At 67.4% G+C, this 453550-nt stretch carries 437 protein-coding genes, 8 tRNA genes and 2 pseudogenes (1 of these 447 cut by a window edge); 217 read left to right on the top strand and 230 right to left on the bottom strand.

Going from position 1 to position 453550, the window contains the following annotated elements; translation table 11 throughout:
* The 3 genes in view from J0I47_RS09270 to J0I47_RS09260 are tightly spaced (at most 42 nt apart) and all read left to right on the top strand, a layout consistent with a single transcriptional unit that may run on beyond the window.
* On the top strand, positions 1–111 hold the end of the coding sequence (locus J0I47_RS09270; protein ID WP_294046591.1) for a hypothetical protein. The gene continues 243 nt to the left of window position 1, outside the view; only the last 111 of its 354 coding nucleotides appear in the window; its start codon lies beyond the left edge, outside the window; it ends in the stop codon at positions 109–111.
* Between the two features lie 42 nt (positions 112–153).
* Positions 154–582, top strand: a complete 429-nt coding sequence (locus tag J0I47_RS09265) for a hypothetical protein (RefSeq protein ID WP_294046589.1) — start codon at positions 154–156, stop codon at positions 580–582.
* A 12-nt stretch (positions 583–594) separates the two neighbouring features.
* Positions 595–1143: a winged helix DNA-binding protein gene (locus J0I47_RS09260; RefSeq protein WP_294046587.1), complete on the top strand. Its 549-nt coding sequence runs from the start codon at positions 595–597 to the stop codon at positions 1141–1143.
* A 24-nt stretch (positions 1144–1167) separates the two neighbouring features.
* Here the strand turns inward: J0I47_RS09260 and J0I47_RS09255 are convergent, their stop codons facing one another.
* The 3 genes from J0I47_RS09255 to J0I47_RS09245 form a co-directional block, all read right to left on the bottom strand.
* Positions 1168–1878 (bottom strand): ABC transporter ATP-binding protein, encoded by a 711-nt coding sequence (locus J0I47_RS09255; RefSeq protein WP_294046586.1) that lies wholly within the window; start codon positions 1876–1878, stop codon positions 1168–1170.
* Complete coding sequence (locus tag J0I47_RS09250) at positions 1875–2510, bottom strand: hypothetical protein (RefSeq protein WP_294046584.1); 636 nt, start codon at positions 2508–2510, stop codon at positions 1875–1877. The genes J0I47_RS09255 and J0I47_RS09250 overlap by 4 nt, the downstream gene beginning before the upstream one ends.
* Positions 2511–2925: 415 nt before the next feature.
* On the bottom strand, positions 2926–4851 hold the full coding sequence (locus tag J0I47_RS09245; protein ID WP_294046582.1) for a RiPP maturation radical SAM C-methyltransferase: 1926 nt from the start codon (positions 4849–4851) through the stop codon (positions 2926–2928).
* A gap of 158 nt (positions 4852–5009) precedes the next feature.
* Between J0I47_RS09245 and J0I47_RS09240 the strand changes: the two genes are divergently transcribed.
* Both J0I47_RS09240 and J0I47_RS09235 read left to right on the top strand, forming a co-directional pair.
* Positions 5010–5474: a hypothetical protein gene (locus J0I47_RS09240; protein WP_294046580.1), complete on the top strand. Its 465-nt coding sequence runs from the start codon at positions 5010–5012 to the stop codon at positions 5472–5474.
* 76 nt (positions 5475–5550) lie between these two features.
* Complete coding sequence (locus tag J0I47_RS09235) at positions 5551–6873, top strand: hypothetical protein (protein WP_294046579.1); 1323 nt, start codon at positions 5551–5553, stop codon at positions 6871–6873.
* On the opposite strand, the gene J0I47_RS09230 is transcribed toward J0I47_RS09235, so the two are convergent.
* On the bottom strand, positions 6865–7539 hold the full coding sequence (locus tag J0I47_RS09230; RefSeq protein WP_294046577.1) for a hypothetical protein: 675 nt from the start codon (positions 7537–7539) through the stop codon (positions 6865–6867). The two genes, J0I47_RS09235 and J0I47_RS09230, sit on opposite strands and share 9 nt — an antisense overlap.
* Before the next feature lie 873 nt (positions 7540–8412).
* Between J0I47_RS09230 and J0I47_RS09225 the strand changes: the two genes are divergently transcribed.
* Positions 8413–8856 (top strand): MucR family transcriptional regulator, encoded by a 444-nt coding sequence (locus tag J0I47_RS09225; RefSeq protein ID WP_294046576.1) that lies wholly within the window; start codon positions 8413–8415, stop codon positions 8854–8856.
* A gap of 381 nt (positions 8857–9237) precedes the next feature.
* On the opposite strand, the gene J0I47_RS09220 is transcribed toward J0I47_RS09225, so the two are convergent.
* The 3 genes from J0I47_RS09220 to J0I47_RS09210 form a co-directional block, all read right to left on the bottom strand.
* Positions 9238–9744 carry a hypothetical protein gene (locus tag J0I47_RS09220; RefSeq protein ID WP_294046574.1) on the bottom strand — a complete coding sequence of 169 codons (507 nt, stop codon included), beginning with the start codon at positions 9742–9744 and terminating at the stop codon, positions 9238–9240.
* A 131-nt stretch (positions 9745–9875) separates the two neighbouring features.
* Positions 9876–11225, bottom strand: coding sequence for an integrase arm-type DNA-binding domain-containing protein (locus tag J0I47_RS09215; protein ID WP_294046572.1), 1350 nt, complete (start codon positions 11223–11225; stop codon positions 9876–9878).
* Between the two features lie 182 nt (positions 11226–11407).
* Positions 11408–11497: transfer RNA gene (locus J0I47_RS09210), tRNA-Ser, on the bottom strand.
* A 133-nt stretch (positions 11498–11630) separates the two neighbouring features.
* Here J0I47_RS09210 and hspQ point away from each other — a divergent pair.
* On the top strand, positions 11631–12011 hold the full coding sequence (hspQ, locus tag J0I47_RS09205; RefSeq protein WP_294046570.1) for a heat shock protein HspQ: 381 nt from the start codon (positions 11631–11633) through the stop codon (positions 12009–12011).
* Between the two features lie 216 nt (positions 12012–12227).
* Here hspQ and J0I47_RS09200 read toward each other — a convergent pair whose 3' ends face one another.
* Positions 12228–14813, bottom strand: coding sequence for a TonB-dependent receptor (locus tag J0I47_RS09200; protein ID WP_294046568.1), 2586 nt, complete (start codon positions 14811–14813; stop codon positions 12228–12230).
* Between the two features lie 279 nt (positions 14814–15092).
* Here J0I47_RS09200 and rplU point away from each other — a divergent pair, with 279 nt between their 5' ends.
* The 5 genes from rplU to obgE all read left to right on the top strand — a co-directional run bounded on the left by rplU (position 15093) and on the right by obgE (position 18290).
* Entirely contained in the window at positions 15093–15467 is a 375-nt protein-coding gene (gene rplU, locus J0I47_RS09195) for a 50S ribosomal protein L21 (protein ID WP_294046731.1), read from the top strand.
* A 12-nt stretch (positions 15468–15479) separates the two neighbouring features.
* The gene (rpmA, locus tag J0I47_RS09190; protein WP_294046567.1) at positions 15480–15749 is read left to right on the top strand and encodes a 50S ribosomal protein L27; all 270 of its coding nucleotides are present in this window, start codon (positions 15480–15482) and stop codon (positions 15747–15749) included.
* Positions 15750–15921: 172 nt separating this feature from the next.
* A complete protein-coding gene (locus J0I47_RS09185; RefSeq protein ID WP_294046565.1) occupies positions 15922–16467 on the top strand; it encodes a GNAT family N-acetyltransferase in 546 nt (181 codons plus the stop codon).
* A 75-nt stretch (positions 16468–16542) separates the two neighbouring features.
* The gene (locus tag J0I47_RS09180; protein ID WP_294046563.1) at positions 16543–17139 is read left to right on the top strand and encodes a TetR/AcrR family transcriptional regulator; all 597 of its coding nucleotides are present in this window, start codon (positions 16543–16545) and stop codon (positions 17137–17139) included.
* Between the two features lie 101 nt (positions 17140–17240).
* Positions 17241–18290 carry a GTPase ObgE gene (gene obgE, locus J0I47_RS09175; protein WP_294046561.1) on the top strand — a complete coding sequence of 350 codons (1050 nt, stop codon included), beginning with the start codon at positions 17241–17243 and terminating at the stop codon, positions 18288–18290.
* 106 nt (positions 18291–18396) lie between these two features.
* Here the strand turns inward: obgE and J0I47_RS09170 are convergent, their stop codons facing one another.
* Entirely contained in the window at positions 18397–19116 is a 720-nt protein-coding gene (locus J0I47_RS09170) for a PEPxxWA-CTERM sorting domain-containing protein (RefSeq protein ID WP_294046560.1), read from the bottom strand.
* Positions 19117–19268: 152 nt separating this feature from the next.
* On the opposite strand from J0I47_RS09170, the gene proB reads away from it, so the two are divergent.
* The 7 genes from proB to lptG all read left to right on the top strand — a co-directional run bounded on the left by proB (position 19269) and on the right by lptG (position 27302).
* On the top strand, positions 19269–20378 hold the full coding sequence (gene proB, locus J0I47_RS09165; RefSeq protein WP_294046729.1) for a glutamate 5-kinase: 1110 nt from the start codon (positions 19269–19271) through the stop codon (positions 20376–20378).
* Entirely contained in the window at positions 20375–21280 is a 906-nt protein-coding gene (locus J0I47_RS09160; protein WP_294046558.1) for an NAD(P)H-binding protein, read from the top strand. The genes proB and J0I47_RS09160 overlap by 4 nt, the downstream gene beginning before the upstream one ends.
* Before the next feature lie 72 nt (positions 21281–21352).
* On the top strand, positions 21353–21595 hold the full coding sequence (locus J0I47_RS09155; protein WP_294046557.1) for an acyl carrier protein: 243 nt from the start codon (positions 21353–21355) through the stop codon (positions 21593–21595).
* A 4-nt stretch (positions 21596–21599) separates the two neighbouring features.
* The gene (locus J0I47_RS09150) at positions 21600–22862 is read left to right on the top strand and encodes an aminotransferase class I/II-fold pyridoxal phosphate-dependent enzyme (protein ID WP_294046555.1); all 1263 of its coding nucleotides are present in this window, start codon (positions 21600–21602) and stop codon (positions 22860–22862) included.
* Between the two features lie 46 nt (positions 22863–22908).
* Positions 22909–24855: an ATP-binding protein gene (locus tag J0I47_RS09145; protein WP_294046553.1), complete on the top strand. Its 1947-nt coding sequence runs from the start codon at positions 22909–22911 to the stop codon at positions 24853–24855.
* Positions 24856–24954: 99 nt separating this feature from the next.
* Positions 24955–26205: an LPS export ABC transporter permease LptF gene (lptF, locus tag J0I47_RS09140; RefSeq protein WP_294046552.1), complete on the top strand. Its 1251-nt coding sequence runs from the start codon at positions 24955–24957 to the stop codon at positions 26203–26205.
* Positions 26202–27302: an LPS export ABC transporter permease LptG gene (gene lptG / locus J0I47_RS09135; protein ID WP_294046550.1), complete on the top strand. Its 1101-nt coding sequence runs from the start codon at positions 26202–26204 to the stop codon at positions 27300–27302. The genes lptF and lptG overlap by 4 nt, the downstream gene beginning before the upstream one ends.
* A 275-nt stretch (positions 27303–27577) precedes the next feature.
* Here lptG and J0I47_RS09130 read toward each other — a convergent pair whose 3' ends face one another.
* On the bottom strand, positions 27578–28669 hold the full coding sequence (locus J0I47_RS09130; RefSeq protein ID WP_294046727.1) for a fatty acid desaturase: 1092 nt from the start codon (positions 28667–28669) through the stop codon (positions 27578–27580).
* A gap of 161 nt (positions 28670–28830) precedes the next feature.
* Here J0I47_RS09130 and J0I47_RS09125 point away from each other — a divergent pair, with 161 nt between their 5' ends.
* Positions 28831–29979: an N-acetyltransferase gene (locus tag J0I47_RS09125; protein ID WP_294046548.1), complete on the top strand. Its 1149-nt coding sequence runs from the start codon at positions 28831–28833 to the stop codon at positions 29977–29979.
* 6 nt (positions 29980–29985) lie between these two features.
* Here J0I47_RS09125 and J0I47_RS09120 read toward each other — a convergent pair whose 3' ends face one another.
* From J0I47_RS09120 to J0I47_RS09080, 9 genes are all read right to left on the bottom strand, one after another.
* Complete coding sequence (locus J0I47_RS09120; RefSeq protein ID WP_294046547.1) at positions 29986–30171, bottom strand: hypothetical protein; 186 nt, start codon at positions 30169–30171, stop codon at positions 29986–29988.
* Between the two features lie 28 nt (positions 30172–30199).
* Entirely contained in the window at positions 30200–30970 is a 771-nt protein-coding gene (gene xth / locus J0I47_RS09115) for an exodeoxyribonuclease III (RefSeq protein ID WP_294046545.1), read from the bottom strand.
* A 34-nt stretch (positions 30971–31004) separates the two neighbouring features.
* Complete coding sequence (locus tag J0I47_RS09110; protein WP_294046543.1) at positions 31005–31343, bottom strand: iron-sulfur cluster assembly accessory protein; 339 nt, start codon at positions 31341–31343, stop codon at positions 31005–31007.
* A 376-nt stretch (positions 31344–31719) separates the two neighbouring features.
* Positions 31720–32907, bottom strand: coding sequence for a M23 family metallopeptidase (locus tag J0I47_RS09105; protein WP_294046541.1), 1188 nt, complete (start codon positions 32905–32907; stop codon positions 31720–31722).
* A 394-nt stretch (positions 32908–33301) separates the two neighbouring features.
* Complete coding sequence (locus tag J0I47_RS09100) at positions 33302–33766, bottom strand: peroxiredoxin (RefSeq protein ID WP_294046540.1); 465 nt, start codon at positions 33764–33766, stop codon at positions 33302–33304.
* Positions 33753–36437 (bottom strand): bifunctional [glutamine synthetase] adenylyltransferase/[glutamine synthetase]-adenylyl-L-tyrosine phosphorylase, encoded by a 2685-nt coding sequence (locus tag J0I47_RS09095; protein ID WP_294046538.1) that lies wholly within the window; start codon positions 36435–36437, stop codon positions 33753–33755. Before J0I47_RS09095 ends, J0I47_RS09100 begins: the two co-directional genes overlap by 14 nt.
* Positions 36438–36718: 281 nt before the next feature.
* Positions 36719–37414: a sigma-70 family RNA polymerase sigma factor gene (locus J0I47_RS09090; RefSeq protein ID WP_294046537.1), complete on the bottom strand. Its 696-nt coding sequence runs from the start codon at positions 37412–37414 to the stop codon at positions 36719–36721.
* Positions 37415–37494: 80 nt separating this feature from the next.
* Complete coding sequence (locus J0I47_RS09085) at positions 37495–37653, bottom strand: hypothetical protein (RefSeq protein ID WP_294046535.1); 159 nt, start codon at positions 37651–37653, stop codon at positions 37495–37497.
* A gap of 141 nt (positions 37654–37794) precedes the next feature.
* Complete coding sequence (locus tag J0I47_RS09080; RefSeq protein WP_294046533.1) at positions 37795–38601, bottom strand: response regulator; 807 nt, start codon at positions 38599–38601, stop codon at positions 37795–37797.
* Between the two features lie 61 nt (positions 38602–38662).
* Between J0I47_RS09080 and J0I47_RS09075 the strand changes: the two genes are divergently transcribed.
* On the top strand, positions 38663–38980 hold the full coding sequence (locus tag J0I47_RS09075; RefSeq protein WP_294046532.1) for a NepR family anti-sigma factor: 318 nt from the start codon (positions 38663–38665) through the stop codon (positions 38978–38980).
* A 3-nt stretch (positions 38981–38983) separates the two neighbouring features.
* A complete protein-coding gene (locus J0I47_RS09070; protein ID WP_294046531.1) occupies positions 38984–40573 on the top strand; it encodes a histidine kinase dimerization/phosphoacceptor domain -containing protein in 1590 nt (529 codons plus the stop codon).
* 212 nt (positions 40574–40785) lie between these two features.
* Here the strand turns inward: J0I47_RS09070 and tatC are convergent, their stop codons facing one another.
* The 31 genes from tatC to J0I47_RS08915 form a co-directional block, all read right to left on the bottom strand.
* Positions 40786–41568: a twin-arginine translocase subunit TatC gene (tatC, locus tag J0I47_RS09065; RefSeq protein ID WP_294046530.1), complete on the bottom strand. Its 783-nt coding sequence runs from the start codon at positions 41566–41568 to the stop codon at positions 40786–40788.
* A gap of 4 nt (positions 41569–41572) precedes the next feature.
* Positions 41573–42073: a Sec-independent protein translocase protein TatB gene (gene tatB, locus J0I47_RS09060; RefSeq protein WP_294046726.1), complete on the bottom strand. Its 501-nt coding sequence runs from the start codon at positions 42071–42073 to the stop codon at positions 41573–41575.
* A 26-nt stretch (positions 42074–42099) separates the two neighbouring features.
* Positions 42100–42327: a twin-arginine translocase TatA/TatE family subunit gene (locus tag J0I47_RS09055; RefSeq protein WP_294046528.1), complete on the bottom strand. Its 228-nt coding sequence runs from the start codon at positions 42325–42327 to the stop codon at positions 42100–42102.
* A 47-nt stretch (positions 42328–42374) separates the two neighbouring features.
* Complete coding sequence (scpB, locus tag J0I47_RS09050) at positions 42375–42977, bottom strand: SMC-Scp complex subunit ScpB (protein ID WP_294046527.1); 603 nt, start codon at positions 42975–42977, stop codon at positions 42375–42377.
* Positions 42974–43705: a ScpA family protein gene (locus J0I47_RS09045; RefSeq protein ID WP_294046724.1), complete on the bottom strand. Its 732-nt coding sequence runs from the start codon at positions 43703–43705 to the stop codon at positions 42974–42976. The genes scpB and J0I47_RS09045 overlap by 4 nt, the downstream gene beginning before the upstream one ends.
* A gap of 175 nt (positions 43706–43880) precedes the next feature.
* Positions 43881–44882, bottom strand: coding sequence for a glycoside hydrolase family 3 N-terminal domain-containing protein (locus J0I47_RS09040; RefSeq protein WP_294046723.1), 1002 nt, complete (start codon positions 44880–44882; stop codon positions 43881–43883).
* A gap of 151 nt (positions 44883–45033) precedes the next feature.
* Positions 45034–45756, bottom strand: a complete 723-nt coding sequence (locus J0I47_RS09035) for an SPOR domain-containing protein (protein WP_294046526.1) — start codon at positions 45754–45756, stop codon at positions 45034–45036.
* A complete protein-coding gene (argS, locus tag J0I47_RS09030) occupies positions 45756–47483 on the bottom strand; it encodes an arginine--tRNA ligase (RefSeq protein ID WP_294046524.1) in 1728 nt (575 codons plus the stop codon). Before argS ends, J0I47_RS09035 begins: the two co-directional genes overlap by 1 nt.
* A 185-nt stretch (positions 47484–47668) precedes the next feature.
* The gene (locus tag J0I47_RS09025) at positions 47669–48820 is read right to left on the bottom strand and encodes a DUF1501 domain-containing protein (RefSeq protein ID WP_294046522.1); all 1152 of its coding nucleotides are present in this window, start codon (positions 48818–48820) and stop codon (positions 47669–47671) included.
* Between the two features lie 2 nt (positions 48821–48822).
* A complete protein-coding gene (locus J0I47_RS09020; RefSeq protein ID WP_294046520.1) occupies positions 48823–50382 on the bottom strand; it encodes a DUF1800 domain-containing protein in 1560 nt (519 codons plus the stop codon).
* Between the two features lie 89 nt (positions 50383–50471).
* Positions 50472–51638: a deoxyguanosinetriphosphate triphosphohydrolase gene (locus J0I47_RS09015; protein WP_294046518.1), complete on the bottom strand. Its 1167-nt coding sequence runs from the start codon at positions 51636–51638 to the stop codon at positions 50472–50474.
* A 124-nt stretch (positions 51639–51762) separates the two neighbouring features.
* Positions 51763–53886, bottom strand: a complete 2124-nt coding sequence (locus tag J0I47_RS09010) for an SPOR domain-containing protein (RefSeq protein WP_294046516.1) — start codon at positions 53884–53886, stop codon at positions 51763–51765.
* Between the two features lie 113 nt (positions 53887–53999).
* Positions 54000–55472 carry a cell division protein FtsZ gene (ftsZ, locus tag J0I47_RS09005; protein ID WP_294046721.1) on the bottom strand — a complete coding sequence of 491 codons (1473 nt, stop codon included), beginning with the start codon at positions 55470–55472 and terminating at the stop codon, positions 54000–54002.
* A gap of 105 nt (positions 55473–55577) precedes the next feature.
* Positions 55578–56843: a cell division protein FtsA gene (gene ftsA / locus J0I47_RS09000; RefSeq protein WP_294046514.1), complete on the bottom strand. Its 1266-nt coding sequence runs from the start codon at positions 56841–56843 to the stop codon at positions 55578–55580.
* A gap of 9 nt (positions 56844–56852) precedes the next feature.
* The gene (locus J0I47_RS08995; protein ID WP_294046512.1) at positions 56853–57776 is read right to left on the bottom strand and encodes a cell division protein FtsQ/DivIB; all 924 of its coding nucleotides are present in this window, start codon (positions 57774–57776) and stop codon (positions 56853–56855) included.
* Positions 57773–58708, bottom strand: a complete 936-nt coding sequence (locus J0I47_RS08990; RefSeq protein ID WP_294046510.1) for a D-alanine--D-alanine ligase — start codon at positions 58706–58708, stop codon at positions 57773–57775. Before J0I47_RS08990 ends, J0I47_RS08995 begins: the two co-directional genes overlap by 4 nt.
* On the bottom strand, positions 58705–59736 hold the full coding sequence (murB, locus tag J0I47_RS08985) for a UDP-N-acetylmuramate dehydrogenase (protein WP_294046508.1): 1032 nt from the start codon (positions 59734–59736) through the stop codon (positions 58705–58707). Before murB ends, J0I47_RS08990 begins: the two co-directional genes overlap by 4 nt.
* Positions 59712–59903, bottom strand: coding sequence for a hypothetical protein (locus J0I47_RS08980; protein ID WP_294046506.1), 192 nt, complete (start codon positions 59901–59903; stop codon positions 59712–59714). The genes murB and J0I47_RS08980 overlap by 25 nt, the downstream gene beginning before the upstream one ends.
* Complete coding sequence (gene murC / locus J0I47_RS08975; RefSeq protein ID WP_294046504.1) at positions 59900–61306, bottom strand: UDP-N-acetylmuramate--L-alanine ligase; 1407 nt, start codon at positions 61304–61306, stop codon at positions 59900–59902. The genes J0I47_RS08980 and murC overlap by 4 nt, the downstream gene beginning before the upstream one ends.
* The gene (murG, locus tag J0I47_RS08970) at positions 61303–62463 is read right to left on the bottom strand and encodes an undecaprenyldiphospho-muramoylpentapeptide beta-N-acetylglucosaminyltransferase (RefSeq protein WP_294046503.1); all 1161 of its coding nucleotides are present in this window, start codon (positions 62461–62463) and stop codon (positions 61303–61305) included. Before murG ends, murC begins: the two co-directional genes overlap by 4 nt.
* Complete coding sequence (locus J0I47_RS08965) at positions 62460–63671, bottom strand: putative peptidoglycan glycosyltransferase FtsW (RefSeq protein WP_294046719.1); 1212 nt, start codon at positions 63669–63671, stop codon at positions 62460–62462. The genes murG and J0I47_RS08965 overlap by 4 nt, the downstream gene beginning before the upstream one ends.
* Positions 63672–63676: 5 nt before the next feature.
* Positions 63677–64999: a UDP-N-acetylmuramoyl-L-alanine--D-glutamate ligase gene (gene murD / locus J0I47_RS08960; RefSeq protein ID WP_294046501.1), complete on the bottom strand. Its 1323-nt coding sequence runs from the start codon at positions 64997–64999 to the stop codon at positions 63677–63679.
* 109 nt (positions 65000–65108) lie between these two features.
* Positions 65109–66188 (bottom strand): phospho-N-acetylmuramoyl-pentapeptide-transferase, encoded by a 1080-nt coding sequence (mraY, locus tag J0I47_RS08955; protein WP_294046499.1) that lies wholly within the window; start codon positions 66186–66188, stop codon positions 65109–65111.
* The gene (murF, locus tag J0I47_RS08950) at positions 66188–67567 is read right to left on the bottom strand and encodes a UDP-N-acetylmuramoyl-tripeptide--D-alanyl-D-alanine ligase (RefSeq protein WP_294046497.1); all 1380 of its coding nucleotides are present in this window, start codon (positions 67565–67567) and stop codon (positions 66188–66190) included. The genes mraY and murF overlap by 1 nt, the downstream gene beginning before the upstream one ends.
* Before the next feature lie 49 nt (positions 67568–67616).
* On the bottom strand, positions 67617–69032 hold the full coding sequence (locus J0I47_RS08945) for a UDP-N-acetylmuramoyl-L-alanyl-D-glutamate--2,6-diaminopimelate ligase (RefSeq protein ID WP_294046495.1): 1416 nt from the start codon (positions 69030–69032) through the stop codon (positions 67617–67619).
* Entirely contained in the window at positions 69029–70759 is a 1731-nt protein-coding gene (locus tag J0I47_RS08940) for a penicillin-binding protein 2 (protein WP_294046494.1), read from the bottom strand. The genes J0I47_RS08945 and J0I47_RS08940 overlap by 4 nt, the downstream gene beginning before the upstream one ends.
* A 1-nt stretch (position 70760) precedes the next feature.
* Positions 70761–71360: a hypothetical protein gene (locus J0I47_RS08935; protein WP_294046492.1), complete on the bottom strand. Its 600-nt coding sequence runs from the start codon at positions 71358–71360 to the stop codon at positions 70761–70763.
* Positions 71360–72310, bottom strand: a complete 951-nt coding sequence (gene rsmH, locus J0I47_RS08930) for a 16S rRNA (cytosine(1402)-N(4))-methyltransferase RsmH (protein WP_294046491.1) — start codon at positions 72308–72310, stop codon at positions 71360–71362. The genes J0I47_RS08935 and rsmH overlap by 1 nt, the downstream gene beginning before the upstream one ends.
* The gene (locus tag J0I47_RS08925) at positions 72307–72774 is read right to left on the bottom strand and encodes a division/cell wall cluster transcriptional repressor MraZ (protein WP_294046489.1); all 468 of its coding nucleotides are present in this window, start codon (positions 72772–72774) and stop codon (positions 72307–72309) included. The genes rsmH and J0I47_RS08925 overlap by 4 nt, the downstream gene beginning before the upstream one ends.
* Before the next feature lie 333 nt (positions 72775–73107).
* Positions 73108–73380 (bottom strand): hypothetical protein, encoded by a 273-nt coding sequence (locus J0I47_RS08920; protein WP_294046487.1) that lies wholly within the window; start codon positions 73378–73380, stop codon positions 73108–73110.
* Positions 73381–73445: 65 nt separating this feature from the next.
* Positions 73446–73691: a hypothetical protein gene (locus tag J0I47_RS08915; protein ID WP_294046486.1), complete on the bottom strand. Its 246-nt coding sequence runs from the start codon at positions 73689–73691 to the stop codon at positions 73446–73448.
* An 86-nt stretch (positions 73692–73777) separates the two neighbouring features.
* On the opposite strand from J0I47_RS08915, the gene J0I47_RS08910 reads away from it, so the two are divergent.
* The 6 genes from J0I47_RS08910 to aat all read left to right on the top strand — a co-directional run bounded on the left by J0I47_RS08910 (position 73778) and on the right by aat (position 78909).
* Positions 73778–74332, top strand: coding sequence for a DNA-deoxyinosine glycosylase (locus J0I47_RS08910; RefSeq protein WP_294046484.1), 555 nt, complete (start codon positions 73778–73780; stop codon positions 74330–74332).
* 35 nt (positions 74333–74367) lie between these two features.
* Entirely contained in the window at positions 74368–75225 is an 858-nt protein-coding gene (locus tag J0I47_RS08905; protein WP_294046482.1) for a helix-turn-helix domain-containing protein, read from the top strand.
* 36 nt (positions 75226–75261) lie between these two features.
* Positions 75262–76617, top strand: coding sequence for a DNA polymerase IV (locus J0I47_RS08900; RefSeq protein WP_294046480.1), 1356 nt, complete (start codon positions 75262–75264; stop codon positions 76615–76617).
* Positions 76618–76690: 73 nt separating this feature from the next.
* Positions 76691–77074: a hypothetical protein gene (locus J0I47_RS08895; protein ID WP_294046479.1), complete on the top strand. Its 384-nt coding sequence runs from the start codon at positions 76691–76693 to the stop codon at positions 77072–77074.
* Between the two features lie 76 nt (positions 77075–77150).
* Entirely contained in the window at positions 77151–77861 is a 711-nt protein-coding gene (locus tag J0I47_RS08890; RefSeq protein WP_294046717.1) for a ParA family protein, read from the top strand.
* A 292-nt stretch (positions 77862–78153) separates the two neighbouring features.
* On the top strand, positions 78154–78909 hold the full coding sequence (gene aat / locus J0I47_RS08885) for a leucyl/phenylalanyl-tRNA--protein transferase (protein ID WP_294046716.1): 756 nt from the start codon (positions 78154–78156) through the stop codon (positions 78907–78909).
* Between the two features lie 35 nt (positions 78910–78944).
* On the opposite strand, the pseudogene J0I47_RS08880 reads toward aat, so the two are convergent.
* From J0I47_RS08880 to J0I47_RS08870, 3 genes and pseudogenes are all read right to left on the bottom strand, one after another.
* Positions 78945–79178, bottom strand: a pseudogene (locus J0I47_RS08880) (DUF2155 domain-containing protein); the annotation flags it as partial.
* 218 nt (positions 79179–79396) lie between these two features.
* A complete protein-coding gene (locus J0I47_RS08875; protein WP_294046477.1) occupies positions 79397–79789 on the bottom strand; it encodes an NADH:ubiquinone oxidoreductase subunit NDUFA12 in 393 nt (130 codons plus the stop codon).
* Between the two features lie 136 nt (positions 79790–79925).
* Positions 79926–80459, bottom strand: coding sequence for a hypothetical protein (locus tag J0I47_RS08870; RefSeq protein WP_294046475.1), 534 nt, complete (start codon positions 80457–80459; stop codon positions 79926–79928).
* A gap of 295 nt (positions 80460–80754) precedes the next feature.
* Between J0I47_RS08870 and rplJ the strand changes: the two genes are divergently transcribed.
* From rplJ to J0I47_RS08850, 4 genes are all read left to right on the top strand, one after another.
* A complete protein-coding gene (rplJ, locus tag J0I47_RS08865; RefSeq protein ID WP_294046473.1) occupies positions 80755–81270 on the top strand; it encodes a 50S ribosomal protein L10 in 516 nt (171 codons plus the stop codon).
* A gap of 63 nt (positions 81271–81333) precedes the next feature.
* A complete protein-coding gene (gene rplL, locus J0I47_RS08860) occupies positions 81334–81714 on the top strand; it encodes a 50S ribosomal protein L7/L12 (RefSeq protein ID WP_294046471.1) in 381 nt (126 codons plus the stop codon).
* Positions 81715–81983: 269 nt separating this feature from the next.
* Positions 81984–82505 (top strand): PEPxxWA-CTERM sorting domain-containing protein, encoded by a 522-nt coding sequence (locus J0I47_RS08855; protein WP_294046469.1) that lies wholly within the window; start codon positions 81984–81986, stop codon positions 82503–82505.
* A gap of 144 nt (positions 82506–82649) precedes the next feature.
* On the top strand, positions 82650–83138 hold the full coding sequence (locus J0I47_RS08850; protein WP_294046467.1) for a GAF domain-containing protein: 489 nt from the start codon (positions 82650–82652) through the stop codon (positions 83136–83138).
* 16 nt (positions 83139–83154) lie between these two features.
* Here J0I47_RS08850 and J0I47_RS08845 read toward each other — a convergent pair whose 3' ends face one another.
* Positions 83155–83910, bottom strand: a complete 756-nt coding sequence (locus tag J0I47_RS08845; protein WP_294046466.1) for a hypothetical protein — start codon at positions 83908–83910, stop codon at positions 83155–83157.
* Between J0I47_RS08845 and J0I47_RS08840 the strand changes: the two genes are divergently transcribed.
* Positions 83897–84403, top strand: coding sequence for a hypothetical protein (locus J0I47_RS08840; protein ID WP_294046464.1), 507 nt, complete (start codon positions 83897–83899; stop codon positions 84401–84403). The two genes, J0I47_RS08845 and J0I47_RS08840, sit on opposite strands and share 14 nt — an antisense overlap.
* 108 nt (positions 84404–84511) lie before the next feature.
* Here J0I47_RS08840 and J0I47_RS08835 read toward each other — a convergent pair.
* Both J0I47_RS08835 and J0I47_RS08830 read right to left on the bottom strand, forming a co-directional pair.
* Positions 84512–86461, bottom strand: a pseudogene (locus J0I47_RS08835) (CocE/NonD family hydrolase).
* A gap of 131 nt (positions 86462–86592) precedes the next feature.
* Entirely contained in the window at positions 86593–87402 is an 810-nt protein-coding gene (locus tag J0I47_RS08830; protein ID WP_294046463.1) for a hypothetical protein, read from the bottom strand.
* Here J0I47_RS08830 and J0I47_RS08825 point away from each other — a divergent pair.
* Entirely contained in the window at positions 87389–87841 is a 453-nt protein-coding gene (locus tag J0I47_RS08825) for a hypothetical protein (RefSeq protein ID WP_294046462.1), read from the top strand. The two genes, J0I47_RS08830 and J0I47_RS08825, sit on opposite strands and share 14 nt — an antisense overlap.
* Positions 87842–88009: 168 nt before the next feature.
* Here J0I47_RS08825 and J0I47_RS08820 read toward each other — a convergent pair whose 3' ends face one another.
* Positions 88010–88195, bottom strand: a complete 186-nt coding sequence (locus tag J0I47_RS08820) for a hypothetical protein (RefSeq protein WP_294046460.1) — start codon at positions 88193–88195, stop codon at positions 88010–88012.
* Positions 88196–88356: 161 nt separating this feature from the next.
* On the opposite strand from J0I47_RS08820, the gene rpoB reads away from it, so the two are divergent.
* The 3 genes from rpoB to J0I47_RS08805 all read left to right on the top strand — a co-directional run bounded on the left by rpoB (position 88357) and on the right by J0I47_RS08805 (position 98000).
* Positions 88357–92526, top strand: a complete 4170-nt coding sequence (gene rpoB / locus J0I47_RS08815; protein ID WP_294046458.1) for a DNA-directed RNA polymerase subunit beta — start codon at positions 88357–88359, stop codon at positions 92524–92526.
* A gap of 243 nt (positions 92527–92769) precedes the next feature.
* Positions 92770–97050, top strand: coding sequence for a DNA-directed RNA polymerase subunit beta' (gene rpoC, locus J0I47_RS08810; protein WP_294046456.1), 4281 nt, complete (start codon positions 92770–92772; stop codon positions 97048–97050).
* 224 nt (positions 97051–97274) lie between these two features.
* A complete protein-coding gene (locus J0I47_RS08805; protein ID WP_294046454.1) occupies positions 97275–98000 on the top strand; it encodes a PEPxxWA-CTERM sorting domain-containing protein in 726 nt (241 codons plus the stop codon).
* A 110-nt stretch (positions 98001–98110) separates the two neighbouring features.
* Here J0I47_RS08805 and J0I47_RS08800 read toward each other — a convergent pair whose 3' ends face one another.
* Positions 98111–98593, bottom strand: coding sequence for a hypothetical protein (locus tag J0I47_RS08800; protein ID WP_294046453.1), 483 nt, complete (start codon positions 98591–98593; stop codon positions 98111–98113).
* Positions 98590–99192 carry a hypothetical protein gene (locus J0I47_RS08795; RefSeq protein ID WP_294046452.1) on the bottom strand — a complete coding sequence of 201 codons (603 nt, stop codon included), beginning with the start codon at positions 99190–99192 and terminating at the stop codon, positions 98590–98592. Before J0I47_RS08795 ends, J0I47_RS08800 begins: the two co-directional genes overlap by 4 nt.
* Before the next feature lie 191 nt (positions 99193–99383).
* On the opposite strand from J0I47_RS08795, the gene J0I47_RS08790 reads away from it, so the two are divergent.
* Complete coding sequence (locus tag J0I47_RS08790) at positions 99384–99707, top strand: heavy metal-binding domain-containing protein (protein WP_294046714.1); 324 nt, start codon at positions 99384–99386, stop codon at positions 99705–99707.
* Between the two features lie 55 nt (positions 99708–99762).
* Here the strand turns inward: J0I47_RS08790 and J0I47_RS08785 are convergent, their stop codons facing one another.
* From J0I47_RS08785 to J0I47_RS08750, 8 genes are all read right to left on the bottom strand, one after another.
* The gene (locus J0I47_RS08785) at positions 99763–100365 is read right to left on the bottom strand and encodes an ATP-binding cassette domain-containing protein (RefSeq protein WP_294046450.1); all 603 of its coding nucleotides are present in this window, start codon (positions 100363–100365) and stop codon (positions 99763–99765) included.
* Positions 100355–101029: a molybdate ABC transporter permease subunit gene (gene modB, locus J0I47_RS08780; protein ID WP_294046449.1), complete on the bottom strand. Its 675-nt coding sequence runs from the start codon at positions 101027–101029 to the stop codon at positions 100355–100357. The genes J0I47_RS08785 and modB overlap by 11 nt, the downstream gene beginning before the upstream one ends.
* 3 nt (positions 101030–101032) lie before the next feature.
* Complete coding sequence (gene modA / locus J0I47_RS08775) at positions 101033–101779, bottom strand: molybdate ABC transporter substrate-binding protein (RefSeq protein WP_366809948.1); 747 nt, start codon at positions 101777–101779, stop codon at positions 101033–101035.
* Positions 101780–101861: 82 nt separating this feature from the next.
* Positions 101862–105263 (bottom strand): glycosyltransferase, encoded by a 3402-nt coding sequence (locus J0I47_RS08770; protein WP_294046447.1) that lies wholly within the window; start codon positions 105261–105263, stop codon positions 101862–101864.
* Positions 105264–105313: 50 nt separating this feature from the next.
* On the bottom strand, positions 105314–106486 hold the full coding sequence (locus J0I47_RS08765) for a glycosyltransferase (RefSeq protein WP_294046446.1): 1173 nt from the start codon (positions 106484–106486) through the stop codon (positions 105314–105316).
* Positions 106486–107448 carry a hypothetical protein gene (locus J0I47_RS08760; protein ID WP_294046444.1) on the bottom strand — a complete coding sequence of 321 codons (963 nt, stop codon included), beginning with the start codon at positions 107446–107448 and terminating at the stop codon, positions 106486–106488. Before J0I47_RS08760 ends, J0I47_RS08765 begins: the two co-directional genes overlap by 1 nt.
* Positions 107449–107468: 20 nt before the next feature.
* Complete coding sequence (locus J0I47_RS08755; RefSeq protein ID WP_294046710.1) at positions 107469–108227, bottom strand: DUF2334 domain-containing protein; 759 nt, start codon at positions 108225–108227, stop codon at positions 107469–107471.
* A 127-nt stretch (positions 108228–108354) separates the two neighbouring features.
* Positions 108355–108627: a hypothetical protein gene (locus J0I47_RS08750; RefSeq protein ID WP_294046442.1), complete on the bottom strand. Its 273-nt coding sequence runs from the start codon at positions 108625–108627 to the stop codon at positions 108355–108357.
* Between the two features lie 195 nt (positions 108628–108822).
* Here J0I47_RS08750 and J0I47_RS08745 point away from each other — a divergent pair, with 195 nt between their 5' ends.
* A complete protein-coding gene (locus tag J0I47_RS08745) occupies positions 108823–109461 on the top strand; it encodes a hypothetical protein (protein WP_294046440.1) in 639 nt (212 codons plus the stop codon).
* A gap of 44 nt (positions 109462–109505) precedes the next feature.
* Here J0I47_RS08745 and lepA read toward each other — a convergent pair whose 3' ends face one another.
* From lepA to pnuC, 3 genes are all read right to left on the bottom strand, one after another.
* A complete protein-coding gene (gene lepA, locus J0I47_RS08740; protein ID WP_294046439.1) occupies positions 109506–111302 on the bottom strand; it encodes a translation elongation factor 4 in 1797 nt (598 codons plus the stop codon).
* A 112-nt stretch (positions 111303–111414) separates the two neighbouring features.
* Positions 111415–111948 carry an AAA family ATPase gene (locus tag J0I47_RS08735; protein WP_294046437.1) on the bottom strand — a complete coding sequence of 178 codons (534 nt, stop codon included), beginning with the start codon at positions 111946–111948 and terminating at the stop codon, positions 111415–111417.
* 241 nt (positions 111949–112189) lie between these two features.
* Entirely contained in the window at positions 112190–112816 is a 627-nt protein-coding gene (pnuC, locus tag J0I47_RS08730; protein WP_294046435.1) for a nicotinamide riboside transporter PnuC, read from the bottom strand.
* 102 nt (positions 112817–112918) lie between these two features.
* Here pnuC and J0I47_RS08725 point away from each other — a divergent pair, with 102 nt between their 5' ends.
* The 3 genes from J0I47_RS08725 (at position 112919) to J0I47_RS08715 (ending at position 115910) form a co-directional block, all read left to right on the top strand.
* On the top strand, positions 112919–114235 hold the full coding sequence (locus J0I47_RS08725; RefSeq protein WP_294046433.1) for an FAD-dependent oxidoreductase: 1317 nt from the start codon (positions 112919–112921) through the stop codon (positions 114233–114235).
* Positions 114236–114438: 203 nt separating this feature from the next.
* Positions 114439–114515: transfer RNA gene (locus J0I47_RS08720), tRNA-Pro, on the top strand.
* A gap of 273 nt (positions 114516–114788) precedes the next feature.
* Positions 114789–115910: an SET domain-containing protein gene (locus J0I47_RS08715; RefSeq protein WP_294046431.1), complete on the top strand. Its 1122-nt coding sequence runs from the start codon at positions 114789–114791 to the stop codon at positions 115908–115910.
* 9 nt (positions 115911–115919) lie between these two features.
* On the opposite strand, the gene J0I47_RS08710 is transcribed toward J0I47_RS08715, so the two are convergent.
* The 5 genes from J0I47_RS08710 to J0I47_RS08690 form a co-directional block, all read right to left on the bottom strand.
* Positions 115920–116345 carry an organic hydroperoxide resistance protein gene (locus J0I47_RS08710; RefSeq protein ID WP_294046429.1) on the bottom strand — a complete coding sequence of 142 codons (426 nt, stop codon included), beginning with the start codon at positions 116343–116345 and terminating at the stop codon, positions 115920–115922.
* Between the two features lie 194 nt (positions 116346–116539).
* The gene (locus tag J0I47_RS08705; RefSeq protein ID WP_294046428.1) at positions 116540–118405 is read right to left on the bottom strand and encodes a CHASE4 domain-containing protein; all 1866 of its coding nucleotides are present in this window, start codon (positions 118403–118405) and stop codon (positions 116540–116542) included.
* On the bottom strand, positions 118405–120282 hold the full coding sequence (locus J0I47_RS08700; protein WP_294046426.1) for an EAL domain-containing protein: 1878 nt from the start codon (positions 120280–120282) through the stop codon (positions 118405–118407). The genes J0I47_RS08705 and J0I47_RS08700 overlap by 1 nt, the downstream gene beginning before the upstream one ends.
* Before the next feature lie 117 nt (positions 120283–120399).
* Positions 120400–121281, bottom strand: coding sequence for an ROK family protein (locus J0I47_RS08695; protein ID WP_294046424.1), 882 nt, complete (start codon positions 121279–121281; stop codon positions 120400–120402).
* A 135-nt stretch (positions 121282–121416) separates the two neighbouring features.
* Complete coding sequence (locus tag J0I47_RS08690) at positions 121417–122235, bottom strand: CoA ester lyase (protein ID WP_294046423.1); 819 nt, start codon at positions 122233–122235, stop codon at positions 121417–121419.
* 57 nt (positions 122236–122292) lie between these two features.
* On the opposite strand from J0I47_RS08690, the gene J0I47_RS08685 reads away from it, so the two are divergent.
* Positions 122293–123477, top strand: coding sequence for an acyl-CoA dehydrogenase (locus tag J0I47_RS08685; RefSeq protein ID WP_294046421.1), 1185 nt, complete (start codon positions 122293–122295; stop codon positions 123475–123477).
* 97 nt (positions 123478–123574) lie between these two features.
* On the top strand, positions 123575–124693 hold the full coding sequence (locus tag J0I47_RS08680; protein WP_294046419.1) for a CaiB/BaiF CoA-transferase family protein: 1119 nt from the start codon (positions 123575–123577) through the stop codon (positions 124691–124693).
* Here J0I47_RS08680 and J0I47_RS08675 read toward each other — a convergent pair.
* The gene (locus tag J0I47_RS08675; RefSeq protein WP_294046418.1) at positions 124690–125997 is read right to left on the bottom strand and encodes a sugar MFS transporter; all 1308 of its coding nucleotides are present in this window, start codon (positions 125995–125997) and stop codon (positions 124690–124692) included. The two genes, J0I47_RS08680 and J0I47_RS08675, sit on opposite strands and share 4 nt — an antisense overlap.
* An 84-nt stretch (positions 125998–126081) precedes the next feature.
* On the bottom strand, positions 126082–126882 hold the full coding sequence (locus J0I47_RS08670; RefSeq protein ID WP_294046417.1) for a class III extradiol ring-cleavage dioxygenase: 801 nt from the start codon (positions 126880–126882) through the stop codon (positions 126082–126084).
* 78 nt (positions 126883–126960) lie between these two features.
* Between J0I47_RS08670 and J0I47_RS08665 the strand changes: the two genes are divergently transcribed.
* The 6 genes from J0I47_RS08665 (at position 126961) to J0I47_RS08640 (ending at position 132908) form a co-directional block, all read left to right on the top strand.
* Positions 126961–127491: a (2Fe-2S)-binding protein gene (locus J0I47_RS08665; protein ID WP_294046416.1), complete on the top strand. Its 531-nt coding sequence runs from the start codon at positions 126961–126963 to the stop codon at positions 127489–127491.
* 172 nt (positions 127492–127663) lie between these two features.
* Complete coding sequence (locus J0I47_RS08660; RefSeq protein WP_294046415.1) at positions 127664–128641, top strand: RcnB family protein; 978 nt, start codon at positions 127664–127666, stop codon at positions 128639–128641.
* Positions 128642–128747: 106 nt separating this feature from the next.
* On the top strand, positions 128748–129437 hold the full coding sequence (locus J0I47_RS08655) for a 2OG-Fe(II) oxygenase (RefSeq protein WP_294046414.1): 690 nt from the start codon (positions 128748–128750) through the stop codon (positions 129435–129437).
* 66 nt (positions 129438–129503) lie between these two features.
* Positions 129504–131258 (top strand): single-stranded-DNA-specific exonuclease RecJ, encoded by a 1755-nt coding sequence (gene recJ, locus J0I47_RS08650; RefSeq protein ID WP_294046413.1) that lies wholly within the window; start codon positions 129504–129506, stop codon positions 131256–131258.
* A 176-nt stretch (positions 131259–131434) separates the two neighbouring features.
* A tRNA-Glu gene (locus J0I47_RS08645) sits at positions 131435–131509 on the top strand.
* A gap of 163 nt (positions 131510–131672) precedes the next feature.
* Positions 131673–132908, top strand: a complete 1236-nt coding sequence (locus tag J0I47_RS08640; protein ID WP_294046412.1) for an integrase arm-type DNA-binding domain-containing protein — start codon at positions 131673–131675, stop codon at positions 132906–132908.
* Positions 132909–132963: 55 nt separating this feature from the next.
* Here J0I47_RS08640 and J0I47_RS08635 read toward each other — a convergent pair whose 3' ends face one another.
* The gene (locus tag J0I47_RS08635) at positions 132964–133167 is read right to left on the bottom strand and encodes an AlpA family phage regulatory protein (RefSeq protein ID WP_294046411.1); all 204 of its coding nucleotides are present in this window, start codon (positions 133165–133167) and stop codon (positions 132964–132966) included.
* Positions 133168–133651: 484 nt separating this feature from the next.
* Between J0I47_RS08635 and J0I47_RS08630 the strand changes: the two genes are divergently transcribed.
* The 7 genes from J0I47_RS08630 (at position 133652) to J0I47_RS08600 (ending at position 141512) form a co-directional block, all read left to right on the top strand.
* Complete coding sequence (locus J0I47_RS08630; RefSeq protein ID WP_294046410.1) at positions 133652–134248, top strand: PRC-barrel domain containing protein; 597 nt, start codon at positions 133652–133654, stop codon at positions 134246–134248.
* On the top strand, positions 134245–137361 hold the full coding sequence (locus J0I47_RS08625; RefSeq protein ID WP_294046409.1) for a helicase-related protein: 3117 nt from the start codon (positions 134245–134247) through the stop codon (positions 137359–137361). The genes J0I47_RS08630 and J0I47_RS08625 overlap by 4 nt, the downstream gene beginning before the upstream one ends.
* 113 nt (positions 137362–137474) lie before the next feature.
* Positions 137475–138008 (top strand): hypothetical protein, encoded by a 534-nt coding sequence (locus tag J0I47_RS08620; protein WP_294046408.1) that lies wholly within the window; start codon positions 137475–137477, stop codon positions 138006–138008.
* A gap of 162 nt (positions 138009–138170) precedes the next feature.
* On the top strand, positions 138171–139154 hold the full coding sequence (locus J0I47_RS08615) for an SDR family oxidoreductase (RefSeq protein WP_294046407.1): 984 nt from the start codon (positions 138171–138173) through the stop codon (positions 139152–139154).
* Positions 139151–139681, top strand: coding sequence for a DUF4142 domain-containing protein (locus tag J0I47_RS08610; RefSeq protein WP_294046406.1), 531 nt, complete (start codon positions 139151–139153; stop codon positions 139679–139681). Before J0I47_RS08615 ends, J0I47_RS08610 begins: the two co-directional genes overlap by 4 nt.
* On the top strand, positions 139566–140039 hold the full coding sequence (locus tag J0I47_RS15770) for a UvrB/UvrC motif-containing protein (RefSeq protein WP_366809937.1): 474 nt from the start codon (positions 139566–139568) through the stop codon (positions 140037–140039). Before J0I47_RS08610 ends, J0I47_RS15770 begins: the two co-directional genes overlap by 116 nt.
* A gap of 279 nt (positions 140040–140318) precedes the next feature.
* The gene (locus J0I47_RS08600) at positions 140319–141512 is read left to right on the top strand and encodes a DUF2252 family protein (protein WP_294046405.1); all 1194 of its coding nucleotides are present in this window, start codon (positions 140319–140321) and stop codon (positions 141510–141512) included.
* A 526-nt stretch (positions 141513–142038) separates the two neighbouring features.
* On the opposite strand, the gene J0I47_RS08595 is transcribed toward J0I47_RS08600, so the two are convergent.
* The gene (locus J0I47_RS08595) at positions 142039–142599 is read right to left on the bottom strand and encodes a DUF4142 domain-containing protein (RefSeq protein ID WP_294046404.1); all 561 of its coding nucleotides are present in this window, start codon (positions 142597–142599) and stop codon (positions 142039–142041) included.
* A 144-nt stretch (positions 142600–142743) separates the two neighbouring features.
* On the opposite strand from J0I47_RS08595, the gene J0I47_RS08590 reads away from it, so the two are divergent.
* From J0I47_RS08590 to J0I47_RS08580, 3 genes are all read left to right on the top strand, one after another.
* Positions 142744–143157, top strand: coding sequence for a DUF3597 domain-containing protein (locus tag J0I47_RS08590; RefSeq protein WP_294046403.1), 414 nt, complete (start codon positions 142744–142746; stop codon positions 143155–143157).
* Positions 143158–143240: 83 nt separating this feature from the next.
* The gene (locus tag J0I47_RS08585) at positions 143241–143456 is read left to right on the top strand and encodes a hypothetical protein (RefSeq protein ID WP_294046402.1); all 216 of its coding nucleotides are present in this window, start codon (positions 143241–143243) and stop codon (positions 143454–143456) included.
* Positions 143457–143477: 21 nt separating this feature from the next.
* Entirely contained in the window at positions 143478–143987 is a 510-nt protein-coding gene (locus tag J0I47_RS08580) for a DUF937 domain-containing protein (protein WP_294046401.1), read from the top strand.
* Between the two features lie 24 nt (positions 143988–144011).
* Here J0I47_RS08580 and J0I47_RS08575 read toward each other — a convergent pair whose 3' ends face one another.
* The gene (locus J0I47_RS08575; RefSeq protein ID WP_294046400.1) at positions 144012–145886 is read right to left on the bottom strand and encodes a YhjD/YihY/BrkB family envelope integrity protein; all 1875 of its coding nucleotides are present in this window, start codon (positions 145884–145886) and stop codon (positions 144012–144014) included.
* 155 nt (positions 145887–146041) lie between these two features.
* Between J0I47_RS08575 and J0I47_RS08570 the strand changes: the two genes are divergently transcribed.
* The gene (locus J0I47_RS08570; protein ID WP_294046399.1) at positions 146042–148609 is read left to right on the top strand and encodes a PAS domain S-box protein; all 2568 of its coding nucleotides are present in this window, start codon (positions 146042–146044) and stop codon (positions 148607–148609) included.
* A 47-nt stretch (positions 148610–148656) separates the two neighbouring features.
* Positions 148657–149001, top strand: a complete 345-nt coding sequence (locus tag J0I47_RS08565; RefSeq protein WP_294046398.1) for a response regulator — start codon at positions 148657–148659, stop codon at positions 148999–149001.
* Between the two features lie 374 nt (positions 149002–149375).
* On the opposite strand, the gene J0I47_RS08560 is transcribed toward J0I47_RS08565, so the two are convergent.
* On the bottom strand, positions 149376–150680 hold the full coding sequence (locus tag J0I47_RS08560; RefSeq protein WP_294046397.1) for a carbohydrate porin: 1305 nt from the start codon (positions 150678–150680) through the stop codon (positions 149376–149378).
* Positions 150681–150993: 313 nt separating this feature from the next.
* Here J0I47_RS08560 and J0I47_RS08555 point away from each other — a divergent pair, with 313 nt between their 5' ends.
* From J0I47_RS08555 to J0I47_RS08545, 3 genes are read left to right on the top strand one after another with little or no spacing between them, the layout of a single operon-like run.
* Positions 150994–152244 carry an NRAMP family divalent metal transporter gene (locus tag J0I47_RS08555; protein ID WP_294046396.1) on the top strand — a complete coding sequence of 417 codons (1251 nt, stop codon included), beginning with the start codon at positions 150994–150996 and terminating at the stop codon, positions 152242–152244.
* Positions 152245–152259: 15 nt separating this feature from the next.
* Positions 152260–152754: a YetF domain-containing protein gene (locus J0I47_RS08550; protein WP_294046395.1), complete on the top strand. Its 495-nt coding sequence runs from the start codon at positions 152260–152262 to the stop codon at positions 152752–152754.
* Between the two features lie 41 nt (positions 152755–152795).
* Positions 152796–153335, top strand: coding sequence for an inorganic diphosphatase (locus J0I47_RS08545; protein WP_294046394.1), 540 nt, complete (start codon positions 152796–152798; stop codon positions 153333–153335).
* Between the two features lie 21 nt (positions 153336–153356).
* On the opposite strand, the gene J0I47_RS08540 is transcribed toward J0I47_RS08545, so the two are convergent.
* On the bottom strand, positions 153357–153836 hold the full coding sequence (locus J0I47_RS08540) for a response regulator (RefSeq protein WP_294046393.1): 480 nt from the start codon (positions 153834–153836) through the stop codon (positions 153357–153359).
* A 15-nt stretch (positions 153837–153851) separates the two neighbouring features.
* A complete protein-coding gene (locus J0I47_RS08535) occupies positions 153852–154823 on the bottom strand; it encodes an HWE histidine kinase domain-containing protein (protein WP_294046392.1) in 972 nt (323 codons plus the stop codon).
* A gap of 198 nt (positions 154824–155021) precedes the next feature.
* Between J0I47_RS08535 and J0I47_RS08530 the strand changes: the two genes are divergently transcribed.
* On the top strand, positions 155022–155522 hold the full coding sequence (locus J0I47_RS08530; RefSeq protein ID WP_294046391.1) for a ferritin-like domain-containing protein: 501 nt from the start codon (positions 155022–155024) through the stop codon (positions 155520–155522).
* A 285-nt stretch (positions 155523–155807) separates the two neighbouring features.
* Here J0I47_RS08530 and traA read toward each other — a convergent pair whose 3' ends face one another.
* Complete coding sequence (gene traA, locus J0I47_RS08525) at positions 155808–158693, bottom strand: Ti-type conjugative transfer relaxase TraA (protein WP_294046390.1); 2886 nt, start codon at positions 158691–158693, stop codon at positions 155808–155810.
* A gap of 168 nt (positions 158694–158861) precedes the next feature.
* Here traA and J0I47_RS08520 point away from each other — a divergent pair, with 168 nt between their 5' ends.
* Positions 158862–159188 (top strand): conjugal transfer protein TraD, encoded by a 327-nt coding sequence (locus tag J0I47_RS08520; RefSeq protein WP_294046389.1) that lies wholly within the window; start codon positions 158862–158864, stop codon positions 159186–159188.
* Positions 159115–159456 (top strand): conjugal transfer protein TraD, encoded by a 342-nt coding sequence (locus J0I47_RS08515; protein WP_294046388.1) that lies wholly within the window; start codon positions 159115–159117, stop codon positions 159454–159456. The genes J0I47_RS08520 and J0I47_RS08515 overlap by 74 nt, the downstream gene beginning before the upstream one ends.
* Here J0I47_RS08515 and J0I47_RS08510 read toward each other — a convergent pair.
* A complete protein-coding gene (locus tag J0I47_RS08510) occupies positions 159424–159732 on the bottom strand; it encodes a sigma-70 region 4 domain-containing protein (protein ID WP_294046387.1) in 309 nt (102 codons plus the stop codon). The genes J0I47_RS08515 and J0I47_RS08510 overlap by 33 nt on opposite strands.
* 1 nt (position 159733) lies before the next feature.
* A complete protein-coding gene (locus J0I47_RS08505; protein ID WP_294046385.1) occupies positions 159734–160345 on the bottom strand; it encodes a hypothetical protein in 612 nt (203 codons plus the stop codon).
* Positions 160346–160481: 136 nt separating this feature from the next.
* Between J0I47_RS08505 and J0I47_RS08500 the strand changes: the two genes are divergently transcribed.
* Positions 160482–160661 carry a hypothetical protein gene (locus tag J0I47_RS08500; RefSeq protein ID WP_294046383.1) on the top strand — a complete coding sequence of 60 codons (180 nt, stop codon included), beginning with the start codon at positions 160482–160484 and terminating at the stop codon, positions 160659–160661.
* 136 nt (positions 160662–160797) lie between these two features.
* Here the strand turns inward: J0I47_RS08500 and J0I47_RS08495 are convergent, their stop codons facing one another.
* From J0I47_RS08495 to J0I47_RS08480, 4 genes are all read right to left on the bottom strand, one after another.
* Positions 160798–161397, bottom strand: a complete 600-nt coding sequence (locus tag J0I47_RS08495) for an AbiV family abortive infection protein (RefSeq protein WP_294046381.1) — start codon at positions 161395–161397, stop codon at positions 160798–160800.
* Between the two features lie 313 nt (positions 161398–161710).
* The gene (locus tag J0I47_RS08490; RefSeq protein ID WP_294046379.1) at positions 161711–161935 is read right to left on the bottom strand and encodes a hypothetical protein; all 225 of its coding nucleotides are present in this window, start codon (positions 161933–161935) and stop codon (positions 161711–161713) included.
* 180 nt (positions 161936–162115) lie between these two features.
* Complete coding sequence (locus tag J0I47_RS08485; protein ID WP_294046377.1) at positions 162116–162322, bottom strand: hypothetical protein; 207 nt, start codon at positions 162320–162322, stop codon at positions 162116–162118.
* A 123-nt stretch (positions 162323–162445) separates the two neighbouring features.
* A complete protein-coding gene (locus tag J0I47_RS08480) occupies positions 162446–162859 on the bottom strand; it encodes a response regulator (RefSeq protein ID WP_294046376.1) in 414 nt (137 codons plus the stop codon).
* 38 nt (positions 162860–162897) lie between these two features.
* On the opposite strand from J0I47_RS08480, the gene J0I47_RS08475 reads away from it, so the two are divergent.
* From J0I47_RS08475 to J0I47_RS08440, 8 genes are all read left to right on the top strand, one after another.
* Positions 162898–163143, top strand: coding sequence for a hypothetical protein (locus J0I47_RS08475; RefSeq protein ID WP_294046374.1), 246 nt, complete (start codon positions 162898–162900; stop codon positions 163141–163143).
* Between the two features lie 224 nt (positions 163144–163367).
* Positions 163368–167126, top strand: coding sequence for a GAF domain-containing protein (locus J0I47_RS08470; RefSeq protein ID WP_294046372.1), 3759 nt, complete (start codon positions 163368–163370; stop codon positions 167124–167126).
* Positions 167127–167139: 13 nt separating this feature from the next.
* Positions 167140–167514, top strand: coding sequence for a response regulator (locus J0I47_RS08465; RefSeq protein WP_294046370.1), 375 nt, complete (start codon positions 167140–167142; stop codon positions 167512–167514).
* A complete protein-coding gene (locus tag J0I47_RS08460) occupies positions 167511–168230 on the top strand; it encodes a Crp/Fnr family transcriptional regulator (protein WP_294046369.1) in 720 nt (239 codons plus the stop codon). The genes J0I47_RS08465 and J0I47_RS08460 overlap by 4 nt, the downstream gene beginning before the upstream one ends.
* Positions 168231–168568: 338 nt before the next feature.
* A complete protein-coding gene (locus J0I47_RS08455; protein WP_294046367.1) occupies positions 168569–168997 on the top strand; it encodes a hypothetical protein in 429 nt (142 codons plus the stop codon).
* Positions 168998–169122: 125 nt separating this feature from the next.
* Positions 169123–170364, top strand: a complete 1242-nt coding sequence (locus tag J0I47_RS08450; protein WP_294046365.1) for an efflux RND transporter periplasmic adaptor subunit — start codon at positions 169123–169125, stop codon at positions 170362–170364.
* Between the two features lie 6 nt (positions 170365–170370).
* On the top strand, positions 170371–173550 hold the full coding sequence (locus J0I47_RS08445) for an efflux RND transporter permease subunit (RefSeq protein ID WP_294046363.1): 3180 nt from the start codon (positions 170371–170373) through the stop codon (positions 173548–173550).
* The gene (locus tag J0I47_RS08440; RefSeq protein WP_294046361.1) at positions 173547–175097 is read left to right on the top strand and encodes an efflux transporter outer membrane subunit; all 1551 of its coding nucleotides are present in this window, start codon (positions 173547–173549) and stop codon (positions 175095–175097) included. Before J0I47_RS08445 ends, J0I47_RS08440 begins: the two co-directional genes overlap by 4 nt.
* A 296-nt stretch (positions 175098–175393) precedes the next feature.
* Here J0I47_RS08440 and ctrA read toward each other — a convergent pair whose 3' ends face one another.
* From ctrA to J0I47_RS08425, 3 genes are all read right to left on the bottom strand, one after another.
* Entirely contained in the window at positions 175394–176095 is a 702-nt protein-coding gene (ctrA, locus tag J0I47_RS08435; RefSeq protein ID WP_294046359.1) for a response regulator transcription factor CtrA, read from the bottom strand.
* 170 nt (positions 176096–176265) lie between these two features.
* Positions 176266–177303: an AI-2E family transporter gene (locus J0I47_RS08430; RefSeq protein ID WP_294046357.1), complete on the bottom strand. Its 1038-nt coding sequence runs from the start codon at positions 177301–177303 to the stop codon at positions 176266–176268.
* On the bottom strand, positions 177300–178208 hold the full coding sequence (locus J0I47_RS08425) for a LysR family transcriptional regulator (RefSeq protein WP_294046356.1): 909 nt from the start codon (positions 178206–178208) through the stop codon (positions 177300–177302). The genes J0I47_RS08430 and J0I47_RS08425 overlap by 4 nt, the downstream gene beginning before the upstream one ends.
* A gap of 207 nt (positions 178209–178415) precedes the next feature.
* Between J0I47_RS08425 and J0I47_RS08420 the strand changes: the two genes are divergently transcribed.
* Entirely contained in the window at positions 178416–179132 is a 717-nt protein-coding gene (locus J0I47_RS08420; protein WP_294046354.1) for a pirin family protein, read from the top strand.
* A gap of 107 nt (positions 179133–179239) precedes the next feature.
* On the top strand, positions 179240–179842 hold the full coding sequence (gene wrbA, locus J0I47_RS08415) for an NAD(P)H:quinone oxidoreductase (protein ID WP_294046352.1): 603 nt from the start codon (positions 179240–179242) through the stop codon (positions 179840–179842).
* 84 nt (positions 179843–179926) lie between these two features.
* Here the strand turns inward: wrbA and J0I47_RS08410 are convergent, their stop codons facing one another.
* Positions 179927–181591: an amidohydrolase family protein gene (locus J0I47_RS08410; RefSeq protein WP_294046350.1), complete on the bottom strand. Its 1665-nt coding sequence runs from the start codon at positions 181589–181591 to the stop codon at positions 179927–179929.
* A gap of 77 nt (positions 181592–181668) precedes the next feature.
* Between J0I47_RS08410 and J0I47_RS08405 the strand changes: the two genes are divergently transcribed.
* On the top strand, positions 181669–182907 hold the full coding sequence (locus J0I47_RS08405; protein ID WP_294046348.1) for a threonine ammonia-lyase: 1239 nt from the start codon (positions 181669–181671) through the stop codon (positions 182905–182907).
* A 133-nt stretch (positions 182908–183040) separates the two neighbouring features.
* Here the strand turns inward: J0I47_RS08405 and J0I47_RS08400 are convergent, their stop codons facing one another.
* A complete protein-coding gene (locus J0I47_RS08400) occupies positions 183041–183529 on the bottom strand; it encodes a hypothetical protein (RefSeq protein WP_294046347.1) in 489 nt (162 codons plus the stop codon).
* Between the two features lie 271 nt (positions 183530–183800).
* On the opposite strand from J0I47_RS08400, the gene J0I47_RS08395 reads away from it, so the two are divergent.
* Entirely contained in the window at positions 183801–184601 is an 801-nt protein-coding gene (locus J0I47_RS08395) for an arginyltransferase (RefSeq protein WP_294046345.1), read from the top strand.
* Between the two features lie 30 nt (positions 184602–184631).
* On the opposite strand, the gene J0I47_RS08390 is transcribed toward J0I47_RS08395, so the two are convergent.
* Positions 184632–186662: a thioredoxin family protein gene (locus tag J0I47_RS08390; RefSeq protein WP_294046344.1), complete on the bottom strand. Its 2031-nt coding sequence runs from the start codon at positions 186660–186662 to the stop codon at positions 184632–184634.
* Between the two features lie 72 nt (positions 186663–186734).
* On the opposite strand from J0I47_RS08390, the gene J0I47_RS08385 reads away from it, so the two are divergent.
* Positions 186735–188399, top strand: coding sequence for an alkaline phosphatase family protein (locus J0I47_RS08385; protein WP_294046343.1), 1665 nt, complete (start codon positions 186735–186737; stop codon positions 188397–188399).
* A gap of 90 nt (positions 188400–188489) precedes the next feature.
* Here the strand turns inward: J0I47_RS08385 and J0I47_RS08380 are convergent, their stop codons facing one another.
* Both J0I47_RS08380 and J0I47_RS08375 read right to left on the bottom strand, forming a co-directional pair.
* The gene (locus J0I47_RS08380; protein ID WP_294046342.1) at positions 188490–188792 is read right to left on the bottom strand and encodes a polyhydroxyalkanoic acid system family protein; all 303 of its coding nucleotides are present in this window, start codon (positions 188790–188792) and stop codon (positions 188490–188492) included.
* Position 188793: 1 nt separating this feature from the next.
* Positions 188794–189213, bottom strand: coding sequence for a VOC family protein (locus J0I47_RS08375; protein ID WP_294046341.1), 420 nt, complete (start codon positions 189211–189213; stop codon positions 188794–188796).
* A 359-nt stretch (positions 189214–189572) separates the two neighbouring features.
* Between J0I47_RS08375 and lnt the strand changes: the two genes are divergently transcribed.
* The 3 genes from lnt to J0I47_RS08360 all read left to right on the top strand — a co-directional run bounded on the left by lnt (position 189573) and on the right by J0I47_RS08360 (position 193388).
* Entirely contained in the window at positions 189573–191141 is a 1569-nt protein-coding gene (gene lnt, locus J0I47_RS08370) for an apolipoprotein N-acyltransferase (RefSeq protein WP_294046340.1), read from the top strand.
* 81 nt (positions 191142–191222) lie between these two features.
* Entirely contained in the window at positions 191223–192437 is a 1215-nt protein-coding gene (gene metK / locus J0I47_RS08365) for a methionine adenosyltransferase (RefSeq protein ID WP_294046339.1), read from the top strand.
* 321 nt (positions 192438–192758) lie between these two features.
* On the top strand, positions 192759–193388 hold the full coding sequence (locus J0I47_RS08360) for a hypothetical protein (RefSeq protein WP_294046337.1): 630 nt from the start codon (positions 192759–192761) through the stop codon (positions 193386–193388).
* A 103-nt stretch (positions 193389–193491) separates the two neighbouring features.
* Here the strand turns inward: J0I47_RS08360 and J0I47_RS08355 are convergent, their stop codons facing one another.
* From J0I47_RS08355 to J0I47_RS08340, 4 genes are all read right to left on the bottom strand, one after another.
* The gene (locus J0I47_RS08355) at positions 193492–194436 is read right to left on the bottom strand and encodes an amidohydrolase family protein (RefSeq protein ID WP_294046335.1); all 945 of its coding nucleotides are present in this window, start codon (positions 194434–194436) and stop codon (positions 193492–193494) included.
* Between the two features lie 149 nt (positions 194437–194585).
* Complete coding sequence (locus tag J0I47_RS08350) at positions 194586–195068, bottom strand: DUF192 domain-containing protein (protein WP_294046334.1); 483 nt, start codon at positions 195066–195068, stop codon at positions 194586–194588.
* A gap of 4 nt (positions 195069–195072) precedes the next feature.
* Positions 195073–195591, bottom strand: a complete 519-nt coding sequence (locus J0I47_RS08345; RefSeq protein WP_294046708.1) for a cold shock protein — start codon at positions 195589–195591, stop codon at positions 195073–195075.
* A 154-nt stretch (positions 195592–195745) separates the two neighbouring features.
* Positions 195746–196279 (bottom strand): RecX family transcriptional regulator, encoded by a 534-nt coding sequence (locus J0I47_RS08340; RefSeq protein WP_294046332.1) that lies wholly within the window; start codon positions 196277–196279, stop codon positions 195746–195748.
* 111 nt (positions 196280–196390) lie between these two features.
* Here J0I47_RS08340 and J0I47_RS08335 point away from each other — a divergent pair, with 111 nt between their 5' ends.
* Positions 196391–198157, top strand: a complete 1767-nt coding sequence (locus tag J0I47_RS08335; protein ID WP_294046707.1) for a fatty acyl-AMP ligase — start codon at positions 196391–196393, stop codon at positions 198155–198157.
* A 255-nt stretch (positions 198158–198412) separates the two neighbouring features.
* Complete coding sequence (locus J0I47_RS08330; RefSeq protein ID WP_294046331.1) at positions 198413–200773, top strand: EAL domain-containing protein; 2361 nt, start codon at positions 198413–198415, stop codon at positions 200771–200773.
* A 280-nt stretch (positions 200774–201053) separates the two neighbouring features.
* Here J0I47_RS08330 and J0I47_RS08325 read toward each other — a convergent pair.
* Positions 201054–201130 (bottom strand) — tRNA-Trp (locus J0I47_RS08325).
* Between the two features lie 218 nt (positions 201131–201348).
* On the opposite strand from J0I47_RS08325, the gene secE reads away from it, so the two are divergent.
* From secE to J0I47_RS08305, 4 genes are all read left to right on the top strand, one after another.
* Entirely contained in the window at positions 201349–201549 is a 201-nt protein-coding gene (secE, locus tag J0I47_RS08320) for a preprotein translocase subunit SecE (RefSeq protein ID WP_294046329.1), read from the top strand.
* Positions 201550–201562: 13 nt separating this feature from the next.
* Positions 201563–202102, top strand: a complete 540-nt coding sequence (gene nusG, locus J0I47_RS08315) for a transcription termination/antitermination protein NusG (RefSeq protein ID WP_294046328.1) — start codon at positions 201563–201565, stop codon at positions 202100–202102.
* A gap of 346 nt (positions 202103–202448) precedes the next feature.
* Entirely contained in the window at positions 202449–202997 is a 549-nt protein-coding gene (locus J0I47_RS08310; protein WP_294046326.1) for a hypothetical protein, read from the top strand.
* Positions 202994–203767, top strand: a complete 774-nt coding sequence (locus J0I47_RS08305) for a hypothetical protein (RefSeq protein WP_294046324.1) — start codon at positions 202994–202996, stop codon at positions 203765–203767. The genes J0I47_RS08310 and J0I47_RS08305 overlap by 4 nt, the downstream gene beginning before the upstream one ends.
* A gap of 25 nt (positions 203768–203792) precedes the next feature.
* Here J0I47_RS08305 and J0I47_RS08300 read toward each other — a convergent pair whose 3' ends face one another.
* Positions 203793–204506, bottom strand: coding sequence for a hypothetical protein (locus J0I47_RS08300; RefSeq protein ID WP_294046323.1), 714 nt, complete (start codon positions 204504–204506; stop codon positions 203793–203795).
* A 93-nt stretch (positions 204507–204599) separates the two neighbouring features.
* Entirely contained in the window at positions 204600–204857 is a 258-nt protein-coding gene (locus J0I47_RS08295) for a hypothetical protein (protein WP_294046321.1), read from the bottom strand.
* 144 nt (positions 204858–205001) lie between these two features.
* On the opposite strand from J0I47_RS08295, the gene rplK reads away from it, so the two are divergent.
* Positions 205002–205433, top strand: coding sequence for a 50S ribosomal protein L11 (gene rplK / locus J0I47_RS08290; protein ID WP_294046319.1), 432 nt, complete (start codon positions 205002–205004; stop codon positions 205431–205433).
* Between the two features lie 4 nt (positions 205434–205437).
* A complete protein-coding gene (rplA, locus tag J0I47_RS08285) occupies positions 205438–206133 on the top strand; it encodes a 50S ribosomal protein L1 (protein ID WP_294046318.1) in 696 nt (231 codons plus the stop codon).
* Positions 206134–206281: 148 nt separating this feature from the next.
* Here the strand turns inward: rplA and J0I47_RS08280 are convergent, their stop codons facing one another.
* Complete coding sequence (locus J0I47_RS08280; RefSeq protein ID WP_294046316.1) at positions 206282–207139, bottom strand: oxidoreductase; 858 nt, start codon at positions 207137–207139, stop codon at positions 206282–206284.
* Positions 207140–207371: 232 nt separating this feature from the next.
* Here J0I47_RS08280 and J0I47_RS08275 point away from each other — a divergent pair, with 232 nt between their 5' ends.
* The 3 genes from J0I47_RS08275 to J0I47_RS08265 all read left to right on the top strand — a co-directional run bounded on the left by J0I47_RS08275 (position 207372) and on the right by J0I47_RS08265 (position 210011).
* Entirely contained in the window at positions 207372–209111 is a 1740-nt protein-coding gene (locus J0I47_RS08275) for a DEAD/DEAH box helicase (protein WP_294046314.1), read from the top strand.
* A 164-nt stretch (positions 209112–209275) separates the two neighbouring features.
* Positions 209276–209743 (top strand): YaiI/YqxD family protein, encoded by a 468-nt coding sequence (locus J0I47_RS08270; RefSeq protein WP_294046313.1) that lies wholly within the window; start codon positions 209276–209278, stop codon positions 209741–209743.
* Positions 209744–209750: 7 nt separating this feature from the next.
* On the top strand, positions 209751–210011 hold the full coding sequence (locus J0I47_RS08265) for a hypothetical protein (protein WP_294046311.1): 261 nt from the start codon (positions 209751–209753) through the stop codon (positions 210009–210011).
* 58 nt (positions 210012–210069) lie between these two features.
* Here J0I47_RS08265 and J0I47_RS08260 read toward each other — a convergent pair whose 3' ends face one another.
* The gene (locus tag J0I47_RS08260) at positions 210070–210951 is read right to left on the bottom strand and encodes a hypothetical protein (RefSeq protein ID WP_294046309.1); all 882 of its coding nucleotides are present in this window, start codon (positions 210949–210951) and stop codon (positions 210070–210072) included.
* 106 nt (positions 210952–211057) lie between these two features.
* On the opposite strand from J0I47_RS08260, the gene trmB reads away from it, so the two are divergent.
* Complete coding sequence (gene trmB, locus J0I47_RS08255) at positions 211058–211738, top strand: tRNA (guanosine(46)-N7)-methyltransferase TrmB (RefSeq protein WP_294046307.1); 681 nt, start codon at positions 211058–211060, stop codon at positions 211736–211738.
* A gap of 167 nt (positions 211739–211905) precedes the next feature.
* On the opposite strand, the gene J0I47_RS08250 is transcribed toward trmB, so the two are convergent.
* From J0I47_RS08250 to J0I47_RS08235, 4 genes are all read right to left on the bottom strand, one after another.
* Positions 211906–213909, bottom strand: a complete 2004-nt coding sequence (locus J0I47_RS08250) for a PAS domain-containing protein (RefSeq protein ID WP_294046305.1) — start codon at positions 213907–213909, stop codon at positions 211906–211908.
* Between the two features lie 94 nt (positions 213910–214003).
* Entirely contained in the window at positions 214004–215491 is a 1488-nt protein-coding gene (locus tag J0I47_RS08245) for an ABC transporter permease (protein WP_294046303.1), read from the bottom strand.
* Position 215492: 1 nt separating this feature from the next.
* Positions 215493–216404: an ATP-binding cassette domain-containing protein gene (locus J0I47_RS08240; protein WP_294046301.1), complete on the bottom strand. Its 912-nt coding sequence runs from the start codon at positions 216402–216404 to the stop codon at positions 215493–215495.
* A 173-nt stretch (positions 216405–216577) separates the two neighbouring features.
* On the bottom strand, positions 216578–217021 hold the full coding sequence (locus tag J0I47_RS08235; RefSeq protein WP_294046300.1) for a MucR family transcriptional regulator: 444 nt from the start codon (positions 217019–217021) through the stop codon (positions 216578–216580).
* 264 nt (positions 217022–217285) lie between these two features.
* On the opposite strand from J0I47_RS08235, the gene J0I47_RS08230 reads away from it, so the two are divergent.
* Positions 217286–218107: a hypothetical protein gene (locus J0I47_RS08230; RefSeq protein WP_294046299.1), complete on the top strand. Its 822-nt coding sequence runs from the start codon at positions 217286–217288 to the stop codon at positions 218105–218107.
* A 33-nt stretch (positions 218108–218140) separates the two neighbouring features.
* Here the strand turns inward: J0I47_RS08230 and J0I47_RS08225 are convergent, their stop codons facing one another.
* Positions 218141–219229, bottom strand: a complete 1089-nt coding sequence (locus tag J0I47_RS08225) for a GNAT family N-acetyltransferase (protein WP_294046297.1) — start codon at positions 219227–219229, stop codon at positions 218141–218143.
* 383 nt (positions 219230–219612) lie between these two features.
* Between J0I47_RS08225 and J0I47_RS08220 the strand changes: the two genes are divergently transcribed.
* Both J0I47_RS08220 and J0I47_RS08215 read left to right on the top strand, forming a co-directional pair.
* Positions 219613–220071 (top strand): DUF2721 domain-containing protein, encoded by a 459-nt coding sequence (locus tag J0I47_RS08220; protein ID WP_294046296.1) that lies wholly within the window; start codon positions 219613–219615, stop codon positions 220069–220071.
* Positions 220068–220460, top strand: a complete 393-nt coding sequence (locus tag J0I47_RS08215; protein WP_294046294.1) for a DUF4345 domain-containing protein — start codon at positions 220068–220070, stop codon at positions 220458–220460. Before J0I47_RS08220 ends, J0I47_RS08215 begins: the two co-directional genes overlap by 4 nt.
* Positions 220461–220467: 7 nt before the next feature.
* Here the strand turns inward: J0I47_RS08215 and J0I47_RS08210 are convergent, their stop codons facing one another.
* The 4 genes from J0I47_RS08210 to J0I47_RS08195 all read right to left on the bottom strand — a co-directional run bounded on the left by J0I47_RS08210 (position 220468) and on the right by J0I47_RS08195 (position 224019).
* Entirely contained in the window at positions 220468–222222 is a 1755-nt protein-coding gene (locus J0I47_RS08210; RefSeq protein ID WP_294046292.1) for a chloride channel protein, read from the bottom strand.
* Between the two features lie 800 nt (positions 222223–223022).
* The gene (locus tag J0I47_RS08205) at positions 223023–223295 is read right to left on the bottom strand and encodes a DUF3175 domain-containing protein (RefSeq protein ID WP_294046291.1); all 273 of its coding nucleotides are present in this window, start codon (positions 223293–223295) and stop codon (positions 223023–223025) included.
* A gap of 25 nt (positions 223296–223320) precedes the next feature.
* Positions 223321–223470 carry a hypothetical protein gene (locus J0I47_RS08200; protein ID WP_294046289.1) on the bottom strand — a complete coding sequence of 50 codons (150 nt, stop codon included), beginning with the start codon at positions 223468–223470 and terminating at the stop codon, positions 223321–223323.
* A 42-nt stretch (positions 223471–223512) separates the two neighbouring features.
* On the bottom strand, positions 223513–224019 hold the full coding sequence (locus J0I47_RS08195; protein WP_294046287.1) for a hypothetical protein: 507 nt from the start codon (positions 224017–224019) through the stop codon (positions 223513–223515).
* Between the two features lie 9 nt (positions 224020–224028).
* Here J0I47_RS08195 and J0I47_RS08190 point away from each other — a divergent pair, with 9 nt between their 5' ends.
* The gene (locus J0I47_RS08190) at positions 224029–224493 is read left to right on the top strand and encodes a PRC-barrel domain-containing protein (protein WP_294046286.1); all 465 of its coding nucleotides are present in this window, start codon (positions 224029–224031) and stop codon (positions 224491–224493) included.
* Between the two features lie 15 nt (positions 224494–224508).
* Here the strand turns inward: J0I47_RS08190 and uvrB are convergent, their stop codons facing one another.
* Entirely contained in the window at positions 224509–226716 is a 2208-nt protein-coding gene (uvrB, locus tag J0I47_RS08185; RefSeq protein WP_294046284.1) for an excinuclease ABC subunit UvrB, read from the bottom strand.
* A gap of 153 nt (positions 226717–226869) precedes the next feature.
* On the opposite strand from uvrB, the gene J0I47_RS08180 reads away from it, so the two are divergent.
* Positions 226870–227382, top strand: coding sequence for a DUF3617 family protein (locus tag J0I47_RS08180; RefSeq protein WP_294046282.1), 513 nt, complete (start codon positions 226870–226872; stop codon positions 227380–227382).
* A gap of 112 nt (positions 227383–227494) precedes the next feature.
* Here the strand turns inward: J0I47_RS08180 and J0I47_RS08175 are convergent, their stop codons facing one another.
* A complete protein-coding gene (locus J0I47_RS08175) occupies positions 227495–227941 on the bottom strand; it encodes a hypothetical protein (protein WP_294046281.1) in 447 nt (148 codons plus the stop codon).
* Between the two features lie 226 nt (positions 227942–228167).
* Here J0I47_RS08175 and J0I47_RS08170 point away from each other — a divergent pair, with 226 nt between their 5' ends.
* Together J0I47_RS08170 and J0I47_RS08165 are read left to right on the top strand one after the other, a co-directional pair.
* Positions 228168–230543, top strand: a complete 2376-nt coding sequence (locus tag J0I47_RS08170; protein WP_294046280.1) for a TonB-dependent receptor — start codon at positions 228168–228170, stop codon at positions 230541–230543.
* A 379-nt stretch (positions 230544–230922) separates the two neighbouring features.
* A complete protein-coding gene (locus tag J0I47_RS08165) occupies positions 230923–232698 on the top strand; it encodes an aspartyl protease family protein (RefSeq protein ID WP_294046278.1) in 1776 nt (591 codons plus the stop codon).
* Positions 232699–232716: 18 nt separating this feature from the next.
* Here J0I47_RS08165 and J0I47_RS08160 read toward each other — a convergent pair whose 3' ends face one another.
* From J0I47_RS08160 to J0I47_RS08150, 3 genes are read right to left on the bottom strand one after another with little or no spacing between them, the layout of a single operon-like run.
* Positions 232717–233178, bottom strand: coding sequence for a hypothetical protein (locus J0I47_RS08160; protein ID WP_294046276.1), 462 nt, complete (start codon positions 233176–233178; stop codon positions 232717–232719).
* A gap of 12 nt (positions 233179–233190) precedes the next feature.
* Positions 233191–234354, bottom strand: coding sequence for an MBL fold metallo-hydrolase (locus J0I47_RS08155; protein ID WP_294046274.1), 1164 nt, complete (start codon positions 234352–234354; stop codon positions 233191–233193).
* Positions 234354–235868: a fumarate hydratase gene (locus tag J0I47_RS08150; RefSeq protein ID WP_294046273.1), complete on the bottom strand. Its 1515-nt coding sequence runs from the start codon at positions 235866–235868 to the stop codon at positions 234354–234356. The genes J0I47_RS08155 and J0I47_RS08150 overlap by 1 nt, the downstream gene beginning before the upstream one ends.
* A 155-nt stretch (positions 235869–236023) precedes the next feature.
* Between J0I47_RS08150 and J0I47_RS08145 the strand changes: the two genes are divergently transcribed.
* Positions 236024–236689 carry a methyl-accepting chemotaxis protein gene (locus tag J0I47_RS08145; RefSeq protein ID WP_294046705.1) on the top strand — a complete coding sequence of 222 codons (666 nt, stop codon included), beginning with the start codon at positions 236024–236026 and terminating at the stop codon, positions 236687–236689.
* A gap of 25 nt (positions 236690–236714) precedes the next feature.
* Here the strand turns inward: J0I47_RS08145 and J0I47_RS08140 are convergent, their stop codons facing one another.
* A complete protein-coding gene (locus J0I47_RS08140; protein ID WP_294046272.1) occupies positions 236715–237374 on the bottom strand; it encodes a glutathione S-transferase family protein in 660 nt (219 codons plus the stop codon).
* A gap of 94 nt (positions 237375–237468) precedes the next feature.
* Between J0I47_RS08140 and J0I47_RS08135 the strand changes: the two genes are divergently transcribed.
* A complete protein-coding gene (locus J0I47_RS08135) occupies positions 237469–240111 on the top strand; it encodes an EAL domain-containing protein (RefSeq protein WP_294046270.1) in 2643 nt (880 codons plus the stop codon).
* Here J0I47_RS08135 and J0I47_RS08130 read toward each other — a convergent pair.
* Together J0I47_RS08130 and J0I47_RS08125 are read right to left on the bottom strand one after the other, a co-directional pair.
* The gene (locus tag J0I47_RS08130; protein ID WP_294046269.1) at positions 240108–240389 is read right to left on the bottom strand and encodes a type II toxin-antitoxin system YafQ family toxin; all 282 of its coding nucleotides are present in this window, start codon (positions 240387–240389) and stop codon (positions 240108–240110) included. The two genes, J0I47_RS08135 and J0I47_RS08130, sit on opposite strands and share 4 nt — an antisense overlap.
* The gene (locus J0I47_RS08125) at positions 240376–240639 is read right to left on the bottom strand and encodes a type II toxin-antitoxin system RelB/DinJ family antitoxin (protein ID WP_294046267.1); all 264 of its coding nucleotides are present in this window, start codon (positions 240637–240639) and stop codon (positions 240376–240378) included. Before J0I47_RS08125 ends, J0I47_RS08130 begins: the two co-directional genes overlap by 14 nt.
* A gap of 490 nt (positions 240640–241129) precedes the next feature.
* Here J0I47_RS08125 and J0I47_RS08120 point away from each other — a divergent pair, with 490 nt between their 5' ends.
* Together J0I47_RS08120 and J0I47_RS08115 are read left to right on the top strand one after the other, a co-directional pair.
* The gene (locus J0I47_RS08120) at positions 241130–243079 is read left to right on the top strand and encodes a ribonucleoside-diphosphate reductase subunit alpha (protein ID WP_294046265.1); all 1950 of its coding nucleotides are present in this window, start codon (positions 241130–241132) and stop codon (positions 243077–243079) included.
* A gap of 55 nt (positions 243080–243134) precedes the next feature.
* Positions 243135–243530: a DUF559 domain-containing protein gene (locus J0I47_RS08115; RefSeq protein ID WP_294046263.1), complete on the top strand. Its 396-nt coding sequence runs from the start codon at positions 243135–243137 to the stop codon at positions 243528–243530.
* Positions 243531–243681: 151 nt separating this feature from the next.
* On the opposite strand, the gene J0I47_RS08110 is transcribed toward J0I47_RS08115, so the two are convergent.
* Positions 243682–243945, bottom strand: a complete 264-nt coding sequence (locus tag J0I47_RS08110; protein ID WP_294046262.1) for a DUF2171 domain-containing protein — start codon at positions 243943–243945, stop codon at positions 243682–243684.
* Positions 243946–244118: 173 nt separating this feature from the next.
* Between J0I47_RS08110 and J0I47_RS08105 the strand changes: the two genes are divergently transcribed.
* The 6 genes from J0I47_RS08105 to J0I47_RS08080 all read left to right on the top strand — a co-directional run bounded on the left by J0I47_RS08105 (position 244119) and on the right by J0I47_RS08080 (position 247543).
* Positions 244119–244313: a hypothetical protein gene (locus tag J0I47_RS08105; RefSeq protein ID WP_294046261.1), complete on the top strand. Its 195-nt coding sequence runs from the start codon at positions 244119–244121 to the stop codon at positions 244311–244313.
* Complete coding sequence (locus J0I47_RS08100) at positions 244310–244498, top strand: hypothetical protein (RefSeq protein ID WP_294046259.1); 189 nt, start codon at positions 244310–244312, stop codon at positions 244496–244498. The genes J0I47_RS08105 and J0I47_RS08100 overlap by 4 nt, the downstream gene beginning before the upstream one ends.
* Before the next feature lie 17 nt (positions 244499–244515).
* On the top strand, positions 244516–245583 hold the full coding sequence (locus J0I47_RS08095) for a ribonucleotide-diphosphate reductase subunit beta (protein WP_294046257.1): 1068 nt from the start codon (positions 244516–244518) through the stop codon (positions 245581–245583).
* A gap of 179 nt (positions 245584–245762) precedes the next feature.
* On the top strand, positions 245763–246272 hold the full coding sequence (locus J0I47_RS08090) for a hypothetical protein (protein WP_294046256.1): 510 nt from the start codon (positions 245763–245765) through the stop codon (positions 246270–246272).
* 417 nt (positions 246273–246689) lie between these two features.
* Positions 246690–246821, top strand: a complete 132-nt coding sequence (locus tag J0I47_RS08085; protein ID WP_294046254.1) for a hypothetical protein — start codon at positions 246690–246692, stop codon at positions 246819–246821.
* Positions 246822–247027: 206 nt separating this feature from the next.
* Positions 247028–247543 (top strand): CHRD domain-containing protein, encoded by a 516-nt coding sequence (locus J0I47_RS08080; RefSeq protein WP_294046252.1) that lies wholly within the window; start codon positions 247028–247030, stop codon positions 247541–247543.
* Between the two features lie 22 nt (positions 247544–247565).
* Here J0I47_RS08080 and J0I47_RS08075 read toward each other — a convergent pair whose 3' ends face one another.
* The 5 genes from J0I47_RS08075 to J0I47_RS08055 all read right to left on the bottom strand — a co-directional run bounded on the left by J0I47_RS08075 (position 247566) and on the right by J0I47_RS08055 (position 251351).
* Positions 247566–248240 (bottom strand): hypothetical protein, encoded by a 675-nt coding sequence (locus J0I47_RS08075; RefSeq protein ID WP_294046250.1) that lies wholly within the window; start codon positions 248238–248240, stop codon positions 247566–247568.
* A gap of 72 nt (positions 248241–248312) precedes the next feature.
* Entirely contained in the window at positions 248313–248720 is a 408-nt protein-coding gene (locus J0I47_RS08070; RefSeq protein WP_294046248.1) for a biopolymer transporter ExbD, read from the bottom strand.
* A 321-nt stretch (positions 248721–249041) separates the two neighbouring features.
* Positions 249042–249632, bottom strand: a complete 591-nt coding sequence (locus J0I47_RS08065) for a YdeI/OmpD-associated family protein (RefSeq protein WP_294046246.1) — start codon at positions 249630–249632, stop codon at positions 249042–249044.
* Positions 249633–249706: 74 nt separating this feature from the next.
* Positions 249707–250036: a DNA primase gene (locus J0I47_RS08060; RefSeq protein WP_294046245.1), complete on the bottom strand. Its 330-nt coding sequence runs from the start codon at positions 250034–250036 to the stop codon at positions 249707–249709.
* 85 nt (positions 250037–250121) lie between these two features.
* Positions 250122–251351, bottom strand: coding sequence for a multidrug effflux MFS transporter (locus tag J0I47_RS08055; RefSeq protein ID WP_294046243.1), 1230 nt, complete (start codon positions 251349–251351; stop codon positions 250122–250124).
* Between the two features lie 164 nt (positions 251352–251515).
* On the opposite strand from J0I47_RS08055, the gene J0I47_RS08050 reads away from it, so the two are divergent.
* The 3 genes from J0I47_RS08050 to J0I47_RS08040 are packed head-to-tail and all read left to right on the top strand — an operon-like array spanning position 251516 to position 254214.
* A complete protein-coding gene (locus J0I47_RS08050; protein WP_294046241.1) occupies positions 251516–252469 on the top strand; it encodes a 2-oxoglutarate and iron-dependent oxygenase domain-containing protein in 954 nt (317 codons plus the stop codon).
* 47 nt (positions 252470–252516) lie between these two features.
* Entirely contained in the window at positions 252517–252882 is a 366-nt protein-coding gene (locus J0I47_RS08045) for a hypothetical protein (RefSeq protein ID WP_294046239.1), read from the top strand.
* A 42-nt stretch (positions 252883–252924) separates the two neighbouring features.
* On the top strand, positions 252925–254214 hold the full coding sequence (locus J0I47_RS08040; protein ID WP_294046238.1) for a homoserine dehydrogenase: 1290 nt from the start codon (positions 252925–252927) through the stop codon (positions 254212–254214).
* A gap of 9 nt (positions 254215–254223) precedes the next feature.
* Here the strand turns inward: J0I47_RS08040 and J0I47_RS08035 are convergent, their stop codons facing one another.
* The 5 genes from J0I47_RS08035 to J0I47_RS08015 all read right to left on the bottom strand — a co-directional run bounded on the left by J0I47_RS08035 (position 254224) and on the right by J0I47_RS08015 (position 256887).
* Positions 254224–254481 (bottom strand): hypothetical protein, encoded by a 258-nt coding sequence (locus J0I47_RS08035; protein WP_294046236.1) that lies wholly within the window; start codon positions 254479–254481, stop codon positions 254224–254226.
* Between the two features lie 76 nt (positions 254482–254557).
* The gene (locus J0I47_RS08030) at positions 254558–254992 is read right to left on the bottom strand and encodes a hypothetical protein (RefSeq protein WP_294046235.1); all 435 of its coding nucleotides are present in this window, start codon (positions 254990–254992) and stop codon (positions 254558–254560) included.
* The gene (locus tag J0I47_RS08025) at positions 254989–255339 is read right to left on the bottom strand and encodes a hypothetical protein (protein WP_294046234.1); all 351 of its coding nucleotides are present in this window, start codon (positions 255337–255339) and stop codon (positions 254989–254991) included. Before J0I47_RS08025 ends, J0I47_RS08030 begins: the two co-directional genes overlap by 4 nt.
* 53 nt (positions 255340–255392) lie before the next feature.
* Positions 255393–255824: a CoA-binding protein gene (locus J0I47_RS08020; RefSeq protein ID WP_294046233.1), complete on the bottom strand. Its 432-nt coding sequence runs from the start codon at positions 255822–255824 to the stop codon at positions 255393–255395.
* A gap of 103 nt (positions 255825–255927) precedes the next feature.
* A complete protein-coding gene (locus tag J0I47_RS08015; protein WP_294046231.1) occupies positions 255928–256887 on the bottom strand; it encodes an Mrp/NBP35 family ATP-binding protein in 960 nt (319 codons plus the stop codon).
* A 72-nt stretch (positions 256888–256959) separates the two neighbouring features.
* Between J0I47_RS08015 and J0I47_RS08010 the strand changes: the two genes are divergently transcribed.
* From J0I47_RS08010 to J0I47_RS07985, 6 genes are all read left to right on the top strand, one after another.
* Complete coding sequence (locus tag J0I47_RS08010; RefSeq protein ID WP_294046229.1) at positions 256960–258072, top strand: protease modulator HflK; 1113 nt, start codon at positions 256960–256962, stop codon at positions 258070–258072.
* Positions 258072–258947, top strand: a complete 876-nt coding sequence (locus J0I47_RS08005; protein WP_294046227.1) for a protease modulator HflC — start codon at positions 258072–258074, stop codon at positions 258945–258947. The genes J0I47_RS08010 and J0I47_RS08005 overlap by 1 nt, the downstream gene beginning before the upstream one ends.
* 121 nt (positions 258948–259068) lie before the next feature.
* The gene (locus J0I47_RS08000) at positions 259069–260580 is read left to right on the top strand and encodes a Do family serine endopeptidase (RefSeq protein WP_294046225.1); all 1512 of its coding nucleotides are present in this window, start codon (positions 259069–259071) and stop codon (positions 260578–260580) included.
* A gap of 110 nt (positions 260581–260690) precedes the next feature.
* On the top strand, positions 260691–261896 hold the full coding sequence (locus J0I47_RS07995) for a M20 family metallopeptidase (RefSeq protein WP_294046223.1): 1206 nt from the start codon (positions 260691–260693) through the stop codon (positions 261894–261896).
* 114 nt (positions 261897–262010) lie between these two features.
* A complete protein-coding gene (locus J0I47_RS07990; RefSeq protein ID WP_294046221.1) occupies positions 262011–262676 on the top strand; it encodes a GNAT family N-acetyltransferase in 666 nt (221 codons plus the stop codon).
* On the top strand, positions 262673–264691 hold the full coding sequence (locus J0I47_RS07985; RefSeq protein WP_294046219.1) for an oligopeptide transporter, OPT family: 2019 nt from the start codon (positions 262673–262675) through the stop codon (positions 264689–264691). The genes J0I47_RS07990 and J0I47_RS07985 overlap by 4 nt, the downstream gene beginning before the upstream one ends.
* A gap of 170 nt (positions 264692–264861) precedes the next feature.
* Here J0I47_RS07985 and J0I47_RS07980 read toward each other — a convergent pair whose 3' ends face one another.
* The 3 genes from J0I47_RS07980 to queF all read right to left on the bottom strand — a co-directional run bounded on the left by J0I47_RS07980 (position 264862) and on the right by queF (position 269067).
* Entirely contained in the window at positions 264862–266148 is a 1287-nt protein-coding gene (locus J0I47_RS07980) for a glycoside hydrolase family 130 protein (RefSeq protein ID WP_294046217.1), read from the bottom strand.
* A gap of 50 nt (positions 266149–266198) precedes the next feature.
* Entirely contained in the window at positions 266199–268466 is a 2268-nt protein-coding gene (locus tag J0I47_RS07975; RefSeq protein WP_294046216.1) for a glycosyltransferase family 4 protein, read from the bottom strand.
* Positions 268467–268620: 154 nt separating this feature from the next.
* Positions 268621–269067, bottom strand: coding sequence for a preQ(1) synthase (gene queF, locus J0I47_RS07970; protein ID WP_294046214.1), 447 nt, complete (start codon positions 269065–269067; stop codon positions 268621–268623).
* Between the two features lie 34 nt (positions 269068–269101).
* On the opposite strand from queF, the gene J0I47_RS07965 reads away from it, so the two are divergent.
* The 6 genes from J0I47_RS07965 (at position 269102) to J0I47_RS07940 (ending at position 274901) form a co-directional block, all read left to right on the top strand.
* On the top strand, positions 269102–270637 hold the full coding sequence (locus tag J0I47_RS07965) for a cryptochrome/photolyase family protein (protein WP_294046197.1): 1536 nt from the start codon (positions 269102–269104) through the stop codon (positions 270635–270637).
* Positions 270637–271485, top strand: coding sequence for a 3-mercaptopyruvate sulfurtransferase (gene sseA / locus J0I47_RS07960; protein ID WP_294046195.1), 849 nt, complete (start codon positions 270637–270639; stop codon positions 271483–271485). The genes J0I47_RS07965 and sseA overlap by 1 nt, the downstream gene beginning before the upstream one ends.
* Positions 271486–271523: 38 nt before the next feature.
* On the top strand, positions 271524–272714 hold the full coding sequence (gene metC / locus J0I47_RS07955) for a cystathionine beta-lyase (RefSeq protein ID WP_294046193.1): 1191 nt from the start codon (positions 271524–271526) through the stop codon (positions 272712–272714).
* A gap of 199 nt (positions 272715–272913) precedes the next feature.
* On the top strand, positions 272914–273765 hold the full coding sequence (locus J0I47_RS07950) for a TorF family putative porin (protein ID WP_294046191.1): 852 nt from the start codon (positions 272914–272916) through the stop codon (positions 273763–273765).
* A 246-nt stretch (positions 273766–274011) separates the two neighbouring features.
* Entirely contained in the window at positions 274012–274398 is a 387-nt protein-coding gene (locus J0I47_RS07945) for a MerC domain-containing protein (protein WP_294046189.1), read from the top strand.
* Positions 274399–274439: 41 nt separating this feature from the next.
* Positions 274440–274901 carry a transcriptional repressor gene (locus J0I47_RS07940; protein WP_294046187.1) on the top strand — a complete coding sequence of 154 codons (462 nt, stop codon included), beginning with the start codon at positions 274440–274442 and terminating at the stop codon, positions 274899–274901.
* A 321-nt stretch (positions 274902–275222) separates the two neighbouring features.
* Here J0I47_RS07940 and J0I47_RS07935 read toward each other — a convergent pair whose 3' ends face one another.
* From J0I47_RS07935 to J0I47_RS07900, 8 genes are all read right to left on the bottom strand, one after another.
* Positions 275223–275759, bottom strand: coding sequence for a GNAT family N-acetyltransferase (locus J0I47_RS07935; protein WP_294046185.1), 537 nt, complete (start codon positions 275757–275759; stop codon positions 275223–275225).
* 4 nt (positions 275760–275763) lie between these two features.
* Complete coding sequence (locus tag J0I47_RS07930) at positions 275764–277023, bottom strand: dipeptidase (RefSeq protein ID WP_294046184.1); 1260 nt, start codon at positions 277021–277023, stop codon at positions 275764–275766.
* 30 nt (positions 277024–277053) lie between these two features.
* On the bottom strand, positions 277054–277827 hold the full coding sequence (locus J0I47_RS07925) for a metallophosphoesterase (protein WP_294046183.1): 774 nt from the start codon (positions 277825–277827) through the stop codon (positions 277054–277056).
* A gap of 25 nt (positions 277828–277852) precedes the next feature.
* Positions 277853–278866: a sensor histidine kinase gene (locus tag J0I47_RS07920; RefSeq protein ID WP_294046182.1), complete on the bottom strand. Its 1014-nt coding sequence runs from the start codon at positions 278864–278866 to the stop codon at positions 277853–277855.
* Between the two features lie 71 nt (positions 278867–278937).
* Positions 278938–280983 (bottom strand): tetratricopeptide repeat protein, encoded by a 2046-nt coding sequence (locus J0I47_RS07915; RefSeq protein WP_294046180.1) that lies wholly within the window; start codon positions 280981–280983, stop codon positions 278938–278940.
* Positions 280980–282332, bottom strand: a complete 1353-nt coding sequence (prsR, locus tag J0I47_RS07910) for a PEP-CTERM-box response regulator transcription factor (RefSeq protein WP_294046178.1) — start codon at positions 282330–282332, stop codon at positions 280980–280982. The genes J0I47_RS07915 and prsR overlap by 4 nt, the downstream gene beginning before the upstream one ends.
* Positions 282329–284368, bottom strand: coding sequence for an XrtA/PEP-CTERM system histidine kinase PrsK (gene prsK, locus J0I47_RS07905; RefSeq protein ID WP_294046177.1), 2040 nt, complete (start codon positions 284366–284368; stop codon positions 282329–282331). Before prsK ends, prsR begins: the two co-directional genes overlap by 4 nt.
* 52 nt (positions 284369–284420) lie before the next feature.
* Entirely contained in the window at positions 284421–285809 is a 1389-nt protein-coding gene (locus J0I47_RS07900; RefSeq protein ID WP_294046175.1) for a TIGR03013 family XrtA/PEP-CTERM system glycosyltransferase, read from the bottom strand.
* Positions 285810–285968: 159 nt separating this feature from the next.
* Here J0I47_RS07900 and J0I47_RS07895 point away from each other — a divergent pair, with 159 nt between their 5' ends.
* Positions 285969–286352 carry a hypothetical protein gene (locus tag J0I47_RS07895; protein WP_294046173.1) on the top strand — a complete coding sequence of 128 codons (384 nt, stop codon included), beginning with the start codon at positions 285969–285971 and terminating at the stop codon, positions 286350–286352.
* 101 nt (positions 286353–286453) lie between these two features.
* Here J0I47_RS07895 and J0I47_RS07890 read toward each other — a convergent pair.
* Positions 286454–286527: transfer RNA gene (locus J0I47_RS07890), tRNA-Gly, on the bottom strand.
* Between the two features lie 106 nt (positions 286528–286633).
* On the opposite strand from J0I47_RS07890, the gene J0I47_RS07885 reads away from it, so the two are divergent.
* Positions 286634–287935, top strand: a complete 1302-nt coding sequence (locus tag J0I47_RS07885) for an isoprenylcysteine carboxylmethyltransferase family protein (protein ID WP_294046172.1) — start codon at positions 286634–286636, stop codon at positions 287933–287935.
* Here the strand turns inward: J0I47_RS07885 and J0I47_RS07880 are convergent.
* The 5 genes from J0I47_RS07880 to J0I47_RS07860 form a co-directional block, all read right to left on the bottom strand.
* Positions 287932–289305: a glutamate--cysteine ligase gene (locus J0I47_RS07880; RefSeq protein WP_294046171.1), complete on the bottom strand. Its 1374-nt coding sequence runs from the start codon at positions 289303–289305 to the stop codon at positions 287932–287934. The two genes, J0I47_RS07885 and J0I47_RS07880, sit on opposite strands and share 4 nt — an antisense overlap.
* Positions 289306–289361: 56 nt before the next feature.
* The gene (locus J0I47_RS07875) at positions 289362–289784 is read right to left on the bottom strand and encodes a nuclear transport factor 2 family protein (RefSeq protein WP_294046169.1); all 423 of its coding nucleotides are present in this window, start codon (positions 289782–289784) and stop codon (positions 289362–289364) included.
* 44 nt (positions 289785–289828) lie between these two features.
* Positions 289829–290575: a 16S rRNA (uracil(1498)-N(3))-methyltransferase gene (locus J0I47_RS07870; RefSeq protein ID WP_294046168.1), complete on the bottom strand. Its 747-nt coding sequence runs from the start codon at positions 290573–290575 to the stop codon at positions 289829–289831.
* A gap of 96 nt (positions 290576–290671) precedes the next feature.
* Positions 290672–290821 (bottom strand): hypothetical protein, encoded by a 150-nt coding sequence (locus J0I47_RS07865; RefSeq protein WP_294046166.1) that lies wholly within the window; start codon positions 290819–290821, stop codon positions 290672–290674.
* Between the two features lie 24 nt (positions 290822–290845).
* On the bottom strand, positions 290846–291292 hold the full coding sequence (locus tag J0I47_RS07860; RefSeq protein WP_294046165.1) for a DUF2147 domain-containing protein: 447 nt from the start codon (positions 291290–291292) through the stop codon (positions 290846–290848).
* A 116-nt stretch (positions 291293–291408) separates the two neighbouring features.
* Here J0I47_RS07860 and ubiA point away from each other — a divergent pair, with 116 nt between their 5' ends.
* From ubiA to J0I47_RS07845, 3 genes are read left to right on the top strand one after another with little or no spacing between them, the layout of a single operon-like run.
* Positions 291409–292326 carry a 4-hydroxybenzoate octaprenyltransferase gene (gene ubiA, locus J0I47_RS07855; RefSeq protein ID WP_294046163.1) on the top strand — a complete coding sequence of 306 codons (918 nt, stop codon included), beginning with the start codon at positions 291409–291411 and terminating at the stop codon, positions 292324–292326.
* 31 nt (positions 292327–292357) lie between these two features.
* Positions 292358–293704: a TldD/PmbA family protein gene (locus tag J0I47_RS07850; protein WP_294046161.1), complete on the top strand. Its 1347-nt coding sequence runs from the start codon at positions 292358–292360 to the stop codon at positions 293702–293704.
* The gene (locus J0I47_RS07845; RefSeq protein WP_294046159.1) at positions 293697–294485 is read left to right on the top strand and encodes a 3'(2'),5'-bisphosphate nucleotidase CysQ; all 789 of its coding nucleotides are present in this window, start codon (positions 293697–293699) and stop codon (positions 294483–294485) included. The genes J0I47_RS07850 and J0I47_RS07845 overlap by 8 nt, the downstream gene beginning before the upstream one ends.
* A gap of 19 nt (positions 294486–294504) precedes the next feature.
* Here the strand turns inward: J0I47_RS07845 and J0I47_RS07840 are convergent, their stop codons facing one another.
* The 4 genes from J0I47_RS07840 to J0I47_RS07825 form a co-directional block, all read right to left on the bottom strand.
* Positions 294505–295197, bottom strand: coding sequence for a hypothetical protein (locus J0I47_RS07840; RefSeq protein WP_294046158.1), 693 nt, complete (start codon positions 295195–295197; stop codon positions 294505–294507).
* Positions 295198–295201: 4 nt separating this feature from the next.
* Complete coding sequence (locus J0I47_RS07835; protein WP_294046156.1) at positions 295202–296419, bottom strand: toxic anion resistance protein; 1218 nt, start codon at positions 296417–296419, stop codon at positions 295202–295204.
* A gap of 215 nt (positions 296420–296634) precedes the next feature.
* Positions 296635–297273: a hypothetical protein gene (locus J0I47_RS07830; RefSeq protein WP_294046154.1), complete on the bottom strand. Its 639-nt coding sequence runs from the start codon at positions 297271–297273 to the stop codon at positions 296635–296637.
* Positions 297274–297332: 59 nt separating this feature from the next.
* Positions 297333–297408 (bottom strand) — tRNA-Thr (locus tag J0I47_RS07825).
* A 172-nt stretch (positions 297409–297580) separates the two neighbouring features.
* Between J0I47_RS07825 and J0I47_RS07820 the strand changes: the two genes are divergently transcribed.
* Together J0I47_RS07820 and J0I47_RS07815 are read left to right on the top strand one after the other, a co-directional pair.
* Positions 297581–298831 carry a hypothetical protein gene (locus tag J0I47_RS07820; protein ID WP_294046153.1) on the top strand — a complete coding sequence of 417 codons (1251 nt, stop codon included), beginning with the start codon at positions 297581–297583 and terminating at the stop codon, positions 298829–298831.
* A gap of 193 nt (positions 298832–299024) precedes the next feature.
* The gene (locus J0I47_RS07815; protein WP_294046152.1) at positions 299025–303638 is read left to right on the top strand and encodes an NAD-glutamate dehydrogenase domain-containing protein; all 4614 of its coding nucleotides are present in this window, start codon (positions 299025–299027) and stop codon (positions 303636–303638) included.
* A 449-nt stretch (positions 303639–304087) separates the two neighbouring features.
* Here J0I47_RS07815 and J0I47_RS07810 read toward each other — a convergent pair whose 3' ends face one another.
* The 8 genes from J0I47_RS07810 to J0I47_RS07775 form a co-directional block, all read right to left on the bottom strand.
* Positions 304088–305215 carry a PepSY-associated TM helix domain-containing protein gene (locus tag J0I47_RS07810; RefSeq protein ID WP_294046150.1) on the bottom strand — a complete coding sequence of 376 codons (1128 nt, stop codon included), beginning with the start codon at positions 305213–305215 and terminating at the stop codon, positions 304088–304090.
* A 10-nt stretch (positions 305216–305225) separates the two neighbouring features.
* A complete protein-coding gene (locus tag J0I47_RS07805) occupies positions 305226–305909 on the bottom strand; it encodes a Fe2+-dependent dioxygenase (RefSeq protein WP_294046149.1) in 684 nt (227 codons plus the stop codon).
* The gene (locus J0I47_RS07800) at positions 305903–306607 is read right to left on the bottom strand and encodes a tetratricopeptide repeat protein (RefSeq protein ID WP_294046147.1); all 705 of its coding nucleotides are present in this window, start codon (positions 306605–306607) and stop codon (positions 305903–305905) included. Before J0I47_RS07800 ends, J0I47_RS07805 begins: the two co-directional genes overlap by 7 nt.
* Positions 306608–306612: 5 nt before the next feature.
* Positions 306613–309105 (bottom strand): TonB-dependent receptor, encoded by a 2493-nt coding sequence (locus tag J0I47_RS07795; RefSeq protein WP_294046145.1) that lies wholly within the window; start codon positions 309103–309105, stop codon positions 306613–306615.
* A gap of 54 nt (positions 309106–309159) precedes the next feature.
* The gene (locus tag J0I47_RS07790; RefSeq protein WP_294046144.1) at positions 309160–309432 is read right to left on the bottom strand and encodes a ribbon-helix-helix domain-containing protein; all 273 of its coding nucleotides are present in this window, start codon (positions 309430–309432) and stop codon (positions 309160–309162) included.
* Between the two features lie 4 nt (positions 309433–309436).
* A complete protein-coding gene (gene cobT / locus J0I47_RS07785) occupies positions 309437–311257 on the bottom strand; it encodes a cobaltochelatase subunit CobT (RefSeq protein WP_294046142.1) in 1821 nt (606 codons plus the stop codon).
* Between the two features lie 9 nt (positions 311258–311266).
* Positions 311267–312271: a cobaltochelatase subunit CobS gene (gene cobS / locus J0I47_RS07780; RefSeq protein ID WP_294046140.1), complete on the bottom strand. Its 1005-nt coding sequence runs from the start codon at positions 312269–312271 to the stop codon at positions 311267–311269.
* A gap of 73 nt (positions 312272–312344) precedes the next feature.
* On the bottom strand, positions 312345–313031 hold the full coding sequence (locus J0I47_RS07775) for a winged helix-turn-helix transcriptional regulator (RefSeq protein WP_294046138.1): 687 nt from the start codon (positions 313029–313031) through the stop codon (positions 312345–312347).
* A 76-nt stretch (positions 313032–313107) separates the two neighbouring features.
* On the opposite strand from J0I47_RS07775, the gene J0I47_RS07770 reads away from it, so the two are divergent.
* The 9 genes from J0I47_RS07770 (at position 313108) to J0I47_RS07725 (ending at position 319522) form a co-directional block, all read left to right on the top strand.
* Entirely contained in the window at positions 313108–313542 is a 435-nt protein-coding gene (locus J0I47_RS07770) for a VOC family protein (protein ID WP_294046137.1), read from the top strand.
* A gap of 46 nt (positions 313543–313588) precedes the next feature.
* The gene (locus tag J0I47_RS07765) at positions 313589–314233 is read left to right on the top strand and encodes a glutathione S-transferase family protein (RefSeq protein WP_294046135.1); all 645 of its coding nucleotides are present in this window, start codon (positions 313589–313591) and stop codon (positions 314231–314233) included.
* A gap of 10 nt (positions 314234–314243) precedes the next feature.
* Complete coding sequence (locus tag J0I47_RS07760; protein WP_294046133.1) at positions 314244–314945, top strand: glutathione S-transferase family protein; 702 nt, start codon at positions 314244–314246, stop codon at positions 314943–314945.
* Positions 314942–315661: a DUF1428 domain-containing protein gene (locus J0I47_RS15765; protein WP_366809898.1), complete on the top strand. Its 720-nt coding sequence runs from the start codon at positions 314942–314944 to the stop codon at positions 315659–315661. Before J0I47_RS07760 ends, J0I47_RS15765 begins: the two co-directional genes overlap by 4 nt.
* An 11-nt stretch (positions 315662–315672) precedes the next feature.
* Complete coding sequence (locus J0I47_RS07745) at positions 315673–316449, top strand: VOC family protein (RefSeq protein ID WP_294046131.1); 777 nt, start codon at positions 315673–315675, stop codon at positions 316447–316449.
* Complete coding sequence (locus tag J0I47_RS07740; RefSeq protein WP_294046129.1) at positions 316446–316940, top strand: VOC family protein; 495 nt, start codon at positions 316446–316448, stop codon at positions 316938–316940. Before J0I47_RS07745 ends, J0I47_RS07740 begins: the two co-directional genes overlap by 4 nt.
* Positions 316937–317410 carry an SRPBCC family protein gene (locus J0I47_RS07735; RefSeq protein WP_294046128.1) on the top strand — a complete coding sequence of 158 codons (474 nt, stop codon included), beginning with the start codon at positions 316937–316939 and terminating at the stop codon, positions 317408–317410. The genes J0I47_RS07740 and J0I47_RS07735 overlap by 4 nt, the downstream gene beginning before the upstream one ends.
* Positions 317403–318071 carry a dihydrofolate reductase family protein gene (locus J0I47_RS07730; RefSeq protein ID WP_294046126.1) on the top strand — a complete coding sequence of 223 codons (669 nt, stop codon included), beginning with the start codon at positions 317403–317405 and terminating at the stop codon, positions 318069–318071. Before J0I47_RS07735 ends, J0I47_RS07730 begins: the two co-directional genes overlap by 8 nt.
* Positions 318072–318235: 164 nt before the next feature.
* Positions 318236–319522 (top strand): phospholipid carrier-dependent glycosyltransferase, encoded by a 1287-nt coding sequence (locus J0I47_RS07725; protein ID WP_294046124.1) that lies wholly within the window; start codon positions 318236–318238, stop codon positions 319520–319522.
* Between the two features lie 88 nt (positions 319523–319610).
* On the opposite strand, the gene J0I47_RS07720 is transcribed toward J0I47_RS07725, so the two are convergent.
* Genes J0I47_RS07720 through J0I47_RS07705 form a run of 4 tightly spaced genes read right to left on the bottom strand, consistent with a single transcriptional unit; the run spans position 319611 to position 324650 of the window.
* Positions 319611–320726 (bottom strand): glycosyltransferase family 2 protein, encoded by a 1116-nt coding sequence (locus J0I47_RS07720; RefSeq protein WP_294046123.1) that lies wholly within the window; start codon positions 320724–320726, stop codon positions 319611–319613.
* A 50-nt stretch (positions 320727–320776) separates the two neighbouring features.
* Positions 320777–321388, bottom strand: a complete 612-nt coding sequence (locus J0I47_RS07715) for a recombination protein O N-terminal domain-containing protein (RefSeq protein WP_294046121.1) — start codon at positions 321386–321388, stop codon at positions 320777–320779.
* Between the two features lie 9 nt (positions 321389–321397).
* Complete coding sequence (locus J0I47_RS07710; protein WP_294046120.1) at positions 321398–321937, bottom strand: histidine phosphatase family protein; 540 nt, start codon at positions 321935–321937, stop codon at positions 321398–321400.
* Between the two features lie 13 nt (positions 321938–321950).
* Positions 321951–324650 carry an ATP-dependent DNA helicase gene (locus J0I47_RS07705; protein ID WP_294046118.1) on the bottom strand — a complete coding sequence of 900 codons (2700 nt, stop codon included), beginning with the start codon at positions 324648–324650 and terminating at the stop codon, positions 321951–321953.
* A 167-nt stretch (positions 324651–324817) separates the two neighbouring features.
* Here J0I47_RS07705 and J0I47_RS07700 point away from each other — a divergent pair, with 167 nt between their 5' ends.
* From J0I47_RS07700 to J0I47_RS07690, 3 genes are all read left to right on the top strand, one after another.
* The gene (locus J0I47_RS07700; protein ID WP_294046116.1) at positions 324818–326398 is read left to right on the top strand and encodes a lysine--tRNA ligase; all 1581 of its coding nucleotides are present in this window, start codon (positions 324818–324820) and stop codon (positions 326396–326398) included.
* Positions 326399–326492: 94 nt separating this feature from the next.
* On the top strand, positions 326493–327689 hold the full coding sequence (nhaA, locus tag J0I47_RS07695; protein ID WP_294046115.1) for a Na+/H+ antiporter NhaA: 1197 nt from the start codon (positions 326493–326495) through the stop codon (positions 327687–327689).
* Complete coding sequence (locus J0I47_RS07690; RefSeq protein WP_294046113.1) at positions 327689–328639, top strand: hypothetical protein; 951 nt, start codon at positions 327689–327691, stop codon at positions 328637–328639. Before nhaA ends, J0I47_RS07690 begins: the two co-directional genes overlap by 1 nt.
* Positions 328640–328916: 277 nt before the next feature.
* Here J0I47_RS07690 and J0I47_RS07685 read toward each other — a convergent pair whose 3' ends face one another.
* From J0I47_RS07685 to J0I47_RS07670, 4 genes are all read right to left on the bottom strand, one after another.
* Positions 328917–329846, bottom strand: coding sequence for an FAD-binding protein (locus J0I47_RS07685; protein WP_294046112.1), 930 nt, complete (start codon positions 329844–329846; stop codon positions 328917–328919).
* Entirely contained in the window at positions 329843–330589 is a 747-nt protein-coding gene (locus J0I47_RS07680) for an electron transfer flavoprotein subunit beta/FixA family protein (RefSeq protein ID WP_294046110.1), read from the bottom strand. Before J0I47_RS07680 ends, J0I47_RS07685 begins: the two co-directional genes overlap by 4 nt.
* A 138-nt stretch (positions 330590–330727) precedes the next feature.
* Positions 330728–331927, bottom strand: a complete 1200-nt coding sequence (gene sucC / locus J0I47_RS07675; RefSeq protein ID WP_294046108.1) for an ADP-forming succinate--CoA ligase subunit beta — start codon at positions 331925–331927, stop codon at positions 330728–330730.
* A 338-nt stretch (positions 331928–332265) separates the two neighbouring features.
* Entirely contained in the window at positions 332266–332577 is a 312-nt protein-coding gene (locus J0I47_RS07670; RefSeq protein WP_294046107.1) for a hypothetical protein, read from the bottom strand.
* A 21-nt stretch (positions 332578–332598) separates the two neighbouring features.
* Here J0I47_RS07670 and J0I47_RS07665 point away from each other — a divergent pair, with 21 nt between their 5' ends.
* The 3 genes from J0I47_RS07665 to J0I47_RS07655 all read left to right on the top strand — a co-directional run bounded on the left by J0I47_RS07665 (position 332599) and on the right by J0I47_RS07655 (position 334211).
* On the top strand, positions 332599–333123 hold the full coding sequence (locus J0I47_RS07665; protein ID WP_294046105.1) for a sterol desaturase family protein: 525 nt from the start codon (positions 332599–332601) through the stop codon (positions 333121–333123).
* Positions 333124–333182: 59 nt separating this feature from the next.
* On the top strand, positions 333183–333815 hold the full coding sequence (locus J0I47_RS07660; protein ID WP_294046104.1) for a hypothetical protein: 633 nt from the start codon (positions 333183–333185) through the stop codon (positions 333813–333815).
* A gap of 66 nt (positions 333816–333881) precedes the next feature.
* Complete coding sequence (locus tag J0I47_RS07655; protein ID WP_294046102.1) at positions 333882–334211, top strand: PilZ domain-containing protein; 330 nt, start codon at positions 333882–333884, stop codon at positions 334209–334211.
* Positions 334212–334265: 54 nt separating this feature from the next.
* On the opposite strand, the gene J0I47_RS07650 is transcribed toward J0I47_RS07655, so the two are convergent.
* Positions 334266–335201, bottom strand: a complete 936-nt coding sequence (locus J0I47_RS07650) for a ribose-phosphate pyrophosphokinase (protein WP_294046100.1) — start codon at positions 335199–335201, stop codon at positions 334266–334268.
* Positions 335202–335366: 165 nt separating this feature from the next.
* On the opposite strand from J0I47_RS07650, the gene typA reads away from it, so the two are divergent.
* On the top strand, positions 335367–337205 hold the full coding sequence (gene typA, locus J0I47_RS07645; protein ID WP_294046098.1) for a translational GTPase TypA: 1839 nt from the start codon (positions 335367–335369) through the stop codon (positions 337203–337205).
* A 105-nt stretch (positions 337206–337310) separates the two neighbouring features.
* On the opposite strand, the gene J0I47_RS07640 is transcribed toward typA, so the two are convergent.
* Positions 337311–337916, bottom strand: a complete 606-nt coding sequence (locus J0I47_RS07640) for a peptidylprolyl isomerase (protein ID WP_294046702.1) — start codon at positions 337914–337916, stop codon at positions 337311–337313.
* A 101-nt stretch (positions 337917–338017) separates the two neighbouring features.
* On the opposite strand from J0I47_RS07640, the gene J0I47_RS07635 reads away from it, so the two are divergent.
* A complete protein-coding gene (locus J0I47_RS07635; RefSeq protein ID WP_294046096.1) occupies positions 338018–338326 on the top strand; it encodes a hypothetical protein in 309 nt (102 codons plus the stop codon).
* Positions 338327–338518: 192 nt separating this feature from the next.
* Here the strand turns inward: J0I47_RS07635 and J0I47_RS07630 are convergent, their stop codons facing one another.
* Positions 338519–339019 (bottom strand): ATP-binding protein, encoded by a 501-nt coding sequence (locus tag J0I47_RS07630; protein ID WP_294046095.1) that lies wholly within the window; start codon positions 339017–339019, stop codon positions 338519–338521.
* A complete protein-coding gene (locus J0I47_RS07625) occupies positions 339016–339429 on the bottom strand; it encodes an EVE domain-containing protein (RefSeq protein WP_294046093.1) in 414 nt (137 codons plus the stop codon). The genes J0I47_RS07630 and J0I47_RS07625 overlap by 4 nt, the downstream gene beginning before the upstream one ends.
* Before the next feature lie 143 nt (positions 339430–339572).
* Here J0I47_RS07625 and J0I47_RS07620 point away from each other — a divergent pair, with 143 nt between their 5' ends.
* The 8 genes from J0I47_RS07620 (at position 339573) to J0I47_RS07585 (ending at position 342894) form a co-directional block, all read left to right on the top strand.
* A complete protein-coding gene (locus tag J0I47_RS07620) occupies positions 339573–339926 on the top strand; it encodes a hypothetical protein (RefSeq protein ID WP_294046091.1) in 354 nt (117 codons plus the stop codon).
* An 87-nt stretch (positions 339927–340013) separates the two neighbouring features.
* Complete coding sequence (locus tag J0I47_RS07615) at positions 340014–340313, top strand: DUF3297 family protein (RefSeq protein ID WP_294046089.1); 300 nt, start codon at positions 340014–340016, stop codon at positions 340311–340313.
* 81 nt (positions 340314–340394) lie between these two features.
* Positions 340395–340595: a hypothetical protein gene (locus J0I47_RS07610; RefSeq protein ID WP_294046088.1), complete on the top strand. Its 201-nt coding sequence runs from the start codon at positions 340395–340397 to the stop codon at positions 340593–340595.
* Between the two features lie 244 nt (positions 340596–340839).
* Positions 340840–341085: a translation initiation factor IF-1 gene (gene infA, locus J0I47_RS07605; protein WP_026325702.1), complete on the top strand. Its 246-nt coding sequence runs from the start codon at positions 340840–340842 to the stop codon at positions 341083–341085.
* A 1-nt stretch (position 341086) separates the two neighbouring features.
* Positions 341087–341683, top strand: coding sequence for a Maf family protein (locus J0I47_RS07600; protein ID WP_294046087.1), 597 nt, complete (start codon positions 341087–341089; stop codon positions 341681–341683).
* Positions 341676–342614, top strand: a complete 939-nt coding sequence (locus tag J0I47_RS07595; RefSeq protein ID WP_294046085.1) for a ribonuclease E/G — start codon at positions 341676–341678, stop codon at positions 342612–342614. Before J0I47_RS07600 ends, J0I47_RS07595 begins: the two co-directional genes overlap by 8 nt.
* A complete protein-coding gene (yacG, locus tag J0I47_RS07590; protein ID WP_294046084.1) occupies positions 342611–342787 on the top strand; it encodes a DNA gyrase inhibitor YacG in 177 nt (58 codons plus the stop codon). Before J0I47_RS07595 ends, yacG begins: the two co-directional genes overlap by 4 nt.
* A 31-nt stretch (positions 342788–342818) precedes the next feature.
* A tRNA-Phe gene (locus J0I47_RS07585) sits at positions 342819–342894 on the top strand.
* Between the two features lie 64 nt (positions 342895–342958).
* On the opposite strand, the gene J0I47_RS07580 is transcribed toward J0I47_RS07585, so the two are convergent.
* Complete coding sequence (locus tag J0I47_RS07580) at positions 342959–345139, bottom strand: penicillin acylase family protein (RefSeq protein WP_294046082.1); 2181 nt, start codon at positions 345137–345139, stop codon at positions 342959–342961.
* Between the two features lie 35 nt (positions 345140–345174).
* Here J0I47_RS07580 and J0I47_RS07575 point away from each other — a divergent pair, with 35 nt between their 5' ends.
* From J0I47_RS07575 to J0I47_RS07545, 7 genes are all read left to right on the top strand, one after another.
* The gene (locus J0I47_RS07575; RefSeq protein WP_294046700.1) at positions 345175–346452 is read left to right on the top strand and encodes an amidohydrolase family protein; all 1278 of its coding nucleotides are present in this window, start codon (positions 345175–345177) and stop codon (positions 346450–346452) included.
* 5 nt (positions 346453–346457) lie between these two features.
* Positions 346458–347540 carry an acyltransferase family protein gene (locus J0I47_RS07570; RefSeq protein ID WP_294046081.1) on the top strand — a complete coding sequence of 361 codons (1083 nt, stop codon included), beginning with the start codon at positions 346458–346460 and terminating at the stop codon, positions 347538–347540.
* Between the two features lie 81 nt (positions 347541–347621).
* On the top strand, positions 347622–348986 hold the full coding sequence (locus J0I47_RS07565; RefSeq protein WP_294046079.1) for a glycosyl transferase family protein: 1365 nt from the start codon (positions 347622–347624) through the stop codon (positions 348984–348986).
* Positions 348983–349996, top strand: a complete 1014-nt coding sequence (locus tag J0I47_RS07560) for a hypothetical protein (protein ID WP_294046077.1) — start codon at positions 348983–348985, stop codon at positions 349994–349996. Before J0I47_RS07565 ends, J0I47_RS07560 begins: the two co-directional genes overlap by 4 nt.
* Before the next feature lie 43 nt (positions 349997–350039).
* Positions 350040–350954 carry a sulfite exporter TauE/SafE family protein gene (locus tag J0I47_RS07555; RefSeq protein ID WP_294046075.1) on the top strand — a complete coding sequence of 305 codons (915 nt, stop codon included), beginning with the start codon at positions 350040–350042 and terminating at the stop codon, positions 350952–350954.
* An 8-nt stretch (positions 350955–350962) separates the two neighbouring features.
* Positions 350963–351724, top strand: coding sequence for a TIGR02186 family protein (locus tag J0I47_RS07550; RefSeq protein WP_294046073.1), 762 nt, complete (start codon positions 350963–350965; stop codon positions 351722–351724).
* Positions 351725–351814: 90 nt separating this feature from the next.
* Positions 351815–353452, top strand: a complete 1638-nt coding sequence (locus tag J0I47_RS07545) for a DUF87 domain-containing protein (protein ID WP_294046071.1) — start codon at positions 351815–351817, stop codon at positions 353450–353452.
* Positions 353453–354113: 661 nt separating this feature from the next.
* Here the strand turns inward: J0I47_RS07545 and J0I47_RS07540 are convergent.
* Positions 354114–355607, bottom strand: a complete 1494-nt coding sequence (locus J0I47_RS07540; RefSeq protein WP_294046069.1) for a M23 family metallopeptidase — start codon at positions 355605–355607, stop codon at positions 354114–354116.
* 249 nt (positions 355608–355856) lie between these two features.
* A complete protein-coding gene (locus J0I47_RS07535; RefSeq protein ID WP_294046065.1) occupies positions 355857–356594 on the bottom strand; it encodes a glycosyltransferase in 738 nt (245 codons plus the stop codon).
* A 128-nt stretch (positions 356595–356722) separates the two neighbouring features.
* Between J0I47_RS07535 and J0I47_RS07530 the strand changes: the two genes are divergently transcribed.
* The 7 genes from J0I47_RS07530 to J0I47_RS07500 all read left to right on the top strand — a co-directional run bounded on the left by J0I47_RS07530 (position 356723) and on the right by J0I47_RS07500 (position 364199).
* Positions 356723–359359, top strand: a complete 2637-nt coding sequence (locus J0I47_RS07530) for a helicase-related protein (RefSeq protein ID WP_294046064.1) — start codon at positions 356723–356725, stop codon at positions 359357–359359.
* A 104-nt stretch (positions 359360–359463) separates the two neighbouring features.
* Entirely contained in the window at positions 359464–359766 is a 303-nt protein-coding gene (locus tag J0I47_RS07525) for an RNA-binding S4 domain-containing protein (protein WP_294046698.1), read from the top strand.
* 197 nt (positions 359767–359963) lie between these two features.
* Positions 359964–360305, top strand: coding sequence for a ferredoxin FdxA (fdxA, locus tag J0I47_RS07520; RefSeq protein WP_294042910.1), 342 nt, complete (start codon positions 359964–359966; stop codon positions 360303–360305).
* Between the two features lie 506 nt (positions 360306–360811).
* A complete protein-coding gene (locus tag J0I47_RS07515) occupies positions 360812–361345 on the top strand; it encodes a CarD family transcriptional regulator (protein WP_293986729.1) in 534 nt (177 codons plus the stop codon).
* A gap of 337 nt (positions 361346–361682) precedes the next feature.
* A complete protein-coding gene (locus tag J0I47_RS07510; protein WP_294046062.1) occupies positions 361683–362453 on the top strand; it encodes a DUF2807 domain-containing protein in 771 nt (256 codons plus the stop codon).
* Between the two features lie 26 nt (positions 362454–362479).
* Entirely contained in the window at positions 362480–363187 is a 708-nt protein-coding gene (locus tag J0I47_RS07505; protein WP_294046060.1) for a head GIN domain-containing protein, read from the top strand.
* Positions 363188–363488: 301 nt separating this feature from the next.
* On the top strand, positions 363489–364199 hold the full coding sequence (locus tag J0I47_RS07500; protein WP_294046058.1) for a DUF2807 domain-containing protein: 711 nt from the start codon (positions 363489–363491) through the stop codon (positions 364197–364199).
* A gap of 200 nt (positions 364200–364399) precedes the next feature.
* Here the strand turns inward: J0I47_RS07500 and J0I47_RS07495 are convergent, their stop codons facing one another.
* Together J0I47_RS07495 and mgtE are read right to left on the bottom strand one after the other, a co-directional pair.
* Positions 364400–364804 carry a DUF1489 domain-containing protein gene (locus J0I47_RS07495; protein ID WP_294046057.1) on the bottom strand — a complete coding sequence of 135 codons (405 nt, stop codon included), beginning with the start codon at positions 364802–364804 and terminating at the stop codon, positions 364400–364402.
* Positions 364805–364944: 140 nt separating this feature from the next.
* Positions 364945–366363 carry a magnesium transporter gene (gene mgtE / locus J0I47_RS07490; RefSeq protein WP_294046055.1) on the bottom strand — a complete coding sequence of 473 codons (1419 nt, stop codon included), beginning with the start codon at positions 366361–366363 and terminating at the stop codon, positions 364945–364947.
* A 126-nt stretch (positions 366364–366489) separates the two neighbouring features.
* Here mgtE and J0I47_RS07485 point away from each other — a divergent pair, with 126 nt between their 5' ends.
* Entirely contained in the window at positions 366490–366963 is a 474-nt protein-coding gene (locus J0I47_RS07485) for a peptidylprolyl isomerase (protein ID WP_294046054.1), read from the top strand.
* Between the two features lie 145 nt (positions 366964–367108).
* Here the strand turns inward: J0I47_RS07485 and J0I47_RS07480 are convergent, their stop codons facing one another.
* Both J0I47_RS07480 and J0I47_RS07475 read right to left on the bottom strand, forming a co-directional pair.
* Positions 367109–367276 (bottom strand): Flp family type IVb pilin, encoded by a 168-nt coding sequence (locus J0I47_RS07480; RefSeq protein ID WP_294046052.1) that lies wholly within the window; start codon positions 367274–367276, stop codon positions 367109–367111.
* An 83-nt stretch (positions 367277–367359) separates the two neighbouring features.
* Positions 367360–368247 carry a LysR substrate-binding domain-containing protein gene (locus J0I47_RS07475; protein ID WP_294046050.1) on the bottom strand — a complete coding sequence of 296 codons (888 nt, stop codon included), beginning with the start codon at positions 368245–368247 and terminating at the stop codon, positions 367360–367362.
* Positions 368248–368566: 319 nt separating this feature from the next.
* Between J0I47_RS07475 and J0I47_RS07470 the strand changes: the two genes are divergently transcribed.
* Together J0I47_RS07470 and J0I47_RS07465 are read left to right on the top strand one after the other, a co-directional pair.
* Positions 368567–370870, top strand: coding sequence for a CDC48 family AAA ATPase (locus tag J0I47_RS07470; RefSeq protein ID WP_294046048.1), 2304 nt, complete (start codon positions 368567–368569; stop codon positions 370868–370870).
* A complete protein-coding gene (locus J0I47_RS07465) occupies positions 370871–371563 on the top strand; it encodes an SDR family NAD(P)-dependent oxidoreductase (RefSeq protein ID WP_294046047.1) in 693 nt (230 codons plus the stop codon).
* A 1-nt stretch (position 371564) separates the two neighbouring features.
* Here J0I47_RS07465 and J0I47_RS07460 read toward each other — a convergent pair whose 3' ends face one another.
* Complete coding sequence (locus J0I47_RS07460; RefSeq protein WP_294046696.1) at positions 371565–372818, bottom strand: MFS transporter; 1254 nt, start codon at positions 372816–372818, stop codon at positions 371565–371567.
* A 50-nt stretch (positions 372819–372868) separates the two neighbouring features.
* Complete coding sequence (locus tag J0I47_RS07455; protein WP_294046045.1) at positions 372869–373192, bottom strand: antibiotic biosynthesis monooxygenase; 324 nt, start codon at positions 373190–373192, stop codon at positions 372869–372871.
* A 131-nt stretch (positions 373193–373323) separates the two neighbouring features.
* Between J0I47_RS07455 and J0I47_RS07450 the strand changes: the two genes are divergently transcribed.
* Positions 373324–373956: a methyltransferase domain-containing protein gene (locus J0I47_RS07450; RefSeq protein WP_294046044.1), complete on the top strand. Its 633-nt coding sequence runs from the start codon at positions 373324–373326 to the stop codon at positions 373954–373956.
* A gap of 144 nt (positions 373957–374100) precedes the next feature.
* Here the strand turns inward: J0I47_RS07450 and J0I47_RS07445 are convergent, their stop codons facing one another.
* Positions 374101–375267 (bottom strand): phosphatidylserine/phosphatidylglycerophosphate/cardiolipin synthase family protein, encoded by a 1167-nt coding sequence (locus J0I47_RS07445; RefSeq protein ID WP_294046042.1) that lies wholly within the window; start codon positions 375265–375267, stop codon positions 374101–374103.
* Positions 375268–375435: 168 nt separating this feature from the next.
* On the opposite strand from J0I47_RS07445, the gene rpoZ reads away from it, so the two are divergent.
* Positions 375436–375780, top strand: a complete 345-nt coding sequence (rpoZ, locus tag J0I47_RS07440) for a DNA-directed RNA polymerase subunit omega (protein ID WP_294046041.1) — start codon at positions 375436–375438, stop codon at positions 375778–375780.
* A 183-nt stretch (positions 375781–375963) separates the two neighbouring features.
* Here rpoZ and J0I47_RS07435 read toward each other — a convergent pair whose 3' ends face one another.
* A complete protein-coding gene (locus J0I47_RS07435; protein WP_294046039.1) occupies positions 375964–376794 on the bottom strand; it encodes a hypothetical protein in 831 nt (276 codons plus the stop codon).
* 144 nt (positions 376795–376938) lie between these two features.
* On the opposite strand from J0I47_RS07435, the gene J0I47_RS07430 reads away from it, so the two are divergent.
* Complete coding sequence (locus J0I47_RS07430) at positions 376939–377256, top strand: hypothetical protein (RefSeq protein ID WP_294046038.1); 318 nt, start codon at positions 376939–376941, stop codon at positions 377254–377256.
* Positions 377257–377387: 131 nt separating this feature from the next.
* On the opposite strand, the gene J0I47_RS07425 is transcribed toward J0I47_RS07430, so the two are convergent.
* Positions 377388–378041, bottom strand: coding sequence for an RlmE family RNA methyltransferase (locus J0I47_RS07425; RefSeq protein WP_294046036.1), 654 nt, complete (start codon positions 378039–378041; stop codon positions 377388–377390).
* Complete coding sequence (locus J0I47_RS07420) at positions 378038–379093, bottom strand: Ppx/GppA phosphatase family protein (protein ID WP_294046035.1); 1056 nt, start codon at positions 379091–379093, stop codon at positions 378038–378040. Before J0I47_RS07420 ends, J0I47_RS07425 begins: the two co-directional genes overlap by 4 nt.
* A 160-nt stretch (positions 379094–379253) precedes the next feature.
* Here J0I47_RS07420 and J0I47_RS07415 point away from each other — a divergent pair.
* Together J0I47_RS07415 and J0I47_RS07410 are read left to right on the top strand one after the other, a co-directional pair.
* A tRNA-Gln gene (locus J0I47_RS07415) sits at positions 379254–379327 on the top strand.
* Between the two features lie 217 nt (positions 379328–379544).
* A complete protein-coding gene (locus J0I47_RS07410; RefSeq protein WP_294046034.1) occupies positions 379545–380270 on the top strand; it encodes a FadR/GntR family transcriptional regulator in 726 nt (241 codons plus the stop codon).
* 30 nt (positions 380271–380300) lie between these two features.
* Here J0I47_RS07410 and J0I47_RS07405 read toward each other — a convergent pair whose 3' ends face one another.
* Together J0I47_RS07405 and J0I47_RS07400 are read right to left on the bottom strand one after the other, a co-directional pair.
* On the bottom strand, positions 380301–382094 hold the full coding sequence (locus J0I47_RS07405) for an IlvD/Edd family dehydratase (protein WP_294046694.1): 1794 nt from the start codon (positions 382092–382094) through the stop codon (positions 380301–380303).
* A 7-nt stretch (positions 382095–382101) separates the two neighbouring features.
* Positions 382102–383241, bottom strand: a complete 1140-nt coding sequence (locus J0I47_RS07400) for an aldose epimerase family protein (RefSeq protein ID WP_294046033.1) — start codon at positions 383239–383241, stop codon at positions 382102–382104.
* A 133-nt stretch (positions 383242–383374) separates the two neighbouring features.
* On the opposite strand from J0I47_RS07400, the gene J0I47_RS07395 reads away from it, so the two are divergent.
* The 5 genes from J0I47_RS07395 to J0I47_RS07375 all read left to right on the top strand — a co-directional run bounded on the left by J0I47_RS07395 (position 383375) and on the right by J0I47_RS07375 (position 388383).
* Positions 383375–384772, top strand: a complete 1398-nt coding sequence (locus J0I47_RS07395) for an MFS transporter (RefSeq protein WP_294046032.1) — start codon at positions 383375–383377, stop codon at positions 384770–384772.
* A gap of 155 nt (positions 384773–384927) precedes the next feature.
* Positions 384928–385809, top strand: a complete 882-nt coding sequence (locus J0I47_RS07390; protein WP_366809885.1) for a 2-dehydro-3-deoxygalactonokinase — start codon at positions 384928–384930, stop codon at positions 385807–385809.
* Entirely contained in the window at positions 385806–386453 is a 648-nt protein-coding gene (locus J0I47_RS07385) for a 2-dehydro-3-deoxy-6-phosphogalactonate aldolase (RefSeq protein ID WP_294046031.1), read from the top strand. Before J0I47_RS07390 ends, J0I47_RS07385 begins: the two co-directional genes overlap by 4 nt.
* Complete coding sequence (gene araD1 / locus J0I47_RS07380) at positions 386450–387445, top strand: AraD1 family protein (protein ID WP_294046029.1); 996 nt, start codon at positions 386450–386452, stop codon at positions 387443–387445. The genes J0I47_RS07385 and araD1 overlap by 4 nt, the downstream gene beginning before the upstream one ends.
* On the top strand, positions 387442–388383 hold the full coding sequence (locus tag J0I47_RS07375) for a Gfo/Idh/MocA family oxidoreductase (protein WP_294046027.1): 942 nt from the start codon (positions 387442–387444) through the stop codon (positions 388381–388383). Before araD1 ends, J0I47_RS07375 begins: the two co-directional genes overlap by 4 nt.
* 173 nt (positions 388384–388556) lie before the next feature.
* Here the strand turns inward: J0I47_RS07375 and J0I47_RS07370 are convergent, their stop codons facing one another.
* The 3 genes from J0I47_RS07370 to J0I47_RS07360 form a co-directional block, all read right to left on the bottom strand.
* Positions 388557–389480 carry a glycosidase gene (locus tag J0I47_RS07370; RefSeq protein WP_294046025.1) on the bottom strand — a complete coding sequence of 308 codons (924 nt, stop codon included), beginning with the start codon at positions 389478–389480 and terminating at the stop codon, positions 388557–388559.
* Entirely contained in the window at positions 389477–390235 is a 759-nt protein-coding gene (locus J0I47_RS07365; protein WP_294046023.1) for an SDR family oxidoreductase, read from the bottom strand. The genes J0I47_RS07370 and J0I47_RS07365 overlap by 4 nt, the downstream gene beginning before the upstream one ends.
* A gap of 261 nt (positions 390236–390496) precedes the next feature.
* Complete coding sequence (locus tag J0I47_RS07360) at positions 390497–391132, bottom strand: TlpA disulfide reductase family protein (RefSeq protein WP_294046022.1); 636 nt, start codon at positions 391130–391132, stop codon at positions 390497–390499.
* A gap of 16 nt (positions 391133–391148) precedes the next feature.
* Between J0I47_RS07360 and argH the strand changes: the two genes are divergently transcribed.
* The 4 genes from argH to J0I47_RS07340 all read left to right on the top strand — a co-directional run bounded on the left by argH (position 391149) and on the right by J0I47_RS07340 (position 395176).
* Positions 391149–392594 (top strand): argininosuccinate lyase, encoded by a 1446-nt coding sequence (argH, locus tag J0I47_RS07355; protein WP_294046691.1) that lies wholly within the window; start codon positions 391149–391151, stop codon positions 392592–392594.
* Complete coding sequence (locus J0I47_RS07350; RefSeq protein WP_294046020.1) at positions 392591–392830, top strand: hypothetical protein; 240 nt, start codon at positions 392591–392593, stop codon at positions 392828–392830. The genes argH and J0I47_RS07350 overlap by 4 nt, the downstream gene beginning before the upstream one ends.
* Positions 392831–392917: 87 nt before the next feature.
* A complete protein-coding gene (gene lysA / locus J0I47_RS07345; RefSeq protein ID WP_294046689.1) occupies positions 392918–394183 on the top strand; it encodes a diaminopimelate decarboxylase in 1266 nt (421 codons plus the stop codon).
* A 36-nt stretch (positions 394184–394219) separates the two neighbouring features.
* On the top strand, positions 394220–395176 hold the full coding sequence (locus tag J0I47_RS07340) for a zinc transporter ZntB (RefSeq protein ID WP_294046018.1): 957 nt from the start codon (positions 394220–394222) through the stop codon (positions 395174–395176).
* Here the strand turns inward: J0I47_RS07340 and fliS are convergent.
* The 18 genes from fliS to J0I47_RS07250 all read right to left on the bottom strand — a co-directional run bounded on the left by fliS (position 395173) and on the right by J0I47_RS07250 (position 411083).
* Entirely contained in the window at positions 395173–395577 is a 405-nt protein-coding gene (gene fliS, locus J0I47_RS07335) for a flagellar export chaperone FliS (protein WP_294046017.1), read from the bottom strand. The two genes, J0I47_RS07340 and fliS, sit on opposite strands and share 4 nt — an antisense overlap.
* A 1-nt stretch (position 395578) precedes the next feature.
* Positions 395579–397051, bottom strand: a complete 1473-nt coding sequence (gene fliD / locus J0I47_RS07330) for a flagellar filament capping protein FliD (protein ID WP_294046015.1) — start codon at positions 397049–397051, stop codon at positions 395579–395581.
* 191 nt (positions 397052–397242) lie between these two features.
* The gene (locus J0I47_RS07325; RefSeq protein WP_294046013.1) at positions 397243–398370 is read right to left on the bottom strand and encodes a flagellar biosynthesis protein FlhB; all 1128 of its coding nucleotides are present in this window, start codon (positions 398368–398370) and stop codon (positions 397243–397245) included.
* A 6-nt stretch (positions 398371–398376) separates the two neighbouring features.
* Complete coding sequence (gene fliR / locus J0I47_RS07320) at positions 398377–399150, bottom strand: flagellar biosynthetic protein FliR (RefSeq protein WP_294046011.1); 774 nt, start codon at positions 399148–399150, stop codon at positions 398377–398379.
* A gap of 139 nt (positions 399151–399289) precedes the next feature.
* Positions 399290–399559 carry a flagellar biosynthesis protein FliQ gene (gene fliQ, locus J0I47_RS07315; RefSeq protein ID WP_294046009.1) on the bottom strand — a complete coding sequence of 90 codons (270 nt, stop codon included), beginning with the start codon at positions 399557–399559 and terminating at the stop codon, positions 399290–399292.
* A gap of 128 nt (positions 399560–399687) precedes the next feature.
* Positions 399688–400572 (bottom strand): flagellar type III secretion system pore protein FliP, encoded by an 885-nt coding sequence (gene fliP / locus J0I47_RS07310; RefSeq protein ID WP_294046687.1) that lies wholly within the window; start codon positions 400570–400572, stop codon positions 399688–399690.
* Positions 400573–400607: 35 nt separating this feature from the next.
* Complete coding sequence (locus tag J0I47_RS07305) at positions 400608–400871, bottom strand: flagellar biosynthetic protein FliO (protein ID WP_294046007.1); 264 nt, start codon at positions 400869–400871, stop codon at positions 400608–400610.
* Positions 400871–401161: a flagellar motor switch protein FliN gene (fliN, locus tag J0I47_RS07300; protein WP_294046006.1), complete on the bottom strand. Its 291-nt coding sequence runs from the start codon at positions 401159–401161 to the stop codon at positions 400871–400873. Before fliN ends, J0I47_RS07305 begins: the two co-directional genes overlap by 1 nt.
* On the bottom strand, positions 401158–402090 hold the full coding sequence (locus tag J0I47_RS07295; RefSeq protein ID WP_294046004.1) for a flagellar motor switch protein FliM: 933 nt from the start codon (positions 402088–402090) through the stop codon (positions 401158–401160). Before J0I47_RS07295 ends, fliN begins: the two co-directional genes overlap by 4 nt.
* 24 nt (positions 402091–402114) lie before the next feature.
* Positions 402115–402708: a flagellar basal body-associated FliL family protein gene (locus J0I47_RS07290; protein WP_294046003.1), complete on the bottom strand. Its 594-nt coding sequence runs from the start codon at positions 402706–402708 to the stop codon at positions 402115–402117.
* A gap of 12 nt (positions 402709–402720) precedes the next feature.
* On the bottom strand, positions 402721–404103 hold the full coding sequence (locus J0I47_RS07285; protein ID WP_294046002.1) for a flagellar hook-length control protein FliK: 1383 nt from the start codon (positions 404101–404103) through the stop codon (positions 402721–402723).
* Between the two features lie 80 nt (positions 404104–404183).
* Positions 404184–404603, bottom strand: coding sequence for a hypothetical protein (locus J0I47_RS07280; RefSeq protein ID WP_294046000.1), 420 nt, complete (start codon positions 404601–404603; stop codon positions 404184–404186).
* Between the two features lie 101 nt (positions 404604–404704).
* Complete coding sequence (locus tag J0I47_RS07275) at positions 404705–406036, bottom strand: FliI/YscN family ATPase (protein ID WP_294045998.1); 1332 nt, start codon at positions 406034–406036, stop codon at positions 404705–404707.
* Positions 406036–406755: a flagellar biosynthesis protein FliH gene (locus J0I47_RS07270; protein ID WP_294045997.1), complete on the bottom strand. Its 720-nt coding sequence runs from the start codon at positions 406753–406755 to the stop codon at positions 406036–406038. The genes J0I47_RS07275 and J0I47_RS07270 overlap by 1 nt, the downstream gene beginning before the upstream one ends.
* The gene (gene fliG / locus J0I47_RS07265; RefSeq protein ID WP_294045996.1) at positions 406748–407755 is read right to left on the bottom strand and encodes a flagellar motor switch protein FliG; all 1008 of its coding nucleotides are present in this window, start codon (positions 407753–407755) and stop codon (positions 406748–406750) included. The genes J0I47_RS07270 and fliG overlap by 8 nt, the downstream gene beginning before the upstream one ends.
* Positions 407755–409410, bottom strand: coding sequence for a flagellar basal-body MS-ring/collar protein FliF (gene fliF / locus J0I47_RS07260; protein WP_294045994.1), 1656 nt, complete (start codon positions 409408–409410; stop codon positions 407755–407757). Before fliF ends, fliG begins: the two co-directional genes overlap by 1 nt.
* A 27-nt stretch (positions 409411–409437) precedes the next feature.
* Entirely contained in the window at positions 409438–409809 is a 372-nt protein-coding gene (gene fliE, locus J0I47_RS07255; protein ID WP_294045993.1) for a flagellar hook-basal body complex protein FliE, read from the bottom strand.
* A complete protein-coding gene (locus J0I47_RS07250) occupies positions 409806–411083 on the bottom strand; it encodes a sigma 54-interacting transcriptional regulator (RefSeq protein WP_294045991.1) in 1278 nt (425 codons plus the stop codon). Before J0I47_RS07250 ends, fliE begins: the two co-directional genes overlap by 4 nt.
* 290 nt (positions 411084–411373) lie before the next feature.
* On the opposite strand from J0I47_RS07250, the gene J0I47_RS07245 reads away from it, so the two are divergent.
* Positions 411374–412198: a flagellin gene (locus J0I47_RS07245; RefSeq protein WP_294045989.1), complete on the top strand. Its 825-nt coding sequence runs from the start codon at positions 411374–411376 to the stop codon at positions 412196–412198.
* A 148-nt stretch (positions 412199–412346) separates the two neighbouring features.
* On the opposite strand, the gene J0I47_RS07240 is transcribed toward J0I47_RS07245, so the two are convergent.
* Together J0I47_RS07240 and J0I47_RS07235 are read right to left on the bottom strand one after the other, a co-directional pair.
* A complete protein-coding gene (locus tag J0I47_RS07240; protein ID WP_294045987.1) occupies positions 412347–412967 on the bottom strand; it encodes a PEPxxWA-CTERM sorting domain-containing protein in 621 nt (206 codons plus the stop codon).
* A gap of 145 nt (positions 412968–413112) precedes the next feature.
* The gene (locus J0I47_RS07235; RefSeq protein WP_294045986.1) at positions 413113–413772 is read right to left on the bottom strand and encodes a winged helix-turn-helix domain-containing protein; all 660 of its coding nucleotides are present in this window, start codon (positions 413770–413772) and stop codon (positions 413113–413115) included.
* Between the two features lie 71 nt (positions 413773–413843).
* On the opposite strand from J0I47_RS07235, the gene J0I47_RS07230 reads away from it, so the two are divergent.
* Both J0I47_RS07230 and J0I47_RS07225 read left to right on the top strand, forming a co-directional pair.
* Positions 413844–414149, top strand: coding sequence for an NIPSNAP family protein (locus tag J0I47_RS07230; protein WP_294045984.1), 306 nt, complete (start codon positions 413844–413846; stop codon positions 414147–414149).
* The gene (locus J0I47_RS07225) at positions 414146–414493 is read left to right on the top strand and encodes an antibiotic biosynthesis monooxygenase (protein WP_294045983.1); all 348 of its coding nucleotides are present in this window, start codon (positions 414146–414148) and stop codon (positions 414491–414493) included. Before J0I47_RS07230 ends, J0I47_RS07225 begins: the two co-directional genes overlap by 4 nt.
* Before the next feature lie 33 nt (positions 414494–414526).
* Here the strand turns inward: J0I47_RS07225 and J0I47_RS07220 are convergent, their stop codons facing one another.
* The 8 genes from J0I47_RS07220 to J0I47_RS07185 form a co-directional block, all read right to left on the bottom strand.
* On the bottom strand, positions 414527–415270 hold the full coding sequence (locus tag J0I47_RS07220; RefSeq protein WP_294045981.1) for a sigma-70 family RNA polymerase sigma factor: 744 nt from the start codon (positions 415268–415270) through the stop codon (positions 414527–414529).
* Positions 415267–417339, bottom strand: coding sequence for a flagellar biosynthesis protein FlhA (flhA, locus tag J0I47_RS07215; RefSeq protein ID WP_294045980.1), 2073 nt, complete (start codon positions 417337–417339; stop codon positions 415267–415269). The genes J0I47_RS07220 and flhA overlap by 4 nt, the downstream gene beginning before the upstream one ends.
* A 5-nt stretch (positions 417340–417344) precedes the next feature.
* Positions 417345–418280 (bottom strand): lytic transglycosylase domain-containing protein, encoded by a 936-nt coding sequence (locus J0I47_RS07210; RefSeq protein WP_294045978.1) that lies wholly within the window; start codon positions 418278–418280, stop codon positions 417345–417347.
* A 181-nt stretch (positions 418281–418461) separates the two neighbouring features.
* Positions 418462–418776: a flagellar protein FlgN gene (locus tag J0I47_RS07205; RefSeq protein WP_294045976.1), complete on the bottom strand. Its 315-nt coding sequence runs from the start codon at positions 418774–418776 to the stop codon at positions 418462–418464.
* Entirely contained in the window at positions 418763–419062 is a 300-nt protein-coding gene (flgM, locus tag J0I47_RS07200; RefSeq protein WP_294045975.1) for a flagellar biosynthesis anti-sigma factor FlgM, read from the bottom strand. The genes J0I47_RS07205 and flgM overlap by 14 nt, the downstream gene beginning before the upstream one ends.
* A 65-nt stretch (positions 419063–419127) precedes the next feature.
* Complete coding sequence (locus tag J0I47_RS07195) at positions 419128–419667, bottom strand: flagella basal body P-ring formation protein FlgA (protein WP_294045973.1); 540 nt, start codon at positions 419665–419667, stop codon at positions 419128–419130.
* The gene (locus tag J0I47_RS07190; RefSeq protein ID WP_294045971.1) at positions 419664–420167 is read right to left on the bottom strand and encodes an OmpA family protein; all 504 of its coding nucleotides are present in this window, start codon (positions 420165–420167) and stop codon (positions 419664–419666) included. The genes J0I47_RS07195 and J0I47_RS07190 overlap by 4 nt, the downstream gene beginning before the upstream one ends.
* The gene (locus tag J0I47_RS07185; protein ID WP_294045969.1) at positions 420164–420823 is read right to left on the bottom strand and encodes a MotA/TolQ/ExbB proton channel family protein; all 660 of its coding nucleotides are present in this window, start codon (positions 420821–420823) and stop codon (positions 420164–420166) included. Before J0I47_RS07185 ends, J0I47_RS07190 begins: the two co-directional genes overlap by 4 nt.
* 271 nt (positions 420824–421094) lie before the next feature.
* On the opposite strand from J0I47_RS07185, the gene flgB reads away from it, so the two are divergent.
* The 16 genes from flgB (at position 421095) to J0I47_RS07105 (ending at position 436295) form a co-directional block, all read left to right on the top strand.
* Entirely contained in the window at positions 421095–421445 is a 351-nt protein-coding gene (gene flgB, locus J0I47_RS07180) for a flagellar basal body rod protein FlgB (RefSeq protein WP_294045967.1), read from the top strand.
* A 3-nt stretch (positions 421446–421448) separates the two neighbouring features.
* Complete coding sequence (gene flgC, locus J0I47_RS07175) at positions 421449–421859, top strand: flagellar basal body rod protein FlgC (RefSeq protein WP_294045966.1); 411 nt, start codon at positions 421449–421451, stop codon at positions 421857–421859.
* 3 nt (positions 421860–421862) lie between these two features.
* Positions 421863–422555, top strand: coding sequence for a flagellar hook capping FlgD N-terminal domain-containing protein (locus J0I47_RS07170; protein ID WP_294045964.1), 693 nt, complete (start codon positions 421863–421865; stop codon positions 422553–422555).
* 27 nt (positions 422556–422582) lie between these two features.
* Positions 422583–423851 carry a flagellar hook protein FlgE gene (locus J0I47_RS07165; RefSeq protein ID WP_294045963.1) on the top strand — a complete coding sequence of 423 codons (1269 nt, stop codon included), beginning with the start codon at positions 422583–422585 and terminating at the stop codon, positions 423849–423851.
* 26 nt (positions 423852–423877) lie between these two features.
* Complete coding sequence (gene flgF / locus J0I47_RS07160; protein WP_294045962.1) at positions 423878–424624, top strand: flagellar basal-body rod protein FlgF; 747 nt, start codon at positions 423878–423880, stop codon at positions 424622–424624.
* Positions 424625–424635: 11 nt separating this feature from the next.
* Positions 424636–425424: a flagellar basal-body rod protein FlgG gene (gene flgG, locus J0I47_RS07155; RefSeq protein ID WP_294045961.1), complete on the top strand. Its 789-nt coding sequence runs from the start codon at positions 424636–424638 to the stop codon at positions 425422–425424.
* A complete protein-coding gene (locus J0I47_RS07150) occupies positions 425424–426104 on the top strand; it encodes a flagellar basal body L-ring protein FlgH (protein WP_294045959.1) in 681 nt (226 codons plus the stop codon). The genes flgG and J0I47_RS07150 overlap by 1 nt, the downstream gene beginning before the upstream one ends.
* A 201-nt stretch (positions 426105–426305) precedes the next feature.
* Positions 426306–427400, top strand: coding sequence for a flagellar basal body P-ring protein FlgI (locus J0I47_RS07145; RefSeq protein WP_294045957.1), 1095 nt, complete (start codon positions 426306–426308; stop codon positions 427398–427400).
* A complete protein-coding gene (locus J0I47_RS07140) occupies positions 427397–427774 on the top strand; it encodes a rod-binding protein (RefSeq protein WP_294045956.1) in 378 nt (125 codons plus the stop codon). The genes J0I47_RS07145 and J0I47_RS07140 overlap by 4 nt, the downstream gene beginning before the upstream one ends.
* Complete coding sequence (gene flgK, locus J0I47_RS07135) at positions 427771–429120, top strand: flagellar hook-associated protein FlgK (protein ID WP_294045954.1); 1350 nt, start codon at positions 427771–427773, stop codon at positions 429118–429120. The genes J0I47_RS07140 and flgK overlap by 4 nt, the downstream gene beginning before the upstream one ends.
* A 5-nt stretch (positions 429121–429125) precedes the next feature.
* On the top strand, positions 429126–430019 hold the full coding sequence (locus J0I47_RS07130) for a hypothetical protein (protein WP_294045953.1): 894 nt from the start codon (positions 429126–429128) through the stop codon (positions 430017–430019).
* Between the two features lie 123 nt (positions 430020–430142).
* Entirely contained in the window at positions 430143–431006 is an 864-nt protein-coding gene (gene motA, locus J0I47_RS07125; RefSeq protein ID WP_294045952.1) for a flagellar motor stator protein MotA, read from the top strand.
* A gap of 131 nt (positions 431007–431137) precedes the next feature.
* Entirely contained in the window at positions 431138–432103 is a 966-nt protein-coding gene (locus J0I47_RS07120) for a flagellar motor protein MotB (protein WP_294045951.1), read from the top strand.
* Positions 432104–432295: 192 nt separating this feature from the next.
* Positions 432296–433456: a serine hydrolase domain-containing protein gene (locus J0I47_RS07115; protein ID WP_294045949.1), complete on the top strand. Its 1161-nt coding sequence runs from the start codon at positions 432296–432298 to the stop codon at positions 433454–433456.
* 32 nt (positions 433457–433488) lie between these two features.
* The gene (locus J0I47_RS07110; protein ID WP_294045947.1) at positions 433489–435057 is read left to right on the top strand and encodes an amidohydrolase family protein; all 1569 of its coding nucleotides are present in this window, start codon (positions 433489–433491) and stop codon (positions 435055–435057) included.
* A complete protein-coding gene (locus J0I47_RS07105; RefSeq protein ID WP_366809873.1) occupies positions 435054–436295 on the top strand; it encodes a dicarboxylate/amino acid:cation symporter in 1242 nt (413 codons plus the stop codon). Before J0I47_RS07110 ends, J0I47_RS07105 begins: the two co-directional genes overlap by 4 nt.
* A 35-nt stretch (positions 436296–436330) precedes the next feature.
* Here J0I47_RS07105 and J0I47_RS07100 read toward each other — a convergent pair whose 3' ends face one another.
* Complete coding sequence (locus J0I47_RS07100; protein WP_294045945.1) at positions 436331–438178, bottom strand: amidohydrolase family protein; 1848 nt, start codon at positions 438176–438178, stop codon at positions 436331–436333.
* Positions 438179–438258: 80 nt separating this feature from the next.
* Here J0I47_RS07100 and dacB point away from each other — a divergent pair, with 80 nt between their 5' ends.
* Positions 438259–439671, top strand: coding sequence for a D-alanyl-D-alanine carboxypeptidase/D-alanyl-D-alanine-endopeptidase (gene dacB / locus J0I47_RS07095; RefSeq protein ID WP_366809871.1), 1413 nt, complete (start codon positions 438259–438261; stop codon positions 439669–439671).
* Positions 439672–439682: 11 nt separating this feature from the next.
* The gene (locus tag J0I47_RS07090) at positions 439683–440510 is read left to right on the top strand and encodes a phytanoyl-CoA dioxygenase family protein (protein ID WP_294045943.1); all 828 of its coding nucleotides are present in this window, start codon (positions 439683–439685) and stop codon (positions 440508–440510) included.
* Positions 440511–440597: 87 nt separating this feature from the next.
* Here the strand turns inward: J0I47_RS07090 and J0I47_RS07085 are convergent, their stop codons facing one another.
* Together J0I47_RS07085 and J0I47_RS07080 are read right to left on the bottom strand one after the other, a co-directional pair.
* Positions 440598–441608, bottom strand: a complete 1011-nt coding sequence (locus J0I47_RS07085; RefSeq protein ID WP_294045942.1) for a serine hydrolase — start codon at positions 441606–441608, stop codon at positions 440598–440600.
* Positions 441605–443173: a permease gene (locus J0I47_RS07080; RefSeq protein ID WP_294045941.1), complete on the bottom strand. Its 1569-nt coding sequence runs from the start codon at positions 443171–443173 to the stop codon at positions 441605–441607. Before J0I47_RS07080 ends, J0I47_RS07085 begins: the two co-directional genes overlap by 4 nt.
* A 194-nt stretch (positions 443174–443367) precedes the next feature.
* Between J0I47_RS07080 and J0I47_RS07075 the strand changes: the two genes are divergently transcribed.
* Complete coding sequence (locus J0I47_RS07075) at positions 443368–446418, top strand: TonB-dependent receptor (RefSeq protein WP_294045939.1); 3051 nt, start codon at positions 443368–443370, stop codon at positions 446416–446418.
* Between the two features lie 178 nt (positions 446419–446596).
* Here the strand turns inward: J0I47_RS07075 and J0I47_RS07070 are convergent, their stop codons facing one another.
* Both J0I47_RS07070 and J0I47_RS07065 read right to left on the bottom strand, forming a co-directional pair.
* The gene (locus J0I47_RS07070; RefSeq protein ID WP_294045938.1) at positions 446597–447781 is read right to left on the bottom strand and encodes an AI-2E family transporter; all 1185 of its coding nucleotides are present in this window, start codon (positions 447779–447781) and stop codon (positions 446597–446599) included.
* 189 nt (positions 447782–447970) lie between these two features.
* Positions 447971–448993: a C13 family peptidase gene (locus J0I47_RS07065; protein WP_294045936.1), complete on the bottom strand. Its 1023-nt coding sequence runs from the start codon at positions 448991–448993 to the stop codon at positions 447971–447973.
* A gap of 140 nt (positions 448994–449133) precedes the next feature.
* Between J0I47_RS07065 and J0I47_RS07060 the strand changes: the two genes are divergently transcribed.
* Positions 449134–449391: a hypothetical protein gene (locus J0I47_RS07060; RefSeq protein WP_294045934.1), complete on the top strand. Its 258-nt coding sequence runs from the start codon at positions 449134–449136 to the stop codon at positions 449389–449391.
* Positions 449388–449705, top strand: coding sequence for a type II toxin-antitoxin system PemK/MazF family toxin (locus tag J0I47_RS07055; RefSeq protein WP_294045932.1), 318 nt, complete (start codon positions 449388–449390; stop codon positions 449703–449705). Before J0I47_RS07060 ends, J0I47_RS07055 begins: the two co-directional genes overlap by 4 nt.
* Positions 449706–449805: 100 nt before the next feature.
* On the opposite strand, the gene sdhA is transcribed toward J0I47_RS07055, so the two are convergent.
* Genes sdhA through sdhC form a run of 3 tightly spaced genes read right to left on the bottom strand, consistent with a single transcriptional unit; the run spans position 449806 to position 452424 of the window.
* Positions 449806–451608 (bottom strand): succinate dehydrogenase flavoprotein subunit, encoded by a 1803-nt coding sequence (gene sdhA / locus J0I47_RS07050; protein WP_294045931.1) that lies wholly within the window; start codon positions 451606–451608, stop codon positions 449806–449808.
* Between the two features lies 1 nt (position 451609).
* Positions 451610–451993 (bottom strand): succinate dehydrogenase, hydrophobic membrane anchor protein, encoded by a 384-nt coding sequence (gene sdhD, locus J0I47_RS07045; protein WP_294045929.1) that lies wholly within the window; start codon positions 451991–451993, stop codon positions 451610–451612.
* Complete coding sequence (gene sdhC, locus J0I47_RS07040; protein WP_294045928.1) at positions 451993–452424, bottom strand: succinate dehydrogenase, cytochrome b556 subunit; 432 nt, start codon at positions 452422–452424, stop codon at positions 451993–451995. Before sdhC ends, sdhD begins: the two co-directional genes overlap by 1 nt.
* A gap of 167 nt (positions 452425–452591) precedes the next feature.
* Between sdhC and J0I47_RS07035 the strand changes: the two genes are divergently transcribed.
* On the top strand, positions 452592–453550 hold a 959-nt coding region (locus J0I47_RS07035; protein WP_294046684.1), incomplete at its 3' end, for a methyl-accepting chemotaxis protein.

Here is a 453550-nt window from a genome sequence, read left to right as displayed (position 1 = left end):
GCCGTGAAGCATAACGTCATGGAAGACAGCGGCGCACTGTGCCCCCTGCCCGCCCCCGGCACGCCCCACGGCGCTGTTATCACGCCGATCAAGCGTGATAAGGTTGCCTGACGATGCGCTTCGCTTGCGCCTCGGTTGTAAAAGCGGGCTGGCATGTCGATCTACCAATATATTTATCTTGCCGGCCTTCTGTGGGGCAGTGTTTTCGCCTTGGTCGGTGGTGGCAAACCGGAGCGATGGGGCGCCGCTATCATTCTGTGTGGGATGATATTGTCAAACGTTGCAGCAGCGCATTCGGGACAATTGTACATCACCACGGACGCTTGGTTTTTCGCGGTCGACGCGTGCGAAGCGATCGCCTTGATCGTCCTAGCTTGTACCGCCGACCGATACTGGCCGATGTGGGCAGCGATGTTTCAACTCGATGCAGTGCTGACGGAGATCGTCATGCTGGCACATTCGACACCACCGTTTTCCTATGGCTTGGCCCTGCGGCTTTTCGCGCTACCGCTTCCGCTGATCGTCGGCGGGGGTACTGTCCGATATCGACGACGCTGCCGCCTTCGTGTCGCAGCAACGTAAGTAAGCACCCCCATGAACGATAACGCCCGGTCGCGGACCGCTCCGCAATTTCTTGATGATATCCAGGCGTTGTTGGTCGAATGGCACGGATGCGGCGCTTCAGCTTGCCAAAATCCGACACTTTCGACTGGCGCCGACGACGTCAACAGCGACAGCCGGGTCGGGTACATCCGAGCGATCTACCGGGCACGCCGCAGCCGGGAGTCGGTGTTTGGAGGCCATGCCAAGCTCTTCGGCGAGCCAGCGTGGGATCTGCTCCTTGATCTTTACGTCGCTCGAGCGTGCGGGGCGGTAGTGTCCGTGACAAGTGCTTGCGCCGCCGCCGCCGCCGCGCCCAGCACCGCTTTGCGACATTTGGCAGCGTTGGAACGAGAAGGTTTGGTGAAGCGGCGAGAAGACGCCGAGGACCGCCGTCGGTCACACGTGGCCCTGTCAGATCGGGGCCTCAGCCTCTTGGAAACTTGGGCCAGCACCGCGCAGCGGCTAACCGCCATCGGTGATGCGCGACGAGGTGATCATCACATGTCGGATCAAAATGGACTGTTCAGCCCACGCGGCTGACCTGGTGCCGAGCCACCGGCCATCTTACCGCAGCGCAGCAATCAGGCGATCCTCAAAGGCAGCAGGATCCTGCTGGCCGTGGCGCAGGTCGCTGTCGGACAAGCTTAGGGCGACGGCACCATCGCTCATTACGATACCGGCGTGGCAACACCGCGCAAACACCGACATGTCATGGAGCGCCGTTACGAGGGTCAGTCCGGCAGCGACCATCGCCGCCAAAGCCGTACGGGTGTCAAAGGCGGCAACTGGATCAAGCCAGTTGAATGGTTCGTCAAGGATGATCGCAGAGGCACCCGACGCGAATGCGCAAGCAATGGCTAGTCGCTGACGCATGCCCGACGAGAAATGGGCGACCGGCTGATCCAAGAGCGCGCCAATGTGCAGCGCCGCGTTGATGGGACCCAGGGAATGCAGGCCGTCAGATCCTCGCGGCGCCGCCAATCGAAGAATCTGCCTTCCAGTCAGCACGGTCGGTAGCGATTCAATAGTTGGCATGAAGCCGATGCATTGCGCGCGTCGGAACCGATCGGTCGACAACTCTGTGCCGGCAATTGCACATTCACCCTCGGCAATGTCGAGACGTCCGGCGATTGCACGAAGCAACGAGGTCTTGCCAGAACCGTTTGCACCGATCACGCCGAACCAAGTACTGGCTGCGACACCGAATGTCGCGCGGTGAACGACCGGCGTTCCGCCTCGAACCACGCTGACCTTACGAATGTCGATGCGGCTCATAACATCCAACGCTTTTTGTTGGCCCGTCGAGCGAGATACCAGGTAACGCATCCGTATGCGATTGGCGCAAGCGGCAGAAACAGGGCCGCAACGACGCCTACCAGCAGGATTTCGGCTGCGAGAGCGAAGCCGGTCACAGGCTTGGGGAAAACGATTGAGGTTAGGGTTTCGCAGCATCGATATAGCATCACCCCAGCCCATAGGGCGTACAGCACCATCGCGCCGGGTCGGTCCACCAAGATGCAGGGGCTCAAGACCACACCAAGACAAAACCCTGCGGCAAGGCGCCGGCCAACAATAGCGCGTGCTCCATGACCAGTCTGGCGCTCGAAATTGACAAGTTTGACGCTGACCGGCGTGATAGCAATCAAGCCGACGAATACGACAAAACCGGCGAACGCTCGCATAGCATTGTTATGAGCGACAGCCAAAGTAAGCACGCTCACTCCTGCCACACCCGGAATGATGACCCGCCACGCTAACCCGCCTGATCGTAGGCGAAATCTGCTGTATGTCTTACGCCATACGCCATCGCCTCTTGCCCGTCGAATGGCATGCAGCATCAGCCAAGCCAGCTCAACAATTGCGACGCTGCCGAGATAAGCCGAGATCGCGAGACCTTCGCCGTCCAACGTAACCGTCGATACTAACAGCGTCGTGCCGACTAAGCCTGCAACATGGTAGGATCCGACATAGCGAAGCGACGCTCCCGGTGCCCGGGCACCTGGCACACAAAGTCCGTCTCCCTGCAGCGCAATCAGTCTCCTACGCCATGAAATGTGCACGACAGTTGCCATAAGCGACACGAGGAGAGCCGCGGTTAGAGCCGCCCGATCACTGCCTAAGCGCCTAACGGTGCCGATGCCCCAAGCGAGGGTACCGAGCAAAACGACCAAGCACACTGCCATTGTTACGGGAATCGTGAGGGCTTCCCGAAGGATCGCGCCGACGATCGCCCGATCAACGCGCGACGGGGAGGTCGGCGTCGGCGGCACGAAAACCTTTCCGCTCACGTTAGAAGAAAGCATGCTTGATGCGGATGAGCGATCAAGCGGCGATCTCTTCGACCGGCGCCGGTCGGGAACGGGACAAGAACTCGTCAGGAACCGACGCTGATTGGAGTGTCGGGAGCCCCTGCACGTAGCCCGACAATTTCAGGACAATGCCATCGCGCTCCCAGCGATCGAGCAGTCTCGGCAGCCCTTCACGACCACCGAGAGCGCGATATGCCGATGGTGCAAACCGTTCAAATTCGGCTTCCAACCTAGCTTCTGCTCGCATCTCTAACAAATACCCAAGCAACACTGATTGGTGAGCACTCAATCTTGTCGTCACGGCACTGGATGTATGACGTGAGTCCTTCAAAAGCATTTCACCGCTGCTCAATTCTATCGCCTCAAATGCCGCGCCGCGTCGCCGCGCGTCCTGCCACGCAACGACGGCTCCTGAGACCGCCGCATGTGCTCGCGCCAAATCTGCGCCCGGCGCCTGGATAAAATCAAATTCGAAACGGTAGACCAGCCTGTTCAGCAATTTCTCGTCGACCGGAAAAACTGAACGATACTTGGGATGAGGGCCCTTTACGACAATACCGAGCGCCTCCGGGGAGTCGTGAAACGGGCTGAACCGGTGAACCTCGAACACCCCTAGGCCACCTGGCGGGTCAAGGTGGTGAAGGCTTGGGAATAGCGCCGCCATCGAAAAGTAACTTTCCGGTTTCTCTCCCGGGAACCCGAAAATGATATTCCAGCTTACCGCCACGTTTCCCTCGAGCGATAAGCGTAGCGTCTGCACGTTATGCGCCGCCTTCACTCCTTTTCGCATGAGGGCCAGCACGTCATCATCGAGGCTCTCTATACCGGGCTGGATCCACGTCACCCCAGATCGCGATAACAGTGCGATCTCCTCTCTACGCATGTTCGACTTGACCTCGTAGAATATTTTCCAATCCTTGCCCGCTTTCTCCAGGTCGGGAAGGAACCCTTTAAAGAAACTTCGCGGCATGATGAGGTCAACCGCAAAAAAACTCGTTACGGCATAGCGACGCTCATAACTTTCAAGCTCGGCTAAAAGACCCCCATTGTCCCGCTCGCGATACTGAATAATTTCGTTTAGCCCACAGAACGTGCACTGCGTTTTTTCACCGTACCAGCAACCGCGGCTACTCTCGAACGGGATCCAAACTTGCTTCAGCTGCAGCGCCCCAGTCCGACGAATGCGATCAAAGTAGGCGTCGAAATTCAGCGCGCTCCGCGGGATACGCAACTGATGAAGCTTGGTCGAGGAATTGCGCCGAACCTCGCCATGGACGTCTCGCCAGCTAACGCCTGACACTTCTGCCCAAGACATTTGGCCGTCAAGGGCACGAATAAGCTCAGGCAGCACGTGCTCGGCTTCACCCTGTACCGCAACATCGAACTCGGGACATAATTCGAGGAGCGCTGCACCCATCTCACCGTGACATGCCGCTCCTCCCACGACGATGAATTGATCAGGGCAGTGCTCCTTAATCCTTTTTGCTAGCGCCATCGAGGCACCGGTCTGTTGCGCCGTCAGCGAAAAGCAGATCGCGCGAAACTGACTCCAATCCGTATCCGCCAGACAAGCGTCGAGGAAGCGATCGATCACGGGCGGAAAGAGTAAACGCAGTTCGGACTCGACATCGACCAAGCTGAGGGAGGAGCACTGGCTCATTCCGGGCTCAGCCTCACGCCGATCTCCGTAATAGTCTTGTGTAAAAAGGCCGTCCGCCAAGTATGGCTCGCTATTGGCTATCGTCGTATATAACGCCTGCCCGGTAAGCTTGACGAAGTCGGCATAGAATTCGAAGACATTCGATTCCACCCCGAGGTCATTTAAGCACCGCTTGATAATGGCCAGCTGAATGGATGGCATGTAGGACCAGAACCACGGCATGCTGACCAGCGCGACGGGACCAGGCGTCGCGCGACTGTGATTTGTGTTGTCGATCACCGTTCAAACTCCCGGAGCTATTTGCCAAACTCGCTGCCCGATGCAGGTGGCGTGGCATCTTCCGACCGGCGAAGCCCTGTGCCCCAGCAAGCATAGGAGTATGGTCACCCTCCGCGAAAGTTTAAGAGTTATTTGCTCCGGAATTGGCGCAGTTTTGAATGGATGTTCCCTTCAAATCCACGTGCTTTTACCTTCATATCGGACCCTATTTTCTGTGCTGGCCGAATTGCTTTGATACGCAACAATGGCACTATCTACCCGCCGATCGCCGCAGTTTAACGATCAGAGCGATTGGACAAGATGACACGCCACTTATCGAAAGGGAACCGGAAATGGCAAAACTGTCAGCGCTTCAAGAGCTGTCTGCTGAAGAACGCGCAGGCGAGCGCGCCCGGGCACTTGAGACAATCAGCGAGATCAGAGCTGACCCCGCGCGTTACACAGCGCTTCGCGAGGCATTGCGCGGGAAGGTGAGCGATGACGAGCGCGCTGAAGCTCTCGTCGGCTTTATCACCAACAGCACCGATCTCGCTGCGGCTCAGCCGACCGAAGCCAGCGAAGAAATGTCAACATGGCTGACGATCACGCTAACCACAATCTTTATCCCGACAAGCGCCTACTAATCATCCGTGACCTATCCTGATGTGCCGGCGTGTTCACAAGATGCGCTGGCATATCGCTATTTCGCTGGAGGCATAGGTGCTCTCGGACCGCTACACATCGATCGTCATTCCACCACCGCCAGGAGCGGCGCTCATTACTGACGGGAAGTGGCATTTCGTCGGCGTCGATCCCGTCGAAGCGCAGGGCTGGAAGCTCTATATCTCGGCAAGTCGGCCACATTTTGTCGGGACGCTTCAAGCGGTGTCACCCATATTTGAGCGGCACAACATCAGCTACAAATATGTCGCGACGGACAAGGCCCTGAGAAAGATGAACGCTGGGTTGTATGGGTTGTCGCAAGTCGGAAAGGTCATCGTCGCCTACCTGAGAGCCGATCAAGTAAGTGATGACTTAGTGATGCAATTGAAAGGGGCGCTTAGCCCGTTTCGCTACACCTCCCCCAAACCTCCGTTTGCGATCGAGATGGGCGGCGGCTACCCCCTATCGTATCGGTTTGGCAGTTTTCACGGCACGACGCTTAACGTCGGCAACCGTCAAATCGAGGATGACAGATCACGGGCTGCGCAGTGGATCCGCGCGGAATTGCAGGACCCATTTCTCCCGTTTCTGGAGGCTCCGCCTGATCGAACCGCGTTCGATCAACTTCTTGCCGGCTTTCCGATATACGAGGTTATGAGCCATGGCGGCAAAGGCGGGGTATTTGCGGCGCTCGACATGTCGAGCGAGACGTGCACCGAGCGTGTGCTCAAAGTCGGATACCGGTGCGGAATGACGCTACCCGATGGTCGCGACGGTATGGACCTGTTGCGGACGGAGCACCAGTTTTTCAGGCTATTGCATGTTCACAATCTACAGCACGTCGCTCCCGCCATGCACGCGTTTCACGAATACGAAGATCGCAATGTCATGATACTGGATCGCGTCGATGGAACGAGTTTGTTCCATCTCAAGAGAAGCGGCAAACTCACGATAGAACATCTTGAGAGCGCGCTTCATATTCTCGCTCATATTCATGCCGCCAAATTGTACGTCGGCGATCCCAAGCTTGCCAACTTTTTGGCTAGCGGCAACGGGGAAGTACTTGCAATAGATTTCGAAAGCGCCGGCGAGATGGTGACTGCGGCGTTCGATTCGATTCGGACCTATCATTTCGCAAACCCGACCATCAGCGACGTCGCTACACGCGAGCGGGTTCATTTTCTATACTCCGTGCTGCACCGGGAATTGAGAGACAGCTTTAGCGAGTCCGATCGAGTGATCGACCTACCTGCGTTTTTGCTGTCCTTCGATTCAGCGGATGACATTGAGGCATGGGCTGTCGAAGCGATGAAGCGAGAACTGTTCGCCCTCAACCCTGAAAGCGTCGGCACGTGTCTCGCTGCAGCCCAACTATCGTGAATAGTGCCTTCGTCCGATAGATCGTATGCATGCCCAAAGCGCTCGGTTTTCGCTGAGGCAGGCGTCGACAATGCCCTCGAGCTGATCGCTCTCAGCCCAGACCCGCTCAAATTCATCTGGACTCTGACACGCCATGGCGAGGTCAACCAGCGCTGTTGGAGGCGGGACGTGCCGACCATTTGAGCCCAATACCGGTTGCAGGACGAAGCTCCATTCCAGCAACCGACGAGCGGCGTATGCGGTTGCCTTTTGGCGGGCACGAGGCTCGCTCAGCGAAATGAGATGGAAGGCCCGACGCGGCGCTTGATCCGACACCCAGCGCCAGAAAAAGGCTGTTTTGTCTAAGGTCACCGCTCTGGCAAATATCAGATCCCAACCGAGCCAACGCTGGATCGAACTAAGAGACAATGGTCGGTTTTCTGCATTCAGCACGTTGCCGCCGATCAAGGACCCGCCGCGCTGCAGGCTATCTTGGGTCAACGGCGAAAGCATTTCCTGCCCAATTACGATCTGGACCTGAAGAGCGAGTTGAGACGGCGCTGTTGCCGTAGGGTAAACCACTGGCCCGACATCAAAGATTGGCACCATGCGCAACGTTCGGACTTCGAGCGCGGAGAAACGGCGTCGGATATCGTCAAACAACTTTGCATCGAGGCGAGGGACCATTACAAACAGATCGACATCTGCAGGAGGTACTAGCGCCCAGTCGTCAATTGCAACGCTCGAACCGTGTAGGTACGCCGAAAAGTTCCGGTTAGGATACAATTCACTCAATTCACGATCGATCTGAGCCGCGAGAACGGCCGGATCCCTGCCAAGGAGCTCATCGCAGTGTCTGCCTATCATCAATCTCTGTCCAAAGCAGTGGCCATTGTGCAGTTGACCAATGATGCCCTAACGTCGCCTAACACCTTCTCCACCACAACTGCGGGTAAGGCGAGGGACGCGCAAGACGACGAGATACTCTCCATCTTTGCCAATGCCAATCCAACATCACTAGCCGCGATGCGATATCAGGCTTGCTTGGCCGGCTTACGCTCAGTTAATTCTATTGTTTCTGATTCCTCGATTCCTGATCACTAGTAATGGTCCTTTCGTGTACAGCGTAAGATGCGTTATTTAAGCGTGATGAATGGATTATCTAGCTCAGCAAGCACTTAATGCCAGCTTAGCGAGATAAACTTTTATTTTTGCCGAAAGTTTCGTATTTTACTTTTCGCGTATCCGCAGTTTGTGATTCTACTTGGGTGAAGCTTACTTCAATCCTAATAATTCACTTCCGCACGACCAAGACCAACAGTACCGCCCCTACTTCGCAACCGATCGGCGCATAACTTTTTCGCCGCTTCCTCAAAGCAACAAGCTCAAGAAGTACATCGAGTGATCGCACCACCATCGGCGTGGTGGCAAAACAATCCGGTTGTAGCATCTGGTTGGAGGGTCCATCGTAAAGCAAGCCGGTTCTACTGACACAAATGGTCGTTGACGGCCCGGCCATAATCAGCTTTGGCTCTGGCGCATTTCTGGGGATTGCCAACAATGACCGAAGATACCTCCTCCACTGACATAATCGAAATCGCCGCGGAGCTGACCGCTGCATGGCTGGCGAACCCGAACACGCGAGCCAGCGCTGACGACGCCCTAGCGTTCTTTAAGTCGATGCAAGGCGCCATCACGCCCATGGCGTCGGCCGACGCGGCGGAAGTCGGCGGCACTCCGATCTACGAGCCGGTCGTTAGCGTCCGCAAGTCGCTGGCATCCCGTGACCACATCATCAGTCTGATCGACGGCAAGCCATATCGTACGTTGCGCCGCCATCTATCCACGCACGGCCTCACACCTGACCAATATCGTGAGCGCTACAATCTCAAAGTCGATTATCCAATGGTTGCACCGACCTACAGCGAGACGCGACGCGCTATGGCGAAAAAGATTGGTCTCGGTCGCAAGCCGGGCCAAACCCTGAAGTCTAAGACGAAGTGAGCGACCGCATCTGGCAGTTGCGCAAATCTCGCAGAGCGGATTTGCCGGCCGGACGAAGCTCGACCATGATCACCTACGCTGCTAACGTGGCACGGTAAAGAAACAGTTGAAGGCGCGCCGTCCAGTGCGCCGTGCGCTTGGAGCAGGTACTTTCAATAGAGCCACACTCGGTGGTTGCGGCCTCGATTAGGTAGTTGATTTCCACAACGGTATTAGTATAGACAGCTGACAACGTCGGCACATATGAGCGCACAGTGAAGATAATTCGTCAATATTGCAGGATTTTCGTCTTCTAGCGCAAGCTGCGTCGCGTTTAAATATCAAGTCTTTCCCTATATTCGGAATGTAGAATATTCGATACTGCCGCCTGTCGGGTTGATCTCACGTCGACGGCACGGCTGTTTGAAGCCGCATCTGTCGCCTTACTTCTGTAGCCGACAGAGCGGCGATATTAGCATCAACACTTGGTTGCTCAACCTGGTATCCTGCGTCGCGGCCGTAGAATATTGCAGCAATGTTTGGAAGTTGGACAACGATGAAGCGGCCTGCATAGTCGCGGAGGTCGGTCTCAATGCGAGCCTTCACATACTCGAAGCCAAATGGATCACTGGGCGATGTGCCTTCCGTATTGCGGACCGTTATGCACGCTTGCCCGACGCGCTGGAGATCTTTGAAGACCAGCGCACGATGGCCATCGTGGAATGGCTGGTAACGGCCCACGAAAAGCGCGGTCGGCCGCTTCGGGTCGAACGTCGGCGCAAGCAGCGCAGCGATATGCTCTGCCCATACCTCGGGCGTTCCGTCGGCATCCACTCGAACGTCATAATGCTGCGGTGGAACGAAGAGGCGGTTTGTATCCTCAAAACGTCCGGCGACGATCCGGTCCACGTCGCGCGGACGCGATACCGTTGTCACCGCGTAGCGGCCGCCCAAGGCTAGCCTCCGCGCAAACCCTGGACAGAAAGCTTAATCGACGCGCTTGAACGCCGCGCCCAGTGGACACGGCGCACCTAGCACATTCATTCAGCGCTGCGCCGCACGACTCTTGTCGGAAAGCGGAACGCAGCTTCGACGGGTAGAGGCCTGAACCGGCGCGGGCTTGGACCGAGCGGTCGCGTGGGCCTCTGCACGAGGACCATCGGCGACGGCATACCCTCGGTCAGCATGTCGGCCCAGATCCCGGCTAGCTCACGCCGGCGTGGCATGTAGCGCGCGCGGTTATAGGCACCCTCCACCTTCTCCCTAGGCACGTGCGCGAGCATCAGATCGATAATCGCGCGATCGCCCTCCTTGCCTTTGCGTTCGGCCCATTCGTTCATGATCGTCGAGAAAGCGGCGCGAAAACCGTGGGGGACATGATGGCCGTGATACCCGGCGCGGTGAAGAAGAAAGCCGATCGCGTTTTCGCTCATCGGCCGATCTGGCTTGCGGCAACTGGGAAACAACAGATCCCCCTCCCCCGTCAGCGGCCAAAGCGCTCGCAGGACGTCCACCGCCTGCGGCGTCAAGGGGACGAGATGGTCGCCGTCGGCTTCTTCCTTGCGATCAAGATCGCCCTTCATTCGCGCGGCCGGAATCCGCCAGAGCGGTTCCTTGCCATTCAGCTCCTCGAACTCGTACCAACACGCCCCGCGTAACTCATTAGGGCGAACTGACGTCAGGGCCAGCAGGCGCAGTCCAAGTCGCGTAACCGGCCGGGCGAAATCCTCTTCCGCCGCGAGGATCATCTTTTGCAGCGGCACGAGATCAGTGATCGCGGGCTGTCTGCCGCGACGCAGCGGCTTTAGGACCGCCCCCAACCTCTCGGCAGGGTTCTTGTCCGCGAACCCCTCGGCAATGGCGTAATCGAAAACGGCCTCGATTCGCTGCCGGATCCGCTTCGCCGTCTCGATCGACCCACGCGCTTCAACCTCGCGCAACGCTGCGAGGATCAGCGGAGGTGTAAGCTGAGCGATTGGCAATGCACCGATTTCTGGAAACACGTCTCGTTCGAGACTGCGCAGAATGTCGTTGGCGTGACGCTTTGCCCACTGCGACTTGGCATTGTCGTGCCAAAGGCGCGCTGTACGTTCGAAGGTTCGCCGGCCCGCTTCGAGATTTTCCTCGATCCGCAACTTCTTCACGACGCCGGGATCATGGCCCTCAACCCAAAGCGCATGTGCCTCGTCTCGCTTGAACCGGGCATCGGTCAGCCCCACCGTCGGATAGCTCCCGAAAGCCATGGCCTTCTGCTTGCCTTCGTATTTGTAGTTCCAGCGCCAAAGTTTGCCGCCGCTTGGCGTGACGAGGAGGTAGAGGCAGTTTGAGTCGGTGAGTTTATAAGCTTTGTCGCGCGGCTTCGCGGTCCGCGCCTTCGTATCGGTCAGCAATGTCTTTCTCCCGAAAGTACCATGTATTTTGACCGCGCGTACCACGCATGAGCACCGCCGATTCGCCGAATGGGTGCGAACGGGTGCGAACGGCCATGGCCGAGCTGATCGAGCAAGTGTCAGATTTCAGAGAGAAAAAGTCGACTACAGTGGTCTGTTACGAACCGCTGCGGTACAAGAAATGGCGGAGAGGGTGGGATTCGAACCCACGGTACGGTTACCCGCACAACGGTTTTCGAGACCGTCCCAATCGACCTCTCTGGCACCTCTCCGCGTCGGCAGGTCCTCGCCGGATGCACGCCGGATCGGCGCGAGGGCGGGTCGAAGGCGGCGCCTCTAACGCAGGCCATCGCGTCGCGCAAGCACCCTGCTTGTGCGGTGCGACGAAAACCCTACATTGATCGCATGTCGCGTACCGAAAGCCACGATATTAAGTCCACCGCCGGCGTGCCGATGCCGCCCGTCGCCACCGCGCGCTTCGCGATCGGGGACGTCGTGCGCCATCGCATGTTCGATTTCCGCGGCGTGATCTTCGACGTCGATCCGGTCTTCGCCAACGACGAGGAATGGTATCAGGCGATCCCGGAGGCGATCCGTCCGGCCAAGGACCAGCCCTTCTATCACCTGCTCGCCGAAAATGCCGATTCGAGCTATGTCGCCTATGTCAGTCAGCAGAACCTGCTGCACGACGAGAGCGACGAGCCGGTCGACCATCCGGCGATCGCGGGATTGTTCAGCGATCTGGTAGACGGGCGGTATACGTTGCGGCCGCAGCATCGGCACTGATCGGGAACGGGCAGATTTGCGTGGGCGTGTCTGCACGCAATCGTAGTGCGACTCGGCTGGGGGCGTAGTGGCAATCATCAGATAGCGAAAAAGGGGGCCGATAAGCCCCCTTTCCCTTTTCGGCTGCAGCACGTCGTCAGACGGAGCGGCTGCGCTGCACCGCTGCCCGACGTGACGAGTCCCCGGATTGTTGACGCAATCCGGGGCCGCCCGCTTTTAGAAATTAAACGCCACGCGACCGTACAGGAACCGGCCGTTGAAGCCGAACGGCGACAGCGACGAATATGGCAGGAAATAGCTGTTCGGCGCGAACGCCCCGCCCAGCGGCAGGCGATCGGGATAGACGTCGAACACGTTGTCCGCACCCACCGCCAGCGTGATTTCCTTGACTGGATGGACGCGCAGTTCGACGTCGGTCACCCATTTCGGCGTCATCTTGAAGTCGCCCGCGACGGTGCCGAGCGGCGCCGTCAGGGTGCCGCTCGCCGCGCTCCACACCGTGCCGTAGCGGTTGGTGCGGACCGTGGCGCCAACCGGGCCGTAATCCCAGTCCGCCGACAGGTTGATCTTCGTGCGCGGCTGGCCGTCGGTCAGGCGGTACGATTCCTGCCGCCCGAACAGCACCACGCCGGGCAGCGACGGCAGGTCGGCGCGGCGGATGATCTTCGTCTCGTTATAGTTATAGCCGGCGGTCAGCGAGATCTTGCCAAACCCGAAATCGGGCACGCGATAGCTCGCGACGACATCGACGCCCTGCGTGCGCGTATCGACGCCGTTGACGAAGAACCGCGCCGAAGTGACGTTGGTGATACCCGCCCCGGTCAGCAGGTTCACCACCGCGGTCCCGGTCAGGTTTTCGGTCAGCGTCACGCGGTCCTTGATGCGGATGTTGTAGTAATCGACCGTCAGGCTGAACCCGCTGAACGGGTTGAGCGCGAGGCCGCCCGCCAGGTTGAGCGCCTTTTCCGGTTTCAGCTGCTTGCCGCCGAGCGCGGTCGCGACCGGGCTGGTCGCCGGGAAGGTGCCGACCTCGATCAGCTGCGACACGCCGTTGACCACCGTGCTGTTGGTCGAGGTGGTGGCGAAGAATTGCTGCGCGAGGCTCGGCGCGCGGAAGCCGGTCGAGATCGACCCGCGCACGGCGATACCGCGGACCGGCTCGAACCGCGCCGCGACCTTGCCGTTCACCGTGCTGCCGAAATCGCTGAAATGCTCGTACCGGCCCGCGGCCTGTAGCGTGAACTGCTTGGTCACGTCGGCATCGACTTCGGCATAGCCCGCGAAGCTATCGCGGCTGGTATCGATGGCGTTCGACGGTCGGAAGCCGGGGAACACCTGCGCGCCGCCGGCAGCACCGTTCACCGAATACGGACCGTTGACGTAGCTGGGCACGTCGCCGGCGCGGATCTTGAAGTTCTCGTTCCGCCACTCGCCACCGAACGCGATGCCCAGGCTCGACAGCCCGCCCACGTCGATCTTGCGGTTGACGTCGAGGTTCGCGGTGGTCTGGCCGAACGCGATGCCGCCGGCGTCGAACCGCTTGGGCGAGTTCAGTCCGCCGAGCGACGTGTTGAAGCTGTCGATCGTCTGGTAATTGAGCTGGTTCGAGCCATAGACCACCGACAAATCGGTGTTCCACTCGCCCAGCGTCCCCTTCACGCCGACCGCCGCCGACACATCTTCGATCTCGCTATAGATCTTGGGCAGGAAGCCGTCGGCATAATAGGGCACGAACGTCGTCGTCGATGCCGCCCAGTCGCGGTTACGCGGGTCGTCCGAGCGGCGATAGAAGCCGGCGCCGATCCCGTCGCGGATGCCGTAGCTGCCGAAGGTATAGAGCTGGAAGTTCGGCCCCAGGTCCATCCCCGCGTTCAGGAACAGGTTGTAGTCGGTCGCCTTGCCGTCGCCATAGCCATGGGTGAAGCGATTGATCGTCAGTTCGCGCGCATCGCCGACGGTGAAATACTGGCGGCGCGGGTCGGGACCGGAGCGGTTGGTCGGATCGCGGTCGCGGAACTGCGCGGTAAAGGTCAGGTAGCCGCCGGGGCCGACCGGCACGCCGACGCGCGCCGCCAGCGTCAGCGTGTCGCCGTCGTGGCGCTTGCGCTCGCTGCCGTTGTTGAGCTGCAGGATGTCGCCCTGCGCGTTCGAGCCCGCGGTCGCGACGGTCGGCACGCCGTTGGTGGTCGCGACTCCGGCCACGTCGTACACGCCGTCCATCGTCGTGTCGTACTTGCCGTAGGTGACCGAGCCGCTGACCCCGACCGCCTTCGACAGCTGGATGTTGATGACGCCGGCGATCGCGTCGGAACCATATTGCGACGAGGCGCCGTCGCGCAGCACCTCGACGCGGTCGATCGCGATCGGCGGGATTTCGTTAAGATCAACCTGCGTCGCACCGCGCCCGACCGAGCCGTTCAGGTTAATGAGCGCGGCCTGGTGGCGACGCTTGCCGTTGATGAGCACCAGCGTCTGGTCGGGCTGCAACCCGCGCAGCGTCGCCGGACGCAGCGAATCGGTGCCGTCGGTCAGCGACGGCTGCGGGAAGTTGAACGACGGGACGAGCTGGTTCAAGACCTTGCTGGTCTCGGTATAGCCTGAATTCTTCAGTGCATCGCCGCCGATGACGTCGATCGGAACGGGCGAATCGGCGATGGTCCGGCCGGGAATGCGCGAGCCGGTGACGATGACGTCCTTGGCCGGGTCCTGATCCGCCGGCGCGTCCTGCGCGAAGGCCGGCGCCGCGATCGCGAACACCGAAACGGTGAGCATGGATTTGATGATGATGGTCGCGCGATTCATGTCGCTATCCCCCTGTTGCGATACCGTCCGTCGCATCGGGCTTCCTCCTCCCGATGCGACGTCGATCAGGAACATATGGCGTCATCGTAATGTAACAACGGCATAATGCTGCGCTTGCACAATAGTGCGCCGGGGTGTGGCGTTAGGGCAACATCCTGTCGCCGCACGACGATATGGCCTCGCGCGGTTGACACGCTGCGCCGGTTCGCCTAGCTGGCCCCTCTTTCCCGGGCAGGCTGTGCTTGCCGGGGTTCGTACATTCGAAAAGTGATGAGGGCCATGTTCGCAGTCGTGCGCACGGGCGGCAAGCAATATCGCGTCGCCGCCGGAGACAAGATCGTCGTCGAGAAGATCGACGGAGAAGCCGGCGCGTCGGTGACGCTGGGTGACGTCCTGCTCGCGGGCGAAGGCTCGGAGCTGAAGAGCGTCGACGGGCTGACGGTCGCGGCCGAGATCATCGCGCAGGCGAAGGGCGAGAAGGTCATCGTCTTCAAGAAGCGCCGTCGTCATAACTATCGTCGCCGCAACGGCCACCGCCAGAACCACACGATCCTGAAGATTGTGTCGATCGGCGCCGCCGAGAAGAAGGCAGCGCCGAAGAAGGCCGCCGCCAAGAAGGCCGAGGGCGACGCCCCGGCCGCTGCCGAAGCGTAAGGAAGAGTCGAGATGGCACATAAGAAAGCAGGCGGTTCGTCGCGCAACGGTCGCGATTCGGCCGGTCGCCGCCTCGGCGTGAAGAAGTTCGGCGGGCAGGAAGCCGTCGCCGGCAATATCCTCGTGCGTCAGCGCGGGACCAAATTCTATCCGGGTCGCAACGTGGGCATGGGCAAGGACCATACCCTGTTCGCGCTCGTCGACGGCCGCGTGGTGTTCCACGACGGCAAGCTCGGCCGAAAGTTCTGCTCGGTAGACATTATGGCGCAAGCCGCAGAATAACATCGGGTAACCGTCCGGGTTGCCCACCAGGGCGACCCGAAGTCTTCGCAAGAAGACCATCAAAAAGGGAGACGGGTCGCCCCGGCTCCCTTTTTTCTTGCTCCCTCCCCCTCAGGCGTCGCGCGACCGTCACATCGGCGTGCGAGCGGCGCATACGATACGGAGAGTGCAGATGTTCGCGATTACGCCCCGACTGGCATTGCGGCCCGGCTGGCCCGAAGATGCGCCCGCACTCGCGCGCGCGATCGGGCACGAAGATGTCGTCAAGAAGCTCTCGCGCGTGCCATGGCCCTACACGGAGGCTGATGCCGACTGGTTTCTCGGCACCGCATGGCAGGACGGCGGACCGCGCTTCGTCATCACGGAGCGGGCGAAGCAGGACCAGCCGATCGGCGTCATCGGCATCCATCACGATGGCGAGGTGCCCGAACTGGGATATTGGCTGACTCCCGCTGCCTGGGGGCGCGGCTACGCGACGGAGGCGGGGCATGCGGTCGTCTCGCTCGCACAGCATGGGCTCAAGTTGCCGCGGCTCAAGTCCGGCTGGCTGGTCGGCAATGCCGCGTCGGGCCGCGTGCTGAGCAAGCTGGGCTTCGTCGCCACCGGGCGGATCGTCAGGCAGCACTCGCTCGCGTTCGGCCGCGAGGTCGAAGTGGTCGAGATGACGCTGTCGTTCGATGCCGACGAACCGGCAGCGCCGATGCCACTGGCGGCATGACCGATCACCGCCGCCGTCCGTTCGCGCGGACGGCGGCGGATTGATTTCGCGCGACAAACCGCCGACAGCCAAGTCATGTCCGTTACGCCCCTGCCCGTCCGTCGCCGCCTGAGTCCCGAGGAATCGCGCGAGGCCGCGCTCGACGCCGCGCGCGACCTGCTGGTCGAGCTCGGCCCGCAGGCGGTGACGCTGAAGGCGGTGGCGGCGCGGATCGGGCGGACGCACGCCAACCTGCTCCATCATTTCGGCTCGGCGGCCGGGCTGCAAAAGGCGCTGATCGAGCGGATGGCGGGGTTCATCACCACGACGATCCGCGAGGCGGTGATCCGCCAGCGCGCCTCCGACGATCCCAATCCGCGCGAAGTCGTCGACCTGGCGTTCGATGCGTTCGACACCGGCGGCGCCGGCGCGCTGGCGAGCTGGATGATCCTGTCGGGCAACGAGGACGCGCTCGACCCGATCCTGCAGGCGATCCACGATCTGGTCGACGACTTGAGCGAGGGCCATTCGAAGGACGAGCAGCCGATCGAGGACGAGACGCTCGAACTGGTGCTGATGGCGCTGGGCGATGCGCTGTTCGGGGCGCCGCTGACGCGCGCGCTGTGGTTGCCGCGCGATCGGGCGCGGGAACTGGCGTATCAGGTGCTGGTGAACGGGCGGCGGCTGGGTTAGGTCGCCGCGGCGAAGCCGCGTCGTCGGTCCTCGCCGAGGCGAGTCCAGCCGGGCGCGCTCGGGCCTCGCTTTAGCTCCGCTAAAGCGGTAGGCCGCGCGCCATGCATTTTCTCGACCAGGCAAAGATCTTCGTCCGCTCGGGCGCCGGCGGTCCCGGCGCCGTCAGCTTCCGGCGTGAGAAGTTCATCGAATATGGCGGCCCCGATGGCGGCAACGGCGGCAAGGGCGGCGACATCATCTTCGAGGCGGTGGCGGGCCTCAATACGCTGATCGACTTTCGCTACACCCAGCATTTCCGGGCGCCGCGCGGCATGGGCGGATCGGGCAGCAATCGCACCGGCGCGGGCGGTGACGATCTGGTCATCAAGGTCCCGGTGGGCACGCAAATCCTGGCCGACGACGAGGATCGCACGTTGCTGCTCGACCTGACCGCGGTCGGCCAGCAGGTCACTTTCATGCGCGGCGGCGACGGCGGGCGCGGCAATGTCAGCTACAAGACCTCGACCAACCGCGCCCCGCGCCAGCACGGCACCGGCTGGCCGAGCGAGGAAGCGTGGGTGTGGCTGCGGCTCAAGCTGCTTGCCGATGCCGGGCTCCTCGGGCTGCCGAATGCCGGCAAGTCGACCTTCATCAACGCCGTCACCAACGCGCAGGCCAAGGTCGGCGAATATGCCTTCACCACCACCCGGCCGCAGCTGGGCGTGGTGCGCCACCGCCAGCGCGAGTTCGTCATCGCCGATATCCCCGGCCTGATCGAGGGCGCGGCCGAGGGTGCGGGGATCGGCGATCGCTTCCTGGGGCATATCGAGCGGTGCCGCGTGCTGCTCCACCTGGTCGACGCCAATGACGACGACGTCGCCGAAAGCTATCGCATCGTCCGCGACGAACTCGCGGCCTACGGCGCCGGGCTCGACGAGAAGCCGGTTGTGGTCGCGCTCAACAAGATCGACACGCTGGACGACGAACTGATCGCCGCGCTGTCGGCCGAGCTCGAGGAAGCGAGCGGCGCCGAGGTCCTGCCGATCTCCGGCGTCGGCGGGACCGGGATCGACTGGGTGCTCGACAAACTGATCGAAAAGATCGGCCCCGCCCCCGGTGCCGTGTCGGACGACGACGAAGGCGAAGACGCGATCGAATGGTCGCCGGTCTGATCGAGACGCCCCACACGCGAACCAGATGAGACTGGACGGTCAGTCACGTAACGAAAAAGGGCCGCCGATCAGCGATCGACGGCCCTTTTGCTGTCGGTGTTGCCAATCAGGCGAAGGCGACGCTCGTCTTGCGACGACGCAGCGCCGCGCCCATCAGGCCGAACCCGAGGATCATCATGCCCCACGTCGCCGGTTCGGGCACCGCAGCCGTCACTTGCAGGATCGAGGGCGAGCCGTTCTCACGACCATAGACGAACGAATAGCTCGTCGTGCCGGTCGGCAACGTGATCGTCTCGGTGATCGCACCGGTCGGGCCCGCGGTCGTGCCCGGCACGCGAACGCCGTTCGCATATACGGCGATGCCGTCGTCGTGCGTGATCGTGAAGACCTGGCCACCGTAATTGCCGGCCAGCGACGTGAAGGTGTACAGCGACCCGTATCCGAAGCCCGAGATGCTGCCGCTGGTATTCAGGAAACCCGCCAGCGAATTGAAGTTCGCGCCGTTCGCGCCATAGGCGACGGTCGTCGGACCGCTACCCGAATAATTGGAGATGTTCGCCGAGTTGGCACCGAAGAACGTCGACGTCAGGTCGCCGGCGTTGGTCGTGTTCTGGGGCCCGGTGCCCGAGAAGTTGAGCTCACCGGTGTAGGTGAACGTCGCGGTCGACACATCCGACTTGCCCGCGAACAGCGCCGCGCTACCGGTGACGGCATCGAACTGGCCGACGCCCGACGCTTCCTGGACGGTCACGTTGTAGGTGCCAGCTTGGGCTGGCGCGGCAATGGCGGCCGCGATCGCAGCGCCACTCATCAAAAACAGCTTCATATTCCGCCCTTTCGCTAGAATTGATGCGAAATTAAGCCGTTGTTCATCAAGATGAAATGATTAATATCGTCCTAATTCTGCACACGCCGCGACGTGCATCGGTGGTGCACATTGCGGTTGGCGTCGCCGGGCAGAAGTCGCTAGCTGCCGCTATGGACCGGTTCGCCCCCACCGCCTGCCCGCGCCTGATCGTCAAGGTCGGATCGTCGCTGCTCGTGACGGCGGCGGGCGAGGTGCGGCGCGACTGGCTGGCGGGCCTGGCGGCCGATATCGCCGCGCGCGTCAGTGGTGGCCAGCAAGTCGCGGTGGTGTCGTCGGGCGCGATCGCGCTGGGCGCGCGGCGGCTGGGACTGGCGAAGGGCGGGCGCGCCAGCCTGGAGGATGCGCAGGCCGCCGCCGCGACCGGGCAAATCGCGCTGAGCCAGATTTGGGCCGAACTGCTCGGCGACCAGGGGCTGACCGCGGCGCAGATGCTGGTGACGCTCAACGATCTCGAGGATCGGCGGCGATATCTCAATGCCGCGGCGACGCTCGGCCGGCTGCTGACGTTGGGCACGGTGCCGGTCATCAACGAGAATGACAGCGTCGCGACCGAGGAAATCCGGTTCGGCGACAACGACCGGCTGGCCGCGCGAGTCGCGCAGGCGGCGGGCGCGCAGGGCGTGCTACTGCTGTCGGATGTCGACGGCCTCTACGACCGCGATCCGGCGCAGCCCGGCGCGACGCTGATTCCGCATGTCGCGCGGATCGACGCCGCGATCGAGGCGATGGCGGGCGGATCGTCGTCGGGCATGGGGTCGGGCGGCATGACCTCGAAGGTCCAGGCCGCGCGGATCGCGACGCGCGCGGGAATCGCGCTCGCCATCGCTGACGGGCGTGTCGCTCACCCGCTGGCGCGCTTTGCCGAGACCGGGCGCGGGACGGTGTTTGCGGCAACCGGCAGCGCGCCGGCGCGCAAGGCGTGGCTGGGCGGACGGCTGAGCGTTCGCGGGACGATCCATGTCGATGCGGGCGCCGTCGCCGCTTTGCGCGACGGTCGGAGCCTGCTCCCCGCCGGTGCCACTGGCGTCGAGGGCCGGTTCGTGCGCGGGGACCTCGTCGCGATCAGCGGGCCGGCGGGGATCATCGCCAGCGGGCTGGCCGAGTATGACGCTGCCGACGCCGCGCGGATCGCCGGAAAGCGCAGCGACGAAGCCGGCGCGATCCTGGGCCACGCGCCGCGCGCCGCCCTCGTCCATCGCAACCACATGGTGCTGGCATGACCGTGATTGCGCTGACCGGCGGCACCGGGTTCGTCGGTAGCCATGTGATCGAGACGGTGCTCGCGGCAGGTCACGAGCTTCGCGCGCTGACGCGGCGGCCGCAACCGGCGCAAATGGGCGTGACGTGGATTGCCGGGGCGCTCGACGACCCAACGAGCCTCGCTGAACTGATGCGTGGCGCCGATGCGGTATTGCACGTCGCCGGGCTGGTCGATGCGCCCGATCGCGCCGCGTTCGCCGCCGGCAATATCGAGGGGACGCGCGCCATGCTGACGGCGGCGCAGACTGCCGGCATCGCGCGATTCGTGCATGTGTCGTCGCTGTCCGCGCGCGAGCCGACCTTGAGCGATTATGGCTGGTCGAAGGCCGGGGCCGAGGCGCTGGTGGCCGCGAGCCCTCTCGACTGGACCATCGTGCGGCCCCCGGGCGTATTCGGCCCGCGCGATACCGAGACACTGCCGTTGTTCCAGTTCGCCGCACGCGGCGTGACGCCGATGCCGGCCAAGGGCGGTCGGGCATCCTGGATCTATGCGCGTGATCTCGCCGAATTCCTCGTGCTGACGGCCGATCCCGCGATGTTCCCGCGGACGACGGTGGAGCCCGACGACGGGACGCCGGGCGGCTGGGAGCATCGCGCCTTCGGCCGCGCGGTCGGAACGGCGGTCGGGCGCCGCGTCCTCGCATTCTCGCTCCCTGCCCCCCTCCTGCGCACGGCGTCGTGGATCGGGCAGCGCGTCGGCGGGCCGCTGAGGAAACTCACGCCGGATCGCGTCGGCTACCTGCTGCACCGCGACTGGGTCAGCCATGCCCGCCCCCCCGCCGATGTGTGGCGCGCACGGACCGATACACCGGCGGCGCTCGCCGCGACCGCGGCATGGTATCGCGCCGCCGGCTTGCTATAGGCGGGGCATAAAGCCGCCGCATTTCGCTGGCACCGCCCGCACCGACTTGGCCGCTTCGACTTGGGGAATGACATGACCGACCGCGCAGAGATTTTCGACAAGGTCACCGGCCTTATCCAGCCGTTCAACAAGAAGCAGGTGGCGTTGAGCGACGCGACCACGTTCCAGCACGATCTGGAATGGGACTCGCTGACCGTCATGGACTTCGTGGCGGCGATCGAGGACGAGTTCGACATCATCATCACGATGAACATGCAGGCCGAGATCGAGACGGTCGGCCAGCTCGTCGACGCGGTGCAGAAGCTGAAGGGCTGATCCGATGACCGACGCCGGCCAGACCGCCGAAAAGCTCCCCGCCGATCCCGCTTCGGTCGCGCCCGAAACCGACCTGATGTCGAAGTTCGACGGCCTGATCGCCGAGCGGCAGGCGCTGATCGACACCGGCGTGACCGACCCCTTCGCGATCGTGATGGAGCAGGTGAAGTCGCCGACCGAGGCGGTCATCAAGGGCAAGGACACGATCCTGCTCGGCACCTACAATTATATGGGCATGACGTTCGACCCCGACGTCATCCAGGCGGGCAAGGACGCGCTCGACCAGTTCGGGTCGGGCACCAACGGCAGCCGCATGCTGAACGGTACCTTCCGCGATCACATGGAAGTCGAGCAGGCGTTGCGCGATTTCTACGGCACCACCGGCGCGATCGTGTTCTCCACCGGCTACATGGCCAATCTCGGCATGATCTCGACGCTGGCCGGCAAGGGCGAATACGTCATCCTCGACGCCGACAGCCACGCCTCGATCTATGACGGCTGCAAGCAGGGTTATGCGGAGATCGTCCGCTTTCGTCACAACAGCGTCGAAGACCTCGACAAGCGCCTCGGCAGGTTGCCCAAGGAAGCCGGCAAGCTGGTCGTGCTCGAGGGCGTCTATTCGATGCTCGGCGACGTCGCGCCGCTCAAGGAAATGGTCGCGGTCGCCAAGAAGCACGAGGCGATGGTGCTGTCCGACGAGGCGCACTCGATGGGATTCTACGGGCCCAACGGCCGCGGCGTGTACGAGGCGCAGGGGTGCGAGGGCGATGTCGACTTCATCGTCGGCACCTTCTCGAAGTCGGTCGGCACCGTCGGCGGGTTCTGCGTGTCGAACCACCCGAAGTTCGAGGCGATCCGCCTCGCCTGCCGCGCCTACATCTTCACCGCCAGCCTGCCGCCGAGCGTGGTCGCGACCGCCGCCGCGTCGATCCGCAAGTTGCAGCATGCCCACAACAAGCGCCAGCATCTGTGGGAAAATGCGCGCCAGCTGCACGGCGGCCTGACGAAGCTCGGCTTTAGGCTCGGCACCGACGCACCGGACAGCGCGATCGTCGCGGTGATCCTGGACGACCAGGAACAGGCGGTGACGATGTGGCAGGCGCTGCTCGACAGCGGCGTGTACGTCAACATGGCGCGCCCGCCCGCGACCCCAGCCGGCACGTTCCTGCTGCGCTGTTCGCTGTGCGCGGAGCATACATCGGCGCAGCTCGACGCCGTGCTGGAGCGCTTCGCGGCGGCGGGACGGGTAGCCGGCGCGATTAACTGATCGTTCATGCTTTTCCGCGCAGGTCGCTGTCGTTAGGGTAACGACCATGGGCGGGAGCGTGGGCGAAGGGTTCGTCGACACGGCACGCAAGGCGTGGCGCGGAGTCGCGCTCGCGATGCTGGCGGTTGCCGGCGTCGGCATTCTGATCGCCCTGTTCGCGATCCAGGACAGCGCGAACGCCCGCCGCGATGAAGCGTTGCGCCTGCAAAGCCACAGCTACGACGTGATGATCCTGACGCGATCGCTGTCGAGCACGATCGCCGAAGCGGAGGCCGCGCTCGGTCGCTACGTCGTCAGCGGCGACGAACAGATCGGCCGGCGCTTCACCGAGGAATGGGACCGCGCGCGCGACCAGATCGACCGGCTCGACGCGATCACCGACGACAATCCTGCGCAACAGGCGCCGATCGATCGCCTCCGCGCCGCCTATGAGGAACGCGGGCGCGAACTGGCGGTTACGGCCAGCAGCACGGCCTATGGCCGGGACCGCCAGGCCTATGCCCGGTTCTACGAAGCGGGAAAGTCGCGGTCGCTGAGCGAGATCGACCGCGACCTCGACACGATCATCGAATCCGAACGCGGCCTGCTCGACAAGCGCACCCAGGCGGCGGTGGCGTCGGTGCATCGGTCGACGACGATCACGACCCTGCTGTCGGTGTTCGGCGTGCTGGTCGTGCTCGGCGCGATCGTGCTGGCGTGGCTGACGCTGGCGGCGATGCACGAGCGCGCCAATGCCCGCGCCGAGGCGGAAAGCGAGCGCGAGCGCGCCAAGACGCTGGAGGATGCCGTCGCCACCGCGACCGCCGCTTTGCGCGAACAGGAGGCCAAGTTTCGCCAGGCGCAGAAGATGGAGGCAATCGGCCAGCTGACCGGGGGCATTGCGCACGATTTCAACAACATGCTGGCGGTCGTTCTCGGCGGGCTCGAACTGGCGCAACGCGCGTTGGACGGCGACACGGCCGCAGCGCGGCGTCACCTCGACAGCGCCGCCGAGGGGGCAGACCGCGCCGCCGCGCTGACGCGGCGCTTGCTCGTCTTTTCGCGCGAGGAAGCGTTGAGCCCGGAGGCGATGGTGCCGGCGGAGGCAGTGGCCGGCATGTCCGACCTGCTCGACCGTACACTCGGCGATGCGATCACCGTCAATCGCAGCGACGACGGCGCCGGCTGGGCGGTGCATTGCGATCGCCACGAGCTCGAGAATGCGCTGGTCAATCTGGCGGTCAACGCACGCGACGCGATGGAGGGGCGCGGCGTGCTGACGATCGCGACGCGCGGCGTGAGCCTGGCCGCGGGCGAGGTAGGCGACTGCGCGGCGGGCGATCACGTCGCGATCGCGGTCGGCGACAGCGGCTGCGGCATGGCGCCCGAGATACTCGACCGCGTGTTCGAACCGTTCTTCACGACCAAGCCGGTCGGCCGCGGCACCGGGCTCGGGCTCAGCCAGACGTTCGGCTTCGTCCGCCAGTCGGGCGGCGACGTCGCCATCACCTCGACGCCGGGCGCGGGGACGACGGTGACGCTCTATCTGCCGCGTCACCTGGGCGAGCCGGTCGGCAAGGTGCCGGCCGGTGCCGCTCCGACCGAGTCGACGGCTGACGGCGCACCGCTCGCCATCCTGCTGGTCGAGGACGATCCGCGCGTGCTGGCGGCCACCGCCGCCGCTCTCGGCGAGCTCGGCCATCGCGTAACGACCTGCAACGATCCGTTCCTGGCGCCAGCCTTGCTCGATCGGCAGGGTCCTTTCGACCTCGTCGTGTCGGACGTGCTGATGCCGGGCCGGACCGGGCCGGAGATGGTCGGCGACCTGTTGCTGCGACACCCCGACCTCGCGATCCTGTTCGTGACGGGTTATGCCGGCGACGGCGTCGCGGCCGATTTCGGTGGGCGCCCGGTGCTGCGCAAGCCCTTCACGATCGCCGGGCTGGCGCAGGCGATCGGCGAGGCGATGGCGACGGCTCGCCCCGGTACCGCGCATGCGATCGCGGCCGAATAGGCATCTTTCCCCCGCCCCGACCGTTGCCCGGTCATCGACTGCTGCCTATAGCCACGCTTTGCGCCGTTCGTCGGCCCCAAGGATCATCGCCGCCCGCCCATGAAGTCCATCGATCGCTACATGGCCCGGCTGATCGCGTTGCCCTTGTTCTCGACGATGGTGATCTTCGCGATGCTGCTGGTGCTCGACCGTATGTTGCGGTTGATCGACTTCGTCGTGACCGAGGGCGGCCCGGTCAGCGTCGTGTGGCGGATGCTCGCCAACCTTCTGCCCGAATATATGGGGCTCGGCATACCCGTCGGGCTGCTGCTCGGCTGTCTGCTGGCGTTCCGGCGTCTCGCGACATCGTCGGAGCTCGACGTGTTGCGCGCGGTCGGCGTCGGCTACAACCGCCTGCTGGTGGTACCGTACATGTACGCGATCGTGTTGGCGGTGCTGAACCTGGCGATCGTCGGCTACATCCAGCCCAAGGCGCGGTTCGAATATGAGCGGCTGCGCTACGAATTGCGCACCGGCGCACTGGGGGCGTCGATCAAGGTCGGCGAGTTCACCACCTTCCCCAATAACGGCCCCACGGTCCGCATCGAGCAGAGCCACGACGAGGGGCGGCAGCTGTCGGGCATCTTCCTCCACCAGAACGACAAGCAGGGCGGCTCGTTCTCGGTCACCGCGACGCAGGGCCGCTTTCTCGGCTCGACCGATGCCGACGAGATCATCTTCCGCCTGACCGACGGCACATTGGTCCGCACCGAAAAGGGGATCGCGACGCCGCGCGTGCTGCGGTTTACCTTGTGGGACATCCCGATCCCCCTGCCCCGCACCGATCCCTTCCGCGGGCGCGGCGAGAACAAGCTGGAACGTACCCTGCCCGAGCTCGCCGTGCTCGGCCGGTCGAGCAACAGCAACGAGGAACTGCGCGACACCAGCCGCGCCGCGTTCCACTTCCGCCTGACCGAAGTCGCGGCGATGTTCCTGCTGCCGATGCTGGCGATGGCGCTGGGCGTGCCGCCGAAACGCTCGACCTCGGCGCTCGGCGTATTCCTCGGGATCGTGATGATCGTGACGTATTTCAAGGTCAACGAATACGGCCAGTCGGTCGGCAGCCTGGGCAAGATCGACCCATTCCTGGCGCTGTGGGTGCCGTTCGCGATCTTCGCGGCGCTGGTGCTGTGGATGTATTACACGATTGCCTACGTACCCGGCGGCCAGCCGATCGGCGCGCTGGAGCGTGTGTTCGCGAAACTGGCCAAGGCGGTGCGCCGCTGGTTGCCGACGCGTCGCCTGGCGCCGCCGGGCGACGGCGATGCGGAGGATGCCAACCCGACGCCCGCGGCTGGAGCACCGGCATGACCGCGTTGCAATTCTTCCCGTCGCGCACCGTGTCGTTCTACATGGCGAAGACCTTCGTCGTGCGCGTGTTCGCGGTGCTGGCCGCGCTGGTGCTGGTGTTGCAATTCCTCGATGCGCTGAGCGAATCGGGCTACATCCTCGCCTATCCGGGCAACGGCCAAGCGCAGGTGTGGCAGTATATCTCGTTGCGCACGCCACAGATCATCGCGCGCTTCCTGCCTTATTCGGTGCTGCTCGGCGCGATCATCACCTATTCGACGCTCAACCAGAACAGCGAGGTCATCGCGCTGAAGGCGTCGGGCCTGTCGGCGCACCAGATCCTGGCGCCGATGATCGTCACCGCGATCGGCGTCGCCGCATTGAGCTTCGCGTTCAACGACCGCATCGTCAGCCGCGCGTCGGCGACGCTCGATGCGTGGAAGAAGGTCAATTACGCGCCGATCCCGATCGACAAGGGCGACCGCACCAACGTGTGGACGCGAAGCAGGGAGGACCTGATCGGGGTCAACCTGGTCCGCGATGTCGGCGGCAAGGTCGTGCTGAGCGGGTTCACGTTGGTCGATCGCGACGACGCCGGCGCCCAGCAGGCGACGATCACCGCGGCGAACGGCGTGCGGGACGGCGATGGCTGGCGGATCTGGCCGGCGCAGCGCTTCGACGTGGCAAGCGGCAAGCTCAGCAATATCGGTTCGGTGGTGGTGGCGAAGGGCGTTCGGCCCGACCAGTTCACGCTCGCCAATATCGATCCCGAGGGGCTGTCGTTCCTGCAACTGAAGGCGGATGTCGGCGCGCTGAAGGATGCCGGCCGCCCGACCAAGAGCTATGAGGGCGAGCTGTGGCATAAATTGTCCGGCCCGCTGTCGGCGGTGCTGATGCCCCTGCTCGGTGCGGTCGCGGCGTTCGGTATCGCGCGATCGGGCAAGCTGTTCATCCGCGCGGTGATCGGCATGGGGCTGGGATTCACCTATTTCGTGATAGACAATTTCGCGCTGGCGATGGGCAATCTCGGTGCGTACCCGCCGATGCTCGCGGCGTGGGCGCCGTTCGTTCTGTTCCTGCTGATCGGCGAAGCGGTGCTGATTAGGACGGAGGAATGAGAGCGCCGCCAAGATTTAGCGACAGCTAAATCGCGGTTAGCGGCGCTCCGGTCGGCGGCGCGCCAGCGCCGACCGACGTCATGGGCTTCGCCCATGCCCACTGCGTTATCTGAGCGCTATGCCATCATTGCGAGCCTGGCGAAGCAATGACAGGGGTGGGTTATCCCGACATCATCAGGTGATAAGACACTCGCCGCGGCAAAGCCGCGTCGTCGGCCATCGCTTGTCGCGATGCCGGCCGGATGGGCCGCTGATCGTGAAATAGCTCCGCTATTTCAGCGGCGGCCCATCGTGCTCCGAGCAATCTTTCCGACCAGGAACGGCAGGCCTGTATAATTGCCCTTGTGATACGGCGACTCCGCCTCCAGCGCCGCGGTGATCCGGCGATGCGCTGTCCCCAGCGCGTGATACGGCAACCCCGGCAGCAGATGGTGCAGCGCATGGTAGCGCAGGCCCACCGGCGCCCACAGCATCGGCAGGAACGCCGGCGGCGGCACGTTGACCGAATCGAGATACTGCGCGGTGACTGTCATCGCGTCGCCCTCATTCTCCCACAGGTGCGCGACCAGCGTGCGGACCTGGTTGGTCACCGCCAGTGCCGACGCGACGGCCAGGAAGATCAGGAACGCCTTGAGCGGGATGACGCCCGTCGCGGTCAGCGCGATCAGCGCGATGGCATAAACGCTCGCGCCCATCTCCAGCCGGTGCCACAGGGTGCGCGCCTCGCCTTCCGGCGGGCGACGACGGAATGACGGGTTGATCTGTAATCCCGAAAAACGCGCGACAACCGTGCGGCGCAGCGCCGGGATCACCGCCGACAACGGGCTGAGCACCGCATAGCGCACCAGCAGCGCAACCGGCGCCAGCGCGGCGACCAGGATGAACACCGGCAACGTCCACCACTTCATCAGCGCAAGCGGCAGGTATTCCGGATCCTCCACCGTGCCGTACCGGGTGCGCGCGTGATGCAAGTTATGCACGCCCTCGTACATGAAGCTCGGCGTCAGCAGCGGGATGCCGACGATCAGGTTCCAGCCGAGCCGGAACCCCGGCACCGCCGAATGCTTGATGTGAGTCAGCTCGTGGATGAAGCTCTCCGCACGATACAGCGCCAGCGCCGCGATCAGGCCGGCGACGATCGCCAGCGCCGGCGACGGCACCAGGATCGCGGCGACCAGCGCGCCATATCCGACCAGCGCCGAGGCGAGCATGTCGCCCCAATAGATCGCCGGATTGGGCGTGTTGAGATCGCGCGTCAGGTCGGCGGCGGCCTTCAGCATCGCCTTGTCGTCGGCGATGCGCGGGCGCGCCGACGCGGCCGGCGGCGTGGCCGCGGCGCGGCGATCGATCGTGACGGCGGTATCCATGGGTGCGGCCATTGCCCTGATATAGTGGCGCAACGGTGGCAAACCAACGACGAACGGGGGCCGATCACAGTGATCGGAATTTCTGCGCTTGCCCGAATACGGCCATTGTCGGCGGGCAGAGGCTCGCTTACCCAGCCGCGACCCCCATGACGAGGTGATCGATGCCCGTTACCATCCGCCCGATCGACAGCAAGGCCGACCGCAAGAAGTTCGTCGACTTGCCCTTCCGCCTGTACGAGAACGATCCCAACTGGGTGCCGCCGCTGAAGGGCGAAGCGCTGGGGCTCATCACGCCGGAAAAGAACGGCTGGTACAGCCACGCCAAGGCGCAACTGTTCCTGGCGGAAGAAGACGGCCGCGTCGTCGGGCGCATCTCCGCGCATATCGATACGTTGGCGCTGACCATGCCCGCCGACAAGGGGTTCGGGCCGGGCGTGGGGCAATGGGGCCTGATGGATGCCGAGCGCGAGGATATCTTCACCGCGTTGCTCGCCGCGGCCGAGGGCTGGCTGCGCGACCAGGGCATGACGCGCGCGCTGGGGCCGATCTCGCAGTCGATCTGGGAGGAGCCGGGCCTGCTGATCGAAGGATACGACCATCCGCCGACGATCATGATGGGGCATGCCAAGCCCGAATATCGCGGCTGGATCGAGCGTGCGGGCTACGAGCCGGTCAAGCGGCTACAGACCTACGATCTCGACGTGACGAAGGAGTTTCCGCCGCTGATCGGACGCATCGTCGCGGCCGGCGAGCGCAACCCGCGCATCCGCATCCGCGAGGTCGACAAGTCGAAGTTCGATCAGGAAGCCGCGATCATCCTGGCGATCCTCAACGACGCCTGGGCGGACAATTGGGGCTTCGTCCCCCTCACCCCGCCCGAAATCAAGGACGTCGGCGTCAAGCTGAAGCCGATCGTGTTCAACGACCTGATCCGCATCGCCGAACTCGACGGCAAGCCGGTCGCGTTCATGATTACGCTCCCCGACCTCAACGAGGCGATCAAGCCACTCAACGGCAATCTGCTGCCATTCGGCTGGGCGAAGTTGCTGTGGTGGCTGCGTGCGCCCAAGGTGCATACGATGCGCGTGCCGCTGATGGGCGTAGTCAAGGAGTTGCAGGCGTCGCGGCTCGCCAGCCAGCTCGCCTTCATGATGATCGAATATATCCGCCGCTCGTCGATCAAGAAATACGGCGCCAAGCGCGGCGAGATCGGCTGGGTGCTCGACGACAACCAGGGCATGAACGCGATCGCCGACGCGATCGATAGCCACGTCAACAAGGTCTATCAGATCTACGGCAAGTCGCTCTAGCGTAGTCTAGAACAGGATCGCGCCACCGGTGACGATGCGGACGTCGGGCGTGTCGTGATTGAGCCCGGCGCCGACCAGCACGTCGAGCTGCATGCGCTTTTTGGGCAGGAAGGCGAGCGACACCGCGGCGATCGATTGCGTGGTGTGGCCGGCGGGGTTCCCGTTTTCGAACTCGCCCTTGCGGTGGAGCATCTTCTGGAGGTCGAACGCCGTCGCGGCGTCAGCGCAGCCGCACCCAGGTCGGCGCGTGGTCGCTCGCCTTCTCGCGCCCGCGATAATCCTTGTCGACGCCGGCATCGACCAGGCGGTCGGCGGCCAGCGGGCTGAGCAGCAGGTGATCGATGCGGAACCCCGCATCACGCTGCCACGCGCTCGCCTGGTAATCCCAGAAGGTCCACACCCCGCCCTTCGGATACCGTGTACGCAGCGCGTCGGTCCATCCTTGCGCGAGCAGCGCGCGATAGGCGGCGCGGCTTTCCGGCTGCATCAGCGCATCGTCCTGCATCGCGCGCACCGAATAGGTGTCGTCGTCGTTGGGGATGACGTTGTAATCGCCCGCCAGCACCACCGGCTTTTCCTCCGCGAGCAGGTCGCGCGCGCGGTCCGCCAGGCGTTGCATCCAGCGCAATTTGTAGTCGAACTTGGGACCGGGCTGCGGGTTGCCGTTGGGCAAATACAGCGCGCCGACCACCAGCCCGTCGACCTCACACTCCAGGTATCGGCTATGCTCGTCGTCGGGATCGCCCGCCAGCCCGCGCTGGCGCTCGACCGGATCGGCATCCTTGGCCAGCACCGCGACGCCGTTCCACGACTTCTGCCCGTGCCATACCGCGCCATAGCCCGCCGCGCGGATCGCATCGATCGGAAAGCCGTCGTCCTGCGACTTCAGCTCCTGCAGGCAGACGATGTCGGGCTGCGCCTCGGTCAGATATTCGACCAGCCGGTCGATCCGCGCCTTGATGCCGTTGACGTTGTAGGTGACGATCTTCAATTTTTGTGCCCTGCCGGGGAGCGGGCCGGCACCGTTACACCGAAAAGCTCGTGCCGCAACCGCAGCCCGACGCCGCGTTGGGATTGTCGACGGTGAAATGCGCGCCGCCCAGATTGTCGACGAAATCGACCGCGCACCCGCGCACCAGGTCGAGGCTCACGTCATCGACCACCAGCTTCACGCCATCGACCTCCGCGATCGCGTCGCCCGGCTCCGGCCCGTCGGCGAGCCCGAACTTGTACTGGAACCCCGAACAGCCGCCGCCCTCGACCGACAGCCGCAGCACGGCCGGCTTGCCCTGCCGCTCGGCGATCCACGCCACGCGCCTGGCAGCGGCGGAAGTCAGCGCGATGTCGGAAGCGAGCGTTGCCATGCCGGGGAGATAGGCGCGCGCCCGACAGATCGCAATCCGCCCAGAATGGACGCGTCGCTCCGCACCAGCTGCTTCGGCGATGGTAGTTTGCGGATAAGGGGAGGGGCAAAATGGCGAGATTGCTCGAAGAGCGGCATCAGCATTGCGGTTGCCGACATGGTTGCGGGACCTCGGCGATCATCAAGCGGTGGAGTTGCGGCTGCGTCCAGGTTCGCATCCTCAATGACCAAAGTCCGCATTCGGATTGCACCAATTTTAGCGGGATGCGCCGTCATTGCGGTGGATCAGGTCATCCGCGCGAGGATTGAGCGCCCCAAACGAATTGGGCCGCGCCGGTCGCCCGGCGCGGCCCATCCTCTCTTATCTCGTGGCGCGATCAGTCGGCGCTGTCGCTCGCGGCAGGGCCGTTGCTGACGGGCACCGCGTGCAGGTCGGGGCTGCGCACCGCAACGCTATAGTCGGCGGTGGTCAGGAACGGCACCGGGTTGACCGCGCGGCCGTCGATGCGGACCTCGTAATGGAGGTGCGGGCCGGTCGAGCGACCGGTCGAACCCGACAGCGCGATCAGCTGGCCGCGCTTCACATGCTCGCCGGCGGTGACCAGGATCTTCGACAAGTGGCCGAAGCGGGTCTGGATGCCGCGGCCATGATCGATCTCGACCAGATTGCCGTAGCCGCCCAAGCGCTCGGCGCGATCGACCACGCCATCGGCGGTGGCATAGACCGCGGTGCCAACGCCGCAGGGGATATCAACGCCCGGATGGAACGCCGCGGTGCCGCGGAACGGATCGCTGCGGATGCCGAAATTGCTGGTGAAGCTGAGGTTCGCGACCGGCTGCACCGACGGGATCGAGATCAGACCGTTTTCGAGCGTGTCGAGCTTCTTCCAGGTCTGGAACAGCGCGCGGAACTGCGCATCGGCGGCGAGATCGGCAGTCGCCTCCGCACTATCGGCGGCGATCAGCGGTCCGCCCATCGCGGTGCCACGCGGCATGAAGCGGCGCGGGTCGATGCCGACCGCCTTCGCGCGCTGGACGGCGACTGCATAGCGCCGCTCGGTCGCGGCGCGGGCACGGACGGCCAAGCCGACCTGCGCCTGCTCGACCTTGGTCAGCGGCGCGACATAGGCGGCGGCGACCTTGGCGGCGGTCGGGTCGATCGGCTGGTACGCGACCGGCTGAACCTTGCCCTGCCCGTCGAGCGCGGCGGCGATCATCGCCTGGCGCGCCTCGATCCGCTTGGCGCGGACATCGGCGACATAGCGGATCTGCTGGATCTTCGCCTGCATGTCGGCGACCTGAGTTTCCATCTGCGCGACCTGCGCTTCGGCGGTCAGCGGCTTGCCTGCGAGCCCGGTCAGCGCGATCGCGTGCGAGCCGACCTGCGCGACGCCATAAGCGGAGAAACACAGCGACACGGCGCCCGCCGCGGCCAGCCCGACCTGCGTACGGCCGGCGATCGAGAACCGCCGCAGATCGCGGCCATCATGGAAGATGAAATCGCGCGTCTTGAACAACTGCCCGAAGCGCGCCAGCGCGCCGCGCAAACTCGTCAGATCAATCATGTGTCCCCGGCCAACCCTGGTGACGACCACCAGTCGGCGGCCCCGCTTTTTCGATACTGCACCGGGGCCCACTCTACCCGCCCGATGCCACGAACCGGACCCTGCCCACTCCCGCGCGACGCGCAACCCTAATGGTTAAGATCGCGGGTCAGACCGGCAGCTTCGCGCGGCGAGTCGTTGAATCGCGTGTCAACGACGATGCAATGCGGGTGACGCTTTCGTCCAATACGGTGCGCGATTCGGCCTTGTCCGCCGAGTCTCGGGAGCCCGGTTGCGGTGCCGGCCCGCTCCCCCGCCCGGCCGCCCATAGGGTACGATGTCTGGGCGGTCGGGCGGGGGAGCGGGCCGGCACCGCTTCGAAACTCGCACTCTCGCGAGTTTCGCAAACGGACTCTCAAGCCAGTTCGCGAACCGCCGCCAGCACCTGGTCGACATGCCCCGGCACCTTCACCTTGCGCCACATGCGCACCAGCGCGCCCGTCGCGTCGAACAGCCAGGTCGAGCGGTCGATGCCAATATATTCACGCCCGTACAGAACCTTGGGCACCCAGGCGCCGAACGCTTCGATCACTTCCTGTTCGTCGCTGGCGAGCGGCACCGTCAGGTCGTATTTCGCGGTGAACTTGGCGTGCTTCGCGGGCGTGTCCTTGGAAACGCCGAGCACGGCCGCGCCAGCCTTCGCGAAGTCGGCACCCGCCGCGCTGAACTCCTGCGCTTCCCTGGTGCAGCCGGCGGTGTCGTCCTTCGGGTAGAAATAGAGCACCAGCGGCTTGCCGACATAGTCGCGCAGCCGGATCGGCCCGTCGGCGCCGGCCAGCTCGAGGTCGGGCAGCGCGCCCCCCACATCAAGTCCCGCCATGCGATCCTCCGCTCACGCTTGCCCACATCGTCGCGACCTCCTGCCGCGTCGCGTCGAGCCGCGCAACCAGCGCGTCCCAATCGGTGATGCCGAGCGCGGCGACGATCAGCGCGCGGGTCGGCGGCGACGGCGGCTGGCTGTCGGGCGCGACCAGCCGCAGCAGCACCAGCACGCGCGTCAGTAGGCGATAGGCGTCGCCCAGCGCGGCCGGCGCCAAATCGCGCTCGGCCAGCATCGTAATCGCGGGGTCGAGATCGGGATCGAGCGCGACACCGCCATTCGCCAGTTGCAGGACATGGACCGCGAACTCCAGATCGACCAGCCCGCCGGGCGACAGCTTGACGTCGAGCGGGCCGGCCGGCGGCTTGTGCGTCGCCATGTCGACGCGCATCGACGTCGCGTCGGCGATCATCTTGGCACGATCACGCGGGGCGGTCAGCACGTCGGCGATGATCGTCTCGACCGCAGCGCGCGCGGCTGTCGATCCGAACACCGGCCGCGCCCGCGTCAGCGCCATATGCTCCCACGTCCAGGCATCCTCGCGCTGATATCGCGCGAACCCGTCGAGCGAGACGACCAGCGGCCCTTGCGCGCCCGATGGCCGCAACCGCGTGTCGATCTCGTAGAGCGGACCCGACGCGGTCGGCACCGACAGCGCCGCCGTCACCCGCTGCGCCAGGCGGTTGTAGTAATGCACCGCGCCGAGCGGTTTCGCGCCGTCCGATTCCGCCGCGAAATCGCCGGTGAACAGGTAGATCAGGTCGAGATCGGACGCTTGCGTCAATGCTCCGCCGCCAAGCCGGCCGAGCGCCAGGATCAGCAGCTCGCTGTCGGGTACGCGACCATGTGCGCGGGCGAACTCTGCGACCGTCGCCTCGGCCAGCACCGCGATCGCGGCGTCGGCGACGCGCGCATAGCCGTGCGACACCGCCAGCGGATCGGCCGCGCCCGCGACCATCTGCGCGCCGAGGGCGAAGCGCTTCTCGCCCACGACTCGCCGCGCGCGTTCGAGCAGCGACTGGTAATCGTCCCGCGCCTCCCCCCGCGCCATTTCGGCGGCGAGCTCCTCGACGCTGCCGACCGGCGCGAACGCGGTGGCGTCGATCAGCCCGTCGAGAAGTTCGGGGCGCCGGCCGAGCGCGTCGGCGAGCGGCGGCGCATGGCTGAGGATCGTCGCGACCAGTTGCGCGAGCGGCGGCCGCGCCTCGAGCAGGCGGAAGAAGTTGATCGCACTCGGCAACCGCGACAGCATCGCATCGGCACGGACCAGGGCGGCGCGCGGATCGGGCGCCTGACCCAGCGCGGCGACCAGGGCGGGCAGTACGGCCTCCAGCGCCTGCCGTGCCGCCGGGCTGCGCAGCGCGGGATACGATCCGCCGCGCCAGCGCTCGATCAGCTGCACCGCTGTCGCCGCGTCGTCGAACCCCAGCCGCGCGCATTGCTCCGCCAGCACATCGTTATCGCCCGACAGCGCGTCGCTTTCGGGCGGATCGAGCGAGTCGTAGAGCCGGCTCACCGTCGCGACGCGCGGCGCCAGGTCGGCGATCAGCGCGGCGCCATCGGCCCACCCGCCCAGTTGAGCGGCATTGTCGAGCGCGTCCGGCTGGCGTGGGAGCGAATGCGTCTGGCGGTCGTCGATCATCTGCAACCGATGCTCGACCGTGCGGTAGAATATATAGGCCTCGCTCAGCGCCGCCGCTTCGTCGGCGCCGATCCACCCGGCCGCCGCCAGTGCCGCCAGGGCGTCACGCGTCGCCGGCGCGCGGAGCGACGCGTCGCGGCCGCCATGGACGAGCTGATGGACCTGCGCGAAGAACTCGATCTCGCGAATGCCGCCATGCCCGCGCTTCAGGTCGAAGCCGGGGCCGAGCCTCTGCCCCTGCGCATGATGGTCGCGAATGCGACGCGTGATCGCCCGAATCTCGCCGACCGCGCCGAAATCGACCGAGCGGCGCCAGACGAACGGGCGGATCGCGTCGAGAAAGCGCTGGCCGAGCGCAATATCGCCGGCGGCGGCACGCGCACGGATGAAAGCCGCGCGCTCCCACGGCAACGCCTGCGATTCGTAATAGGAGATCGCGGCATCGACCGGCAGCACGATCGGCGTGACCTCGGGCGACGGGCGCAGCCGCAGGTCGACGCGGAGCACGTACCCCTCCCCGTCGCGCGCCTGGAGCAGTTCGACGACGCGGCGGCCGATGCGGACGGCGGCGTCCTCCGGCTCCTCGCGCGGGCGGCACGGCAGGGTCGTCGGATCGAACAGCAGGATGGGATCGATGTCGGATGAATAGTTGAGCTCGCCGCTGCCCTGTTTGCCGAGCGCGATCGCGGTGAAACCCAGCGGCTCGGCATCGGGCGTGCGCTCGGCGATCGCGGCGCGGATCGCCACGTCGAGCGCGCGGTCGGCGAAGGCGGTCAGCCGCGTCGTGACGGCGGTCAGATCGAACGCGCCGGCCAGATCGGCGATCGCCACCACCAACGCTTCCTGCCGCCGTGCACGGCGCAGCGCGACGCCGATCGCGACCGCAGGATCGAGCGCGGCCGGCGCCGGCACGTCCCCGCCCGCCAGCGCTGCCGCGACCGCCGATTGCCGTTCCAGTTCGAGCCGCAGGAACGGCGCGTGCGCGTGGGCGCGCGCAATCGCATCGACGAAGACGGCGGCGTTACTCATCGCGGGCGGCGCGTAGCATAATAATCACAGTATTCCGCCAATCGTTACGGGCTGATTCAAATTAATCGCAGCTGCGGCAACAAAAGAGAAACAAATCGTCGCGGGACGGGTTTTTGCCGCATGAGTCCAGCCATCTCGCCTATTCCGACCGGTGCGACGGGGATGCGTCAGGTGGCACGACGGCCGCGCGACAGCGACGGCGTCGGCAGTGCGTTACGTCAGGTATTCGCACGCCCGTCGGCTTTGCCCACGGACATCGACAAGCTGCTCGCTCGTCTCGATCAGAACGACTGATCGTCCTCATTGTGACGCTCGTCCTCGTCGCCTTCGTCGGGCGCGGGATGATGATCGCCGCTCAGTTCGTCGACCTCGTCCATGATCGTGTCGAGCGCGGTGCGGCCCTGGTTGCTCGGCGCCTGATTGCGTGACGCCAGCACGTTGCCGCTCAGGATTCCCTCCAGCGCGACGCGACCGCGCGCGACGCGGCTCTTGATCGTGCCGACCGCGACCTGACAGATATCGGCCGCCTCTTCGTAGGCGAAGCCGCCGGCGCCGACCAGGATCAGCGCCTCGCGCTGCGGCTGCGGCAGGTGCAGCAACGCGCGCTGCATGTCGCCAAGTTCGACATGCTTGTCCTGGCTGGCGGGCGCGGCGAGGATGCGGTCGGCGACGAGATCGTCCCACTCGCCCTTGAACCGCGCGCGGCGCATCTGGCTGAGATACAGGTTGCGCAGGATGATGAAGGTCCAGGCGCGCATGTTGGTGCCGGCCTGGAACCGTTGCCGCGCCGCCCACGCCTTCATCAGCGTTTCCTGGACGAGGTCGTCGGCCAGATCGCGGCTGCCCGACAACGAACGGCCAAACGCGCGCAAGTGCGGAATGACTTGCGCGAGCTGTTGCTTGAACTCGGGGTCGGACAGAGCGACGTGCTCGGTCGGTTCCCCCTGATCGGCAGTGGCAGTGGCGGTGTCGGTCATGAAGCTCCGTGGCACGGGCGCAAATTCGCGACCTTGGCCCGATAGATAAGACGATTGGCGCGAAAGCCAACCGCTACGCGTTACTTATGGAAAAGGTACGGCCCCCAGACGAGCAGCGACAGCACGACGACCGCCAGCAGGATCGAGATCCCCAGCACCCAGCGCATGTGGCCGGATGTCTCGCCGGCACGCGCTTCTTCACCGGATTCGCGGATTCTGGGTTGGTTAGGATCAGCCATCCCGGTCGAACGCGCCAAATCCGTTTTGGGTCCGTAACCGACGGAACTTTGCCGCCATCGATTTCGCCATTTGTCGCGCAATCGCGGAATCGATGCAGCCGGCCGGCGAAAGGCTCGCCCGTTCGTCCGACAGCTGTACGATCAGGCCGGTACCGTCGCCTCGTCGAAGAACAACGCCTGGCTGATCGCCGCCTTCACCGTCGAGCGCTGGAACGGCTTGGTGATGAGGAACGTCGGCTCGGGCCGCTCGCCGGTCAACAGGCGCTCGGGAAAGGCGGTGATGAAGATCACCGGCACCTGGAACTCGGTCAGGATGTCCTTGACCGCGTCGATCCCCGAACTGTCGTCGGCAAGCTGGATGTCGGCCAGGACAAGACCCGGGCGATCGGCCATTGCCGACGCCACCGCCTCGTCGCGCGTTACCGCGACGCTGGTCACGTCATGGCCGAGGTCGCGGACGATCGTCTCGATGTCCATCGCGATGATCGGCTCGTCCTCGATGATGAGCACGCGAGCGCGAGTCTGTTTCTCGATCTCGGCCAGCGCCTCGGCAACCAGCGCGTCGACGCTGTCGGCATCGGTGTCGATCAGGAAGCCGGCATCCTCCGCGCTGAAACCCTCCATCGCGGTCAGCAACAGCGCCTGGCGCGACAGCGGGGTGATCTTCGCGAGCCGCGCGCGCGCGATCGCCTCCTGATCGTCGCCGCTCTCGATATCCTCGCTCAGCGCCACTTCGTCGTCGCGGTTGGTCGTCCGCCAGATCACCTGGAACGTGCGATACAGGCCGAGCCGCGGATCGACATCGCGCGGAAACTCCTCCGGCGCCGCCACGATCGCCTCCAGCGCGGCGCGGACGTAGCGGTCGCCATGTTCCTGGCTGCCGGTCAGAGCGCGGCCATAGCGGCGGAGAAACGGTAGATGAGGGGCAAGCTGCTGACCGAGCGACATGGTGATAAGGGACTCCCCGAAAACGGCCGTCCTTGTGCGGGCGCGACCTGATTAACGCAACATGACTTATTTCTGTTCGATGGCGGAACAATCGACGGCGTTTTTGGTTTCACGAGGGCCGTGGCGTAATTTCGCCGGGGGATCGTATATGCGGGGCGCACGTGCGCGTTACACCGTTTCACCATGGCGGATGTCGAAGGGGATCGTTTTGCAGTCTGACAAGCCGTCACCGAAGCGGAGCAAATCCGGCGGATCCGGTGACGACGGTGGAAAACGCAAGGATGAGGCGGTCGGCAGCGCGCTGCGGTCGGTGTATGACAATGCCGTCAGCGAACCCGTTCCCGACGAGATGCTCGATCTGCTCCGCAAGCTGGGCTGAGCGATGAACGACAGCGCGGCCCGCCGGCACCCAGGATCGACACTGGGCGCACGGATCGCGCGCATGCCGACCGGCGCGAAGATCTTCGTCATCCTGCTGGCGGTGCTGCTGCCGTTCGCGATCGTCGCGGTGCTGGCGACGCTGTCCACCACGCGGCAGGCCGGGCAAGAGGCAAGCTCGCAGCTACGCCTCGCCGCGCAGGAAAGCGGACGGCATCTGGCGATCGAACTGGTCGGCGACATGACCGCCCTGATCTCGGCGATGAACGCGCTGGGTCACGACCCCGCCGACGCGCCGAGTTGCGCGCGCGCCATCGGCGTTTTCACGCAACAGGGCGTCGCCGGCCCGACCTTCCGGATCACCGATCGCAGCGGCCGTACGCTGTGCGGCGACAGCCTGCCGATCGTCTCACCGGCGGCGCTGCCCGGCGGACCGGTCGCGTCGCGGATCGTCGCCGATCGCGGATTGGTCCTGTCGGTGACGAGTGCCGACGGGGCGACGCGCGGCGCGGCGTTCTTCCCCATCGCGTTCCTTCGCACGATCGCCAAGCCCAGCGCCTTCTCGGGCGATTATACCGAGACCCTGCGCATCATCGATAACGATGCCGATGTCCTGGTGCTGCGCGAACCGGCCGCGAATTCGGTGTTGGCGGTGCACCCGGCGGAAAAGACGATCCTCAACATCGGCAACCTCGCGGTCGGCATGTCGACCAGCGCGAGCGTGTTCACGCAGCCGATCCTGCTGTCGTTGCTAGTGCCGATCGTCATGTGGCTGCTGGCGGCGGCAGTCGCGTGGCTGGTGGTCGATCGCATGCTGGTTCGGCCGTTGCGCTCGCTGCGGACGCAGATCGCCGCCTATCGCCCCGGCGAGACGATCGATCCCAACATGCTCCGCGCTCTTCCCGCCCAGGAAATCCGCGAGCTCGGCGAGACCTTCCGGTCGCTCAGCCGCACCCTGATCCTGCACGAGGCGGGATTGGCGGAGGGACTGGTGCGCCAGACCAAGCTGACACGCGAGGTCCATCACCGCGTCAAGAACAACCTGCAGGTCATCTCCAGCCTCATCAACCTCCATTCGCGTAGCGCGCAGGCCGACGAGGCGATGCTCGCCTATGCCTCGATCCAGCGCCGGGTCGATGCGCTGTCGGTCGTCCATCGCCACCATTTCGCGGAGATGGAGGACAATCGTGGCCTCGCCTTGCGCGCGGTGATCGGCGAGCTCGCGTCGAACATCCGCGCGACCAGTCCCGAGGGCGCGCGGATGAGCATCCTGCTCGAGATCGAGCCGTTCCTGGTCAGCCAGGACGTGGCGATCGCGATCGCCTTCCTGCTGACCGAGTTGATCGAGCTGGCGACGCGGATCAATCCGGCGGCGCAGATTCGGCTGTCGGTGCGCGCGGGCGAGACGCCGATGGCGGCGATCCTCCGCACGAGTTCGCCGGCCCTGGTCGAAAGCGACGCGCTGAAGGAAGCGCTCGGCCAGCGTTATGCTCGCGTCGTCGAGGGCCTGTCGCGGCAGCTCCGCGCGCCGCTGCATCACGACCCGCTGACGGGGTCATATGAAATCGCGATCCCGGTCACCGGACGCGATTGATCGGTTGCGGAAAAAAGATGCCGCCGCGCGCTTTTTTTGGGAACCCATTTTGGTGAGAGCCGTTCTGATCTTCGGATAGCGACCTTATGCCCCCCCCGCTCTCGCTATCCAAGACATAGGCCCGGAAGCGTCCACCCCTCCCCCCCCGGTGACGCTTTCGGGCCTAAATTCTTTTCAGAGCAATGATTTGGAACGGCAGGCCGCGATGCGGCTCAGCCGGCAGCTTCGACGTGATCCGTCTTTGCGCGACGGCGGTGCGTCAGCCAGATCGCAACCAGCGTCAGGTAGAACAGCCCGACCAGCGGCGCCGCCAGCATCACCATCGACCCGGCGTCGGGCGGCGCCAGGAACAACGCAACCGCAAAGCAACCGAGGATCGCGTACCGCTGCGCCTTCACCAATTGCTGGAGCGTCACGATCCCCGCCCTCTCGAGCAGCATCAGTAGGACTGGCAGTAGAAACGACACCCCGAACCCGAACAGGAACTGCATGATGACGGTCAGGTAATTGCCGACCATCGGTAACGCTTCCTGCTGCACTCCGCCCACATCGGTCTGATAGCTCAGCAGGAAGTGCAACGCCGCCGGGATCGCGACGTAATAGGCCATCGCGCAACCCGCGGCGAACAGCACCGGCGTCGCCAGCAGGAACGGCAGCAGCGCGCGCTTTTCCTTGCGGTACAGGCCGGGGGCGATGAACTGCCACAATTGGTTGGCGACGACCGGGAACGAGAGCACGGTGGCGGCGAAGAACGCGACCTTGAGCTGGACGAAGAACGCCTCGAACAATTGCGCGTAATAGACCTTTTTCTGCCCCGCCGCGACCAGCGGCTTGACCAGGAACCCGAAGATCGGCTCGGCGAAATAAAGGCAGATGCCGAACAGCACCGCCAGCGTCGCGAGGCTGATGAGCAGCCGTTTGCGCAATTCGACCAGATGCTCGAACAGCGGCGCGCGGCTGGCGTCCATCGCCATTTCGTCTTCGGGATCGATCATCGCGTCAGGGCTTGGCCGGCTTCGCGCGCGGGCGAGCCGTTGATTTCGCCGGCACGCGCTTGCGCGGCGCGGGCGCGGTCACGGTGGTGCCCGCCGCCGGCTTCGCGCGCCGCTTGGGCGCGGCCTTGACCGGCGCGATCGCCGGTTCTTCCGCGACGGGCATGTCGACCACCGGCGCGGTCGGCTCGACCTGGGGCAGCGGCTCGACGGAAGCCGGCTCGTGCGGTGCGGGCTCGTGCGGCGCCATTAGCGCGGCCTGGTCCGGCGTCGGCGGAAATTCGCGCATGATCCGCTCGTTCTCCGCCTTCCACTTGCGCTCCATTTCCTGGAACTCGGATTCGCGGATCATGTCGTCGAACCCGGAGCGGAACGTGCGCGCCATGCCCCGCGCACGCCCGACCCATTGCCCGGCGATCCGCATCGCGCGCGGCAGGTCCTTCGGCGGGATGACGAGCAACGCGACCGTGCCCAGCACCAGCAATTCGGTCGGGGCGATATCCAGGATCATGCGACCGGACTCCTGTCCGGCTGTTAACGCTCGGCGTCGCGGACGCGCTGCGCCTCGGCGTCGATCACCGGATCGGCGCGCTTCGCTTCCAGCCGCTGCGGTGGCGTCTCGTCGTCGTCGGCCATGCCCTTCTTGAACTGCTTGATACCCTTGGCGACGTCGCCCATCATATTCGAGAAGCGGCCACCGCCGAGCACGAGGATCGCGATCACGCCGAATATCAGCCAATGGACCAGGCTGAAACTACCCATCACTCAATCTCCTCGAACGCGACATGCGGCATTGGATATCGCCCTATTTAAGCGTCTTCGGCCGCGTTTGCCACTTCTTCGTCGTCGCTATCGCCCAAAACCGCATCCGCCAGCGCGAGATCGATCGGATCGAGCAGCCCGGCCGCGCGCAGATCGTCGATCCCGGGCAGGTCGCGGCGGCTGGCGAGCCCGAAATGCGTCAGGAAGTCGGGCGTGGTCGCATAGGTGAGCGGACGCCCCGGCGTCTCGCGCCGGCCGGCCGGGCGCGCCCAGCCCGCCTCCATCAACACGTCGAGCGTTCCCTTCGAAATCTGCACGCCGCGGATCGCCTCGATCTCCGCCCGCGTCACCGGCTCGTGATAGGCGATGATCGCCAGCGTCTCGATCGCAGCGCGCGACAGCTTGCGCGGTTCCTCGCGGTCGCGGCGGAGAAGGTGGGCGAGGTCGCCCGCGGTCTGGAAATGCCAGCGGTCACCGCGCCGGACCAGCTCGATGCCGCGCCCGGCATGGAACGCCGCGATGCGATCGAGCGCCTGGCGCACGTCGCCCTCGCCGACATGCGCGCGGATCGCGTCGAGCGTCAGCGGCTCGGCGGCGGCGAACAGCACCGCCTCGACCGCGCGCTCGAATGGGTCGGGCTCCTCGCTCATCCGGCGGCCTTGAGGTAGAGCGGTGCGAATGGCGATTGCTGGCGCAGCTCAGCCTTGCCCAGCCGCGCGAGTTCCAATGCCGCGACGAAGCTCGACGCCAGCGCCGACTTGCGGAACGCCCCGTCGAACCCCGGCGGCAGAAAGGTCTCGATCGTCGCCCAGTCAAGCGATTCGCCGAGCAACCGCGATACGCGCTCCAGCGCGGCGTCGAGCGTCATCACCGGACGCTCATGGACGACGTGGAAGACCGGCCGGTTGCGCGCGTTGATCTGGCCATAGGCGGCGATCAGGTCGTAAATCTCCGCCTGCCACAGCGACTTGCGGACGGTGCGCAACCCCTCGGGCGCGGTCCGCGCGAACACGTCACGCCCCAGCCGATCGCGTGCCAGCAACCGTGCGCCAGCCTCGCGCATCGCATTCAGCCGTTCGAGCCGCAATTGCAGCCGCAGCGCCAGTTCCTCGGGGCTCGGCTCGACTTCGGGATCGCGCGGGAGGAGCAGCGCCGACTTCAGATACGCCAGCCACGCCGCCATCACGAGATAATCGGCCGCGACCTCCAGCTTGAGCGCCCGCGCCTGCTCGACATAGGCCAGATACTGCTCGACGAGGGCAAGGATCGAGATTTGCTTGAGATCCACCTTCTGCGACCGCGCCAGCGCCAGCAGCAGGTCGAGCGGCCCCTCCCACCCATCTATGTCGAGCGTCAGCGTGTCGGGATCGGGGTCCATCGGCGGATGTAAGCGGATCGCGGCCGGATTGTCACCTGCGGCTCTGCCCATCACCGTCATCTTCGCGAAGCCGGGGACCCAGCTCCCACCCTATCCCCCAACGCCACGGTCGTTTCGTGAGGCATGGGCTGGAGCTGGGTCCCCGCTTTCGCGGGGATGACGACCTTGGTTGGGATCAAACCAACGCCAGCAACGCATCCCGCTTGGCGATCTGTTCCGCGAAATCCCCCTCCGGCGCGCCGATCGTCGCCATCGCGCGCTCCAGCCGGTCGAGCGAGCGGGGCGGCATGTCGCTCAGCAACTCGGCGATCTCGGCCATCTCGTCCATCCGGCCCCAGCAATCGAGCACAACGTCGCACCCCGCCGCGATCGCCCCCGCCGCCTTCTCGCCCGCCGTGCCCGACAGCGCCTTCATGTCGATATCGTCGGTCATCAACAGCCCGTCGAAGCCGATCTTGCCGCGGATCACCTCCTCGACGATCACTGGCGACAGCGTCGCTGGGCGCTCCCGGTCCCACGCCTCGAATACGATGTGACTTGTCATGCCCATCGGCGCATGCGCGAGCGTGCGGAACGGCCGGAGGTCGCTGTCCAGCTCGGCTTCGGACGCCGTCACCGTCGGCAGCGCTAGATGGGTGTCGAGGTGCGAGCGGCCATGCCCCGGCATGTGCTTGACCACCCCGACGACGCCACCAGCCTGCAACCCCTCCAGGATCGCGCGGCCCATCGCGGCGACGCGCATCGGCTCATGCCCCAGCGCGCGGATCGTGATCGCCTCGGTCGTGTCGGGCTGCGCCACGTCGAGCAATGGCCAGCAATCGACGTTGATGCCGACCTCCGCCAGCATCAGCGCGGTCGCGTGGGCGTTGGCGCGCGCCGCCTCGATCGCCGACATAGGCGCGATATCGTACAACGCGTCGAACACTGGCCCGGCTGGGAAATCGGGCCATTCGGGCGGGCCCAGCCGCTGCACCCGTCCGCCCTCCTGATCGATCAGGATCGGCACGTCGTCGCGCCCCGACAGATCCCGCAGCGAGTCGGTCAACGCCCGGAGTTGCGCGCGATCGGCTACGTTGCGCTTGAACAGGATGTAGCCGCATGGATCGGCTTCACGATAGAAAGCGCGCTCGTCGGCGGTCAGGGCCAGGCCGGACAGGCCGTAGATGACGGGTTTCATAAGCATCTCTCTCCCCTCCCGCTCGCGGGAGGGGTCGGGGGTGGGCGTACGCGCGGCCAGCATTTGTGCTGCCACAAAAAAGCGATCGGGACTGGGTCCCGGCCGCTTCTTTGCCCACCCCTAGCCCCTCCCGCAAGCGGGAGGGGAACGCTCAACTCGTGACGATGCACGCCTCGCCGGCGACCTTGATCTTGCCACACAGGTCCTGCGCCGCGCTCGCGCTGCCGGCATTGACCTTCAGGCGATAGAAGGTGCGGCCATTGACTTCCGCCTTCTCGATCGATTTGCCGAGGTTGGCGAGATAGCTGAAGCGCTTCGACAACTGACTCCACGCCGAATTGGCGCTGCCCTCGCTCGGGAACGAGCCGAGCTGGACCAGCGCGCCACCGCCCCCGCCCGACGAGATCGGCACCGGGCGTCCGGGCGGCGGCGCGGTCAGCTTGCCGCCCGACCCGGCGACGCTGGCGGTCGCGGTCGAGGATCCGCCGCTGGCCGACGTGCCCGACGGCGCCTTCTTCCCGACGATCGGCGTCTCGGGCAGGTTCTTGGCGGCGATCGCGCCGTTGCCGCCGGCACCGCCGCTCGCCGCGACCGCGGCATCGCCCTCGCCCTGCACCTTCAGCCCGCCGGCATCGTCCGGCTTGACCTTGTACGGTCCCACCGGCGGCGCGATCAGGTCGCCGTTGCCGGCCGGCTGCGGGCGATGTTTGAACCAGTAGACGCCACCGAAGATCGCCGCGAGCGCGACCAGCCCGACCAGCACCAGCCCGATCACGCGGCCGAGCGAGGTCGGCTGCTCGTCATCCGCCGTTTCCAGCCACGGCAACCGATCATCGTCGGTCACGGTCGGCTCGCTCCACTGGGCGCCCGCCATCACTTCATCTCCTCGACCGCCTCGACCCCCATGATGGCGAGACCATTGCGGATAATCTGCCCGATCGCACGTCCCAGGAAAAGCCGCGCGCAGGTGAGATCGTGGTTATCGGTCAGGACAAAGCGGCGCTCCGGCCAGTCGTTGCCGACATTCCAAGCCGCATGAAATTCCGCCGCCAAGTCATAGAGATAGAACGCAATCCGATGCGGCTCGCGGGCTGCCGCCGCGGTCTCCACCACCCGCGGGAATTGCGCGGCCAGCTTCACCAGCGCCAAGTCTTCCGTATCAAGAAGGGACAGGTCGGCGGCACCGCACGTGATTCCCGCCTCCGCCGCCCGCCGGCCGAGCGACGCGATTCGGGCATGGGCGTACTGAACGTAGAATACCGGATTGTCCTTCGACGCCTCCACCACCTTGGCGAAGTCGAAATCCATTTGCGCATCCGCCTTGCGGGTCAGCATGGTGAAGCGCACGACGTCCTTGCCGACTTCGCGCACGACGTCAGCAAGCGTCACGAAGTTACCGGCCCGCTTGGACATTTTGACCGGTTCGCCACCACGCAACAGCCGCACCATCTGGACCAATTTGACGTCGAACCGCGTCCGCCCTTCGGTCAGCGCCTGCACCGCCGCGACGATCCGCTTGACCGTCCCGGCATGATCCGCGCCCCAAATGTCGATCAGCGCGTCGGCGGTCTGCGCCTTCTGCCAATGGTAGGCGAGATCGGCACCGAAATAGGTCCAGCTACCGTTCGACTTCTTGATCGGACGATCCTGGTCGTCGCCGAACTGCGACGAGCGGAACAGCGGCAGCTCGACCGGCTCCCAATCCTCCGGCGTTTCGCCCTTCGGCGCTTCGAGCACGCCGTCATAGACGAGGCCCCGCGCGCGCAGTTCCGCCTCCGCCGCCTCGGGCTTCTTCGCGGCCTGCAACGCCGCCTCGGAGGAGAACAGATCGTGATGAATGCCGAGTAACGCCAAGTCGGCCTTGATGAGCGCCATCATCGCCGCGACCGCGGTCGTCCGGAACAGCACGACCCACTCGCTCTCCGGCGCGGCCGCGTACTTGTCGCCGAACTCCTGCGCCAGCGCCTGGCCGACCGGGATCAGATAATCGCCGGGGTACAGCCCCTCGGGAATCTCGCCGACCGCCTCGCCCAGCGCCTCGCGGTACCGCAGGTGCGCGGAGCGCGCGAGCACGTCGACCTGACCGCCGGCATCGTTGACGTAATATTCGCGGATGACCGTCGCGCCGCCCCATTCGAGCAGCGACGCCAAGGCGTCGCCGACCACCGCCCCCCGGCAATGCCCCATGTGCATCGGGCCGGTCGGGTTGGCCGAGACATATTCGATGTTGACCGTCTGCCCCTGCCCTTTGGTCGAGCGGCCATAGACATCGCCGCCATCGACGATCGCGGCGAGCTCGCTCCGCCACGTCGCATCGGTCAGCGTGAGATTGATGAAGCCGGGACCGGCGACCGCGACCGCGGCGACCTGATCGACCTTCGCCAGTTCGGCCGCGATCTTTTCCGCCAGCGCGCGCGGATTGGTCCCGGCGGGCTTGGCCAGCACCATCGCCGCGTTGGTCGCGAGATCGCCATGGCTGGCGTCGCGCGGCGGCTCGACCGTTACGGCCCCGCGCGCCAGCCCCGCCGGCAAGTCACCGCTCGCGGTCAGGGCATCGAGCGCCGCATCGATATGCGCGGCAAAACGGGGATAAAGCGGCATGTTCGGATCCGACGATGACAGGAAGCGGCGCCTGTAGCCGAAGGGATCGTTCGCTTCAAATCCTCCCCGCTTGCGGGGAGGTGGCAGCCGCAGGCTGACGGAGGGGGCAAGCCGCACGCGCAACGCTCGCGGCGCTCCCCCTCCGCCGCGCTACGCGCGCCACTTCCCCGTGAACGGAGAGGATCTTACGCCCGCGCCAGTCCCTGCACCGCCGCCGCACCCTTCGTGTCGGGGAACAGCGTCGCCATCACGCGCGCCGGTTCGACCGAATAATGGCCGGCGACTGCGCCCGCCACGAACTGGTCCAGCCCGAGCGTCGGCCTGAGATCGCGATTCTCGTACAGCTGCCCGTGTGCCAACCCGGGCCAGTCGGCGAGTACGCGCCCACCTTTCACCGCGCCGCCGACCAGCATCGCCGCCGAGCCGGTGCCGTGATCGCTGCCGCCGGTGCCGTTGACCGCGACGGTGCGGCCGAACTCGGTTGCGACCACCACCATCGTCCGGCTCCAGTCGGGGCCCATCCCGGTCTTGAGCGCCGCCAGCATCGCGTCGAGCCCCTTGAGCTGCGCCGCCAGCCGCCCGCGCTGCCCGGCATGGGTATCCCACCCGCCGGTCTCGATCATCGCGATCCGCGCGCCGTTAGCGGGGGCGAGCAGCTTGGCGGCGAGCGTGCCCGTCGCCGCGGCATTGGCGGCGTTCGCGGCCGTCAGGTCGCCGGTCAGCATCCGCGTGCTCATCGCTTCCGACCACAGGCCATGGAGCTGACCGTCGCCCTGATAGAGCGCCGCCACCCGCGCCATCAGGTCGTCCGACGCTTGCGGCAGCGCCGACGGAGCGTAGCTCGACACTTCATGGCTCCCACGCAGCGCCAGCGGCACCGTGGCCGATACCGCGATCGCTTTCGCCTCGCCCGACGGGATTACCCCGAGCATGCGATTGAGCCAGCCGTCCTTGACCTGGTACGCGCCGAGTCCGCCGCTTTCGAGCACGTTCTGCCCGTCGAAATGCGAGCGATCGCGGTACGGCGAGGCGACCGCGTGCGCGAACAATGCCTCGCCGCCGTCGTACATCTGGCCGAGCGAAGTCATCGCCGGGTGCAGCGCGAACATGCTGTCGAGCTTCTTGGCGTTCGCGAAGTCGGCCGCGAGTTGCCCTCGCGCGCCGGCGAAGGCGGGATCGCCGACCGCGCCGATCGTGCCGAGCCCGTCGGCGGCGCCGCGCTGGATGATGAAGACAAAGCGGCGGTCGGTCTCGGCCTTGGCGAACGCCATGCGCGGCGCCAGCGTCAGCGCGGCGAGCCCCGCGCCGTTGACGATGAAGGAGCGGCGGTCGAGCATGATTACCTCCTGAGCATTTCGGGCGACACCAGCAGCAGCGCGAGCCCCTGGCCGGGGCTTTCCGCGCGCGCGAGCGCCTGTTCGGTGGCCGGCGTCAGCGCGGCCGGGAAGAGTTTCGGTGCGAGGCTGCGCGCATCGACCTGCGCTCCGGCGCGAGTCGCGAAGCGTTCCGCCGCCTCGACCCGGCGGAGCAGCGCGTCGGGTCCGGCCCAGCTCGCGGCGATGTCGTCATAGCCGGCGGGCGATCCCGGCTTCCAGGTGGGCTGGCCGAGCTGGTTGAGCAACCCCACGCCAGCGAGCGGCTGCACCTGCTTGAGGCCGAGCGCGCGATAGGTGGAGACGCTCCACTCCCACGGCGTCTTGAACTTGACCGGCGCGGGCGTCCAGCATTCGGGGCTGTCGATCAGCACGCGATAAAGTGACGGCAAGTCACCGCCGGTCTTGAGGAAACTCGCCTGCAACCGCGCGACCAACGCCGGCGGCGGGGTGTCGCCGGCGAAGTGGCGCGCCAGCTTGGTCGCGATGTGCTGGGCGGTCGCGGGATGCGTCGCCAGCGTGTCGAGCACCGCCTGCGCCTGCCGCTCGCCGCCTTGGCCGTACCGCCGGCCGATGATGGTACGCTCGCCGGGCTCGTGCAGCCGTTCGGCGAAGACGAACTCGCCCGGCCTGCCGTCGGTCCCCGCCATCCGCGCCCCCGGCCCGCGCCCGATGCCGGAGACGGTCCAGCCGGTCAGCGCGCGCGCGAACTCGGTCACGTCGGCCTGGGTGTAGACCGACCGCACGCCGAGCGTGTGCAGTTCCATGATCTCGCGCGCGAGATTCTCGTTGAGGCCGAGCTTGTTGCCGCCCGGGCGCGGACGCCGCTGCGCGAACTGCCCCGCTGTGCTGTTGGGGCCGATCGACACCGCCTGGTCGAGATAGAGCAGCATAGCCGGATGCCGCTCGACCGCATTCACCATGTCGCCGAACTTACCCATCAGATGCGGGCGGATCGCCTCGAACTCGAGCGGACCAGCCAAGCCGATGACTTGCAGCTTGTCGATCGAGACGGCGAAATGGTTGGCCCAGAAATGCGCGAGGCGATCGGCGAACGGCGTCGGCGACAGCAGCGCGGCATCGATCCGCGCACCGACATGATCGACATAATCCTGGCGCATCTCCTGCCCTGCGACGCGTCGTGCGGCCATCGCGGGATTGCCCTGGATCGGCGGAGCGGCGGGTGCCGGCGGCGCGCCGGGCGCCATTTGCATCGCGGTGGCCGCACCCTCGGCCGGCGCACCGGGCAACGGCGCAGCAACGGCCCCGGAGGGCAGCGCTGCGCCGGGCGCCGCGGCGGGCCTGCGCCGCGTGATGCCCTGTTGCCGCAACATGCGTTGCTGTTCGTAGCAATCGGCGAGTTCGCCCGCGACCTTTTCGCGTCCCGGCACGGCGCCGATCGCCGCCGGCTGCGGTTCGAACGCCTCCAACTGGCGGTGCAGCCACCCCTTCGGATCCGCCGGAACGCTCTCGTCGGGTCGGGCACCGAGCCCGAAGCGATTGAGCGCAATGCTGGCATCGGCCATGCGCGTGTCTCCTTCTCGACGCTCGACCTACCGCAGCATTGTCGCACAATTGTCCCAGAGCGGCCCTGACTTGGCCGCCGAATGTCGCGTCAGAACCCCTCGGGCAGGTCGATCGGGCCGACCGCCTCGCGATAGCGGGCGATGGCATAGCGATCGGTCATCCCGGCGATGTAGTCGGCGATGTGGCGGCTGCGCCACGGCTCGTCGGCGGGAAGGTGCGCGGGCCAATCACCGGTCATCAGCGACGGATCGGCGCGATAAGCGTCGAACAGGCCGCCGACGATCTGCTGAGCCTTCGCCGCCGCCGCCAATTGCGAGGGATGGTGGTAGAGGTTGGCGTACATGAAGCGTTTCAGCGTGCGCTCGTCCTCGCGCATCCGGTCGGAAAAGGCGATCAACGCGCGCCCGACATCGCGGACATCGTCGGACGAGGTCACGCGTGCGTCGGCGATCGCGGCACGGCTCGTCGCGATCAGGTCGTTGACCATCGCGCCGATCTGGCCGCGGACCAGCTCGCCCGCCAACCGCGCCGGCGCGATGTCGGGGAAGCGCGCGCGGCACTGGTCCCAGCGCGCGGCGATCATCGGCACCGCCAGGATCTGGTCGAGGCTCAGCAGCCCGGCGCGCAGCCCGTCGTCGATGTCGTGATTGTCATAGGCGATGTCGTCGGCCAGCGCCGCGACCTGCGCCTCCAGCGACGCGAACGTTTCGAGTTCGAGCGGGAACGCATCGTCGGCCGCGGTCAGCGCCCATTGGGGCGACGCGACCGGGCCGTTATGCTTGGCCAGACCCTCCAGCGTCTCCCATGTCAGGTTGAGCCCCGGAAAGCGCGGATACGGACTGTCGATCAGCGTCAGCGCGCGCAGCGTGTTGCCGTTGTGATCGAACCCGCCCTGCCCCGCCAGCGCGGCCTGCAGCGCATCCTCCCCGGCATGGCCGAACGGCGGATGGCCGATATCGTGCGCGAGGCACAATGCCTCGGTCAGGTCCTCGTTGAGCCCGAGCGCCCGCGCGATGGTGCGGCCGATCTGCGCGACCTCCAGGCTGTGCGTCAGGCGAACGCGGAAGTGATCGCCGTCGGGGGCAAGGAATACTTGAGTCTTGTGGCGGAGCCGCCGGAAACTGATCGAATGGATGACGCGGTCGCGGTCGCGCTGGAACGCGTCGCGCGGCCCCCGCGCGGTGGTCTCCTCCTCGGGATAGAGCCGCCCAGCGCTGAGCGCGGGATCGGAGGCGTAGGGGGCGAGCGCGGACATCGCGGCGATGTAGTCACAGACGAGGGAACAGGGAACAGGGAACAGGGAACAGGGAACAGGGATCCGGAAGGCGAAACGATAGGGCGTGTCACTTCCTATTACTGCTCCCTGCTTCCTGCCTCCCCTACTTCCCGCTCAGCTTCTCGACCTTCTGGCCCTTGGTGCTGGTGAAGACGAAGGCGGGGACGCCGGCCTTGGTCAGCTTGTTCACGAAGCTCTGCGCCTCATCCGTATCGTTAAACGGACCGGTCAGCACGCGGTTGGTGGCGCGCAGCGGCGTCGTCCAGCCCTGCCGCCCGCGCAACAGGGCCGGCGCGCGGTCGCGCATGATCTGCCACGCTTTTTCGAGACTTGCCTCGTTGGCACCGCCCGCGACCTGGACCCAGACACGCGCCGGCGAGCTCTTCGCCTCGGCATCGGCCTTCGCCTTTTCGGCCGCCGCAGCGGCGAGCGCCTTGCACTTCGCCGACAACGGCACCTTGCGAGCGGCGGCGGCCGTCGCGCCGCGCTTGCCCGACGTCCTGCTCTTGGTCGGGGTCGGCGGCAGCGGGCAGCCGTTCTTGTCGAGCGCGGGCACGTCGTCGGCGACCGCGACCTTGATCGGGCGGCCGCGCGCATCGCGGGTCGGCACGCCGCTGTCGTCCGGGATCGCCGCGGCGAGATCGCGACCGCGCTTGGTCCGCGCGGTCGTCACGGGCGCGTCGGTGGTCGCCGTCTCGTCCTTGCCGGCACGCGTGCGAGTCGATTTCGTCGGTGCCTTGGTGGCAGCGGGCTTCGGTTCGGCCTTGGCGATCTGAACGGGAGTGGGCGCGGGACGCGGCGCCGGTGCCGGCGTCGCGACGGTGTTGGCGACGATCCGGGCGAGCACGCTGTCCTCGCTGGCGCGCGCGACGACGGTCGGCGCGGGAACGCCGGCTTCCGCCGCGCTCGGCTGATCGGCGACGCCGCGTTGGGGCGGCTCCGGCGTGGCGACCGGCGCGGCCGGGACGACGACGGGTGGAGTCGGCTCGGCCGCGGCAACGCGAGCGATCGTCGCCGGGCTCGCCGTCGAGACCGGCGAGGTCGGGACAGGAGTGGGGGTTGGCCGGACGATCACCGGCGGCACGGTCGACGACGCTGCTATCGTCGGTGCCGAGCGAACCGGTGTCGGCGTCGGAGCCGGGGTCGACAGGGTCCGAATCGGAACGGCGACGGCGACGATCGGGGCGCTTGGCGGCGTCGTAACAGGCGCGACAGCGACGCGCGGCGGCACCGTGGTCATGCGCGGCGCGGCGGAAGGAGGCGGCACCATCGCGACGGCCGTTGGAGCAGGTGTCGGCGTCGGTGTCGGCGAGGGCGCGGGCGCGCGAGCAACCGCGACGGGCGCTTCGTTGCGCCGGCGTCGTTTGTCGCGCTTGTTGCCGGTGTCGGCGACCATCACCGGTGCCGGCAGCGCCGCGACCACCGGCTTCGGCGCATAGGGATCGGGTCCGAGCGTCGGCAAGGCCGGGACCAGCCGCGCATCGGCGACCCGCGCCGGCGTCTCCGCAAGCTCGCCAAAATTGACCGCGAAGGCACGATCGGCGGCGGACAGTTGCGGCAGGCGACGGAAGAACGGCGCCAGCCCTGCGCCCAGCCCCGGCGACATCATCGTCTGCGCGATCTTCTCCGCGCCCGCCGTGTCGCCGGTCATCGCCAGCACGAACGCGCGGCTGCGCCACGCCGCGCGATCGCTGCGCAGCAACAGCGGGTCGAGCAGCTTCAGCGCCTCGTCCTTCCGCCCCGAAATAGCGAGCGACAGTGCGTAACGCCGCGTCACTTCATCATCGACACCGTTCCGCAGCACCAGCCGATAATCGCGTTGCGCGCGCTCCTGCTGCCCGACCAGATCATAGGCGAGGCCGCGGTCAGCGGCATAGCGCGCCGGGTCGAGCCCGCGCGCCTCGGCCTCTTGGAACCGGCGCAGCGCTTCGCCCGGGCGTTCGGCGCGGACCATCAGGCTGCCCCACCCCGCCTTGACCCGTGGATTGTTCGGATCGAGCTTTTCCGCGCGCGTAAAGAAACCGGCGGCGGCGGTCGGATCGCCCAGCTTCAGCGTCAGTTCGCCGGCCGTGACCAGCGCCTCGATGTCGAGCGGGTTGGCGGCGAGCAGCCGCATGTCGGCGGCCAGCGCGTCGGCGGCGCGATTGTCTTCGCTGGTCTGGGCATGGGCACTGCCGATCGCCGCGCATCCCAGCGCGGCGGCGGTCAGAACTCGGCGGAACGTCATGCCGTCACCTATGCCGATCCGTGGCTGAACGGAAATCGAACGTGCGCGGCATGCGCGCCAAAACGAGACGCCGGGGCGACGAACGCCCCGGCGACACGGCCTTGCGGCTCAATTCACTGATTGTTCTGGCGATGCAGGAAGCGCGGAATGTCGAGCGAGTCCTTCGACGGTTCCTCATTGTCGCCGAACGCGCCGCGCGCGACGCTCTGCATCCGCTCGAACAGCGTACCGCCCAGCTTCGCCTTGGGCGCGGGCGCCTCGTCGTCCTGGCTGCCGGGCGCGATCGACGCGCCGCCATGACCGAAATCGTCACCGAACGACAGTACCGGCTTGGTCGGCGCTTCTTCGGGCACCGCGACATCGGAACCGAGCACCAATTCGTCTTCCGACGCGGCCGGTTCGGGAGCGGCGGGCGCTTCGGCGGTCGCGGGGGCCGGCTCGGACAGTTCGAGCGGCGCGGGCTCGGCCGGCGTTTCGACGGCGGCATGCACTTCGGGCTCCGGCGTCGGCGCGGGGGCCGGTTCGGACACCTTCACCGGGGCGACCGCTTCGCCGCTGCGGCGGCCGAACGAGAAGGCACGGCCGGCCGGCTCGGACGCGGCGGGCGACGCCGTCGCGCTGGTGTCCGCCTCGATTCCGGTCGCGACGACCGAGACACGAATCTTGCCTTCCAGATCGGGATTGAACGCCGAGCCCCAGATGATGTTGGCGTCGTCGTCGACCAGCTCGCGGATATGGTTCGCGGCTTCGTCGACCTCGAGCAGGCGCATGTCCTCGCCACCGGTGATCGAGACGATGACGCCCTTCGCGCCCTTCATCGACACGCCGTCGAGCAGCGGGTTGGCGATCGCCTTCGACGCGGCTTCGATGGCGCGGTTGTCGCCATCGGCCTCGCCGGTGCCCATCATCGCCTTGCCCATCTCCTGCATCACCGAGCGGACGTCGGCGAAGTCGAGGTTGATGAGGCCCGGCATCACCATCAGGTCGGTGATGCCGCGCACGCCCTGTTGCAGCACTTCGTCCGCCATCTCGAACGCCTGCTTGAACGTCGTGTTGGCGTTGGCGACCAGGAACAGGTTCTGGTTGGGGATGACGATCAGCGTGTCGACATACTTCTGCAGTTCGTCGATGCCGGCGTCCGCCGCCTTGGCGCGACGATTGCCCTCGAAGCTGAACGGCTTGGTGACGACGCCGACGGTCAGGATGCCCATGTCGCGCGCGGCCTTGGCGATCACCGGAGCGGCGCCGGTGCCGGTGCCGCCGCCCATGCCGGCGGCGATGAAGCACATGTGCGACCCTTCGAGCGTCTTGGTCACGCTCTCGATCGTTTCCTCGGCGGCGGCGCGGCCGATCTCCGGCCGACTGCCCGCGCCCAGCCCTTGGGTGATCTTCGCGCCGAGCTGGATCTTCTGCCCCGCCTGGCTCTGCTTCAGCGCCTGCGCATCGGTGTTCGCGACCAGGAATTCGACGCCCTGGACGTCGTTGCGCATCATGTTGGCGATCGCGTTGCCGCCCGCGCCGCCGACGCCGATGACCGCGATCCGCGGGGTCAGCTCATCCACCTCGGGGGGAAGGAATTCGACCATGCTCACTATCTCCGCCTCGTCCCGTCACCGGGATGTAATCTACTACGTCTTGCACCAGCAGCGGGGGATGATCCACCACAAATGGTACCCGATTTACGTATTCTGTTAATAGTTGGCCTTGGCGGTCTGGATCAAGCGGCGCACGCGCGACAGGGGCGAGGTCGAGCGATGCACCGTCTGGCGCTCGGCGGTCGCCAGCCCGCGCAGGTCGATCGGATCGGTCGCCGCGTGATGGACCAGTCCCGCCAGCGTCGCGAATGCCGGCCCGGCATGCGCATCGGGTAGCCCGGCGAGGCCGCGTGGCCGCCCCACCCGCACCGATCGCCCGAGCGAGGATTGTGCATAATCGGCGATCCCCTTCAGTTCTGCCCCGCCGCCGGTCAGCACGACCTGACGCCCGACCGTGCCGTCGAACTTCATCGCCGCCAGCGCCTTGCCGATTTCGGCCAGCAACAGTTCGAGCCGCTGGCGGATCACCGCGATCAACTGCGCCTTGGTGATGCGCGGTCTCTCGCTCGATCCGTCGTCGGACAGCGGCGTGATCTCGATCATCTCGTGATTGTCGCGCGGGGACGCGTTGGCGCAACCGTGGAAACACTTCATCCGCTCCGCCTGGCTGCGGCTGGCACCGAAGGTCGAGGCGATGTCGTCGGTGATGTCGGCCGCCCCCATCGGAATCGTCGTCAGCCCGACCAGCATGCCGCCCGCGAACAGCGACACGTTGGTGATCCCCGCCCCCATCTCGACCAAGGCGGTGCCGAGCTCGCGCTCCTCCGCGCTCAGACAGGCGAGACCCGTCGCCACGGGGGCGGCGATGATCGACTTCACCTCCAGGTGCGACTTGGCGACGCACAGCCCGATATTGCGCACCGGCGAGCCGTCGGCGGCGATCACGTGGATGTGGACGCCCAGCCGGTCGGCATGCAGCCCGAGCGGGTTCTTGACCCCGGTAATGCCGTCGAGCGTGTAGAGCGCGGGCTGCGCATGCAGCACCATGCGGCCGGCGGGATCGATCGACTCCCGCCCGGCGCGGAGCAGCGCGTCGATGTCCGATTGCTCGATGCGATGCCCGCCCATTTCGAACTCGATCGAGGCGACGTCGCTGACCAGCCCGCCGGCCGAGAACCCGACCCACACGTTCTCGATATTGGTCTGCGCGATCCGCTCGGCCTGCTCGACCGCCTCGCGCACCGCGACTTCGGTCGCCGCCATGTCGGCGATGCAGCCACGCTTGATCCCCTTCGATTCCCGTTGCCCGGTGCCGAGTACGATCAGTTCGCCGCCGTCGCCCTTCTGCGCGATCATCGCCGACACTTTCGACGATCCGATGTCGAGCGCGGTAATCAGTCCTTCGGGTGCCGCCTTTGCCATAATGCCCCCTTATACTGGATCGCGCAAAGCGGCGCGGTCCGATTTTTCTGCCGTCGTCGGCTTATTCGAAGTCGGCGCTGGATCAGAAGAATTCTGGCCCGGCCCCGCTTTTCTAATAACCATGCGTGTCGGATCACGCATGTCGATCCTAACCAGACCGTGCCCAAGCATTGGCTGCGCGGCGTTTTTTTGTGCGAAAAGCCTGAGTGCGTCAGCGGGGCCGTCTTCTGGCAGTAGCAACAATTCACCGGTGTCGAATTGCAAATTCCATCGCCTGTTACCAACCCAAATCGCCGCTTGCACTCGAGGGCGTAAAGCTGGGACTGAATTCATAAGCGCCTGGTATGCCGGTTCCTGCTTATTCGCATCAGGCCCAACGACTCTCGGAAGTTCAGGTATAGCGTCTTGTGAAACCTGCTCCAGATAATTGCCGTCACGATCGATCAGGTAGAGTTGATTGTTCGTCTGCCAGACCGCGGCGGGAGTGCGTTCATCAATCCTGATAAACAGCGTGTCGGGCAACCGCCGAGAGACATGCGCATCGAGCACCCAGGGATATTGCATTAGTTTATTGCGCACCGCGTCGAGATCGACCAGCGGCATCGCGCGCGATTTCTGGTCGAGCGCGACGGCATAGACCGTCGTCACGTCCATCCGCTTCACGCCGCGCACCTCGATCTGTTCGACGCGCAGGCCCGCCTTGCCGACCTGTTCGGCGATCGCGGTGCCGACCTTCGCATTCACCCCCGACACGCTGCCGGCGATATAGACACCGCCCAGCACCACGATCACGATCGTCCAGGTCGCGACGCGATGAAGCGCGCCATGGCTGAGCGGGATGCGCGCCATGATGCGGTCGATGATCGACGCCTTCTTCTTGCGGCGCACCACCGCCTTCTGGGTCGGGCGGCCGCGCGTCGGCTTGCGGCTCATGCGCCCCCCTCGCCCAGCGCCTCGTCGATGATGCGCTGGACCAGTTGCGGGTAGGAGATGCCGCGATGCCGCGCCTGTTCGGGGACGAGGCTGAGCGGCGTCATGCCGGGCTGGGTGTTGACCTCGAGCAGGAACAGTCCGTCCTCGCCCCGCTCATCGTCCCAGCGGAAATCGGACCGCGAGCAGCCCTTGCACCCGAGCAGCCGATGCGCCTCCAGCGCGATCCGCTGGCAGGCGGCAGCGATCGTGTCGGGGATCTGCGCGGGGAAGACGTGCTCGGTCATCCCCTCGGTATATTTGGCGTCGTAATCGTACCAGCCCGACTTGGGCTTCAACTCGGTCACGCCGAGCGCTTCGTCGCCCAGCACCGCCGTCGTCAGCTCGCGTCCGCGCACATAGGGCTCGGCGAGCAGTTCCTCGAACTCCTGCCACGGCCCGGCGACGTCGCGGCCGATCGGGTTGCCGTAGTTACCGTCCGCCGTCACGATCGCGACGCCGACCGACGAGCCTTCGTTGACCGGTTTCAGGACGTAGGGCCGCTGGAGCGGATCGCCCGCGAACACGTCCGCCGACTTGACGATGCGGCCGCCGGGCATCGGGATGCCGTGGGGGACGAGCGCGTTCTTCGTCAGCACCTTGTCGATCGCGATGACCGAGGTGACGAGGCCGGAATGCGTGTAGCGCAACCCCATCAGGTCGAGCATGCCCTGCACGCTGCCGTCCTCGCCGGGCGTGCCGTGGAGGGCGTTGAACACGATGTCGGGCTTCGCCTCGGCCAGCCGCGCGGCGACGTCGCGGTCCATGTCGATCGCGGTGACGCGGTGGCCGAGCGTCTCCAGCGCGGCCGCGATCCCGCGCCCGCTCGTCAGCGACACCTCGCGTTCGGCCGACCAGCCGCCCATCAGGACGACGACGTGGAGAGGCGATGTCATCGCTCCCCTCCTGCTTGCGGGAGGGGTTGGGGGAGGGGTTGGGGGTGGGCCTGTGCGAGGTCCACGCCTGACGCGCCCACCCCTAGCCCCTCCCGCAAGCGGGAGGGGAACACCCCCACTCGCTGGATCTCCCATTCCAGCATCACGCCGCTGTCCGCCTTCACCCTGTTGCGCACTTCCTCGCCCAATCCCTCGATATCCGCGCTGCTCGCATCACCCAGGTTGAGGAGGAAATTGCAATGCTTCTCCGATACTTGCGCATCTCCCCGGCGCAAGCCCCGGCACCCCGCCGCGTCGATCAGGCGCCACGCTTTGTCGCCTTCGGGGTTCTTGAAGGTCGATCCGCCGGTCTTCGACCGCAGCGGCTGCGACGCCTCACGCGCGGCGGCGATGCGGTCCATCTCGGCCTGGATCGTCGCGGGCGCCTCCAGATGGCCGCGAAAAGTCGCCGACACGACGATCGCACCTGCCGGCAATTCGCTGTGGCGATAAGTGTAGCCGAGATCGCCGAGCGCCAGAGTGCGCCGCTCGCCCGAGCGCAGCACCACCTCGCACTCGACCAGCACGTCCCTGACCTCTCGCCCGTACGCGCCGCCGTTCATCCGCACGAACCCGCCGACCGTGCCGGGGATCGAGCGCAGGAACTCGACCCCGCCGATCCCGGCGTCTCGCGCCTTCGACGACACGAGGATGCCCGACGCTCCGCCGCCGCACGTGAGCGTGGTGTCGTCGAGTTGCTCGACGCTCGCGAACGCCTTGCCCAGCCGCACCACCACGCCCGGCACGCCGCCGTCGCGGACGATCAGGTTGGAGCCGAGCCCCAGCCCCATCACCGGCACGTCCGGGTCGAGCGCATCGAGGAACGCCGCGAGGTCGTCGGCATCGGCCGGCTCGAACAGCCATTCCGCCGCCCCGCCGCTCTTGAACCACACCAGCGGCGCGAGCGGGGCACCGTGCGTCAACCGGCCACGCACCGCCGGCATGGCCGCGCCGGTCATCGCCGTCACCAGCCCCATAGCTTCAGCCATTGCTTCATCGCCGCGGCATTGGCCTCGGCCGCCTTGCGCCCGGCCTCCTGCATCGACACGAATGCCTGCGCCGCGTTGGTCGCATCCTGCCCGGCCTTCAACGATGCGCGCTGCGCGTCCACCACCTGCTGCTGCCATTTGAGCGATGCGGAGAACCAGTCGGTCATGTCGTCGCGCCCTCGATCCCGGCGGCCAGCCCAGCCGCCCATTTGGTGATGTCGCCCGCCCCCAGGCACACGATCATGTCGCCCGGCTGGATCGCCGGCGCGAGTTCCTTCGCCAGTTCCTCCGCCGACCCGATCGTCGCGGCCGAGCGATGCCCGCGCCGTTTCAACCCGTCGACCAGAGCCTGTGCATCGACGCCCTCGATCGGCTGCTCGCCCGCGGCATAGACCGGCGTCACATAGACCATGTCGGCGTCGTTGAAGGCTTGCTGGAAATCCTCCATCAAATTGCCGAGCCGAGTGTAGCGATGCGGCTGCACCACCGCGATGACACGGTTCGACACGCCCTCGCGCGCCGCCGCCAGCACCGCGCGGATCTCGACGGGGTGGTGGCCGTAATCGTCGATCACGGTCGCGCCGGCGACCTCGCCGACCCGCGTGAAGCGCCGTTTGACCCCGCCGAACTTCTTGAAGCCCTGCTGGATCGTCGCGTCGCTGACGCCGAGCTCGAGCGCGACGCCGATCGCCGACAGCGCGTTCTGGACGTTGTGGCGGCCCGGCATCGGCAGCTCGATATGCTCGATCGATCGCGTCGTGCCGTCGCGCTGGCGGATGATCGCCTCGAACCGGTTTCCACCGGGAATCGGCGTCACGTTGACCCCGCGAATGTCGGCCTGGGTCGAGAAGCCGTAGGTGACGATACGCCGGTCGCGCACGCGCGGCAGGACGGCTTGCACCTCCGGATGATCGAGGCACAGGAACGCCGCGCCGTAGAACGGCACATTCTCGATGAACTGGACGAACGCGTCCTTGATCGCATCGAAGCTGCCGTAATGGTCGAGATGCTCGGGATCGATGTTGGTGACCACCGCCAGCGTGCCGTCGAGCCGCAGGAAACTGCCGTCGCTTTCGTCGGCCTCCACCACCATCCAGTCGCTCGTACCGAGTCGCGCGTTCGATCCGTACTGGTTGATGATGCCGCCGTTGATGACGGTCGGGTCGATTCCGCCCGCGTCGAGCAAAGCCGCGACCATCGACGTCGTCGTGGTCTTGCCATGCGTGCCGGCGACCGCGACGTTCGACTTGAGCCGCATCAGCTCGGCGAGCATTTCGGCGCGGCGCACGACGGGGATGCGGCGTTCGAGCGCGGCCTCGACCTCCGGATTGGCGCGCTTGATCGCGGTGCTGGTTACCACCACCGCGGCGTCGCCGAGATTGTCCGCCGCGTGGCCGATCTTCACGTCGATGCCGAGGTCGCGCAGCCCCTGCACGACATAGCCTTCCGCGACGTCCGATCCCTGCACCTTGTAGCCGAGATTGTGCATCACCTCGGCGATGCCCGACATGCCGATGCCGCCGATCCCGACGAAATGGATCGCGCCAATGTCCGTCTTGAGGCCGGTCATGCGAACGCGGCCTCCCCGCCGGGCGATGCGAGTTGCGCCGGCCCGACCGGTACGTCGGCGGGCGGGCGGTCGAGGTCTTCGACCAGATCAGCCAGGTCGCGCGCGGCGTCGGGATGCCCGCACGACCGCGCCCGCGCCGCCGCGTTCGCCAGCGCCTCCGGATCGAGGCCGAGCCGCTGCATCTGCTTGGCGAGTTCGGCCGGCGTGAAATGCGATTGCTTGATGACGCGCGCCCCGCCTGCCGCGACGATCTCGCGAGCATTGTCGGTCTGGTGGTCATCGGTCGCGGTCGGCAGCGGAACCAGGATCGCGGGACGCCCGGCGGCGGTCAGTTCGGCGACGGTCGAGGCGCCCGCACGCGCGATCACCAAATGCGCCCAGGCGAGATGCTCGGGCAGGTCGGGCAGATACGTCGCGAGGTCGGCGGCGATCGACAGCTCCGCATACTTGGCGCGCGCGCGATCGATATCCTCGACCCGCGCCTGGTGCGTCACCTGCAACCGGCGGCGAAAGCTGACCGGCAGCATCGCGAGCCCATCGGGCACGACCTGGCTCAACACGCTCGCGCCCTGGCTGCCGCCCGTCACAAGCACGCGGAAGATGCCGTCCTCCTCCAGCAGCGGATAGGGCTTGTCGCGCAGGGCGAGCACTTCTTCGCGCACCGGATTGCCGGTCAGCCGGACCTTGCGGCGGTGGCGAGTGGCGAGCCGCGCGACCTCCCTGTACGACGTCGCGATCGCATCGACACGGCCGGCGACCAATCGGTTGACGCGGCCGAGCACCGCGTTCTGCTCGTGCACCGCCGCCGGCACGCCGCGATTGAACGCCGCGAGCAACGCGGGCAGCGCGGGATAGCCGCCGAAGCCGATCACCGCAGCGGGCTGCAATTCCTTGTACAGCGCGATCGCCTGCGTCCGCCCGGCCCACATCGCGCGGCCGGCACGCAGCCAGCCGATCGGTCCGCCCTGCATCCGCCCGGCGGGCAGCACATGCGTCTCGACGCCGTCGAACAGGCCCGGGAAACGCACGCCGCGCTCGTCGCTAATGAGCGCGACGCGGTGGCCGCGCCGCTTCAGTTCCTCGGCCAGGGCAGCGGCGGGGACCATGTGTCCGCCGGTCCCGCCCGCGGCCAGCACGAACTGCCGCACTCTCGTCATTCGCCGCTCCATTTCACGACATAGGGTGAGCGGAGCACAAACGGGTTCCGGCGCGTGAATGCAAGCAGCAACCCCATGCCCGCCGACAGCGCGATCATCGACGAGCCGCCATAGCTGATGAACGGCATCGTCATGCCCTTGGACGGGGCGAGCCCGGTATTTACCGCCATCGAGATCAGCGCCTGCACCCCGAACTGGATCGCGAGCCCGGCGGCGGCGAGCAGGCGGAAATCGTCCTGCTCGTCGAGCAGTTTCACGAACACGCGCACCACGATCGCCAGGAAGATCACCGCGACGATGCCGCACGCGATCAGCCCGAACTCCTCGCCGATCACCGAGAAGATGTAGTCGGTATGCGCCTCCGGCAGGCGGAACTTCATCTGGCCGCCGCCCGGCCCCGTACCGAGCCAGCCGCCCGCGGTCAGCGTCGCGCGCGCGGCGTTGACCTGGAAATGCTCGGCCGGGTCGGTCGTGGTCGGGAACAGGAACGCGTCGATCCGCGTCCGTGCGGTCGAATAGAAGATATAGGCCGACAACAGCCCGACCGGCACCGCGCCCATCAGCAACCCGATCATCCGTGCCGACGCGCCGGAGATCAGCAGTAACGCGAACCACACCGTGCAGAACAGCACGGTCTGCCCGAAATCGGGCTGCAACATCAGCAGCATCGCGACGATCGCGGTCAGCACGCCGGTCAACGCGCCGACGATCGCCGGCGACAGCCCCTCCTTGTTCTTTAGCGACAACAGCCAGGCGACGGCGACGATGAAGCACGGTTTCAGGAACTCGGACGGCTGGAACTGCGCCACACCGACCCCCAGCCAGCGCCGCGCGCCGTTGACGGTCACGCCGGCGACCGGGACCAGCGCCAGCATCACCAGGAATCCCGCACACCCGATCAGCGCCATCCGCCGCGCGCGATCGGCGGGCAGCATCGACACCACGAACAGCACCGGCAGCGACACACCGACCCACATCAGTTGGCGCCAGAAATAATAGAGCGGCGCCATTTTGTGCGTCGTGTCCGAGTAACGCTGCGCCGTCGCCGGGGACGCCGCCGCCACCGCGACCAGTCCGATCGCGATCAGGAACAAGGTCAGGATCAGCAACAGCCAGTCGATGTCCCAGAACCACGCGCCCAGCGCCGAGCGATCGGCGCGTCCTCCACGCCGCGCGACTCGCGTCAGCAGCCCGTCCCGCTGCGGCATCGCATTCATGCCAGTGCCTCGACCAGGCCGCGGAACGTGTCGCCGCGATCCTCGTAATCGCGAAACTGGTCGAACGACGCGCAGGCCGGCGACAGCAGCACGGTGTCGCCCGCGACCGCCGCCGCCCGCGCCGCGTGGACGGCCTCCGCCAGCGTCCCGCAATCAGCGACGGGCATCTCCGCGCTCAGCAGGTCGCGGAGCATCGGCCCGGCCTCGCCGATCGTATAGGCCGCACGGACATGGCCGAACGACGGGCGGCACGCATCGAGGTCGTGCGTCTTGGCCTGGCCGCCCAGGATCCAGTGGATGCGATCGAACGCGGCGAGCGCGGGCGCGGTCGAATCCGGATTGGTCGCCTTGCTGTCGTTCACGTACGCGACGCCGTCGACCGTGCCGACACGCTCCATCCGGTGCGGCAGGCCGCGGAACGTCTCCAGCCCGTCGTCGATCGCCACTTCGCGAATGTCGAGCGCGTGGCACGCGGCGATCGCGGCCAGCGCGTTCTGCGCGTTGTGCGGCCCCTGCAACGACGGCCAGCGCGACTGGTCCATGCACACGCCCGGCGCGATCTTGTGGAGATGCTCGCCCCGCGCCGACAGGCTCCGCGCGATCGCCGCCGACGCCGCATCGCCGATCCCGATCACGGCGTCATGGGCGGCCGATTGCATCGCGAACAGCCGCGCCTTGGACGCGGCATAGCCCGCGAACCCGTCGTAGCGGTCGAGATGGTCGGGCGTGATGTTGAGCAGCACCGCGACGTCGCAATCGAGGCTCTGCGTCAGGTCGATCTGGTAGCTCGACAGTTCGAGCACATAGATACCGCCCGCCGGGAGCGGCTCCTCGCCCAGGATTGGTAACCCGATATTGCCGCCCAGCCGCGCCGGGATGCCGTCGGCCACGACGATATGGTGGATCAGCGCGGTGGTGGTCGACTTGCCGTTGGTGCCGGTGACGCCGACGACGCGGTGCGGCGGCAGGTGCGCGCGCGCCTGCGCGAACAGTTCGATGTCGCCGATGATCGGCACGCCCGCCGCTTGCGCCTTCGCGGCGATCGGATGGCGGTTGAGCGGCACGCCGGGCGAAACGACGATGCCAGCGAACCCGGTGAGGTCGATCTCGAGCGGGTCGGCGAATGACAACATCACGGTGTCGAGCGTGTGCGACAGCGTCTGGACTTCGTCGACCAGCGCTTCGCGCGCTTGCGTCTTCGAATCCCACGCTACGACCTCCGCCCCGCTCGCCAGCAACGCGCGCACGGTCGCTGCGCCCGAGCGTGCCAGCCCGAGCACGGCATAGCGTTGGCCGCGCCAGTCGGGGTTCGTAATCACCTCGCCGTGCTCCCACACGGGCGGGAGTCCAGGGCTACAAGGACCATCGCCTGTGGCTCTGGATCCCCGCTTTCGCGGGGATGCGTTGGAAAAGATGCTCGCATCTTTTTCAACGCAGCTTCAGCGTCGACAGGCCGGCCAGCGCCAGCACCAGCGCGACGATCCAGAACCGAACGACGACGGTCGATTCCGCCCAGCCGAGCTGTTCGAAATGATGATGGATCGGCGCCATCTTGAACACGCGCCGCCCGGTCCGCTTGTACCAGAACACCTGGATGATGACGCTCAAGGCCTCGACCACGAACAGGCCTCCGACGATCCCCAGCACGATCTCGTGATGCGCGGTCACCGCGATCGCGCCGAGCGCGCCGCCCAGCGCCAGACTGCCGGTATCGCCCATGAACACCGCCGCCGGCGGCGCGTTGAACCACAAGAACGCGAGGCCCGCCCCGATCATCGCGCCGCAGAAGATGGCGAGGTCGCCGACCCGCGGGATGTGCGGGATGCCCAGATAATCGGCGAACTTCACGTTGCCGGCCAGATAGACGATAATCATCAGCGTCACGCTGGCGATGATGACCGGCATCGACGCGAGCCCGTCGAGCCCGTCGGTCAGGTTCACCGCATTGCCGAACCCGACGATCGTGAACGCCGCGAATGCGACGTACCACCAGCCGAGGTCGATCACGCGCCCGTTGTAGAACGGCAAATAGAGCTGCGTCCCGTTCTTGGCATTGGTGTGGATGATGATCGTGCTGGCGATCCCGGCGATGACGAACTCGCCGAGCAGCCGCACGCGCCCGGACACGCCCGCCGTGCTGGCTTTGCGCACCTTGTCGTAATCGTCGAGGAACCCGATCGTGCCGAACCCCAGCGTCACGAACAGGCACGCCCAGACATAAGGGTTCGACAGGTCCATCCACAGCAGGATCGACGCCGTCAGGCTGGTCAGGATCATCAGCCCGCCCATCGTCGGCGTGCCGCGTTTCGACAGATGCGATTGCGGGCCGTCGGTACGGATCGGCTGCCCCTTGCCCTGCCGCACGCGCAGCCAGCCGATGAACTTCGGCCCGATGATGAGCCCGATCAGCAGCGCCGTCGCCACCGCCGCGCCCGTGCGGAACGTCTGGTAGCGGATGAGGTTGAGCCCATGGGCGAACCCCAATTGCGCGGCGATCCAGTAGAGCATTACGTCTTCCCGCCTCCGAGCGCGGCGACCACCGCCGACAACCCGACCCCGTTCGAGCCTTTGATGAGGACCGCATCGCCCGCGCGGAGCGTCGCCGTCAGGCGATCGCGCGCGGCGGCGGCGTCGGCGACATGCATGATTTCGACCCGCCCCTCAAGCGCGCGGGCGAGCGGCGCCATCGACTCGCCGACAAGGATGACCGTTTCGACGTTCGCGGCTATCACCGGGTCGGCGAGGTCGGCGTGAAACCGGGCGCTTCCTTCGCCCAATTCGCCCATCGCACCCAGCACGGCGACCTTACGGTCGGCGGGTTCCTGCGCCAGTACCGCCAGCGTTGCGCGCATCGACGAAGGATTCGCGTTATAGCTTTCATCCAGAATCAACGCCTTGCCGCCGCCGGGCAACTCGACGTCAAACCGCGCACCTCGCCCGGGCAGGCCGCCGAGCTCGGCCAGAGCCAACCCTGCCAACGCCACATCTGCGCCGACCGCCTCGACAGCCGCGAGCACAGCCAACGAATTGGCGACGTGATGCGCGCCGGGTAACCCCACCGTGAAACTGAGTTCTCGCGTCATGAGTTTGGCCGTCACGAACGTGCCGCCGGATTGCACACGCATCGCCTCGAGCACGCGCACGTCGGCGCCCTCGCCGCTGCCGAACGTGACGATATGATCGGCATATTGTCGAGCGGCGGCGGCCAATCGGTCTCGATGAGGGCTGTCGAACGGGATGATTGCAGTACCCCCCGGTTCGAGCCCCTGGAAGATTTCCGCCTTCGCGTCGGCGATCGCGGATTCGTCGCGAAAAAATTCGAGGTGCACCGACGCGACGTTGGTCACGATCGCGACGTGCGGGCGGACCAGCGTCGTCAGGTGCGCGAGTTCGCCGGGATGGTTCATCCCCATCTCGAACACGCCGTAATCGACGTCGGCGGGCATCCGCGCGAGGCTGAGCGGCACGCCGGTGTGGTTGTTGTAGCTCTTGACCGAGCGGTGCGCGCGGCGCGACGGTGAGCGATCGAGCGCGGCGAACAGTGCTTCCTTCGTGCCCGTCTTCCCCGCCGACCCAGTGACGCCGATGAGCCGCGCCTCGGTCCGCGCGCGCGACGCTTTCGCCAGCGCCTCCAGGCCGGCAAAGGTGTCGGCGACCTTCACAGTCGGATGCGTGCTCGGCTGACTGACCAGCGCCCCGGCCGCGCCGCGTTCGAACGCCTGGTCGAGGAAGCGATGCCCGTCGGTGCTTTCACCGGTCAGCGCGACGAACAGGTCACCCGGCCCGACCTCGCGCGAATCGAACGTGACCCCCGAAACATCGAACGCCGCCGAAGCGGCGCCGCCGGTCGCCTCGGCGACGGCAGCGGAGGTCCAGAGAGCGGTCATAGCCTCTCCCCTGAAGGGGAGGGGCTTAAGAAGGAGAATGTCGCCCCCCTCACGCCGCAGCCTCGCGCGCGACGCTGACATCGTCGAACGGCAGCACGAGGTCGCCGACGATCTGGCCCTGCTCGTGCCCTTTGCCCGCCACCAGCACGATGTCCTCCGGCCCGGCGATTGCGACCGCCTCGCTGATCGCGCGGCGGCGGTCGCCGATCTCAGTTGCGCCGGGCGCGCCGCGCATCACCGCGGCGCGGATCGCGGCGGGGTCCTCGCTGCGGGGGTTGTCGTCGGTCACGATCACCATGTCGGCCTGGCGGATCGCGATCTCGCCCATCAGCTCGCGCTTGCCGTGGTCGCGGTCGCCGCCCGCGCCGAACACGACGATCAGCCGCCCGGCCGTATGGGGCTTCAACGCCGCGATCGCCGCCTCCAGCGCGTCGGGCGTGTGCGCGTAATCGACATAGACCGGCGCACCCGCGCGATTGATGACCGCGCGTTCCAGCCGCCCGCGAACCGGCTGCAACCGCGCGAGATTCTGGATCGTCTGCGCGACGTCGCCGCCCGTCGCGATCACCAGCCCCGCTGCCGTCAGCGCGTTGGCCGCCTGATACGCGCCGATAAGCGGCAGCATGACCGTGTGCTCGCGACCCTCGGCCTCGATCGTCAGCCCCTGCCCGAGCAAGGTCGGGTCGCGCCCAACCAGCTTCAGCGCCCCGCCGCGCTCGCCGACGGTGATGAGCCGCTGCCGCCGGGCATGCGCCAGATCGACCACCCGCGCAGCCTGCGGATCGTCGGCCCACACCACGGCGGTGCCGTCATCGGCCAGCACTTCGGAGAACAGGCGCAGCTTGGCGGTCAGGTAGCTCGCCATGTCGCCATGATAATCGAGATGGTCGCGGCTGAGGTTGGTGAAGGCGGCGGCCGATACCTTCAGCCCCTCGGTGCGGTATTGGGACAAACCGTGGCTTGACGCTTCGAACGCGACATGGCTGACGCCTTCGCGCGCGAGGCCCGCGACGTTCGAAAGGAAGGTGACGACGTCCGGCGTGGTCAGCCCGGTCGAGACGCTGTCGTCCGACGTGGTGACGCCCAACGTGCCGATCGACGCGGCGTGGAAGCCCGCCATCCGCCACAACTGGCGCGTCATCTCGACGGTCGAGGTCTTGCCGTTGGTGCCGGTGACCGCCACCACCGTCGCCGGGAACGGCGCGAAGAATTGCGCGGCGAGTTGCGCGAACCGCTCGCGCGGGTTGGCGGCGGCGATGTGCAGCGCTCCGTCCACCGTCGCGCCGGGCCGCGCCACCACCGCGATAGCGCCGGCGGCGACGGCGGCGGGAATGAAGTCCTCGCCATTGACCCGCACGCCCTCGAACGCGCCGAAGATCGTGCCGGGCGCGACTTTCCGATGATCGATCGCGAAGCCGGTAACGCTGGCGTCGCCACCGCCGGTCACAGGCTGCGCGAGCTTCATTCGGGGTCCACCTTCGCCTGGGTCTGCTCGCCGGGACGATGCCAGATCAGCGGCAGCAGCTCGCTGACGTCGATGTCGCGGCTGGCGTCGGGCATAACGCCCAGCAGCGGGCCGGCACGCGTGATGAACCGGCTGACCACCGGAGCGGAAGTATAAGCGGCGGTCGTCACCGCGGCGACGGGCGAGTCGAGCATCACGATCACCACATAGCGCGGTGCGTCCATCGGGAAAGCCGCCGCGAACGTTGATACGTTGGTATGCTTCGAATAGCCGCCGCCCGACGCGACTTCGGCAGTGCCGGTCTTGCCGCCGACGCGGTAGCCGGGAACGTCGACCGCGCGACCGGTCCCCTCGGTCACCACCAGCCGCAGCAACTGGCGCATGCGATCGCTGGTCGCCTGACTGATGACGCGGCGACCGGGCACCGCGGTCGGATCGGCGACCTTGATGAGCGTGGCGGGATGCCACACGCCGCCATTGACCAGCGCGGCATAGGCCGCCGCCAGGTGCAGCGGCGTCACCGCGATGCCGTGGCCGAACGCGCTGGTCATCGTCGTCACGCGGCTGAACTTCTGCGGAAACAGCGTGCGACCGCGCGCGGGCAGTTCGAACGGCATCGGCTGGTCGAAACCCATCAGGCGGAACATCCGCGCCAGCTTGTCGCCGCCCATCTCGTCGGCGATCCGCGCGGTCGCGATGTTGGACGAGTGGATCAGCGTCTCCGGAATGTCGAGCCAGCGGTTCTGGCCGTCATGGTCGTGGATCTTGAACCCGTCGATCTGGAGCGGCTGAGTCGCATCGAACCGGCGCGCCATCGAGGTCACGGTGCCGCTGTCGATCGCCGCGGCCATCGTGATCGGCTTGAACGTCGAGCCGAGCTCGTAGGCCGCGGTCGTCACACGGTTGTAGAACGGCCCGGGCAGCTGCTTGCCCTTGGCATCGAGCTGCGGCGCGGGCGCGGCACCCGGATTGTTGGGGTTGAAGGTCGGGAACGACGCCAGCGCCATGATCTCGCCGGTGCGCACGTCGAGCACGACACCCGCCCCGCCCTTCGCCTTGAAGCCGGTGACGGCCTGGCCGAGCTCGTTCTCCAGTGCCGACTGCACGCGAACGTCGACCGACAGCGCGATCGGGCGGCCGGTCGCGGTCGGGTTGGTCAGCTGCTTCTCCCGCGCGCGCTCCATCCCGCTCGCGCCGTGGCCCGCCATGTCGAGGAAGCCGAGCACCGGCGCCGCCAGTTCCGCCTGCGGGTAGAGCCGTTGCGCCTCGCGCTCGAACACGATGCCGGGCTCGCCGATCGCGTTGACGTCGGTGACCAGCGTCGCCGAGGCGTTACGCTCGAGATAGGCGAAATTCTTGGCCGTGAGCTGGCCGTAGATCTTGCCCTCGTCGACGCCCAGGATACCCGCCAGCCGCTGCGCGACCTCGCGCTTGTCGCCCAGGATCTGCTCGGGATGCACGCCGATCGCCCAGGCGTCGATGGTCCGCGCGAGCGGCGCACCGTTGCGATCGACGATATCGCCGCGCGCGCCCCTCGCCAGCAACGTCGTCGCCGACGCGGGATTGGCGAATACCGCGTAGAAGGTCAGCTTGCCGATCACCAGCACGACGGCCGCGCAATACAGCAGCATCATAATCATCAGCCGCCGTTGCGCGGTGGCGCGCTCGGCGGCTCGATCATCGGCAAGGCGGCGCGGCGCCAGCGGCCGCGCGAGCATCGCGGTCATGTCAGCGAGTCTCGTCGGCGCGGACGCGGCGCATCAGGTCGCCGAGCGACGAGCCACCGACGCGGCGATCAAGCAACGCCACCTGGGTCCGGGGCTTCGCGGACGGCTTCGGCGCGGCGGTCTTGAGTGACGCGGTTTGCAGCTTCGCCGGCTTGTCGATCGCCTTGGCCGGCGTGGCCTTCACCGGCAACGTGGTCGGGCCGACCGAGGCCGGGATCGTCTCGATCACCGCCGGCGGAGTCGGCGCGCTGGGGATCACCGCGGCGGCGGTCTGCATGCCGCCGGTCTGCGGCATCGCCGGGGCCGGGCCATCGACCAGCATCGCGAGTTGCGCGTCGTTGCGGGCATATTGCGTCGCGGTCGGCGCCGACAGCTTCAGCGTCTCGCCGTTCCAGCGTTGCAGCTGGGCGAGGTTGGCGCGCGTGTCGAATTCGGTCTCCAGCGCGCGGATGTCGCGCTGCGTCCGCGCGATCTCGCGCTCGACCGCCTTCAGGTGATTGCGCTCGGCAGCGACGCGCGACGACATCAGGTAACAGCCGAGGATCACCCCGACGCACACCACAAACCAACCGAACCAGCGGAATCGACTGACCACCACCATCACGCGTCTCCCCCTGCCCTCACCCACGGTGCCGCCGCGGTGCGCCGCGCCGTCCGCAACGTCGCCGACCGCGCCCGCGGGTTGGCGGCGATTTCACCCTCGCCGGCGCGCACCGCGCGACCGACCGCTTCGAAACTGGAGGCCGCCGGCGCGACCGTCGGCGGCAGATGCCGCGACCCTGCCGGCGCGCCGCCCGAGCGCGTCCGCAGGAACTGCTTGACCAGCCGGTCCTCCAGGCTGTGGAACGTCACCACCGCCAGCCGCCCGCCGGGCTTCAGCACGCGCTCCGCCGCCGCCAGTCCTTCGACCAGCTCGTCCAGTTCGCGGTTCACGTGGATGCGGATCGCCTGGAAGGTCCGCGTCGCCGGATCCTTCTTCATCGACGGATTGTAGCCGAGCGCCTTGCGCACCACGCCCGCCAGCTGCGCGGTGGTCGCCAGTGGGCGCGCCGCGACGATCGCGCGCGCGATGCGGCGGCTCTTGGGTTCGTCGCCATAGCGATAGATGACGTCGGCGATATCGGCTTCGTCGGCGGTGTTGAGGAAGTCCGCCGCGCTCTCGCCCGCTTGGCGCATGCGCATGTCGAGCGGACCGTCCGCCTGGAACGAGAAGCCGCGCTCGGCCTGGTCGAGCTGCATCGACGATACGCCGATGTCCATGACCACGCCGTCGACGCCGGCGACATCGCGCGCGGTGAGTTCCGCCGCCATGGTCGAGAACGGCGCCTCGACCAGAGTCAGCCGGTCGTTCGCCGCCGCCATGGCGCGGCCCGCATCGGCCGCGTCAGGGTCCTGGTCGAACGCGATCACGACGGCGCCGGCGGCCAGGATCGCCCTAGTATAGCCGCCGGCGCCGAAGGTGGCGTCGACCATGAGCTCGCCCGGGGTGGGGTGGAGAGCGTCGACGACCTCTTTGAGGAGGACCGGAACATGGGGGGCGGAGGGGGTCATGCCAACCCCTTCTCGGCCATGATCCGGCGGCAGGCGTTCTTGACGACCGGCAGCACCGACGCGTCATCGGCGGCGAGCAGGGTCGCGGGATCCCAGATCTCGAAATGGTTGATCGAGCCGTAGAAGAAGGCGTGCTTCTTGATGCCGACCTCGTCCTTCATCCAGTTGACCAGGACGGCGCGGCCGGTCGAATCGAACCCGACCGGCTCGGCACCGCCGGCGATCGCGCGGAGCGTGTTGAAGCGCGAGCCGCCGGCATTTTCGGTCGCGGCGGTCGCCATCTCGTTCTCGATCCAGCTGCGGTCGAATGCGATCAGGCACGGCGATTCGGGATGCTGGCCGATCATGACGGACGGGCCGGATTTCAGGTCGCCGGGATCGGTGTTGGCGATTACCGCATCGCGGAACTTCGCGGGGATGGAGACGCGGTTCTTGTCATCGACAAGCTGCAGCGCCGTTCCCATGTAGATCCCGCGACCCGCCACGCCTCGACCCCAAAAACGCGCGTCTTCTCGCTCGGCGAAACGACCCTCGCCGCTCCGTCGCCACCGAATGATTCGGCAAAAATTGACGCCCCAAATCCTCGCCGATCGGGATACCAACGACGCGCATGGGATTCAATGGTAATCTTTGGGATTTTATGGGTCAGTCTGATCGATCAGCGACTAACTTATTGATTATGAAGGATAACAGGGATTGGCATTCGACCAAAGTCGATTGCTGCCGAATGACAGAGAAAGCTGTAATTTCAGTAACTTGACCCGACCGTGCCCAAGCCGTGGGGGATTTTCCCACGCTCAATGCGCTGCGGGCGTCGGGGAGGTCGCGGGGGCGATGCCGATTTGGGCCAGCGGCTCGCCGGTCGGGGCATCGGACGGCGCGACCGAATTGGACAGGTTGGCGGCGACGTCGGCGCGCGGCGCGCCGATCGCGGTCGCCGGTTTCTCCCGGCTGACCACCCCGAATATCGTCGTTGCCATACCGATCAGCAGCAGGATCGCGGCAAGGCCGAAGACCCCCACTCTCACTCGCTGCGCCGTCTGGGCTGGATCGCGCGTCCCGATCTTCATTGCGACGCTATATAGCGTTTATTGCACGGTTTGTCGACAACGGCCGGAGCGGGCTGTCCGACAGGTCATTGCGCATTGGTCGTTACGGTGGTGGTCGCGTTGTCGGCTCCGGTGATCGCGTCGGGCGCCGGCGCCTCGACCAGCGGCGACGGCGTGGCGCTCGGGGTCGCGGTCGGTTCGCTGCCGACGATCGTGCCGACCGCCGTGGTCCGGACCGAGCCGGCGGAGTTTTCGCCGACCGGATCGCTGCTCTTGCCACAGGCCGCCAGCACCAGCAGCGCGACCGCTGTCCCGCACGTCGTTCGCTTCATCCGCACCCTCCGCTCGACCCCGAGCATAGCGTGTCGCCGCCGCCACTCAAGTTGCACCGTCGCGCGTCGCCCGATACGCCGCGTTTGTGCCCCCCGCCCCGCCCGATATCCGCAAGCGATCGTTCGCGCCGGTGGTCGATGCGGCGACCCGGCTGCTGATCTGCGGCAGCCTGCCCGGCGAGCGCAGCCTGGCGGCGGGGCGCTATTACGCGCACCCGCAGAACCAGTTCTGGCAATTGCTGTCGCCGGTCGCCGGCACGGACCTTGTGGCGCTCGACTACGACGCGCGGCTGGCGGCGCTGCTCACCGCCAAGATCGGCCTGTGGGACGTCGTCGCCAGCGCCGCGCGCACTGGCAGCAGCGACGCCGCCATCCGCGATCCCGCCGCCAACGACCTGCCCGCGCTCGCCGCCACCCTGCCCGATCTGCGTGCGATCGCGTTCAACGGCGGCACCGCGGCGGCGATCGGCCTGCGTCAGATGCGCGCGGCCGGCCTCGACCGCATCGACCTGATCGCCCTTCCGTCGAGCAGCCCGCTCCACACGATCGGCCTCGCCGCGAAACGACCCGCATGGGATGCTCTGCGTACAACTCTCGGCGAAGACAGGCGAACGACGGGATTTCCCCAAGCACCACAATGATGTAGAACAATTCGACGTCGGGGGGCGGCGGGCATATGTCGGACATTCGCATAGACTATCGGCAACCGAGCGCCGATCTCGCGGAACACTTCTCGTTCTTCTACACTGTCAGCCAGAGCGGCGGCCTTTTCGAAGCGGTCGACCGCGCCGACTTCGCGCAGTTCCGCTTCGTCCTGCGCGGCGATACCGGCACCTATCGCTTCGTCGACGGGACTGCGCAGACGATGCCCGATATCTACGTCCTCGGCCCGACCACCGGCTCGTCGCAGATCCGCGGCGAGGGCGTGATCGACGTGATCGGGGTCGGGCTGATGCCGGAGGGCTGGGCCAGCCTGGTGCCGATGGACGCGTCGGCCGCCGCCAATCGCGCGTTCGACGCCCGCGACCTATTCGGCGACATCGTCGTCGAGACGCAGGCGGCATTGCGCGCGACCGCCGATTTCGACGCGCGCATCGCGATCTTCCAGGCGATGCTGGTCACGCTGATGGAGCGGCGGCACGCACCCTATCACGCGTTCGTCCGGCTGGTGAACGACTGGCTGGCCGACGCGTCGGTGCCCGATGTCGACGTGCTGGTCGCGCGCAGCGGCCTGTCGGCGCGGCAGGTCCAGCGCAGTTGCAAACGCTATTTCGGATCCCCGCCCAAGCTCCTCGCGCGCAAATATCGCGCGCTGCGCGCCGCCGTCGCGCTGACGCTGCGCGACGACGATCTCGACCAGCTCCTTGCCGACGGCTTCTACGACCAGTCGCACCTGACGCGCGAGCTCAAGCATTTCACCGGCATGACGCCCGGCGAGTATGGCGAGCAGCCGACCGAACTGAACCGCGAGATCGCCAAGCGCATCGCGCTCGAACGCGCCAACCCGATGCCGCGTGCGGGGATCATCACCTGAGCTGGCGGCGGCGCCATGTTCTGTTAATGTTCCGAAATGCAGTCGTTATGTGCCGAGTCGATCCCCCTCAGCCACGACGGCGCTGCGAATGCCATCGTCCACGACCTGACCCTGCCCCCGCGACCGCTGCGCTGGCTGTTCCTCGACCTCAACTCCTATTTCGCCAGCGTCGAGCAGCAGCTCGATCCAGCCTTGCGCGGCAAGCCGGTGATCGTGGCACCGGTCGGCTCCGACACCACGGTCGCGATCGCCGCCTCGGTCGAGGCCAAGCGCTACGGCATTTCGACCGGCACCCCGGTGTGGGAGGCGAAAAGGTTGTGCCGCGAGCTGCTGATCGCCCCTGCACAGCACCAGCGTTATGTCGAGTTCCACGACGCGATCGTCGCCGAGATCTGGCGGCATGTACCCGTTACCAGGGTTTGTTCGATCGACGAAGTCGCCTGCCGTCTGCTCGACAATGAGAACTCACGGCAAGCGGCCGTCGCGCTGGCCAAGCGGATCAAGGCGGGCATCCGCGCCAATGTCGGCGCGTGCCTGACCTCCTCGGTCGGGATCGCGCCGAACCGCCTGCTCGCGAAGCTGGCGTCGGACCTGCAGAAACCCGATGGCCTGGTCGTGTTCGCCGCCGAGGACCTGCCTCACCGCCTCTACGACCTGAAGCTGCGCGACATCAGCGGGATCGGCGCGAAGATGGAAAGGCGACTGGCGCGCGACGGCGTCAACGACATCCGCCAACTGTGCGAACGCCGCCCGCGCGATGCCGGCACGGCATGGGGCGGAACCAATGGCGACCGGCTCTGGTACCTGCTCCACGGCGTCGATCTCAGCGACAAGCCGACGCAGACGCGATCGATCGGCCACAGCCACGTATTGTCGCCCAACAAGCGCGGGCTGGAGCCGGTGCGGCTGACCGCGCGCCGCCTCGCGCTCAAAGCGGCCAGCCGGCTGCGGCGCAAGGGCTATGTCAGCCGCCAGCTGGTGCTCCACGTCCGGTTCGAGGATGACAAGACGGTGTGGCAGACCAGCCGCGCGGTCGCGGCGACGCAGGACAGTTTCCAGCTGCTTGGCGCGCTCGACGCGCTGTTCCCGCGCCTCGCGGCGGAAGGGCGGCGGCGGCACGGCAGCTTGCGTGTGCGGATGGTCGGGGTGACGCTGACCGCGCTCGCGCCGATCGCGGGGGAGCAGGGCTCGCTGTTCGCGCGCCTCGATCCCGACGACCCGCTGGCGCGCGAGACGCGCGGGCTGGCGCTCAGCCGCGCGATGGATCGCCTGAACGAGCGGTTCGGCCGCCACGCCGTCTCGCTCGGGCCCTTCCATGGCGGGCGGATCGACCGCGTCGGGACCAAGATCGCGTTCGGCCGCATCCCCGATCTCGACGAGTTTCACGAATGACCGCGGGAACCGGCTGATCCATGTGACATTGTGCCTTGACCTCCCCTTCCCGCTAGGCAAAGGCGCGCCCGCTATGAAGACCCCCCTTCTCTCCGCAACCACCGTCGCGCTGCTCGCGCTGACGGCCTGTCAGTCCAAGACCGCCACCACGGTCGATAACGCAACCACCACCAACACCACCACAACCGAGACGAAGAAGCCGATCGTCCTGCCGCCGTCGATCAAGTCGGAAGCGACCTATCGCTGCCACGGCGACAACAGCCTGGTCCATGTGACCTTCTACAGCGACGACAAGAGCGCCAGCGTGCAGTCGCCGCCGGGCTCGCAGCCGGTCGCGCTGGCCGCCGACGCCGCCGGCAAGCCGCTGACCGCCACCGGCGGCTGGTCGCTGACCGGCGATGCCAAGACGATCAAGCTGACGCGCCCGGGCAAGGACGCGATGAGCTGCGACAAATAACAAAAACCCATAACGGCACGGCCCGCGGCAACGCGGGCCGTTGCATCCCCGGCTTGATCTGGGGCAAGTGGCCGACATGGCCACGATCTCGATCTACAGTCTGAAAGGCGGCGTCGGAAAGACGACGCTGGCGGTCAACCTGGCCTGGGCGGCCGCCGCGCAATCGGCGCGCCGCACCCTGCTCTGGGATTTCGACCCGCAGGCGGCGAGCAGCTTCCTGCTGGCGCGCAAGGCGCCGAAGGGCGAGGCGCTGGCGATCTTTTCGAAGGATGTCGGCCCCGACAAACTGATCCGTCCGACCGCGACGCCGGGGCTCGACCTGATTCCCGCCGACGCATCGCTGCGCGAGCTCGATCTGCTGTTCCACCAACTCGACAAGAAGAAGCGGCTGGCGAAGCTGCTCGAGGACCTGACCGGCGAGTATGACCGCATCCTGCTCGACTGCCCGCCCGGCCTGACCGAAACCAACAAGCAGGCGATGCGCGCCGCCGACCTGATCGTCGTGCCGGTGATCCCCTCGCCCCTGTCGCGTCGCGCGTTCGAGGAGCTGATCGGCTATCTCGGCACGACCAAGCGCGTGCTGCCGGTCCACGTCATGGTCGATCGCCGCCGCAAGCTGCACGGCGACGTGGTCGATGCCGAGCCCGGCTGGCCCGCCATCCCGATGGCGAGTGTGATCGAACAGATGGGTGTCCGCCGCGCCCCCGTCGGCGTCTTCGCCCCGCGCTCGCCGGCGGCGGAGGCGTTCGCGGGGTTGTGGCGCGCGGTGGAGCAGTGGCTGGCGTGAGATCGTCTCCCCAAGCCTTAGATGCCACCCCGGCGAAAGCCGGGGCCCAGTTGGGAAGGTGGTGGTAACGGAGCGCAGCGCTCTTTAATGGCGTCACCCACCTGGGCCCCGGCTTTCGCCGGGGTGGGAAGTAAAAACAAGGCAAGGCCGCAGATCGCGATAAGCCGGCCGCCCCTCACCCAGCCGTCACCCTGAACTTGTTTCACGGTCCACCGTGCCCCACACAACGACTCGCGTTATTGCGCGGCGGATGCCGAAACGCGTTCGGCATGACGGAGGTTTGGCGATCGTGATGCGGCACCTGCCCGAACCGTCCTACGAAGTGCTCGACGCCGACCGCGTGCTGGTCGCCTATGCCGCCGGCGTGTTCCCGATGGCGGACGCGCGCGATGCCGCCGGGGTCTATTGGGTCGAGCCGCACCGCCGCGCGATCCTGCCGCTCGACGGTTTCCACCTCTCCCGCTCGCTCCGCAAGACGATCGCGAGCGACCGTTTCCGCGTCACCGCCGACACGACATTCGAACGGGTCGTCGCGCTGTGTGCCGAAAGCGCCGGCGATCGCCCGGAAACGTGGATCAACGCCACGATCGAGCGCGTCTTCGCGACCCTCCACGCGCGTGGCCATGCCCATTCGGTCGAATGCTGGGACGGCGAACGGCTGGTCGGCGGGCTGTACGGCCTGGCGCTCGGGCAAGCGTTCTTCGGCGAATCGATGGTCAGCCGCGCGACCGACGCGTCGAAGGTCGCGCTCGCCTGGCTGGTCGCACGGCTCCGCGTCGGGGGTTTCCGCCTGCTCGATTGCCAGTTCATGACCGATCACCTCGCCTCGCTCGGCGCGGTCGAGATCAGCCGGCGCGATTACGTCGCGTTGCTGGGCGCGGCACTCGGTTCGCTCGGCGCGGCATCGTCGGTCGCCGCCGTCCCGGCCGTAGGCGACTTCGGCGCGCTCGATCGCCTGGCCCCGCTCGCCGCCGCAGCCGCCGCCGACACCGTGTCCGGCCCGCCGGTGGGGAAGGACATCGTACAGCTCTTGACCCAGACGTCGTAGACCGGATCCTGCACGACGTTGAGGTACGGCCGCTCCTTGTAGAGCCAGCCCGAATGCACCCGCTTCCAGCTCTTGTCGCTCTGCTCGATGTCGAGCTGGACGAACGCGCCGGTATAATGCTCGGCCTCCCACGGCGCGGTCTGTTCGCACGCGCGCAGGCGGACGACGACGTTGCCGACCCGCGCCGCCTCGCCGGGTTTCAGCTTCAGGTCGCGCGCTTGGCCGTTACGCTTGTTGAGCAGGCCGAGCACCGCGACGCGATCCTTCATCGGCGTCGTGCCGGCCTCGGGGTTGGCGTCGCCCGACACGTCGACCGTCTCGACCCCGCCGGACACGCCGATATCGTCGAGCGAGGTCGCCGGCGGCTCGGCCGTCGCGGTCTGCTGCTGCGGCGCGGGCGCGCGCGCGACGAAATGGTCGTATCCCGCCCAGCCCAGCGCGCCGACCCCCGCCAGCGCCGCCGCGATGCCGACGACGCGGCGCGTGTTCATTCGTCGGGCGTCCAGGCTTCGTAATCGCCCGTCGCCGCCGCGCGCCGCCCGCCCTTTTCGAGAGCGCCCGGCGGGCGATAGGCCAGCGCAGTACCGGTCAGGTTGGGCACGGCGGGCTTCTCCCACCGCCGTTGCGGCGGCAAGGCGCGGTCGGGCACGTCGTCGATCTGGTGATGGAGCCAGCTGAACCAGTCGGGCGGCACCCGGCTCGCATCGTTCGCGCCGACATAGATCACCCAACGCCGCGGCCGCCCCGCGGTATCGCGCCCGCCCTCGTAATAGACGTTGCCGAGCTCGTCCTCCCCGACCTTGGTCTTGCCGATCAGGCCGAGCATCGTGCCCCAGCTCGCGCCGGTCCACCAGGTGAAGGGATTGAGGTTGATACTCATGAGCGAGCGATTAGCCGGGGGGCGGGACGAGGGCAAGCGATGGTGGCGGAGTGACGAGGGACCGCGCGATGTCGTACGCTGGGACAATGGCGGGTAACGACCCAATGGTAGACGGTGCGAGAGGCTGCTGCGTTTTTTATTTCTGTTTGACGAACGTGAAATCCGCGTCGTCATCTAACCCGGTTAGATGCATCGACTTGGCCTCGCCGATCGCTGGCTGTGCCATGCTGTTGTCATTGAAATGGACGAACACAAAGGTGCCGCCGAACTTAACGGCATTGCCGCTGACACCGATGCCCTCACTCACATTTATCATACGGCCAAATTTGTCCTCCGCTACAACGTAGTGAGCCAACCTGCCACCTGCTTTGATAATTCCGTTCTTTAGAACAAGTGGCCCGCAACATGCGTTCGTATAGGTGCCATCAGCCCACTCCGCTGTCGGCGGGATATGACGAGGCGAAACCGCATATATCAGGCCGAACACAAACAGCATTCCAGGGATGAGCACTAAACTGCTCCACCTCGCCAACGAGGCCAGCAGTTCTTCGTCAGCACCTCGTGCGGGCATGGCCATGGCGATAGGTTGCCGCATGACGGTTTGAAGAGCAACGTCCGCAATCCACCCAACTGCCGCAATGCCCAGCGCCGCCGTGCGCCCGACACCCACCGTTGACTTTCCCGCCTTCCCTCCGTATCGGCGCGCCTTCGCTTGGGGACGGCTTGCCGCCCGCTCGCGTTACCGTCCGAGACAGCAGGTGCGGGTTTCCCGCTTAATGCCCTGCCTAGACGGGGAATGGAATTTACCGCTCGCGCGTCCATGCGCGGTCGGACTGCCGCTTCTCCATGACGAGCGCGGCCAGGCGCCATGCCCCTTGATCGACGGAAAATCTGGCCGCGCGGGTCCGCCCGTTCGGCTGTGTTGAACCGGGGAGGCGTAAGCTTCCCCAAACGTGGAGAATGGCATGGATCGTGCTCAAAAGGCCGCGGCCGTTGCCGATCTCAAGCAGACCTTCTCCGAGGTTGGTGTGGTGGTCGTCACCCGCAACCTCGGCCTGACCGTCGCGCAGTCGACGCAGCTCAGGACGAAGATGCGCGAGGCCGGTGCGACCTACAAGGTCTCGAAGAACAAGCTTGCCAAGATCGCGCTCGACGGCACCGACTATCTCTCGCTGGGCGACCTGCTCACCGGGCCGGTCGGTCTCGCCACTTCCATCGACCCGGTCGCCGCCGCCAAGGTGGTGGTCGACTTCGCCAAGACGAACGACAAGCTCGAAATCGTCGGCGGCGCGATGGGCGCGACCTCCCTCGACGTGAACGGCGTCAAGGCGCTGGCGACGCTGCCGTCGCTGGATGAACTGCGTGCCAAGATTGTCGGCCTGCTGGTGGCGCCCGCCACCAAGCTCGCGACGATCGCGCAGGCTCCGGCGGCCCAGATCGCGCGTGTCCTTGCGGCGCATGCGGAGAAGGAAGCAGCCTGATTATCGGGCGCTTTGGTTTTTGACAGAAACGAGGGGCCGACGTGCCCGAATTGGAGATTGAACATGGCAGACCTGAACGCGCTGGTTGACCAGCTGAGCGAACTGACCGTCCTCGAGGCTTCCGAGCTCTCGAAGCTGCTCGAAGAGAAGTGGGGCGTTTCGGCCGCCGCTGCGGTTGCGGCCGCGCCGGCCGCCGGTGGCGCCGGCGGTGGCGCTCCCGCCGCCGAAGAGAAGACCGAATTCGACGTCATCTTGACCGGCGACGGCGGCAAGAAGATCAACGTCATCAAGGAGGTCCGCGCGATCACCGGTCTCGGCCTGACCGAGGCGAAGACGCTGGTCGAGTCGGCCCCAAAGGCCGTCAAGGAAGGCGTCAACAAGGACGAGGCCGAGAAGATCAAGAAGCAGCTGGAAGAAGCCGGCGCGACCGTCGAGCTCAAGTAAGCCGCTGGCGTGGAGACGATTTAGCAAACGCTAAATCGCACCACGCAAGGCCGGCCGGCGGGTCGCTCCGCGACCCGACCGACGTGACGGGATTAATTCCCGTCACGGCTTACCAGGCCAAAGGAAAGGGCGACCTCCCACCCCGGGAGGCCGCCCTTTTCTTCTTCCCCGACCCACCGTCCCACCGATAGACAGATTAACCACCAAATCAGTGGACGACGCCGCCCCGCGCGATTAACGCGCCGTTAAGACAGAAAAGGGGTCGCGTAATGAAGAACTTATCGATCGCCGCGGCGGCGCTGATGGCGCTCACGCCGATGACGGCCGATGCCGCCACGTTCGTCCTGCACGCCGGCACGCACGATGCCTTCAACGGCGAAGAGATCGCGTACGACGCGCTGCTCACCACCGACGATGCGGTGTCGACCAACGACGGCGATTATTATGAGATCACCGGGGCGACGGGCACGGCGACGTACAGCGGGCTAACCGCGACGATCGCTGGCGTGTTCGGCAATTTCACGCTGAATGCCGGCAACCTCGTCTCGATGAACGGCAACTTCATGCTCGACGGCTATTTCGGTTTCGGTTCGATCCAGAAGGGCGATCTGTTCAATTTCATCGCGGTCAGCGAAGTCGGCGGCCCGCTGGAAACGCTGACCATCACGCCGCAGGTCGACAGCGCCGTGCCAGAGCCGGCGACCTGGGCGTTCCTGATGCTCGGCTTCGGTGGGATCGGTGTCGCGCTGCGTCGCCGTCCAGCGGTGCGCGCTCGCGTCCGCTTCGCCTGAACGTAGACGGTCGATGGAGGGGCCGCCGGTCGCAAGCCGGCCGCCTCTTTGTCGTGCCAGTGCCGTCGATCGGCTCGTAGCTGCGTTCGCTTAGATGGCCGCCGCTTTAACTCTCTTGCAACGTCATATGGTTACCATGGCGTCATGCAGGAAGCGGAACGCGTCGCCACGTTGAAGAGCTACGGCATTCTCGACACGCCGAACGAGCCCGATTTCGATCGCCTGGTCCGGGCGATGGCGCATTCCTTCGGCGTGCCGCGCGCGCTGATCTCGTTCATCGACGACGACCGCCAATGGTACAAGGCGCGGGTCGGTGTGGCGGCGACGTTCGTCCCCCGCGCGATCTCGTTCTGCACGCACAGCATCGGCACCGACGCCGTGACGGTCACGCTCGACGCCCGGCTCGATGCCCGCTTCTGCGACAATCCGTTCGTTGCCGAGGATGGCGGCGTGCGTTTCTATGCTGCCGCCCCGATCAAGGCGCCCAACCGCGCCCGGATCGGCACGGTCTGCGTGTTCGACAGTTCCCCGCGCGAAGCGATGGTCCAGGCCGATCTGGACAAGCTGCCGGTGTTCGCCGACCAGGTCAGCGCGTTGCTCGAACGCCGCCGGATGACCGCAAAGCCCAACTGAGCCGACGCCGCCGACGTCAGACGACCTTCCGCGCCGCCACGCGCGGATGCATTTGCGGCCCACCGTCGAGGCGGAACGGCGCCATCTTCGCCCCCTCCCCGCGATCGATGCCGATCATGTAGGCGGCATTGACGCTGCCCGGCGCGCCGACATTCTCGCCCCAGCGATACTCCGCCTTCATCGCCAGCACGGGCACGAACCAGGGCTGACCCTCGATCGTCATCACGTTGACCTGCTCGCGCGCCAACAGCGCCATGCCGGTCAGCTCGATCTCGCTGTTGGGCTGCAGGTCGAACGGCGCGGCCGCGGGCTGGTCGATCGGGGTGGCGAAGATACTTTGCAGGTCCTGCGTCTGGCGGGCGCTGGCGCTCAGCATGAACATCGCGAACCGCACGTCGCGCACCGGCACGCCGCCGGCGTTGCGGACTAGCACGCGATAATCGACCGCCGCGCTGGTGACGTTGGTGCCGGCGCGCTTGGGCTGGAGCACGATCTCGACCTGCGGCTCGCCACTGGCGGCGGCGGGGCTGCGTGGACGAAGCGGTACGGTAAGGAAGCTGGTCGCCGGCTCGGGCGGCGGCGCGGGTTGCGGGGCCAGCGGCGGCGCAGGTGGTGCGACGGGCGATGGCGGGGGCGGCGTGCGGACAACGATCGGCTCGGGCGTGGCGGCCCGACGCCGTGGGCGGCGGAACAGGAACCAGGATGCCGCGCCCAACGCGGCCAGCGCCGCCACGATCGCCAGCCAGCCCTCGGTCGGTATGCCGCCTGGCACCGCGACCGGGGACGGCGTCGCTTCTGGCAGCGGCGTCGCGGTATCGCTCGGCACCGGCGCCGGGATCGCGGCGGCCGGCGTCGGCGTGGCGGTGGGGGTCGGCGCGGCGGTCGGCGTCGAGCCGGGCGTCGGAGTCGGCGAAGGCGTCGCGCGCGGCGTCGGCGTGGCGCGCGGGGTCGGGGTCGGTCGCGGCGTGCTGCTGGCGCTGGGCGTGGGTGTCGGACGTGGCGGCGCGGCGCTGGGCGTCGCACTGGGTGTCGGGGTCGGCAACGGCGCGACCACCGGGCCGGAGGTCGGGGTCGGCGTGGGCGTCGGGCGCGTCGACGGCGGCAGCGAGAACGGCACGTTAGGCACGCTCTGCGGCGCCGCGCTGTTGGTCTGCGCCGCCGCCACGCCCGGACCCAGCGCCGCCGTCGCCAGCACCGCCACCCTCACCTGCCACCCGAAACCCGTCATCGCACCCACATCTATTCCGCTTTGGCTGAACCGCTGACAACCGCCAGCGCCAATCGCTCCGGCAATCCTCCACCGTGCCGCTAGCGCCGCGCGCTTCGCCTATGCGGATCGGCGGACCCCGGGACAAGCCCGGGGCGACGACGTCTCAGTGGATCACCTGCGCCGGTGCGAGCGGCACGACCGGCAACCACACCCGGCTCGGCGTCGCACCGCCGCGCATCAGCGTGATCGTCGCCTTCTGATAGTCTCCCGCCTTCGCATAGAAGATGTTCGGCACATATTTCTGCGGGTTGCGATCGTAGAGCGGGAACAGCGTCGACTGCACCTGCACCATGATGCGGTGGCCCGGCTGGAAGACGTGGTTCACCATCGGCAGGCGGAACTTGTATTCCTGCACCTGGTTAGCCGGGATCGCAGAGGGGTTGCTGAAGCTCTTGCGATAGCGCCCACGGAAGATGTCGAGGCTGACCGCCAGCTGGTACCCGCCCATCTTCGGGTCGGTCGCATTCTCCGTCGGATAGACGTCGATCAACTTCACGACGAAATCGCCGTCGGTCCCGGTCGTCTTCGCGAACAGGTCCGCGATCGGCGCGCCCGACACTCGCACCGCCTGCTCGAGTACCGGCGTTTCGTAGGTCATCACGTCGGGCCGGCCGTCATAGCTACGCTGGTCCTGCACCAGCCAGTCGCCCCAGCGCCCATCGTTGAAATTGACCGGACGCGGCAGATGCGGCACCGGCTTGGCGGGATCGGAGACGTAGCTGTCGCCGCCCGCCGTCTGCTTGCCGAAACCGAGCATGCCGTCCTCACCGAAATTGATCGGCGTCAGCGGCGAGGGGCACCCGCTCTCGCACGCCAGCGGCCACTGGCTGAAGCGGTCCCAATGGTTCTCGCCGGTATTGTAGATCGTCGCCGCGGGCGGCGTCACCGCCGGGCCATCCTTCAGGTAATGGTTGAAGAACGGCAGGATCATGTCCTCGCGATACTGCATCGCGGTGTCGCCATCCCACTTGAACGGCCCCAACTCGTAGCCGACGCGGTTGATCTGGCTGTGCCGCCACGGCCCCATCACGATGAAGTTGTTCGACGCGTGGCCGGCGCCGGTCAGCGCTTCGTAACTGTGGATCGCGCCCCACATGTCCTCCTGGTCCCACAGCCCCTGCTCCCAGATCGTCGGCACGTCGGACGGGCTCTTCGCCAGCAGCTTGTCGAGTGCCTGGCCCGACCAGAAGCCGTCATAGGCCGGGTGCATCGACATGCGCGTCCAATAGGGCAGCTGGTCGTAGCCCGACTTCTTCGCCCAGTCCCCCGCCGAGGCGATCTCGCGGAAATTGTCGTAATCGTCCCAGCCGCCGGTCGAGGGCGCCTTGCCGTCGCCCTTGTACCCGGTCTGCGCGCCGAGCCAGGCGATGTTGGCCAGGCGGAAGGCGCCGTAGTGGAACCAGTCGTCGCCCATCCAGCCGTCGACCATCGGGCTCTGCGGTGCGGCGACCTTGAGCGCGGGGTGCGGGTGGAGCAGCGCCATCACCACGGTGAACCCCTCGTACTACGACCCGATCATCCCGACGCGCCCATTCGATTCGGACAGGTTCGCCTTGTTCACCAGCCAGTCGATCGTGTCGTATGCGTCGGTCACGTGATCGACCTTGGTCGGATTGAGCGGGCCGATGACAGGCCGCGTCACGACATATTCGCCCTCCGACCCGTATTTGCCGCGAACGTCCTGATAGACGCGGATATAGCCGTTGCGCACGAACCCTTCGTCGGCGAGCGGCAGCGTGCGGAGCATCGACGGATCGCTGGCGCTGCGCGTCGCGCGACCCTTCGCGTTGTAGGGCGTCCGCGTCAGCACGATCGGTGCGTTGACCGCGCCCTTCGGGATCACGATCACGGTGTAGAGCTTCACGCCGTCGCGCATCGGGATCATCACCTCGCGCTTGACGTAATCGGCGACGCCACGCTCGGGCGGGGTGAACTTCGCCGGCACGTCGCCGCCCTTGGGCGACCACATCGGTGCATTTCGGGGCGCATCCTGCGCGACGGCGGGGGTGAGCGCGAGCGCAGCGACCGACAGAAAAGCGAGCGTCTTGAACATGCTGAGGCGGCTCCGGCGAGGAAGAGAATGCGCCGTTCTAGGCCGCTACAGCACAACCGCGCAATGGCGCCGATGCGACGACGCCCGCCCCGTTCTCCCGGGACGGGCGCCATCGTCAGGTCAGCGCGGCGTTACGCGTGTTGCGGTTCGCCGTGGAGTTCGGCCGCGACATTGTCGTGCATCGACGCGCGGGCGAGTTCGATCGGCTCCAGCGCCCCGCCCTCCTCGGGCTCGACGCCGATCTCGAACGAGGCGGAGGTGCGACCCTCGCTACCGTCGGCCAGCGTGTAGCGCGCATCGGCGACGACGATCGGGCGGAACGACGCGGGCAAATTCTCGCCCATGTCGGACTTGAGCAGCGCCAGCGTCGCATCGACGCGCGTCCCCTCGCCCGGCTTAATCGTGACCGGGTCGGTGGTCGCCTCCGCCGGCGGATCGACCAGCAGGCGCTCCATCTCCGTCCCGCTCGGATCGCCGGACAGCAGGAAGGTCGAGATGCGGACGTCCTGCGCCGGAACCGAGCCGGCATTGCCGACGGTCAGTTCGATCTCGACCAGAGCCTCGTCGACGTTGGTGCCGGCGCGGACCGGGCGCATCGCGAATTCGAGCCACGGACGCTCGGCGACCGCCGCGGCGCCGGCGGTCAGCGCGGCGACGTCCTCGTCGGCGACCTTGCTGACTTCGACATCCTCGGCAGCGGCAGCGACCGGCTCGATCGTGGCGGCGGGTTCGGCGGCGCGGAGATATTCCGGCTCCTTGCGCGGCGCTGCGGCCAGCGGCGCGGCCGCGACCGGGGCGACTGCGACGGGCTCCTCGACGACCGGGGTCTCGGCAACGGGCGCGACATACGGCTCTTCGACATAGGTCGGTTCGTCATAATATTCTTGCTCGACGCGGCGGCGACGCAACGCCGCGATCGCGCCGGCAATGATCGCGAGCACCGCGATCGCCCCGGCGATCAGCGCCCAGGTCGGAATGCCGTTCGACGTCGTCGTCTGCGTGGTCGCGGCCGACTGCATACCGGCGGCGGGCGTGGTGTCAGCCGGCGTCGCCGTGTCGGCGGTGGAGGATGCGGGAGTCGAAGTCGTGGTGGTCGATGAGGTCGATGACGTTGCCGGAGCCGCGGTCGCCGCCGGTTGCGACGGCGTGGTCTTGGTGGCGGTGGTGGTGGAGGTCGACGCGCTGCGCACCGGTGCACGCTCGGTCGAGCGGGTCGCCGTCGTCGAGCGCGTGGCGGTCGTCCGCGTCGAGCGGGCGACCGGCGCGGCGGTCGGCTCGTCGCTAGTGGCCGGCGGCGCCGTCGTGGCGCTGTCCGGCACGGTCGGCACGACGGGCGGGATCGGCACCGTCACGGTTTGCGGCGGCGTCACGACAGGCTGAGCAGTCTGCGGCGTCGCGTCCTGCGCTAGAGCAGGGATGGAGACGAGCGCGGTGGCGGCGAAGAACGGCGCCAGTGCGCGGGCGAAGCGTTTGTTTTTCGCTTGGGTCATAACGCGGACTCAATGAATGGAACCCGAGTCCGGTTCCTTGCCCAGGTTGCCCGATACTTTAGCCGGACGGTGCGATTGCCGCGATAATCGACGGTTTTTCAGGCGATTCCGCCGCCGAATCGATCGATGACTTTTTTGTGGCAAAGCGCGCATCGACCTGGCGCCGGCGGTTTGACAAATCCAACACAGCACCTATATCCGCCGCTCCACCACAGCTTTCGGGAAATGATGCGGCGTCGCGCACCGCGTCGGGCGAATGGGAAGCTGATCGGTCAACTCGACGCTGGAAAGCTGCTGTCCCCTCTCGAAAGAAAGGATCGGACGAGCGGCTTTTTTGCGTCGGTTCGCGTGCCTGACCCCGGAGGTTCCGGGGCCGAATTCTAGGCTGACGAGGCAAGATAAAACATGGCGACCAAGGCGATCGACCCGTCGATGAAGGCGGCTGCGGCCACCGCGAAGCGACGCATCCGCAAGGTGTTCGGCAACATCCACGAAGTGGTGCAGATGCCGAACCTGATCGAGGTGCAGCGCGAAAGCTACGAGCAGTTCCTGCGCTCCGACCCGTCGATCGGCTACGTCTCCGGCCTCGAGAAGACGCTGCGCAGCGTGTTCCCGATCCGCGATTTCGCCGGCACCGCCGAGCTCGATTTCGTGAATTACGAGCTTGAGCCGCCGAAGTTCGATACCGAGGAATGCCGCCAGCGCGGCATCACGTACGCCGCTCCGATGCGCGTCACCCTGCGCCTGATCGTGTTCGAAGTGGATCCGGATACGGAAGCCCGCTCGGTGCTCGATATCAAGGAGCAGGACGTCTACATGGGCGACATGCCGCTCATGACCGAGAACGGCACCTTCATCGTCAACGGTACCGAGCGCGTCATCGTCAGCCAGATGCACCGCTCGCCGGGCGTGCTGTTCGACCATGACCGCGGCAAGACCCACGCCTCGGGCAAGTACCTCTTCGCCGCGCGCGTGATCCCGTATCGCGGCTCGTGGCTCGACTTCGAGTTCGACGCGAAGGATATCGTCAACGTCCGTATCGACCGCAAGCGCAAGCTGCCGGTGACGGCGTTGCTGTACGCGCTCGGCCTGAACTCGGAAGAGATCCTCAACTATTTCTACAACCGCGTCACCTTCCTGCGCGGCCCCAACGGCTGGCAAATTCCGTTCGCGGCCGAGAACTGGCGCGGGCAGAAGCCGCTGTTCGACATCATCGACGCCAAGTCGGGCGAGGTTATCTTCCCGGCCGGGCAGAAGATTTCGCCGCGCGCCGCGAACAAGGCGGCCAAGGACGGCCTCGAGACGCTGCTGATCCCGACCGAGGAAATCTTCGGCCGCTACAGCGCCTATGACCTGATCAACGAGACCACCGGCGAGATCTATATCGAGGCGGGCGACGAAGTGTCGGCCGAGAACCTCGAGAAGCTCGACAAGGCGGGCATCGATCGCATCGAGCTGCTCGACATCGACCATGTCTCGACCGGTCCGTGGATCCGCAACACGCTCAAGGCCGACAAGGCCGAGGAGCGCGAGCAGGCGCTGTCCGACATCTATCGCGTGATGCGCCCTGGCGAGCCGCCGACGCTGGAGACGGCGGAAGCGCTGTTCGCCGGCCTGTTCTTCGATCCCGATCGCTACGACCTGTCGGCCGTCGGTCGCGTCAAGCTCAACATGCGCCTCGACCTCGATGCCGAGGACACCGTCACGACGCTCCGCACCGAGGATATTCTTGCGGTGGTCAAGACCCTGGTCGACCTGAAGGACGGCAAGGGCGAGATCGACGACATCGACAATCTCGGCAACCGCCGCGTGCGTTCGGTCGGCGAGCTGCTCGAGAACCAGTATCGCGTCGGCCTGCTCCGCATGGAGCGCGCGGTGAAGGAGCGCATGAGCTCGGTCGACGTGTCGACCGTCATGCCGAACGACCTCATCAACGCGAAGCCGGCGGTCGCCGCGGTGCGCGAGTTCTTCGGCTCGTCGCAGCTGTCGCAGTTCATGGACCAGACCAACCCGCTCTCAGAAGTGACGCACAAGCGTCGCGTTTCGGCGCTCGGGCCGGGCGGCCTCACCCGTGAGCGCGCGGGTTTCGAGGTTCGCGACGTCCACCCGACCCACTATGGCCGCATCTGCCCGATCGAGACGCCGGAAGGCCCGAACATCGGCCTCATTAACAGCCTCGCGTCGTTCAGCCGCGTCAACAAGTACGGCTTCATCGAGACGCCATATCGCCGCGTCGTCGACCAGAAGGTCACCGGCGAAGTGGTCTACTTGTCGGCGATGGAAGAGGCCAAGCACACGATCGCGCAGGCGAATGCCGAGATCGACCGTGACGGCAAGCTGACCGAGGAGTTGATCTCCGCGCGTCAGGCGGGCGAGTTCCTGATGGCGCTTCCCGAGAACATCACGCTGATGGACGTTTCGCCCAAGCAGCTGGTGTCGGTCGCCGCGTCGCTGATCCCGTTCCTGGAGAATGACGACGCCAACCGCGCGCTGATGGGCTCGAACATGCAACGCCAGGCGGTGCCGCTGGTCAAGGCCGAGGCGCCGTTCGTCGGCACCGGCATGGAAGAGACCGTGGCCCGCGATTCGGGCGCCGCGATCGCCGCGCGCCGCTCGGGCATCGTCGACCAGGTCGACGCGACCCGCATCGTCGTTCGTGCGACCGGTGAGGTCGATGCCGGCAAGTCGGGCGTCGACATCTATACGCTGATGAAGTTCCAGCGCTCGAACCAGTCGACCTGCATCAACCAGCGGCCGCTGGTGAAGGTGGGCGACGTGGTCAATGCCGGCGACATCATCGCCGACGGCCCGTCGACCGAGTTCGGCGAGCTGGCGCTGGGCCGCAATGCGCTCGTCGCGTTCATGCCCTGGAACGGCTACAACTACGAGGATTCGATCCTCATCAGCGAGCGCATCGTCAAGGACGACGTCTTCACCTCGATCCATATCGAGGAGTTCGAGGTCATGGCCCGCGACACCAAGCTCGGGCCGGAGGACATCACCCGCGACATCCCGAACGTCGGCGAGGAGGCGCTGCGCAACCTCGACGAGGCGGGCATCGTGTATATCGGTGCCGAGGTCGAGCCGGGCGACATCCTGTGCGGCAAGATCACGCCGAAGGGCGAGAGCCCGATGACGCCGGAAGAGAAGCTGCTCCGCGCGATCTTCGGCGAAAAGGCGTCGGACGTGCGCGACACGTCGCTGCGTCTGCCGCCGGGCGTCGCCGGGACGGTCGTCGAGGTGCGCGTGTTCAACCGCCACGGCATCGACAAGGACGAGCGCGCGATGGCGATCGAGCGCGAGGAGATCGAGCGCCTGAAGAAGGACTCGGACGACGAGCGCACCATCCTCAACCGCGCGACCTGGTCGCGCCTGCGCGAGATGCTGCTCGGCCAGACCGCGACCGCCGTGCCGAAGGGCGGCCCCAAGAAGGGCGCCGAGATCGACATGGAAGCGCTCGACAGCGTCGACCGTCACGAATGGTGGAAGTTCGCCGTCGCCGACGACAAGGTCCAGAGCGACCTGGAGGCGGTCAAGCAGCAGTATGACGACGCCGCCAAGCTGATCCGCGAGAAGTTCGAGGATCGCCGTGAGAAGCTGGAGCGTGGCGACGAGCTGCCGCCCGGCGTGCTCAAGATGGTCAAGGTCTTCGTCGCGGTGAAGCGCAAGCTGCAACCGGGTGACAAGATGGCCGGCCGTCACGGCAACAAGGGCGTCATCAGCCGCATCCTGCCGGTCGAGGACATGCCGTTCCTCGCCGACGGGACGCCGGTCGACCTGGTGCTCAACCCGCTGGGCGTGCCGAGCCGCATGAACGTCGGGCAGATCTTCGAAACCCATCTCGGCTGGGCCGCGCGGCAGCTCGGCCAGCAGGTCGGCGTGGCGCTCGAGGAGTGGCGCGAGGCGAACCCGGACGCCAAGGGCGGCGCGATGCCGGCCGCGGTCAAGGATCGCCTGAAGGAGATCTATGGCGAGCATTACGCCGCCGAGATCGACGCGCGCGACGCCTCGGAGATCGTCGAACTGGCGCAGAACCTGAAGCCCGGCGTGCCGATGGGCACCCCGGTGTTCGACGGCGCGGTCGAGGCCGACGTGTCCGACATGCTGAGCCTCGCGGGGCTCGACACGTCGGGCCAGTCGGAGTTGTTCGACGGCCGCACGGGCGACATGTTCGACCGCAAGGTGACCGTGGGTATCATCTACATGCTGAAGCTCCACCACCTGGTCGATGACAAGATCCACGCGCGTTCGATCGGGCCGTACAGCCTCGTCACCCAGCAGCCGCTGGGCGGCAAGGCGCAGTTCGGCGGCCAGCGCTTCGGCGAAATGGAGGTCTGGGCGCTGCAAGCGTACGGCGCTGCCTACACGCTGCAGGAGATGCTGACGGTGAAGTCCGACGACGTGGTCGGCCGCACCAAGGTCTATGAGGCGATCGTCAAGGGCGACGACACGTTCGAGGCGGGCATTCCCGAGAGCTTCAACGTGCTGGTCAAGGAAATGCGCTCGCTGGGTCTCAACGTCGAACTCAAGAACGACGAGACCGACCCTGACGCGCTGCCCGAGGCGGCGGAGTAACGCTCGTTGCCCAGCGCGACTGAATCAAAAAGTGGCAAGAGCCGGTTCGCTAGAGCCGACTTGGCCCTAGGTTTGATCCTTATCGTGCTGGGCATCGCGGACCTTACTGATCCCTTCGGGTATCAGCACAGGTTCTGGCTCGACGTGATGATGCTGGGTTTTGGCTCGATCCTACTGGCGAGCTTTACAGTGTCCGCGCTGTGCCACCGACTGATCAAGTAACCCTTTCAGAGGGACTGAAAAATGAACGAACTGACCAACTTCGCGAACCCGGTGGCTAAGCCGGAGACCTTCGACCAGATCCAGATCGGCATCGCGTCCCCGGACCGCATCCGTTCGTGGTCGTTCGGCGAGATCAAGAAGCCCGAGACGATCAACTATCGCACGTTCAAGCCCGAGCGTGACGGCCTGTTCTGCGCGCGCATCTTCGGTCCGATCAAGGACTACGAATGCCTGTGCGGCAAGTACAAGCGCATGAAGTACAAGGGCATCGTCTGCGAGAAGTGCGGCGTCGAGGTCACCGTCTCGAAGGTCCGCCGTGAGCGGATGGGCCATATCGAGCTCGCCGCGCCGGTCGCGCACATCTGGTTCCTGAAGTCGCTGCCGAGCCGCATCGGCTTGCTGCTCGACATGCAGCTCAAGCAGCTCGAACGCGTGCTCTACTTCGAGGCGTACATCGTGATCGAGCCGGGCGTGACCCCGCTTGAGCGCTACCAATTGCTGACCGAGGACGAGCTCCTCGAAGCGCAGGACGAATATGGCGAGGACGCCTTCACCGCCGGCATCGGCGCCGAGGCCGTCCGCATCATGCTCGAGAATCTCGACCTGGAGGGCGAGAAGACCGCGCTGCTGGAAGAGCTGGCGACGACCAAGTCGGAACTGAAGCCCAAGAAGATCATCAAGCGCCTGAAGGTCGTGGAGTCGTTCCTGGAGAGCGGCAACCGGCCCGAGTGGATGATCCTGGAAGTCGTGCCGGTCATCCCGCCCGAACTGCGTCCGCTGGTGCCGCTGGACGGCGGCCGCTTCGCGACGTCGGACCTCAACGACCTGTACCGCCGCGTCATCAACCGCAACAACCGCCTGAAGCGCCTCATGGAGCTGCGCGCGCCAGACATCATCGTCCGCAACGAAAAGCGCATGCTGCAGGAAGCGGTCGACGCGCTGTTCGACAACGGCCGTCGCGGCCGGACGATCACCGGCGCCAACAAGCGTCCGCTCAAGTCGCTGTCCGACATGCTGAAGGGCAAGCAGGGCCGCTTCCGCCAGAACCTGCTCGGCAAGCGCGTCGACTATTCGGGCCGTTCGGTCATCGTGACCGGTCCGGAGCTCAAGCTGCACCAGTGCGGCCTGCCGAAGAAGATGGCGCTCGAGCTGTTCAAGCCGTTCATCTACGCGCGCCTCGACGCCAAGGGTCTGTCGATGACCCTCAAGCAGGCGAAGAAGTGGGTCGAGAAGGAGCGCAAGGAAGTCTGGGACATCCTGGACGAGGTGATCCGCGAGCACCCCGTGCTGCTTAACCGTGCGCCGACGCTCCACCGCCTGGGCATCCAGGCGTTCGAGCCGGTGCTGATCGAGGGCAAGGCGATCCAGCTCCACCCGCTCGTCTGCTCGGCGTTCAACGCCGACTTCGACGGCGACCAGATGGCCGTGCACGTGCCCTTGAGCCTCGAAGCGCAGCTGGAAGCGCGCGTCCTGATGATGTCGACCAACAACATCCTGTCGCCGGCGAACGGCAAGCCGATCATCGTGCCGTCGCAGGACATGGTGCTGGGCCTCTATTACCTGTCGATGCAGAAGGAAGGCGAGCCCGGCGAAGGCATGTTGCTCGCCGACATGACCGAGGTGCACCAGGCGCTGAACGCCGGGGCGGTGACGCTGCACACCCGCATCACCAGCCGCGTGCCGCAGACCGGTGAGGACGGCGTCGAGCGGATGGTGCGCTACGAAACCACCCCGGGCCGCATGCTGCTCGGCGAGACGCTGCCCAAGTCGCACAAGGTGCCGTTCGAGACGGTCAACCGCCTGCTGACCAAGAAGGACGTCACCGACGTCATCGACGAGGTCTATCGCCACACCGGCCAGAAGGAGACCGTGCTGTTCGCCGACGCGATCATGGCGCTCGGCTTCCGCCACGCGTTCCGCGCCGGCATCTCGTTCGGCAAGGACGACATGATTATCGCGCCGGACAAGGACAAGCTGGTCGACGAGACCCGCGAGCAGGTGAAGGACTTCGAGCAGCAGTATCAGGACGGCCTGATTACGCAGCAGGAGAAGTACAATAAGGTGATCGACGCCTGGTCGCGCTGCGGTGACCAGGTCGCGAACTCGATGATGAACGAGATCAAGGCGGTGCGGAAGGACCCGGAGACGGGCCGCGAGCTGCCGATCAACTCGATCTACATGATGGCGCACTCGGGCGCCCGCGGGTCGCAGGCGCAGATCAAGCAGCTCGCCGGCATGCGCGGCCTGATGGCGAAGCCGTCGGGCGAGATCATCGAAACGCCGATCATCTCGAACTTCAAGGAAGGTCTGACCGTCCTCGAATACTTCAACTCGACGCACGGCGCCCGCAAGGGTCTGGCGGACACGGCGCTCAAGACGGCGAACTCGGGGTATCTCACTCGCCGCCTGGTCGACGTGTCGCAGGATTGCGTCGTGATGGAGGAAGATTGCGGCACCGAGCGGATGCTCGAAATGCGCGCGATCGTGCAGGGCGGTTCGACGATCGCCTCGCTCGGCGAGCGTATTCTAGGCCGCACCACCGCGGAGGACGTGGTCGATCCGAAGACCGGCAAGGTCGTCATCGCGTCGGGCACCCTGCTCGACGAGCCGATGATCGCGCAGATCGAAGCGATCGGCATCCAGGCGATGAAGATCCGCTCGCCTCTGGTCTGCGAAGCCAAGATCGGCGTCTGCGGCAAGTGCTATGGGCGTGACCTCGCGCGCGGGACGCCGGTCAATATCGGCGAAGCGGTCGGCGTGATCGCGGCGCAGTCGATCGGCGAGCCGGGCACGCAGCTGACGATGCGCACCTTCCACATCGGCGGCGCGGCGCAGCTCAACGAAACGTCCAACCTGGAAGCGCATGCCGACGGTACGGTCGAGTTCCGCGACCTTCGCCTGATCGAGGATCAGCGCGGCCGCCGCGTCGTGCTCAGCCGCTCGGGCGAGATCGCGATCAAGGACATGGACGGCCGCGAGCTGTCGGTCGATCGCATTCCGTACGGCGCCTATGTCATGTTCGACGACGGCCATATCGTCTCCAAGGGCGATCGCATGGCCGAGTGGGATCCGTTCACCATGCCGGTCATCACCGAGACGGGCGGCACGGTGAAGTATCAGGACCTGGTCGAAGGCAAGACGCTGACCGAGCAGACCGACGAAGCGACCGGTATTGCCCAGCGCGTCGTCACCGAGTTCCGCGCCACCACCAAGTCGAAGGAGGATCTGCGTCCCCGCCTGACGCTGACGGGTGCGGATTCGAGCGAAGCCGCGCGCTACATGCTGGCGCCGGGCGCGGTGCTGTCGGTCGATGATGGCGCTACCGTCCAGGCCGGCGACGTCGTCGCCCGTGTCGCTCGCGAGTCCGCCAAGACCCGCGACATCACCGGCGGTCTGCCGCGCGTCGCCGAACTGTTCGAGGCGCGCGTGCCGAAGGAGGCGGCGATCATCGCCAAGGTCTCGGGCCGGGTCGTGTTCGGCAAGGACTACAAGGCCAAGCGCAAGATCGGCATCCAGCCGGACGATGGCGGCGAGGTCGTGGAGTATCTGGTCCCGAAGTCGAAGGTGATCGACGTCCAGGAAGGCGACTACGTCAAGCGTGGCGACAACCTGATCGGCGGCTCGCCCAACCCGCACGACATCCTCGAGACGCTGGGTGTCGAGCCCCTAGCCGAGTATCTCGTCGCGGAAATCCAAGAAGTCTATCGACTCCAGGGCGTGAAGATCAACGACAAGCACATCGAGACGATCGTTCGCCAGATGCTGCAGAAGGTCGAGATCACCGACGGCGGCGACACCACGCTGCTGAAGGGCGAGCAGGTCGATCGCGCCGAGATGGACGAGACCAACGCCAAGCTAGAGAAGAAGCAGAAGCCGGCGGAAGGCAAGCCGATCCTGCTCGGCATCACCAAGGCGTCGCTGCAGACCCGCAGCTTCATCTCGGCGGCGTCGTTCCAAGAGACCACCCGCGTCCTCACCGAGGCGGCGGTCCAAGGCAAGCAGGACACGCTGATCGGCCTGAAGGAGAACGTCATCGTCGGTCGTCTCATCCCCGCCGGGACCGGCGCGGGCATGAACCGCCTGCGCGTGGCCGCCTCCAGCCGCGACGCCGCTTCGCGCGCGCAACAGCGGGCGCTCCAGGCCGCGTTCACCGCTCCGGAATCGGCGGCGGAAGAGCATGCCGCGGAACTGGCGCGCGACGTTCGTGACGCCGAAGGCACCGCCGACGCGCTGGCAAAGGTGACGCCGAGCGGCCACGGCACCGATGCGGACGCCGGCGAGTATCTGAACGACGCCGAGTGATCGGCGCCGTCGGCGCGCATCGCTGAACAAGGAACCGCCGTCCGGACCATTCCGGGCGGCGGTTTTTTTCGGCCTTGGGCACCCCCGCGCCGCGCGGCCGGATGCCGGCGCCGTCCCGCGATGGCACTGTTGTTAACCTTCCCCGCCAGGCCGGACCGCTTGCAAACGGCACTGATTCCTTTACGGAAGATTAACGATCGGGACTAAACCTACGGGGGATTGCCATGAAGAAGGTTCTTGTTGCGGCGGCGATGATTCTCACGCCAGCGGTGGCCAATGCGGCGCCGATCTACCTCGATTTCGAGAATATCGCGCCCTATCCGAACAATAACAACGTTTCGATCGGCGACTATTACAATGGCGGCACGTCGAGCATCGGCACGTCGGGCACCAATTACGGCGTCCAGTTCACCACCGGCGCGACCCTGCTTTGCCTCAACACGGCCGGCACCACCTGCTCGAACACCTCGCGCGGCGGTCAGGGCATCAGCACGTCCCAGTTCGGCGCGCTGTATTTCCCGTCGGCAGGCGCCACGATGAACGTTGCGGCTGGTTTCAACACCGGCTTTGCCGGCGTCTATTCCAACCCGTTCGGTTCGGCGACGACCGTCAACATCTATTCGGGTCTGAACGGCACCGGCACGCTACTCGCGACCACGTCGCTCGGCTCGACCGGCACGGGTACGTGCAACACCAACATCTCGGGTGGCGCGGCTTATTGTCCGTTCAACAACTTCTCGCTCGGCTTCAGCGGCACGGCGATGTCGGTCGTGTTCGGCGGCACCGTCAATCAGCAGGTGTTCGACGACTTCACCTTCGGTTCGACCACGGTCGGCGGTGCGGTTCCCGAGCCGGCGACCTGGGCGATGATGATGCTCGGGTTCGGCGCGCTCGGCGGCATGCTCCGCCGCCGCTCGGTGACCGCCGCGCGCGTTCGCTTCGCGATCTGACGCGAACCAACGCTACGACGACAAACACCGCCGTCCGGGAATGCCCGGGCGGCGGTTTTGTTTTGTCTGTTCGATAGCGGTCGGCGCTACGTGATGAGTAACCGGACGCCCTATTCGCTAACCGTCACCGCCACCTCTTTCTCGACCACTGCGATGAACGGGCTGCCAGCGGGAATACGAACGGTGTGCCCCGTAAAGAACAGCGGGTTGAGCACGAACGAGGCGACCTCCCCTTCCGACATGCCGACCTGCCGCGTGTTGCCACCCCGCAGCCGGACGATCGCCTTACCGATGCGCATGTAGAGCGGTCGGATCACCAGCTTGCCCGACATACCCGCCGCACCGCGATCGCGCGCATCGGTTACCTGGCCGACGACAGGCGTCCCCATCGGCACCACGACAGTGCCGTCGATCACGACATCAGCCGCCGTGACGAAATCGACCAGTTCGCCCATCACCTGCTTCGCGCTGGACAGTGGCCTGACGGTCGCCAGCGGCACCTCCTGCCCGGCCTTGATCGCCACCTGCCGCGCATCGGCCGGGAACGACGCCATGAGCGATGCCATCGTCAACAACGCAGCGTGGCGCTTCATTTGACCGCCGATCGATCGGCGACCGCATCGACCGCGTGCGGCACAGGGCCGGCCATCTCGAGCGCCACCGGCGCGGACACGAAGCCCATGACGATCTCGCCAGCCTTGATTTTGGCGTTGTTGCCGCGCGCGAACAGGCCGAGCACACCCGCCATCAGCACCGCGGCGCCGGCCGAACCGGCCCCCGTCCCCTTCGCCTTGACATCTCCTTCCAGCGGCACCTGCGCCTCGCCGACCTGAAGATAGAGCAAGTGCCCGGTCATTTGGCCCGACTTGCCGAGCCCACCGGCATCGCGCGCGCTCGTGATCTCGCCCCACGCCCAGGCGCCGACCGGCACGACGACGCGACCGTCCACCTCGATCGCGCGATTGACCCGCAGCTTGAAGCGAGAGCCGGCATGGACGTTGGCGGTGGTGACTTCGGTCACCGCCATCAGTTCGACGGGCGTATCGGTCGGGATGGTGACGATCGTCGGCTTGACCGGGACGATTGCGGCCGATGCCACGACCGGTACCGTTACGATGGGCGTGACGGCCACGGGCACCGGCGCGGCTGTCTGCCCGGCGGCCAGCGCCGCCATCAATGAAATCGCGATCATGATGCTCCCCCTTGAACTGTCGCATGCTGCCACGAACCAAGTCGCCGGGGCAATACGTTGCGAGCGGCGATGAAATCGGCCAATCTCGGCCACGGTCGCGGGTCCAAGCGACCGAATCAAAGGGGGTTCGATCAATGAAGGTTTTGAAGATCACGCTGGCGCTTGCGCTGGCGGCGGCTGCGACGACCGCTATGGCGAAGGACGATCCCAAGAAATACGTCATCGTCAACGAAGAGATGGGCGTCCCCGTCTTTCCGTACGACATCACCGACCGGCCCTATACGGTGATCGGCGAAGTAAAGGCGGGTGTGCGCAAGGCGACGATCTTCAGCAAGGAAGCGTCGCAGAAGAAGATCTACCACGAACTGTGGGAACGTGCGGAAAAGATGGGCGCAGATGCGGTCATCAAGGCCAGTTACGGCAATTCGCACGTCACCGCGTTCAGCTGGGGCAAAACCAACGCGACCGGCACCGCGATCAAGTTCACCGGCCCGGCGACGACCGCCGGCAAGTAAGCGCCGACGCCAAATTGATGCGGGCCGGTGGAGCGATCCGCCGGCCCGTTCTGGTTTACCGCCCCATTTCCACCACACGGGTCGCCAGGCGGTCGGCTTCGGCGCGGTCGTGGGTGACCATCAGGATCGGCAGGCCGAGCCGGTCGCGGATGTCGAGGATCGCGCGTTCGACTTCGGCGGCGCGAGCGCGGTCGAGCGAGGCGGTGGGCTCGTCGAGCAGCAGGAAGGCGGGGTCGCTGAGCAGCGCACGGCCGATCGCGACGCGCTTCGCCTCGCCCCCCGACAATGTCCGCGGCCAGCGATCGAGCAGATGCGCGATGTCGAGCAATTGCGCGACGACGTCGATCATCGTCTCCTTCGCACCGGCGTAGCGCAGGTTGCCCGCCACGCGCAGGTGCGGGAACAGGCGCGGTTCCTGGAAAACGTAGCCGGCGCGGCGTTGCTCCGGGCGCAGGTCGGTGCCCATGTCGAACAGCGTTACGCCGCCGACACGGATATGCCCGCGATCCGGCGTCAGCAGCCCGGCGACCATGTTGAGCACGCTCGTCTTGCCGATACCCGAGGGGCCGAACAGGACCGTTAGTCCTTCCCCCGCCGCCAGTCGCAGCGCGATGTCGACGTCGCCGACCCGCTTGGCGAGGTCGAGGTCAAACGCCATGGACCTGCCCCACCCGCATCCGCCGCGCAAGCAGCTCGGACGCGATCAGCGCGACCAGCGCGACGCCGACCGACAGCGCCGACAGCCGCAGCACGATCGCGTCGCCGTCGGGCCGCTGCAACGCGGCGTAGATCGCGAGCGGCAGCGTCTGCGTTTCCCCCGGCACGTTCGACACGAAGGTGATCGTCGCGCCGAACTCGCCGAGCGAGCGCGCGAAACCGAGTACCGCGCCCGCCAGCACGCCGGGCAGGCTCAGCGGCAGCGTGATCGTGCGGAACGTCCGCCAGCGCCCGGCGCCGAGCGTGCGCGCGACATTCTCCAGCCGGCGATCGACCGCTTCGATCGACAAGCGGATCGCGCGCACCATCAGCGGCAACGCCATCACGCCTGCTGCGATCGCGGCGCCGCTCCACTTGAACAGCACATCGATGCCGAGCCGACCGAGCGGCCCGGCCGGCGCGAACGCGAGCAGCAGCAGCCATCCGGTCACCACCGGCGGCACCACCAGCGGCAGGTACACGATCGCCTCGAGCAGGATCTTGCCGCGAAACCGTCCCCGCGCGAGCAACCACGCTAGCGCGAACGCGATCGGCAGCGTCGCCCCGGTCGCGACCAGCCCGACCTTGAGCGACAGCGCGACGATGCTCCATTCGTCAGCGGTCAAACGTCACCGGCTGCGCGGGGTGGAAAAGCCGTAGCGCGCGAACACCGCGCGACCGGTCGCGGACAGCAGGAAGCGACGGAACCCCTCCCCTTGCGGATTGGTCGACACCGCGATCCGCGCGATCGGGTAGACGATCGGCGGATGGCTCGTCGCGGGGAAGATCCCGGCGACGCGTACTTTGGTCGAGGCCTTGGCGTCGGTCAGGTAGACGATCCCGAACGGCGCCGCGCCGCGTTCGATCAGCGCCAGCGCGGCGCGGACGTTTTCCGCTCGCACGACGCGCGATGCGACGACGTTCCACGCACCGAGCTTTTGCAGCGCCGCCTTGCCGTACTTGCCGGCGGGCACGCTGTCGGGATCGGCCATCGCCAGTGCGGCGCCCCCCAGCACGCGCGCCAGCGCCGCGCCGCCGAGCGGGATCCGACTATGCCTGCCCGCCGCCTCCACCACGACGAGCCGGTTGCCGACGAGATCGGCGCGGGTGCCGGGCGCGAGCAGCTTCTTCGCCGCCAGCACATCCATCCATTCCTCGTCGGCCGACACGAACAGATCGGCCGGCGCCCCCGCCTCCACTTGCCGCGCGAGGGTCGAGGATGCGGCAAACGAAATGACCGGGCGCGGATGCCCTGCCCGCGCCCAGGCATCGGCGGCGGCGGTCATCGATTCCTGCAACGACGCGGCGGCGAGCACGACCGGGGCCGTGGGCGCCGGCGCGGCGCCGACCGCCAAGGCCGCGACACCGGCGAGCACCAGACGACGGGAAAGACGAGCAAGCATCCCAGCGGCATACATCGCCGCCGGTCGCCGCACTACTCCTCGTTCGCGCCAGAGATCAGGCCGCCCGTCCCGATCCCGCCGTCGCCCGGCCCGTCCGCGCGAGCTTGCCCCAGCCGACGCTCGGCCCGCGCACCGCCTGGGTGATCGCCTTCAGCACGACATAATACATGATCTGGCGATACCCGACGCGCTGCGGCACCAGCAGCCACAGCAGCCGCCACTTCTCCCGCCGCTCCAACGCGAAGGCGATGATCGCGGACAGCATGTCGATCGCGGTGAAGATCAGCCAATAGGCCAGCATCTTCTGCACGTCGCCTTCGGTCTGCGCCCAGCCATGCGCCTGGATCGCGAGCCAGGTGGTGATGAAGCTGATGATGAGCGCGAGGTCGATGATCGGACTGATCGCCGCCAGCACGATCTGGAACGTGATCGCCTGCGGCACGCCGATGAACGCCAGCCCGCGCGGTTTGCCGGTGCGCAGGATGCGGCCGTGCTTCCACAGGCATTGCAGCGTGCCGTACGCCCAGCGAAACCGCTGCTTGGCGAGGCCGCGGAAGCTCTCGGGACTTTCGGTCCAGGCGACGGCATATTGGTCGTAGGTCACGTGCCAGCCGGCCCGCTGGATCGCGATCGTCAGGTCCTGGTCCTCGGCGAGCGTGTCGTGCGGATAGCCGCCGACCTCGCGGATCGCCGCCAGCCGCCACGCGCCGACCGCGCCCGGCACCACCATCATCGCGCCCAGCCCGGCGAGCGCGCGGCGTTCCAGGTTCTGCGCGGTGACGTATTCGAGCGCCTGCCACCGAGTGACGACGTTGACGCGGTTGCCGACCTTGGCATTGCCCGCGACCGCGCCGAGCTTCGGATCGACGAACCAGCGCGCCAGCCGCGCGATCGTGGTCGGTTCGAACTGGGTGTCGGCGTCGAGCGCGATGACGATCTCGCCCTTGGCCAGCTCCAGCCCCTCGTTGAGCGCCCGCGCCTTGCCGCCATTCTTCAGCGTCAGCAATCGGACGCGGGGATCGTCGCCGAACTTCTCGGTCACGATGGCGCTGGTCGCGTCCTTCGACCCGTCGTCGATCACGATCACTTCGATCCGCACGTCGGTCGAGGCGAGCACGGTGCGGACCGAGCGTTCGATCACGCGCTCCTCGTTGAACGCCGGGATCATCACGGTCACGAAGCGGTCGGGATCGATCGCCGGAAACACTGTCCGGCCCTCGCGTCGCGCCTGGATCAAAGCCAGCGCCGACAGCAGCAGCGCGCGCAGGATGCCGATCGAGATGGCGAAGGTGAAGATCCACCCCAGTGCGGTGACGATCGCACCCAGCGTGCCGAACAGGAACAGGTCGATCTCCGCCGCGGTGCGGTCGCTGGCGGAGATCGGCGGCATTGCGACGTCGCGGCTGATCCCGGCCAGGTCGGAGACGGGCACGAACGTGTAGCCCATAGCCCGCAGCCGATCGATGATGACCGGCAACGCCTCGACCGTCTGGGCGCGGTTGCCGCCAGCGTCGTGGAGCAGGACGATGTTGTGGCTGCAATTCGTATTGTCGCCGCCGACGCAGCCCGTATTGCCGAGCTTCACGCCGTTGATGACATTGTCGATGATCGCCTGCACGCCCGGCCGCTGCCAGTCCTCGGCGTCGACGTGGAGGCCGACCGAGATGTAGCCGCGCTTCTGCGCTTGCAGGACCGGCCCGATTTCGTCGGCGGTGGTCGGTTCGGCGTCGCCGAAATAGGGCGCGCGGAACAGCTTGAGCGAGCGCCCGGTGAACGCCTGGAACAGCCGCTGCGTGGCGTTGAGCTGGAGGTCGGTCTGGGTATCGGACGCGCCGGCCAGGTTGGGGTGGGTGTAGGTGTGGCTGCCGACCTCATGCCCCTCCGCCACCATGCGATTGAGCAGGCCGCGCTCGGTCAGCGCATTCTCGCCGACGATGAAGAAGGTGGCGGGGACATGCTCGCGCTTCAGGATGTCGAGGATCTGCGGCGTCCACGTCGAATCGGGCCCGTCGTCGAACGTCAGCGCGATCTTGGTCGGGCTGTAGCCGCTGCGCTCGATCACGTACTGGCTGGGCAGCTTCTCGAAATCGACCGCGGCGATGGTGCCGTCGCGCGCGGTCATCACCGTGCGATGGCCGTCGGCCGGGGTCGCCGCGATCCGCAGGATCTCGCCCGCGCCTTCGATGTCGATGTCCGTCCCCATCGGGATCGTATCGATGACCGAAGCCGCCGGCAGCGTCGGGTACGACCGGCCGAAGATCGACCAGAGACCCGGATCTTCCGCGCCCAATCGCCACAGCGCGACGCCGCCGATGCCGGCGCGGCGGAGGAACGCGATCTGGTTGTAGGCGGACGCCGCGTCAAGGAACCAGACGACGTTGCGCTTGCCGTCGTCGCCTTCGTACGCGAAACCCGAATTGCCGCTCGCCTTGTCGAACACCGGCACCGTGTCCGAATCGCGCGCGGCCTGCCACGCTTCCTCGACCGTCACCGGATCGCCGCCGCCGGGATACCAGTGATAGCCGTAATTGCCGATCGTCACGACCAGCTTGTCGGCGGGCACGCCGCGCGCGGCGTCGGCGACCGACTTGGCGAACCACGACTGCGACGCGACCGGGCCCGGCTCGCCCGAATTCTCGTGCTCGTCATATGCCATCAGGAAGACACGATCGACGATCTTCGCATAATCGGCGATCTTCCACGCCGGGTCGCCGACCGGCACCGCCATCGCGATCACCCAGCCATGGCGGTCGAAGCGTGTATTCGCCTCGCGCATGAAGGCGAGATAGTCGGCCTGCGACGACGGCGGCAATTGCTCGAAATCGAAGAAGGCGCCGCCGCTATGGTTGGCGACCAGCCACGGTTCGAGCCAGTCGAGGAATTTCTTGCGCAGCTTCGGGTCGTGCAGCATCGCGGCGATGCCGGTCGGGTCCCACACGCCGTTCTGGATGTTGGCGACCATCGGCAGGATCAGCGGCCGCCGCGTCGCGCCGTTGATGACCGCGCGCCCGGCGGTGTCGGGGTCGGTGGTGATCTGGTGGTTCGGCCCCGTCACCGACACCCAGCCCGGAATCACCCAGTCGAGCTCGTTGATGTGCCGGCGCAGCGAATCGGCCGAGGCCGAGTCCCACGGCACGTGGAAGGCGATCGCCAGCGGCACGTTGCCGGCGCTCTTCGCGACCTGTCGCCGGGTCGTGCCAGTGATCCGGCGCGCATACCAGTCGATCGTCCGCCGTGTGCGGTCGAGCAGCGTGTCGTGTGGCGGCGCCAGCTTGTGCTGTTCGGGATGTTCCGCGCTGATCGGCAGCAGCGGCTGCGGGACGACGAGCCCGATCGAGGCGGCGAACAACGTTGCCGAGATCAGCAGTAGTCCGACGAACGCGATGACCGCGACCAGGAAACGGCGCCGCCGCCGGCCGGAGGGATCGTAGAATACGGGTCTGCCGGTTTCCGCCATCGCGGTCGCTTGGCACCCCGCGCGCCGCGCTTCAAGTCGGGATCGTCGACTTAGGCGGCGACACGCCGCGCGACGCGGCCCTGATACAGGTCGAACAACTCGATGAAGTGGTCGTCCATCGTCCGGACGCGCGGTGCGGCGAGCGTCGCGCGGCGGCGATGCGCGGCGGGATCGTCGTCGAGGAAGTCGGTCAGCTGCGCCGCCAGATGTCGCGTATCGTTGGCGAGATACTGGGCGCCGCGACCCCAGCGGAAATGATCCGCCGCGCCGCCACGGTCGGGCAGGATCAGCGGCAGGCCGCTCGCCGCGCCTTCGGCCGCGACCATGCAGAACGTCTCCGCCTCGCAACCGTGGATCAGGGCATCGGCGCTCGCCATCACGCGCGCCAGCCGGGCGCGATCGCCGACCGGGGGCAGCACCGCGATATGCGGCGACCGCTGGGTCGCGCGGATCACCTTGGCCCGGTCGCGGCCCTGCCCCATCAGCACCAGCCCGATCGCATGGCTCGATCCCGCCGCCAGCACCGCCTCGATCACCATCGGCCAGCGCTTTTCAGGCGCCATCCGACCGAGCCCGATCAGCAACGTCGCATCCTCGGGCAGGCCGCATTGCGCGAGCATCTCGGCGCGCACCGCCTCGTCGCGCAGGGTCGGCGAGAAATGGCCGGGCTCGACCCCCATCGGGATCGTCCGCGCCTTGTCGACCTCGCCGTCGCGCAGGCGCTGGGTCAGGTTGTCGCTGGCGCTCACGACGAAATCGAACTGCTCGTTCAGCCGCCGCAGATGCCGCCAGTACCAGTCGAACCGCCGGTCGATCGTCTCACGCGACATCAGCCCTTCGAGCCAGCGATAGGCATAGGCCGACAGCGGGTCGGCATGCATGATGAGCGCGCGCGGCGCGGCGCCTTGCCAGCGACCGACCATCGACGCGCTGGTCCAAGGCGACGCCACCTCGACCAGATCGGGCGCCCAGGTATCGAGCGCTGCGTGCAGCCGGGCCTCGTCGTCGAAATAGCGATAGTTACGGTCGAGCGGGAAACGCGGCGCGGCGATCGTCGCGACGATCGCGCCGGGCGCGACCTTGGTGACCTCGTCGCGCGCGCCGGGCGCCAGGATGACGATCTCGTGCCCCGCCGCCGGACCCGCCTTCAGCTTGCGCTCGACATAGGTCTTCACCCCGCCGCCGGCGGGCGTGTAGAACGCACAGACATCGACGATCCGCATCAGCCTGCCTTCCGTCGCAACGCCGCTTCGCGCACCAAGTCGACCACCGCGAGCGCGCCTCCGATCAGCACCTGACCCGCCGCGAACAACGTCGCCACCAATACCACGGTGTCGGTCAGGTTGGGGTCTCCGCTCAGCAACTGGGCAGTCAATCCGGCGAAAACAAGGTCCTTGTTGGGCAGAAACGGCAATCGCGTGACGAATTGGCGAGCCGCGGCAAGGACGACCCACCAACCGAGCGCAATACTCGGCTGGACCAGATACCACAGGATCGCGAACAGGATCGTGACGATCACCGCGCGCGCCAGGTGGATCGCGGCGATCCGCCAGAATTGCCAGCGGCTCAGCGCGAACAGGCGGTGGCGGAACAGCATGACGGCCATCGACGAGCCGATCAGCGCGATCGCCGACCAGACGAGATCGGGACCGAGCGGGTTGATCCGCGCCTGCCCCAGCACCGGCAGCGCCATCGCCAGCAGCACGATGGTCACGACGTTGCCGACCAGCGCCGACAGCACCGCGACGTCGCGCACCGCGCCGAACGGCGATCCCGGAATGTCGGCATGCCGCCGCGCCCAGACGTAGAATTGCAGCTCGCCGGTATAACCGAACACCAGCTCGTTGGTCGCCGCCTTGCGGAACAGCGCGGCGAGGCCGGCCAGCGGCAATCCCCACAAACCGCGGAAGATCAGGAAGTCGGCGACCGGCGTCGCCGCCCACAACAGCGCCAGCGTCGCCCAGAACAGCGGCGAGCGCGGCAGCGACCGCCACAATTCGACCAGGTCGCGCGCGCCGAAGGCGTTGATGACCGCGCCGATGATCGCGATCGACAGGATCGGCCCGGCCCAACGCAGCCAGAGCGGCCGCGCGCGCTGGTCGGCGGCCACGGCCCAATGCCCTGCCGGCACCGCCGCCGCTTCGTTCACCGTGCCCGCCACGTCGTTCATGCGAACGTCGTCCACCCCTCCCGTGCTCGCCGCGCTCAGGCCGCGGCGGCTGGTTCGACAAGCTCGCGGTACCGGGCGAAACGCGCCCCCCGCGACAAACTGGCGATTGTGCTCGCGATGCTGTCGAGCAATGCCGGGACGTTGGTGTCCCCAGGATGAACGGCGAGCCGCATCCACGGCCGCCGCGGCAGCGCCGCGCGCGCCACCGCCGCCACCGCCAGCGACGAGGCGATGCGCCAGCGGCTGCGGCTCGCCCAGGTGATGACCGGTCCGCGCGCCAGCACCGCGCCGTCGCTCGGGCGCCAGACGCGCATGTGATCCTCGGCGAGCGCGAAGCCTTCCTCGCCCAGCGCTTGTCGCGCCCCCTCGCCGTACAGCCAGGCCGGGGCGATGAACCCCTGCGCCGGGCGGCCGATGATATCCTCGATCAGCTTGCGTCCGTCGGCCATCCGCGCGCGGGCGGTCGCATGGTCGAGGCCGAGAAACTCACCCTCCCCCGCGGTCATGCGCTTGGCCTTGAACCGCGCCATCGCACCTTCATGCTCGGAGCGGTCGAGGTGGAACCAGCCGTGGACGAACATGTCGACCCCGGCGTCCGACCACGCCCGCAGCCGGCTGGCAAACGGCGTCCCCGCGACGATCGGCGCGTCGCCCCAATGGTCGGGCACCACCAGCATCGCGTAACGCGGCGCGTCCATGCCGCGCGAAACCAAGTCGGCCAGGCGATCGACCTGGCTTTCGAACTTGGGGGAGACGTCGTGGATCGACGTGAGCAGGGAGGCGCTGGCGGTCATATTGTGCACTGCAACAGAAAGCGCGGATACGCCAAAATCCGCCATTTCGCAAGCTGGCGGCGCACATGCGAAGGGCGGCCCCGATCGCTCGGAGCCGCCCTGTCTTTATCCGTTGCCGGACCGGCCCTTAGCGATAGCGCCAGCCGCCGTTCCACCGTTCGCGGTGCCACCAATAGCGGCGGCCGTCCCAATAGCCACGGCGCGGATAGTAGTTGCCGATGACCAGATTGACGCCCGGCTCGCGAACGACGACCGGGCCGGGGCCCATGTTGGGGCGGCAATGGCCGTACGGGCCACGGTGATAGCCACGGCCGCAACCGTCGGCGGCCTGGGCGGGTATGGCGGCGATCGATGCGATGCCGGCACTCGCGACGAGTGCTGCGGTCAGAAGTTTATTCATGGCGGACCTCTCGATACTGGTTACACATGAGTCCGGATGGACCCAGGGAAAACGCCTGCCGTTCCAGCGCGTTCCCGCCGCAATTGCATCGAATTGTCGCAAGGTCGCGGCGGCGGCCCGGTCGGCCTGCCGCCTTGCGCTGCCCCCCGCGCTGCGCTTTGATCGCGGCTCGTTCCCATCGAGTCGGAGAAGGTCATGACCATCGCCAGCGGTCCGCCCGTCGTCGCCGCGCCCGCCCGGCCGCAGGGCAGCGTCGTTCCCAGCTACCATCGCACGCTGAAGCACAGCCGGTTCGCGATCAGCATCGGGTCGCGGCGGATCGCGTTCGAGCGGGTGCAGGATCGCTACACGATGCTGACCGGCGCCGAAGGACAGACCGGTGCGCGAGCGGTGCCGGGCAAGGTGCTGATCGGGGTCGCGTCGGTCGGGCTGTTCCTGACCTATGTCGCGCTGCTTCCCGCGCCCGCCCCGGCGACCAGCTATTCGGCAACGTTGGCGATCCCCGATCGCCCGGCCGCGGCGCCGGAGCGGCACGCGCCACGCCTTTCCCACACGCACCGGCCCGCACATGTCGCGGCGGCCCCGGCCGAAGCGATGCCCGCGGGCGACGCGCCGGCGGCCGTGCTCGCCGGCACGACCGACGCCACGCTCGATTCGGCGAGCGCCAGCCCCGATATCGTCGACGTCCCCGCCAGCGACGGCGAACGCTCGCTGGAAGTGCTGGGGGCCGAACGGACGGTTGGCGGCAAGCTGTGCCGGGACGTCCAATTGTTCTCGCGCGATGCCGCCGGCAAGGTCAGCGTTGAACCCAGCCTGCGTTGCGGCAAGCGCTAAGGGGCGCTCGTCGCCGCGGCGTTGAACCGGGGTGACGGCTACGCCTAACCCTCGTCGCCCATCCGCAACGCGGCGATGAACGCTTCCTGCGGGATGCTGACGCTCCCGTATTCGCGCATCTTCGCCTTGCCCTTCTTCTGCTTTTCCAACAGCTTGCGCTTGCGCGTCGCGTCGCCGCCATAACATTTCGCGGTCACGTCCTTGCGCATCGCACTGATCGTCTCGCGCGCGATCACCTTGCCGCCGATCGCCGCCTGGATCGGAATCTTGAACAGGTGGCGCGGGATCAGTTCCTTCAACCGCTCGACCATGCCGCGCCCGCGTACCTCGGCGGTCGCGCGGTGGACGATCATGCTGAGCGCATCGACCGGCTCCTCGTTGACCAGGATGCCCATCTTGACCAGGTCACCCTCACGGTAGCCGATCTGGTTGTAGTCGAAACTCGCATAGCCCTTCGACAGCGATTTCAGCCGGTCGTAGAAATCGAACACCACTTCGTTGAGCGGCAATTCGTACGTCACCTGCGCGCGTCCGCTGACATAGGTCAGGTTCTTCTGGATGCCGCGCCGGTCCTGGCACAGCTTCAGGATCGAGCCGAGATATTCGTCGGGGGTGTAGATCGTCGCCAGGATCCACGGCTCGGCGATGCTCTCGATCTTGTTCGGCTCGGGCATGTCGGCCGGATTGTGCAGTTCGATATGCCCGCCGCCGTGCGTGAGCTCGATCTGGTACACCACCGACGGCGCCGTCGTGATGAGGTCGAGATCGTATTCGCGCGTCAGCCGCTCCTGGATGATCTCCAAGTGGAGCAGCCCGAGGAACCCGCAGCGGAACCCGAAGCCGAGCGCGGCCGAGGTCTCCATCTCGAACGAAAAGCTGGCGTCGTTGAGCCGCAGCTTCGAAATCGACTCACGAAGCTTCTCGAAGTCGTTGGCATCGACCGGGAACAGCCCGCAGAACACCACCGGCTGGACTTCCTTGAACCCCGGCAGCGCTTCGGCGGCGGGCTTCTTCGCATCGGTCAGCGTATCACCGACGCGGGCCTGCGCGACATCCTTGATCTGCGCGGTGATGAAGCCGATCTCGCCCGGCGCGAGCTGGCTCAACTGCTCGATCTTGGGGCGGAAGCAGCCGACGCGATCGACCAGATGCTGCGTCCCCGCCTGCATGAAGGTGACCTGCTGCCCCTTCTTCAGCACGCCGTCGATCACGCGGACGAGGATGACGACGCCGAGATACGGGTCGTACCAGCTGTCGACCAGCATCGCTTTCAGCGGCGCCAAGGCGTCGCCCTTGGGCGCCGGGATGCGCTCGACCACCGCGTCGAGGATCTCATCGATGCCGATCCCCGACTTGGCCGAGGCCAGCACCGCGCCGGACGCGTCGAGCCCGATCACTTCCTCGATCTCGGCCCGCACCTTCTCCGGCTCGGCGGCGGACAGGTCGATCTTGTTGATGACCGGCACGATCTCATGGTCGTGCTCGATCGACTGATAGACGTTGGCGAGCGTCTGCGCCTCGACCCCCTGCGCCGCGTCGACCACCAGCAACGCGCCTTCGCACGCTGCCAGGCTCCGCGACACTTCGTACGCGAAGTCGACATGCCCCGGCGTGTCCATCAGGTTGAGCTCGTAGCCCTTCCACTCCAGGCGCACGGTCTGCGCCTTGATGGTGATGCCGCGCTCCTTCTCGATCTCCATGTTATCGAGCACCTGCGCCGACATCTCGCGGTCAGACAGGCCGCCGGTGCGCTGGATCAGGCGATCGGCCAGCGTCGACTTACCATGGTCGATATGCGCGATGATCGAGAAATTGCGGATCTTGTCGAGGGGCGTGGTCATGATTGGCGGCGCCGATAGCAGGCTGCGCGGCAAAGCCAAAGCGAGAGCGTGTAGATTGGCGGCATCGGCCCCGCATCGAAACTCGCCCTTCCGCGAATTTCGCGACACACTCTCAGGCGTCGGCCATCGCCTTCTCGGTGCCCAGGATCGCCTTCAGCGCGTTGAGATACCGCTTCTCGCCCTTGCCGCTGACCGTCAGCCAGCGGACGCCGCGGCGTTCCAGCACCTGTTTCGACAGATCGTAGAATTTGGCGCGCTTGGCCGGGGTGCCGAACATGCGGGTGCCGTCATCGACCCAGGGCAGATCGGGTTCGAACAGCAGATAGAGGTCGGCGCACCCGCTCCACGAATCGAACCATGGATCGTGCTTGCCGTACAGCATCTCCGCCCAGACCTCGGTCATCAGCGGGTCGGTGTCGAGGATCACCGGGGTGCGGCCGCTGGCGATCGCGGAGCGCGTCTGCGCATCGTGCGCCTGCGCGATCGCGACCAGGTCGGCCATCGTCCAGCCGGTCCCGAACGCCTCCGTATAAGTGCGGCCATATTCGACCACGCAGGCCGACCCGAAATGCCGCGCGAGCTCTGGCGCCATCGTCGACTTGCCCGTGCTTTCGGGGCCGTGCAGGCAGATCGAGCGGAGTTTCATCTAAGGGGCCGTACTCAGTTGGAACGCGGTCGTAACGGCGCCGATTTTGGGGTCGGGCCAGAAGCAAGGAAGGAGCGATGCCGCAAGCATCGTGACTGACGCAGCGACGCCGCCCGGCGCCAAAATCGGCCCGCCGCAAAGCGGTCGCTCGGAGCAACCCGCTGGACGGCGTCACTTGCTGGCGCGTAGCTTTGGCTACGCGACGGCGCGGCGTTCCTTGCCAGCGGGTTGCTCCGAGCGATCACGATCCACGTTCCAACTGAGTACGGCCCCTCGGCGCCTCTACCCGTGCCGCCCGCCAGCGCGCCAGCCCCCAAATCGCCAATCCGAGCAGCACGACGTAGAGCGCCATCGTGATCCACAGGCCCTTCACGGCGTAGAGCCCGATCGACAGCATGTTGGCGGCGATCCACAGCCACCAATTCTCCAGCTTGCGCCACGACATCAGCAATTGCGCGGCGACGCTGGTCATCGCGACGCCGGCGTCCCACCAGGGCAGCGAGGCGTCGGTGAAGCGGTGCATCAGCCAGCCCCACACCGCGATCGCAACCAGGATCCCGCCCGCCCAGGCAAAGCGCTTGCCGACGCCGAGCCGCTCGACGACCACCTCGCCGGCCTGGGCCCGCGACTGGCGCCACTTGGCGAGGCCGTAGAGGTTAAGCACCAGGAAGAAGACCTGCAACAGCGCGTCGCTGTAGAGGCGGGCGTGAAAGAACACCCACCCGTAGATGGCGACCCCGGCGACACCGAACGCATAGTTCCAGATGCTGCGTCGCGCGACCAGCCACACGTTGACGAGGACGAGCACCGCCGCGACGCCCTCGATCGGCGACATCTCGCTCAGGAATTCGCGGACGAGCGAGGGCATCCCCGGCACAGATAACGCCACCGGCCGCTCCGGCCAAGGATTTCTGCGCCTTTCCAGTCTTCGCGCGCGCCGCTAGGGTCGGCAAAACAGCGGGAGAGGATGATGCGGCACGTCGCGATCATCGGTTCGGGACCGGCGGGATATTATACGGCCGAAGCGTGCCAGAAGCAGTTCGGCGACGATGCCGCGGCCGGTGGCGGCGTGCGCGTCGACATCATCGACCGCCTGCCCGTCCCCTACGGCCTGATCCGCACCGGGGTCGCGCCCGACCATCAGTCGATCAAGGGCGTCAGCCGCCGCTACGAAGCGACCGCTTTGTCCGATAACGTCCGCTTCGTCGGCAACGTGACGGTGGGCAAGGACGTGAGCATCCCCGAACTGCTCGACCTCTATGACGCGGTCGTGCTCGCGACCGGCGCGCCCGCCGACCGGCCGCTCGGCATTCCCGGCGACGATTTGCCCGGCGTGGTCGGGTCGGCGGCATTCGTCGGCTGGTATAACGGCCATCCCGATTTCGCCGACCTCGCCCCGGTGCTGAGCGGCCCCGGCGCGGTCGTGGTCGGCGCGGGCAACGTCGCGCTCGACGTCGCGCGCATCCTCGCCAAGACGGCGGCGGAGTTCGAGGGGTCGGATATCGTCGGCCACGCGCTCGACCATCTCGGCGGCGCGAGCCACGAGACCATCACCATCCTCGCCCGCCGCGGCCCGCACCAGATCGCGATGACGCCGAAGGAATTGGGCGAACTCGGCCATCTGTCGCGCGCCGCGCCGCGTGTCGATGCCGCCGACCTGCCGCCGGAAGCCGACGACGCGCCGCTCGAACCGGGCCTGCGCAAATCGGTCACGCATTTGCGCAACTTCGCAACTGTGGAGGTGGCGGCCAAGCCGATCACGATCGACTTCGACTTCTACGCCATGCCGGTCGCGATCGAGGGGGACGGCAAGGTCGAACGCGTCATCGTCGAGCGGACGGCGATCGGCGCCGACGGCGGCGCGCACGGCACCGGCGAGACCTATGCGATCCCCGCCGCGCTCGTCGTCAGTTGCATCGGCTATCGCACCCCGCCAATCGAGGGCGTCCCATACGACGCGAAGCTCGGCCGCTTCGCCAATGACGAGGGGCGGATCGCGCCCGGCCTCTATGCGGTCGGCTGGGCGCGCCGGGGCCCGACCGGCACGATCGGCACCAACCGCCCCGACGGCTTCCTGATCGCCGAGCAGATCGCCGCCGACACGGCCGACGCGAGCGGCAAGGCGGGCCGTGCCGGGCTCGACGCGCTGCTGGCGACGCGCGGCACCGACGTCGTCACGTTCCGCGACTGGCAGAAGATCGAAGCCGCCGAAATCGCCGCCGCGCGTGCCGGCTCCCCGCGCGAGAAGCTGACGAGCATCGACGCGATGCTGGCGGCCAGACACTGATCGTCGCCCCGGCGCAGGCCGGGGCCGCTGGATTATCGGGAAACGAGCGACCCAAAACACGGCGCCCTCGCTCTCCGCCGAGACGACGGAGATTTAGTCGCCACCCGCCCGCTACAGCCGCTTGCGTCCCCGCATCGCGCTGGCTATAGGCGCGCCTCCAAGCACCGGTAGGCCCCCGAGCGGCCCGCGATCCGGTACTCCGTCGGGGAGTAGCTCAGCCTGGTAGAGCACTGTCTTCGGGAGGCAGGGGCCGGAGGTTCGAATCCTCTCTTCCCGACCAATTTTCCGGCTGTCAGCGAACGTCCGCGCCGGAAAATTCCCGAGCGACAGCGAAGGGCCGACCTCCGCCTCATTGCAAGCGAAGCGAAGCAGTCCACGTGCACCGTACCCGAGGCCTAGATTGCCGCGTCGCTTCGCTCCTTGCAATGACGAGGTTCAGATGAACTGAGTCTCCCACCCCGCCCCGCGCAAACTTCCGCGCCTCGCATGGACGGATTCGGTCCAACATGGTAAACGCCGCGTTGTTTTTCGGGGCGTTTTCGCGGGCGGGGTGATGATCGGAGCGTGGTTCGGGGTGGCGCTGGCCGCGAGTTTCGCGGGGTATGCGGCGTACCTGGCGGGGCTGCGCCGGCATCTGGTCGAGCCCAACCGCGCGTCGTGGCTGATCTGGTCGGCGGCGACCGCGGTCGAGGCGTCGACCTATGCCGCGGTCAATCCGGACGCGCCGCAACGCTGGGTGTTCGCGTTCGCGACCATCGCCTGCGTCGCGATCACGGTGGCGTTGTGGCGCCGCTCGGCGTGGAGCCTGCCGTCGCGGACCGAGACGGTCTGCATGGCCGCCTGCCTGTCGAGCATCGCGTTGTGGGCGGTGTTCCGCGAGGCGTTCTGGGCGCACATGCTGGTCGTCGTGGCGGTGCCGGTCAGCTTCTGGCCGACCTGGGCGAGCGTCGCCGCCGATCGCGGGCGCGAGCGGTCGCCGGCCTGGGGATTGTGGACGATCGGCGACCTCGCGACCCTGCTGGTCGCGGCGCGCAGCCCCGGCAGCCCGGTCGGCGAATATGCCTATATCCTGGTCGAACTGGCCTGCCATGCGAGCGTCTGGTTCATGATCGGTCTGGCGACGATCAATCCGTGGCGGTCGCTGGCCTTGGCGCGCGGTGCGTTCGGCGCGCGATCCGGGGACGCCTTCCGGGTCGGCGAAACGCATCTCGGTCGTGCCGTGTTCGCGGGCCGCGACTTCGCGAGCGGCGAGACGCTGATGCCGTTCACCGGCCGCCGTTTCCGCAGCGATCGCCTGCCCAGCCTCGCGCGGGGGCGGGCCGACCGCTTCGTCCAGGTGACGCCCAGTCACGTCATGGGACCGTCCGGGCGGATCGACGACCTCATCAACCATAGCTGCGCGCCCAATGCCGGGTTGCGGTTCGGGGCGGACGGCGTGCGGCTGGTGGCGTTGCGCGAGATCGCGGCCGGCGAGGAGATCGCCTGGGACTATTCGACGACGCTGGCCGAATCGAACTGGCACATGATCTGCCAGTGCCGCGCGCCAGATTGCCGCCGCGTCATCGGCAATTTCGCGACGCTGAGCCCGGAGCGGCAGGAATGGTTCCGCGCGCGCAACCTGGTCGCGCCCTATCTGCGTCGCAAGGACGCCGTGGGACGCGACCGGGCCGCGTAGGACCGCGCGTCAGGCGACCGTCAGGCCCACATCGACGTTGTTGCGGGTCGCATTCGAATAGGGGCAGACCTTGTGCGCTTCGGCGACCAAGCGCTCGGCCTCGGCCTTATCAACGCCCGGCAAGTCGATCGTCAGGTCGGCGGTGATGCCGTAGCCACCCTCCGACCGGGGGCCGAAGCCGATCTCGGCAGTGACGGCGGCGTCGGCCGGCACCTTGACGCCGACTTTGCCCGACACCGCCTTCATCGCGCCCAGGAAGCACGCTGAATAGCCGCAGGCGAACAGCTTTTCCGGGTTGGCGCCGGCGCCACCCGGGCCGCCCATCTCCTTGGGTACGACCAGGTTCACGTCGACATCGCCATCCTCGGTCCGGGCATGGCCGTCGCGGCCGCCAGTGGCGGTCGCCTTCGTCTTGTAGATCACGTCCACGGACATTGCTGCTCGTCTCCCGCTGGTGAGTGGTTCGTCGGGGCAACGGCAGCGGCGGCGGATCGTTCCGCCGGTCTGTCGGCATGGCGCCGGTTGCAATGTAGGATTTGTCGCAATATCCTACCAGAGCACTTTGATATATCTGGATTTCGTTTTAACGCCGCGTCCGCGTCAACTTCGCCACATTCCGGTCGTGAAGGTCAGGCCGCGAGCCCCGTCGCTGCCGGCTCCGGCGCGCACAGCACCAGTTTCGCGATGGCGCCCAGCCCCGGCCCTTCGCTCGCGAGGTTGAGCGAGCCCTGCATCGCAATCATCGAATTGGCGCACCAGTGAAGCCCGAGCCCGCCGGACTTGTCCGCCCGCGTCGAATAGCCGCGCTGGAACAGTTGCGCCGCGCGAGAGGCGTCGAACCCCTCCCCGCTGTCGCGGATCGCGATCTCGACCCGGCCGTCTGGCAAATCGTCGACCGTCACCTTGATGCTGCCCGACCCGCCGACCGCGCCGATCGCGTCGGCGGCGTTGGCGAACAGATTGCCGATCACCTGGCTCAGCAGCACGCGGTTGGCCATGACCGGATGCGGGCGCGCCGGAAACGCGAAGGCGATCGAGCGGCCGTCGCCGGCATGGAGCGCGATCGTCGCGTTCTGGGCGATGATCTGCGTCGCGTCGCAGGGTTCGAGTGGCGGGCGTTCGTGCGCCAGCACCTGTTGCGTGCCGATGATCTCCAGCACCTGGCGCATCGCATCGCGGCCGACCTGCATCTGGTCGCGGCGGTCGGCGCGCTGGCGGTCCTCGGCGGCGACGGCGGCGGCGACGAACCGGCTCAACCGCACGCGCCGGTCCGGCTCCGTCTCGCCGCCCAGCTCGGCGATCGCCCGGTCGAGCATTGCGCGATCGACCGGCGCCGGCTGGTCGATCCCCTGGCTCAGGATTGTGGTGATCGGGTTTAGCGCGTTGCGCACGTTGTGCATCACCGCGACCGCGCTTTCGGAACGGCCGAGCTCGAACCCCTGCACCTCGATCTGCTCGCGCAAGTCCTTGAGCTGGACCAGCATCGCGTTGAAACTGCGCCCGAGCGAGGCGATTTCGTCGCGCGCGGCATCGTCGCGGTCGAGCAGCGCGAGGCTGCCAGAGGCACTCACCTGCTGCATGTGCGCCTCGACCCGGCCGAGCGGGCGCAGCACCAGCCGCGTAATCATCCGCCGCAGCACCGCCAGCACGATCAGCAACAGCAACGTCGCCCCCGCCACCGCCAGCCACAGCATGTGGCGCCCCAACAGGGACACGTCGCGCGGCACCGCGAACCGCGCCGCCGCGACCGCGCGGCCGTCGGGGCCGGTGATCGGCACCGCGATCTGCAACGTGTCCGCGTTCGTCGTGACCAGCGCCGCGCTCGCACCGCCGAGGTCGAGCCGCGCGCGCACCTGCAACAAGCCGCTCAACTGGCGCGGGGTCAGTTGCCGCACCATCAGCACGTACCCGTGTGGCGTCCCGCTACCGTCGCTCCGCCGCACCTGCGCAACGCCGACCGCCGCGACGACGTCGCCGAGCCGCGTGTAGAAATGCCCCGAACTGCCCCCCTTCATCGCCGCATCGAGCGGCAGGGCGCGCAATTTCGCGACCATCGCATCGCGCAGATTGTCGCGCTCGCGGCCAGTCCGCGGATCGATCCAGCGCGCGATCACCAGGCTGCGATCGGGGCGCAGATAGGCCATTCCGTCCATGTCGAGATTGGCCATCGCGAGCGGCGAAAAACTCTCCGCTTCGAACGCCTTGGTCGGGTGGACGATATAGTCGTAGCTCGAATTCCAGTCGCCGTAATCGCGCACCGAATTCTCGACCTTGACCGCGAAGTCGTTGAGCGCGGCGCGGGTGCGCTCGACATGGCCGTCGATCGACTGATGCTCGAGCGCGTTGAAACTGGGCGTGATGACGGCCGCCAGCAACAGCGTCAGCGCGACCGAGCCGATCAGCCCGACCGCCGCCAACACCAGCAGCAGCTTGCCGCCGAGCGAGGCCGCCGTCGCCTTCTGGCGCCCCCGCGCGATCGCCTGGCGGATGGGCATCAGCCCGCCGTTCCGTTACCCGCCTGGATCGCGAATTCGTCGCCGCCGAGATCGTCCGCCCCGCCGACGAAGCGCGCCTCGGCCATCGCCTTGGCGTCCGCCGCCGGGACAGGCCGCGAGAAATAATAGCCCTGGAGGTGGCTTGCCCCCGCCAGCCGCAGCGCCTGGACCTGCGCGTCGGTCTCGACCCCTTCGGCCACCACGCCCAGCCCCAGCGCGCGGCCGAGATGGACGATCGACTGCACGATCGCCGCCGATTCCTTCTCGCGGCCCATGCCGTCGATGAAGCTCTTGTCGATCTTCAGGCAATCGAGCGCGAACTTGCGGATGTTGTAGAGCGACGAATATCCGGTCCCGAAATCGTCGAGCGCGATGCGGAACCCCATCTGGCGCAGCTTGTAGAGCGTGTCGGCGGCGCGTTCGGCATTGTCGAAGATCGCGGTCTCGGTGATCTCGATCTGGACGCGGCTCGGCGCGATCCCGGCATGCTGGACGCGTTCCATCAGGTGGCCGACGAAGTTCTGGCGACGGAACTGGCGCGGGCTGAAATTGACCGACACGTACTGGCCGGGCCAGTCGGGCAGCACCTTCAGCGCCTCGTCGAGCACCCAGTCGCCGAGCTCGTGGATCAGGTTCGATTCCTCGGCGATCGGGATGAACAGCGCCGGGCTGATCGGCCCGAACTCCGCGGTCCGCCAGCGTAGTAGCGCCTCGAACCCGACCACTTCCATGCGGTCGCCCGCGACGATCGGCTGGTAGGCGAGGCTCAACTCGCCGCGCTCGATCGCCTGGCCGAGCCCGCCTTCGATGCGGCGGCGGAAGCGGACGCTGTCGTCCATCGTCTCGTCGAAGCTGCGCACCACGCCGCGCCCCGCTTTCTTGGCGTGGTTGAGCGCGAGGTCGGCGCGGCGCATCACGTCGACCGGGTCGCGCGCGTCGCTGCCCTCGACCACGACGACGCCGATCGAGGCGCTGCCCTGCACGGAATGGCCGAGGATGCGGAAACTGGTCGCGCACGCCGCGACGATGCGATCGCACGCCATCACCGCGGCTTGCTCGCCGGGCGTGTCGAACAGGATGCCGAACTCGTCGCCGCCGAGCCGGGCGACGGTCGCGCCGGCCGGTGCGCTGGACTGGAGCAGCCCGCACATCGCGCGCAGCAATTCGTCGCCCGCCAGATGGCCGAGCGTGTCGTTGACCAGCTTGAAGCGATCGAGATCGACCATCGCCGCCGCGAACATGCCGCCGCCCCGCGCCTGTTCGGCCAGCGCCTTCACGAAGGCGAGCCGGTTGGGCGCCTCGGTCAGCGAATCGTGCGTCGCCAGATGCAGCGCGCGGGATTCGTTCGCGGCGAGCTCGACCGACTGCTCGGTCAGTTGCGCCATCGCCGCCGCCAGCTCGCGGTCGGCGGCCCAGCGGTGGACCAGCGCGGTCGCGGTCTGGACGACCTCGGCGACCTCGAACGGCTTGGCGATGTAGAAGATCTTGTCGGCCGGCCCCGCCACCTTCGAAATCTCGATCGGCGAGAAGTCGGAGAAGCCGGTGGTGATGACCAGGTTGACGTTCGGATCGAGCGCGCGGATCCGCGTCGCGGTCTCCTTGCCGTCGATCCCCGGCGGCATGCGGATGTCGATGAAGGCGACCGCGAACGGGTCGCCGGCGGCGATTGCCGCTTCGACCTGCGCCACGGCATCGAGTCCTTGCAGGCAATGCACCGTATCGAACGCCGGCACGTCGCCGCGCGGTTCCGCCTGCTCGCCGAACAATTCGGCCGCCATCGCGTTCAGCGCACCGTCCTCGGCACATTCCCCGCGCGCGAAACAGCGGCGGTAGGAATCGTGCATCGCGGGCTCGTCGTCGACGATCAGAATGCGCACAGGCCACCCCTTCATTGGCGGGCGTACACCACGCCCCATGGTCGTTGCCGAGGGGTAAGCAGGCAGGGTTAAGAGGGCGTAAACCGACTTCGCCGGATCGCGCCCGAAATGGCGGGATCAGCCAGCCGCCAGCGCCTGTTCGCCGAGCAGGATCGCGCCCATCGGCCCGGCCTCGCCGCCCAGCCCTGCCGGAACGATATAGCTGTCGAGATCGCCGAGCAGCGAGCGATCGCCATAGCTGCCCAGGCTTTCGTCGAACATCGCACGTACCATCGGCAACAGCCATGATACGCCGAGCGACACGCCGCCACCGAACACGATGCGCCGAGGCACCCCGGTCAGCACCAGCGTCTGGCACAATTGCGCGATCGGATGCGCGACCTGTCGCCAGATCAGCGACTCTTGCGGAATCTGGTCCGCGCTGACCCCGGCGCGCGCCTTGATCGCCGGGCCCGATGCCAGCCCCTCGACGCAATCGCCGTGGAAGCTGCACATGCCCGGCCAGTCGTCACCCGCCAGCCGCACCGGCCGGATATGGCCGAGTTCCTGATGCGTCAGCCCGACCACCGGCTGGCCGCCCGCGATCAGCCCGATGCCGACCCCGGTGCCGATCGTGACATAAGCGAGGTCGGCCAAGCCCTGTGCCGCGCCCGCCTTCGCCTCCGCCAGACCCGCGCCGACGACGTCGGTGTGAAACCCGGTCGGTACGCCATAGCGCCGCTGCAACCGCCCGGCGACGTCGGTGTTCGCCCAGCCGGGCTTGGTCGTCGCGGTGATGTGGCCGTAATTGGCCGCCGCGCGATCGATCCCGATCGGTCCGAAGCTGGCGATGCCGATCGCCGCGAACCCGCGCCAGCCGTCGAGCGCCGCCTCGATCCCCGCCATCGTCGTCACCGGGTCGGTGGTGTCGACCCGCACCTGATCGACGATCACGCCGTCCTCGGCCAGCACGCACAGGCACTTGGTCCCGCCGAGTTCGACGCCCGCGATCCTGGTCATTCAAAACCCCTAATGATAGCAGCCTCCCCGGCGCAGGCCGGGGCCCAGTCGGGTAGGCAATAGTAACGAAGCGGATCGCACACCAAGGCGCGTCTCGCAACTGGACCCCGGCCTTCGCCGGGGAGGCGTGAAGGGCTAAGCATCAGCGATGGCCAACAGCCTTTCGGCCTGCACCAGGTGAAGCGCCTCGACCATCTTCCCGCCGACCTGAATGACGCCGCCGGCGCTAGCGGCGAAGGCGTCGCGGACCTTGCGCGCCCAGGCGATCTCGTCCGGGCTCGGCCCAAACGCCGCGTTGCAGAAGGCGATCTGGCGCGGGTGAATCAGCGACTTGCCGTCATAGCCCATCGCCGCCGCCGCTTCGCATTCCTCACCGAGCCGGGCATCGTCGCTGAAATCGTTGCAGACGCCGTCGAGTGCGACCAGCCCGCGCGACCGCGCCGCCGCCAGCACCATCGCCTGGATCGGCGCCAGCCATGCCCGCCCCACCCCCGGCCGCGCCCCGAGTTCGAGCGCGAGGTCGTTGACGCCGAGCACGAACCCTTGCGCGCCGGCCTCGGCGATATCCTGCAACCGTCCGATCGCCTCGCACGTCTCGATCATCAGCCATAGCGGCTTGCCGCCCAGCGCCGCCCGATACCGCGCGACATCGGCAGCGTTTCGCACCTTGGGCACCAGCACCGCATCCGCCCTGCTCGCGGCGATCGCGGCGAGGTCGTCGTCACCCCATGGCGTATCGATCGCGTTCGCGCGGATCACCGTCTCGCGCGTGCCGAACCCCTCGCCCGCCGCCGCGACCGCAGCGTTCCGTGCGGCCGGCTTCGCCTCCGGCGCAACCGCATCCTCCAGGTCGAGGATCACGACGTCCGCCGCCAGCCCGCGCGCCTTGTCGATCGCGCGCGCGTTGCTCGCGGGCAGGAACAGCGCGCTGCGCCGGGGTCGATAGCCGCTCATCGCTTTTCCTTGCCTCAAGCCGCCGCCCGCGACAATGCGGAGGCGAAGGAGAGGCAGATGGCCGGCATGGGACATTTCGACTGGGCGGACCCGTTCCTGCTCGAGGATCAGCTGACCGACGACGAGCGCATGGTCCGCGACACCGCGCGCGCCTATGCCGCGGACAAGCTCGCGCCGCGCATCATCGACGCCTTCGCCAACGAGACCACCGACCCGGCGATCTTCCGCGAGATGGGCCAGCTCGGCCTGCTCGGCCCGACCATCCCGGAGGAATATGGCGGAGTCGGCGCGTCCTACGTCGCCTACGGCCTGGTCGCGCGCGAGGTCGAGCGGATCGACAGTGGCTATCGCTCGATGATGTCGGTGCAATCGAGCTTAGTGATGTACCCGATCCATGCCTACGGCTCGGAGGAACAGAAGCGGAAATATCTGCCCAAGCTCGCCTCGGGCGAACTCATCGGCGCGTTCGGGCTGACCGAGCCCGATGCCGGGTCCGACCCCGGCGGCATGACGACGCGCGCGATGAAGACCGCGACCGGCTATTCGCTGTCGGGCGCCAAGACCTGGATCTCGAACGCCCCGATCGCCGACGTGTTCGTGATCTGGGCCAAGTCCGACGCGCACGGCGGCGGCATTCGCGGATTTGTGCTCGAAAAGGGCATGACGGGCCTGTCGACGCCCAAGATCGAGGGCAAGCTGTCCCTGCGCGCGTCGATCACCGGCATGGTGATGATGGACGAGGTCGCGCTCGGCGAGGATGCGTTGCTGCCCGAGGTGCAGGGGCTGAAGGGACCGTTCGGCTGTCTCAACCGCGCGCGCTACGGGATCAGCTGGGGCAGCATGGGCGCGGCGGAATTCTGCTTCCACGCCGCGCGGCAATACGGCCTCGATCGCAAGCAGTTCGGCACGCCGCTCGCCGGGCGCCAGCTCTACCAGAAGAAGCTCGCCGACATGGAAACCGAGATCGCGCTCGGCCTGCAAGCGAGCTTGCGCGTCGGCCGGCTGATGGACGAGGGCAAGTTCGCGCCGGAGATGATCTCGATCGTCAAGCGCAACAATGTCGGCAAGGCGCTCGATATCGCGCGGGCGGCGCGCGACATGCACGGCGGCAACGGCATCAGCGGCGAATACCAGGTCATGCGCCATCTGATGAATCTGGAGACGGTCAACACCTACGAGGGCGCGCACGACGTCCACGCGCTGATCCTCGGCCGGGGGATCACCGGGATCGCGGCGTTCTAAAAATTCTACCGTCACCCCCGCGAAAGCGGGGGCCCATCATCGACGGCTTGTTCTTGGCAAAGCGCGGGAGATGGGTTCCCGCTTTCGCGGGAATGACGTGAAGAAAGACGCTCCGCTCAAGGGCCTCAAGGTCCTCGAACTCGCCCGCATCCTCGCGGGGCCGTGGGCGGGGCAGGTGCTGGCCGATCTCGGCGCGGAGGTCACCAAGGTCGAGAGCCCGGCGGGTGACGACACGCGCACTTGGGGCCCGCCGTTCGTCGAGAACCCCGACGGGACGCACGACGCCGCTTACTACCACGCGTGCAACCGCGGGAAGTCGTCGGTGGTGATCGACTTCACCACCGCCGAAGGACAGGCCGAAGTGCGCCGCCTCGCCGCTGAATCCGACGTGCTGATCGAGAATTTCAAGGTCGGCGGCCTCGCCAAATACGGTCTGGATTACGCCACCCTGTCGGCGATCAACCCCCGATTGATCTATTGCTCGATCACCGGGTTCGGGCAGGACGGCCCCTATGCGTCGCGCCCAGGCTACGACTTCATCATCCAGGGCATGGGCGGCATCATGGACCTGACCGGCGAGCCCGACGGCGCGCCGCAGAAGATCGGCGTGGCGATGGCCGACATCGCGACCGGGCTCTACGCCGTGATCGGCATCCAGGCGGCGTTGATCCAGCGCGAGACGACGGGTCGGGGGCAGCAGATCGACATGGCGCTGCTCGACACGATGACCGGCGTGCTGGCGAACCAGGCGGCCAATTACTTCGCGAGCGGCGTCACGCCCCCGCGGGTCGGCAATGCGCACATGAACGTATCGCCCTACGCCGTCTTCCCGACCAGCGACGGCTGGTTCATCCTGGCGGTCGGCAACGACGCGCAGTTCCAGCGCTTCTGCGGCGTGGTCGGGATCGTACCGGAGGATCGCTGGGCGACCAATGCCGGGCGCATCGTCCATCGCGAGCCGCTGTTCGACGCGATCCGGGAAACCACGTCACGGTTCGACCGCGACGATCTGCTGGCGAAGCTGGAGGCGGTCGGCGTGCCGGTCGGGCCGATCAACACCGTCGAGCAGGCGCTCAACGATCCGCAGGTCCGCGCACGCGGCATGGTCGTGCCGGGCGAGCGGATCGATGGCCTGCGCACCCCGATTCGCTTCTCCGACGCCGACCTCGCGCTCGGCCGCGTCGCCCCGCGCCTCGGCGAACGCCAGCCCGATTAGGCGTCGGCGAAATCGGTCGCGGGCTTGCGCGCATACAGGCCGAACGCGGCGATCACGACGTAGCACGCGATCGGCAGGGCCAGCGCGAGGCGCAGGCTGGTATGATCCGCCAGCGCCCCATAGATCGCGGGGATCACCGCCCCGCCCGCGATCGCGACGTTGATGATGCCCGATCCGTCCGCCGCGCGCCGCCCGAGCTTTTCGCACGCCAGCGTGAAAATCGTCGGGAACATGATCGAGTTCATCAGCCCGACCGCCAGCAGGGCATAGCCCGACGTCGTGCCGGTGGTGTTGATCGACACCAGGATCAGCATGATCGCGCCGACCGCGTTGAACGCCAGCACCTTGCCCGGATTGACGACGCGCAGCACCGCCGATCCGATGAATCGCCCGATCAACGCCCCGCCCCAATAAAACGGAATCAGCTTGCCGCCCGCTTCCGGCGTCAGACCGAGCACGTTCGACTGCACCAGATAGCTGACCAGGAAGCTGCCGATCGCGACCTCCGCACCGACGTAGAGGAAGATGCACAACGCGCCGAACCCGAACCGGGTGCGCTTGAGCAGCGCCAGGCCCTGCGCCAGGCTCGACGCTTCGTGCTGCTCGCCCTTCAGCCGGTTGCGGAACAGCCACACCACCGCCGCGACCACCGCCAGCGCCGCCGCTATGCCGAGATAGCCGTGGACGATCGCCTGCGATTCCTGCGTGCGATATGCGTCGAGCGCTGGGCCGGACAGTTGCTTGGCGGTCACGGTGGCGAGGCCGCCGAGGATCAGGATCGCGCCGAAATAGGGAAAGATGGTCGTGCCGAGCGAGTTGAATGCTTGCGCGAAGGTCAAGCGGCTCGACGCCGTCTCGGGCTTGCCGAGCAGCGAGATGAGCGGATTGGCGACGATCTGCACCAGCACCACGCCGGTCGCGAGCACGAAATAGGCCAGCAGGAACACACCGAACGTCGCCGTCTTGCTGGCCGGAATGAACAACAGACAGCCGACAATCATCGTCGCCAGCCCGGCGACCGCCCCGCGCATGTACCCGATCCGCTTGACCAGCCGCGCGCCGGGAATGCCGACCACGGCATAGGCGACGAAGAACCATACCTGGACCAGTGAGGCGCGGAAGAAGTTGAGGTCGAACAGTTCCTTCAGCTTCGGGATGATGACGTCGTTCAGGCTGGTGATGCCGCCGAAGATGAAGAACAGCGCGAAGACGAACAGCTGAAGGTCGGGGGCGTTGATCCCCTGGTGGCTGTCGCCGGTCCCGGCCGGATTGGTCGACGCCGTCGCGCCCGGATTGATCGCCATGAACTCACGCTCCCCTCACCCGGTCTGAAACCGGTTCCGGGCGCCCTGATGGACCAGCAAGTCGCTGGCGGCAATCCGGTTTCGTCAGCCGAAGCGATAGCCGGAGACGGTCCAGCCCAGCACGACGTCGCGGAAATCGCGCCGGGCCCGGGCATCGCCGCCGGCCCCCAGCGCCACCATCAGCGGCAGCAAATGCTCCTCGCGCGGGTGCGCGAAGCGCGCGTTGGGCAGTGCCGTCCAGTTCGCGACACGGGACGCCCGCACGGCCGGATCGGGATCGGTCACCGCGTCGCTCAGCGCCTCGTCCCAGACCGCCGACGGCGCGGTCGCCTGATCGCCACGTACGCGCATGTTGTGGAAGCTCATCCCCGATCCGACGATCAGCACGCCCTCGTAGCGCAACGGTGCCAGCGCGCGGCCCATCGCGATATGGGCGGCGGGGTCGAGATCGGCGCGCAGCGACAACTGGACGAGCGGGATGTCGGCGTCAGGCACCGCGACCTTCATCGGTACAAACACGCCATGATCCCAGCCGCGCTCGCTCTCCTCGCGCGTCGCGAAACCGGCGGCGTTCAACAGTGCGGCGACCCGGCGTGCGACAGCGGGCGCACCCGGCGCGTCCCACCGTAGCCGGTAGGTGTGCTCGGGAAAGCCGTAATAGTCGAACAGCAGGTCGGGCCGCTCGCCGGTGTGCACGGTCGCGACCGCCTCCTCCCAATGCCCCGACACCAGCAGGATCGCCTTGGGCCGCTCGGGCAGGCTGTCGATCAGGCCGGCGAGATAGCTCTGCATCGGTTGCCACATCGGATCGGGCGGCCCGCCATCGGGGTCCATGAAGAAGCACGGCCCGCCGCCATGCGGCACGAACAGGGTGGGAAGCGTCATGGCGACGATATCGGCAAGCGTCGCCGCCGCCACAATGACGCTGGCGGAAACGGCGCGTTTCCGCTTAGGCTGGCGGCCGTGACCAAGTTCACCGTCAACAACCAGCCGGTCGAATTCCGCATGGACCCGGCAACACCCCTGCTCTGGGCGTTACGCGATGCGGCCAATCTGACCGGGACCAAATATGGCTGTGGCACCGGGCAGTGCGGGGCGTGCGTCGTCGATATCGACGGCACCGCGAAGAAATCGTGCCTCGTCCCGATCGGCACGATCGAGGGCAGTTTCGTCACCACGATCGAGGGGCTGTCGCACGACCGCAGTCACCCGGTGCAGGTCGCCTTCGTCGCCGCCAATGTCGGCCAGTGCGGCTTCTGCGTGCCGGGCATCGTGATGACGGCGTCGGTGCTGCTCAAGGACAATCCGTCGCCGAGCGAGGAGCAGATCCGCAGCGGCATCGCCAACATCTGCCGCTGCGGCATCTATCCGCGGCTGGTCGAGGCGATCCAGCGCGCCGGCCGCATCCAGCGCGGCGAGGAGACGGTGACGACGCCGCGACCCGGCATCGACCCCGACGACGCCGCCCGCGTGGTGCCGGCGCTGACACCCTAAGGCAGCCCCAGCCGTTACACGACTGCCTACACGTTCGTCCTGCGCCGAACCGAGCGAAACCGCCCATTCCTTTCATTTGGCTGACGACCCAATTCAGAGAGGCGTCAGCCCGAATCGCGTAGCACCGCGTTATCGATGGGCCGGCTTGTGCGCCGGCGGATGGAGAAGGACGATGCGGAAGACTTTGTGGATCGCGCTGCTGGCCGCGGCCTCGATCGTGCCGGGGGTCGCCAGCGCGCAGGATCAGAACGGCGGCTGGCACGGACGCCGTGGCGGCGACGGGCAGCAGTCGGCGCCCCGCGGCAATGGTGGAGAGGGTCGCGGCGAAGGTCGTGGCAATGGCGGCGGCTGGCATGGTGGCGGCGCGCCCGCCCCGCAAGCGCAACCGCCCCAGCAGGCACAGCCGGCGCAAGCGCCCCAGCCTCGTCCGGACTGGCGCGGCGGTGGCAATGGCGGCTGGCGCGGCCGGGGTGACGGCGGTGTCCCGCAGGCGCAGCCCGAGGGCGGTCCCGGCCGGAACTTCGGCGGCTGGCGCGGTCGCGGTGGCGACTCCCCCGCGCCCCAGGCGCAACCGCCGCAGCAGGCTCAGCCGGCTCCGCAAGGACGTCCGGACTGGCGCGGCAACGGTGGTAACGGCGGCAACTGGCGCGGCAGCGATCCGCGCAACGGCTATGGCCGGCCCGACCAGGGCTATCGTGGTCCCGACCGGTTCCAGGGCGGCGATCCGCGCAACGGCTACCGGCCGCCGAATGCGGGCAATCGTCCGGACGGCAACAACTGGCGCTGGAATGACGGCTGGCGCGGCGGCAACAACTGGCGTGGCGGCGATCGCGGCGGCAACTGGAACCGCGACTGGCGCGGCAGCGGGCGGTACGACTGGCAGCGCTACCGGGCGGAGAACCGCTCGATCTTCCGCCTGCCGCGCTATTATGCGCCGTACGGCTGGAGCTATGGCTATCGCCGCTTCTCGATCGGGTTCACCCTCGACCGGTTGCTGTTCAGCCAGAGCTACTGGATCGACGATCCGTACGAATATCGCCTGCCCGACGCCTATGGCGAGTTCCGCTGGGTGCGCTACTATAACGACGCGTTGCTGGTGGACATCTACACCGGCGAAGTGGTCGATGTGGTCTACGGCATCTTCTACTGATCGTCGCGTCGATCGACGGGAGGGCTCGGGCATCCGCCCGGGCCCTTTCTGTATGCACGCCGTTTTGCCCATTGCCTTTTTTCGCGACCGCGCGAAGTAACCCGGCATGTTCGGATCGACGAAGCCCGCGCAAGGCGGCCCCAAGGAACGCGCGAAAGTCGGCCGCGAGGTCGCGGCCCGCCTCGACGCCAATCCCAATGCCCAGGCGGCAATGGTCGGCGCGGCGCGTGGTTATTATTACCTCGATTTCCTCGATGCGACCGACTGCCAGATCCTGATCGACCTGATCGATGCCGACCGCCGCCCCTCGACCGTGCTGTCGGACCGCGCCGAACAGGACGATTACGGTTTTCGCACGAGCGACAGTTGCGATCTCGACCGCTGGGCGCCCGACGTCGAGCGGATCGATACGCGGATCGCCGCCCTGCTCGGGATCGAGCCGCGCAAGGGCGAGACGATCCAGGGCCAGCGCTACGCCCCCGGCCAGCAGTTCCGCGCGCACCACGATTACTTCCACGAAACCCAGAAATACTGGGAGGACATGAAGAAGGCCGGCGGCCAGCGCACCTGGACCGCGATGATCTACCTGAACGATGTCGAGGAAGGCGGCGCGACCTGGTTCCCGCAAGCCGGCCTGCGCGTCGCCCCGCGCCGCGGCCTGCTGCTCGCATGGGACAATATGGACGCCGACGGCAAACCCAACCCGCTGACGCTCCACGAAGGCATGCCGGTGGTGAAGGGCGTGAAGTACATCGTCACGAAATGGTTCCGCGAGCGGGACTGGTTAACGCATTGAGGTGCTCGGCCGACCGCGTCCGGTATTTCAACGTCTTTGCGACCCAATGACGTATAGACGAGCGTCGTGACCCACGTCCTCGACATCACCCGCTCGATCTCGGGCCAGCCGTGGCGGTGGCGGGCGCTGGCGGCGGATGCGCGCGATCCGGGGTTCCGGCCCGACGATCTGGTGACGCAATTGCTGTTGTCGCGGGGCGTGCCGCGCGAGGAGATCGACGCCAACCGCAATCCCAGCATTCGCGGCTTCATGCCCGATCCGTCGATCTTCAACGACATGGACAAAGCGGCGCGTCGCCTGGCGGAGGCAGTGATCGCGCGCGAGGCGGTCACCGTGTTCGGCGATTACGATGTCGACGGCGCGACCTCGGCGGCGCTGATGATCCGGCTGCTCCGCGACCTCGGCCTTGCCCCGCAAGCCTATATCCCTGACCGGCTCATGGAAGGCTACGGCCCGTCAGGCGAGGCGCTGGTGCGAATCGCGAGCGGCGGCGCATCGCTGATCGTGACGGTCGATTGCGGGGCGCAAGCGTTCGAGGCGCTGGCCATGGCGCGCGATGCCGGGGTCGAGGTGATCGTGGTCGATCACCACCAGTGTGCGACCGCCCTCCCTCACGCACACGCACTGGTGAACCCCAACCGGCTCGACGAGACGGAGGGGCGGCGGCATGGGCATCTGGCGGCGGTCGGTGTCGCGTTCCTGCTCGGCGCGGCGTTGCTGCGCGAGTTGCGCGGGCGCGGTTTCTTCGCCGATCGGCTAGAGCCGAAACTGCTCGACCTGCTCGATCTCGTCGCACTCGGTACCGTCGCCGACGTCGCGAAGCTGACCGGGCTCAACCGCGCCTTCGTGACACAGGGGCTGAAGGTGATGGCGCAGCGGCGCAACATCGGCCTCGCCGCGCTGACCGAGGCGGCGCGGCTGACCCGCGCGCCGACCTGCAGCGACCTGGGGTTCGCGCTGGGCCCGCGGATCAACGCCGGCGGGCGCGTCGGGCGCGCCGATCTGGGCGTGCGGCTGCTGACGACGGAGGATCCCCAGGAAGCGCGCGAGATCGCCGCCGAGCTCGACCGCCTGAACGAGGAACGCCGCGCGATCGAGGCGGCCGTGCAGGCCGAGGCCGAGGTGCAATCGGCCGGGCGATCGGTCGCGGTGCTGGCCGGGCGCGGCTGGCATCCCGGGGTGATCGGCATCGTCGCCGGGCGGTTGAAGGAGCGGCTGGGCATCCCGGTCGTCGTCATCGCGATCGACGAAGCGGGCGTCGGCAAGGGGTCGGGTCGGTCGATCGCCGGAGTCGATCTCGGCGCGGCGGTGCTGGCGGCGAAGGAGGCCGGGCTGCTCGTCGCGGGCGGCGGGCATGCGATGGCGGCGGGACTGACGATCGCGGAGGATCGGCTGGCCGACTTCGCCGCGTTCCTTGAGGAGCGGATCGCGGCGGCGGTCGAACGCTCGATCGCCGACCGCGCATTGCTGGTCGACGCGCTGCTCGCGCCGGGCGGGATCACGCCGGACCTGTGCGAGACGATGGACGGCGGCGGGCCCTACGGCATGGGCTGGCCCTCCCCGCGCGTCGCGGCGGGACCGTTTCGGGTCGTCAAGGTGGATGTCGTCGGCAACGGCCATGTCCGCGCGATCGTCGCGGGCGACGACGGCCGCAGCCTGAAGGCGATGCTGTTCCGCGGCGCCGACACCGCGCTCGGCCAGGCGCTGTTGCAGGCGCCGGCGCATCGCAAGTTGTGGCTGGCGGGGCGACCAAAGGTCGACGACTGGGCGGCGCGACCGGCGGCGGAACTCCACCTCGATGACGCGGCCTGGGCGGATTGATACAACCGTCATTGCGACCCCGGCACAGGTCGGGGGAAGCAATCCAAGGCGTCGCGTGGAACGCTGGGTTGCTTCGCTCCGCTCGCAATGTCGGCGGGGTCCGTTTGAATGCGATCGCATTTCCGACGCTTGACCGCAGGCCCGCCTTTCCGTAACCGCCACGGCGCGCCAGCGATGGCCCCTTCGTCTAGTGGTTAGGACGCGGCCCTTTCACGGCTGAAACACGGGTTCGAGCCCCGTAGGGGTCACCAAAAAATCCTCCCAGAGGATTTCAGAAGGTGCCAGGAATGGCGGATTTCTGCGGTTTTTGGTGGTAAGGTATTCCCAACCGGAGTGGCCTGGTCCCACCGGATACCATCGTCTTGATGGTATATCTGATGGTAGCTCGGCTCTCCGCTGATCGGAGATACCATCATGGCACTTACTGCCGCGGGAATCAAAAACGCCAAGGGCCGGGCTAAGCCTTACAAGCTCACCGATAGCGACGGGCTGTTTCTCTACGTAACCCCAACCGGGGGGCGCTACTGGCGCATGAACTACAGGCACCTTGGCAAGCAACGGACCCTTGCTTTCGGTGTCTACCCAGACACGGGGCTTGCTGATGCCCGCGAACAACGCGACGCCGCCCGTAAAGCCTTGGCCCGTGGCGACGACCCGGCCGAGAAGATCAAGCGCGATCGCGTCGCCGCGACGGTAGCCGCCGCCAATAGCTTCAAGGCGGTTGCCGACGAATGGCTCGTGAAGGTTGAGCGCGAGGGTCGTTCCGCCGTCACGATGAAAAAGCTGCGCTGGCTGCTCGACTTCATCAACGCTTCGATCGGCAAGCGACCGGTGGCCTCCATCACGGCGCAGGAGCTATTGGCGACGCTTCGCCCAATGGAAAGCCGAGGTCGCTATCAAACGGCCAAGCGGCTACGTAGCACCTGCAGCCAAGTGTTCCGCTACGCCATCGCCACCGCGCGGGCCGAACGCGATGTGGCAGCGGATCTTCGCGGGGCCCTGATCGCGCCGCAGCCTGTGCACCGCGCCGCTATCACGACATCACACGAAGTTGGCGGCCTCCTGCGGGCAATCGAGACGTTCGAGGGCCACCCCAACACCAAAGTGGCTCTACGCTTGTCGCCGCATGTGTTTGTGCGCCCTGGCGAGCTTCGCCATGCCGAATGGGCGGACTTCGACTTCGAGAAGGCGCTGTGGGTAATCCCGCCGCACAAGACGAAGATGCGGCGCCCGCACTCTATCCCTCTCTCCGTCCAAGCGCTCGCGATCCTAGGCACGATCGAGCATGATACGGCGTATAGCCGGTACCTATTCCCGTCGCTCCGCTCGGTCGAGCGTCCAATGTCGGAGAACACGGTCAACGCAGCGCTGCGTCGCATGGGCTTCATGCAAGACGAGATGACTGGCCACGGGTTTCGGGCCATGGCGGCAACGTTGCTCAATGAGATGGGGCTATGGCACCCCGACGCAATCGAGCGCCAGCTTGCCCATTGCGACAGCAACGCGGTGCGTCGCGCGTACACGCGAGGAGAATATTGGGACGAGCGCGTGCGTATGATGCAGCACTGGTCCGACCATCTCGATTTGCTGCGCGATGGGCGAACGGTAATCGCGGGCACATTCGGGAAATCAGGGAAGAAGGCCGCTTAACAAGGGGATCCAGCGCCGTGCTTCCACCATATATTGGTGGGGGCCGGCGCTGTCCTCAAACAGCAAGCGGCTCACGAAAAGCGACGGGATCGGCCATCCATCGTTCAACGGCAGACTCACGCCAGCCCGCGCCGTGAATGCTGATCTTGATGCTGCGCGGGAACGTTCCCTCGCCCATCTTGCGATAGAGCGTCGTACGGGAAAGCCCGGTGCGGGCGAGAACGGTTTTCAGACGGATGATACGATCGGGTGCAGACATGGGACGACCTTTCTTCGTCAGTGGACCAGCGCTCCCCTGGGACTGAATGGATTTGGCCAGGATTACGCCACTGACAAGAGTGCTTAAACGGTGCCAAACAGCGCGAAACGGCGCCTAGCGTCTCGCTGCGTACCGCTACGGATGCTGACGTTCGGCGGCGGACAGACGGCGCAGATAACATTTTAATCCCAAGGCGTTCCGCGAAGGAAAGACGGCCGCCTTTGGGCCGTGAGCAGTCTGGCAGCTTCCCGCAATGAAGGGGGTTAAAGCGGAAATTGGCTTTGAACCAGCGGGGCGCAGGGGGTCAAAGTGACCTGTATCAATATGATTCTTAGGAACGCCGGAAAGTCGCGCGCGTAAAAGCGCGGTCGTCGACTCACAGCCGCGGCGCTTAAGCAATATTGCAGTCAGTATTAACGCCTAAGAATATCGGGAGGACAAGACGCTGGTAGAGATCGCTGGATGGATTGCTCCGATCGCGACGATGATCGCCGCTATGATGACGGCCGCCAATCTCGGCGCGCGCGTCACCGGGTGGGGGTTTGTCGTCTTTACGATCGGATCGCTCGGTTGGGCGCTGGTCGGCCTGTCGTGGGGTCAGACAAATTTGCTCGCGACAAACGCTTTCCTGACGCTGGTCAATCTTGTCGGCATCTGGCGCTGGCTTGGCCGACAGCGCGGTTATGAGGATGGCGGTAAGTCTGCGGAGGACGCGAGCCGCCGGGCTTCAGCAACCCCCGATTTGCTCGCAGCGACCGGCGTGGTCGGTGCCCGGCTAAAGCATGCGGACGGTGCGCATGCCGGTAAGATCGTAGAGGCGCTGTTCGAATGCCGCTCGGCCCGGATCAGCTATGTCGTGGTTTCCCGCACCGCTCCCGGTGCGATCCGGGAGGACCTGCGCGCGGTCCCGCGCGAAGCTATTGCCTTCGCCTGCGACGGAATGACCCTGGATCTCACGCCTGAAGCCTTCGCCGCCTTACCGGTGCTCGACGATGGTGATTGGCCGGCAACCCCGCCCAGCGTTCGCACGATGCCGACGGCTAACATTGACCCGGGCGCCGCGGACCGTGTGCGCCCATGATCGTATTGCATCTCGCGTTTCGCATCGCCGCCAGACTTGGAACGGCCGATGTCATCTGCCTGACCGACGACGAACAGCAGGCCGAGGAGCTGGCGCGTCTGCTGGCGGTTCTCGTACCTGAAAATCAGATCGTTCAGCTGCCGTCGAGCGATGCCCTGCCTGGCGATGCAGCGCCACCTTCTCCCGCGAACAGTGGCCGCCGCGTCGCCGCGCTGCGCGCCTTGCGCCAAGCGCGTCAAAGCGTGAAGCGGCCGGCGCTGGCACTGATATTGAGCGGCGAGGCGGCCGCCCGACGCTATCCCGAACCGGAAGCCTTCGACAGCGCGCCGCCCACTCTCGAACCAGATGGCATGCTCGATCCCGAGCAATTCGCGAAAGACGTCGCGGCGCTCGGCTATCTCACCGACGACCGGGTCGACGAGCCTGGCGAAGTTGCGATCCGCGGAGACGTCATCGACATTTTCCCGGCCGATGCTCACGGGCCCGCGCGGATCGATCTTGCCGATGGCAAAGTCGTGCAGATCCGGACCTATGATCCACTGACCCAGCTGAGCAGCGACGCGCTCGCTAGCCTTGAAATCGGCCGTGCCGCCGAGCCCCCCGCGGGCGACGCGGTTCCCATCCTCGATCATCTCGCCCCCGCCGCCCTCATGTGTACTCCCAAGGCTGAGGGCCGCCGCCAACGCTTTGTCCAACTTGCCAGCGAGGTTGCCGGCCAAGCGCAAGCCGCCACGGACGCAATCGACAACGAGCATTGGGAAAGAGCGCTCAAAGGTTGGGAGGTCCTTGACGCAGAACCCGGCAGCGTCGAACCAATTCCCCGGTTCGCCGAGCAGCGCACGCCGCTGGCAGCTTTTGCAAAGTTCGTGCAGCCGTTGCTCGCCAGCCGCGCCTTCATCCTGACCGGCGCCGAGCGCGACGTGCGCTTCTTGCGCGGGAGGGTTGGCAAGAAGCTCAAGCAGGAGCTCCAGCCGCTCCAGACTATGAATGACATCGAAGCACTATCTCTGGGCAGCGCCGGCGTTCTCGAAATGGCGAGCGATGCCGGGTTCGTCGATGCGCATCGCGTCGTCGTCGCAGCGGCGGACATCATCGGCAGCCGCGCCTTACTTGGCGATGCTCCCGCTGGCGCTGCCAACACCGTGCTTGCGATCTCGCCGGACGTCCGCACTGGCGATGTCGTCATCCATGAGGAGTTCGGGATCGCCCGCGTGCTGGGCCTCGAACCTGCGCCTGAGGGCAGTGAGACCGGCGAACTCATCGCACTCGAGTTCGCCAAGCAAGGGCGCCGGCTGGTCGCTGCCGACGACGCCGACCGGATCTGGCGTTATGGTGCCGACGCGGACGCGGTGTCGCTCGACACACTTAACGGGACCTCTTGGGAAAAGCGGCGCTCCACGATCGAGGCGGCGATTGCGGAAAGTGCCCGCGGGCTGGTCGCACTCGCTGCGGAACGCGCAACGCTCGAGGGGGTGGCTATCGATCCCAACGCCGCGGATTATGAGCGATTCGCCAATGGCTTTCCGTTCAACGAGACCGCTGATCAAGCGCGCGCGATCGCGGCAGTGCGCGCCGATCTCGCCAGCGGCCGGCCGATGGATCGGCTTGTGGTCGGCGACGTCGGCTACGGCAAAACCGAAGTGGCCTTGCGGGCCGTGGCGCTCGCAGCGCTCGCCGGACATCAGGTGATCGTCGCCGCGCCAACGACTGTTTTGGTGCGCCAGCATTTCGAGAGCTTCCAGAAGCGTTTCGCCGGTACCGGTATTACCGTTGCCTCGCTTTCACGGCTGTCGAGCGCGGTGGAGCGGAAGAAGGTGACGACCGGCTTGGCCGATGGATCGATCGATATCGTCATCGGCACGGCGGCTGTCGTCGCCAAGGGCGTGTCCTACACCCGGCTCGGACTAGTAGTGATCGACGAGGAGCAGCGCTTCGGCGCCGCCAACAAGGCTAAACTGCGCGGGTCTGGTGACATGCATCTCCTAGTGCTCAGCGCGACCCCGATCCCTCGAACCTTGCAAATGGCGCTGGTCGGGCTCCAGCAAATATCCGTGATCGCGACGCCGCCTGCGCGACGCCAGCCAATCCGCACCAGTCTCGACCAATATGACGATTCGCGGATTCGCACGGCTTTGCTGCGAGAGAAAGGACGCGGCGGACAAAGCTTCGTCGTTGTCCCGCGCATCGAGGATATGGCAGCGGTGGCCGAGAAATTGCGGCGGATCGCGCCGGCACTCGACCTTGTCGAAGCCCATGGCAAGATGCCGGCGACGGAGATCGACGCGGCGATGGTCGGTTTCGCCGCGGGCCGCGGCGATATTCTACTCGCAACCAATATTATCGAAGCGGGGCTGGATGTGCCTCGGGCCAACACCATGATCGTGTGGCGCGCCGATCGATTCGGTTTGGCGCAGCTGCACCAGTTGCGCGGACGGGTTGGTCGCGGCAACCGGCGCGGTCAGGTCATCCTGCTGACCGATAGCCAGGCTACGATCGGCGAGCGTACCCTGAAGCGCTTGCGAACGCTGGCCGCCTTCGACCGGCTGGGCGCGGGGTTCGAGATCAGCGCGCGGGATCTCGACATGCGCGGCAGCGGCGATTTGCTCGGCGATACCCAAGCGGGGCACGTCAAGCTGATTGGTACCGAGCTCTATCAATATCTCCTCGGCGCTGCACTTTCCAAGGCGCGCGGCGAGGAGGCCGACCATTGGGCGCCGGAGTTGCATATCGGCGTTCCGGGTCATCTGCCGGTGGAATGGATTCCCGATACCGATATTCGGCTTTCCTTATATGTGCGCCTCGCCCGCATGACGGGCGTTGCCGACATCGACGCGTTCGAGGACGAGCTTGCCGACCGGTTCGGGCCGCTACCTCCGCCGGCTGAGGCGTTGGTAGCCCGCGCACGCATACGCAGTGCCGCTCGCTTGGTCGGCATCGCGCGAATTGACGCCGGTGCTGCGGCAATTGCGCTGACGCAGCGCTCAGGCGGAGATGCCAAATTCGAGGCTGCAGGGTTACGTGAGAAGGACGGCCGATTTCTTCTCGTGGAACACACTGACGACGATACTCGCCTCGCACGTTTGCAGGAATTGGTAGAGCAGATTGCGGATTGATCGACAGTCAGTCGCTATCATTCAAAACGAAGGAACACGTTTGGTTTTAAGCGGTTGGTCATCATGTCGGCACGCCAGCCGAAGCCTTTCCTTTTTCGGTCCGGAGCGATCATATGACCACCCAATCTGCGACAGCGAGTCCTGACGAGAATGCCTCGACGACGGAAGCCGCCGAACCCAGCGGCTCGGCGTCGACCAGCCGCACGATCGTGCCGCAGTTCGCGCTCGAGGCGGCGGATGCCAAGATAGCAACATGGTCGACGGCAATCGTCGATGCCGCCAACACGATCGAGCGGCTACTGTCTTCGGAGTCGCTCCCCGTGCCTGATGGCGTGCGAGACCTTGCGACGTCAACTACCGAGAAATTGCGCGGGTTTGGCACCAAGGCCGGCGAGCAGGATGCGAAGGAACTGGTTGCCGGCCTTCAGCGCACCGCCGCCGCGCACCCGGCTGCTTCGATCGGCGTCGGCGCGGCGATCGGTGCCGCGCTCGCAGCGGTCCTGGTCAGGATGGGGGCACCAGCAGCGACCGACCCCGACGGCACCGACCAGTCCAATACCGGGTCCACCTCGACAAAAAAATCGGCGGGTCGGTCCAGCGCTTTGGCCTCGAATGTTTCGCCTAAACCGTCTTCCGCCAAAAGCTGATGCGCGATTGCTACGGACGCTCGGCATAATCGTCGAGCGTCCGGTGAGTCTACGCTACGATTACGCTCTCTAACCGACATTAGAGTGATTTACACGGCACGTCCGCAACTGAGCCGCGCACGGGACGTTGGCGTCGTACATTGACAGAACAGGAGACTCACCATGTCCGAGACAACGCGCCGCCAAGCGCTCGGCGCCGCCGCGCTTGGTGCTGCAGTGGCAATGGCTCCACCTGCGTTCGGACAAAAGAAAGATGACGCTGTCGGTGGGAAGCAAGACCCACGGGCCAAATATCCCAAACCCCCGTTCGAGGCACAAAAGCAACCGTGGCCGGGCTTGGCCGGCAAGATGAATCCGAAGCCCGATCATGGCGAGGCCAGCTATGTCGGGAGCGGGCGGCTCCGCGGTCGGCGAGCGCTGATCACCGGCGGCGATTCGGGGATGGGACGCGCCGCTGCAATTGCCTTCGGCCGCGAGGGAGCGGACGTCGCGATCAATTACTTACCCGACGAGGAACCCGACGCCCGCGAGGTGATCGACTTGATCCGCAAGGCCGGGCGCAAAGCCGTGGCGATCCCCGGCGATTTGCGCAGCGCGGCGTTTTGCCGCGATCTCGTTGCCAAGGCAGTCGCCGGGCTCGGCGGTCTCGACATCTTGGTCTGCAATGCCGGGCGGCAGCAATCGATCGCGTCCATCCTCGATGTCAGCGACGACGAGTTCGACGCCACGATGAAGACCAACATCTATGCGCCGTTCTGGACCATTAAGGCGGCGCTGCCGCATCTCGAACCCGGTTCGGTCATCATCGGCACGACGTCCGAGCAAGCCTACGACCCCTCCCCCGATCTGTACGCTTACGCGCAGACCAAGGCAGCGACGATGAACTACGTCAAGTCGCTCGCCAAGCAGCTGGGTGCGAAGGGCATCCGCGTCAACGGTGTCGCCCCTGGACCGGTCTGGACACCGCTCCAGATCTCGGGCGGAGCCAGCCAGGGGAAGGTGGTGACCTTCGGCGCGACGGCGCCGCTCGGTCGTCCGGGCCAGCCCGCTGAACTGGCGGGTATCTACGTCCGGCTGGCCGAAGACGATGGCAGTTACACGACTGGCAACATTTACGGCGCCGGCGGCGGCCAAGGGCAGCCATGACGGCGGCGTCGCGCATCGCCGCAGTCGGTATCCTGACGGGAGCGCTGCTGTGTCCGTCGCTCGCGTTGGCTGCGGCCGAGCCGGGATCGCGCCAGACCCGCGAGTATCTGCAGGCATCGGCGCAATCGGACCAATTCGAGATCCTCGAGGCGATCGCCGTTTTGGCCGAAAGCAAGAACGCCGGCTTGCGCGCATTCGCCGAGCGCATGATCGAGGACCATCGCCGTAGCGCGTCGGCCCTTCGCGCCGCCGCGCTACGCGCGGGCCTGACCCCTCCGGAGATGAGCATGAGCGCAGACCAGGCGATGATGTTGGGCGCGTTGCAGGGCGTGACCGGCGCGGCGTTCGACAAGCTCTACGCCCAGCAACAGTCGTTGGCGCATCGCTCGGCACTGGCGGTCGAAAGCCTGTATGCGACCAGTGGCGAGAATGCCGATGTGCGCGGTTTCGCCGGCACGATCTTGCCTCTCATCGAGCGCCATCTCGCCATGGTCGACGCGTTGGCCGCCAAAAGTAGCGCACCATAAGACAGTCATGATTTGCCGGTGCGATGGCCTATCGCTCGAACCAGCTGTACAAACACCATTCCAGGGGACCGCATTGGATCAGCAAATGATCGGGCAACTGCGGCGCGAGATGGCGGCGGCCGCAGACACGTTGGACTTCGATCGCGCACGCCAGTTGCGCGACCGGATCGCGCTCCTGCGTGGCGGCGCTGACCCCGAGGCGGCGGCGCAGGCCGACACGTCGGGCGTGACGCGTCATCAGCCCGGCGCGATGGGGCTCGGCACCGGACGCGAGCGGCCGCAGCCGCCGCCAGACTGGAAAAAGCCGCGCAAACCAGATCCGATGACCAAGGGTCGTTCGCGGCGAACGCCGCGGTGAGATTGAATCGGCATAGAACCTATCGGGCAATGCTGACGTGAGATCGGCGATCGCATCGACCATGGCGATGTCGTGACCGGACCGAAGGCGCCCGTCTGTCCTGTCCAAACTCTGGTAGTGTTGGACGCCCGGCTGGCGGCTGCACCGATTGTGGCGGCGATCTACGCCGTACGCCAAGGCTCGCCGCAGGCTGGAGGGCCTAATGTCACCGTTGGCGTCGTTGTGCGCTCATCGATTCGCCAATACGCGATCGGCTGTTTTGGATTGAAGGATTGAGTCTTGCCCAACGCAACCAAGCTGCGCGCCGAATCCCTCGCCCAACGGCGTAACCTCAAGATGGCGGAGTCGGTGCATGCTTACGTTCGCGGCAGCACCGCTCAATTCTATGAGTGGCTGGAGGCGTCGCCTGCCTACAAGGATATTCCGGTCGGTCCTGCCATTTGGATCTGTGGCGACTGTCACCTCGGCAATTTAGGGCCGCTTGCCGATGCTCGAGGCAAGGTTGACGTCCAGATGCGCGATCTTGATCAAACCATCATCAGCAATCCGGCGTTCGATCTCATCCGCCTAGGCCTATCGCTTGAGACCGCCGCCCGCAGTTCCGACCTTCCGGGCGTCACGACCGCGCGGATGATGGAGGCGATGATCGACGGCTATGGCCGGGCGCTCACCATCGACGAAGCGGACGACCCTCCCGAGCCAAGCGTCGTGCGTGCGGTGCGCCGAACAGCGGCAGGGCGGCGCTGGCGTCATCTAGCGCGTGAGCGGATCGATGGAGTCGAACCGACCATTCCTGTGGGTAAGCGGTTCTGGAAGCTTGGCCGCGAGGAGCGAGGAGCGATCGATGCGTTGTTCGAAGATCCGACAGTTCTGGAACGCGTTCGACGATTGGCCGACGTTGGTGAGGGCGCGGCCGTGCGCGTTGCGGACGCAGCGTATTGGCGCAAGGGCTGCAGCTCGCTGGGTCGCGCGCGCTACGCGGCTCTACTCGGGGTCTCGGGCCACAAGTCTGGAAACGAGCACTTCGCGTTGGTCGATATCAAGGAGGCGGTGCCGACTCTGGCGCCCGCCGCAAACAACGCCGCGATGCCACGGGACGCGGCGCAGCGAGTGGTCGCGGGTGCCAAAGCGCTTGCCCCCAACCTCGGCGAACGCATGATCCCCGCAAGACTGCTCGGGAAGCCCGTGGTGCTTCGGGAGCTCGCACCGCAAGATCTCAAGATCGAGATCGAGCAGTTCTCGCGCAAAGAGGCGGTACAAGCAGCGTCCTATCTCGCCTTCGTTGTCGGCAAGGCGCATGCGCGACAGTTCAGGGCCGAGGAACGTACCGCGTGGCACCGCCGTCTCGTCGGTCGACCTGGCGGCAATCTCGATGCCCCATCCTGGTTCTGGCGATGCATCGTCGATCTCGCCGCTTCGCACGAGGCGGGCTACCTGGAGCATTGCAGAAGGTTCGCATTGCCGGGTGGTTAACCGACCGTCGGACCTTTTTCAGCGACTCGATAACCCGATGGGTCTACTCGGATGTTGGATTTCACGGTCGCCCAAACACACGGTCGCGCGTTAAGTGTTGACGACTGACACCGAGGAGCTTCAGCGCTAGAAGGACGCTGCGGCTAGCGCCCTCATTGTTAGAAAGGCGTGACACAATCGCGACCGCACCAATCCGATTAGAGGCGGAGCACAGGCTGTTGGGGTCGCACGAACCGACACATTGAGTTTGGTATGCCAGCTGCCGCGCTTGCGCGCTTCCGCGTCCGGAAAATTTAGCATAATCCGAAACGCCCGCCCGGTGTAGATGATGCCGTGTCGTGCAACGAGCTGTACGTTCGGAAGTTTTCTAACGTAGGCCGCTTTCGAATTTATCGTCCCGCTCGTTGGACCGACGCGCTTATTTCGAAGACTTGTGTCCTCCGTATCATCGGACGAATGGCAAGCATTTCGTCGAGAGAATTGCGCGACACCGGGAGGGAGCTTGTTCCCGGTGCCGCGCTTCCGGTTAGGCCTTGAGGCCCTTCGCCATATTGAGGTGCGCCGTCACGGTGGGCACGAGTTTGGTCGCGAACACTTTCAGCGCAGGCACGGCACCGCCGGACGAATACGCGCGCAACGTATCGAGCGTCTTTTGATGCCCTTCTACCTGCGCGGCAGCATAGGCCTTGTCGAACGCCGTCCCATTCAGCCCTTGCAGTGAATCGAGCTTGGTCTGCTGATCGCTGGTGAGTGTGGGGTCAGGCGTAATGGTCGGCGTCAGACCAGCGACTGCCGCCTTCAGCTTTGCCGTCGAGTCCGTGTGAGCATCGATCATTTTCTGGGCGAACGTCTTGATGCTGCTGGAGCTCGACTTGGTGAGCGCCAGTTTCGAGGTCGCGATCTCGAACGCGTCGCTTGCCGCAGCCGCATTCGCAAACGCCTGATCCGCGCTGGGAGCTGGTGCCACGACCGTATCGTTGGCCGTTATGGTCGTCGTGTTATCGGTCGTGACCGTCGTCTTGTCCTTGTGGCCGCAGGCTGCCAGCGCAAGTGCGGCGGCCGATAGAGTGATCGCAGCAACTTTCATTTCCTGTCTCCCTGTTAGTTTGCGCCGGCGTGGCGCTCCTCTTGCGAGAACCCGCACACGATCGAGAGTGTTCCCTTGCGCGGACCCTTCGGGCGCCATCGCCGTTTAAGCCGCAATAAACACGTCTAATCAGGAGAGAATAGGATGGGCATCTTCGGCAGCATCATGGACAAAATCTTTCATCACAGCGCGGCCGCGACGACCACGTCCGATAATACCGCGGCAGCGCCCCAAGCGGGCGGAGCTGCCCCAGCGCCGACGCCGACTCCCGCGGCGACTCCCGAGCCGGCCGCGCCCAGCAATGTCGATGTCGGCGCGGTCTTGTCCGAAATGGCTTCGATGAAGGGTGGCGGCGGAAACTATCAGTCGTCGATCGTCGACCTGCTCAAGCTTCTCGACCTCGATTCCAGTCTTGCTGCTCGCAAGGAGCTGGCGAACGAACTCAATGTTCATACTGGCGAGGACGGTTCTGCTGAAGAGAATATCGCTCTCCACAAGGCGGTCATGGACAAACTCGCCGAGAACGGCGGCGTGGTTCCTGATAGCCTGCGAAATTGATGTGTGATCTCGACACGGGCGACCTTCCGATGACCGAGGCGACTTGGGGCGACGACACATTGTCGCCCGCCATCGATTGGTGAATGAGCGCCGCACTGGAGAACGTATCGCGTGGCGATACCGAGCTGGCAGAGGTGACGAGCCTCGCCAGCACCGTGCGAGCATGGAATGCACTCGCTCCCCGGCATCGAGCCCAAGCAATTCTGACCCCGGAAGGGCCGTTAATTATTGATGGCGCCGCCTTAACCTGTCTCACCGGGGATGGCATTGCGGTTCTCGCTGAACGCCTCCCATTATAAGCTACAACAAGGAATAACGTGATGCAGGGACTGGATCAGATATTGGCGTCCAACGGCACCGATCTCGGCAGCCTAGGCGCTAGATTTGGGCTAAACGCCGACCAGACGAATGCCGCTTTGACATCGTTGCTGCCCGCCGTTCTGGGCGGCTTCCGGAAGAAAGCCGAAACGGGCGCCCTTGGGGGTCTCGAAACGACCGTCGCCGGGGTCGACGAGCCCGAACCATCGATCGGCAACGATATCCTCGGCCATATTTTCGGCAGCAAGGATGTGAGTCGGCAAGTGGCGGACAGCGCGGCAGGGCAAAGCGGCGTGTCGAGTACAATCCTAAAAGCTATGCTGCCGATCGTGGCCGCCATGGTCGCCAAGCATTTTGCCGGGAACGCTGGCGACGGGTCGAGCGGCGGACTGGGCGGGATGCTGGGCTCTATTCTTGGCGGAGGCGAAGGCGGTTTAGGCGGCTTGGGAGGGTTGCTTGGCGCTCAGTCGGGAACGAACCCGCTCGACCAAATTCTCGCGCGCTTTCGCTAACTGCCGCTGATCATCTTACGCTACTCAACCTCTTCCAAGCGGAGAGTCGTCGAAAGCGTCGAGCAACGCTGCGGCATCGTCATATAGCACTGCTCCCGCGAGCTGATCGTCGCTAAATCCGCCGGACCGCAGTGCGATTGTTTCAACGCCGAGACGATGGGCGGCTTCGATGTCATAGGGGGTATCGCCGATGACAACGGCCTCGCTCGCTCCGACGCCAGCTTTGTCGATTGCTGACTGAAAAATATCGGGTGCCGGTTTCGAAAGGGGAACATCATCGATACTCGTGGTTGCGTAGATGAACGAGCTTGCGTTCAAAAGTTCGACGTAATGGTCGACCTCCGCCTGCGAAGCGGATGAGGCAAGCACCACCCGCTGGTGACACTGATAGGCCCTTTCGAGCAGCGCGGTTGCGCCGGGAAAAGGTCGCACCCGATGTAGATATTTGGATTTGAAGATTTCGCCGTGCGCATCCGTCACCTGCTTTTGCTGCGAGTTGGAGGAATGTGGCAACAGCGTCGGGACGAGCAAATCGCCGCCTTTGCCGATTTGCTGGCGGATCGCCGGTCGTGTGACGTTATGATCGTAAGCCCGAAACGCTTCGAACCAAGCCTCGACATGAGAATCATTGCTATCGACGAGCGTGCCGTCGAGATCGACGAGCAGCGCCTTCACTCGACCGGTCGGATTTGACCTGTCCCGCCGAAGCCAGGCAAGCGCGCCAGCGCCGGCAAGGAGGGTGAAGCCCTGAACCGGACGGCTGCCGTGACGGATCCGAGCCAATCCAAAGGCCGCCAAACCGGACGATACAACGCCGATCTTTCCGAAGCCCGCGAGCCGGCCCGCGTGTCCCGCTGTGCGAAGCGACGCATAGCGCAATGCCACTTCCGTTCCCCACACCGCTGACCCGCTTGGCGAGGTCAAAGCATCGGGGCCTGGCGGCGGATCATCGCCGTCCTGTACTACCGGATTGGTCGCCACTGCGTCGTGGTCGATCGGTGCGGCCTCGACGCCAGCCTCTCCTACCTGTCCGACTTTTTCAAACTCCGAATTCAGCTCGGCGCCGAACAGCAGAATGTAGACCGAAAAGTATATCCAGGTGAGGAGAACGACGACCGTCGCGAGCGAACCGTAGGTCGCTTCGAACTTGCCGAAGTTGGCCGCATAAGCGCCAAAACCGAGGCTCAGGAGGAGCCAGAGGACTGCGGTGAATAGCGAGCCCGGCGTTATCCAGACCCACCGGACCTTCGCGCGCGATGGGCCATAGCGATAGAGTGTCGCCGCCACCGCAGCGGCAGCGCCGGCCAGCAAGATGTAGGATCCGACTTTGCCCAGTACGGCGACCGCATCGGAAAGCTTCGGCAATAGTTCTTCGAGGTGTCCCAGGGCCGCGATGGCAATCATGGCGATCAGCGCAACGCCGACCGCCGCGCCGGTGATCGCAAGCGCCAAGAGATTGAGGGCCAGAAAACCCCGCTTTTCCTTTTCCTCGTAGGCGATGTTCAGCGCCGTCACGATCGCGCCGGCGCCGTTTCGCGCGCCAAACAATGCGATGCCGAGAGCGAGGAGAAGGCCGAGGCCTTTCTTGGTACTTGAAGTCTGCACCAGGTTCATGAGCTGCTCGCCGATGAGCTTGGCAGCTTCCGCCGGCATGACCGCGGTGAGCGCCTGCATATCGTGAACCACGGTCGAAGGCTCGGCGAGCAAACCGTAACTCAGGACGATGGCGCCGAGGAGGGGAACGAGGGCAAGAAAGCCATAAAAAGCGACGCCGGCTGCGACGAGCCCAATATTGTCGTCGCTCGCCTCGTTCCAGCTTCGCACGATGACGTCTTTCCACGCCGACCAAGACATCGACCACGGACTGGGACCACTGGCGTTGACCGGCACCGTCGTCATAGCAGTTCTCGCGCAGCGTTCACTATGCCGAACAACGGACCGCCGGCCGTGTTCCCGTCATCGTGGAGCTAGTCCATGCAATCAGTCAGGCAATCCCACTGAGAAACCGCGCCCGATGCTGGCCCTCCAAACGATTATGAGTCATAGACTGGCGAGTGCCACCGGACGAAACAGACAACCTCATTCAGCGAAATCGTTCGCTGGAATTGGAACTGCGGCACAAGCGCGCCATTCTGGCCAGCAGCGTCGACTTCGCCATCATTGCCACCACGCCACAAGGTATTGTGACCGACTGGAACGCCGGCGCGGAGACCTGCTTCGGCTGGACCGCCGACGAGATGTGCGGCGACACCGCCGAACGTTTCTTCACGCCGGAAGACCGGACGCAAGACCGCATCCGCACCGAAATGCGGCTCGCTCTTGCAGAAGGCCGGGCCAGTGACGAGCGCTGGCACCTGCGCAAGGATGGCAGCCGGTTCTGGGCGTCGGGCGAAATGATGCCGCTTCGTGGGCCGGACGGAGAGCATCAAGGCTTCCTTAAGATCGTGCGGGATCGCACCAATGAGCATCTCGGGCGGGCGGCGCTTCACGAGGCCGAGAGTAATCTTCGCCTCGCGCAGGAAGTTGGGGGCGTCGGCGTCTTCTCTGTCGACCGCGACGGCATGCTGCGTGGTTCACCCACGTTCATGCAGATCTTCGGCCTCACCGGGCAGGAGACAGCGCCGGCGAGGCAGGTCGAGGCGCTGATCGTTGCGGAGGATCAGCACCTCGTTTCCACGACGGAGTCTCGTGCGGCCGGTCGTGCGCTCGGCGACGTCGTTTATCGCATCAATCGGGCGGACACCGGAGAGCTCCGGTGGATATCGCGGCGCGGCGAGGTGCAGTGCGATGACGACGGCCACATGCTGCGCTTCATCGGAACCGCGCGCGACGTCACCGAGGAACGCGCCGCGACGGAATTGCTGGCGGAGAGCGAACGACAGGCGCGGTCCTTTGCGGACGAGCGCGACTTCATCACACGCCTGATGGTCGATACGCGCAGGCTCAGCGATCCCGACGCGGTGTTGCGGCTGGCAGCGGAGGCTCTCGGCCAGCGCCTCGGCGCCAACCGGGTCGGCTTCTATCGTCTCGCGGGCGAAGGGTATGTGCGATACCGGCCCGGTTGGACGGACGGCACCATGCCGGCGCTGGTCGGGACACATCCCACCGATCAGTTCGGCGCGAGGGTCGAACACCAGCGACGGTCGGGCGAAACGCTCCTCTTCAGCGACAGCCGCAGCGATGCGATGGGCGGGTTGACGGAGTTCGCCGAACAGGGCGTTCTTTCCGGCATCTGTCTCTCGATTTTCGAGAGTGGAAAATGGCAGGGAGGCCTGTTCATCCATCACGCCGCGGTCCGCGCGTGGACCGCGAACCAGGCTGCGCTGGCACGCGAGGTGGCCGAAGTCACCTGGCTGGCCGTCGAGCGCGCGGAAGCGCTCATCCGGATGGAGGGGCGGATCAACCAGCAGGACGAAACGCTCGGCCAGGTCGCAACAGAGCTGCGGGAGCAGGCCGACCGTCGCGCCGCCGCCGAGCACCAACTCCGCCAACTCCAGAAGATGGAAGCCGTCGGACAGCTGACCGGCGGCATAGCGCACGACTTCAACAACATGCTGGCCGTGGTGATCGGCGGTCTCAACCTGCTCCAGCGTCGCCTTTCTCAAGGAGACACCGATGTCGGCAAATACGTCGACGCGGCGATGGAAGGCGCGACCCGCGCCGCCTCGCTGACCCAACGGCTGCTGGCCTTTGCCCGCCAGGCCCCGCTCGCGCCGGAGCCGGTGGATGCCAACCGCCTGGTGAAAGGCCTGTCCGACCTCCTCACCCGGACGATCGGGGAGGCCGTCCAACTCGAGATCGTGCTCGGGGCGGGCCTGTGGAAGACGTTCGCCGACCACAACCAGCTGGAGAACGTGCTGGTGAACCTCGCCGTGAACGCCCGCGACGCGATCGCCGACGGCGGCAAGCTCACCATCGAAACGGCGAACGCACACATCGACGCCAATTATGCGCAGCAATACGACATTGAGCCGGGCCAATATGTCCTGATCTGCGTGACGGATACCGGAACCGGCATGTCGTCGGACACGATGGCCAAGGCATTCGACCCCTTCTTCACCACCAAGGCCGTCGGCAAGGGGACGGGCCTCGGGCTGAGCCAGGCCTTCGGCTTCATTCGCCAGTCCGGTGGCAATCTGAAGGTTTATTCGGAAGTCGGGCACGGCACGACGTTCAAGATCTACCTCCCGCGCTTCTACGGCGCTGCCGAACTGCCCGAGCGTCGGGAACGCTCGCAGACGGTCAAGGGAGGAAATCCCGGTGAAGTCGTCATGGTGGTCGAGGACGAGCCCCGGATGCGCGAGTTCACCGTCGAGGCCCTGCGCGAACTGGGCTATACAGTCGTCCATGCGGCGAGCGGGGTTGAGGCCCTGGCGATGATCGAAGCTGGCCAGGCGTTTGACCTGCTGCTTACCGACATCGTCATGCCGGAGATGACCGGCCGCCAGCTGGCGGACCGCGTCTCGCCGCTGCTGCCTCAGGCGAGGATCGTCTACATGACCGGCTACACCCGCAACGCCGTCGTCCATAACGGCGTCATCGATCCCGGCACCAATTTCCTGCCCAAGCCGTTCGGTCTTGATCAGCTTGCCCTGATGGTAAGAAAAGTTCTCGATAGCTGACGGACCGTTAAGACTCCTCGATTGTTGAGATCGGACGGAGTCACCTCATGTGCCATGTGCTGATCATCGAAGACGAACCACTCATTGCCATGAACATCCAGGTCATGCTGGAGGACGAAGGCGCAACATCGTTCGACTTTGCCGTCACGGAAGCGGAAGCGGTCGCAGCCGCGCTCGCGCATACGCCACAGCTGATCACATCTGACGTCAGACTATTGGAGGGGACGGGACCCGCGGCGGTCGCATCAATTCATGATCAGTTGGGGTCGATCCCGGTGATATTCATCAGCGGAACGCCACAGGACTGCGAACCCTGTAACCCGCCGGCCCTCGTCCTCGCCAAGCCAGTTCAGGCGCACGCGGTCGGAGCAGCGTTCCGTAGTCTGATGTAACGCCACCAGCCGTAGACCCATGTTCGGGCCGCCAACTACTCCTGATCCGATCGTCCCGTCCTTCGGTCCTGCCAGTCGCGCCACCAGTCTCTACCATCGGTCGGGAGGATGTCCCGGTCCGAGAGCTCCCAGAGCGTCAATTCAAGATGGCGCAACACCTGCCTGATCAGCGACGCCTCGGGCGTTTCTCCCAGTTCCGCGCAGATTCGCGTTACCCTGGCTATCTCTATCGCAAGTTGCTCGGTTTCGGTGCTCAAATCGCGTTCTCACATTTTGTCCCGCTTGCGACACCCATGACGGAGTGCGCCCCAGTTTTCAGCACGCCAGATTTCGCTTCCGCGCGATGGCTCGACTTAAGTCGCGGTGATCGAGTGTCAGCCTGAGGGGGTAGCCGAGTCGTCAGGAGGTACTGGATCGGGAGGTTTGACGGTCGGGTCGCCCGGATCGGTCGGTGGCGAGGGCTTGGGAAAACCGAAGGATGCGATCAGCCGCAGCCCCAGCACGGCGGCGTTCCTGGCGCGATGGTCGAGCGAGGGATCGAAGATGTATTGAAAGTCGGGCTGTGCCGACAGCACGGGCGACAGCTTGAACTGGTAGGTGAGTTCGACGCTGGTCTCCGCAGGAGCCAGGTCACTCGGCCGACGAGCCTGAGGACTGTTGTAAGCGCGAGCGACCGCAATACCGACGCTGTCATCCGGGCGACCGGCCCACGCCCCCTTCAACAGGAGGCCGGCTCCGACATAGCCGCTGACGACCTCGACCCTGCCATCGTCCACGCCGATCCGCCCCCAGACGCTGATCTTCTTTGTCAACGAACCTTCGGCTTCGGCATACACCCCCTGCCGATATCCCCGCTCGGCTCCGTCGAGCGTGACGGTCGAACGGCTGTATCGCCAGGCGCCGGCCGCGAAGTGCACCTTCTCGTTTGGTCGCCAGTCCATCTGCGCGATGGAGAGGCTGCCGTCACGTGGCGCGAGCCGCGCGATGACGAACGCGCGAGGACGTGCAGGATCGCCGGCGACCCCGTCCAGCAACGCGTAGCGAATGGCAAACCGCTTCCATGGCGCGACGTCGAGGCGTGCGCCGAATGCCGAAACGGGGTAGATGGAAGGACCGTTGAGGCCGCTACGCGCTAGGTCGGCTCCCACTCCATGGGAAGAGTTGATGAAGGAACCGGCAGCCGAGATCGAATCAAAATCCGCATTCAGGTCCATCAGCCCGACACGCAGCGCGATGCTGCGGTCGGCGCTGCCCCAACGCTTTTCGGCCCAAGCCTCGAACAGCCGCATCGTTGGCACGGCGTCGATCGCATCCGCCGTTTGCACGTCGCCGATGCGCTCACTGAGGCTCGAACCCGCTATGCGGAAGATCTGACCGTGCAGACTGAGGCCTTCTATGCCGAGGCGGTCAAAGGCCACCGTGCCTGAAACCTGTAGTCGATCCAAGACGACGGGCTGGCGTCGATCGCCGTCGAGGACCGCCCATCCATCGAGAATATTGCGGACCAAAACCGAAAGCACGGGAGGCGGATCGTCGGCGGCCGCAGGTGTGGCAATGGTTATTGCAGCAATCGCGGCAGCCCCAGCCAGCATATGCAGCCTAAACCTCAATAGCCTGCGCGCGCAAGATTGGGTGGCGGCAACATCAGGCAACGAAGTCGACCGCGGCTTTTCGGCCATCGCACTCTCCTCCAACTCGCAACCGCTTCTGGTAACGGTCATTTCCGGCAGCCATCTCTTTCGGTCAAAGTTAGTTTGCGGTTCACGCGCCTCCTAGCGCGGTGTTCGCGACGTCATCTCTCAGCATCATGATTGCTCTTGCGCGGTCACTGCGGGCCTCGCCTGAGTCCCGAGCCCTCTGTAGCGACATTCGAATTCAGTGGGATGATCCGCGTTAATGCCTTCAGGCTGGACCTTCGCCATTTTACAGGCGTTTCGAGGTCATCGTGGGACAAAGGGCGCGCGACGACGTGGCGGATTTGGGAGTAGGATCTTGAAATTTCTCGATCGCATGAAGCGGCTCGGTCCGGGTCTCGTCACTGGCGCGGCCGACGACGATCCCAGCGGTATCGCCACCTATTCGCAGACCGGTGCACAGTTCGGCGCCGGCCTCATGTGGACCATGACCTTGTGCTATCCGCTGATGGTGGCGGTGCAACTCGCGAGCGCCCGCGTCGGACGCGTGACCGGGGCGGGGTTGGGAAGCAGTCTCGACAAAGTCATGCCACGATGGCTGGTCTTGTTTCTTATTGGACTGGTCTTTATCGCGAACACGATCAACATCGGTGCCGATCTCGCCGCGATGGGCGAGGCTTCCGCGCTCGTTGTAGGCGGCTGGACACACGCCTTCACGGTGCTGTTTACGGTCGTCTCGCTGCTGTTGCAGCTGTTCGTCCCCTATCACCGCTATGTGAACTTCCTGAAATGGCTGACGCTGGTCCTGTTCGCCTATATCGCGCTCTTGTTCATCGTGAAGGTTGATTGGCCGACCGCGCTGCACGGGCTGGTGGTACCCACCATCGCGGGCGCCGGTGCGGTCACCACGATCGTCGCCGTCTTCGGCACGACGATCAGCCCCTACCTCTTCTTCTGGCAGGCAGCCCAGGAGGTCGAGGAATTGGAGCAGGTAAAGGAGCGAGAGCCGCTCACGCGCAAGAAGGAACAGGCGCCCGACGCGCTGAGCCGTATTCGCTGGGACACGTTCGCCGGGATGGCCGTCTCAAACATCGTCGCGCTGGCCATCATCCTCGGTGCCGCGACGACGCTGCATGCAGCCGGCAAGACCGACATCCAGAGTGCCGCCGATGCGGCCCAGGCGCTCAAGCCAGTGGCCGGCAATCTCGCATTCGCGATCTTCAGCCTGGGCATCATCGGCACCGGCCTGCTTGCGGTCCCAGTCCTCGCCGGCTCCTCCGCCTACGCCATCTGCGAAATTGGCGGCTGGACGGCGAGCCTCGAACATCAGCCCTGGCGCGCAAAGGCATTCTACCTCGTCATCACGCTTGGCATGCTGCTCGGCCTTGCGATCGACTGGTCGCCGATCAATCCGATGAAGGCATTGTTCTGGAGCGCCGTCATCAACGGTGTGGCGGCGGTGCCTGTGCTCATTGGACTGATGCTCGTCGTATCCAGGCGCAGTATCATGGGCGAGTTCGTCGCATCGCCCTCGCTCAAGTTCTTCGGATGGCTGGCGACTGGCGTGATGGCGGCGGCTGCGATCGCCATGGTCATCGTCCCCGGCTGATCCAAGGAGAGCTCGATGGAATTGATTCAGGCAATCGTCGGTCCGGACGACGGCACGCCAAGCATCGCACAATTCTGCGCCCGCGCACTTATCTTGTTCTTCTATGGCTTGCTGTGCATCCGCATCGCCGGGCGTCGCACCTTTTCCAACCTCAGTCCGCTCGACATCATCGTGGCGGTCGTGGTCGGTTCGAACGTCAGTCGCGCGATGACGGGTAAGGCCCCGTTCGTGCCGGCGCTCGCTGCCACGTTGCTCTTCGTTATCCTCCACCGTGTCATCGCGATGGCAACCGTCAGATCCAACTTCCTCTCAAAATTCGTGAAGGGAAGCGCTGTGACCCTTCTTCGCGGCGGCGAACCCGACCGTCAGGCGATGTTGCGCCATCATATCAGCGACGACGATCTGCTCGAAGGTCTTCGCATGGAGCAGCTTGAAAATCCCGCCGACGCCGAGCTCGCGACAATGGAGCGCGGCGGGAAGATAAGCGTCATTCCCAAGAGGAAGAACTAGATGGCGTCGAAACGAGCTCGTGCGTTACGGCGGTTTTCCGCATGAGCGACCTTACCGTGCTCGACCCTTGTATCGATGCGGAGGCGCTAACGTGTCGGGCCATCATTGAGACGCCGCTCGGTAGTCACGCCAAATATGATTACGACCGCGAAAGCGGGCTGTTCGAGCTGACTGGCATCCTGCCGACCGGGATCGTGTTTCCCTTGGCGTTCGGGTTCGTGCCGAGTACACTCGGCGGCGATGGCGACCCACTCGACATCCTGCTTCTGGTCGAAGATCCACTACCGATCGGCTGCCTCGTCACGGCCAAGTTGCTCGGCGTGATCAAAGCCGAGCAAACCGAAGATGGTCATACGGCGCGGAACGATCGTTTGATCGCGCGGGTGAAAGAGTCACGCCTGTTCGCCAGCATCAACGAACTGGACCAACTGGGCGACGCGTTTTCGGCCGAAATCCAGCGTTTCTTCGAAGCCTATAACGAGGTGAAGGGGAAGCGTTTCGAGGTGCTGGAGCGGGGAGATGCTGCCGCGGCGTTTGTCGTCTTGCAGGAAGCTCATCGACAGTTTCACGCGCGATCATAGGCCGTGCGACGATCCATCGATCTAGTTGCCGTGCCGGAATTCCAGGGCACGATGGACCGCAGCTGTGAGCGAAGCTCCGTCGACAGGCTTGCGCAGGAGTTCGGCGTGGGGGAAATGCGCGGCGATCCGTTCGCGGGTGGCGCCATCCGCATAAGCTGTCACGAACAGGACAGGGATTCGTCCGGCGTGACAGATCGCGACCGCTGCCTCGACGCCGTTGATGCCGGAACCCAGATTGATGTCGGACACCACCAGGCCGGGCGTCTGTTCTGACGCCTGCCGGCAGGCTTCCTTGCCGTCGGCCGCGATCGCGACGTTTTCGAACCCAGCGTCGGAGAGTAGACTTTCGATCATCCAGGCGATCATCATTTCGTCTTCGACGATCAGGACACGCGTCTCAAGCCTGGTCGCTTCGTCGCTCGACCTACCAGGCGCAATCGCCGGCGCGGGCGGTCGTTTGCCGTTGGTGGCTAGTAGCGGTTCGAGCATCTGGAGACGCATCGCCTTTCCTTATGCTTAATCCATATCAAATGAAACGCGAAACACGAGCCCGCTCAAGGACCATTCGGATGTCGCTTGGCCTTTCAGCTCGTGCCTAACGCTGAGCTGGATCATCTTGCTCCCAAAGCCTTGGCGCGTTGGCGGCACAACTGGTCCGGCAACATGCTCACACCAACTCAAGGCCACGGCCCCAGCGGTCTCGGTCCAGGAAAGATCGATGGCCCCATCGGGACTGCCCAGCGCGCCATATTTGACGGCGTTGGTAGTGAGTTCGTGCAGGATCATACTGACGCTGAGGAACTGCCGCGGCGAGAGCAGCAGGTCGGGACCCTCGATTCGCACCCGGCCATCCTCATCGCCGCAAAAGGCGCCAAGGAGCGTTTTTGCCAAGGACGTCAGTGACGCGCGCTCCCAGGTTGCCGCGCTCAGTATCTCGTGCGCATGACCGAGCGCTTGCAGCCGACCAACAAAGGCGGGCTCGAAATCCTCCAGCGACGATGAGCTCCGGGCGGTCTGATGTGCGATCGCGGAAACGACCCCAAGCAAGTTCTTTACGCGGTGGTTGAGCTCGCCAATCATCAGCTGCTGGCGGCGTTCCGCGGCGCGACGCGCGCTAATGTCTCGCAAGAAACCGAGGAACACCGGTTCACCCGACGAACTGGTGCGCGTGATCGACAGTTCAACCGGCATTTCGTGGCCATCGCGATGCAGCGCTTCGAGTTCGAGCCGGCTGTCGAGAACAACGGCGTCGCCCGACATCAGGAATCGCGCGAGGCCTTGCTCATGCGCTTCGCGAAATCGATGCGGGATGATCAGTTCGCTCATGCGCCGGCCCACGGCCTCGTCGAACGACCAGCCGAACGTGCGTTGGGCGTTATCGCTCCAGCCAGCGATCGTGCCGTCGAACCGCATCACCACGACGGCATCGAGGGCTGTCTTCAGAATTGCGCCGAGGCCGAGTGTGTCGATGTCACGCGATAAGGGCATCTAGTCTGACTAGCATCGGGCGAAGCCGCTTTCCACGGCAACCCGCCACGCTGATTACTCTCGTGGTCTCGCAAAAATAAAAGGGCCAGTGCCAAAATCACATTGTTGCAAATTAGTCTCGGGTCTCGATCGTGGAACGAACCAGCAAATCAATCACTTTTCCGACAGCCGCGCTCCTGCGGCATAGGGAGAAGAGCCATGGCGACAAAGACGCTCGAAGACCTGTTCCACGATACCTTGCGCGATATCTATTATGCGGAAAAGCAGATTCTGAAAGCGTTGCCCAAGATGGCCAAGGGTGCGCAAAGCCCCGACCTGCAAGCCGCGTTCGAGAAGCATCGCGGCGAGACCGAGGGGCAGGTCGATCGGCTCGAGCAGGTGTTCAAGATCATAAGCAAGGCCGCCCGCGGCAAGAAGTGCGAGGCGATCCTGGGCATCCTCGCCGAAGGCGACGAAATCCTCGAGGAATTCGCGGACTCGCCCGCGCTCGATGCCGGGCTGATTTCCTCCGCCCAGGCGGTCGAACATTATGAAATCACCCGCTACGGCACGCTCAAGCGCTGGGCCACCGTGCTCGGGCTGAACGATGCCGCCAAGTTGCTCGATGAAACACTGCAACAGGAAGGCGCGACGGACGAGGGCCTGACCGCGCTTGCCGATGCCGCAGCTAATGCAAAAGCAATGGAAGAAACGGCGTAACTACGGCGATCTCTATGGCGGCCGCTTAATCGGCCGGTCGCCACAGCGTTTTGGATACGTGCGTAGTAACTGACCGGAGTCTTTAGCCGCTCAGAACGCGGACTTAGCAGAGGTGAACAAACGACAGCTTTCAGGGTCGCCGGCGGGCGCTCTGTATGACCGAGACTAGGGGGCCTAGCAGCCTGTCGGCAAACCACCCAATTTCTGCCGTCCCGCGTTTTCGGAATGTACGCATCAAAGCCCACATCATGGCGTGGCCCAAGCGCGGCAAGTCGGCCGTTGCGATTACATCCCGATGCCAAGCCCTCTCCCGCAGGTGCGGCCGACCATCTCGCCCAGGCTTTGGGCGACACTGCGGCCCGGCACTTCGGGCAAGCCAAGCTGAGCTTTGCGATTGCGCAGGATCGACTCAACCTGCGGGTCCCGCTCAAGGGCTTTGGCCATGCCCAACATCCGGCCGGCGATGCGATTGGCGCTGGTCGCTTCATAATCACGCATGAAAAGTCGGCGCTGACGCTCAAGCGCTTGCCAACGCTCGACGAACTTGTCGGCCCGGAGCTGTGGATCGGCCCGCATCTCACGCTCAAGCTGGAGCGCGCGTAGTGTTGCGGCAGTCCTGCCCTGCGCGGCTTCATCAATGAGTCCATGATCGTTGGCAAACGCTGTTTCGAGATCATGGGCGGCATGCAGCCGGATCGCGTCGAGCGATGCCCTACTGGCAGCAAGCTCCTGGCGATTCTCGGGCGTATAGGGATCGCCAACGCTATGGGCGAAGCGCATGTCGCGAACGATCTTGCCGTGCCGCTCGATGGCGAGCGGCAAGTCGGCACGCGGCGAACCGACCAGAGATGGCGTCTGCGGCGAGGACTCAAGCGGCGTGGCAGTCAGACTCAGCCCCGCGAACGGATCGCGCGCCGGTGCGGCAGGTGACTGCTCAGGACCTGGCGACCGTAGTACGATCAGCCGCCGATCTGCGAACTCCCGCGCATAGTCGGACGCCATATCCTTGGTACGCTCACGCGATAGCATGCGCACCAGCTTCGCATCATCTGCAAAGTCGTCACGTCCATAATACAGTTCTACCCCATCGCGATGGCGCGACAGCGCGACATAGCTGGCATGACGATCAAGCCCAGGTGTCGCCAACACATGAACTCGGTCGACGGTCATGCCCTGGGCCTTATGGACGGTGGCTGCGTAGCCGTGGTCGATGGCGGCGTAGTCCTTCAAATCGAAAGCGACCGGACGGCCGTCGTCGAGCATCACTGCCATTCGCGTGTTCGTCACGCTCTCGACGATCCCTAGCGAACCATTCTTCACACCCAGGCTACGCTCGTTACGACCGAACACGACCCGATCGCCCGCGGCAAGTCGGCGCTCGCCCTTCTCGACATTGAGCAGGATATCGGCCCCCAGTAGTCCGGCCGCGCGCAAGCGTTCGCGTGCACGTTGGTTCAGCGCTTCGACTTCGTCATTGGTGTGCGTTAGGATGATACGGCTCGCGCCTGGTGCTTCACGCCGTTGCGCATCCCAGCGGTCGATCAAATCTGCACGCGCTTGCTCTCGCGTGTCTGCCGCGTGAACCATCTCGTGGTCGCGATAGGCCGCGATCGCCTCGCCGGTCCGCTCCGTCGCGAGGTACCGTGTCGCCTGACGCTGCCAGTCCTCGCGCTGACGGCGGATGTCGGTGATCTCAACGCTGCCATGCCGCTCGGCGATCGAGCGGAACGCGGCGCCCGCTTCGATCGCTTGCAGCTGCTCGGGATCGCCGACCAGCACGACCTTGGCGCCGCGTTTGTGCGCTTCGCTGATGACGCGTTCCATCTGGCGCGTGCCGATCATCCCGGCCTCGTCGATCACCAGCACGTCGTTTGCTGATAGCAATTCTCTGCCCTGATCCCATTGATGTTCGAGGCTAGCGATCGTGCGTGACGGAATGCTCGAACCGTGCTCCAGATTTTCAGCAGCGATGCCGGACAGCGCGCATCCTTGAACACTGTAGCCGACACCCTCCCAAGCTTCGCGCGCAACGCCCAGCATTGCTGATTTACCAGTACCGGCGTAGCCAACGACCGCGCTTAGACCGCGCCCGCTCGTGACATGGTCGAACGCGCCGCGTTGCTCCGGCGACAGCACCATCCCGCGCATCTCGGCCCGCGCCAATGCGTATTTGCAATGCTGGTCGGGCACGCCGTGCCGCCGACCTGCTTCCAGCGCCGCAGTCGCCCGCTCAAGCCGTTGCTCGGTCGCGACCATGTCGCGGCTGCTGAACCGATCCTCGCCGCGCCCATCTGTGCCGAGCGCAACCAGTTCAGGGCACGCTCGCACCGCACTCATCGCGCGATCGAACTGGTCTTTGTCGTCGCTGTGGCGATGCACGAACATCGCGAGATCACGGCTCGTAAACGTCGCTTGGGTGCGCGTGATGGCATCGATCGCGATCGCCGGATCGGCGATGATCCGCTCGCCGTTCGCTCGCGCGATGGCGTGATGCTCGACCAGCCGCTCGGCATCAACTCCCTGCCCTGCCATGCGCGACGCAGCCGGGCCGATCTTGTGCTGCGGCTCGAGGTCGATCCCTTGCGCTTCGAGACTGCAGTGGTCGACGCGTGCATCGATGTCGAGCTCGGCGAGCCGAGCGTTCACATGCTCAGCCCAGGCCTCGCGCCAATGCTGGAGCAGATCAGTGCGGTTCCAGTCGCGGACCTTGGCGCCAAACCCACCGTCGCCCACCTCGCGCGTTGTCAGCATCACGTGCGCATGCGGCTTGGGCTCGCCGTCTGCGCCCACATCCCGATGGACGTTAAGATCGGCGATCATACCGCGATCGACGAACTCTGCCTGGACGAACTCGCGCGCCAAGCGAATGCCCTCGGGCTGGTCCAGTTCGCGTGGGATCGCAAACTCGATCTCGCGCGCAAGTTGCGAATCCTTACGCAGTTCGACGGTTTCGACCTCGTTCCACAGCCGCTCGCGATCCGACAGATGCTCCGGCGCGCCGTCGGGCAGCAGAACTTCGGAATAAACGACGCCGGCTTTGTTCGAGAAGTCGTGATGCCGATCAATCCGCTCATCATGCAGCCGCGAGGCCGAACGGTACGCGGCAGCGGCGAGTGCTGACGATCCGTTGGCGCGGGAGATGACCTTTGCGGAGAAATGGTAGATCGCCATGGCGGCGATCCATCTACTCCTGAACGAGCACGTCGGCACGACGTATAAGCGCGCCCTCACACGAAAATTCCTGTGAGGGACTGACTGGTATCAGGCTGTCCCGACGCCCCTACAGCGCCGATCCAGCGGCTCGATTATGATGGCACATCACCTCAACGGAGACGTGTGATGCGCAAACCCCGCGACTACGATGCCGAACTCAAAGCGCTCGACGACAAGGCGAAGCAACTTCGACAGCGCAAGGTGCAGCAGCTCGGCGATCTGCTGGTGGCGACCGGCGCCGACGGCTTACCGATCGAGCAACTGGCCGGAACATTGCTTGCCGCCGTCGAAACCGCGGATGCCGCCACGAAGGAGGGTTGGAGCAAGCGCGGCGCGGCGTTCTTTCAATCGACAAGCGGTAGCGCCGCTCGCCGCAATAGTGGCGGCGCGCGCGGCGCTTCGGCGGGTGACAGCGGCACGGAATCGTCTGCTGGCGGCACGAGCGCGAAGTGATTCGCGAGCCTGGCAAGTGAAGCGCCGCGAGCGGACGCGCCAGTTGATCGAGCTAGGCGGATTAGTCTCCAAAGCGGGGCTTATCGAACTTACCGACGACGACCGCGCTGTGATGTTCGGATTGTTTGTCGAAGCGGCAGCCGCGTTGCGTGACGAGCGCCGCGATAACGCTCTAACGCTATGGCGGCGGCGCGGTAAACGAGCATTCCAGGCGGAGGCCGATGGAGAAGCAGCTTCAATAGAGCCGGTGCCACCATCGTTTGCGTAGCGCTCGTCGGTTCGAACCGAACGCAAGGGCGGCTATCGCACGAGATATTTCACGCTCGACCCGTCGAACACTGACGCCAGTGCGACGCGCAATTTCGTCGTAGCTCATGTCGTCGATGCGGTGCGCCAGAAACACTTCGCGCGTGAAACGTGGCCGTGCCATTAAAGCAGCTTGCATGGCTTCCAATTGCGCAGATGTCGCCTCGACCGGGGGCGCTTCTTCGAGTCCCACAGTGCGCAAATACGCCGATCTTGCGCGCTCGCTGAGATCGTCCATGCTACCGCCGCCGTACCGCCGGCCGAGCGTGCCCCGTCACGTCGCGAACGCGGTCGAGCAGCGATCGCACGAGTGGCTGAATGTCGTCGAGTGCGAACGCGAAATTAGGATCGACCTCCCGCATTCCGGCGTTTCGCCATTTGCTGTATGGCGACAAAGCAGCAGCTAGCGTTGCAAGGTCGGTCGAATGAAAACCGAGACCCGTCGCGTTGGCGAGCGTCAGAGATTTTTCGATGAAGAGTCCGAGGTTGCGCGCACACCATTGGTCGGCAAAACCGACGTCCAGCAGATGCGAGCTCAATCCGAGCTGCATGACGATGCCGGTTCGATAAAGCGTATCAGCCAGCGGCCCTGCCCTCTCTCCACAACTCCGAAAAAAGCTCTCGGCATTATGATAACGGAACCGGCTCAATCGACGGCCCTCGAAGCTACGCTCTAAAGTGATTGGTTGATCGCTTGACCGGCCAAACAATCCGTACGTTTGCGCGCCTGACATCGGCGCGCCACCCGCGACCGACCCGATCGAAACTGCAGCCAAACTGCTCAATAGAGTCCGACGTGAAGTCGCCGATCGTTGCCCGCCGGAATCAGCGAAAGTGTAGATTGTCGACATCGCCACGGATCCTCGCCTTTGCCCGGCACCTCACTTTACAAGCACCGATGCCATTAAAGGACATCCTTTATAGACACGTCGCGATAAATTCGCAATAAGGGATGTCCTTTATTCAGCTTCTGATTGATTGCGGCCGATGCACAGTTACGACGACGGAATGGGAAGGCCGCCACTCAAGGTCAAAAAGACCGTCATCCGCTTGCCGGATGGCTTGGCAGAGCGCATCGACAAAATCGTCGGACCGCGCCGTCGCGCGGAGTTCATTCGGAAGGTGGTAGAGCAAGAAGTCGAGCGGCTTGAAAAGCAGCGCGACTAAGCGGCGCCCGAGATTCAACCGGCATGGAATTGGCTCTAATCATCCCTTGATCTGAACTTATCGAACGTACGAAAGTGGTGGGAAGCGGACAAATATCTATCCGACGAGATGTTCGATCGTTTCACCCGTTCCGGGGTCAGTAGGCGTTCCGGTCGGCCAGTATTTGATCGGCCATCTGCGGCATGATCTCGTAGAATATGCCTGCGACTTGTATCGCAATCTCGCTCTTCAGAAGCGGCATGGCCTTGGCCAGTGTCTGCGAAAGCTGCAGCGTGAAGTCGGCGTCGATCTCGTCGCGAGAGTGCGTCGCAATCGTCACGTCATCATGATAGAAACCCACCTGCTTTGATCGATCCAGCTCGATCGCAGCGACGCGTTCGAAAAATCGTCGCTCGTCAGAATTTATGAAAGCGGTCGCCAGCTCAACCATCATCACCGGCTGGCTGACCTCACCCGCGAAGAACCTTCGGTAGAAAGGTAGCACTTTCTCGGCGATTAGCAGGCACGCGACCGCCATCTGCTTCTGGATATGAGCCGATCGCTTCTGCCTCGTAATGGTCACGCCGAGCTGCTTCCAACGGACCTGGATGGCCTTCCCAAGTTCCTCCAGCGCGAGGACGTTCAGCGCAAATGCGCGCGGATATCGTTCCGCCTTTACCAGCAGTATCGCGTCGTCGATCAGGCCGCCGCAGTTCTCGATAATCGGCTGTATCGCCTTCAGATCGTCGTCTGTCATCGACTAGGCCCTGTTTATTGGTGACGTGGCAAAGATATCCTCAGCCGTAGTCACGCTTTTCCGCCGGATACCGTAGCCACCTTGCCCGCACCGATCGAGCCAATACCGGCGGCGAATGTCCGCTATTGGGTCGGGAGCCGACTGACAGCTTCGCGCCCCTCTCCGGTCATTCAACAGAAGAAGTCTCGAACCCAAAAGCGGACGATTTACAGGGAGTTTGCAGACGACCGCCATTGAGCGTCAGCTGCCTAAGGCGACCGGGTTGACCGCTCGGAGATGAGGCGCCCCCGTCAGCGGTGCTATGACCGGTACGCTATTCCACAGCTTCGTCCGGATTGTAATCGCGGCCCTCGTGCGTCAGCTTTTCTGTTTTCCGTGGGTCGTCGCTGGTGACACCAGATTCAGCGCCTTCGCCCTGCGTCGAAGGACGAGTTTTTTGGTCATCATGCTGATGGGATTCGTCGCCGCCATTCGATGAGCTGCCCTCATCCTCTCCATCGCCCGATGACGCCGCGTTGGAGGGACGCTGGCTGGTCATTTTGGTATCATCGTCTGCTATGCCGGCTCCTGGCTTGCATTACATCGGGGCCGGGGACCAAGGGGGCTCCCCGGCTCACACTCGCATTCAGAGAAGGGCGAGCGCCCACGCTTGATAACGCTCCACCCGAGACTACCGCATTAAAGCAAATTACTTTTCGCGGTCCGAGTCCACCTGGCGTCATGCCAGCGTGAGGCAGGCACAACGATCGATCATCACATACTGACAACCCAAGTGAGCCAACAACAACGCGCTGGTGGGCGATCTCAGACCTGGGGCGATCACCATCTCGCGGAGATGGACGAACAACACGCGTATTCCGGCATCGTTGTCGGCTTCGACGCCGCAGCCGAGGCAAAGACGCCCCAGTTCGATCTCGGCGCACATGATGTCGCGCGCGACCTGAGTAGCGTGGTAGCGCGCCGCTTTATATCGGCCAGCTCAATGCCCTCAAATCACTCGTCACTTTGCCGCATTCATTTAGATGAGAGAAGAGTCGCATTGCGCCGTCTAACCGACCGACCGCCGCTTGAGCGGTTCTGGTTTTTGTCCGTCCGGTAATATCTCAGCAAGGCGACTATGGACCACCTCGGCGTTGAACGGTTTGGCGATGAACTCAGCACCTTCTGGCAGGTCGCCTTCGCCCGGCCGCACGTTGCCGCTTGCGACCAAAATGCCGATCTCAGGCCATCGTCTGGAGACCTCACGCGCGAGGCACAGACCATCACGGCCGTCGCCGAGCTGCACATCCGTGAAAAGGAGAGCGATACTCTCCCAACGCTTTTCAAGCTGTCCGATCGCCTCGACTACGTCAGCCGCATCCAGGCAGCGGAATCCAGCATTTTCGACAATGTCGCACGCATCCATCCGGATGAATGGATCGTCGTCGACGACTAACGCGAACGGTGTCGTTTCATCAGTCATCGCGCCTCAATGCGCAATTAACCTACATTGTTTCATCCGTGTACGGCGACGTATTCAGCGACGCGCTTTTCGTGAAGAAGCGCAAGGTCAAGATGGGCTTTTCGAGTCGTCGGGTCGCCGGCCGCTGCGGCAGCGCGCTGATAGGCGGCTCGAGCGCGGTGATGGTCGCAGTGGAAGCACATGCCAGGATGATTATCCGGTGTTCTCGGTTTGGTCCATTGATAACGGTCAAGGTCGATCTGACCGGTCGTGCAGAATTCCGCTGCTTACGAGCGCTTGGCTGACAGCTGCGCGCCACGCGCCGGGAGCAGGCTCAGCCGCCGGTCAGCGATCTCGGCCCTCGGCTCCGCTACTTGCTATAAAGCCGCTGTCCACCGGTAATCAGTCGATATTTCTCGGTCGTGACGATCACAACGCGGTGCAGGGCGGCGCGCCGGCATTGCGTTAGTTTATGGCCGCTGCCGATCAGTCGTGTAACGCGTTGACCTAAAGAGAGGCAGCCGGCACCATGACCCAGCGGATTCACGGATCGGGCGAGATGGCCGACCGCAGCCGTGCGTTCGACTGGGCGGCGACCCCGCTCGGGCCGATCGAGCGTTGGCCCGAACCTTTGCTCACTGCGGTGGAAATGATGATCGCGGCGCCGCATCTCGCCAGCCTGGCGGTCGGCGCGGAGCGCATCTTTCTCTACAACGACGAAGCGATCCGGCACTACGGCGACAAGCATCCGGGCGCGCTCGGCCGACCGCTTGGAGAGGTCTTCGCGCACGAATTTGCCGCGGTCGCGCGTGTCTACGATCGGGTGTTTGCAGGCGAGAGCCTGCATATCCCGGCACAACCGCTCGATCCCGCCGAAACCGGCACGGTCGAAGTGTTCGACGCGTATCTGACGCCGGTCCGCGATGCCGGGGGTGCGGTGATCGCCGCCTATATGAATGGCATCGCCACCAGCGAACGACGGCGCGCGGCGTTGGCGCTGCGCGAAAGTGAGGAGCGGCAGGCGTTCCTGCTCGCGCTCGGCGACGCGATGCGCAAGGGCGATACCGCCGAGCGGGTGGTCGCCAACGCGTCGCGGATGCTCGGCGAGCATCTGCACACTTCGCGCATCGTCTTCGCCGAGATCGACGACGCGGCCGGGGTCGCGCATATTCGCGAAGGGTGGACTGCCGAAGGAGCGCAGACCCATCCCGCCACGCTGCGGCTGGACGATTTCGGCGGGCCGATGCTGAGGGACCTGCGCGCCGGCAAGACCGTCCGCTACGACGATGTCGGCGACCCGCCTTATGCCCGCCCCGATCTTGCCGCGCTGGCCGCGATCGGCGTGGGCGCGGGATTGAGCGTGCCGCTGATGGCCGCCGGGCGTTTCGTGATGAACCTCAACGTGCATCAGCACGAACCGCGCCATTGGACCGACGCCGACGTGGCGCTGGTCGAGGATGTAGCAGAGCGCGTCTGGGCGGCGGTCGAACGCGCGCGCGCCGAAGCGGCGCTGCGCGAAAGCGAAGAGCGGCAAGTGTTCCTCCTCAGGCTCAGCGACACGCTGCGGCCACTGGCCGACCCCATCGAGATACAAGAAGCTGCCGTGCGGCTGCTGGGAGAGCAATTGCAGGTCAGCCGGGCTGGCTATTACGAAGTCGAGGCCGATGAAGACACGTTCTTCCTGACCGCTCGATGGGAGCGGGAGGTGATCCCGCTGCCCGACCGCATGCTGGTCAGCGATTTCGGCGACGACATTCGCGAAGGCTACCGTGCCGGGCGCACGATGGCTTTCAGCGACACCGAGCGCGACGCAGAGACCCTGGGCAATCTCTCGGCGCACCGTGCCGTCAAGGTCAGGGCATGGATCGGTGTTCCACTGGTCAAGGGCGGTCGCTGGTTCGCGGCGGTTGGGGTTCATTCGATCGTCCCGCGAGACTGGACGCCCGCCGAGATAAGCCTGGTGGAAGAAGTCGGCGAGCGAACATGGGCAGCCGTCGAGAGGGTTCGCGCAGAGGCCGCGTTGCGCGACAGCGAGACGCGCTACCGCCTGCTGTTCGAAACGATCGAAGAAGGCTTCTGCCTGTGCGAGAGGGTGCCCGGCGAGCCGATCGATTATCGCTATCTGGTCGTCAATCCGGCATTCGATCGCCAGAGCGGGCTCGACCACCCGGTCGGCAAGACGATACGCGAGATCGTGCCCGGTATCGAGGAAACGACGATGCAGACCTATGCGCGGGTCGAGGCGACGGGCCAGGCCGAGCATTTCACTACCTATGTCGCCGCGCTCGACCAGTGGTTCGATGTGGAGACGCTCCCCGCCGAACGGGCCGGCCGCATCGCGATGCTGTTCCGCAATGTCACCGACCGAAGGCGCGCCGAAGCGGCACTGCGCAATAGCGAGGAGCGTCAGTCGTTCCTGCTCGAATTCAGCGATGCCCTGCGCGCGGAGGCGAGCGCCGAAGCGGTCGGCGATCGCGCCGTCCGCATGATCGCCGACGAATTGTCGCTGGACCGCGTGTATATCGTCAGCGCGAATTTGGATGAAGGTGAGATCGCCGTCACCAACGAGGTCCGGCGTGATGATTTGCCGCCCATGCTCGGCCGTTACGGCACTTCGGATTTCCCCAACGCCCTCAAGGAATTCCTCCAACAGCCGATCGTCTACAGCGACGTCCGCACCGATCCCCGGCTGACCGACACCGATCGGCAGTCTTTCGCCGGACTGTGTGCCGCCGGCTTTGTCGCGGTGCCGGTCAGGCGTGGGCGGGAAGGGCTTATATGGGCCGCCGGCTTCGTATCCACCGAACCGCGCCAGTGGACGACGGATGAGATCGTCCTGCTCGAAGAAGCGACCGAACGCACCTGGGCCGCGGTCGCGCGCGCGCGTTTCGAAGCGGCACTGCGCGAAAGCGAGGACCGGCTTCACCTTGCGCTGGCGTCCGCCGATCTGGGAACGTTCGTGTGGCATGTCGCCGAGGACCGAACCGAGGAGGATGCGCGTGCGCGGGCGCATTTCGGCCTGCCGCCTGATGGCACGGTTTCGCTGGCGGAAGCGCTCGCCACGACCTTTCACCCCGACGACGGTCCGCGCTACGCCGCCGCGGTCGCACGCGCGGTCGATCCGGCTGGACCCGGCACGTTGGAGGAGGAATATCGCATCCAGACGTCCGACGGCGAAGAGCGGTGGATGTCGACCCGGGCGATCACCACGTTCGAAGGCTCGCCACCGGTCGCAAGCCGACTTACCGGCGTGCTCGCGGACATTACTGGGCGCAAGCGCGCCGAAACGGCGCTGCGCGAAAGCGAGTCGCGGCTCAAGCTGTTGATGGAAGGCGTTCCACAGCTCGTCTGGCGCGCGGTCGACGGCGGGCATTGGACCTGGGCGAGCCCGCAATGGACCGAGTTCACGGGACAATCTGACGCCAACAGTCACGACTTCGGCTGGCTCGACACGGTCCACTCCGACGATCGTGAGCGCGTGAAGGAGGTCTGGGCGGGCGCGGTCGAGCGCGGCGAGTTCCACGCCGATTACCGCATCTGCAACGCGTCGCAGCATCGCTACACCTGGTTCCAGACGCGCGCGACGCCGGTGCGCGACGAACATGGCGAGATCATCGAATGGCTCGGCACCTCGACCGACGTCGACGACTTGCGCGATTTGCAGAACCGTCAGCAGGTTTTGGTCGCCGAGCTACAGCATCGCGTGCGCAACATTCTGACGATCGTGCGGTCGGTGTTCGGCCGCACTGTCGAGGCGGGCGGTCCGATCGAGGAGATCGCCGACCATTTCAGCGGGCGACTCGCGGCGATGGCGCGCACCCAGGTGATCGTGACGCAGAGCGCGCACGGGAAGGTCGACCTCGAGAACCTGATCCGCGACGAACTGTTGAGCGTCGGCGTCGGCGATAGTTCCAGCGTCACGATCGCCGGGCCCGACGTCGCGCTCGATTCGAAAACGGCGGAATCACTGGGTCTGGCGATCCACGAGCTGACCACCAACGCGGTCAAATATGGCGCGCTCAGCAAGAAGGGCGCCCGGCTGACAATCGACTGGACCACCAACATAGGTTATGGAGGCAGCGAAACCCTTGACCTTACATGGAAAGAACAGGGTGTGCCCGCGATGCCGGTCGCGCCGAGCCGTTACGGGTTCGGTCGCGAGCTGATCGAAGAGGCGTTGCCGTATCGGCTAGGGGCCGAGACAAAGCTGGAATTCCGGGGCGGCGGCGTATGCTGCTCCATATCCTTGCCGTTGCCCGGTACGGGCGCGTCCGCGGCTGATGCTTGAAAGGGGCAACGACGTGGCCGGGAATTTGGCCGGAAAGCGCATATTGGTGGTCGAGGACGAATATTTCATCGCGTCCGACCTGAAGGCCGCGCTGACGCGGGCGGACGCGATCGTCGTCGGGCCGGCGGGCAACCTCGACCGCGCGCTGGCGCTGGCGGAGGGCGAGGTCGATGCCGCGCTGCTTGACGTCAACCTCGAAGGGTCGTTTTCCTATGCGATCGCCGACCGGCTGGCGGCGCGCGACGTGCCCTACCTGTTCCTGACCGGCTATGACAGCTGGGCGCTGCCCGACGCCTATCGCGACGCACCGCGCGCGGCCAAGCCGTTCTCGACCCCGGCGGTGCTCGACATGGTCGAACGATTGATCGTCACGGAGAAGACGCCATGACCGCCCTGCCCGCGCCCCGCGACGATGCCCCGCCCGCATTGCGGCGGATCGCGGCGCTGGCCCCGCTCACCCAGGCCGCCAAGGCTGCACTGGCCGACGCGATCGGTCGCGCGCTACGCGTGCCGGCCCGGCGCGAACTACTAACTGAGGGCAAGCCGATCACCGAGATGCGGATGATCGTCTCCGGCTGGGCGGCGCGGGCGCGCATCCTGCCCGATGGCCAGCGCCAGTTCATGAGCTTCCTGTTCCCCGGCGACCTGATCGGCTATTGCCGCCAGCCGGCGCCGCTCGCGGTGTCGACGGTGGTCGCGCTGACCGACCTGACCGTCTGCACGCCGCCGGCCGAAGGCGATCATCCCTCGCTCTGCACTGCGTACACGATCAGTGCGGCGATCGAGGAGGCGTATCTGCTCGCCAATATCACCCGGCTCGGGCGGATGAGCGCGCAGGAGAGGATCTACGACCTGTTCCTCGAATTCCACGAACGACTGGCGCTGGCGGGGCTGGCGGTCGGCGGCGCGTTCGAGCTGCCGTTGACGCAGGAGATGCTCGGCGATGCGCTCGGGCTGACATCGGTCCACGTCAACCGCATGATCCAGGCGGCGCGGCGCGACGGCGATATCGAATGGCGGGGCGGACATTTGAAGCTCCGCCATCCGCGCGAGCTTGCACGCCGTTTAGGGCGCCACCCGACGCGGATATCAGCCGAGCAGTAAATTGGTCCGCTTTCACGCTGCTCTGCCCGAAAGCCGGCAGTCTGCAAACGGCCCATGTCCGGACACGACGCAAGTCGAGTGCCCGTGCCCCAGTTGGTTCCGCCAAATCCCGATGGCAAAATGGTATATCTGATGGTACGGGGACCGGGCCGAATGCGAATTTCGGTAATTTATGAATACCTTGCCGCGTCGACCGGGTGACCGTAGGGGTCACCAAAGACTCAAATCGTCCGGGGGACGATTTGTGCTTTGGTGACGGGAGCGCAAGCGACCTCACCACGTCGTAACTAGGGATAGCTGACCGAATGCTCACCTCCCTACTCGCCGCCCTTCTGCAAATGGCTACTGCACCGGCCCCGGCCGCCTGCACCGCCGTCGCGCCGCCGCCGGCCGACCTCGCGGCGTGGCGCACGACCGACGCCGCCGCGCTGACCATCGGCCAGCCGACGACGCTGACGCTCACCCCAGCCGCCGCCACCGCCTTCGCGATCACGCCCGACCGCGCGCCGGCGCCGGGTAGCTTTGGTGGCGTCGTGCCGCTGACCGTGACGACCTACGGAACCTATCGCGTCGCGCTGTCGGCGGGCGCGTGGATTGACTTGATCGATCCGGCGAAGACGTCGCTCAAATCGGTCGCGCATACCGAGGGACCGGCTTGCTCCGGCATTCGCAAGATCGTCGACTTCACGCTCGCGCCGGGTCGATACACGCTGCAATTGTCGAGCGCGAAGGCCGCGTCGATCCGCGTGCTGGTCGCCCCGCGCTGAGGCGCCGTCACGACAAAATAAGGTCGCGGCGGCGCAACAACTGCGATCGTTGCGCGTTCGAAACCGATAAGTTTTGCGACAAACCCTTGTTTGACTCGCTCTTTTCGGGGAACCATCTGCCGCTCATGCCCTCCTCGTCCCCGCTCCGACGCGCCGCGCCCGCGCTCGTCGCCCTGTCGCTGATGTTCCTGGCCGCTTGCGGAAAGAGCGACGATTCCGCCGGTGGTGCCGGCGGGCGGCGCGGGCAGCAGGGGACGCCGGAGGTCGGCTACATGGTCGTGCGGACGACCGCGGTGCCGCTGGTGACCGAACTGGCCGGGCGGACCAACGCGTCGGCGATCGCCGAGGTGCGGCCGCAAGTCTCCGGCATCATCCACCGCCGCTTCTTCACCGAAGGCAGCTACGTGAAGAAGGGCCAGCCGCTCTACCAGATCGACCCCAGCCTCTATCGCGCCGCCGCCAATCAGGCGTCCGCCAACCTGTCGAGCGCGCAGGCCGCGTCGGAGGCGGCACGGATCAAGGCGGACCGCTATCGCCCGCTCGCGCAGGCGCAGGCGGTCGCGCAGCAGGATTACACCGACGCCGCCGCTTCCGCGCGCCAGGCCAGCGCCTCGGTCGCGCAGAACCGCGCGGCACTGGAGACGGCGAAGATCAACCTGCGCTTCACCACCGTCCCTGCGCCGATCAGCGGCAAGGTCGGGCGGTCGCTGTTCACCGAGGGTGCGCTGGTGACGGCGAGCCAGACCGATCCGCTGGCGACGATCACCGCGCTGGACCCGATGTACGTCGACATCCAGCAGAGCTCGACCGATCTGCTCGCGCTACGCCGTGCGCTGGCGAGCGGCGGCGTGATCCCGGCGCGGGCGAACGTGCGGCTGCTGCTCGATGACGGCAGCGCCTATGGCTATGCCGGCACGGTCGAGTTCAGCGAAGTGACCGTCGACACCTCGACCGGCACCGTTACGCTGCGCGCCAAATTCCCCAATCCGCAGGGGCTGCTGTTCCCCGGCATGTTCGTCCGCGCGAGCTTCGCCCAGGCGACCGATCCCGATGCGGTGCTGGTCCCGCAGCAGGCGGTGACGCGCGATCCGAAAGGCAATGCGCAGGTCTACGTCCTCGGTGCCGACAACAAGGCGCAGACGCGCGCGGTGACGACGCAACGCACGATCGGTGCCTATTGGGTGGTGACGAGCGGGCTCAAGCCCGGCGACAAGATCATCACCGAGGGCGTCGGCAAGCTGAAACCGGGTCAGGCGGTCAAGCCGGTTCCCGCAGGGTCGCCGCAGAAGATCCGCTCGGGCGGCGGCAAGGACGGGCAGAAGGGCCAGGACGGCAAGAGCGGGACCGGCAACGGCCGGGCGGGCTGACCCGCCATGTCCAGGATTTTCATCGACCGGCCGATCTTCGCCTGGGTCATCGCGATCATCATCATGCTGGTCGGCGCGGGGTCGATCTTCAGCCTGCCGATCGAGCAGTTCCCCGACGTCGCCCCGCCGACCGTCAACATCCGCGCGACCTATCCCGGCGCATCGGCCGAAACGCTGGAAAACAGCGTCGCGCAGGTGATCGAGCAGCAGCTCACCGGGATCGACGGCCTGCTCTATTTCCAGACCAACTCGTCGTCGCGCGGCCAGGTGTCGATCAGCGTCACGTTCGCGAAAGGCGTGAACCCCGACATCGCGCAGGTGCAGGTCCAGAACAAGGTGCAGCAGGCGCTGAGCCGCCTGCCGCAGCAGGTCCAGCAACAGGGCTTGACGGTCACCAAGTCGAACCCCGACTTCCTGCTGATCGCGGCGATCTACGACACCACCGACCGCTCCACCAACATGGACGTGTCGGATTACTTGGTGTCGAACCTGCAGGATTCGCTCGGCCGCCTGAAGGGCGTCGGCGATACCAACGTGTTCGGCTCGCAATATGCGATGCGCATCTGGCTCAACCCGGCGAAGCTCGCCGCGGTCGGTCTGATGCCGGGCGACGTGGTGACCGCGATCACCGCGCAGAATGCCGAGGTCGCCGCCGGTGAGATCGGTGCGGTGCCGAGCGCACCCGACCAGTATCTCGACGCGACCGTCACCGCGCAGTCGCGCCTGTCGACCCCGGCGCAGTTCGCCAACATCGTCCTGAAGACGCAGACCGACGGATCGACCGTCCACCTGTCCGACGTCGCGCGGATCGAACTCGGCGCGGAAAGCTATGCCTCGATCAGCCGCGTCAACGGCCATCCCGGCGCCGGTATCGCGATCAGCCTGGCCCCCGGCGCCGACGCGCTGACCACGGCGGAAATCGTCAAGAAGGCGATCGAGGACGCGTCGAAGAACTTCCCGCCCGGCTACGCCTACGATTTCCCCAACGATTCGACGACCTTCATCAAGCTGTCGATCGAGGACGTGGTGAAGACCTTGTTCGAGGCGATCGTGCTGGTCGTGATCGTCATGTTCGTGTTCCTGCAAAGCTGGCGCGCGACCCTGATCCCGACGATCGCGGTGCCGGTCGTGCTGCTCGGCACGTTCGGAGTGTTCTCGGTCGCGGGTTTCTCGATCAACACGCTGACCCTGTTCGGGCTGGTGCTCGCGATCGGCCTGCTCGTTGACGACGCCATCGTCGTGGTCGAGAATGTCGAGCGCGTGATGGAAGAGAATCCCGACATGACGCCGCGCGAGGCGACGATCAAGTCGATGGGCGAGATCCAGATCGCGCTGATCGCAATCGCGCTGGTGCTGTCGGCGGTGTTTCTGCCGATGGCGTTCTTCGGTGGATCCACGGGCGTGATCTACCGCCAGTTCTCGCTGACGATCGTGTCGGCGATGGTGCTGTCGGTGATCGTCGCGCTGATCCTGTCGCCGGCGCTGACCGCGACCCTGCTGAAGCGCAAGCAGGACGAGAACCACGACACCTGGATGTACCGCAAGACGGAGCGCGCGCGGAACTGGTTCAACGACCGGTTCGACCGGATGGTCGTGTGGTACACCGATCGCGTCAAGCGCGTGGTCGATGGAAAGTGGCTGTTCCTGGCGATCTATGCCGCCACGCTCGCGATCCTGGTGATCCTGTTCCTGCGCCTGCCGACCGGCTTCCTGCCGACCGAGGACCAGGGCTTCGCGCAGGTCCAGTTCAACCTGCCCGCCGGCGCCACGATCAACCGCACGCAACAGGCGCAGAAGGCGATCGAGGATTATTTCCTCAAGACCGAGGGCAAGAACGTCTCCGCGATCCTGTCCGTGGCGGGCGCGTCCGGCGGCGGCGGCGGCGGCCAGAATGCCGGCCGCGGCTTCGTGTCGCTGGCGCCGTGGGACGACCGTAAGGGCAGCGACAACAATGCCGATGCGATCACGCGCCGCGCCAACCGCGCGCTGGCGGGCCTGCGCGACGTCGAATTCTACGCGACCGTCCCGGCGGCGGTGCGCGGGCTGGGCCAGTCGGCCGGCTTCACGATCGAATTGCAGAATACCGGCGGCCTGACCCGGCAGCAGTTCCTGGCGGCGAAGGACCAGTTGCTCGCCGCCGCCCGCGCCGATCCCGACCTCGCCGCGGTGCGCCCGACCGATCTGCCCGACCAGCCGACGCTGAAGGTCGATATCGACCCCCAGAAGCTGTCGGTGCTGGGGTTGAGCCAGAGCGACGTCAACACGACGCTGTCGACCGCCTGGGGCGGCCGCTATGTCAACGACTTCAACGATCGCGGCCGCGTGAAGCGCGTGTACGTGCAGGGCGATGCGCCGTTCCGCTCCTCGCCCGAGGATATCGGCCAGTGGTTCGTGCGCGGATCGACCGGCGCGATGGCGCCGTTCAGCTCGTTCGCGACGACCGGCTGGTCGAACGCGCCGACCTCGCTCAGCCGCTTCAACGGCATCTCGTCCTACGAGATTTCGGGACAGGCTGCGCCGGGCAAGAGCTCGGGCGACGCGCTCAACAAGATGGAGGCGCTGGCCGCCAAGATCCCGGGCGTGTCGACCTCGCTCGCCGGCGTGTCGTACCAGGAGCGGTTGTCGGGCGGCCAGGCGCCGTTGCTCTATGGCCTGTCGATCCTGGTCGTGTTCCTGTGTCTCGCGGCGCTCTATGAAAGCTGGACGATCCCGATCGCCGTGCTGCTCATCATTCCGCTCGGGCTGGTCGGCGCGGTGTTCGCCGTCACGCTGCGCGGGTTGCAGAACGACGTGTATCTGCAGATCGGTTTGCTGACGACGATGGGCCTCGCCGCCAAGAACGCGATCCTGATGATCGAGTTCGCCGAACAGGCCGAGAAGCAGGGAAAGCGGGTGATCGACGCCGCGCTGGAGGCCGCGCGCATTCGACTCCGCCCGATCTTGATGACCAGCTTCGCGTTCATCTTCGGCGTGCTGCCGCTGGCGATCTCGACCGGGGCCGGCGCCAACAGCCGGATCGCGATCGGCACCGCGGTGATCGGCGGGATGCTGACCGCGACGCTGCTCGCGGTGTTCTACATCCCGTTGTTCTTCGTGCTGGTCCGCCGTACCACGCGGGACGCGCTCAAGCGGCTTCATCACGAGCCGCGCGAGAACCACGAGCCCAAGCCGGAGGGCGCTGCATGATTCGCCGCTTCACCACGTTGACCGCGATCGTCGCGCTGACCGGCTGCTCGCTCGCGCCGAAGTACGAGCGCCCGGCCCTGCCGGTGCCGCCGAGCTGGCCGGTCGGCGACGCCTATCTCCGCACCAGCGAGGCGAGCCTGCCAAGCGTGCGGTACCAGGACATCTTCCGCGATCCGCGGTTGCAGGCGATCATCGCCCAGGCCCTGGCGAACAACCGCGATCTGCGGATCGCCGCCGCCAACATCGCGGTCGCGCGCGCGCAATACCGCATCCAGCGCGCCGAACTGCTGCCCGAAATCGACGCGAGCGCCGGCGCGACCTATCGCAACAGCACCGCGACGACGGTGACGACGGGCACGACGACGACGGGATCGACCGGGTCCACCGGCTCGACGGGCGGAACCGGATCGACCGGCACGACGACCGGCGCGACCACCACCACGGTCAACAGCGGCATCCGGTCGGCGTATAACGCGCAGGTCGGCATTACCGCGTTCGAGATCGACCTGTTCGGTCGCATCCGCTCGCTGACGACGGCGGCGCAGGATCGCTATTTCTCGACCGAGGCGGCGGTGCGCGCGACGCGACTGACGCTGGTCGGCGACATCGGCGACGCCTGGCTGCAATATGCCGCCGACAAGAGCCTGTTGAAGATAGCGCAGGACACCGCGACCAGCGCCGCGCGCAGCGTCGATTTGACGAACAAGCGGTTGACCGGCGGCATCGCCCCGCGCACCGACCTGCGCCAGGCGCAACTGGTGCTGGAAACGGCCAATGCCGACGTTGCGCAGCAGACGACGGCGGTCGCGCAGGACGTCAACGCGCTCCAGCTACTGGTCGGCGCGCCGGTCGATGCGCAGCTGCTTCCCGCGTCGATCGAGGAAGCGTCGGCCAACCTCGCCGAACTGCCCGCGGGGTTCGATTCGTCGATCCTGCTGCGCCGCCCAGACGTGGTCGAGGCCGAATACACCCTGCGCGCCTACAATGCCGAGATCGGCGCGGCGCGGGCGGAACTGTTCCCGCGCATCACGCTGACCGGCCTGCTCGGCTTCGCGAGCACCGCGCTCGGCAGCCTGTTCGGCGGCGGCGCGTTCAACTGGCAGGCAGGGGCGGACGCCAGCTACCCGATCTTCCGCGCCGGTGCCGGCCGCGCCAATGTCGACGTCAGCAAGGCGCAGCGCGACCTGGCGCTCGCGACCTACGAAAAGACCATCCAGACCGCGTTCGAGGAAGTCGCCAACGCGCTGGCGCGGCGCGGCACGATCACCGCGCAGGTCACTGCGACGCGCAACCTGCGCAACGACGCAGCGGACAATTACGCGCTGTCCGACCTGCGCTATCGCGGCGGCATCGACAATTTCCTGCAAAGCCTGGACGCGCAGCGCTCGCTCTATTCGGCCGAACGGACGCTGGTGACGGTGCAGCAGACGCGGGCGAGCAACCTGGTGACTTTGTACCGCGTGCTCGGCGGCGACGCTATGCTGGATGCGACGAAGGGGGGACCGCGCCCCTTGTCGCCGGAACCGGCCACGACGCCGAGTAGATAAGCGCCTCCACGGCGAAAGCCGGGGCCCAGTTGCGAGAGATTCGTTGGAGGGTGCTGCGTTCCGTTACCGCGACCTTGCCGACTGGACCCCGGCTTTCGCCGGGGTGTAGGTCTTGCCGGAAGCAGTCGCGCACTTCTCGAACCGTGTTCCTGCGAAAGCAGGAACCCAGCGCCGCCGACGCTGCCGCCCGTGATCCTGGGCTCCTGCGTGCGCAGGAGCACGCGCCTTCCCAGCACAAAGAAAAGCCGCGGCGCCCCAGGACGCCGCGGCCATCTCCCCCGTCAATCCGTGAAGCGTCAGGCGACCTTCGCCTCGACGACTTCGTCCGCCTCGCGCAGCACATAGCCGCGGCCCCAGACGGTCTCGATGTAATTCTCGCCGTCGGTCGCCAGGCTGAGCTTCTTGCGCAGCTTGCAGATGAAGACGTCGATGATCTTGAGTTCGGGCTCGTCCATCCCGCCATAAAGATGGTTGAGGAACATTTCCTTGGTCAGCGTCGTGCCCTTGCGGAGCGACAGCAGCTCCAGCATCGCATATTCCTTGCCGGTCAGGTGGACGCGAGCGCCGTCGACCTCGACGGTCTTGGCATCCAGGTTCACCGCCAGCTTGCCGGTCTTGATGACCGACTGCGAATGGCCCTTCGAGCGGCGGACGACGGCGTGAATGCGCGCGGTCAGCTCCTCGCGATGGAACGGCTTGGTCACGTAATCGTCGGCACCGAAGCCGAACGAGCGGATCTTCGAATCCATCTCGCTGACGCCCGACAGGATCAGCACCGGGGTCTGCACCCGCGCCACGCGCAGCTTCTTCAGCACGTCGTAGCCGTGCATGTCCGGCAGGTTGAGGTCGAGCAGGATGATGTCGTAGTCGTAGAGCTTGCCGAGGTCCAAACCCTCTTCGCCCAGGTCGGTCGAATAGACGTTGAAGCCTTCGGTCGTCAGCATGAGCTCGATGGCCTTGGCCGTCGTCGGCTCGTCCTCGATCAGCAGCACGCGCATGCGGCAATCCCCCGTGTTTCGAACGCTCGTCTGTCCCAATGACGAGGCCGTTCGACGCAATCCATTAACCTAAGCCGATCTGAAGGACAAAGGTTAATTTTTCGATAACCGGCCTGACTCCACGAGTCGCGGGGAATCGCGAGTCAGGCGGACTCGTTCGGGGTATCGAGTCAATCGGGATCGGAAAGCTCTTCGCCGAGTGTCTCACGCAGGTACAGGCTGCGCATGAGCGCGTAGATCGCGACCAGCAGGGGTGCCGAGAAGATCAGCCCGCCGACCCCGAAGATCAGCCCGATCCCGACGATCGCGAACAACGTGACGGCGGGCGGAATCCGCACGACCTTGCTCTGGACATAGGGCGTGATGCCGTTGTCGTGGACCAGCCGGACGACGGCATAGGTGACGATCGCGCCGATCAACGGCCCCGTCCCGGCGGTCGCCGCCAGCCCCAGCGCGGGCAGCATCGCGACGGTCGGTCCGATATAGGGGATGAACTCGCTCATCCCCGCCAGCAGGCCGAGCGCGGCGGCCGACGGCACGCCCGAAATCCACAGCCCCGCGCCGATCAGCACGCCCATGATGACCATCAGCATGATCTGCGCGCGCAACCACAGCCGCAACGTATGCTCCAGATCGTCGAACGCCTCCGCGAACGCCGGACGCTTGTCCCTGGGCACCAGCAGCAGCAGGCCGCCGCGGTACCGCTCTGGCTCGATCGCGAAGAACAGCGAGCCGACGATCAGCAGGATGACGTAGAGCGCCGCGTCGAGCCCACCCCGCGCGATCGACCCGACGTCCTGTGCCGCCTGGCTGCCGGCATAGGCGTCGCGCACCGCCGCGACGATCTTCGCCCCGACCTGGCTTTGCGACATCCACGCCGCCAGCCGGTCGATCAGGAGCGGGGTCTGCGCGATCAGCTGGTTGATCTGCTCCCCGAACTGCATCGTCAGCAGCCAGACGAGGAACCCGAACACGCCGATCGCGCCCAGCATCGCGGCACACAGGCTGACGCGGTGTGGCAGGCGCGCATGCTTCTCCAGCCAGTCGGCGATGGCATGGATGGTGATTGCGCCGAGGATCGACCCGAAGGCGATCACCAGCAGATTGCCGGCGCGATAGATTGCGACCGCAACCGCCAGCACGACGATCAACAGGATCAGCCGGCGGATGAACCGCGCGTCGTCGGCGTCAGGGGTCAGCCGCCTCATGCCCGCGCCCCGCACAACAAGCGAAAGCGGTCGGCGAGGAACTCGATCAGCAATTCGACGCGCGCCGGGCGGAGCCGGCTAGGCGGGGTGACGAGATGCAGCGCGACTTCGGGCGACGACCAGTCCTTCAGTACCGCCTCCAGCCGCCCACTCGCGATCTCGCCGTCGACGATGAAGTCGGGCAGTCGCGCGATGCCGAGCCCGGCGTGGAGCAGCGGCAGCGTCGCGTCGCCATTGTCGGTCGTGAAGCGGCTGTCGGGACGCACCGTCACCTCCTCGCCGGCGGCATTGCGGAATTGCCATGCCGGGCCGACGATATTGGCATAGCCGAACGTGTCGTGCGCGCTAAGCTCGCTCGGATGTCGCGGCCGTCCGCGGCGATCGAGATAGAGGGGTGCGGCGACGATCCGCATGGCGACATCGGCCAGCCGACGCGAGCGCAGCGAACTGTCGGGTAGGTTGGCGATCCGCAGCGCGATGTCGAAGCCTTCCGCGACGATGTCGACCCGCGCGTCGGATAGGCGCAGGTCGATCTGCACGCCGGCATGCGCGACCATGAAGTCGGCGATGGCCGGCGCGACATGGCTGATGCCGAAGGTCATGGGCGCGGCGACTCGGATCAGTCCGGCGGGGGCGCTGGCGGCATCATGCGCGACTTCCTCGGCGGCGCGGCCCTCGGCCAGGATGCGCCCGGCATGCTCGGCCAGCGTCGCACCGCTCGGCGTCAGCGTGAGGCGGCGCGAGGTGCGGTGGAACAGCGACGTGCCGAGCGAGGCCTCCAGCCGCGTGATCGCCTTCGACACCGTCGCCTTCGACACGCCGAGCGCGTCCGCCGCGCCGCTGAACGACTGCTGTTCCGCGACCGTCGCGAACACCGCCCATGCCTCGAGATCGGGTAGCCTCACCGCGCCAAAACCCCTTCCGTCACCCTAAACTCGTTTCAGGGTCCATTACGCCACCGGCAACGCCATGCTTGTTGCTCGATGGATGCTGAAACAAGTTCAGCATGACGGAGGTTAGTGGACGATCCCGATGGAAACAATCCGTTTCAATCGTTTCCATTTACGCGCGGCCCGCATCCCCTATCTTGTCGGCAAGCAAGGAGATCGAAGATGATCGACACCGCCACTCGCCTCGACCGCCGTCCATTCGCGTCGCTGGGCCATGCCGACCATGGCTGGCTCGACGCGCGGCATCATTTCAGCTTCGCCGATTATTACGACCCGCAGCGGATGGGCTGGGGCGCGATCCGCGTGTGGAACGACGACGCCATCGCGCCGAACAGCGGCTTCCCGCCGCATCCGCACCGCGACATGGAGATCATCACCTACGTCCGCACCGGCGCGATCACGCATCAGGATTCGATGGGCAATCACGGCCGCACTGCCGCCGGCGACGTCCAGGTGATGAGCGCGGGCAGCGGCGTGCGCCATGCCGAGTTCAACGTCGAGGACGTGCCGACGACGTTGTTCCAGATCTGGATCGAACCCACGCAGCGCGGCGGCGAGCCGAGCTGGGGCGCCAAGCCCTTTCCCAAGGGCGACCGCTCGGGCCGCTTCGTGACGCTGGCGTCGGGTTTCGCCGAGGACGACGATGCGCTGAAGATCCGCGCCGCCGCCCGCGTGATGGCCGCGACGGTCGTGGCGGGCGAGACGCTGACTCACGCAGTCGGCGACGGTCGCCACGCCTATCTGGTGCCCGCGACCGGCGCGCTGGAGATCGACGGCGAGCGCGTCGATGCCCGCGATGGCGTCGCGCTGTCGGGCGGTCGCACCTACGCGATCACGGCACTCGAACCGAGCGAGATCGTTCTGGTCGACTCGGAGTAAAACCGGGCCAGGGGTGGGCTTGCGCCCTCCTCTGTCCACCCCGCCTGCGGATAGCGGGCGCCCACCCCCGACCCCTCCCGCAAGCGGGAGGGGAGAAAGCGATCAGCATGCCCAAGGTCCTTGTCCTCTATTATTCCTCCTACGGCCACATGTCGCAGATGGCCGACGCCGTCGCCGAGGGTGCGCGATCGGCGGGTGCCGAGGTCGATATCCGCCGCGTTCCCGAAACCGCGCCGGCCGCGGTCGCCGACGACGCCGGGTTCAAGAAGGACCACACCCACCCGGTGATCGGCGGGATCGACGAATTGGCGCAGTACGATGCGATCGTGGTCGGCTCGCCGACCCGGTTCGGGCGCATGGCGAGCCAGATGGCGTCGTTCCTCGACCAGGCCGGCGGGCTGTGGGCGAAGGGCGCGCTGAACGGCAAGGTCGGCGCCGCTTTCACCTCGACCGCGACGCAGCATGGCGGGCAGGAAGTGACGTTGTTCTCGATCATCACCAACCTGCTGCATTTCGGGCTGACGATCGTCGGGCTCGATTACGGCTATGCCGGGCAGATGGGCGTGAAGGACGTCCATGGCTCGTCGCCCTATGGCGCGACCACGATCGCCGACGGCGACGGCAGCCGCCAGCCGAGCGATATCGACCTGGGCGGCGCACGCTATCAGGGCAAGCGAGTCGCGGAAGTGGCGGCCAAGCTGTTCGGGTAATTCAAACCGTCGCCCCGGCGCAGGCCGGGGCCGCTATGTGACGCTGCGGCCAGCGGCCCCGGCCCGCGCCGGGGCGACGGCTTCTCAACCCGCCTTCCGCTCGTACACCTTGTACCCGCCGACCCAGGTCTCCTCGACCTTGGTCGCGCGGAGGTCGGTCGGGCTCGACAGGAACGGGTCGCGATCGACGATGATGAAGTCGGCCGCCTGGCCGGGTGCGAGCCGGCCGAACTTCTTCTCGGCGAACCCGGCATAGGCGCCGCCCTGGGTGAACGCCCACCACGCCTGTTCGCGCGTCACGCGTTCCTCCGGCCGCCAGCCGCCGAACGGCTCGCCGCTCGCGTCCTGCCGGGTGAATGCCGCCGCCCAGCCGGCCCAGGGATCGGGACTTTCGACCGGATAGTCGCTGCCGAACGCCAGCGGCACGCCGTTACGTAGCATCGTCGCCCAGGCATAGGCGCCGGTCAGCCGCGTCGGGCCCAGCCGCGCCTCCGCCATCGTCCGGTCCGACGTCGCATGGGTCGGCTGCATCGAGGCGATGACGCCCAGCGTCTTGAACCGCGGCAGGTCGGCGGGATCGACGATCTGGGCATGTTCGATCCGCCAGCGGCGATCGCCCGGATAGGCGTCCTTGATCGCGTCGATCGCGTCGAGCACCTGGCGGTTGGCCCTGTCGCCGATCGCGTGGACCGCGACTTGCCACCCGTCCATCGCCGCGCGGACCATGTAGTTCTTCAGCACGTCGTCGGTCATGAAGCCAGCACCCGACTGGCCCGGCGCGTCGCTGTACGGCGCGAGCAGCCACGCCCCACGCGAACCGAGCGCGCCGTCGGCGAACAGCTTCACCCCGCCCATCCGCAGCCGGTCGCGGTACAGCCACGGCGTCGGCCCCGCCCCGCCGATCCGGATCGCGGTCTCGACACCCAGGCCATAGCTCATGATCCGCACCTGCAACGCGCCTCGATCCCCCATCCGCCGCATCGCCAGCCAGTCGTCGAGCGAGGTGCCCATGTCCGACGTCGCGGTGATGCCGAACGCGAGCAGCATGTCCTGCGCCTTCACCAGCGCGACGTCGCGATCCTTGGGCAGCGGCTGCGGCACGGCCTTCTCGACCAGGCCCTGTGCGGCGTCGACGAACACGCCGGCCGGCTCCGCGCCGATCTTCTCGATGCGACCGCCCGGGGGCGTCGCGGTCTTCGCGGTCACGCCGGCGGCGCGGATCGCGGCGGTGTTGCCCCAGGCGGCGTGCCCGTCGGCGCGTTCGAGCCAGACCGGGCGGTCGCTCACGACACTGTCGAGGTCGGCCGCGGTCGGGAAGCGGCCGAGCCGCCACTTCTCCTGGTTCCAGCCGCCGCCCAGAATCCACTTCTTTTCCGGGTTGACCTTCACGTACGCGGCGATCTTCGCCTTCGCCTCATCGAGCGACTTCGTGTCCGACAGATCAAGCTCTAGCGCGCGGAACCCCAGGTCCATGACATGCCCGTGCGCGTCGATGAACCCGGGCAGCAGCGTGCGGCCATGCTCGTTCGCCAGCCAGTCGGGGCGATCGGGCCGCTTGTCGCCCGATTGCAGCAGCCGCACGACCTTGCCGTCGCGATCGACCAGCATGCCGGTGAAGTGGATCACCTTGCCGTCCGCATCCATCGTGATGCCGTTGACGTTGTCGACCAGTCCGTCCGCCAGCGCCGGCCCCGCGACCAGCGCGCACCCCGCCGTCGCCGCGATCAGTTTTTTCCAGGCGGCGATCATGCTTTGCTCCGTTGCACCATGGCAGGCGGCATAAGCGGTGTTCCGTCACCGCGCCAGATGGTCTAGGCCGCGCGGCGATGGCTACCCAAACCAAGACCGCCGCCCTGCCCGTCACGATCGACGACGTCCGCGCCGCCCATGCGCGCATCCGCGACGCGATCGTCCGCACGCCGTGCTTCTTCAGCCGCACGCTGAGCGAGTTGACCGGCGCGAAGGTCTATCTGAAGTTCGAGAACCTGCAATTCACCGCGGCGTACAAGGAACGCGGCGCGCTCAACACGCTGCTGCAACTCGACGAGGCGAGCCGGGCGAAGGGCGTGATCGCGGCGTCGGCGGGCAATCATGCGCAAGGGCTTGCCTACAACGCCAACCGGCTCGGCATCCCGGCAACGATCGTCATGCCGACCAACACGCCGACAGTGAAGGTCGTCCAGACTGAGGGGCACGGCGCGACCGTGATCCTGTACGGCGACACGTTCGACGCGGCCTATGCCCATGCCCGCGAGTTGGAGGCGGAGCGCGGCTACACCTTCGTCCACCCGTTCGACGATCCGCGCATCGTGGCCGGCGCCGGCACCGTCGCGATCGAGATGCTGGAGGACGTGCCGGCGATCGACACGTTCATCACCCCGATCGGCGGCGGCGGACTCATCAGCGGGATGGCGACTGTCGCGAAGGCAGCGGACCATCCGGTCGAGGTGATCGGCGTCGAGGCCGAACTGTTCCCGTCGATGTACAACCGCATCAAGGGCACCGACATGCCCTGCGCCGGCGACACGCTGGCCGAGGGCATCGCGGTCAAGGAGCCCGGCGGCATCACCTCCAGGATGGTCGCGGCGCTGGTCGACGACATCGTGCTGGTCAGCGAACGCAGCCTGGAGCACGCCGTCAGCCTACTGCTCCAGATCGAGAAATCGGTCGTCGAGGGCGCGGGCGCGGCGGGCCTCGCGGCGTTGCTCGATCATCCGGAGCGGTTCCGCGACCGCACGGTCGGGATCGTGCTGTGCGGCGGCAATATCGACACGCGCCTGCTCGCCAACGTGCTGTTGCGCGATCTGGTGCGCGCGGGGCGGATCGCGCGGCTGAGCGTGCGGTTGAAGGACCAGCCCGGCGCGCTGTTCCACGTCGCCAGCATCTTCAACGACCAGCGCGTCAACATCATCGAAGTCTATCACCAGCGCATCTTCACCCACCTGCCGGCGAAGGGCCTGATTACCGACATCGAATGCGAGACGCGCGACCGCGCGCACCTCGACCGCCTGCTGAAGGCGCTGCGCGACGCGGGGTATGAAGTGAGCGAAGCGACGATCGCGTAGCGCTGGTCACACCGTCCTCCCCGACCCCACCCCGGCGAAGGCCGGGGCCCAGTTGGTGGACGATCGTGATGCGCGCTGTGCTCTGTTACGCCGACCTTCCCACCTGGGCCCCGGCCTTCGCCGGGGTGCCGCTTCAATTCGGACGATCGGACCGCACGACCGGCCGCATCCGCGCCCTCGTCGCATCGCGGCCGAGCGCGATGACGTCGTCGGTGATCGACGCTAGATCGCGCATCCGCGGCAGGTCGCGCGCGGCCTGCGGCAGGTTCACGGTATGCGGCACGCCGCGCTTCACTCGCATCAGCGAGCAGTCGATCCCGTCGATGACGGGCTGAGTCACGCGCGGGCTGGTGCGCGTATCGAACCCCGCGCGATCGAGTCGCCGCGACAGCGCGTCATAGCGGGCCGCCGCTACCCGCGCCGTGGCGATCGCCGCCGGCCGCCCGCTCAGCCGCTCGACCCGACCGCTCGCCATGATCCGCGTCGTTTCCGACCGTCCAGCGATCCCGCCGGCGCAGGTCGCCTCGATATAGCTCGATCCGATCGGCGGCTGCGGCAATTCGTCCTGCGCCACGGCGGGCGCAGCCATCGCCAAACCGGCCAGCATCATCATTCCACGCATCGGGCAACCTCCTCGTCACCCCATGCGTAGTGCGCGCAGGCTGAACCCCAGCTTGCGGCGGCAAACTTGCGACGGGGCGAATCGGCGGTGCGACCGGTGCCCTTGGGCGAACCGGCCGGACGCGGTATCCTGCCACGCGCAACCCGCTCGTGCAGGCGCCCGGCTCGCGTTAACGCTCTTTCATGGTAAAGCCGCTTTTCATCATGCGCGGCGCGATTCATAACAGTCTCGACAGGCGGCCATTCCGGCCCGCCCAGAGGATTTGCCGGCGGTGACTGCGCCCTTCCGATTTCCGCGCTTCTTCGTGACCAGCCCGTCGCCGTGCCCGTACCTGCCGGGCCGGCAGGAGCGGAAGGTGTTCACCGAGCTCAACGGCCCGCATGCCGGCGAGTTGAACGACGCACTCGGCCGGATCGGTTTCCGCCGCAGCCAGTCGGTCGCCTACCGCCCGAGTTGCGCCGGTTGTTCGGCATGCGTGTCGGTTCGCGTCGTCGCCCACGAGTTCAAGCCCAATGCCAGCCAGCGCAAGCTGCTGCGCCGCCACGCCGACCTGGAAGTCACCGCGTGCAATCCCTGGGCGACCGACGAGCAGTTCCAGCTGCTCCGCCGCTACCTCGGTGCGCGGCATCCGTCGGGCGGAATGACGCTGATGGACGACGGCGACTATGCCGACATGGTCGAGCAGTCGCCGGTCAATTCGGTGATCGTCGAATATCGCGAGCCCAGCGTACACGGTGAGCGCGGGCGGCTGGTCGCCGCCTGCCTGACCGACCAGCAGGCCGACGGGCTCAGCATGATCTACAGCTTCTTCCTGGCGGACGAGGAAGCGCGGCCGGGGCTCGGCAATTTCGTCATCATGGACCACATCCTGCGCGCGCGGGCGGCGGGGCTTCCCTATGTCTATCTCGGCTATTGGGTGAAGGGCTCGGCGCGGATGGCGTACAAGACGCGCTACCGCCCGCTCGAGGTGCTCGGGCCGACCGGCTGGACGTTGCTCGACGACGAGGACGCGACGTATTCGCCCCCGGCGCATCCGGTCGAGCAGGCGCTGGCGCTGAGCGAGTTGGTGTAAACTGTTACCCTGCTCTTCGGAGGAGGGCTTTTAAAGCGCCGTCAGCACCCCCGGCGTTAGGATCTGCGGCAGTTCGCATGGTTCGCCGCCACCCGCCGGATAATAGAGATAGAGCGGCACCCCCGCGCGCCCGTGCGCCGCGATGAAGCGACCGAGCGCGGGATCGCCGGTCGTCCAGTCGCCGACCAGCGTCGCGACGTTCTTCGCCTTGAACGCGGCACGCACCGCGTCGGTGTCGATCGCGACTCGCTCGTTGACCTTGCACGACAGGCACCAGTCGGCGGTGAAATAGGCGAACACCGGACGGCCGCTCGCGCGCAACTGGGCGAGCCTCGTTTCGCTGAACGGCTCGGTGCCCGCGGCGTTGGCGATGGCGGCGGCCGGTCTGTGCGCGCGCTGGACGAGCCACACGCCCGCCACCGCGATCGCCGCCAGCATCACCAGCGCGGCGACCCCGAACCCCAGCCCGCGCGCCTGCCGTCGTCCGCCGGCCCACAGCACGATCGCCGCCCCCAGCGCGACCAGCAGGCCGAGCGCCATGCCATTCACTCCGGCCTCCTGTCCGAGCAGCCACGCCAGGCCGACCGCCGTCACGAACATCGGGATCGACAGGATTCGGCGCAGGTTTGCCATCCACGGCCCCGGCCTGGGCAGTCGTCGCCGCAACGCCGGCACGAACCCCAGCGCCAGGAATGGCAGCCCGAGCCCGAACCCCAACCCGGCGAACACCAGCAACCCGACATACCACGGCAGCACCAGTGCCGCCCCCAGCGCCACCCCCAGGAACGGCCCCGCGCACGGCGTCGCGACGAACGCGGCCAGCGCCCCGGTGCCGAACGCTCCGGCAGTCCCCTGCCCGCGCGACACGAACCCCGGCATCGCCAGCTCGAACAGCCCGGCGAGGTTGAGCGCGATCCCCAGCGCGAGCAGCATCAGCAGCACGACGACGCGCGCATCCTGCAACTGGAACGCCCAGCCGGCCGCATTGCCGCCCGCGCGCAACCCGACCACTGCCGCGCCGAGCGCCACGCACATCGCGATCGCGCCGGCGGTATAGGCCAGCGCCTCGCCCCGCGCCGCGCGCTCGTCGCCGCCGGCCTTGGCGAGGCTCAGCGCCTTCAGGCTCAGGATCGGGAACACGCACGGCATCACGTTCAGGATCAACCCGCCGAGCACCGCACCGAGGAACGCGAGCAGCGCGCCGCTCAAAGCACTGCCGTTCGATGCTACCGCCGCGACCGCCGGCACCACGCCCGGCGTAGCGGTCAGCGCGAGCGCGCGACCATCGACGCTCAGCACCCCCGCGATCGGCCCGCTCGGCTTACCCTTGGTCGTGACGATCAGGCGATCACCGTCGCGCGCCACCGCCTGCGGCGCGGCATAATCGATCGCGCCGCTCGTCAGCGGATAGAAATAGGCGTCCCTGCCCGCCGCGCTCGCCGGATAGGGCACCGCGATCCGCACTGCGCCGCCGCTCGCCTGATAGGTCGCTGGCGACCCCAGCGGCTGCGGCAAGGCGCGGCGCCAGCCGTCGAACCGCGCGCGTGTCGCCGGGTCGATCGCTCCGTCGCCGACCGCCAGATCGACCGCGAAATCGCCTTGTTCGGGCACGCACAGGCTGGTCGTGCAGACGAGATATTGCAGATGCAGCCTGACCGGCAATCGCGTCCCCGCCGCCAGCCCGGCCGGCACCGTCAGTTCGACGATCGGCGTGTACGGCTTGTCGAACACATAATTCATCAGCCCGGCGATCAGCAGCCGGTCGGGCGCGGGATAAGCCGGCTCGCCCGCCGTCACCCCGGCCGGCAGCGTCCAGGCGAATTTCGCCGGGAAGCCGGCATCGCCCGGATTCTGCCAGTAACCGTGCCACCCCGGCTGCGGCGTCGACACCAGCGCCAGCGCGACCCGCCCGCCGGCCCGCGGCACCGACGTTTCCGGCACCAGCTCGATCCGCAGATGCGGCGGCGGCCCCTCCGATCCGCCGCTCGGTACACCCTGCGCCCATGCCGCCGGCGCGAGGGCCAGCCACAATGTCATCAACAGGAAACCGATCGCGCGCATCGCCATCCCTTGTCAGCTTAACCGCGCGAGCGCCATAGCGGCATCGTGCCCTGCCCTTTCGGAGTCCTGCCGATGCGTGCCGTTCGATTCGCTCCCCTGCTCCTGACGCTCGCCGCGTCGCCGATCGCCGCGCAGGACGCCGCCCCCACGCTGCCGTCCGTCGCCGCGGCACCGCATCGCGTCGCGCCCAGGCTGATCGTCGTGATCTCGGTCGACCAGTTCTCCGCCGACCTGTTCGCCGAATATCGCAACCGCTTCACCGGCGGGTTCGCCCGCCTGCTCGACGGCGCGGTGTTCCCGAGCGGGTACCAGAGCCATTCCGCGACCGAGACCTGCCCCGGCCATTCGACCATCATGACCGGCGACCGCCCGTCGCGCACCGGAATGATCGCGAACGACTGGTACGATTTCAAGGGAGCGCGCCCCGGCCTGGTCTATTGCATGGAAGACGAGCGCATCCCCGGCACGACGCCCGACAATTACGTCGCGTCCGACGTCCATCTGCGCGTCCCTACGCTCGGCGAGCGGATGAAGAATGCCGATCCGCGCGTCCGCATCGTGTCGGTCGCGGGCAAGGATCGCGCGGCGATCCAGCTCGGCGGGCACAAGATCGACGACCTCTGGTTCTGGCGCGACGGCAAGGGGTTCATCTCCTACGCCGGCCGCGCGGTGCCGGCGGCGGTGACGCGCGCCAATGCGACGGCGGCGGCAGAGATCGCGCGCGGCGGCCCCGCGATGGCCGAGCCCGCCTGGTGCAGGTCGATCGACCGCCCGGTGATGGCGCAGGGCCATCCGGTCGGCGACGGCCGCTTCGCGCGCAAGCCGAAGTCGGAGGGCCAGTGGAAGGCCTCGCCCGCATTCGACACCGCGATCATCGACCTGGCGATCCAGCGGGCGCAGGACCTGAAGCTCGGGCGCGGGCCGGCGATCGACGTGCTGGCGGTCGGCGCGTCGGCGACCGATTATGTCGGCCACACCTTCGGCACCGAAGGCGCGGAGATGTGCATCCACCTCGCCGCGCTCGACAAGTCGCTCGGCCGGCTGTTCGCCGCGCTCGACAAGACCGGCGTCGATTACGTCGTCGCGCTGACCGCCGACCATGGCGGCAACGACATTCCGGAACGCGAGCGCGAGCGTGCCGCCCCGACCGCCGATCGCGTCGCCGCCGCGCTGACCCCGCGCACTATGGGCAGCGTGATCGCCAAGGAGTGGGGGCTCGACGGACAGTTGCTCTACGGCGCGGTCAATGGCGAGGTGTGGATCGACCCCAAGCTGAAGCCGGCGGATCGCGACCGCGTGCTGGCCGAGGCCGTGCGCCGCTATCGCGCCGATCCGCAGGTCGCCGCCGTGTTCACGCGCGACGAACGCGCCGCCGCGCCGCTGCCGTCGGGACCACCCGAGACGTGGAGCCTGCTCCAGCGCAGCCGCGCCGCGTTCGCGCCCGACCGCTCGGGCGATTTCGCCGTCTATCTGAAGCCGCGGATCACGCCGATCGCGCCGGTCAGCACGCCGTCGGGCACCATCGCGACGCATGGCAGCATCTGGGATTACGACCGCCGCGTGCCGATCCTGTTCTGGCGGCGCGGCATGGCTGGGTTCGAGCAGCCGCTGTCGGTCGAGACGGTCGACATCATGCCGACGCTCGCCGCGCTGATCGGCTTTCCGCTGGCGCCGGGCGAGGTGGACGGGCGCTGCCTCGACCTGGACGGCGGGCCGGGGAGCACGTGTCCGCAATGACCGTGCTCCTGCGGACGCAGGAGCCCAGGGTTTCGAGCGATATCGTGCTTGGCTCTGGATTCCCGCTTTCGCGGGAATACGCGCGGCTGACTATTCCAGCAGCCTTGGCGCTTCCTTGGTCAGCTTCGCGCGGATCCGGTCGGCGAACAGCGCGAGGAAGGGTGGCAGGTCGACCGTCGCGATGACGCGGTCGGCGCGGACGTCGATCCGGCTCGCGATGCGCTGGCCCATTGCGGCGACGGTGAAGTTCAGGACGTCGCCCGCCCAAGCATGATCGACCGCCGCGCCGCCGGGGATCATGCCCGCGAGCTTGCCGATCCCGCGATCGACACGCGACCGCGCCTCGGCCTGGCCCAGTTTGTGCGGGATCTCGACGACGATCGGCTCGGTCATGTCATTTGGCGAACAGCATGGCGTCATCGGCGAACGCCTTGAACTCGAGCGCGTTCCCGCTGGGGTCGCAGAAGAACATCGTCGCCTGCTCGCCCGGTTGCCCGACGAATCGGATGTGCGGAGCGATCCCGAACGGCACGCCGGCGGCCGCGACGCGATCGGCCAGCGCGCGCCAGTCGGACATGGTCAGCACCACGCCGAAATGCGGCACCGGCACGTCGTGACCGTCGACCGCATTGGCGACCGCGACCGGCTCCGCGGCGGGGTCGAGATGCGCGACGATCTGATGCCCGTAAAGGTCGAAGTCGATCCAGTGGTCGGAACTCCGCCCCTCCGCGCACCCGAGCGTGCCGCCATAGAAGGCGCGCGCCGCGGCGAGATCGTGGACGGGGAAGGCGAGGTGGAACGGGCGGAGGGTCATGGCGCGAGTCCTATCTCAAAATTCCACCCCGGCGAAGGCCGGGGTCTAGGTGGAAGCGGCCGGTTGGCGAGCGTGGCGCTTCATTACCACCGCCATCCCGACTGGACCCCGGCCTCCGCCGGGGAGGCGCTGGAATGGGCGCGCGCATTCTACCTCATCAGAATAGGAGGCACACCAATCCCGTCATCCCGGGCTTGTCCCGGGGTCCACCGGGCCGCATACACAACGCGTGCGGCGCTCGCGGCACGGTATGTTCGACCGAGATTGCATCCCCCGGATGCAATCTTGGCTTAGCGGGGCTAAGCCAAAGGTCGAACACCGGGACGAGCCCGGCATGACGAATTGGGTCAGCGTCCGCCTTGCACCGCCTCCGCTTCCTCCTCCCCCTGATCCTCGGCATCGTGTCCGCGCTCGGTATTCCGCCGTGGAGCTTCCTGCCCGCCACCGTCGTCGCGATCGCGGCATGGCTCCATCTCGTCCATGAAGCGCCCTCGCTGCGCCGCGTGCTCGGCATCGGCTGGTGGTTCGGGGTCGGGCATTTCGCCATCGCCAACGCCTGGGTGCAGCAGCCGTTCGCGTTCCAGGACGCAATGCCGCCATCGCTCGGCTATGTCGCGGTGCTGGCGCTGGCGGCGTACCTTGCGATCTACCCCATGCTCGCCGCGGGTCTTGCGTGGCGGCTCGCCAGCCCGGCGGCGCGGCGCGACCTCGCCCCCGCTCCCGACGCCGCGTTCGTGCTGGTCGCCGGCGCGGCGTGGACGGTGACCGAATATCTGCGCGGGGCGATGTTCACCGGCTATCCGTGGGACCCCTTGAGCGTCGTGCTGGTGCCGGCGGGACTGGCGCAGCCGGCCTGGGCGGTCGGGACCTATACCCTGTCCGGGCTGATCGTCGTGGTGGCCGGCGCGCTGATGCTGCTGGTGTTGCGCCGCTGGCGGCTGGCGGCGATCGCCGTGCCGGGGTTCGCCCTGCTCGCCCTGATCGGCACCGACCGCTGCCGCATCGCGACCTGCGTCCCCACGCCTGAAGCGCGCCAGTTGCTGCGCGTCGTCCAGCCCAATCTGCCCGAGGAGGAGCGCCCGACCGCCGCCTATGCCGAGAATAATTTCGAGGCACTGGCACGCGAGTCCGGCCGCCCCGGCGACCGCCCGCGACTGCTGTTCTGGCCGGAGGGGGCGATGCGCTTCCCGGTCGAGGACGGCTATCCGCGCTACGTCTACGATTACATGGGCAGCGCGACGCTGGCGCGCGTGCGGATGGCGGCGCTGCTCGGCGACCGCGACGCGATCCTGACCGGCGCGCAGACGATGACGTTCGATCCGCGCAGCGACGAGGTGACCGCCGCGACCAACTCGGTCGTGCTGGTCGAGCCCGATGCGCGCCTGCACGGCCGCTACGACAAGTCGCACCTGGTACCCTTCGGCGAATACCTCCCCCTGCCCTGGCTGCTCAAGCCGCTCGGCCTCGCACGGCTGGTGCCGGGGGACTTCGACTTCACCCCCGGGCCGGGACCGCGCGCGATTTCCGTGACGGGGTTCGGCCGGGTCGGCATCCTGATCTGCTACGAAGTGATCTTCTCGGGCGCGACGGTCGATCCGCGCGATCGCCCCGATTTCCTGTTCAATCCGTCCAACGACGCCTGGTTCGGCGATCTCGGCCCGCCCGCGCACCTGGCGCAGGCGCAGTTGCGCGCGATCGAGGAGGGGCTGCCGATCGTCCGCTCGACCCCCACCGGCATCTCCGCGATCATCGCCGCCGACGGGCGCATCCTGACCGCGATCGGCATGCACCGGACCGGCGCGATCGAGGCGCCGATCCCGCCGCGCTTCGCCCCCACGCCGTTCAGCCGGCTCGGCAACTGGACGGTCGCGATCGCCGCGCTCGCGTTAACGCTGATCGCGATTGCCATTCGCCGCCGCCGCCGCTAGGAGCGGCTCGTCATATAAGGAAAGCTTTATATGGGCATGGCAACGGCCCGGCTTTCCTTTGCATCCCAAAGAGGAAAATCCATGCGTTCCAATTACCTGTTCACGTCCGAATCGGTCAGCGAAGGCCATCCGGACAAGGTTTCCGACCAGATTTCCGACGCCATCGTCGACCTGTTCCTGTCGAAGGACCCCGAAGCGCGCATCGCGTGCGAGACGCTGACCACCACCCAGCTGGTCGTGCTGGCGGGCGAAATCCGCGGCAAGGGGATCATGGACGAGGACGGCAACTGGGCCGAGGGCGTCAAGGAAGAGGTCGAGCGCACCGTGCGCGAGACCGTTAAGCGGATCGGCTACGAGCAGGACGGCTTCCACTGGCAGACGCTGCGGTTCGAGAACAACCTGCACCCGCAGTCGGCGCACATCGCGCAGGGTGTCGATGCGTCGGGCAACAAGGACGAAGGCGCCGGCGACCAGGGCATCATGTTCGGCTTCGCCTGCGACGAGACGCCCGACCTGATGCCGGCGACGCTCGACTATAGCCACAAGATCCTCGAGCGGATGGCGGCCGATCGCCATTCGGGCGCCGCGCCGTTCCTGGAGCCCGACACCAAGAGCCAGGTCACGCTGAAGTTCGCCGACGGCAAGCCCGTCGCCGCGACCGCGATCGTCGTCTCGACCCAGCACGGCAAGGGTTATGACGAGGGCGCGAAGGAAGCCGAGCTTCACGCCTACGTGAAGGGCGTGATCGCCGACGTCCTACCCGCCGACCTGCTGTCGGACGCGACCGAATATCACATCAACCCGACCGGCAGCTTCGAGATCGGCGGCCCCGACGGCGACGCCGGGCTGACCGGGCGCAAGATCATCGTCGACACGTACGGCGGCGCGGCCCCGCACGGCGGCGGCGCGTTCAGCGGCAAGGATCCGACCAAGGTCGACCGTTCGGCCGCGTACATCACGCGCTACCTCGCGAAGAACATCGTCGCCGCCGGCTTGGCGAAGCGCGTGACGATCCAGCTCGCCTATGCGATCGGCGTGTCGAAGCCGCTGTCGCTCTATGTCGACACGCACGGCACCGGCACGGTCGGCGACGACCAGTTGGAGGCGGCGATCGGCAAGATCGCGAAGCTCGGCGGCCTGACCCCGCGCGGCATCCGCACGCATCTCGGCCTCAACAAGCCGATCTACGCCAAGACCGCCGCCTACGGCCACTTCGGCCGCAAGCCGGAAGGCGACTACTTCCCGTGGGAGCGCACCGATCTGGTCGAGGATTTGAAGGCGGCGCTGGCGGGCTGAAGCCGCCGCCACGCCGGCGGCGGTGCGCGCCAGCGCATCAGCCCGCCCGGCCGGCGGCGCAAAAGCGCCGACCGACGACAGCGGCTCCGCCGCTGACGGGCCAAGATAAGCAAGAGGGCCGGGGAGCGATCTCCGGCCCTTTTCTGTTCGACACGTCGTATTGTGGCGGCATCACCTGCAAATATCCGACCACCAAACGCCTCGAATTACAGTTACCGAATTCTTTCTAGCCAGTTGATCGCATCGCGACCAACTCAACCCATAATTAATCGTTCGCTTCTATCCGTCACCCAGCCATTTCATAATAAAAGGGGGCGATCGATGCGATTCTATACGTTCGCGGCGTTTGCCGCGCTTCTGAGCAGTAGTGCGGCGCAGGCGCAGGACACCATCTACTGGCAACCCCTGCCCTCATCATCCAAGAATACGCCGCATTATTATGTGCCGGCCGGAACGCCCCTGATGCTCAGCACGCGGTCCCAGGTGTCGACGAAGGACAACAAGTCCGGCGACCGCCTCTATCTGGACGTCATGGAAAGCGTGGTGTTTCGCGGCCAGGTCGTGATCCCGGCCGGTTCCGTCGCGGTCGGCGAGATCGCCCGTGCCGAGCGGAACGGCCACTTCGGGCAGAAGGGCAAGATCAGCATCCGGCTGTCCTATGTCCAGACGCCGTGGGGACCGGTCAAGTTGCAGGGAAGTCAGTATAGCGAAGGCCGGAGCGGTACTGCCGCCTCCGTCGCGACGATCGCCTTCGTCAGCGTGCTCGGTTTCCTGATCCACGGAACGAGCGCGACGATTCCGGACGGCACGAAGGTCCAGGCGTATCTCGCGGAACCGCTGATGTTCACCGCGAGCGCGCAACAGTCGGTCGCGGGCCCGACCTACATCCCGCCGAAGGGCGGCAACCCGATCGAAGCGGTGGCCGTGTCATGGGAACTGTCGAAACGCTGAAGACATCGCGGCGGCCGGCGCAACCGTCGCCGATGATATCCGGTTAGCCGCTCGCCGGTCGTAAGACGGCGCGTCGGCTAACCACGCGATATCCTCCCCGCCCCTACCCCTCGATCCGCAGGAACCGCGCGGCATTGTCGTGCAGGATGTCGCGCTTCTGCGCGGGGGTCAGGAACGGGGCGCTGGTGATCCCCTCGATCGCGGTGTCGATCGCGGCGGGCCAGATCATCTGGTCGCTGCCGAACATGATCCGCCGGGCGAAACCGGCATCGACCAGTCGCTTGAGATAGGCGTGGAATTCGGCGCGCGGGAAAGCGTAGTCGATGATGCCGGTGTCCACATACACCTGCGGATGCGCGTACAGCAGCGCGATCATGTCGTCGGCGAACGGCCAGCCGGCATGCATCACGTAAAGCCGCAGCCTGGGGTGGCGGACCAGCACGTCCTCCAACGCGGTCGCGCGCGCGTCGCGCAGCCGCATCTTCGGCGCGGCGAAATAGGCGATGCCGGGCGGGCCGGGACCGACATGCACGCCGACCGGGATGTCGAGTTCCTCGGCCAGCGTGTAATAGGGTTCGAGCGCGGGATCGTTGGGCGGCACGCCGTCATATTGCGCGGTGATCTCGCCGATCACCTTGAGGTGCCCGGCGCGGTGCGCGGCACGCAATTGCGCCACGGACGGGAGCGGCCAGACGTCGCCGATCGCGGGCAGGATCCGCCCCTCCGCGCGTGCGGTCCAGTCGGCGACGCGATCCTCCGGCCCGCTCAGCACCGCGAGCATGTTGTGCTTGCGCAGTTGCGCGAGACTCGCGTCGCGGATCGCGGCGTCGGTGCGTTCGGAGCGGACCGGGTGCGCGCAGGCCGGATGACCGCTGAACGCGTCGAGATAAGTGCCGATCGGCTTGCCGGGATCGCGCGCCGGCCACTCGCCGTACGGCGCGCAGACCGTCTGCGGCGGCGGACCATAGGCGTCGGCCGGCTCGGCATGCATGTGCATGTCGATGATCGCATAACGCGGCTGCGCACTCGCCGCGCCTACCAGCGTCATCCCCGTGAGCAACAGAGCCGCCAGCGCTAGCAGCCGGCCTATCGACCTCAAGTTCGCTACCCTGCCCGTCAGGCAAACCGTCATCCCGCTGCCCCCCCCCTGTCGCCACCGTCTGTCGCAACCGTTCGCCGCGCGCCCTTCGGCGACGGTTATTTCGCCCAGCTCACCTTGTCGCCCTCGGCGATGCCCAGTGCCGACGTCCGGCCGCCCTTCACCTCCAGCACCGCCGCGACCGGTTCCTCCGACGACAGCGGGGTTTCGTCGTGGGGCACGGCATTCTCCGCGATATGCGCGATGGTGCCGTCGGCGCGGATGAAGACGATGTCGAGCGCGCTCGGCGTGTTCTTCATCCAGAAGCTGGCGACCCGGGGCGCGCCGCCGCCGGCCGGATAGGGCCAGAACAGCATGCCGTTGGTGTCGGTCAGGTCGGTGCGGTACATCAGGCCGCGCTCTTGCTCGGCCGGGGTGACGGCGCGCTCGACCTGGAAGACGTGGGGTCCGTTGGCGCTGGTGATGGTGACCGCGACGGTCTTCGCCGCCGCCGCCGCGGCGTCGTTGCCGGCGCCGCCGTTCGCGCAACCCCCCGCGACGAACGCGAGCGCCAGCGGGGCAAGGGCGAGCCGCAGCCTCATTTTTTCACGCGACCGGCTCGACCGCGACCGCCAGCGGCCCCTTGCGCCCGTCGACCACGCGCGCGCGCAGCGGCTGGTCTGGCTCGACCTCGGGCACGCCAGCGCGGCGCAGCGTCTCCATATGGACGAAGATGTCCGCCGAATCGGCGTCGCGCACCAGGAAGCCGTATCCCTTCAGCCGGTTGAACCACTTGACGCGGACCGGCTCGAACGCACCCGCTTCGTCGAGCATCGCGATCGGATCGATGCGGTCGGGATGCGGCAGGGTGCGGCGCGGCGGCTCGACCGCGTTGGTCAGGTCAATCGACAGGATTTCGGTCGCCTGCAACCCGCGCTGGCGATGGACGGCGAGGCATTCGATCCGCGCGCCTTCCGGCAGGCTGCGGCGGTTATGGTCCTGTAGCACGCTGAAATGGATCAGCACGTCGCCCGCGCCGTGATCGTCGACCATGAACCCGAACCCGCGAGTCACGTCAAACCACTTCATCGACCCGATATGACGTGTCTCGTCGGACGCCGCCATGACGTCATCAACCTCACTGTCCTGCCGTCCGCCGTGCGGCGGTTGCGGTTCGTCGCGCACCTTCATCCCCCGTTGCTACGGCAGTAGCATAAGGTTGGCAAAAACCAATCCGGCCAGAGTATTGCGACGCGTTATCGATTATGACCCCGGCCGGTCACGAGTCGAGGTCGGCAATATCGTCGCCCGGGGCCATCGCCGCAATCCGCCTTGCGAGTGCCGGTGAATGGCCGGCGCGGAGCATCGCCGCGATCTGTTTTTCGCGCACGTCACGTTCGGGCGCCTCGGCCGCGAACGGTCCGATCCGGCGGCGGCGGGCGAAGGCGAGCGCGGTCTCGACCGCGCGCTCGTCGACCACCGGCGCGATCGCCGCGGCGTCGTCGCCGGTCACCCCGGCCTGGTGGAGCGCCCCCGCCACGCGGCGTGCGCCGAGCCCGCGCCGGCCCATCGCCGCCGCTTTCGCCTCGCCATAGGCGCGGTCGTCGACATAGCCGAGTTCGGCGAACCGTTCGGCGATCGCCGCTGGGTCGGCCGCCTCCCCCTCCCAGCCGCGCTGGCGGATCTTGCCGGCGAGATAGGTCGCCAGCCGCGCCCGCGTCGTTGCGAACCGCTCGACATAGCGCAGCGCCAGCCGTTCGAGCGCCGCCCGATCGAGCGGCGGCGCGGGGGAGCGGGAGGGAACCTGACGCATACCGCCTTGATTGTGCCACACTGACACCGGATTTTGAACGCCTGCCGGCACCAGATAAAGTCGGTGAAGGTGTGTCCTTGGGGGTGAAGGGCCGCGAACATGGGCGATGCGATGACGATGGACAAGGTAACGGAAGTTTCGGGCAACGGTGCAGGCGAGCTGTCGCCGACGCCGACCGACGATTCGCTGCCGCGGCGATTCGCCGATTTCGCGACGCTGGGCGAGGCGCTGGATTATGCGGCGCGGGGCGAGCGCGGGCTCAACTTCCACGATCCGCGCGGCACGTTGCTCCGCGCCTATCCGTTCCGCGAGTTGCGCGACGATGCGCTGGCGATGGCCAAGCGGCTGGTCGCCGCCGGCATCCGGCCGGAGGATCGCGTCGCGCTGATCGCTGAGACCGGGACCGAGTTCGCCGCTCTCTTCTTCGGCGTAATCTATGCCGGTGGCTGGCCGGTGCCGCTACCGCTGCCGACCAGCTTCGGCGGCGCGCAGTCCTATATCGATCAGCTCTCGGTCCAGCTCGACAGCTGCGATCCCAAGCTGTTGATCTACCCGCCCGAAATCGCCGCGATGTGCGCGGAGGCCGCCAAGCTGCGCGGGGTCGAGGGGATCGACTGGGCCGCCTTCGCCGAGCGCGACGCGACCGAGACCGCGCTGCCCGAGGCGAAGCCCGACGACATCGCGTACCTGCAATATTCGAGCGGATCGACCCGCTTCCCGCACGGCGTCGCGATCACGCATGCCGCTTTGCTGTCCAACCTCGCCGCGCATTCGATCGGGATGAAGGTCGGTGCGGGCGACCGCTGCGTGTCGTGGCTGCCCTGGTATCACGACATGGGCCTGGTCGGCTGCTTCCTGTCGGTGATCGCCAACCAAGTCTCGACCGATTACCTGAAGACCGAGGATTTCGCGCGACGCCCGCTCGCCTGGCTCGACCTCATCAGCCGCAATCCGGGCACCTCGCTCTCCTATTCGCCGACCTTCGGCTACGACATCTGCGCGCGCCGCATGTCGAGCCAGACCAAGGCGTCGGAACGCTTCGACCTGTCGCGCTGGCGCGTCGCGGGCAACGGTGCCGACATGATCCGCCCCGACGTGATGCAGTCGTTCGTCGACGCGTTCGGCGATGCCGGGTTCAAGGCGAGCGCGTTCCTGCCCTCCTACGGCCTGGCCGAGGCGACGCTGGCGGTGTCGATCATGCCGCCGGGCGAGGGTATCCGTGTCGAGCTGGTCGAGGAAACCCAGCTGTCGGGCCAGGAAGGCCGCCGCGACCGCCCGCAACGCTATCGCGCGATCGTCAATTGCGGCAAGCCCGCGCTCGGCATGGAGATCGAGATCCGCGAGGAGGACGGCACGCCGCTGCCCGACCGCGCGATCGGCAAGGTCTGGTGCGCGGGGCCCTCGGTAATGGTCGGCTATTTCCGCGACGAAGCGGCGACCGACGCCTGCCTGAAGGACGGCTGGCTCGACACCGGCGACATGGGCTACATGTCGGACGGCTACATCTACATCGTCGGCCGCGCCAAGGACATGATTATCGTCAACGGCCGCAACCACTGGCCGCAGGACATCGAGTGGGCGGTCGAACAGCTCCCCGGGTTCAAGGCCGGCGACATCGCCGCCTTCGCGATCACGGCTCCGGGCGGCGAGGAAACGCCCGCCGTGCTGGTCCAGTGCCGCACCACCGACGAGGCCGAACGCCTGCGCCTGCGCGACGAGATTCGCGAGCGCGTCCGCTCGGTCACCGGCATGAACTGCGTGATCGAGCTGATCCCCCCGCGCACCCTGCCGCGCACCAGCTCCGGCAAGCTCAGCCGCGCCAAGGCCCGCAACCTGTACCTGGCCGGCGAGATCAAGCCCTACGACCTGGCGGCATGAGCGCGGGGCCGGCGCGCACCACTCCCCACGCGCGGATCAGCGCAGCACGACCTCGGCATCGACCAGTCTCACGTCGTGCATCTGGCCCAGATACGCCGCGTAATACCCCTTGTGCGACGCGCCGACGATGGCGCGTGGAGCGGGCCCGGAACCTCGCCGCGTAAATCATCCGAAACGGCGCGAACCCCGCAAAAAACCGCGAAAAATTTCGTGCGCCTAACCGTTCGCTAACCCTCCCCGGTTAATCGGTGCGGCGTGAGTATCGAGCCGACGTCCCAATTCGCCAATCCGCGTATCGACGTGCGCGCGCTGCTGGGTCTGTACGATCCGGCGGACGCGACCGACTGGTCGCCGATCCGCGCCGCGCAGTTGCACGCGGGGCGGCACCTCGCTCTGTTCCTGCTCGCCGCCAATCTGGTCGGGGCGGCGCTGGTCGTCCTGCTGTTCGACGGCGAGATTCCGCGGTGGCAGCTGGTCGGCTGGGCGCTGGCCGCCGGCGCGGTGGCGATCGGGGTGACGATGCGGCGGCTCGCCGCGCGCCACCGCGACGCGCACAACGCGACGTTGCGCGACGTGCGCCAGACCATGTCGGAGGGGATCGCGCTCGCCATCGTCTGGGCGATCCCGCCGCTCGCGGTCGGGGTGCGGCACGAACTGTCGACGGCGTTCGGTCTCTGGGTCGTGCTGTCGGTGATGATGACCGCGAGCGCCGTTGCGATGGCCGCGCTGCCGCTCGCGACGCTGTCGTTCCTCGGCATCCTGGGGACGGCGATCGCGACGATGCTGCTGCTGATGGGCAGCCCGCTGCTCGCCGCGCTGACGACGTTGTTCGTCGCCCTGCTGATGATCGGCTGTTTCCAGCGGGCGCGCGCGCTGGTCGTGATCCGCGCCGGCGAGATCGGCATCGCCGAACGCGACGAGACCGTCAGCCTGCTGCTCCGCGAGTTCGAGGAGGAGGACGGCGACTGGCTGTGGGAGACCGACAGCGCCCGCCGCATCGTCCGCGCCAGCCCACGCTTCGCCAAGTCGGTCGAGCTCGACCCGGTCAAGATCAACGGCATGCCGCTGCTCCAGGTGCTGGCGGGCGATCACTGGACCAACGGCGATTTCTCGTCCGGCTTGCGTACGCTGTCGGAGAAACTGAAGAATCGCGAGGCGTTCCGCGACCTGCTGCTCCCGCTCGACATGAACGGCGAGCGGCGCTGGTTCGCGCTCGCCGCCAGCCCGCGCCACGACGAGCGTGGCGCGTTCATCGGGTTCCGCGGGGTCGGCTCCGACGTCACGCAGCAGCGCGAATCGGCCGACCAGATCAGCCGCATGGCGCGGTTCGACACGCTGACCGGCCTGCCCAACCGCCTCTGCCTCAACGAACAGCTCGCCAGCGCCATGTCGGAAGCCGACAAATGGGGCACGCGCTGCGCGTTCATGATGATCGACCTCGACCGGTTCAAGGCGGTCAACGATTCGCTTGGCCACCCGGTCGGCGACCGCCTGCTCGAACGCGTCGCGGAACGGCTCGGCCAGTTGGTCACCGACAACGAGACGATCGGCCGGCTGGGTGGCGACGAGTTCGCGGTGGTGGTGCGCGACGCCAGCGACCCGGCGCGCGTCGAGCAACTGGCGAAACGGATCATCGAGACGCTGTCGCGCTCGTACGACGTCGACCAGCACACGCTCTATATCGGCGCCTCGGTCGGCGTCGCGATCGGCCCGCGCGACGGGCGGACGGCGGAAATGCTGATCCGCTCCGCCGACCTCGCGCTTTATCGCTCGAAGGATGCCGGCGGCGGTGTCTTCCACGCCTACGAACCCCAACTCCACGTCAAGGCGGAGGAGCGGCGCGTGCTTGAAATGGCGCTGCGCCAGGCGCTCGAAAAGGGTGAGATGCACCTCGAATACCAGCCCGTCGTGGCGGCGGACGACGGTCGGCTGACCGGGTTCGAGGCGTTGCTGCGATGGAAGCATCCGGAGCTCGGCGTGATCTCGCCGGCCAAGTTCGTGCCGCTGGCGGAGGATGCGCGGCTGATCGTGCCGATGGGCGAATGGGTGCTGCGCTCGGCCTGTGCGGAAGCCGCGCGCTGGCCCGGCCAGACGCGCGTCGCGGTCAACGTGTCGCCCGAGCAGCTCCACAATCCGGCGTTCGTGTCGGTGGTGGCGTCGGCGCTGGCGAACAGCGGCCTGCTGCCCGAACGGCTCGAGCTCGAAGTGACCGAGGGCGTGTTCATGCGCGAGGGCACCGGCGCGGTACAGGTGCTGGAACGCATCCTCGACCTGGGCGTGCGGCTGAGCCTCGACGATTTCGGTACCGGCTATTCGTCGCTCGGCTATCTCGCGCGGACGCGGTTCTCGACGATCAAGGTCGACAGGAGCTTCGTCCAGGGCGCGTCGAAGGGCCAGCCCGAACCGATCGCGATCATCCGCGCGGTGGTCGCGCTCGCCCAGTCGCTGGGCATGGCGACAACCGCGGAAGGCGTCGAGACCGAGAAGGAGCACCAGATGGTCCAGGACCTGGGCTGCACCAAGGTCCAGGGCTATTATTTCGGCCGGCCCCTCCCCGTCGCCGAAGCCCGCGCACTGGCCGGCCGCGACTGGGGCGCGGCGTCGCGCGCGGCGTAACGGCGGGGCGGCTTAGCGAAGCCAAGCGTCAGCGCCGCAAAGCTGGCCGGCGGCTTGAGCGATTGGTTTCCCGCACGCCGTCATGCTGAACTTTTTTCAGCACCCACCGTGCCGCAAGCGAAGCGGTCGGAGATATCCGGATCCTGAACCGATTTCCGGATGACGTTTGTTCGGGAGATGCCGCCGCGGCAAAGCCGCGTCGTGAGACGAGCATCCGGCTCGCTCGCCGGCTGCGCATCGTCTCAAGTCCAGCTACGCTGGCCATGTGCGATGCTGGCGGTGGCAGGGGAGCTCGGATTCGAACCGAGGGCCTTCGGTTTTGGAGACCGACGCTCTAACCAGCTGAGCTACACCCCTACAGCCGCCGCGCTCCTATCGCGCCAGCGAGGGGAGCGCAAGGCCGGCCGGCGGCCAAGGCCCGATCCCCGCGTCATGGGACTTGCCCCCATGGCGGCCCCACGCTAAGTCACGCGCCAATCCGACATCGGGATGATCCTTCCGCCCTGTCGCCTCTTCACGGCGCCGGGCGGCGGACCTATGTCCCGGCTACGGCAACGAACACGCGCGAGAGCATCATGGCGAAGACCACCCCTGTCGAATTCTTCCGGCAAGTCCAGGCCGAGACCAAGAAGGTCGTCTGGCCGACCCGGCGCGAGACGATCATGACCGGGGTCATGGTGCTGATCCTGACGCTGATCCTGGCGGTGTTCTTCTTCATCGTCGACACGGGCTTCAACGCCGCGGTCGAATTCTTCCTCAGCCTCGCGACCAAGTAAGGGACAAGCCACAGTGGCACGCTGGTACATCATCCACGCTTATTCGGGGTTCGAGGGCAAGGTCCGCGACGCGATCACGGCCGAAGCCGCCCGGCTCGGGCTCGAAGGCGCGGTCGAGGCGATCGAGGTCCCGACCGAGACCGTGACCGAGGCGCGCCGCGGCAAGAAGGTGGCGGTCGAGCGCAAGTTCATGCCCGGCTACGTCCTCGCCAAGCTGGCGATGAACGACGACGTCTATCACCTGGTCAAGAACACGCCGAAGGTGACCGGCTTCCTGGGCCCCAACGGCAAGCCCCAGGCGATCAGCGACGCCGAAGCCGCGCGCATGCTGAATTCGAAGGACGAAGCCGCCGCCGCCAGCCCGAAGCAGCAGGTCAAGGTCGATTACGAGATCGGCGACAGCGTCAAGGTGCTCGACGGCCCCTTCGCCAGCTTCAACGGCATCGTCGAGGAACTCGATTTCGACAAGTCGAAGGTCAAGGTCAGCGTCTCGATCTTCGGCCGCGCCACCCCGGTCGAACTCGACTTCGAGCAGGTCGAGCGCAGCAAGTGACCCACGCGGCTAGCGCCAGCTAGCCCGCGAGACGACACTTGCCCAGCCGGCGGGCGCCCAGCGCCCGACCGACGACGCGGGATTCACTCCCGCGTCGAAACCCTAATGGCTGAAATTGGGTGATTTAGAGACGGGCGGCTTTCGAGCCGACGTAGCCGCTTTGCCGTCATGCGCCACGGCGTCCTAATGCGGCCATCGGTCTTCCAAAAAGAGCGATTCTGAGCAGAGGAAGAAATAGCCGATTAGAAAGGAGGGATGAGGTGGGATGCTCCACCCATATGGCTACCGCGCCTTGACGGTGCCCCGTCACTCGCCCACTCTCGGCTATAAATTCCGGAGCGCTAGAATGAGAACTGATTTCCTGTACGCCTCGATCGCCGACACACAGGGGACCATCCGCTCAATTGACGTGAGGGCGGGGTTTCTCTTCGTAGTGCTTTTTCTTCCCCTGTCTGTGTTGGACAAGATTTCCACGATTTACGGCTTCCCGGCAAAACTGACCGGCGTGATGACGGGCTGGATTATTATCGATATCCTTCTCTGGGTATTGGCTATCGGAGCTCTTTTCCGCTGCGTCGTTGCAATCGACAGTCCTGCTGCGCACGTCTCCGGCCCAACTCCAAAAGGCGCATTTTATGGCGGCGATCTGTTTAATCTTACAAAATACCACACGTTCTGGAACTGCACAGTGCTTTCTTCTCGTGATATAGCTCAGGAGAAAATGCTACTTCCGCAAAATGCCGCCGAAATAGAAACCGAGCTTCTCTTCGAGAAGATGAAGCTGACCTATATACGATCCGTCAAACTCTTGCGGTTTGCAGCCGCCGCCTGGCTGACGCTCTTGTGGCTGATCGCCTCGGCGTCATTGGCCGTCTACACTAGAGCGCTGATATGAGCCTAAGCGACGAGGAGAGCGCCATTATCAGAGCCCTAGTAGGGAGTTCCTTGGATGTAGCTGAGCAGGTTTGGGACAAACATCAGCCGATTTTCGAGGCCGCTACCGAGGCTCTTGCACTAGACCGAGTGGCGAAGCGCGCGGAGGTTGCCCCATCGCGCATTCCTAATCATCCGTTTGTAAGCAGTGAGCGCTCAGAATTAGCGGAATATGTCTGTCTAGTGGCGGACATGAGGGAGTCCAGCAAACACCTGATGATCGAATACTCTCACTCAAAGCCGACTTATACGCGGATGAAGAGAGTGTATTTCGAAACGGCTGCCCTGCTCCCGGCGCTCGACCAGACAATCCAGTTTCAATGCGGTTCAGTGACCGAGTACCTCGGAGACGGCGTGCTAGCGCTCTTTTCGGTAAATCCGGAAGACAGGGGCCCAGATATCAGGAGAGCGCATCGTGCCGCGCAGAACTGCGTTGGCGACACCCGCGCCATCGTCAACGAGGAGATCGCAAGCCGATACTGTCTACCCAGCTTGGACCTTGGGGTCGGCCTGGGTTTTGGAGACGCGATCGTCCAGTTAATCGGGGTCCCTTCTAGGATGCATCCGAAGGTTATCGGGCCATGCGTTTATTACGCCACGAAGCTGTCGGCAGGTAAAAACATAATTCTCGTCAATGAGGCGCTTCGAAAAGCATGGCCCACGTCAAAGGGCGGAAAGCTAACGTTCACACCGATGCCGATCAGAGGTGTTGACGGCTACAGGGTTGGCTGATCGCGCGGCGACCGCAGTTGGGTCGTTACCCGTCATCGGCGTCGTCCGCCATATCCCCCAGCCGCCAGCCCCCGAACAACGCGCGGCTGTCGTCGTACATCGCCTTTGTCGCTTCCAGCGGGGTCATCCCGCCGATCTGGGCGAGCCTGGGCGAGGTGGAGAGGTAATCCTTCCAGGTCGACTTGCCGTCCGCCCGACGCGCGGCTTCGGCGATCTCGAACTTCTCGCGCTCGCGGCGGCGCGCTTCCTCGGTCATCGCGGCGACACGGAACGACCACATGTCGCTGGTCTCGCCGCGACGACGGCGCAGATGCGGCGGCTCGGCGAGCAGGCGGGCTTCCTTCTGGTGGAGGTACATGAGCTGCAACGCCTGGTTGGCGGTCATCGGCGGCATGGGCGGCGGCTCGTTGTGGCGCCAGTCGTCATGTTCGTGGCTATGCACCGACCCGGCGTCGAGCAGCGCCATCTCCAGCGCTTCGTACCCCCGCTCCAGCGCCAGCCGCCACTCGCGCGCGAAGCCGGGATCGCGCCGCCGCCGGCGATAGAAGGCCGCGACCGCCGCCCCGGCCGCGGCGGCGGCGAGGCGGACGTTGCAGGTGACGCCGAGGGTCGCGAGGAACACCTGCTCGCACTGGCGCGTCAGCTTGCCGGGCTGGGCGGCGCGCATCTGGAGCTTGCCGTCGTTGCGGCGGGTGACGACCGGTTCGCCGCCAGCCGTCCGCAGCGTAGCGCCGCACACGGGCAGCGCAGCTGCTCGCGAGACGGAGGACGGCCGGCCGGCGAGCAGCGCAGCTGCTCCGTCCGACGACAGCGGCTTCGCCGCTGGCGGCCCCTACGACCCGTTACTTGCCACCACCCCCTTCCCCGCCACCGGCCCCCGCAACCCCTCCCCCTGCAACCGCGCCTGCGCGAAGGCGACCGCCGTCTCCCACGCCAGCGCAAACGCCGGATGCGTCGCGCGGCGATGCTGCATCGTGCCGTACTTCATCCCTGCGAGACGAGCGGCGAGACGCACGTTGCCGGTGCGCCGCAATTCGCGCAGGAAGGTGCGGTTCTGGAGCGCCTGGTCGCGCGAAAACGGTCTGGCCATGCGCATTTTCGTCGCAAGCGGCTTCCTACATTGCAATGGCGGCCGGGTTCGGCTATCGGCGCGCGCTTCCAAAGCTATCGCTGTGGAACTTGCGGGAGAGCGTTCGCGCTCGTCCGGACCGCTAAACTTGGAAAAGAGTGAAAAATGGCAAAGAAGATTACCGGCTATATCAAGCTACAGGTGCCCGCCGGCGCCGCCAACCCGTCGCCGCCGATCGGCCCGGCGCTGGGTCAGCGCGGCGTCAACATCATGGAATTCTGCAAGGCGTTCAACGCCGCGACCGGCGACATGGAAAAGGGCGCGCCGATCCCGACCGTCATCACCGTCTATGCCGACCGCAGCTTCTCGTTCGTGACGAAGACGCCGCCGGCGACCTTCCTCATCAAGAAGGCGGCGAACCTGAAGTCGGGCTCGAAGGAGCCGGGCAAGGTCAGCGCGGGCAAGATCAAGCGCTCGGCGCTGTCGGCGATCGCCGAGGCGAAGATGAAGGACCTGAACGCCAACGACATCGAGGCTGCGACCAAGATCATCGAAGGCTCCGCCCGCGCGATGGGCCTCGAAGTGGTGGAGGGCTGAGATCATGGCATTCGTGAGCAAGAAGCAGAAGGCCGTGACGATCGACCGCGAGAAGCTGCACGGCGTCGACGAAGCGATCGCGCTGGCCAAGGCGGGCGCCACCTCGAAGTTCGACGAGACGATCGAAGTCGCGCTGAACCTCGGCGTCGACCCCCGCCATGCCGACCAGATGGTCCGCGGTGTTGTGACCTTACCAAAAGGCACCGGCAAAACCGTCCGTGTCGGCGTGTTCGCCAAGGGCGCGAAGGCCGATGAGGCGCGCGCCGCTGGCGCCGACGTCGTCGGGGCCGAGGACCTGATGGAGACGGTCCAGGGCGGCACGATCGATTTCGACCGCTGCATCGCGACCCCGGACATGATGGGCGTCGTCGGCCGTCTCGGCAAGGTGCTGGGTCCGAAGGGTCTGATGCCGAACCCGAAGCTCGGCACCGTCACGATGGACGTCGCCGGCGCGGTGAAGGCGGCCAAGGGCGGCCAGATCGAATATCGCGTCGAAAAGGCCGGCATCATCCATTCGGGCATCGGCAAGGCGTCGTTCCCGGCCGAGGATCTGCGCGCGAACTTCGACGCGCTGGTCGATGCGGTGGTCAAGGCCAAGCCGTCGGGCGCCAAGGGCAAGTACGTCAAGAAGGTCGCGCTGAGCTCGACCATGGGCCCGGGGATCAAGGTGGATACGGCCGAGGTGAGCGGCGCAGCGTAAGCTGAGACGCGGTGCGCGAGCGCTGCTCGCGCATACCGAAGGCCGGCCGGCGCTGGCAAAGCCAGCGTCCGACGGCACGGGATTTACTCCCGTGCCGGCCTAAGCAAACACAAAACGGGCCGGGTGGCGACACCCGGCCCGTTTCGCGTCAGGCGTTCGCCATTTCCGGGAAGTCCGCGCCGAGGCTCAGCTCGCGATCCGCTTCGATCGCCGTCAGCCGCTTCCGATACAGCGTGGTCGCCGTGTCGTACGCGAACTTGCCGAGCACCAACTGGTGCGGCGGGTCGGCGCGCGTGACGGCGGCGATCATCGCTTCGCCCGCGCGGACGGGGTCGCCCGGCTGTTGCCCCGAATAGCCGCTGGTCGTGTCCATCCGCGCCTGCGCCGTGGCGGCATAGTCGGCGATGCGGCTCTTGGTCTGATGCAGCGAGCGGCCGGCCCAGTCTGTGCGGAACGGTCCCGGCTCGACGCACGTCACCGCAATGCCGAGCGGCGCGACCTCCGCTCGCAACGATTCCGACCAACCCTCCACCGCATGCTTGGTCGCCGAATAATAGCCCGACGAGGCGAACCCGGTCAGGCCGCCGATCGACGTGATGTTAACGATCGCCCCGCTCTTTTGCCCGCGCATCACCGGCAGCACCGCTCGAGTCATCGCGAACAGGCCGAACACGTTGGCTTCGAACTGGGCGCGGATCTCAGCGTCCTCGCCCTCCTCGACCGAACTCTGGTAGCCATAGCCGGCATTGTTAACGAGCACGTCGATCCGCCCGAACCGCGCGGTCGCCGCCGCCACCGCCGCGTCGATCTGGCCCTGATCGGCGACGTCGAGGTCGACCGCCAGCGCACGGTCGGGCACCAGCGCGACCAGATCGGCGACGCGATCCGTGCCCCGCGCGGTCACGACGGCGCGCCAGCCACGCGCCAGCACCAGCTTCGCCAGCTCGCGCCCGAACCCGGTCGAGCAACCGGTGATGAACCAGACGGGATCGGTGGGGAACGGCATGGGGAAACCTTTCGATTGAGGAGACGCGAAAGGTGGGAACGACCCGAGACGCCTGCAACCGGCGTCGTGCCGTCATTGCGATTGTGGCGCAGCAATGACGAACCGAGGCGCGCCCACCACCACGCCTTTGCCAAACCCGCAAAAAAGGCGTAGGGCGCGCGGCAATCCCCAAAACCACCGCGTTACCGGCCGGCACCCATGCCGCGCCGACGCCATGCCCGTTCGAGACACCATGCCCTTTTCACACCTGCCCCCCGTCCTGGCCGAGGCCATCGCCGCCAAGGGCTATCCCGCGCTCACCCCGGTCCAGCAACAGGTCGGCGAGGACACCGCCAAGGGTCGCGACCTGCTCGTCTCCGCGCAGACCGGCTCGGGCAAGACCGTCGCGTTCGGCATCGCGATGGCCGACGAACTGCTCCACAAGGGGCAGACGCCGCCCTCCCCCACCGCGCCGCTCGCGCTGGCGATCGCTCCGACCCGCGAGCTCGCCTTGCAGGTCGCGAAGGAACTGGCGTGGCTGTACGGCAAGGCCGGGGCGCGGATCGTCACTTGCGTCGGTGGGATGGACCCGAGCCGCGAGCGCCGCAACCTGAGCCACGGCGCGCATATCGTCGTCGGCACGCCGGGTCGCCTGCGCGATCACCTCGAACGCGGCGCGCTCGATTTGTCGGCGGTGAAGGTTGCGGTGCTCGACGAAGCCGACGAGATGCTCGACATGGGCTTCCGCGAGGACCTCGAGACCCTGCTCGACGCGACCCCCGCCGAGCGCCGCACGCTCCTCTTCTCCGCGACGATGCCCAAGCCGATCGTCGCGCTGGCGAAGAAATACCAGCGCGACGCCTTGCGCATTTCCACCGTCGGCGAGGATCGCGGGCACGGCGACATCGCCTACCAGGCGGTGACCGTCGCCCCGGCCGATATCGAGCATGCCGTTATCAACCTGCTGCGCTTCCACGAGGCGGAGACGGCGATGCTGTTCTGCGCGACCCGCGACAATGTCCGCCACCTCCACGCCAGCCTGGTCGAGCGCGGGTTCGCCGCGGTGGCGCTGTCGGGCGAGCATTCGCAGAGCGAGCGCAACCACGCGTTGCAGGCGCTGCGCGATCGCCGTGCGCGGGTCTGCGTCGCGACCGACGTCGCGGCGCGCGGCATCGACCTGCCGACGCTGAGCCTGGTCGTCCATGTCGAGCTGCCACGCGATGCCGAGACGTTGCAGCATCGCTCCGGCCGCACCGGGCGCGCGGGCAAGAAGGGCACGGCCGTCCTGATCGTCCCCTATCCCCGCCGCAAGCGCGTCGAGATGATGCTGCGCGGCGCGCGGATCGACGTTGCGTGGCTGCCGGTGCCGACCGCCGACGACATCCGCGCGAAGGATCGCGAGCGGCTGCTGGCGGCGCTGAGCGAGCCGGTCGAGCCCGATGCCGACGACTGGGTGATCGCCGAGGAGCTACTCAAGGCGAAATCGCCGCAGGAGATCGCCGCCGCCTTGGTCCACGCGCACCGCGCCTCGCTGCCCCAGCCCGAGGAGATGATCGACCGCGTGCCGGAAGGGCCGAAGGCGCACCACCGCAGCGGGTTCGAGGACACGGTGTGGTTCCGAATGAACGTCGGCCGCCGCCAGAATGCCGATCCGCGCTGGATCCTGCCGCTGATCTGTCGCCGCGGCGGCATCACCAAGAACGAGGTCGGCGCGATCCGCATCCAGGCGAACGAGACCGGCTTCCAGATTCCGCGCGCGCTCGCCAACCGCTTCTGGACCGCGGTGACCAAGAGCGCGGGGGCGGACGGCGAGGACGATAGCGGCGTGCGGATCGAGCCGGTCGACGGCCCCAGCGCCGCCCCGGCGCGCGCGCAACTCCACCGCGCGACCCCGACGGGGCGGCAAGATCAGGCGCCGCGCCGCCAAGGGCCGCCGACCCGCAACCGCGCGCAGAAGGTGTTCCGCAAAGGCCCCCGCCCCCCGCGGGCGTGATATCGCCCACCCGCTTGCGGCATCGTCACCCCGGCCTCGGTGCGGGATCCCGCTTTTCAACGACGGAAGCAGAAGTGGGACCCGGCTCAAGGCCGGGGTGACGAGCGAGGAAGATTGAGTCCCAACCTCACGACCTCCCCGGCGAAAAATGGTAGGGTGGCGATATGACTGAAACCCCGACCGCCACCGGCCGCCGCATCCTGGTCGACGCCGACGCCTGTCCGGTCAAGGACGAGGTCTACAAGGTCGCCTGGCGCCTCGAGGTCCCCGTCTGGATCGTCAGCAACAGCCACCTGCGCGTGCCGCAACACCCGCTGCTCAACCGCATCGTGGTCGGCGACGGCTTCGACGCCGCCGACGACTGGATCGCGGACAATGCCGGCCCCGGCGCGGTCGTGGTGACCGCCGACATCCTGCTCGCCGATCGCGTCCTGAAAGCGGGCGCGCAGGCGATCGCGCCGACCGGCAAGCCGTTCACGACCAGCTCGATCGGCGCGGCCATCGCAACGCGCGCGATCATGGCCGACCTGCGCGCCAGCGGCGACCAGCTCGGCGGGCCCGCGGCGTTCTCGAAAGCCGATCGCTCGCGCTTCCTCCAGGCGCTCGACACCGCGCTGGTCCGCGCGCGATAAGCGGGGCATGGACCTCGACGATCGCCTCCGCCACTATTTCGGCACCGCCGACCTCGCGACCCTGACCCCGGCCGCGTTCGCGGCGGGCACCGAACGCATGCGCGTCGAATTCGGCCTGGAGCGCGACCGCCCCCGCCGCTTTGCACTATGGACGCTGATGCACATGCTCGGCGTCGCCCCCGGCCTCGACGTGGCGTTCGCGGACCCCGCCGACCGCGACGCCGCGCGGGACTTCATGGAAATCGTCGAACGGCAGGACGAGGGCTGAGGCGGAGCGGGCGGCCCCAACCCGCTCCCACCTTATCCTTCAGCCGAACCGCGCCAGCTTACATGCCGTTTCCACTCACCGGCGTCGCGACCGGCGCGGCCCCGGTCGCCGCACTCGCCGCGCCGAAGCCGCACTGCTTCTGTTCCATCGCGATCTGCTTGGTGATGCGCGTCGCGTTCTCGCCATAGGCTTCGGTGACCGAGCCGTGGTTGACGGTCTTGCCCTTGAGCGGGCTGACGCCCTCGCACAGGTGGAAGACGTGCGGCGTCGAAGCGGTCTTGGCGCCGTTCTCCGGCGCGATCCAGTAGACGACGTCTTGTCCCGCCGGGTGCGCGGCGTCCTTGGTCGCGTCCGCCACGGTGCTGGTGTCGCGCGCGATGTCCTGCGCTTGCGCGGCCACCTCGGGCGAGCAGGCGGTGGTCGGCTGGCCGGCCTTGATCTGCGCGGCGCAGCTATTCATGTCCTTGGTATATTGCTCGACCGAGGGCGGGTGATAGCTGACCCCGATCAGCGCCGCGATCACCGCCAGCACCGCGCCGACGCCGCCCGCGATCTTCTTGTTCTTCGGGTCCATGTCCTTGTCCATGAAGATCAGGACGACCAGCGGCACGAACGCGATCAGCGTGACGATCGCGCCCAGCTGGTTCTGGAAGAAGAATTTGGCGGGGTCCGACTCGCGCGCCGGATCCTGCTTGTTTGCGGCCTTCCACAACAGGTTGCCGGCGATCGCGAACACCGCGATCCCGACCAGGATGCCGATCAGCAGGCCGAGATTGCCATGGTCGAACTTGTGCTTGTAGAGCAGGACGACGCCGGCAATCTCTCCCGCGATCGCGACGGCCCAGGCCAGCCCCGCGAACAGGCGGAGCCGCCCGGCCGCGGCCTTCTGCCCCTGCGATGCGGCCCAGTCCCGCGTGACGTCCACCTTGTCGTCGGCCATGTCGCTTCCCCTTGCTAGCGAGCAATCCACATTCGGCGCGATGGTAGACGCCTGTCGCGGGGGCGCAAGTGGCGCGACGCGGCCGACTTTGCTAGCCGCGCGGGCGATGAACGATCCCACCACCATCCGCCGCCTGTACGGCCGCCGCCAGGGCCACAAATTGCGCCAGGGCCAGGCGGCGCTCGTCGAGGAACTGCTGCCCGACGTGGCGGTGCCCGAGCAGGGGCCGCTCGATGCGCGCGTCCTGTTCGGCGACGAGCTCCCGCTGGAGGTGGAGATCGGCTTCGGCGCGGGCGAGCATCTGGCGGGGCAGGCGGCGATGCGGCCCGATCACGGTTTCATCGGCTGCGAGCCGTTCCTGAACGGCGTCGTCGGCGCGCTCGGCCACATTCGCGACGGCGGCCTCAGCAACGTGCGGCTGCACATGGGCGATGCGCTGGAAGTGCTGGAGCGCTTGCCCGACGCCAGCCTGTCGCGGCTCTATCTGCTCCACCCCGACCCCTGGCCCAAGGCGCGGCACGCCAAGCGGCGGATGGTCAATGACGGCCCGCTCGATCTGATCGCGCGCAAGCTGAAGCCCGGCGGGGAGTTCCGGCTCGGCACCGACGATCCGACCTATTGCCGCTGGTCGATGATGGTAATGAACCGCCGTCGCGATTTCGAATGGCTGGCGCGCGATGCGCGGGATTTCCTGACGCGCCCGGCGGACTGGCCCGAGACGCGGTACGAGCGCAAGGCGCGGCGGCAGGGGCACGAGGTGTGGTATTTCCGCTACGGGCGAGTGTGAGGCGGTGAAGCTCCATCCTGCGGAAAAACCTCACCCCGGCGAACACCGGGGCCCAGGAGGGAAACAGTGATAATTGCGCGCGACGCGAACTACTGACGGTTCGGAACTGGACCCCGGCCTTCGCCGGGGTGGCGGCCTGTTTGATTGTTGTGCGTCAGGGTCGTTGGTCAATCCAGCATCGCGCGCAACCGCCGCGCCAGGTCCGTATACGTGAACGGCTTCGGCAACAGCTCCACTCCCGCATCGAGCCGACCGTGATGGACGATCGCGTTGCGCGCATAGCCTGACGTGAACAGCACGCGCAGGTCGGGCTTCACCGTGCGCGCGCGTTCGGCGAGCACGGCGCCGGTCATGCCGCCGGGCAGCACGACGTCGGTGAACAGCAGGTCGATCGCATCGGCATGCCGCCGCACGAGGTCGAGCGCGCCGGGCCCATCAGCGGCGGCGAGCACTGCATAGCCGAGATCGGCCAGCGCCTCGGTGGTGAACGCCCGGACGTCCTCATCGTCCTCGCACACCAGGATCGTCTCGTTCTCGCTCTTGGGCAGCGGTTCGGGCGCCGTCGTCGCCGCGGCCTTCGCCGTCGCGCCGTCGCTGCGCGGCAGGTAGATCTTGATCGTCGTGCCGTGACCGCATTCCGAATAGATGCGGACGTGCCCGCCCGATTGCTTGACGAAGCCATAGACCATCGACAGGCCGAGCCCGGTGCCGCGGCCGACTTCCTTGGTGGTGAAGAACGGTTCGAACGCGCGGTCGGCGGTGGCGCGGTCCATCCCCTCGCCGGTGTCGGACACGGCGATCAGGACGTATTGGCCCGGCCGCACCTCCGCCTCGCGCGCGGCATAATCGGTGTCGAGGTGGCAGTTGGCGGTCTCGATCGTCAGCCGCCCGCCCTCCGGCATCGCGTCGCGCGCGTTGACCGCCAGGTTGAGCAGCGCATTCTCCAGCTGGTTGGCGTCGATCTCGATCGGCCACAATCGCGCCGCCTGAACGAACGCGAAGTCGATCGTCTCGCCCAGCGCGCGGTGCATCATCTCCGCCATGTCGGCGATCAGGCGGTTGGGTTCGAGCCGCCGCGGCGCGAGCGGCTGGCGGCGCGAAAACGCGAGCAGGCGCTGCGTCAGCACGGCGGCCCGCTCCGCCCCCGACATGGCGTTACGCGCCGCGCGCACCAGCCGCGGCTGATCCTCGCCCAGGTTGCGCTGGATGATGTCGAGGTTGCCGGTAACCACCTGCAACAGATTGTTGAAATCGTGCGCGACGCCGCCGGTCAGCTGGCCGACCGTCTCCATCTTCTGCGACTGGCGCAGCGCTTCCTCGGTCGCGCGCAACGCCTCGCTCGCGGTCTTTTCCGCCGTGATGTCGCGCGCGACGCAATAGAGCAGGTCGCCGTGCGGTACCGCCGTCCAGCTGAACCAGTGATAATCGCCGCTGCTGTCGCGGAACCGGTTCTCGAACCGCAGCGTCGCTTCGCCGCCCGCGAGGTCGTCGATCTCGGCGCGCGTGATCGCGACGTCGTCGGGATGCTCCATCCATTCGGACGTGCGGCCGAGCAACTGGTCGGAGGTCCAGCCGAGGATGTCGGTCCAGGCCGGGCTGGCATTCAGCCATTTCCCGTCGCGGTCGGCGATCAGGAACGGATCGCGCGCGATCGTCCACAGCCGGTTGCGATCGGCCACCGCCTCGCGCTGGGCGACGACGCGCGCCGTGGTCTCGCTGACGATGCACAGCACCCCGCCGACCGACCCGTCATCGTCGAACACCGGCGAATAGGAGATGTCGAAAAACACTTCCTCGCCGCCGCCGTCGCTGCGTTCGATATAAAAGGCGCGGTCCTTGGCATGATACGTCTCGCCGCTGTCGCGCACGCCGGTCAGCAACGGGCCGAGGTCGGTCCACAATTCCTTCCACCCCTCCGGCGCCGGCTGGCCGAGGACGTGGGGATGCTTGTTGCCGATCGTCGGCGCATAGGCTTCGTTGTAGAGCGCGCAGAAATGGCCGCCCCAAAACAACACGATCTCCGCCCGCGACGACAGCATCAGGTCGACCGCCGACAGCAGCGCCGACGACCAGCCGGTCATCGGCCCGAGCGGCGATCGCTCGTCGAGTTCCGCGAGCAGGGCGCCGATCTCTCCCCTCGTCGCGATGCGTTGTGCCCTGCGGTCAGGCAATGTCGTCCCCACACATATCCGTCTTGGAGACAAAGACACATTCGCGCGGCGGCGGTTCCAATCGGGCAGCACGCGGCCCGATCGCGAACGTCGTTTAGCCCGGCTGGCGCATCAGCTTGAGCATCTCCGGCAGGCTCCGGCGTCCTTCGTTGAGCAGGCTGGCCCGAAACACGCGGCCGAGCAGCAGGATCTCGATCACCACGAACGCCGCCAGCACCACGCCCGACCCCACGACTTCCCAGGTCGGAATGCCGGTGCCGAGCCGCGCGAGCACGGTGAACGGCGACCATAACGGAACCCAGGTCAGCACCTCGACCGCCGTGCCCCCCGCCCCGCGCAGCACGGCCTGCACCAGCAACGTAAACGGCATCATGATGAGCAGGATCACCGGCATCAGATAGCCTTGCGCGTCGCGCATCGAGTTGCTGACCGCGCCGATCACCAGGAAGATCATCGCCACCATCATGTAGCCGGCGACGAAGAAATAGAGGATCGTCAGCACGCTGCCGAGCGACGACACCGGCTCCAGCGCGGGACGGATCACGTCGGCGATCGCGCCGTGCGTGGCATAGGCCGCGAACGCGCCGCATGCCGCCCAGGTCAGAATCATCGACAGCCCGATCGCGACCGTGCCGGCGAGCTTGCCGTACATCAGCTCGCTCGGCGAAATGCAGGCGAGCACCGTCTCCAGCAGCTCGTTGCTGCGTTCCTCGACCGTGCCTTGCAGCATCCAGCTGCCCGACAGCACCAGCGACATCAGCAGGATGTAGGCGCAGGCGAGCGGCAGGATCGATCGGATCAGCATCCGCTCGCGCCCGCTGCCGGGCGGCGGCGTCGTCACCTGGATCGCCGGCGCGACCGCGTTGGCGGCCTGCGCGGTCGCCGCCGGCGTACCCGCGCCGGCCAGGAACCGCGTGCGCAGATCGGGGGTCAGCACGCCTTGCAGCATCGCCATCAGCGAGCCGCGCGGCGCCCCGTTCGCCCAGACGCGGATCGCCGGCGACGGGCCGAAATCGTGCGGGATCAGGATGACATAATCGACTGGCTTGCGGTTGCTCTTGTCGCCCGGGCGCAGATAGGGTTCGAGCGCCTGATCGAGCGTGGCGGGCGCGGCGGTCGCCAGCGCCGGCGGCGTGTCGACCACGCGATAATCGGGATCGGGCGCATCGAACGCTTCCGCGTTCTTCGGCGAGACGCGCGCGATCGCGGCGCGCGCCGTGGGCAGGCCGCCGCTCGCGACGAAGCGCGCGACCTCGGCATCGCCGAACCAGTGATCGCCCTGCGCCCAGGGCGCCGACGGGTCGGCGCGTTGCAGATCGTGACGGCGGACGTAGCGCGCCAGCGCGTCGAGCGTCGCGCGCTGGCCGTCGAGTTCGACGCGCTGGCGGATCGCCGCGCCCGCTGACCCGCCGGCCTGGTCGATCACCATCACCGTGTCGGTGTCGGACTTGTCCATGAAGCGCGACGCGAGCGGCCCCAGCGCGAACACCAGCGGCAGGATCAAGAGTGTCAGCCAGAAGCTGCGTGTCATCGCGACCTGGCGGAACTCGCGCGCGGCGACGAGGCGGATGTGCTGGATCATGTTAACGCCCCTCCGCGCCGCCGACGATGTGCAGGAAGACTTCGTGCAGGCTCGGCCGCTGCTGCTCGAAGCGATGGAGCGCGAACCCGGTCGCGGTGCAATGGTCGAGCAGGTCGCCGGGGTCGGCCCCGGGGGTCAGGCCGACCTCCCATTCCTGCCACGCGCCCGCCGTCCCGGTCTGGCGCGCTTCCGCGACGCCGGGCAACGCCGTGGGCGACGCCTTGGCCTCGAGCAACAGGCGCGCCGGCAGGGTCGCGCGCGCCGCTTCCTGCGTGCCCTCGAACAATTTGCGCCCGCGCGCGAGCAGCAGCAACCGGTCGCACAGCCGCTCGGCATGCTGCATCACGTGCGTCGAGAACACGACCGCCGCGCCGTCCTTCGCCGCGCGCACGATCTCGTCCTCGAGCAGGCCCTGGTTGACCGGATCGAGCCCGGAGAACGGTTCGTCGAGGATCAGCAAGCGCGGCCGGTTGACGACGGCGGTCGCCAGCTGGACCTTCTGCGCCATGCCCTTCGACAATTTGTCGACCGACGTCTTGGCGAACCCGCCGAGCCCGAACCGGTCGAGCAGCGTATCGCCCTCGGCACGCGCCGCCGTCGCGGTCATCCCCTTCAGCCGGCCGAAATAAACGATCGTCTCGATCGCGGTCATCGACCGATACAGCCCGCGCTCTTCGGGCAGGAAGCCCAGCCCGGCGCTGTTCGCGCGTCCCGGCGCGCGGCCGAGGACGGAGATGCTGCCGGCGTCGGGACGCAGGATGTCGAGCACCATCCGCAGCGAGGTCGTCTTGCCGGCGCCGTTCCCGCCCAGGAAGCCGAACACCTCGCCCGGCGCGACCGCGAAGCTGAGGTCGTCGACCGCCGTCAATTCGCCGAAGCGCTTGACCACCCCGTCCAGCCGCAAAGCATCCATCGTCGCGTCCCCGATCTCTCCCCGCTTCCTAATCAGGTGTTGCGCTCGAATACAACACCGAAGCGACGGGTGATCGGTCCATTCTCGCGAATCCGCCGATCGCGCACGCCCCAAACGCAGAACGGCCCGCCCGCGCGGGTGCGCGGCCGGGCCGTCCGGAGTAAGATCGGGCCTTACTTCTCGCGCGCCGGGCGCTTCTGGCCGGGCTTGCGGCCGAGGCCGATCTTCTTCGCCATGTCGCGGCGCTGCTCGCTATAGGTCGGCGCGACCATCGGATAGTCCGACTTCAGATTGTAGCGCTCGCGATACTGCTCGGGCGTCAGGCCGTGGGTCGACAAATGCCGGCGCAGCGTGCGGTACGGCTTGCCGTCGATCAGGCTGACGATGTGGTCGCGCGACGCCAGCGACTTGCGGACGCTGACGGCCGGTTCGTGCGCGGTCGGTTCGCCGTCTTCGGTGCCCATGGTCGCAGCAGTCGGCTCGATCGCACCGCGCATCGAAGCGAAGAATGCCAGTGCATCTTCGGCGGTCGCGCGGGTATTCGGATTGGCCAGCCAAGCGGCAGTCAACTCGGCGGCGATTTCAACAGGACTTAGTTCGGAAATATTGTCGGTCATGATGCACTCCCCAGAAATGCTCATCCGCCAAAGCGCCATTCAAGTGCCGCGTCAATCACTATCGCACCGAAAAATCGATTTTGGAGTATGTTTATTGTCGCAAGTCGAACACTTCCCGCTACCCGATATGCGCCAGCCCTTGCGCCTTGATGCAAATCAATCTCAATTGTCTATGTTCTTGGCGGCGACTAATGGCGCGGTCGTTGGTTGCGCGAAACGGTATTTGGCTGTTCCCGCATCCGAATGTCGGGTATCGTCGCGGGCATGATCGCGCGCCGTTCAAAGCCGAGCTTCGCCAGCCTGCTGCGCCGCGCCGAACGTACCGCCGAGGTCGACACGATCAAGCCCGTGCCGGCGACGGCACCGATTGACGCTACGGAAACCGTCGCCGGGCCGACGACCGCGTTCGATGTCGACCCGGCGCGCGTCCGACTGTGGCCGCAACTCGGCCGCGTGCCGCCGACCCGCGCGGCGTGCGATGCGATCCTGCGCGACGGCCAGCGCGGCGCAGTGACGGTGCGGCCGGTGTTCGACGACGAGCTGTTCGAGTATGAGGCGATCGACGGCGCGGAAACGTTCGCCGCGATCCGCCAGCTGCGCGAGGACGATCCCGATTTGCGGCTGCTGGTCGAGGTCGAGCTGGTCGACGATGACGGGGCGGCGGCGCTGGCGCTGGCGGCGGTGTTGCCGGCGGACGTCACCGCGGCGTTCGCCGGCACGGTCCCGCCCGATTCGGCGACCGCGCTGGCCGAGCGGCTGGCGAGCCCGATTGCGCCGGTCCTTCTGGCGACCGCTCGGCAGGTCGCGCGCGCGCAACAGGCGCGGGCAGGCGACGGCCAGCCGCCTTATCCCCCGGACGAGGTGATGCGGATGCTCGATGGGGTCGGCGTACCGGCGGCGGAGCCCGCGAGCGAACCCGCCGAACCCCTCAGCCTCGCGATCGCCGACGCCGATGCACGGTCGGTGACGTTCCGCCTCGAAGGGGCGGACGAGCTATCCCCCGAGACCCTCGCGCGCGCGGTCAAGGCGATGATCGACGGCGCGGCGAACGAAGGCTTTGCGGTGACGTGGGACGCCGACACCTGACGGTGAGTCCCGCGAACCGTTAATAACCCCGCGCTACTGCCCCGACCGCCGCCACACGCCCCGTAGCATCCGCCCCGCCAGCGCCGCCATGCCCGGGCGCAGCAACAGCCAGTCGCGGATCGCCGGCCCCTTCTCCGCGCCGATGACCTGCTTGTAGCCGCTGTCGCCCGCGCCCCAATCGACCGTCGCGATGCCGTCGTCCTGCGCCCGGACGAGGTTGCGATAATAGAGCAATTTGCCGGGCGAATGCTTGGCGACGCGCGGGTCGTAGCTGTTGGCGATCGCGTATTTCACCGCGCCGCAATTGATGTCGAACGAGAAGGCCGCAGGTTCGCCATCGATCGTCAGCACCGCCGCCCAAAGCTGGGCCGCGATCACCGGATCGGTTGCCGCCTGCCGCCAGAACGCGCCATGTCCGGTCCGCGTGAACTTGGCATCGCGACCGTCGGTGCGCGCGGCGATCCAGCTCTTTTCCTCGATTCTCGCCATCGCGTCGAACCCGCCCTCCGCCAGCTCCGCGCCGGTGAGAAAACGCCAGTCGAGCGCGCCGTGCGTCGCCAGATGCTTTTCGTGGAAGCGGTTCTTCTTCAGCGTCGAGGCGCGCGGGAACGGCCCCTCGGTCCGCGCCGCCGCCATGTCGAGCAGGAAGCTGTCCGCGACGAAGCGGTCGATCGCGACCCAGCCCCGCCGCCGCGCGGCCGCGATCAGCGCGCTCGCCGCCGGATCGCCGTCATAAACCGGGCCGATCCGCAAGCCGTTGACTTCGTGCGCCAGCGCGTCGGCAAGCACGTCGAACGCACGGTCGTCGGCGATCGTCGCCGCCGGGAAGCCGCGAAACGGCCAGTAACAACCGGGTACCGCCGCCAGCCGCAGCGGCGTCGGCCCGAACGGCGCGAACGGCAGCGCGATCACCGGCTCGCCGAAATGTTCGACGATCAATGTCCGTGCGCGCTGGCCGTAGGCCGCCGTCGCCGCCGCAAACCATTGCCGGCGCAGGAAAGCGTGGCTCGCCGGACCGTTTTCCGCGACCGGATCGATCAGCGCCGGCAACCCGTCGAACGCCGCCGCGCGCGCCACCGGCGGCAGGCGGGTGAAATCGGTCAGGGCCATCGGCTTGTTCATACCGCCGCTCTATCCGACAGGCGTTACCAAGCGGTGTGTCGGTCGGGTGCGCAGTGGCGATGATCCGGAGCGGCTCCTGCTCGCTGCATCCTCCCAAGCATGCCAGGCAACGGCGGTGGCGAGCGTCCCCCTCCCCTTCATTCCCACCCCGGCGAAAGCCGGGGCCCAGTCGGGAAGGCAGATGTGACGACTCGATACGCTCACCGATCGGCGTCTCGCGACTGGACCCCGGCCTTCGCCGGGGAGACAAAAAAGACGGGGAACGCCATCTTCGCGTTCTCTCGCCCACCGGCCGTTCGTTCGACCGTCGCGACCGCTCATTCGAGCCCACCCCCACTCCTCCCGCTTCCCTAATCGCGCGGGCGACGCCATGGTGGCGCCCCATGGAAGTCAACGCCGTCTCGACCATCGCCCAGACCATCCAGCTGTCGCTGGCGCCGGTGTTCATGCTGACCGGCATCGGCGCGCTCATCAACGTGCTCGCCGGGCGGCTGTCGCGCGTGATCGATCGCGCCCGCGCGCTGGAGGCGCTGCATCCGCGCTCGACCGGGCCGGAGCATGACCGCCACGTCTGGGAATTGCGGCTGCTCGACCGCCGCATCTCGATCATCAACGCCGCCCTGCTGATGGCGGTGTCGAGCGCGGTGATGACCTGCCTGGTCGTCGCGATGCTGTTCATCGCCGAGCTCGCCGCGCTCCATATCGGACCGACCGTCGCGGTCGCGTTCATCCTGGCGATGACGCTGCTGATCGCGGCGCTCATCAGCTTCATCGTCGAGGTGCGCACTTCGATCCACGCGATCCACGTCCGCGCCGAACTGCTCGAGCAGGACCGCCGGTGATCGAGAAACGCCTGTTGCAGGTCGTCGTCGCGATCGCGTGCCTGGTGCCGCTGACGATCGGCGGGGAAAGCATCCTGCGCGGGCCGCATTTCCTCGGCCATCCGCACGACGTGCCGGTCGATCTCGACAGCCATTTCCGCTACATTTCGGGCATCTTCTTCGCGGTCGGCGTGGCGTTCGCGACGTGCGTGCCGGGGATCGAGCGCAAGGGTCCGCGCTTCCGCCTGCTCGGCGCGCTGGTGGTGTGCGGCGGTCTCGCACGGCTGGTCTCGCTGATCGCGGTAGGGCCGCCGAGCGCCGGCCACGTCTTCGGTTTCGCGATGGAGCTCGGCGTCGTGCCACTGCTGATCGTGTGGCAGGCGTCGCTGGCGCGGCGGTTCCGCCGCTAGCCCGGCGCTATTCCCCGAACAGGTCGCGCTGCGCCTTTTCGAGTTCCTCGGCATAGCGTTTGCGCACGAACTTTTCCGACAGGGTGCCGATCACCGCGCCGTCGGGGCCGACCACGGCCAGCTCGTCCGCCTGGACGCTGTCGAACGTCTCCATCACCTCGACGATATTGGCGTCGGGCGCGAGCGGGGACAGCGGCGCGCGTGCGAGCTCGCCGATCGTCGCATCGGCCGCCAGTCCTTCCGCATAGACGATCGCCGGCGCGACGATCCCGGCATAGTCGCCGCCGTCGTCGGTCAGCACTACGCGGCTGACCGCGCCCAGCGGAAAGCGGCGGCAGAACTCCGCGACGCTGGCCGACGCGGCGATCGCATTGACCTCGCGCCGCATCATCCGCCCGGCGGTCAGCAACCGCACCCAGCCGACATCGCGCGCGCTCTTGATCGTTTCACCGCGCAAGTGCAGCCGCCAGGTCGAGAAGCTGTAGCCGAACCCTTCGCGCACGATGGTCGACGCGATCAACGACGCCGCCAGCACCGCGCCAGTCAGCAGGAAGCTCTCGGTCGTCTCGAACACCAGCATCGCCATCGTCAGCGGCGCGCCGATCACCGCGACGGCCATCGCCGCCATCCCGACCAGCGCCGCGTCGCCCGACGGCAGGATCTGGTACCCCGCGATCTGCGCCACCACGCCGGCGAACAAATGCCCGGTCAGCGTCCCGATGAACAGCGACGCGAAAAACAGCCCGCCGCGAAACCCGAACCCGATCGTGATCGCGGACGCCAGCGACTTGCCCACCAGGATCAGCGCCAGGAAGCTGAGCGACGTGGTGATCGCGAGATCGCTCCCCAGCGCGCCATGCCCCCCGGACAGCACCTGCGGCGACCACGCCGCCATCGGCACCAGCAGCAGGCCGCCGACCGCCGGCCGCGCCCAGACCGGCAGGCCGAGCCGCCGCGTCCCCGCCTCGACCGCGGTCACCGTCCGCATCAGCGCGATCGCGATCATCGCGCAGACCGCGCCCAGCAGGCTGTAGAGCACGTAATGATCGCCCGGCACCGCGAGCGCCGAATTGACCGCTTCGATCGCGTATGGCGGCATGCCCATCAGGTGCGCGACCAAAGCCCCGGCCAATGACGCCGCCACGACCGGCGCGATCGCCGCGGGCGTGTACGCGCCCAGCACGATCTCGAACGCGTAGAACGCACCTGCCAGCGGCGCGCCGAACGCCGCCGCGACGGCCGCGCCCGATCCCGCCCCGACCAAGGTGCGCAGGTCGCCGCGCCGCGTGCCGAGCGCCAGCCCGACGACCGACCCCGCCGCCCCGCCGAGCTGCGCATAGCCCGCCTCCAGCCCGACCGACGCGCCGAACCCGTTGGAGATGGCGTTCTGCGCGCCGATGATGAGGCTGTCGGTCATCGACATGCGGCCGCCGTGCAGCGCATTGGCCTCCACCGCGTCGACGAACGTCCGCCGGCGCGACCGGACCAGCAGCGAGAAGCCGGCGAGCACGAGCCCACCCACGGGCAGCATGGCGAGCTCGACCGGGCTCAGCTTGACGGCCAGGCTCAACCGCTCGCCGTGCAGGCCAAACACCAGCTGCTGCAACCCGCGCGCGGCGAGCCCCAGGCCGACCGTCGCCAGCCCGGCCATCGCCCCGACCACGATCGCCAGCGCGATGAACCAGAATTCGCTGACGCGGAACCGCCGGCGGAACCATGCCAGCGGGGTCAAAGCACGATGCGGGATGTGAAGGTCGGGCACGCGGCGGCTATTGGCGCATCGCCCGAAAATTAAAAAGGCCCGGGAATTAAAGGCGCCGCCCGAAATGAAAAGAGGCTGCCGGGGGCCTCTCGGCACCCCGACAACCTCCTGACATGGTCAGCGGCCGGAAGCTCCAGCCCGGAGGACCATGCGGACCGCTTGCGATTTCCCTTCGGAAATCGCCATCCGGGTCGGGGCAGCAGAGCTGCCCGTTCCTGTGGATCGCGGCGTTGCTTGGAGGAGGATACCTCCCGCGGCGATCCGGCGGACTTTTAGCGGCGCGTCCCCCGAACGAACTGAACCGACCCCATTGCTGAACCATGAGACATCGGATCACCTCCTTTCGCTTGTTGAAACACCGTGCCCAGCGTTGGACACGAGGGGAATGTGAATCGCCCGGGCCGACATTTCAAGACTTGTAATGCACCGGGATTTCGACGATTCTCTTTCGCCTTGGCCGGGGTCGGCCGGGGGTTTTCCGGACGTCGCGAATAGAGGGTGCGCGCAAGCAGCTTTCCGTGCTGCGGCGGAGCATATTTATCTTTCGCCGACCAGCTTTCCCCATAGTCCCTCCCCGGCGAACGCCGGGGCCCAGTCGGAATGGCGGTGGTACCAAGGCGCAACGCATTTCACGATCGTCTCCCGACTGGACCCCGGCGTCCGCCGGGGTGGGGAGAAAGACTCGACGCTCCCTTTACCCGTGTTCCTGCGAAAGCAGGAACCCAGAGCGGCAGGCGACGCCGCCCGTAACCCTGGGCTCCTGCTTTCGCAGGAGAACGGCAACGAGAGTGCCCCCGCCGCTACCGCCCGAACGCCGCGCGCAGCTCCACCTTCGCCTGTTCCAGCACCTTCCTGCGCGCCGCCGGCAGATCCTTCCCCGCGCGGTTGATGTAGAAGGTCAGCATCGACATCGCCGACTGGAACGGCGTGCCCTTGCGGCGCTTGCTGTGCTCGGCCGATCGCTTCAGCGACGCCGCGATCGATTTGGGGTCGTCGCGCGTGAACACGTCCCTGGCAAGGTCGAGCGCGTCGGAATGGTCGGTCACGTCCTGCGACCAGTGCCTGGCGGGCATGGCGGGTCCTTTCGCGGGCGGTGCGTCAGTGGTGCTTGAAATACTGGATTTCGCGCTCGTGCTGCTGCGCCGCGGCCTTGGTGTCGAACGTGCCGAGGTTGCGGCGCTTGCCGGTCTCGTCGTCCTTGTGGCGCGAATAGATGCGGTATTCGCCCGATGCGAGCTTGCGGATCATGCGCGATCTCCTCGCCCGCCTGAACGCGCCGGCCGCCCAAAGCTATCCGCGGCAATCCTCGATCACGCGGCCGATCTCGGCATAGGGGCGTAGCACCAGCGGCGCGCGGCCGGCCTGCTCGACCACGAACCGCCCGCGACTGAACGCGATGGCGTCGAGCAGGGGGTCGTTGGCGGCGAACACCAGGGCCGGCTCGCCCGTCCCCGGCGCAACGACACGCGTCAGGCTGGTCGTGCGAATCGTCGCCGGCGCGGGCGCGATCCCGGTCAGCCGCACCAGCCGCGTGAAGCGGTCGCAGATCAGCGTCAGCGCCGCCTGCCCCGCCGTCTCGAACCGCCCGACCGTCGCGCCCGGCTGCTGCAAATAGCGCCAATCCCCCGGCGTGAACGGCCAGTCGTTCCAGTCGGCGGCGAGCGGCGGCGGGACCGGCGCGACGACCGGGACTGGCGGCGGCGCGACGACGACACGCGGCGGTGCGACCGGGGCCGGCGGCGCGACGCACCCGGCGAGAGTCACGACAGCGATCGAGAGAGCGAGGACGGCACGCATCGCGCGACCATGGCCGCGCCCGCGCCGGCGCTCAAGGCGAAAGCGGCGGAACAACTTGGGCGGGCGACGCGCTTCACGCCCGCGCCTAACCTGCGTAAGGAACGACCGTTGAGCGACCATCTGCCCGCGCCGCTGATCGGGGCGACGCTGACCGAGACGATGAAGGTGCGCGATCGCGACGGCCGCTCGCTGGGGTCGGTCTACGGCTTCATGGTCCACAAGCGCTCGGCGCGCGCGCTCTATGCGGTGCTAAGCCTGGGCGGGTTCCTCGGCGTCGGCGGCGCCTATTACCCGGTGCCGATCACGCTGCTGACCTACGACCCCGCCGGCGACGGCTATGTGACCGCGATCGACCCCAAGGCGCTCGAAGGCGGCCCGAGCTGGTCCGGCAAGCCCCCCGCCTTCGACCAGGACTATGCCGACCGCGTCGCCAGCTATTACGGCGCGGAACGGCAGAGCCTGTCGATCGGCTAGGCAGCGCGAGGGTTTCTACCGCGCCCGCCGACTGCTCCCCGGCATGCCGGCGCGCATCTTCGACTGCTTACCGTAGCGGGTCTTGCGGGTGCCGGGCTTGCCTTCGTTGGAGCGGCCCATGATCGGGGCCTTGTGCTCGGCGGGCGGCAGGCCGAGTTCCTCCGCCTCCAGCCCGCGGATCTCGTCGCGGAGGCGCCCGGCCTCCTCGAACTCCAGGTCGGCGGCGGCCTTGCGCATCTTCTTTTCGAGTTCCTCGATATAGGCGCGCAGGTTATGGCCGACCATGTGGGGCCGATCTTCGTCGATCTCGACCGTCACCTGGTCGCGGCTCGACACATCCTGGATGATGTCGCCGATGTTGCGCTTGATCGTGGTCGGCGTGATGCCGTGCTCGGTATTGTACGCGGCCTGCTTCTCGCGACGGCGATTGGTCTCGTTGATCGCGCGCTCCATGCTGCCGGTCATGCGGTCGGCGTAGAGGATCACGCGCCCGTCGACGTTGCGGGCGGCGCGGCCGATCGTCTGGATCAGCGAGGTTTCGGAGCGCAGGAACCCTTCCTTGTCGGCGTCGAGGATGCAGACCAGCCCGCATTCGGGGATATCGAGCCCCTCGCGCAGCAGGTTGATACCTACCAGCACGTCATAGACACCCAGCCTAAGATCACGGATCAACTCGATTCTTTCGAGTGTCTCGACGTCCGAATGCATGTAGCGGACCTTCAGCCCCGCCTCGTGCATGAACTCGGTCAGGTCTTCCGCCATGCGCTTGGTGAGCGTCGTCACCAGCGTGCGGTAGCCGGCCTCGGCGGTCTTGCGGCATTCGTTGATGCAGTCCTGTACCTGGTCCTCGACCGGGCGGATATCGACCGGCGGATCGATCAGGCCGGTCGGGCGGATCACCTGTTCGGCGAAGACGCCGCCGGTCTGCTCCATCTCCCACCCGCCCGGGGTCGCCGAGACATAGGTGGTCTGCGGGCGCATCGCGTCCCATTCGTTGAAGCGCAGCGGGCGGTTGTCGATGCACGACGGCAAGCGGAAGCCGTATTCGGCCAGCGTGATCTTCCGCCGGTGGTCGCCCCGCGCCATGCCGTTGATCTGGCCGATCGTCTGGTGGCTCTCGTCGACGAACAGCAACGCGTTCTCGGGGAGATACTCAAACAAAGTGGGCGGCGGCTCGCCCGGCAGGCGGCCGGTCAGGAACCGCGAATAGTTCTCGATCCCCGCACAAGATCCAGTCGCCGCAATCATTTCCAGGTCGAAGTTGGTACGCTGCTCCAATCGCTGCGCCTCCAGCAGCTTGCCCTCGATCTGCAATTCCTTGAGCCGCTCGGCGAGTTCGAAGCGGATCGCCTCCATCGCCTGCTTCAGCGTCGGACCGGGCGTCACATAGTGCGAGTTGGCGAATACGCGCACGTAGTTGAGGCTCGCGATCTTCTTTCCCGTCAGCGGGTCGAACTCGACGATGTCCTCGATATCGTCACCGAAGAACGACACGCGCCAGGCGGTGTCCTCGTAGTGCGAGGGGAAGATTTCGAGATTGTCGCCCTTCACCCGGAAATTGCCGCGCGCGAAGGCGGCGTCGTTGCGCTTGTATTGCAGCGCGACCAGCTTGCGCACGATCTCGCGCTGGTCGACGGTCTGGCCCTTCTTCAGGTCGAAGATCATCGCCGAATAGGTCTCGACCGAGCCGATGCCGTACAGGCACGACACCGACGCCACGATCAGTACGTCGTCGCGTTCGAGCAGCGACCGGGTGGCGGAATGCCGCATCCGGTCGATCGCCTCGTTCACCGAGGATTCCTTCTCGATGTACGTGTCCGACCGCGGCACGTACGCCTCGGGCTGGTAGTAATCGTAATAGGAGACGAAATACTCGACCGCATTATCCGGGAAGAAGCTCTTGAACTCCCCGTACAATTGCGCCGCCAGAATCTTGTTGGGCGCCAGAATCAGCGCCGGCCGCTGCAACGTCTCGACCACCTTGGCCATGGTGAAGGTCTTGCCCGACCCGGTGACCCCCAGCAGCACCTGGTCGCGCTCGCCGGCCAGCGCCGCCTCGGTCAGTTCCTTGATCGCCCCCGGCTGGTCGCCCGACGGTTCGTAGTCGCTGACCAGCTTGAACGGCTTGCCGCCTTCCACCTTGGCCGGGCGTTCCGGGCGGTGGGGGACGAACGACTGGCCGGTCTCGGGCTCGGCCAGGCTGGTGCGAATCTGGATTGCCATGAGCGTACATATGGCGAACGCGGGGGCGAGTTCAACGCACCGGAACGGCGGGCGATTATTCCGGCGCAAGCGAGTCGACGCCCGCCGCGACCGGCCCTATGCTGGGCGGGATTTCGCGATCCTCGCCGGGTCGCGACACAGGGAGGAATCACCATGCGCACTCTGACGATCGCCGCCGCCGCGGCCGCGACCCTGCTGGCCGGCTGCGCCAAGCCCGGCCCGCCGCCCAAGCCGCAACCGGGCAGCTGGTCGATGAAGATGGAGCTGGTCGACGCGCAGGGTCCCGACGCCGACAAGGTGAAGGCGATGATGGGCCCGATGTTCGCGTCGATGAGCAACATGTCGATCTGCATCACGCCGGAAGCGTCGGCGAAGAGCGACCCGACCAAGGGCATCACCCAGGGCGGCGACTGCAAGTTCGACCGGCAGGAGGTCAATTCCTCCGGCATCCACGTCTCGGGCGTGTGCACCAAGAACGGAACGCAGTCGAAGGTCACCGCCGACGGCTCGATCACCGCGACGTCGCAGGACCTGACGATGCAGACCGAGACGACGCCCCCGGGCGGCAAGGCGCCGATGTCGATGAAGCTGCGCATGCAGATGCAGCGCACCGGCGACTGCAAGCCCGGCGACATCACGCCGCCCGCGGGCTCCGGTCCGATGTGATCGATCGCCACCGGCGCGCGCAAGACGGGCGCGCCGGCGGCGATTTGTCCGGTCGGGTATTGCCCGGCAGTCCGGGCGGCAGTTCCGCCGCCGGCTTATCGACGCTCGCTCGTCACCCCACCCGCCGATACGCGACGCGCCACATCACGACGGCGACACCGGCCGCCATCGCCGCCATCACCAGGCTGGTCGCGATGCCGCTCGCCCAGCGATAGAGCCACGTCCCCGCATCCATCGCCGGCGCGGGCGAAAAGCCGAAGCCGTAGGTCTGCCCGCTCAGGAACAGCACGAACCCGATCACCGCGCCGACCGCCGCCGCCGCGACCGGCCCGCGCCGCCCGCTCGCGTGGAGCAACGCCCAGGGGATCGCCGCCAGCGCCGTCACGCCGAGCGCGGTCAACAGCGCACCGATCACCAGCGCACTCACCATCGTGCCCAGCGAATATCCGCCCGCAAACGCGAGCAGCAACGTCGCGATCGCGCCGCCCATCGCCCCGCCCGCGCCGATCGCGAGCCCGACCCGCTCGATACTGGTCTCGTACAGGGGCCCCCGCCCCACTCTGCCCGCCATGCCTGCTCCCCTGACCGACGGTGCTAGCAGGGTGCGGACGGAGGGCCAAGCAGCCGTCGCGATGTGGCGCAGTTACAACACTCTAGATTAGTTGGACGTGGTCCGGCGCGACGTGAAATATGTCGCAATGCCGTCACATTTCGCGAGCAGGGGCGCGGTCGTAATGCCGCGCCGCACAATAATCCGGCGCCTCCTGCAAAAGGGCCATCGTCACATGAAGCACCAGAAGTTCGTCGCGCTGCTCCTCGTCGGGGCGGCCTCCATCGCCACCATGCCGGTCGCCACCGCGCAGACCGCCGCGCCCGCGCCGCAGGACGCGCCACCCGCAACGGTCGACGCGCCGCAGGACGATCAGAACACCATCGTCGTGACCGCGCAGCGCCGCACCGAGAACACGATCAACGTGCCGGTCGCGGTGTCGGTGCTCCGTCCGGACGCGCTGAAGGACTTCCAGTCGTCGGGCGCCGACACGCTGCTGTCGCTCAGCGGTAAGGTGCCGAGCCTCTACGTCGAATCGACCACCGGCCGCATTTTCCCACGCTTCTACATCCGCGGTCTCGGCAACATCGACTTCTATCTCGGCGCATCGCAGCCGGTGTCGATCATCCAGGACGACGTAGTCGAGGAGCATGTCGTGCTGAAGTCGAATCCGGCGTTCGACATCGCGCAGGTCGAAGTGCTGAAGGGTCCGCAGGGCTCGCTGTTCGGCCGCAACACCACCGCCGGCATCGTCAAGTTCGACACCGCGCAGCCGACCGCGACCTGGGCCGGCCAGGGCACGCTGAGCTATGGCAGCTACAACAGCGTCAACGCCGACCTGGGCGTCGGCGGTCCGCTGACCAGCGACGGCAGCCTGAGCTTCCGCCTGTCGGGTCTGTACCAGCATCGCGACAACTGGATCAGCAACACCTATACCGGCCCGTCCGACGACGGCACCGTGCCGGGCAAGGACGTGATGGGCCGGTTCACCGAACGCGACCTGCGTCTCCAGATCCTGGCCAAGCCGAGCGACAAGTTCAGCTTGCGCCTGTCGGGTCATCTCCGCGACTATAGCGGCACCGCCTCGATCTTCTATCGCGGGTCGATCATCCCCGGCACCAATGCCGTCCCGGCCTCGTTCGATCGCTCGGTCGTCGCTTATGACGAAGCGCAGAATAATCCGCAGGCGTACAAGACGCACGGCGTGTCGCTGAAGGCCGATTACGACTTCGGCGGCGCGACGCTGACCTCGATCACCGCGTGGGAACACGCCTCGGGCTATAGCCGCGGCGACACCGACGGCGGCGCGGCGGCCAATTTCGGCGGCGTTTCCCCCAACATCTGCTCGGTCGGCTGCGGCCAGTCGCAAGGCCGTCTGCGCGGGCTCGACCAGTGGAGTGAGGAAGTGCGTCTGGCGAGCCCCGACACGGGCCCGTTCAAGTGGCAGGTCGGCGGCATCTATTTCGACGCGCGCGACCGCACCGAGTTCGACCAGCGCTCGTTCTTCCTGACCAGCAACGTGCTCGGCACCACGCCGAACCCGAACAACTACGTGCTGCTGCGCAACGTCAACACCAGCTGGGCGGCGTTCGGCCAGATCAGCTACGACCTGACCGATCGCCTGACCGCGACCGGCGGCGTGCGCATCACCAACGACACCAAGAGCACCAACCTGCTGCTCCATCCGAATTTCGCGACGCTCAGCGTGCCGGCGACCGCTCCGACCTCGTCCTACGCCTGCGGCACGGCGCAATATTGCCGCCTGTCGGACACCCAGCCGAGCTGGGATGCCAGCCTGCTCTACAAGCTCGACCGCAACGTCAGCGTCTACGCCCGATACGCGCGCGGCTTCCGCGGGCCGACCGTGCAGGGCCGCTCGGCGGTGTTCGCCTCCGCGTATTCGACCGCGAACTCGGAAAAGAACACCAGCTACGAGGCCGGGATCAAGACCGCTTTCGCCGACGATCGCGTCCACGTGAACATCGCCGGCTTCTACTACAACATCGACAACATCCAGCTGAACGGCAACGACAGCAACGGCAACGGCGTGCTGTTCAACGGCAACAAGGGCAAGGGCTACGGCGCCGAGTTCGAGCTGGAAGCGCGCCCGGTCGACAATTTCCACGTGAACGTCGGCCTCAGCCTGCTGCACACCGAGATCAACGCGCCCAGCGTCTATGCGCAGGTCGGTGCGGCGGGCGGCGTGCTGTCGGAAACGGTGCTCAACCCGACGGTGCGGATCGGCAACAACTATTACGCCAACATCAACGGCAACCCGTTCCCGAACGCCCCCGATTACAACGTCAACGTCAGCGCGCGATACGACCTTCCGCTGGGCGGCGACAGCAAGCTGTTCGTGGCCGGCGACTTCAACCTGCAGGGCAAGACCAACTTCGTGCTGTATCGCTCGGTCGAATACAATGCGGACGGCAATTACGAACTGGGCGGCAAGATCGGCTATGCGTTCGGCAAGTACGAAATCGCCGCGTTCGTGCGCAACCTGACCAACCGCAAGAACCTGATCGGGGTGATCGACACCTCGAACTACCGCGCCGGCATCTACAACGATCCGCGCGTGTTCGGGGTCAGCCTGAGCGGCTCGTTCCGCTGAGTCCGAGAGACGGGCCGCGGACGTCCGCCGCGGCCCGTCCTGCCACATCTGTCGTCTCCGACATGGACGACGATATCGCGTCCTGGCCCGTCCACGCCACGCCGACGCCGCCAGTTGCCGACGCGTAAAGATCCGCATGCCGCATGGCCCGGAAGCGGAGACCCAGTCTTTCGATGGCCCGATATTTGCGGGCGACCACCACCATCTCTTCGGTGCGCATAACAAGTCCCCTCGCCAATACCTGGGCGTAAGTTTCGCGTAACAATTGTCGCCGATGGGATCGCGCGATTTCTCTGCTGGCGCGGCGATCGGAATCGGATCATCGTCGCGGACACGAGAGTCGCCGGGCCGACGCTGCCCGATCATCGAGGGGGAAGTCATGAGCGCGATCGGGTTGCTGGCGATGGTTCTGGGTGGGGCGATGCCGGCACCGCCGCCCCCGCCGCCACCCCCGCCCGCCAATGGCTGCAAGGTCGAGCAGATGGCGGTGTTGCCGGTGACGATGGTTGGCCGGCGCGCGATGGTCGCGGCGAAGTTCGGCGACAGGGACGCGCGCTTCATCCTCGACAGCGGCGCGTTCTACAGCACGATCTCGCGCGCCGCGGCGACCGAATACGGGCTGCGCGTCGACCTGTTGCCGCTCGGCTTCTACGTCAAGGGGATCGGCGGCGAATCCTCGGCCGGCTACACCGTCACCAACAGCTTCTCACTCGCCGGGCTGAAAGTACCCAAGGTCGATTTCGTCGTCGGCGGCACCGATACGGGGCAGACCGGGCTGCTCGGCCAGAACATCCTCGGGCTGGCCGACATCGAATATGATTTTCCGCACGGCATGGTGCGGCTGATGAAGACGACACGGTGCGGGCATGTCGGCCTTGCCTATTGGGCGCAGGACAAGCCGGTGACGATGCTGCCGCTGATCGGCGAGCCAGAGAGCCGCTTCCACCCGCACACGCTGGCGACGGTGCTGGTCAACGGCGTCAAGGTGACCGCGATGTTCGACAGCGGCGCGGTCAGCTCGCTGATGACGCTCGCCGCCGCCAAGCGTGCCGGCGTCACCCCCGCCTCCCCCGGGGTCGAGCCCGACGGCTACAGCACCGGGCTTGGCTCGCACCACGTCAGCACCTGGCTCGCGACGTTCGACAAGATCGATGTCGGCGGGGAAGCGATCAGCCATCCCAGGATCCGCATTGGCGATACCGAGCTGGGCAATGCCGACATGCTGATCGGCGCCGATTTCTTCCTGACCCACCGCCTGTTCGTGTCGAACGCCAACCATGTGATGTTCGTGACCTACGAAGGCGGCCCGGTGTTCGGCCTGTCGCCCAAGCACGCCTATACCAGCGACGGCAAGCTGATGGACCTGACCGACAAGGCGGCCGATCCCAAGACCGCGGAGGAATTCAGCCGGCGCGGTGCGGCGCTGATGTCCAACCACCGCCTGACCGACGCGCTGGCCGATTTCGACAAGGCGATCGCGATGGCGCCGGGCGAGGGCCGCTATTACTATCAGCGCGCGACCGCGCACCTCGCCAACCGCCAGCGTGACGAGGGGCTGACCGACCTCGACAAGGCGATCGCGCTGATGCCCGGCGATGTCGATGCGCGCTTCACCCGGGCCGGCATCCGGCTGCGCGCGCGCGACCGCGACGGCGCGCTGGCCGACGTGAAGGCGGCCGACGGCGTGCTCGCTCCGTCGTCCGACCGTCGCTTCGCGCTGGCGGCGATGTACGACGAGCTCGGCCAGCCCGAGCCGGCGCTGACCAATTACGACCTGTGGCTGAAGGGTCATCCGGAGGATGCGGGCCGGATGGCGGCGCTGAACGGACGGTGCTGGGCGCGGGGCCAACTCAATCGCGAGCTCGACAAGGCGCTGGCCGATTGCAACGCCGCGGTGAGGATGGCGCCGAAGAACGCCGCCTTCCTCGACAGCCGCGCGCTGATCCGGTTGCGGCGGGGCGAACTGGCGCTGGCGCTGGCCGATTACGACGCGGCGCTGGCGGCGAACCCGCGCGAGGCGTGGTCGCTCTACGCGCGCGGCATCACCGAGGCGAAGCTGGGCCAGGCGGACAAGGCGAAGGCCGACCGCGCCGCGGCGCTGGCGATCAACCCGACCCTTAGCGAACGCGCGCGACGGTTCGGGCTGGAGCCCTGAGGCGGGCGCGGCGCCGGGCTACGACACCCATTGCGACAGCGGCTGGCCGTCGCGGCGCCAGCCCTGCGGTGTGCGGACGTAGCGAAACAGCGCGCCGCCGCCGCACAGGCCGGTGCAGTCGTAGCCGACCTGGACGGTCGCCGACTTGCCGTCCGCAGCCACGTTCGGAACGTCGATCCAGGCGATGAAGGCAGGGTCGACCTGCCGCCCCTGCACCGGCACATGCACGCTGGCCCGCGCCCAGGCGTCGGCATCGGCGATGGTGTAGCCCGCCGGCACCTCGGCGCGGAGCATCGGGCAAGCCGCGAACAGGCGATGCTCGACATCGACATAATTGGTGGTGTCGCGTTTGGCGGCATCGGCGACGCGCGCCGGCCAGGTGTCGCGCAGCGCCGCCCGCCCGACCTCGCACACGACCTTTGCCGTGGCGGGCTGTGGCGCGGCGGCGGCATTCATCAGACCGAGCATCAGGGCCAGCATGGCATCCTCCTCCTATCGCAGCGCGCCACCGCCCCGCGCGTCGAGACAGTGCAGCAATGCGTCGCGCGACATCGCGGCGCGGGATGGCGGCGGGGCATAGGTCGGGACCGACACCGTGACGCCGATCGGCACGGTCGCAAAGCCGCTCTGTCCAGTGCACGCTTGCGCCAGCCCCAGCATCCGCGGCGGCGTGTCGCGCGCTTCGTAGGACAGCCGGAACGTGCCCCAATGCACGCCGATCGCGCGCGCCGCACCGAGCCGGCGATAGACCTCGACCGCATCGACCGGGCCGATATGGCTGCCCGATGCCATCTGTCCGGCGGCGAAGCGGAACGCACCGATCGGGATCAGCGCGAGCCGGATCGGGCCGTAACTCGCGGCCTTATCGGCCCATTTCAGGTCGCCCGCCCCGGTATCGCCCGCGAAGAACAGATTGCCGCCGCTCGGCAGCTTCACGATGAAGCTCGACCACAGCGCCCGGTTGCGATCGGCGAACCAGCGGCTGTCCCAATGATGACCGCGATTGACGATGACGTCGACCCCCGGCCGTACCGCGACCGCCCCGCCCCAGTCGCGCGCCTGCGCCAGAACGCCGGCCGCGCCGATCACGCTGTCGTTGCCCAGGCTGGTGACGATCGCCGGCCGGTCGCGCTGCCACAGCCGCTTCAGCGTCGCGAGGTCCATGTGATCGTAATGATCGTGGCTGACGAGGATCAGGTCGATCTTTGGCAGGTCGGCGAACCGCACCCCCGGCGCCGCGACGCGGCGTGGGCCGACGCCGAACGGGCCGGCGGTGTCGCTCCACACGGGATCGGTCAGGATGTTGAGCCCGGCGGTCTGCACCAGCACGCTCGAATGGCCGATCCACGTCACCAGCATGCGCTCGCCGTCGACCCGGGCCGGCGGCTTGGCCTCTGCGACCGCGACATGGTCGGGCCAGGCCGGCCGCCCGTCATTGCCGAACACGTAGCGCGCGACGACCCCGCCGCTCCGGCCGACCGACACGGTATCGTCGTCGCCATCGGGGTTGAAGAAGCGCTCGCCGTCGAAATGGTCGCTGACCGGCCCACGATAATATCGCGCGTCGAGGAAATGCGGCACGATCGCCGCGGCCAGGCACACGACGACCACGATCCACAACACCACCGCCCCGATGATGCGCAGCGTGCGGGCCATCAGGCCAGCAACCTCTCTTTCGCGATCCGCTCGCGCCAGACCAGCGGGGCGAGGTGGTGGACGTTGTTGCCGTCGCTGTCGACCGCGACGGTGACCGGGAAGTCCTGCACCTCGAACTCGTAGATCGCTTCCATGCCCAGGTCAGCGAACCCCACGACCTTGGAGCCCTTGATCGCGCGCGCGACCAGGTAGGCGGCACCGCCCACCGCCATCAAATACGCCGACTTCGCATCCTTGATCGCCTCGACCGCTGCCGGGCCGCGCTCGGCCTTGCCGACCATCGCCAGCAGGCCCTGGTCGAGCATCATGCGGGTGAATTTGTCCATTCGGGTCGCGGTGGTCGGGCCGGCCGGGCCGACCACTTCCTCGCCGACCGGATCGACCGGGCCGACATAATAGATGACGCGGCCGGCGAACACGACCGGCAGCGTCTCGCCCTTGGCCAGCATGTCGGCGATCCGCTTGTGCGCGGCGTCGCGGCCGGTCAGCATCTTGCCGTTGAGCAGCAGCCGGTCGCCCTGCTTCCACGACCGCACCACCGCGGGCGTCAGCGTGTCGAGATCGACGCGGATCGCCGCCTGGTCGGGCGTCCAGTCGACGTCGGGCCATTCGTCCAGTTTCGGCGCTTCGAGATAGGCCGGGCCGGAGCCGTCGAGCGTGAAATGCGCGTGGCGGGTCGCGGCGCAATTGGGGATCATCGCGACCGGCTTCGACGCGGCATGGGTCGGCCAGTCGAGGATCTTGACGTCGAGGATGGTGGATAGCCCCCCCAGCCCCTGCGCCCCGATGCCGAGCGCATTGACCTTGTCGTACAGCTCGATGCGCAGCGCCTCGACGTCGGTTTTCGGCCCCCGCGCCTTCAACTGGCTCATGTCGATCGCGCCCATCAGCGATTCCTTCGCCAGCAGCATCGCCTTTTCCGCGGTGCCGCCGATGCCGATCCCCAGCATGCCGGGCGGGCACCAGCCCGCGCCCATCTGCGGCACCATCTCCAGCACCCAGTCGACGATCGAATCGCTGGGGTTCATCATCTTGAACTTGGACTTGTTCTCGGAGCCCCCGCCCTTCGCCGCGACATCGACCGAGACCGTGGTGCCCGGCACCATCTCGACATGGAGCACGCTCGGCGTGTTGTCCTTCGTATTGCGGCGCGTGAAGGCGGGATCGGCGAGGATCGAGGCGCGCAGCTTGTTTTCCGGGTGGAGGTAGGCGCGGCGCACGCCCTCATCGACGACCTCCTGCAACGACCTATCGCTCTCCAGCCGGCAGTCCTGGCCCCATTTGACGAACACCGTGACGATGCCGGTATCCTGGCAGATCGGGCGATGCCCCTCCGCGCACATCCGGCTGTTGGTCAGGATCTGCGCGATCGCGTCCTTCGCCGCGGGCGACGCTTCCGCCTCGTACGCCGCTCCCAGCGCGCGGATGTAATCCATCGGGTGATAGTAGGAGATGAACTGGAGCGCGTCGGCGACGCTCTCGATCAGATCGGCTTCGCGGATGATGGTCGTCATGGCCCCGCCCCCTAGGACCAGCCGCGGGTCGCCGCAACGGTCCGTTCAACATGGGTTGGCGACGCGTTTACCGATCCTTTTATCGTGGCCGATTAGAACGTTCCCGCTGCTGGGGAGCGCGTGTGATGGGAATGTATCTGGACGGCGACCTGCCGATGGTGTCGAGCCACGCCGAGGTCGTCGGCCGTATGGCGGCGATCGACCGGTCGCAGGCGATCATCGAGTTCGATCTGGCCGGGCACGTGCTCGCCGCCAACGCCAATTTCTGCCGGCTGTTCGGCTATCGCGAGGACGAGATCGTCGGTCGGCACCACCGGCTCTTCTGCGACGCCGCCTACGCGCAATCGCTCGACTATCACGCGTTCTGGACCAAGCTCGGTCGCGGCGAATACGACGCCGGGCGGTATTGCCGGCTGGCGCGCGGCGGACGCGAGGTCTGGATCCAGGCGACCTACAACCCCATTTTCGACGATGCCGGCCGCCCGTTGAAGGTCGTCAAGTTCGCCAGCGACGTGAGCGGCCAGGTCGCGCTGGAGCGGGAAGTGCGCAGCCGGCTCGACGAGGTCGAGGGACTGCGCGCCGAGGCCAGCGCGCGGCACGCGGAACTGCGCGAAACGCTCAGCCGCGTCTCGACGATCGTCGATGCGATCGGCCAGATCGCGCACCAGACCAACCTGCTCGCGCTCAACGCGACGATCGAGGCGGCGCGCGCCGGCGATGCCGGGCGCGGCTTCGCGGTGGTCGCCAACGAAGTGAAGAAGCTGGCCGGCGACACGCGCGCCGCGACGGCCCGCGCCGGACAATTGATCGGGCGCGACTAGCGCCGGGGACACACCCTCGATCCCCTCAATCCCGCCCCTCCGGCGCCCCCAGCGGGAACATGTGGCGATAGGGCCGCGCCTCGTCGAGCGCGCGGGCATAGCTGGGCCGCGCCAGCAACCGGTCGCGATAGGCCCACAGGTTCGCATGCTCGCGCGGGATCGCATGCGTCCAGTCGGCATAGAGCAACGCCGGCGCCGCGGCGCAGTCGGCCACGCTGAAGGCCCCGCCCGCCGCCCATTCGCGGTCCGCCAGCCACGCGTCGAGCCAGCGATACGCCGTCTCCAGCTGGCCGCGCAGCTTCGCCTCGTCACCCTGATCGCGCTGGATCGCGATGCCGACGATACGCTGTTGCGGGCCGTTGACGTAATTGTCGAAGAAGCGGTCGAGTTGCCGCACTTCGACCGCCGCCGCCTTGTCGTCAGGGATGAACCGAATCGCGCCGGGATAGCGCGCGTCGAGATATTCGATGATGATCGTCGCTTCGGTCACGACCCGGGCGCCGGGACCGTCGCCGTCGGTCAGGATCGGGAACTTGCCGATCGGCCACAGCGAGGTGAACGCGCTCCACACCGGCTCGCTGCCGTCGAGCATCTTGAGATCGAACGGCGTATCGTTCTCGTAGAACGCCATCTCCGCCTTCTGGCAGTAGGAGGACAGCGGGTGGGCATAGAGGCTGAGCGTCATCGGGCTACCCGTTTTGGCTAGAATGAGCGTCCGGCGCGCGCCGGACGGCATCTCCGTAACACATTTCTAAGCGGTGCTCCGTATCGGCAGCGTCATGAATCGTCAGCGTCGCAGTCTCTCGCTTTCCTCCACCCCCGAATTTTCCCTGTGGAGCGCGCTGGGGGTCGCGGCCGACAGCGCGCCCGAAGTGACCGAGAGCCGGCTCGAACGGTTCCGCGAGCTGGCGACCGCCTGGCCGTTCGTCATGCTGATCCAGCTGATCGCACCGCTGACCGTGGCGGCGATCCTGCGCGCCGGCGGCGGCGGCACCGGCGGGGCCCTGCCCGGCGGCGCGGCGGTGGCGATCGCGTCGCCGTTCGTCCTGCTGCTGCTGTGGACCCGGCGCGGCGAGATCGTGTCGACACACTTGCAGACGCGGATGCTGGCGCTGGCCGCCGCGATCATCGGCGCCGGGCTGATGGCGCTGCTCCCGCTGCTGGCGAGCGGACCGATCGGCTATCAGCAATTCACCGGGATCGTCGCGGTGGTGGCGGCGATCGTCGTCACCGCGATCGCGATCTATCCGGTGCGCGCCGCGACGCTCAGCTATGCCGCGACCCTGGTCGCGATCGTCGTGCTGCGCTCCGGGTTTTCGTTCGCCTCGCTGGTCGCGGTGCTGGCGCTGGGCGGCCTCGTCGCCGCGACCCTGCGCCTCGCGCGCGGCGACCAGGCGACGGAGCAGCAGCGCAGCGTCAGCACCAGCGCCGGCCGCCTCGCCGAGCAACTCGTCCGCGAGGTCGAGGAACATGGCGATGGCTGGTTCTGGCAGACCGACCGGCTCGGCTACCTCACCTATCTGTCGGCCAAGGTCGGGCGCGAGTTCGTCCGCGCCGGCGTCACCCCGCTCGGCGGGCGGCTGATCGACACGTTCCGGATGGACGCCGAATCGGTCGAGACCGAACGCACGCTCAACTTCCATCTGTCGACCCGCACGTCCTTCTCCGATTATTCGGTCTGCCCGGCGAGCGTGGACGGCGTCGATCGCTGGTGGTCGATCTCGGGCCGGCCGCTGCTCGACGAACAGGGCCGCTACCAGGGGTTCGTCGGGTCGGGCCGCGATTTGACCGAGCGCCGCCGCTCGGAGGCGGAGATCAACCGCCTAGCGTTGTTCGACGGCCTGACCGGGCTCGCCAACCGCCAGCGGCTCAAGATGGGGCTGGAGCAGATGCTGTCATCGACCGGCAGCGGCAACACCACGGTCGCGCTGCTGCTGCTCGATCTCGACCGGTTCAAGGCGGTCAACGACACGCTCGGCCACCAGGTTGGCGACGCGCTGCTCAAGCAGGTCGCGCAACGGCTCGAACGGTCGGTCGGGGAGAACGGGCTGATCGGGCGGCTGGGCGGCGACGAGTTCGAGGTGGTGCTGCCCGGCGTCGGCAATCGCGACCAGCTCGGCGAGCTCGCCGCGGCGATCATCGCGTCGCTGTCGCAGCCTTATTATATCGAGGGCTCGACGATCTCGATCGGCGCGTCGATCGGCATCGCCATCGCGCCCGAGGACGGCCAGGACCCGGAAACGCTGACGCGCAATGCCGACATCGCGATGTACGCGGCCAAGGGCGACGGCCGCGGCATCCACCGTTTCTTCCGCGAGGAATTGCTGGAGGGCGCGAAGACTCGCAAGCAGCTCGAGGACGACCTGCGCCTCGCGCTCATCAGCGACCAGTTCCACGTCGCCTACCAGCCGGTCGTCTCGACCGCGGAGGCGCGGATCGTCGGCTACGAGGCGCTGATCCGCTGGGACCACCCGACCCGCGGCAGCATCAGTCCGGCCGAGTTCGTGCCCGTCGCCGAGGAATCGGGGCTGATCGAATCGATCGGCGAATGGGTGCTGCGCACCGCCACGCGCGAGGCGGCAAGCTGGCCGCGCGAGGTGCGCGTCGCGGTCAACGTCTCGCCGATCCAGTTCGCCAACCCGGCGCTGCCCGCGATCGTCACGTCCGCGCTCGCCAATTCTGGCCTGGCGCCGGAGCGGCTCGAGCTCGAGATCACCGAAAGCGTGTTCGTCAACGACACCGGCCATTCGGAAGCGATGTTCAAGTCGCTGAAGGGACTCGGCGTCCGCCTGGCGCTCGACGATTTCGGCACCGGCTATTCCTCGCTCGGCTATCTGAAGAAGGCGCCGTTCGACAAGATCAAGATCGACCAGAGCTTCGTGCGCGGCGCCGCCGCCCCGGGCAACCGCAACGCCGCGATCATCAAGGCGATCGTGACGCTGGCCGACACCCTGTTCATGGAAACCACCGCCGAGGGCGTCGAGCATCACGACGAGGTCGAGCTGATCCGCGAACTCGGGTGCAGCCACATCCAGGGCTATGTCTACGGCAAAGCCGCGCGCAGCGAGGAAGTGGTGCGCCAGCTCCAGGCGGCGGGCGGCCAGGCGACCGCGCAGGGCTACAAGGTCAGCCGTAGCCCCCGCGCGACGATGCTGCGCTCGGCGATGCTCGACCTCGGCACCGCGCAGGGCGAGGTGCGCATCCGCAACATCTCGTCGACCGGCGCGATGATCGACGGCATCGAATTCCCGAGCGAACCGGGCGGCGTCGACGTGATGATCGAACTGCTCGAAGGCCAGATGTTCCCCGCGACGGTACGCTGGGCCAAGGACGGCCGCGCGGGGCTCGAGTTCGCGCAATATTTCAATCTGGAACGCCTGAACGCCGTCCCGGCAAGGACGCAATTGCGCAGGGCGGGTTAGTCGAACACCTCGCTGTGCGATCCGAGACGCGCGAGCCGTAACACGTCGTCGTCCGGCTTCGCATAGATCAGCACCAGGTCGGGCTTGATGTGGCAGTCGCGGTACCCGACCCAGTCGCCGGTCAGCGCATGATCCTTGTATCGCGGATCGAGCGGCTGGTCGGCCAATAACGCGGACAGGACCGCGACCAGATCGGCCTCCAGCGTCGTGCGGTGACGCCCCTTCAACTCTCGCTTGACGTCGCGCTTGAACCGCGTCGAGCGCTCAATCGTCCGCACGCAGGTCGGCCATCAGCGAATCGAGCGTTTCGTGACGCACGCCTTTGCCGGCATCGAGTTCAGTCATCGCCTCGCGCGTGCCGGCATTCGGCGTGCGGACATCGAACGGCAGGGTCTTTTCGCGCGCGACCTTCACCAGCAGCAGCCGCATCGCATCCGACAACGTCAGCCCCATGCCTTTCAGCACGGCCGCCGCCTCGTCCTTGACCTCCGAATCGATGCGGGCCTGTACCAATGCGTTCGTCGCCATTTGCCACCTCTTTCGTGTATGACAATGTAATGCAGAGGCTGCAGTCGGACAATCCCCGCCCGAAAATTCGACCAAGGTCTAACCCGACCACAACCGGTTGATCGGCACGGTCCGCCGGCCGAAAATTTTTCGCGTTTTCGCGCCTTCTCGCTTGCGTTTCGCGAACCCCGCGGAAGTCCGCGCGTCGCGCCCTGTCGCCGCTTCCGACCCCATGACGAAGCGATTCAAATTAGCGACGAACCGAGTCCCTGAAATGTCATTTAGCATATTGCGTCGAGCGGCGGTTCGGCACAATCTGTTGCGGTCAGGTTCGGGGGCGGACCCAAGTACTGGTGGATTGCCGACTGCGATACCATATTCGCAGGACGGCTCCACGCGTCCTTGATGCACAGGCTGTGGACTATTTTTGTTCTCGCCGCCCGGACCGCAAATGGTAGCATGGGAGTTCGCTCCCGAGTCGAACGGTACGAGAGGGACGGCAGGGGCGATGATGGATTTCAGAGATATCGAAGGAACGAGCGAGACCATGGCGACGGATGCGATCGAAGCGGCCACTCAAGCGATGGCCGGCGCCGTCGCGAGCGCGGCCAAGGCACCGGCCATGGAGCGCGATTCGCGCAGCGTCGCGCCGCAGCCCTATGCGCTGGAGGTCGACCATTCGCGCGACGCGCTGCTGACCGATTTCGGCAAGGAAACGCTCAACGACCGCTACCTGCTGCCGGGCGAATCGTATCAGGACCTGTTCGTCCGCGTGGCCTCCGCTTACGCCGACGACGCGGCGCATGCGCAGCGCATCTACGACTACATCTCGCAATTGTGGTTCATGCCGGCGACGCCCGTTCTGTCGAACGGCGGCACCGGGCGCGGCCTGCCGATCTCGTGCTTCCTCAACTCGGTGCCCGACAGCCTGAACGGCATCGTCGACACCTGGAACGAGAATGTCTGGCTGGCGTCGCGCGGCGGCGGCATCGGCACCTATTGGGGCAATGTCCGCGGGATCGGCGAGCCGGTCGGGCTAAACGGCAAGACCAGCGGCATCATTCCGTTCGTCCGCGTGATGGACAGCCTGACGCTCGCGATCAGCCAGGGCAGCCTCCGCCGCGGGTCGGCCGCCTGCTACCTCGACATCAGCCATCCGGAGATCGAGGAGTTCCTCGAAATCCGCAAACCCAGCGGCGACTTCAACCGCAAGGCGCTGAACCTGCACCACGGCGTGCTGATCCCCGACGCGTTCATGGAGGCCGTCCGCGACGGTCGCGAGTGGATCCTGCGCAGCCCCAAGGACCAGTCGGAGCGCGGCAAGGTCGACGCCCGCGCGCTGTTCCAGAAGCTGGTCGAAACGCGCCTCGCGACCGGCGAGCCCTACATCATCTTCGCCGACCACGTGAACTCGACGATGCCCAGGCATCATCGCGAGCTGGGCCTGAAGGTCTCGACCTCGAACCTGTGCAGCGAGATCACGCTGCCGACCGGCAAGGACCATCTCGGCAACGATCGTACCGCGGTCTGCTGCCTGTCGTCGCTCAACCTCGAGACCTGGGACCAGTGGCACAAGGCCGACGGCTTCATCGAGGACGTGATGCGCTTCCTCGACAACGTGTTGCAGGACTATATCGACCGCGCCGAGCCGGGGATGGAGCGCGCCGCGTATTCGGCGATGCGCGAGCGGTCGGTCGGCCTCGGCGTCATGGGCTTCCACTCGTTTCTCCAGGCGCGCGGGCTCGCGTTCGAGGGCGCGATGGCGAAGTCGTGGAACCTCAAGATGTTCAAGCACATCAAGGCGCAGGCCGACGCCGCGTCGATGGCGCTGGCGGTCGAGCGCGGCCCCTGCCCCGACGCGCACGATCGCGGGGTGATGGAGCGCTTTTCGTGCAAGATGGCGATCGCGCCGACCGCGTCGATCAGCATCATCTGCGGCGGCACCTCGGCCTGCATCGAGCCGATCCCGGCCAACATCTACACGCACAAGACGCTGTCGGGCAGCTTCTCGGTCAAGAACCCGTATCTCGAGAAGATCTTCATCGAGAAGTCGAAGAACAGCGACGCGGTGTGGAACTCGATCCTGGAGCATGGCGGCTCGGTCCAGCACCTCGACTTCCTGAGCCAGGAGGAAAAGGACTGCTACAAGACCAGCTTCGAGATCGACCAGCGCTGGCTGATCGAGCTCCAGGCCGACCGCACGCCGTTCATCGACCAGTCGACCAGCCTGAACCTGTTCATCCCGGCCGATGTCGAGAAGTGGGACCTGCTGATGCTCCACTTCCGCGCGTGGGAACTGGGGATCAAGTCGCTCTATTACCTTCGCTCAAAATCGGTGCAGCGCGCCGGGTTCGCCGGGAGCGAGGGCCAGGGCGGCGTCGAGGCCGACAACACGATCGACGCGCCGAAATTCTCGCTGGGCGAGAGCACGGATTACGACGAGTGCTTGGCTTGTCAGTGAGGTGGGAGAGCTAGGCAGCCATGAATCTCCCTCTCCCCTCGTGGGAGAGGGAAGGGTGAGGGGGAATGCGGACGGCCTTACCAAGCGCCAGCTGCTGCCCGCCGCAACCGTTATGCGGTCGCGCCAACTTCGTCGGGACGCCGGTTCACCCGAGCGCCTGATTTGGTCGGCATTGCGAACGACCTTCCCCGAGGCAAGATTTCGGCGCCAGGTACCCTTCGGTCCTTACCACGCCGATTTCTGCGCGCATGGCGCGCGCCTGATCGTGGAGATCGATGACGCCACGCACGCGGAACGTCGTGACCGCGACGACCGGCGAACGGCTTTCCTCAACAGCGAGGGCTATCGCGTCATCCGTTTCTGGAACAACGATGTGATGACAAATATCGATGGCGTGATCGACGCAATCTCGGACGCATTGCCTGGGCGAAGGGACGTCCTTCATGGTTGAGCGACCCCCTCACCCTTCCGCGCCTGCGGCGCTCCCTCCCTCTCCCACAGGGGGAGAGGGATTAGGGCAAAACGAAACCCCGGACCGCGTTGCCGCGGCCGGGGTTCGCTCAGCCGTCGCGCGGCGTTGCCGCTCCGCGCGGGCCGAAGGCTTACGCCTCTTCTTCCTCGAATGTCACCGCGACGTCGGCATTGGCCGACAGCCGCACCTGGTCGCCTTCCACCCCGGCGACGAGCCCGCCCGAGATGAAGTGATGGTGCCCGGCATGCGCGCCCTGCCCTTCCTCGACGTCGGCGCCCGAATCCTGCTTGGTCAGCTTGATGCGGTCGCCCTCGACCTTGTCGACGGTGCCGACATGGACACCGTCGGCGCCGATGACTTCCATATGTTCCTTGATCTGACTGAGGTCGGCCATGCTGTCGCTCCTGAAAGGTTAACGGTTCCGGGGGCGAAACGCAGCGAACGGCGAGTGGTTTCATGGCGCGGGCGGAGGCGGATTTGCGCGAGCAAATCCGCCACTCGCCACGGCGGGCGGCAGGCCGGCGTAGCCGTCCTGTCCGACGGCGTGGCGCGTGCGAGGTGGGTGGCATGAGCCGCGCCCCGCTCATCATGTACGCGGTCGCGGCGGTGGTCGGCATCGCCGGCGCGGTGGTCGCGGGGCGGCCGGCGCGGAGCGAGGGCGCGGTCTATGCCCGGCGGATCGCGGCGACGATGCTGATCGTGCTGGCGCTGACGCTCGCTTTCTCGGCCTGGTCGATGGCGAACTGGGAGGCGGGGTCGTGATCGACATCCTCCGCATATTGCTGCCCGGTGGCGCCTTCGTCTTCCTCGGCTTTGTCCTGTGGTCGGTCGGGCGACGGGACGGGGATCGTCCCGCCGTCACGCGTACGCGTACGCGTCGCATCTACGCGATCATCATCATGCTGCTCGGCGTGCTGATGATCGCGCTCCATTTCTTTGACCGTTGAGTCTGAAAGGCTAACCCATGTCCCTTCTCGAAGCCCGCAAGCAGTACAAGCCGTTCGAATACCCCTGGGCGTTCGAATTCTGGAAGCGTCAGCAGCAGCTCCACTGGTTGCCGGAGGAAGTGCCGCTGGGCGAGGATTGCCGCGACTGGGCGCAGAAGCTCTCCGACCACGAGCGCAACCTGCTGACCCAGATCTTCCGCTTCTTCACCCAGGCCGATGTCGAGGTGCAGGATTGCTACCACGACAAATACGGCCGCGTGTTCAAGCCGACCGAGATCAAGATGATGCTGACCGCGTTCAGCAACATGGAGACGGTCCACATCGCCGCGTACAGCCACCTGCTCGACACGATCGGCATGCCGGAGAGCGAATACGGCGCCTTCCTCGAATATGCCGAGCTGAAGGACAAGCACGACTACCTGCAGCAGTTCGGCGTCGACAACGACCAGGACATCGCGCGCACGCTCGCCATGTTCGGCGGCTTTACCGAGGGGCTGCAACTGTTCGCGTCGTTTGCGATGCTGATGAACTTCCCGCGCTTCAACAAGATGAAGGGCATGGGCCAGATCGTGTCGTGGTCGGTCCGCGACGAGACGCTGCATTGCGAGGGGATCACGCGGCTGTTCCACACCTTCTGCAAGGAGCGCAACTGCCTGACCAAGGCGGTGAAGGACGACATCGCCGACGTGTGCCAGACGACCGTCCGGCTGGAGGACAATTTCATCGACCTGGCGTTCGAGATGGGGCCGGTCAACGGCATGAGCCCGAAGGAGATCAAGAAGTACATCCGCTACATCGCCGACTGGCGGCTGGGGCAGCTCGGGATGAAGCCGATCTACATGATCGACGAACACCCCCTGCCCTGGCTCAGCCCGCTGCTGAACGGCGTCGAGCACGCCAACTTCTTCGAACAGCGCGCGACCGAATATTCGAAGGCCGCGACCAAGGGCCAGTGGAACGAAGTGTGGGACTCGTTCGACAAGCGCCAGAAGGCGAAGGCGGGCAAGGCCGCGAACGAGGATGCGGGCGAGGGCGAAGCGAGCGAGGGAGATATGTTCGCTAAGGCTGGGATTGCGGCGGAGTAAGTCGCGCCGGGCGCGGGATTAGCGCAAGCTAATCCCCGCCAAGAGGCGCGACCAGCCGGCGGCGCCGCCAGCGCCGACCGACGACGCGGGATTTACTCCCGCGGCGTTGATCCATTTTGAACTAATTCTTCAGCTTGATATTATTGTGATGTCCATACAGTCTTCGCTTAGAGGGTTCTATGGCAATCGAGATTAAATTTACGGGCTTAGAAGCGCGACGTCACCACGTAGAGGCTAACGATGGTCTGGAATCACTAGCCGGCCTTGCTCACGCAGCAACTTTAGTAGCTCACTATGCCGTCACCGGCGTTGTCAGGCAGCGCCAGCCATACGACGATCGGCTACGTCTGTTTTTTCAGGAAACCCGTCCTGGGAGTCTAGACGTAATTCTGACAGTAGGAGGTGTACTGGCTTCCGGCGCCGCTGGAAATCTGTTTTACGACATTCTTAAAGCAACTTGGAAGCGGGCAACCGGAAGTGGCAGCAAAGGCGATCTTGTAGTTGGAGACCACATATTCCGCGACGGCGATTTAGAGGCACTCGCGGAAGCCACATCCCCATCATTGTTGCGTGGCCATTCTTGGATTGACCATCCAGAACAGAATATTTCTATAAAAACTGGAAAGCAGCTTCTTGTTGATTTTAACAAAAAAACAAAAGCCTATCTCAGGGAGGAGGTTTTTGAATAAGGAACCAGTAAGCAAGATGTATCTGTTGCCGCTCTAAACGCTAATTCAAAATATGGTAGAGTGTTTTTCCTAGACCTCGGACGAACAATTCCATTTAGAGTAGATAAGGGAGCAACAGGTAGAACGGTGCCTAATCTATCCCGTTATTTAACTCAATATATTGAAAACACTGGGCCACAGTGAATATACTATTTAAAAAGATTATGTATGAGGATGGGCGCCTTAAGCGAATAATTATATACGACTGCTACGGAATTGAGGGATTAACTTAGGCGTAGACCGAATCCGCGCCTTCGGCCGAGTTCGGCATTGCCGACCCGCCGGCAGCGCTTTGGGTTCGGCGCAGCCAATCGCGGATTGGCTATCGCTAATCCGCTGCCCGAAGCCTGACCCCGCTCCCAACCAAGGAGCATCGTCATGGCAACCAGGCTCGCCGCGCCGCGCGACATCAATCCGGCCGATCCCGCGCAACGCGCCGATTATCGCCCCGTCCCGATCGTCCGCCGCCACGACGGCTTCACCGCCGATCGCCGATCGTTTTCCTACTGACCCGACCCCAGCTATATATTTCCGACATGCCGCCGCGCCCTCGCCCCTGTCCCCTATGCCGCGTCGGCCTCCCCGGCCGTTGCAACCCGCTACTCCCGTCAAGTTTGTCAAGTTTGGCCCCGCGCGCCAATCGAGCGACATCGTGGACGTCAGTATACTTCGGCGCTTCATCCTGCAGTCAGCCACGACCCCCTAGCCAGCGCCGCATGACCCCACGCCTCGTCCTCGCTGGCCTTGCGCCGCTCGTCGCGCTCTCCGCTTCGCCGCTGGCCGCCAAGACCTACACCTTCCGCGCCGTGCTCGGCGGGACGGCGGGGCCGACGCTGACCAACTCGCCCGCCGGCGGCCGCGCGACGGTGCGCGTCGATACGTCGAGCCGGCGCGTGTCGATCGAGGCCGACGTGTCCGGCATCGCGCCCGACCAGTTGAGCAAGGCGTGGATCGCAAAGCCGATCGGCCCGGTGACGCTCAACGATTGCCGCGGGCCGGACGATTGCGACGCCGCGATCGGGGCGCCGTCCGGGGCGAGCTATCGCGCGACGCGCGGCGGGTTCCAGCTGGCGGCGCGCAACCTCGATTTCGCCGCGCAGGTGAAGGCGATGAACGCGCCGCTCGATTTCGAGGGGCTGGTCAACGGCCTGCGCGCGGGGCGGATCGTCGTGGTGGTGCATACCGAGCGCTTCGCCGACGGCGAGATCAGCGGGCGCACGCGGGAGGATTGACGGCGCGCGGCGGGCGCGGCCGTCAGCTCTTGCCGGGCGCCGGCTTCAGGTCGATCGACTCGATCCGCCACGCTTTCTGCTCGGCCGTCGCGCCGTCGATGTCGCCGGCGCGGTGGAGCACGACGGTGCCGCGCCAATAGGCCGGGCTGCCGTCGCTGCGCCGGGCGTAGACCTGTACCGGCACGCTGACGTAGCGCTGGCCGGCGCCGGCATCGATGCGGCCCGGCGCGCCGACATTGGCGTGGTATTTGCGGAAGCGCCCGAACTCGGCGGCGAAGCCATCGGCGGACTGGCCGCTCGCCGAACCCTGGCCGCGCCACAGCGCCCAGGCCTGGCGGTACTTCTTCTCGCTGATCAGCGCATAATAGGTCTGGACGACGTTTGCCGCGCCCTGCGCACTGTCGGGGGTAAACGGCGCTTCCGACACCGGCGTGCGGTCGTCTGGCAGGCCGCCGGGCTGGCCGGGATCGGCCGGCGCGAGCGGCACCTCGTGGCGCGGGGTGGCGGACGGGGACGGCGCGGGCGTCCGGCGCTGCGCGGTCTGCGCGGCATAATCGTCGACATTCGCCTGCCCACGTTCGGCGGCGGCGTTGAGGTCGGTCGCGGTGTTGGTGGTCGCCGCCGGCGGGGCACAGCCGCCGATCAGCGACGCGACGGCGATGGCGGATATGGCAGCGGCGGCGAGCGAAGGACGCAAGATGGCTCTCGAATCGGTGGGGGTTGGCGCGATGAACGCCTCGCCCGCCGCCCCGTTCCCTCGGCGTCCGGTTCAGAACGTGCCGGCGAACCGCGCATTGTCGGCGAAGCCCAGCCGCGTGACCCCGGCCCGCTTCACCGCGCCGAGCACGCGATCGACCGCTTCGTAACGCGCGCCGGCATCGGCATCGAGCGTCAGCATGCCGCCGGGCTCGTCGGCGATCGCGGCGAGCCGCGCGGGCAAGGCGCTTGCGGCGATGGCCCCGCCGTCGAGCGTCAGCGCGCCCGATGGCCCGATCGCGAGGAGGTGGCGTTGCTGCGGCAACGGCGTGGCCGGCTGGCTCGTCGGCAGGTCGATCGCGACCGTGTGAGTCATCGCCGGAATGGTCATGATGAACATGATGAGGAGGACGAGCAGGACGTCGATCAGCGGCGTGATGTTGATCGCGGCCATCGGTTCAGGGGCGGGACGAGCGGACATCGGCATCCTCCTATTGCGATATGAGATAACATGCCATTTCTGCGGCCGGTCTGCAAGCGACGTGCCGGGTGACGGTTACGCGCGGGTCGGGCGTGGCGATCGCGTCGACGTCGGCGTGCACTTTGCCGGGGTCGAGAATCCAACAAACGGGCTGGTCTGACCGCGCTGCGCACATTTTCATCCCGTTTTCGGGCTATCGCGCCAACTTCCGACACTTGCCGGTGCCTACCGCCTCACGGCCGCCCGGCGACCCGCCGGACCCGGCGAGGAGCCGGCTCGGTCGATGCCCTCGTCCGCGCAACCTTCGCCACTTTCCGCGCATCAGCAGCCGGCATATCGCCAGTTGTGCCGCTTCCCCTCGCGCAGCTGGGCGATGGTCTGCGCGACCCGGGCGCGAGTGTCGTCACGCTTGGCGTCGCCGACCCACTCGCAATATTCGCAGCGGCAACCGGGCGGAAATCCCTGCCAGGTCGCGGTCGCCAGCGCGTCCTGCGCCAGCGCCTCGGCCAAAGCCGGCGGCACCGCCGCCTCGGGCTTGGCGGCACGCGCCGCGCGCTTCGGCACCGTCCCGCCGTCGATCGCGGCGACGGCCTCCCTCAGCATGGCCGCGATCACCGCGTCCGCGGGCAGGTCGGCGAGCGACGTCAGCCGGCCGAACTGCCCCATCCCCTCGCCTTCCTGCCCGGTCGGCATCGCCTGCCGGTTCCAGAAGCCGAAGCCCGCATGCTGCTTGAACGCCGCCATGTTGGCGACCGGCCGCCCGCGATACAGGAAGGCCGGCATCGACCATTTGATCGCTTCCTCGATCGCCGGCACGGTCGCATGGACGAGGTCGCGCAGGTGGATCAGGATCGGGCGCGCGAACGCCGCCTTGCCGGCGATATAGGCATCGACCCGCGCATCCCTCGGCATGGCAATCCCCCCACGATCCAGGCCGTCAGCCTAGGCTGCGAAGGGATGCCTCGCAATCACCGGTACCGGCGCCCTCAGGGGTTGAGCGCCTCGTCGTCGGCGTCGGTCAGTTCGTCGTTCCCGACGCTGTCGTCGTCGAGTTCGTCCTGCACCTCGTCCTCGTCGATCGCGGTCGCGGTCTGGCCGGCGTCGTCGTCTTCCTCGCCGACATCGTCGCCGTTCATCGTGACGTCGTCATTTTCGGGATCGTCGCCTAGATCGGGTTGCAGGTCGGTGATGAGGTTGCCGTCGGTCGGGCCGTCGCGCGTCGCCTCCAGGATTTCGGCGCGCTGGCTCTCGTCATAGCCTTCCTCGTCGTAACCGTCGTCGCCCGTGCCGTGGCTGTGCACTTGATAACCGCCCATCCTCGTCTCTCCTGATTGACGTGTCACCCGAGCGAACGGCGATCGGCGGCGCTAGGTTCCGCGCCGTGCGACGAAGCGTCGAAAGTCAGGTCGGACGGTAGAGCCGCCCACGCTCGACGATCGCCGCCAGCGTCAGCGCGACGACGCCCGCGGTCAGGAAGGTCAGGTGCAGCGGCAGCGTCGTGCCGTCGAACGCGCGCCCGACCAGCCCGCCGATGATCGCGCCGCCGGTCGTGACGAAGAACCCTTGCAGGCTCGACGCCGTCCCCGCGATCGCCCCCATATGCTCCATCGCCATCGCCGAGCAGTTCGAGGCGGCGAGCCCGAAGCACATCAGCGTCACCGCCTGCGTCACTACGAACAGCGGCAGCGTTTCGAGACCCGTCTTCTCGATCGTCAGGCTGATCGCGGCGACCACGATCAAGACGGTCATCGCCCAATGCGAGATGCGCCGCATCCCCAACCACATCACGATGCGGGAATTGAGGAGGTTGCCGACCATCATCGTGCCGGCGCACGCGGCGAACACGATCCCCAGCCGCTGCGGCTGGTGGAACACGTCGGCAACGATCGGCTGGATGCTGGTGATATAGCCGAACAGCGCGCCTTGCAGCCCGACCACCGCCGCCGAATAGCCGACCGACTGGCGATCGCGCAGCGTGAAGCGCCAGTTCGCGGCCAATCGCCGCCACTCGAGCGGCACGCGCCGCTCACGCGGCAGCGTCTCCGGCATGCGGAGGGCGAACCATGCCGCGATCAGCGTGCTGACCAGCGCGATGCCGTTGAAGATCAGCCGCCACGACCCGATCAGCAGCACGCCCTGCCCGATCGACGGCGCGATGATCGGGAAGACCATGAAGGTCATCACCGCCAGGCTGCTCACCCTGGCCATCGCCCGGCCCGAATAACAGTCGCGGATCAGCGCGATCGTCACCACCCGCGTCGCCGCGATCGACACGCCGGCGAACACGCGCGCGAGCAGCAGCAGGTGAAAGCTGCCCGCCGCCGCGCACAGCACGTTCATCAGCACGTAGCCGGCCAGCGCGCCGATCAGCACCGGCCGCCGCCCATAGCGATCGGCGAGCGGGCCATAGAACAATTGCGCCGCCCCGAACGACCCAGAATAGATCGCGATGACGATCGGCAGGTCCTGCGCCGCCGCGTTGAGGTCGCGGCCGATGTCGGGCAGCGCGGGCAGCATCGCGTCGGTGCCGAGCGCCCCGACCGCCATCAACGCCGCGATCAGCGCGACGAACTCGACGAAGCGGATCGGCGCGGTGTCGGTGCTCGACGAAGCAGGCGCGGGCGACGGCATGGCGCCTCCAATGCCCGAGCGGCCCCGATCGGTCACCCCCGCTGCCGAAATTTCCGCTGCCCGACTTTCGCGCGGTGGCGATCCCGCATGTCGCGTCGGGGTGGTGCGAACCCCGGCAAGGGTCTATCCAGCGGCGATACATGCTTCAGATATCGGACGAACCCATGCTCGACACGCCTTCCGCCCAGGTCCCCACGCTCAGCCTCGCCGACGAGGCGCGCGACCCGGACGCCTTCGCCGCCGCGTTCGGCGGATCGTTCGAACGCTTCGGCTTCGCGGTGATCGCCGATCATGGCATCCCGCAGGACCTGATCGATCGCGCCTGGTCGCTGACCGAGCAGTTCTTCGCGCTGCCGGTCGAGGAGAAGCAGGGCTATTACGACAAGGCGCTCGGCGGCCAGCGCGGCTACACGCCGTTCAAGACCGAGATCGCCAAGGACGCCAAACACGTCGACCTCAAGGAATTCTGGCACGTCGGCCGCGACTTGCCGGCGGGGCATCCGGCTGCGGCGACGATGATGCCCAATGTCTGGCCGACGCGGCCGGTCGCATTCCAGCAGGCGCTGACCGATCTGTGGAATGCGTTCGACAGCGCGGGGCTGCGCCTGTTGTCGGCAATCGCGCGGCACTTGAAGCTCGATCCGCGCTATTTCGATACCGTCGTCGATCACGGCAATTCGATCCTGCGGCTGCTCCATTATCCGCCGATCCCGGCCGATGCCGAGGGTGTCCGGGCGGGCGCGCACGAGGACATCAACCTCATCACCTTGCTGCTGGGCGCCGAAGAAGCCGGGCTCGAACTGCTCGACCGCGACGGCCAATGGCTGGCGATCCGGCCGCCGGAGGGTGCATTGGTGGTCAATGTCGGCGACATGCTGCAACGCCTGACCAACCACGTCCTGCCCTCGACCACACACCGCGTCGTCAACCCGCCGCCCGAACGGCGCGGCTTCTCGCGCTATTCGATGCCGTTCTTCCTCCATCCGAACCCCGAGTTCGTGATCGAGACGCTGCCCGGCACGATCACGGCGGACAATCCGAACCATTATCCGACCCCGATCACGGCGCACGACTATCTCCACGAACGGCTCGTCGAAATCGGGCTGGTGAAAGCCTGAGCGGCGGGGTAAACCGCGCGACGGACCGGTTTGGGTCGGAGGGGGCGATGAAGACGACCTTGTTCGCGGTGGCGGCGGCAACCTGCCTGTTCGGCGCATCGGCGTTCGCGACGCCGGCGCTCGACCTGCAATCCGACCAGTTCGCGTCGCACGGACCTGCGCTCGGCCAGCGCGACGACCTGATGCGGCAATGGGCCGGGGTCGGTCGCTGCGTCGTCGGGCACGACCGCACCACCAGCGTCGCGTTCGTCCGCGCGCCGGCCGGATCCGACGATGCCAGCGCCGCCGCGCGCCGGCTCGACCCGGTGTTTGCCAGCTGTCTCGCCGGATCGCGCGTCCCGGGCCCGTCGAGCGTCGTGCTGCGCCGGGCGGCGGTCGCGAAAGCGCTGGGGTTCGCCGCCACGTCGATCTGAGGCGGTGGACTTTTGCGTGAGCGTCGTTACGCGCTCGTGCCGATGACCGACCAACCCCTTCGTGTAGCGCTTGCCGGGCTCGGCACCGTGGGCGCCGGCGTGATCCGCCTGCTCGATACCAACGGCGAGCTGATCGCGCGGCGCGCCGGGCGTCCGATCGAGATCGTCGCGGTGTCCGCGCGCGACCGGACGAAGGATCGCGGCGTCGATATCGGCCGTTTCGCCTGGGTCGACGATACCGGATCGCTGGCCGGCCGCGACGATGCCGACGTCGTGGTCGAGCTGATCGGCGGCGCCGACGGCCCGGCACTGGCGCTCGCCCGCGCGACGCTGGCGGCGGGCAAGAGCCTGGTCACCGCCAACAAGGCGATGATCGCGCATCACGGATTCGAGCTGGCGACGGCGGCGGAAGGCGGTGACCTGGCGCTGAAGTTCGAGGCCGCCGTGGCGGGCGGCGTGCCGGTCATCAAGGGTTTGCGCGAAGGCGCCGCCGCCAACCGGCTCGACCGCGTCTACGGCATCCTCAACGGCACCTGCAATTTCATCCTGAGCAAGATGGAGGCGGAAGGGCGCGACTTCGCCGACGTGCTGGCCGAAGCGCAGGCGCTGGGCTTTGCCGAGGCCGATCCGTCGTTCGACATCGACGGCGTCGACGCCGCGCACAAGCTCGCGATCCTCGCCAGCCTGGCGTTCGGGACGGCCCCGGCCTTCGAAGCTGTCGCGACCGGGGGCATCCGCCCGATCTTGGCCGCCGACATCGCCGAGGCCGCCGCGATGGGCTATCGCGTGCGCCTGCTCGGCGTGGCGGAGGCCGGCGCCAGCGGCCTGTTCCAGCGAGTCCACCCGCACCTCGTCCCGGCCGACCATCCGCTCGCGCACGTGACCGGCGCGATCAACGCGGTGGTGGCGGAGGGCAATTTCGTCGGTCGGCTGTTGTTCCAGGGTGCCGGGGCGGGCGACGGCCCGACCGCCAGCGCGGTGGTCGCCGACCTGATCGACATCGCGCGCGGCGAGTTCGGCCCGCCCTACGCGATGCCCGCCGCCAGCCTGTCGCAGCTCGACCCCGCCGACAGCGGCGATCGCCGCGGGCGGGCATATCTGCGCTTCATGGTCGCCGATCGCGTCGGCGTTCTGGCGGAGATCGCCGCGGCGATGCGCGATGCCGGCGTGTCGATCGAGCGGCTGATGCAGCGCGGCGCCAACCCGGACGGCAGCGTGCTCGTCGCGATCGTCACGCATGAGGGGCCGGAGTGCGCGGTCGCCCATGCGCTCGAGAAGCTGCGCGGATCGTCGAGCCTTGCCGGCGACCCGCTATGGATGCACATCCTCTAGGGTCTGTACTCAATAATCCGCTCGCCAGATGCGGCGGCCGTCCGTCGTGCAGAGCTTCGCGCCGACGACGTTGCACTTGGTGCCGTCGTCGGCGAGCGCGCGATATTTGAACGACGGCGTGTCGTCGCTTGCCGCCTGGATGCGATAGCGGCGCGCGCAGGCCGCGTTGCATTTGCGCGGGCCGGGAGCGGCGCTGCGCGCGGGCGGAAGGCTGTAGTTGAACGTCGCGGCGGCGCCGACCATCGCGGCCAAAAGTGGAGAAAGCATCGGCCAAGACCCTGTTTTGTCCCCGCTTTCGCCTCAACGCACATGGCGCGAAGCGGTTGCGTGGATCGGGGCCGAACTACGGGTCGATCCGACCTTTCGGCGGATTGTCGTCGCTCAGGTCGATCGGCACGCGGCCGGTCTTGTCGGGCTTCTTGGCAAAGGCACGCTTGGCCAGGTCCGCCGCGCCTTTCAGGATCGGCATGACCGGCGGCCCGAAGCCGACGATACAGCTGCGGCTGATCGGGCACGGCGTTCCCTGCGCCGCCAACGCGCCGCTGCCGGTCTGGAAGCGATTGGACGGGGTCGGACCGTCGGGCACGATATCGGCCGCGTTGGGCACGGTCTGCGACGGCAGCGGGTTGCCGCAGACGATGACGTCCTGCCCGTTAGCATCCTTGCCCGGACGACGCGTGCACGGCTCGTCGGTAACGGGAACGAGGATCGAGAATTTCTCCGGCACCGGCGGCGTCGCGGTCGTCGCGGACTGGAGGAGGAGCGCGAACAGGATCATGGCGCGAGCGGCCGTCGCTCGCCGAGCAGCTTGACGCCGCTCGCGGTACTGACACCGATACCGGCCTTGCCGCAGCCGACGAGGAAGGTCGACTTCTCCCGGCAATTGTTGGTCCGCGCGAGCAGGCGCTCACGCTCGGACATCACCGGCTCGTTGCGGGGATCGCTGAGGTCGAGCTCGACCAGCGGCACCCGCCAGCGATCGGCGTCGCGTCGTTGGCAGACCACGACATCGTCGGCATGGCCGTGCGGGCATTCGATCGTCGCGCGCGTCAGCGCCCGGTAATGCGCCATGGCGGTATCGACGTCCGCCGCCGCCTGCCATCCCATCGCCATCAACCAGAGCATTCCCGTCTCCGTCGCCGACGCCCGACGTGACACCCGAATGCGGCATTTTCGCGTCAGTCGGTGATGCGCGGCACGCCGAGGCGCGGAATGTCGATCGCCGGACAGCGGTCCATCACCACCGTCAGCCCGGCCGCCTCGGCGCGCGCCGCCGCTTCGTGATTGATGACGCCCAATTGCATCCACACCGCTTTCGCCCCCGCCGCGATCGCGGCATCGACCGCCTCGCCCGCGGCTTGCGGCCGGCGGAAGATATCGACGATGTCGACGGCCAAGCCGATCTGGTCGAGGTCGCGATAGACGAACTCGCCGTGGAGATGCTCGCCGGTGATCTGCGGGTTGACCGGAATCACGCGATAGCCGTGCCGCTGCAACATCGCCATCACGCCGTAGCTCGGGCGGTCTGGGCGGTCGGATGCGCCGACCATCGCGATGGTTCGGGCGCTGGCCAGGAGGTCGCGAATATCGGCATCGGCGGTCAGGGGCATATCAATCTCCACGTCTCACCCGTGCTCCTGCGAAAGCAGGAGTCCAGAGCCAAGGGCGATAGCGCCGGTAACCCTGGGCTCCTGCTTTCGCAGGAGCACGGAGTTACCTGCCGGCGGTAAGCCACGCCGCGACCTTGCCCGCAATCTCCCCGAACGCCGCCGCCTCGGGCGCGTTCCCCGCGGCGGGCGGGGTGCCGGCATCCGACGCCGCGCGGATCGCCATCGCCAGCGGCACGCGGCCGAGGAACGGCACGCCGAGTTCCGCCGCCGCCGCTTCCGCCCCGCCCTGCCCGAACGGATCGGACACTTCGCCGCAATGCGGGCAGGCATAGCCCGCCATGTTCTCGACCAGCCCGATCACCGGCACCCCGGCCTTGGCGAACAGGTCGATCGCGCGGCGGGCATCGATCAGCGCCAGGTCCTGCGGCGTCGAGACGATCACCGCCCCCGCCGGCTTGTATTTCTGGATCATCGTCAGCTGTACGTCGCCAGTGCCCGGCGGCATGTCGACCACCAGCGTGTCGGCGGCACCCCAGTCGCCCTCGATCAATTGCCCGAGCGCGCTCGCCGCCATCGGCCCGCGCCAGGCGATCGCCTGGCCCGGTGCGACCAGTTGCCCCATCGACAGGATCGGCACGCCGTGCGGGGTCGCGACCGGGATCATCGTCTTGTCACGCGCCTGCGGCTTCGATCCCTCGACCCCCATCAACGTCGGCTGCGAGGGACCGTAAATGTCGGCATCGACCAGCCCCACCGTGCGCCCGCCCTTCGCCAGCGCGACGGCCAGGTTGGCGGCGACGGTCGACTTGCCGACGCCACCCTTGCCGCTCGCCACCGCGATCAGCCGGCGGCCGACCCGTTCGCTGGTCATCGCGACGCGCGCTTCGGCGATGCCGGGTTCGGCCAGCGCCGCCGCGCGCACCTGGTCGGCCAGCGCATCGCGCGCGGTCGCGTCCAGGCCGGTCACGTCGAGAATCACGCTGATCCGCGCGCCCTCGCGCCGCGCCGTCGCCCGGCCACCCGACACTGCGGCAAGCCGCTTCTCGATCGTCCCTTCGCTCATCGTTGCGCCAGATAGAGACGCCGCGTCCGCTTGCCACTGTTTTTCCGCCGACGCGTACCTATAAGGGCTCGCATGACGACCTCTCGCGCCGGGTGGCGCCTTCCCCCGTTCCTGATGGCCAAGCCGAACAGCCCCTGGGGCGGCGGCGGTGACGACGGGGGCAGCGACAAGCCCGGCGACGATGCCGCCGGCCCGCGCAATCCGTGGGAGCAACCACCGGGAGCGCCGCGCGGCCGCCCGGCCCGGCCGACCTCGCTCGACGAGTTCCTGCGCCGCACGCGGGGCGGCGGCGGTGGCGGCGGCAAGGGGTTCGGCACCGGCTTCCGCTTCCCCGGCGGTGGCAATGCCCGCGCATTGTGGCTGGCGGCGGTCGGCGCGCTGGTCGGATTGTGGATTATCCTGACCAGCGTTCACGTGATCGGCCCGCAGGAACAGGGCGTCGTTACCTATTTCGGCCGCTATTCGGGTACGCTGCAACCGGGCTGGAGCTTCACCGCGCCCGCCCCGATCGCGGCCGTTCGCGTGATCGACGTCAATTCGATCCGCAACTTCAACTTCCCCGAAAACGGCGGCCCCAACCTGGTGCTGACCGGCGACCAGTATCTGGTCGACCTGGGCTACACGGTGCGCTGGCGGATCGTCGATCCGCAGCAATATGTATTCGAGCTCAAGAACCCGGACGAGACGGTCAAGGCCGCGGCGGAAAGCGCGATCCGCGCGGTCGTTGCCAACACCTCGCTCGACGAAGTGATCGGCCGCGGCAAGGGCGCGATCGAGACTCAGGTCACCGCCGCGATGCAGAAGATCCTCGACGATTACCAGTCTGGCATCAGCATCGTCGGGGTCGCGCTCAACAACGCCAGCGCGCCGAGCCAGGCGATGGAGGCGTTCAAGCAAGTCTCCGTCGCGCAGCAGGAATATCAGTCGAACATCACCCAGGCGCAATTGTGGGCACAACAGGTGGTCGCGGTCGCGCAGGGCGAAGCGCAGGCGTTCAACCTGGTCTACGCGCAATACAAGGTCGCGCCCGACGTGACGCGCCGCCGCATGTATTACGAGACGATGGAACAGATCCTGCAAAACACGAACAAGACCATCGTCGAGCCGCGCGGCATATCGCCGTTGCTCCCGTTGGTGCCGGGCGGCATCAAGGCGCCCGATGCGTCGCAGGGGGGAGCCCGCTGATGGCCTGGCTTCGCAATCCCGTGTCGCTCGCCGTGTTCGGGCTGATCGCGCTGATCCTGATCGCGAGCAGCGTGTCGATCGTGCCGGAAACGCGGCAGGGCGTCATCGTCCGGCTCGAAAAGCCGATCCTGACCGTCAACAGCTACCAGCCGGGCCAGCCACTCGGCAGCAGCGGCACCGGGCTGCTGTTCCGCATGCCGTTCTTCGACCGCATCGTGTGGCTCGACAAGCGCGTGCTCGACGTCGATCTCGACAATCTGTCGGTGCTGTCGACCGATCAGCGCCCGCTCGAGGTCGACGCCTATGCGCGCTTCCGCATCGTCAATCCGGTTCGCGCGCTTCAGGCGGTCGGCCTGTCGTCGGGGGCGGAGGAGCGCGTCACCAGCGCGTTGCAACAATTGTTCGGCTCGGCGCTGCGCAACGAACTCGGCAAGCGCGACTTCGGCGTGCTGCTCAGCCCCGAGCGCGGCGAGCTGATGGACGACATCCAGAAGCGGTTGCAGCAGATCGCCGCGCCCTATGGCGTCGAGATCGTCGACGTCCGCATCAAGCACGCCGACCTGCCCAACGGCACGCCGTTGCTGTCCGCGATCGAGCGGATGAAGAATGCGCGGTTGCAGCAAGCCAACGTCATCCGCGCGAACGGGCAGAAGGAAGCGTCGATCATCCGCGCGCAGGCGCAGGCGCAGGCGGCGAAGATCTACGCCGACGCGTTCAACCAGGATCCGGCCTTCTACGATTTCTACCGCGCGATGCAGTCGTACAAGACCACCTTCCTGCCCGACGGCAACGGCAAGGCCCCGGCGGGATCGACCAACCTGATCCTGACCCCCGACAATTCGTACCTGAAGGAATTCGAGAACGGCGGGCGCTGACGCGGACGGCGATGAACGGTCGCAACGACTTGCAATCCGTTCATATTCAATCGCCGTTCAGCCTCGAAAGGCCACATCCCGCCGCGACCGACGCTTCGTCGAGACGAGAGGAACGATCATAGTGCGCTACGCCTACGCCATCACCACTGCCATGCTCCTCGGCGGCGCCGCCACATCGCTGGCGCTGCAACTGCCCGCCAATGCCCAGACCGCGCAGAACGAGCCCGGCGCGATCGCCGCCGCCGCCCCCCGCGCCGGCGCGCCGATGAGTTTCGCCGACATGGTCGCCAAGTTGCAGCCGGCGGTCGTCAACATCTCGACCAAGCAGAAGGTGCAGATCAGCCAGCAGGACAATCCGCTCAGCCAGCTGTTCGGTGGCGGCGACGACAATTCGGCCCCGATCACGCGCGAGGGGCAGAGCCTGGGATCGGGCTTCGTCATTTCGCCCGACGGGTACATCGTCACCAACGCCCACGTCATCACCGCGGCCAATCGCGGCAAGGTCGAATCGATCACCGTCACGTTGTTCAACCGCAAGGAATATACCGCGCGGGTGATCGGCTCCGACACGTCGTCGGACCTCGCGCTGTTGAAGGTCGACGCGACCAACCTGCCGTTCGTGAAGTTCGGCGACTCCTCGCGTGCGCGCGTCGGCGACTGGGTGATCGCGATCGGCGAGCCGTTCGGGCTGGGCGGCACCGTGACCGCCGGCATCATCTCCGCGCTGAACCGCGTGACCGGCGCCGGCGCCTATGACCGCTTCATCCAGACCGACGCCGCGATCAACAAGGGCAATTCGGGCGGCCCGATGTTCGACATGAACGGCAACGTCATCGGCATCAACTCGCAGATCTATTCGCCGTCGGAAGGCTCGGTCGGCATCGGCTTCGCGATCCCCGCGGAGGCGGCCAAGCCGATCATCGAGACGATGATGAAGGGCGGCAAGATCCAGCGCGGCTATCTCGGCGTCAGCCGCCAGCCGGTCGATGACGACATCGCCTCCTCGCTCGGCATCCCCAAGGATCGCGGCGAGATCATCGGCAAGGTCGAGCCCGGCCAGGCCGCCGACAAGGCCGGTGTGAAGCAGGGCGACGTGGTGGTCGCCGTCAACGGCCAGGAAGTGAATTCGCAGCAGAATCTGTCGTACCTCGTCGCCAACATGGCGCCGGGCTCGATCGCGCGGCTCGACGTCATCCGCGACGGCAAGCCGCTGCGTCTGAACGTCACGGTCGGCACGCGGCCGAGTGAAGAGGAGCTGGCCGGGCTCGTCCCCGGTGGCGGCGGTGGCGACGATGGCGACAACACGCCCGACACGCCGGGCGTACGCGCGGCGAGCGATCTGCTCGGCGTCCAGGTCACCCCGCTGACGCCGGGCATCGCCAACAATCTCGGCATCCAGCCCGGCAGCATCAGCGGTGTGGTCGTGCTCGGCGTCGACCAGTCGAGCGACGCCGGCAGCAAGCTGCAACGCGGCGACATCATCTCCGCGGTCAATCGCGCGCCGGTCGCGACGCCCGCGCAGTTCGATGCGCAGATCAAGGCGGCCAAGGCGGCGGGCCGGCCGTCGGTCCTGCTGTACGTGACGCGCGTGCGCCAGGGCAGCATCTACGTGCCGATCAAGTTCAAGAACTGACGATCGTCGCGGCTTCTCCCGGCGTCGTAAAAGCGCCGGGAGAAGCCGCGCGTCGGGTTGTTCCGGCGCGGATCCCGGCGTAGCCTTTGTGTAACACAAAGGATAACGCGATGAACGACTTCACCACCGACTGGACTGCCGCCGGCGAGGCCGAGCTTGCCGATATCGTCGCGCTGCGCCGCGCGATCCATGCCGATCCGGAAATCGGCAACCAATGTCCTCGCACTACCGCGAAGCTGCGCGCCGCGCTCGAGGGATTGCCGCTCGAAATCCACACCTCCACCTCGACCACCGGCTTCGTCGCGATCCTGCGCGGGGGCGGCGACAACGGCCGCACCGTGCTGCTGCGCGGCGACATGGACGCGCTGCCGATGCCGGAAGAGACCGGGCTCGACTTCGCCAGCCAGGTGCCGAACGCGATGCATGCCTGCGGCCACGATTCGCATTGCTCGATGCTGGTCGGCGCCGCTCGCGCCCTGTGCGCGCGCAAGGACAAGCTGCCCGGCACGATCGTCTTCATGTTCCAGCCCGGCGAGGAAGGGCATCACGGCGCGCGCTTCATGATCGAGGACGGCCTGCTCGATATCGAGCGGCCCGACGCCGCGTTCGCGCTGCATATCGACCCGAACACGCGCGCAGGCGGCATCCGCACGCGGCCCGGGCCGCTGCTCGCCTCGACCGACGCGCTGAACTTCACGATAAAGGGTGCCGGTGGCCATGCGGCGATGCCGCACGACTGCCTCGACCCGATCCCGGTCGCGGCGGAGATCGTGACCGCGCTGTCGACCTTCATCGCGCGCCAGATTCCGGCGACCGACCCGGCGGTGCTGTCGATCACCAGGATCGAGGCGGGCTCCGCCTACAATATCGTGCCGTCCGAGGTGAAGATGATCGGCACGCTGCGCACGCTGAGCGCGGCCACGCGCGAGAAGGCGCGCGCCGGGCTGACGCGCGTCGCCGAACATGTCGCGCTGGCCCACGGCCTGACCGCCGAGGTGCGGATCGACGAGGGCTATCCGGTGACGATGTGCGACCCGCGCGCGGTCGACTTGCTGCACGAGGTGTCGGAGGCGGTCGAGCCCGACCAGTGGCTGCCGATGGCGACGCCGATCATGGGCGGCGAGGATTTCAGCTACGTGCTGCGCGAAGTGCCCGGCGCGATGGCGTTCATCGGCGTGGCGCCCGACGGCTCCGACCCCGCGACCAACCCGCCGCTCCACAACACGCGGATGACGATCGAGGAATCGGTCATGGCCAAGGGCGTCGCGATGCACTGCGCGTTCGCCGAGCGGTTCCTGGAGAACGGGTTCGGTTGAGTCCGCCACGCCGTCAGAACTTTACCGTCACGCCGGACTTGATCCGGGGTCCCGCTTCCAACGCTCGCAGCGGGAACAAGCGGGATGTCGGATCACATCCGGCGTGACGAAATAATGGCCGCCGATCGTGATCTGATCGCGCGCTGGGCGCAGGCATGGGCGATCTCGCGGGGGGTGGCACCGCCCGAGCCGCGCGACGGCGGGCTCTACATCCATGTCGGGAGCGACGAGCAGGTCGGGCGGTACATCTTCGCCGACCTCGACGCGGCCGCGATCCGCCATCTCGCGGCGCGGATCGACGTGCCGCTGCTCAACCTCAAGGTCTGCGCGCCGGCCGATGCCGTCCGCCCGCTCCTGCCGCCGGGCTGGGAGATCGCGACGCCCGGCTATATGATGACCGCGCCGGTCGCCGCGATGCTGGATCGACCCGCCACGCCGCCGCCCGGCTTTACGCTCACGGTCCGCGAGGAAGACGGGATCGTCTTCGCAACCATTGCCGATCCGACCGGCGAGGAAGCCGCGCGCGGACGCATCGTGCCGATGCCGGGCCTGGTCGTGTTCGACCGCATCCGCACGGCCGATGTGCATCAGCGGCGCGGGTTCGGCTCGATCGTCATGCGGGCGTTGGCGAGCGAGGCGGCGGCGCGCGGCATCGCCGACGCGATGCTGTGCGCGACACCGGCGGGACGCGCGCTATACGAAACGCTCGGCTGGTCGCTGCACAGCGACTACACCACGGCCTCGCTTGCCCCGGCAAACTGTGCCACGGTTCGGGCATGAGCAACGCCAGCGCCGCCGCCTCCACTCGCCCGATCGCCGAACTGACGCTGCGCGGCGTCGCGCTCGGCGGACTCATCACCCTGCTGTTCACGGCGGCGAACGTCTATCTGGGCCTCAAGGTCGGGTTGACCTTCGCGACGTCGATCCCGGCGGCGGTGATCTCGATGGCGATCCTGCGCTTCTTCAAGGATTCGTCGATCCTGGAGAACAACATCGTTCAGACGATCGCGAGCGCGGCCGGGACGCTGGCAGCGATCATCTTCGTGCTGCCCGGCCTCATCATCATTGGCTGGTGGCAGGGTTTCCCGTTCTGGACGACGGCGGGGATCACCGCGACCGGCGGCATATTGGGCGTGATGTTCTCGGTCCCGCTGCGGCGCGCGCTGGTGGTGGGCGGCGACCTGCCTTACCCGGAGGGCCGCGCCGCCGCCGAAGTGCTCGCGATCGGCGCCGAGAGCCGGCAGGGCGCAGCGGAAAGCGCGGCGGGCCTGCGCGTGCTCGTGCTCGGCAGCGTCGCATCGGCCGGGTTCGCGATCCTGACCCAGCTGAAGCTCGCCGCCGCGGAGATCATGCGCTGGTTCAAGGTCGGCGCGGGCGTCAGCGGGGTCGGCGGCGGACTGTCGTTCGCGCTGCTCGGCGTCGGGCATCTGGTCGGGCTGTCGGTCGGCGTCGCGCAATTGGTCGGGCTCATCACCGCCTATGTCATCCTGTTGCCGCTGCTTACCTGGGGCGGCGCCGGCGACGCCGCGGCGCTGGGCGCGAGCGTGTTCAAACAGGATATTCGTTTCTTCGGTGCCGGCGTGATCGGCGTGGCGGCGATCTGGACCCTGCTCAAGATCGCCGCGCCGGTGATCGGCGGCATCCGCTCGGCGATGGCGGCGAGCCGCGCGCGCGGACGCGGCCAGGTGCTCGACCTGACCGAGCGCGACTTGCCGATCGGGATCGTCGCGGGCGGATCGCTCGCGATCCTGGCCCCGACCGCCTGGCTGTTGTGGAGCACGATCGCAGGCGGGCCGCTGGCCGCGTCGGCGGCGCTGCTGATCGCCGGCGCGATCGTGTTCATCGTCGTCATCGGGCTGATGATCGCGGCGGTCACCGGATACATGGCCGGGCTGATCGGCGCGTCCAATTCGCCGGTGTCGGGGATCGGCATCCTGTCGGTGCTGGCTTCGTCGCTGATGCTGGTCGGGCTGTTCGGACGCGACCAGCCGGCGGGGACGATCCAGGCCTTGGTCGCCTATGCGCTGATCGTGACGGGGATCGTGTTCGGCGTCGCGACGATCGCCAACGACAACCTCCAGGATTTGAAGACCGGCCAGTTGGTCGGCGCGACACCGTGGAAGCAGCAGGTCGCGCTGGTCATCGGCGTCGTGTTCGGGTCACTCGTCGTGCCACCGGTGCTGCAAGTGCTGCGCGACACCGCCGGGTTCGCGGGGATGCCGGGCGCCGGGCCGAACGCGCTCGCCGCACCGCAGGCCAACCTGATCTCGTCGCTCGCGACCGGGGTATTGGGCGGCGGGCTCAATGCGCGGATGCTGTTCTGGGGGGCGGTCGCCGGATTGTTCTTCATCGCGATGGACGAGACGCTGGGCGTGCTCAAGCGCCTCCGCCTGCCGCCGCTCGCGGTCGGAATCGGCGTCTATCTCGGCATGGCGACGATCCTGCCGGTGTCGATCGGCGCGATCCTAGGCTGGCTGTACGACAAATGGGCCGACAAGCGCGGTCACGGCGCCGAGTTCGCGCGCCGGATGGGCGTACTGATCGCGACCGGCATGATCGTCGGGGAGAGCCTGTGGGGCGTCGCCTTCGCCGGCATCGTCTACGGCACCGGCAAGGACACGCCGCTCGCGTTGCCGTTCATCGGCGACGGGTTCGAGAGCTGGGAGCTGGTGATCGGGCTGGTGTTGTTCGTCGGGCTGACGTGGTGGCTGTACGCCGCGACGCGTGGGACGGTCGAGCGGACGCCGGTCGCACCTGAGGGACCTAGCGACGACAGCGTCGCGACCTATCGGTAGGGCATAGGCTTCCCCGTTTGACCCCACCCCGGCGAAGGCCGGGGCCCAGTTGGGAAAAATCGAGCGCAACGCATATCACGATCGTCCCCCATCTGGGCCCCGGCCTTCGCCGGGGTGGAGGTAAAATCGGAAGCCATCGGCGTCACGCCCGCCGACGCGCAGCCCACCCGCTACGCCATCGACTCCAGCAGACCCTTGATCGGCACGAACGCGAACGCGACCGAGCTGTCGGCGACGCCGTACGGCAGGAACAGGCAATCGCCGTGGCGGATCGCGCCGCACGAATAGACCACGTTGGGCACATATCCCTCGCGGTCCTGGTCCGCCGCAGCCAGGATCGGGTGGACGCTGCGCCCCAGCACCTTCGACGGATCGTCCTTGTCGAGCAGCGCCGCGCCGATCGAATATTTGCGCATCGCCCCGACGCCGTGCGTCAGCAGCAGCCAGCCCTCGTCCAGCTCGATCGGCGGGCCGCAATTGCCGATCTGGACCAGTTCCCACGGATAATGCGGCTGGAGGATGCGAACCCCCTCCTCCCAGTGCGTCAGGCGGTCGGAATCGAGCAGGAACAGGTTCTCGCCATCCTGCCGCCCGATCGCGAGATAGCGGTCGCCGACCTTGCGCGGGAACAGCGCGATCCCCTTGTTGCGCGCGGCCGGTCCCGTCATCGGGATCAGGTCGAACCCGCGAAAATCGGTCGTGCGCAGCAGTTCCGATTGAATCTGCGACCCGTTATACGCCGTGTAGGTGCCGAGCCATTCGACCGAGCCGTCGTCATGGTGGAACTGAACGAGGCGGAGGTCCTCCAACCCCTTCGACTGCGCGGCGGTGATTGGGAAGATCACCGTACCCGACAGCGTGGAGTCGCGATGGCGGTGGACCGTCACCGGCCCCTCCGGCACCTCGGCCTCGTCCGGCCCGCGCATGTCGGCGGCGGTGGCGAATGGCGGCTCGGGCGCGAGCTTCAGCTCGTTATTGGCGGTGATGATGCCTTCGCGGAACGCGACCGACGAGATGTGCCCCTCGCCGACCGCGCGTAGCGACATCAGGATCCGCATCGACCCCTTGGGCATGCCCGACTGGTCGTAATGCGGCACCGCGCTGGGATTCATCAGCGCGGCGGCGGCGTAGCTGTATTCGTGACAGAAATAGGCGCCGATCAACTGGCGCTTCTCGTCCCCGATGTCGCGCCCGTCGAGCGCCATCATCTGCTCGATCTCGTCGTAGCGCGTCATGAACACGCGACGCGTCTGCCAGTGGCGCGCCTCGAAGTCCTTGAGCACGACCTCGAGCTCCTCGCGCGTTTCCTGCGGGCTCAGTTCAAGGACTTCGCCGACCAGCCGCTCGGTGCGGCCGGACGAGGCGCCCCCCGGCGCCCAGCCGATATGGAACGGACGGACCACGACACGCGAAGGATCGGCATGCAACCGCAAGCGGTGCGTAACAATATCGAGCAACGAGCTAACCCCGCCGGTTGTTCAGACCAAAGCGGCGCCGCGTGTCGTTGCTACGCGACGGCGCGGCTGCTCCCTGCCACGGTTCCGGCCGCTTTTCCAAGAGCGGAAATCGCACACGACGCCAATTGTAGCGCCAAAATCGACTCCGCGCCCTGATTGCGGTTGAGCCCGTGCGGCATCAGGCCGTCGAAACAACCACCGTCCTGCGCGGTCGCGAGCGGCAGATCGAGGTCGTTCTGGCCGAGATACCAGCGATAGGCGCGGTCCGCCTCCGCCTGCCACTTGGCGTCGCCGGTCGCCTTGAACGCCGCGGCGCACGCGTCGATCGTCGCTTGCGCTTCGAGCGGCTGCTGGTCGAACGGCAGCGGGCTTTCGTACGCGCGGCCGAAGCTCTCGGTACCGATCGCGCGGAAGCGGCCTTCCGGGCTCGTCTGCTGCGCGACGATCCAGTCGAGCGTCGACAGCCCGGCCTGGAGCAGATCGTCGCGGTTGAGCGCCATGCCGGCGCGGATCAACGCTTCGGGCAGTCGCGCATTGTCGTAGGCCAGCACGATCTCGAACCATTCCCATTCCGGGCGGCGCGCCTCGTCGAGCAGGGCGAGCAGGTCGTTGGCGAACCGTTCGAGGATGTTGCACGCCAGCTGATGGCGCGGATGCGCGCCGAGGATGGCCGCCGCGCCGAGCATCGCGAACGCCTGCGCGCGCGGGCTGACGAGGTCGAACGCGATGCTCGCAGTCTCGTCAAACAACCGCAGCGCCCAGTCGCGATGCTTGGCCGCGGTCGCGCGCTTGGCCGTCACGCCGAGCGCCCACAACGTGCGGCCGTTCGAATCCTCCGACCCTTGATCCTCGCACCAGGTCCGGTCGAAGTTCATGAAGTTGCGGAAGCGGCGGACGTCGGGGTTCCACGCATATTGGACGAACGCGGCATAGACCGTCATCCACTTGTCGCGGACGTCCTCGTCGAGCTCGTCGATCGCGGTCATCAGCATCAGCGCGCGGACATTGTCGTCGATGCAGTAACCGTGGCGGCGATCCGGCACCGACAGGATCGCGTGCTGGAACATGCCGGTCGCGTCGCTCATCCGCTCGACCGCGGCGATGCTGGGGGTGAGAAAGACGGGCTGGTTGCTCGCCTTGATCCGCCGGGGATGCGCCGCGACGATGCCGTCGATCGCCGCCATGCCGGCTTCGGCGAGGCGCGGCCAGATCATCGTGCGACCGCGAGCATAGGCCCGTTCCATCAACGAGCGCCGCGCGGCATCGTCACCGAGCAGCCGCGAAATCTCGCGCGCGAACGCCTCGACATCGCCGAACCCGACCAGCACGCCGTGATCGTCGGCCAGGATCTCGGTCGCGTGGACGTAGGGCGTCGACACCACCGCCTTGCCGACGCCGACCGCGTAGCTGAGCGTGCCCGACGTGATCTGCGCAGGGTTGGTATAGGGCGTGACGTACAGGTCGGCCGCCTGGAGATAATCGAGCAGTTCCTCGGTCTCGACGAAGCCGTCGATGAACCGGACATGCTCGGCGACGCCCTTGTCGTACGCCAGCGCCTTCAGCCGCCCGCGATACGCCTCGCCCTCATGCGCGACGAGGTTGGGATGCGTCGCGCCGAGCACGACGTAGAGCGCGTTCGGGTTCGTCGCGACCACGTCGGGCATCGCCGCGATGACGCTTTCGATCCCCTTGTTCGGGGCGAGCAGGCCGAACGTCAGCAGCACCTTGCGCCCCTGCCAGCCGAACCGCGCCTTCATGCTGTCTGGGTCGACCAGTTCGCGCTCCGGCACGCCATGCGCGATCATCAGGATCGACTTGGGGTTGGCACCGTAGACACGGACCAGAATCTCGCGCCCGATCTCGGCCATCACCACGACCTTCGCGGCGCGCTTGAGCAGGCCGTCCATCACCCGGCGCTGGTCGTCGTTGGGAGTCTCCAGCACGGTATGCAGCGTGACGATCACCGGCACCGACACGCGGTCGAGCAGCGCGAGAATGTGCTCGCCCGCCGGGCCGCCGAAGATGCCGTATTCGTGTTGCAGCCAGATCGCCTGCGCGCCGCTCTTCTCGATGTCGCGCGCGGCGGCCAGATACGCCATGCGATCGTCCTGTGCGATCGTCCCGGTCACCTGCGGCGGATAGTCATAGCCCTGCGGCCGGTCGTTCATCGCATAGACGTCGACCTGCATGCCAGGAAAGCGGTCGGTCAGCGCGTAATAGGTGTCCGTCGTATAGGTCGCGATGCCGCATTGCCGGGGCAGGAAATTCCCAATCAGGGCGATGTGACGGGTACGCGGGTCAACGGACGACGCTGGCATGACGATCTTTCGGCTGTTGGCGGGCAACGCGCCCGCGACTCACTTCCTCCCTGAACGGATTGACAGAAAGATGGTTGCGCCGATGCTGCAATGCAACATCCTATTTCATATTGATGTACGTCAATCTAGCGACGAACCGTGCCGCGCCGCGGCATCAACCGCGGCCGCGATACCCCGGCACGTCCTGCGGCGGCAGCCACATGCCCGCGGGCGGCTCGCCCGATTGCCAGAACACGTCGATCGGGATGCCGCCGCGCGGATACCAATAGCCGCCGATCCGCAGCCAGATCGGCCGCATCTCCGCGAACAGCCGCTCGCCGATCCCGACCGTACAATCCTCGTGGAACCCGGCATGGTTGCGGAAGGCACCCAGGAACAGTTTCAGCGACTTCGATTCGACGATCGTCTCGCCGGGCGCATAGTCGATCACCAGATGCGCGAAATCGGGCTGGCCGGTGACCGGGCATAGCGAGGTGAACTCGGGCGCGGTGAAGCGCACCAGATACGGCCGGCCGCGGCGCGGGTTGGGAACGTAGTCGAGCACCGCCTCTTCCGGCGATGCGGGCAGGCTGCTCGCCTGGCCGAGATGTTTCGGAGTCATGGCGGCGATGTAGGAGGGACGCTAGGCAAAGGGAATGACCGTGTTGATCCCGGTGCTGGGCGACCAGCTGACTCCCGCCATCTCGTCGCTCGACGGCGCCGAGCCGGACGACACGGTCGTGCTGATGATGGAGGTCGCCGACGAGACGACCTATGTCGGGCATCACAGGAAGAAGCTGGCCTATATCCTGTCGGCGATGCGCCACCATGCGGCGCGACTGCGCGAACTGGGGTGGACGGTCGATTACGTCGCGCTCGACGATCCCGACAACGAGGGCAGCTTCATCGGCGAAATGGTGCGAGCGGTCGCGCGGCACGATGCCGAGCGGATCGTCGTCACCGAGGCCGGCGAATGGCGCGTCCAGGCGATGCTCGACGCGTGGCAGACGGTGGCCGGCGTCCCCGTCGAGATCCGCCCCGACGCGCGCTTCCTGTGCAGCCACCGCGAGTTCGCCGCCTGGGCGGGCGACCGCAAGCAATTGCGGATGGAGTTCTTCTACCGCGAGATGCGCCGCAAGACCGGCCTGCTGATGGACGGCGACAAGCCGGCCGGCGGCAAATGGAACTTCGACAAGGAGAATCGCAAGCCCGCGAAGACCGACCTGTTCCTGCCGCGACCGATCGCGTTCCGGCCCGACGCGATCACGCAAGAGGTCATCGCGCTCGTCGCCGCGCGTTTCCCCGACAATATCGGCACGCTCGACGGGTTCGATTTCGCCGTCACCCACGCCGACGCGATGCGGCAACAGCGGCATTTCCTCGCCCACGCGCTCGCCGATTTCGGCACCTACCAGGACGCGATGGTGACCGACGAGCCGCATCTGTGGCACTCGATCCTGTCGCCCTACATCAATTCCGGCCTGCTCGACCCGCTCGATCTGTGCCGCAAGGTCGACGCGTTGTGGCGCGCGGGCAAGGTGCCGCTCAATTCGGCGGAAGGGTTCATCCGCCAGATCATCGGCTGGCGCGAATATGTCCGCGGCATCTACTGGCTGGAGGGGCCGGACTATGTCGAGCGCAACTTCCTGAGAGCGCATCGGCCGCTGCCCGCTTTCTACTGGACCGGTGAGACCGACATGTTCTGCCTGGCCCAGGCGATCGGCCAGACGCTCGCGAGCGCGCACGCCCACCATATCCAGCGCCTGATGGTGACGGGCAATTTCGCGCTGCTGATCGGCGCCGACCCGGCGGCGGTGCATCTTTGGTATCTGGAGGTCTATGCCGACGCGTACGAATGGGTCGAGTTGCCCAATACGCTTGGCATGAGCCAGTTCGGCGATGGCGGGCTGCTCGGGTCGAAGCCCTATGCCGCATCGGGTGCGTACATCCATCGCATGTCCGATTATTGCGGGCACTGCCGCTACGACGTGAATAAGCGGGTCGGCGAAGATGCCTGTCCGTTCAACGCGCTCTACTGGGATTTTCTCGCCCGGCATGAGAAGAGGCTGGGCGACAATCCGCGACTGGCGATGCCGTATCGCACCTGGGCGCGGATGAGCGAGGACGACCGGCGCGCGATCCGGGCATCGGCGCGGACGTTCCTCGATGGATTGGACAAGGAGAAGAATTGATGGACGCGCTGGTGACGACCGATTGGCTGGCGGAGGCGCTGGGCGCACCCGACCTGCGCGTGATCGATGCGACCTATTACGGCAGCGTGCCGGGCGGACCGGACGGCGACCCCGCCGCCGATTTCGCCGCGGCGCACATTCCGGGCGCCGCGTTCCTCGACCTCGCGACGCTGGCCGATGCGACGAGCGACCTGCCGTCGACGTTGCCCGACGCGGCGACGTTTCAGGCGCGGTTGCGGGCGATCGGGGTGAACGGCGACGACCGCATCGTGCTGTACGACCAGTCGCACTATCGCACCGCGTCGCGCGCCTGGTGGATGCTGCGGACGTTCGGGGCGGAGCGAGTCGCGATCCTCGACGGCGGGTTCGCGAAATGGCAGCGCGAAGGCCGCCCGACCGAGCGCGGCATGCCCTCCCCCACTCCCGGCGACTTCACCGCCGCCTTCGATCCGCGCCGGTTGCGCACGCTCGACCAGATACGCGCCACGGTCGCGAACGGGGCGGAACAGATACTCGACGCGCGCTCCGCCGCGCGCTTTTCCGGGGTCGAGCCCGACCCGCGTCCCGGGACCGCGTCCGGGCACATGCCGGGCGCGAAGAACCTGCCGTACGGGCAGCTCTTCGACGCCGACGGCACATGGAAGCGCGGCGACGCCCTGCGCACCGCTTTCGCCGATGCCGGCATCGACCTTGCGCGACCGCTCGTCACGACCTGCGGGTCGGGTATCACCGCCGCGGTGCTGGCGTTCGGTGCGCACCTGCTCGGCAACGAGGCGGCGCTGTACGACGGCAGCTGGTCGGAATGGGGCGGCGACCCGACCACCCCCAAGGCGACCGGCGACGCCTGATCTTGTCGATCGACGCTCGCGCCCCTAGCACGCAAGCCATGGCCGCCAGCGACGACAAGGATCAGCCCGCCACCCGTATCGTCACGGCGGGGCGGCGCCCGGAATGGACGCAGGGGATCGTCAACCCGCCGGTGTGGCGCGCCTCGACCATTCTGTACGATTCGGTGGCCGATCTGCGTGCGGGCGCGCGCGGCGACAGCCACCACACGCTCTATTACGGCCGGCGCGGCACGCCGACGCAATGGGCACTGGCCGATGCGCTGACCGAACTCGAGCCGGGCGCCGAGGGCACGTGGCTGTACGGATCAGGCGTGGCGGCGGTGACGGCGGCGTTGCTCGCGGTGCTGTCACCCGGCGACGAGTTGCTGCTGGTCGATTCGGCCTACGACCCGACCACCAGCTTCGCCGCCGGTTTCCTGAAGAAATTCGGCGTGACGACGCGGCATTACGATCCGCTGATCGGCGCCGGCATCGCCGACCTGATCGGCGGGAACACGCGCGCGATCCTGCTCGAAAGCCCCGGCAGCCTGACGTTCGAGGTGCAGGACGTGCCCGCGATCGTCGCCGCGGCAAAGGCGCGCGGCGTGGTCACCATCCTCGACAACACCTGGGCGACGCCGCTGCTGTTCCCGGCGATCGCGCACGGGATCGATCTCAGCGTGCTCGCGTGCACCAAATATGTCGTCGGCCATTCCGACGTCATGCTGGGATCGGTCACCGCCGGCCCCGGCTTCTTCGCGAAGCTGCGCAACGTCAGCCTGCAACTCGGCCAGATGGCGAGCCCCGACGATGCATGGCTCGGCGCGCGGGGGCTGCGCACGATGGCGGTGCGGTTGCGGCAGCATGGCGCGAGCGGGCTGAAGGTCGCGCAATGGCTCGCCGAGCAGCCGGAGGTGGCGACGGTGCTCCACCCCGCGCTGCCGAGTTGCCCCGGCCATGAATTTTTCGCCCGCGATTTCAACGGCGCATCGGGGCTTTTTGCGTTCGCCTTGCAGGACGGCGACGAGGCCAGCCGCGCCGCCTTCATCGACACGCTGCGGCTGTTCGGGATCGGGTATAGCTGGGGCGGCTATGAAAGCCTCGCCTTGCCGGTCGATCCGAAGCGAGCGCTCGGCCGGCGCGACGATGACGGCGCGCTGGTCCGGCTGCACATCGGTCTCGAGGATCCCGACGACCTGATCGCCGACCTCGACCGCGGCCTCGCCGCCTTTCGGAGCGCGCGAGGATAACGAGGGACTGTTGCGCGATCGCAACATCGGCACGGCCAGCATCGCTCACGACGCGCGAACCCTATTGTGCAACGCAGCGAAGATCGGCAATCTCGGCTCCGTGTCGAGTCAGTCCCGCGGCTTTCAGCCGCACGATAGAGGTACGACCGATACGAGCAGGCGGGGACGAACGCTCTTTTTCCGGTTCGAAAGGAATGACATGCGCTTCTCCCACATCAGCCTCGGCGTGCTTGCGCTCGCCCTCGCTACCCCCGCATCGGCGGATCCGAAGCCGGCCGGTCCGGTCGATCCCGCAACGGCTGCCGGTGCTCCAGCGGCGCCCGCCGCGGCCGATAGCGGCCCGACCGCGCCGCCGCCGCCGTTCACGATCAACGGCTCGGCGACGCTGATTTCCGACTATCGCTTCCGCGGTATCTCGCAGACCAACCTGCAACCCGCGATCCAGGGCTCGATCACGCTGACGCATGCATCGGGCTTCTACGCCTCGGTGTGGAGTTCCTCGACCTCCGGCTACGTCACGCAGACAGGCAACGGCAACCAGGAGATCGACCTGATCGCCGGGTACAAGAAGACCACCAACGGCTTCACGTTCGACGCGGGCGTGCTCTACTACGTCTACCCGCAATCGCGCCCGTCGAGCGACCGCAGCCGCTCGAACTTCTTCGAGCCCTATGCCGACGTGTCGTACATTGTCGGCCCGGTGACCGCGAAGGTGACGGTCAACTACGCGCCGAAGCAGAAGGCGCTGGCGCTCGACCAGGGACAGAGCGGGCTCTTCAAGAGCAACGACAACGTCTATCTGGCGGGCGATCTCAGCGCGTCGATCCCGAACACGCCGATCGGGCTGACCGCACATGTCGGCCACACCTGGGGGCCGAGTTGGCTGGCGCTGGGCAAGGAATATACCGACTACGGCTTCGGCGCGACCTACACCTACAAGCAGTTGGTGTTCGGGCTGAATTATGTCGACACCAACGGCGTGTTCACGCTGGCCAACGGCAAGAACGCCGCGCGCAGCGGGATCGTCGCGTCGGTCGGCGTCAGCTTCTAGGACGGACCGGCGTGGGGGGCCGGGCACCCGGCTCTCCGAAACGACACCGTCACCCCGGCCTCGTGCCGGGGTCCACCAACCCGCTCGCACATCGCTCGATCCTCCAGCGCTGGAAAAAGCCGCACAGTGGATTCCGGCACAGGGCCGGGGTGACGGGCTGCTGCGGCCGACCGTTCGCACCCGTCCAACCAGCAATGATATGTAATGTTGTAACGTCCGCCGCATCGTCCTAGATGGGCAGGCGTCATGACCACCGCGATTCGCCATTCCTTCGCTCGCCACCTGCCGCGGCTCGATCGCTACGCGATGGGGCTGTCGGGATTGTGCGCGGTGCATTGCCTGGCAAGCGCGCTGCTCGTCGCGCTGGCATCGACCGCGGGCGGGATGCTGCTCAACCCGATCTTCCACGAAGTCGGCCTGACGATCGCGATCGGGCTCGGCGTCGTCGCGCTGGGCCGCGGCATATTCGATCACGGCGCGATGGTGCCGGCGGTGACCGGCTCGCTCGGGCTCGGCATCATGGCCGGCGCGATGCAATTGCCGCACGGCGACGGCGGCGAGACTGCGTGGACGCTGGTCGGGGTCGGCATCCTGGCGCTGGGTCACCACCTGAATCGACGCGCGGCGCACTGACGCGACTTGTCCGGCGCCCGCGAAGCGCTTAATTTGGCGCCATGGCGCACGCTCACCATCATCACGAGCCTTCGGGCGCGGACCTCGCCGTCGTGGCGCAGAAGACGCTCGAGAAATCGGGCGAGCAGTGGACCGACATGCGCGCGAGCATCTTCGACGCGCTGGCGAAGTTCGCCAAGCCGGCCAGCGCCTACGACATCGCCGATGCCGTATCGAAGGCGCAGGGTCGCCGCGTCGCCGCCAACAGCGTGTATCGCATCCTCGACCTGTTCGTGGCGGCGAACCTGGCGCGGCGCGTCGAGAGCGCCAACGCCTATGTCGCCAACGCGCACCCCGACTGCCTGCACGACTGCATCTTCCTGGTGTGCGACGGCTGCGGCCAGACCCAGCATATCGACGACGACAGGATCGCCGCCAACGTCCGCCACGCGGCGGAGGCCGCCGGCTTCTCGCCCGAGCGTCCGGTGATCGAGGTGCGCGGCAAGTGCGCCGATTGCGAGTGAGCCGGCCGTAACCGGCGGCCTTTCATTGTTGGAGTCGGCCTGCCAGGGTCGCGGCCGCGCTCTTTCTCATTGCCAGGATCGACCGAACCGACCGGGGTCGCGACAGGTACTCGTACCCCCGTCAAGTTTGTCAAGTTTGGCGCCATCACCGAACCGACCGGGGTCGCGCCATGTGCTCGTACCCTCGTCAAGTTTGTCAAGTTTGGCGCCGTCACCGAACCGACCGGGGCCGCGGCATGTGCTCGTACCCTCGTCAAGTTTGTCAAGTTTGGCGCCGTTACCGGATCGAACCCGGTCGACCTTCAGGGTCGTCCCGGCTCGCTACAGCGTCTTGCCCATCCGCACGCCCGGCACCGCGACGCCCTCCGCCGCCATCCGATCGACGCGCTCGATCGGAGCGTAGCCGCAGGCGAGATAGAGCGGTTCCCCCGCCAGCGTCGCCATCAATTCGGCGCGGCCGAACCCCGCCGCTCGCGCCGCGGCTTCGTTCGCCGCCAGCACGATCCGGCCGATCCCGCGCCGCACGAAATCGGGATCGGTGTACATCGCCCGGATCCGCGCCGGATCCCTGGCCGGATCGAGTGGTGCGGCATCGCGCAAGCCCGCATTGTGGTCGCCGCCATACAGCGTCGCGCGCCAACTCCACCCGCCGCACCCGACGATGCGCCCCTCCCCATCCTCGACCACGACATAGGTGCCGTCGGCGATCAATTGCGTGTCGAGCCCCATCGCGTGCCGGCTGGCCGCGACCTGATCGGGGGTCAGGAAATCGCGTTGCAGGGCATCGATCGCCCGGTCCATCAGTGCGCCGATCGTGGGAATGTCGTCGGCGGTCGCCGTACGGACGACGAAGCTCATCGCCTCACTTGCCGTCGAGCGCCTGGATCGTCGCGGTCGCCGGCGCGACACTTGCCATGCTCGCCGACACGCGCTCGGCCGCTTCCATCACCCGCAGCACGTTGCCGCCGGCCAGCTTCGCGATGTCGGCGTCGCTCCATCCCCGCCGCATCAGCTCGGCGAGCAACGCGGGATAGGTGTCGACCCCGTTCAGTCCCTGCGGCAGGTCGCCGCCGGTGCCATCGAGGTCGCCGCCCAGCCCGACATGGTCGATGCCCGCGACCTTCGCGATATGCTCGACATGGTCGGCGACCTGCGCCAGCGTGACGACCGGCTTCGGATGCGCCCGCTCCCACGCCGCCAGCGCTTCCTTCGCGCGGTCCGGCTGGCCGATATACAGCCCGCCATAAGGCGGCGAGTAGTACCGCCCCTTCTCGGCATTGCGGTCGGCATCCCAGCGCCGCCGCGCCTCCGACACATAGCCCGGCGCATAGTTCACCATCACCACGCCGCCGTTCGCCGCGACCAGCTTCAGCACCTTGTCCGACACGTTGCGCGGCGAATCGTCGAGCGCGCGGGCGGAGGAGTGCGAGAAGATCACCGGCGCCTTCGACACGCGGATCGCATCGATCATCGTGTCCTCGTTGACGTGGGCCAGGTCAACCAGCATGCCGAGCCGGTTGAGCTCGCGCACCACCGCCTCGCCGAACTTGGTCAGCCCGCCATGCTTCGGGTCGTCGGTCGCCGAATCGGCCCAGTCGATCGTCTTCGAATGCGTCAGCGTCAGGTACGACGCGCCGAGCGCGCGATAGGCGCGCAGCACCGCGAAGCTGCCGTCGATCTGGCCGCCGCCCTCGACCCCCAGCATCGACGCGATCCGGCCCGAAGCGTGGATACGACGGACGTCGGCGGCGGTGACGGCGGGCGCGAACACGGTCGGATAGCGGCGGAAGATCTCCCGCATCAGCCCGATCTGCTCGAGCGTCGCCTTGACCTGATCCGGTCCCGGCAGGCTGGCGGACACGTAGACCGACCAGAACTGCCCGCCGACATGCCCGGCGCGCAGCCGCGCGATGTCGGTATTGTATTTGGCCGGATCGAGCCGGGTCAGGTCCATCGTCCAGCGCGCATCGCCGGCAGTGTCGGTCAGCGTCTCCGCCCAGTCGTTATGCCCGTCGATCAGCGGCGTCCTGGCCAGCACCGCGGCGACGCGGGCGGCATAGTCGGTCGGTCCTGCCCCGACGAGCAACGGAGCGGCGAGGAGGAGAGCGAGAAAGGTGCGCATCGCGCCAGCCTATCGGGCCGGCGCACCCGGTCAAGCGGGCTGCGGCGCCTCGACCGGCAACACCGCGTCGGGCTGCGCGGTCATCCTGCGGCAGATCACCTCGAACCCGCCGTCGGCGATGCGGATCTCGTTGAACGAGGGCGGGTCGGCGCGGGTCCGTTCGGACAACGTGCCGGCACCGACCATGCGGATCGTCCGCCCACCGACGCGATGCGCGATGTCGAAGGCGTCGTGGACGTGTCCGGTCAACACCGCGTCCGCCCCGGCCGCCGCCAGCGCCGCGATCGCTTCCACCCCGCGATGCGTCTGCGCGGTGGCGCGGGTGTGCGGCTCGATCAGCGGATGGTGCGCAGCGACCAGGATCAGGCGATCCTTCGGTGCCGCCGCGATCAGCGCCAGCGTCTTCGCCAGCGCCTTGCGATGGACATAGCCCTTCGCCCAGTTCCACCGCCACTGCGCCCGGCTGGTCGTCTTGAGCGGCACGATGGTGACGCCCGGCAGGTCGAGCGGCTGCTCGATGATCCGCTCGATCACGTGATAGCGGTGATAGGGCCGCACCATCCGGTCGACGAAGTTCCAGTAGGGCAGATCGTGGTTGCCGACCTCCAGCGTCACCGGCCGGCCCAGCGACTTGAGCCAGTCGAGCCCAGCGGCGAATTCCGCCGACCGCGCCCGCATCGTCAGGTCGCCGGTCATCACCACCGCGTCGGGCTGCTCGGCGGCGACCAGCGCGTCGAACCAGGCGACGGCCGCCTTGTCCTCGCGGCCAAAATGCACATCGCTGACATGGAACAATCGAGTCACGCTGGGCCAACCCGGGGCGTAGGCGTCAGGTTCCGGGCACGTCCATCGTGACCGTCGTCCCATGGCCGCCGCTCGCCGTCGTCAACGTGCCCTTGGCCTGGCGCGCGAAGCCGTCGATCAGGCGCTGGCCGAGCCCGCCGTCCGGGCTGGCCGGGCGCGGCTCGGGCGGGATGCCGACGCCATCGTCGGCCACGGTCAGCCGCCAGCCATCGTCGCCGCGCCGCTTCCACGAGACCGCGATCGTGCCGCGCTCCCGCCCGACGAACGCATGCTTGGCGGCGTTGGTGACGAGCTCGTTGACGATCAGCCCGATCGACACCGCATCGTCGCGCGGGATCTGCGCCGGGTCGGCATCGCAGGTCAGCGTGACGCCGCCGCGCAACAACAATGCCTCCGCCAGCGCCGCGCACAGATCGACCAGATAGTCGCGCACATCGACCTCGCTCGACGGCCCGTGGCGGTAGAGGTGGCGGTGCGCCCGCGCGATGCTGTCGACCCGGCGCATGGCCGACGCCAGCGCTTCGCCGGCCGGGGTGTCGCCCGCACGGCGGCGCTGGATGTCGAGCATGCCGCCGACGATCGCGAAATTGTTCTTCACCCGGTGCTCGAACTCGCTGAGCATCAGGTCGCGGGCGGCGATCTCGCGGTCGCGCTCTGCCATCGCGCGGCGGGCCGCGCGGCGGAACGTCTCGGCCAGGATCACGGTCAGTATCGCCGCCACCGCGACCGCGAACACGGCGAAGCGCGGATTGATTGCGCCACGGGCGGCGGGCGCGGGAAGATAGACCGTGAAGAAGGTATAGAGGATCGAGATCAGCGCCGTCAGCAGCCCCGATTGCCAGCGCGCGAGCAGGGTCGCCATCATGATCGCGGGGAACACCAGCGCGAAGATCGCCGATCCCGGCGCCAGCATGTTGACGACGCTGCGGCTGATCTCGACGCCGGCCGAACAGAGCAATGCCAGCGCCAGCTGGGTCACCCAGCGCGGAACCGTCGGCGCCAGCCGATCGGGCAGGTCGAGCTCGCCTAGCCGCGCCATCGCCGATATTCCGGCATCGTTACGCGAGCGAAGTCAAGTCGGGGCCACGCGAGACCGTGCTGCTCATGCGATCAACCGAGCGTCTTGAGCAGCGCCTGCGCCGGCGCGCGGTCCGTGAAGGTGGGATCGGCGAGCACCGCGGCGATCAACCCCTTCGCCTCGGCGGTGCGGCCGAGATCGGCATAGACCTGCGCCAGATGCCAGCGGATGCCGGCGTGGCGTGGCGCCAGCGACGCCGCCTTCTCCAGCAGGTCCTTGGCCTTGGCATCGTCGCCCGCCGCGTAGAACGCCCAGCCATAGGCGTCGGTCGCGACCGGGTTCATCGGAGCGACGTCATAGGCGGCGGCGGCGTAGCTCAGCGCGTCGTCGGCATTGTCGGCGCCGACATTGGCATAGGCCAGTTCCGCGAGCAGCCCGGCATCGCGCGACCCGACCCGCGCGCGCAAATCCTCGAGCGTCGCTAGCGCACCGTCCCAATCGCCCCGCGCCACCTGCCAATGCGCGACCAGGCGAAGCGCCGCGACGCTTTCCGGATGCTGCAACAGATACGTCGCGAGCACAGTCGACGCTTCGGGCCGGCGCCCGGCACGATCGAGCGCATCGACCGTACGCAGCATGGTGGGCTCGTCGAAGCGGATGTCCGCGGCATGGCGATAGGCATCGGCGGCGGCAGCATAGCGCCCCATCGTCATCAGGGTGTCGCCGACCAGCAGTTGCGCGGCCGGCGCCCCCGGTCGTGACGCCGCCAGCGCCTGCGCGCGCGCCAGCGCGTCGGACGCACGGCCGGCGTCGATCATCCCGCGGATTTCGCCGACGGCGAGCGCCGGGTTGCCGGGATCGTCGGCGGCCGCTCCTGCCAGCACGGCCAGCGGATCGTCGCTGCCGAACGGGTTGGAGCCGCCGACCACCGGCCAAGCCGCGCGGTCGAGGAACCTGGCTGCCCAGTCGCGCTGGCCGCTCGCCTCGAATGCGCGTCCGACCAAGCCGAGCGTATAGCTGTCGGCATCGCCGCGCAATGCGACCGGACGCAACACGTCGAGCGCGCCGCGCGCATCGCCGGAGCGCAGCAGCGCGGCACCGAGCAGGCGCCGCGCGGTGATGTTCATCGGCTGACGTCCGACCAGCTCGCGCCACTTCTCGATCGCCTGTTCGTAGGCGCCGGCCTGATAATCGAGCGTGCCGTTCAGCAGCAGCGCGCCGGGCAACGTGTCGACCGCGCCGCCGGTCCGCTGCATCAGGTCACGCGCGAGGTCGTAATTCTCCGCGCGGGCGGCCAGCACGGCTTCGAGATACAGCGCCTGCGGGCTGCCGGGACGCGCCGCGAGCGCGCGGCGCGCGGCGCCCAGCATCGCGCCGTACCGGCCCATGTCGCCCATCGTCGCGGCATATTCGATCAGTGCGGGGTGGTAGTAGGCGTCGCGTTGCAACGCCGCCTCGAACCACGGCACGGCAGCCGCGAGCCCGTATTGCTGGCGGACGAGCTCGCCGCGGAGCGTCAGCGCGGCGAGATCGGCGGGGGCCAGCGCGACCGCACGTGTCGCATCGCTCGATGCGCCGGCGACATCGCCCGCAGTCAAGCGGATGCGGCCGAGATCGCGCCATGCCGCCGCGTCCGTGGGATCGGCATCGAGCAGCTTGCCGAGGACAGCGGTCGCATCGGCGACGCGCCCCTGTTGCGCCAGCGCCCGCGCGATCACGCGCGCGGCATAGCCCCCGAACCGCGGATCGGCCTTCGCCGCTTCCGTCATCGCGCGGTTGGCGTCGCCTTGCAGCAGCCACGCCTCGGCGAGCATCTGGTGCCCGCGCGCCATGTCGAAGCCGTTGGCGGCGGCGCGCGTCAGCTCGCCCTCCGCCGCGATGCCGTCTCCCAGCGCGAGATACGACCGCGCCAGCACCGCATGCGCCAGGCCCCATTTCGGATCGGCCTTGATCGCCGCCTCGGCCTTGGACCGCGCCGCGTTGTAATTGCCGTCGGTCAGCAGCGCGAGGCTGAGCGCGATCTCGTGCCGCGCCGCCGCCCCGTCCGCCCGCGCCGGCGCGACCACGGTCAGCGCGACGCCGGTGGTGGCGACCAGCGCGACGGCGCCGATCGCGGCGCCCTTGAGCCACACCCTCATCGTGCCGTCCCCTGAAGATCGTAACTCTTGAGCAGGTCGTAGAGCGTCGGCCGGCTGATCCCGAGCAACCGCGCGGTGTTCGAGATGTTGCCCTCGGCGCGCGCCAGCGCATGGCGGATCGCCTTGCGGTCGGCGGTCTCGCGCACCGCCTTCAGGTTGATCGGCACCGCCGCCTCCTCGCGCCCGTCGAGGTCGAGATCGGCGGCGGTGACGAGCTTGCCGTCGGCCATGATGACCGCACGCTTCATCCGGTTCTCCAGTTCACGGACGTTGCCGGGCCAGCCCCACGCGTCGATCGCGGCCAGCGCATCGGGCGCGAGACCGGTGACCGGCCGCTTCATCGCGGTCGCGTGGAGGTGGAGGAAATGCCGCGCGAGCAGCACGGGATCCCCCGCGCGTTCGGCCAGGCTCGGGATGCGCACGACGATCTCGGCGAGGCGGTAATAGAGATCCTCGCGGAACGCCCCGCTCGCGACCATCGCGTCGACGTCCTGGTGCGTCGCGCAGACGATGCGGACGTCGACGGGGATAGCTTTGCGTCCGCCGATCCGCTCGATCACGCGTTCCTGCAGGAACCGCAGCAGCTTGACCTGGAGCGGCAGCGGTACGTCGCCGATCTCGTCGAGGAACAGGGTGCCGCCGTCGGCCAGCTCGATCTTGCCCTCGGTCGTCTTGACCGCGCCGGTGAACGCGCCCTTCTCGTGCCCGAACAGCTCGCTTTCGAGCAGGGTCTCTGGGATCGCCGCGCAGTTGATCGCGACGAATGCGCCCTTGCGGCCCGACGCGTCGTGCAGGCCGCGCGCCAGCACCTCCTTGCCGGTCCCGCTCGCGCCGAGCAGCATCACCGACACGTCGGCGCGAGCGACGCGCTCGATCATGCTGGTGACCTTCAGCATCTCGGGTGCGGCGGTGATGAGGCCGGCCAAAGTTGGCGAAGTTGCCGCGGCGAGGCGCCGGTTCTCGGCCTCCAGCGCGGCGACATGAAACGCTCTCGAAACGATCAGGCCGAGCGCGTCGATGTCGATCGGCTTCTGGTAGAAGTCCCATGCCCCCGCCCCGATCGCGCGCAACGCGCTTTCGCGCGCGCCATGGCCGGAGGCGACGATGACCTTGGTGTCGGATTTGAGCGCCAGGATCTCGGCCAACGTCGCGAACCCCTCGGTCACGCCGTCGGGGTCGGGGGGCAGGCCGAGGTCGAGCGTCACCACCGCCGGCTCCTCCGCGCGGACGGCGTCGATCGCTTCGCGGCGGTCGCCGGCGACGATCACCTCATAGCCGTCATAGGCCCAGCGCAACTGCCGCTGAAGACCGATATCATCCTCTATAATCAATAACTTAGGCTTGCTCACGCGGCCTGCTCCAGAGTGGTGGGGTGCGCTGCGGGCAGCATGATGGTGAAGCGAGTCCCCTCGCCTTCGCGGCTGGCGACGGTGAGGGTCCCGCCCATGCCGAGGATCAGCTGGCGCGCCTCGAACGCGCCGATGCCGAAGCCACCGGACTTGGTCGACACGAACGGGCGGAACAGCTCGTCGCGGACGAACGCCGCGCTCATCCCACAACCGCGATCGGCGACGGTGACATTGTGTGCGGCGACGGTGACGGTCACCGGATCGGCCCCGCTCGCCTCGACCGCGTTCTGGATCAGATGCCCGAGCGCCTGTTCGAGCCGGGCTGGATCGGCGAGCGCGAAGGCGGCGCGGTCGCCCGCGACGATCACCGCCTGGCCGTTGCCCCGCGCCTTGGCGACGCGCTCCACGAGCGGCATCAGCGCGACCGCGCTCGGCTCGTCGGCGCGCCCCGAATGATGCTGCGACAGCCGCGCGAGCAAGTCGTTCATCCGCCCCGCCGACGCCTTCAGTGTGGCGATCATATCGGCGCGGAACGCGGGATTGTCGGCATGGCGCTCGGCATTGCGTGCGACCAGGGTGAGCTGGCTGACTAGATTCTTCACGTCGTGGAGGATGAAGGCGAAGCGCCGGTTGAACTCGTCGAACCGGCGCGCATCGGCGAGCTGGTCGCGCCCGCGCGCCTCCGCCAGATAGCTCGCGACCTGCCGCCCGGCGATGCGGAGCAAGTCGAAATCCTCCCAGTCGAGGCTGCGGTCGATCGGCGGTCGCGCCAGCAGGATGGCGCCAACCAGCCGGTCGAGATGGACCAGCGGCACCACCGCCCAGGCGGCGGCGTCGTCGACCATCCATTGCGGCACCGCGGCGAGCTCGGCGGGCTCCGCCCGTCCCGCACGCACGCTGTCGAGTTCGACGATATGGCTGCCCCCGGCCAGGATCGCGGCGAGCGCGTCGCCCGTGGCCGCGGGCGGCACGCCGTCCCAGCGCCACCCCGCCCCCGGCGTCAGCCCGCCGCCGTCCGCGACCAGCAGCAGCCCGGCGGGGGAGTCGGTCAGGTCGGCGACCGCCTTGACCACGCGCTCCTCCAGCCCCGGCGCATCCTCGCCCGGCAGGCCCAGCGTCTCAGTGAAGCGAATCCACTCCGCGCGATAATCGTAACGGTGTCGAAACAAATGCTTCGCCAGCATCACCTTCGCCCAGGCCTTGATCCCTGGCGACGACAGCAACGTCAGCAGCGCGGCGGCCGACCCGACGACGAAGGCGGTCTGCCCGATCCGCGCATAGTCGCCGCCGAACAGGTCGATCGCGCTGATCGCGACCACGGTCGTCATGGCATAGACCGCCAGCGCGATCGCGCTCAGCGAGCGCCAGGCGACGGTACGCGACAGATGCAGCGTCCAGTTGCCGTTGCAATGCACCGCGATCGCCAGCATCGGTGCGACCGCGACCATCACCAGACCGCGGACCGCCACCAGCACCGGCGACCAGTGCCCGCCGACATAGGCGATCGCGTAGAGCACCAGGTCGCTTCCCCACATCGTCGCGAGCGCGACCACCGCGACGCGGATGCCGCCCCGCGCCGCCGGCGCGACCAGCGAATAGAGGTGGTTGACCAGCACCAGCGCGCCGACCGCGACCATCATCCGCAACAGCACGCGGACCACGACCGTACCATGGGCGGCATCGGCGCCGGTGGCGGGATAGGCGATGGCGAGCACCGCGCCGGTCAGCGCAACCAGCGCCAATACGCCGTAGATCGTCAGCACGCCGCGGTCGCTGCGCGCCTGCCAGTCGTGCCGGATCAGCGCGAGCATGAACCCCAGCCAGCCCAGGTTGCGCAGGCTTTCGGCGACCCAGGTGATCGCCTCGCTCGTGCCGATGCCCGCGATCGCGAGCGCCCAGAGCGAGGTCAGCGCCAGCGCCGCCAGGAACGCCGTGCGCGGCACGCTCGCGCCGCGCCCTCGCAGTTGCGCCACCCCGATCCCGGCGAACAACAGGGCCGCGAAAGCATGGCTCCAGAGGACGATAGTTGGAATCATTGCCTAGCAACGACCCGCGGATGTTGACGCAGTGACGGCGAAAGTCCGCACGTTACCGCGCCCCCTCGGGCCAGATCACCACGCGGATCGTCTGCAGCAGGATCAGCAGGTCGAGGAACGGCGAATAGTTCTTGGCGTAATACAGGTCGTATTCCAGCTTCTGCCGGCTGTCCTCGATCGACGCGCCATAGGGATAGTTGATTTGCGCCCAGCCGGTGATGCCCGGCTTCACCATGTGGCGCTCGGCATAATAAGGCAGCTGCTGTTCGAGGTCGTCGACGAATTGCGGGCGTTCGGGGCGCGGGCCGACGAAACTCATCTCGCCCTTCAGCACCGACCAGCATTGCGGCAGCTCGTCGAGCCGCACTTTGCGGATGAACCGCCCGACGCGCGTGATGCGGGGATCGTCCTTTTCCGCCCACACCGCCTTGCCCGCGACTTCGGCATCCTGCCGCATCGAGCGCAGCTTGATGCAGTCGAACCCGACGCCGTACAGCCCGACGCGGCGCTGGCGGTAAAGGGCCGGCCCCTTGCTCTCCAGCTTCACCGCGATCGCGGTCAGCACGATCACCGGCGCGGCCAGCGTCAGCAGCAGCGCGCTCGCGGCGATGTCGAACAGCCGCTTGAACACCGCCGACAGCATCCGCCCCGACGAGAAACCGTCGGAAAAGATCAGCCAGCTCGGGTTGACCGATTGCAGGTCGACGCGGCCCGTCTCGCGCTCGAGGAATGTCGAGATCTCGTTGACATGCACCCCAGTGGTCTTGATCCGCAGCAGGTCTTTGAGCGGCAGCGCGTTGCGCCGCTCCTCCAGCGCGAGCACGACTTCGCTGGCGTTGAGCAGCACGACGTGGTCGGCCAGATTGTAGATCGCGTCGCGCGCGATCGCTTCCGGAATGACGCGATTGGCCTCGCTCATCGACACATAGCCGACGACGACGAACGCCGACCCCGGCGCCTGCGCCAGCGTCTTCAGCCGCGCCGCGCGGGCACCGGCACCCAGCACGACGATGCGCCGCTTGAACACCTGGCTACCCAGCATCTTGCCGAGCAGGATGCGGATCGCGACCAGCGTGACGGCCGAGATCGCCATCGCGTAGAGCAGGTTCGATCGCCAGAAACCGAGCTGCGGCGACAGGAAATAGACGGCGGACAGCAACAGCACGCCGAGCGAGATCGCCACCAGGATGCGCGCGGTCGCGCGGCGCAGCGACTGTAGCGCGTCGGCACCGTACACGCCGACCGCGACCATCGCGATCTCCAGCGCGGCGGTATAGACCAGCAATTGCGGCCAGCGATTGTCGATCGGATCGACCAGGCTGCCGAGCTGGTGGATGCGCAGCCGGAAGCCGACCTCCGCCGCCGCAACCAGCAGCGCACAGTCGAGCAGCGCCAGAAAGACGACCGCATAGGGGACATAATGTTTGAACAGCCGGATCATCGTCGCCCTCTCGACCCCGCAGGCGGCGTGTAAGGTCTGCCGACACGGGTCTCGGCCGGGCTGTCGCAGAAATTGACAAACAAACGCTGAACGCGGCAATTCCGTAACCTGTCGGCCGCTCGGGCGTTGGCGTGCCGCGACCGCGAAGGGAGAAGGGCGATGAAGACCGGACTGGCTGTGGTGATGGGCGGTGCGTTGCTCGCCGGGTGCGGCCAGCCGTCTTCGGGCGGCAACGGTACCGCACCGGCCGCGACCCCGACGACCGACCCGATGGAGGCGAAGATCGCCGCCCTCACCCCGAAACAGCGCGAGATCACCTTCTACAAGGCGATCTACGACGCCGACTATCAGTGCGACAAGGTCGTCAAGATCACCGACCGCCCGCGCGACAACGGCCACCAGGTTTGGCTGGTGACCTGCAACGACACCGGCGATTATTACGTGACCCTGCTCCCCGGCGGCGTCTTCACCGTCAGCGGCACGCCCCAGGCGAAGACTCGCCTGCCGTCGGGCACCAAGGTTTTGCCGAAGGGATCGGACTAGTTCGCGCTGCGGCGTGGCGGCGCCACGCCGTCGGTCGCCGCAAGCGGAGCCGGCCGAACCGCCGCCATCCGCGATTTAGCTATGCTGAATCTTGGCGGCGGTGGAGCGGGTGAAGGGAATCGAACCCTCGTCGTAAGCTTGGAAGGCTTCTGCTCTACCATTGAGCTACACCCGCGCCGTAGCGATGCGGGTAGCGGGTCGGGGGCGGGTCCGCAAGGCGGTCTTCCGGACGCGGTCGTCCTTGACGGCGTGTTTACCATTCGGCGGCTAGTGTCGCGCGCATGTATCACGATCCGACGCTCGCCGCCGCGGCCAAGGCCGATCCGTGTCCCGCCTCCGCGGTGACGGGGGGAACCGGGCTTGCGGGCCTCGTCGGCATGCTGATCTGGGTCGGTGTCGCGAAGTGGTTTGGGATGGACGGGCCGTATGCGGCGCTCGTCAATGTCGCCGCGACCGCGTTGCCGATGGTGCTGTGGTCGGTGATCGTGGCCAAGGTCCACCGCAACGCCACGACCGGGATCGACTGGGCCGCCCCCAAGCCGTGGCGCGAGACGATCGACGGGTCGATCGCCAAGCTCGCCGGGCTGTGGCTGACCTGGGCGGGGATCGCCGCGGTATATGCGATCGGGCGCTTCTATTGGCAGGACGGATTCGCGTTCGCGATGTGGTGCCTGATGGGAGCAGCGCCGGTGCTGTTCGTGCTATCGATCCCCTACACGATCTGGCTCGACCGCTACATGGTCGAGCCGAAGGACGGCTGCTGGGCGCTCGGCGCATGGCTGATGGGGCTCGACGTGGCGATCGACCGCGAGGCGATCTGGAATCACCTGCGCAGTTGGACGGTCAAGGGCTTCTTCATCGCCTTCATGCTGGCGATCGTTCCGCCGGGGTTCGGGATGTTCGTCAATGCCGACCTGGGCCAGGCGGTGCGCGATCCGGTCGCGCTGGCGAAGGCGCTCATCACCTTCATGTTCATGGTCGACGTGGCGTTCGCGACCGCCGGCTACCTGCTCGCGCTGCGCCCGCTCGACAGCCACATCCGCACCGCCAATCCGTATGCGGCCGGGTGGACCGCGGCGCTGATCTGCTACCCGCCGTTCGTGCTGATGGGCGATGGCGGGCCGCTCGATTATCGCCCGGGGACGCGCGGCGAGGACGGCTGGGCGGCGTGGCTGGCAGGGTCGCCGCCGGCGCTGATGGTGGTGGGCGCGGCGCTGGTCGGGCTGACCGCGATCTATGCCTGGGCGACGGTTGCGTTCGGCCTGCGCTTTTCCAACCTCACCAATCGCGGGATCATCACCAACGGGCCGTACGCCTGGTCGCGGCACCCGGCATATCTGGCGAAGAACCTGTTCTGGATGCTGGCGACGCTGCCGTTCCTGACGACGGGCAGCTGGGTCGATGCGATCCGCGCCACCGCGATCATGGGGGCGATCGCCGGCGTCTATTACTGGCGCGCGCGGACCGAGGAGCGGCACTTGCGCGCCGACCCGGCCTACGAGGAATATTATCAGTGGATGGAGCGCAACGGCGCCGTCCCGCGCTTCTTCCGCTGGCTGAAGGGCGTGAAGACCGCGGGCTAGAAACTCATCTCGCCATAGATGCGCGAGATGTCCCCGCCCCATTCGCCGTCATAGCGATCGAGCAGCACCTGTGCCGGCACCTTGCCGGTCCGCACCACCTCGCGCAGCGGATCGAGGAAGCCGGTCTCGTTCGAGCCGCCGGCATCGGTCCGCCCACGCGCGGCGAGCCCGGCATGCGCGATGTCGAGCACCTCGCCGGCGATATCGCGCAGCTTGCCGCCGCCCGGCAGCGGCGCGTCGAGCGCCAGTCGCGGCACCGCGTTGCGCAGCGCCTCGCGGTCGCCCATCGACCAGTCCTTGACCAAATCCCACGCCGCGTCGAGCGCGCCCTGGTCGTAGAGCAGCCCGACCCACAGCGCCGGCAGCGCGCAGATCCGTCCCCACGGCCCGCCATCCGCCCCGCGCATCTCCAGGAAGGTCTTCAGCCGCACTTCGGGGAAGGCGGTCGACAGATGGTCGACCCAATCCTCGATCGTCGGCTTCTCGCCCGGCAGCACCGACAGCTTGCCGTCGAGGAAATCGCGGAAGCTCAGGCCTGCCGCGTCGATATACCGGCCGTCGCGATAGACAAAGTACATCGGCACATCGAGCGCATAATCGGCATAGCGTTCGTAGCCGAACCCGTCCTCGAACACGAAGGGCAGCATGCCGGTGCGCGCGGCGTCGGTGTCCGACCAGATATGGCTGCGGTACGACAGCATGCCGTTGGGCTTGCCTTCGGTGAACGGCGAATTGGCGAACAACGCCGTCGCCAGCGGCTGTAGCGCGAGGCCGACGCGGAACTTCTTCGCCATGTCGGCTTCCGAACTATAGTCCAGATTAACCTGAATGGTACAGGTCCGCAGCATCATGTCGAGCCCGAGCGACCCCACACGCGGCATGTGGCGCAGCATGATCGCGTAGCGGCCCTTGGGCATCACCGGCAGTTCGGCGCGCGTCTTGTCTGGCCACATCCCCATGCCGAGGAAGCCGAGCCCGAGTCGGTCGCCGATCGCTTTCACCTGTTCGAGGTGCCGCCCGGTCTCCGCGCAGGTCTGGTGCAGATTGTCGAGCGGCGCGCCCGACAGCTCGAACTGGCCGGCCGGTTCCAGGCTGACCGAGCCGTCGGCGCCGGTCAGCGCGATGATCTTGCCGTTTTCCTCGACCGGCCGCCAGCCGAACTCGGTCAGGCCGTTGAGCAGGTCGCGGATGCCGCCGGCATCGTCCCAGCCGGGGGCGCGATGATCGGTGGTGCGATAGACGAATTTCTCGTGCTCGGTGCCGATCCGCCAGCGCGCCGCCGGCTTCTCGCCATCGGCGAAATAGGCGATCAGCTGGTCGCGGCTGTCGATGACCGCTGCGTTGCTGTTTGAAACGGTCTTCGTCGTCATGGCGCGCATGTAGCGAGGCGCCGGGCCCCGCGCCAGAGGCTCGTCATTGACCGCGATCAGGCCGGCTTCACGACACGGATCGGAGTATATTGTGCCGAAACGAGCCGCCATTGCCCGGCATCGCGGCGCACGACGTAGACGGCGCGCAGCGCATGCTCGCCGATCGCGTACCGCACGGTAACGATGGCGAGATTGCCCGATGTCCGGACGGTACGCTCGTCCATCGTGACGGGCGGCCCGGCGACCTTCTTGTCAGGGGCGTAGAAGCCCAGCATGCGGTCGCGCGGATCGACTTCGCCGAGCGGCGAGATCTCGACGAAATCGGGCGCGGTCACCTCGACAAGCGCGGTCTGGTCGAACGCGCGTTGCGCGGCGGCGAAGGCTTCGACGGCAGCGACCGGATCGGCGGTACGGGCGGGGGCAGCGACAGCGGGAACGGATGCGACGACGGCGATGGCGGCAATGGCGGTGCGAATCATGTGGCGGCCCCTCTGGTGTGCCGCTGTGTTAGTTCACCGCTGCGCTACTGCCAATCCCCCGCCGCACTCATCCACACCGCGATCGCCGCCGCCGCCGCGGTTTCGGCGCGCAGGATGCGAGGGCCGAGCCCGATGCCGACTGCCCGGGGTACAGCGCGGATCGCGGTGCGCTCGGCCTCGTCGAAGCCGCCCTCCGGCCCGATCAGGATCGCCGCCGGGCCGAGATGCGCCGCCATCGCGGCGGCGGCGGACGTGCCGCCGGTCTCATCCGCGAAGAACAGCGCGCGGTCCGCCGGCCAGTCGCGCAGCAGCGCGTCGAGCTTCACCGGATCGGCGAGGTCGGGCAGCGCGGTACGGTCGCATTGCTCCGCCGCCTCAATCATGTGCGCGCGCAAGCGCTCGACGTTGAGCCGGTCGACTACCGTTCGCCGCGTCAGCACGGGGACCAGCCGCGCGACGCCCAGTTCCGCCGCCTTTTCCGCCACCCAGTCGATCCGCCCCTTCTTGATCGGCGCAGCGCATAGCCAGAGGTCGGGCACCGGCTCGCGCGGGCGTAGCTGCTGCGTCACGTCGAGCACGACCGCGCGCTTGCCGACGCTCGCCGCGATGCCGAGCCACTCGCCCGTCGCATCGTCGAACAGCTTGACCGGATCGCCGGCCTTCAGCCGCAGGACCGAGACGAGGTAATGCGCCTGCCCGCCCTCGACGGGCACCGAAGCGCCGAGCGCGAGCGGCGTCTCGACGAACAGGCGCGGGGTCGACCGCGGCGGCCAGGCTGGGGTGGCGGGCATGACGCTCTCTTACCGCGAACGTCGGACAAGGACATTGCTTCGTTCACGCCGCTTACGCGAGCCTTCGCCCGACGCGCGGCGGCCGGACGCTCCGGATCAGCGCCGCCGCCGCCGCATGTGGCGCCAACTCACCAGCAGCACAGCGATCGCGAACGCCGTGCCGATCAGCGCGAGCCCCGCGGCTTGGGCGATGCCCCAGAACAGCGATTCGACGAAGCGGGCGATGGCGACCGAGATATGAACCAACGGCGCCCCCTAATCTCCCCCCGTTCAGGACAATCGCGTCCAGTGCCGGGTCTGGCACCCGATGCCGGCGAATAGGCAGCCGACCGCGACCAGGCTGTCATGATCGATCAACGTGATCTTGCCAGAAAAGTTGCGGCCGACGGTGGGCACGAACACGCTGCCCCTCCACTCCATCGGCGCGGTCTGGCGAAAACCGCTGAACAATTGCATGCCGATGATGTTGCGCCCCTTGGCCGCGACGTCGGCCTTGGCCTGGTCGTTTGCCCAGACGACGACTCCGCACATGCTGCCCGATCCGCACGGCGTCGCGCGGATGTGCATCGTGTTGTTGGTGTTGCGCCACACCCCCACCCACGATTGCGACGGCGTCGGCGCAGGGTCGGGAAAAGCGGTCGAGGCGGCGCTTGCCGCGCCGCCGACGATGGCCGTGGCGGCGATCGCGACGAGCAGAGTGTTCCGGGAAAAGGCCATAGTTCCGACACTCCAACAAACGGCCCCCCGTTTCCGTTCCTGCGAACAAGGTGTGACGGGATTGGGGCAAAGCGTGGCGCTGGTGCGGCAAATAGCATCACGGTAGTGACCAGCCGATGAACGCCACGCCAGACATCGTCCCGGATTCGCAATATCGCGGGCTGATCGGCCGCCTGCCCTCGCGTCCCCGCGCCTTCGCCTTGCTCGCGCGGTTCGACCGCCCGATCGGGTGGCAATTGCTGTTCTGGCCCGGCGCGTGGAGCATCGCGCTCGCTCGGGGGGCGGTCGAGCGGTGGGACCTGATCCTGTGGATCGCGCTGGGCAGCGTCGCGATGCGTGGCGCCGGGTGCGTCTACAACGACATCGTCGATCGCGACCTCGACCGACAGGTCGCGCGGACGCGCAGCCGCCCGCTCGCATCGGGAGCGGTGTCGGTGACGGCGGCGTGGGCGTGGCTCGCCTTGCTCTGTGCGATCGGGCTGGTCGTGCTGTGGCAGTTCGACCGCTACGCCCAGGTCGTGGCGCTCGTGAGCATCGCCCCGGTCGCCGCCTATCCGTTCATGAAACGCATCACCTGGTGGCCGCAGGCGTGGCTGGGGCTGGTGTTTTCCTGGGCGGCCCTGGTCGGGTGGAGCGAGATCGTCGGCTATCTGTCACTGCCCGGGCTGCTGCTGTATGCCGGGTCGATCGCGTGGGTGATCGGATACGACACGATCTATGCGTTGCAGGATGTCGAGGACGACGCGTTGGTCGGGGTGCGGTCGTCAGCCCGGGCGCTGGGCGGCAACGTGCGGGCGGGCGTGGCAGGCTTCTACGCCGTGGCGCTCGCATTGTGGGCCGCCGCCTTCTGGCAACTGCGCGCCGATCCGCTGGTGCTGCTCGCGCTGCTCCCCGCCGCCATGCACCTCGGCTGGCAAGTCGCGACGCTCCACCCCGCCGACGGCGCCAACGCGCTCGATCGGTTCCGCGCGAATCGATTCACCGGGCTGCTCGTCTTCCTCGCCTGCCTGGTGATCGGGCAAACCAGCTTTTGACGTTCGGCCGCGCGCTTCCTAAGTCGCGGCCATGCTGACCCCCGACATTGCGCAAACCCGCGCCCAGGACATCGTCGACCGCGCGCGCAAGGCCGGCGCCGACGCCGCCGACGCCTCGCTCGCCGCCTCCGCCAGCATCGAGGTCGCGGTGCGGCTCGGCCAGCTCGAGGATGTCGGCCGGTCGGAGGATGAGGAGCTGTCCCTGCGCGTCTTCGTCGGGCGGCGGTCGGCGTCGGTGTCGAGCTCCGATCTGTCGTCGGAAGCGATGGACATGCTGGTCGCGCGCGCGGTCGCGATGGCGCGTGAGGCGCCGGAGGACCAATGGGCCGGGCTCGCGCCCGAGGAGCGGCTGCTCCACGGCAGCGTCCCCGATCTCGACCTCGCCGACCGCGAAGACCCCTCGCCCGCCGCCTTGAAGGAAGCCGCGCTCGCCGCCGAGGATGCCGCGCGCGCCGTCGCTGGCGTCACCAACAGCGAGGGCGGCGGCGCGTCCGCCTCGCGCATATCGGTCGCGCTCGCCACCAGCCACGGCTTCGCCGGCGCGTACCAGGCGACCAGCCGAGCGATCCAGGCGAGCGTGCTCGCCGGGCAAGGCGGCGGGATGCAGCGCGACTACGCCTATCACGCCGCCCGCCATGCCCGGCACCTCGACGATCCGGCGACGATCGGGCGCCTCGCCGGCGAGCGTGCGATCGCCCGCGTCGATCCGATCCAGCCCGCCAGTGGCCCGATGCCGGTGATCTTCGACCCCCGGATCGGATCGTCGCTTATCGGCCATTTGATCGGCGCGATCTCCGGCGCGGCAATCGCACGGCAGACCAGCTTCCTGCTCGGGCGGCTCGGCGAGCAGGTGTTCGCGCCCGGCATTACCCTCTGCGACGATCCCCATCGCCCGCACGGCCTGCGCTCGCGCCCGTTCGACGGCGAAGGGCTGGCGGTCTCGCCGACCGCGATCGTCAGCGACGGCGTGCTCGAGACGTGGCTGCTCGATTCGGCCTCGGCGCGGCAATTGGGCCTGGAGCCGACCGGCCATGCCGTGCGTGGCGGCGGCGGATCGCCCGGAGTTGGGACCAGCAACACCTACATCGCCGCCGGCAGCGACAGCCGCGACGCGCTGTTCGACGGCGTGGCGCGTGGCGTCTACGTGACCGAACTGATCGGCATGGGCGTCAACGGCGTCACCGGCGATTATAGCCGCGGCGCGGCCGGCTTCCTGATCGAGGATGGCGAGCTCACTCGGCCGATCCAGGAATTCACCATCGCCGGCAATTTGACCGAGATGTTCGCGGCGATGACCGCGGCCAACGACCTGACGTTCCGCTACGCGATCAACGTGCCGACCTTGCGGATCGACGGGATGACGGTGGCGGGTGGCTGACGCCGGTCTCGCCGATGCGGTCGCGGCGATCGCGGCGGAGGCGAGCGCGCACGCGCTGCAATTGTGGCGCACCGACTTCAAGCGCTGGGAAAAGGAAGCGGGCAGCCCGGTATGCGAGGTCGACCTGGCGGTCGACGCCATGCTGCGCGAGCGGCTGTCGGCGCTGTTGCCCGACGCCGGTTGGCTGTCGGAGGAGACTGCCGACGATCACGTGCGGCTGGGCAAGCGGCGCGTGTGGGTGGTCGATCCGATCGACGGCACGCGCGATTACGTCCGCGGGCGGCCCGGCTGGGCGGTCTCGGTCGCGTTGGTCGCGGGCGAGCAACCGGTGATCGCCGTGCTCGACGCGCCGGCGGTCGGCCAGGTCTGGCGGGCGGAGGCCGGCAAGGGCGCGACGCTCAACGGCGCCCCGATCGCGCATAGCGGCCGCACCGCGTTCGCCGGATCGCGCACCCCGACCGATACATTGCCCAGGGAGGATCGCGACCTAGTCGCGACGCCCAAGCCCAATTCGATCGCGCTGCGCATCGCGCATGTCGCGGCGGGCGATGCCGATCTACTCGCGACGCTGCGCTGGGGCCACGAATGGGACATCGCCGCCGCCATCCTGATCGCGCGCGAAGCGGGCTGCGCGGTGACCGACGCGCTGGGTCGCAAGCTCTGCTTCAACACGCCCCGCGCGGAGGCGTTCGGCGTGCTGGCGAGCGCTCCCGGCATCCAGCTCGCCGCCCTCGCCCGCCTCCACGACCGCGCGGTCGCGGCGCTGGGCACGGCGCGTTAGCGGCGCCTAAATCCCCGCGCTACCCACTCTGATACTTGATCTCCAGATACCGCCCGCGCGTCGACAGGGCGTCGAGGTCGCCTTGCGCGAGTTGCGCGGCCATGTCGTCGATTTCGCGGCCGATCACGCCCAGGCCGTCGACCAGTTGCTGGTCGGGGGTCTTGCCGTTGCGTTCGACGGTGCGCAGCGCGGCCGGGACCGCTTCGTAGCCCTTGACGAACGCCGGCAGTTGTTCGCCGACCAGCTTGCGGATCTCGGCGGCGGCGGGAGCGTCCTCGCCCAGCGTCGCCAGTTGCGGCGACAGCGCGTCGAGCTTCAGCCCGATCTGGTCGACCAGGGTAATCGCCGGCGCCGGCAGCATCGGGCGCTGCGCGTCGAGCCAGCGGCCGGTCTGCGCCGGCAGCGCCTTCAGCTCGACCGCGTGCAATTTCTCGAGCGTCGGCGGCGCCACCGCCGGGGTCGCGAGCAACAGCACCGTCACCGCGATTAACGCCAGCACCACCAGCAGAAACCCGGTCATCCCGATCGGCATCACGAGCAGCCCGAACACGATCACCGCCGCGACGATCGCCGCATCGGCCACCGCGACGCGCGTCAGCCGCTTGGCGATGTCGTTCTCGCGCGCGCGGCGGCCGGGACCGGTGCGATAGCGCGGCGACGTGCGGTCAAGCATGTCCTGCGCGCGTGCGACGGCGTCGTCGATCGATGACATCGCCCTACACCGCCTCCAGCTTGAACTGGTCCGCCGCCGGCCCGGCCAGCGCCGCCTGCGCCTGACCCTCGGCGCGCGCGATGTAGCCCTTCGACTTCTCGACCTCGGTCGACAGCGTGCCGACCGTCGCCTTCATGCTGTCGAGCGCCTTCATCTTGAACACGTCGATCGCGTCCATCGTGTCGTAGATGTTCTGGAACGCGCGTTGCAGGACTTCGACCGGGATGGTCGCGCTCGCCGCTTGCTCGTGGATCGCCGCGGTCTGCGATTTCAACAACTTGCCGGTCGAATCGATGATGTTGGCGGTGGTCGTGTTGAGCTGCGTCACTTGCTCCAGCACCAGCTTCTGGCTGGTCAGCGCCTGCGCCACGGTGACCGCGGTACGCAGCGCGGCGACGGTCGTGGTCGAGGCACGATCGACGCCCTTCACCAGCTCGACATTGTTCTTCTTGACCAGATCGAGCGCCAGATAGCCCTGCACGCTGACCGCCATCTGGGTCAGCAGGTCCTGCGTCCGCTGGCGGGCGTAGAACAACGCCGTCTCGCGCAGCGCCTTCGCTTTCGCCGGATCGGTCGCGTCGAGCTCGTTCGCCTTGTCCTCCAGCCGCGCGTCCATCGTCTTCGCCAGATGGATCATCTGTTCGAGCCGCCCCATCGCGGTCCACAGATTGGCGCGTTCGGTATCGATCGCGGCATTGTCCATCAGCAGCTCGTCCTTGCCCGACGCGAGGCTCTTCAGGATCGCCGAGATGTGGTTCTGCGACGATTTGTACTGGTCGAAATAGCCGGTCAGCTTGCTGCCGAAGATCTTGTCGAGGAACCCGCGCCCGCCGCCGAAGAACTTGCCGTTGTTCCCGGGATCGAGCTTCTCGATCGTCAGGCGCAGCTGGACGAGGTCGGCGCCGACGCCCGAATCCTTGTCCATCGCCTTGACCGGGCGGTCGAGGAAGCGGTTCGACTGCGACGCGGCGTCGCGGATTTCCTTTTGCCCCATACTGGTGATGGCATCGACGCGCTTGCCGAATTCGGGCGAATCGACGTCCTGCGCGACGAGGTCGTCGACGAAGCTGTCGACCCGCGCCTCCAGTTCGGTGCGCTTCTTGTCGTCGACGGGCACCAGCCCCGCCGCCTTCGCCGTGCTGACCACTGGCACCGGATCGGGCGGTGTCAGCACCAGATCGGGCTCGACGGTCGTCGTCGCGGTGTCCGGGGTCGTCGCCATGCACAATCTCCAACTGCGGCAGCCACGAACCTACAAGGAGCCGCCACCTGCCCGCAAGTGTATTGCCTGCATACCGCACTCGCAAGAGGAAGCCGCGCGGCAAACGGCGCAAAACGATACGGCGATGGAGAAAAGGTGGTGCCGCTCGCGGGACAAACGGGGGCATTTATGCTATTGGAAAATTTCGGTCTCGCGCGAGCGCCCGAGAAGACGACCTACAAACCATAGTTCTGAAGGTCGTCGTCTGTGGGTAAGGGCGGATAGACAATCGGCTTCTCTCCGAAATGCCGCTGCAGCGCACGCTCGCTGCGTTCGATCACGTCTTCCTGCGGATCGATCTCATCTGGATGGAAGTAGGCGACGTCGAATTGGCCGTCGCGCAGCACATATTCCATCTCCGACCACCGATCCTGTCCGTCCTGCGCCTCCCACAACTCGAGAAGTGCGTATGACAAGCGCTCGTTCATCGGCCATCTAAAGAGGAACTGATTGCCGAGCTCTTTGAAAATCGATTCTGCGACCATATTTCGATCGAGTTGGGCGTAGAGCAATGTGGGTTCCAACGGATATTCGCTATCTTCCATCAGCAATCCGCCGATCTCTTTCAGCAAACGTTCCGATTCAGTTTCCGCCACGACGCTTTTCCGATCATTCATTGAAAAGTTTGCGCTCTTCCTCTTGCGATCGACCGTCTGACCATCAGCACTTCTCGCCGACGACAGCCTATCGCTTCGCAGCCATATGGAGAAGGCACGTCGCCGTTCGTCGTCTGATATGTCATCATGCTGCTGCCCCGCTGTCCATGCAGCGAGAGCATTTGAACACGTGTCGAGCCGAAACGGGCTCGCGATCATGCTCGGCATCTCGCTATGGTGCCCAGTTTTGTCCGCCGTGAGGCTCGATTTTACGAGAGTGGTGCCGCCTACAGGACTCGAACCTGTGACCCCCGCATTACGAATGCGATGCTCTACCAGCTGAGCTAAGGCGGCCCGCGCACCCGGCAAGGGGTGGCAAGGCGGAGCGATTATCAGCTTGGGTCGGGGCTGACAAGGCCGCCGTCGCACGGATCGCGCCGGACGAAAGTTTAACCCCGTCTTTACCATATCGGGCGCACAACGCCGTCGACGACCGGGCCGGGGCGCCCGCTTGAGGACGGGGTGCATGGATACGCAGCGCGGATATGACGACAGGGACGTGAACGGCGGCCACGACGACGTGGCCGATCCGGGCATCGACGCGACGCCAGCGCCCACGCCGGCGATCGGCAATGACGAGCGCCGCATGCACGTGCGTGCGTACAACCATTGGGTCTCGCTGCTCCACGGCCGCGCCTATCCGGCGATCGAGGATCTCGACCCGGCCAACATTGCCGATTTCGGTTCGCATTCGGTGCTGCTCGACTTCACCGGCGGGATCGAGGATCCGAAGATCGCGTTCCTGGGCACGGCACTCCGCGACGAGACCGGCCACGACAAGTCGATCACCCATATCAGCCAGGTGCCGACGCGGTCTTTGCTGTCGCGGCTGACCGACCATTATCTGCAGATCATCGCCAATCGCGCGCCGATCGGGTTCGAGGCCGAGTTCGTCGGCACGCGCGGCAACAACACGATGTATCGCGGCATCCTGATGCCGTTCTCGTCCAACGAGGATGCGATCGATTACATCTACGGCGTCATCAACTGGAAGGAACTGGTCGACGCCGATACGCAGGCACGGCTGGATGCCGAGGTCGGTGCCGCGCTGCGCACCGCGCCCCATCCGGTCGCCGCCCCGGCCCCGGTCTGGGCCGACGGTCCCGCCGCCGACAGCGTTGCCGACGAGGAAGCCGACGACCTGCCCGGCAAGCTGGCCGCCGCGCGCGAGACCGCGCAGGCCGCCACCGCCGCCGACACGCGCAGCCGCGCCGCGCTGTACCGCGCACTCGGCCGGGCGCACGATTTCGGGCTCGCCGCCGACGAGGACCGCGCGACCTACCAGGAATTGCTCGAGGATGCCGGCGTCACCGTGCAGGAGCGCGCGCCGATGACAGCGGTCGCCAAGCTGGTGTTCGGCGCCGATTACGACAAGGCGCGGCTGACCGAATTCGCCGCCGTGCTGAGCCATGCGCGTCGCAACGCGGTTCCGGCCGGCGGGCTGACCACGATGCTCGACAGCATCGACGGCGGGATCAAGGCGGTCGTTGCCGCCGAACGCCTGGCGCGCAACCCGGCCAAGGCCGAGGCGCGCGATCCGCTGGCCGACATCGCCGAGCGGCTGGTGCTGGCGAGCGTCGAGTTCGCGACCGGCCTGCCGACCGGCGAGCTGGTGGTGATGCTGGGCCGGGCGACCGGCGACGGCACCGTCGATATCGTCGCATCGGTGGCGGGCGACCGCGCGCTGGCGGCGCGCACGCTGAAGGCGGCGAAATAGCAGAGCCGGCGGCGGCAAACTTGACAAACTTGACGGGGGTACGACCTTCCTGCGGGACAAGCGGCCGGGGCACCGGTCGATTGCTCGCGAACCGCGGCTGACACGGCTTTTCCAACATCGCAAGGGACGGCAAAACCGTACCAATCGAAACGAACCTTGAGCCTTTGGCCCGGGCGGAGCATAGGGCTTCGCCATGGCCAAGACTTCGCTGAAATCGCTGTCGGATGCGCTTGCAGACCGGCTGACCAAGGGTGCATTGCCGGGCGAACTGCACGGTTTCGGGAAGGACGAGCGGGCGGAGGCAGCGAACTTCGTCGCGACCGCCGCCTATAACCGCCCGCCCGGCGCGCCGGTCATCGTGATCGAGCCGATCGCGGCCAACGACCCCAATCGCCGCATGCGCGTCGCGATCGTCAACGACGACATGCCCTTCCTGGTCGATTCGATCGCGGCGACGATCGCCAGCCAGGACATTCCCGTCGACCGCATCATCCACCCGGTCATCCCGGTCAGCCGCGACCCGGCCGGCGGGTTGATGGCGGTGGGCGACGGCACGCCCGAATCGATGATCTATATCGAGATGGAGCGCGCCGACGCACGCGAGCGACGGACGCTCGTCGCCGCGCTCGAAGCGAACCTGAAGGACGTCCGCGCCGCGGTCCATGACTGGTTGCCGTTGCAGGACGCGATGGCGGCCGATGCCGCGACGCTGACGGGTGAAGGCGCCGCACTGCTTCAATGGTTCCTCGACCGTCATTTCACGCTGCTCGGCCATGCGCGGTACGGCCGTGACGCCGGCGCCAAGTCGCCGCTCGGGTTGTGCCACAACAAGCATGACGTGCCGATCCTGGCCGAATCGTCGCGCGCGCTGGCGATCAAGTGGTTCGAGGAGGGCGGCGAGGCGCCGCTGCTGCTCAAGTCCAACTTCATCTCGGGCGTCCACCGCCACATCCCGCTCGACCTGATCGTGGTGCCGGTGCGCGACGGCGGCAAGGTGAGCGGGCTGTCGATCCATGCCGGCCTGTGGACCTCGTCCGCGCTCAACACCCCGCCCGACGAAATCCCGCTGCTGCGCCAGCGGCTTGCCGACTTGCAGAAGAAGTTCGGGTTCGATCCCAAGGGCCATGCCGGCAAGGCGCTGGAACATGCGCTGACCACCCTGCCCCACGACCTGCTGATCGCGCTGGACCGCGACGCGCTGGAGGGTGTCGCGCTGACCGCGATGAGCCTGGCCGACCGGCCGCGGCCGAAGCTGGTGCTGGCGCGATCGATCCTGCGACGCCACCTGTTCGCGTTCGTGTGGTTGCCGCGCGACGAACTGACGACGGCGCGACGCCTGGCGATCGGCGACATGCTGAGCGAAGCGGCGGGCGGCGACGTGCTCAACTGGGCGGTGTCGATGGACGATGTCGTCGCGCTGATCCGCTACACGATCGACGTTCGCGGCAAGAGCGACATGCCCGACGAAGCGGCGCTCGACCTGCGCCTCGCGCGGATGATGCGCGGCTGGGCGCCGGCGGTCGAAGCCGCGCTGTACGACAGCGACCCGGCGCGCTCGACCCGCCTCGCGCTGCGCTTCGCCAATTGCTTCCCGCAGACGTACCGCACCAACAACTCCGCCGACGAGGGCGCGCGCGACATCCTGCGGCTGGCGCGGTTGGAGGACGAGACCGGGCGCTCGGTCCGCCTGTTCCGCTCGGGGCCCGAATTGCGGCTCAAGCTCTATCGCTTCGGCGGCGCGGTCGCGCTGTCGGACGCGGTGCCGGTGTTCGAGAATTTCGGCTTCCGCGTGGTCGAGGAAGTGCCGACCCAGCTCGCCGACGAAAATCAGGGCTTCGTTCACGACTTCCTGGTCGAGGCCGTCGCCGGGGGCGCGGAGCCGACCGATTGGACCGTGCTCGAGGATGCGATCGCCGCGGTGCTCGAGGGGCGCGCCGAGAACGACGCGTTCAACCGACTGATCCTCGAAGCGGGGATGGACCCGCAGGCCGTCGTCTTCCTGCGCGCATGGTTCCGGTACCTGCGCCAGGGCGGCATGACCTATGGCCTGACCACCGTGGTCGACGCGCTGCGCCGCGCGCCGCAAGTGGCGCAGGCGCTGATCGACCGCTTCTGCGCGGCCCATGCGCCGCACGGCACGCGGGGCGACGGCATCAAGCTGGCCGACAAGGCGATCGCCAAGGGCCTGGACGAAGTGTCGGCGATCGACGACGACCGCATCCTGCGCGCGATCCAGGGCGTGATCGCCGCGACCTTGCGCACCAATGCCTTCACCCCCGCCGCCGACGAAGCGCTGGCGTTCAAGCTCGACAGCCACAAGGTGCCGGGCCTCCCCGCCCCGCTGCCGTGGCGCGAGATCTGGGTCTATAGCCCCCGCGTCGAGGGCATCCACCTGCGCGCCGGCCCGGTCGCGCGCGGCGGCCTGCGCTGGTCCGACCGGCGCGACGACTTCCGCACCGAGATCCTCGGCCTGATGAAAGCGCAGCGCGTGAAGAACGCCGTCATCGTGCCGACCGGCGCCAAGGGCGGCTTCTATCCCAAGCAGCTGCCCAGCCCGGCGACCGACCGCGACGCGTGGCTGGCGGAAGGGACCGAGAGCTACCGCATCTTCATCCGCACTTTGCTGTCGATCACCGACAACATCGTCGAAGGCGCGGTCGTGCATCCCGAGGGCGTCGCGATCCACGACGGCGAGGACCCCTATTTCGTCGTCGCCGCCGACAAGGGGACCGCGACGTTCAGCGACGTCGCCAACGCGATCGCGGTCGATCGCGGCTTCTGGCTGGGCGACGCGTTCGCCTCCGGCGGATCGCAGGGCTACGACCACAAGGCGATGGGCATCACCGCCAAGGGCGCGTGGGTCTCGGTCCAGCGTCACTTCGCCGAACGCGGCGTGGACGTGCAGAGCGAGAGCATCCGCGTCGTCGGCTGCGGCGACATGTCGGGCGACGTGTTCGGCAACGGTATGCTGCTGAGCCGGACGCTCAAGATCGTCGCGGCGTTCGACCATCGCCACATCTTCCTCGATCCCGATCCCGATCCGGCGGCGAGCTGGGCGGAGCGCGCGCGGATGTTCGCGCTCCCCCGTTCGAGCTGGGAGGATTACGACAAGGCGTTGATCTCGAAGGGCGGCGGGGTGTTCCCGCGCGGCGCCAAGACGATCCCGCTGTCGAAGGAAGTGAAGGCGGCGCTCGACATCCAGGCGAACGAGATCGAGCCGGCGGCGCTGATCTCGGCGATCCTCAAGAGCCCGGTCGACCTGATCTGGTTCGGCGGCATCGGCACCTACGTGAAGGCCGCGGCGGAGAACAACGTCGCGGTCGGCGACCCGGCCAACGACCGCCTGCGCGTCGATGCCGAGGATCTGCGCGCGACCGCGATCGGCGAGGGCGCGAACCTGGGCGTGACCCAGGCCGGGCGCATCGCCTTTGCCAGCCGGGCCAATGGCTTGGGCGGGGGCCGGATCAATACCGACTTCATCGACAATTCGGCCGGCGTCGATTGCTCGGACAACGAGGTCAACATCAAGATCGCGCTCAACCGTGAAATGACCGAGGGCCGGCTGACGTTCGATGCGCGCAACACCCTGCTCGCGTCGATGACCGACGACGTGTCGCAGCTCGTGCTGGAGGACAACCGCCTCCAGACGCTGGCGCTGTCGATCATGGAGCAGGACGGCGCGCAGGCGCTGCCGAGCTATGTCCGGCTGATCGAGATCTTCGAGGCGAGCGGCCGGCTCGACCGGCTGGTCGAGGGGCTGGGCGACAACGGTACGCTGTTGCGCCGCGCGCCGGAGGGTCGCGGACTGACCCGGCCCGAGCTCGCGGTGCTGCTCGCGACGGCCAAGCTCGCGTTGCAGGATGCGATCGAGCACAGCACGCTGGGCGTCGACGACGAACTGAAGCCCGATCTCCACGCCGCCTTCCCGCCGGCGATGCGCAAGAAGTTCGCGACCGCGATCGACCAGCACCGGCTGCGCGGCGAGATCGTCGCGACCAAGCTCGCCAACCGCATCGTCAACCGGCTCGGCGTGCTCCACCCGTTCGAACTGGCCGAGGAAGAGGGCGCGGCGATGGCCGACATCGCGGCGATGTTCGTGGTGGTCGAGCGGCTGTTCGGGCTCGACGCGCTGTGGCGCGAGATCGAGACGACGCCAATGCCCGAGGCCGGGCGGCTGGCGCTGTTCGACGAGGTCGCGGTGGCGGTGCGCAACCACATCGCCGACCTGCTCCGCGCGACGACGCCGGGCACCGGGCCGGGCGACGTGCTCGCGCGGATCGGCGGCGGCGTGGTCGCGCTCGACCGCAAGACCATGGAACTGCTGCTCGAGGAAGTGTCGAGCCAGAGCGCGCGGATCGCCGCCGACCTGCAGGCGGCGGGCGCGCCGGCCGCGCTGGCGAAGAAGGTGGTGCGGGTGTTCGAGCTCGACGGCGCGGTGGGCCTCGCCGATCTCGGCGCGTCGCTCGGCATCGACGAGACGGTGCTGACTCGCGCGTTCACCCATCTGGGGCAGGCGCTGGGGCTCGACTGGGCGCAGTCGAACGCGGCGCGGATCAATTCGAGCGACCCGTGGGAGCGGCTGCTGATCGCGGGCTTGGCGCGCGATTTCCAGCAGCTGCGGCTCGAATTCCTGGAGCGGGCGGGCGGTAGCGATCCGGAAGGGTCGGTCGACGCCTGGCTCGCCGCCAATGCCGGCCGCGTCGCGCAGTTCAAGGGCGTGGTCGATCGCGCACGCGCGGCAGCGGCGCCGAACGCGGCGATGCTGGCGCAGATCGCTGGGCAGGCTCGGGTGCTGCTGGGGCGATGACGGCACACGCGTAGCGAAGCTACGCGCGAGACCGTCAAGCCCGGCCGGCCTGGCGTAGCCAAGGTCCGACGACGCGGCTTTGCCGCGTCGGGGCCCACACCCACCGTGCTCCTGCGAAAGCAGGAGCCTAGGACGGATCGACATTCAGCTAACCGGTGAACGTCACTTCCATGCTCGTCATCCCCGCGCAGGCGGGGATCCAGACTGGCTGTATCCACAGCTTAAAACCGCCATTCTCGCGACTCTGGATCCCCGCCTTCGCGGGGATGACGGGAAATAGGTGGCTCGAAACGCTACACCATAGCTGAATGTCGATCGGGCCTTGGGGCCACAAGCGCTATCGCCTGCGGCTCTGGATTCCTGCTTTCGCAGGAATACGGGAGCTATACTGGCGGCGTGGCAAAGCCACGTCGTCGGCCGGGCATACGCCCGCCGGCCGTGCTCGCCGCTTATTCCGTCACCAGCTTGCGCTGCTGCCGGGCGGCGAGCTCGGCCTTCCACCCCCGCGCCCGCCACCACATGACGACGCCCGTCACCGCCAGCACCGCCGGCAGCACGCCGCCCAGGAAGATGACGACCTGCCACACGATTCCCATGCCGGTGCCGTCGTGGATCTGCCGCATCAGCCGGGCGATGCCGGCCTGGCCGCGATCCATGTCGGGCGCCACGCTCGCCGCGCCGCTCGCATCGTCGACCGCGACGGTGGCGGGCTTGCCCTTCGCCGGGCGGATCGCGAACTGCCACCGAGCCTTGTAGTCGGTCGGCCAGCTCACCTGCGTCACCCGGCCCGGCAATGTCGTCAGCGCCGCGGCCTGCGCCACCGCCAGCGGCGTGTGCGTCGCCGCCAGTGGCTGCGCCTTGTTCATCGCCGCGCGTTCGGCGCTGAACCCCATCGCCCGGCCATTTTCCCCGACCAGCGGCCCGAAGAAGGACGGAAAGCTGATCCACGCCCCCGTCAGCGACAGCACGAACAGCGGCAGCGCGATCCAGAAGCCGAACAGATGGTGCAGGTTGGTGTCGACGTTGCGATGCCGCCGCCAGCGAAGCCCGCGCGTCCAGCGCCCGACGGTCGGCCACCACAGCCAGATACCGGTGAAGCACGACAGCAGCATCGCGACGCCCAGCCAGCCGACCAGCGGCCGGCCCCAGACCGGGATCAGCATCGTGCCGTGAATCATGTGCATCGTCATGACGAGGCCGGAGCGGCTGTTGGCGACGTCGAGCACATGGCCGGTCGCGGGATCGAGCCAGACGTTGGTGCGCGCAGCCGGCCCCTGCACCTTGGTCGGGCTCGGGCCGGTCGAAGCGATCGCCGGCGCGCCGGGCTCGGCCGGCAGCTTCAGCGTCGCGATCCGCGCGGTGCCGACCGCCGCCTGCGCCGCCGCGGCCAGCCGGTCGGGCGCGAGCGTCGGCCCGGCACTCACCGCGTAACGCTGTGGGTTGACGGCATGGTCGATCGCCTCGTCCCACACCAACGCCGCGCCGGTCACGCACAGCGGAATGATGAGGATCGCGAGGATCAGGCCGATCCATTTGTGCACCTGGAACCATGCCTTGCGCAGGCCGATCTTCGTCATTTGGATGTCCTCAAACCTCCGCCCAGCGGCGAAGCAGGTTGTGATAGGTCCCGGTCAACCGCACCGCCGCCGTATCGTCCTGGCCCAGCCGCGCGGCGACGTCCTGCACCGCCTGGTCGAGTTCGAACAGGATACGGCGCGCGCCGTCGTCGCGGATCATCGACTGGATCCAGAAGAACGACGCGATCCGCTCCCCCCGCGTGACCGGTTCGACCCGGTGCACGCTGGACGCCGGATAGAGCACCATGTGCCCGGCGGGAAGCTTGACGCGCTGTTCGCCGAAACTGTCCTCGATGACGAGCTCGCCGCCGTCATAGCTCGCGGGATCGGCGAGGAAGAGCGTTGCCGACAGGTCGCTGCGCACGCGGAAATCGCTGCCGCGGCGGATGCGGATCGCGCTGTCGACATGCGCGCCGAACGCGTCGCCGCCGGCATACCGGTTGAACAGCGGCAGATAGACTTTCAGCGGCAGCGCGGCGGCGACGAACAGCGGCGATGCCGCCAGCGCGTCGAGCACGATCCGTCCCGCTTCCTGCGCGGCGGCCGATTCCTCGGGCAGCTGCGCGTTGCGCTTGGCGAGGGCGGACTGATGGCCCGAGGTCGCATTGCCGTCGATCCAGTCGGCCGCGTCGATCAGGCCGCGCACGCGCGCGACGCCGGCCGCATCGAGCAGGTCGGGGATCGCGATCAGCATGACGCCGCCCCCGCCCCACGCTCGATCGCCGCTCGTCCGCGCGCGCGGAATGCCGGCACCGGCGACGCGTCGAGGAACGCCGCCGCCTTGGCGACGAACGCCGGCGTCGCACCGCGCCCGGCGCGCTCGATCCAGCCCAACGCTTCCTCGGCGCGGCCGCGCTCGCCCAGCATCCGCGCATGGTTGAAACAGCCGCGGAAATCGCCACCCGCCGCCGCCCGCGCGTACAGCCGCGCCGCCTTGGCGAGGTCGCGCTTCACCACCCAACCGTCCTCGTGAAAGCTGCCGACGAAGTTGATCGCCTTTGCGTTGCCGAGCTTCGCTGCCTTCTCGAACCATGCCAGCGCCGCCGGCTTGTCCTCCGCCACGCCCTGCCCCAGCGCGAGCAGGGTCGCGTAATTGTACATCGCCCAGTCGAGCCCGCGCTCCGCCGCGACGCGATAGCAATCCGCCGCCCGCGCCTTGTCCACCGCCATCCCCCAGCCGAGGTCGTAGCAGCGCCCGACCATGTTGAGCGCCATCACATGCCCCTGCGCGCCCGCGCGGACGAACCAGTCGAACGCCGCCGCCGCATCGCGCGCGACGCCGTTGCCGTCGAGCAGCAGCTGGCCGTACAGCGCCTGCGCCGCCGCCTCGCCATCCTCCGCCAGCGCGCGCAGGAACCCGGCGCGCGCCACCGGTTCGGTCGGGATCGTCACGTCGCTCAGAACTTGAACTCCACCGTCCCGAACACCGTCCGGCCGGGCGCCAGCGTCGCGTAGTGGCTGGTATAGACGTTCGAGAAGTACGCCTTGTCGGTCAGGTTCTGCGCGTTGACGCTCAACTGGATGTTGCGCGTGATGCGATAGGCCGCGCGGGCGTCGAACCGCCAATAGGCCGGCACGCCGCGCGACAGGACCTTGGTCGCCGGCACGACCGTCACCACGCCCGCGCTGGTCTGCGTCGCGCTGCGATTGTCGGCATAGCCGCCATATTGCCGGTCGAGATAGAAGGCGCCGCCGCCGATCGTGAACCGCTTCGTCACGTCGAGCGAGGTCCACAGCGAGATCGAATTGCGCGACACCTGCGGCACCTGGCGCCCGGTCGTGACCGAGGGGACCAGCACCACCTTCGCCGCCTGGCCCGTCACCGCCGGGGCGGTCAGCGCGGTGAAGCCGCCATCGACGATCACCGCGTCGAGGAAGGTGTAGCCGCCGAACACCGTCCAGTGCGGCAGGATCTCGCCGTTGACGGTCAGCTCGACCCCGCGGATGCGCGTCTTGCCGAGGAAGGCGACGTTGTTGTTGGCGTCGGTGACGCGGGCATTCTCGATCCGCGTGTCGAACGCCGCCACGCCCAGCGCGAGCTTGTCGCGGAACACGCTGGCCTTCGCGCCGACCTCGAACGTCTTGGTCTTCTGGACACGCAGCGAGTCAAGGATCGCCAGGTTGGCCGCGCTGTTGGTCGTCGGGATCGCATTGTCCTCGCGCCCTTCGCCCAGCAGCGTGTTGGGCGGAGTCGCGGCGGTCGCGTAGCTGACGTAGAGGCTAGTGTCCCGGGTCGGCTTGAAGACGACGCCCGCCTGCCAGTTGAACAGTTCGTCGGTGCGCGACAGCGAATAGGTCGAGGTCGCGGCATAGGGCTGCCCCGGCGTCAGCGTCGATTTGAAGCGGTCGAACCGCGCGCCCAGGTTGACGATCAACTGCGGCGTCAGCGTGATGGAGTCGAAACCGTACACGCTGACGGTGTTGGCGTCGTTCTGCGTCTCCTCGATCGGCAACGACTTCACGATCGGTGCGGTCGTGGTCGAGGTGTCGGAGGCGTAGTTGACCCACGGGTCGCTCGGGTTCGGCGTGAACAGGCTGGTGCAGTAATAGCGCGCGACCGTCGTCGCGTTGCAGCGCGGGCTGATCGTCGATCCGGTCGAGAGCATCTCGAACCCCGTCGATGGGCTCAGGTAGCCACGCGTGACGAAGGTGCCGCGCCGCGCCTTCTCCCACGCGAACTCCGCGCCGACCGCGAAGCTGTGCTCGATGCCGCCGGTCTTCACCGTCCCGTACAGATCGAGCTGGTCGACCAATCCCTGCGAATAGCCGTAGCGGGTGTTGCCGCGCCGCCAGACCTGGCCGCTATTGTAGACGTTGCCCTGGCTGTCATCGGGCAGCAGGAAGATATAGGCTTGGCTGCTGTTCGTGAACCGCGCGGTGTTGCGCAGCGTGACGCCGCCGAAATCGTGCTCGACCCTCAGCGTCGCCTGGTCGATCGTCGCGTCGCGGAAATCGCGCGAGCGCAGCCCGTAATAAGTGTCGCGATCGACATATCCGGTCGTGCCGTTCGCCAGCGTCACGCGGCCGAGCGCGGGCGACGTGAAGATCTCCCCCGTCCCCGGCGCGTTGGCGATCGTGTAGAAATAGGGCAGCCCGCTGTCGGGCAGTTCGTGGCTTTCGAGGTGGTAGTAGCTCGCGATCAGCCGCGTCGGCGTGCCGAGCCCGATCGTAAGCGACGGCGCGACGCCCCAGCGCCGCTGCCAGATCGCATCGCGCCCGGCGACGTCCTGATCGTGCCACAGGCCCTGCACCCGGAACGCGATGGTCGGCGCGATTGCGAGGTTGAGGTCGCCGGTCACGCGCTTGTAGTCGGCATTGCCGTAGCTCGCGGCGATGCCGCCGAAGGTACCCGTCTGCGGCAGTTTCGAGATGACGTTGATCGTCCCGCCCGCCGATCCGCGCCCGCCGAGCGTGGAATCGGACCCGCGCACGATCTGGATCGAGTCGACCGCGAACGTCTCGCGCGTCTGCGCCGACAGGTCGCGGACGCCGTCGAGATAGATCGACCCCTGGCTGTCAAACCCGCGGATGAACGGGCGGTCGCCGATCGGATTGCCGCCCTCCGCCGCGCCGAAGGTGATGCCCGGCACGGTGCGCAGCGCATCCTGCAGCGAGTTGGAGCCCGTATCCTCGATCACCGTGCGCGGGATGACGACGATCGACTTGGGCGTGTCGACCACCGGCGCCACATCCTTCGGCCCCGCCTGGCGCTTTTCCTTGACGCCGTTGACGACGACGTCGCGGCGGTCCTGGTCGTCATCGTCGTTCGCGGGCGGCGCGGCGTGATCGGGATCGTCGCTGGCGAAGGCCGGGACGCCGGCGAACGCGCCGACGCAGGACAGCGCGAGGAAAGCGGGCTTGGCGAAGCGCGCGGCGGCGACGTTGTTCATGGTGATCTCCCTTGTCGGGAGGTCCGCTATTGAGAGTCGTTCGCAGAGTCAACGCTATTGCGAAACATTCTCACTGTTGGCCGCGTTCGCCTCGGCAAACGCCCAGCTTCGCAATGCGCTGGCGAGGTTGGGCGGATCGCGCGCCTCGACGCGCAGGGCATCGATCTCGGCGACCAGCGCGCTCAGCGGCAACCCGCGCGCCGCCGCCGCATTCTCCAGCGCGCACCAGAAGATCGGCTCCAGCGTGATCGAGGTCTCGTGCCCGGCAATGGTGATCGACCGCTTGACCGGCCCGCGAAAACCGCCCGGGGGAGCGGCGAGGCTCACCCCCTCACCTCTTGTCGAACAGCGCCGCGAGCTGTTCGATGATCGTCCCGCCGAGCTGGTCGGCGTCCATGATCGTGACGGCCCGCGCGTAATAGCGCGTCACGTCGTGGCCGATGCCGATCGCGGCGAGCTCGACCGGGGAGCGCCCCTCGATCCAGCCGATCACCTGGCGCAGATGGCGTTCGAGGTACGATCCGCTGTTCACGCTCAGCGTCGAATCGTCGACCGGCGCGCCGTCGGAGATCACCATCAGGATCTTGCGCTCTTCGGGTCGCCCGATCAGGCGGTTGTGCGCCCATAGCAGCGCCTCGCCGTCGATATTCTCCTTCAGCAGCCCCTCGCGCATCATCAGGCCCAGACTGGGCTTGGCGCGACGCCACGGCTCGTCGGCCTGTTTGTAGACGATGTGGCGGACGTCGTTGAGCCGACCCGGCTGCGGCGGGCGCCCGGCGGCGAGCCACGATTCGCGCGCCTGCCCGCCCTTCCACGCGCGGGTGGTGAAGCCCAATATCTCGGTCTTGACCCCGCACCGCTCCAGCGTGCGCGCCAAGATGTCGGCGCTGATCGCGGCGATCGAGATCGGGCGCCCGCGCATCGACCCCGAATTGTCGATCAGCAGCGTGACGACGGTGTCCTTGAATTCGGTCTCGCGCTCGATCTTGTAGCTCAGCGACTGGCCCGGCGAGACCACCACGCGCGCCAACCGCGCGGCGTCGAGCAGCCCTTCCTCCTGGTCGAAGTCCCACGACCGGTTCTGCTGCGCCATCAGCCGCCGTTGCAACCGGTTGGCGAGTTTGGTCACCGCGCCCTGCAAGTGCACGAGCTGCTGATCGAGATACGAGCGCAGCCGCGTCAGTTCCTCGGTGTCGCATAGGTCGGTCGCCGCGATCACCTCGTCATATTGCGTGGTCCATGCCTTGTAGTCGAACTGCGGCGACAGGTCGGCGAACGGCCGATTGGGACGGACCGGCAGCATGCCGTCCTCGCCTTCGTCGCCCGCCTCGCCCTCGGCATCCTCGAAATCGTCGCCGGTCTCGCCGGGCTCGCCTTCCTCGCTCTCGCCCTCGTTCGGCTCGCCGCGCGCCTCGGCCTCGCTCTGGCCCCGGTCGCCCTGTTCCTCGCCCTCGTCGCCCTGATCCTGCTCCTCGGTCCCCTCGTCGTCGGCGCCGCCGTCGTCGGTATCCTCGGGCACCTGGTCGCCCTCGACCAGTTCGAGATCTTCGAGCAGTTTCGAAGTCAGTTCGGCGAACGCGCGCTGGTCGTCGAGCACCAGCCCCAGCGCGTCGAGGTCGCCGCCGGCCTTGTCCTCGATCCAGTCGCGGACCAGCGCGAGGCCGGGCTGCGCCGCCGCCGGCGCGGGCCGGCCGGTCAGCCGCTCGCGCACCAGTAGCTGCACCGCAGTCGACAGCGGCACTTCGTCGCGGGTGCGGGCGCGCGCGATCGGATCGGAGCGCAGCCGGACGTCGAGCGCGTGCCCCAGATTGGCGGCGATCCCGGCATAGCCGCGCGAGCCCAGCGCCTCGACCCGTGCCGTCTCCGCCGCGTCGAACACCGCGCGCGCGACCGGATCGCCCGGCGCCGCGCGCAAATGCATCGCGGAATTGTGATGCTTCAGCCGCAGCGCGAAGCCGTCGGCGAACCCGCGCGCCTCCGCCACCTGATCGGCGGGCAGCGTCCGCGCCGGCATCGGCACCTTGATATGCTTGCCCGCCTGCGCCGGCGCGTCGGCGGTGAAGGCGAGCTCGATCTCCGGCTCGTCCGCCAGCGCGCGCGACGCCCCGCCGAGCACCGCCTTGAACCGATCGAGGGGAGTGTCGGCCGCCACCGTTCGACGTCAGGCCTTCGCCGCCACGCTTTCGGGCAGGTCCTTGCCGAAGACGCGCTGGTAATATTCCGCCACCAGCGCGCGTTCGGCCTCGTCGCACTTGTTGAGGAAGCTCAGCCGGAACGCGAAGCCGATATCGTTGAAGATCATCGCATTCTGCGCCCAGGTGATGACGGTGCGTGGGCTCATCACGGTCGAGATGTCGCCGTTGATGAAGCCCTTGCGAGTCAGGTCGGCGACGCGGACCATGTTGTCGACGATCTGCTTTCCCTCGGGTTTGTCGTATTCGCCCGACTTCGCCAGCACGATCTGCGCCTCGACCGCGGCGGGCAGATAGTTGAGCGTGACGACGATGTTCCAGCGATCCATCTGGCCCTGGTTGATCTGCTGCGTGCCGTGATACAGGCCGCTCGTGTCGCCCAGCCCGACCGTGTTGGCGGTGGCGAACAGGCGGAACCAGGGGCTCGGGCGGATCACGCGGTTCTGGTCGAGCAGGGTCAGCTTGCCCTCCGTCTCCAGCACGCGCTGGATCACGAACATCACGTCGGGACGACCGGCGTCATATTCGTCGAACACCAGAGCGGTCGGCGTCTGCAACGCCCAGGGCAGCAACCCTTCGCGGAACTCGGTCACCTGCTGCCCGTCGCGCAGCACGATGGCGTCGCGGCCGATCAGATCGATCCGGCTGATATGCGCGTCGAGGTTGATGCGGATACACGGCCAGTTGAGCCGCGCCGCAACCTGTTCGATATGCGTCGATTTGCCGGTGCCGTGATAGCCCTGCACCATCACGCGGCGATTGTGCGCGAACCCGGCCAGGATCGCGAGCGTGGTGTCGGGATCGAACACATAAGCGGGGTCGAGATCGGGCACGCGCTCGTCCGCCTCGCTGAACGCCGGCACCGCCATGTCGGTGTCGATGCCGAACAGGTCGCGCACCTTCTTCATCTGGTCGGGCGCGTCGAGCAGGGTGGTCTCGCGGCTGTCGGGCTGGATGTTGGGGATGTCGGTCATCGGGTTTCCTTCGCGCGCCACCCCTAAACGCAGCCGCGAGACGAAGTCGAGACCGGTTGTGCGATGCAACGCGTCAGGAGGCGATCTTCTCCGGCAGCGCGAACAGATCGACGAACGCCTGCGCCGCCGCACGATCGCCCGCCACCGCCAGCAGGCCGTCGCCATCGAACCCGCGCTTGCCGTAGATCGTGTGGCGCATCGCCAGTGTATCGCCGGTCAGCGTGGCATCGGCATCGGCCGCCTCACCGCGTACGATGATGAGTTCGCCATCCGCCACGCGCGCGACGAAGGCATCGTCGGGGAAACGCAGCGCCACCGTCATCGTCTTGCCCGCCGCCTTGGCCGGATCGATCAGCGTGCGCAGCGAGGTCATCGCCGACGCGGTCGACATGAAGGCGAGCGGGTTGTGCAGCGGCGATCGCGCCGCCCAGCGCCCCATCTCGCGGATCGGCACCTCCGCCTCGCGCCCCCAATCGGTCAGGTCGTAGACCTGGATGTTGGCCGGCGACGGCAACCGGCGGCGCACGACGATCCCCGCCCCCTCCAGGCTGTCGAGCCGCTGCGTCAGCACGTTGGCGCTGATTCCGGGCAGGTTCGCGCGGATTTCACCGAAGCGGCGCGGGCCGTAAAGCAGTTCGCGGATGATGAGCAGCGCCCAGCGTTCGCCGACGAACTCCAGCGCCAACGCGGTGCCGCAGGCGTCATCATACCACCGTCTCGTCGGCGCCTTCTCGACTTCAGTTACTTTTTGTAACTTCATGGTTGCTTTTCCTAACCACGACGCGCACAAAAGTCAAGTCAGCCGATTCGCCGAGTCGGTTTTCGGGAGAGACACGATGACCAAGATGATCTTCATCAACCTGCCCGTCGCCGACGTGGCGACATCGACCGCCTTCTACGAAGCGATCGGGTTCACGAAGAACGACAAGTTCAGCAACGAGCAGGCGTCGTCGATGGTCTGGTCCGATTCGATCTTCGTGATGCTGCTGGCCAAGCCCTTCTTCGCGACCTTCACGCCGAAGCCGATCGGCGATGCGAAGACGCATGCGAGCGCGCTGTTCGCGCTGTCGTTCGACAGCAAGGCGGAGGTCGACGCGATCACCGATGCAGCGAGCGCGGCGGGCGGCACCGAGCCGCACGGGCCCGAGGACATGGGCTTCATGTACAGCCGCGCGTTCGAGGATCCGGACGGCAATGGCTGGGGACCGTTCTGGATGGACCCCGCCGCCGCCGAGGCCGGCCCGCCGGAGCACCAGCCGATCGCCGAGTGAGCGGTCCGCCACGCGCCTGTCATCGCCACCTGTCAGGAGAGGCATCATGACCAATCCCGTCATTACCGCGTTCGACCGCTCGCCCGACGGCGGCCGCGGGCTGGCGCGCGACACGCGCGTGCGCTGGGCGCTCGAGGAAGTCGACCAGGCGTACGATGTCGAGCCGATGACCTTCGACGCGCTCAAGCAGCCCGAGCATCTTGCGCGTAATCCGTTCGGCCAGATTCCGACCTTCACGGCGGGCGACCTGATCCTGTTCGAGACCGGCGGGATCGTGCTGCACATCGCCGAGCGCCGCCCCGGCCTGTTGCCCGCCGATCCCGATGCCCGGGCGCGCGCGATCAGCTGGATGTTCGCCGCGGTCAATTCGGTCGAGCCGGCGATCCTCGAACTGTTCAACGCCAAGGTGGTCGAGGGCGACCGGCCGTGGGCGGCCGAGCGCCTGCCGATCGTGACGGAGCGCGCCCGCGGGCCGTTGCGGCGGGTGGCGGCGGCGCTGGGCGATCGCGAGTGGCTCGACGGGGCGTTCAGCGCGGGCGACCTGATGATGGTGTCGGTGTTGCTGCGCTTCCGCCCATCCGGCATCCTCGACGAATTTCCGACGCTGGCCGCCTATGTCGCGCGCGGCGAAGCACGGCCGGCCTATATTCGCGCGTTCGAGGCGCAGCGGGCCTTCAACACCAGACCCTGAGGAGGGGATCATGACCAAACCGACCATCACCGCGTTCGACTGGGTGCCGCCCTTCGCGCAAGGCCAGGTCCGCGACCTGCGCGTGCGCTGGGCGCTCGAGGAAGTCGGCCAGCCCTACGACGTGCATTACCTCAACCAGGGCGCGCAAAAGGAACCGCCGCACCGCGCGCGCCAGCCGTTCGGCCAAGTGCCGACCTACGAGCAGGACGGGCTGGTGCTGTTCGAATCGGGCGCGATCGTGCTGCACATCGCGCAGACGTATGACGGCCTGCTGCCGAGCGATCCGGCGGCGCGCGCGCGGGCGATCGAATGGATGTTCGCCGCGCTCAACTCGGTCGAGCCGTACGTCATGGACCGCTCGTTCGTGACCGTGTTCGAACGCGACAAGCCGTGGTCGGCGATGCGCGCGGAATCGGTCGACCAGCGCATCCACGGCCGGCTCGGCGACCTGTCGAAGCGGCTGGGCGACAACACCTGGCTCGACGGCGACACCTTCACCGCGGGCGACCTGCTGATGGTCACGGTGCTCCGCATCCTGATCGACGAGGGGCTGGTCGAAAGCTACGACAACCTCGCCGCGTACATGCATCGCGGGATATCGCGCCCGGCGTTCCAGCGCGCGCTCGGCGACCAGATGGCCGGGTTCACCGGCGAACCGCCCGAATGGTACGCCGCCTGGGCGAAGAAGCAGGAAGAAGGAGCGGACGCATGACCTACCTCCAGGGCTTCGTGGTGCCGGTGCCGGACGCCAACAAGCAACCCTATCTCGACATGGCGACCGCGATCGCCCCGCTGTTCGCCGAATGCGGCGCGACTCGCACGGTCGAGACCTGGGGCGAGGACGTGCGCCACGGCACGCTGACCGATTATTATCGCGCGGTCGCCGCCGAGGACGGCGAGAGCGTCGTATTCGCCTGGGTGCTGTGGCCCGACAAGGCGGCCTGCGATGCCGGCCATGCCAGGATGATCGCCGACGAACGCATGGAGCCGCCCGCCGACATCCCGTTCGACGGCAAGCGCATGATCTTCGGCGGGTTCGAAGCGGCGTCGGACAGCGGTGACGCCGGCGGGTTCGGCTGGATCGACGGGATGGTGGCGCCGGTCGCGACCGCCAGGCGCCAGGCGTTCCTCGACCATGCCGCGTTCATGGAGGGCAAGCTGCTCGCCGCCGGCGCGACGCGCGTCGTCAACGGCTGGGGCGTCGACGTGCCCGACGGCAAGCTCACCGACTTCAAGCGCGCGGTGCAGGCGGGCGACGACGAGACGGTCGTGTTCGGCTGGATCGAATGGCCCGACAAGGCGACGCACGACAATGGCTGGGGCGCGCTGATGGCGGAAGGAATCATGCAGCAGAACCCGCCGGTCTGGGACGGTCGCCGCGCGATCTTCGGCGGCTTCGCGCCCATCCTCGACACCGACCGCAAATAAGGAGACGGATCATGCCAAATCCCCACGGTACCCCGATCTGGTACGAACTGATGACCCCCGACGTCGAGGCGGCCAAGCAATTCTATGGCGACATCGTCGGGTGGAACTTCACCCAATTCCCGTCCCCCGACGGCGGCATGCAATACACGATCGGCAATGTCGGCGAGACCGGCGTCGTCGGGCTGACCACCGGGCCTGACGGTTCACCCAAGGGCTGGTGGACCTATTTCTACGTGACCGACGTCGATGCGAAGGTCGCCGAGGTCGAGGGCGCGGGCGGCAAGACGCACATGCCGGCGACCGACATGCCCGGCGTCGGACGGATGGCCTTTGTCGAGGATCCGCAGGGCGTGATGTTCTACCTGATGCGGCCCGATTCCGCGATGGGCGACCGGGAGTCGACCGCCTTCTCGCCCACCCTGCCCGGCCGTTGCAGCTGGAACGAACTGGTCACCACCGACCAGAAGGCGGCCTTGCCCTTCTACCAGTCGCTGCTCGGCTGGACCTCGACCGAGGTCATGTCGATGGGCGAGCATGGCGACTATACCTTCCTCGACTGCGGTGATGCGCGGCTCGGCGCGATGATGGACCGGATGAGCCCCGAACAGCCGGTCAAGTGGACCTTCTATTTCCACGTCGCCGACGTCGACGCCGCGGTCGACACGGTGAAGGCGGCCGGCGGCCAGGTCATCATGGGCCCGATGGACGTGCCCGGCGGCCAGCGCATCATCATCGTCGTCGACCCGCAGGGCGCGTCGGTCGGCTTCGTCTCGGGAGAGCGGCAATGAGCAATAAACTGACCACCTGCCTGTGGTTCGACCACGGCCAGGCCCGCGCGGCGGCCGAATTCTATGCCGCGACCTTCCCCGACAGCCATGTCGGCCAGCCGATGGCGGCCCCTGCCGACTATCCCGACGGCGGCCAGGGCAACGAGATCACGGTCGAGTTCACCGTCATGGGCCGCGCGTTCGTCGGGCTGAACGGCGGCGACATGTTCAAGCCGACCGAGGCGGTCAGCTTCATGGTCCTGACCGAGGACCAGGCGGAGACCGACCGCTACTGGAACGCGATCGTCGACAATGGCGGGGCGGAGAGCATGTGCGGGTGGTGCAAGGACCGCTGGGGCTTTTCATGGCAGATCACGCCGCGCGCGCTGCTCGCGGCGAACAGCGACCCCGATCCGGCGGCGGCCAAGCGATCGTTCCAGGCGATGATGACGATGAAGAAGATCGACATCGCCAAAATCGAGGCGGCCCGGCGCGGGGAGCCGGTGGCATGACCGGCGCTCACGAAATCGCCATCGAACGCTTGTTCGACGCGCCGGTCGATGCCGTCTGGCGCGCCTGGACCGAGCATCTTGAGGAATGGTGGGCGCCCGCCCCCTGGACGACCAGGGTGATCGAGCAGGACCTGCGCGCCGGCGGCCGCTCGGTGATCGACATGCGCGGGCCGGACGGCGAAGGCGGGCCGATGTCGGGCATCTTCCTGGAAGTGACGCCGAACGAGCGCATCGTCTTCACCAACGCGATCGACGCCGACTGGAATCCGGCGACGCCGCAACCGGTCAGCATCGTCGGTTTCTTCGAGCTGACGCCGGAGGGCGACAAGACGCGTTATCGCGCCGGCGCGCGGCACTGGACAGCGGAGGCGATGGAGCAGCATCGCGCGATGGGGTTCGAACAAGGCTGGGGCATCTGCGCCGACCAGCTGGAGGCGGTCGCCAAGCGGCTGGCGCACACCCATGCGTAGGATCATCGGCGCGGCGTTCGTCACGCTCGACGGCGTGATCCAGGCTCCCGGCGGGCCGAGCGAGGATCATACCGGCGGCTTCGACCAGGGCGGCTGGGTGTTCCGGTTCGACGATCCGGGCGTGTTCGCGACGATCGGCGCGCTGTTCGGGCGCGACTACGACCTGCTGCTCGGGCGGCGGACATACGACATCTTCGCCGCCTATTGGCCGTTCGTGACCGGCGAGGAAGCCGCGATGGGCGAGGCATTCACCCGCGCGAACAAATACGTGCTGACGCACGGCGACCGGCCGCTCGACTGGGCGAACAGCCATCGGCTGAGCGGGGTCGACGATGTCGTGGCGCTGAAGGCCGGCGACGGCCCCGACATCATCATCCAGGGGTCGAGCACGCTCTATCCGGCGCTGCTCGCGGCGGGGTTGATCGACCGGCTGACGCTGATGACCTATCCGATCACGGTCGGGCGCGGGAAGCGGCTGTTCGGCGACGACACGGCGGCGGGCCGGCTCAAGCTGGTCGAGCATCGTGTGACCGACAAGGGCACCGTCGTCGCGACCTACGAACCCGACGGCGCGATCCCCGCGACCGGCGCGTTCCCCGAACCGAGCACCAGCGCGGCGGAAGCGGAGCGCCAGCGCGCGATGCGCGAGGGGCGTTGGTAGGCCGGGAACATACTTTATACCCACCCCGGCGAAGGCCGGGATCCAGCATCGGAGCGCTCGTAACTGGACCCCGGCGTTCGCCGGGGTGGCGCAAAAGTAGACGATATCTATCGCCAGGTTCATCGATCTTTGACGCGCGCCTCGCCCGCGCTAAGCCTCGCTCCATGCCGCTCCTTCGCCGCCCGCTCGTCGTCGCGCTCCTGATCGGGCTGGCGGCGGAGGCGTTGTTCCTGTGGGGCCTCGCGACCCCGCACAAACTCGTGTTCGACGAGGTACATTACGTGCCCGCCGCGCGGCAGCTGCTGGCGCTGGCCGGGCCGGTCAACACCGAGCATCCGTTGCTGGCGAAGGAGATCATCGCCGCCGGCATCGCCCTGTTCGGCGACAGCGCGTTCGGCTGGCGGTTCTTTTCGACGCTGGCCGGCACCGGGGTCGTCATGGGGGTGTTCGGGATCGTCTGGCTGACGCTCGGGCGCGTACGGCCGGCATTGTTCGCGAGCCTGTTCGCGCTGCTCAACTTCACGATCTACATCCAGGCGCGGATCGCGATGCTCGACGGGTTCATGGCGGCGTTCCTGGTCGGCGGGATCGTCGCGGCCCTGTGGGCGATGCGCGGGCCAACGGCGCCCGCGGTCCGCCGGCGCTGGGTCGTGGCGGGCGTGGCGTTCGGGCTCGCCACCGCGTGCAAGTGGGCGGCAGCACCGTACGTGGCCTTCGCGATCGCCGGCTTCGTCCTCCTCCGCCTGCGCGATGCGCGCGTCGCCGGGCGCCCGCTCGCCAGCGCGTGGTCGGGCGCGAACCAGCCGCACTGGCCGGGCCTGTCGGGGCCGCTCGCCGTCCTGCTGCTCGGCGCGGTGTCGGTGACGACCTATTTCGTCACGTTCCTGCCGGCATTCTTCTATCATCAGGACCCGCTGACGCTCGGCCAGCTATTGCCGTTCCAGCAGATCATGTACGCCGAACAGACGCAGGTCCTGCCGCACCACAATTACCAGTCGACCTGGTGGAGCTGGCCGCTGATCGTGCGGCCGATCTGGTATCTGTACGAACATGCCGACGGGGCGATGCGCGGCATCCTGATGCTGGGCAATCCGGTCGTGATGTGGGGCGGGCTGGTCGCGGTCGCGGCGTGTGCCTTGCTGTGGCGGCGGAGCGGCGACCCGAAGCTGTTGCTCGGGTTCGGGCTGTGGACGGTCAGCTACCTGATCTGGGGCCTGACGCCGAAGTCGCTCGGCTTCTATTATTATTACTATCTGCCCTCGATCTTCCTGTGCGTCGCGCTGGCAATCGCGTTCGATCGGGCGACACAAGCCGGGCGTCGCTATTGGGACGAGGCGTTCACGGTGCTGGCGTTCTGGATCGCGGTGTATTTCTTCCCGATCATCTCCGCCGCGCGGCTGAGCGACGACCAGGCGTTTTTACATTGGATGTGGTTCTCCAGCTGGCCGTAGCCAAACAGGCGCAGCCTGCTTGGCGTCTCGACGGCCAGCCCGGCCGGCGTCGCATTGCGACGACCGACGACGCGGCTTTGCCGCGGCGCTAGTACCTTCCCCACACGAACCGCGACGACAGCGCGTAATTCCACACCGCCGCGACCGCCGTCCCGGCCAGCGCTGCCAGCACCCAGTCGCCGGTATGCGCGTTGAACAGGAACACCGCGAGGCCGATATCGGCGATCGCCCCGACCGCGCAGACCAGGCAGAACGCGACCCAACCCTCGAACAGCGCCTTCGCCCCCCGCAACCGTTTGTCGCGATAGGTCAGCGCGTTGTTGAGGAAGAAGTTGAACGTCATCGCCACGATCGTCGCGACGATCGACGCCATCCGGAAGCTGTCGCGCGTGTCGTGCGGCAGCGGCGCCAGCACCGCGAGATGGACCAGCGCGCCGAGCAGCCCGATCGCGGCGAACATCACGAACCGCACCGGCACGATGTTGCCCGCCACGCGATCGTACAGCGCGATCAGGAACTCCATCGCGACGACATGGTCGAGCTTCGATTCGCCCTCGGTCCGCACGCGGAAGGTGTAGCCGACCTCCTTGAACTTCAGCGGCCGCGACGCGGTCGTCATGATGTCGAGCAGGATCTTGAACCCGATCGCCGACAGATGCGGCACGATCTCGCGCAACGTCGCCGTGCGCAGCATGAAGAACCCGCTCATCGGGTCCGACAGATCGGCCTTCAGCACGCGGCGCGACAGCTTGGTGGCGAAGGCCGACTTGGCGACGCGGTCCTTGTCCCAGTCGCCGGTCCCGCCGCCATCGACGAAGCGCGAGCCGATCACCACGTCGAGCGCGGGGTCGGACTGCAACGCGCGGACCATCGCCGGCAGGATCGTCTCGTCATGTTGCAGGTCGCCGTCGATCACCGCGACCAGCGGCGCGGCGGTCGCGCACATCCCCTCGATCGTCGCCGACGACAGCCCGCGCCGGCCGAACCGCTGGATGACGCGGACGCGGCGGTCGCGCATTCCCAGCGCGCGCGCGACGTCGGCGGTGCCGTCCGGGCTGTTGTCGTCGACGAAGATCGCTTCCCACGACAGACCGGCGAGTGCCGCGTCGAGCTTCTCGATCAGCAAGGCGACATTGCCGCGTTCGTTGAAGGTCGGGACGACGACCGCCAGGTCGAGCGGGGCGGGGTCGGGGCAATCGCTCATGTCCGATCCGCGTTAGGGGCAATCGACCGGCTTTAACAATACCGGATCGGTCACGTCACCGCGCGTTTCAGGCGATCGACCAGCCGCGACCGCGCCGCCAGCGCCTCCGCCCGGCGATCGGTCAGCAGGTGCGTCTCGATCGCGCGGCCGGTCTGCGCGAGCCCGGCGAGGATCGCCGGCCACGCCGACCCGCTGTCGAGCGCCGGCGCCGCCGCCAGCGCATAGCCGAGCTCGGCGAGCAGCAGATCCTCGTACCGCACCAGCGCCACCGCCCAGCCGCGCGCGGCCGGCGCCGCCTCGACCGCGCCGATCATCGCGTCGAGTGCGGCGTGCAGGTGCGGATAGGGTTGCTGCTCCGGCAGCGCGACCGCGGTCAGCGCGGTCACCCATTCGAGGCAGGCGGCGGCCAGCGGCTCGGCATAGAGCGGCGCGCGGCTGTGGATCAGCTCGATCGTCAGGCTCGCCAGTTGGTCGTCGGTCCGCGACCGCCATTCGCCGAGCACTTGGTTCGCGGGCTGCAACACCGGGCGCAGCGCACGCGACCGCCCGCCACGGACGTACCCCGCGATCAGCCCCGCCTCGCGCGTCAAACAGCGCACCACCGCATTGTGCTCGCCATGCTGGCGGACGGCGAGGACGATCGCGGTCGCACGCAAATGCATCAGCCGACCCTAATCGGCATCGGGCCCCAGGTTGGGGTCGAGGTCGCGCGGGCGCACGAATGCGGCCAGCCGGCACCGGCCCGGCGCGACGTCGGCCCACTGCTCGCCGCAACTCAGCACCGCCAGGCTGCACGTCGGAAACTTCTCCTCGACGGCATGGCGCAGCGTGTCGTCGGCCCGGTCGGGCACCAGCGTCAGCACCAGTTCCTCGAGCCCCGGATTGTGCCCCGACACCAGCAGCGCGGCGGCATCGTCGGGCGCGGCGTGGATCAGGTCGAGCAAGGTCGGCACCGAGGCGAGATAGGCACGACGGTCCCAGTGCGGTTCGATCGCGGCGCCATAGCCGTCGCTCGCCGCCGCCAGCGTCTCGACCACCCGCGCGGCGGGCGAGGCGATCGCATGGTCCCAAGCCAGCCCGGCCTCGCGCATGTGTCGCCCCATCGTCCGCGCCGCCCGCTCGCCCTTCGCGTTCAGCCGCCGGTCGAAATCGCGCGCGCCCTGGTCGTCCCAGCTCGATTTCGCATGGCGGAGCAGGATCAGGGTCTTCATCGCGGCCTTCGGTTCAGGAGACGCTGGCCTCATGCCCGATGGACGCGGTCGAGGCAAACCGCGCCTGCACTCGCGCGACCGCTTCGTCGAGGGACACGCGCGCGACGGGGACGCCGGGCGGGAAGGCGGCAAGCAGGCGGCTGGGCATCGCCGCCGACAGCAGGACGAACGCGCCGCGATCGTCGGCGCGGCGGATCAGCCGGCCGAACGCCTGGGCGAGCTTCGCGCGCACCAGCCGATCGTCGAACGCCGCGCCGCCCCCGGCCAGCCGCCGCGCCGCGTGCAGCACGGTCGGCTTGGCCCAGGGCACGCCCTCCAGGATCACCTGGCGCAGGCTCTCGCCCGGCACGTCGACGCCGTCGCGCAAGGCATCGGTCCCGATCAGCGACGCGCGCGGCTCGTCGCGGAACATGTCGACCAGCGTGCCGGGATCGATCGGATCGACGTGCTGTGCGTACAACGGTAGCCCGTCGCGCGCGAGCCGGTCGGCGATCCGCGCATGCACCCCGCGCAACCGCCGGATCGCGGTGAACAGCCCCAGCGTCCCGCCCCCCGCCGCCGCGATCAGCCGCGCGTACGCATTGGCCAGCGCCGCCAGGTCGCCGCGCTTCACGTCGGTGACGATCAGCACCTCCGACTGCGCGGCGTAATCGAACGGGCTCGCGACCGCGAAATGGCTGGCGGCGCGGTCGAGGTGCGGCACGCCGGCGCGCGCATCCGCCAGCTGCCAGTCGGGATCTCCGCCCTTCAGCGTCGCCGAGGTGACGAGCACGCCATGCGCCGGCTTGAGCACCGTGGCCGCCAGCGGCCGGGTCGGGTCGAGCCAGCGACGGTGGAGGCCGATATCGATCTCGCGACCCTCGATCCGGTCGACCGCGAGCCAGTCGACGAAATCGGGATCGGCCGGGCCGCCGATCCGCGCGAGCAATCCGATCCACGCCCCCACCGTCTCGGTCCGCCAGCCGAGCGACGCGACCGCGCCTTCCACGCGCGCTCGCGCCTGGCCGTCGAGCCAGTCGGGCCCTTCCGCCAGCACCGCCTCCAGCCGCTGGCCGAGCGTCATCAGCGGGCGGAGCAGCGCCTCCAGCGCCTGCGCCGCGACCGCCGCCGCCTCGATCAGCGCGGGGAGCGGTTCGGCCAGTTCGGTCTCCAGCCCATAGCCGGCGTCGCCGTCCGCCATCGCCCGCGCATAGACCATGCCGCGCACCGCGCTCAGCAGCTTCTCGACCGCGCCGAACGGATCGCCCTCGGCCACGCGTTGCAGCCAGCCCTCGCTGGCGAGGACCCGCGCCGCCTCGACCGCGTCTTGGATCGCGACGCCGCCGGCCTCGTCGTAGCTCGCGACATCGCTCAGACGCGCGCCGAGACCCCGTCGTCGCCCCCGCGCGGTCGCCTCCGGTCCGACGATCCAGCGGCGCAGCTCGATCGACTCCTGCCCGGTCAGCGCCACCCCGAACATCGCGTCGGCGGCGTCGAACAGATGGTGCCCCTCGTCAAACACGTAGCGGGTCGGGCGGCTGTTCGCCTCGCGGCCGCGGACGGCGTTGACCATCACCAGCGCGTGGTTGGCGATGACGATGTCGGCCTGGGCGGAGGCGCGCGCAGCGCGCTCGATGAAGCATTTCCGATAATGCGGACACCCGGCATAGACGCACTCGCCGCGCCGGTCGGTCAGCGCGGTCGAGCCGTTGCGGCGGAAGAGCGTCGGCAACCAGCCGGGCAGGTCGCCGCCGATCATGTCGCCATCGGCGCTATATGCCGCCCAGCGCGCGACGAGGTGCGCGAGCACCGCTGCGCGCCCCGCGAACCCGCCCTGCAACGCATCCTCCAGATTGAGCAGGCAGAGGTAATTCTCCCGCCCCTTGCGCGTCACGATGCGACGGCGGCGCTCGGTCGCGTCGGGAACCAGCCGCGCGCCTTCATGGTTCAACTGGCGTTGCAGCGCCTTGGTGAAGGTCGAGATCCACACCGCCCCGCCGGCCTGCTCCGCCCAGAGCGACGCCGGCGCGAGATAGCCGAGCGTCTTGCCGATCCCGGTCCCCGCCTCGGCCAGCATCATGTTGGGGTTGTCGCGCAGGGTACGCGGCGCGAACGCTCCGGCCGCCGCTTCGGCGAACGCGCGCTGGCCGGGGCGTTGTTCCGCCCCCTGCCCCGTCAACGCGGCGAGACGATCGGCGATCTCGGCATCGTCGAGCGTCACCGGCTTGGGCGCGGGGCGCGGCGCCGCCTCGTCCCATTCGGGCAGCTTTGTGAACAGCCAGCGCTCGTGCTCGGCCGGGCGCGCGATCCGCTCGGCGACCAGCGAACCCCATGGCCAGCGCAGCCGCATCAGGCTCTGCGCGGCGGTCCACGCGCCCTCGCGCTCCGGCCAGTCGCCGCCCACCAGCGCCAGCATCGCCGCCGCCGCATCGCGCAGGAACGGCGCGATCGCGGTCTCGTCGGCCGGCGGCGCCAGCCCCAGCGCGCGCGCCACCCCGCGCGGGGTCGGCGGCAGGAAGGTGGCCGGCCGCAGGAACGCGAACAATTCGAGCAGGTCGAGCCCCGACAGTTCCGCATAGCCCAGCCGCTGGCCGACGAGCGGGGCGTTGAGCACGATCATCGGCGTATCCGCCGCGCGCCGGATCGCCTCCCCCCGCCCGACCGCGCGGCACCCGTCCGCATCGGCGATCCACACACCGGCATGGCTGGCATGAAGGGCGGGGTGCGGGAGCATCGGCCGACCCTGGGCGATGGAGAACAGATTGGCAACCGCCGTCTCGGTTCACTCGTCACCCCGGGCTCGACCGGGGTCCCGCTTTTCACTGACGAAGATGGGAAGCTGGGCCCCGGCTCAAGGCCGGGGTGACGAAGTGTGTATCGCCCGCTACGGGAACGCGCATCATGACCGCCGCATCCGACCTCCGCACCGCCGCCCTCGCGTCCAAGGCCTGGCCCTACGAGGAAGCGCGCAAGCTGCTCAAGCGCTACCCGGACGGCAAGCCCGGCGGCGCACCGGTGCTGTTCGAAACCGGCTACGGTCCCTCGGGCCTCCCCCATATCGGCACGTTCCAGGAAGTCCTGCGTACGACGATGGTGCGGCGCGCGTACGAGGAGATGACCGGCGCCCCCACTCGCCTGCTCGCGTTCAGCGACGACATGGACGGGCTACGCAAGGTGCCCGACAACGTGCCCAACCAGGCGATGCTGGCCGAGCATCTCGGCAAGCCGCTGACGCGCATCCCCGACCCGTTCGGCAAGTTCGACAGCTTCGCCGCGCACAACAACGCGATGCTGCGCGACTTCCTCGACCGCTTCGGGTTCGAATACGAGTTCGCGTCCTCGACCGATTATTACACGAGCGGCCGGTTCGACGCGAAGCTCAAGGACGTGCTCCGCCACTACGACGCGATCATGGCGGTGATGCTGCCGACCTTGCGCGCCGAACGCCAAGCGACATACTCCCCCGTCCTCCCCGTCAGCCCTAAGTCAGGCGTGGTGTTGCAGGTGCCAGTCGAGGTGGTCGACGCCGAGGCCGGCCTGATCCGCTTCGACGATGACGGCGAGACGATCGAACAGTCGATCCTGGGCGGCAACGCCAAGCTGCAGTGGAAGCCCGACTGGGGCATGCGCTGGGCAGCGCTCGGCGTCGATTACGAGATGTACGGCAAGGATCTGATCGATTCGGGCGTGCTCGGCGGCAGGATCTGTCAGATCCTCGGCGGGCGGAAGCCCGAGGGGATGGTCTACGAACTGTTCCTCGACGCCAAGGGCGAGAAGATTTCCAAGTCGAAGGGCAACGGCCTCTCGATCGAGGAATGGCTGACCTACGGCCCCGACGAGAGCCTGGCCTTCTACATCTATCGCGAGCCCAAGAAGGCGAAGTCGCTTCACCTCGGGCTGATCCCGCGCGCGGTCGACGATTACTGGCAGTTCCGCGGCAATTATGCGAGCCAGCCGGTCGAACAGCGGCTGGGTAATCCGGTCCACCATATCCATAATGGGCCGCCGCCGCAGCCAACCGGAATTCCAATTACCTTCGGTCTGTTGCTTAATCTCGTTGGAGTACTCAATACAAACTCTAGCGAGTTGGTTTCAAATTATTTACTGGAGTTCCTGCCCGACATTCCGCCTCTTGACGTCGATACGGAGCTTGAACGACTAATCGATTTTGCGATTGCATATCATCGCGATGTCGTCGCACCGACGTTGCAGCGCCGCGCGCCGGCGGGCGTCGAGGTCGCCGCGCTCGAACGACTCGACCGCGAACTGGCCGAGCTGTCCGCCGATGCGAGCGCGGAGGACATCCAGAACATCGTCTACGAGATCGGGAAGAGCGGCGGCTTTTCCGAGCTGCGCGACTGGTTCAAGGCGCTGTACGAGACGCTGCTGGGATCGAGCCAGGGCCCGCGCATGGGCAGCTTCATCGCGCTCTACGGCATCGCCAACACAAGACGGCTAATTGCGGAAGCGCTCGCCAAGTAAAACCCGTCACCCCGGGCTTGTCCCGGGGTCCACCGTGCCGCAAACCGATCGAGCGCGGCGCTTGCGGCGCGGTGGATACCGGGACGAGCCCGGCATGACGAAGGGGGGCAGGCGAGTGACGGGACCAGCGGCGCGCCCATCCCTCCTCCACCGTTTCCTCGCCGACGAGGCAGCCGGCGGCATCGTCCTGATCGCCGCCGCCTTGCTGGCGATGGTCGCCGCCAATTCGCCGCTCGCCGACGCCTACGCACACCTGCTCCACGCCACGACCGGCCCCACCCTCGCCCCGGCGATCGGGCCGATGACGGTGCATCTGTGGGTGAACGACGGTGCGATGGCGCTGTTCTTCCTGCTGGTCGGGCTGGAGATCAAGCGAGAGATCGTGGCGGGCGAACTCGCCGATCCCGCCGACCGCCGCCTGCCGGTGATCGCGGCGGGCGCGGGGATGGCGGTGCCGGCGCTGGTCTATCTCGCCGCGACCTGGCGCGATCCGGCGTTGCGCGGCGGCTGGGCGATCCCGGCGGCGACCGACATCGCCTTCGCGGTCGGCGTGCTCGCACTGCTCGGCCCGCGCGTGCCGGCGGCGCTCAAGTTGTTCCTGACCACGGTCGCGATCGTCGACGACATGGGCGCCGTGGCGATCATCGCGGTCGCGTACAGTCACGGCCTCGATTGGGGAGCGCTGGCCGCCGCGGCGGGCGTGCTGGCGGTGATGGCGGCGATGAACCGGCGCGGCGTGCGCCGGCTGTCGCCGTATCTGGTCGCGGCGGCGTTGCTGTGGTGGCTGGTGCTGCTGTCGGGCGTGCATGCGACGATCGCCGGCGTACTCGCGGCGATCGCGATCCCGATGACCGCCGACGAGGCGGCCTCCCCGCTCCACCGCCTCGAACACGCGCTCAGCCCCTGGGTCGCGTTCGTCGTCGTGCCGCTGTTCGGGTTCGCCAACGCCGGCGTGGCGCTCGGCGGCGTGAGCGCAGGCGTGCTGGCGGAGCCGCTGGTGATCGGCATCGCCGCCGGGCTGTTCGTCGGCAAGCAGGCCGGCATGTTCGGCGCGATCGCGCTGGCGGACCGCTTCGGTTGGGCGGCGCGACCGGCGGGGGCGAGCTGGCTTCAGGTCTACGGCATCACCCTCCTCGCCGGGATCGGCTTCACCATGAGCCTGTTCATCGGCGGCCTCGCCTTTCCCGGCGACGCGGCGATGATCGATCGCGTCAAGCTCGGCGTGCTGGCCGGCTCGCTCGCATCGGCGCTGGCGGGGTATGGCGTGTTGCGCTGGGCGGGGAGACGGTGATGACGCGATGGATGCTTGCGCTGGTGATGCTGATCGTCGCGATGCCGGCGCGAGCGGCACCGGGCGATGTAGTGGGACGCTGGGCGGTCCGATCGCACGGCCACGTCGTGATGATCCTCGCGCTCGACCGTGATCGCAGCGGCTGGCACGGCACATGGTGGCGCCCGCTCCACTTCCAGTCGGACGACAGCTGGCGGATCCTGTCGCATGTCGCGGGCCCGATCGTCGCTCGCCCGCTTGCCGCCGCCAGCGTGGACGGCGACGGCCTGCGTCTCGACTTCGCCGGTGCCGAACCGAACGCGCGCGACTCGATGGTGCTGCGCGCGATGCCGGACGGCACCGCACGGCTGCGCTGGGTCGGCGGGCCGGACGCCCCGTTGGTGCTCGACCGCGCCACACCCGACGAACGCCCGATCGTGCCCGATCCCGCCGCGCTCTATCCCGTCGACCAGCATTGGCCGACCAGCGCCGAGATGACCGCCCTGTTCGACGCCGACCAGGCCGACCGCATCGCCGGCGCGCGGACCGACTGGACCATGGTACTCCCGCACGACCGGGCGCGGCGGGCGCGGACGAAAGCGCTGCTCGACGCCGACATGCTGCACAGCGCCGACGACTTCTTCCATGCGGCGTACGTCTATCAGCACGGCGAGGCGCCGGACGACTTCCTGCTGGCGCACGCGCTCGCGATGGTCGCGATCGCACGCGGGCGGGCCGACGCCGACTGGCTCGCCAGCGCGACGCTCGACCGGTATCTGCAACGGATCGGGCAGAAGCAAGTGTTCGGCACGCAATTCCAGATGCCGCCCGCCCAGCCGGCAACGCAGGAGCCGTACGATCGCTCGCTGGTCTCCGACGCGCTACGCCGTGCGCTGTCGGTCCCCGACCTCGCCGAGCAAGCGAAACAGCGCGAGCGGTGGGACGCCGAGTATCGCGCCGCGCGAAAATGACGGGATGCCGGGAACCTTTGCCGATACTGCCGCGCTGATACCCAGCTCGAACGAAAGTGACAGCGATTGGCGATACGGCGCCTCGCGCGACTTATCGTTCAGGGAGCCCCGCCGCGCCAGTCGCGACGGGGCTTACTCTTTTTTTCGTAAAGCGACGGGTCGGTCGGGTACGACGCGGGAGTAAATCCCGTGCCGTCGGCCAGCGCCTTGGCGCTGCCGGCCGGTCGAGTTGTTGCGAGCGGCGGAACCGCCCGCACCAGCGCGAGCGTAATCGCGCCTACAGCTTCTCCGTCAGTTCCGGCACGACCTTGAACAGGTCTCCCACCAGGCCGATGTCGGCGACCTGGAAGATCGGGGCGTCCTCGTCCTTGTTGATGGCGATGATCGTCTTCGAATCCTTCATGCCCGCCAGGTGCTGGATCGCGCCGGAGATGCCGACCGCGATATAGACTTCGGGGGCGACGATCTTGCCGGTCTGGCCGACCTGATAGTCGTTGGGGACGTAGCCCGCATCGACCGCCGCGCGGCTGGCGCCGACGCCGGCGCCGAGCTTGTCGGCGAGCGGTTCGATCAGCGCGTGGAAGTTCTCGCTGTTCTGCAACGCGCGGCCGCCCGACACGATCACCTTGGCGCTGGTCAGTTCGGGGCGTTCGAGCTTGGCGATCTCCTGCCCGACGAAGGTCGAGACGCCGGCATCGCCGGTCGTCGCCACCTTCTCGATTGCCGCCGAGCCGCCCTCGGCCGCGGCCTTGTCGAACGCGGTGCCGCGCACGGTGATGACCTTCTTCGCGTCCTTCGTCTGGACGGTCGCGATCGCGTTGCCGGCGTAGATCGGGCGGGTGAAGGTGTCGTCGCTCTCGACCGACAGGATGTCGCTGATCTGCATCACGTCGAGCAGAGCGGCGACGCGCGGCGCGATATTCTTGCCGTTCGATGTGGCGGGCGCGAGGAACGCGTCGTGATCGCCCATTAGTTGCACGACGAGTGGCGCGACGTTCTCGGCCAGCGCGTGGGCATAGGCCGCGTCGTCGGCGACATGGACCTTGCCGACGCCGGCGATCCTGGCGGCCTCGGCGGCGACGCCGTCCACGCCTTGCCCCGCGACCAGCAGATGAACCTCGCCGAGCTTCGCCGCGGCGGTGACCACGGCAAGCGTGGCATCCTTGACGGTGCTGCCGTCATGTTCGACCCAGACGAGCGTTTTCACTTGGCAACTCCCATCGCCTTGAGTTTGGCAACCAGTTCATCAACATCGGCGACCTTGACGCCGGCGGTGCGCTTGGGCGGCTCGACGACCTTCAGCGTGGTCAGGCGCGGGCTGACGTCGACGCCGTAATCGGCGGGCGTCTTCTGATCGAGCGGCTTCGACTTCGCCTTCATGATGTTGGGCAGCGAGGCGTAGCGCGGCTCGTTGAGGCGAAGGTCGGTGGTGATGATCGCCGGCAGCGTCAGCTTCTCGGTCTCCGACCCGCCATCGACTTCGCGCGTCACGGTGACGCTGTCCGCCGCGAGCTCGACCTTGGACGCGAAGGTCGCCTGGCCCGCGCCGAGCAGGCCGGCGAGCATCTGGCCGGTCTGGTTGTTGTCGTCGTCGATCGCCTGCTTGCCGAGGATGACGAGGTCGGGCTTCTCCGCCTCGACGATCGCCTTCAACAGCTTGGCGACGCCCAGCGGCTCGACCTTGTCGTCGGTTTGCACGAGGATCGCGCGGTCGGCGCCCATCGCCAGCGCGGTGCGCAGCGTTTCCTGGCACTTGGCCTCGCCGATCGACACGGCGACGATTTCGGTGACGCCCTTGTCCTTGAGGCGGATCGCTTCCTCGACCGCGATCTCGTCGAACGGGTTCATCGACATCTTGACGTTGGCGAGGTCGACCCCGCTCCCGTCCGCCTTCACCCGGGGCTTCACATTATAGTCAAGCACGCGCTTGACCGGCACCAATACCTTCATTGCACTCTCCACAAGTCGAACCATTCCCGGGGAGGCTGGTTCTTGTCCGTCGTCCCGGCGGAGGCCGGGACCGGCCGGTGGAGAGGCGAACCTCCGCCACGCAGCGGCCCCGGCCTGCGCCGGGGCGACGACGAAATATTACGCCGCTTTCTTCACTTCCGCGACGATCTTCTGTGCCGCGTCGCCCAGATCGTTGGCCGCGACGATCGGCAGGCCGGAATTGGCGAGGATGTCCTTGCCCTGCTGCACGTTGGTGCCTTCCAGGCGGACGACCAGCGGCACCGACAGGTTCACTTCCTTCGCCGCCGCGACGATACCGTCGGCGATGATGTCGCAGCGCATGATGCCGCCGAAGATGTTGACCAGGATACCCTTCACGTTCGGGTCCTTGAGGATGATCTTGAACGCCGCCGTGACCTTCTCCTTGGTGGCGCCGCCGCCGACGTCGAGGAAGTTGGCCGGGAACATCCCGTTCAGCTTGATGATGTCCATCGTCGCCATGGCGAGGCCGGCGCCGTTGACCATGCAGCCGATATCGCCGTCGAGCTTGATATAGGCGAGGTCGTACTTCGACGCCTCCAGCTCGGCCGGATCCTCCTCGGTCTCGTCGCGCAACTCGGCGAGGTCCTTGTGGCGGAACATCGCATTGCCGTCGAACCCGACCTTGGCGTCGAGCACCAAGAGGTTGCCCTGCTCGGTCAGCGCCAGCGGATTGACCTCGATCTGCGACGCGTCGGTCGCGAGGAAGGCCGCGTAGAGCGAGCCCGCGACCTTCGCCACCTGCTTCGCCTGGTCGCCGCTCAGCGCGAGCGCGTTGGCGACGGCGCGGCCGTGATGCGGCATGAAGCCGGTCGCGGGATCGACGTCGAACGTGTGGATCTTCTCCGGCGTCGAATGCGCGACTTCCTCGATGTCCATCCCGCCCTCGGTCGAAACGACGAAGGCGACGCGGCCGGTGGCGCGATCGACCAGCAGCGCGAGGTAGAATTCCTTGGCGATGTCGGCGCCGTCGGTAACGTAGAGGCGGTTGACCTGCTTGCCGTGCTCGCCGGTCTGGATCGTCACCAGCGTGTTGCCGAGCATGTCGGTCGCCGCCGCGCGCACCTCGTCGAGAGTCTTGGCCAAGCGGACGCCGCCCTTCGCGTCGGGGCCGAGCTCCTTGAACTTGCCCTTGCCGCGCCCGCCGGCATGGATCTGCGCCTTCACGACATAGAGCGGGCCGGGCAGCTGCGACGCGGCCGCGACCGCCTCGTCGACGGTGAAGGCGGCGTGACCGGCGGCGATCGGTGCGCCGAACGTCGCCAGCAATTCCTTGGCCTGATATTCGTGGATGTTCATGAGAGCGGTCTCGCGCCTTTTCGAAGAACGGGAATGGCCCGCCTTTAGGGTCCAGGCCCGTAACTGGCAATGGCCGGGACGGAGCCGATTTTGGCGCCAGGCAAGGAGCAAGGAGGGAGCGATGTATCAACATCGTGACCGACGCGCGACGCCGCCTGGCGCCAAAATCGGCCCGCCGCTCCGCGGTTGCCCGGAGAAGGCCGCCGAGCATCGTCGCTTGCTTGCGCGTAGCTTTGGCTACGCGTCTGCGCTGCGCTCCTTGTCGGCGGCCTTCTCCGGGCAATCCCGACCGTTGCCAGTTACGGGCCAGGACCCTCAGCACAGGCGCGCGCGTGAATCTACCCCGCAAGCCCGGTCGCGCAGAGTCCGGCCGACGCGCTGACCACGCCCAGGATTTCCGGGTCCTTCAGCGAGCGCACGCGGTAGAGGAACTGGTCGAGGCTCTTCGACTGCCCCGCCTTCGACAGGCCCGACAGGCGGCGCAACTGGAGCAGCGACAGGCGATGCACCATGCGGTCGGCCATGCATGTCGCGGTCGCGCGCGGGATGCCGGCGTTCATCAGCCCGGACCGCGTCATCGCCTCCGGCGCAGAACAGGCGGACAGGGCCAGCACGGCGGCGGGCACGATCAGGCATCGCATCGCAAGCATCGCGGCGCTATATCCGGCGCGATGCACTGGGCAATCGGAATCCTGCTGTTCGTCGCCACCGTCGCTGTGATGGAGGGCGTGGCGTATGCCGCGCATCGCTGGGTGATGCACGGCCCCGGCTGGTTCCTCCACGCCAGCCACCACGCCCCGCGTATGGGCAATTGGGAGCTCAACGACCTCTACGCGGTGATCTTCGCGGTGCCGTCGATCGTGCTGCTGCTGGGCGGGGTGCAGCTCGGCTGGTGGCCGGGCTTCACTTGGATCGGCGCAGGGATCGCGGCCTATGGCGCGATCTATTTCGGGTTTCACGACGTCATCGTCCACCGCCGCATCGCGACCCGCTACCTGCCGCGCTCCCGCTACATGAAGCGCATCGTCCAGGCGCACCGGCTGCATCACGCGGTCGAGACCAAGCATGGCACGGTCAGCTTCGGCTTCCTGATCGCACCCGCGCCCGAGGCGCTGAAGGCCGAATTGAAGGCGCGGGGCCGCGCCGGCGTCCGCGCGCCGGCCCGCTCCGGCACCCCCGGCCCGGATTTGCGCTAGCCGTCGCCGCGCCGCTGCGGCTACCCTCGCGTCCGACAAGAATGACGATGGGGGCGACGATGCGATTACCGGCGATGCTGGCCTGTGCGGGACTGATGCTGGCGGGGTGCCATTCGCCGACGAGCGCGACGAGTTCCGAAAGCGACCTCGACCTCGCCCGGACGTGCTGGCCGGTCGCCAGTGCCAAGGCGTTGCAGAACAAGGATTTCGGCATCGCCGACATGGGCGAGATCGTCGCCTATGCGAGCATCGTCGCCAAGGCGCAGCCGGGCTCCGCCCTCATCACCGACAAGATCGGCAAGGTGATGGGCACGCCGCTGTCGGACGCCGACAAGAAGCGGCTGAGCACGAACCTCGACACCTATCAGACGCAGTGCCGCGCGCGCTTCCCGGTCGCCGCCGGCACCGCCGCGCCGACGCTGCCGTCCGATCCGGTCGATCGCACGCTGTGGTGCCTGATGGCGGCGACCTTTCTCGACAAGGCGATGCAGGGGGCGGGCAAGTCGGATTATCCGCAAAAGGCGCAGGTCGGCCGCGTGCTGCGGACCGCGATCGCCTCGCTCGACAAGCGCGCGGCCGCGGCCAAGGGGATTGCGAGCCAGGCCGACTTCAACGCCTATCGCGACCGCCAGGCCGACGCCTTGTTCGCCAACCGGCTCGACCGCGTGGTCGCCGCCTGCCCGGCGCAATAAGCTGCCGGAAACCGGCGCAATTCGTCGTTGATGCGATCTTAACGCCTGACCGCCTAGCACGGCGGCATGGACGCCAGGACGTTCGAGTTCGTACCCGCCGGCCCGCTCGGCGAAAGCCGCCGCCAGGAACGCGTGGCGGTGGCGATGACCGCGCGTCTGCGCGACCGCGCGTCGAACAAGTACGACGTCCACCTGCTCGACCTGTCGGTCACCGGCTTTCGCGCCGAAGCGCATCAGGCGCTCGACAAGGACATGATCGTCTGGCTGACGATCCCCGGCATGCAGGGACTGGAAGCGACCGTCGCCTGGCGGCGCGGCAAGATCATCGGCTGCCACTTCCGCCAGCCGCTCTATCCGGCGGTGCTCGACCACATCGTGCGCACGCTGGGGCGGTGAAAGTCTAACCTCGTCCCTCAAACGCATCCGCGACAGAGAGGACGACAATGGAAGTTAGTCGAACAGCGACGATACCGAGCTTTCGTCGGCGATCCGGCGGATCGCTTCGGCCAGCAACGGTGCGATGGTCAGGTGCCGCACCTTCTGCGCGCTGGCGATGACGTCGTGGTTGCCGATCGAGTCGGTGATGACCAGTTCCTCGAGCACCGACCCCTCGACCCGCGCGACCGCGCCGCCCGACAGCACGCCGTGGGTGATGTAGGCGACCACCCCCTCCGCGCCCGCTTCCTTCAGCGCGGCGGCGGCGTTGCACAAGGTGCCGCCCGAATCGACGATGTCGTCGATCAGGATGCAGAACCGTCCCTCGACGTCGCCGATGATGTTCATCACCTCGGACTCGCCGGCGCGCTCGCGGCGCTTGTCGACGATCGCGAGCGGGGCGTTGTCGAGCCGCTTCGCCAGACTGCGCGCGCGCACCACGCCGCCGACGTCGGGCGAGACGACCATCAGGTTCTTATTCGAATAGCGCGCCAGAATGTCCGCCGACATGACAGGGGCCGCGAACAGATTGTCGGTCGGGATGTCGAAGAAGCCCTGGATCTGCCCGGCGTGCAGGTCGACCGACAGCACGCGGTTGGCGCCGGCCACGGTGATGAGGTTGGCGACCAGCTTGGCCGAGATCGGCGTGCGCGGGCCGGGCTTCCGATCCTGTCGCGCGTAGCCGAAATAGGGGAGCACGGCGGTGATCCGCTTGGCCGACGCGCGCTTCAGCGCGTCGATGCAGATCAGCAGCTCCATCAAATTGTCGTTCGCCGGATAGGCGGTCGATTGCAGCACGAACACGTCCTCGCCACGGACATTCTCGTTGATCTCGACGAAGATTTCCTCGTCGGCGAAGCGCCGCACCAGTGCGTCGGTCAGCGGGATTTCGAGATAATCCGATATCGCCCGCGCCAGCGGCAGGTTCGAATTCCCGGTCATCAATTTCATGGTCGTGCCCCTTCCCGCGCGGCGCCTCCTTAGGGCGCTGTCACGGATTCGCAAAGAGCCGGCGGCGATCGCGTTCGCCCGCCCTTCCCGCACCGCACAAATTCGGCTAAGGGCGCCGCCGAACGCGTAGCGCCCCACCGGCGCGGCACCTTTACGGACAATCCAATGAACCTGCGCAACATCGCCATCATCGCGCACGTCGATCACGGCAAGACCACGCTCGTCGACCAGTTGTTCCGCCAATCTGGCACCTTCCGCGACAACCAGCGGGTCGAGGAACGCGCGATGGATTCGAACGACCTGGAGAAGGAGCGCGGGATCACCATCCTCGCCAAGCCGACCTCGGTCGAATGGGCGCCCAAGGACGGCGGCGAGACGACGCGGATCAATATCGTCGACACGCCGGGCCACGCCGATTTCGGCGGCGAGGTGGAGCGGATCCTGTCGATGGTCGACGGCGTCGTGCTGCTGGTCGATTCGTCGGAAGGCGCGATGCCGCAGACCAAGTTCGTGACCGGCAAGGCGCTGGCGCTGGGGCTGCGCCCGATCGTCGTCGTCAACAAGATCGACCGCCCGGACGAGCGGATCCAGGAAGTGCTGGACGAAGTGTTCGACCTGTTCGTGTCGCTCGACGCGACCGACGAGCAGCTCGACTTCCCGGTGCTCTACGCCTCGGGCCGCAACGGCTACGCCAACGAGGACCCGTCCTTGCGCGAGGGCACGCTGACGCCGCTGTTCGAGAAGATCGTCGAGCATGTGCCGCCGCCCAGCCTCGACGAGGAAGCACCGTTCACTTTCCTGGTGACGTTGCTCGACCGCGACAATTTCCTCGGCCGCATCCTGACCGGCCGCGTCCAGTCGGGCGTGGTCAAGGTCAACCAGCCGATCCACGCGCTCGACCAGGCCGGCAACGTCATCGAGACCGGCCGCGCGTCGAAGCTGATGTCGTTCCGCGGGCTGGAGCGCGTGCCGGTCGAGGAGGCGCGCGCGGGTGACATCATCAGCCTCGCCGGGCTGACCGTCGCGACCGTCGCCAATACCATCGCCGACACCTCGGTCAGCGACGCGATCCAGGCGCAGCCGATCGACCCGCCGACGCTGTCGATGCGCTTCGCCGTCAACGACAGCCCGATGGCCGGCCGCGAGGGCAGCAAGGTCACGTCGCGCATGATCCGCGACCGGCTGGAGCGCGAAGCCGAATCGAACGTCGCAATCAAGGTGACCGAGAGCGCCGACAAGGACAGCTTCGAAGTCGCCGGCCGCGGCGAGCTCCAGCTCGGCGTGCTGATCGAGACGATGCGCCGCGAGGGCTTCGAGCTCGGCATCAGCCGCCCGCGCGTGCTGTTCCGCGAGGACGAGAACGGCAAGAAGACCGAGCCGTACGAGACCGTCGTGATCGACGTCGACGACGAATATTCGGGCACGGTCGTCGACAAGATGAACCAGCGCAAGGGCGAGTTGACCGACATGCGCCCGTCGGGCGGCGGCAAGACGCGCATCACCTTCTCCGCCCCGTCGCGCGGGTTGATCGGTTATCACGGCGAGTTCCTGTCCGACACGCGCGGCACCGGCATCATGAACCGGCTGTTCGAGAAATACGGCCCGCACAAGGGCACTATCGAGGGTCGCAAGAACGGCGTGCTGATCTCGAACGGCGCCGGCGAGGCGCAGGGCTATGCACTCGGCCCGCTCGAGGAGCGCGGCGTGCTGTTCGTCGGGCATGGTGAGGCGCTCTACGAGGGCATGATTATCGGCGAGAACGCCAAGACGGACGACCTCGAGGTCAATCCGATGAAGGCGAAGCAGCTGACCAACTTCCGCGCGTCGGGCGGCAAGGACGATGCGATCCGCCTGACCCCGCCGAAGAAGATGACGCTGGAACAGGCGATCGCGTACATCGACGACGACGAGATGGTCGAGGTCACCCCGACCAAGATCCGCCTGCGCAAGCGCTTCCTGGATCCGCACGAGCGGAAGCGGCATAATCGGGCGAAGGCGGCCTAATCACCGACGCGGTGAAGCCGCGTCGTCGGTCCTCGCCGTAGCGAGGCCGGCCGGGTCGGGCCTCGTGGACGCTCGCCATAGCTTCGCTATGGCATCGCTGCGGCCCTACCTGAACAACTCCCACACCTTCGCGCGGCCGGTCGGATGCGGCGTGCCGTCGAGCCGCTCCGCCTTCACGATCGCGACCGGCCGCGCCAGGATCTGGCCCTTCATCGCGCCCTCCCCGCCCGGGAAGGTCGGCATCGCCAGGATGCGCTTCACCACGTTCATGCCCGACACGACGCGCCCGAACACGGCATAGCCCGGCGAGCCCGGCCGCGCGTCCATGTTCGGCGCCGCCCCGACCAGCAGCGAGAAGTTCGCCGTCCCCGACGCGAGATTGTCGTACCGCGCCATCGAGATCGCGCCGTCGACATGGCGCAGGCCGGTCTTGCTGGTCGGCTCGAACGCGACGGGATCGAGCCGCCGCCGCGCGTCGGTATCGATCCCGCCCTGGACGAAACCCAGCTCCGGCTGTCCCTTGCGCCGCGCCGCACGATAGAAGCGCGTGCCGTCGAGCCGCCCGTCGTCGACGTAATTGAGGAAATTGCGCGCCGTCACCGGCGCGTGGCGCGCATCGATCGCCAGCACGATTACGCCCGCGCCGGTGGTCAGCCTGACTCGCACCACCGGCGGATCGCTCGGCCCCGCCCCCAGCAACGCCAGCGCCATGATCGCCGCCACCAACCGCATCACATTCTCCAACAATCGTCCAACGCAGGCGGGAACGCCCGGCCTTTCCGCCTCGTTCAATCCCCGAAGGAGATCAAGCCATGCCGGAGCGCAACGCGTTCGACGCCGACACCGGATATTCGGGCCAGGACTATCGCCCCGAGCGCGAAGCGACGGAGGGCGAGAAGCTGCCCGCCGGCACCGGCGCGGCACGTCCCGCCGATCGCCCGGCCGATGCCACCAACCCCGGCCTGCCGCCCGAGGCCGGCCGCCGTGCCTCGTTCGATCCCCAAACCGGCGAAGTCCATGGCAGCGGCATGGGCGCCGGCGGCGGCAATCCCGGCGAGGATTACGACAGCGACCCCGCCACCGGCGACGGCCCGCCACAGACGGGCAAGGGGAGTCGTTGAGCCGCCAGGACGGATGCACGTCCGGCAATGGGGCATCGGGCCGCTTAAAATAGTCTCGTCACCCCGGCCCTGTGCCGGGGTCCACCGGGCGGCTTGCCTTCTCGCTTGAGAATCCAGTGATGTTCCAGCGGCACGGTGGATCCCGGCACAAGGCCGGGATGACGAATATTTGGCGGATACGTCACCCACCAATCAGCTGAATCTTGATCGGGCGCTACTCGTCCGGACGATCACGAATCCCTCTTCCGCGACCGGGACGACGAAATGCGCGCCGAACGTATCGAAGGTCGCGTCATCGACCTGATACGGGTGCTCGCCGCTTGCGTTGCGCGCGTGCATCCGCGCGCGGCACACGTCGTCGGGCGGATCGAGGAAGTGCAGTGTCGCCGGCACGCCCGCGTCCTGCGCCAGCCCCAGCATCCACGCGCGGCCGACCACGGTATTGGCGGGAAAGTCGAGCACCACGTCCTGCCCGCGCGTCAGCAATTCGACGATCAGCGACGCGATCGCACGTCGTAACCGCTCGCTGGCACGGATGTAATCGGCCAGGTCGGCGATCTCAGCGGGATAGAGCGTCGACAGCCAGTGGTCCTCGCCGATCACGATCGCGCCGGTCTCAGCCGCCAGCCGTTTCGCCAGGGTCGACTTGCCCGCGCCGATCTTGCCGCACAGGACATGGAGCGTCGCGGTCACGGTGCCGCCATCCCCCCGCCCATCTCCAGCAACACGTCCCACTCGTCATCGCGCACAGGCGTCACGCTCAGCCGCGACTGGCGGAGCACTTCGATCTTGGCCAGGCGCGGTTCGGCCTTGATGTCGGCGAGCGTTACCGGGCGGGCGAGCCTGGCGACCGGCTTCACCTGCACGCTCGCCCACTGATCCTTGTCGCCGTCGGGGCGCCAGGTCCGCATCACTTCCATCACCCCGACCGCCGCTTTCTCCGTATTGGAATGATAGAAGATCGCGCGGTCGCCGACCGCCATCTCCTTCAGGAAATTGCGCGCGGTATAGTTGCGGATGCCGTCCCATTCGGTGGTGCCGTCGCGGACCAGATGATCCCAGCCATAGACGTCCGGCTCGGACCGCAGGAACCAATACGCCATCGCAACAATCCTTCCGTTTACCACGCATGAACGCTGGCCTCAGCGACCGTTCAGCGCGACTCGTCTAGTCCATGCAACGGGCTTGGACCGTCGTGCGTTTCATACGTCAAGCGACACCGGGCGCTAGACGATGGAGGTTTGTGATGCGTAGTTTTGTGACCAAATCGATCCTGGGCGCGACGCTGGCCGCCAGCGCTCTGGTGGCGGCGGCACCGGCCAATGCGCAATATTACCACCGCTATTACCGGCACGACAATACGGGCGCGGCGATCGCCGGCGGCGTGGTCGGGCTGGCGCTGGGCGCGGCGATCGCGTCGAGCGCGAACAACCATTATTATTATCGCGACCGCGGCTATTACAGCGATCCGTATTATCGCCCACATTATTATTACAACAGCTACTATGCGCCGCCCCCGCCGCCTCCGCCGCCGTGCCGGATCGAGCGTCGCTGGGACCCGTATTACGGCGAGCCGGTCAACGTCCGCGTCTGCTATTGATCGACGCCGACCGCTGATCGTGACGGCGCGGAGGGCAACCTTCCGCGCCGTTGCTTTTTGCCGGCCATGGCGGCAGGGAGCGCGGCCATGACCAAGACCAACGATACGCCGCCCGATCGCTTGTCGACCAACCCGTCGAGCCCGCATTTCGACCAGCCGGCACTCGAACGCGGCGTCGGCATCCGTTTCAAGGGGCAGGTCCGCCGCGACGTCGAGGAATACAGCATCCCCGACGGCTGGGTCCGCGTCGCGCTCGGCAAGAAGGTCGACCGCCGCGGAAACCCGCTGACGCTCAAGCTGACCGGCCCGGTCGAAGCGTGGTTCGAGGATGTGAAGGACGACGAGGCGGCGTCCGACGACGCGGCGGCGGCAACTTCCGAGGCGTAATTCGCCAACTTTCGCTGGAATTCGGCGTGGAAACGCCGGTTTTCGGGGTTTACGCTGCGATCGATCGGCATTGTCGCCTCGTTGCGCGGCATTGCATGCGCGGCACGATGGCGCCGCTCGGCGACCGACACGGAAGTCCTGGCCGAACGCACCGCGGTCGTCGCCGGGATGCCGTTCGACGACGTGGCGTTTGGGCATGCCAGCATCCATCCCATGATGATGGGATCGGCCGAATTCATGATGGTCCCGCGACGTTTTCCTACACTGCCTGACCTGGGTTAGGGTAGCAGCCGCGCCGGCTTGCCCGGTGTTGCTCTTTGAACATTCCGGACTCCGCCAGTCACCGCGTCGTCCACGCGATACCGGTGCGACTTTGTGAACTTTGCCCTGAAAATGTCCAATTGCGCGTCAACTTTGTCAACTTTGGGCGGATCGCCCGCTCACGGCGGCGTTGTGCCGGCCCCGGCTTTCGGCTAAGGGCGCGCCTTCGTACCGGCGGCGCGCCGCCAATCCCGAAGAGGCATGTTTGGCTAAAGAAGAACTTCTCGAAATGCGCGGGCAGGTGGTGGAACTCCTCCCCAACGCCATGTTCCGCGTCCGGCTGGAAAACGACCACGAGATCCTGGGTCACACCGCCGGCAAGATGCGCAAGAACCGCATCCGCGTGCTGGTCGGCGACGAAGTGCTGGTCGAGCTCACGCCCTACGACCTGACCAAGGGCCGCATCACCTATCGCTTCATGCCGGGCCGCGGCGGGCCGGGGCCGCAATAACATGCCGCCGGGCGCGGACGCGCCTGCGCCACGCCTCGTCCTCGCCTCCACCTCGCCGCGCCGGCGCGAACTGCTTGCGCGGATCGGGGTCGAGCCGCATCGCCTCGCCGCGCCCGATATCGACGAGACGCCGCTGAAGGGCGAGCGCCCGCGCGATTACGTCGCGCGGCTGGCGGCGGCCAAGGCGGCGGCGGTCGAGCGCGCGCCCGACGAGGTCGTGCTGGCCGGCGACACCACCGTCGCGGTCGGCCAGCGCATCCTGGAGAAGCCCGCCGACGAGGCCGACCTGCGCCGCATGCTCGCCCTGCTGTCGGGGCGGCGGCACCATGTCTGGTCGGGCGTGTCGGTCATCGCCGCCGACGGCACCCGGCGCACCCGCGCGGTCGACACGATCGTCGCGTTCAAGCCGCTCTCCGCGGCCGAGATGGACTGGTACGTCGCCAGCGGCGAAGGCATGGGCAAGGCCGGCGGCTACGCGATCCAGGGCCGCGCGGAAGCGTTCGTCCGCTACCTCGCGGGGAGCCATTCGAACGTCGTCGGGCTGCCGGTGTTCGAAACGCGCGCGATGCTGGTGTCGGCGGGCATCGTCCTTGGCTGAATGGCTGTACGAGGCGGGCGTCGGCGAAGCGCGCGCCGCGCTGGTCGCGGACGGCGCGATCGTGAAGGCGCGGATCGAGCGGCCGGGCGGCGTGCGCGTCGGTGCGGTGCTCAAGGGACGCCTGGTCGAACGCAGCGCCGGGCTCAGCCGCGTCGCGACGGCGGTGGGCGAGGTGCTGGTCGATCGGCTGGCGCCCGGCGTGAGCGAAGGCGGCGGCTTGCGCGTCGAGATCATCCGCGAGGGCATTGCCGAGACGGGGCGATTCAAACTCGCCAAGGGTGTCGCGACCGACGCCGCCCCTCGCGACGGCGACGATCTGCTGGCGCGGATCACGGCCAGCGGCCTGCCCGTCCGCCACCTCGCCGCGCACCAGCCCGACGCGCTCGAAGCCGCCGGCTGGTCGGAGGCGATCGAGGAAGCGCGCACCGGCCATATCGCCTTTCCCGGCGGCGCGCTGGCGATGACGCCGACCCCGGCGATGACGTTGTTCGACGTCGACGGCACCGGCCCGCTCGACAAGCTGGCGACGGCGGCGGCGACCGCGATTGGCCGCGCGATCATGCGGCACGGCATCGGCGGATCGATCGGCATCGACTTCCCGACGCTCGGCAGCAAGGAGGGGCGCCAGGCCGCCGCCGCGGCGCTCGACGCCGCGCTCGCCGACAGCGGTCCGTTCGAGCGGACCGCCGTCAACGGCTTCGGCTTTCTGCAAGTCGTCCGCCGCCGTGCCCGCGCCTCGCTGCCCGACCTGGTCCGCGCCGATCCGGTCGCGACCGAGGCGTTGGCGCTGCTTCGCTCGATCGAGCGCACGCCGCCCCCCGTCCCCGCGTACCAGCCCGCACCGCCCCGAATCGCCGCCTGGCTCGTGCGCTACCCCGACCTGATCGCCGAGTTGTCGCGCCGGGTCGGCGTCCCCATCTCGTTCGCATGAGCAAGACCGCGACCTGCCCGCTCTGCGGCGCCCCCAGCCAGCCGGCGCACAAGCCGTTCTGCAGCCGCGGCTGTCGCGACCGCGACCTGCTCAAGTGGCTCGGCGAGGGCTATGCCATCCCGGGATCGCCCGCCGACCCGGAAGCTCTGGACAGGCAGGAATCGCGCGACTAAGAGGCCCGCTCCTTCGCGGTCTCCCGCGCAAGCCCAGGTAGCTCAGTTGGTAGAGCATGCGACTGAAAATCGCAGTGTCGGCGGTTCGATCCCGTCCCTGGGCACCACCGCCGAGCGCGGCCGGTTTCGCGAAGCGACGTCCGACGACGCGGCTCCGCCACGGCGCCCCGCTTATTCCCCCGGCCGATACCGCCGCTCGACATGCCCGGCGAGTTCGTCGGGATAGAAATACACCTTGCGCAGGTTCCCCGTCGCATAGCGCTCCGCTTGATCGGCGAAATGCTTCGACCGCGGATCGCCGCTCTCCCCGCCCGCCGTCACCGCGACCGCTCGGACGCGCGGGCCGAACTCGACGACCGCGACAAAACTGTTGCCGCTGGTGCCGTAATAGCGCTTCGTTCCCCACGGCCTGGCGCCGAACGACGCGAGGCTGCCCCATTGCGCCGAGGCGAACGCGACCGGCAGTGAAGCCGCCGCATCATCGAAATGCGGCACGATCGCATCGTCGAGCCGCTGCCACCGGTTGATCTCGCCCCACGGCACACGCCAGTCGCCGAAGTCGCGGCGCAGGCGATCGACCGCAGCGGACAGCGCCTCGATCTTCGTGGCCGGCGACACGCGTTTTTCGATATAATCCGGCACATTCATCCGCTCGGCCTGCGCGAAGCTGCCGACCTCGCGCCACAGCGTATCGCCCCAGAACACCGCGAGGCTGGTCGCGGTCGAGGTCAGGCCCCAGCGGTCGTCCCAGCCCCGCAGCAACGCGATCGGCTCGGCGAGGCGGGCGCGCCGCGGATCGTCCTTGGCGAGCGCATCGTACGCCGCGATCAGCCCCGGAATTAGCACACGAAACGCCGGCAGGTCGCTGTCGAACGCCGCCGCACGCAGGCCCTCCAGCGTCCAGCCGCTCCGCCCGGTCAACAGCGCGTCGGCGTGGACGCCGCGGTAATTCTCCCCGACCTGATCCATATATTTCGGGTAGTTCGCCGCCTTCGGGCTGTCCGCCCCCGCCGCCGACCATGGCCAGTCGTTGGTGTTGCGCACCCAGCCGACGCGCGGGTTCGTGACACTGGGCAAGCTCGCCAAGCTATGGAGTCCGCGCCAGTCGGTCGCCGGATCGCTGCCGTCGACCGGCCGCGTATAATCGAAGCGGTCGTCGCGGACCGGCATGAACTGCGGCATCAGGAACGCGATCTCGCCCTTGGCATCGGCGAACAGCGTGTCGTTCGACGAATTGGCCTTGCGCTCGGCGACGGCGAGGTAGCTCGCGAGGTCGGTCGCTTTGGTCCTGAGGAAGCTCTGCTCGAGCGCCGGCACCGGCTTCCACATCAGCGCAGTCGCGATCCACTTGCCGCCGCGCAATGCGACGATCGGACCGTGCTGAGACGCATAGGTGTGGAAGGTTCGCTGCGCCAAGGTGCCGTCGGGGCGGCGATAGGCCAGAGTCACGTCCTTCTGCAGGAAAGGCCGATGTTCCTTGCCGTACCAATAGCTGAGCGGCCCAGACCGCAACAGCGCCACCGTTTCCGCGAACTCGTCGACATTATCGACCCCCGACGAGGTATGCATCCAGCCCGCCTGCGCGTTGAACCCCTGATAGACGAAGAACTGGCCCCAGGTTGCGGCGCCATAGGCGTTGAGCCCCTCCCCGCTCGTCACTTGCTGCTCGGCGCGGAAATAGAAGCTGGTGTGCGGGTTGATGAGCAGCAGTGCGTGGCCGTCCTTCGTCCGCGACGGCGCGATCGCGATGCCGTTCGATCCCGACGGCTCGCGCGGGACGGCGCCGAGTTCCATCGCGGTCTTCGGCGTCGGCTGGCCGTAGAAGGTCTTGAGTTCGCTCAGCGAAATCCGCTCGATATCGCCGCCGATACTGCCCTCGGTAAAGCTTAGCGCCATCCACGGCTCGAACCGCGTCAGCACCTTCGGATGCACGTCGGGATGCGTCGCGAGGTAGAAATTGAGCCCGTCCGCCCAGGCATCCATCAACTTCCGCAGCCAGGCCGGGCTCGCCGAATATTGCCGTTGCAGTTCGGCCGGATCGGCGAACAGGCGCTGGCGCAGATCGGCCCAGATCGCATCCTGGCCGGCACCGGGCGCCTCCGCCGTGCGGCCGAGCGCGGTCAGGTAATTGGCCTCGATCCGCCCGAAATCGTCCTCGGCCTGCGCGTACATCATGCCGAACACGGCATCGGCGTCGGTCTTGCCCGCGATATGCGCGATACCCCAATCGTCGCGCGTGATCGTGACCGATGCCGCTTCGCCGCGCCACCGCGCCATGTCGGGATCGGCAGGGGCGGCGCCGATCAGCGCGAGCAGAAGGGCTAGGAGCGGGAGGCGAGCGCGGCTATCCATGCCCGCGAACCTATCGTGGAGCGGAGAGGATGACCATGCGCTGGCTGGCATTGGCGATGGCGGCGCTGATCGGTCCGGCAACGAGCCTGCCCGCGGCGGAGCCGGTGCGACCGGCCGCGATCCTGCTCAAGCCCGATGCGGTGTTCGACGGGATCGACGGCCAGGTCCATCGCGGCTGGCAGGTGCTGGTCGCGGGCGATAAGATCGCCGCGGTCGGCCCGGCGCTGCCGACTGCGGCCGGAACGCAGGCGATCGACCTGCCCGGCGACACGCTGATGCCCGGGATGATCGAGGGGCACGGCCACCTGTTCCTGCATCCCTATAACGAGACGAGCTGGGACGATCAGGTGCTGCACGAGCCGCTGGCGTTGCGCACCGCGCGGGCGGTCGCGCAGGCGCGCGCGACGTTGCTGGCTGGGTTCACCAGCGAGCGCGATCTCGGCACGGAGGGTGCGGGCTATGCCGATGTCGGCCTGCGCCAGGCGATCGATCGCGGTATCGTGCCAGGCCCGCGACTGTCGGTCGCGACCCGTGCGATCGTCGCGCTGGGCGCCTATGGCCCGAAAGGATTCGAGCCCGGCGTCGAGATTCCGCAAGGGGCGGAGGAAGTATCGGGCGTCGACCAGATCGTCGCCGCCGTCCGCCGCCAGATCGCCGCGGGCGCGGATTGGGTGAAGCTCTACGCCGACTATCGCTGGCGGCCCGGCGAGGACAGTCGCCCGACGCTCAGCCTGGACGAGATGAAGGCAGCGGTCGTCGCCGCGCACGATGCCGGCCGCCCGGTCGCCGTGCACGCCGCGACCGCCGAAGGCATGCGCCGCGCGATCGCCGCCGGGGTCGACACGATCGAGCACGGCTATGGCGGCACGCCCGAAATCTTCGCGGCGATGGCGGCCAAGGGGATCGCACTATGCCCGACGCTCGCCGCCTCCGACGCGACCTCGCGCTATCGCGGCTGGGACGGCGGCGAGCCGGCCCCGCCCGCGGTGCGGATCAACCGCGACAGTTTCAGGATGGCGCTGAAAGCCGGCGTGCCGATCTGCATGGGCGGCGACGTCGGCGTGTTCGCGCACGGCCAGAATGCCCGCGAGATGGAGTTGATGGCGGCGGCCGGCATGGCCCCGGCCAAGGTGCTGATCGCGGCGACCTGGGGCAATGCGCGCTGGCTGAAGCTCGACGGCCGGCTGGGCGCCGCTAGGCCCGGGCTGCTGGCCGACCTGGTCGCGGTGCGCGGCGATCCGACCGCCGACATCGGCGCGGTGCGGCATGTCGCCTTCGTGATGAAGGGTGGCGACGTGGTGCGCGCGGAGTGACGGTCGTGGCCGCTCCCCCGCCCCGCCCACGTGAGGATGCGCTCGACGCGCTGCGTGGGCTGGCCATCGTCGGGATGGTGCTCGCGAACCTGCAAGGGTCGGAGGAGCACGCCTTTCCGCTGCTGGTCCATGCCGTGTGGAATGGGCTGACGATCGCCGACCTGGTGTTCCCGCTGTTCCTGCTCTGCGCCGGCCTCGCGCTGCCGCTGGCGTTCGACGGGCGCACGCCGCGGCCAAGCGTTGCGCGGATCGTACGGCGATCGGCGACTCTGTACGCGATCGGTTTCGTCATCGGGATGATCGCCCATCCGACCATGCAACTGGCGGAAATCCGCTTTGCCGGGGTGCTGGCGCGGATCGCGATCGTCTATCTATGCTGCGCGTTGGTGACGCGATCGACGAGCGGATGGCGCGTGCCGGCGGTTGTGGCAGTGGTTTTGCTGATCGCACACGGCGCGCTGCTATATTGTGCTCCGCCCGGCGGCGGCGCGGGCATGGCGCCCGGCGAGGGCCTGAGCGGCTGGCTCGATCGCGCGGTGCTGGGCGGAACGCGTCTGTACGGCAAGACCTTCGACCCGGAGGGTGTGCTGTCGACCTTGTCGTCGATCGCGACCGGCATGATCGGCGTCGCCATCGCACGCGCGATACTGCCCGGCCGGCAATCGGTCGGGCGCCTGTTGGCGATCGCCGCCACACTGCTGGTCGCGGGGATCGCCGCCAGCCGGGTCTGGCCGATCAACAAGGCGCTGTGGACGCCGAGCTTCGCGCTGGTGAACGCAGCGATCGGGCTCACGCTGCTCGGCGCGCTCAAGGGAGCGTGGTCGTGGATCGGTCGCTGGGCGCCGGTGCGGCTCGGGACCAATCTGGGACGGAACGCCCTCACCCTCTATGTCGTCCATGACATGCTGACGATCGTCATGTTCTGGCGGATCGGCGAGACCACATCATGGGAAATGTTGTTCACTTCACTCGCTAATATCGGCTTGCCGCTCGACTGGGCATCATTGTTGTTCGCGATCATCGTCGGATCGGTCGCGGTCGCCATAACCTTGGCGATGCAGCGCCGCGGATGGGTCATCCGCGTCTAATACTATCCGATCGATATCTTGCGCGATCATCCGAAGTCGTTACGCTGAGCGAATGGGGGCTGGCGTTCGGGGGAATCGCCGTTGTTGTTCGTCACGACTGCGATCGACGCAATTGCGCGTGAAAGCGTCATTTTGGCGTCGATCGGTTTTCTGGCCGGCGGGCTCGATGATCTGGCGCTCGACGCGGTTTATTGGAGCGGCCGGGTAGGACGGCGGCCCGATCCGCAGATCGACGACCTGGCTCCGGGGCTTCGCGGCACGCTCGCCATCTTCGTTCCCGCTTGGGACGAAGCGGCGGTGATCGCGCCGATGCTGGCGACCATGCTCGACCGCGTCGACGACGACGACTGCCGCGTCTATGTCGGCACCTACGCCAACGATCCCGCGACAATCGACGCCGCAGCGACGATCGCCGAGCGCGATCCGCGAGTCCGGATCGTTATCAATGCCCGCGCCGGACCGACGACCAAGGCCGATTGCCTCAATTGCCTGTGGTCGGCACTGTTGCGCGAGGAAAAGGCTGAGGATTGGCGCGCGCTCGCGGTGATCTTCCACGACGCCGAGGATGTCGTCCACCGCGATGAGTTGCGCGTACATCGCGCGATGCTGGTCGACCATGACGTGGTGCAATTACCGGTGCGGCCCCTGGTCGACCCGCGATCGCCGTTGGTCGCCGGACACTACATCGACGAGTTCGCCGAAGCGCACGAATTTCGCCTCGTCGCGCGAGGCATGTTGGGGGCACCACTGCCGCTTGCGGGGGTTGGCTGCGCGATCGGGCGCGACTTGCTCGATCGCATCGCGGCGCGGCGCGGCGGCGAGCCGTTCGATGCCGACAGCCTGACCGAGGATTACGAACTGGGGCTGATGAGCGCGACACTGGGCGGGCGGCAGGTATTCGCCCGCGTCCGCGACGCCGCCGGCGAATTGGTAGCGGTGGCCGAATATTTTCCCAGCACCATCCAGACGGCGGTGCGGCAGAAGGCGCGGTGGATGGTCGGGATCGCGCTCGATGGGTGGGATCGGATCGGCTGGGGTCGAGCGGGAGACTGGCGCGACCATTGGATGCGGATGCGCGACCGCCGCGCGCCGCTGGCGATGCTGTTGCTGTTCATCGCCTACGTCGCGCTGGTCGCTTGGGGGGCGTCGCTCGGTCTGCACGCGCTGACGCACACGCCGATGCCCGCGCTCGGCGCGACGATGGCGACGCTGCTGAAGATCAACGGCGCGCTGCTGGTCTGGCGCCTGGCGATGCGGGCATGGTTCACCGGGCGTGCCTATGGGCCGTGGCAAGCGGCGCTGTCGCTGCCGCGCGCGCTGGTCGGCAATTACATCGCGCTGCTCGCGGCGCGACGCGCGCTGTGGCGCTATATCGGTGCGTTGCGGGGCCGGCGGCCGGCCTGGGACAAGACCGCGCATCGCTTCCCCGACGTGGCAAAGACGTGAGCGGCCGCCCGCTGCGGTTCCTGGGCGCGTCACTGGCCGGGTGGGTGGCGATCCGCACGGTGATGCTGTGGCCGGCGCTTGATGCGCCCGCCGCGCTGCCGCATCTGCTTATCCCCAGCGCAAAGGCGGAACCCGACGAGGCCGCCGTCGTGAAGAACGCCCCTCTGCCGATCGTTCCGCACGTCGTGGTCGCCACCGTCAGGTCGGAGGCGGCAACCCCAGTCGTGCCACGGCATATTCTTCCGATCACTGCCGAGCCATCCCCACCATCCAGCCCGATCGCCTTTGCATCGCTCCCCGAGCTTCCGACGCAATCGCGTCCCATCGACCTGATCCCACCGTTCGCCACACCACTCCCCGGCGCTCCGCCATCCCCGCGCCGCCGTTGGAGCGGCAGCGCGTGGCTGGTGGCACGCGACGGCAACGGCCAAGGCGCGAGTTTCGGCGGCGGCCAGCTCGGCGGATCGCAGGCCGGCGTGCGGATCGCCTATGCGATCGATCACGCGCGACGGCTGGCGGTCGTCGGACGGCTGGCCGGGCCGCTGCACGGTGCGGGACGCGAAGCCTCGGTCGGTGTCGAATGGCATCCGACGCGCTTGCCGGTGCGATTCGTCATCGAACGCCGCTTCGCGATCGACGGCGGCAAAGGCGGCCCCGCCGCCGGCGTCATCGCCGGCACCGGTCCCGCGCCGATCGCCTTCGGCTTCGACCTCGAAACCTACGGCCAGGCCGGCGTCATCCACCGTAACCGCGCCGAACCCTTCGCCGAAGGCGCCGCGCGACTCTCCCGCACCGTCATCCGCGCCGGGCGCATCAAGCTCGACCTCGGCATCGGCGGCTGGGGCGCGGCGCAGCGCGATGCGCAACGGTTCGACATCGGGCCGAGCATCGGCGTGACGCTGCCGATCGGCGGCCGGACGGTGCGCGCGATGGCCGATTGGCGCCAGCGGATCGCCGGCCGCGCCAGTCCCGGTTCCGGCCCGACGCTGACGATCGGCGCGGATTTCTGAGCGCGCCCTTGCCGTCGCGGCAAGCAGCGGGATAGACCGGGTCGTGGACCTCTACCTCCCCATCGCCAACATGTCGGTCAACGCGATCGTCATCGTTCTGCTGGGCGGATTCGTCGGCTTGCTGTCGGGGATGTTCGGGGTCGGCGGCGGGTTCCTGACGACGCCGTTGCTCATCATCTACGGCATCCCGCCGACCGTCGCCGCGGCGTCCTCGGCGAGTCAGGTGACCGGCGCCAGCGTGTCGGGCGTGTTCGCGCACCTCGCGCGGCGCGGGGTGGACTTCAAGATGGGCGGGCTGATGGTCGCCGGCGGGTTCGGCGGTTCGCTGGCCGGCGCCTGGATCTTCCGGTTGCTGCAAGCGACGGGGCAGATCGATACCGTGATCGCGGTCATCTACGTGCTGATGCTCGGCTGGATCGGATCGACAATGGCGAGCGAGGCGATCCGCTTCATCCGCGCGACGCGGGCGGGCGAGCGGCCCCGCGCCGCCAAGCGCCGGCATCACCCGCTGGTCGCCGCCCTCCCGTTCCGCACGCGCTTCTATCGCTCCGGCCTCTACATCTCGCCGCTCGCGCCGTTGCTGCTCGGGTTCGGGGTCGGCATCCTCACGATCCTGCTCGGCGTCGGCGGGGGGTTCATCCTGGTTCCGGCGATGATCTACGTGCTCGGCATGGCGACGCAGGTCGTGGTCGGGACCAGCCTGTTCCAGACGCTGTTCGTCACCGCCTGGGCAACGATGGTGCACGCGACGACGACCAAGGCGGTCGACATCGTGCTGGCGGCGCTGCTGCTGCTCGGTTCGGTGATCGGGGCGCAGGTCGGGGCGCGGCTGGCGACCAAGCTGAAACCCGAATATCTCCGTCTGGCGCTGGCCGCGATCGTGCTGCTGGTCGCGCTTCGCATCCTGCTCGGACTGACTTGGCGGCCGGACGAAATCTACTCGGTCGAACTGTCGTGAGGGGCGCCATGCTCGCGCTGGCCCTAACGCCGCTGCTGATGGGACAGGCGCCGGCCGCGAACAAGCCGGTGCTGGTGCCCGACGTATCGCAGCGCGATATCGAGATCGTCTATTCGTTCACCGGGGCCCAGCTACTGCTGTTCGGCGCGATCCTCTATCCCGGCGGGCGGCTGCCCAACGACGACAGACCGAGCGACATCGTCGTCGTCGTGAAGGGCCCGACCGAGTCGATCCTGGTGCGCGAGAAGGAGAAGATCGCCGGCATCTGGGTCAATGCCGCGCGGCTGCGCTACCGTTCGGCGCCGAGCTTCTACGGCCTCGTCTCGTCGCGCCCGATCCGTCGGATCGTCGACGAGCGGACGCGCGCGATCTACGAGCTCGGACTCGACAGCCTGCAGATGTCGCCCGCGTCGAACGCGCCGGCCGACGAGCAGGATCGCTTCGCCGCCGGGCTGGTCGACCTCAAGCGTCGCAACGGCCTCTATTACGAGCGCCCCGGGGCGATCGGCATCAACGAGGGCGTGCTGTACCGCGCACGCATCGACATCCCGGCGCGCGTCCCCGTCGGCCATTACACGGCGGAGACCTTTCTGATCCGCGACGGCCGCGTGCTGGCGGTGGCGACGCGCGACATCCTGATCCGGAAAGCCGGGTTCGAGCGGTTCGTGGCGCGATCGGCGCAGCGCTGGTCGGTGCCGTACGGCCTGGTCGTGGTCGCGTTGTCGGTGCTGTTCGGCTGGGCCGCCGGCTGGGTCGCGCGACATCTCTGACCCGAAACGGGTAGAGTGCCGCCCGGTGCCGCACACCCAATCTTTACGCCTTCGGGCGCATGGGTCGGGATCGATGACGGGGAAGCTATCATGACCGACATGCCGACCGGCGCTGCGTTCGCGCACGCGACGCCAGCGACGCTGCGCCAGATCGGCGCGCTGATCGACATCGCCGGATCGGGCGGCACCGTGCTGCTCGATCGCGAGACCGTCACTGGATATGCCGGCAACGACGACCCGGTGCTCGCCAATGCCGGATCGGTCGGCAGCCAGATCAAGGTGCGCGTCGGCGCGACATGGATGATCGCCAACATCCGCTCGCTGCGGCTGGGCGAGGCCGGCATCCTGGCGCAGATCGACTTCCTGGGCGAGGGCGACGAGGAGCGGCTGACCGGCAAGCTCTACAATTTCCGCCGCGGCGTCACGCGCTATCCCGCCCCCGGCGCCGACGCCTTCCCGGTCTCGACCGCCGACCTCAAGCAGATCTACGGCGCCGACAACCGCGCGCATGTCGAGATCGGCACGGTCTACCCGACTAGCGACATCCGCGCCGCGCTGTACGTCGATGCGATGCTGGGCAAGCATTTCGCGCTGCTCGGCTCGACCGGTACCGGCAAGTCGACCAGCGCCGCGCTGATCCTCCACCGCATCTGCGAACTGGCGCCGCAGGGCCATATCGTGATGGTCGATCCGCACGGCGAATATGCCGCCGCGTTCGACGGCAACGGCGCAATCTACGACGTCGCCAACCTGCAAATGCCGTACTGGCTGATGAACTTCGAGGAGCATTGCGAGGTGTTCGTCACCTCGTCGGGCTCGGAGCGGCAGATCGACGCCGACATCCTGGCCAAATGCCTGCTGATGGCGCGCGGCAAGAGCCGGCTGGGGCAGGAAATCGCCAAGCTGACGGTCGACGCGCCGATCCCGTATCTGCTCAGCGACCTGACCAACCTGATCCAGCTCGAAATGGGCAAGATGGATCGTGCCGGCGACACCGCGCCCTACCTCCGCCTCAAGACCAAGATCGAGGAGATCAAGGCCGACCCGCGCTACGGCTTCATGTTCTCCGGCATGCTGGTCGCGGACACGATGCAGGACTTCATCGGCCGCGTGTTCCGCCTGCCGGGCGGCGGCAAGCCGATCTCGATCATCGACGTGTCGGTCGTGCCGAACGAGATTACCTCGGTGGTCGTCGCGGTGCTGAGCCGGATGGTGTTCGACTTCGCGATCTGGAGCCGCAACGAGCCGCAGCGCCCGATCCTGCTCGTCTGCGAGGAAGCGCACCGCTACATCCCCAACGAGCGCAACGCCGACGGCTCGTCGGTCGGCAAGATCCTGAGCCGCATCGCCAAGGAAGGGCGCAAGTACGGCGTCAGCCTGGGCCTCATCACGCAGCGTCCGTCGGACCTGGCCGAGGGCGTGCTGTCGCAGTGCGGCACGATCATCTCGATGCGGCTCAACAACGATCGCGACCAGGCGTTCGTCCGCGCCGCGATGCCGGAGGGCGCGCGCGGCTTCCTCGACTCGATCCCCGCCTTGCGCAACCGCGAATGCATCATCTGCGGCGAAGGCGTCGCGATTCCGATCCGCGTCGCGTTCGACGGGCTGGAGGAGCACAAGCGTCCGGCCTCGGACGATCCGATCTTCTCCGAACTATGGTGCCAGACCGGCGACGAGGACCAGATCATCGCACGCACCATCCGCCGCTGGCGGTCGCAGGGACGGTAGGGCGAGGCAGCGCTTTAGCGGAGCTAAATCGCGACCAGCCGAGCCCCGGCCGGCGTCGCCCTGGCGACGTCCGACGCGGCTTCGCCGCGGCGCTTACCCGGCCAAACTTGACAAACTTGACGAGGGTACGACCCCCGCCCCGCCGCGAGCTCCCTCGGTCAAACTTGACGAACTTGACGGGGGTAGGACCGCCCGGCCGTCGATCCGGATGGCGTCGCCGGCGCGACGATGCCCGCCTCATTCCAGGGCACCGGTTTTCCGTTCCGCAAGCTGTCAAAGAGCGCCGGCAAACATGCCGGGCGTTGTCCAACATTAGAAGCCGCTTGCCTCGTCGCCCCGGCCCAAGGCCGATGAAGCGGGTCTTGCGCCGACACGCCACCGCCAAGCGGATGACCGTCGATCCGTTCTAGGCCCAATCGACATTCAGCTATGGTGTAGCGTTTCGAGCCACCTATTTCCCGTCATCCCCGCGCAGGCGGGGATCCAGAGTCGCTGGATTAGAGTCTGATCCAGCAAAGCTGGATCGGAGCGGCACCAGCCACGAGAGTGGATCAAACTCTAGCGGTTTTAAGCCGTGGATGCAGCCAGTCTGGATCCCCGCCTGCGCGGGGATGACGAACATGGAAGTGACGTTCACCGGTTAGCTGAATGTCGATCCGTTCTAGCGCTTCCCGCCGACGCGGAGTGCCATCAGCGTGGCGACCTTCGCCTTGAACGCGTGCAACGCGGTGCCGCTCAGCGCCGCCATCTGCGAGAAGGCGAAATTGCGCGGGTTGGCGAGCGCGCCGTTGCGATAGGTCTCGAAGTGGAGGTGCGGGCCGGTCGACAGCCCCGAATTGCCCGAATAGCCGACCAGTTGCCCGCGCGAGACGTGCGCGCCCGGTCGCACCAGCACGCGGCTGAGATGGCCGTAGCCGATCCCGACCGATCCGCCCTGGATACCGATGAAATTGCCGTAGCCGCTGCGCTGCCCGGCCCAGTTCACCGTCCCGTCGATCACCGCATAGACCGGCGAGCCATAGCTGCACGCGACGTCGATGCCCTTGTGCATCCGCCAGTAATCGAGGATCGGATGGAGGCGCATGCCGAACGCCGAGCTGATCCGGCCGCTGCACGGCAGACCGGCGAAACCGTTGCGCTTGGTCTCGCCATTGGCGTCGTACCAGCTGCCATCCCCTGCGGCGGCATCGTCACTCTGGCTCGACCATTTGACGAGCTGGACCTTGCGACCGCCCAGATCGAGCCCGGCATACATCAGCTGCCCCAGCTCGACCTCGCCGGTGGCGGCGCGGCGCTGCTTCACGATGACGTCGAACTTGTCGCCGGTGCCGACGTCGCTGCCGACCGAGATGCGCGTCGCCATCGCCTTCAGGTAATCGGCGGCGGCGCTGGCGGGGACACCGGCCGCGCGCAGCGACTTGAACAGTCCGCCGCTCGCCACGCCCTGGATGCGCAGCGGCGTGTCGTCGACCGCGATCGCGGTGCGCTGCATCGCCAGGCCGTTCGCGGTGCGCGTGAAGGTCAGGCGGAAGTCGAAGGCGGGCTGGAAGCTGAGTTTCTCGATCGGCCGCGGGTCGCTCTTGCGCGCGCGACGGCCGAGCACGCCGTCGAACCGCGTACCGGGGCGAATCTCGTCGACCGGCAGCGCGCCGGAGACGAGCGAGGATATCTGCGCCACGTCGCTCTTCGACGCGCCGGCACGTTGCAGCACGGTGCCCAGGCTGTCGCCGTCGCTGAGCGCGGTGTTGAACGGCACGATCGGACGGTCGGGCGTCTCGGTCAGCGGGCGGACGAAATCGTTCGCCGCCAGCCGCTGGCCGGTATCGGCACCCCAGGCGAGCGGCGCGATCGCCTGCGCGCGGGCATTGTCCCACACCGCGCCCTTCAGCGCCGCCGGCGTCTCGCCGACGATCGGGCGCGCGAAGCCGGGCGACAGCGCATAGGTCGCGCCGAGCAGCGCGGTGCAGGTCGCGAGCCCCCGGAACCAGTCGCGCGAGCCGATCTGCGCGCCGAGATCGGGGGTCCAGTCGATATGCTCGATGGCGATGCGCAGGCGCTCGACCGCGGTCAGTGGCGCCGGATTGGCGAGCGCGACGCTCAGCGACCCCGCGGCCGAACCGCTGGCCTGTTCGAACTGATCGCTACGCAGAAACACGGCGCAAAACGTCCCCAAGCGACTTCGCCGATCCCACCCCGGCGCCGGGCGCAAGGACTGTGGTGCGGCAGGGTTAAAGTCAATTTAACGCGGGGCTTAGAGCGGCACCGTTGCGGCAAACCGTGGTTTGCGAGGGACGGACGCGGGAAAAGTGGGGAACTTTCGGAAAATGCGGGGCGCGAAGGTGACGCTGCCGACGGTCGATCCCAACAACATCGTCACCCTGGCTCACGTCCGGGATGACGACCGCTATCGAATGTCCTTATACCCCTTGGTCGCCGGCTTGCCGCGCAGCATGATCGAGAAATAATTGACGAAATAGATGCTGGCGATCTTCAGGAAGCCCTGTTTCTTCATCCGCCGGCCAGAGGTCGGCATGACGAAGCGCGGGCAGAACAGGACCTTGCCCTGCTGCTTGGCGCGCTTGGCGATATCGACGTCCTCGCCGTAGAATTCGATCGTGCGGTCGAACCCGCCCATCCGTTCCAGCACGTCGCGCGGGATCGCGAAATTGCCGCCGACCATCATCGCCCCGGTCATGTTGTAGATCGGTCGCGCGGCGACGAACCAGCCCGAGGAGATCGCGTTGCGCAACCCGCTGAGGTCGTAGAAGCTGTACGGACCCGACAGGCAGGCGAGGTCGGACCGCTTGCCGAACTCCTCCCAGATCTGTTCGATCCAGCCCGCCGGCGGGTGGGTGTCGGCATCGACATAGGCCAAGATGTCGCCCGTCGCCGTCAGGAAGCCGCGCTGGCGGGCGCGCGTGATGCCCTTTTCGGCCTCGAACACATAGGTCACGGCGGGGTAGCGCTCGACCACCGCCTTGGTCCCGTCGGTGCTGTTATTGTCGACGACGATGATCTCCATCGCCTTGCCCGCGACGTTCGCCATCACCGCGTCGAGGCACGCGGGAAGGTAATCCTCCTCGTTGAAGGCGGGAATGATGAGGCTGATGGTCGGCCTGTGCTGGTCGGTCGCGCCGGACATGCGGATAGTCCGGTGCAGCAAAATCCCGCGAATGACCAGAGCGGATGCGATGTCGCGGCACCGTCTGTCTTGTATCAGCACGGAAAAACTTGTGCTCGGCGCCCCCGCGTCCGATGTTGGCGGCAGTCATGAACGCGTACGATCGGCCGGTCACTGCGGTGCTCGGCCCCACCAACACCGGCAAGACGCACCTCGCGATCGAGCGGATGTGCGGCCATGCCAGCGGGATGATCGGCTTTCCGCTGCGCCTGCTGGCGCGGGAGGTGTACGATCGCGTCGTCGCACTGAAGGGCAAGGACCGGGTCGCGCTCATCACCGGCGAGGAACGCATCGTCCCGCCCGCTGCGCGCTGGTTCCTGTGCACCGCCGAGTCGATGCCGACCGATCGAGAGGTGGGATTCGTCGCGCTGGACGAAGCGCAGTTGGGCGCCGATCCGGAGCGCGGGCACGTCTTCACCGACCGGCTGTTGCGCGCGCGGGGTCGCGACGAGACGATGATCCTGGGGTCGGAGACGCTGCGCCCGATGATCCGCGCGCTGGTGCCGGAGGCGGAGATCGTCGGCCGCCCGCGTTTCTCGACCCTCAGCTATGCCGGCGCGAAGAAGCTGTCGCGGCTGCCCAAGCGATCGGCGATCGTCGCGTTCAGCGCGGAGGAAGTCTATGCCGTCGCCGAGATGCTGCGGCGGCTGCGCGGCGGGGCGGCGGTGGTGATGGGCGCGCTGAGCCCGCGCACCCGCAACGCCCAGGTCGCGATGTTCCAGGCGGGCGAGGTCGATTACCTCGTCGCGACCGACGCGATCGGCATGGGCCTCAACATGGACGTGAGCCACGTCGCCTTCGCCAGCCTGTCGAAATTCGACGGCAAGCGCCAGCGGCGGCTGACCGTCGCCGAGATGGCGCAGATCGCCGGCCGCGCCGGACGGCACCAGCGCGATGGCACGTTCGGCGCGCTGAGCGAGGACGGGCCCGGCGCCTTTACCCCGGAAGAGGTGTTCGCGATCGCGGATCACCGCTTCCCGCCGATCGAGCACCTCTACTGGCGCGAGGGCGAGCCCGATCTCGGCTTGATCGACGCGCTGATCGCCAGCCTGGAACGGCGACCCGACCACCCCGCCCTGCGCGCTGCCCCGCTCGCGGTCGATCTCGGCGTGCTCAAGCGTCTGGCGGAGGAGGATTGGGTGCGCGACCGCGTCCGCTCGCCCGGCATGGTCGCGCGGTTGTGGGCGGCGTGCGGCGTGCCCGATTTCCGCAAGCTCGGCGCCGACCCGCACACGCGGCTGGTCGCGCGCGTGTTCCGCCACCTGAGCGAGGGCGACGGCCACATCCCCGGGCCGTGGTTCGCGAGCGAGGTCGCCCGGCTCGACGACGTGACCGGCGACGTCGAGACGATCGCGGGGCGGATCGCGGCGATCCGCACCTGGGCCTATATCGCGCACCGCAGCGACTGGCTGGCCGACCCGGCGCACTGGGCGGCGCGCGCCGGCGCGGTCGAGGAACGGCTGTCCGACGCGCTCCACGCCGCGCTGACCCAGCGTTTCGTCGACAAGCGCACCACGGTGCTGATGCGCCAGATCGGCAAGGATGCCGGCGCGTTGCCGGTCGTGATCGGCGAGCAGGGCGAAGTGCTGGTCGAGGATCACCCGATCGGGACGCTGGCGGGGTTCACCTTCACCGTGGCGGCGGATGCGCGGGCGGGGGACCGAAGGCTGTTGCTGGCGGCGGCGGAGAAGCGGCTCGGTACGGAATTGGCGCGACGGGCGGGGGAACTGGCGGGGACGAGGGATGGCGACCTTACCCTGGCCGAGCCGGATGCCCGAGCCGATGCCCCATCGAACGCCCCACCCCGGCGAAGGCCTGGGCCCAGGATCGATGACGGTAATGAGGGGCATCGCGCCTCCGCCAAGCCTTCCCAACTGGACCCCGGCATCCGCCGGGGTGGGGTTGAGGGTCCGGGGATCGTGTGGCGCGATTACCCCGTTGCGACGCTCGCCCCCGGCCCTACCCTCGCCCAGCCGCGCGTCGTGCTCGACCGCGCGACCGCGGCGCTCGACCCGGCGGTGCGCAAGCCGGTGCAGGCACGGCTCGAGGCATGGCTCGCGACTCAGCTCGCCCGTCATCTGTCGGTCCTGACCAAGCTCGACGCCTGCCTGCGCGATGCCGCGGCCGGCGGCCCGTTGCGCGCGGTGGCGGGCGCCTTGCTACAAGCCGGCGGCCTCCTCCCCCGTCGTGCGATGGGCGCGCAGGTCGAGGCGCTCGACTCGCCGGCGCGCAAGCGGCTGGCGGCGATGGGCGTGACGATCGGCACGCTCGACGTGTTCGCCCCGGCCCTGCTCAAGCCGGCGCCGGCGGCGTTGCGACGTCAGTTGATGCGGCTCGATGCGGCGCCACGTGAGGGCGCCACCGTCCTGCCGCGCAACGCCCCCGGTGCCGAGCTCGACCATGGCTTCCGCCCGCTCGGCCAGCAGGCGGTGCGGGTCGATCTGGTCGAGCGGATCGCCCGCGCCGCGCACGACGCCCGCGCCAGGGTCGCGAAGCACGGTCGCGCGCCGTTCGTGCTCGACCCCGCGCTTGCAACCTCGATCGGGCTGACCCCGGACACGCTTGCGCGGCTGATGGCGCAGCTCGGGTTCCGCACCGCGCGGCCCGATGCGGAGGGACGCCCGCGCTGGACCTGGGCAGGCATGACGCCCAACGCGAAGCCCACCGCCCCGCCGAAGGACAATGCTTTCGCCGTTCTTGCCGGGATGTTGAATGCCGGGGGATAGGATTCGTCGGAACGGCACCAGCCCGCTCCCCCACCCGACCTCCCACACGGTATCCTGACATGGGAGGTCGGGTGGGGGAGCGGGCTGGTGCCGCCGAACAGACGATGCGCCTCGACAAGTTCCTGTGGTTCGCGCGGATCGTGAAGACGCGCAGCTTCGCGCAAGCCATGGCGGCGCAGGGGCATCTGCGCATCGACGGCCGCCCGGTCGATCGCGCGGCGGCGCCGGTGCGGGTCGGCAACATCCTGACCCTCGCGACGCACCGCGGCAACATCCGCACGTTGCGTATCGACGCGCTACCCGTCCGTCGCGGGCCGCCGAGCGAGGCCGCTACTTGCTATGCCGAGCTCACGGTCGGGGACGGCACCGGCCCGCTCCCCCACCCGGCCGCCCACAAGGTATCCTGAAATGGGCGGCCGGGTGGGGGAGTACTGGGTCTGTCATGCCCCTGGCATGACCGAAACAGCGCGGGGCGCTGTTTCCACGATGCTGGCCAGTGCCGCCGCAAACTAAGAACGTCTCGCATCAAGCGCGGATCGATTGACGCGAGTCGGGCGGGGGCATAGCTAGCCGGCGAGAACGTTTCGAACACGGGGAACCCGCCATGACCTACGTCGTCACCGATGCCTGCATCCGCTGCAAGTATATGGACTGCGTCGAGGTGTGTCCGGTCGATTGCTTCTACGAGGGCGAGAACATGCTCGTCATCAACCCCAGCGAGTGCATCGATTGCGGCGTGTGCGAGCCCGAATGCCCGGCCGAGGCGATCCTGCCCGACACCGAAAGCGGGCTGGAAAAGTGGCTCGAGCTCAACAACACGTTCAGCGCGCAATGGCCCAACGTGACGCGCAAGAACGACCAGACCCCCGCCGATGCCGACGAGCACAAGGGCGAAGAGGGGAAGTATGACAAGTATTTTTCGGCTGAGCCGGGGCAAGGCGACTGAGCTCGACCGAGACGATTAGCATGAGCTAATCGGCGTCTCGCGGGCGAGCCCGGCCGGCGGACGCGCATCGCGCGATCCGGCCGACGACAGCGGCTTTGCCGCTGGCGCATCCTTCGCAGGCGTTACCCTCCAACACTGCAAGTTTTCCCGCGCAAGCGGGAGCCCAGAGCCACAAGCGGCGTCGCGGGAAATCTTGGATTCCCGCTTTCGCGGGAATACGGGCTGAGTAGCCCCCCTTGTTTAACACGCGACGGCGGCAAAGCCGCCGTCGGAAGGATTCGCTGGCGCGACCCTCCGGCCGCGCCGGATCGCGCGCCGGATCGCGCGCCGCCGAATAGCGTGCGCTATTCGCCTCGATCCGGCTGGTAATTTTATTACGAAGGTGTTAAATAGGTCAGGACGAGAGTCCGATTCTCTCGGTGGAGACACACCCATCTGACCATGCCCCGCCGGCGCCTCCCAGGTAGCCGGGACTGCGGGCCAATATCAAGAAAGGTTGCACGTACATGGCTGCCAAGGCGCTGTCCTTCGATGTCGGCGATTATGTCGTTTACCCCAAGCACGGTGTCGGCCGTGTCGTCGAGCTGCTGAAACAGGAAATCGCGGGGATGCAGCTCGAACTCTACGTGCTGCGCTTCGAGAAGGAGCGCATGACGCTCCGCGTGCCGACCAACAAGGCCGAAAGCGTCGGCATGCGCAAATTGTCGTCCGACAAGACGATGAAGGAAGCGATGGAGACGCTGAAGGGCAAGCCCAAGGTCAAGCGCACCATGTGGTCGCGCCGCGCGCAGGAATATGAAGCGAAGATCAATTCGGGCGACCTGGTGTCGATCGCCGAAGTGGTCCGCGACCTGTTCCGCGCCGAGGACCAGCCCGAGCAGAGCTATTCCGAACGCCAGATCTTCGAAGCGGCGGCCAGCCGCCTCGCCCGCGAACTCGGCGCGATGGAAGAGACCGACGAGAAGGGCGCGCTGGAGAAGATCCTCGACATCCTGCGCAAGGCCGCGGCGATCTGGAACAAGGACAAGGTGCCGGCGTAACGCGCCAGGCGTCCCTCGGATTGCGTCAGCAATTCGAGGAGTCGCCAAGCCGGGCAGCGGCGGCGCGCAGCGCCACCGTCTGACCGCTTGGCATCAAGGGGCGGTCCCGCGGGGCCGCCCTTTTCGTTTGCCCGGCACGCCCACCTCGTCATTGCGAGGAGCGACGCGACGCGGCAACCCAGCGCATCGCGCGGGACGCCGGATTGCTTCGCTACGCTCGCAATGACGGTATCGAGCTCGGCCAGAAGGCGCGCGTTTACACTCGTAATCATTTTTGTTTACAGGCGTAATCATCGCTATTAGGATCGCGGCATCACCACGCTCCGGGAGACCAACGATGCGCCTGTTACCCCTCCTCGCTCTGCCCCTGCTCGCGACCGCGGCGATCGCCGCTGGCGACTCCGACGACCGCGGCCCCGGCCTGCCGGGCGAGCGTCAGGGCGACGCGACCGCCTATCGCGCCGCCGGTTTCGATCGCATCGGTTTCGGCCTCGCCGGCGGAATCGAGGTGCGGGTCGGGCCGGCCTTCTCGGTCCTTGCGACCGGCCCCGCCGCCGCCTTCGCCAATTTGCGCGTCACCAGCGAACGCGGCTCGCTCAACATCGCCCGCCGCTTCCGCGATCGCGACAGCGACCGCCAGCTCGAACGCCAGGTCCGCTTCGTCGTCACGCTGCCGCGCCTGACCGGGGTCGCGCTCGGCGGGTCGGGGCGGATGACGGTCGACCGCGTCACCGGCGGCGCGTTCGACGCCGCGCTCGGCGGATCGGGCACGATCGCGCTGGGCACGTTGCAGGTCGATCGCGCGGAAATCTCGATCGGCGGGTCGGGCAACGTCGCCGTGCAGGGTTCGGCGCGCAGCCTCAAGGTCAGCCTGGGCGGTTCCGGCAATCTGCAAGCGGCCGGGCTCCGCGCCGCGCAAGCCAGCGTGTCGAGCGCCGGCTCGGGCGGCATCCGCGCCACCGTCGACGGACCGGCCGACGTGTCGGTGGTCGGCAGCGGCACGGTCGACCTGGGCCCGCGCGCGCAATGCCGCGTCAGCCGGCTGGGCAAGGCGCAGGTCCGCTGCGCAGGCGAGGGGTTGACGCGGCCCTTGCGTGTGTTATCGTAGCAACACACGCTTCGGAAGGAACTGCCATGCGCGCGCTTGCCCTGATCGCCCTCGCCTCGCTCGCCGCCTGTTCCAACGGCAGCGACGCCAGGAGCAGCGGCACGGGCGGCGCGCGCACCTTCGCGGTCGACGGGTTCAGCGCGGTCGAATCGAGCGGCCCCGACGATGTCGACGTCCGCGTCGGATCGGGCTTCTCGATCCGGGCCGAGGGCGATCCGAAAGTGCTCGACCGGCTGGAGATCGCCCGCAACGGCGACACGCTGACGGTGCGACGCAAGTCGGGCCTCGGCTGGAGCTGGGGCGGCGATCGTGGCGCGAAGGTCTTCATCACCATGCCGCGGATCACCGCCGCGCGCCTGACCGGCTCTGGCGACATGGCGATCGACCATGTCGAGGGCGACGGTTTCGATGCCGAGGGCACGGGGTCGGGCGACCTGACGGTCGGCTCGATCACCGTCCAGCACGCCGCGTTCGGCCTCACCGGATCGGGCAGCATCACCGCCGCCGGGACCGCGCGGACGGGGACGATGTCGATCACCGGTTCGGGCGATATCGACGCGGCAAAGCTGAAGTTCGGCGAAGCGAAGGTCGACGTCATGGGCTCCGGCGGGGTGACCGCGATCGTTGCCGGCCCGGCCAAGGTGAATGTGATGGGATCGGGCGACGTGACGCTGACCGGCGGCGCCAAGTGCACGACGAGCAAGATGGGATCGGGCGACATCAGCTGTAGCTGAGGAATCGTCCTATCTGATTGTCGTTCGAGTTCACCGATCGCTGTCGGCTTTCCACCCCGGCGAAGGCCGGGGGCCAGACGGCGAGCGATCGTGATGTACGTTGTGCGTCGTTACTCAAGCCCCCCGACTGGACCCCGGCCTTCGCCAGGTCGGCGTGGATTTACGGGCTGGAACGCGCTCAAGCCGGATCGACGTTCGACGGTCATCGTCCCGCCAATACCCCGTCACCCCGGCCCTGTACGGCTGCATCGATCCGGTGCTTCCCCTTGCCTAACCCCGCGAACATGCGATGCTGCGGTCCATGAACCGCGCCCTCGCCTTTCTCCCCCTGCTCGCCCTCGCCGCCCCCGCTGTGGCGGCCGACCGCTCGTTCGTCGTCACCAATTTCGACCGCGTCCGCGTCGACGGCCCGTTCGAGGTGCGCGTCGTGGTCGGCGGCAACAGCGCCAAGGCGAGCGCATCGGGCGATACGCGGTCGCTCGCCGCGCTCGACGTGCAGGTGCAGGGAACGACCCTCGTCGTCCGCCGCGCCGTCGATGGCTGGGGCGAGCAGGGCCGGACCCCGGGCCCGGCGCCGATCGTGACGCTGACCGTGCCCGACCTTCACGGCGCCAGCGTGATCGGCGGCGGCAAGCTGGCGATCGCGGGGCAGGTGCGCGGCCAGCGTGTCGATTTCACGGTGACCGGCAACGGCTCGGTCGCGGCGAGTGCGATCGACGCCGACCAGCTGATCGTGACGCTGATCGGCGCGGGCACCGCGACGTTGGGCGGCAAGGCGGCGAGCGCGCGGCTGCTGACCAACGGCAGCGGGGTGATCGCCGCGATGCCGCTCGTCGTCGGTGACCTGACCGTGCGGCTCGACGGGCCGGGAGAGACGCAGGTGAGCGCGCGCTACACCGCCAACGTCACCACCACCGGGCTCGGGCGGATCGTCGTCGGCGGCTCGCCGAAATGCGTGACGAAGGCGCCGGCGGGCGGGCCGGTACAATGCGGGGCGGGCGACCGGCAGTGACCGGGTCGGATTTCAGCATTCGGCGTCGGGCTATTTAAAGCAACGCCGTCACCCCGGCCTCGTGCCGGGGTCCACTTGGCGGCTTTCCTTGGCGCTGGATGATCTAGCGATGTGCAAGCGGCTTGGCGGACCCCGGCACAAGGCCGGGGTGACGACCCTGTTTTCGGTACCGGGTGCCCACGGTTGGGCCTCGACGCGTCCTAGATCAGCGCCAGTTCCGCCAGCCGTCCGACCAGATCGGGCGGCAGCATCCCGACGCCCTCGCTCCCCGCACCCAAGTCGCGCGGCGCGTCGGCGTCCTCCAGATACCGCCAGCCCTGATGCGCGCGCTTCGGCCGCGCTTCGACCAGCACCAGCCGCGGGTCGAGCCGGATCGCCACGCGCCCACCCTCCAGCTCGCCGAACCCGACGATCGGCGACCGCGCGACGAGCTGGTGCTTGAGGATCCAGAACAGCGAGCCCTGCCCTGCCACCTCCTGCCAGCGCTTGGGCAGGTAGCGCGTGCCGAGCTCGTAGGGCGGCTGCCCCTCCCGCGCCTTCCAGCGCGCGACGAACTGGTCGAGATTGGCGACCCCGAACGCGACCTTGGTGAGATGGAGCGGCATCGTCCCCAGATGGGTGATGGCGTTTGCGTCGGCAAGGCACGGCACCGGCCCGCGCGCCCACCCGACCGCCCATAAGATACGATGTCTGGGCGGTCGGGTGGGGGCGCGGGCCGGTGCCGTGCGCCTCAACGCACGGAAACCTAGCCCCCCAGCCCCCACAACGAGGCGAGGCCGAGGAACGAGAAGAAGCCCATCACGTCGGTCATCGTCGTCACGAACACCGCCGACGAGACCGCCGGGTCGATGTTCATCTTGTCGAGCGTCACCGGCACGATCACTCCGACCAGCCCGGCGACCAGGCTGTTTATCATCATCGCCAGCGCGAACACGATCGCGAGCTGGGCATTGCCGAGGATCAGGTAGCTGCCGAGCGCCCCCACCACCCCGAGCGCCAGCCCGTTGAACAACGCGATGCGGAACTCGCGGAACAGCATCCACGCGGTGTTCGAACTGGTGAGCTGGTTGGTCGCGAGCGCGCGCACCACCACCGCCAGCGTCTGCGTCCCGGCATTGCCGCCCAGCGCCGACACGATCGGCATCAGCGCGGCGAGTAGCGCGAACCGCGCGATCTCCCCCTGGAACAGCCCCACGACCGAGGCGGAGCAGATCGTCGCGCCGAGATTGATGACCAGCCAGACTACGCGCGTACGTACGGTCAGCCGGATCGGCTCGTTGATGTCGCCCTCGCCCGCGCCAGACAGCAGGGTGATGTCCTCGCCCGCTTCCTGCTGGATGATGTGGACGATGTCGTCGACCGTTATCATCCCGACCAGCCGGCCGGCGCCGTCGACCACCGCGGCCGAGATCAGCGCGTATTTCTGGAAGCGGAGCGCCACCTCCTCCTGGTCCATGTCGACCGCGATCAGCGTCTGTTCGCGCCGCATCACGTCGGCGATGGCGACGCGGCGCGGGGTGCGCAGGATCCACGACAGCTGGCAGGTGCCGACCGGCTTGTGCCCCGGATCGACGACGAAGATTTCCCAGAAATCGGTGGTCAGCTCGTCATGGCCGCGCAGATAGTCGATCGCGTCGCCGACGGTCCAATGCTCGGGCACCGCGACCAGGTCGCGCTGCATCAGGCGGCCGGCGGATTCCTCGGGATAGCTGAGCGCTTCCTCGATCGCGGCGCGATCGTCGGGCTCCATCGCGCGCAGGACCTCGCGCTGGTCCTCCGGCTCCATGTCCTCGATGATCGCGACGGCGTCGTCGGTATCGAGTTCGGACGCGATGTCCGCGACTTCCTGCGGCTCGAGTGCGTCGATCAGGTCCTCGCGGACGTAATCGTTCATCTCCGCGAACACGTCGGCGTCGAGCAGGTCGCGCAACGCCTTCGCCAGCGGCCCGCGATCCTCGTGCGGGGTCAGCTCGAACAGGTCGGCGATGTCGGCGGGATGGAGCGGCTCGACCAGCGCGTGCGCGGCGTCGGCGTTGCCGGCCTCGACCGCGTCGAGCACCGCGGACACGAATTCCGGCTTCAGCCGGTCGTCCTCGTCCAGCTGGTCGTTGGGATTATCGAGCTCGGTCGCGCCCTCGCCGAGCGCCAGTTCGGTCTCGCTCATCGTCTGACCTTGGTTCGGGCGTCGGAAGCTCCATATCGGGGCCGTTAGCCCCATTCTCCGGGGTTTGCCAGCACCGAACGGCGCCGCTAGGGCACCGCCAACCGATTAATCGATGGAGTGACGACGATGGCCGACGCGCCCGAAACACTGACCCTGACGCTCGACACCGGCAATGGCGAGGGCGGCGACGTCGTCATCAAGCTGCGCCCCGACCTCGCGCCCCGCCATGTGGAGCAGATCGCGGCGCTGGCCAACGAAGGCTTCTATGACGGCGTGCCGTTCCACCGCGTCATCCCCGGCTTCATGGCGCAGGGCGGCGACGGCGGGAACCACAACGGCACCGGCGGCTCGACCAAGCCCAACATCCCGCAGGAGTTCAGCCGCGAGCCGCACGTTCGCGGCACCGCGTCCATGGCGCGGACCAACGACCCGAACTCGGCCAACAGCCAGTTCTTCATCTGCTTCGACGACGCGCGTTTCCTCGACGGCCAGTACACCGTGTGGGGCCAGGTCGAGAGCGGCATGGAGCATATCGACGCGCTGCCCAAGGGCGAGCCGCCGCGCGAGCCGGGCAAGATCGTGAAGGCGGTGGCCGCCTAGTCGCGAAGCCGACAGCTGCCAGCCACCACCTCGGCCGCCGCGCGCAGCGCGGCCGCTCCGATAGGCGCGACATGGCCGTATCTAACGAAAATGGCGGGGCGTTCGCGTCCCGCCATTTTCGGTGGTGCCGGCCGCTGCCGGGCCCTCAGGTCGCCTTCATGTTGGACGACACGTTGTTGAAGGTCGTCTTGAGCTTGTTGCCCAGACCCTGCATCGCCGCGATCGCCGCGACGGCGATCAGCGCGGCGATCAGACCGTATTCGATCGCGGTCGCCGCGCGCGTATTGCGCAACAGCTGAAGAAGAATATGCACGATTACCCCCTTTATGGTTTGTGCGGGGGACGCTAGCCGCCCAATCGTTAACGCTTCGGCCGGATCGTGACCGCCGATATACCCTAAATGGGCGCACCGAGCGTTTCGACCAACCAGTCGTGGAACAGCCTGATGTGCTTCTGCTGCATCGCGCGCGGGCGGCACACGAACCAATAGCTGTACGGGCTCGGCACCGCGATATCGTACAGGCGGACGAGGCGCGGGTCGTGCGCTTCGTCGAAATGGCTGGCGTGCATGAACGCGACGCCCAGCCCCTGCGCCGCCGCCTCCAGCATCAGCGCGCCCGAATCGAAATGGTCGATCGCCAGCGGTTCGAGCTCGTCGAACCCCGCGGCGTGGCGCCACGCGCTGAACGTGTCGGGCATGTCGCGGTGGATCAGCGCGGTCAGCCCCTCCAGCTGTTCGGGCCGAGTCACCGGGTCGGGCCCGTCGAGCAGCCGCCGCGCACCGATCGCATAGACCTGGTCGTGGTCGAGCCGCTTGGCATAGAGGCTGGGATCGGGGTCGCGGGCGAGCGCGATCGCGACGTCGAGGCCGTCGCCGACCCGCGCCATGTTGTGCCCCGCCGTGTCGATGTCGAGATGGAGCTGCGGATGTTTCGCGCGCAGCTCGGCCAGATGCGGGAAGATCCGCTGCTGCGCGAACAGCGGCAATACGCCGAGCCGGATGCGCTCGACCTCGACCCCGCTGGTCATCGATTCGACCGCGTCGGTCAGCCGGTCGAGCGCCGGCGCGATCTGTTGCAGCAACTTGTCGCCATCGGCGTTGAGCGCGACCGCCTGGTGCCGGCGTTCGAACAACGGCTTGCCGATGAAGCGTTCGAGCGCCTGGATCCGCCGGCTGAGCGCCGGCGCCGACAGCGCCAGTTCCTGCGCGGCGGCCTTGATCGATCCGGTACGCGCGACCTGAACGAACGCCTCGATCGCGGTCAGCGGCGGCAAGCGACGCATGTCCCATCCTCTTCATTGTGCGACGCGTCACGATCGCGCCGCCGGCATGTGAGCGTTAACCGCTCATCACTCGCCACCGATCATACGCATGCAAAAACTGCATGCAAACGGTTTCTTTTCGCACTTGCACAAAAACATGCCGCACTGCACATAGAGCAGGCCTTTCAGGCATCCTCTCCTAAAAACTTTTCCGGCCGGGCGGCAACGCCCGGCCTTTTTTTGTCTCCGCCACCCGGCGCGCCGCCCCGGCGCCCTCGCATCGCGGGAACCGCGACGCTATCTCGATCGCTCGATATCCTTCAACCCAGCGAGATCCCCCATGGCCGACGGCGCCGACGCCCCCACCCATAAGCTGCAAGTCGCCAATGCCCGGCCGGAGGATAGCGGTCGCGGGCTCGCCCACGTGCCGCGCGCGCTGATGGCCACGCTCGGCATCGGCGAGGGCGACGTGATCGCGATCGTCGGCAAGTCCACCACGCCCGCGCGGGCCGTCGCCCCCTATAGCGAGGACGAGGGCCTCGAACTGGTCCGCATCGACGGGCTGCAACGCGCCAATGCCGGGGTCGGGTCGGGCGATTATGTCGAGGTGCGCAAGGCGGAGGTGAAGCCAGCGACGCGCGTCGTGCTGGCGCCGGCACAGCAGAACCTGCGGTTGCAGGGGTCGACCGCCGCGCTCCACCGCACCTTCCTTGGCCGGCCAGTGTGCCAGGGCGACGTCGTCGCGACCGCCGGCCAGCAGCGGATCGACCCGGGCAGCATGCCGCCCAACGTCGCGCAATATATGAACGCGCCGGCCTATGCGTTGCAGGAGGTCCGGCTGGCGGTAGTGGCTACTATCCCCAAGGGTATCGTCCAGATCGACCAGAATACCGAGATCGAGCTTCGCCCCGAGTACGAGGAGCCGAAGGACGCGCGCCGCGCCGACGTCACCTATGACGATATCGGCGGCATGGCCGACACGATCGACCAGTTGCGCGAGATGGTCGAACTGCCACTCCGCTATCCCGAACTGTTCCAGCGGCTCGGCGTCGAACCGCCCAAGGGGCTGCTGCTCTACGGCCCGCCCGGCACCGGCAAGACGCGGCTGGCGCGCGCGGTCGCCAACGAATCCGACGCGCAATTCTTCCTCATCAACGGGCCGGAGATCATGGGATCGGCCTATGGCGAGAGCGAGGGCCGGCTGCGCTCGATCTTCGAGGAAGCGACCAAGAACGCGCCGTCGATCGTGTTCATCGACGAGATCGATTCGATCGCGCCCAAACGCGGCAACGTGTCGGGCGAAGCGGAGAAACGGCTGGTCGCGCAATTGCTGACGCTGATGGACGGGCTGGAGGCGCGCGCCAATCTGGTCGTGATCGCCGCCACCAATCGGCCCGAGGCGGTCGATGAAGCGCTGCGCCGGCCCGGCCGGTTCGACCGCGAGATCGTCGTCGGCGTGCCCGACGAGCGCGGGCGGCGCGAGATTCTGGGGATCCACACCCGCGGCATGCCGATCGGCGACAAGGTCGATCTGGATGAACTGGCGCGCACGACCTACGGCTTCGTCGGCGCCGATCTCGCGGCCTTGGCGCGCGAAGCGGCGATCGAGGCGGTGCGGCGGATCATGCCCAGGCTGAACCTCGAGGAGCGCACGATCCCGGCCGACGTGCTGGAAACGCTGGCGGTGACGCGCGAGGATTTCCTCGGCGCGCTGAAGCGCGTCCAGCCATCGGCGATGCGCGAGGTGATGGTCGAGGCGCCGCGCGTCCGGTGGGAGGATGTCGGCGGGCTCGACGACGCGCAGATGCGGCTGAAGGAAGGCGTCGAACTGCCGCTCAAGGATCCCGACGCGTTCCGCCGCCTCGGCATTCGCCCGGCCAAGGGCTTCCTGCTCTACGGCCCGCCCGGCACCGGCAAGACGCTGCTGGCCAAGGCCGTCGCGCGCGAGGCGGAGGCGAACTTCATCTCGACCAAGTCCAGCGACCTGCTCAGCAAATGGTATGGCGAGAGCGAGCAGCAGATCGCCAAATTGTTCGCCCGCGCCCGCCAGGTCGCGCCGACGGTGATCTTCATCGACGAACTCGACAGCCTGGTCCCCGCGCGCGGCGGCGGGCTTGGCGAGCCGCAAGTGACCGAGCGCGTCGTCAACACGATCCTGGCCGAAATGGACGGGCTGGAGGAATTGCAGTCGGTCGTGGTGATCGGCGCGACCAACCGCCCCAACCTGGTCGATCCCGCATTGCTCCGTCCCGGACGGTTCGACGAGCTGATCTATGTCGGCGTGCCCGATCGCGACGGGCGTCGGCGCATCCTGTCGATCCAGACCGCGAAGATGCCGCTGGCCGACGATGTCGACCTCGACGCGATGGCGGCGCGGACCGAACGCTTCACCGGCGCCGATCTGGAGGACCTGACTCGCCGCGCCGGGCTGGTCGCATTGCGCAGCAGCCTCGACGCGAAGGTGGTGACGATGGCGGATTTCGAAACCGCGCTGACCGATTCCCGCGCCTCGGTCACGGCCGAGATGGAACGCGACTACGAACAGATGGCGTCGCGCCTGAAACAGGACGCCGCCGCCCTGCAACCGATCGGCTTCATCGCGCCGGGCCAGTTGCGGCCGCACGGACCGAAGGGAGTGGACTGAGTGGCCGACCCCACGATCCTGATCGTCGGCGCGTCGCGCGGGCTCGGCCTGGCGATCGCCACCGAGTTCGCGCATCGCGGCTGGCACGTGATCGGCACGGTGCGCGGCGATGCCCGCACCGAGCTGCATGCGCTGGCCGACACCCATCCCGGACGGATCGAGATCGAGCGGCTCGATATCAACGCACCCGACCAGCTCGCTGCCCTGCGCGAGCGGCTGCACGGGCGAGCGATCGACATCCTGTTCGTCAATGCCGGCATCGCCACGCGCGCGCCTTTCGCAGCGATCGAGGCGGTCGACGCGGACGAATTCGCCCGCGTGATGCTGACCAATGCCTACAGCCCGATGCGCGTCGTCGCCGCGTTGAGCGACTTGCTGCCCGGCGACGGCCTGATCGGCGTCATGTCGTCGGGCCAGGGCAGCATCGCCGACAACAAGGGCGGCAACGATGTCTACCGCGCGAGCAAGGCGGCGCTCAACATGCTGATGCAGAGCTATGCCGTGCGGCCCGAACAGTCGGCGCGCGCCTTGCTGTTGCTGGCGCCGGGATGGATCCGCACCGACCTCGGCGGCGACAAGGCGCCCTACACGGTGGAGGACAGCGCGCCGATCCTCGCCGATCTGCTCGTCGGGCAACGCGGCAAGCCGGGACTCGCCTATCTCGATCGCTTCGGGAAGACCGTGCCGTGGTAGCTCAGCGCGGCTTTTTCGGCAGCGCCAGCGCGCAGTAGACCGCCAGCACCACGCACGCGGCGCCCGCCGTCAGGTACGGCAGCGAGTGCTGCGCCTCGTACAGGCCGACGCCGATCGACGGGCCGAGCACGAAGCTGGCGCCGTTCACGCTGGTCACCTTGCCCGCGACCGACCCTTGCGCGTCGGGGCCGACCGCGAGACTCGATCCGGCGGTGAAGGCGGGCCGGGTGAAGCCGAAGCCGATGCTGGCCAGCGCATAGGCCGTCGCGATGCCGTAGAGCGAGGTCGCGATCCCGGTCAGCGCGCATCCCGCCGCGCCGACCACCAGTCCGGCCAGCATCATCCGCCGCGGCGTCAGGTCGAGCAGCGGGATCAGCCCCCATTGTACCAGCAGCGACGCCCCCGCCCCCATCATCAGGACGATGCCGGTCGGCGGCAGCGCATCGGCGGGCGCGAGGTGCAGCCGGTCGATCACCAGGAAACCGATCGCCTGCCCTGACATCACCTGCGCATGGCCGAACACCAGCCCCGCGATCATCCAGCCGCGCACGCGCGGATCGAGGAAGCCGACCTTCTCGCTCGTCGGCGCGGTCGCGGCGGTGATGCTGGCGCCCGACGACTGCCCGCCGATCGACGGATAGGCATTGGCGGCGCCGTGGCTGCCCGGCGTTTCCAGCAGCGCTTCGGTCCGGTCGTCGGGCAATATCTGCCGCACGGCCACGACCATCGCCGCGCCGAACACGGCGAACAGGAACGCCGGACCGGACAGGCCGATCGTCACCGCGCCGATACTGCCGAGCACCAGATAGGGCGCGATCGCCGGGCCCAGGATCGTGCCCAGCCCGAATGCCGATCCGAGCAGGGTCAGCGCCTTGGTCCGCTCCTCGTTCGTCGTGCGTCCGGCGACGATCGCCTGCACCGCCGGCGGCGCCGCCGACCCCAGGCTGCCGTAGATCAACCGCCCGAGGATGAAGAGCAGGAACGCCGCCGTCCCGCCGATCCAGCCGTTGATCCCGGCGAGCAGGAACGTGCCGCACAGCGTCAGCGACACCGCGAACCCGCCGACGCCGAGCAGGATCATCGCGCGCCGCCCCTGTCGGTCCGACCGGTTGGCCCAGAACGGCGCGGCGATCACCCACAGCAATGCCGACACCGAAAACGCCGCCGCCACCGCATTGTCGCGGACGTGGAGCGACCGCCCGATCGCCGGCAGCACCGATTGCAGCGCGGTGTTGCCCGCCGCGATCGTCAGCATCACCAGGAACAGCAACGCGAAGTCGCGGTCGAACCGCCGCGTCCGGCCGATCACGACCGCCGCCAGTCGTAGCTGCGCTCGATCCGCGCGACGTGAAGCGAATAGGATCGATACCACACGCCCCGCCCGCGCTCGCGGATGGCGGTATGCCGCGGCTCCTTGCGCCACGCCACCGCCGCCGCCTCGTCCGCCCAATAGGACACGGTGATGCCGATCCCGTCGCCCCCACGCGCGCCGTCGATCCCGCGATAGCCGGGCTGCGTCGCCGCCAGCCGCTCCATCGCGTCGGCCGCCGCGGCATAGCCCGCGGCATCGTCGCCGGTCAGGTCCGACACGAAGATCACGGCGATTTCCCCGGCCGGTCGCTGCGTCATCGCATCCCGATGGACGCACGCGGGGCACGGTGCAACCCGCCTTGCCACGGAAACGCTTGATCGATCGTTCGCGCTTTGCGACAGGGCCCGCTTGCCGTAAGGCGCGTCGCGGCGAACGCTTAAGGAATCCCATGAACCACCAACGCCTTGCCCTCGACAACAAAGCGACGCGTCCGCGCAAATTGCCGTCGCCCTGGGCGATGTTCCTGAGCGGGTTCCTGAAGCGTCCGCGCATGGTCGGATCGGTGATCGCGTCGACCAAGACGCTCATCAACACGATGCTGAAACGAGTCGACTGGGCGAATACCAAGCTGTTCGTGGAGTACGGCCCCGGCGTCGGCACGTACACGCAGGCGATCCTCGACCGGCTGGCGCCCGATGGCACCTATCTCGCGATCGACACCAACCCCGACTTCATCGAATATCTGCGGCTGAAATTCACCGACTCGCGGTTCGTGCCGGTGCTCGGGTCGGCGGAGGACGTCGAGAAGATCGTCGCCGATCATGGCTTCGAGAAGGCCGACTACGTGCTGTCCGGCCTGCCCTTCTCCACCCTGCCCAAGGGTGTCGCGCCCGCGATCGCCGCCGCCACGCACCGCGTGCTGAAGCCGGGCGGCGCGTTCCTGGTCTATCAGTTCCGCCCCAAGGTGCGCGACTTCCTGGAGCCGCACTGGTCGAACATCGACTATTCGATCGAATGGATCGCGATCCCGCCGAGCCACAATTTCTGGGCGTGGAAGGACGCCGAGGACCAGGCGGCGTGAGTTTTTGAAACGCGCTTAGGCGCGTTTGACGGTGCCGGCCCGCTCCTCCACCCGACCGCCCAGGCATCGTATCCTATGGGCGGTCGGGGGGGGGAGCGGGCCGGCACCGTTTCGGAACTCGCCCTTCCGCGAGTTCCGCCAAAACTACCGCGCGCGACGGCGTCGTTCGTGGCCGAAGTTCAGGCTGCGGGTGATGTTGTAGTCGAGTACCGTCATCACGAAGAACGCCGCCGCCTGCTTGACGCGCATCCAGAGACTCGTGCGCTCCTTGTACAGCGCGGGCGTGATCCGCTCCGAATTGGCGATCTCGCCATCGACGTAGGAGCGGACATACGCGGCGAACCCCGCATCCTCGATCCGCAGCATCAGCTCCAGATTCAGGAACAGGCTGCGGATGTCGTAATTGGCCGAGCCGAGATACACCACGTCGTCGATCACGAAGAGCTTCGTGTGCAGCTTGGTCGGCTGGTATTCCCAAATCTCGACCCGCTTGCGCAGCAGCCCGGCATAAGTGAAGCGCGACGCCCAGATCGCGGCGCCGTGATCGTTCTTTGACGCCAGCACGACCCGTGCCGTGCCCCGCATCCCCAGCCGATCGAGCCGCCGCAACATCCCCGGGCTCGGCGCGAAATAGGCGCTGATGAGGTCGGCGCGGCTGGCCTGGCGGAGATCGTCGCGAAGAGACCGCGCCCAGGGCGACGGCCGGCTGAACGGCCCGCCGAACAGCCAGCGCGTCGTGCCCTGCGCCTGGCTCCACTGACGCAGCACCGCGCGCAGGTCGCGCAGCGGCGGCTGCTCGCGCTTCGCCCACGCGTCGAGCCCGTCGAAATAGCCCGCCAGGTGCGTCGCCGCGGGCCCCTCGACATAGACGCCCAGGTCGCGCCAGCCCTGTTCGGCGATCGTCCGGAAATAGGCGTCCTCGATATTGAACCCGCCGATGATCGCACGGGCATCGTCGGCCAGCGCCAGCTTCTGGTGGTTGCGCAACAGATAGCGCCGCCCCCAGCGCGGCACGAAGCGGCAGACATTGACGCCGGCCGCGCTCAGCGGTTCGAAGAAGCGATGCGCCTGGGCATGTTCGCTGCCCATGCCGTCGACGATCAGCCGTACCGTGACGCCGCGCCGGGCCGCATCGATCAGCGCGGCGCGCACCTTCGCCCCCGCGTCGTCGTCGACATAGATGTAATAGAGGATGCGAAGCGAGTGCTTCGCCCCCGCGATCAGGTCGAGCAACGCGGCCAGCCGCTCCGGCCCGTCGGTGATGAGCCGCAGCGTGTCGCCGTCGATCGTGAAGCTGGGTTCGCCGGGCATGGCCTCTCTATCGCCGGGCAGATCGCCACGGGCAAGCGATCCGCATCAATCCCATGGCGCCACCGAAACGATCGCGGCCGACCCCGCGATTTCCTTGACTCCGCACCCCGCATTGCCCTACGCGCCCCAGCTTCCCATATTCCGGTTTTTCGTGAAGGATCAGCGTTCATGGCGCGCGTCACCGTCGAAGATTGCGTCGACAAGGTTTCCAACCGTTTCGACCTGGTGCTGTTCGCGGCCCAGCGCGCCCGCCAGATCTCGGGCGGCGCCGACCTGACGATCGATCGCGATCGCGACAAGAACCCGGTCGTCGCGCTGCGCGAGATCGCCGAGGAGACGGTCCGCCCCGACCACCTGCAGGAAGCCGTCGTGAGCTCGATGCAGAAGGTGCAGATGGACGACGACGACACGCCGGACGAAGTCGGCTCGCTGTCGCAGTCGGCCGAAGCCCTCCGCCTGACCGCCGCCGCCCCGCCGCGCAACCAGAACCTGGGCGCGGATTACGACGGCTAAGGCAACGGATTAGCGCAAGCTAATCCGTGTCCCGGCCTTAGCCCGGCCGGCAGGTCGCGCCAGCGAACCCGACCGACGACGCGGCTTTGCCGCGTCGCCGCCCGCTATCCAAATCCCTGCGAACTAGCCTCGCTAGGCCCCCCACCCCCCAAAGTTGACAAACTTGACGGGGGTAGCGCCGCGTCAGCGTCGACGCCGCTTGCGCGCGGCGGGTTCGTCGGCCGCCATCGCCTCGCGCCGCTCCGCCGCCGCCGCATGGCCTTCGGGGTCGGCCTCCATCTTCGCCGCCGCCAGCGTCGCCTCGAACGCTTCCCCCAGACCCGCGTCCGCCGCCGCCTCGTCGTACGGCCGATAGCGGCGCGGCAACGCGCCGTTCAAGATATCCGCGCACTCCATCGCGATCGCGGCATCGTCGGGGTGCATCAGCGCGACCGGATCGGCCGGCGGCACCGGCCCCAGCGCGACCAGCGTTTCCGCCACCGCCGGTGCGGGCGGCGCGACCTGACGCTCGGGCCGGTCGCGGTGGAGATCGCCATAGCGTTCCGGAAAATGCTTGCGCAGCATGAACATCATCAGCCCGTCGCTCTGGCGGAAACGTCGCCCGACCACCTGGCCCTCGCGATTGTAGACCGGTTCCTCCGATCCGTTGATCGCGCGTTCGAACGCCGCGTCGATCAGGACGTGCGCCGCCTGCTGCATCGCCGAATCCCACGCGGCGGCGAACGTCTCCCCGCCCGGCGCGCGGCGCAGGGCATAGGCGCCCGCCGCGCTCATGCCGACGCGCTGGGCGGCGGTAGCGACGCTGCCCGTATCGGCGAGGTGGCCGATAAAGGCGCGCTGGCGGTCGGGCGTCCAGCCGTCGGCGCGCGGCTTGCGCAGCACCGGCACCCAGTCGTAATCGGCGGGATCGTAGCCGTGCGCATCGAGCGCGGTGTCGGGGACAGTGTCGGGCGCGTCGTCAGCGGGCGTGAGCGCGGTGACGGGCCGGGGCGGTTTGGGTGTGTCGTCGGTCATCCGCCAGCGTGGATCAGAAAGAGTCCTACATTGGAAGTATGAGGCGCGGTTTAGGATGAGTTGAAGTGGCGCCGGCTGAGTTGCGGGGAGCGTGACGGCTTACGACCCAATTGCGGATATCGAGCTAGTTGCTATCGTGATCGTATGATTGGAACCTTCCGAAGCGACTTGGAACCTGAGGTAAAGATAACGGAAGCGCGCATCCTCGACGTGATTAGGACTGTCGCACCAACTGCTCGGTTACTGCGCATCGGGCCGGTCGACTTCAATCCGCCAGAGTGGTCGTGCTGGGTCGTGACCGTTACGGATGATGAACGAGATAGTCTCGCCGCCGACACCGAACTGAACGAACGGCTTGCTGTCGTAGCGAAAGCAGGCTTTCCTCCGGACAGCTTCACCTTCCAATCAGACGAAACTGTGTCGCGCGATTACGAAGGAAGCTGGTTCTACGCAATGCGTTGATGTCCGCTTCCCACCCACAAACGGCCATTCCCCTCACCCGCCGCGGCGAAGCCGCGTCGTCGGTCGTCGCTGGCGCGACGCCGGCCGGGCAAGACGTTTCGCTGCGCGCGCCGGCGCGGGCGTGGCCGCGCCTACTTCTTGCCCTGCGCGACGACGAACCACTCCACGCTCCCCTTGCGGCTCGCCGGCGGTTTCGCGTGTTTCACGGTCGCGAAGTTGCGCTTCATCTCGGCCACCAGCGCGGAATCGGCGCCGCCCGCGAACACCTTCGCCACGAACGTCCCGCCGGGTTGCAGCACGTCGATCGCGAAGGCGAGCGCGGTTTCGACCAGCGCCATCGTGCGCAACGCGTCGGTCTGCGGGTGGCCGACCGTGTTCGCCGCCATGTCCGACAGGACGAGGTCGGGCGCCCCGCCCAACGCCTCGATCAGCAGGTCGGGCGCGGCATCGTCCATGAAATCCATCTGCAGGATCGCGACCCCGTCGATCGGATCGACCGGCAGCAGGTCGATGCCCACGACGGCCGCCTTGGGCACCGCGCGCCGCACCACCTGGCTCCAGCCGCCGGGCGCGAGCCCCAGGTCGACGACCCGCCGCGCGCCCTTCAGGAAACCGAACTTCTCGTCGAGCTCGAGCAATTTGTACGCGGCGCGGCTGCGATAGCCCTCCGCCTTCGCTCGCTTGACGTACGGATCGTTGAGCTGGCGTTCGAGCCAGCGCGTCGATTGCGCGGTGCGGCGCTTCGCCGTCTTGACGCGGGTGCGCGTCGCCCCCCCACCCCTCATGGCCGGTTCGCTCCCATCAAACGCCGCAGGATCCCTTCGCGGATGCCGCGATCGGCGACGCCCAGCCGCTCGGCCGGCCACAGATCGAGGATCGATTCGAGGATCGCGCACCCCGCCACCACCAGGTCGGCGCGCTCCATCCCGATGCACGCGAACTGCGCGCGGTCGGGCACGGCCATCGCCGACAATTCGCTGCTGATCCGCCGCATCTCGCTCGCCGGCACGATCAGCCCGTCGACCCGCCCACGGTCGTAATGGTCGAGGTCGAGATAGACGCTGGCGAGCGTCGTCACCGTACCGCTGGTGCCGAGCAGCCGCGGCCGCGCGATCCCCTGGGGCAGGCGGGTGGCGAACTTGGCGAAACTCTCGCGCGACAGCTCGCGCATCCGGGCATAGCTCGCGCGTCGTGCGGCCTCGGTCGCACCGCCGCCGGCATGTTCGGTCAGCGAGACCACGCCCCACGGCGCCGAATGCCAGTCGAGCACGCGCGGCTCCGCGCCGTCGACATCGACCAGCACCAGCTCGGTCGACCCCCCGCCGATGTCGAAGATCAGCGCCGGCCCGCTGCCCGGTTCGATCAGCGTGTGGCAGCCGAGCACCGCCAGCCGCGCCTCCTCCTCCGCCGAGATGATATCGAGCCGGATGCCGGTCTCGGCATAGGCACGGTCGATGAACGCCGGGCCGTTAGTGGCGGCACGGCACGCCTCGGTCGCGACCGAACGCGACACGTGGACGTTGCGGCGCTTCAGCTTGTCGGCGCAAACCTTCAGCGCGGCGATGGTGCGGTCGATCGCCGCATCCGACAGCTGGCCGGTCGCCGCCAGCCCCTCGCCCAGCCGGACGATCCGCGAGAACGCGTCGACCACCGCGAACCCGTCGCCCTGCGGCCGCGCGATCAGCAGGCGGCAATTGTTGGTGCCGAGGTCGAGCGCGGCATAATGCGGCGCGTGCTGCGCCCAGCGCTTTTTCGAGGCGGGTGTCGGACGGGCTGCGGACGGCCCCGGCGGGGCGCCGCGATACCGGTTCGACATCGTGGCGGGAGGATCGCCCATGTCGGTCTCTTATGGTCTTGTGCGGTCCGGCCCAGAGCCCTCCGCTGCTTGGCCACCGGCGTAGCGCATCGCCCGCGAAACGACAAGCGCACGGGGTTGACCGGCACGCGCGCCATGCCCTAGAGCGCGCGGCCTGACGCGACAGCGCCTGCCGCGATGATGCCCCGTCGTCTAAAGGTAAGACCACGGACTCTGACTCCGTTAATTGAGGTTCGAATCCTCACGGGGCATCCAGGTTTCCGGTATCAGGTAGCAAACGCATCGAGGACCGGCTGGCGATCTCTCATCGCCGTCCACGCGACGTTTAATTCCTAGCCGTTGGACCACCAGACCGGAGGTCGCTGATGAAGAGCATCTCGGAGTCGAGTCGTCGGTCCAACCTCGACGCGATCCGCCTTGCGTCGTCGGAGCGGCTGGCCCTAGGTTCTCGGGACAGGCGAGAGGAATGGACATGACGGGCGGGAAACGCGGACAGCCCGCGCACGTTGCGCTGGCGCAGCAGCTCGGCACCCGCATCGTGACCGGGGGCAGCGAACCCGGCACGACGTTGCCTGGCGAGATCGAACTGGCCGAACACTTCGCCGTGTCGCGCAGCGTCATCCGCGAGGCGTTGCGGATGCTGTCCGCCAAGGGCCTGATCGAAAGCAGGCCCAAGGCCGGAACCAAGGTGCGCGAGCGTCATCACTGGAACCTGCTCGACCCCGAACTGCTGGGCTGGATGTTCGAAGGCGCGCCGCCGATGGCGTTCGTGCGCAGCCTGTTCGAACTGCGCATGATCGTCGAACCCGCCGCCGCCGAACTCGCCGCCACCAAACGCAGCGCACGGCAGCTGGCGCGGATGGGCCATGCGCTCGAGGAAATGGCGGCTCACGGCCTGTCGAGCGAAGCTGGACGGACCGCCGATCAAGTCTTCCATACCGTGATCCTGGAGGCGACCGGCAACGAGTTGCTGGTCAGCCTGTCCGCCAGCATCGCCGCCGCCGTACGCTGGACGACCTATTTCAAGTATCGCGAGAACAAGCAGCCGCGCGATCCGATGCCGCAGCACCAGGTCCTGTTCGAAGCGATCGCGGCCAGCGACCCCGATGCCGCACGCGAGGCCACTATCACGCTGGTGGCACAGGCGCAGCGCGACACCGAGGCAGCGGTCGAGAACCAAGCCGCCGCCTCCGCCTGACGCGATCGGCCCGCGCCATCGGCGAAGCCGTCAATGATTGTCGCGGGGCAGACCCATCGTCTGAGCGATACGCTGGTACTTCTCCGCGCCTTCGAGGATTGCACCGGTATTCATCTGGCCGACGACCGCTCGCTGGATTTCCTGCCACGGCGTCTGCGAAGCGGGATAGGCATACCCACCCGCCGCCTCCAGTGCGCGGCGCCGCTCGGCCAGTTCGGCATCGGGGATCAGCACGTCGGCGGTTCCCTTGCGCAAGTCGATCCGCACGCGATCACCGGTGCGCAGCAGGGCGATGCCGCCCATCGCCGCCGCCTCCGGGGAGGCGTTGAGGATCGACGGCGATCCGCTCGTCCCCGACTGGCGGCCGTCGCCGATGCACGGCAGCGCGTGGATACCTTCCGTAATCAGATAGGCGGGCGGACGCATGTTCACGACCTCCGCCGCGCCGGGATAGCCGACCGGCCCCGCCCCGCGCATGAACAACAGGGTTTCGGGCGTGATCCCCGTCGCGGGATCGTCGATCCGGTGGTGGTAATCCTCCGGCCCGTCGAATACCACCGCCGGCCCCTCGAACGCGTCGGGATCGGCCGGATCGGACAGGTAACGCGCGCGAAACTCGTCTGAGATCACGCTGGTCTTCATGATCGCCGCATCGAACAGGTTGCCCGACAGCACGATGAACCCCGCCGCTTCCTTGAGCGGGCGGTCGAACGGACGGATCACCGCCTCGTCCTCGATCGTCGCCGCACGACAATTGTCGCCCATCGTATGGCCATTGACGGTCATCGCACCTTCGCGGATCAGACCCTGTGCCATCAGTTGGGCGACGACGGCGGGCACGCCGCCCGCGCGATAATAATCCTCGCCCAGATATTCGCCGGCAGGCTGGAGATTGACCAGCAGCGGTACGTGATGCCCCGTCTCCTGCCAGTCCCGCCACGACAGCTCGACGTCGAGATGGCGGGCGATCGCCTGAAGGTGGATCGGCGCGTTGGTCGACCCCCCGATCGCCGAATTGACGACGATCGCGTTGAGGAAGGCATCGCGAGTCATGACGTCGGACGGCTTCAGATCCTCGGCCACCATCTCGACGATCCGCTTGCCGGTGCGCCAGGCGACTTCCTGGCGGTCGCGATACGGCGCCGGGATCGCCGCCGACCCGGGCAAGCTCATGCCCAATGCCTCGGCGAGACTGTTCATCGTCGTCGCCGTACCCATCGTGTTGCAATAACCGGTCGACGGCGCCGAACTCGCGACCAGCCGGATGAACTCGGCGTCGTCGATCTCGCCGGCGGCCAGCATCTGCCGCGCTTTCCACACGATCGTGCCCGATCCGGTCCGCTCGCCTTTGTGCCAGCCGTTGAGCATCGGCCCCACCGACAGCGCAATCGCCGGGATGTTCACGGTCGCTGCCGCCATGAGGCAGGCAGGCGTCGTCTTGTCGCAACCGATCGTCAGCACCACGCCGTCGATCGGATAGCCGTACAGCGTTTCGACCAGCCCGAGATAGGCCAGGTTGCGGTCGAGCCCGGCGGTCGGCCGCTTGCCGGTTTCCTGGATCGGATGGACCGGGAACTCGATCGCGATGCCGCCTGCCTCGCGGATGCCCTCGCGCACGCGCTCCGCCAGCACCAGATGATGGCGGTTGCAGGGGGACAGGTCGCTGCCGGTCTGCGCGATGCCGATGATCGGCTTGCCCGACTGCAATTCCTCCAGGCTCAGCCCGAAGTTCAGGTACCGCTCCAGATAGAGCGCGGTCATGTCGATATTGTCGGGATTGTCGAACCAGGCACGGCTGCGCAATTTGGGGGCGGTGGTCACGATAGGCTCCTCAGCGCGCGACGGAAACGCGGTAGATCATGCGGTGATGATAGGGCTTGCCCGGTTCGACTCGCGCCGACCCGAATGCCGGCTGGTTCGGCGTGTCGGGGAATTTCTGTGGTTCGAGCGCCAAGCCGTCACCCATGCGATAGACGTGGCCGCCCTTGCCGATCAGCGTGCCGTCGAGAAAGTTTCCCGAATAGAATTGCACGCCCGGTTCGGTGGTCAGCACCTCGAGCACGCGGCCGGATGCCGGATCCTCCAGTCGCGCGGCGAGCCCCGGCTCGGCCGTCGCGCCCTTGTCGAGCACGAAATTATGGTCCCAGCCGCGCCCGATCGCGATCTGCGGATCGCGGCCGTCGCGGATGCCGTCGCTCAACGGCCGTCCGCCGGTGAAATCGAACACCGTGCCCGCCACCGCTCGCAACTCGCCGGTCGGGATCAGCGCAGCATTGACCGGCGTGTAGCGCCGCGCCGGGATCGTCAGTCGCTGGCCGTAGATGCCGGTCGCCGACCCCTCGCCCGCCAGGTTGAACAAGGCGTGATTGGTCAGGTTGACGATGGTCGGCGCGTCGCTGGTCGCGTCCATGTCGATCGTCAGCGCGCCCCGATCGTCCAGGGCATAAGTGACGGTGACCTGAAGCGTGCCGGGATAGCCCTGGTCGCCGGCGGGGCTGGTCAGCGCGAGCACGACCTTCGCCTGCGCACCGCTCGCGACCGACACGATCTTCCACACCTTCTTGTCGAACCCGACCGCGCCGCCGTGCAGCGAATTGGTCTTGTCGTTGAGCGGCAACTGGTACGTCTTGCCGTCGAGCACGAACCGGCCGCCGGCGATGCGGTTGGCATAGCGGCCGACCGTCTGGCCCCAGAAATTGGGATGCGCGACATAGCTCGCGACATCGTCATACCCGAGCGTGATGTCGGCGATGCGGCCGGACCGGTCGGGCGCGTCGAACGATTGCAGCGTCGCGCCGAGCGTCATGATCCGCGCACTGACGCCGTTGGCGCCGGTCAGCACCACGGCCTCGACCGGCGTGCCGTCGGGCATGCTGCCGAATGCCTCACGCTTGGCCGTCGCCGCATCGGCGGGCGTGGCACCGTAAGCAACAGCGACGGCCGCCACGGCCAGAATGAAGCATTGCGCCATCACGTCCTCCCCCCGCAAAAAAGTCGGTCGGCCGGTTTCGCGATTGACCCGCCGCCATGCTCAAATATAGTCAGACATAATGACGGCGCGCAATACGCTGCGTTCGCCTGCGCGGCGATCAAGGGAGAGATGAATGGCAGGACCGGTAGGGGTGGCGGGATCGCGAGCGGCGGCGGCCGGCGGCGCACGAAGCGGGGTCGTCCTGGCCCTGATCTACGTCACCGCCCTGTTCTTCATCTGGGCGTTCGTCACCAACCTGATCGACCCGCTCGTGAAGAGCATGAAGGTCATCTACACCCTCAGCGATTTCGAGACACAACTTAATCAGTTCGCGTTCTTCATCGCCTATGGCGTGATGTCGATCCCGTCGGCCTGGTATCTCGCGCGACGCGGCTATGCCGCCTCCATCGTGCTCGGGCTGCTCGGCGTCGTCGCCGGGTGCCTGGTCGCCTGGTCGACCACCTATTCGAACAGCTTCGTCACCGTCCTGCTCGGCCTGTTCGTCGCGGCATCGGGGATCACCCTGCTCCAGGTCGCGGCGAACCCGCTGATCGCGTCGATGGGCGACGCGAAGAGTTCGCATTTCCGACTCAATCTCAGCCAGGCGTTCAACTCGCTCGGCGCCTATGTCGGCGGCACGTTCGGTGCGGCCTATCTGCTGCGGGGCGATCTGTTCGCCAAGGACGCGGTGCTCACCCCGGCGCTCAAGGCCAGCAGCCTCGGCTTCGTCACCCACGTCTACCTGATGATCGCGGTCGTGCTCGCCGCGTTCACGCTGGCGGTGTTCTTCGCCCGCCAGACGATCGCGACGCATGCGCCGATCATGGCCAGCCATGTCGAATCACCGCTCTCCGCGCTGCGCTCCCGCTGGGCCAATCTCGGCTCGATCGCGATCTTCCTGTACGTGGGCGCGGAGGTCTGCGTGATTTCGGGGATGATCTTCTTCCTCGAACAGCGTCACATCCTCAATGTTCCGGCCCAGATCGCCGGCTACATCGCGCCGCTGTTCATGCTGCTGGCGATGATCGGGCGGTTCGGGGGCAGCGTGCTACTCCGCTATGTCAAGGCGACGACACTGCTGACCTTGGTCGCGGCGGGGGCGTCCGTGCTGTGTCTGGTGATCGTCGCGACCTTCGGCATGGTGGCCAGCCCGCTGGGCGGGACCGTGACGCTGCCCGGCGGCTATGTCGCGCCGCTCACGATGGGCTTCGTGCCCGCCGTCGCCGCGCTGTTCCTCGGCCTGTGCAATTCGATCATGTTTCCGACGATCTTCACGCTGACGCTGGAGCGCTCGACCGCGCCGGCTTCCGCGACATCGGGGCTGATGTGCATGGCGATCTGTGGCGGCGGCTTCATTTCGATCCTCTACGGCGCCGTGATCGATCAGTTCGCGCATATCACCGTTGACGGTGCGCGCTCGCTGGCGTTCGTCGTGCCGCTCGGCTGCTACCTCTACGTGCTGTGGTATGCGATCGCGGCCCGGTCGGCGCCGACCCATGTGATCGAGGAAGGTGTGGCATCGGCTCACTGACGGCGGCCGTTCGGCAATAGCCGAGCCGGTATGCGTAACGCTCCTGCCCGCTGAATTGTGCCAGCGCGCGGCGGGACAGCGGATCGTCAACGGCCAGCCGGCTTGACCCTCGCAAACGTTTTTATATTGTCGTACAAAATAGCAGGAGAAAGATCGTGGCGGCGGATGGCGCCTTCATCGCCATCGATTGGGGCACGACCAACCGCCGCGCGTACCTGATCGACGCGAACGGCGCGGTATGCGGCACGATAGCGAGCGATCGCGGCGTGCTGGCGCTGACATCTTCGGATTATCCGCGCGAGATCGCCGCGCTACGTGCGCACTTCGGTGTGGAACCCGTGCTTGCCGCCGGCATGGTCGGATCCAACCGGGGCTGGCACGACGTCCCGTATATCGACGCGCCAGCCACGCTAGACGATCTTGCGCACGGGACCGTCGAAGTGGCGCCGAACGTTCGGATCGTACCCGGAATCGCCGTGCGCGGCGGCGGGCACGCCGACGTCATGCGCGGCGAGGAAGTGCAGGTGCTGGGCGCGATCGCCGCCGGAGCGGCACCCGCCGATGCCGCTTTCTGTCAGCCCGGCACTCACAATAAATGGATCGCAACGACGGACGGCCACATCGTCGATAGTGCCACCGCCATGACCGGGGAGTTGTTCGCGCTGCTGCGCCAGCACGGTACGCTCGCCCAGATGATCGCGGGCGAGGTGACCGATGGCGCCGCCTTTCGCGACGGCGTCGCCCGTGGCGCGGGCGCGACCGACCTTGCCGCCGCCCTGTTCGAGATACGCGCGGCGGTGCTGCTCGGCCGGTTGGCCGCGGCCGATGCCGGGGCCTATGCCAGCGGCGTGCTGATCGGCGCGGATGTCGGCGCCAGACGCGATCTGGCCGCGCGGCCCGTTCACCTCCTCGCCAGCGGCGCGCTAGCCTCGCTGTATCGAGTGGCGATCGAGGCGTGTGGCGGCCGCGTCGTCGCGCTCGACGCCACTGCCGCGTTCGTCGCCGGCATCCATCGCATTCGGGAGTTGACCGCATGAGCAGCAAAGAGTGCGTCGGGGCGGCGTTCGATGCTGCCTTCGCGGCCTGCCCGCTGGTCGCGATCCTGCGTGGACTGACGCCGGACGAAGCGCCGGCGGTCGGCGACGCGCTGGTGGCCGCGGGTTTCACCTTGCTCGAAGTGCCGCTCAATTCGCCCGATCCGTACGCCAGCATCGCCTTGCTCACGAAACGGCTGCGCGGCCGCGCGATGGTCGGCGCCGGCACCGTGTTGAACATCGAACAGGTCGACCGTGTCGCGGCGGCGGGCGGCAACCTGATCGTCTCTCCCAACACCGATGCGGCGGTGATCGGCGCCAGCGTCGCCGCCGGGCTGGTCTCGCTGCCCGGCTATTACACCACCAGCGAAGCGTTCGCCGCGCTGGCGGCTGGGGCGACCGCGCTCAAGCTGTTCCCGGCCGACGCTGCCGCGCCCGGGATGCTCAAAGCGCAACGCGCGGTGCTGCCCCGCGAGGCACGCGTGCTGGCGGTCGGCGGGATCGCGCCCGACACGATGGCGCCGTGGCACGCCGCCGGTGCGGACGGCTTCGGGCTCGGGTCCAACCTCTATCGACCCGGCAAGGCGGCCGACGATGTCGCCCAAGACGCCGCCCGATATGTCGCCGCCGTGAAGGATATCGCATGACCTCGCTTCGCCTCCTCCAGCACCGCGCCGACGACGGCCGACGCCGCCTGATCCTGGCCGACGATACCGGCGCCCGGTTCCTGCGCGAGCCGGAGACGACGCGCGCGCTGGCCCTTGCCGCAATCGCGGAAGGGCAGTCGCTCGCCGAAGCGGCCCGCGCGCGGTTGACCGACGAGGGCGTCGATCCCGCGGCCGAGCTTGCCGCCGGACGGTTGCTGGCGGCGATCGATCATCCCGATCCGGCGCGATTGCTGCTGGCGGGCACGGGACTCACGCATCTCGGCTCGGCCGAAGGTCGCGATGCGATGCACAAGGCGGCCGCCAGCACGGACCGGCCGACCGACTCGATGCGCATGTTCCTGGACGGGGTAGAAGGCGGCAAACCCGCGTCCGGCGTAACCGGTCAGCAGCCCGAATGGTTCTACAAGGGCGACGGCCAGGGACTGGTCGGTCCCGGCGCCCCCCTCACCTCCCCCGCTTTCGCGCAGGACGGCGGCGAAGAGCCGGAACTGGCCGGCATCTACCTGATCGGGGCGGACGGTACGCCGTTTCGCCTGGGCGTCGCGCTCGCCAACGAATTCAGCGATCACGTGACCGAGCGGCACAATTACCTGTGGCTCGCCCATTCGAAGCTGCGCCCAGCCGCGCTCGGTGCGGAATTGCTGCTGGGCACGCCGCCCGCCGACATTCGCGGCACCAGCCGGATCGTCCGCGACGGCGCGACTTTGTGGGAAAAACCGTTCCTGACCGGCGAGGACAACATGTCGCACCATCTCGCCAATCTGGAAGCCCATCATTTCAAATATGCCGGATTCCGTCGGCCGGGCGACGTCCACGTCCACTTCTTCGGCACCGCGACATTGTCGTTCGCCGATGGCGTGCGAACGCAGCCGGGCGACGTGTTCGAGATCGCAGCGGCGCCTTTCGTGCTGCCGCTCAGCAATCCGCTGGCGGTGGCGTCGGCCTCCCCGGTCGTGGTGCACGCGCTGTGAGCGAGCCGATCCGCCTGGCGGTCGTCGGCATGGGCAAGATCGCCCACGACCAGCACCTGCCCGCGATCGCTCGATCACCCGATTTCGAGCTGGTCGCCACCGTCAGCCGGCATGGCGATCCGGTCGGCGAAAAGCCTTTCTTCCGCGACATCGCCGACCTCGCCGCGAGCGGGATCGCGGTCGATGCCGTCGCGCTCTGCACCCCGCCCCAGGTCCGCCGCGCCATCGCGACGTTCGCGATCGATCAGGGCTGGCACACGTTCCTCGAAAAGCCGCCCGGCGCGACCCTGGCCGAAGTCGTGGCGCTACGCGACCACGCGGCGGCACGCGGCGTCAGCCTGTTCGCCAGCTGGCACTCGCGCTATGCCGCCGGCGTGGAGCCGGCGCGCGACTGGCTGGCCGATCGCACGATCGTCGGCGCGACGATCACCTGGCGTGAGGACGTGCGCCACTGGCATCCCGGGCAGGACTGGATCTTCGAGCCCGGCGGCTTCGGCGTGTTCGACCCCGGGATCAACGCTTTGTCGATCGCGACGCGCATTCTGCCTCATCCGTTCTTCGTCGACCGGGCGGAGATCGACGTGCCCGCCAACCGCGCCTCACCGATCGCGGCGCGAGTCGATTTCCGTGACACGCACAGTGCGCCCATCGTGATGGACTTGGATTTCCGGCAGGAAGGTCCGCAGAGCTGGGACATCCTGGTCGAGACCGACATGGGCAAGCTGGCGCTGGCTCAGGGCGGCGCGGTGCTGACCATCGACGGTCGCGCGCCGCCGACCGCTTCCGACACGCTCCACGGCGAATATCGCGGCCTGTACCACCGCTTCGCCGCGATCATCCGGGCCGAGACGTCGGACGTCGATGTCGGCCCACTGCGACTGGTCGCCGACACGTTCCTGCGCGCAAGGATCAAGACGGTCGAGAATTTCGACTGGTAACTTGTCCGCGGGCACGCTCTCGGTGAGGTGAGACGTTCGTAATCTTTGTTCCAACTTGCTCTGCTGATAAATATCCGCCGCTCGACCTTGAGCGACGGAATGGGGGCGGCTCAGCGGGAAAGCGAAAGACAAGCGATCTTAAGGTGTTATCCCCGTTCCCTCGTCGGTAACGCTCAACTCCGCCGGATCCTTGCCCGCGCCAGTTTGCGGTCCTCCAGCGAATAATACAGCCAGATCGTCCCGTCAGCGACGATCGCCGAGGCGGCGAAGGCGATGTCGGTCGCCGCGCGATCGGTGCCCGGCGGCGGCACGATCAGCGGTTCGATGCCGCGGTCGACCACGCGCGTACAGGCCCGGTCGAACACCACCCAGCCGATCCGCCAGCGCGCGTCCTGCGTCGCACCGTTGTAGAACATCACCGGCCAGTCGGGATGGTCGGTCAGGATCGGGCCGGTCGACAGATGCCAATTGTCCCAGCTGTCGTCGCGCGGGCGCAGCGGGGTGGGCTGCTCGTCCCAGGGTCCGTTGATGTCGCGTCCGAGCGCGAGGCCGATCCGCGACGCCTGATCCTCGGCATATTCGTAGAACAGCCGCCATTCGCCGTCGACCGTGCGCATGACGGTCGCTTCCTTGGTGTTGCCCTCCGACTTGGACGAGGCGAGCGCGATCCCGGTCTTTTCCAGCCGATCGACGGCCGTGCCGACCGCGTAGAACAGTTCGCCGTGCGCCATGTCGGCGGCGACGCCGGTGTAATAGACGACATAGCTGCCGTCGTCGCGCTTGAGCACGGTCGGGTCCTCGACCCCGCCGGACTGGTCGGGATCCGGCCCGGGAACGATCGCCGGTTCCGGCAGCATGGTGAAGGTCTGGCCGTCGTCGCTCCATCCGGCCCAGATGACGCCGGTGTCGGTCTTTTCGGCATCGGCTCGCGGCACCGCGCGGACCATTATGCCGAGCCGGCCGTCATCCTGCCAGACATAGGGGCTCATCCAGTCGCGGGCCATCAGTTCGGGCGGGCCGACCAATGCGACCGGCTGGATCTCGCGAACGTTGAAATCGACCGGCCCGAGCGCCGGCACCACGGCGTCCTTGCTCACGCGCCGAGCGCCTGCATCAGCGACAATCCGCCGTCGATTGCGATCCGTGCGCCGGTGATGTAGCTCGCCTCGCTCGACGACAGCCAGCGGACCAGCGCCGCCACCTCCGTCGCATCGCCGGCGCGGCCCATCGGGATGTTGTCGGTCAGCGTCTTGCGGTAGGCGGCGTCGCTTTCGGCCCGGGCGTTCATCGGGGTCAGGATCATGCCGGGCTCGACCGCGTTGACGCGGACGCCGTTCGCCGCCTCCTCGATCGCCAGCGTCTCGACCAGGTTCGACAGGCCGCCCTTTGCCGCGCAGTAATCGGCGCCACCGGCGCGCACCGCATAAGCGTGGATCGAAGAGATGTGGACGATCGACGCGGGCACGTCGGCTGCTCGGCTGGTCAGGAACCGGCGGGACGTAAGGAAGGCGCCGGTCAGGTCGGTGTCGAGCAACCGCTGCCACTGCGCGAGCGGCATGTCGCGCACCTTCACGCCGGTCATGTTGAGCCCGGCCGAATTGACCAGCACCGATGCGGGACCCCATTGGCGCTCGACCGTGTCGAACGCCGCGGCGACCGACGCCTCGTCGCCGACATTGCATTGCACCGCGATGCCCTGGCCGCCCGCCTGCTCGACCGCCGCGACGCTGGCTTGCGCTGCCTGGGCATCGTTGAAGTACAGGACCGCGACGCGATCGCCACAGCCGCCGAAGGCCGCAGCACACGCCGCACCGATTCCGGACTCGGCCCCGGTCACCACCACGCAACGCATAAGCCGTCCCCTCGCCGTTGAGCCGGACCTTAACGCAGATTGGTCGCGGAGTTTCCGTCGGGGAAGCGATTTGGGGGCGTCGATACTTACATCAGGTGATAATTTCGACGTCAGGACGGGGTTCCGCCATGCGAATCGCCAGCAAGTTCGCCTGCACCTCGCGTGCTACATTTCCGCCGGCTGCTCCAGAACAAAAATAGCGCGTTCGCTCGCGTGCAACGGAAGCTCGAGCGCCAACCGTAATACGCGAATGTCCTCGCCCTACTTCGCCTCCGCCAGCAATGCCTTCGCTTCCGGCGTCGCCCAGTCCATGCCCCCGGTCTTGCGCCAGACCTCACGGCCTTTCGCGTCGTAGAGGATCGTCGTCGGCAGGCTGGGGTTGCCGAGTGCCTGGCCGAGCGCGTTCTTGGGGTCGGTGTAGGGCTTCAGGGCTTTCAGGTGCATCTGCGCGAAGAACGGCTGGACCGCCTTGGCGCCGTCCAGATCCTGGCTGACGGCGACGACGGCCAGGTTGCCGCCGCCGGCGATCGCGTCGAGCGACGGCATCTCGATCTTGCACGGGCCGCACCACGTCGCCCAGACGTTGAGCAGGAACGGCCGCTGCGCGAATGCGCCGAGCGTCAGCGCACCGCCGCCGGGCATCTCGAACGCGGCGGTCGGGGCGGCGGCGCCTTGGTGGCTGCGGTCGATCTTGCCCGCCGCCTCCGGCGTCGTCGGCGCGGCGGTCGCCTCGTCGGGACTCACCGCGTTGACGTCGGCATCGACCGGGGCGCCGGCATTATCGGCCGTCGCGCTCAGGCGTTCGCTCGCGTTCGCTTGCTCGTTGACGGTCGATTGCCTATCGCAGCCGGCGATCAGGACCAGGGTGGGCAGCAGGGCTAAAGTGAGCGATCGCACGGATACCTCGAACGCGATGTGGGGGGGACGGTTCGCCGAGGGACCGGCCGCGGTGATGCGCGAGATAAATGCCTCGATCCCGTTCGACAAGCGAATGTGGCGCCAGGATATCGCCGGATCGAAGGCGCATGTCGCGATGCTGGAGGTGCAGGGCATCGTCGGCGCCGCCGATGCCCGCACGATCGCCGAGGGGCTCGACGCGGTGGCGGCCGACTATGCGCGCGACGGCGTGCCCGACGATCTCGCGCTCGAGGATATCCACATGCTGACCGAAGCGCGGTTGGCCGAAAAGGTCGGGCCGGTCGCCGGGCGGCTGCACACGGCGCGGTCGCGCAACGACCAGGTCGCGACCGATTTCCGGCTGTGGGTGCGCGATGCGATCGATCAGGTCGGCGCGGCGCTGGGCGAGTTGCAGGATGCGCTGATCGCGCGCGCCGACGAACAGGCCGAGGCGGTAATGCCCGGCTTCACCCATCTCCAGTCGGCGCAGCCGGTCACGCTCGGCCATCACCTGATGGCCTATCACGACATGATCGCGCGCGACCGCAGCCGCTTCGCCGACGCGCGGGCGCGGATGAACCGGTGCCCGCTGGGCAGCGCGGCGCTGGCCGGGACCAGCTTCCCGCTCGACCGCGAGGCGACCGCCGCCGCGCTTGGGTTCGACGGGCCGACCAGCAATAGCCTCGATTCGGTCAGCGATCGCGACTTCGCGCTCGATTACCTGATGGCGGCGACGCAGTGCGCGCTGCACCTGAGCCGCCTCGCCGAGGAGTTCGTGATCTGGGCGTCGCAGCCGTTCGGGTTCGTGTCGCTGTCCGACCAATGGTCGACCGGCAGCTCGATCATGCCGCAGAAGCGCAACCCCGACGCGGCCGAGCTGGTGCGCGGGCATGCCGGGCGCATCCTGGGCTGCATGACCGCACTGTCGGTAACGATGAAGGGCCTGCCGCTCGCTTATTCGAAGGACATGCAGGACGACAAGCCGCCGGTGTTCGAGGCACACGATCTGCTCGCGCTGTCGGTCGCGGCGATGACCGGGATGGTCGCGAGCGCGACGTTCCGCATCGACCGGATGCGCGCGCTGGCGGAGAGCGGCTTCGCGACGGCGACCGACCTTGCCGACTGGCTGGTACGGGAGGCCGGGCTGCCGTTCCGCGAGGCGCATCACGTCACTGGTCGTGCGGTGAAGGCGGCGGAGGAGGCCGGCGTCGCGCTCGACGCGCTGCCGATCGAAACGCTGAAGCGAATCGATGACCGGATCGACGAACGCGTCTATGGCGTGTTGAGCGTCGATGCCTCGGTCGCCAGCCGCACCAGCCTGGGCGGCACAGCACCGGTGCGGGTGCGGGAGGCGATCGCGGCCGCGAAAGCGGCACGCGACAGCGAAAGCGCGGCCGCGAAAGCGGCACGCGAAAACGATAGCACGGCCGCGAAAGCGGCGCGGGCGGAGGAAATGAAGTGAAACGGATCGTCCTTGTCCTCGCCCTCGCCGCTTTGTCGGGCTGCGGTGCCGCGCGCGATTTGCAGCCGGTCGCCGGACGGGCGCTGCCTCCCGCTCCGTACGGTGCGACCGCGACGCCGACGCCGACCCAGTTGCTCACCGCCTCCAGCCAGGCGCGGCCGCAGCGCAGCGACGACGTCTTGACCAGTTCCGAAGTACGGCAGGGCAACGAATTCGACCTGCCGCCCTCGCGCTGAAGGTCACCTGTCCACCTGACCCCGTCACACGCGGCCCCTGGATTGCTTCGCTGCGCTCGCAATGACGGATAAAATTTGAGTTTGACCATGTTCGAAGATTTCCGCCTGATCGACGGCGAGTTGCACGCCGAGCACGTCCCGCTGTCGCGGATCGCGGCCGAGGTCGGCACGCCGGTCTACGTCTATTCGCGCGCCGGGTTCGAGCGGCAGGCGGCGGCGTTCCGCGACGGCCTGAAGGATTGCGGGCCGATCCACCTTGCCTATGCGATCAAGGCCAACCCCAACCTCGCGGTGCTGCGCGTGATGGCCAATGCCGGCTATGGCGCCGACGTCGTGTCGGGCGGCGAGCTGGAGCGCGCGCTGGCGGCGGGGATGGCGGCGAAGGACGTGGTGTTTTCGGGCGTCGGCAAGACCCGCGTGGAACTGACCCAGGGCCTCGACCGCGGGATCGGCCAGTTCAACCTGGAGCTGGAAGCCGAAGGCGTCGCGCTGTCGGAGATCGCCGCGGCGCGCGGCCAGCGCGCGCCATGCGTGTTGCGCGTCAATCCCGACGTCGATGCCGGCACCCACGCCAAGATCTCGACCGGCAAGGCGGAGAACAAGTTCGGCGTCGCGATCGGCGATGCGCCGGCGATCTATGCGCGGCTGGCGCAATTGCCGGGCCTGAACCTGCGCGGGATCGCCGCGCATATCGGCAGCCAACTGCTGAGCCTGGCGCCGCTCGAAGCTGCCTACCAGCGGCTGGGAGCCTTGGTCGCCGAACTGCGCGGGGCGGGACATACGGTCAGCCATGTCGATCTCGGCGGCGGGCTCGGCATCGCGTACAAGGCCGGCGACGTGCCGCCGACCCCGGCCGATTACGGCGCGATGGTCGCACGCGTCACGCGCGACTGGGACGTCACGCTGATGTTCGAGCCCGGGCGGCTGATCGCGGGCAATGCCGGCGTGCTGCTGACGCGAGTGATCTGGGTGAAGCCGTCGCCGGCCAATCCATGGGTGATCGTCGATGCGGCGATGAACGACCTCGCCCGCCCCGCGCTCTACGACGCATGGCACGATTTCGCGGCGGTTCGCCCGACCGGTGAGCGGTTCGTCGCCAACATCGCCGGTCCGGTGTGCGAAAGCGGCGACACCTTCGCCAAGGCGCGCGAGATCGATCGCGTCGGCGAGGGCGACCTGGCGATCTTCCGCACCGCCGGCGCGTACGGCGCGACGATGGCATCGACCTACAACAGCCGCGCGCTGGTCCCCGAAGTCATGGTCGACGGCGACCGCTACGCGATCGTCGCCGACCGCATCCCCGCCGCCCAGATCATGGCCGAGGAGCGAGTGCCCGAATGGCTGCAGGCGTGACGGATCGAATCGCGGCGCGCGCCGGTTGATGCGGGCATGAGCGGCTTCGCTTATCACGTCAGCGGGTCAGGCAAGGCGACCAAGCGCGACATCAAGGACGCGCTGGAGGTCGATGCCGGATTCGTCTGGGTCCATCTGTCGACCAACAACGAGCGCGCGCAGGCGTGGCTGACCGAACGCGCGAAGCTCGACCAGTATCTGGTCGACGCGCTGACCGCGAACGAGACGCGGCCGCGCTGCGAACAGTTCGGCGACGGCGCCCTGCTCAACCTGCGCGGGCGGTCGGAGGACGTGCTGACCTCGTCCGACCCCCTCGCCTCGGTCCGCATCTGGGCGTTCGACGGCCGCGTCATTTCGGTCACGCGCAAGAAACTGGTCGCGATCGACACGGTCGAACGGAGCGTGGCGGACGGCAAGGTGCGCGACCCCGGCGACCTCATCACCGAATTCGCGACGGCGATCACCGCCGATCTCGACCCGGATGTCGCCGACCTGGGCGACGACCTCGACGAATGCGAGACCAAGCTCGACGCCGACCGCGTGTTCGAACTGCGCCGCACCGTCACGCGGGTGCGTGCGCAGTCGATCGGCTATCGCCGGTTCCTCAGCCCGCAGCGCACCGCGCTGGAGAAGCTGGCGACGCTGCCGGTCGACTGGCTGGGTGACGACGACCGCCTGCACCTGTCCGCCGCCGCCGACCGCGCCGCGCGGATGGCCGAAGAACTGGAAAGCATCCGCGAGCGGTCGGCGCTGATGCACGAAGCGCTGACCGACCTGCGCGCCGAACAGATCGACCAGCGGGGGCTCATCATCTCGATCGTCGCGATGATCTTCCTGCCGCTGACCTTCCTGACCGGACTGTACGGCATGAACGTCAAGGGGCTGTGGCTCGCCGACCAGCCGTGGGCGTTCGATGCGATCGTCGGGATCTGCGTGCTGACCGCGGTCGGCGTGACGACCTATTTCGTCCGCCGGCACTGGTTGCGGAGTTAGGCCCGCCCGCGCGCCTGCGCCCAGGCGGCGGCGATCTCGCCGACATTGCCGGCAACCTCGCGGAACGGGCGCGCGTCCTGGCCGATACTGGCGTCGATGATCGTCTTGCGCGCACCGCTGTAGAGCCGCGCCAGCGTCTGCGACACGTCGCCGCCGCTGTCGAAGTCGAGCCCCGATTCGAGCGCGAACAGGATCGCGGTCGCGCGCGTCACCTTCTCGCTCTTCAGCGCGAAGTCGCGCCGCTCGGTCGCCAGCGCGGCGACGTTGAGCGCGCGGACGAGCTCCTCGTAGAGCAACTGCACCAAAGCGGCGCCGTCGGCCTCCGCGGTGCGGCCGACCAGGTCGATCTGGCGATAGGTCGCATAGGGGTCCGCACTCAGCGCGGTCGCGTAGGCAGGCATGTCAGCCGCTCTTGTTCCAGGCGGCGATCTGGTTGGTCAGGAACGACTGGGTCGACTTGTAGGCGGCGACCTTCGCGTTCATGCTGGCGAATTGCTGCGTCAGCCGGTCGGTCATCGCGCTCGACTGCGTCGTCAGGTCGTCCTGCTCCTGGCTGACCGTCGCGGCGAGTGCGTTGTAGCGCGTCGTCGAGGCGCCCAGCCCGAACAAGGTGCTCGACGTGTTGAGCGACAGCGAATTGAGCGCCGCGGTCAAGCCGTCGGTGCTCGCGGTCGAATACGAGAACATCGCCTCGACCGCGTCCGGATTGTTGGCCATCGCGCGGGCGAGCGCCGTGTCGTCGACCGACAGCGTACCGTCGCGATTGGTCGTCACGCCGATCTCGCCGAGCGTGGTCGGCGTGCCGGCGGCGACGCTGCCGAGCAGCGTCGTGGTCGTCAGCCCGCGCAACGATCGCGCCAGCGACTGCGCCGCCGCGTCGTTCTTCAGCGGCCCGGTCTTGGGATCGAGCTGATCGTTCAGCGTCTTCAGCACCTGGTTGTAGGTGTCGACGAAGTCCGACACCGCGCCCTTCAACGCGTCGGTCTGGGTCGTGCTAGTCAGCGACACCGGGGTCGTGCTGACCGCGTTCAGTTGCAGCTTCACGCCGTTGATGAGGTCGCTGATGCTGTTCGACGCGCGTTCGACCGTGACGCCGTCGACCGTCAGCCGGGCATTCTGCGCGCCCGAGGTCAGGCTGGTGCCGGTCGCGCCGACCCCCACGTTCAATTGCGCGAGGTTGCCGGAGGGATCGTCGGTCGCTTGCAGCGTGAAAGCCTGGCTGGTCCCGCTCGCACCCTTCATCGACAGATAGGCGGTGCCGTCGGAATCGGTCACCACCGACGCGGTGACGCCGGCATTGGCGCCGTTGATCGCCGTCGCGATGTCGTCGAGGCTGCCCGAACCCGACGGGATCGTGATCGCGACCGGCGTCGCGCTGCCGGGCGTGAACCCGGTCATCGTCGTCTTGTCCGAACTGTAGGTCGCGGTGCCCAGCGTCAGCGTCAGCGTCCCGCTGCCCAGCACCGTGCTGCGGCTTGCGATCGGCGCCGTCGTGCGCGCGGCCTGGCCCGACGCGAGCTGGCTGACCGTCACCGACGACGACAGACCGTAGAGCTTCGCCCCCGACAGCGCGGTCGCGGTCAGCGTCGAGGTGTTCGACGATACCGGCTGGCTCTGCAACGTACCGCCCGTGGTCAGCGTCTTGAGCGCGCTGGCGAACTGGCTGACGGTGCTCATCAGCGTGGAAGCGCCGGAAATCTGCGCGGTGATCGCGTCGGACTGCGTCTTGAGCGTATCGGTCTTGGTCGCGAACTGCGCGTTGACCAGCGCCGTCACCAGCGATCCGGTATCGACCCCCGATCCGCTCGACAGCGAGGTGAACAGCGCCTGGGCCGCCGATGCCGTCGTGTTGCTCGTGCTGGTGGTCGTGGTCACGTCAATGTCTCCGCGCGCGTCGCCTCACAGAACGGCCGAAACGCTCAAGAATTTAGGACTTTTGAGCTGTTTTTGTCGCGGTGCCGGCCCGCTCCCCCACCCGACCACCCAATCAGTTTATCCTAGTGGACGGTCGGGTGGGGGAGCGGGCCGGCACCGCCACGTTTGAGCCGCGCTGAAACGCCAAAAAACTACTGCTTCACGCCGTTTTCGTCGAAGCGCGCGGTGGTCGGGACCTCGACCGCCGGCTGCATCGCGCCGGCGCGGCGGTTGAGGCCGAAGACGAACGCCAGCACGGTCGCGATCGCGGCGTAGAGGTCGTCGCGCACCTCCTGCCCCTCGCGGCTGGTGTAATAGACCGCGCGGGCCAGCGCCGGATATTCGAGGATCGGCACGTCGGCCTCGCCCGCCACGTCGCGGATCGCGAGCGCGGTGACGCCGCGCCCCTTCGCCACCACCACCGGCGCGGCGTCGGTGCCGCTGTCGTAGCGCAACGCGACCGAGAAGTGCGTCGGGTTGGTCAGCACGACGTGCGCCGACGCCACCGCCTTGCGCACGCTCTTGCGGCTCATCTCGCGCTGGCGCTGGCGGACGTGCTGCTTGGCCTCGGGCGAGCCTTCGCTTTCCTTGTGCTCGTCCTTCACTTCCTGCTTGGTCATGCGCAGCTTCGACAGCAGGCGGACGATCTGGATCGGCAGGTCGATGCCGGCGATGACGACGAGGCCGCCGGCCATCGTGAACAGGATCGCGATGAATGTCCCCGATACTTCGCCGACCGCGCCCGACACGTCGGCGGCGGACGCCAGCGCGATCGTCGGCCGCGCCGTCCGCCACAGCAGCCATACGCCGATCCCGCCAAGCAGGATCACCTTGAGCAGCGACTTGCCGAGCTCGATCCAGCCACTGGGGCCGAAGATGCGCTTGATCCCGCTCGCCGGGTTGATCCGCGAGAATTTGGGCTGGAGCAGCTTGCCGTTGAAATGCACCGCGCCGAGCCCGGCCTGGCTGAAGATCGCGACCACCACCGCCATCGCCAGCAGCGTGCCCATCGCCGGCGCCAGCGTCAGCCCCGCCTGCGCGAGCGGCTTCAGCGGCGCCCAATCCTCGATATCGCCGCGCCCGAAGCGCAGGCTCGCGGTCATGATCGCCCCGCACCCGCGCACGACCGATTGTCCGAACAGCGCGAGCCAGCCGCACCCGGCCAGCACCATCAGCGCCGTCGCGAAATCGCGCGACTTGAGGATGTCGCCCTGCTCGATCGCGTCCTTCCGACGCTTGGCTGTCGGGAGTTCTGTCTTGTCGCCCTCATACTCGGCCATCGGCGTCTATCCGAAGACCAGGCGTTGCGCGGCGTCGAGACCCTGCTGGACGATGACGAGCATATAGTCGCCCATCGCCGGCATCGCGAGCGCGAGCGCGACGGTGCCGACCGCCAGGCTGGCGGGCAGGCCGATCGCGAACAAGTTCAGGCTGGGCGCGGCGCGCGAGATCATGCCGACGATCAGGTTGAGGCACAGCAGCAGGAACCCGACCGGCAGCGCGAGCAGCAGTCCGGCGGCGAAGGTGTAGCCGCCGAAGAACGCGATGTCCTTGAGCCGATCCGCCGCGAGCCACGTCCCGGCGGGCGGCAGCACGGTGTAGCTGCGCACCAGCATCTCGACGAGCACCAGGTGTCCGTTCACCGACAGGAACAGCAACGTCATCAGCACCGACAGGAACTGGCCGAGCGCCGGGCTGGAGCGGCCGTTGAGCGGGTCGATCGCCGACGCGAAGCCGATCCCCATCGACGTGCCGATCACTTCGCTGGCGACCGCGGGGGCGGCGAACGCGATCTGGAGGATGAAACCGATCGCGAGGCCGATCAGCGCTTCGGCGGCGACGCTCAGGATCGTCGTGAGCCCGAACACCGCGCTCGGCGGCGTCACCGGGTGGACCGCGAGCACCAGCACGCCGATCCCCCCCGACAGCGCGATCCGCACCGGCAGCGGCACCGACACCGCGCCGAACACCGGCGCCGCGACAAACGCCGCCCCGATCCGCACCATCACGAACAGGAGCGCCCAGAGCTGCGGCTCGACGGCGAGGCCGAAGCCTAACACTGTCCCTCTCCCATCGGGAGAGAGAAGGAGCGCCAAAGGCGCGGGAGAGTGAGGGTGATCGGGTGATGGTCACCCTCACCCTTCCCACGCGCTGACGCGCGCGGGCCCCTTCCCTCTCCCGTCGGGAGAGGGAAACTGGTCACTTCACCAGATCCGGAATGCGGCCGAAGATGTCGATCATGAAATCGCTCAGCAGGCCCATCATCATCCCGCCGAAGATCACCAGCGCGATGCCGACGACCACCAGCTTGGGGACGAAGGTCAGCGTCTGCTCGTTGATCGACGTCGCCGCCTGGATCATGCCGAGGATCAGCCCGGCGAGCAGCGCGGGGATCAGCACCGGCGCGGCGGCGAGCGCCAGCACCCACAATGTCTGGTCGGCGATCCCGAGGAAATAATCGGCATCCATCGCTCAGTTGATCCGATAGTCGGGACGGGGAGACGGCGGCGCGGTCAGCCACCAGGTCGGAAGCGTCGGCCGCAACGGGCGGACGGGCGCGCGAAACGGGTTCGGCGCGAGCGGCGGCGCGGCGGGCGTCATGTCGCGAAACTCCCCGCCAGGCTGCCCATCATCATCGCCCAGCCGTCGACCAGCACGAACAGCAGCAGCTTGAACGGCATCGAGATGATCGTCGGCGACATCATCATCATGCCCAGACTCATCAGCACGGTCGCGACCACCAGGTCGATGACGATGAACGGCAGGAAGATCAGGAAGCCGATCTGGAACGCGGTCTTCAGCTCGCTGGTGATGAACGCTGGCAACAGCACCGAATAGGGGACGTCGGCCGGCTTCGCATACGGGCCCGACTTCGCCATCTGCGCGAACATCGTCAGGTCCTTCACCCGCGTCTGCTTGGTCATGAAGTCGTGGAGCGGCGCGCCCGCGCGGCTGATGAGCTCGGTGCCCTGGATCTGGCCCGCGGCGTAGGGCTGGATCGCCTGCGTATTGATCTGGTTGATCGTCGGCGCCATCACGAACAGCGACAGGAACAGCGACAGCCCGATCAGCACCTGGTTCGGCGGCGTCTGTTGCAGGCCCAGCGCCTGGCGCAGCAGCGACAGCACGATAATGATCCGCGTGAAGCTGGTCATCATGAGCAGCAGACCCGGCAGGATCGTCAGCAGGCCCATGATGATGAGCACTTGCAGGCTTAGCGACAGCGGCGCCTTCGCGGCCCCGTTGGTGGCGGCGGCAGCGCCCGGCCCGCCGAGTTGCCCCAGCGCGCGATCGACCGCATCGCCGACGCCGGGCCCCGACGGCACGGCTGGCGCCTGGACGGCGGGCTTCGCCGGCGCGGCCGGTGCGGCCTGCGCGAAGGCCGGCGCGGCGACCGCAAACAACGCGACAATCGCCAGCACTGCCAGGATAAGTTTGGCGAACCGCGACACCTTCGCGGCCTTTGTCGGCGCGCGGAACAGCGACGGGCCGGCCGTATCCAGACGACGGACGTGGATCACCGGAAACTGTCCTCGGCGCGATCTACCAGCGTCACCCCGCCCTTGCCGACCGACACGAGCAGCTTGCGCCCCTCGAACTCGATCACGGCGAGGCGCAGGCCCGGCGACAGCATCATCGTTTCCTGCACCTTGATGGCGCGGGTCGCCTGCTGCTTGGTCATGCGACCCTCGAGCCGGCGCCAGAGATAGAGGCAGCCGATCATCAGCCCGCAGACGAGCGGGAGCAGGACGACCAGCTTCAGGATATACGACCAGAGCATCAGCCGCGCTTTTCCGGGCTCACCAGTTCGGTCAGGCGCACGCCGAAGCGCTCGCCCACCGTGACGACTTCACCGCGGCCGATCAGCGTGCCGTTGACGAAAACGTCGAGCAGTTCGTTGGCCGCACGGTCGAGCTCGATCACCGAGCTTTCGCCGAGCGCGAGCAGTTCGCGCAGCGTCAATCGGGTCTGGCCGATCTCCACCGTCAGCTTGACGTCGACGTCCTGCAGCAACCGGAAATTGGCCGCCATGCCGGCATCGACCGGGAAATTCCCCGACATGTCGCTCATGCGAGATCCTCTGCGTTGAATGAAAGCGTGTTGAGTTTGATCGCGGCGCGACCGTTCGAGGTGCCGACGGTGCCGAGACCGAGCTGGCCCTTGGCGACCATGACCGGCACATCGGCGGCGACGGTGATCGGGATCACGTCGCCTTCCTTCAACTCCATCAGCTTGGCGAGGCTGATGACCGGCTCGGCCAGGACCGAGCGGACCGGGAAGGTCACGGTCATCATCGCGCGCGTCAGGCCGTTGCGCCATGCCGGGTCGGGTGCGGCGCCGAGCACCTTGCCGGTCAGGCTGGGCGCGTAGGGCTTGAGCGATTGCACCGGATAGACGATGTCGATGAAGGCCGGCTTTTGATTGCCCTTGGCGATGCCGAAGCGCGTGACGACCATCGGGTCCTCACCGTCGATGCTCGGCACCGTCGCCGCATTGGCATCGACGCGGCCGGGCGCGAAATGGATGTGCGCGACCGGCTCCCACGCCGCGGTCAGCGGACCGGTCAGCATCATGCTCAGCCGCCCGAGCATCGCTTCGCCGGCGGGTGAAAACTCGGCCGGCATGTCGTGCGGCGCGGCTCCCGTGCCGCCGAAGAACAGGTCGAGCAGCTCGAGCGTGAACTTGCCGTCGATCACGACCAGCGCCTGCCCGCTCCCCGGCGTCATCGCCAGCGGAACCCAGGCGGTCAGCCCGTCGGACCGCTCGCTGCGATAATCGACGAAGCGCTGGACGCTGAGCGGTTCGGCCCAGGTCCGCACCTCGTGCCGCAACAACGGCTCGAACACGCCGCGCAAGCTCCGCGCGAGCCGCGCCGACAGATGCTGCAACGTATGAAGATCGCCGAACGGATTGAGGTTGACGCCACCCAGCGCCGCCGCGTGACGCGCGGTCGCCCGCGGCCGTTCGCGACGGTCGGTGTCCGCGTCCTCGGGGGACATGGTATGCGAGGCGTTAACCATGCCTCACTGAACAACGAAATTGGTAAAGTAAACGTTACTGATCCCCCCGAAACCTTCCTTTTGCTTCAACGTCGCGTTGATCGCGGCGGTCAGCCGGGCGGCCAGTTTCTGCTTGCCGTCGCTGGTGAAGACCTCGTCCTCGGTCGCATCGCCGAGCGCCAGCAGCACCGCGGAGCGCACCGCGATCTCGTTGGTCTTGACGTTCTCGATCACCGAATCGTCGTACGGGGTCGACACCGCGATCCCGACCTGGACGTAGTGGACGCTGTCGCGCAGGTTCGAGGTGAAATCCTTGTCGAGCGCGTAATAGTTGGAGGCGTATTTGTCGCCGCCCGAACCCGACGGTGGTTTGGTACCGCCCTTCGCCGCGCCCTCGCCGCCCTTGCCGTCGCCCTCGCCGCCGCGCTTCTGCTCGTCCTTCGGGACGAGCTTGGGGCCCTCGACCTCGGCCGCCCCGGCCTTCTTGCCGCCGAACAGGCCGAGCGCGAACGCCGCGCCCCCGCCACCGGCCGCGAGCACCAGCACCAGCAGCATCACGATCATCTTGCCCTTGCCCTTCTTCTTGGGCGCGGCCTCCGCGGTCTTGTCGTCACTCATCTATCGTCCCCTTCAAGCGATGCGGCCGTCGGTGACGGCGTCGGTGTCGTCGCCGCGCGACGGCGTGGCGAGGTGATTGGTGGTCGGCTGGCGGCGCTCGACCTCGGGCCGCGCGCGCTGGTCGCCCTGGCCCGATCCGGTCAGGTCGACGCTGGTCCCGCTCAGCCGGATGCCGCGCGCCTCGGCGGCCTGCGCGAGTTGCGGCGCGGCGTCGGCGAGCATCGTGCGCGTCGCCGGCTGCTCGGCGGCGAAGCGGACGCTGATCGCGCCGTCGTCATGCGTCTTGAGCGCGACGTCGACGCGGCCCAGCGCCTCGGGCTTGAGCCGGATCGAGGTGTCGGTGGCGTTCGCATTGTCGCGCAGCGTCTCGATATGCTCGATCATCTTCTGCGGCCAATCGCGCTGGCCCATGTCGAGCTGTTGGCGCTGGGCATCGCCGGTCGGCGCGACGGCAAGCGAGGCCGGGGTCTGGAGCTGGGCGAGCGGATCGACGGTGCCTCCCGTGGTCGGGCGATCGTCATGATCGCTCGCATTGCGTTCGCCGATGCCGGCCAGCGCGAACAGCGCCGGCTGGATGGCGGCCGTCGCTCCTGCGGGATGCGGCGTTGCCGGTATCTGGACCGGTGGACGAAGCGACGGCGATGGCGGTTGGTTGGGACGGATCGACATCGCTGGTGCGGCCGCTTGCAGACCAGCGACCGATGTGCTGTCGGTGGCCGGGATCGTCGCCGATACATCGGCCGTGATGATCGGCGCCGGAGCGGTCGGGGTGGTGGGCGGGACGAGCGGGCTCGGCGGGCTCGTCTGCGTCATCGCGAGCGGCACGGTCGGAGCCGGGTCGGTACCGGTCGACGTCGGAACGGCTTTGGCCACGGCGGCGGCCAGCGCGGTCAGCAAGAATCTGGCATTGACCGGCGCGCCAGTGGGCACCGGCGTCGCCACCAGGATCGCCGGCGGCGCGTCGGCCGCGTCCAGGAGGGGCAATGCGACAGGCGAAGCGGTCTGCGGCGAGGCCACGGGGACCGGTGGGCCCGATCCCTCGGTCGTCGCGTGGTCGTCCGTCGGCGGCCCGCTCATCGGCAGACCGGGCGCGGCCGTCAGCGCGGTGATGTCGACGACCAACCGCGACGCGGCGCCGCCGACCGCGCCGACCGTCACCGGCAGCGGGGCGGCCACGCCGGGCGCGGCGAACATCCAGGCGAGCGCGGGATCGGGTTGTTTGTCGTCGCCGTCCGGCAAGGGCTTGCCGGGATCGGCATCGCTTTGCCGCCCAGACGCGGCCGTCGCGCCCTTGGCCGGCGGCGGCGTTCCCTGCCCCGCCATCAGCTCGACGAACGCGGCGAGACTGGGTGTGCCGGGCGCGGCGCCCGGGGGCGCGGCGGTGCCCGTGGGCAAGGCGGTTGGACCGATGGAACTGGCAATGGCTGGCATCGAAACCCCTGTATCGGGGCTGTGCACTGCCCCGCTTCAGCGCTTCAGCAAGGATCGTGCCGAACCTTGCGCACCGCTGGCGCGGTTTCGAGTTCGCGGATCGCCTTGAGCGCCGCATCGGCGTCGGCGCGCGCCTTCAACTTCTCGATCGCGCTCTGGTCGCGGCGCGCCTCGCGCGTGGCTTCGGCGGCACGTTCGGCCGCCAGTTCGGCATCGCGCAGCCGCGCTGACGCCATTTCCGCCGATTGCTGGAGCCGCGCGCGGAAATGCGCCGCCGCGACGAGCAAGAAACCGCTGCCCTCGGCCGGCGCCGGTGCGACATTCTCGGCGAGCTTGGAAATGCGATGCGCGAGGTCGGCCTCGCTCGCATGCCGATCCGCCGCCCGTGCTTCGGCGGCTTGCACCATGCCGAGCTGCAACGTGCGGACGCGCAACAGGCGGTCGAGCTGTTTCTGTTTATGCATGGACGTTCAGCGGTACCGGCCCGCTCCCCCGCCCGACCGCCCAGACATCGTACCCTATGGGCGGTCGGGCGGGGGAGTGGGCCGGTACCGTAACCAGTAAACTACGCATCGCCGAACACGCCGATCAATTCGGCGACGGCGTCGTCCATCGACACCACGCTGTCGGCGTCCTGGCGGATATATTCCATGACGGCGGGGTGGCAGGCGATCGCGGCGTCGATCTCCGGATCGGCCCCGCCGCGATAGGCGCCCATCAGCACCAGGTCGCGATTCTCCTCATACGTCGCGAGGTGCCGACGCAGCACGCGCGCGGCGGCGACGTGGGACGCGGGCACGATGTCGGTCATCACGCGGCTGACCGAAGGGCCGAGATCGATCGCGGGGTACACGCCGCGTTCGGCCAGTTGCCGCGACAGGACGATATGCCCGTCGAGAATCGATCGCGCGCTGTCGACGACAGGGTCGTTGCCGTCGTCGCCATCGGCGAGCACGGTGTAGATCGCGGTGATCGACCCGCCTGACGTCACGTCGGTGCCGGCGCGCTCGATCAGGTTGGGCAGCATCGCGATGGCCGACGGCGGATAGCCGCGCGCCGAGGCCGGCTCGCCCAGCGCCAGCCCGATCTCGCGGCCGGCATGCGCGACGCGGGTCAGCGAATCCATGATGAGCAGGACCTTCTTGCCCTCCGCCCGGAACCCCTCGGCGATCGCGGTCGCGCGCAACGCGCCGCGGATGCGCAGGACCGGCGAATGGTTGGCGGGGACCGCGACCACGACCGAGCGCGCCCGCGCCTCACCGGCGACCTTGGTTTCCAGGAAGTCCGCGACTTCGCGGCTGCGTTCGCCGATCAGGCCGATGACGATCACATCGGCTTGCGCCGCGCGGACGATCATGCCGAGCAGCACCGACTTGCCGACGCCGGAGCCCGCCATGATCCCGACGCGCTGGCCCTGACCGATCGTCAGCAGGCCGTTGATCGCGCGCACGCCGACGTCCATCGGCTCGCGCACGCGGCCGCGATCGAGCGGGCCCTGCAACTTGCCGCCGAGCGGCCAATGCCTGGCGCCGCGGATCGGGCCGAGCCCGTCGATCGGCTTGCCCGCGCCGTCGACCACCCGGCCGAGCAGCGCGCTGCCGACCTCGGCCGCGCCGGGAGCGCCGATCGGGCGGACCGCCGATTGCGGGAGGAGTGCGGCGGGACCGCCCAGGTTCATGAGCAGCGTGCGGCCGTTGCGGAAGCCGATCACCTCGGCCTCGACCCGCGCGCCGTTGGCGGCACCGACCTGGCACACCGTGCCGACCGGCAGGTTGAGCCCGACCGCCTCCATCAGCAGTCCGTCGAACGAGGCGAGCCGGCCGGAAATCTTCGGGCTCGGCACGAAATCGGGCAGGCCGAGCGTGTCGAGATATTCCTCGGCGAAACGGTTCAGCATTACCCGGGCAATCCGGCGCGATCGATCGCCTGGGCGATCTGCTCCAGCCACAGATCGGGTCCGTCCTCGACGATCGTCGCCGCCGATTCGAGCACGAAATGCCCACGCGCGACATGCGGGTCGCCGGCCGCGAACACATTGGCGGGCAGGCAGCCATCGACCAGTGCCACATCGTCGGGATTGAGCCGCAACAGCGCCGACTCCGCATCGTCCCCGATCAGCTTCGCGGCATTCGCGACGCGGCGGTTGAGCAACTCCGCGTCGATCCCCTGTTCCCCGACCAGCCGCGTCACCAGCGTCATCACCGCCCCGCGTAACCGCCCGGCCAGCCGCTCGCGATCGATCCGGCTGTCGTCGGCGATCGCGGCGCGCAGTTCCTGGAGCAACGCCTGGTCGCGCTCGGCCAGCCGGCCGCCATTGGCGATCGCGGCGGCGAGCCCTTCCTCATATCCTTGCGCCCGCGCGGTCGTGACCGGATCGACGAAGCTCGTCGTCGGCTGGTCGCTATCGAACGGGTCCCAGCCGCCGGTCGGGTTCGCGTCCGGATCGGCGGGCGAGAAATGGCGCGGCTGCACCGGCTCGCCCGGGGGCGTCGGCGTGATCGATCGCGGCGCGAACGCCACGCCCTTCGTGGCATAGGCCTGACGCAAAGCGGCGCCGGCGGCATCGCGGCGGCCGGCGAACCCGGCGACGAACCCGGTCGGTGCGGGATCAGACATAATCGTCGTCGCCCGCGCCCATCATGATCGTGCCGTCCTTCGCCAGCGCGCGCGCCTGCTGGATGATGATCTTCTGCGCTTCGAGCACTTCGCTGAGCTTCATCGGCCCGCGCGCTTCCATCTCGTCGCGGATGCCGTCGGCGGCGCGCGCCGACATGCAACCCAGGAAGCGCGACCGGATGCTCTCGTCGACCCCCTTCAGCGCGCGCGTCAGCACGTCGCTGTCGATGTTGCGGATCAGCGTGCCGAGATTCTTGTCGTCCATGTCGAGCAGATTCTCGAACACGAACAACGCTTCCTCGATCGCCTTCGCGACGTCGCGGTCCATCTTGAACAGCTTGGGCATGACGCGCTGTTCGGTCGTCTTGCGCGCGCCCGACAGGATCTTCGCCGCCTCGCGCGTGCCGCCCAGCGTGACGCCGGCCGACTTGCCGGCGTGGCCCGTGCGATTGGCGAGCATCGTGCGCAGCGTCTCGACCGCCTCCGGCGTGATCGGCCCGAGCCGCGCGACGCGGTGGAGGATGTCCGGCTGGATCGTCTCCGGCAGCAGTTCGAGCACCTGACCCGCGATCGCGGGATCGAGGTTGGCGATCACCACCGCCGCGATCTGCGGATGCTCCTTCTCGATCATCGTCGCGATCTCGCCGGCTTCCATCCAGTCGAGCAGGTCGATCTGGCACGCAGCTTCGGGCGGGGTGATCCGCGCGAGCACGCTGTCGGCCTTTTCCTGGCCGAGCGCGCGGTTCATCACGTTCTCGATAATCGGCTTGGGGTCGAACCCGATCGAGTTGCGGTCGCGTGCGCGTCCGACGAAATCGTCGAGCACGTCGCCGACCTGGTCCTCGCCGACCTCGGCCACGGCGAACATCGCCTTGCCGAGCTGGCGCACCTCTTCGGGGTCGAGCTTCTGGAGGATGGCGGCCGCCTCCTCCTCGCCGACCAGCATCATCAGCACCGCGGCGCGTTCGACGCCGGTGTAGCTGCGCATCGGAGCGTTCATCAGCGTGCGTCCGCCTTTATCATGTCACGGACCGCCAGGGCGGCGCGTGCCGGGTTGTCCCGGGTGAAGCCCCGGACGTTGCCGAGCCGGTCGTCGAGATTGTTGCCGCTTTCGAGCGCGTCGAGCCTGACCGGTGCGGAGATGGCGCCGGCCGACCCCATCGGCGCACCGATGCCGAGCGCCGCCAGATCGCGACCGCCGCGTGCGGCCTCGTCGCGCTTCTTCAGCAGCACCTTCGACAGCGGACGGACGCCCAGGATCAGCACCAGCAGCGCGATGACCACCGCCGTCACGTTGCGCACCACCATCGAGAACCAGCTGCTTTCGTAGAATTTGGGGCCGGCGTCGGCGCTCGTGCCAGCCGCGAAACGCCGGCTGATGACGGTCACCTGATCGCCGCGCGTCGTGTCCGCACCGACCGCAGAGGTCACTAATTGCGTCAGCTGCTGGATCTCGGCCGGGGTGCGCGGCTTCGACCCGTCGACGTCGCGCAGCACCACCGCCACCGACAGCCGCTTGAGCCCGCCGGGCGCGTTGCGCGTCACCGACACTTCGCGACCGAGGTCGTAGGCGCGGGCATAGCTGTCCTGCGTCTTGGCAGTGTCGGGCACGGTCGGCGTCGCGGCCGGGGTCGGCGTGGCACCGGGAGCCGGGGTCGCACCGGGTGTCGGTTGCGCGTTGGGTTGCGTCACCGTGGTCGGTCCCGGCGGAATGTTCGACAGCGCACCGGGAATGCCGCCGGGCGCCCCGGTCGTGCCGTCCTTGCCGGTCCATGCGCCCTGTTCGGCGCGCAGGCTGCCCGATTTGTCGTAGCTTTCGCGCGTCGAGCTGACATCGTCGAGATTGACGTCGGCCGACACCTGCGCGGTGAAGTTGCCCGCGCCGACCAGCGGGGTCAGCAACGTGGTCAACTGGTCGCGATACTTCTGCTCGACCTGGGTCTGAAAGCGCACGCGCGCGTCGTTCGCGCTGCCGGCGCCGTCCGGCTTGGACAGCAAGGCGCCCGCCTGGTCGACGATCGTGACGTTCTCCGGCTTCATCCCCGGCACCGACGAGGCGACGAGGTTGACGATCGACCCGACCTGCGCGTCGGAGAGCGAGCGGCCGCCCTGCAGCTTCAGCACGACGCTGGCCGACGGCGCGGCATTGTCGCGGACGAACACGGTGTTTTCCGGCACGGCCAAGTGCACGCGCGCTTCGGCGACCGCGTCGATATCCTCGATCGAACGCGCCAGCTCGGTCTCGCGCGCTTGGCGCAGGCGTTCGCCCTCGACCGCGCGGCTGGTGCCCATCGGCATGTTGTCGAGGATCGCATAGCCGGCCGGCGCCGACTTCGGCAGGCCCTGTGCCGCCAGCAGCATCCGCGCCTTCGAATAATCGCCCTCGTTGACCGTCACGGCATCGGTCGCCTCGTCGAGCCGACCGGTGATCCCGCCCGTCTTCAACGCGTTGATGACCGCCGCCTTGTCGCTGTCGGGCAACCCCGAGAACAGCGTCTTCTGCGTCGGCGTCGACAGCATGAACCACGCCAGCGCGGCGCTGGCGATCAATCCCACCATCAGGATCATCGGCAGGCTGCGCTTGACCGCGGGCTGGCCCAGCAGGCCGCCCAGCTGCTTCACCGGGTTGGCGAAGCCTTCGCCCTCGATGGGCATCGGAGTGAGTTGTGTGGCCATGGTCGATTACACCGGCATGCTCATGATGTCCTTGTAGGCGGACAACAGTTTGTTCCTGACTTGCAGCGTCGCCTCGAAGCTGACCGACGCTTGTTGCCGCGCGAGCATCACCTTGGCGATGTCGATCGTCTCGCCGCGTTCGTACGACGCGGACAGGTCGTTGGCCTGGTTCTGGCTGGCGTTGACGTCGCGTAGCGCGCTCGACAGCGAGTCGGCGAAGCTCGCCGGCCCGCTCGCGGCCCCGGTCGATGCCGGCGCCGCCGCCGCGCCCGCGGCGTTGGCCCGGGCCAGCGCCTGGTTGCGTTCGAGGATCTGCGCACGCAACGCCATCACCCGATCGACGCTCATCGCGCCGGTCACTCCCCCAATGCCGCTCATGCCGACATCCTCGTGCTGCGGGTGATGTCCTCACCCTGTTCGCGCGCCCGCGCCAGGCGATAGCGGAGCGTGCGCTCCGAAATGCCGAGCCGCCGGGCGGTTTCGATCCGGCTGCCGCCGCATGCGGCCAGCGTCTCGCGGATCGCCTGGAATTCACTGAGCTGGACGACGTTTGCCAGCGTGTCGCCGTTCGCATTCACCGCGGTGCGCGCCGGGACGGCATCGGCCTGCGGCGCGGGACGGCGATCGAACACGATGTGACTCGCGGAGATCGTGTCGCCGGCGGCGAACAGCATCGCGCGCTGTATCACGTTCTCCAGCTCGCGGACATTGCCCGGCCAGTCGTGCGCCATCAGCACGTCGATCGCGCTCGCATCGGGCCACGGCACCGTGGCGCGCGTGCCGGCATGGCGCAGGATCATCGCCGCCGCGAGCGCGGGCACGTCGAGCGGACGTTCGGCCAACGGACGCGTCGTCAGCGGGAAAACCGACAGACGGTAATAGAGGTCGGCGCGAAAGCGGCCGGCGGCGACTTCCTCGGCCAGATCGCGATTGGCGCAGGCGACGATGCGGACGTCGACCGGCACCGCTTGCGTGGCGCCGATCGGGATCACCTCGCGCTCCTGCAACACACGGAGCAGCTTGGCCTGGAGGCTGAGCGGCATCTCGGCGATCTCGTCGAGCAGCAGGGTGCCGCCCTCGGCCGCGCGGAAGAAGCCCTCGCCCGACCCGCTGGCGCCGGTGAACGACCCCTTCTGGTGGCCGAACAGCATCGCCTCTAGCATGGTTTCGGGCAGCGCGGCGCAGTTGATCGCGATGAACGGCTTGTCGGCCCGCGGGGAGGCGCGGTGGATCGTGCGCGCCAGCACTTCCTTGCCGGTACCGGTCGGGCCGTTGACGAGCACAGTGATGTCGGCGCCCGCGACCCGCTCGGCCAGCGCGAACAGCGCCAGGCTTTCCGGATCGGCGGCGGTCGCGGCGTCGGGGCCGGCGACATGGGCATAGGCGAAGGCGTTGCCGATCGCGCTGTCGGCACCGCTGAAGGCGAGCCGGGCCGGCGCATGATCGCTGCCCCGCGTGAAGCCGCGACCCTCATCGGCCAGCACCAGCGTGCGCGCGGCGATCGGCGCGGTCTCGCCGTCCATCACGACGAACGTGTCGCTCGCGGTCGGGCGCGTGCCGTCCTCGGCAACGCCCAGGCCCTGCGCACGCAGCGACGAGACCAGCGCGTATTTCTGCCGGATGACGGAAGCCGACGGATGGATCGAACGCATGTATTCCCCCTTCACGGGGGCCTGAATGCGGCAAAGACGGTAAACGACCGGTTAAGCACGTTGCCGCTTCCGGCAAATTCTTACCGCCGTCGGGACGCCCCTACGCGTACGCGCGCGGGCCCGGATCATGGGAGCGGCGTCGGCAGGCGAGGCTTTGCCGCCCGGCCGAACGGATTTCGCGGGGCGTCAAAAAAATACTTAATCCTGCCGGCGGGCGGTCGTTCTCCCCTGTGACGGCTCGGTTCCCCGACGGGGGGCAGCGGGGACGTCGGACCAGATGGAGACGACCAATGACTGTAATCGGTACCAATGTCGGCGCCCTGCGCGCCGGTGCTGCGTCGGCCTCGGCGCAGGTGTCGCTGAACCAGGCGATGGAACGCCTGTCGACCGGCAAGCGCATCAACTCGGCCAAGGACGACGCGGCCGGCCTCGCCATCGCTTCGTCGATGGGCGCGCAAATCCGTTCGATGAACCAGGCGATCCGCAACGCCAATGACGGCATGTCGATGGCGCAGACCGCCGACGGCGCGCTGGGCGAAGTCGGCAATATGCTGCAGCGTATCCGCGAGCTGGCGACGCAGTCGGCTTCGGGCACCTATGCCACCGCCGACCGCACCAACATGAACGCGGAAGTCACCGCGCTGAAGACGCAGATCGGCAGCATCCTGTCGAACACCAAGTTCAACGGCGTCGGCCTGTTCGACGGCAGCGCCGGCACGTCGGGTTCGGTCACGATCCAGGCGGGCGCGTCGTCGAGCGACACCGTGTCGGTCTCGTTCGCGTCGATGACCACGACCACGCTGGGCATCGCCAGCACGGCGGTCGACAGTGCGACCAACGCCACCACGGCGCTGGGCACGATCGACACCGCGCTGACCACGCTGAACAGCTCGCGCGCCGCCTTCGGTGCCGCGCAGAACCAGCTCCAGTCGGTGGTGAACAACCTGACGACCAACGTGACCAACCTGAGCGACGCGCAGAGCCGCATCCAGGACGCCGACTTCTCGGCGGAATCGACCAACCTGGCGAAGGCACAGATCCTGGCCCAGGCGTCGACCGCGATGCTGGCACAGGCCAACCAGAGCGCCCAGACCGTTCTCAAGCTGCTCCAGTAATACTGGCGTAGCCGGAGGGTACGGCTCCGGCATCCTGCCCCCCTTCAAACGGGGTGCCGGGGCCGACAAAGGAAAACCCCGGTGGTCGCGAGACCGCCGGGGTTTTCTTGTCATCGCATCACCGGCCCGGCGACGGGCCGGCGAGGTCTCAGGCGAAGCGGACGCGCGTCGTCACCTTCGCGCGACGGCGCAGGGTATAGCCCATCGCGCCGAAGCCGAGCATCATCATCGCCCAGATCGCCGGCTCGGGCACGGCCGCGACCGTCGCATCGCCCAGGATCTGGAACCCGATGTTCAGGTTGCCGGCATCGTAGAAGCCCTGCCCCGAATGCCAGCCGGCATAGGCCGACAACGGGTTCGCAACGCCGATCGGCATCGCGCCGTTGCCGGTGCCCGCCGAGAACACGGCCCAATACGTCCCCGCGGCGACGTTCCACGCCTGGCCGGACACGCCGTACCAAGCAGGCTGCGACGTGTTCGACGGCGTGAAATTGGCCGAATAAAGCGATGCGTTCGGCAAGCCGTTGCTGTCGCTGTAGATTGAGGCGGTATAGCTCCCCGAGAAGGAGGTGATCCAGCCGAGCACGTCGGTGATCGTGGTTGCCGCACCGACCTGGAACTTGCCGCCCAGCCACTGACCGGAACTCACGACATAGCCGCCATTCACGTTCGGGCCGGCACCCGTGTTGACGATGGTGGAAGCCGAAGCCGGCGTCGCCAACGCGCCCATGGCAAAGCAAGCCGCGACAAGCGGTGCAGTCAGTTTCATGAAGATGTCCCCTGTAGACCCGCGGGATCGCGCGTCGCCGGCTACCTAAAATGGGTTAGTCTGGGTGTAAACGCCGACTTAAGGTTAAATCGCGTGTCGATTTGGAGCAGACCGACGCCCGCACGATCGCCGCGGCCCCCTTCATTCAACCGAGCTCGAACAAGCGATCGAACGCGCGAGCGCCGGTCGGCGAGAAAGCGATCACCCTGCCCGCCCCGCGCCGCGCCCACCCCTCGCCGAGCGCATGGTCCAGGATCGCCGCCCCCAGCGCGCCGCCGAGATGATGGCGCCGCTCGCTCCAGTCGAGGCACAGCCGGCAGAACGGCCGCCGCCCGTCCCCCTTGGCGAACCCTCGCGCGGCGAGCCAGGCGCGCCCGGCATCGGTCAGCATGCCCTCCGCCAACAGTCCGCCACGCTCCAGCCGCTGCGCCAGCGCGACGGCGCGTTCGCCGGCGAGATGATCGTAACACACCCGCGCCTCGCGCAGGGCCGGATCGCGCGGCCCGGTCCGCACCCGCGTCGCGCCGGTCCGCTGGGCCAGCTCCATCAGCGCCTCGATCGCCGCGGCGACATCGCCGCCCGACAGCCGCAGATACCGGTGGCGCCCCTGCTTCTCGGCGGCGAGCAATCCCGCCGCCTCCATCCGCGACAGGTGCCCGCTCGCGGTCGGCAGCGTCACGCCGGCGACGGTCGCGAGCTCGCTGACCGTCAGCGCGCGCCCGTCCATCAACGCGGTCAGTATGTTGGCGCGCGCCGGATCGCCGATCAGCGACGCGATCTCCGCGATGTTCGGTCCGTCCCGCATGGTTCGACGCTTACCAAAGCATCGCGGTCGCGAAAACGGCTAAACCGCGACAACACTTTGGAGAAGGCCGAATGATTACCTGCATCATCACCTACGACATCGAACCGTGGGGACGCGACGCCTTCGTCGATTATGCGCGGGCGTGGGGCGAGGCGATCCCGGCGGCCGGCGCCGACCTGATCGGCTATTTCGCGCCGCACGAAGGGTCGGCGACGACCGCCTACGGCATCTACGACATCGCGGACCTGGCCGCGTACGAAGCCTATCGCGCGCGGTTGAAGGCCGACCCGATCGCACGCCGCAACTTCGAATTCGCGCAGACGGAGCGCTTCATTCGGCGCGAAGACCGGCTGTTCGTGACGCGGGTCGATCGATGATCGCGGTCATCTTCGAGGTCGAGCCGGCCGCGGGGCGGCGCGACGCCTATCTCGACATCGCCGCCGCGTTGAAGGACGAGCTTGCCGCGATCGACGGGTTCGTCTCGGTCGAGCGGTTCGAGAGCCTGGCCACGCCGGGCAAGCTGCTGTCGCTGAGCTTCTTCCGCGACGAGGCGGCGGTGCGGGCGTGGCGCACCACGGCCGAGCATCGGCGCGCGCAGGCGGCGGGGCGACATGGCGTCTTCGCCGACTATCGGCTCCGCGTCGCGCACGTGTTGCGCGACTACGGCCTGCGCGACCGCGGCGAAGCGCCGCCGGACAGTCGCGTGGTGCACGACGGATGAGGCGCGCGATATTCGCCCGCCGCACCGTCCGCGTCAGATGCGGTTGGCGAGCGCTTTCTTCAGCCGCGCGTGCGCCGACGCCTTGATCTGGCAGACTCGCGCCGAGCCGACGCCGAGTACCAGCCCGATCTCCTCGAGGTTCAGTTCCTCGACATAATAAAGCTGCACCACCTGCGCCTCGCGCTCGGGCAGCCCCGCGATCGCTGCGACCAACGTGTCGCGCAGGTCGCTTTCCGCCAGCTGTTGGAACGCGTCGGGATCGTCCGACATGAACCACGCGCCCTCGTCGGTATAGACCTCGTCCAGGCTGTCGAAGCGGACGGCCTCCGCGCTCGCATAGTCGGCGCGCATCTTCTCGATGCTGACGCCCAGATGTGCGGCGATCGCCGCATCGCTGGGGGGCACGCGGCCGACGGTGAGCATCGCGACGGTCTCCTGATAGTGCTTGCGGCGGCGCATCGCCCCGCGGGTCAGCGTCGCCTGGCGACGCAACTGGTCGATCATCGCACCGCGCAGCCGCGTCGCGAGATATTGTTCGAAAGTGACTGCCCCACGATCCTCGAAGCCGTGGATCGCCTCGACCAGGGCGACGAGCCCGGTCTGGACGAGATCCTCGACCTCGCACGCCCCCGACACGCTGCCATGGACGTGCCAGGCGATACGGCGGACGAGCGGGGCGTGTTTGCGGACCAGCGCATCGACGTCGCGCGCCGGGGCGCGGCCATAGGTGAGCGGCTGGGCGTTGGCGAACGCGCCGGGCATCGGTTCCTCGCTCATGCTGCGAGCGCCGGCGGGGCGCCGATGACGGCGACGACTTCGACCGCCTTTTCCTCGGGCACTTCGAAGAACGACATGACCGGCGTGTCGGGCAGGCAGGTCTTGACGAGCTTGCGGATCGCGAGCCGGATCGAGGGCTGGACGACCAGCGCGAACGGCTTGGCATCGGCGACCAGCGGCTGCGCGGCGCTCTGCAACGCATCGACGATGCGACGGCCGAGATCGGGCTCGATCGTGTGGCGCCGCGACGGATCGCCACGGACGGCCTGGCCGAGCAAGCCTTCGAGTTGCCCTTCCAGCGTCATCACGCGCAGCGGCTCGTGCACGCCGCACAGTTTCTGGATGATGAGCCCGCCGAGATCGGGGCGGATCGCCTCGATGATTTCCTCGGCATCGACCGTGCGTTGCGCGGCGACCGCGATGGCCGAGGCGATGCGGCGGAACTCCTTGAGCGGAATGCCCTCGGCCAGAAGACCCTTCAGCACTTGCGTCAGCGTCGTCAGCGGCAGCGGCGAAGGCGTCAGCGCGGCGACCAGCTGCGGGCTCTTTTCCTTGAGGCCATCGAGCAGCGCCTGCACCTCGTCCGCGCCGAGCAGGTCGGCGGCGTTCGAGCCGAGCTGGTGGTTCAGGTGCGTCGCCATCACGGTGCCGGCGTCGACCACCAGATAGCCCTGCCCGGTCGCGGCATCGGCGTCGCCCGGCGCGATCCACGTCGCGGGCAGGCCGAAGGTCGGATCCTTGGTCGTCTTGCCGCGCAGCTCGCCGAAGCCCTGGCCGGTGTCGAGCGCCAGCATCTCGTCGGCCGACGCCTGATCCTCGCCGACGACCACGCCGCCGACCAGGATGCGATAGATGTAGGGCGCGAGGTTGATGTCGTCGCGCACCCGCACCTGCGGCACGACGAAGCCGAGTTCCTTCGACAACTGGCGGCGGACCCCGGTGATGCGGCCCATCAGCGGAGCGCCGCGACGCTCGTCGACCAGCGGCACCAGGCCGTAGCCGATGTCGAGGTTGATCTGCATGCCGTCGGACACTTCGTCCCAGCCGATCTTCGAGAGATCGGGCGCCGGCGCGGCGGGCGCGGGCGGCGGCGGACGCTTGGCGATCTGATTGAGCTTCCACGCGGTGAACCCGGCGATGCTCGCGGCCGACAGCAGCACGAGGTGCGGCATCCCCGGCAACACGCCGAGCAGGCCGAGGATGACCGCGACCGGCGTCCAGGTCCGCGCCGAGCCGAACTGGCTGCCGATCTGGCCGGCGAGGTCGTGGCTGGAGGTGACGCGCGTGACGATCGCGGCGGCGGCGATCGACAGCATCAGGCTGGGCAGCTGCGCGACCAGCGCGTCGCCGATCGCGAGCAGGATGTAGTTGTGCGCGGCATCGCCGAGCGACATGCCGTGGCTGACCGGCCCCAGGATCAGTCCGCCGATGATATTGGCGAACAGGATCAGCATCGCGGCGACGGCGTCGCCCTTCACGAACTTGGACGAACCGTCCATCGATCCGTAGAAATCGGCTTCGGTCGAGACTTCGACGCGGCGCGCCTTGGCTTCCTCGGGCGTGATGAGGCCGGCATTGAGATCGGCGTCGATCGCCATCTGCTTGCCGGGCAGCGCGTCGAGGGTGAAGCGCGCCGACACTTCGGACACGCGGCCCGCGCCCTTGGTCACGACGATCAGGTTGATGATGACCAGGATCGCGAAGACGAAGATGCCGACGACGTAATCGCCGCCGATCAGGAAGGTGCCGAATGCCTCGATGACGTGGCCCGCCGCACTCTCCCCCTCATGCCCGTGCACCAGCACGACGCGGGTCGAGGCGACGTTGAGGCCGAGCCGAAACAGGGTAGCGAACAATAGGACGGTCGGGAAGGCCGAGAAATCGAGCGGCTTCTGCGCGTTCAGCGCGACCATCAGCACCGCCAGGCTGATCGCGATGTTGCCGACGAAGAAGATGTCGAGCAGCGGCGCCGGGATCGGTACCACCATCACGCAGACCAGCAGCAGGATGGCGATCGGCAGCGCGGCGTTGCGAGCGCGTCCGCCGGAGAGGCGATTGAGGAAGTTCACGTAGCTCAGGCCCCCATCGTCGCGAGCATCATGTACGCCAGCCGCGCCGTGTCAGGCGTCGGGCGCAGCAGATTGACCGAATTGACATTGTCCGGCGTCGCCGCCGTGCCGGTGTTGACGCCGGCCCGCGCAAGCGCGGCGCGCGCCCAGCTTTGCGCGCTCGACGCATTGTCGCCGCTGCCGGTGATGACGGTCGCGCCGTCGACCGTGCCGAGCGACGCGAGCTGCGCGAAGTTCGCGCGCGCGGTCTCGAAATCGCCGCCGCGACCGGGCATCGCGCCCGCGCCGCTGAGCGTATCCGACGCAAGGCCGGTCGCGCCGACGCTCGCCGCGCCCTTGTCGAGCTTGGCGGCGAAGCGCTGGTAGATGTCGCCGAGGCTGCGGGCATTCCCGCCGGCGTCGTAGAAGATCGAGCGGTTGGCGCGCGCCGCCGCCGGGAACATCGCCGCCCCGCTGACTCCCGGGTTCGACTGCATCGTGCGCAGGAACGAGCGTGCTCCGCCCAGCCCCAGGAAATGCGCCATGTAGAGATCGGTACCGGTCGCGCTGCGGCCCAGCGCATTCTCCAGCGCGCCCTTGTTGTCGGACGCATATTGCGCGGCCATCGTCGCCGACACGTCGGGATTGCTGCGCAGGTTGAGGATCGCGCTCTTCATCGCCGGATCGTTCACGACCCAGCGATTGCCCGACCGCGTGATCGCGTCCGACGCCCAGCCGAGCCCGTACTGGCTGCCATGCTGCTTGATGATGCCCAGCCACGACTGGTCGATGAACTGGTAGAGCCCGGCGGCCGACGAGGTGCCGGCGCGTGCGGTCGGGTTCAGCCCGCTTTCCAACTGCGCCTGGCCGAGCAGATAGTCGAAGTCGATGCCCGTCGCCCGGCTCGCGCTCGCGATCGCCGTACGGACACCACCAGACCCTGAAATCGCCTCGACGCCCATCGGCCCCTTGCTGAATTGCCCCTTCTTCGAGGCTCACTCAGCAAAAGGCGTGCCAGTTTCCCATCTCGTCATTCCCGCGAAAGCGGGAACCCATCTCCCATGACCGGAAACGATTGCTACCGGCCCGACTGAAGAGAGGATACGAGATGGGTCCCCGCTTTCGCGGGGATGACGTCGATGGTCAGGCGTAAGCCGCGACGCGGCCGTTCGAGCGGTAGCCGCCGGCATCACCGGCAAGCATTTGCAGGCGGCGGCGGACGTTTGCCGCCAGCAGGTTCACGTAGATGCGCGCGGTGTCGTTCAGCCGCTGCGCTTCCTCGGCGAGTTCGCGGACGTCGGGCTCGAGCGCGCCGCCCTCGATCGTCGCCAGCGCGTCGATCGCGATCAGCTTGGCCTGCGTCGCACGGTCGAGCGCGGCAACGTCGTTCGCTTTCATCGCCGCGATCTCGACATGCAGCGCGTCGATCACGCGGATCAGCCCTTCACGCCTTGTCACGCGACAACCAATCGTACTTGAGGGCGAGCATGCTGTCGGCGATGGTCGCCGGCAGGATCGGGAACGTGCCGTCCTCGATCGCTCGCTTGATGCGTTCGATCCGATCCGTATCGACCGGCGGGCGTGCCGACAGATCGGCGGCCAACTGGCCGGCCGCGGTCGCCTGGGCCTGTTGCGGCTGCGGTTCGGCGGCGACGGACGCGACGTTCGATGCGACCGGCGCGGCTGCGACCGGAGCGACCTGGCGCGGGGGCGTCGAGCCCTTGAATGCGATCGGATCGACCATTTGCCACCTTGTGGAACTGTCCTCGCATCATCGAACGACCGCCTGCCGGATATGTTTAGAAGAAATTATTCGCCGCCCGGAATCACGGCCTTGCCGGGCTCGACCGCGATCGCCTGGACCGGCGGCTTGTTGTCCTCGACCTTGACCAGCACGCGCGCGCCGGCCGCCGCGTCGCTGGCGGCGATGCCGTCGCGCGTGACCGAGAAGCCGGCGGTGCCGGCGGTCAGGCTGACCGGGTCGCCGCGCTTGATGACCGGTGGTCCCTTGGGCGGAGCGGCGACGGCGGTGGGAGAAGCGGGCAGCGGGCCCGCCGGGGTCGGCACCGGCGCGGTGATGCGCACGGGCACGAAGATCCGCCAGCTCGGGTCTGGGCAATTGACCACCACGGCATCGTGCGCCGGGGTGCGCCAGTTCAGCGCGACCATCGGGCAGGCGGCGAGCTTCAGCCGCGTATCGACCGCAGTGCGCGCGCCGCCGTCGCTGCCGATCGGCTGGCCGGTGAAGCCGGCGACGGCCTTGTCGAGCAACGCCGTGCTCTGGAAACTCTGTGCGAGCGCAGGGCCGGCCAGCAGCAACGCGGGCACGACGGCAAGAGCGCGGATCATTTCTGTTTCTCCTGGGCGGGATCGCCGGTGAAGCTGAGGGTGACGAGCACGCCGCTGCGCCCGGTGCCGGGTGCGGCGATGGCGATGCGACCGGCGGGCGTGCCGTGCGCGATGAGGTAGGCGGCGGCGGCGCGCGCACGGTCGCTCGCGAGCAAGGCCGCGCTGCCGGTGGCAGGATCGACGTCGCCCGCCGCCGCCGCGCTGCCGACGATGCGCAGCGACACGCGCGGATCGCGCAGGGCGCTCGCGGCGAAGCTCGTCAATTGTGCCGGATCGTTCAGCGTCGCGGATCCGGGGGGACTGGCGACGACGACGGACGCGACCGGGATCGGCGCCGGCGTCTCGACCACGCCGCCGAACCCCTCACGCAAGCCCTTTGCCAATGCACGGCGATCGGTCGCCTGGATCAGGACGAAGAACCCGACCAGCAGCAGCGCCAGATCGGCGAGCGTCCATAGCCAGAGCGGCCTGGCCGGCGGCGGATCGAGCGGATCGGTCATGCCGCCACCGCGACCGGATTGCGCGGCCGGCCCTGTTCGGCGAGCGCGGCGAGCGGCGCGACCAGGCGCGCGCGCTCCTCCGCCTCAATGCGCGCGCGACGGCGCAGGCGGACCGCGATCGGCATCGCGATCAGGTTCGCGATCAGCGCGCCATAGAGCGTCGCCAGCAACGCGACCGCCATGCCGCCGCCGATCGCGGCGGGGTCCGTCATCGCGGTGAACATCTTGACCAGCCCGATCAGCGTCCCGACCATGCCCATCGCCGGCGCGACCTCGGCCATGCCCGCCCACATGTCGGCAGCGGCGGCGTGGCGCAGGATGCGGGCGCGGCGGCGCTCGTCGAGCAGGCAGGTGACCTCAGCGGGGCTGGCGCCGTCGACGGCGGCGGCGATGGCGGCGGCGACGTCGGGATCGGCGATCACCGACCGGTCGAGCGTATGGACGCCGTGCCGCCGGGCGATCCGGTTGAGCGCCGCCGCCTGATCGACCAGCGGCGTCGCCTCGAACCCGCGACGCGGCAGCGTGGCGAGCGCGGCGATGGCGCGACCGAAATCCCTGAGCGGCGTGCGCAGCAGCGCGGCGAGCACGGTGCCGCCGGCGACGATGGCGATCGCGGCAGGATCGACGAACGGGGTAAGCGCGTCAGGCGTCATCATGCGCGAGGGTTCTGCAAGGGGCGGGCCAATTGCTTCCCCCGTCGCCCCCGGTGGAGGCCGGGGCCGCTGAGTAACGACGGAAATGCTTTCCAACCTGGCGGCCCCAGCCTCCGCCGGGGGCGACGGACGTGGCGGAAACCGGCAAACCGATTGCCGCCGACCGGCAAGCCTTTGCCGCTTTGCCCTGCCGGACCCGGCAAAATCGCCTCCGAACGGCACTTGGCACGACCTTTGCTGATCTCTCGCGCAGGATTTAACGCGAGGACGGCACATGGCCGACGACAGTCTGTTCGGGATACACGGCGCGGCGCTGGAAGTGCGCGGGCAGCGCATGGGTATCCTGGCGTCCAACATCGCCAATTCCTCGACCCCGGGGTTCAAGGCGCGCGACATCGATTTCCACCAGGCGCTGGCATCGATCGACGGCGGCATGGGTGCCGACGGCGCGACCAGCGCCGCGACGCTCTATCGCGTACCGCTGCAGCCGAGCCTCGACGGCAACACCGTCGACCTGTCGACCGAACAGACCGCGTTCGCGGAGAATGCGGTCCAGTACCAGACGACGCTCGCGTTCCTGAACGGGCGCATCAACCAAGTCACGCGCGCATTGCGGGGGGAATAAGCCATGCCCAACGGACCGCTCAGCATCTTCCAAGTATCGGGTCGCGCGATGTCCGCGCAGCTCGTGCGGATGAACACGACCGCCTCCAACCTCGCCAATGCGGGGTCGGTCTCCAACTCCGTCGCCACCGCCTATCGCACGATCAAGCCGGTGTTCCGCACCAGCTACGACCAGGCGTCCGGCATGGCGACGGTCGACGTCGAGAACGTCGTCACCGCCGGCAACGACCCGACCAAGCGCTACGACCCGACCAATCCGATGGCCGACAAGGACGGCAACGTCTGGGAATCGAACGTCGATGAAACGCGAGAACTGGTCGACATGATGGAGACCGCGCGCGGGTACCAGAACAACGTCGAGGTCATGCAGACCGCGAAATCCCTCATCTCCGACACGCTCAAGCTCGGGAAGTAAGCCATGACCTCTGCCTTCGACACCACGCTCGCCAACCTCGGCATCGGCCGCACCGGCAGCACGACGCCGACCGTCGCGCCGGCATCCTCGTCCAACCAGACGCTGGGCCAGGCCGACTTCCTGAAGCTGATGACGGCGCAGTTGCAGAACCAGGATCCGTTCAACCCGGTCGATAACACGCAGATGGTCGCCCAGATGGCCCAATTCTCGTCGTTGCAGGGCATCACCGACATGTCGACGACGCTGAAGTCGATCGCCGCGAAGCTGACCGGCACCTCGACCACCGATGCGATGTCCTATGTCGGCAAGAACGTGCTGACCGAGGGGAACACCGCCTATGGCCGCACCACCGGCGGGATCGCCGGCGCGGTCGAGCTCGACAGCGACGCCAGCAACGTCACCGTGACCATCTCGGACGGCAACGGCCAGACGCTGAAGACGCTCAACCTCGGCAAGCAGGCCAAGGGCACTGCGACCTACGACTGGGACGGCACCACCGACGCCGGCACCGCCGCCGGATCCGGCCCGTTCAAGGTGTCGGTCACCGCCGCCGACGCGAGCGGCAAGGCCGTCTCCAACCGCAGCCTGGTCTGGGCACCGGTCACGGCCGTTTCCAATCCCTCGTCCGGCTCGCCGACACTCAGCGTCGCCGGACTCGGCACCATCGACGTTTCCGCCGTTCGCCAGATCGGCTGACCCTCTCTCACCCCGGAGTAAACGACCATGTCCTTCTACACCTCGCTTTCCGGCCTCCAGGCCTCGCAGACCGAGATGAACACGATCTCGCACAACCTCGCCAACGTCGGCACCAACGGCTTCAAGAAGAGCCGCACCGACTTCGCCGACGTGATCGCGTCGAGCGTCAGCGTGTCGCCGACGCAGATGGTCGGGTCGGGCACGGTTGTGAAGGCCAACCGCCAGCAGTTCAGCCAGGGCAACCTGATCCAGTCGTCGTCGAGCCTCGACCTCGCGATCTCGGGCGACGGTTTCTTCGCGATCAAACCGTCGGTCGACGGCGCGAAGGTCAACTTCACGCGTAACGGCGGCTTCTCGGTCAATCAGGACCGCTACGTCACCGACGCCGACGGCAACTTCCTCCAGGTCTATCCGGTCGACGGGTCGGGCGCCGTCGTCGCGACCGGCATCGACCAGACCAAGAGCCTGCAACTGCCGGCGACCAGCGGCGTCGCCAAGCCGACCGGCGCGGTCGCGATGACCGCCAACTTGGCCTCGACCGCGACGGTTCCGACCACCGCGACGTTCGATCGCTTCGACCCGACGAGCTACAACAACTCGACCTCGACGACGATCTACGACGCCAGCGGCAACCCGCAGACGCTGACGACCTATTTCAAGCGCACCGCGGCGTCGTCGGGGCCGGGCGTGAACAGCACCTGGCAAGTCTACAACTATGTCGGTGACACCAAGCTGACCTCGGGCGGCAGCGACAATATCTCGCTGACGTTCAACTCGGACGGCCAGATGACCGCGCCGACCACGGCGACGACGTTCGACCCGTTCACCCCGGCGGGCGCCAGCGCCGCGCAGTCGGCCACCTTCACCTTCGGCACGACCACCACGCAGCTTGCCCAGCCGTTCAACATCTCGTCGCGTACGCAGGACGGCGCGGCGATCGGCCAGCTCGAGGGCGTGACGGTCGGCGACGACGGCATGGTCAAGGCGAGCTTCTCGAACGGCGACATCCAGACGCTGGGCAAGGTGGTGCTGGCCAAGTTCACCGACCCGGCCGGCCTGCGCCAGCTCGGCGATTCGACCTGGGCGGCGACCGGCCTGTCGGGCGCGCCGCAGCTCGGTTCGGCCGGCGCGGACGGGTTCGGCAACCTGATGTCCTCGACGATCGAGCGTTCGAACGTCGACATCACCGAGGAGCTGGTCAACCTGATCGCGGCACAGCGCAACTTCCAGGCGAATGCCAAGGCGCTCGATACCGCCAGCCAGATCTCCGAGACGATCTTCAACCTGCGCACCTGATGACGGCCGAAGGGGGGACCGCCTGAATGGACAAGCTGATCTACACCGCCGCGTCGGGCCTGAAGGCCCGGATGGGCGCGCAGGCCGCGATCGCCAACAACATGGCGAACGCGTCGACCATCGGCTTTCGCGCCGAGAAGGTCGATTTCGACGCGCTGATGCTGAAGGGCGACGGCTTCGACAGCCGCCAGCCGACGTCGGAGCAGGTCAAGGATTTCGACCGCTCCGCCGGCACGATCATCTCGACCGGGCGCAACCTCGACATCGCCATTCCCGGCGACCAATGGATGGCGGTCCAGGCCGCGGACGGCAGCGAAGCCTATACCCGCCGCGGCGATCTCAACGTCTCGGCGAGCGGCGTACTGGAAACCGGCGACGGTTTCCCGGTGATGGGGTCCGGGGGGGCACCCATCACCGTGCCGCCCGCCGCGTCGATCTCAATCGCCTCCGACGGCACGCTGTCGATCATCCCGGCCGGCGGCGACGCCAAGAACCCGCAGGTGATCGACCGCATCAAGTTCGCCAGCCCCAAGGGGTCGCAGACGGTCAAGGGCCTCGACAACCTGGTCCGCGTCAAGGGCGGCGGCGCCCTGCCGACCGACGAGGATGCGACGTGCGAGAGCGGGATGCTCGAACAATCGAACGTCAACATGACGCAGGCGCTGGTCGACATGATGGAAAACCAGCGCGCCTACGAAGTGCAGGCCAATCTGATGAAGTCCACCAAGGACATGGACGAAAGCGGCGCATCCGTCATGCGCATGCCGAGCTGAGGAGCTAGACTATGAGCAGCGCCGCGATGCACATCGCCCGCACCGGGCTCGACGCCCAGGACATGCGGATGCGGGTGATCTCGAACAACCTGGCGAACGTCAACACGACCGCGTTCAAGAAGGACCGGGCGTCGTTCGCGACCCTGTCGTACCAGACGGTCACCGCCGCCGGCGCGCAGTCGTCGAGCGAGAGCAAATATGCGACCGGCCTGAACCTGGGCACCGGCGTCCGTATCCAGGGCACCGCGCGGATGGATACGCAGGGATCGATGCAGACCACCGGCAACAGTCTCGACCTCGCGATCGACGGCGACGGCTATTTCCAGGTGCAGATGCCCGGCGGCCAGACCGGCTATACCCGCGCCGGCAATTTCTCGCGCTCGCCCGAGGGGCAGCTCATCACCAGCGAAGGCTATCAGGTGATGCCGGGCATCACCGTGCCCGAAGGTGCGACGCAGATCACGATCGGCACCGACGGCACCGTCTCGGCGACGGTCGCCGGCCAGACCGAGCCGAGCGTGCTCGGCCAGTTGCAGGTCGCGACCTTCCCCAACCCCGGCGGGCTGCAGTCGAAGGGCGACAACTACCTGCTCGAAACCGCCGCCAGCGGCGCGGCGAGCGTCGGAACGCCGGGCGAAGCCGGACACGGCCAGATCCGCCAAGGCATGCTGGAGGCGTCGAACGTCAACGTCGTCGAGGAACTGGTCGACATGATCGAATGCCAGCGCGCGTACGAGGTCAATTCGAAGATGATCTCGTCGACCGACGACATGCTCAAATATGTGAACCAGAACCTGTGATGCGCAAGATCGTCCTCACCGCGACCGCCGCGGCCGTCATCGTCGCCAGCGCCGCGCCCGCCGGCGCCGGCATCTTCGGCAAGAAGAAGCCGCCCGAGGATTATTCGGCCGCGCCGCCCCCGCCCGCGCCCCCGCCGCCACCGGCGAACGGCAGCATCTTCCAGCCGCAGGACGGCTATGCCGCGCTGTACGAGGGCACGCGCGCGCATCGGATCGGCGATCCGCTGACGATCGTGCTGGTCGAGAATACCAGCGCGTCGAAGTCGGCGTCGTCCAAGCTCGATTCGGGGGGCGCGTTCGGCCTCACCCCGCCCTCGACCGGTCTCCTCTCGGCGATCAAGCCGACCGACCTCGGCATGAGCGGGAACCGCAACTTCAACGGCAAGGGCACCGCCGACCAGTCCAACTCGCTGACCGGCGAAGTCTCGGTCACGGTGGTCGCGGTCTATCCCAACGGCACGATGCTGGTGCAGGGGCAGAAGCGCGTCACGCTCAATCGCGGCGACGAGTTCGTCCAGATCAAGGGCATCGTCCGCACCGCCGACATCACCGCCGACAATCGCGTGCCGTCGACCCGCGTCGCCGACGCCAAGATTTCCTACACCGGCAAGGGCGACGTCGCCCGCGCCAGCCGCCAGGGCTGGCTCAGCCGGTTCTTCTCCGTGATCTCGCCGTTCTGATGGTTGGTTTCAGCATAGCTGAAACGGGCGGCACCGGCCCGCTCCCCCACCCGACCGCCCAGACATCGTATTCTATGGGCGGTCGGGTGGGGGAGCGGGCCGGTGCCGCCATCGCGAAGCGAACATAGAGTCCATGGTTAGCACGGTCTTAACTTCCTTTGGGGCAAAGCAACGGCGCTAACGGCCGTTGAAAGGCATGTCATGGTGTTGCGCTCGTTCCTTGTCCTCCTCGCCTGCCTGATCGCGGTCCCGGCGCAAGCCGACCGGATCAAGGACCTGGGCGCGTTCCAGGGCATCCGCACCAACCAGCTGACCGGCTACGGCATCGTCGTCGGGCTGGCGGGCACGGGCGACGACAACCTCGAATATACCATGCAGTCGGTGAAGGCGGTCGCCAGCCGCTTCGGATTGCAGCTGCCGGCCGGGGTCAATCCAGGCCTGAAGAACGCCGCGGTGGTGATGATTACCGCCGAACTGCCGCCGTTCGCCAAGCCGGGCCAGCGGATCGACATCACCGTCGCCTCGATGGGCAAGGCCAAGTCCTTGCGCGGCGGTGCGCTGATCCTGACTCCGCTGATGGGTGCCGACGGCCAGATCTACGCGATGGCGCAGGGCAACCTGGCGGTCGGCGGCCTCGGCATCGAGGGCAAGGACGGCAGCCAGGTGGTGGTCAACGTCCCCTCGACCGGGCGCATCCCCGAAGGGGCGACCGTCGAGCGGACCGTCGCGACCGGCTTCGAAAGCTCGCCCGCCCTCACCTTCAACCTCGCGCGGTCGGACTTCACCACGGCGCAGAACGTGGCGAGCGCGGTCAATCGCCGGTTCGGCTCGGGCGTCGCCGAAGCGGTCGACGGCGTGTCGATCCGCATCAACGCACCCGCCGGTGCCGATGCGCGCGCGACGATCATGAGCCAGGTCGAAAATCTCGACGTCGTGTCGGCCGAGCCGCCGGCGCGCGTCATTGTCAACGCCCGCACCGGCACCGTCGTCATCAACTCGACCGTCCGCGTCGGTCCCGCCGCGATCACCCACGGCAAGCTGACCGTCCGGATCGACGAGAAGCAGACCGTCGTCCAGCCCGGCCCGTTCTCCAACGGCACCACCGCCACCGAGCAGAAATCGGGCGTCGCAGTCGACGAGGAGAAGCGGCCGATGTTCGTGTTCGCGCCCGGCCCGAAGCTCGCCGACATCGTCAAGGCGGTGAACGCGATCGGCGCCAGCCCCAGCGACCTGGTCGCAATCCTGGAAGCGCTGAAGGAAGCCGGCGCGCTGAAGGCGGAGCTCATCATCCTATGACGGACATTCCCGCCACCCCATCGCCAGCCGCGTCGCCGACCGCCGGCATCGCGCGCGACACCAGCCGCCTCGGCTCCTCCACCAACCTCAAGAAGGCGGGGGAGAAGTTCGAGGCGGTGTTCATCGGCATGATGATGAAGTCGATGCGGCAGGCCAAGCTGACCACCGACGAGGACAGCCTGTTCGACCAGAAGAATTCGAACACGTTCCGCGACATGCAGGACCAGCGCGTCGCGCAGAGCATGGCGGAGCACCAGCCGATCGGAATCGGCAAGGCGATGACCGATTTCCTGGCGAAGTCGCAAAAGGGCCTGCAGACGTCAGGCAACCCGACCGCCGCGACCCCGGCCGCTAGCGGGAGCGCCACATCATGAGCGACATGCTGGCGATCGGCGCGAGCGGCCTCAGGGCGTACCAGCTCGCGCTCAACACCGTGTCGGAGAACATCGCGAACGCGGGCAGCGCGGGCTATTCGCGCCGCACGACCAACATCAAGGAAGTCGCGTCGATCGGCGCGGTCAGTTCGCAATCGACCGGCAGCGGCGAAGGCGCCGCGGTCATCGGCGTCAGCCGTGCGGGCGACATGTTCAAGCAGGCCGCGGTGCTGTCGTCGGGCTCCGACCTCGCCAAGACGTCGGCGAGCGTGACGTGGCTCGACCGGATCAACAGCTCGCTCGGCGGATCGGCGCTGGGCACGCGGCTGTCGAGCTTCTTCACCGCGTCGACCACGCTGGCGGGCGATCCGACCTCGACCGCGGCGCGCGCGACGATGCTCGAGGCAGCCGGCGGCGTCGCCGATGCGTTTACGCAGACCGGCACGTCGCTCGACCAGGTTTCGGCCGACGTCGATTCGATGACCAGGGATACGGTTACCAGCCTCAATTCGCTGACCGACACGCTGGCGAAGATCAACCAGGGCATCGGCCGCACGCCCGACGGCAGCGCCGGCAAGGCGGCGTTGCTCGATCAGCGCGATCAGGTGCTCGAACAGATCAGCGCGGTGACCGATATCTCGGTCACCTACGACCAGGCCGGGCGCGCCAGCGTCCAGGCCGGGGGCAGCGGTGGACCCAAGCTGGTCGACGGCAATTTCGCCGCGACGGTCGGCTATGCGCGCAACAGTTCCGGCACGATCGCCTTCAACGTCCTGAGCGGTGCGGACCAGCATGCGATGACGCCGGTCGGCGGCGCGCTCGCCGGGATCGCCGACGGGGCGCAACGCATCGCCGACGCGCGCAACCAGTTGCAGGGCATCGCCCAGCAGTTCGTCAGCGACATGAACGGCGCGCAGGCGCAGGGCCGCGACCTCGACAACAACAGCGGTTCGGCGATCTTCGCGATCGACACCAGCGCGGGTACCGCCCAGGTCTCGACCGTGATGACCGACCCGCGCGGGATTGCCGCGGCGGCGGTCGGCGGCGGCCAGCGCGACAACAGCAACCTCGCCAGTTTCGCGGCGCTGCGCACCAGCGGCAATTACGAGAATGCGGTGGTCGACATGACCACGGTCAATGCCTCCGCGCTTGCCCAGCGCAAGTCGGTGGCGGATGCGCAGACCACGATCCACAGCAACGCCGTCACCGCACGCGATTCGCTGTCCGGCGTCGATCTCGACACCGAAGCGGTCGACCTGATGCGCTTCCAGCAAGCCTATGCCGCGACCAGCCACGTGATCCAGGTCGCGCGCGACACGATCCAGACGATCCTCGATATCCGGTGACGGACATGCAGATCAGCACCAGCCAGTTCTACGCGACCAACCAGCGCAACATGCAGTCGCTCACCGCGACGGCGGACAAGTTGCAGACGCAGATTTCGACCGGCAAGCGGATCAACGATCCGTCCGACGACGCGGTCGGGTATCGCCGTTTGCAGGGATTAACGCGCGAAGCGAGCAACGACGCGGCCTATTCGGGCAATATCACGATCGTTTCGTCGGCGCTGGACCAGGCCGACACCGCGCTGAAGTCGATCACCGACGAGATCCAGAGCGCCAAGGAACTGGCGGTCAAGGCGAACGGCGGCACGTTGTCGGCGAGCGATCGCACGGTGATCGCCGGCCAGCTCGACGCGATCGTCCAGAACATCGCGACGCTGGCCAACGCCAAGGATTCGCGCGGCGCGTCGATCTTCGCGAGCGGCGATTCACCCGCGGTCACGATCAACCCCGGCGGCGGCATCAGCTATGCGACCAGCGGCCCGACCGCGGTGCCGATCGGTGCGAGCTCGTCCGCCGTCCCGGGCGAAGCCGCCTCGCGGCTGTTCGTCGATGCGAACGGCAACGACATCCTGTCGAGCATCACCGGACTGGCGCAGGCGTTGCGCGGCACCGGGGACGTGTCCTCGCTCGCCGGCAGCGTCGGCGACCAGCTCACCGCATCGAACGATCAGGTGGCCGGCGTGCAGGGTGCCCTCGGCGCGCGGGCGCAACGCGTCGATATCGAATCGCAGCGGATGCAGGACGTCGCGGTCGACCGCGAGGCGACGCGCAAGGACATCGAGGATACCGATATCCCCCAGACCGTCACCGACCTGCAGAAGACGATGACGATCCTGTCCGCGACGCAGGCGAGCTTCACCAAGCTCGCCAGCCTGTCGCTGTTCGACTACCTCAAATAAAAACACCGCGCGGCGCGAAAATTCGCGCCGTGGCCGTGACGGTTAACGGCTTGGCTACGATCCTGCGCTAACCATTCGACGGCAAGCAATTTCGCGGTCGATCCAGGGGGACCTTTCAGCTTCATGTTTCCGGCGATCGGCCTCGTTGTTCTGCTCGGCATGGTATTCGGCGGCTTCGTCTTCACCGGCGGCGCGCTCGGCCCCGTCATGGAGGCGATCCCGCACGAGATGATTATCATCGGCGGTGCCGCCGCGGGTGCGCTCATCATCGGCAATTCGGGCAAGGAACTGAAGGCGCTGGGCGGCGGTGTCGCCATGGTGCTGAAGGGTCCGAAGTACAAGAAGCAGGACTATCTCGACGTCATCTTCCTCGTCTCGAAGTTAATGAAGATGCTGCGGATGGAAGGGCCGATCGCGCTCGAACCGCATGTCGAGGACCCGAAATCGTCGGCCGTCTTCGCCGAATATCCGCGGCTGCTCGCCGACCACACCCTCACCAACCTGATCGCCGACACGCTGCGCTTGGTCGTGGTGTCGTCGGGCACGCTCGACGTGCATGCGGTCGAGGAAGTGATGGATAACGCGATCAAGACGCACCACCACGACGTCGAAGGACCGCAGGGCACGTTGCAGGGTCTCGCGGATGCGCTGCCCGCGCTCGGCATCGTCGCCGCCGTGCTCGGCGTCGTGAAGACGATGGGCTCGATCGACAAGCCGCCGTCGATCCTGGGCGGGATGATCGGATCGGCGCTGGTCGGCACGTTCATGGGCGTGCTGCTCGCCTACGGCATGGTCGGCCCGCTCGCGACGCGCCTGAAGCAGGTGATCGACGCCGACGCCGCGATCTACCACGTCGTCAAGCAGATCATCATCGCGAGCCTGCACGGCCACCCGCAGCCGCTGGTGATCGAGGCGGCCCGCTCCGGCATCGCCCACGCCAACCAGCCCGGTTTCGCCGAGGTGTTCGACGGGCTGCGCGGGCGGTGATATTTGATCGGCTCTCGCCGATGACCGGCACCGGCCCGCTCCCCCGCCCGACCGCCCACGATCGTACCCTGATTGGGCGGTCGGGCGGGGGAGCGGGCCGGTGCCGTTCGGCTCCGTCAGGAGCCGCGTAAATGGCCGCGGCGCGCGCCCCTCACGGCAACAACCAACCCCCGAAGGTCATCGTCAAGAAGATCTATATCGAGGGGCATGGCGGCCATCATGGCGGCGCCTGGAAGGTCGCCTATGCCGACTTCGTGACGGCGATGATGGCGTTCTTCCTGCTGCTCTGGATCCTCGGCGCGACGACCGAGAAGCAGCGCAAGGGCATCGCCGACTATTTCACCCCGACGCTGGTCAAGCTGAAGGAGAATTCGGCCGGGTCGAACGGGCTGCTGGGCGGGTCGTCGATCACCGACAAGGACAATTACCCGCACCGCGCGCAGCAGACCGGCACCAAGTCGCTGACCATCCCGATGGGCGCGACCGGCGGCGCACAGGTCGGCAGCGGCGAGAAGGGTTCGATGAAGAACCGCGAGATCGCGATGCAGGACGCCAAGAATTTCGACGCGATGAAGCGCCGGCTGATGGCGGCGATGCAGGCGGCCCCGCTGAACAAGCTGGCCAGCCATGTCCGCTTCGTCCAGACCGATCAGGGCCTGCGCATCGATCTGGTCGACGACGCCGATTATTCGATGTTCGCGCTGGGCACGACGCAACTGGTGCCGGAGGCCGACAAGCTGATCGGGCTGATCGCGCAGACCATCGCCAACACCGACAATCCGATCATGATCCGCGGACACACCGACAGCCTGGGCTATGGCGATCCCAATGCCATGAACAACTGGATGCTGTCGTCGGGCCGGGCCGAGGCGACGCGCCGCCGGCTGGCGTCGGGCGGCACCCCCGAACAGCGCTTCTGGCGGATCGAGGGCGTCGCCGACCGCGAGCCGATGATCGAGAACGACCCGGCCGACCCGCGCAACCGCCGCGTCTCGATCACCCTGTTGTGGCGGGCCGGATCGTTTTCGGACGGCCAGGGCCGGATGTCGATCAAGCCGATGATCCCCGGCGTCGGTGGAGCGCACACGGCACCCTAAGTGCGCTTTCGTCCTGGGGCGGGTTGCTTAGCCTGCCGCGGATTGCCCGGCCGGCACGGCCTTCGCGATGTTCGGCAATAGTTTCTTGAAGTTCGTATTCCTGCGAAAGCAGGAATCCAGGGTCACGAGCGAGTCGCTCGCCGCCCTGGGCTCCTGCTTCCGCAGGAGCACGGCTTGGGCTAGCCTGCCGCGATGCTGCCCCTCGCCTTCCTGTTCCTCGCCACGGCCGCGCAGGTCGCGCCCGACCCGCAATCCGCCGCGCAAGTGCGCGTGACGTTCAACAGCCACGGCGAGACGTCGGCCAGCGCGGAAGGGTTCGCCGACGCCGCGGTCGATCGCGGCGTCACCCCGGACGATCCGGTCCGGATCGCCTCCATCTCCAAGCTGGTGACGACGATCGGAGTGATGCGGCTGGTCGAACGGGGCACGCTCGACCTCGACGCCGACGTGTCGCGTTATCTCGGCTACACGTTCCGCAATCTTGCCTTTCCCACCGTGCCGATCACGCTGCGCGACCTGCTGTCGCACCGATCGAGCCTGACCGATCGGGTCGATTACGTCCTGCCGCTCGATGCCGACATGCGCAGTGTGCTGGCCGATTCCAAGGCATGGGATGCCGAGCACGCGCCGGGCACCTATTTCCGCTACACCAACTTCAACTTCCCCGTCGTTGCCGCCGTCATGGAGCGCGCGACCGGCGAGCGGTTCGACCGGCTGATGGACCGGCTGGTGATCCGGCCGCTCGGCTTGCGCGCCTGCTATCAATGGGACACGTGCGACGATGCGACGATCGCGCGCGGCGTGGTGCTGTACCGCGCGGGGCAACCGGTGCGCGACAACAATCACGGCAAGCGGCCCACCTGCCCCGTCACGCCAGCGCGCGACGGCAGCTGCGACCTGTCGCGCTGGCAAGCGGGCGCCAACGGCGCGACCTTCGCACCGCAAAGCGGGCTGCATGTGTCGGCCCGCGACCTCGCGCGGATCGGGCGGATGCTGCTGAACGGCGGGACGATCGACGGACGACGCATCCTCAGCCGCGCGTCGGTGACGGCAATGGAGACACCGCTGTTCGTCTATGACGGGCATAACGGCGATGTCGGCGACGGCTGGGTATGCAGCTATGGGCTCGGCATGTTCCTGACCGCGACGCCCAACGCGACCTGCCATGACGACGTGGCCGGCGACGGACGGCGGCGGTTCGGGCATGTCGGCGACGCCTATGGATTGAAGTCCGGCCTGTGGATCGACCCCGAGCGCGGCACCGGCATCGCCTATTTCGCGACCGACGTGCCGGCGGTGAAGGGCGGCCATTCGGCGCAGACCGCGACCGAGGAAGCGCTCGCACGGCCTTGACGGCGGCCGGCGCAGAGCGAAGGATCGCCGCCATGAAGCTTCGCATCGCGCTCGCGGCCATTGTGCTCGCCGGCTGTTCGCTCGGCGCGGCGCCCGCGCCGGGCCGCGTCGACCTCCTGCTGACCGGGGGCACCGTCTACACCGGGGAGGCGGCGCCCTTCACCGGCGACGTCGCGATCCGCGGCGACCGGATCGTCGCGGTCGGGCCGCATCTGACGATCGCGGCGGCGCGGACGATTGACGCGCGCGGCATGATCGTCGCGCCGGGCTTCATCGATCCGCATACCCATGCCGGCGACTGGCTCGCCTCGCCCGACCCCAAGACGCGGCTGATCCCGGCGTTCCTGCTACAGGGCGTGACGACCGCGTTCATCGGTAACGACGGCGGCGGCTCGACCGATATCGCCGGCGTGCTGGCGACCCCCAAGGCGCGGCCGGTCGGGATCAACTTCGCGACCTATGTCGGCTTCGGCACGATCCGCGAGAAAGTGATCGGCGGTGCCGATCGCGCGCCGACGCCGGACGAACTGGCGCGCGAGAAGGCGCTGGTCGCCAAGGGCATGTGCGAGGGCGCGATCGGCTTCTCGACCGGCTTGTTCTACGCGCCGCAGAGCTTTTCGAAGACCGACGAGGTAATCGCGCTGTCGGCGGAGGCGGCCAAGCGCGGCGGCTATTACGACAGCCACATCCGCGACGAATCGTCCTACACGATCGGGCTGCTGGCGGCGATCGACGAGGCGATCGCGATCGGCCGAGCGACCGGCATGCCGATCCACATCAGCCATATCAAGGCGCTGGGCGTCGACGTCCAGGGCAAGGCGCCGGAGGTGATCGCGCGGATCGACGCGGCGCGCGCGGCCGGCATCAACATCACCGCCAGCCAATATCCCTGGTCGGCGAGCGGCACGAGCCTGGTCGCCTCGCTGGTCCCGCGCTGGGCGCAGGACGGCGGGCGCCCCGCTTTGCTCAAGCGGTTCGACGATGCCGGCCTGACCGCACGGCTGCGCGCCGACGTGACCGAGAACATGCGCAAGCGCGGCGGCGCGGCCACATTGCTGGTGACCGAGGGGCAATGGCACGGCCGCTATCTCAGCCAGATCGCGACCGCGATGAAGACCGACCCGATCAGCGCGGCGATCGCCGTCATTCGCGTGCAGGATCCCGCGACCGTGTCGTTCAACCAGAGCGAGGCCGACATCGCCGCCTTCATGCGCCAGCCCTGGGTGATGACCGACAGCGACGCCTCGACCGGCCACCCGCGCGTCTGGGGCACGTTCGCGCGCAAATATGCCAAGTACGTCGTGGCGGATCACGTCATCACCCTGCGCGAGTTCATCGAGCGATCGTCGAGCGTCACCGCCAGATGGTTCGGCCTGACCGGACGCGGCGTCCTCAAGCCGGGCGCCTTCGCCGACGTCACCGTGTTCGACCCGAAGACCTACGCCGCGCGCGCGACCTATGAGCAGCCGACCCTGCCCGCGGTCGGCGTGCGCACGGTGATCGTCAACGGCCAGGTCGCGGTCGACGACGGCACGCCGACCGGCCGCGCCGCCGGCCGCGCGCTGCCGCACACGCCGATGCCCGGCACCTGCCCCAAGTGAGAGCCTGGTTTGCGATCCCGCTGTGGCAGCGCGTCGTCGGTGCGCTGGTGCTGGGCGTCGTGCTGGCGCTCGTCTGGCCGCAGGGTGCGCCGTATGTGCAGTTCGTCGGCGACCTGTTCGTCCGGGCAATCCGCATGCTGGTCGCGCCGATCGTGCTCGTCACCATCGCCGCCGGCATCACCAGCCTGGCCGATCCGAAGCAACTGGGCGGGATCGGCGTGCGCACGATCGCCCTGTTCGCCGCGACAACGGCGATCGCGGTGTCGGTCGGCATGCTAGTTGCGAGCGTCGTCCGCCCGGGCATCGGCGCCCCGCTCGGCACCGCCGCGCCGCACGCACTCGGCCCCGCGGTTACGCCCTACGACCAGCTGGTCGGGATCGTGCCGACCAACATCGTCGAGGCGCTGGCGAAGGGCGACATGCTCGCGCTGATCTTCGTCGCGATCCTGTTCGGGGTCGGCGTCGTGCTGACCGGCGAGCCCGGCAAGCCGTTCGCCGCGCTGCTGCAATCGCTGTCGGCGGTGCTGCTCCGCGTCGTCGGGATCGTGATGGAGGCGACGCCGTTCGGCGTGCTGGCGCTGATCTGGAACGCGGTGGCGGCAAAGGGTGCGGCGGTGTTCGTCCATGTCGGCTGGCTGGCGCTCGCCGTAGTGGCGGGCTCGCTGATCCAGATGATCGTCGTGCACAGCCTGCTGATCCGGTTCGTCGCGCGATTGCCGGTCGGGCCGTTCTTCCGCGGGATCGTCGATCCGTTGCTCGTCGCCTTCTCGACCGCGTCGAGCGGGGCAACGCTGCCGGTGGCGATGCGAGTCGCCGGCGACAATCTCGGCGTCGCCCAGCCGGTCTATTCGACGGTGCTGCCGATCGGTGCGTCGATCGGCAAGGACGGCACCGCAATGTATGTCGGGCTGCTGTCGATGTTCGCGTTGCAGGCGTTCGGCGTGCCGCTGACGCCGCAGGTGTATGCCATGGTGCTGCTGACCGGCGCGCTGGCCGCGTTCGGGACGGCGCCGGTGCCGTCGGCGTCGCTGTTCATGCTGGCGGCGGTGCTGTCGGCGGTCGGCGTCACGCCGGAGCAGACCGCGCTGGTGGTCGGCTTCGCGCTGCCGTTCGACCGCCTGCTCGACATGACGCGGACGGTGCCGAGCGCATGTGCCAACCTGGCGGTGACAACGACCGTCGCCGCGCGCGAAGGAGCGCTGGACGAGGCGATCTATCGCGCCGCGCCGTCCGATTAGCCCGTCATTGCGAGCGCAATGACGGGGACTTGTCGCTACTTGTAGAAACGCAAATTGCCGATCTCTAGCCACGCGCTGGCACCCGGATCGCCTTTCAGCCGGATCAGCAGCGAGCGCAGCTTCGTCGCGTCGAACGGCGCGTCGCCGGTCAGCGCGGCGAACGGGATGCGCACTTCCTGCACCGCATCGCCGGCGGTGAAGTCGGCGTGGCGCCAGTCGTCGGGCTGGAGGCCGTATTGGTCGAGCGCCAGCGAGAAGCTGCCCGCCCCGCGCGCGTCGAACGCGATCCCGGCGAAGCCGCTCGCATCGGCCAGCGTGATCCCGCCGCGCGTCAGCGGCACGAGCAATTGCGCATAAGGCCGGTCGCGCCCGCCCATCTTGGCGACGATCATCAGCTTCTTGCCCGCGCGCGGATCGGTCGGGCGGACGTAAATCAGGTTGCTGTGATCGGTCCCCGTCTCGGTGCTTTCGACCGGCAGCGTGTCGAGGTCGGTGCGGCCGTCGTTCCGCGCGCCGGTATCGATCGGCCCCGGCATCCGCGCGGCCGGCATCGGGGTCGGCGCGGGCGCATCGACGCGGGCGCGCAAAGCCGGCAAGTCCTGCTCCTGCCCCGCTACCCAGACATGGCGCACATCGTACAGCGCGGCGATGTCCTCGTCCGGCTTCCCGCCGACGAGCACCAGGTCGGCGCGCATGCCGGGGCGAATCGTGCCCTCCACCTTGTCGGTGCGGATGATCGCGGCGCTGGTCGCGGTCGCGGCGATCAAAGCCTGCGCCGGCGTGAAGCCCAGTTGCGTGAGCAGCCGGATCTCGCGGATCGCCGAACTGCCGTGATAGGTGCCGGTGATGCCCGAATCGGTGCCGATCCCGATCGGGATACCGGCGGCGTGCAGCGTGCGGATATTGCCCTGCATGATCGCCCAGCGCTTCGCATCATACGCCTCGATCGGCCGGAGCGGCTTCGCCATCCGCGCTTCCTCACGCGCGCGTTCGGGCGGCGCCAGCCGCGTCCATTCGCCGGGCAGGAACTGGCGGTCCTCCTGTGGCTCGTACACCGTCAGCGTCGCGATATAGGCGGTGTGGTTGCGCCGCATCAGGCCGATCAGCTCGTCGTCGACCGGCGCATCGCCGACGCCGTGGCCGACCGCATCGACGCCGGCGGTCGCCGCGATCTTCGCCTGTTTCAGCGTCACCGTGTGCGTGATGACCGGGATGCCGGCGGCGTGCGCGTCGGCGACGATCGCGCTCAGCGTCTCGACATTGATGCTGTTGAGATCGGGGTCGCTGCCATAGCGCCAGCCATCGGCGAACACCTTGATGACGTCGGGCTTGTACGCCAGCGCGGTGCGCATCGCATTGTGCGCCGAACGGGGCGTCGAGACCTGCAGCGTGAAGAAATCGCCCCAGCCGAACTCGGTCCCGTGCCCGCCCGGCACGCCGATCCGCACCGCCAGCTCCAGGTGCGGCGCCGCCAGCCCGCCCGGCGCGGTCAGCGCGCGGACGGGCGCGAGCATCTCGCCCGACAGCGAATAGTCGTTCGCCGTCGTGACGCCGTGGAGCAGATATTCGGCATACGCCTTGCCGATATCGTCGGGCGCGTCGAACGCCGGGGCGCGCAGGTGCGTGTGGAGGTCGTGCAGGCCGGGCAGCAATGTCATGCCCCGCGCATCGATGACGCGCGCGCCGACCGGACGGTGGAGATGCGGCGCGAACGCGGCGATCCTGTCGCCGACGACCAGCACGTCCGCCACCGTGGCGGGCGCTCCCGTCCCGTCGAACACGCGCGCGCCGCGGATCAGGATGGCGCGAGTCAGCTCGGCCGAGGCGGCGGACATGCCGAGCACGATGGCGCACAGGGTGGCGATACGGCGGAGCCAGGACATGGCGCCACTTTCCCGACTTGCGCGCGTCATCGCAAGCCTTACCGTCGCGCCTCATGCTGAAAGGGGCACTTTCGCTGATCGTGAGCCTGGCGCTGGCGATGCCGGTCGCGGCGCAGGATGCCGGTCTGCGCACACGGGTCGAGGCGGCGCTGGTACAGGCCGGCACGGGGACGCGGTTCGGGCTCTACGTGGTGGACGATCAGGGGCGCGAGGTCATCGCGATATCGCCCGACAACCGCTTCATGCCGGCGTCGAACACCAAGATTTTCACGACCGCGACGGCCTGGGCGACGTTGCCGGACATGACCGGCCCCGATGCGACCGGCGGTGCCGCGGTGCGGCTGGAGGGGCGCGACGTGGTGCTGGTCGGCAACGGCGACGCCCGGCTGTCGAGCGCCGACGACTGCAAAACGGATTGCCTGGGCACGCTGGCCGACGCGGTGGCGGCGAAGACGCGCGTGGTGCACGACGTGATCGGCGACGACACCTTGTTCCCCGACGAGCGCTGGAGCCCGGGGATGAGCTGGAACAACATCCCGACGCGGTCGGGCACCGGCATCTCCGCGCTGACGATCGACGACAACGAAGCGGTGGTGACGGTGATGCCGAGCGCGGCGGGAACGCCGGCAACGGTCGCGCTGCCCGGTTACTACACCGTCGACAATCGCGTGATGACGGTGGCCGGCGCGAAAAGTGCGGTCGGTTTCGACCGCGCCCCGAATACATACGAACTGCGGCTGACCGGAACGATCGGCGTGGATGCCAGGCCGGAGCGGCTGCGCGTCGGGATCGACGATCCGGCGCGGTATGCGGCGTGGCGGCTGGCGGCGTTGCTCCGCGCGCGCGGCGTCCGGGTGACCGGTGCGATCGCGGTGCGCCACCGCCCGCTGCTGCCCGCCGACGATCCCGCCGTGCGCGGTGCCGCTCCCCCGGCCCGCCCGCCCGCCGAGCCGGTGCTCGCGAAGCTGACCCCGCCCCCGCTCGCCGGCGACGTGCGGATCACCAACAAGGTCAGCCAGAACCTGCATGCCGAACTGTTCCTGCGCCGTGTCGCGCTGGTCGCGGGCAGCGGGTCGATCGCCGACGGACAGGTCGCGGTGCGGCGCGTGCTGGCGCAGGCCGGGGTGCCGCGCACCGCGTTCGACCTTTCCGATGGATCGGGCATGTCGACCTACAACCGCGTCAGCCCGCGCGGTGTCGTCACGCTGCTGCGCTGGATCGCGACTCAGCCGTGGGGCACGGCGTGGCGCGACACGCTCCCGGTTGGGGGGATCGACGGCACGCTGGCGCGACGGTTCGCCGGCACGATCCTCGACCGCAAGCTGTTTGCGAAGACCGGCACGATCAATGCGACCAACGCGCTCTCGGGCTACATGACGGCGGCGAGCGGACGCGCGCTTACCTTCTCGATCATCGCCAACGACATGCCGGCCGATGCCAGCGCGACGAAAGCGATGGACGCCGCGCTGGTATTGATCGCCGCAGCGAACTAAAACGCCGGTTCATGAGCGATCATATCCGCGACTATCACGACAAGGGCTACGCCATTGTCCGCAACGTCTTTTCACCCAACGAAGTCGCCCGGATCGGCGCGGCGATGGACGCGATTTATGCCGAGGGCGTCGCGCACGGGCGCAGCTATCGCCACGGCAACCTGTTCTACAACGTGCAGCCAGGCCCCGACGGGCGCCCGCATGTGCCGATGGCGCAATGGCCGTCCTATCACAATGCGGTGATGGACGAGACGCGGCGCGATCCGCGCTGGGTGGAGATCCTGAAACCCCTGATCGGCGACAATCTCAAGCAGATCATCAACCAGTTGCACTGGAAGCTGCCCAACAGCCGCGGCGATTTCGCCTGGCACCAGGATTCGCGCTTCCGCAAGCCCGACGCCGCCTATCGCAACCTGGGCAGTTCGTACGTTCAGACGGGCCTGGCGATCGATCCGCACAACCCGGCGACCGGTGGCATGCGCTTCATTCCGGGCAGCCACACGGCCGGCCCGGTCGACCTCGACGTCTCGACCGAAGTGCTCGGCCAGTCGCCCGAGGATGCGGCGCTGGAAGCCGCCGGGATCGATCCCGCGACTCAGGTCGACCTGGTGCTCGAGCCGGGCGACATCGCGATGTGGAACCCGTATCTGGTCCACGCCTCCGGGCTCAATTCATCGGATCACCTGCGCCGTCTCTACATCAACGGCTATGTCCGCGCGGAAGATTGCGACCGCGGCGAATGGGCCTTCCGCGACGGGCAGCCGGTGCCGATCGGCAACCGGCCGGTGCTGGTCCATTACGAGCAGTTGTTCGACCGTCCCGAGCCGCATTACGTCTGATCGTCGCGGCACCGGCCCGCTCCCCCACCCGACCGCCCACACGATAAAATGTCTGGGCGGTCGGGTGGGGGAGCGGGCCGGTACCGTCTAACTCAACGCCGCGATCACCGCTTCGCCCGTCGCGGGCCGCAGCTTGAAGATGCTCGCCGCCTTGGGATCGTGCCGCGAGGGATGGACGCGGTTGGTCAGCAACGTCCAGGCGACGCCCCGCCCGAAATCGACCCACAGTCCGGTGCCGGTGAAGCCTGTATGCCCGATCGTGTCGGTCGAGCACGCATTGCCCCCCGGCCAGCCGGGATGCGCGCCGTCCCAGCCGCAGGTGCGATGCTCGAACTGGCGCGTCCGCATGTTCGCCAGCATCCCCGCCGTCGCCCCGCTGCCGGCGAATAGTCCGTGCGCGAAATCGAGCACCCCCGCGACCGTCCCGAACAGACCGGCATGTCCGGCGACCCCGCCCAGCGCCGAGCAATTCTCGTCATGCACCTCGCCCTTCAGCACGCGCTCGCGCCAGTGGCAGAACTCGGTCGCCACCGCCGGGCCGGGCGGCGGGCCGTAGGTCAGCCCCGCGCCCAGGGGCCAGTCCGCCAGCGACCGGCCTGTGATCCGCTCGATCGCGAAACCCAGCAGCAGGAAGTTGATGTCCGAATAGACCGGCGGGCCATGCCGCCATTCGCGTTGCAGGATGAACGCCCGCAACCGCCGTGGATCGTCGCCATAGGTGTAGATCGGCTCGACCGCCGGCAGGAAGGTGCGATGCGCCAGGCAATCGCGGAACGTCAGCTTGCGCTCGGCGGCATTGGTGACGTCATACTGGCGCAAGTCGGGCAAGGCGTCGGTCAGCGGCCGGTCGAGATCGATCCAACCCTCGTCGGCCAGCCGCAGCACCATCGTCGTCGTCGCGATCACCTTCGACACCGAAGCGAGGTCGAACCAGTGGTCCTCGGTCAGCGCCTCCACCTCCGGCACCAGCGCGGCGTGCCCGGCAAACCGCACCGCGCGCTCGCCGCTCGCCATCACGATACCCAGCGTCGCGCCGGGCACGTCCCCCGCCGCCACCGCCGCAGCCGCCGGCGCGAAGGCCGCGTCGATGTCGATCATGCGTCGTCCGCCCGCGGCTTCGCGCGCAGGATCAGCGGCAGGAACACGATCGCCGCCAGGCTCATCGTCCCCGCCATGACGAAGAAGCCATCATAGCCGATCGACTTCTGGAACGTGCCCGACAGACCGGCGAGCAGCCGCGGCAACAGGAACGCCAGCCCCGACAGCAACGCATATTGCGCCGCCGGATAGCGCGGATTGACCAGCAGCGAGAGGTAGACGACGAACACCGCACCTTCGAAGCCGTGTCCGAACTGGTCCACCGCCATCGCGACATACAGCTTCATGTCGCCGCTGGTCACCGCCATGCCGAACACCGAAAACAGCGTCGCGCCCCCCGGATGCTGGTGCGCGAGCCAGGCGAACACCCAGTTGCTGATCGCCGACACCGCCGCGCCGATCGCGAGCGCCCAGCCCATCGGCGCCCTCGCCGCCAGCCAGCCGCCGAGCGCGACGCCGGCCATGCTCGACACGATGAACACGACGCCGTCGGCGATCCCGATCTGCTCCAGCCCGTAGCCGAGCGAACTGAACAGCGGGTGCGACAGCGTCAGCGCCATCACGTCGCCCATCCGGTACACCGACACGAACAGCAGGATCGGCACGATCACCAGGCCATAGCGCCACGCGACGTCGACATACGGCCCGACCGAGGGGGACCGCCGCAGCGGCGCATCGGGCGGCAGGCGTTGCAGCCACGGCACCGCGATGCCCAGCGCCACGAACGGCAGCAGCGCTATACCGCACACCCAGTAGGTCATGACCTTGGGATCGCTCATCCCCAGCGACGCGACCGCCGCCAGCAGCACCCAGCCGATCGCCGCCGTCGCCACCGTTGTCACGACCAGCACGCCCGCGCTGAACAACGTGCCCGTCGCCAGCGCGGTCGCACGTCCCCCGCCGCTCGACGGATCGGGCTTCATCATCGCCAGGATCGGAAAGGCGATGACCGAAACGATCGCGACGATCAGATACGCGGTCGTCCAGCTCGAATGCGGAACGATCGCGACCGCCGCGCCCGATGCCGCCATGGCGCTGCGATAGCCCCACAGGTTCGCGGCGACGATCGGCCCCTGTTCGGCGGCGGTCGGCGCGATCTCGATCCGCCAGGCATCGGCGGCGATCTCCAGCGTGGTAGTCCAGAACGCGAGCAACGTCGCGAACAGCGCGGTCAGCGGCAGGCTGGCATCCGACGCGGTCAACGCCATCCCCGCCATCGACGCGAAGATGCCGAGCTGCGCGAGCATGATCCATCCGCGCCGTTTGCCGAAGAACCGCCCGAACCCCGGCACGTTCACGCGGTCGAGCAACGGCGCCCAGGCGAACTTGAACGTCGGCAGCAACGCGACCCAGGCGAAATAGCCGACCGTGACGATGTCGACATTGTGCTTCGCCAGCCGCAGCAGCAGCACGGCGTTGAACATGTAGAACGGCAGCCCGGCCGAAAACCCGAGCAGCAGATAGAGGCCGTAACGCCGCCAGTCGCGCGGCACCGCCGCGGCGGCGAGCTGTTCGGGCGTCGGCGCACGCGGCGCGATAGCGGCGGGGTCGGTGGCCAACTCCATCCGCCCAAGCTCCCCGCTTGCGCGAATGACGTCAATATGCGTGTTGCATCGACGCAACAATTTTCTGCAACCGGTTACGAAATGCGTGGCCGCGGCCCGTCCGGCGCAAAAGAGGGCTGGCAATAAGCGACAGTTTTGTTGCTAAATGTCCCGATCGGGTGCCGCGGGAACGGCGCCCCTGGGGGATAGCAGACATGACCGCTTCGACTTCGCTCCGCCACCTGCTCGCGACGGGGACGGCCCTCGCCGCCCTGTGCGCCCTACCGACCCTGGCGCACGCCCAGACCACGGGCAGCGATCAGACGACCCCGCCGGCGTCCACGCCGACCGGCGCGGCGACGCCCGATACCGGCGCGAACATCGCCGCCGACGAATCGAAGTCGGACAAGAATGGCGACCGCGAGATCATCGTCACCGGATCGCGCATCAAGCAGGATCCGAACAATTCCGCGCTGCCGCTCCAGATCATCACGACGCAGGAAATCCAGCGCAACGGCATTTCCAGCCCGGAACAGCTCATCAGCTTCCTCGCCGCCAACGGCAACGGGGCGGACAATCTGGCGTCGAACTCGGACGTCGTGACCGGCGCCCAGCGCGGCACCAACGGCCTCAGCGCCGCCAACCTGCGCGGCCAGGGCTCGGCGGCGACCCTGATCCTGCTCAACGGCCGCCGCGTCGCGGCGCACGGGCTCCAGGGGTCGGCGGTCGACGTCAACCAGATCCCGTTCGCCGCAATCGACCGCGTCGAGATCCTCAAGGACGGCGCCTCGGCGATCTACGGCACCGACGCGATCGGCGGCGTCATCAACTTCATCACCAAGAAGAATTTCAAGGGCCTCGACCTGCAAGGCTTCACCGACGTCACCGAACAGGGCGGCGGCGAGATCTATCGCCTGTCGGGCACGATCGGCTTCGGCGACCTCGCGACGCAGCACTGGAACGTGATGGGCGCGGTGTCGAAGAGCTGGAACACGGTGCTCAACGGCTACGACCGGGCCTTCGTTAACGGCAACCAGCCCAATCGCGGCCTGTCGATCGACACTCGCGGCACGCCGATCGCGACGATCTTCCCCGCCAATCCCGGCAGCTACATGAACCAGTCGGGCACGCTGCTGGGCGGGACCAGCGGTTCCACCGTGCTGAGCGGCCTGTTGATCCCGGGCACGACGACGACCGCGACCGGTGGCATCAACCTGCTCAACCTGCCCGGCGGCGCCGGCTGCCAGACGATGGATGGCGGCATGGCGTATGATTACGCGCTGTGGGCGACGCCGACGGCGCGCTATGCCTGCGCGTGGGATACCGGTCGTGCGGCGGTCATCCAGCAGCCGCTGGAAACGCTGACCTATTACGGTCGCGGCGTCGTCGAACTGGGCCGCCACCAGATCGCGCTGGAAGTGACGGGATCGGACGCCACGTCGGCCAAGCGCTTCTCCAACGCGCAGGTGTCAGTCAACACCACGACGAGTCAGGTCGGCTATCCGCTCAACTCGCTGACCGCGCCGACCTACAATGCCGTCTACAATCAGTTGGTCGCGCTGTTCCCGTCGATCGCGGCAAATTACGGCAAGCCGATCGCCTATCGCTGGCGTTGTGTCGCGTGCGGCACGCGTGAGTATGTGACGAACACCAAGACCTTCCGCCTCGCCGCGAGCGCGGAAGGGCCGATCACCGGTCCGTGGAACTATAATGTCGGCGCGTCCTATGCGCGGTCGGAAGCGAATTCGACGCTGGGCAACGGCTATTACTATTCGGGTACCAAGCAGGACCCGACGACGAAGGCGTATGTCGTCGACACGCTGGCGCCGACCGCGCCCGGCGCCAGCGCGCCGGGCCTGATCGGCCTGCTCAACAGCGGCCTCATCAACCCGTTCAGCCTCACCCAGAGCGACGCGGCGCTGGCCGGGTTGCAGGCGGTCTCTGCCAAGGGCGTCGTCCTGTACGGCGGCAAGTACGAAGTACGTCAGGCCGACGCGTCGGTGTCGGGTCCGCTGTTCAAGCTGCCGGGCGGCGACGCCCAGCTGGCGGTCGGTGTCGACTATCGGCGTGAGACTTACAGCTTCAACGGCTCGCCCGCGGCGGTCGCGGGGCAGCCGACGATTTTCCTGGCGGCGTTCGACAACGTCAACGCGCTGACCCCGAAGAACCGCACGGTGAAGGCGGCTTATGGCGAAATCCAGTTCCCGATCCTGCCGAGCCTGGAAATCAACCTGGCCGGTCGCATCGACGATTACACGGGCTTCGGCACCACCAAGAACCCGAAGGTCTCAGCCAAGTTCAAGCCGTTCGATTGGCTGATGTTCCGCGCGTCCTATTCGACCGGGTTCCGCGTACCGACCTTCAACCAGATCTATAACGGGGTCACCGAATCGCCATACCAGGGCAAGGATCTGGTCGATCCGATCAAGTGTCCCAGCCTGCAGGTCAGCACGACCGACCCGAACTGCGCGATCATCCAGCCGAACGTCGACACCGGCGGCAAGTCGACGCTGGGGCCGGAAACTTCGAAGCAGTTCACCGGGGGCGTGGTGTTCACGCCGTCGCGTCACTTCAGCGCGTCGGCCGACTTCTGGATGATTAACGTCGACAATACGATCACGATCCTGGCGCTCAAGGACCTGATCGGCAACGCCGCCTTGTTCCCGGATCGCTTCATCCGCGATTCGACGGGAACGATCGTGACGCTCGACGACACCTACATCAATGCCGGTGCGCGGCGGACGCAGGGGATCGACTTCTCGGCGCACGGCGGGTTCGACGCACTGGGCGGATCGTTCAGCGCCGGGCTCGACGGCACGCTGCTGCTCAAGAAGCGTGAGAAGCTGGTGCCCAACGCGCCCTATGGCGGCAGCCTGATCGGCGTGTTCACGCTGACCGGCGACCTGGGTCTCAAGTGGAAGCACGACATCTTCGTCAATTACGCGAACAAGGACTGGTCGCTGACGCTGACGCAGATCTTCCGCGACGGGTACAAGAACCAGGCGTTGCCGGGGATCGCCAACGGCACGGTGGTGCGGCCGGATTACAACCCGCGCGTGGCGAACTACATCGTCTACAACGCCTCGCTGAGCTTCATCGGCATTCCGGGGTACAAGTTCACAATGGGCATTCGGAACCTGTTCAACACCGATCCGCCGTTCGCGATCACCTACGACTCGAACTCGGGTGCGGGCAGTTCGTGGGAGCCGCGCGTGGCCGATCCGCGGGGCCGGTCGTTCAACTTCAACGTCGAAGCCAAGTTCTAAAACTCTTCGCCGGGAGGAATACGGGGCGTCCACCGCCAAGGTGGGCGCTCCTTTTCGTTGGCGCGGCCGCCGAAGTTGGCGAAGGTGACGCGGCGGCGATGATCTGCGCCCGCTAGCCCGGACCGGCGCTACGTCGCCCAGCCTGGCACGGCATTTCCTACATTGCCAGCGCCCGCCGCTAACCCGCGCGGCCCTTGCGCTGGATCACCACCGGTCCGCGCCGTCGTCGCTTCGGTTCCTCGCTCGCCGTCTCCGGCCCCAGCCATTCGCGCGTCACGATCAGCAATGCGGCCATGATGACCGGCCCGACGAACAGCCCGACCAGCCCGAGTTCCGCCAGGCCGCCCAGCGCGCCGATCATCGCGAACAGGAACGGCAGCTCGACCGCGTTGCCGATCACCGCCGGCTGCACGAAATTGTCGCCGATCGCCATGACGATCGTGCCGAACACGAACAGGGCGACGCCCGCGACGACATGCCCCTGGACCAGCAGGATCACGCTCGCCAGCCCGAACGCCGCCCAGGCACCGAACGGCACCAGCGCGAACAGGATCGTGAAGGTCGCGAACAGCAACGGCTGCGGCACGCCGGCGACCCAGTAACCGACGCCGATGATGGCACCCTCCGCCACCGACACCAGCACCGTGCCGTTGACCGTGCCGCGCACCGCACCGATCGTGCGCGCCAGGAAATCCTCGCCGAACGCGCCGAACATCCGCCGCGCGACGACGCGCGCCTGCCCGTCGATCTGCGTCCCCTGCGTCAGCATCGTCGCCATGATGATAAGCGTGATCGCGAACAGGCTGGTGTCCTTCGCCAGCTCGCCGCCGATCGATCGCATCCAGGCGAGGATCGATCCCGTGCTGACCGATCCCAGCATGGCGGCGGCGCCGCGCGGATCGGCCAGATGCTCCTGCCACCAGGCCGCGATCTTGCCCCCGGCGAGCGGAATGCCCGGCAGCCAGGCGGGCGCAGGCAGGCCGTGCTGCTGCACCCCCTGGAACCAGTCGATCGCGCCCTGGCTCTCCTGCGCCAGCGTCACCGCCGCCAGCGACAGCGGGCCGATCACGAACAACGCGGTCGCCAACGTGAACAGCAATGCGATCAGCGTCGCATGCCGCGGAAACCGCTTCACCGCGCGGGCGTAGAGCGGCCATTCCGCCATCGCCAGCACCGCCGCCCAGGCGATCGGGATCAGGAACTCCCACGCCATCCACACCGCCAGCGCGACGATCGCCAGCGTCAGCCACAATTGCCGGGTGCGCGTGCCGCTGTCGTCGGCGGACGGGCCGGCCGCGGGCTGGCGGGCGGGCTTGGCCGGGGGCGGCGGGGAAGCCGTTGCCGTCGTCTTGCGCACCGCCATCGTTCGCCCCCCTTCCCGGATCGCCGCGCCGGTCGCGCGGAATGTGTAACTTAGGTTACGCTAAACCGTTGCGCCGCCAAAACGTTCATCGGGCGGCATTCGGCGCGTATTTCGTCGAAGCGATCGGGCAAAGTTGGATCATATGGCGGCGCAAGTTGACGCCGGGCGGCGACGGACGACGCGCCGCCGCTATTTCCCCTGGTCGAAGATCGTGATCGCCGGGCGGCCGACCATCGGCGTCGCGGTATGCGGCATGCGCGCCTCCAGCGGCTTCAGCCAGGTATCGACCTTCGCGCCGATCGCGATCTGCGGCTGCGACGGGATGATCCCCATGCTCGCGCCCATGCCTTCCCATTGCGCCACCAGCGCGCGCGCATCCTCGCCGGCCTTCGCCAGCGGAACGGGCTGGCGCAGCGCGTGATTTATCATGGCGTCGCCGTAGAACGTCCAGTCCTTGTCCGACTGGCAGCCGAACGAGGTGCGATCGGCCGAAGCGGCGGTGAACAGCGCCGTATTCTCGTTCGCCAGCGTCGGCACGAAGATGCCAGAGAAACACGCCGACAGGATCAGCAGCCGGTTCTGGATACCGAGCTCGTCGAACATCCGCGCCATCCGCGCCGGCGGGATGATGCCGAAGCCGTCGTCGGCGTCGTGATAGGCCAGCCCGACTTTCGCGCCATGCCCAGCGGTGTAGAGCACCAGCACGTCCTGCTTCTTGTCCATCAGTTCGGCCACGCGCGCGAGGGCGACGGCCAGGTTGCGCGGGCTGCCGTTGGGCAGGGTCGACGGTCCGTTGCCGTCGGTCCCGGCGAGCACGATCGTATGCCCGACCGCGCCGTAGCGGCGGCTCAGCACCTTCCCCGCCTCGCGCACCTCGCGGCCGAAGATCGGGTCGCTGTCGAGCCCGACCACGACGACATAGGCATCGACCTGCCCCGCCTTCTGCGGGCCGAGCGCCGCCAGCGCGCGGTCGAGCTTGCGCTGATCGTCGAGCAGCCATTTCGGCGAGCGGTCGCGCTCGAGTTCCGGCCCGGCCTGGAGCGACGCGTCGACCGCGGCCTGGTTGTCGCCGCCGACCAGTCCGGGAAAGCCGGTCGTGTGCTGCGGCGCCGAATAGCCCGACTGCCCGCTCGCCGCCGCGATCGCGACCCCGCTCGCAAGCAACAGCGCCGTGGCGGTGACGGTCAGGCGGTCGAGGAAATGATTGCGCATGGTGGCTGCCCCGTTAGTGTGGGACGAGTGGTGGCGCAGTGACGCAAAAGGTCAAGCGGCGACTATCTCATCGCTCGGCCAACGTTATAACATTGTGCTTACGACTGACACCTGATACGGCAGTATCAACGGAGACAGCCATGCAAACCGCCTTGCGCAAGATGGGAAATTCGACTGGCCTGATCGTGCCGCGGGCGTTGCTCGGCGAGATCGGCGTGACGACGGGCGCGCAGATGGATCTGAGGGTGGAGGACGGCAAGCTGATCGCGACGCCGGTGCGCAAGGTTCGCGAGGGCTGGGCCGAGGATGCGGAACGCGTCGCGGCACACGGCCTGACCGAAGAAGAAAGCGACTGGCTCGGCTTCGGCAACGACGGCGACGACGAGCTGACTTGGTGAAGCGCGGCGAGATCTGGCTGTGTGCGCTCGATCCGACGGTCGGGCGCGAAATCCAGAAGACTCGACCGTGCCTGATCGTATCGCCGGATCAGCTCAACGCGCGGCTCCCGACGGTCATCGTCGCGCCGCTGACCAGTGGGAGTCGTCCTGCCCGCTATCGGGTGGATATTCGCTTTCAGGGGAAGGATAGTCGGATCATCCCGGAACAAGTCCGCGCGATCGATCGCCGGCGCGCCCGCAAGCTGCTGGGCGAACTCGATGCGGAAGCGATACGCGACGTACTTCGCATTTTGCAGGAGATGTTCGCGGAGTAGCGGCATGGGCAAAGCCCATGCCGTCGGTCGCGGCTGGTGCCGCGCCGGCCGGGCTTGGCCGCGGGCGGCGGTCAGCATACGCTGATCGCCTCGGCCAAGCTCAATACACCCTCTTCTTCGGCTTGATGTAGTCGACGTCGTCGGTCAGCGTGTAGTCGTGGACCGGGCGGTAATCGAGCGCGACCGTGCCGCCCTTGCCGCCCCAGCCCTCGAACGTCGCGATGGTGTGCTTCATCCAGTTGGCGTCGTCGCGATCGGGGAAGTCCTCGTGCATGTGCGCGCCGCGGCTTTCCTTGCGGTTGGCCGCTCCCCGGATCGTCACCACCGCCTGGCTCAGCAGATTGTCAAGCTCGAGCGTCTCGATCAGGTCGGTGTTCCAGATCAGCGAGCGGTCGGTGATGCCGACATCCGCCAGCGACTTGTACACCGCGTCCATGTGCGTGACGCCCTCGTCGAGCAAAGCCGTGTCACGGAACACCGCGCAATGCTTCTGCATGGTGCGCTGCATATCGAGGCGGATCTCGGCGGTCGGCTTCGCGCCCTTCGCGTTGCGGAAATGGTCGAGCCGGGCGATCGCCTTGTCGTCGGCGGCGGTCACGGGCGCGCCGTGCTTGGTGTTCGGCTTCAGGATGTCGGCGATGCGCTTGCCGGTCGCGCGGCCGAACACGACCAGGTCGATCAGCGAGTTGGAACCGAGCCGGTTGGCGCCATGGACGCTGACGCACGCCGCCTCGCCGACCGCGAACAGGCCAGGGACCACCGCGTCGGGATCGCCGTCCTTCAGGTGGACGACCTCACCGTGATAATTGGTCGGGATGCCGCCCATGTTGTAATGGACTGTCGGTGTGACCGGCAGCGGCTGGCGCGTCAGGTCGACGCCAGCGAAGATCTTGCCCGTCTCGGTGATCCCCGGCAGCCGCTCGTGCAGCACCTTCGGATCGATATGGTCGAGGTGGAGGTAGATATGGTCCTTGTTCGGGCCGACGCCGCGGCCTTCGCGGATTTCCGCCGCCATTGAGCGGGACACGACGTCGCGCGACGCCAAGTCCTTCGCGGACGGGGCGTAGCGTTCCATGAACCGCTCGCCCTCGGAATTGGTCAGATACCCGCCCTCGCCCCGCGCGCCCTCGGTGATGAGCACGCCGGCGCCGTAGATGCCGGTCGGGTGGAACTGAACGAACTCCATGTCCTGAAGCGGGAGCCCGGCGCGCAGCACCATCCCGCCGCCGTCGCCGGTGCAGGTGTGCGCCGAGGTCGCCGAGAAATAGCAGCGGCCGTAGCCGCCCGTCGCGAGCACGGTCGCGTGGCTGCGGAAGCGATGGATGCTGCCGTCCTCCATGCAGAGCGCGATGACGCCCTTGCACTCCCCGCCCTCCATGATGAGGTCGAGCGCGAAATATTCGATGTAGAAATCGGCGTCGAAGCGCAGGCTCTGCTGGTAGAGCGCGTGGAGCATCGCGTGGCCGGTACGGTCGGCGGCGGCGCAAGTGCGCTGCGCGGGCGGTCCCTCGCCCATGTTCTGCATCATGCCGCCGAACGGCCGCTGGTAGATCTTGCCCGCCTCGGTCCGGCTGAACGGCACGCCGGCATGTTCGAGCTCGTAGACCGCGGCCGGCGCCTCGCGCACCATATATTCGATCGCGTCCTGGTCGCCGAGCCAGTCCGACCCCTTGACGGTATCGTACATGTGCCAGGTCCAGTGGTCCGGGCCCATATTGCCCAGACTGGCGGCGATGCCGCCTTGCGCGGCGACGGTGTGGCTGCGGGTCGGGAACACCTTGGTGATGCAGGCGGTCTTCAGCCCGTTCTGCGCGCATTCCATGACGGCGCGCAGGCCCGAACCGCCGGCGCCGACGACCACCGCGTCATAGGTGTGGTCGATGATCTGATATGCGTCGCTCATCTTATAGCACCGGCGCGAGCGCCGCCTTCAGGATCGAGAAGATCGCGGTCACCGCGATAACGCCGAGGAAATATTCCATCGCGACCAGCGCGATGACGCGGCCTTCGTCGGCCTGATAATCCTCGATCAGCACTTGCAGCCCCATCCGCGCGTGCCAGCAGGTCGAGATGACCAGCAGGATCAGCGGCACCGCGACCCAGGCCGAACTCACCCAGGCATGGACCGAATCGTAGTCGAACCCGGCGAGCCGGGTCAGCGAGATCATGAACCAGGCGAGGAAGAACAGGTTGGAGCCCGCGGTGATCCGCTGCCGCCACCAGTGATGCGCGCCCTCGTGCGCGCTGCCCAGACCGCGGACGCGGCCGAGTTCGGTACCGTCGCCCATCACTTCGCTCCCGGGAAGAGGACGCCGTGGAGCAGCACGCCCCAGAACAACGCCGTCAGCACCACCGACGCGACGATCGTCAGCATCGCGCCCAGCTTGTTGGTCTTGAGCTCGTAACCGGCGCCGGTGTCGAGCACCAGGTGGCGGATGCCGCTCATCATGTGCTGGAACAGCGCGAAGGTCAGCCCGACGCCGAGCACGTAGCCCAGCACGTTCCAGCCCGGCCCGGTGAACCACGACATGTACCAGTCGTAGCTTTCCTTGCCCCCCGCCAGCGCCGCCAGCCAGCCGGTGAACAGCAGGAACCCGACGGTCGCCATGCCGTCGCCGGTCGCGCGGTGCAGGATCGAGACCAGCATCGCCGGCCCCCATTTGTAATGACTGAGATGCGGCGAGATCGGACGATCGGGCTTGGACGGCTTGGTGGCCAAGTAAAGTCCCCTGCAGGAATGGCTGCGTCCTCTTACCCCCCGCGCCTCGCGATGCAAGTCATGCCCGTGTTCTAACCCGGCTTTAACCACTCGCGCGGTACGCCGGACGCGAACCCAAAGCGGAGCTGTTTGCCTTGACCCCCAGTGATTTGCCCCCCGCCGACGCGATGGCCGCCAAGGTCCGGCTGTCGGAACGGCTGCGCATCTTCGACTTCGACGGCTCGCTCGCCAGCGCCAGCCGCGACGTCTGGGCGGTGATCGAGACCGATATCCACGCCATTTCCGAAGCCTATTGGAAGCAATGGCTGCGCTGCTTCTCCGACGACCGCACCTGGCAACCGCACGAAACTGCGAAGATGATCGACCTGGGCGTCGAATTCCTGCGCCAGCGTTTCCTTGCCACGACCGAGCGCGGCTGGGTCGAATCGATCGCGCGGTCGGTCGCCGCCGCCTATGCCGGCAAGGTCGAACCCGAGGCGTTGCTGTCGATGATTAACGCCAGCGACCGCGCCGCGCTCGACAGCCTGATGCGCCACGTCGATCGCGAGGACGCGCGGTTGCCGGTGATGATCGACACGCTGCTGCGGCTGTCGGCGATGGAAGGCGACATCACCGTCGCGCTCTACAACACCTATGTCGAGCATAGCGCGCAGACCGCGCGCGAGGCGCTCGCCGCCGAATTCCGCGACGGTATCGCCAGCGTCGTCGAGACGACCAGCGCCGACAGCAACCAGCTGCGCGACCAGTCGCTGCGCACCTCGACCGCCGCCCGCGGGATGCTGGGCAAGACGAGCGAAGTGGCGGCGGCGGCGGAACAGTCGGCGGTGGCGATGCGCGAGGCGGCGCAGACGGCGGCCGGGCTGATCCGCGCGATCGAGGATGCCCGCACCGAAGTCGAGGCGGCGGCCGAGATCGCCAATCGCGCGAGCTCGCAAGCCGGCGCCGCGGTCGGCATGTCGGAGGCGCTGAGCGATCACGCCAAGTCGATCGAGAGTATCCTCGGTCTGATCCGCGACATTGCCGGGCAGACCAACCTGCTGGCGCTCAACGCGACGATCGAGGCGGCGCGCGCGGGCGATGCCGGGCGCGGTTTCGCAGTGGTCGCGCAGGAGGTGAAGTCCCTCGC

Origin of the sequence: Sphingomonas sp. (genome assembly GCF_017304635.1) — a bacterium.
Classification (GTDB): domain Bacteria; phylum Pseudomonadota; class Alphaproteobacteria; order Sphingomonadales; family Sphingomonadaceae; genus Sphingomonas.
This window is presented reverse-complemented; position numbering and strand designations above follow the sequence as displayed.

Excerpts from the sequence above, each read along its gene's own strand:
- J0I47_RS09265 (WP_294046589.1), top strand. The coding sequence starts at position 154 with ATGTCGATCTACCAATATATTTATCTTGCCGGCCTTCTGTGGGGCAGT.
- J0I47_RS09260 (WP_294046587.1), top strand. The coding sequence starts at position 595 with ATGAACGATAACGCCCGGTCGCGGACCGCTCCGCAATTTCTTGATGAT.
- J0I47_RS09255 (WP_294046586.1), bottom strand. The coding sequence starts at position 1,878 with ATGAGCCGCATCGACATTCGTAAGGTCAGCGTGGTTCGAGGCGGAACG.
- J0I47_RS09240 (WP_294046580.1), top strand. The coding sequence starts at position 5,010 with ATGGATGTTCCCTTCAAATCCACGTGCTTTTACCTTCATATCGGACCC.
- J0I47_RS09230 (WP_294046577.1), bottom strand. The coding sequence starts at position 7,539 with ATGGTCCCTCGCCTCGATGCAAAGTTGTTTGACGATATCCGACGCCGT.
- J0I47_RS09225 (WP_294046576.1), top strand. The coding sequence starts at position 8,413 with ATGACCGAAGATACCTCCTCCACTGACATAATCGAAATCGCCGCGGAG.
- hspQ (WP_294046570.1), top strand. The coding sequence starts at position 11,631 with ATGTCGCGTACCGAAAGCCACGATATTAAGTCCACCGCCGGCGTGCCG.
- J0I47_RS09200 (WP_294046568.1), bottom strand. The coding sequence starts at position 14,813 with ATGAATCGCGCGACCATCATCATCAAATCCATGCTCACCGTTTCGGTG.
- rplU (WP_294046731.1), top strand. The coding sequence starts at position 15,093 with ATGTTCGCAGTCGTGCGCACGGGCGGCAAGCAATATCGCGTCGCCGCC.
- rpmA (WP_294046567.1), top strand. The coding sequence starts at position 15,480 with ATGGCACATAAGAAAGCAGGCGGTTCGTCGCGCAACGGTCGCGATTCG.
- J0I47_RS09185 (WP_294046565.1), top strand. The coding sequence starts at position 15,922 with ATGTTCGCGATTACGCCCCGACTGGCATTGCGGCCCGGCTGGCCCGAA.
- J0I47_RS09180 (WP_294046563.1), top strand. The coding sequence starts at position 16,543 with ATGTCCGTTACGCCCCTGCCCGTCCGTCGCCGCCTGAGTCCCGAGGAA.
- obgE (WP_294046561.1), top strand. The coding sequence starts at position 17,241 with ATGCATTTTCTCGACCAGGCAAAGATCTTCGTCCGCTCGGGCGCCGGC.
- J0I47_RS09170 (WP_294046560.1), bottom strand. The coding sequence starts at position 19,116 with ATGAAGCTGTTTTTGATGAGTGGCGCTGCGATCGCGGCCGCCATTGCC.
- proB (WP_294046729.1), top strand. The coding sequence starts at position 19,269 with ATGGACCGGTTCGCCCCCACCGCCTGCCCGCGCCTGATCGTCAAGGTC.
- J0I47_RS09160 (WP_294046558.1), top strand. The coding sequence starts at position 20,375 with ATGACCGTGATTGCGCTGACCGGCGGCACCGGGTTCGTCGGTAGCCAT.
- J0I47_RS09155 (WP_294046557.1), top strand. The coding sequence starts at position 21,353 with ATGACCGACCGCGCAGAGATTTTCGACAAGGTCACCGGCCTTATCCAG.
- J0I47_RS09150 (WP_294046555.1), top strand. The coding sequence starts at position 21,600 with ATGACCGACGCCGGCCAGACCGCCGAAAAGCTCCCCGCCGATCCCGCT.
- J0I47_RS09145 (WP_294046553.1), top strand. The coding sequence starts at position 22,909 with ATGGGCGGGAGCGTGGGCGAAGGGTTCGTCGACACGGCACGCAAGGCG.
- lptF (WP_294046552.1), top strand. The coding sequence starts at position 24,955 with ATGAAGTCCATCGATCGCTACATGGCCCGGCTGATCGCGTTGCCCTTG.
- lptG (WP_294046550.1), top strand. The coding sequence starts at position 26,202 with ATGACCGCGTTGCAATTCTTCCCGTCGCGCACCGTGTCGTTCTACATG.
- J0I47_RS09130 (WP_294046727.1), bottom strand. The coding sequence starts at position 28,669 with ATGGATACCGCCGTCACGATCGATCGCCGCGCCGCGGCCACGCCGCCG.
- J0I47_RS09125 (WP_294046548.1), top strand. The coding sequence starts at position 28,831 with ATGCCCGTTACCATCCGCCCGATCGACAGCAAGGCCGACCGCAAGAAG.
- J0I47_RS09120 (WP_294046547.1), bottom strand. The coding sequence starts at position 30,171 with ATGCTCCACCGCAAGGGCGAGTTCGAAAACGGGAACCCCGCCGGCCAC.
- J0I47_RS09110 (WP_294046543.1), bottom strand. The coding sequence starts at position 31,343 with ATGGCAACGCTCGCTTCCGACATCGCGCTGACTTCCGCCGCTGCCAGG.
- J0I47_RS09105 (WP_294046541.1), bottom strand. The coding sequence starts at position 32,907 with ATGATTGATCTGACGAGTTTGCGCGGCGCGCTGGCGCGCTTCGGGCAG.
- J0I47_RS09100 (WP_294046540.1), bottom strand. The coding sequence starts at position 33,766 with ATGGCGGGACTTGATGTGGGGGGCGCGCTGCCCGACCTCGAGCTGGCC.
- J0I47_RS09095 (WP_294046538.1), bottom strand. The coding sequence starts at position 36,437 with ATGAGTAACGCCGCCGTCTTCGTCGATGCGATTGCGCGCGCCCACGCG.
- J0I47_RS09090 (WP_294046537.1), bottom strand. The coding sequence starts at position 37,414 with ATGACCGACACCGCCACTGCCACTGCCGATCAGGGGGAACCGACCGAG.
- J0I47_RS09085 (WP_294046535.1), bottom strand. The coding sequence starts at position 37,653 with ATGGCTGATCCTAACCAACCCAGAATCCGCGAATCCGGTGAAGAAGCG.
- J0I47_RS09080 (WP_294046533.1), bottom strand. The coding sequence starts at position 38,601 with ATGTCGCTCGGTCAGCAGCTTGCCCCTCATCTACCGTTTCTCCGCCGC.
- J0I47_RS09075 (WP_294046532.1), top strand. The coding sequence starts at position 38,663 with ATGACTTATTTCTGTTCGATGGCGGAACAATCGACGGCGTTTTTGGTT.
- J0I47_RS09070 (WP_294046531.1), top strand. The coding sequence starts at position 38,984 with ATGAACGACAGCGCGGCCCGCCGGCACCCAGGATCGACACTGGGCGCA.
- tatC (WP_294046530.1), bottom strand. The coding sequence starts at position 41,568 with ATGATCGATCCCGAAGACGAAATGGCGATGGACGCCAGCCGCGCGCCG.
- J0I47_RS09055 (WP_294046528.1), bottom strand. The coding sequence starts at position 42,327 with ATGGGTAGTTTCAGCCTGGTCCATTGGCTGATATTCGGCGTGATCGCG.
- scpB (WP_294046527.1), bottom strand. The coding sequence starts at position 42,977 with ATGAGCGAGGAGCCCGACCCATTCGAGCGCGCGGTCGAGGCGGTGCTG.
- J0I47_RS09045 (WP_294046724.1), bottom strand. The coding sequence starts at position 43,705 with ATGGACCCCGATCCCGACACGCTGACGCTCGACATAGATGGGTGGGAG.
- J0I47_RS09040 (WP_294046723.1), bottom strand. The coding sequence starts at position 44,882 with ATGAAACCCGTCATCTACGGCCTGTCCGGCCTGGCCCTGACCGCCGAC.
- J0I47_RS09035 (WP_294046526.1), bottom strand. The coding sequence starts at position 45,756 with ATGGCGGGCGCCCAGTGGAGCGAGCCGACCGTGACCGACGATGATCGG.
- argS (WP_294046524.1), bottom strand. The coding sequence starts at position 47,483 with ATGCCGCTTTATCCCCGTTTTGCCGCGCATATCGATGCGGCGCTCGAT.
- J0I47_RS09025 (WP_294046522.1), bottom strand. The coding sequence starts at position 48,820 with ATGCTCGACCGCCGCTCCTTCATCGTCAACGGCGCGGGGCTCGCCGCG.
- J0I47_RS09020 (WP_294046520.1), bottom strand. The coding sequence starts at position 50,382 with ATGGCCGATGCCAGCATTGCGCTCAATCGCTTCGGGCTCGGTGCCCGA.
- J0I47_RS09015 (WP_294046518.1), bottom strand. The coding sequence starts at position 51,638 with ATGTCCGCGCTCGCCCCCTACGCCTCCGATCCCGCGCTCAGCGCTGGG.
- J0I47_RS09010 (WP_294046516.1), bottom strand. The coding sequence starts at position 53,886 with ATGACGTTCCGCCGAGTTCTGACCGCCGCCGCGCTGGGATGCGCGGCG.
- ftsZ (WP_294046721.1), bottom strand. The coding sequence starts at position 55,472 with ATGGTCGAATTCCTTCCCCCCGAGGTGGATGAGCTGACCCCGCGGATC.
- ftsA (WP_294046514.1), bottom strand. The coding sequence starts at position 56,843 with ATGGCAAAGGCGGCACCCGAAGGACTGATTACCGCGCTCGACATCGGA.
- J0I47_RS08995 (WP_294046512.1), bottom strand. The coding sequence starts at position 57,776 with ATGAGCCGCAAGCCGACGCGCGGCCGCCCGACCCAGAAGGCGGTGGTG.
- J0I47_RS08990 (WP_294046510.1), bottom strand. The coding sequence starts at position 58,708 with ATGACATCGCCTCTCCACGTCGTCGTCCTGATGGGCGGCTGGTCGGCC.
- murB (WP_294046508.1), bottom strand. The coding sequence starts at position 59,736 with ATGGCTGAAGCTATGGGGCTGGTGACGGCGATGACCGGCGCGGCCATG.
- J0I47_RS08980 (WP_294046506.1), bottom strand. The coding sequence starts at position 59,903 with ATGACCGACTGGTTCTCCGCATCGCTCAAATGGCAGCAGCAGGTGGTG.
- murC (WP_294046504.1), bottom strand. The coding sequence starts at position 61,306 with ATGACCGGCCTCAAGACGGACATTGGCGCGATCCATTTCGTCGGGATC.
- murG (WP_294046503.1), bottom strand. The coding sequence starts at position 62,463 with ATGACGAGAGTGCGGCAGTTCGTGCTGGCCGCGGGCGGGACCGGCGGA.
- J0I47_RS08965 (WP_294046719.1), bottom strand. The coding sequence starts at position 63,671 with ATGCCGCAGCGGGACGGGCTGCTGACGCGAGTCGCGCGGCGTGGAGGA.
- mraY (WP_294046499.1), bottom strand. The coding sequence starts at position 66,188 with ATGCTCTACTGGATCGCCGCGCAATTGGGGTTCGCCCATGGGCTCAAC.
- murF (WP_294046497.1), bottom strand. The coding sequence starts at position 67,567 with ATGACCGCTCTCTGGACCTCCGCTGCCGTCGCCGAGGCGACCGGCGGC.
- J0I47_RS08945 (WP_294046495.1), bottom strand. The coding sequence starts at position 69,032 with ATGAAGCTCGCGCAGCCTGTGACCGGCGGTGGCGACGCCAGCGTTACC.
- J0I47_RS08940 (WP_294046494.1), bottom strand. The coding sequence starts at position 70,759 with ATGACCGCGATGCTCGCGCGGCCGCTGGCGCCGCGCCGCCTTGCCGAT.
- J0I47_RS08935 (WP_294046492.1), bottom strand. The coding sequence starts at position 71,360 with ATGGTGGTGGTCAGTCGATTCCGCTGGTTCGGTTGGTTTGTGGTGTGC.
- rsmH (WP_294046491.1), bottom strand. The coding sequence starts at position 72,310 with ATGACCCCCTCCGCCCCCCATGTTCCGGTCCTCCTCAAAGAGGTCGTC.
- J0I47_RS08925 (WP_294046489.1), bottom strand. The coding sequence starts at position 72,774 with ATGGGAACGGCGCTGCAGCTTGTCGATGACAAGAACCGCGTCTCCATC.
- J0I47_RS08920 (WP_294046487.1), bottom strand. The coding sequence starts at position 73,380 with ATGAAGATCGGGACGCGCGATCCAGCCCAGACGGCGCAGCGAGTGAGA.
- J0I47_RS08915 (WP_294046486.1), bottom strand. The coding sequence starts at position 73,691 with ATGAAGCGAACGACGTGCGGGACAGCGGTCGCGCTGCTGGTGCTGGCG.
- J0I47_RS08905 (WP_294046482.1), top strand. The coding sequence starts at position 74,368 with ATGTCGGACATTCGCATAGACTATCGGCAACCGAGCGCCGATCTCGCG.
- J0I47_RS08900 (WP_294046480.1), top strand. The coding sequence starts at position 75,262 with ATGCAGTCGTTATGTGCCGAGTCGATCCCCCTCAGCCACGACGGCGCT.
- J0I47_RS08895 (WP_294046479.1), top strand. The coding sequence starts at position 76,691 with ATGAAGACCCCCCTTCTCTCCGCAACCACCGTCGCGCTGCTCGCGCTG.
- J0I47_RS08890 (WP_294046717.1), top strand. The coding sequence starts at position 77,151 with ATGGCCACGATCTCGATCTACAGTCTGAAAGGCGGCGTCGGAAAGACG.
- aat (WP_294046716.1), top strand. The coding sequence starts at position 78,154 with ATGCGGCACCTGCCCGAACCGTCCTACGAAGTGCTCGACGCCGACCGC.
- J0I47_RS08875 (WP_294046477.1), bottom strand. The coding sequence starts at position 79,789 with ATGAGTATCAACCTCAATCCCTTCACCTGGTGGACCGGCGCGAGCTGG.
- rplJ (WP_294046473.1), top strand. The coding sequence starts at position 80,755 with ATGGATCGTGCTCAAAAGGCCGCGGCCGTTGCCGATCTCAAGCAGACC.
- rplL (WP_294046471.1), top strand. The coding sequence starts at position 81,334 with ATGGCAGACCTGAACGCGCTGGTTGACCAGCTGAGCGAACTGACCGTC.
- J0I47_RS08855 (WP_294046469.1), top strand. The coding sequence starts at position 81,984 with ATGAAGAACTTATCGATCGCCGCGGCGGCGCTGATGGCGCTCACGCCG.
- J0I47_RS08850 (WP_294046467.1), top strand. The coding sequence starts at position 82,650 with ATGCAGGAAGCGGAACGCGTCGCCACGTTGAAGAGCTACGGCATTCTC.
- J0I47_RS08840 (WP_294046464.1), top strand. The coding sequence starts at position 83,897 with ATGCCGCCTGGCACCGCGACCGGGGACGGCGTCGCTTCTGGCAGCGGC.
- J0I47_RS08825 (WP_294046462.1), top strand. The coding sequence starts at position 87,389 with ATGATCGCGAGCACCGCGATCGCCCCGGCGATCAGCGCCCAGGTCGGA.
- rpoB (WP_294046458.1), top strand. The coding sequence starts at position 88,357 with ATGGCGACCAAGGCGATCGACCCGTCGATGAAGGCGGCTGCGGCCACC.
- rpoC (WP_294046456.1), top strand. The coding sequence starts at position 92,770 with ATGAACGAACTGACCAACTTCGCGAACCCGGTGGCTAAGCCGGAGACC.
- J0I47_RS08805 (WP_294046454.1), top strand. The coding sequence starts at position 97,275 with ATGAAGAAGGTTCTTGTTGCGGCGGCGATGATTCTCACGCCAGCGGTG.
- J0I47_RS08800 (WP_294046453.1), bottom strand. The coding sequence starts at position 98,593 with ATGAAGCGCCACGCTGCGTTGTTGACGATGGCATCGCTCATGGCGTCG.
- J0I47_RS08795 (WP_294046452.1), bottom strand. The coding sequence starts at position 99,192 with ATGATCGCGATTTCATTGATGGCGGCGCTGGCCGCCGGGCAGACAGCC.
- J0I47_RS08790 (WP_294046714.1), top strand. The coding sequence starts at position 99,384 with ATGGCGAAGGACGATCCCAAGAAATACGTCATCGTCAACGAAGAGATG.
- J0I47_RS08785 (WP_294046450.1), bottom strand. The coding sequence starts at position 100,365 with ATGGCGTTTGACCTCGACCTCGCCAAGCGGGTCGGCGACGTCGACATC.
- J0I47_RS08770 (WP_294046447.1), bottom strand. The coding sequence starts at position 105,263 with ATGGCGGAAACCGGCAGACCCGTATTCTACGATCCCTCCGGCCGGCGG.
- J0I47_RS08765 (WP_294046446.1), bottom strand. The coding sequence starts at position 106,486 with ATGCGGATCGTCGATGTCTGTGCGTTCTACACGCCCGCCGGCGGCGGG.
- J0I47_RS08755 (WP_294046710.1), bottom strand. The coding sequence starts at position 108,227 with ATGACCGCCAGCGCCTCCCTGCTCACGTCGATCCACGACGTCTCCCCC.
- J0I47_RS08750 (WP_294046442.1), bottom strand. The coding sequence starts at position 108,627 with ATGAATAAACTTCTGACCGCAGCACTCGTCGCGAGTGCCGGCATCGCA.
- J0I47_RS08745 (WP_294046440.1), top strand. The coding sequence starts at position 108,823 with ATGACCATCGCCAGCGGTCCGCCCGTCGTCGCCGCGCCCGCCCGGCCG.
- lepA (WP_294046439.1), bottom strand. The coding sequence starts at position 111,302 with ATGACCACGCCCCTCGACAAGATCCGCAATTTCTCGATCATCGCGCAT.
- J0I47_RS08735 (WP_294046437.1), bottom strand. The coding sequence starts at position 111,948 with ATGAAACTCCGCTCGATCTGCCTGCACGGCCCCGAAAGCACGGGCAAG.
- pnuC (WP_294046435.1), bottom strand. The coding sequence starts at position 112,816 with ATGCCCTCGCTCGTCCGCGAATTCCTGAGCGAGATGTCGCCGATCGAG.
- J0I47_RS08725 (WP_294046433.1), top strand. The coding sequence starts at position 112,919 with ATGCGGCACGTCGCGATCATCGGTTCGGGACCGGCGGGATATTATACG.
- J0I47_RS08715 (WP_294046431.1), top strand. The coding sequence starts at position 114,789 with ATGATCGGAGCGTGGTTCGGGGTGGCGCTGGCCGCGAGTTTCGCGGGG.
- J0I47_RS08710 (WP_294046429.1), bottom strand. The coding sequence starts at position 116,345 with ATGTCCGTGGACGTGATCTACAAGACGAAGGCGACCGCCACTGGCGGC.
- J0I47_RS08705 (WP_294046428.1), bottom strand. The coding sequence starts at position 118,405 with ATGCCCATCCGCCAGGCGATCGCGCGGGGGCGCCAGAAGGCGACGGCG.
- J0I47_RS08695 (WP_294046424.1), bottom strand. The coding sequence starts at position 121,281 with ATGACCAGGATCGCGGGCGTCGAACTCGGCGGGACCAAGTGCCTGTGC.
- J0I47_RS08690 (WP_294046423.1), bottom strand. The coding sequence starts at position 122,235 with ATGAGCGGCTATCGACCCCGGCGCAGCGCGCTGTTCCTGCCCGCGAGC.
- J0I47_RS08685 (WP_294046421.1), top strand. The coding sequence starts at position 122,293 with ATGGCCGGCATGGGACATTTCGACTGGGCGGACCCGTTCCTGCTCGAG.
- J0I47_RS08675 (WP_294046418.1), bottom strand. The coding sequence starts at position 125,997 with ATGGCGATCAATCCGGGCGCGACGGCGTCGACCAATCCGGCCGGGACC.
- J0I47_RS08670 (WP_294046417.1), bottom strand. The coding sequence starts at position 126,882 with ATGACGCTTCCCACCCTGTTCGTGCCGCATGGCGGCGGGCCGTGCTTC.
- J0I47_RS08660 (WP_294046415.1), top strand. The coding sequence starts at position 127,664 with ATGCGGAAGACTTTGTGGATCGCGCTGCTGGCCGCGGCCTCGATCGTG.
- J0I47_RS08655 (WP_294046414.1), top strand. The coding sequence starts at position 128,748 with ATGTTCGGATCGACGAAGCCCGCGCAAGGCGGCCCCAAGGAACGCGCG.
- J0I47_RS08640 (WP_294046412.1), top strand. The coding sequence starts at position 131,673 with ATGGCACTTACTGCCGCGGGAATCAAAAACGCCAAGGGCCGGGCTAAG.
- J0I47_RS08635 (WP_294046411.1), bottom strand. The coding sequence starts at position 133,167 with ATGTCTGCACCCGATCGTATCATCCGTCTGAAAACCGTTCTCGCCCGC.
- J0I47_RS08630 (WP_294046410.1), top strand. The coding sequence starts at position 133,652 with ATGATCGCCGCTATGATGACGGCCGCCAATCTCGGCGCGCGCGTCACC.
- J0I47_RS08625 (WP_294046409.1), top strand. The coding sequence starts at position 134,245 with ATGATCGTATTGCATCTCGCGTTTCGCATCGCCGCCAGACTTGGAACG.
- J0I47_RS08620 (WP_294046408.1), top strand. The coding sequence starts at position 137,475 with ATGACCACCCAATCTGCGACAGCGAGTCCTGACGAGAATGCCTCGACG.
- J0I47_RS08615 (WP_294046407.1), top strand. The coding sequence starts at position 138,171 with ATGTCCGAGACAACGCGCCGCCAAGCGCTCGGCGCCGCCGCGCTTGGT.
- J0I47_RS08610 (WP_294046406.1), top strand. The coding sequence starts at position 139,151 with ATGACGGCGGCGTCGCGCATCGCCGCAGTCGGTATCCTGACGGGAGCG.
- J0I47_RS15770 (WP_366809937.1), top strand. The coding sequence starts at position 139,566 with ATGCGACCAGTGGCGAGAATGCCGATGTGCGCGGTTTCGCCGGCACGA.
- J0I47_RS08595 (WP_294046404.1), bottom strand. The coding sequence starts at position 142,599 with ATGAAAGTTGCTGCGATCACTCTATCGGCCGCCGCACTTGCGCTGGCA.
- J0I47_RS08590 (WP_294046403.1), top strand. The coding sequence starts at position 142,744 with ATGGGCATCTTCGGCAGCATCATGGACAAAATCTTTCATCACAGCGCG.
- J0I47_RS08585 (WP_294046402.1), top strand. The coding sequence starts at position 143,241 with ATGAGCGCCGCACTGGAGAACGTATCGCGTGGCGATACCGAGCTGGCA.
- J0I47_RS08580 (WP_294046401.1), top strand. The coding sequence starts at position 143,478 with ATGCAGGGACTGGATCAGATATTGGCGTCCAACGGCACCGATCTCGGC.
- J0I47_RS08575 (WP_294046400.1), bottom strand. The coding sequence starts at position 145,886 with ATGACGACGGTGCCGGTCAACGCCAGTGGTCCCAGTCCGTGGTCGATG.
- J0I47_RS08565 (WP_294046398.1), top strand. The coding sequence starts at position 148,657 with ATGTGCCATGTGCTGATCATCGAAGACGAACCACTCATTGCCATGAAC.
- J0I47_RS08560 (WP_294046397.1), bottom strand. The coding sequence starts at position 150,680 with ATGGCCGAAAAGCCGCGGTCGACTTCGTTGCCTGATGTTGCCGCCACC.
- J0I47_RS08550 (WP_294046395.1), top strand. The coding sequence starts at position 152,260 with ATGGAATTGATTCAGGCAATCGTCGGTCCGGACGACGGCACGCCAAGC.
- J0I47_RS08545 (WP_294046394.1), top strand. The coding sequence starts at position 152,796 with ATGAGCGACCTTACCGTGCTCGACCCTTGTATCGATGCGGAGGCGCTA.
- J0I47_RS08540 (WP_294046393.1), bottom strand. The coding sequence starts at position 153,836 with ATGCGTCTCCAGATGCTCGAACCGCTACTAGCCACCAACGGCAAACGA.
- J0I47_RS08535 (WP_294046392.1), bottom strand. The coding sequence starts at position 154,823 with ATGCCCTTATCGCGTGACATCGACACACTCGGCCTCGGCGCAATTCTG.
- J0I47_RS08530 (WP_294046391.1), top strand. The coding sequence starts at position 155,022 with ATGGCGACAAAGACGCTCGAAGACCTGTTCCACGATACCTTGCGCGAT.
- traA (WP_294046390.1), bottom strand. The coding sequence starts at position 158,693 with ATGGCGATCTACCATTTCTCCGCAAAGGTCATCTCCCGCGCCAACGGA.
- J0I47_RS08520 (WP_294046389.1), top strand. The coding sequence starts at position 158,862 with ATGCGCAAACCCCGCGACTACGATGCCGAACTCAAAGCGCTCGACGAC.
- J0I47_RS08510 (WP_294046387.1), bottom strand. The coding sequence starts at position 159,732 with ATGGACGATCTCAGCGAGCGCGCAAGATCGGCGTATTTGCGCACTGTG.
- J0I47_RS08505 (WP_294046385.1), bottom strand. The coding sequence starts at position 160,345 with ATGTCGACAATCTACACTTTCGCTGATTCCGGCGGGCAACGATCGGCG.
- J0I47_RS08500 (WP_294046383.1), top strand. The coding sequence starts at position 160,482 with ATGCACAGTTACGACGACGGAATGGGAAGGCCGCCACTCAAGGTCAAA.
- J0I47_RS08495 (WP_294046381.1), bottom strand. The coding sequence starts at position 161,397 with ATGACAGACGACGATCTGAAGGCGATACAGCCGATTATCGAGAACTGC.
- J0I47_RS08490 (WP_294046379.1), bottom strand. The coding sequence starts at position 161,935 with ATGACCAGCCAGCGTCCCTCCAACGCGGCGTCATCGGGCGATGGAGAG.
- J0I47_RS08485 (WP_294046377.1), bottom strand. The coding sequence starts at position 162,322 with ATGTGCGCCGAGATCGAACTGGGGCGTCTTTGCCTCGGCTGCGGCGTC.
- J0I47_RS08480 (WP_294046376.1), bottom strand. The coding sequence starts at position 162,859 with ATGACTGATGAAACGACACCGTTCGCGTTAGTCGTCGACGACGATCCA.
- J0I47_RS08470 (WP_294046372.1), top strand. The coding sequence starts at position 163,368 with ATGACCCAGCGGATTCACGGATCGGGCGAGATGGCCGACCGCAGCCGT.
- J0I47_RS08460 (WP_294046369.1), top strand. The coding sequence starts at position 167,511 with ATGACCGCCCTGCCCGCGCCCCGCGACGATGCCCCGCCCGCATTGCGG.
- J0I47_RS08455 (WP_294046367.1), top strand. The coding sequence starts at position 168,569 with ATGGCTACTGCACCGGCCCCGGCCGCCTGCACCGCCGTCGCGCCGCCG.
- J0I47_RS08450 (WP_294046365.1), top strand. The coding sequence starts at position 169,123 with ATGCCCTCCTCGTCCCCGCTCCGACGCGCCGCGCCCGCGCTCGTCGCC.
- J0I47_RS08445 (WP_294046363.1), top strand. The coding sequence starts at position 170,371 with ATGTCCAGGATTTTCATCGACCGGCCGATCTTCGCCTGGGTCATCGCG.
- J0I47_RS08440 (WP_294046361.1), top strand. The coding sequence starts at position 173,547 with ATGATTCGCCGCTTCACCACGTTGACCGCGATCGTCGCGCTGACCGGC.
- ctrA (WP_294046359.1), bottom strand. The coding sequence starts at position 176,095 with ATGCGCGTGCTGCTGATCGAGGACGAGCCGACGACGGCCAAGGCCATC.
- J0I47_RS08430 (WP_294046357.1), bottom strand. The coding sequence starts at position 177,303 with ATGAGGCGGCTGACCCCTGACGCCGACGACGCGCGGTTCATCCGCCGG.
- J0I47_RS08420 (WP_294046354.1), top strand. The coding sequence starts at position 178,416 with ATGATCGACACCGCCACTCGCCTCGACCGCCGTCCATTCGCGTCGCTG.
- wrbA (WP_294046352.1), top strand. The coding sequence starts at position 179,240 with ATGCCCAAGGTCCTTGTCCTCTATTATTCCTCCTACGGCCACATGTCG.
- J0I47_RS08410 (WP_294046350.1), bottom strand. The coding sequence starts at position 181,591 with ATGATCGCCGCCTGGAAAAAACTGATCGCGGCGACGGCGGGGTGCGCG.
- J0I47_RS08405 (WP_294046348.1), top strand. The coding sequence starts at position 181,669 with ATGGCTACCCAAACCAAGACCGCCGCCCTGCCCGTCACGATCGACGAC.
- J0I47_RS08400 (WP_294046347.1), bottom strand. The coding sequence starts at position 183,529 with ATGCGTGGAATGATGATGCTGGCCGGTTTGGCGATGGCTGCGCCCGCC.
- J0I47_RS08390 (WP_294046344.1), bottom strand. The coding sequence starts at position 186,662 with ATGCGCGCGATCGGTTTCCTGTTGATGACATTGTGGCTGGCCCTCGCG.
- J0I47_RS08385 (WP_294046343.1), top strand. The coding sequence starts at position 186,735 with ATGCGTGCCGTTCGATTCGCTCCCCTGCTCCTGACGCTCGCCGCGTCG.
- J0I47_RS08380 (WP_294046342.1), bottom strand. The coding sequence starts at position 188,792 with ATGACCGAGCCGATCGTCGTCGAGATCCCGCACAAACTGGGCCAGGCC.
- J0I47_RS08375 (WP_294046341.1), bottom strand. The coding sequence starts at position 189,213 with ATGACCCTCCGCCCGTTCCACCTCGCCTTCCCCGTCCACGATCTCGCC.
- metK (WP_294046339.1), top strand. The coding sequence starts at position 191,223 with ATGCGTTCCAATTACCTGTTCACGTCCGAATCGGTCAGCGAAGGCCAT.
- J0I47_RS08360 (WP_294046337.1), top strand. The coding sequence starts at position 192,759 with ATGCGATTCTATACGTTCGCGGCGTTTGCCGCGCTTCTGAGCAGTAGT.
- J0I47_RS08355 (WP_294046335.1), bottom strand. The coding sequence starts at position 194,436 with ATGACGCTGGTAGGCGCGGCGAGTGCGCAGCCGCGTTATGCGATCATC.
- J0I47_RS08350 (WP_294046334.1), bottom strand. The coding sequence starts at position 195,068 with ATGAGGCTGCGGCTCGCCCTTGCCCCGCTGGCGCTCGCGTTCGTCGCG.
- J0I47_RS08345 (WP_294046708.1), bottom strand. The coding sequence starts at position 195,591 with ATGGCGGCGTCCGACGAGACACGTCATATCGGGTCGATGAAGTGGTTT.
- J0I47_RS08340 (WP_294046332.1), bottom strand. The coding sequence starts at position 196,279 with ATGCGTCAGGTTCCCTCCCGCTCCCCCGCGCCGCCGCTCGATCGGGCG.
- J0I47_RS08335 (WP_294046707.1), top strand. The coding sequence starts at position 196,391 with ATGACGATGGACAAGGTAACGGAAGTTTCGGGCAACGGTGCAGGCGAG.
- secE (WP_294046329.1), top strand. The coding sequence starts at position 201,349 with ATGGCGAAGACCACCCCTGTCGAATTCTTCCGGCAAGTCCAGGCCGAG.
- J0I47_RS08310 (WP_294046326.1), top strand. The coding sequence starts at position 202,449 with ATGAGAACTGATTTCCTGTACGCCTCGATCGCCGACACACAGGGGACC.
- J0I47_RS08305 (WP_294046324.1), top strand. The coding sequence starts at position 202,994 with ATGAGCCTAAGCGACGAGGAGAGCGCCATTATCAGAGCCCTAGTAGGG.
- J0I47_RS08295 (WP_294046321.1), bottom strand. The coding sequence starts at position 204,857 with ATGGCCAGACCGTTTTCGCGCGACCAGGCGCTCCAGAACCGCACCTTC.
- rplK (WP_294046319.1), top strand. The coding sequence starts at position 205,002 with ATGGCAAAGAAGATTACCGGCTATATCAAGCTACAGGTGCCCGCCGGC.
- rplA (WP_294046318.1), top strand. The coding sequence starts at position 205,438 with ATGGCATTCGTGAGCAAGAAGCAGAAGGCCGTGACGATCGACCGCGAG.
- J0I47_RS08280 (WP_294046316.1), bottom strand. The coding sequence starts at position 207,139 with ATGCCGTTCCCCACCGATCCCGTCTGGTTCATCACCGGTTGCTCGACC.
- J0I47_RS08275 (WP_294046314.1), top strand. The coding sequence starts at position 207,372 with ATGCCCTTTTCACACCTGCCCCCCGTCCTGGCCGAGGCCATCGCCGCC.
- J0I47_RS08270 (WP_294046313.1), top strand. The coding sequence starts at position 209,276 with ATGACTGAAACCCCGACCGCCACCGGCCGCCGCATCCTGGTCGACGCC.
- J0I47_RS08265 (WP_294046311.1), top strand. The coding sequence starts at position 209,751 with ATGGACCTCGACGATCGCCTCCGCCACTATTTCGGCACCGCCGACCTC.
- J0I47_RS08260 (WP_294046309.1), bottom strand. The coding sequence starts at position 210,951 with ATGGCCGACGACAAGGTGGACGTCACGCGGGACTGGGCCGCATCGCAG.
- trmB (WP_294046307.1), top strand. The coding sequence starts at position 211,058 with ATGAACGATCCCACCACCATCCGCCGCCTGTACGGCCGCCGCCAGGGC.
- J0I47_RS08245 (WP_294046303.1), bottom strand. The coding sequence starts at position 215,491 with ATGATCCAGCACATCCGCCTCGTCGCCGCGCGCGAGTTCCGCCAGGTC.
- J0I47_RS08240 (WP_294046301.1), bottom strand. The coding sequence starts at position 216,404 with ATGGATGCTTTGCGGCTGGACGGGGTGGTCAAGCGCTTCGGCGAATTG.
- J0I47_RS08235 (WP_294046300.1), bottom strand. The coding sequence starts at position 217,021 with ATGACCGACAATATTTCCGAACTAAGTCCTGTTGAAATCGCCGCCGAG.
- J0I47_RS08230 (WP_294046299.1), top strand. The coding sequence starts at position 217,286 with ATGATCGCGCGCCGTTCAAAGCCGAGCTTCGCCAGCCTGCTGCGCCGC.
- J0I47_RS08225 (WP_294046297.1), bottom strand. The coding sequence starts at position 219,229 with ATGAACAAGCCGATGGCCCTGACCGATTTCACCCGCCTGCCGCCGGTG.
- J0I47_RS08220 (WP_294046296.1), top strand. The coding sequence starts at position 219,613 with ATGGAAGTCAACGCCGTCTCGACCATCGCCCAGACCATCCAGCTGTCG.
- J0I47_RS08205 (WP_294046291.1), bottom strand. The coding sequence starts at position 223,295 with ATGCCCGCCAGGCACTGGTCGCAGGACGTGACCGACCATTCCGACGCG.
- J0I47_RS08200 (WP_294046289.1), bottom strand. The coding sequence starts at position 223,470 with ATGATCCGCAAGCTCGCATCGGGCGAATACCGCATCTATTCGCGCCAC.
- J0I47_RS08195 (WP_294046287.1), bottom strand. The coding sequence starts at position 224,019 with ATGCGTGCCGTCCTCGCTCTCTCGATCGCTGTCGTGACTCTCGCCGGG.
- J0I47_RS08190 (WP_294046286.1), top strand. The coding sequence starts at position 224,029 with ATGGCCGCGCCCGCGCCGGCGCTCAAGGCGAAAGCGGCGGAACAACTT.
- uvrB (WP_294046284.1), bottom strand. The coding sequence starts at position 226,716 with ATGGCAATCCAGATTCGCACCAGCCTGGCCGAGCCCGAGACCGGCCAG.
- J0I47_RS08180 (WP_294046282.1), top strand. The coding sequence starts at position 226,870 with ATGCGCACTCTGACGATCGCCGCCGCCGCGGCCGCGACCCTGCTGGCC.
- J0I47_RS08170 (WP_294046280.1), top strand. The coding sequence starts at position 228,168 with ATGAAGCACCAGAAGTTCGTCGCGCTGCTCCTCGTCGGGGCGGCCTCC.
- J0I47_RS08165 (WP_294046278.1), top strand. The coding sequence starts at position 230,923 with ATGAGCGCGATCGGGTTGCTGGCGATGGTTCTGGGTGGGGCGATGCCG.
- J0I47_RS08160 (WP_294046276.1), bottom strand. The coding sequence starts at position 233,178 with ATGCTGGCCCTGATGCTCGGTCTGATGAATGCCGCCGCCGCGCCACAG.
- J0I47_RS08155 (WP_294046274.1), bottom strand. The coding sequence starts at position 234,354 with ATGGCCCGCACGCTGCGCATCATCGGGGCGGTGGTGTTGTGGATCGTG.
- J0I47_RS08150 (WP_294046273.1), bottom strand. The coding sequence starts at position 235,868 with ATGACGACCATCATCCGCGAAGCCGATCTGATCGAGAGCGTCGCCGAC.
- J0I47_RS08145 (WP_294046705.1), top strand. The coding sequence starts at position 236,024 with ATGGTGTCGAGCCACGCCGAGGTCGTCGGCCGTATGGCGGCGATCGAC.
- J0I47_RS08140 (WP_294046272.1), bottom strand. The coding sequence starts at position 237,374 with ATGACGCTCAGCCTCTATGCCCACCCGCTGTCCTCCTACTGCCAGAAG.
- J0I47_RS08135 (WP_294046270.1), top strand. The coding sequence starts at position 237,469 with ATGAATCGTCAGCGTCGCAGTCTCTCGCTTTCCTCCACCCCCGAATTT.
- J0I47_RS08125 (WP_294046267.1), bottom strand. The coding sequence starts at position 240,639 with ATGGCGACGAACGCATTGGTACAGGCCCGCATCGATTCGGAGGTCAAG.
- J0I47_RS08120 (WP_294046265.1), top strand. The coding sequence starts at position 241,130 with ATGGATTTCAGAGATATCGAAGGAACGAGCGAGACCATGGCGACGGAT.
- J0I47_RS08110 (WP_294046262.1), bottom strand. The coding sequence starts at position 243,945 with ATGGCCGACCTCAGTCAGATCAAGGAACATATGGAAGTCATCGGCGCC.
- J0I47_RS08105 (WP_294046261.1), top strand. The coding sequence starts at position 244,119 with ATGAGCCGCGCCCCGCTCATCATGTACGCGGTCGCGGCGGTGGTCGGC.
- J0I47_RS08095 (WP_294046257.1), top strand. The coding sequence starts at position 244,516 with ATGTCCCTTCTCGAAGCCCGCAAGCAGTACAAGCCGTTCGAATACCCC.
- J0I47_RS08090 (WP_294046256.1), top strand. The coding sequence starts at position 245,763 with ATGGCAATCGAGATTAAATTTACGGGCTTAGAAGCGCGACGTCACCAC.
- J0I47_RS08085 (WP_294046254.1), top strand. The coding sequence starts at position 246,690 with ATGGCAACCAGGCTCGCCGCGCCGCGCGACATCAATCCGGCCGATCCC.
- J0I47_RS08080 (WP_294046252.1), top strand. The coding sequence starts at position 247,028 with ATGACCCCACGCCTCGTCCTCGCTGGCCTTGCGCCGCTCGTCGCGCTC.
- J0I47_RS08070 (WP_294046248.1), bottom strand. The coding sequence starts at position 248,720 with ATGTCCGCTCGTCCCGCCCCTGAACCGATGGCCGCGATCAACATCACG.
- J0I47_RS08065 (WP_294046246.1), bottom strand. The coding sequence starts at position 249,632 with ATGCCGAGGGATGCGCGGGTCGATGCCTATATCGCCGGCAAGGCGGCG.
- J0I47_RS08060 (WP_294046245.1), bottom strand. The coding sequence starts at position 250,036 with ATGGGCGGTTATCAAGTGCACAGCCACGGCACGGGCGACGACGGTTAC.
- J0I47_RS08055 (WP_294046243.1), bottom strand. The coding sequence starts at position 251,351 with ATGCCGTCGCCCGCGCCTGCTTCGTCGAGCACCGACACCGCGCCGATC.
- J0I47_RS08050 (WP_294046241.1), top strand. The coding sequence starts at position 251,516 with ATGCTCGACACGCCTTCCGCCCAGGTCCCCACGCTCAGCCTCGCCGAC.
- J0I47_RS08045 (WP_294046239.1), top strand. The coding sequence starts at position 252,517 with ATGAAGACGACCTTGTTCGCGGTGGCGGCGGCAACCTGCCTGTTCGGC.
- J0I47_RS08040 (WP_294046238.1), top strand. The coding sequence starts at position 252,925 with ATGACCGACCAACCCCTTCGTGTAGCGCTTGCCGGGCTCGGCACCGTG.
- J0I47_RS08035 (WP_294046236.1), bottom strand. The coding sequence starts at position 254,481 with ATGCTTTCTCCACTTTTGGCCGCGATGGTCGGCGCCGCCGCGACGTTC.
- J0I47_RS08030 (WP_294046235.1), bottom strand. The coding sequence starts at position 254,992 with ATGATCCTGTTCGCGCTCCTCCTCCAGTCCGCGACGACCGCGACGCCG.
- J0I47_RS08025 (WP_294046234.1), bottom strand. The coding sequence starts at position 255,339 with ATGCTCTGGTTGATGGCGATGGGATGGCAGGCGGCGGCGGACGTCGAT.
- J0I47_RS08020 (WP_294046233.1), bottom strand. The coding sequence starts at position 255,824 with ATGCCCCTGACCGCCGATGCCGATATTCGCGACCTCCTGGCCAGCGCC.
- J0I47_RS08015 (WP_294046231.1), bottom strand. The coding sequence starts at position 256,887 with ATGAGCGAAGGGACGATCGAGAAGCGGCTTGCCGCAGTGTCGGGTGGC.
- J0I47_RS08010 (WP_294046229.1), top strand. The coding sequence starts at position 256,960 with ATGACGACCTCTCGCGCCGGGTGGCGCCTTCCCCCGTTCCTGATGGCC.
- J0I47_RS08005 (WP_294046227.1), top strand. The coding sequence starts at position 258,072 with ATGGCCTGGCTTCGCAATCCCGTGTCGCTCGCCGTGTTCGGGCTGATC.
- J0I47_RS07995 (WP_294046223.1), top strand. The coding sequence starts at position 260,691 with ATGAACGACTTCACCACCGACTGGACTGCCGCCGGCGAGGCCGAGCTT.
- J0I47_RS07990 (WP_294046221.1), top strand. The coding sequence starts at position 262,011 with ATGGCCGCCGATCGTGATCTGATCGCGCGCTGGGCGCAGGCATGGGCG.
- J0I47_RS07985 (WP_294046219.1), top strand. The coding sequence starts at position 262,673 with ATGAGCAACGCCAGCGCCGCCGCCTCCACTCGCCCGATCGCCGAACTG.
- J0I47_RS07975 (WP_294046216.1), bottom strand. The coding sequence starts at position 268,466 with ATGCCAGCGTCGTCCGTTGACCCGCGTACCCGTCACATCGCCCTGATT.
- queF (WP_294046214.1), bottom strand. The coding sequence starts at position 269,067 with ATGACTCCGAAACATCTCGGCCAGGCGAGCAGCCTGCCCGCATCGCCG.
- J0I47_RS07965 (WP_294046197.1), top strand. The coding sequence starts at position 269,102 with ATGACCGTGTTGATCCCGGTGCTGGGCGACCAGCTGACTCCCGCCATC.
- sseA (WP_294046195.1), top strand. The coding sequence starts at position 270,637 with ATGGACGCGCTGGTGACGACCGATTGGCTGGCGGAGGCGCTGGGCGCA.
- metC (WP_294046193.1), top strand. The coding sequence starts at position 271,524 with ATGGCCGCCAGCGACGACAAGGATCAGCCCGCCACCCGTATCGTCACG.
- J0I47_RS07950 (WP_294046191.1), top strand. The coding sequence starts at position 272,914 with ATGCGCTTCTCCCACATCAGCCTCGGCGTGCTTGCGCTCGCCCTCGCT.
- J0I47_RS07945 (WP_294046189.1), top strand. The coding sequence starts at position 274,012 with ATGACCACCGCGATTCGCCATTCCTTCGCTCGCCACCTGCCGCGGCTC.
- J0I47_RS07940 (WP_294046187.1), top strand. The coding sequence starts at position 274,440 with ATGGCGCACGCTCACCATCATCACGAGCCTTCGGGCGCGGACCTCGCC.
- J0I47_RS07935 (WP_294046185.1), bottom strand. The coding sequence starts at position 275,759 with ATGAGCTTCGTCGTCCGTACGGCGACCGCCGACGACATTCCCACGATC.
- J0I47_RS07930 (WP_294046184.1), bottom strand. The coding sequence starts at position 277,023 with ATGCGCACCTTTCTCGCTCTCCTCCTCGCCGCTCCGTTGCTCGTCGGG.
- J0I47_RS07920 (WP_294046182.1), bottom strand. The coding sequence starts at position 278,866 with ATGGCGCGGCTAGGCGAGCTCGACCTGCCCGATCGGCTGGCGCCGACG.
- J0I47_RS07915 (WP_294046180.1), bottom strand. The coding sequence starts at position 280,983 with ATGAGGGTGTGGCTCAAGGGCGCCGCGATCGGCGCCGTCGCGCTGGTC.
- prsK (WP_294046177.1), bottom strand. The coding sequence starts at position 284,368 with ATGATTCCAACTATCGTCCTCTGGAGCCATGCTTTCGCGGCCCTGTTG.
- J0I47_RS07900 (WP_294046175.1), bottom strand. The coding sequence starts at position 285,809 with ATGATCCGGCTGTTCAAACATTATGTCCCCTATGCGGTCGTCTTTCTG.
- J0I47_RS07895 (WP_294046173.1), top strand. The coding sequence starts at position 285,969 with ATGAAGACCGGACTGGCTGTGGTGATGGGCGGTGCGTTGCTCGCCGGG.
- J0I47_RS07885 (WP_294046172.1), top strand. The coding sequence starts at position 286,634 with ATGTATCACGATCCGACGCTCGCCGCCGCGGCCAAGGCCGATCCGTGT.
- J0I47_RS07880 (WP_294046171.1), bottom strand. The coding sequence starts at position 289,305 with ATGACGACGAAGACCGTTTCAAACAGCAACGCAGCGGTCATCGACAGC.
- J0I47_RS07875 (WP_294046169.1), bottom strand. The coding sequence starts at position 289,784 with ATGATTCGCACCGCCATTGCCGCCATCGCCGTCGTCGCATCCGTTCCC.
- J0I47_RS07870 (WP_294046168.1), bottom strand. The coding sequence starts at position 290,575 with ATGCCCGCCACCCCAGCCTGGCCGCCGCGGTCGACCCCGCGCCTGTTC.
- J0I47_RS07860 (WP_294046165.1), bottom strand. The coding sequence starts at position 291,292 with ATGGCCTTTTCCCGGAACACTCTGCTCGTCGCGATCGCCGCCACGGCC.
- ubiA (WP_294046163.1), top strand. The coding sequence starts at position 291,409 with ATGAACGCCACGCCAGACATCGTCCCGGATTCGCAATATCGCGGGCTG.
- J0I47_RS07850 (WP_294046161.1), top strand. The coding sequence starts at position 292,358 with ATGCTGACCCCCGACATTGCGCAAACCCGCGCCCAGGACATCGTCGAC.
- J0I47_RS07840 (WP_294046158.1), bottom strand. The coding sequence starts at position 295,197 with ATGTCATCGATCGACGACGCCGTCGCACGCGCGCAGGACATGCTTGAC.
- J0I47_RS07835 (WP_294046156.1), bottom strand. The coding sequence starts at position 296,419 with ATGGCGACGACCCCGGACACCGCGACGACGACCGTCGAGCCCGATCTG.
- J0I47_RS07830 (WP_294046154.1), bottom strand. The coding sequence starts at position 297,273 with ATGATCGCGAGCCCGTTTCGGCTCGACACGTGTTCAAATGCTCTCGCT.
- J0I47_RS07820 (WP_294046153.1), top strand. The coding sequence starts at position 297,581 with ATGGATACGCAGCGCGGATATGACGACAGGGACGTGAACGGCGGCCAC.
- J0I47_RS07815 (WP_294046152.1), top strand. The coding sequence starts at position 299,025 with ATGGCCAAGACTTCGCTGAAATCGCTGTCGGATGCGCTTGCAGACCGG.
- J0I47_RS07810 (WP_294046150.1), bottom strand. The coding sequence starts at position 305,215 with ATGACGAAGATCGGCCTGCGCAAGGCATGGTTCCAGGTGCACAAATGG.
- J0I47_RS07805 (WP_294046149.1), bottom strand. The coding sequence starts at position 305,909 with ATGCTGATCGCGATCCCCGACCTGCTCGATGCGGCCGGCGTCGCGCGC.
- J0I47_RS07795 (WP_294046145.1), bottom strand. The coding sequence starts at position 309,105 with ATGAACAACGTCGCCGCCGCGCGCTTCGCCAAGCCCGCTTTCCTCGCG.
- cobS (WP_294046140.1), bottom strand. The coding sequence starts at position 312,271 with ATGACCGACATCCCCAACATCCAGCCCGACAGCCGCGAGACCACCCTG.
- J0I47_RS07775 (WP_294046138.1), bottom strand. The coding sequence starts at position 313,031 with ATGAAGTTACAAAAAGTAACTGAAGTCGAGAAGGCGCCGACGAGACGG.
- J0I47_RS07770 (WP_294046137.1), top strand. The coding sequence starts at position 313,108 with ATGACCAAGATGATCTTCATCAACCTGCCCGTCGCCGACGTGGCGACA.
- J0I47_RS07765 (WP_294046135.1), top strand. The coding sequence starts at position 313,589 with ATGACCAATCCCGTCATTACCGCGTTCGACCGCTCGCCCGACGGCGGC.
- J0I47_RS07760 (WP_294046133.1), top strand. The coding sequence starts at position 314,244 with ATGACCAAACCGACCATCACCGCGTTCGACTGGGTGCCGCCCTTCGCG.
- J0I47_RS15765 (WP_366809898.1), top strand. The coding sequence starts at position 314,942 with ATGACCTACCTCCAGGGCTTCGTGGTGCCGGTGCCGGACGCCAACAAG.
- J0I47_RS07745 (WP_294046131.1), top strand. The coding sequence starts at position 315,673 with ATGCCAAATCCCCACGGTACCCCGATCTGGTACGAACTGATGACCCCC.
- J0I47_RS07740 (WP_294046129.1), top strand. The coding sequence starts at position 316,446 with ATGAGCAATAAACTGACCACCTGCCTGTGGTTCGACCACGGCCAGGCC.
- J0I47_RS07735 (WP_294046128.1), top strand. The coding sequence starts at position 316,937 with ATGACCGGCGCTCACGAAATCGCCATCGAACGCTTGTTCGACGCGCCG.
- J0I47_RS07730 (WP_294046126.1), top strand. The coding sequence starts at position 317,403 with ATGCGTAGGATCATCGGCGCGGCGTTCGTCACGCTCGACGGCGTGATC.
- J0I47_RS07725 (WP_294046124.1), top strand. The coding sequence starts at position 318,236 with ATGCCGCTCCTTCGCCGCCCGCTCGTCGTCGCGCTCCTGATCGGGCTG.
- J0I47_RS07720 (WP_294046123.1), bottom strand. The coding sequence starts at position 320,726 with ATGAGCGATTGCCCCGACCCCGCCCCGCTCGACCTGGCGGTCGTCGTC.
- J0I47_RS07715 (WP_294046121.1), bottom strand. The coding sequence starts at position 321,388 with ATGCATTTGCGTGCGACCGCGATCGTCCTCGCCGTCCGCCAGCATGGC.
- J0I47_RS07710 (WP_294046120.1), bottom strand. The coding sequence starts at position 321,937 with ATGAAGACCCTGATCCTGCTCCGCCATGCGAAATCGAGCTGGGACGAC.
- J0I47_RS07705 (WP_294046118.1), bottom strand. The coding sequence starts at position 324,650 with ATGCTCCCGCACCCCGCCCTTCATGCCAGCCATGCCGGTGTGTGGATC.
- J0I47_RS07700 (WP_294046116.1), top strand. The coding sequence starts at position 324,818 with ATGACCGCCGCATCCGACCTCCGCACCGCCGCCCTCGCGTCCAAGGCC.
- nhaA (WP_294046115.1), top strand. The coding sequence starts at position 326,493 with ATGACGAAGGGGGGCAGGCGAGTGACGGGACCAGCGGCGCGCCCATCC.
- J0I47_RS07690 (WP_294046113.1), top strand. The coding sequence starts at position 327,689 with ATGACGCGATGGATGCTTGCGCTGGTGATGCTGATCGTCGCGATGCCG.
- J0I47_RS07680 (WP_294046110.1), bottom strand. The coding sequence starts at position 330,589 with ATGAAGGTATTGGTGCCGGTCAAGCGCGTGCTTGACTATAATGTGAAG.
- sucC (WP_294046108.1), bottom strand. The coding sequence starts at position 331,927 with ATGAACATCCACGAATATCAGGCCAAGGAATTGCTGGCGACGTTCGGC.
- J0I47_RS07670 (WP_294046107.1), bottom strand. The coding sequence starts at position 332,577 with ATGCTTGCGATGCGATGCCTGATCGTGCCCGCCGCCGTGCTGGCCCTG.
- J0I47_RS07665 (WP_294046105.1), top strand. The coding sequence starts at position 332,599 with ATGCACTGGGCAATCGGAATCCTGCTGTTCGTCGCCACCGTCGCTGTG.
- J0I47_RS07660 (WP_294046104.1), top strand. The coding sequence starts at position 333,183 with ATGCGATTACCGGCGATGCTGGCCTGTGCGGGACTGATGCTGGCGGGG.
- J0I47_RS07655 (WP_294046102.1), top strand. The coding sequence starts at position 333,882 with ATGGACGCCAGGACGTTCGAGTTCGTACCCGCCGGCCCGCTCGGCGAA.
- J0I47_RS07650 (WP_294046100.1), bottom strand. The coding sequence starts at position 335,201 with ATGAAATTGATGACCGGGAATTCGAACCTGCCGCTGGCGCGGGCGATA.
- typA (WP_294046098.1), top strand. The coding sequence starts at position 335,367 with ATGAACCTGCGCAACATCGCCATCATCGCGCACGTCGATCACGGCAAG.
- J0I47_RS07640 (WP_294046702.1), bottom strand. The coding sequence starts at position 337,916 with ATGGCGCTGGCGTTGCTGGGGGCGGGGCCGAGCGATCCGCCGGTGGTG.
- J0I47_RS07635 (WP_294046096.1), top strand. The coding sequence starts at position 338,018 with ATGCCGGAGCGCAACGCGTTCGACGCCGACACCGGATATTCGGGCCAG.
- J0I47_RS07625 (WP_294046093.1), bottom strand. The coding sequence starts at position 339,429 with ATGGCGTATTGGTTCCTGCGGTCCGAGCCGGACGTCTATGGCTGGGAT.
- J0I47_RS07620 (WP_294046091.1), top strand. The coding sequence starts at position 339,573 with ATGCGTAGTTTTGTGACCAAATCGATCCTGGGCGCGACGCTGGCCGCC.
- J0I47_RS07615 (WP_294046089.1), top strand. The coding sequence starts at position 340,014 with ATGACCAAGACCAACGATACGCCGCCCGATCGCTTGTCGACCAACCCG.
- J0I47_RS07600 (WP_294046087.1), top strand. The coding sequence starts at position 341,087 with ATGCCGCCGGGCGCGGACGCGCCTGCGCCACGCCTCGTCCTCGCCTCC.
- yacG (WP_294046084.1), top strand. The coding sequence starts at position 342,611 with ATGAGCAAGACCGCGACCTGCCCGCTCTGCGGCGCCCCCAGCCAGCCG.
- J0I47_RS07580 (WP_294046082.1), bottom strand. The coding sequence starts at position 345,139 with ATGGATAGCCGCGCTCGCCTCCCGCTCCTAGCCCTTCTGCTCGCGCTG.
- J0I47_RS07575 (WP_294046700.1), top strand. The coding sequence starts at position 345,175 with ATGCGCTGGCTGGCATTGGCGATGGCGGCGCTGATCGGTCCGGCAACG.
- J0I47_RS07550 (WP_294046073.1), top strand. The coding sequence starts at position 350,963 with ATGCTCGCGCTGGCCCTAACGCCGCTGCTGATGGGACAGGCGCCGGCC.
- J0I47_RS07545 (WP_294046071.1), top strand. The coding sequence starts at position 351,815 with ATGACCGACATGCCGACCGGCGCTGCGTTCGCGCACGCGACGCCAGCG.
- J0I47_RS07535 (WP_294046065.1), bottom strand. The coding sequence starts at position 356,594 with ATGTCCGGCGCGACCGACCAGCACAGGCCGACCATCAGCCTCATCATT.
- J0I47_RS07530 (WP_294046064.1), top strand. The coding sequence starts at position 356,723 with ATGAACGCGTACGATCGGCCGGTCACTGCGGTGCTCGGCCCCACCAAC.
- J0I47_RS07525 (WP_294046698.1), top strand. The coding sequence starts at position 359,464 with ATGCGCCTCGACAAGTTCCTGTGGTTCGCGCGGATCGTGAAGACGCGC.
- fdxA (WP_294042910.1), top strand. The coding sequence starts at position 359,964 with ATGACCTACGTCGTCACCGATGCCTGCATCCGCTGCAAGTATATGGAC.
- J0I47_RS07515 (WP_293986729.1), top strand. The coding sequence starts at position 360,812 with ATGGCTGCCAAGGCGCTGTCCTTCGATGTCGGCGATTATGTCGTTTAC.
- J0I47_RS07510 (WP_294046062.1), top strand. The coding sequence starts at position 361,683 with ATGCGCCTGTTACCCCTCCTCGCTCTGCCCCTGCTCGCGACCGCGGCG.
- J0I47_RS07505 (WP_294046060.1), top strand. The coding sequence starts at position 362,480 with ATGCGCGCGCTTGCCCTGATCGCCCTCGCCTCGCTCGCCGCCTGTTCC.
- J0I47_RS07500 (WP_294046058.1), top strand. The coding sequence starts at position 363,489 with ATGAACCGCGCCCTCGCCTTTCTCCCCCTGCTCGCCCTCGCCGCCCCC.
- J0I47_RS07495 (WP_294046057.1), bottom strand. The coding sequence starts at position 364,804 with ATGCCGCTCCATCTCACCAAGGTCGCGTTCGGGGTCGCCAATCTCGAC.
- mgtE (WP_294046055.1), bottom strand. The coding sequence starts at position 366,363 with ATGAGCGAGACCGAACTGGCGCTCGGCGAGGGCGCGACCGAGCTCGAT.
- J0I47_RS07485 (WP_294046054.1), top strand. The coding sequence starts at position 366,490 with ATGGCCGACGCGCCCGAAACACTGACCCTGACGCTCGACACCGGCAAT.
- J0I47_RS07475 (WP_294046050.1), bottom strand. The coding sequence starts at position 368,247 with ATGCGTCGCTTGCCGCCGCTGACCGCGATCGAGGCGTTCGTTCAGGTC.
- J0I47_RS07470 (WP_294046048.1), top strand. The coding sequence starts at position 368,567 with ATGGCCGACGGCGCCGACGCCCCCACCCATAAGCTGCAAGTCGCCAAT.
- J0I47_RS07460 (WP_294046696.1), bottom strand. The coding sequence starts at position 372,818 with ATGCTGACGATCGCGGCGGGCAACACCGCGCTGCAATCGGTGCTGCCG.
- J0I47_RS07455 (WP_294046045.1), bottom strand. The coding sequence starts at position 373,192 with ATGACGCAGCGACCGGCCGGGGAAATCGCCGTGATCTTCGTGTCGGAC.
- J0I47_RS07450 (WP_294046044.1), top strand. The coding sequence starts at position 373,324 with ATGAACCACCAACGCCTTGCCCTCGACAACAAAGCGACGCGTCCGCGC.
- J0I47_RS07445 (WP_294046042.1), bottom strand. The coding sequence starts at position 375,267 with ATGCCCGGCGAACCCAGCTTCACGATCGACGGCGACACGCTGCGGCTC.
- rpoZ (WP_294046041.1), top strand. The coding sequence starts at position 375,436 with ATGGCGCGCGTCACCGTCGAAGATTGCGTCGACAAGGTTTCCAACCGT.
- J0I47_RS07435 (WP_294046039.1), bottom strand. The coding sequence starts at position 376,794 with ATGACCGACGACACACCCAAACCGCCCCGGCCCGTCACCGCGCTCACG.
- J0I47_RS07430 (WP_294046038.1), top strand. The coding sequence starts at position 376,939 with ATGATTGGAACCTTCCGAAGCGACTTGGAACCTGAGGTAAAGATAACG.
- J0I47_RS07425 (WP_294046036.1), bottom strand. The coding sequence starts at position 378,041 with ATGAGGGGTGGGGGGGCGACGCGCACCCGCGTCAAGACGGCGAAGCGC.
- J0I47_RS07420 (WP_294046035.1), bottom strand. The coding sequence starts at position 379,093 with ATGGGCGATCCTCCCGCCACGATGTCGAACCGGTATCGCGGCGCCCCG.
- J0I47_RS07410 (WP_294046034.1), top strand. The coding sequence starts at position 379,545 with ATGACGGGCGGGAAACGCGGACAGCCCGCGCACGTTGCGCTGGCGCAG.
- J0I47_RS07400 (WP_294046033.1), bottom strand. The coding sequence starts at position 383,241 with ATGGCGCAATGCTTCATTCTGGCCGTGGCGGCCGTCGCTGTTGCTTAC.
- J0I47_RS07395 (WP_294046032.1), top strand. The coding sequence starts at position 383,375 with ATGGCAGGACCGGTAGGGGTGGCGGGATCGCGAGCGGCGGCGGCCGGC.
- J0I47_RS07385 (WP_294046031.1), top strand. The coding sequence starts at position 385,806 with ATGAGCAGCAAAGAGTGCGTCGGGGCGGCGTTCGATGCTGCCTTCGCG.
- araD1 (WP_294046029.1), top strand. The coding sequence starts at position 386,450 with ATGACCTCGCTTCGCCTCCTCCAGCACCGCGCCGACGACGGCCGACGC.
- J0I47_RS07365 (WP_294046023.1), bottom strand. The coding sequence starts at position 390,235 with ATGCGTTGCGTGGTGGTGACCGGGGCCGAGTCCGGAATCGGTGCGGCG.
- argH (WP_294046691.1), top strand. The coding sequence starts at position 391,149 with ATGTGGGGGGGACGGTTCGCCGAGGGACCGGCCGCGGTGATGCGCGAG.
- lysA (WP_294046689.1), top strand. The coding sequence starts at position 392,918 with ATGTTCGAAGATTTCCGCCTGATCGACGGCGAGTTGCACGCCGAGCAC.
- J0I47_RS07340 (WP_294046018.1), top strand. The coding sequence starts at position 394,220 with ATGAGCGGCTTCGCTTATCACGTCAGCGGGTCAGGCAAGGCGACCAAG.
- fliS (WP_294046017.1), bottom strand. The coding sequence starts at position 395,577 with ATGCCTGCCTACGCGACCGCGCTGAGTGCGGACCCCTATGCGACCTAT.
- J0I47_RS07325 (WP_294046013.1), bottom strand. The coding sequence starts at position 398,370 with ATGGCCGAGTATGAGGGCGACAAGACAGAACTCCCGACAGCCAAGCGT.
- fliQ (WP_294046009.1), bottom strand. The coding sequence starts at position 399,559 with ATGGATGCCGATTATTTCCTCGGGATCGCCGACCAGACATTGTGGGTG.
- J0I47_RS07305 (WP_294046007.1), bottom strand. The coding sequence starts at position 400,871 with ATGCTCTGGTCGTATATCCTGAAGCTGGTCGTCCTGCTCCCGCTCGTC.
- fliN (WP_294046006.1), bottom strand. The coding sequence starts at position 401,161 with ATGAGCGACATGTCGGGGAATTTCCCGGTCGATGCCGGCATGGCGGCC.
- J0I47_RS07295 (WP_294046004.1), bottom strand. The coding sequence starts at position 402,090 with ATGTCCCCCGAGGACGCGGACACCGACCGTCGCGAACGGCCGCGGGCG.
- J0I47_RS07290 (WP_294046003.1), bottom strand. The coding sequence starts at position 402,708 with ATGAGTGACGACAAGACCGCGGAGGCCGCGCCCAAGAAGAAGGGCAAG.
- J0I47_RS07280 (WP_294046000.1), bottom strand. The coding sequence starts at position 404,603 with ATGCATAAACAGAAACAGCTCGACCGCCTGTTGCGCGTCCGCACGTTG.
- J0I47_RS07275 (WP_294045998.1), bottom strand. The coding sequence starts at position 406,036 with ATGCTGAACCGTTTCGCCGAGGAATATCTCGACACGCTCGGCCTGCCC.
- J0I47_RS07270 (WP_294045997.1), bottom strand. The coding sequence starts at position 406,755 with ATGTCTGATCCCGCACCGACCGGGTTCGTCGCCGGGTTCGCCGGCCGC.
- fliG (WP_294045996.1), bottom strand. The coding sequence starts at position 407,755 with ATGAACGCTCCGATGCGCAGCTACACCGGCGTCGAACGCGCCGCGGTG.
- fliF (WP_294045994.1), bottom strand. The coding sequence starts at position 409,410 with ATGCCCATCGAGGGCGAAGGCTTCGCCAACCCGGTGAAGCAGCTGGGC.
- fliE (WP_294045993.1), bottom strand. The coding sequence starts at position 409,809 with ATGAGCGGCATTGGGGGAGTGACCGGCGCGATGAGCGTCGATCGGGTG.
- J0I47_RS07250 (WP_294045991.1), bottom strand. The coding sequence starts at position 411,083 with ATGCGTTCGATCCATCCGTCGGCTTCCGTCATCCGGCAGAAATACGCG.
- J0I47_RS07245 (WP_294045989.1), top strand. The coding sequence starts at position 411,374 with ATGACTGTAATCGGTACCAATGTCGGCGCCCTGCGCGCCGGTGCTGCG.
- J0I47_RS07240 (WP_294045987.1), bottom strand. The coding sequence starts at position 412,967 with ATGAAACTGACTGCACCGCTTGTCGCGGCTTGCTTTGCCATGGGCGCG.
- J0I47_RS07235 (WP_294045986.1), bottom strand. The coding sequence starts at position 413,772 with ATGCGGGACGGACCGAACATCGCGGAGATCGCGTCGCTGATCGGCGAT.
- J0I47_RS07230 (WP_294045984.1), top strand. The coding sequence starts at position 413,844 with ATGATTACCTGCATCATCACCTACGACATCGAACCGTGGGGACGCGAC.
- J0I47_RS07225 (WP_294045983.1), top strand. The coding sequence starts at position 414,146 with ATGATCGCGGTCATCTTCGAGGTCGAGCCGGCCGCGGGGCGGCGCGAC.
- J0I47_RS07220 (WP_294045981.1), bottom strand. The coding sequence starts at position 415,270 with ATGAGCGAGGAACCGATGCCCGGCGCGTTCGCCAACGCCCAGCCGCTC.
- J0I47_RS07210 (WP_294045978.1), bottom strand. The coding sequence starts at position 418,280 with ATGGGCGTCGAGGCGATTTCAGGGTCTGGTGGTGTCCGTACGGCGATC.
- flgM (WP_294045975.1), bottom strand. The coding sequence starts at position 419,062 with ATGGTCGATCCGATCGCATTCAAGGGCTCGACGCCCCCGCGCCAGGTC.
- J0I47_RS07195 (WP_294045973.1), bottom strand. The coding sequence starts at position 419,667 with ATGATCCGCGCTCTTGCCGTCGTGCCCGCGTTGCTGCTGGCCGGCCCT.
- J0I47_RS07190 (WP_294045971.1), bottom strand. The coding sequence starts at position 420,167 with ATGACCGATCCGCTCGATCCGCCGCCGGCCAGGCCGCTCTGGCTATGG.
- J0I47_RS07185 (WP_294045969.1), bottom strand. The coding sequence starts at position 420,823 with ATGATGACGCCTGACGCGCTTACCCCGTTCGTCGATCCTGCCGCGATC.
- flgB (WP_294045967.1), top strand. The coding sequence starts at position 421,095 with ATGGCCGACGACAGTCTGTTCGGGATACACGGCGCGGCGCTGGAAGTG.
- flgC (WP_294045966.1), top strand. The coding sequence starts at position 421,449 with ATGCCCAACGGACCGCTCAGCATCTTCCAAGTATCGGGTCGCGCGATG.
- J0I47_RS07170 (WP_294045964.1), top strand. The coding sequence starts at position 421,863 with ATGACCTCTGCCTTCGACACCACGCTCGCCAACCTCGGCATCGGCCGC.
- J0I47_RS07165 (WP_294045963.1), top strand. The coding sequence starts at position 422,583 with ATGTCCTTCTACACCTCGCTTTCCGGCCTCCAGGCCTCGCAGACCGAG.
- flgF (WP_294045962.1), top strand. The coding sequence starts at position 423,878 with ATGGACAAGCTGATCTACACCGCCGCGTCGGGCCTGAAGGCCCGGATG.
- flgG (WP_294045961.1), top strand. The coding sequence starts at position 424,636 with ATGAGCAGCGCCGCGATGCACATCGCCCGCACCGGGCTCGACGCCCAG.
- J0I47_RS07150 (WP_294045959.1), top strand. The coding sequence starts at position 425,424 with ATGCGCAAGATCGTCCTCACCGCGACCGCCGCGGCCGTCATCGTCGCC.
- J0I47_RS07145 (WP_294045957.1), top strand. The coding sequence starts at position 426,306 with ATGGTGTTGCGCTCGTTCCTTGTCCTCCTCGCCTGCCTGATCGCGGTC.
- J0I47_RS07140 (WP_294045956.1), top strand. The coding sequence starts at position 427,397 with ATGACGGACATTCCCGCCACCCCATCGCCAGCCGCGTCGCCGACCGCC.
- flgK (WP_294045954.1), top strand. The coding sequence starts at position 427,771 with ATGAGCGACATGCTGGCGATCGGCGCGAGCGGCCTCAGGGCGTACCAG.
- J0I47_RS07130 (WP_294045953.1), top strand. The coding sequence starts at position 429,126 with ATGCAGATCAGCACCAGCCAGTTCTACGCGACCAACCAGCGCAACATG.
- motA (WP_294045952.1), top strand. The coding sequence starts at position 430,143 with ATGTTTCCGGCGATCGGCCTCGTTGTTCTGCTCGGCATGGTATTCGGC.
- J0I47_RS07120 (WP_294045951.1), top strand. The coding sequence starts at position 431,138 with ATGGCCGCGGCGCGCGCCCCTCACGGCAACAACCAACCCCCGAAGGTC.
- J0I47_RS07115 (WP_294045949.1), top strand. The coding sequence starts at position 432,296 with ATGCTGCCCCTCGCCTTCCTGTTCCTCGCCACGGCCGCGCAGGTCGCG.
- J0I47_RS07110 (WP_294045947.1), top strand. The coding sequence starts at position 433,489 with ATGAAGCTTCGCATCGCGCTCGCGGCCATTGTGCTCGCCGGCTGTTCG.
- J0I47_RS07100 (WP_294045945.1), bottom strand. The coding sequence starts at position 438,178 with ATGTCCTGGCTCCGCCGTATCGCCACCCTGTGCGCCATCGTGCTCGGC.
- J0I47_RS07090 (WP_294045943.1), top strand. The coding sequence starts at position 439,683 with ATGAGCGATCATATCCGCGACTATCACGACAAGGGCTACGCCATTGTC.
- J0I47_RS07085 (WP_294045942.1), bottom strand. The coding sequence starts at position 441,608 with ATGATCGACATCGACGCGGCCTTCGCGCCGGCGGCTGCGGCGGTGGCG.
- J0I47_RS07080 (WP_294045941.1), bottom strand. The coding sequence starts at position 443,173 with ATGGAGTTGGCCACCGACCCCGCCGCTATCGCGCCGCGTGCGCCGACG.
- J0I47_RS07075 (WP_294045939.1), top strand. The coding sequence starts at position 443,368 with ATGACCGCTTCGACTTCGCTCCGCCACCTGCTCGCGACGGGGACGGCC.
- J0I47_RS07070 (WP_294045938.1), bottom strand. The coding sequence starts at position 447,781 with ATGGCGGTGCGCAAGACGACGGCAACGGCTTCCCCGCCGCCCCCGGCC.
- J0I47_RS07065 (WP_294045936.1), bottom strand. The coding sequence starts at position 448,993 with ATGCGCAATCATTTCCTCGACCGCCTGACCGTCACCGCCACGGCGCTG.
- J0I47_RS07060 (WP_294045934.1), top strand. The coding sequence starts at position 449,134 with ATGCAAACCGCCTTGCGCAAGATGGGAAATTCGACTGGCCTGATCGTG.
- sdhA (WP_294045931.1), bottom strand. The coding sequence starts at position 451,608 with ATGAGCGACGCATATCAGATCATCGACCACACCTATGACGCGGTGGTC.
- sdhD (WP_294045929.1), bottom strand. The coding sequence starts at position 451,993 with ATGGGCGACGGTACCGAACTCGGCCGCGTCCGCGGTCTGGGCAGCGCG.